Raw genomic sequence first — 439,176 nt, forward strand, 5'->3', positions numbered from 1 at the left:
GAGCCGACCTGACCGCCTGCGACCGTAGTCCGGAAATCGTCGGCGCTTGCCGATCACGTACGAGGTGGCACAAGCAAACGTCATTGCCCGGCGAATTCCACCACGCTAAATCCACGTTATGACCCAAGCCGCCCCAGACATCCTGCGCATTGCCGTCGCCCAGCTCAACCCTACCGTCGGCGACGTCGCCGGCAACCTCGCCAAGGCGCGCGAGGCGAGGGCGGATGCGGCACGTCAGGGCGCCGACCTCGTGCTCTACACCGAGCTCTTCCTCGCCGGTTATCCGCCGGAAGACCTGGTGCTGAAGCCGGCCTTCCTGAAGGCTTGCGAAAAGGCGGCGCAAGATTTCGCCAAGGACACCGCCGATGGCGGTCCCGGCGTCATCATCGGCACGCCGCTGAAGCGCAAGAGCGGCACGCATAATTCGATCGTCTTCGCCGACGGCGGCAAGATCATCGCCGAGCGCTACAAGCTCGACCTGCCGAATTATGGCGAGTTCGACGAGAAGCGCGTCTTCCAGGCCGGGCCGGAGCTGCAGGGGCCGGTGAATTTCCGCGGCGTGCGGCTGGGCATTCCGATCTGCGAGGACATCTGGGGCGACATCGCCGTCTGCGAGACGCTGGCCGAAAGCGGCGCGGAAATCCTGCTGGTGCCGAACGGATCGCCCTACTATCGCGCCAAGATCGACGTCCGCCACCAGGTCGTCATCCGCCAAGTCATCGAAACCGGCTTGCCGATGATCTACGCCAACCAGCTCGGTGGCCAGGACGAGCTTATCTTCGACGGCGCGTCCTTTGCCATCGGCGCGGACAAGACGCTTGCCTTCCAGATGAGCCAGTTCGAGGAAGCAGTCGCCGTCACCACCTGGAAGAGAAGCCGCGTCGCCACAGGCGCGAAAAATGCAAATAATTCCGACCATTGGGTCTGCTCCGAAGGCCCGATGTCGAAGATCCCCGAGCGGGAGGAGGCGGATTATCGCGCCTGCATGCTCGGGTTGCGCGACTACGTCAACAAGAACGGCTTCAAGAACGTGGTGCTCGGCCTCTCCGGCGGCATCGACTCCGCGATTTGCGCCGCACTCGCGGTCGACGCGCTCGGCGAGGAGCGGCTGCGCACCGTCATGATGCCCTATCGCTACACGTCCAAGGACTCGCTGAAGGACGCCGAGGACTGCGCCAGGGCGCTCGGCTGCCGCTACGACATCGTGCCGATCTCCGAGCCGGTCGAAGGCTTCAAGCATGCGCTGACCCAGCTTTTCGAGGGCACTCAGGAGGGCATCACCGAGGAAAACCTGCAAAGCCGCGCGCGCGGCACGATCCTGATGGCGATCTCGAACAAGTTCGGTTCGATGGTGGTAACCACCGGCAACAAGAGCGAGATGTCGGTCGGCTATGCCACGCTTTACGGCGACATGAACGGCGGCTTCAACCCGATCAAGGACCTCTACAAGATGCAGGTCTACGCGCTCTCGCGCTGGCGCAACGCGCATGTGCCACCGGGCGCGCTCGGCCCATCGGGCGAGGTGATCCCGAAGAACATCATCGACAAGGCGCCGTCGGCGGAACTGCGCGAGAACCAGACCGATCAGGACTCGCTGCCGCCCTATCCGGTGCTGGACGACATTCTCGAATGCCTGGTCGAGAACGAGATGGGCGTCGACGATATCGTCGCGCGCGGCCATGACCGGGCGACGGTGACGCGCGTCGAGCACCTGCTATACATCGCCGAATACAAGCGCCGGCAGGCGGCGCCGGGCGTGAAGATCACCAGGAAGAATTTCGGCCGCGACCGCCGCTACCCGATCACCAACCGGTTCCGCGACCGCGGCTAACCTAATTTCACGACAGACCAGCAACCATGCCTGACGTTGAAATCAGCTTCGACCTGTCACGGATCGATTTCCGGGCGACCTCGGACCAGTTGATGGCGAGCTATTGGGGCAGCGCGCGCAACGACGAGATGCATCGTCGAGCCTTCGCTCACTCGCTTTGCGTCGGCGCCTATGTCGACGGCAAGCAAGTCGGCTTCGCCCGAGCGATCACCGATTACACAGTCTTCGCCTATCTTGCCGACATCATCATCTGGCCGGAGCATCGCGGGCGTGGCATAGGCAAGCGACTCGTGCAGGCCCTCCTCGACCATCCCGAGGTGAAGACCGTGTCCCATTGGAGCCTCACGACCAGCGACGCCCACGGCCTCTACCAGAAATTCGGGTTCGAGACCGACGGGCGCTACATGCGACTGGAGCGCAACCCCCTAGCCTGATGGATCGGATCGGGCACAACCGGCCGTTGTTGCAAATTCATCGCAGTGCTTGGGCCAAATGTCGTTTTGGCGACAGCCTGCCTTGGCGAGGTGGTGAGCCGCCTCTATAAGAGCCTCTCCGCGATTCCCTTTCGGGAGGACCGTATGGCAGGATTTTACATCGTTATGCGAGGCCGCGAAGCCTAGGTCTGCACTGGCTGCCCGAAATCCCTTCGGAAAGCCAGATGCGGAACAGGCATTTGCCGCTGCCGGTCGCCGCCTCCGGGCGGGCGCCAGCCCATACTGAACCTTCCGCTTTAGAGGGCGCCGTCGGCGCCGACGCGAGTTTTCCAATTTGACTTTACCGGGACCGGGCCTGTCTGCGCCCGGATGACATCATGGCTCGTTTCAAGATCGACCTGCGCGCAAGCGCCTTTCGCAGCGTGCTCGGCTTCACGTTCGACCACTGGCGCCGCCAGCCGTGGCGGCTGTCGCTCATCATGGGCGCATTCCTCCTGGCGACACTCGCCGACGTGCTGACGCCGCTCTACTCCGGGCGGCTGGTCGACGCGGTCGCCAGCAGTGCCGGCGCCGACGAGGTGGCTTGGCACGCCGCGATGTCGGCGTTCTCCATCCTGGTAGCGCTGGCGTTGGCCGGTGTCGTGCTGCGCAACGCCGCCTTCATGTGGATCGTCGAATTGACGTTGAAGATGATGTCGGACATCGCCGCCGACGCCTTCCACCGCGTCCAGCGCTTCTCGACGGACTGGCACGCCAACAGCTTCGCCGGATCGACGGTGCGCAAGATCACGCGCGGCATGTGGGCGCTCGACCTGCTCAACGACACGATCCTGATCGCGCTGCTGCCTTCGGTCGTCATGCTCGTCGGATCGACGCTGCTGCTCGGCTGGTTCTGGCCAATGATGGGATTGGTGGTCGCCGTCGGCTCGGTGCTGTTCATCGCCGTCACCGCACTGCTGTCGCTCGGCTATGTCGCGCCGGCGGCACGCCTTGCCAACAGCTGGGACACGCGCCTCGGCGGCGCGCTGGCCGACGCGGTGAGCTGCAACGCGGTGGTCAAGGGCTTTGGCGCCGAGACCCGCGAGGAGGCGCGCCTTGCCAGGGTCGTGGCCAAATGGCGCCTGCGCACGGGCCGCACCTGGATGCGCGGCACGGTCAACGGCACCACGCAAGGCGCGATGCTGCTCCTGATGCGGGCCGCGGTGATCGGGCTGGCGCTGGTGCTTTGGACGTGGGGCGAGGCAACCGCCGGCGACATCGCCTTCGTGTTGACCTCGTTCTTCGTCCTGCAGGGCTACCTGCGCGACATCGGCACGCATATCCGCAACCTGCAGCGCTCGATCAACGACATGGAGGAACTGGTCGATTTCCAGTCGGAGCCGCTCGGCATCGAGGACCGGCCAGGCGCTCGGCCGATCCGGATCACCGAAGGCCGCATCACGTTCGACAAGGTGACGTTCCACTATGGCAATCACCGGTTGCCGCTCTACCGCGACTTCTCGGTCGACGTAGCGGCGGGCGAACGCATCGGACTGGTCGGGCATTCTGGGTCCGGCAAGACGACCTTCGTCAAGCTGATCCAGCGCCTCTATGACGTGAATGCGGGCAGGATCCTGATCGACGGCCAGGACATCTCGAAGGTCGCGCAGGCATCGCTGCGCGGCCAGATCGCCATCGTGCAGCAGGAGCCGATCCTGTTCCACCGGTCGCTGGCCGAGAACATCGCCTATGCCAGGCCGGGCGCCACGCAGGCAGAGATCGAACATGCGGCGAAACTCGCCAGCGCGCATGACTTCATCGCCAACCTGCCCAAGGGCTACGGCACCCTGGTCGGGGAGCGCGGCGTGAAGCTGTCGGGCGGCGAGCGCCAGCGCGTGGCGATCGCGCGCGCCTTCCTGGCCGATGCGCGCATCCTGATCCTCGACGAGGCGACATCGAGCCTCGATTCGGAATCGGAGGTGCTCATCCAGAAGGCGATGGAGCGACTGATGGTCGGGCGCACGACATTGGTCATCGCACACCGGCTGTCGACCGTGCGGGCGCTCGACCGGCTGCTGGTCTTCGACCGCGGCCGCATCGTCGAGGAAGGCTCGCATGACGAGCTGATCAGGCTGAACGGCGGCATCTACCGGCGGCTGTTCGAGCGACAGGCGCTCGAGCTGACAAAGGGGCTCGTCGCGTGAAACAACGGCATCCGGCTTCGGCCGGGTGCCTTCCCGGCTAAGGCGCGTCGCGATCTTTCGGATTCGCTCTCTGCGCCTTAGTCTCTTGATTTTACGGCATCTTTGTCCCGAAACCGGTTCCCACTTTCGGGAGACTGCATTAGCGGGCGGACCCGTCAGCCGTAATGCAGCCTAGGCTTGGGCTCGGTGCCGGTGAACTTGACACCGACGCGGTCGTTGCGGCGCCAGCGGACTTCCGCCCGATAGGCTACCCCATCGACCGGAACATAGAGCAGGAAATGATCGGGGACGCGCGATTCCGGTGCGACTTTCAGCTCGGCACCGCCGGGATTCTGATTGCGCAGCGTACAACTGACCTCGGAATTCTGTATGCCCGTAATGATCGTCCCGCCCTTGAGCACGCGCTGGCGATGCTCGCGCCGGTGTTCGCCGGAGGTCTCTTCGGGTGGTTGCGCGGGGTTCATCATTGATCGACGCCATTAGCCGAATCGCACTTGCAGCGGCAACAAAGCACCGATGCCCGTGCACCGCAATGCGCAGCATGCTCGTCGCACTGCATATGTGGTTATGTGATCGATGATTTAGGCGAATCTATGCGGATCGGCGCAGAAATAGGCGATGATCTGGCAAAGGTCGGGCTCGTTGACCATGCTGACGGCCTCGGCGGAGCCGACCCATTTACGGGTGCGGGCGCGCTTTTCCTTCCAGCGGTCGGCGACGCGGTCGACCTTGAGCGGGAAGACCAGGACCTCGCAAGGCACTTCCTCACCGGAGGCCAGAACCTTGCCGTAGAAGTAGCGCCCGGCTTCGAGATGCGAGACGGCGCCGCGCAATCCCGCCTCTTCGCTCGCTTCGCGGGCGGCAGCCTCGCAAAGCGGCTCCCTTGCCTCCGGCCAACCTTTGGGCAGGACCCAGCGTCCGGTGTCGCGGCTGGTGATCAGCATGATCTCGACGCCGCTTTCACCTTTGCGCCAGGGCAGGGCGGCAACCTGCAGGCGGCACGGCGCCGTGCCGAAGAGTCGCCGGACTCTTTCGGCCATCTGGTTGTGCGTCGTCGGCCTCGTCAACATTGGAGAAGCTGCCCCCAGCCTCCGGAATCGTTTGCCATCTTACGAATCTTACGGCGAATTATGAGCTTTAAAAGTAAAAAACTTCACTCGTTCGGGAAAATCCCCCCAGAAAAAGTCGATCTCACAAAGTAATTGGGCCCATGAGGCGCAAATCTTAGGCGTGCGCGCGCCTTCGCGGCCGGATTCTTGGAAGATATGGCGGCTACTCAACCGGCGTGATCGTCGGCGATCGGCTTCTGATAGGTGAAACCCATGTCCCAGGGGAAGTAGATCCAGGTGTCCTGGCTGACCTCGGTGACGAATGTGTCGACCAGCGGCCGGCCCTTCGGCTTGGCATACACGGTGGCGAAATGCGCCTTCGGCATCATCGCGCGCACGATGCCCGCCGTCTTGCCGGTGTCCGTGAGGTCGTCGATGATCAGCACACCGGCGCCATCGTCGGCAAGAAGCGAGGGCGAAATCTCCTTCAGCACCTGCAACTGACCCTGGCTGGTGTAGTCGTGATAGGAGGCGACGCAAACCGTCTCGATGACGCGGATACCGAGCTCGCGGGCGATGATGGCCGCGGGCACCAGGCCACCGCGCGTGATGCACACGATCGCCTTCCATTGTCCCCTGCTGGCGCCGGAGAGCCGCCAGGAAAGCGCGCGGGCATCGCGGTGGAACTGGTCCCAGGAGACCGGGAAGGCTTTTTCGGGAAGGGACATGGTTCGCGCACTCCTGAAGCGCGCTCCGTGGCGCGCAGATACTATGGAATGCAGGCGGAATTAGCCGGAAAGCGCCAGGCTTGGCAAGGTGGCAGCCAGCGATGGCTGTGGACTTGAAGCGCGTCGCGCTAAATGCGTTCAAGCGACGCGCTTCAGTCTTTGTTTTGATGCATGTCGTTTTCCCAAAGCAGCTGCGCACTTTTGGGCGACATGCATCAAGTTCTTGTTCGATGCGGGTCTTTGTCCCGAAAGCCGGTTCCCACTTTCGCGAGACGTGCTTATCTCGACAGGAAGGCGGCTACGTTTGCCGTGCGCAGCACGGTGCGGGTGACGCCGCCGAACAGGAACTGGCGCAGCCAAGAGTGGCTGTAGGCGCCGAGCACCAGCAGATCGGCGCCGGATTCGGCGATCCTTTCCTGAATGATGTCGTCGACGGAGGCTCCGTTCGATTTCTGCACCGAAACGCTGACATTGGCGCCGTGGCGGGACAGCGCGGCCGCGATCTCGGCGCCGGCCGCCTCGGGAGCTTCGTCGAGCGTTTCCGGCGGATCGATGACGAGAATGTCGGTCTTGTCGGCTTCGCTGATGAATGGCAGGGCATCGAAGGCGGCGCGCGCCGCCTCCTTGCTGCCGTTCCAGGCAAGCAGCACGCGCCTGAAGGTGGTGACCAGCGGCCCGGCATGCGGAACGACCAGCACCGGCCGGCCGGCGTCATAGACCAGCGTGTCGACATCGGCGCCCGGGTCGCCACCGGACTCGCGCTGCGCGGCGACGATCAGATCCGCCGCCCGCACGCTCGATATGCCGGTCAGCGCGCTGTCGCCGGAGAAGCTCTCCAGGCTGCGCCATTCGAAGGACAAGCCGGAATCCTCGACGCGTCTGAGGAAGACCGCCTGCAGCTTGTCGGCGCGCTCCTTGTTCATCTCGGACGAGACCTGCAGGAATTCCGTGTCGGGGAAACCGGTGGCCGACGTATAGGGGACTGGCAGCGCTTCCGCATGGATGCCGACGAGGTGGCTCTCGAACCGCTCGGCGAGGGGGATGGCGCAGTCGAGCACGCGCTCGGCGTCCTGTTCGTTCTGCAGAATGGCGACGATCGTCTTGAAGCGCATGACGTCCCCCTCAATGGCGGCACGAGAATGCCGTTTCAGAAACGCCAGTGTAGCCTTTCTGGTTCCGGAGATCAGCTTGCGGCCGACAAGCCCGCCACCATGGCCTCGACGTCCTTGCGCGCGGCCTCGAGGGCCTCTTCGTTGCGGGCGCGTACCACAAGCTCGGTCCAGAACTTGCCGTCGCCATATTTCGGGTAGGAGCCGATGATGGTGTCGGGATGCGCTTTCTGGATGTCGGCCAGCGGTCCGCCGATCAGGCCTTCGCCGAACGGGCAATCCACCGTGGCCGACAGCATCTTGGTGCCGGTCTTCAGCGTCGGCACGACATTGTCGAGCATCGCCTGGAAGATCGACGGCACGCCGGCCATCACGTGAACATTGCCGATGCGGAAGCCGGGCGCGATCGATACCGGATTGTCGATGTGGTCGGCGCCGCGCGGCATGCGCGCCATGCGTTTGCGCGCCTCGGTGAATTCGATGCCGCGCTGGGCATAGCTTGCTTCGAGCATGGCATAGGCCTTGGCATCGTATTCGCAAGGCACGCCGAAGGCCCTGGCTATCGAATCGGCGGTGATGTCATCGTGTGTTGGGCCGATGCCGCCGGTGGTGAAGAGATAGGTATAGCGGGCGCGCAGCGCGTTCACCGCGGCGACGATCTCGTCCTCCTCGTCGGGAACGACACGCACTTCCTTCAGATCGATGCCGATCGCCGTCATGATGTCGGCAAGATGGCCGATGTTCTTATCCTTGGTCCTGCCGGAGAGGATCTCGTCGCCGATGACGAGCATGGCGGCGGTGACGATTTCAGGCATGGCTCACTCCGGTAACGGGTCGCCTGAGATAACGCGGCCGGCAGCCGGCCGCAATGCGCAAGCAGGGTAGGCTCTTGTGGCAGAGACAGTTGCGGCTAAGGTGCGCCGGTCCGGCTCGGGTGGAAGATGCTGATATCGGTTTTGTCGTGGCTGATCGGCGGCCTTTTCGTTGCGGCGGCTGCCGTCGTGCTCAGCTTTGTGCTTGCAACATGGTGGATCGCGGCCAAGGCCGAAAGGCTGGTGCCGGCTTGCGGCAAGTTCGTCGAGATCGACGGCAACCGCATCCACTATGTCGAAGAAGGCGAGGGCAGGCCGATCGTCTTCCTGCACGGCCTCGGCGCGCAGCTTCACCATTTCCGGCACACGCTGTTTGGACGTTTCGGGGCCGGCTACCGGCTGGTCGCGCTCGACCGGCCAGGTTCGGGATATTCGGTGCGGGCGGGTGGAGCGAGCGGCCGTCTGCCTGAACAGGCGGAAGTGGTGCGGCGCTTCATCGAGGAACTTGGGCTGGAAAGGCCCTTGGTCGTCGGCCATTCGCTGGGCGGCGCCATCGCATTTGCGCTTGCGATCGAGCATCCGAAAGCGATTTCCGGCATCGCGCTGCTCGCGCCGTTGACGCACCTGGAGGCAAGGGTGCGCCAGAAATTCGACCTGCTCCACGTTCCCTCGCGTTTGTGGCGGCGGGTCTTGGCCCATACCGTAGCGATACCGGTCAGCGTGAAATATGCGGAGCCCACGATGAAATTCATCTTCGCGCCGCAAGCCGTGCCTGAGGACTACATGATCGCGGGGGGTGGTTGGCTCGGGCTGCGGCCCGCCCATTTCCATGCGACCTCGACCGACTTTGTGGCGGTGGAAGAAGACCTCGGCCGCCTTGAGCGGCGCTATGGCGAGATCGCGATGCCGGCCGGCATTCTGTTCGGCGCGCAGGACCGCGTCATAGGCATCGCGGCCCATGGCGATCCGATGCCGGGCAAGATCGAGGAACTCGACTTCGAACGGGTCGAAGGGCTCGGCCACATGCCGCAATTCGTGGAGCCGGAACGCGTTGTCGCCTTCATCCAGCGCATCGCCGCCCGTGCGTTTGCCGGCGTGACCTGAATTTCGACGGCAATTGCGCCGAGCCGAATGATCCGGCTGCTCACGGCCTCGTCACACAAACGTGTCGCGTATCCCGCTCCACGCCGATTTTCTCTTGGAACTTTTGCATCCAACCCAGGGTTTCATTGGCGTCGCCGTCACACCTCGGCGACCAACCAAATGGAGTATCCAATGCTTACGAAAATTCTCGCAGCCTCCGCGCTCATGCTGGGTATGGCAACCTCGGCCATGGCGCAGTCCTCGGACATGTGGTCGTGGTGGCACCATGATCGTCCGGTCTCGAACGAACGGACGGTGCCGGTCGATCCTTACGCCACCGGCAGTATCTCTTCGAGCAGCGAAGCCACCGGCCTAAACAGCCTCGGCAATCCAGGTCCCATCGGCCCATGCGCCTCGAATACGCCCGGACCCGACGCCAATGCCGGGCAGAACGTCAACGATCAGTACTGCGGCAAATAATAACTGACGCGTCCGCCAGCGGCCGGCATGAAGGCAAGGGCATGGTCGGTCGCGGCGCGGGCGTAAAAACTAGTCGGAGACTTCGGTTTGCGGCCGGTCGCGGCCGTCGGCCAGTTCGTCATGCCACACGCCCTCGGAGTCCTCATACTGGATGCCGTCGGTGTTGCCGGCGACCTGCTGCTCGGCCGAAGCAATTTCGGCGGCGCGCAGCGCGTCCTGGTGCGTGGGAAATGTTTCTGAAAAAGTCGTGCCGACCTTGTAGGCCCAACCGCCGTCATGCTCGACGATCTTGTAAGTCAGTTTCGCCATGGAAATCCTCCGGTAGAGAAACCCTTAATGCTCAATGCAGCTTTTCGTCGGGCAACCTGTCTTCAGGAACCAGCACTTCAGATTCCTCGGCTGCCTCGATCAATGCGCGGCGTGCGTCCGCAGTCGAACGATAGCCCTCCAGCGCCTTGAGGCAAGTGTCTAGAGCATCACGATGCCGCTGGCCGCGATTGAGCGGCCAGACCGTCATCAGGCACTCGGCGGCTTCGCGGGTGCTGCGGATCTGGCGATATTTGCCGACATGGCCGAGTTCGACCACCACCGGCTTTTCAAATGGCTTGTTGTCTGTCATGGCGCGCCAACGCAAAACGGCCAATTTGGTTGCAATCGTGGCAAGACCCCTGCGCCCAAAGGTCTCAGCCCTTGCGTCACCTGTGGAAGCGGTTCAACCGGCCGCCTTCATCCAGTGCCGCATCGTCGTCACCGAGCGCGCCAGCTGCGGCGCCGGACGGATTTCCTCGCCGAACGTCGCCGCCGCGCGCCAGCCCCAGCGCGGATCGGCGAGGAAGGCGCGCGCCAGCGCCACCATGTCGGCGCGGCCATCGGCGACGATCGCCTCGGCCTGCTTCGGATCGTCGATCAGCCCCACCGCGCGTGTCGGAATGCCGGCGCCCTTGCGCACGGCTTCCGCCAGATGCACCTGATAGCCGGGACCGCTGGGCAGCTTCTGCAGAGGCGAATTGCCGCCACTGGAGCAGCAGAGATAAGCGATGCCCTCCGCCTTCAGCGCCTTGGCCACTTCGATCGCGTCTTCGACATCGAAACCGCCCTCGACCCATTCCTTGACCGAGAGGCGTGCGCCGAGCATCAGGTTCGGAACGGCCTTCTTGACCGCCCTGGCGATCTCGACGGCGAAGCGCATGCGGTTTTCCAGCGAGCCGCCCCAGCGGTCGGTGCGCCGGTTGGAAAGCGGCGACAGGAACTGGAAGATCAGATAGCCGTGCGCGGCATGCAATTCGATGAAATCGAAGCCGGCACGCTCGGCCCGCTTGGCCGCCTCGGCGAAACGCTGGATGACTTGCTGGATCTCGTCTTCCTCCAGTGCGTGCGGCACATTCCATCCCGTGTCATAGGCGATGGCCGAAGCCGAAACCGTCTGCCAGGGATCCTCGCCCGGCTGCAGGGGACCGCCACCTTCCCAGGGTTTCCGGTTGGAGGCCTTGCGCCCGGCATGGGCAAGCTGGACGCCGAATTTGGTTCCGGGCGCGGCGACGCGCCTGGCGGCATCGAGCGTGCGCTTGGCCGCCGCCTCGTTGTCCTCGGAGTAAAGGCCAAGGCAGCCGTGCGAGATGCGGCCACGCCGCTCGACGTCGGTCATCTCGACGGTCACCATGCCGGCACCGGACATGGCGAGGTTCATCCAGTGGTGGAGATGCCAGTCGCTGGCGGAGCCGTCCTCGGCCGAATACTGGCACATCGGCGCCACCGCGATGCGGTTGGGGAAGGTGAGGTTGCCAAGGGTGATCGGCTGGAAGAGAGATGGCGTCATGAAACGGGCTCCTGGGAGAGATATCGCTATCTAAGGAGCCGCGGCGCCTCGCGCCAGACACGAGCCGGTGAAAGTGTTGCTGGACCAGCCGGTTTCCAGGATTGCGCAGGCGCCCGTTCGCCGATAGAGCGGTTCCCCGCTCCCCGTTTCGCGGAAACAGGGAACCGCTCTATCTCTTTGTTTTGACTTGACGCAATTCCGGACGGAAAACCGTTTCACACTTTTCCTGGAATTGCTCTGACGCTTGCCGGCAGCATGGAGTTCACCATGGAAGATCGCGTCCGCATCCGCTCTGAGGAAGTCCTGTCCGACGACTGGGCGGTGCTGAAGAAGACGGTGCTCGACTATCGCCGCCGCGACGGACGCTGGGAGACGCAGACCCGACAGACCTACGACCGTGGCGACGGCGCGGTCATCCTGCCCTTCGATCCGGAGCGCTCCACGGTGCTCCTGGTGCGGCAGTTCCGCTATCCGGCCTATGCCACCGGCCATCGCGAGCCGCTGATCGAGGCCTGCGCCGGCCTGCTCGACGAGAACGATCCGGAAACCTGCATCCGCAAGGAAGCGGAAGAGGAACTCGGCTACCGGCTGAAGGACGTCGAGCGGCTGTTCGCACCCTTCATGAGCCCCGGCAGCGTGACGGAACGGCTCTGGTTCTTCACCGCGCGCTATTCGCCGGCCGATCGCATCTCCGACGGCGGCGGAGCGCCGGACGAGGGTGAGGACATCGAGGTTCTGGAGATACCGCTCGACGAGGCGCTGGCCGGCATTGCCGCTGGCCGTATCGTCGACGCCAAGACCATCATCCTGATCCAGCATCTGAAATTGAACCCGATCACGCCCTGACGGGCGTCACCGCGTTACGGCTCATCGGCTCGCGACAGGGCATTGGCCGGATGGACCGCCTGCCGCCGGATATCGATAGATGCGCAGCGGGCCGGCAACGGGACACTCCGCCAGCCAGTCTGGAGGCTTTCCTGTGGCCAACCGGCTGGCCAACGGAAACTGGGCTTCGACCGGCTTGAGGGTCTCTTCCTCCACGCGGCAGACCGCAACATGGGTGGCCTTGGTTTCATCAAGCAGCCGCGCCGGATCGGGCGTAGCCGGATCGAAAAATCGCAGGACGCGCTCGATGCCCTTGGCCGACGTGTGAAAAGGGACGGCCACGACCTCGAGCCCGACGGGAGATCCCAAGGCGGCGGCCCCGATATTGGGCGGCGCGAACAGCCGCGCGCCGTCCGGCCAGACGAAACCGGCGCCGGCTTTCTCGCAGGCCCTGGCGATATCGATGCCGAGAGGCCGCATTTCCGCCGGGGGCCAAACCATTTGGACTAGAAAGAGGGCGGCGATGATCGCCACGCCCGGAGCGGCTAAAAGCGAAACGCCCGGCAACCCGTCGTCGGACCTGGCGCCGAAATAGCGCCGCAGCGACAGCCGGGCAGGAAAGGCTTGGTGGACAAGCAGGGCGACCCCTGGGCCGACGAAGAGCGGGAAAAAGCGGAGATATCGCAGATAGAGCAGTCCCAGCAGGAGGCCGACCGTCGAGAAGGCTGCAAGAACGATCCAGGCTCGCCTTGTCGTCTTGCCGGAAATGGCCAGAACGCACGTCGCCGCAGTGCCCAGGATGGCGAGGAAAAACCTGGCGAAACGATCGGAGCTCAGAAAGTCCGGGCTGAGGAAAGCGCTGTGCTCCTGTTTGATGCGTGAAAGCCAATTGTCGCGTGCGTAGTCGCTCACCCCGACGAGCGGACCGCCGGCGCACTGGGGGAAAAGGAAGACAAGCAGCGCGGCGGTCGCACCGGCGCCTGCGAGGAGGCACAACGCCCGTATCCGCCGGCTTCCAGCTCTCTCCGCCGCGGAGACGCCCGCAAGTACGACGCCGGTGACAGCAAGCGCGGTGAGGTGCAAAAGCGAATAACGGTCGCAGGCGGCGCTCGTGTAGGCGTGGGGGCCCACCACCACAAAGAACGCGGCCGTGCCAGTTGCCGCCAGCACGAGACCGTATGCCCGAAGGTCTTTGCCAGCGTCTTTCTTCCCGGCGATGAACGCCAATGCGTAGAAGCCGGCCGGCAGAGCAAGGAACGGCGCCATTTCGGCGCTGATGGCCGTAGACAGAGCCATCAAGGCGCCGTTCAGCCCGGCGGCAAGGCGTCCGCCTCGGATCGTCAGCAGTGCTGCCCCCAGGAGGATGAGCATCTGCAGATTGTGGTAGTCGATACGCCAGGGTTGAAATTCCGCAAATGACGGCAATCCGGCGAAGGCGGCGACGGCCAATACCGCGCCGGGGTGTTCGAATTCGAACTCCCTGATCACCAGGAAAAGCAGGGTTATCGCGACCAGGAGCAGTAGCGGCGGCACGATGAACGCGGCGGTGGAGATTGCAGCCTGCATCCCGACGAAAGGCGCAAGCGCGACAGCCAACAGCGCATAGGGCGCGTCGACGATCCACGGCCAGTGCGAGACCATGGGTTCGGGCTGAGCGATACCGGTCAGCGTCCTGTCGAACGGATTGCCCGTTTGCAGAAGATGCCTGATTTCATGCAGTTTCAGCAGGTCGTCGACGTCGCCGTTGGGCATCTTGCCTTGCAACAGCAGCAGGCTCAGAACGGCGCTGAGCGCCAGCCAGACGATTGCGACCGACGGATGGGTACGGCGGTAGATCGCCCCGATTGTCGACATCCCAAGCCCTTCCCATGCGCGCCAGCGATAGATGCATGGAAAAGCTTTCGATCAGGTAACCTGCCACCGGAGCTCGAAGTAGCGAAGGGTTGGTGCGGACGACGGGAATCGAACCCGTACGATCAGAGATCGAGGGATTTTAAGTCCCTTGCGTCTACCAATTCCGCCACGTCCGCAGGCGAGCCCTTTTCAGATGCCAACCCGAAGCCGTCAAGCCATGTTTACGGGCGTGAGGCTCTTCCGCCAAGCACGACGGCGCAAAACGGCACTGTGGCGGCAATATATTAGTGGTGTTTAAAATGCGAGATTGCCCGCACCGATATCGTTAGCGTTTCCTTGCCAACATTCCAGCCTGCATTGACGGCAGATGCGTGTGACAATGCGCGGGGCAGGGTGGATCAAGGGATTGCGGGAAGCCGAGGCGCGGGAGCTGCGGCGCCAGATCACCCAGCTCGAGCTCGATTTGATCGAGGCCGCCAACTCCGGGGGCAAGGGGAAGCTTCACGACATTGCGCACAGCTTGCGATGGCAAAAGGCGCGCCTGGAGCGGCTGGAGGAGTGCCTGGCCGCCATGCCGGCCGGCAAGACCATCCGGCCTGATCCTGGATAGTGGCGTGATCGCGCAATTACGCCTTCCGAGGCGTTCGCTACGGTCGCCGTCGTGGTGGATTTGATCCGCTGCGGCCGGCGTCCTTCAGGACCCTACCCATTCCCCCCGCCCCCTGCGGGCGCCGGCCACCTGCGTTCCGTTGCTGCTCCGCAATTCAGAACTTGTAGCTGAAATTCACGCCTAGCGTGTGCAGCTTCACGTCCTGGTCGCGATCGGAGAAGTCATCCGGGACGTCGAAATGCTCCTTGCCGAAATCGTAATAGCGGTACTGCGCGCCGACGACGATATTGTTGCTCAGCGCATAGTCGACCCCGGCGCCGATCGTCCAGCCGGTGCCGGTGCGCGTCTTGGCGAAGCCGGTAGCGGCATCTTGCGAGGTTTCGATACCGGCGAAGGCGACGCCGCCGACGCCGTAGACCAGCCAGCGATCGGCCGCCAGGCCAGCCTCGGCATTGACCGAACCGAGCCATTTTACGTCCGTGCCGACAGAATTTCCGGGACCAAGGAGGGCCGAGCCGTCGATCGAGGCATAGTTGAGCTCGGCCCGCGCGCCGATTACCGCCTGGTTGAACTGCCAGAGGCCAGCGACGTGTCCGCCGACAAAGCCGCCATCGAGATCGGGCGAAGCGGCGAACGGCTCGCCTTCAGTACCGGAGATGTCGGAGGAGCCCCAGCCATAGCCGGCCTGCAGGCCCGCATAGTAGCCCGTCCAGTCGAAGCCTGGCGCGGTCATCGGCAGGTCGGCGCCTGCGTCCGCGGCCAAGGCCGGTCCGGACAGCAGCGCAAGAAAGCCGGCACTGGCGAGCGTCAAACGACGCATCGAGCTCCCCGAAATGGCGGTTTCGAAAGACTCCTTTGCCGCAGACTAACCTCATTCGTCGCCGAACGGAATTGCATGGCTGCAACAGTGGTTTACGTCGGTGGATTGCGGACGCGGTCTTCCAGGTCGCGCTGCTTCTCCTCGGGCGAGGCCAGTCGGCCGAAGGCGTATTCGGCGAGCAGCGAGCCGGCGATGAAGAGAGCGATCGGCGCCGCCCAGGCCCAGAACGAATGCAAGGCGAAGAAAGCCAGGCCGGCCAAGGCTGCCGACATGACGAAGATCGCGAACCTGATCGTCTGCGCCATCTGTCGCCAATCCGGATGGTCAGGGAGCGGGTTCTCGCTCGCTCACGTGGCGGCTATTTGGCGTCGATGAAATCGAGCGCCGCCTGGCTATATTCGTCCGGCGCCTGCAGCATGGCGAAATGGCTGGCGTTGGGCAGGATGATCAGCTTCGCGCCCGGAATAGTGGAAGCCATGTATTCCGTATGCTCGCGCTTGATCGCCTCGTCATGGTCGCCGGCGACGATCGCGGTCGGCGTGGTGATCTTGCCAAGCTGTTCCTTGGTCCAGGCCGGCTGCGATTCCCACATATGGCTGATCTGCGCGACGAAGGCGTCATACTGGTCGGGCGTCTTCGACAGTATCTTGTAGTCGCGACCCGAACGCTCGACGTAAGCGGCAAAGGTCTTGTTGGTCATGACGCCGGGGTCGACGCCGTCCGTGGTGACGTTGGCGGCCTGCGCGAAGAGTCGGGTCAGCCGCTCGGGATGATGAAGCGCGATGTCGATGCCGATGATGCCGCCGTCGCTCCAGCCGACCAGGGCGGTCTTGTCGATCTTGAGAAAATCCAGCAGCGCCAGATAATCCGAGGCCATGAGGTCATAGCCATAGGGCTCGTCGGTGCGGGTCGAACGGCCGTGGCCGCGGCTGTCGGCGACGATCACCTTGTGGGTCTTGGAGAGGGTCGCGACCTGGCTCGCCCAGATATCGGCATGGCCGAGGCCGCCATGGATGAGCAGCACCGGGTCGCCCTTGCCGAGAACGGCGTAGTACATCTGGATGCCGTTGACAGGCGCGTAGCCGCTCTCGTCGGGTTTGGGCATCGCCGCCGGCTCCGGCAAGGTCTGCCAGCGTTCCTCCGCGGTGGCGAGGGCGGTCGATGCGATGAACAGGATGATGGTGGCGAACGCTTTCCACAAACGGGTCATCTTTCCCCTCCGACGGTTCGTTTCGGCGGCCAGCATCGCCTTTTGCCTGGAATAGTCAACAAGCGTGGCTTTGCGCCCGAAGCCGGACGGAAGGGCTCTGGCTCAGCGCGACGACATTTGCGAGACTGGCTGCAACAGAGGACTCGCAAATGACCGACACCAAATCCGCACGCTCCGCAAAACCCAAGCCCTGGACCGAGGCGGCGACGCATCTGGTCGACGTCGCGATGGGGCGCAAGCCCGCCGATCTGGTCATCCGCAACGGGCGCTGGGTGAACGTCCATTCGGGCGAGATCATTCCCGGCACCGATATTGCGATTGCCGCCGGCCGCTTCGCTTATTGCGGGCCGAATGCCAGCCACGCCATCGGGCAGGGGACCAGGGTGGTCGATGCCGGCGGACGCTATCTGGTGCCCGGCCTCTGCGACGCGCACATGCATGTCGAGAGCGGTATGGTGACGGTGACGGAGTTCTGCCGCGCCGTGATCCCGCACGGCACGACCTCGATGTTCGTCGATCCGCACGAGATCGCCAATGTGCTGGGCCTGCCGGGCGTTCGCCTGATGCATGACGAGGCCGTCGCGATGCCGATCAACGTGCATGTGCAGATGCCGTCCTGCGTGCCTTCGGCACCGGGACTGGAGCATGCAGGCGCGGAGCTTACGGTCGCCGACGTCGCGGAGGCGATGACCTGGGAAAACATCATCGGGCTTGGCGAGGTGATGAATTTTCCGGGCGTCGCCGCCAACGATCCGGTGATGTCGGGCGAGATCGCCGAGACGGTCAAGGCCGGCAAGACGGTCGGCGGCCATTATGCCTCGCGCGATCTCGGCCTGCCTTTCCATGGTTATGTCGCCGGCGGCGCCGAGGACGATCATGAAGGCACGCGGGCCGAGGACGCGATCGCGCGCGTGCGCCAGGGCATGAAGGCGATGCTGAGGTTGGGTTCCGCCTGGTACGACGTCGCAGCGCAAATCAAGGCGATCACCGAAGGCGGCATCGACCCGCGGAATTTCATCCTGTGCACCGACGACAGCCATTCGGGCACGCTGGTCCATGAAGGCCATATGGACCGGGTCGTGCGGCACGCCATCGGCCAGGGGCTGAAGCCGGTGACGGCGATCCAGATGGCGACGCTCAACACCGCCCAGCATTTCAGGCTGGAGCGCGAGATCGGCTCGATCGCTCCGGGGCGGCTGGCCGACCTTTTGATCGTCTCCGATCTCGCCCAGATGACCATCGATGAGGTCTATGGCCGCGGCGTCAGGCTGGCGAAGGCCGGCAAGCTCGAGATCGACATTCCCGCCTACGACTATCCGCGGACGGCGAAGAACACGGTCAAGCTCAGCAAGAAGCTCGCGGCAACGGATTTCGATATCGCGGCGCCTCAAGGCGCCAACGAGGTGCGGGCGCGGGTGATCGGGGTGATCGAGAACCAGGCACCGACGCGGGCGCTGGAGGCGGACCTGCCGGTGGAGGACGGTCTGGTTGCCATGGATCGCCGCAACGACATCTGCCAGATCGCCCTGGTGGAGCGCCACAGGGGCACGGGCGGCGTCACCAACGCCTTCGTCTCCGGATTCGGCTACATGGAAGATTGCGCGATGGCCTCGAGCGTGGCGCATGACGCGCACCACATCATCGTCGTCGGCACCAACAAGGAGGACATGGCCTTAGCCGTCAACCGGCTGAGCGAGGTCGGCGGCGGCGTCGTGCTTTATTCCAAGGGCCAGGAATTGGCGCTAGTCGAGATGCCGATCGCCGGACTGATGTCGGACGAGCGCGCCGAGACCGTCGCCGCCAAGGCCGAGCAGCTGACCGAAGCGATGCGCAAGGTCGGCTGCTCGCTCAACAACGCCTACATGCAGCACTCGCTGCTGGCGCTGGTGGTCATTCCGGAGCTCAGAATCTCCGACGTCGGTCTGGTCGACGTGACGACGTTCCAGAAGGTCGACCTGTTCGTGTAGGATAGGGCGAAATTGGGGAGGCCGGCCCGACCCGATTCCTGCGACAAGGTGCTTAGCCGCCGGTGGCGATGGTCAGAACCTTGAACGGCGTGGTGATAACCACCTCGGCGACTGAACCGACCGCTTTGCCGAGCCCTTGGCCGATATTGTTGAGCTGCGTTGGATCGGGCTCGTCGGAGGCAAGGCCGGCAGGCGTGCGCAGGCGGTTGCCGAGCAACTGCACCAGGATCGGGTTGTCCGCGAATTTGGCATGGTTCAGCTGGTCGCCGCCCTTGGTCTTGGTCAGATCAACGACCGTCACCCCGTAATTGGCGAGATCGGCCGCGTTGCCGTAGTCGCCGACGCGCGGCTTGTCGCCGGAAATGAAGCTGGACAGCTTGAGCGCCCGGTCGTCGCCCGAGAGCAGGATGGCGAACGGCTTGTCGGGCTTGCCGTAACGGATCATCTGCTTCTTGAACACATCGACATCGATGTCGGGCGAGGCGAGGATGACGTAGCCGAGCTTGCCGTTGAGATCGCGGTCGCCGGTGATGGCCAGCTGCCGCAAAGCTTCCATCGTCAGCCAGGTCCCCATCGAATGGGCGATAATATCGATGCTTTTGGCGCGCGACTTGGCAAGCATCCTCAGCGTCGCCTCGAGATCGTCGCGTGCGGCGGTGGAGCTGTCCTTGTCATAGATATAGCCGGTCGTCTTGGCGCTCGAAGCCCATGAGAACAGCACCGGCGTGCCGGGATAGTTCGTGTCGTGCGCGATCTGCGTCAGGCGATAGACACCGTCGTCGAAGCCGTTGTTGAAGCCGTGCACGAACACCAGGGCGCGGTCGCCGCGCATCGAAATATCGGTGGCGACCGCCTTGGCAAATTGCGAGGCGTCTCCATAGTGGACGACGTCGGTGGCGGTGAACTGCTTGGCCGGGTTGCTGTCGGCCGAACCCTTGGCGCGCTCGATCGCCCCGACCTGGTGGACTTTTGGAACCGTCACGTCGACACGGGCGTAGCCGGTGGTCAGCGAACGGTCGCCGTCGAATACCTGTCGCGGATCCTTGGTCGCCTGCTGGCGGGTGGTGGCGACGAAGATCTCGTGCTTGGCCGCAATGTCGGAGGCGGGCACCGTGACGGCCGTTCGGTTGAGCAGGTCATGCGCGCCTTGCCCGGCGCAGCCGGTAACGGCGAGCGCGAACGCCAGGCCAAGGACAATCTTCACACGCACAGTCACCCGGGGTCCCCCAAGGACGGCCAGTCTCCCGCTATTCCGATAGAGCCTGAGGCCGGCCCGGTCCAGTTCAAAGTCGATGCAGAGGCAACAACCGCGCAAACGCGGTTACTGGGTGGCGAGCTGGCTGATGCGGTCGGTGACGTCGCGGTCGCTGGCAAAACCGTCATCCTCGCGCAGCCGCTGGCCGATCATCTTCACCAGCGCCGGGTTGTCGGCGAATTTGGTGTGGTTGAAGCTGTCGCTGCCCTTCTCTTTGGAAAGGTCGACGACCGTGACGCCATAGGAGGCGAGATCGGCCGCGTCCCTGTAGTCGCCGACGCGCGGGCGGGAACCGGCAATCAGGCCGGAGAGCCTCAGCGCCCGGTCGTCGTCCGACAGGAGCAGGATGAAAGGCTTGTCGGGCTTGCCGTAGCGGCGCATCTGGCTCTTGAAGACATCGACATCGATGTCGGGCGAGGCCAGAACGACGTCGCCGAGCTTGCCGTTGAGATCGCGGTCGCCGGTGATGGCGAGCTGGCGCAGCGTCTCCATCGTCACCCAGGTCCCCATCGAATGCGCGACGATGTCGATGCGCCGCGCGCCCGTCTGCGCGAGCATCCTCAGCGTCACTTCCAGCTGGTCGCGGGCGGCGGCGGCACTTTCCTTGTCATAGACGTAGTCGGTGGTCTTGGCGCCCGAAGCCCAGGAGAACAGCACTGGCGTGCCGGGATAGCCGGAATCGTGGACGATCTGGGTCAGCCGGTAGACGGCGTCGTCGAAGCCGGTGTTGTAACCGTGCACGAAGACCATGACGCGGCCTCCGCGGGCGTCGATGTCGGCATTGAGCGCGCTGGCGAATTTCGGCTGCGTGTCGTAGCCGACGACCTCGGAAGCCATGAAATATTTGGTCGGGTCGTTCGACGTGCCGCGCGAACGCCGCTCGATCTGGCCTGTCTGGTGGACGGGCGGCACCGTGACGCTGACGCGCGCATAGTTCAGCGTCGCCGAACGCTCGCCGTCGAAGACCTTGTTCGGGTCGTCGGAGCGCTTGCGCGTGGTGGCGATGAAGATCGAGTGGTTGCCGGCGATCTCGGTCGCCGTCGTCGGCACGACGACGCTGCCCAGAATTTCCTGTGTCTGCTGCCCGGCGCAGCCTGCCATCGACAGAGCCAGGGCAATGATCAAAAACGTCTTCAAATGCACGTCCACAAATCCACTCCAGCCGCAACTGGCCATCCACCTCCGCGAAATCTCCCGGACAGGCGAAGTGCGGCGGAAGTAAGTCGTGTCCAGCGGAAATTTGCTCGGCGGTTGGCGACGGCCGCGACACTGTTGCGCGAAAGCCAAATAGGCTGTGCCGCTGCGTCGGTGGCCGCAAGCGTCGATTTGTGCGATAGCCAGCGTTTCGCGCCATGCAATCCGAGGGCGATCGCCTCATGAACAGCTTCTCTTCTCGCGTCGCCGCTGCCGCCGAGGCGATCCGAGGGATATTTCCGGAAACGCCGCTGCAGGAGAACGACTATCTGTCGAAGAAGACCGGCGCGCGCATCCTTCTGAAGCGCGAGGACCTGACGCCGGTCCGCTCCTACAAGATCCGGGGCGCCTTCAATTTCTTTCGCAAGGCGCTCGCCGCCGGAAACAATGCCGAGCTGTTCGTCTGCGCCTCGGCCGGCAATCACGCCCAGGGCTTCGCTTTCGTCTGCCGGCATTTCGGCAAAAAAGGCGTGGTGTTCATGCCGGTCACGACGCCGCAGCAGAAGATCGACAAGACGCGGCTGTTCGGCGGCGATTTCGTCGAGATCAGGCTGGTCGGCGATTTCTTCGACGATTGCTATCGCGCCGCCTTCGAATTCACCGAGACCGCCTGCGCGCATATGGTGCCGCCCTTCGACCACAAGGACATCATCGAGGGCCAGGCGACCGTTGCCTATGAGATCGCGGCCCAGATGCCAGGCGGGCGCATGCCCGACATCGTCATGCTGCCGGTCGGCGGCGGCGGCCTGGCCGCCGGCGTCACCCACTATTTCTCCGACCGGCATCGCGACACGCGCTTCATGTTCTGCGAACCGGCGGGCGCGCCGAGCCTCAGCGAGAGCCTTTCCAGCGGCAAGCGGGTCAAGCTCGCCAAGGTCGACAATTTCGTCGACGGCGCAGCGGTCGCCGAGATCGGCCGCGAGCCGTTGCGCCATCTCAAGGAGTTCACCGCCGACTCCGTGCGCCTCGTCCCGGAGAACCGGCTCTGCGCGACGATGATCGAGATGCTCAATGTCGAGGGCGTGGTGCTGGAGCCGGCCGGCGCCTTGGCGATCGACGCGCTCAAGGATTTTTCGCGCAAGGAGATCAGGGGCAAGACCGTCGTTGCGGTCGTCTCCGGGGGCAATTTCGACTTCGAGCGTCTGCCCGACGTGAAGGAGCGGGCGCTGCGCTTCGAAGGCCTGAAGAAGTATTTCGTCATCCGCTTCCCGCAGCGGCCCGGCGCCCTGCGCGACTTCCTAGAGATGCTCGGCCCGGACGACGACATCACGCGCTTCGAATATCTCAAGAAATCGGCACGCAATTTCGGCTCGGTGCTGATCGGCATCGAAACCAAGGACCGGCGCAACTTCGATCTGCTGAAAGCCAATTTCGACGCCGAGGGCGTGCAGTATCAGGACATCACCGACAACGAGACGCTGGCGGGGTTCATCATATGAGCGGCCAAAAAATGAGCGGGGAGGATACGGTTTTCGTGGCCCTGTTTTCCGGCATCAATGTCGGCGGCAACCGCATCGTCAAGATGGCGGAACTGAAGTCGTTCTTCGAAGGCCTCGGCTTCAGCGATGTCGCGAACTATGTGCAAAGCGGCAACGTGGTGTTTCGCGCGGAGAAGGGCAACGCGGCAGCGCTGGCAAAGCAGCTCGAAGCGGCGTTCGAGAAGAAATGGGGCTTCAATTCGCGCATCATGGTGCGCGACGCCGCCTGGCTCGAACGGCTGGTGGAAGGCAATCCCTATCCCGAGGTCGCCGGCGAGCCGACCAAGCTGCACGCCTATGTGCTGGAGCGGGAGCCGACCGCGGAAGAGACTACGCGGCTTGCGGAAAAATGCACCGGCCCGGAGCGGTTCGAGATCAAGGGCGACGTGCTCTACCTGCACGCACCGGACGGTATCGGCAAATCGGTGTTCGCCAATCTCATCCCGCGCACGCTGAAGGTGCCGGGCACGGCGCGCAACTGGCGCAGCGTGCTTGCCCTGCGCGAAATGGCGGGCAAGGTAGGCGGCTGATTGTTCATTCTGCGCAATCCGGACGGAAAACCGCGCAGCACGTTCCTGGATTGCGCTGGGCTCAGGCGGCCTTTTGCCAGTCGAAGGTCAGCTCCTCGCGGAAGGCGAAGCGCTTGATGTGGTCGGCAACCACGCTTTCCAGCCGCTCGAGCGAGGCAGGATCGTCGGCGGCAACCGCGATGTGAAGGGCCTTGTCGTCGGCATCCATCACCGTGCGGCCGAGCGAGAGCTGGATGGCGCCGTGGTGCGGATCGAACTCGACGGGGAACTTGTGCGCCCAATGCTTGCAGAGCTGCTGCAGATAGCGGCTGGCGTGTTCGGTAGCGACGTCGGCGCGGCTGGTCGGCATGGAATTCTCCTGACGGCTCAAGGAAAGCGCCAGCCCGATCAGGCTGGCGCCGCAAGCGGGTAGATAGGCACCATTCGGCGAAACACCATGGACCGGCCGGTCAAATCCTCGGGATGGGCCGGCGCCTACCAGCTTCCGGTGTTCGGCATCGAGGCCCACGGCTCGGCCTTGGCTTTTGCCGGGCCTTTCTGCAAGAGCTCGATCGAGATGCCGTCGGGCGAGCGGATGAAGGCCATGTTGCCGTCGCGCGGCGGCCGGTTGATGGTCACGCCACTGTCCATCAGCTTCTGGCAGGTGGCGTAGATGTCGTCGACCTCATAGGCGAGGTGGCCGAAATTGCGGCCGCCCTTATACTCTTCCGGGTCCCAATTGTAGGTCAGCTCGATCAGCGGCGCCTTTTCACTGATGCCGCTTTGCTCGTCCTCGGACGCGGCGAGGAAGATCAGCGTGTAGCGTCCCTGCTCGTTCTCGTAGCGACGCACTTCCTTGAGGCCGAGCTTGTTGCAGTAGAAATCGAGCGATCGATCGATGTCGGCGATGCGGACCATTGTATGGAGATAGCGCATATCGGTTTCCTCGGAGCGTTGCATTGCGGCGCACCATAGGAGCCGCTCCGTCAAAGGGCAATCGTCCGACAAAACCGGCGCAGCGGTCCATTTCAGGCCGCGCCATTGCGTGCCGACCTGCGCCGGCAAACAACAATTAAGGCTTTCCCGTGCGCAACGGTGAAAAAAGGCACGTCAGGTCTTGCACACCCCGGAAGCCGCAGTGTTAATCTCATGGCAAGAATCAGTCGTTGTTGCAGTTGGAAAAGGGGGCATTCTTATGGGGGAAAAAGCCTCTTTCATGGGGCGGGACGGAAGCCTTGACGACGCCTTGAAGCGGGACAGCGGCGGCGATACCGAGCTTGTCGAGATCGCCGGGGCTATCAAATGGTTCGACGTGGCCAAGGGCTACGGCTTCATTCTTCCGGACGATGGCGTCTCGGGTGACGTTCTCCTCCATGTGACATGTCTTCGAAGGGACGGCTTCCAGACCGCGCTGGAAGGCGCGCGCGTGGTCTGCCTCGTCAAACAGGGCGAGCGTGGCCTGCAGGCTTTCCGCGTTCTTTCCATGGATGCTTCGACTGCGGTGCATCCGGCGGAGCAGGAGCAGCGCACGCACGTCACCGTGACGGCGGAGAGCGGGCTCGAACGGGCGCTGGTGAAGTGGTTCAACCGCACCAAGGGCTTCGGCTTCCTGACCCGGGGCGAGGGCACCGAGGACATCTTCGTCCACATGGAGACGCTGCGCCGCTACGGCATCACCGAACTGAGGCCCGGCCAGGTCGTGCTGGTTCGCTTCGGGCGCGGCGACAAAGGCCTCATGGCCGCCGAAATTCACCCCGATATGGGCACCTTGCCGGTCTCGCATTAGGGCTTTCCCGACACGATCAGGATGGCCCGTGCAAGGCCAATCTTTGTCCGAAAACCGGTTCCACTCGCCTGGATCATGGTCTAAAGCGCATCGCGATCTTTCAGATTCGCTCTGTGCGCTTTAGGTTTTCGATTTACGCATGTCTTTGTCCCGAAACCGGTTCCCACTTTCGGGAGACATGTTTTGGGACGGGGCCCGGACGAGGTATCAAATGGCTAACCGCAACTGGCTGACTGCAGGCGCGCTTTGCGCCGCCATCGTTTTGGCCGCCTATTTCAGTGCCTTGAAACCGAGTGCGGCGGACGACCAGGCCATGATGCTGCCGGTCGATCCGACGCCGCTGGTCGCGATGACCGGCTCCGGCAGGCACTCCTTCTCCATCGAGATCGCCGACACCTCCGAAGAGCGCGAGGCCGGGCTGATGTTTCGCAAGGACATGGCCGACGATCACGGCATGCTGTTCGTGTTCGAGAAGTCCGGCGAGGTGAATTTCTGGATGAAGAACACGCCGATGCCGCTCGATCTGGTCTTTGTCGGCCAGGACGGCAAGATCAAGGCCATCAAGCGCGGCGAACCGGAATCCGAAGCCATCATTTCTCCAGGGCAACCCGTAAGCTTCGTACTCGAGCTCAAGGCGGGAACGGCCGCCAAGGACGGTCTCAGGGACGGCGATCTCTTGCGCCATCCGGCGATCGCCAAGGCGTCGGGCTCCGGTTCCAACTGACCGCGGCAACACCAATGCAATATTTTTCCCATGACGGCTTCGAACTCGCCTATCTCGACCGCCAGCCGGCGTCCGGGCAGGGCGATCCGGTGCTGATGATCCACGGCTTTGCCTCGAGCCATTACGTCAACTGGGTCTCGCCCGGCTGGTTCAAGACGCTGAACGACGCCGGCTACCGCGCCATCGCCTTCGACAACCGCGGCCACGGCTCCTCGTCGAAGAGCTACGACGAGGCCGACTACACGCCGGCCAAGATGGCTTTGGACGCGGCCGCGCTGCTCGATCATCTCGGCGTCGAACGTGCCCATGTCATGGGCTATTCGATGGGCGCGCGGGTATCCGCATTCATGGCGTTGTCCAATCCGGACAAGGTTGCGACGCTGGTGTTGGGCGGCCTCGGTATCGGTCTTGTCGACGGCGTCGGCGACTGGGATCCGATCGCCGATGCGCTTCTGGCGGAGGATCCCGGTACGATCAGCCATGCGCGCGGCCGCTCGTTTCGCGCCTTCGCCGACCAGACGCGGAGCGATCGCCAGGCGCTCGCCGTCTGCATCGTCGGCTCGCGCGCGTCCATGAGCGAGGAGGATGTGGCGCGCATCGCGCAGCCGACCTTGATCGCCGTCGGGACAAAGGACGACATCGCCGGTTCGCCCGACGAGCTCGCCGCGCTGATGCCCAACGCGAAGGCTTTTCATATCGAAGGCCGCGACCACATGCTCGCCGTCGGCGACAAAAGCTTCAAACAGCGCGTGCTGGAGTTTTACGCCGAGAATCCGCTCTGAACGGCATTATCCGGCCTCGAGCGCGGCCAGCGACCGCGCCAGGTTCTTTCGGGCCTGCGCCTCGAACCGCTGCCGGAACTCGGCGGTATGGAAAACATGCGGGCGGGCCAGAAAACTCTTCAGGACCGCGGCGCGGCCGGCGCGCCACATCGGCTCTTCGACCCAGCCATATTCGCGCCGGACCGCCTTCTCATAGGCATCGAAGACGTCCGGTTCGGCGCCAAGGATCGCCAGGTCCATGTCGAGGAGGAAGGCTGCGTCGCTAGTCGCCTTCTCGTCGTCGAGCTGCGGCAACTGATGCGTGGCGGTGGCGTCGATCATCGCCACAATGCGGCTGAGACGCTCCGGGCTGACGCGGCCGGAAAGCTTTTGCTCCGCCAAGGCCGCGCTTTTGGCCTCGTTGTCCTTGGCGCGGCTGTCATAGATCGCGTCGTGGAACCAGATCGCCGCTTCGACGGCGTCCGGGTCATGGAGCAGGCGTCGGCATTCTTCGGCCAAAGCCAGCATGGCCTCGACATGAGCGAGGTCGTGGTAATGCCTGTCCCCGGCCTGATAGAGCGCGGTAAGCTCGCTCTTCAGTGCTTCGTCGATCAAGGGTTCGTTTTCCATTGCGGCTTGAATTCCCGTGAACCAAGTCCATTTGACAAAGCACTAAGGAAAATTGAGTTCAACCGTGCTACGATCTAGCCTATATGTGCCGCCGGATGAACGAGCAGGCCGGAGACCGTCGATGAACAGCGTTACGATAGCCCGCCCCAGCATGGTGCAGCCGGTCGATCCGATCTGGCGCGCGATCCGCGACGAGGCGATGGAAGCGGTGAACCGCGACCCTCTGCTTGCCGCCTTCCTCTATTCGACCATCCTCAATCAGGAAAGCCTGGAAGAAGCGGTCATTCATCGGCTGGCCGAGCGCCTGGCGCACCAGGACATCGGCTCCGACCTCATCCGGCAGACCTTCAAGGCGATGCTTGCCGACGATCCCGAGTGGAGCGGGACCGTTCGCGTCGACATCCAGGCCTATTACGACCGCGACCCGGCCTGCGACCGCTTCATCATGCCTGTGCTCTATTTCAAGGGTTTCCATGCGATCCAGACTCACCGGCTGGCGCACTGGCTGTGGAACCAGGGCCGCAGGGACTTCGCGCTCTATCTGCAGAGCCGCTCATCCTCGGTGTTCCAGACCGACATCAATCCGGCCGCCCGCATCGGCAAGGGCATCTTCCTCGACCACGCCACCGGCCTGGTGGTCGGCCAGACGGCCGTCATCGAGGACGATGTCTCGATCCTGCATGGTGTGACGCTCGGCGGCACCGGCAAGGCCAGCGGCGACCGTCATCCGAAGATCCGCCGCGGCGTGCTGATCGGCGCCGGCGCCAAGATCCTCGGCAATATCGAGATCGGCCACTGCTCGAAGATCGCGGCCGGCTCGGTGGTGCTGTCGCCCGTGCCGCACAACAAGACGGTCGCCGGCGTGCCCGCGCGGGTCGTGGGAGAAACCGGCTGCGACCAGCCTTCGCGGCAGATGGACCAGCTCCTGCCCTCGCAGACGATGGACCACGTCGTCAGCTTCGACATCTGAATTCGGCAGCCATCGGCCGCGGCCGGAATCCGGCCGCCATTTCAGGTGCCGATTGTCCCGTGTTATGCTGCCGGCTTGCCTTTACATCGCCATCGTCGGCGTGTCAGAAGCGCGTTCCAACGAACAAGCCGACATTTCGGAGAAGACTTTTGAAGCCGGACGAAATCAGAAAGCTGGACGCCTATTTCAAGCGCGTCTTCCAGAATCCCAGGCTGCAGGTGAAGGCGCGCCCGCGCAAGGAAGACTCGGCCGAGGTCTATGTCGGCGACGAGTTCCTCGGCATCGTCTTCAAGGACGAGGACGACGGCGACTACAATTTCTCGATGGCGATCCTCGACGTCGATCTGGCCTGAGCCTTCCCCAGCGAATTGCTGCCCGGTCCGGCAATACCGCCGGGTCTGCGCCCGCCGCCAGTTGGCCAAGCGTCGTGCGCCTGCAGCTACCCGACGATTTCGTTGGCCGACCGCAGGAAGTTGTCGGGTAACGTGATCGCCATTCTCCGCGCGGCGTTCAAATTGACGATCAACTCGGGTCGGCGGACATATTCGACCGGAAGCGTGCCGGCGTCAGTTCCGTTGAGGACGGTATCGACCTGGCTGGCCATTCGACGCGCGGCAAAGGCAAGGCTCGTGCCGTAAGCCATCAGCGGACCGTATCTTGCATGATCCCTGCCGAAGATGGCCGGCAGCCGCGCGGCGTTCGCCATCTCGACGATCATGGCCCCGTATGTCGTGGTTCGCGGGACCTCAAGGCACAGTAGACCGCCCGCCCCGGCGACCGCGAATGCGACGAAGGCAGCCTCCAGGTCTTCCTCGCGGCCAAGCAGGCGAATGCAGATGTCTAGGCCTTCCGCTTCGGCAGCCGCTTTAGAAAGCCTCGGCAGGATGTCTGGAACCCCAGCGTCGCCCAAAACCGCCAAGCATCTCAGGCCCGGCACCACCTTCTTCAACATCCGCACTTGCTCGCCTATCTGGCCAGGTCGAAGTTCGTGCATCCCGTTGTGCGGCCACCGGGCCGCTCGGCATTCTGGACGATTTTCGCCGATACCGGATCGAGCACGATGGCAAAGACGATCGGCAGGTCGGGCGCCGCTTCGCGAGCAGCCCAGTAGCTCACTGCCCCGATGGCGACGATAATCTTGGCCCGGTGCTGAACAAGCTCGGCGGCGAGACTTGGAAGGCGATCGAGATGTCCGTCGGCAAAGCGAGGCTCGATCTGGATGGTTTCACCGTCCTCGTAGCCCAGGTCCCTGATTGCATCGCAGAAGGCGCCGAAGCTCGGATACGATCGGTCGCCGGCCAGCAGCATGCCGACAACGGGGATGTCTGAAGGCCGCATTCTTCGGATTCCTGGCGGTGCCGTTTCGATGTCGAAGCTAACACGGGGCGGGCAAGGCGACATGCCGAAAGCGACATGCCGAAAGATCGGCTTCCCCTCCACGGGATGCAGAAATGCCGGCCAAATCCGGTCCGCCTTAATGCGGGCAGTGCCGCGGGATATGCACCCGCCGCCAGCCGGTCGAGCCTTCCCGCACCACCACCCGACGCGCCACCGTCCGGTATGAAGGCGGGATTTCGGTGATGCGCCGCTCTTCCGGCCGCACTAGCACCTCGCGGGCGACGCCTTCATATTCCGCCGGAAGAACGACGCGCCGGACGCGCTCCGGTTCGACGATCACGGTTTCGGCGACCCGCGCGTAGCGCGCCTTGCGCCACACTTTGCAAAGCACCTTGCGGCCATGGATGACGCGCCATTCCCAGGCGTAGCCGCCGTCGTCCACCTTGAGCGTGTGGTAGACGGTTCGCGTGACCGCGGGCACGACCTCATAACTGACTCGGGGAGGGGCGATCTGCTCCAGGCCTTCGCTCGTGCCGTAGATCGGTGGGTCATAGTCGATGAGCTGGCCGCCTGGGCTCACCATCACGTCTTCGTAGACGGTGTCGTAAAGCGCCGGCCGGCGCACCGGCTCGTAGCATTCGAGCGCGCGGCCGCCGGCCGCGGTTTCCGACACGGTGGCAAGCATCGCGACCGCGGCGAGCGATGCGGAGCTCTTGTAGAACATGACATTCCCCCGTTGAAAAAGGACGCCCATTCAACGCAGGAGCGTATAGGAAGGTCCGCTCCCGGACAGGGATTTCAGGGCTTGTCGTTAAGCAGCGCGGTTAAGAAACTGCTACCTTGGCGGAGCCGCTCTTCGACGCGGTACAATTTCCCGGGCCAGCAGCCGGCATTCCTTGGGCCGAGACGCTTGATTCGACTTAACCAGATGGCTAGGAGGGGCGACCTTGCGCTAGGGTGAGCCGGCATCCTATTTAGGACCTAACGATCCAGAACCGATTCCGCCCGATTTCTCATATTTCACGGCGCCGGAATCCATCCAATAAGGGCAGTCCATGAAGAACCCCGTCGAAACCTACATGAACCTCGTTCCGATGGTGGTCGAACAGACCAATCGCGGCGAGCGGGCCTACGATATCTTCTCGCGCCTCTTGAAGGAACGCATCATCTTCATCACCGGCCCGGTCGAAGACGGCATGGCGACGCTGGTTTGTGCACAGCTTTTGTTCCTCGAGGCGGAGAACCCCAAAAAGGAGATCAACCTCTACATCAACTCGCCGGGCGGTGTCGTCACCTCGGGCATGGCGATCTACGACACCATGCAGTTCATCAAGCCGGCGGTGTCGACGCTCTGCATCGGCCAGGCGGCCTCGATGGGTTCGCTGCTGCTTTGCGCCGGCCACAAGGACATGCGCTTTGCCACGCCGAACGCCCGCATCATGGTCCATCAACCGTCAGGCGGGTTCCAGGGGCAGGCGTCGGACATCGAACGTCATGCACAGGACATCATCAAGCTGAAGCGCCGCTTGAACGAGGTCTATGTCAAGCATACCGGCAAGAGCTATGACGAGATCGAACGGACACTCGACCGCGACCATTTCATGTCCGCCGACGAGGCCAAGGACTTTGGTCTGATAGACAAGGTCATCACGACGCGTGAGCTGGGCGAAACGGCCACCGCATAGGCCCTGGTTGGCAGCTGAATGGCGGGATAACGCGCTTTTGGCGCGGCTTGCGGCATTTCGGCCACAATTGCCTGTTCCCTCGAAGGCTGGGATTGCCTACGTTAAGGCTATGTTGATTTTCGACGGCTTAGCTTTGCATGGGTTGCTGCGAATCATTGTCGCGTTTTCTGATTTGTGTTTCGTACGGAATGCGCTGTGTGAGCCGGGACACTGGCGGTGGCGGATTGCCGCGATAGATTGGTGAGACGCCAATGCGGCCAGACCATCGGCGGGCAGGCGGTGAAAGGACAGAAAAATGAGCAAGGTAAGCAACAACGGCGGTGATTCAAAGAACACGCTCTATTGCTCGTTTTGCGGCAAAAGCCAGCACGAAGTGCGCAAGCTGATCGCCGGTCCGACCGTCTTCATCTGCGATGAGTGCGTCGAACTCTGCATGGACATCATCCGCGAGGAGAACAAGACCTCGATGGTGAAGTCGCGCGAGGGCGTGCCGACCCCGCAGGAGATCCTCAAGGTCCTCGACGACTATGTCATCGGCCAGCCCTACGCCAAGCGGGTGCTGTCGGTCGCCGTCCATAACCACTACAAGCGCCTTGCGCATGCCGGCAAGAACAACGACGTCGAGCTGGCGAAGTCGAACATCCTGCTGATCGGCCCGACCGGCTGCGGCAAGACGCTGCTCGCGCAGACGCTGGCCCGCATCATCGACGTGCCCTTCACCATGGCCGACGCCACGACGCTGACCGAGGCCGGCTATGTCGGCGAGGACGTCGAGAACATCATCCTGAAGCTGTTGCAGTCGGCCGACTACAATGTCGAGCGCGCCCAGCGCGGCATCGTCTATATCGACGAGATCGACAAGATCTCGCGCAAGTCGGACAATCCCTCGATCACCCGCGACGTGTCGGGTGAGGGCGTGCAGCAGGCGCTTCTGAAGATCATGGAAGGCACGGTCGCTTCCGTTCCGCCACAGGGCGGCCGCAAGCACCCGCAGCAGGAATTCCTGCAGGTCGACACCGCCAACATCCTGTTCATCTGCGGCGGCGCCTTCGCAGGGCTCGACAAGATCATCTCGGATCGCGGCCGCAAGACCTCGATCGGCTTCGGCGCGACCGTGGCTTCGCCCGAGGATCGGCGCACCGGCGACCTGTTCCGCCAGGTCGAGCCGGAGGATTTGCTGAAATTCGGCCTGATCCCGGAGTTCGTCGGCCGCCTGCCCGTTCTGGCGACGCTCGAAGACCTCGACGAGCCGGCGCTGATCCAGATCCTGACCGAGCCGAAGAACGCGCTGGTCAAGCAGTATCAGCGGCTGTTCGAAATGGAAAACGTCGACCTGACCTTCCACGAGAACGCGCTGTCGGCGATCGCCAAGCGCGCCATCGAGCGCAAGACCGGCGCCCGCGGCCTGCGTTCCATCATGGAAGCAATCCTGCTCGACACGATGTTCGAGCTTCCAGCGCTGGAAGGCGTGCGCGAAGTCGTGATCTCGGAAGAGGTGGTCTCCGGCAACGCCCGGCCGCTCTACATCTATTCCGAGCAGAAGGAAAAGAAGGGCAACGTCAGCGCCTGACATGACAGCTGATCGGCAATTTTTTCATGGAACGGCGCCCGTGCGGCGCCGTTTTGCTGTGAGGGGTGTGCCGCCTGGTGATGGAGTGGATGAGCGGACCATGTTAACCCTTGATCTTTGCTCCGCCCGCATCCACCTAACAGCGGAAGGCCGAAGTGCCGAATTCTGTGCTGTAAAACTCCCGTCACAAACGGTGGTAGGCGGAACGACGCTCGGTCGTTAATATGAGATTCGCGGTTGGCTCAATTAGCGGCCGCGACATGAAAGGTTGGACAATGGCCAAGATATCCAAGTCTTCCAGCGACGGCGTTTTCGCGGTCCTCCCACTGCGCGACATCGTCGTGTTCCCGCACATGATCGTTCCGCTCTTCGTGGGCCGTGAAAAGTCGATCAAGGCGCTGGAAGAAGTGATGGGTCAGGAAAAGCAGATCCTGCTTGCCACCCAGATGAATGCAGCCGACGACGATCCTGAGCCCGATGCGATTTTCGACATCGGCACGCTCGCCAATGTGCTGCAGCTCCTGAAGCTGCCCGACGGCACCGTGAAGGTGCTGGTCGAGGGCGCCTCGCGCGCCAAGATCGTCTCGTTCACCGACCGTGCCGATTTCCACGAGGCCCGTGCCACGGCGCTGGTCGAGCCGGAGGAGGAAGAGGTCGAGATCGAGGCGCTTGCCCGCTCGGTCGTCACCGACTTCGAAAATTACGTCAAGCTGAACAAGAAGATCTCGCCCGAAGTGGTGGGTGCCGCCAGCCAGATCGACGACTATTCCAAGCTCGCCGACACGGTCGCCTCGCATCTCGCCATCAAGATCCCCGAGAAGCAGGAGATGCTCGCCACGCTCTCCGTCAAGGAGCGTCTCGAGAAGGCGATGGGCTTCATGGAGGCCGAGATCTCCGTGCTCCAGGTGGAAAAGCGCATCCGCTCGCGCGTGAAGCGCCAGATGGAGAAGACGCAGCGCGAGTACTACCTCAACGAGCAGATGAAGGCGATCCAGAAGGAGCTCGGCGAAGGCGAGGACGGCCGCGACGAGGCCGCCGAGATCGAGGCGCGCATCAAGAAGACCAAGCTCTCCAAGGAGGCCCGCGAGAAGGCGGAAGCCGAATTGAAGAAGCTGCGGTCGATGTCGCCGATGTCGGCTGAATCCACCGTCGTGCGCAACTATCTCGACTGGCTGCTGTCGATCCCGTGGGGCAAGAACTCCAAGGTCAAGCATGACCTCGCCTTCGCGCAGGATGTGCTCGACGCGGATCACTTCGGCCTCGACAAGGTCAAGGAGCGCATCGTCGAGTACCTCGCCGTACAGAGCCGGCAGAAGAAGCTGAAGGGACCGATCCTGTGCCTCGTCGGCCCGCCCGGCGTCGGCAAGACCTCGCTCGGCAAGTCGATCGCCAAGGCCACGGGGCGCGAGTTCATCCGCATGGCGCTCGGCGGCGTGCGCGACGAGGCCGAGATCCGCGGCCACAGGCGGACCTATATCGGCTCGATGCCCGGCAAGGTCATCCAGTCGATGAAGAAGGCCAAGAAGTCCAACCCGCTCTTCCTGCTCGACGAGATCGACAAGATGGGCCAGGACTTCCGCGGCGATCCGTCGTCGGCCCTGCTCGAGGTGCTCGATCCGGAGCAGAACTCGACGTTCATGGACCATTACCTCGAGGTCGAATACGACCTGTCGAGCGTGATGTTCGTGACGACGGCGAACACGCTGAACATCCCTGCGCCTTTGATGGACCGCATGGAGATCATCCGTATCGCCGGCTACACCGAGGACGAGAAGATCGAGATCGCCAAGCGTCACCTGATGCCCAAGGTGATCCGCGATCACGCGCTGCAGCCGAACGAGTTCTCGGTCGGTGAGGACGCGATCCGCGGCATCATCCAGACCTACACAAGGGAAGCCGGCGTGCGCAGCCTGGAGCGCGAGCTGATGAAGCTCGGGCGCAAGGCGGTGACCGAGATCCTGAGGACGAAGAAGAAGACGGTGAAGATCACTGCGGACAACCTTGCCGACTATCTCGGCGTTCCGCGCTTCCGCTTCGGTCAGGTCGAGGCCGACGATCAGGTCGGCGTCGTTACCGGTCTAGCCTGGACGGAAGTCGGCGGCGAGCTGCTGACGGTCGAAGGCGTCATGATGCCCGGCAAGGGCCGCATGACGGTGACCGGCAACCTGCGCGACGTGATGAAGGAATCGATCTCGGCGGCGGCTTCTTACGTTCGCTCGCGGGCCATCGATTTCGGCATAGAGCCGCCGCTGTTCGACAAGCGCGACATCCACGTCCACGTGCCGGAGGGCGCGACGCCCAAGGACGGCCCGTCGGCGGGCGTGGCGATGGTGACGGCGATCGTGTCGGTGCTCACCGGCATTCCGGTTCGCGCCGATGTGGCGATGACCGGCGAGGTGACGCTGCGCGGCAGGGTGCTGCCGATCGGCGGCCTGAAGGAGAAGCTGCTTGCCGCGCTGCGCGGCGGCATCAAGAAGGTGCTGATCCCGGAAGACAACGCCAAGGACCTGGCGGAGATTCCGGACAATGTGAAGAACAACATGGAGATCATTCCGGTCTCGCGGGTCGGCGAGGTGCTGAGGCACGCGCTGGTCAAGATGCCGGAGCCGATCGAATGGGTCGAGCCGGTGAATCCGCCGGCCGGCGTGGATGCCGGTGACGACGCCGGCAAGTCACTTGCACATTAGCATTTTCTAACATTGCAACGCACAATGAGAGAGCCGGGCTTCCAGCCCGGCTTTTTCACGTGAAAAATCTCCGAAAAAGTGGGAAAAAGCCCGGAATTCCGCGGTTTTCGGCTTGGGTTCCGGAACGCTTCTTTCTAAAGTCCGTTTCCTGCCGGATGAGTCGTACGTTCCGGTTTTCTCATGGAAGGGAATTTTGATGAACAAGAACGAACTGGTGTCCGCTGTCGCCGACTCCGCAAGCATTTCGAAGGCTGATGCGCAGTCTGCCGTCGATGCGGTGTTCTCCGTGATCACTGGCGAACTGAAGAAGGGCGGCGATGTCCGGCTTGTCGGCTTCGGAAATTTCACCGTGTCAAAACGCGCTGCTTCGACCGGCCGCAACCCGCAGACCGGCGCGGAAGTGAAGATTCCGGCGCGCACCGTGCCGAAGTTCTCGGCTGGCAAGGGCCTCAAGGACGCGGTCAACTAAGACCTTTTTCTTTAAGCTCAGAAGAGCCGGGCTTGCCCGGCTCTTCTTTTTCGTGCCCTGCGTCCGCGGGGCGTGCGTTCAGCCGGTCGGCGCGTCGGCGCGCATAAGGCCTTCCTGCTTGAGATCCGCCCACAAGGCCGCCGGGATCTTGACATCGAGCAGCGCGCGATTGCTTTCGACCTCGGCTGGCCGCTGGCCGCCGGGGATCACCGACATCACGGAAGGATGCTGCAGCGGGAACTGGAGCGCTGCCTCGATCAGCCGCACGCCATGGCGCTTGCAGACCGCCTCTATGCGCGCCACGCGGTCGAGCACGGCTTGCGGCGCCTCGGTATAATTGTAGAAAGCGCCCGGCTTCGGTCCCGTAGCCAGGATACCGGAATTGTAAGGGCCGCCGAGAACGATGCCGATGCCGCGCTTCTCGCAGAGCGGCAGGAAGGTAGCCAGCGCTTCCTGCTCGAGCAGCGTGTAACGGCCGGCGAGCAGGAACAGGTCGAAATCGCCGCGCTCGGCGAGCGTCTGGCAGACCTGCCATTCGTTGATGCCGCCGCCGAAGGCCTTGATCACATCCTGGTCGCGCAGCGAAAGCAGGGCGTAATAGCCCGAGGACATGAACTCCTCGATGCGCCTGTCCGACGCCTCCTTGCTGCCGTGGGTGAAGATGTCGACATCGTGCACATAGAGGATGTCGATGCGGTCGACGCCGAGACGCTCCAGCGATGCCTCGAAGGAACGCATCACGCCGTCATAGCTGTAGTCGTAGACTTCCCGGCGCGAGGGCGTCTCGAAGAACTTGCCGATACCGGTGCGCTGGTCGGCCGGCGAGACGCGCAAGAGGCGGCCGACCTTGCTCGACAGCACATAGTCGTCACGCTTCTTGCCGCGCAGGAAAGGATTGAGCCGGGTTTCGGAGAGGCCGAGGCCATAGAGGGGAGCGGTGTCGAAGTAGCGGCAGCCGGTCTCCCATGCCGCCTCCAGCGTGGCATTGGCATCCTCATCGGAGACGGCGCGGTAGAGATTGCCGAGCGGCGCGGTGCCGAAGCCGAGCTCGGTGAAGGTGATGCCGCCATTGCCGATGCGGTCGAAATGCCGTGTCTTCATAGCCTCAATGTTCCCGGATCGATTTGTCTGACATGACACTATCACGCCGCTGGCACAGCAAAAGCATCGAGGCTCGTTGGACAGCAATTTTCGCGGTGATAGCATGAACAAAAACAAGTGTTTCGCACGAAAAGCCGCAAGCCTGATCAAGCCTCGGCAGAATGGGATGAACCGCCATGACGCAAGCCGGACCGGACATGTTTGCAACCGCGCTGGACGAGCTTGCCGCCGTGGTGCGGCGTATCGATGACGACCGGGTCGACGCCGCCTGCGCAATGCTGGCCGATGCCGGCAAGATCGTCGTCTATGGCTGCGGCCGGGAGGCACTTCAGGTCAAAGGCTTCGCCATGCGGCTCTATCATCTAGGCCTGCCGGTTTCGGTTGTCGGCGATATGACCACGCCGCCGCTGGGCGAAGGCGACATCTTCCTCGCGAGCTCCGGACCGGGCGAAACCACCACCGTGCTCACCTTGATGCGTGTCGCCCGCGACGCCGGCGCCAAGGTGCTGCTGCTTACCGCCGAACCGGCGGGCAGCGCTGCGAAGCTTGCCGACTTCACGCTGCTCGTTCCGGCCCAGACCATGGCCAGCGACCACGGCGCCGCCAGAACTTCGGTGCTGCCGATGGGCTCGCTGTTCGAGGGCGCGCTTTTCCTGCTGTTCGAAGTGATGGTGCTGAAGCTCAAGGCGCTCACCGGCGCGACCCCGGAAGCGATGCGCGCCCGGCACACCAACTTGGAGTAGAGACATGCGCTACGAACTGATGCTGCCGCACCAGATCCGCAAGGCGATCGAAGAAAACTGGCCGGTCGTGCTGCCGCTCGGCGTGCTCGAATACCATGGCGAGCACATGGCGGTCGGCATGGACACGCTCGCCGTCATCAAGACGCTCGAACTCGTCGAGAAGGAGAGGGACATCGTCATCCTGCCGCCCTTCTACTATGGCGCGGCGAGCTATGCCGTGGAGCCGCCGGAAGGCAGCGGCTCGGTGCAGGTCGGCGGTCCGGTGCTGGCTCCCTTTGCGGAAGAGCTGTTCTACGGCCTGCTGCGCATCGGCTTCCGTAACATCCACGCCATCATCCATCACCAGACCGAGAATTTTGTCGCCGGCATGCCGACCGATCTCGCCTTCAAGACCGCTGGCCGGCAGGCGATTTTCCGTTTCCTGGAAAAGGAGCGCGGCGAGGGCTGGTGGGGCTCCGACAAGATGGCCGACTATTATGCCGGCCACGCCCAGGGCGAGAATGTCTTCAACTGGGTGCAGGTGCATCCGCTGATGCCGGCCGCCGCCATGAACGGCAAATACCCGTTCGACCATGCCGGCATCGGCGAGACGTCGCTGATGCTGGCGCTATGCCCCGAGGCGGTGGATGCCGGCCATTTCGCGGACAACAAGGGCTGGTACACGAAGGGCGCGCCGGAGGCTTCGGCCGAGCTGGGGCAAAAGGGCGTCGCGATGATCCTCGATCACCTACGGGCGATCCTGCGAGCCTAGCTCCCCCTTCTCCGCTTGTGGGAGAAGGTGGCCGCGAAGCGGACGGATGAGGGGTGTTCCAGGGAACGCCGACGTTCACTCCGCTGGAACACCCCTCATCCGTCTCGGCGCTAACGCGCCGATCCACCTTCTCGCACAAGGGGAGAAGGAAAGGGGCTACTTCACCGAACCGGCTGTCATGCCCATGATCAGATAACGTTCGAGCGCGATGCCGATGATCGCCAGCGGTGCGATGGCTGCCGTGGCAAGGGCTGCCATCGACCACCAGTTGATGCCTTGCGAGCCGGTCTGGCTCGCCACCATCACGGGGATGGTCTTGGCATCCGTCGAGGTGAGCAGCGCGGCGAAGAAATATTCGTTCCAGCAGAGCACCATCGCCAGGATGAAGGCGGCGACCATGCCGGGCAGCGCGATCGGCATGACGATGCGGAAGAACGCGCCCCAGATCGACAGGCCGTCGACGAGTGCTGCCTCCTCGAGTTCGACGGGAATGGAGTTGAACTGGTCGCGCATGATCCAGATGACGATCGGCAAGACCATCAGCGTGTAGAGGAGCACGAGCCCGATGCGCGTGTCGAGCAGGGCCACCTCGCGGTAAAGCACCAGGAAGGGCAGCGCCAGCACGACCGGCGGCAGGATGAGCTGCGACAGGAAGAAGAAGGAGATGTCCTCGTTCTTGAACCACGCGAACTTGTAGCGATAGCGGGTGAGGCCATAGGCGGCGAGGCTGCCGATGACGATGGCAAGGCTGGATGCGCCGACCGAGGTGATGACCGAGTTCATGAAGCGCTTGAGGAATTCGTCGCGCACGGTCGAGGTCTGGAAGATCGAATCCGGCGATAGGCCGAGCGAGCGCCAGCCTTTCCAGTCGGGCTGGAAGTCGATGAAGGGGATGAGGTGGCCTTGCGTGACATCGACGGCCGATTTGAACGAGGTGGTGATCGTCCAGTAGATCGGGAACAGGCAGACGAAGGACCAGAACACCAGCGCGCCATAGATGAAGACGCGGCTGGTGATGAAGGCGGCCGGCGAGCGGATCTCGGAAACGGTGTATTCGGTGGTCTGGACGCTCATGATGCCGCTCAGTTGACGTTGCGCACGAAACGGCCGGCGATCTTCAGCAGCCAGGTGACGAACACGACGATGATGATCAGGTAGACCATGGCGAGCATGGTGCCGTAGCCGACATTCGAGCGGTCGCGATACTCGCGGTAGATGAAGCTCGAAACCGAATCCGTGGCGCCGCCGGGGCCGCCGGACGTTACCGTGATGATGATATCGGCAAGCTTGAGCTTGAAGATGATGCGCAGGATCACCGCCGTCAGCGACACCGGCAGCATCAGCGGAAAGGTGACCTGCCAGAAGGTCTGCCATGCGTTCGCGCCGTCGACGCGCGCCGCCTCGATCACCTCGCGCGACATGGCCTGCAGGCCGGCGAGCAGCATGATCATCATGAACGGGATGAAGGTCCAGGCGTCGAGCACCATGATCGAGATGCGCGCTATGATGGGGTCGGAGAAGAAGGCCGGATTGTTCCAGCCGAGATGGCGCGCCAGCGTCGATGCCGGTCCGAACCGGTATTCCATCAGCGATTTGCCGACCATCCAGGAGACGGCGACCGGCGACAGCATCAGTGGCAGCAGAAAGACCACGCGGAAGAATTTTCTGGCGCGGATCTGCGCGTTGAGCAGCAGCGCCAGTCCGAAGGCGATGACATATTCGACCAGCACCGCCAGCACGTAGAGCACCATGTTGAACAGCGCGTTGCGATAATAGGGATCGCCCAGCATCTGCCAGAGATTGTCGAGCCCGTTGAACCTGCGGCCGGAAAACGAGCTGAGGTTCCAGTCGGTCAGCGCGATGTAGAAGCCAAACAGCGTCGGGAAGATCACCATGGCTATGGTGAAGAGCAGCGCCGGCAGCAGGAACAGCGCGCGTTGGCCGTCCTCGCCGCGCGTCAGCACCTGCCAGGCGCCGAGCGCGACACCCCACAGCACATAGGCGTAGACCACGGGACGCCAGGTATAGAAGCCGACCGTGTCGACTTCGGTCTTGTAGAGGATCTGCATCACGATCGTCGCCAGCAGCGCGAGCGTCGCAGCAACCATCAGGGCCCAGCCGAGGCGCTTGCGGCCGGGCGGAATGAGATCGGTCGCCGTGGAATTTGCCGGCCACGCATTCGCGGTCGAAGTCTGCTCAGCCACGCTTATCGCCTCTACCTTTTGTTTTCACGCAATTCCGGACGGAAAGCCGCTTCACACTTTTCCTGGAATTGCTCGAAGCCCAAGTGATCGGGCGATGCCGGTCAAGATGCGGCCCGGCGACGAGGTGTCGCCGGGCCGCGACTTTCTCACGAGACAGCCTACATGCCGAGCGAGGCTTTGTAGAGCTTGATCTGGTTCTCGCGTCCGATCTGGTCGGTCAGCTTCTCCCAGGCGGCGGCGATGGCATCTGCGCCTTCCTGCGCCTTCATCTTGCCGGCGAAGGTGTTGGCCAGGATGTCCTCGGCGGCGCTGTAATACTGGAAGATGCCGGGGATGCGCGGCTCGATCGCGGCGTTCGGATGGTTGTAGGAGTCGCCCTCCGACTTCAGATACGAGGTGATGAAGGCCTCGTCATAGCCGGCCGCCACCCATTCCGGAATGTTGAAATGGGAGTTGCGATAGGGCTGGAAGCCGGAAGGATAGGCCGCGCACCACAGCGACAGATCCTTGCCGCCGAGATGGGCCGCCGCCGACCACGCCGCCTTCTTCTTCTTCTCGTCGCTGTCGACGCGGGCCATGACATAGACGCCCCAGCCGAGATAGGCGCAGTTCGGCGCATAGTTCGGGCCGCTGGCCAGCTTGTCCCACTTGCCGGTCTTGGAATTGTAGACATCGTCCGAGCCCGGCAGGATCGAGAAGCCGGTGACGTCGCCGATGACCGAGGAGTCGTTGGTCTTGACGTTGGAGCCGATGTCGCCCCACCAGGGGATCATCGAGCCGGTGCCGGCCAGAAACTGCTGGAAGCCGGTGGTGTTCGGATCGGCGTTGATCTGGTCCGGCGGCTCCGAGGGCAGGGCGTCGATCACGTCCTGGATGGCCCGCACCCAGGCCGGATTGTTGATGCGCGGCTTCATCGTGTCGGCATCGAACAGCCAAGCCTTGTCGTCGGGGTGCTTGGCATAGGCCGAGGCGCGGCTGCCGAGGAAGTAGAAGCCGAAGCCGCCCCAGGGCTTGGGCGCGTCGAGGTAGCCATAGACGTCCTGGCCCTTGAACTGCTTGCCCTTGAGGAACTTGGTGACGGCCTGCACCTGCTGCCAAGTCTTCGGCACGCCCCATTCGGCCATGCCTGCCTTGTCGCCGCCGTCGGCTTTCCAGGCTGCCGCCAGCTCGGAGTCGGAGAACACGTCGGTGCGGTAGTTGAAGTTGTGCGTGTCGCCGTCGATGGTCACGCGGTATTGCTTGCCGTCCCAGGTGCCGACCGGCGGCTTCAGGTAGTTGACGAGATCGTCCATGTCGATCTGCTTCTTGACCCAGTCGGGCATCTCCGAGGTGAGGCCCTTGCCGCAGACGTCGCCTTCGAAGGGCGCACCCATCTCGATGATGTCGAAATCGACGGTCTTGGTTGCAATCGACTGCTGCAGACGGGCGTTGTAATCGGCCTGGGCAAGGTCGATCCAGCTGATCTTGGCGCCGGTATAGGCCTCCCACGGCTTCAGGAAGCCACGGAACAGCACGTTGTGCAGGTTCTGATTGTTGAGGCCCATGAAGGTGAGCTCGACGCCGGCGAATTCACCTTCCTTGACGTTGGCCTTGGTCGCTTCCAGGCAAAGCTCGCCGACTTTCTGGAAGTCGGCGTCCGTCGGCTGGCCTTTGCCGACGCCCGGGATCTGCAGGATTTTCGCGCGCAGATCATCCGCGGCGGCGGCCGGTTTGGTCAGCGCGCCGAGCCCGGCGCCGGACGCCGCGGCAAGTGCCGCCATGCTGGCCGCGCCTTTCAGCACATCGCGGCGGGTCACCCCGGCTCGCACCAGTTTTTCGTAAAGATCGACTCTCATCTCAAGGTTCCTCCCAGAACTTCAGTCGCGAATTGATTTTGCCAATCTCTCGGACGCCGAAACGTCTGCGGTTCTCCTATACCATAGGGGGACGTGGGACCCCACCCTGCGTCGCCTGGAGATCCGATTTCCCGGACAAGGACCGGCTGTCGGATTGGCACTCGCCACTATTCGCGTAATCGATTACCTTGTCAACAAGAATGGCTTTTTATCTATAAGATACCGACTTGCCCTTGCCGTTGGCAATGGCTAGCTTCCACGAAAAAGATAGGGGAGACGATGGCTCAAGTCGCAATTAACAATGTGGCCAAGGCATTCGGAACCGTCAAGGTTCTGCATGAGGTTAGCGTCGATATCGCCGACGGCCAGTTCGTCGTGCTGGTTGGCCCTTCGGGATGCGGCAAGTCCACGCTGCTCAGGATGGTGGCGGGACTGGAAACGGTCTCCGGCGGAACGATCTCGATTGGCGACCGTGTCGTCAACCACCTGGCGCCTGCCAAGCGCGACATCGCCATGGTATTCCAGAACTACGCGCTCTATCCGCACAAGACGGTGGAGCAGAACATGGCTTTCGCATTGAAGCTGCGCGGCACCGATCCGGCCGTCGTTGCGGAGCGAGTGAAGCGCGCAGCCGATATCCTCGACCTCAATCCCTATCTCAAGCGCTATCCGCGCCAGCTTTCCGGCGGCCAGCGCCAGCGCGTCGCCATGGGCCGCGCCATCGTGCGCAATCCGCAGGTGTTCCTGTTCGACGAGCCGCTCAGCAATCTCGACGCCAAGCTGCGCGTGCAGATGCGCACCGAGATCAAGGAACTGCACCAGCGGCTGAAAACCACCACCATCTATGTCACCCACGACCAGATCGAGGCCATGACCATGGCCGACAAGATCGTGGTGATGCGCGACGGCCGCATCGAGCAGGTGGGCGCGCCGCTGGAACTGTTCGACCGGCCGGCCAATTTGTTCGTCGCCGGCTTCATCGGCTCGCCGGCGATGAACCTGCTCAAGGGCACGGTGAAGAAGGGTGAGAAGCCAGTCGTCGACATAGCGGGCTCGGCCTTTCCGATGCCCGCCGGTGTCGCGACCGAGGACGGACAGGCCGTCGTCTACGGCGTGCGCCCGGAGCATCTGGAAATCCATCCCGACGGCGTCGCATCCACGATTTCGGTGGTCGAACCGACAGGCTCGGAGACCTTGGTGTTCGTGCGCTTCGGCGAGGGCGAGATGGTGGCGCTGTTCCGCGAGCGCCACGACTTCAAACCGGGCGATACGTTGAAACTCAGGCCGCGGCTCGACCACGTCCATCTCTTCGATGCGGGGACCGGCAAGCGCCTTTAGAGCTTTACGCAATTCCGGACGGAAAACCGCTCACACTTTTCCGGGAATTGCTCCAGACCGCACACAGACTTCCGAGAGGGAACCATGCTCAAAGGGATCAATCCGCTGCTCAATGCCGATGTGCTCCAGGCGCTGCGGGCTATGGGGCACGGCGACGACCTGATCATCGCCGACTCCAATTTTCCATCCGACTCCGTCGCGAAGCAGACCGTGCTCGGCAAGCTGCTGCGCATCGATGCGCCGGCGGCCGAGGTGGTGAAGGCGGTGCTGTCGCTCTACCCGCTGGACAGCTTCGTCAACGATGCGGCCGCCCGCATGGAAATCGTCGGCAAGCCGAACGAAATCCCGCCGGTACAGAAGGAGGTGCAGAAGGAGATCGACGCGGCCGAAGGCAAGTCCTGGCCGATGATCTCGATCGAGCGTTACGCCTTCTACGAGCGCGCCAAGAAGTCCTATTGCGTCATCCAGACCGGCGAGCGCCGCTTCTACGGCTGTTTCGCCTTCCGCAAGGGCGTCATTCCGCCGGAAGCGGAGTAGAGAAATGGCCGCCGGCAAGCCAGTCGTCATGAAGCCTGTTGTGATCTTGGGCGTCTTCGTCGCCGATACCGCCTATCGCGCCGACCGCCAGCCACGCATGGGCGAGACGATCCTCGGCAACTCGTTCAAGCTCGGACCGGGCGGCAAGGGCTCGAACCAGGCGGTCGCCGCCGGCAAGCTGGGTGCCGACGTCACGTTCTTGACGAGGCTCGGCGTCGATGCCTTCGCCGACATGGCCAAGCAGACCTGGAAGGCGGCGGGCGTGAAGAGCGCCGTGATCGACACGCCGGACAGCTATACGGGCGCCGCCTACATCTTCGTCGAAGAAGGCAGCGGCAACAACGCCATCATCGTCAGCCCGGGTGCTGCGATGCTGATCTCGCCCGCCGACATCGAAGCTCACGCCGATCTGATCCGCTCGGCCGGCGTCTTCGTCACCCAGCTCGAGCAGCCGATCGACGCGGCGCTGAAGGCGCTCGAGATCGCACGCGGGGTAGGGGTGACGACCATCCTCAACCCGGCGCCGGCAGCCAGCCTGCCGGACCGCATCTACGCGCTCTGCGACTATGTCACGCCGAACGAATCCGAGGCCGAAGGGCTGACCGGCATCACCGTCGCTTCGGTCGATGATGCCCGCCGCGCCGCCGACAGTCTGCTGGCGAAAGGCGTCGGCGCCGTCATCGTGACGCTCGGGGAGAAGGGCGCGCTGCTCCACACCAAGGACCGTTCCGACCATGTCGGCGCCGTCAACGCCGGCCCGGTGGTCGAGACCACGGGCGCGGGCGACGCCTTCAATGGCGGCTTGGCGGCGGCGCTTGCCACGGGCGTCGAGCCCTTGGAGGCGGTACGCTTCGCCTGCGCTGTCGCCGGCATTTCGGTGACCCGTCCGGGCACGGCTCCGTCCATGCCGACGCTGCAGGAGGTCGAGGCGCTGCTGGCGAGGGCTTGAAGCCGCCAACCTCACGTATGGCCCAACGGGTCGGTAGCGCTCGTCGGGCGCCTGCCACGACCCTTGTAATTCAGTGTCTTACGACGACATGGTTGCATATTAGCAACGGTTAATATTATTCGACGCCAACGCCTTGCTTCGACGGCGCAGCTGTCCCGTAATGGGTCACTGTGTCTGGCATCCCTATTGCATTGCCAGCAATGCCGGAGTGGACCGCGCTCCGGTAGCCGGGGGCAAATTTGGGGGCCCGCCGCTCCCGAACGGGGCGGCGGGCTTTTTGAGAATCGAGTTGAGGGTCGCCTCGAGACGCCAAAGCCTTGGGTGCCGTGCCGATGTATTTTCCTCAATTTCTGATCGGTATGTTCGCGACGTCGTTGATCGTTGCGATCTGGGCTGAGCTGGAGACCGGCTCCATCTGGAAGGCGCTCGGCTGGGCCATCCTTGCCTTGATCATCCTTCAAATTGGATACTTCGGACTGGTGGTCCGGTTGATCTACAAACGGGGAACGGAAGGTACCGAGGCTGACTTGGTATCGACAAGCTCCACGCCCTCGGTCCATCGAGCGCGTCCGCGTTAGTGGGCGTGCGCCCGGTCCCGCCTTCGGTCCGGCTCACATCAGCTGTCAATCCGCTCCTCGGAACGCAACGAGTGCGAGTGCGTTCACTGTCTTGATCGAACACAAGGCAGCCCGGTTCCCGGAACGGTGAGATGAAAAAGCCCTATGAAAAGCCCACGCTTGTACGGCGCGAGAAGCTCACCGCGCGCACCGCCCAGATCGTCGCCTCCGGCGTGATATTGGGCGAGTGAACCGGAAGCGCGGCTAAAGAATCTTGCTGGTCAGTTCGAGCGTCGTCGTCGCGCCTTGCTCGCTGCCGGGAACATGCACCACGCGCATGACGCGAAGGTCCCTGTTCGATCCCTCGATCAGCAAGGACACGCTTTCGCCAACCCGCGGCAATTCTTGAAACGCGAGCTCGTCCACCTCCCTGGCGTCGTCAATCGAAAAGCGGCATAGCACAGCCATCTCAATCTCTCGTCTTTTGTCCCTGTGCGGAACGAGACAGCTACGCAATGGTTCCGAGAGGTCGGCAGAGCACATGCTTTGGGCGGAGATGCGTGGCCGTGCGCTCAGGCGGCATATCTGTTGACGCCGCCTGGTGAGACGTTGCTCGGCTGACGAGCTGAACAACTGAGGCTTGGAGCTTTATTTGAGACCGAACGTGACGCCGCTAGAGAGCAGGGCCTGGCCGAATGGCGCTGCCGTCGTAAAAGCGCGACAGGCGGAAGCGGGTGAGGTCGTGCCCAATCTCGTTTCCTTGGATCATGTCGGAGACGACCCGACCGATTCCCGGCCCGATACCGAAGCCGTGACCGCTCATACCCGTTGCGACGACGAGGCCGACGATCGCCTGCACGCGATCCACTATGGGGACGACGTCCGGCATCGCGTCGATCATGCCTGCCCAGCTCGCCTTTAGGCGGACCGGCCCGAGCTGCGGGAACAGGCGCCTGAAATTGCGTTCGATCGAACGCAGACCGGAACGTTCGGGAGCGGGATTGAGCACCCGCATTCTTTCGAAGGGACTTTGGGAATCCGGCGCCCATTGACGTCGCGTCGACCAGCCGTCCGGGTAACCCGCCGGCGCGGCCGGCGAATAGCGTGAGCCGAAAGGATTGGCGATCAGGGCGGGAAGGTATTTCGTCGCATGCCGGAATGCGTCGGGCCCCAGGTAGAGCAAATGGCTGCCTCCCGGAGCGAGCGTGTATCCGCCATCCTGTCGGCGTCTGAAAGCGATATGCTCTCCTGCCGCGGCGCCTGCGTGGATTTCTGGCAGCGGCTCCGTTGCCGCGGCGGTCGACCTGACGCTGAGCTGGGGAATGGAAACGCCATGTCTTCTCAGGAACAGGGAAGACCACGCACCGCCAGCGAGCAGAACGCTGGACGTCTCGATGTGACCCGCCTCGGTCCAGACACCGCTGACCCTGCCGGCCGAGATTTCCAGGGTTCGCGCCGCGCAATTCTCCACGATCTTGACGCCTTTGCGGGCCGCAAGCCGAGCGAGAGCGGGCACGGCCATCCAGGGCTCCGCCCGCATGTCGGAAGGTGTCGTCATCGCGCCCTTGAAACTGCGTGACATGCCTTTGATGAGGCCAGCGGTTTCCTGCGCGTTCAGAAGGCGAGTGTCGATCTTGTGGACGGCGGCGATCTTCATGAATGCTTCGAAGCCGGCCATTTTGTCTTCCGAGCTTGCCAGGTAGGTCACGCCTGTCTGCTTCAAGCCGATGTCTTCGCCGCATTCCTCAGCCAACTGCCGCCAGTGACGGGAGGCCTCGATCACGATCGGCAGCTCGTCCGCATCGCGTCCCTGCTTGCGGATCCATCCCCAATTGCGGGAGGACTGCTCGGCCGCAATCCGGCCCTTTTCCACCAGCGTCACCGAGATGTTGCGCCGCGCAAGAAAAAGCGCCGTCGTCACACCGATGACGCCGCCGCCGATGATCACGACGTCCGAACTTTTCGGCGGGGGACCGGGATATTGAATGGGGTTCGCTTCGGAGAACGGGAAAGTAGGCAAGTGGCGCATCCTGAAAAAGACGACGACAGCTATGGCCCACTGGCCGCCACCTTTTCTTGAGGCAGTTCAAGGGAAGGTGAAGTACAAGCTGCTTGGCGAGCGCCCGATATTCGCCCAAAACAGACGGGTAGCCGACGTATGTGCGGCCACGATTCAAAGCTCGATCACATCGGATAACGTTTGCGTTCCACCTCCGTTTCAACGCAGGGGTGGCCTCTATATCTCGTCGCGGGCCGAGAACCGCCGGCGGTGAGTGGCTGCATCGCGACACGACGCGACCAGACGGCCCATTTCGGAGAAGCGGTACAACCGCTTCCTCCACCATAGGGAGAAGCCATCATGCGCTCTTTCATGCCAAAAATCGTCGCGGCCGCATCGATCTTCGCGGCCATACCGCTTTCGAGCGCCTATGCGGTGCACCGTCACCACAAGGTCGACACCATGACCACGGCATCGGTGCCGGCGGATCCAAAGGCGAAAGCGGCGTTGGATCAGTTGCTGAACGTAAGGCAGGGTATCCGAGCGGCAAGGCAAGCCGGCAAGATCACGCAGGACCAGGCACGCGACCTGATGCAGCAGGCGGATACCATCCAGCGTACCGCGCTGACTTCCGGAGACCGTTCGGCGCTAGGGCAGATCAACGCACTGGATCAGCGGCTTCAGAATGCCACCGGCCAAGGCACCTACATCGGTAGTGGCGGCGACGGCGGCTATTACCCGAACGGCTGACGAAGATACGAGCTTCATAAATGGCTGCCGGCGTGACCAACGCCTGCTCTCAGAGCCGTCGGAGAAAAGAGCTTGAAGATCAAGCCTTTCTCAACCCCACGCCGGCGCCACCACCATTCTCAAGGATGAGCTTGACACTTGCTATTTCAAGGGCGCGGCAGACAAACATCCATGTTGTTCGCCTGCCTCGTCGGGCTGCCAAGATGCGGACTCGAGAAATCGAATGATTTTCCCCGCCAGAACAGCAGGACAATAAATACAATGATTTCCGAGAGGGAATGGCGCGAGTGACGGGGCTCGAACCCGCGACCTCCGGCGTGACAGGCCGGCACTCTAACCGACTGAGCTACACCCGCGCACTGACGAGCACGTGTCAGGCGTGTTCGTCGTTGGGGCGCTGGATAAGGGGTTCGTTTGCGGGTGTCAAGCGCGGCATGTGAGCATAACGGCAATCAGCGGAAGGTTTTTTGACAAGTGAGCCGGCGTTGGGGAAATCCGCCGGATAGCGGGTGCGCCGGCCGTTCATTGGGCCTTGCGAACGGAGCCCTAACTGCTTAAAGGTCCGGCCCGGAGCGGGCGATTAGCTCAGTTGGTAGAGCGCTTCGTTTACACCGAAGATGTCGGCGGTTCGAGCCCGTCATCGCCCACCAGCTTCCCGGCACCGATCAAAGAATCACGGCGGCGTCAGGCGGAAATCCTGGCCTTCGGGCAGGAGCTGGCCGCCATCGACGACGATCGTCGTGCCGGTGATGTAGCTGGCGTCGTCGGAAGCCAGGAACAGGAAGGCGTTGGCGACGTCGCGCGGCGTGCCGAGGCGCCCGAGCGGCACGGCGTCCTCCATGCTCTTGATGAAGGCGTCGTCGCGGTGCAGCTTCATGCCTTCGGTCAGGATGTTGCCGGGCTCGACGCCGTTGACGGTGATGCCATAGCCGGAAAATTCGAGCGCCGCGGCGCGGATGAAGCCGTTGATGCCGGCTTTGCTCGCCGAATAATGGCCGTGGCCGGGGCTGCTCACCTGCGGGCCGGTGATGGAGGAGGTGAAGAGCATGCGGCCGCTGCCCTGCGCCTTCATCGGCGTGAGCGCCGCACGGGCGGCGTTGAAGCTGCCGCGCAGATTGACCGCCATGACGCGGTCCCAGTCTTCCGGACTGGTGTTCTCGATGAGCTGCCAGGGGTAGATGCCGGCGTTCTGGACGATGATGTCGAGACGGCCGTGGCGCTGCAGCGCCAATGTCACCACCGCTTCCGCGTCGGCCATTTTCGAGATGTCGGTGTGGATGAAGGCGGCGCCCAGCTCGTCGGCGCTCGCCTTGCCGGCCTCGGCTTCGCTGTCGGCAAGGACGAGTTTCGCCCCCTCCTCGGCGAAGCGCTGGGCTATGCCCTTGCCGATGCCGCGCGCGGCGCCGACGATCGCCGCCACCTTGCCTTCGATGCGTCCAGTCATGCGAGCCGTCCTGTCATGCGAGTCTTTGGCGAATGGTCTGCTTGAAAGCGTCGAGCAGCACGGCCGCCAGCACAAGCAAGCCGTGGATGACCTGGGTGAAGTTGGCCGGCAGGCCCATGAGGTTGATGGCGGTGTTGATGGCCGACAAAAGCAGCACGCCGGCATAGACGCCGGGCAGGGTGCCGACGCCGCCCTTGAGGCTGACGCCGCCGATGACGACGGCTGCGAAGGCGTTGAAGAGCAGGCCGACGCCGAGATTGGCGGTGGCGCCGGAGGTACGGATGGCGAGCAGCCAGCCGGCGAGGCCGGCAATGGCGCCGGCAAGCACGAAGGCGATGATCAGGTTGCGGTTGACGCGGATGCCGGCGCGGAAGGTTGCCGTCTCGTTGCCGCCGATCATCACCAGATGCCGGCCGAACGGCGTCTTGGCCAGGATCAGCGAGAAGACGACGAAGCAGCCGACGGCGATCCAGGCGGTGAGCGGCAGCCCGGCGAGGCGCTGGATGCCGAACCAGCGGATGGCCGGCGCCAGGTCCTGTGCCGATCGCCCGCCCGAGACCACCAGCACGAGGCCGCGCACCCAGATGTAGGAGGCCAGCGTGATGATGAAGGCGCTCATCTTCAGCCTGACGATGAGGAAGCCGTTGACGACGCCGATGACGGCGCCGACCACAAGCGCGACGGCGAGCGACACCGGCACCATCAGCCACTCCGGATGCAGCTGCAGGCCAAGGCCGATGCCGGACGAGCAGAACATGATGCCGACCGCCATGGCGCTGAGGGCAGCCACCGATTCGACCGAAAGGTCCATGTGACCGGCGATGATGACCAGCGCCAGGCCGATCGACATGACGCCGAGCACGCTCGAAGCCTCGATGATGTTGGCGAAGATGCCGAGCTGGAAGAAGTTGGGAATGAAGATCGAGAACACCGCCAGCACGAAGACCAGCATGAACCAGACGAGATTGTCGAGCACGAGCTCGAGGATATGGCGGGTGCGTGGGCTCATCATGTGATCCGGGTAGGGCCGATCCGGTTGACGTCAGGACTGGATGCGCGGCCGCTGCCTGCGGACGCGCCGAGAGGCTCCGGGCCGGCAGGCCCGGAGCTCGATGCGGCAAAGCCTATTCGACGGACTTCACCGTATCCGTCGGCGGCTTCTGGTTGCCCCAGAAGGCGGGGTTGTCGACGTTCGCCTTGGTGATCGCCGCGCCCGGGATCTTGATGTTCGGGCCCCAGGCTTCCTTGGTCACGACCGACTTCAAGCCGAGCACGTCATAGTCGCCGGGCTTGATCTCCTGCTTGTTGGCGACCTTGTCCATGAACATCGCGACCGCGGCGGCCTGCGCATAAAGCGGCTGCTCGACCTCGACGTTCAGCCAGCCCTTGCGGATCAGGTCGAGGCCGACCGGCGCGCCGTTCGAGCTCATCAGCATCACGTCGCCCGGCTTCTTGCCGGCGGCCTCCAGCGAGGCGACGGCGGCGACCGAAAGATGCGCGGCGTGGCTGAAGATCAGGTCGATGTCTGGATTGGCCAGGATCTGGTCGGCGACGATGGTGCCGGCGTTGCTCGCCTCCCACTGCATGGCCGGAAGCGAGATGATCTTGACGTCCGGAAACGCTTTCATCTTCTCTTCGAAACCCTTCTGGATGTCGAGGGTATACGGGTCGCCGGGATCGCCGAGCACCTGCAGGATCTTGCCCTTGACCGAGCCGTTCTTGGCCTTCAGCAGCGCTTCGGCCTGTTCGGCGGCGATGTGGCCGATCTCGACGGTGCCGGCGACGGAGGTGAAGTCGGACGGCGTCGCGGTGATCTGGCGGTCGAACTCGACCACCGGGATGCCGGCCGCGCGGGCGGCTTCAACGGATGGTTTCAGCGCGTTGAAATCGACCGCGGCGAGGATGATCGCCTTGGGCTTCAGCGCGATGACGTCGTTCATCTGCGATTGCTGGGCGTCGGTCTTGTTGTCGGCGTTCAGCGTCTTCATCTCGTAGCCGACCTGCTTCAGGAACAATTCCAGCGCGCTCACCGAGCCGGTCTGGAATTCGTCGAGCAATGTCGGGACCAGGTAGTAGACGGTACCCTTGGACTGGGCGAATGCCGGCGTGAGCGTGGCAAATGCCAGGGCCAGGATACCGAAGACAGAAAGTAGCAGTCGTTTCATGTCGTTGGCTCCTCTTTTCGCCGGACCCCTCATTTGTCCCTCAGCCCGCCGGTCCGGCACCGGCGAGCGTCTCTCCGGTGATCATGTTGATCACCGCATCGGGACTTGTCTTGTTGCGGGCAACGTCGCCGGCCACGACGCCCTGGCGGATCACCACGATCCGGTCGGCGACCTGGAAGGCCTGCTGCATGATGTGGGTGATGATGACGACGCCGATGCCCTGGCTCGCCACCTGGCGGATCATGTCGAGGCCGCGGCGCGTCTGCTCGACGCCGAGCGCGGCGAAGGGTTCGTCGAGCAGCACCAGCTTGCCGCCCCAATGGACGAAGCGGTTAAGCTCGATCGCCTGCCGCTGGCCGCCCGAGAGATGCTCGACCTTGGTGCGCAACGAGGGAATGCGCGTGCCGGCATTGGCCAAGGCCTTCGCCACCACGGCTTCCATGGCGCGCTCGTCGAGCACCGGAACGCCCAGCACCTTGCGGGTGATCTCGCGGCCCATGAAGAAGTTGGCCACCACGTCGACATTGGTGCAGAGCGAGAGGTCCTGATAGACCGTCTCGATGCCTGCGGCCTTGGCCTCCGCGGGCGATTTGGCAAGGAACTCCTTGCCCTCGAACAGCATGCGGCCGGAGGTCGGCTCGAGCCCGCCGGCGATGATCTTGACCAGCGTCGACTTGCCGGCGCCGTTGTCGCCCAGCAGCGCCACTACCTCGCCGCGTCCGATCGAAAAGCTGATGCCGCGCAGCGCCTGGATGGCGCCGTAGTTCTTGGTGACGTTGTCGAGGACCAACAGGGGTTCGCTCATGCCGCGATGTCTCCGCCTTTCAGAAGGTCGCCCTCGCGCTGCCGCTTGGCGGTGAAGATCTGGCCGAAGCGCGGGGAAAGCACGCCGGAAACGGCAAGCGCGGCCGCACCCCGCAACACTGCATGCTGACCGCCCCGGGCGACCAGGATGCGCGGCGCCGTGCGATCCCTGCGGGCCGAGACCGAATTGTGCAGCGGTTCGGCCGACGCCGCCAGCCGTTCGAGCAGGGCAGGGGAAGCCAGCCCGCCGAGGACGATCGTTTCGGGGTCGAAGAGGTTTTCGATGATGGTGATGGCATTGCGGAAGACCGGCGCGATCTCGGTAACCCAGTCGGCATCATCGCCGCTCCAGCGGCCTCGCGCTTCCAGCGAGATGTAGCGTTCGAGGCAGCCGCGGTTGCCGCAGGGACAGGGCTCGCCGCCCGGAACGACCGGAATGTGGCCGATCTCGCCGGCATTGCCCCAGGCGCCGCGCAATACGCTGCCGTCATGCAGCATGGTGCCGCCAAGGCCGATGCCGAAGTAGAGATAGTAATATTCTGAATGTTTCGTGCCGAGGCCGTAGAAGCGTTCGCCCATCGCGGCTGCGGCCATGTCGTTCTCGAAAAAGGCCGGCAGGCCAGTGACGGCGGTCAGCCGCTCGCGCAGCGGAACTTCCTGCCAGCCGGCCATGGTGGTCGGGCCGACAAAGCTCATCGGCTCGACACCGAACGGTCCCGGCAGCGCCATGCCGATGCCGATGACGCGGCCGCCCGAGCGGCGGCCGGTCAATTCGGCGACCATGGCGCCGATTGCATCGAATGCATCGTCGGGAGCGGCGTTGGGCGCTTCGCGATGCGCGCTCTCGATAACGTCGCCGCTGAGGTTGATCAGCGCCGCATCGATACCGAGCGGGGTGAGGTGGATGCCGACGGCATAACCGCCTTCCGGATTGACGCGCAGCGTTGCCGGCGGCAGGCCGCGGCCCTTCGGCTCCTCGCGAACCGACAGGATGTAGCCCTGCTCTTCCAATTCGCGCACGATGGTCGACACCGTCTGTACGGTGAGGCCGACATGCCGCGCGATCTCGCCGCGGGCGATCGGGCCGAAGCGGCGAATGGATTCGAGCACGATGCGCCGGTTGTACGGCCGTCCGAACTCCTGATTGGTCCCCCGCAACGCCATCGCCTGCGCTCCCAGTTGACGCTAAGTTCGCAGAGAAGATTTATTCAGTCAAATGGAATTCAAAAATAAATCGGCGATGAAATCACTGAAATCGGGGAACGACAGGACGGGTTAGGACCTGTCGACGTGGCGGCCTTGGCTGATTGCTCCCCGCCGAAGCCTCCTCGATGGTGATGGTGAGTGAACCAGCGACCGTTGACGCAGCACGCATGGAGCAGAGATGATCGAATTGCCGTTTGCCCGCGACGAATATCAGCAGCGGCTTCGCAAGATCCGCAGCGAAATGTCGAAGCGTGGTCTCGAACTCCTGATCGTCAACGACGTCGCCAACCAGCACTACATCACCGGCTATGACGGCTGGTCGTTCTACACGCCGCAGGTGGTGCTGGTTCCCATCGAGGATGCCGAACCGGTCTGGATCGGCCGCGCCATGGATGCGGCAGGCGGTCTTCTGACGGTATGGATGAAGCCTGAGAATGTGGTCGGTTTCCCAGAAGACCATGTTCAACGGGCCGACCGCCACCCGATGGAGTGGATCGCGGGCTGGATCGTCGCCAAGGGCTGGGGAAACAGGCATATCGGCATCGAACTCGAAGCGTATTATTTCTCCCCGAAAGGGCATGCCCGGCTCGTCGCCGGGCTTCCCAACGCAAAATGGCATGATGCCGATCTCCTGGTGAACTGGATCCGCGCGGTCAAATCCGCGCCCGAGATCGCCTATCTGCGCAAGGCCTCGACGCTCGCCGAAGCCGCCGTCGCGCGGGCCCTCGAAGTCATTGCGCCGGGCGTGCGCGAATGCGATGCCATTGCCTCCATCCAGGCGGCGCAGATCGCCGGCAGCCCGGACTTTGCAGGCGATATCACCGCCCTTCCGCCAACGATCCTCGGCGGCGAGAATGCTTCGGCCCCCCACATCATGTGGAGCGACAGGCGGTTCGGGGAAAACGAGACGATTGCGCTGGAACTCGCTGGCGTCTGCCGCCGCTACGCGGCCGGGCTGGCGCGAACGATGCAGCTAGGGAAGACACCGACGCGTGTCTCGGACACCGCCAAGGCGGTGATCGAGGGCATGGATGCGGTGCTTGACGCCGTCAGGCCGGGAACGTCGGCCGAAGCGGTCGAGGCTGCGTGGCGCAAGGTCATCCAACGCCATGGGCTGAAGAAGGAATCGCGCATCGGCTATTCCATCGGCGTCGCCTATCCGCCGGATTGGGGCGAACACACGATCAGCCTCAGGCCGGGCGACAAGACCGTGCTTGCGCCCGGCAACGTCGTTCATTCCATCCTCGGCATGTGGATGGATGGCTGGGGCATCGAGATCAGCGAGACCATCCTGGTGACCGAAACCGGCTGTGAGACCCTGACCAAGTTCCCGCGAGAGATCCATGTCAAATCCTGAGGGCGAGGCGATGGCAGGCCCTGCCGGCAGCGCCGCTGCGGCCAACATCTGTCAGAGACGCCCGTCGGTCGATTTTCGGTTTGGAATCCGCAACGGAGGTCGAATCGGTCTATCCGCTTCATCACCCCAGATTTCCGCGTCGATGAGGCGGCATTGAAGGCGGGCGCCGCGCCCTCGGCCGCGGCGGCGGTCCGTTTTCTGTCCGTGCAACCGGACTGGCCAAGGCGAACACCGGCTCGTGCGGAGTGGGTACGGACCGGCTGCGACGCCCGTTCAGTATCTGATCACCCGGCGCTCGATCAGCACGACGATGCAGAACAGCGCGATCGACAGCGAGGACGAGAGCACGATCGCGGCGTAGAGACGGTCGGACTGGTAATTGAAGGTCGCCTGGATGATCAGCGCGCCAAGTCCTTTGTCCGAGCCGATCCATTCGCCGACGATGGCGCCGATCACCGCAGTGGCCGAGGCGATGCGGAGCGAGGAGAACAGCATCGGCAGGGCGCGTGGCAGGCGCAGGCTCCAGAAGATCTCCGAGCGCGTCGCCGACAGCACGCGGAACAGTTCGTGCTCGTTGTCGCTTGCCGAATCGAGGCCGCGGATCATGTTCACCAGCGTCGGGAAGAAGCAGATCACCGCGGCGATGACGATCTTCGGCGTCATGCCGAGGCCGAAGATCAGGATGATGATTGGTGACAGCGCCAGGATCGGAATGGTGTTGAAGAACAGCACGATCGGGAAATAGGCGGCCTGCAGGATGCGGCTGTGGACGAAGAGCACCGCAAGCAGCACGGCTGCCAGGTTGCCGATGACGAAGCCGGCCAGCGCCTCGATGAGCGTCGGTCTGAGATTGTCGATGAGCAGTGCGAAATTCTTCTGGAAGACGCCGAAGATCGCCGTCGGCGCCGGCACGATATAGGCCGGCACGCCGAGCAGCGGCAGGAGGTACTGCCAGGCGAACAGGATCGACGCCGCGCCCAGAACGGGTAGCGCAATCATCATTTGCGGGGAGAGCGGCGTCTGTCTCACGATGCGCGCTCCAGCGCGGCGCGCAATTCCACCATGGCGGCGACGATAGCGGCATCCTCGCGCTTGCAGCGATTGCCCTCCTGCTTGAAGGGCCGCATGTCGAGATCCTTCACCACGCGTCCGGGATTGGCGGCGAGAACGATGACGCGCTCGCCGAGATAGGCGGCCTCGGCGATCGAATGAGTGACGAACAGGATCGTCGTGCCGGCGCGCCGCCAGAGCGCCAGCAATTCGTCGTTGAGGCGGTCGCGGGTGATCTCGTCCAGCGCGCCGAAAGGCTCATCCATCAACAGCAGCCTGGGCTCGCCAAGCAGGGCGCGGGCGATCGCGACACGCTGGCGCTGGCCGCCGGAAAGCTGATGCGGCAGGCGTTCACCGAGACCGCCCAGCCCCATCAGTTCCAAAAGTTCCGCACTTCGGTCTTCGATCCTGCGCGTCAGTCTGCGCTGGCCGATGCCGAGCGGCAGCCGCACATTGTCGCGCACCGTGCGCCAGGGCAACAGGGTGGAATCCTGGAACACGAAGCCGACATCGCGGCGCGAGCGCACCGCATGCGGTGTGGCGCCAAGCACGCTGATCGTGCCGCCGAGCGGGTCTAGCAGGTCCGCTACCACCCTCAGCAAGGTCGACTTGCCGCATCCCGACGGGCCGAGGATCGACAGGAAGGAGCCGGCCGCGACGGTCAAGTCGAGGCCGGAAAGCACTTTGACGGCCGTCTGTCGGCCGCCGTAGCCGACATCGAGCCTCTGGGCTTCGATAGCGTTCGCCATTAGATCGGCATGACGTTTGGTTGAATCGTCATGCTGATCTACCTCCTTGTTGGAGCATGATCTTTTTCCGAAACCCGGTTCCCACTTTTTTGCTACGCTGACCTTCGGTTCGGGATCATGCTCTAGGCCGCGGGCGCGTCGAGCTTGGGCCGGTCGGCAGCCGAGAGCTCCAGGATCTTGGTGATGTAGACGTCCTTGGCGGCCGGTCTCCCGTTCGGATACTGGCCGACCTTGTCGAGCAGCGCCAGCTGCTCCTCTATCGAGGCGGGATCGAACGTGCCCCAGCCGTCCTTGGCGGTCGCGCCGTCGAAGGAAAGCTTGAGCACTAGGTTGACGGTCTTCTCTTCCCAGCCGAGATCCATTTCCGGATAGGCGGCAATCATCTTCTTGACGGCCTCCTGCGGGTTGGCATGCACCCAGCCCCAGCCCTTGCCGACGGCGCCGATGAACTTCGCCAGAGTGTCGGCATTTTCCTCGATTGCCTTGTCGGTGGCGAAATAGACGTCGGCGTAGGAGCTAAGCCCGAGATCGCGCACCAAAAGGTCGACGCGGTCATCGCCGACGACACTGAGCGCCTGGGTGTTGGTGATCCAGCCGCCGATGGCGTCCACATCGCCGCGCACCAGCGGCGCCTTGTCGAAGCCGACATTGACGATGGTGACCTCGGACGGATCGATGCCATTCTTGGCCAGGATCTCGTCGATGACGAAACGCGCTGTCGGCTGGATGCCGATCTTCTTGCCTTTGAGGTCTGCGACATTGCGGATCGGCTTGCCCGGCTTCGAGGTCAGCGCATAGGGGCCGGTGCGGAAGCCGCAGGCGATGATCTTGACCGGTACGCCGCTGGCGCGCGCGGCATAGAGCTGCGGTGTTTCGGAGAACTGGCCGAGCTGGGCAGCTCCAGAGACGACCGGCGGCACGGTCGAAGCGTTGGGGCCACCTGGGCTGAATTCGACCTCCAGGCCTGCATCCTTGAAATAACCGTTGGCGACGGCGGCGATGTCTCCGATCTGGCCGTTGGACATCAGCCAGTCATACTGGATGACGACCTTGCCGGCCGCCCTGGCGCTGGGCGTCAGCACCAGCTGCATGCCGGCCGACGCGGCCGCGACCGCTGCGAGGCCGCCCTTCACGAAAGTGCGGCGGTTCAATTCACAGTCTCGGTTCCCACTCATTTTTCGCTCCTGTTGAAGACTTCTTTCTTCCAAGCGCCGCTCCCTCGGCGCGGCGTCGTCTACGGCTGTTCGTCGTGGTAGTCGCCAGGGCCGCCGTCGAGCCAGGCGTAAAGCTCCCAGAGCGTGTCGTCCGGGTCGGTGAAATAGGCGCAGCGCGCATTCCAGACATAGTCTTCCGGCGGGCCGCAGAAGGGCACGCCTTTGGCGCTCAGTTCGCCATGCAGCCGGTCGATATCGGCCGGCGTGCCGAGCTGAACGGCGACGCAAACCTTGTGCGCATGGCGCGGCGATCTCAGGTTCGACACGCCGGTATGCCGGTTGATATGGTCGAGTTCCCAGGCGGCGAGCGTCACGCCCTCGCCATGGAAATCGGCAAAGCCCTCGGCGCGGCGACGCAGCCGAAAGCCGAGTTTGTCGACATAGAAATCGACTGTACGCTCGATGTTCTCGACCAGCAGGCAGACGTCGGAGATGCGGGTGAGGCTTGCCGACATGATTATTTCGCCTCGCTGGTCCTGGAGAGCGGCAGCTTGACGCCGACGCGGTTGGCGGCGCCGACGATGTGCGCGCGCATCGCTGCTTCCGCCGCTGCCGGGTCGCCTGCCACCAGCGCCTCGTAGATGCGCACATGCTCGCCGACATTGATCTCGACGAGATCGTGCAGCGGGTTGGTCATGCGGGCGTAGTGGATCGAACGGCGGATCTGTTCGCAGACGAAGGAGATGAAAGTGTGGATGTAGCTGTTGCCGGTCGCCCGCGCGATCTCGCGATGGAACAACAGGTCGGCGTCGATGCTGCCTTCCTCCCAGCGCTCCTCGCCGCCCATGCGGTCGAGCGCGGCCTTGATCGAATCGAGATGCTCCTGCTTGCGGCGCGCAGCGGCGAGCGCGGCGGACTCGGCCTCGAGGATGCAGCGCAGCTCGAACAGCCGCTCCATATTGTGCGTGTCCTTGAGCGCCTCGCGGTCGATGCGGATCGCGGCCCTTTGCTCCGGCGCCAGCACGAAGGCGCCGATGCCCTGCCGCGCCTCGATCATGCCGTCGGCCCGGAGCTGGGCGATCGCCTCTCGGACGACATTGCGGCTGACGCCGAATTTCTCGGAAAGCTCCTGTTCGGTCGGCAGCCGCGTGCCGGGATTCAGCTCGCCGGATTCGATCTCGCGGCTGAGGAAGGCGGCGACCCGGTGCGGCAGGGTCTCGACGGTGCCGATGGCGGCCAGTCTTTGTTTCATGAGAAAGTCTCCGTCGAGGGCAGCAGGCAGCCGGGATTCATCAGTCCCTTGGGATCGAGCGTGGCCTTCAGCGCGGTGACCATACGGCGATGCGTGGGCGAGAGCCCGGCCCAGAATTCGCGCCGGCGGCTGCGGCCGATGCCATGCTCGGCGCTGATCGAGCCACTGAGGTCGACGGCGATCTCATAAAGACCGGCTGTGATCTCCGCGCCGCGTGAGCGGGCATCGGCCGCGGCGAGATCGAGTGGCGGCAGCACGTTGAAATGGATGTTGCCGTCGCCGGCATGGCCATAGGCGAGCGGGATCCAGCCGGGATGTTCGAGCGCGACGAAGCGGCGCAATCGTTCGATCAGGGCTGGGATGTCCGTAATTCGCACCGAGAGATCGGTGCGCACGTGGTAGCCGCGCTTTGCTTGGCCCTCGACCAGTCCCTCGCGGATCGCCCAGAAGGCCTTTGCCTGCGCGCCGCTGGTCGCGAGCACTGCGTCGGCCACTAAACCTTTTTCCATTGCATCGGTGAGAAAGCCGGCCAGCACGCCGGTAAGATCGATGCCCGGCCCCGAGGACAATTCGATCAGCGCCTGGACGGGCGCTGCGACAGGCGCCGTCACTCCAGGATCGACCAACCGGGCCAGATCGATGCATTCCGAACCGATGATCTCGAAGGCGGAGATCAGATCGGAGCAGGCGCGGCGCGCCCGGTTGAACAGCGTGACCCCCGCTTCGAACGAGGCGAGGCCGAGATAGGCCGTCTCGACGCGGGCCGGCTTCGGGAACAGCTTGACCTCGACGCCGGTGATGATGCCGAGCGTGCCTTCCGAGCCGATGAAGAGCTGTTTCAGGTCATAGCCGCTGTTGTTCTTGCGCAGCCCGGAAAATCCGTTCCACAGCTCGCCATCGGCGAGCACCACTTCCAGCCCGAGGATCAGATCGCGCGCCATGCCGTAACGCAGCACATTAACGCCGCCGGCATTGGTGGCGGCATTGCCGCCGATCTGGCAGCTGCCTTGCGCACCGAGCGCCAGCGGAAACAGGCAGTCTTCGGCCTCGCTCGCATCCTTGATCGTCTGCAGGACGCAGCCGGCGTCCGCCTGAAGCGTGAAGTTCTCAGGATCGATCCGGCGGACGGCGTTCAGCCGCTCCAGGCTGACGACGACCAGGCCGGTTCCGTTGCCATCGATGGCGCCCGAAACCAGTCCGGTATTGCCGCCTTGTGGAATGACGCCAAGTCCAAGCTCGCTGCAGAGACGTATCGAGGCCTGCACCTCGGCAACCGACGCAGGCAGCAGCACGGCAAGCGCGCCACCGCTATAGTCGCCTGCCCAATCGCCGAGAAACTTCGCCATTCCTGCCGGCTCGGCAGTCAAGCCGTTGCGCCCGACGGCGCCTTCGAGAGCGTCGAGTATCTCAGACGAGAGACGGCGAATGGTCATCAGCGGCATAACCAACATCGGGCAATAGGGCGATACATATCATCCTACAACTTGGGCCGAGTCAATCCGAAGCGAGCGCTGTTGCCAGCCGAACTGTGGATGGATCTGGAGGGATCTCCGGTCTGCCGCGAGTCCGTGCGCTAAAGGTACGGCGCAACCTTCTTGCCGACGACGAGGAAGCGCAGCGGGTCGACCGCCTCGCCGTTGTGGCGCACTTCGTAGTGGAGATGCGGGCCGGTCGAGCGGCCGCTGCTGCCGGTCTTGCCGATCACGTCGCCGGCCGCGAGTTTCTGGCCAACGGTGACGTCGATTTCGCTGAGATGGCCATAGCGGGTGGAGAAACCGTTGCCGTGGTCGACCTCGACCATGCGGCCGTAGCCGCCGTTCCAGCCGGCCTTGGTGACGACGCCGGCGGCCGTGACCTTGGCCGGCATGCCGATCGGCGCCCTGAAATCCATTCCCGTGTGCAAGGCGGCCGTGCCGAGGATCGGATCGGTGCGCACGCCGAACGGACTGGTGACGGCGCGACCTGGGGCGGGATTGGTCAGCGGCAGCTTGCGCGCCTCTTTCTTGACTTGATCAAGCGCATCAAGAGCCTCGTCCAACTCCTTGACCTTGCTGTCGAAGATCATAGAGGAATCGAGCGGCACCAGCGGCCCGCCGACATCGTTCTTGTCGAGCTCGGCGTCGACCGGCAGGCCTGCGGCTTGCAATGCCTGCGAGATCGCATCCGCGTTCCTGTAGGCATTGTCAGCGAGCGTGGCGATACGGGTAAGCTGCTGGCTCTCGATGGCCTTGAGCGATGCGTTGATCGACACGAACAGCTTGTCGGCTCGATCCGCGGCGGTTTCGTTGTCGAGCGGATCGGAGCGTGTCGACCACAGCGAGAAGGGCCTGGTGTCGCCGGCGCTCAGGCTAGCGACGGAGTAGCTCGGGGCCTGCGAGAGGCTGCCGGTGATTTCGGCATCGGGCTTCGCCGGTGCATCGCTTGCGGCGGGCACGTCGCCGACCTCGTTTTCGGCACGTTCGAGAATCGGTCCCAACCGGCCATGACGCTGGCTGAGCTGGGTTTGCCTGGCCAGCAGCTCGCTGACCTTGGTTTCCATGAGCTGCTGGTCGAGAAGCTGGCGGCTGGTGATGCGGTCGACCTGAGCGCGAAGGGCGGAGATGCGGTCCTCATAGGCCTGCTGCATGCGCGCCTGCCTGGCGGTCGTGGCGCCGATCAGGTCGTCGCGCAACACCAGATAGGAGGTTGCGAGCAGGTAGCCGATGGCGATCGCTGCAAGCGCCGATCCGATGAACGCGGCGAGCCAGGGGCGGATGGTGAAATGCCTGATCTCGTTGCCCCGGGCGATGATGACCGTGTGGGGCTCCTTGCGCCTGCCGAAGACCGTTGACTGACCGTTTGGTTTCACGGGACCGAGCTCTCATTACGACTCCAACGACAGCCCGGGATTACACATTATTAGGGTTAACAAAGCTTTGCTGGCCGCAATGCGCCAGTAACTAATTCCCGCATTGCGGGTGCTGAATTGCGGCAGGGAAGGCCAGCAAAAATCGCGGAAGCTGCGGTCTCCGCTTCAGAGCGCGCGCATTGCCGCCAGCACCTCTTCGGCATGGCCCTTGACCCGCACCTGCCGCCAGATGCGGGCGATCCGTCCGTCCTTGTCGATCAGAAAGGTCGCACGTTCGACGCCCATGTATTTGCGGCCATACATCGTCTTCTCGACCCACAGACGATAGGCCTCGATCACCTTGCGCTCCTCGTCGGCGACGAGATCGACGGTGAGATCGTATTTTGCCTTGAATTTGTCGTGTTTTTTTACGCTATCGGGAGACAGTCCGATCACCACGGTGCCGGCCTTCTCGAATTCCGGCTTCAGCTGCGAGAAGCCGATCGCCTCATTGGTGCAACTTGTGGTGTCGTCCTGCGGATAGAAGTAGAGTACGACGGGCTTTCCCCGGAATGCGGCGAGGCTGAGGGAGCCGCCGCCGTCGCGTGGAAGATCGAACTGCGGCGCGACGTCGCCCACTTCGAGATCAGCCATATCGATGCCCTTGTCTGAGGTTACGCGCGGATCGAGCATCGATATAACGTGAAGCGGGGATTCGTCCACGACGAGTTCGTTTACAACGGAATATTGCTTGGATCAGGAGCAACCGCAGCACGAGAAGATCAGGTTCAGGCGTGACGAGATCACCGACCTGGGGATGTTTCCGTCCGCGTGCAGCGTGCCGCCGCTCGGCCGCGCCTCGGTGCGCCGCCGTTTCCGCGTCATCGGCCGGGTGTTTGCAGGGCTCTGTGCTCTGGTGCTTCTGGCGGCGGCCGGTGTCTATGTGCTTGGCACGTCAGGCATCGGCACGGAGCGGCTTCGCGCCGAAGCCGAGACGGCCATCGAGAAGCTCGCGGGCGTCGATGTCAACGTCACCGTCGGACCGGCGCGGCTGACGCTCGACGGGTCGAGCTTCATCGCCCTGCAGGTCAGCGACGTCAGCCTGAAGACGGCCGACGGCAAGCCGATGGCCGATGTCGGGCGCGTGCGGTTCGGCATGCGCCTGCTGCCGCTATTGTCCGGCGAGGTCCGGCTGACCAGCGCCCGGTTTTCCGATGCCCACATCATGGTCGCTGCGATGCCTTCCGGCGGCGGCGACTGGACGGCGGCGTTGCGCAATGAGGATGGTCTCGTCGATCCGGAGAAAGTGTCGGCGGCGGTGTTTTCCGGCGTCAACGAAGCCCTGGACGCGGTGCGCGAGGATTCGATGCGTCAGATCGACCTCCGCAATGTCGAATTCGAATTGCCGGCGGGCGGATCGGTCAAGCGCGTGACCGTCGCCGAGGCCACGGTCGCGCAGACCGGTACCGGCAGTATGGAACTCTCATCCGATGCGGATGTCGACGGCAGGCATGTCAGCCTGACGGCTTCCGCCGCACGTGATCCGAGCGCCAGGCGGATCGCATCGTTGGACGCCAGCCTCGATGTGGCGGACGCCAGCGGAACCCCGGTCGGGGGAAGCTCGAGCGGCGGAAACTCCGCCGCGCCCACTGACAAGCCCCAGGGAGGCAAACTTGGTTCGATTGCGCTGAAGCTTTCGGGCGCCGAGGCGTCCGGCGAAACGCCATCGCGGCTGGCGGCCTCGCTATCGCTCGGCGGCTCGGTGCTCGATCTCGGCTCACGCGGGCTGCTGCCGGCCGACGTCGATGCCAATGCCACGCTTGTGGCGGGGTCGAACAAGATCTCGATCGACGGGCTGCTATTCAAGACCGGCCGCTCGACATTCGATTTCTCCGGCTCGATCGGGCCGAAGCCGGCTGTCGCGGGCGAGGAACCGTCCTACCGCTACGACCTTGTCAGCGACGGCTCGACGCTCGCGCCGTCGGAATCGCCGGAGCCTGCGCTTCAGTTCCTCGCGCGCATCGCCGGCGTCTACCAGACCAAGAGCCGCAAGCTCGTCGCCGAGCAGATCGGCGTCCGCTCCGGAGGCTCGAGCGAGGTGCTAGGCACCGCTTCGCTTGCCTTCATCGACAACGGGCCGCCGGGTGTGTCGCTGTCGCTCAACGTCCACGACATGCCGGTCTCGCATGTGAAGCAGCTGTGGCCCTGGTTCTCCGCCCGCAACGCGCGGCTTTGGGTGCTGGATAATTTGTTCGGCGGCCGCGTGGTCGACGCCAATTTGCAGTTCCAGGTCGTGCCGGGGCGGCTCGGCAACGGCGTTCCGCTTTCCGGCGACGAGGTGTTCGGCCGCTTCCAGGTAGAGGGCTCGCGCTTCGACACGGCGGGCCGCATCCCGCCGATCCGCGACGCGGTCGGCGTCGTTGCCTTCCACGGCAACGACGTCGATATCAGCCTGTCTTCCGGCAGCGTCTACATGCCGAGCGGCCGCACCGTGGCGGCAAGCGGCGGCACGCTGACGGTGAAGCAGGCGAATGTCTCGCCGGTCATCGGCGCGCTCGACATCGACGTCGCCGGCGAAGCGCCGGCAATCGCCGAGCTCGCCTCTTACGAGCCGATCAACGCCATGCGCCATGTCGGCCTCGCGCCAGAGGATTTGAGCGGTACCGTCACCGGGCATGTGCGGGCCGACATTCCGCTGACTTCCGGCGTCGACACATCGAGGCTCGACTGGCTGGTCGCGCTGGACTACCAGGACCTTTCTTTAGCCAAGCCATTCGAGGACCAGACTGTCACCGAGGCCGACGGCTCAATCACCGTCGGCCCCGACCGCGCGGTGATATCGGCCAAGGCGAAGCTGAACGGCATTCCGGCCGAGCTCGATCTGGTCGAGCCGCTCGAGGACAAGGGGCCGCCGCGCAGCCGCAAGGTCGCGCTGGTGCTCGACGATAAGACCCGCGACGCAACGATGCCCGGCCTGTCGCCGCTGCTTTCAGGCACCATCAAAGTGGCGATCGACAAGAGCGGCGAGGGCAGCCAGAGCGTCGAGGCCGACCTGACCAGCGCCAAGCTCGACATTCCCTGGGTCGGTTGGAGCAAGGGGGCAGGCATTCCGGCCAAGGCCACCTTCACGATGGCAAAGTTCGGCAGCACCACCACGCTGTCGGATTTCGCGCTCGACGGAAAGAGCTTTTCGGTCGACGGCGATGTGACGCTGGTCAATGGGGCGCTATCCTCGGCTCGCTTCAGCAAGGTCGCGCTCAACCGGGGCGACGATGTCGCAGTCTCGGTGAAGCGATCGGGCAAGAGCTACGCCGTCGATGTCAGCGGCGAGTCCCTCGATGCCCGTTCGCTGATCAAGCAGTTCACCTCCGATGTCGACACGGCCACGAAAGGCGCCGGCGCCGACGCGATCTCGGTCAGCGCCGACGTGAAATCGCTGACCGGCTTCCACGACGAGGTGTTGTCGAACCTGAAACTGGACTACAGCGGCGCCGGCTTCCGGGTGAACGGTCTCGATGTCAGCGCGACGGCGAGTTCCGGTGCGGCGATCACCGTCAGGAACACCACAGGCGACGGCGGCCGGTCGCTCAGGATGAAGTCGGCCGATGCCGGTGCGATCCTGCGTTTCCTCAACATCTACGAGCATATGGAGGGCGGGGCGATCACGCTGTCGCTTGCGGGCGCCGCCGACGGGCCGATGAAGGGGCAGGTCGATGCCAGCAATTTCTACGTCGTCAACGAGCCGAAGCTCGCTTCGATCGTGTCGACGAAGCCGGCCGGCGATACGCGGAGCCTCAACCAGGCGGTGAAGGCCGACATCGACACCTCAAGGGTGCAGTTCGAGCGCGGCTTTGCCGAGATCGACAAGGGCTCGGGTTATCTGAGGCTCGCAAACGGCCTGCTGCGCGGCCCGCGCATCGGCACGACTTTCCAAGGCACGCTCTACGACCAGGACAACAACATGGATATGACCGGCACCTTCATGCCGGTCTACGGGCTGAACCGCATCTTCGGCGAATTGCCGCTGTTCGGCCCGCTGCTTGGCAATGGCCGCGACCGCGGCCTGATCGGCGTTACCTACAGGCTGCGCGGCAACGCCAACAAGCCGACCCTCAACATCAATCCGCTGTCCGTGGTGGCGCCAGGGATATTCAGGTCGATCTTCGAGTACAGGTAAGTGCAGGCTGCGCATCGCATGACCAGAGGGCTTGGACCGGCCTTGATGTCGCAGCGGCGGGCGATCACGGGCTTGGGACTTGCAAAAACAGCACTTTGCCGTCAGCCTGAGCGGATGATGGCAAGGCTATCGCCAAAACATCTCATCGTCATGCTGCTGGCTGTCTTTCTGACCGCCGGGTTCAGCCTGTCTGCCGCTCAGGCTGACGTCATGTCGGCCACGATGGCGAGCGGCATGGCTATGACCGTCGATGCGGGCATGGGCGCCGGCAGCGCAATGAAGAGCGATTGCAAGGCGTGCCTCAAGGACACGGGCGATAGCCTGAAGCAGTGTCCGCCTGTCTGCATTGCGCCCGTGCTCGCCGTGCTGCCGCAGGACTTTGCCATGACGACGGTGCTCCACTTGCAACAGCCATCGGCGGAGCCCACTCCGTTCCTGCGCGGGCGAAGTTCTCTGCCCGATCCATACCCTCCTAGACCCAGCGCCTGACGCCGTTTCAGCCGCACCACGGCTGATCCCCGGCGCCTGATCGCCTGCGCGCGCATGGTTGCGCCGTGGGTGCGCAAGGCAGGTCGATGCCGAACCACTCGCCATCGATCGAGATCGCAAAGGGTCAGAAGGGTGAAATACGAATCCAATTATTGCATATCACGCCGTGGGTTTCTCGCGGCAGTGGCGAGCGCTGCCGCGTCCGCTTCGCTGCGTCCCGTACGCGCCTCCGCCGTCGATGAACGCTCGCTCAAGGTCGCGCCAGGCAAGGCGCGGTTCGGCGACGCCGACGGTCCATTCACGCCTGTCTGGGCCTATCACGGAACCATCCCCGGTCCAACGCTGCGGCTCAGGCAAGGTCAGCCGGTCCGCATCACAGTCGAAAACGGGTTGGATGAGGACACGACCGTCCACTGGCACGGCATCCGCCTGCCGAATGCCATGGACGGCGTCCCCGGCTTGACTCAGCCACCAATCGGGCCTGGCGAAAGCTTCGTCTACGAATTCACGCCGCCGGACGCGGGCACCTTCTGGTACCATCCGCATACCGATAGCCTCGTGCAGCTTGGCAGTGGATTGGCTGGCCCGCTCATCGTCGAGGAGGCCGAGCCGGCCGCCTTCGACCGTGACCTTCTGTGGCTGCTGCAGGACTGGCGGCTCACCAAAGACGGCCAGATCGCCGGCGGCTTCGGGAGCATGATGGATGCCTCGATGTCCGGCCGCGTCGGCAATGTGGTCACCATCAACGGGCAGGCGCCGACGGACCAGAGCGTAAGGGCCGGCGAGCGCGTCAGGCTCCGGCTCGCCAATGCCGCACTTGCCCGCATGATGGCCCTGCGCTTCGAAGGCCACCGTCCGGTTATCGTCGCGGTCGACGGCCAGCCGTGCGAGCCGCATGAGCCGGCTGACGGTCGTCTTGTGCTTGCACCGGCAACGCGCATCGACGTCGTGCTCGACATGCAAGGCGACCCCGGTAGCCGGCATGCCGTGATCGACGACTTCTACGATGGGCTTGCCTATATGCTGACCAATCTTGCTTATGATAAGAGGCCCCCGCTCAGGGCGCATCCGCTCGACGCCCGCCTTGCCCTGCCTCGCAACCCGCTGCCTGCGCCGAACCTCGCGAACGCCGTGCGCCAGGAAATCGTGCTGCAAGGCGGCATGATGGGCGGCGGCAAGCTCGCCGGCGTCGGCGGCATGATGGGCATGGGCATGCCCGGCATGAAGGGCTCCCCCGCCTGGGCGATCAACGGCATGTCGATGACCGGCGACGGCCATGCCGGCATGGCGCCGCAGTTCACGCTCGAGCGGGGCGCGACCTGCCGTCTCACCATGCGCAACGAAACCGCCTGGTGGCACCCGATGCATGTCCACGGCTTCAGCCTCGCGGTGCTGTCGCGCAACGGTGCGCCCGTGCCGCACAGGCAATGGCAGGACACGGTGCTTCTAGCCCCCAAGGACGTGATCGAATGCGCCTTCGTCGCCGACAATCCCGGCGACTGGATGCTGCACTGCCACGTCGCCGACCACCAGATGGCCGGTTTGATGACCGTGTTCCGGGTGACCTGATTCTCAATCCAACCCATCAAACAAGGAGAACTGCAAAAATGAAACTGACCTACGCGCTGACCGCCCTCGGCCTTGCAATCGCAACGCCGCTGCCGGCACTGGCCGCGACGATCGAGGCGGTGATGTACAAGAACCCGCAATGCAGCTGCTGCGAGGCCTATGCCGCCTACCTCGAAAAGAACGGCTTCAAGGTCGACATCAAGCCGGTCAACAATCTCTCGCAGATCAGCAGCGATGCCGGCGTGCCCGCTGACCTCGAAGGCTGCCACACGATCATGGTCGACGGCTATGTCGTCGATGGCCTGGTGCCTGTCGAGAACGTCAAGAAGCTCTTGACCGAACGGCCCGCCATCGCGGGCATCACGCTCGCCGGCATGCCGGCCGGCGCGCCCGGCATGGGCGGCGAGAAGAGCGAGACCTGGACGGTCTATGCCTTCACCAAGGATGGCAAGGCGCCGACCGTCTACGCGACGGAATGAGCGCCATGACCGCACGCAAACTGGCCGTGACCCTTTCGGCGATACTGCTTGCGGCCTCGCTGCCCGCAGCGGCGGCGGAGGCGCCGCAGAACTTCGCCGTTCTCGACACGCCCGCCGCGCTGCCGGAGATCAGCTTCGCGGACGCCGCCGGCCAGCCGAAGACGCTGGCCGGCTATGCCGGCAAGGTGGTGCTGCTCAACGTCTGGGCGACGTGGTGCGGGCCCTGCCGCAAGGAAATGCCGACGCTTGACCGGCTGCAGGCCAAGCTCGGCGGACCGGACTTCGAGGTCGTCGCGCTGTCGATGGACCGGAAAGGCCCTGATGCCGTGAGGAAGTTCTTCGCCGAGACGGACGTCACGCACCTTGCGCCGAACATCGACACTTCGGCCCAGGCGATGTTCACGCTCGGCGCCGTCGGCCTGCCGATGACGCTGCTGATCGACCGGCAAGGCAAGGAGATAGGGCGGCTGATCGGCCCGGCCGAGTGGGACGCCCCCGACATGGTCGACTTCATCCGCGCCCGCATCGCCGCCAAATGAGAAAGGAAACGACATGACAACGACCGAACTGACCCGAAGCGGTCAAGTTTCACTGGGCCGCCAATCCATCGTTCGCTCTATTGCAGGCGGACGCCGCGGCTTGGTCGCTGGCGGCGTAGCGATCGCCGTCGCTGGCCTTGCCTTCAACTGGTCGTGGCTTGTCGCCGCCGGCGTCGCGCCGGTGCTGCTCAGCATCCTGCCTTGCGCGGCCATGTGCGCGCTTGGGCTGTGTATGAACCGGATAGCGGGCCGTTCATGCGCGACCGAAAACGTTTCTTCCGGAGAAGCCGCCGACGGTCCGAAAGCGCTTCCCGCCGACACGAAAGGCAGTGATTGATGTCCGTCTGGGTGCAAAGTCAGTCGGTGGCCCGGTGTGTTTCGTTGGTTCGGGACCAGTGGATGCGCTTGCTATGCGCCCTGTTCGCACTGACGGCGCTCGCCGTCGGCTTCGCGCATGGCGCACGCGCGCACTCGCTGGATGACATCGACGCCATGCTGCGGAACGACGAGAAGTATTTCCAGCCAATCGACAAGCCGCTGCCGGACTTCACGCTGCGTGCCGCCGACGGGCGCGTCTTGCGCCCGGCCGACCTCGTCGGCAAGGTCGTCGTGCTCCACTTCATCTACACCTCATGCCCGGACGTTTGCCCGCTGCATGCCGAAAAGATCGCCGAGGTCCAGAAGATGGTGAACTCGACTCCGATGAAGGATCGGGTCGTCTTCATCAGCATAACCACCGACCCGCGCAAAGACACGCCCGACCTCGTCACCTTCGTCAACGCGCTCACCAACAACGTCGAGCGCCCGCACCATGATCAGGGCGAAGGCTGGCTGGCGAAACTGAAGAACCTGCTGTGAGGCAGAACCATCGCTCCGGAGAGGAAAGGGAAGCACATGTTCACCAGGACGCACACGAGCCGATTTTTCGGAAGCATCTTTCGCACCATCTTGCTCGCTGCACTGGCGGGATGGCTGCTGCTCAATCCGGGCTTGCCAGGCGCTCGGATGCCGGCATTCGCGGCCGGCGAAATGTCCCAGGACCAGCTCGACCAGCGGATCCACGACTATATCCTGGCCCATCCGGAGGTTCTCGTTCAGGCGCTGCAGAGCCTGGACGAGCGCCAGCGTCAGGCGGAGGCGGCCGAAGCCAGGAAGGTGCTCAAGGCGCGTGCGGACGACATCTTCCACGACAGGCGGAGCCCAGTCGGCGGCAATGCGCAAGGCAATGTCACCCTGGTCGAGTTCTTCGATTATAATTGCCCTTATTGCCGAATGATGGCGCCGATCATGGAACAGGCCGTGGCCGACGATCCGCAGCTTAGAATCGTCTACAAGGAATTTCCCATCCTCGGCCCTGATTCCGTGTTCGCGGCCAAGGCCGCGCTCGCCGCTGACAAGCAAGGCAAATACGCGGCGTTTCACAAGGCGCTCTATGCGGCAAAGACAAGGGTGACTGAGGCGGTCGTGCTCAAGACCGCCGCCGAGGCCGGGCTGGACGTCGAACGCATGAATACCGACATGCGTCAGCCGGACATCCAGGCATCGATCGACCGCAACACGGAACTGGCCCAGGCACTGAGGATCACCGGGACGCCGGGCTTCGTTGCAGGCGACCAGATTTATCCCGGCGCGACCAATCTTGCGACCCTGAAGACATTGGTCAACCAAGCGAGGGCCGGCAAATGAGCAGCACCCCAAACCGGCGCACGGTTGTTCTCGGCGCGTTCGGCGTCGCCACGGCTGCGGGCCTTTTCGAGCGGCCGAGGCCAGCAATCGCCGCCGACGATCCCGAATTGGCCAAGCGTTTCAAGGATCTCAGCGAGAACGGCAACAGCACCTGCTCGGCCAAGTTCACGGACTCGATCGCGACGATGCCACCGATGTCTCGCATCAAAGGCTCATGCTGCAGTCCGATGGAATTGAAGCGCTACGGCGAGCAGGTGCGAGGCCTTGCCAAGTACCGCGCCATCCCGATGATCCCCGGCGATCCTTATGACATTGCGGCCGCGACAGCGCAGCAGATGATGCCGTATTACGATCTGAAGCTCACCGGAGACGAGCAGAAGGCCTATGACTACGCGATGGCCAATTCCGAGGAGAAAGGTCCCTGCTGCTGTCCTTGCTGGCGCTGGAAGGTGTATGGCGGACTGGCGAAATACCTGATCCACGAGCATGGTTTCGACGGCAAGCAGATCGTGGATGTGTGGAACCTCTCCGACGGCTGCGGCGGAGGAATGTAAGGCTTGCCGGCGAAGTGACATTCCGCCCGCTGATCGCGGCTGGCCAACCGGAAACCTCGTCGACTTGACAGACCTGCGCTGCGATCTAGTTCACCTCGCAATCGCCGGTACACGCCCCGGGGAGGCCGGCTCTCGCCACCCAGGGAGGATGATCGCCATGATGGACGGTTCGGCTTGGATGATGGGGGGCATGGCGCTCATCTGGGTCTTGGTCTTCATCACGCTTCTGCTCGGCATAGCGGCGCTGGTCAAATACCTGCGAAGCTGATCGGCCCTGCGTCCCGGCAACGTCGCGGCCGGTGGCACATGGCGGCGAATGGGTCAGATCGGCCGCACCAGGACGTGCTTCTTTCTGCCGAGCGAGAGCTTTGCGACACCCTCCGCGCCCAGATCCTGAGGTGTCACCATGCGCCGGTCGTCGGTCACCGGCTGGTCGTTGAGGCGCACGGCGCCGCCCTGGATGTGTCGCCGCGCCTCGCCATTGGAAGCAGCGAGCCCTGCGGTCACGAATAGCGACAGGATGCCGATACCGGCCTCGAGATCGGCCTTGGCCACCTCGACGCTCGGCAGCGTGTCGGCAAGCGCGCCTTCCTCGAAAGTCTTGCGCGCGGTCTCGCTTGCCGTCTCTGCCGCCTCGCGGCCATGCAACATGGCGGTGATCTCGGTGGCGAGGATCTTCTTGGCCTCGTTGATCTCCGAGCCGCCGAGCTTTTCGAGGCGCGCGACCTCATCCAAGGGCAATGTCGTGTAGAGTTTCAGGAAACGGCCGACATCCGCGTCCTCGGTATTGCGCCAGTACTGCCAGAACTCGTAGGGCGACAGCATGTCGCCGTCGAGCCAGACGGCGCCCGAGGCCGATTTGCCCATTTTGGCGCCCGACGAGGTTGTGAGCAGCGGCGTGGTCATCGCAAATAGCTGCACGCCTTCCATCCGGTGGCCGAGATCGATGCCGTTGACGATGTTGCCCCACTGGTCGGAGCCGCCCATCTGCAGCCTGCAGCCGACGCGCTTGTAGAGCTCGACGAAGTCGTAGGCCTGCAGGATCATGTAGTTGAATTCGAGGAAGGACAGCGACTGCTCGCGGTCGAGCCTGAGCTTCACGGAATCGAAAGCGAGCATGCGGTTGACGGAGAAATGCCGGCCGACATCGCGCAGGAAATTGACGTAGTTGATCTCCATCAGCCAATCGGCGTTGTTGACCATGACCGCGTCGCCGGCGCCGCTGCCGAATTTGAGGTAAGGCGCGAAATTGCGGCGGATGCCGACGAGATTGTCCTCAATGTCTTGCGGCGTCAGCAGCTTGCGCGCCTCGTCCTTGAAGGAGGGGTCGCCGACCATCGAGGTGCCGCCGCCCATCAGCGCGATCGGCCGGTGGCCGGTCTGCTGCAGCCAGTGCAGCATCATGATCTGGATCAGCGATCCGGCGTGCAGGCTCTTCGCCGTCGCGTCGAAGCCGATATAGGCGCTCACCGTTTCCTTGGCGAAAAGCTGGTCGAGGCCGGTTTCATCCGAAATCTGATGGATGAAGCCGCGCTCGCTCATGATGCGCAGGAAATCGGACTTGAAGGCGGACATCTTTTCTTCCCGGAGATCGCTCGGCAACCGGCCGAGCCTGACGTGAAGGGGCGCGTTTAGCATCAGCGGGCGATCAGCAAAAGTGGTTTCCGGTTTTGCGTAAGATCGCCCGCCACTCAAATTGCGCGATCAGCAAAAGTGGTTTCCGGTTTTGCATTCGATCGCCCGCAATGCGGCGCGTCCTTGCTTCGCCCCTCTTGCTGGCGTAATGAGGCGCCCGCGCAAGGGCAGCACGGCCCGACGCGCCGCGACGGGGCCATCCCGCAATCTCAGATCGGACAGCTCCCGCGATGAACAGGAACTATCTCATCCTATTTCTGTTCAGCATTCTCATGACCGTCAGTGGGCTGGCAAGCCTGCCGCCGGTCGACCGCGACGAATCCCGCTTCGTCCAGTCGACCAAGCAGATGGTCGAGACCGGCGATTATATCGACATCCGCCTGCAGGATGTCTCCCGCTACAAAAAGCCGATCGGCATCTACTGGCTGCAATCGGCGGCGGTGGCGCTGAGCGGCGAGGGGGCGCACGCGCCGATCTGGGTCTACCGCCTCGTCTCCATGCTCGGCATCGCGCTCGCCGTCGTCGGCATAGGCTGGACGGGCACCAAACTCTTCGGCGCCGATGCCGGCCTGGCCGCCGGGCTGATGATGGCTGCGATCTTCGCCACCGCCTTCGAGGGCCGCGACGCCAAGACCGACGCCATGCTGCTCGCCTGCTGCGTGGCCGCGCAAGGCGCGCTGGCGCAGGTCTATCTGGCGGCGCGTCGCAAAGAGCCGGTGGCCGGCCATCTGCCCTGGATCTTCTGGATCGCGCAGGGGCTGGGGATCCTCATCAAGGGGCCGGTGACCCCGCTTCTGTCGCTGCTGACGGCAGCAGCGCTGTTCGCCTTCGAGCGCGACTGGCGCTGGCTTTTGAAGCTGAAGCTGGTGCGCGGCGTCGCCATCGTGCTCGTCATCGTGCTGCCTTGGCTCGCCCTCATCAGCTGGAAGAGTGGCGGCGCCTTCTTCCAGGAGGCGGTCGGCAAGGACATGCTGAACAAGGTGGCGCAAGGCGAGGAATCGCATGGCTTGCCGCCCGGCTTCTATATGCTCACCTATTCGCTGTTCATGTGGCCTTTCGGCCTGATCGCGGTCGGCGCCGGGTTGCAAGCCATCAACCGCTTCTGGGACGACCCGGGTCTGCGTTTCTGCCTTGCCTGGTACATCCCGTTCTGGCTGGTGTTCGAGGCGATCCCGACCAAGCTGCCGCATTACGTGATGCCCGCCTATCCCGGTATGGCGCTGCTGATCGGCTGGCTGCTGACCTTGCCGGCAGATCAGGCCAACGCGCCACTGAAGCGCTGGCAGAGCTGGCTTTGGTGGTCGACGGCCTTCGGTGTCGTCGTCGTGTCGATTGGGCTGGCCGCGGTGTGCATCGGGACGCCGATCTATTTCGCCAAGACCTTTTCCTGGTGGAGCATCCCGGCGGCGATCGCCGCGCTCGCCACCGGCTATCTTGCCTTCCCACGCCAATTGCAGGTGCCGCTCGGACGCATCGCGGCGATTGCTGTCGGCGCCGGCATCACCTTCAGCCTGCTGTTCGGCGTGATTGCGCCGTCCTTGAAGCCGATCTGGCTGAGCCCCGCCATCAAGGCAGCGGTCGATGCAAATCGCCTTTGCGATACTACCGTGCTCGCCTCGTCTCCCTATCACGAGCCGAGCTTGGTGTTCCTGGTCGGCACCAACACGGTGCTGACTGACGTCGACGGCGTCGCAAAGCACTTGGCTGCCGATCCGGGCTGCGCGCTGGGCCTCGCTCCGGTCAAGGACGAGCAGAAGCTCAACGAACTGCTTGCCGGGCAGGGCAAGTCGGCGAGGCGTCTCACCGAGATCGACGGGCTCAACTATTCGTCAGGAGACAAGTTGGCGCTCGGGCTTTATCGGGTGGCCCCGTGAGGGATAGTGTCGGGCCTCGGGTGCCCCTATAGGCTTTGCGCAATCATGTCCGCCGCCGCCCTTTACCGCCGCTCGCTCGGCAACTTCCTCGACACGATTGCAATCGTGAAGCGGCGCTTTGCCATGCGACCGGCGCGCTACCCCGAGATTCCCTGGCTCGTCTGGGTCGCTGCATGGCTTCTGCTTGCGGTGGCCGTCGGCCTCAGCCTGGACAGCGCCGCCGGCAGGATGCGCGGAGAATGGACGCCCGCCTTTGTCCATTTCACCGATTTCTTCACGGATTTCGGCCTGGGCGGCTGGTATCTCATCCCGGCGGCTCTCTGCCTCGTCGCTGCCAACCTGACGGACTGGCGCAGCCTTTCACGGCAGGCGCGGATGATGGTCTACAACTGGACGTGCTTCGCGTTCCTGGTGCTCTGCGCGGTCGGTCTTTCCGGTCTTGCGGTCAATCTCTTGAAATACGGCATCGGCCGCGCCCGGCCGCTCTATTTCGACAGTTTTGGCGTTCTGTCGCTGCATCCCTTCGCCATGGATGCGCGTTTCGCCGGTTTTCCGTCCGGCCATGCCACGACGATGGGCGCGGTGTTCGGGATACTGCTGCTGCTCTTCCCCAGGCGCTGGTATATCGCGCTGGCGGTCACCGCCTGCATTGCCTCGACGCGCGTCTTCGTCGGCGCGCATTATCCGAGCGACACGGTGGCCGGCTTCGGGCTCGGGCTTGCCTTCGCTATCGTCTCGGGGATGGTCTTCGCGCGGCTCGGTTTCATCTTCCGGCGGCCGTCCTCGACCAGACCGGTGCCGAAGCGCACGTTCCGGCTGCTGTCTTCCAGCGGGACTACGGATAGAGCATCGCCGGCAAGGCGGAGCCGCGGCCAACTGTCGGCTGACCGCCCATAGATAACGTCTGAGAGCGTAAGAAGGTTTATCTCAGCCGCTTTGGCCGCGGATCGGCGAGCTCGCCCGCCAGCCGCCGGTCGAGATAGTCGGCACATTCCTCGATCAGCAGTTCGGCGTGGTTGGCGAAGAAATGGTTGGCGCCGGGGATCGTCTTCTGCGTGATGGTGATGCCCTTTTGCGTATGCAGCTTGTCGACCAGCGTCTGCACGTCCTTGGGCGGCGCCACCTTGTCGGCGTCGCCGTGGATGATGAGGCCGGATGACGGGCAGGGCGCCAGGAAGGAGAAGTCGTAGGTGTTGGGCTGCGGGGCGACCGAGATGAAACCCTCGATCTCCGGCCGGCGCATCAGGAGCTGCATGCCGATCCAGGAGCCGAAGGAATAGCCGGCGACCCAGCAGCTCTTGGAATCCGGATGCAGCGATTGCACCCAGTCGAGCGCGGCGGCCGCATCCGACAGCTCGCCGGTGCCGTGATCGAACTCGCCCTGGCTGCGGCCGATGCCGCGGAAATTGAAGCGAAGCGTGGTGAAATCTCGCTTCTGGAACATGTAGAAGAGGTCGTAGACGATCTTGTTGTTCATCGTGCCGCCGAATTGCGGGTGCGGATGCAGCACGATGGCGATCGGCGCGCTCTTTTCTTTCGAGGGCTGATAGCGTCCCTCCAGGCGACCAGCCGGACCGGCGAAAATGACCTCAGGCATAAAATACTCCACGTGGCATACGAAGGCGCTAGCCCGGACCTCTTCTGCGGCCCCAAGTTTTCTGTGGCCTTGACGCCGGGCAAGCGTCTTCCTAGAAGCTAGTTTAGAATTGTTCAAAACTGGGTGGCCGAAACGTATAAGTTCGGCCGCCCGCGCCGCAAGCCGGGTAAATAGGACGGCTTGCCTTGCAATTTCAAGGAAATAACGCGCTATCCTCGCGGAATGGCTGCTGACGGGATTGACTGAAGGAAAATGGCCGCAACTCGCGCCTATCTCGACTACAACGCCAGCGCACCTCTCATCGGAGAGGCGCGGTCGGCAATGGTTGCTGCGCTCGATGCCGCCAATCCGTCGTCGGTCCACACCGAGGGCCGTGTAGCGCGGCGGCTGATCGAGGATGCGAGGCGCGACATGGCGAGGTTGGTCAATGCCAAGCCCGAGCATGTCGTGTTCACCTCCGGCGCGACCGAGGCGGCCTCGACGCTGCTTACCCCAGACTGGCAGATGGGGCGCGGCGCCATCCGCATGAGCCGCCTTTATGTTTCGGAGGCTGACCATCCTTGCGTGCTCGGCGGCGGGCGCTTTCCGGCCGCACAGGTGACGCGTATCGGTGTCGATCGCAACGGCATTGCCGATATCGAGGCGCTGACCAAGGCGCTCACCACGCATGACCGGGCCGATGGCCTGCCGCTGGTCGCGATCCATGCCGCCAACAACGAGACGGGCGTGATCCAGCCGATCGGCCGCATCGCCGAAATCGTCAAGACCGCTGGCGGCGTACTGGTCGTCGATGCCGTGCAGGCTGCCGGGCGGATTCCTATCGACATGTCAGCCGGTTATGCCGATTATCTGATCCTGTCCTCGCACAAGATCGGCGGCCCGAAGGGCGTCGGCGCCATCGTCGCCCAGGCCGACCTGATGATGCCGAAGCCGCTGATCAATGGCGGTGGCCAGGAGAAGGGCCATCGCGCCGGCACTGAGAATCTTCCCGGCATTGCCGGTTTCGGCGCCGCGGCGCGGGCAGTGCTCGCCGGTCTGGACGACATTGACGCGGTCGCGCGTCGGCGCGACGAGGTCGAGGCGATCGTGCGGGAACTGGTCCCGGACGCGGAAATCTTCGGAGTGGCGGCATCAAGGCTTGCCAATACGACATTCTTCGCTATTCCCGGCATCAAGGCCGAGACGGCGCAGATCGCCTTCGATCTTGCAGGCGTGGCGCTGTCGGCCGGCTCCGCCTGCTCGTCGGGGAAAGTCGGGCCAAGCCACGTGCTGAAGGCTATGGGTCGCGGCGACAGTCTTGGTGCTTTGCGCGTCTCGATCGGTCGCGCCACCGGTGCCGAGGAGATCGAGGCGTTCCGGACGGCGCTGGCGGGCGTCGTCGCGCGCCGGGCGGGGAAGGAACAGGCTGCCTGACGGCGGCGGAGCGTCGCACCGAGAGCACCTTGCGGTTCTCGGAAATCCGGTGCTCGAAAGCGAATTCAGGCCATTCGGCCTGGTAGAGTTGTGCGTTTCGTCTTGGCCGGGTGAATTCCAGGTCGGAATGCACTATATGGAGCTTACGCCGCTTCGGGCGCCGCCAAGGTGCTCGTCCCAGCGGTGCCATAGTTTGAAAACTGCCGGGCCTTGACCCCGGCGAGGATGGAGAACGCTTATGCCTGCTGTGCAGGAGACGATCGATCGAGTCCGAAAGATCGACGTCGACCAGTATAAATTCGGATTCCAGACAGAGATCGAGACGGACAAGGCCCCCAAGGGTCTGAACGAAGATATTATTCGTTTGATCTCCGCGAAGAAGCGCGAACCGGACTGGATGCTGGAATGGCGGCTGGGCGCCTTTAGGCGCTGGCTGACGCTGGAAGAGCCGACCTGGGCGCGCGTCAAATATCCGAAGATCGACTTCCAGGATATCCACTACTACGCCGCGCCGAAGAGTTCGCCGGGTCCGAAGTCGCTGAGCGAGGTCGATCCCGAACTGCTCAAGGTCTACGAGAAGCTCGGCATTCCGCTGAAGGAGCAGGAGATCCTGGCCGGCGTCCAGAAGGCCGACACCTCGGAACTGGAGGAGGCCAACGACAACGTCTACAAGTCGGGCCGCGTGGCAGTCGACGCCGTGTTCGATTCGGTCTCGGTCGTCACCACCTTCAAGAAGGAGCTGGCCGAGGCCGGCGTCATCTTCTGCTCGATCTCGGAGGCGATCCGCGAGCATCCGGAACTGGTACAGAAATATCTGGGCTCGGTCGTGCCGACCTCGGACAATTTCTACGCCACGCTGAATTCGGCCGTGTTCACCGACGGCTCCTTCGTCTTCGTGCCGAAGGGCGTGCGCTGCCCGATGGAGCTGTCGACCTATTTCCGCATCAATGAGCGCAACACCGGCCAGTTCGAACGCACGCTGATCATCGCCGAGGAGGGGGCCTATGTCTCCTATCTCGAGGGCTGCACGGCGCCGCAGCGCGACGAGAACCAGCTGCATGCCGCTGTGGTCGAGCTGATCGCGCTCGACGATGCCGAGATCAAATACTCGACGGTGCAGAACTGGTACCCGGGCGACGCCGAAGGCAAGGGCGGCGTCTACAACTTCGTCACCAAGCGCGGCGACTGCCGCGGCGACCGCTCGAAGATCTCGTGGACGCAGGTCGAGACGGGCTCGGCCATCACCTGGAAATATCCGAGCTGCATCCTGCGCGGCGACGATTCCAGCGGCGAGTTCTATTCGATTGCCGTGTCGAACGGCTATCAGCAGGTCGATAGCGGCACCAAGATGATCCATCTCGGCAAGAACACGTCGAGCCGCATCATCTCCAAGGGCATTGCCGCCGGCTCCTCGCAGAACACCTATCGCGGCCAGGTCTCGGCGCACCGCAAGGCGGCCAACGCGCGCAACTTCACCAACTGCGACTCGCTTTTGATCGGCGACCAGTGCGGCGCGCACACCGTGCCTTACATGGAAGCCAAGAACGCGACGGCGAAGTTCGAGCACGAGGCGACGACGTCGAAGATTTCCGAGGACCAGAAATTCTACGTCATGCAGCGCGGCATTCCCGAGGAGGAGGCGATCGCGCTGATCGTCAACGGCTTCGTCAAGGACGTCATCCAGCAGCTGCCGATGGAGTTCGCCGTCGAGGCGCAGAAGCTGATCGGCATCAGCCTAGAGGGTTCGGTCGGCTGACCGCAAAAAGATATTCAGGAAGAAATTATGCTCGAGATCAAGAATTTGCACGCCCGCATCGTCGATGACGGCACCGAGATCATCCGTGGGTTGAATCTCTCGGTGAAAGCCGGCGAGGTCGCCGCCATCATGGGCCCGAACGGTTCGGGCAAGTCGACGCTGTCCTACATACTTGCCGGCCGCGAGGACTATGAGGTCACCGAAGGCGACATTCTCTACAACGGCCAGTCGATCCTCGAAATGGATCCGGCCGAGCGCGCCACCGCCGGCGTCTTCCTCGCCTTCCAGTATCCGATGGAGATACCGGGCGTGGCGACCATGGAATTCCTGAAGGTGGCGATGAACGAGCAGCGCAAGGCGCGCGGCGAGGAACCGCTGAAGGTGCCGGAGTTCCTGAAGCGCGTGAAGGACGCCGCCGCCTCGCTCAACATGGACATGAACATGCTGAAGCGGCCGCTCAATGTCGGCTTCTCGGGCGGCGAGAAGAAGCGCGCCGAGATCCTGCAGATGAAGCTTTTGGAACCGAAGCTCTGTGTGCTCGACGAGACCGATTCCGGCCTGGACATCGACGCGCTCAAGATCGTCGCCGACGGCGTCAATGCGCTGCGCTCGCCGGAGCGGGCAATCGTCGTCATCACCCACTACCAGCGCCTGCTCGAGCACATCGTGCCGGATAGCGTGCACGTGCTCTACAAGGGGCAGGTCATCAAGTCGGGCGACAAGTCGCTGGCGCTCGATCTCGAAACCAACGGCTATGCCGGCGTGATTGGCGAAGCCGCGTGAGATGGGGCCGAGTGAGGCGAGAGCAATGAACATGCACGCACAGCCCCAGCGGACACTGGCCGAGACGGCGCTGATCGATGCCTTCGGCGAGCGGCTTTCGCTGCTGCCCGGCGATGGCGCGGTGATGACGAAGCGCGACGACGCGATCGAAGCCATCAAGCACGGCCTGCCGACGCGGCGCATCGAATCCTGGCACTATACGGACCTGCGCCGGCTGCTGACCTCGGTGCCGATTTTCGAGGCCGAGACGATTGCGAAGGCACTCGAGCCGGTTCTCGACGGCGCCGCGGTGCTGCCGGTGCTGAACGGCGTCTCCACCGGCAAGCTGCCCGAGATCGAGGGTGTCACGGTACAGCGCCTGTCGGAAAAACTCACCGATGGCAGTGTCGCGCCTGGGCTCGATCCCTATGGCGCCGATGACGCGATCGGCGCGCTGAACACCGCCTTCGTCGCCGACGGCTATTTCGTCGACATCGCCGACGGCACGGTGCTGGAAAAGCCGATCGAGCTGCAGAACCTGCAGTCCGGTGGCCAGGCGCATGTGCGGCTGCTGACGCGCGTCGGTGCCGGCGGCAAGGCGATCATCGTCGAGCGCCAGGCGGGCGAGGCGGACGAAAACGGCGGCGCGCTCATCAGCTCCGTCAGCCAGCTCGTGGTCGGCGATGGCTCCGAAGTGACCTGGCTGATCGTGCAGGAGCAGCCGGATACGGCCACGCATCTCGCCCAGTTCAAGGCGCATATCGGCAAGGATGCGAAGCTGACGCTGTTCGTCATGAACGCGGGCGGCAAGCTCGTGCGCCAGGAAGTCGTGGTCAGGACCACGGGTGAGGGCGCGGATTTCAAGCTGCGCGGCATCAACCTTCTGGCCGGCGACACGCATACCGACACCACGATGGTGCTCGACCATGCCGTGCCGCACACGAGCTCGACGGAAGTGATGCGCAACGTGGTGACCGGCAGGGCGCGTGGCGTCTTCCAGGGCCGCATCAACGTGCACCAGTATGCGCAGAAGACCAACGCCAAGATGGCCTGCAACACGCTGCTTCTGTCGGATGACGGCGAGTTCTCGACCAAACCGGAGCTGGAGATTTTCGCCGACGACGTCGTCTGCGGCCACGGCGCGACGGTCACGGAGATCGACCACAACCATCTGTTCTATCTGATGGCGCGCGGCATCGACGAGAAGACGGCGCGGGGCCTGCTGGTGAAGGCTTTCGTGGCCGAAGTGATCGAGGAACTGGACGACGAGGCGCTGGTAGACGCGCTCGAAGCGCGGCTCGACGGCTGGTTCCTGACGCACGGGTAGCACTTCCCTTCTCCCCTTGTGGGAGAGGGTGGCCGAGCGAAGCTCGGTCGGATGAGGGGTGTTGGAAGGATCGCGGCTTTGGCCGCCAAGGACTTCGAAATGGACCAGAAGATCGAAACCGCTCCCTATGATGTCGAGGCAATCCGCCGCGATTTTCCGATCCTGTCGCGCCAGGTCTATGGCAAGCCGCTGGTCTATCTCGACAATGGCGCCTCGGCGCAGAAGCCGCAGGTGGTGCTCGACACCATCCAGCATGCCTATTCACAGGATTATGCCAACGTCCATCGCGGCCTGCATTTTTTGTCGAATGCCGCGACTGATGCCTATGAGAAAGCTCGGGAAACGGTGCGCCGCTTCCTCAACGCGCCGAGCACCGACAACATCGTCTTCACCTCCAACACGACATCGGCAATCAACACGGTCGCCTATGGTTGGGGCATGCCCAGGATCGGCGAAGGCGACGAGATCGTGCTCTCGATCATGGAGCACCATTCCAACATCGTGCCCTGGCATTTCATCCGCGAGCGGCAGGGCGCCAAGCTCGTCTGGGTGCCGGTCGACGACCTCGGCGCCTTCCATATCGAGGAATTCGAGAAGCGGCTGACCGACCGTACCAAGCTCGTCGCCATCACTCACATGTCCAACGCGCTGGGCACGGTGACGCCGATTAAGGAGATCGTGCGCATCGCGCATGCGCGTGGAATTCCCGTTCTCGTCGACGGCAGCCAGAGCGCCGTGCACATGGCCGTAGACGTGCAGGATCTCGACTGCGATTTCTTCGTCTTCACCGGCCACAAGGTCTACGGCCCGTCGGGCGTCGGCGTGCTCTACGGCAAGAAGCATAGGCTGGAAGAGATGCGGCCCTTCATGGGCGGCGGCGAGATGATCGAGGAAGTGACGCAGGACATCGTCACCTATAACGAGCCGCCGCACCGTTTCGAGGCCGGCACGCCGCCGATCGTGCAGGCGATCGGCCTGGGCGCGGCGCTGGAATATATGGAGAAAGTCGGCCGCGAGCGCATCGCAGCACACGAGGCGGACCTCAAGAATTACGCGCATGAGCGGCTGCGCGCCATCAATTCGCTGCGCATCTTCGGCGACGCGCCCGGCAAGGGCGCCATCATTTCGTTCGAACTGCAGGGCATCCATGCCCATGATGTGTCGATGGTGATCGACCGGCAGGGCGTCGCGGTCCGCGCCGGCACCCATTGCGCCCAGCCGCTGTTGAAACGCTTCGGCGTGACCTCCACATGCAGGGCATCGTTCGGCATGTACAACACCAGGGCCGAAGTGGACGCTTTGGCCGATGCGCTGGAAAAGGCGCGGAAATTCTTCGGGTGACGACCATGGACGATGTAAGCACCACCGCAGAGACCGCACCGGAAACGGCCGGCAACGGTATCGTGTCAGCCTCGGCTATTCCCGCCGAGGAACTGGCGCGGCTGACCGACGACATCGTGTCGGCGCTGAAGACGGTCTACGATCCGGAAATCCCGGCCGATATCTACGAGCTCGGCCTGGTCTACAGGATCGACATCGAGGACGACCGCTCGGTCAAGATCGACATGACGCTGACCGCGCCGGGCTGCCCGGTCGCCGGCGAAATGCCGGGCTGGGTCGAGAACGCCGTCGGCGCCGTCGAGGGCGTCTCGGGGGTCGAGGTCAACATGGTTTTCGACCCGCCATGGACGCCCGACCGCATGTCGGAAGAGGCGCAGGTCGCGGTGGGATGGTATTGACCAACGACCCGACAGAGATTGGTTGGCTTGCAGCAAAGGTGAAACTTCACCATCTTAAGGGCAGACTCATTCCGTGGGCCTTGAACCCGCGCGAACGTGGAGAATAACATGGGACGCTTCGCCGTCATCACGATGACCGACAAGGCCGCCGACCGCGTGCGCGAGATCGTCGCCACGCGGGAGAATGCCAACGGCATCCGCCTCGGCATCAAGAAGGGCGGCTGCGCCGGCATGGAATACACTATAGATCTCGTGACCGAGCCGAACCCCAAGGACGACCATGTCGAGCGCGATGGCGCGCATGTCTATGTCGCGCCGGAAGCCGCGCTCTTCCTGCTCGGCACCGAGATGGATTTCGAGCAGACGGCGCTGCGCACCGGCTTCACCTTCAAGAACCCGAACCAGAGCTCAGCCTGCGGCTGCGGCGAATCCGTCGAGCTGAAGCCGGCTGACCTCAAGGCCCTGGCCGAGGCGCGCGCTTCAAGCGCTGCTTAAGTGAGCGCCGAGGCATATCGTTGGCGATGTGCCTGCTGTGACCGGGAGTTTACCGGGCTTCCCACCGATATGGCCTTTGACGCGCCGGTGAATCCGGACGCGCTTGACGAAGTGGCTCGGTCGAACTTCCGCAAGAATGATGATTTTTGCGTGGTGACCTACGCCACAGGGCAAACAGACCGGTTCATTCGTTGTCTGCTGCCTTTGCCCGTGCCTCAGTTATCCGAGGAGTTCTGTTTCGGTGTTTGGATGTCAGTCTCGGAAAGAAGCTGGAATGTCTATCGAGGTGGATATGATAGCGGCCAATATGAGGACGAGCTCTGCTTCGGTTATTTGATGCACGACATTCCTGAGTATCCAAGCTCGATGTACCTGCATGCCAATGTTGTGTTTCAGCCCGGCAATCTGCGGCCCAAGGTTTTTCTGCATGATGCAGACCACCCCTTGGTCGTCGCGCAGCGCGAGGGGGTGGACGTGACGCAGATCGAGCGCTGGGTTGCTCTAAGCCACCGCTCTTAGATTTAGGCGTTAATCAACCCACATCCCAGTCCGCTTGTGCCAGTCGGCGATCGATTCCTCGGGATAGACGTCGAACACCTTGTCTTGTCTGCCGATCACCGGCTCGACCCAGTTCGCCTTGTATTTCAGCATCAGATGGACCTTTTCCGGCGGCTTCGGCAGGTCGCTGTCGACCGCCGAGGCGAAGGGATGGACGAGGTCCGGCCAGGTCGGATCGTAGAGCCAGAGCGCGGCGCCGCATTTCCTGCAGAAATTGCGCTCGCCGGTGGAGACCTCGCAATGCGGGTGCTCGTCGTCCTCGATCTCGGCGCGGTAGACGCCGAGGCTGCGCTTGCCTGTGACGTTCATCGTTTTGTAGTCGGCGCCGAGGTTGATCGCAAAACCGCCGCCGCCCTGCTGCTTGCGGCAGATCGAGCAGTAGCAGAGCATGAACGGCACGGGCGTGTGGCTTTCCACCTCGAAGCTGACGGCGCCGCAGCGGCAGGAGCCTTTGAGCAGGACGGGCATGGCGGGAACTCCATTTCCAGGTCTCAACCTGTCAGCATGCTTTTGGTTGCGGCGATGACAAGGCCCATTCCGGATGCGATGATTGCGGCATGGACGATGAGCGCCTTCGGGAATTGTTCGAAAGCCTTGGCCCGATAAGCATCCGCAAGCTGTTCGGCGGCAAAGGCGTCTATCGCGACGGCGTTATCGTCGCCGTCGTCGTGCGCGACGAGCTGATGCTGAAGGCCGACGAGGAGAGCATTCCCGATTTCGAAGCCGCTGGCTGCAGCCAATGGACCTATACCGGCTCGCGCCACGGCAAGGAGGTGGCGATGCCCTATTGGAGCGTGCCTGACAGCGCCATCGACGATCCCGATGAAATGGCGGTGTGGGCGCGGCGGGCTTATGAGGCTGGAAGGCGGGCTGGGAAGTGACTTTTTAAGGGCGCGTTGTGGCGACCTTGAAACGTCGAGGGACAGCACCCCCTCTGTCCTGCCGGACATCTCCCCCGCAAGGGGGGAGATCAGCAGCTTCGCTGACGGCGCTACAACGCCTTGGCGATCTCCGCCGCCAGCCGCGCATTGTTCTCGACCAGCGCGATGTTGGTCTTGAGGCTGCGGCCGCCGGTCAGTTCCAGGATCTTCGCCAGCAGGAAGGGCGTCACCGCCTTGCCGGTGACGCTCTGCGCTTCGGCCGCCTTCTGCGCGGCCTGGATATAGCCGTCCATCTCGGCGGCCGGGATTTCGTCGTTCTGCGGCACCGGATTGGCGACCAGCATGCCGCCGCCGAGGCCCAGCGCCTGGCGCGTATGGTACAAATGCGCGATGTCCTCAGGCCCATGCAGCGTCAGCGGGGCACGAAACGGCGACTGCCTCGACCAGAAGGCGGGCATGGTTTCGCAACCATGGCCGATGACCGGCACGCCGCGCGTCTCCAGCACCTCCAGCGTCTTCTCGATGTCGAGGATAGCCTTGGCGCCGGCCGAGACGACGATGACCGGCGTGCGCGCCAACTCGTCGAGGTCGGCCGAGATGTCAAAGCTCTTTTCCGCGCCCTTGTGGACGCCGCCAATGCCGCCGGTGGCGAAGACTTTTATGCCCGCCATATGCGCCGCGATCATGGTGGCCGCCACCGTGGTGCCGCCGGTGCGCTTTTGAGCGACGGCAAAGCCGAGATCGGCGCGCGAAAGCTTCATGGCGTCGCCGGTCATGGCGAGCGATTCGCGCTCGCCGTCGGACAGGCCGATCTTGATGCGGCCGTCGACCACGGCGATCGTCGCCGGCACCGCGCCGCCATCGGCGATGATCTGCTCGACCTTGGCGGCCATCGCGCCATTGTCGGGATAGGGCATGCCGTGGGTGATGATGGTGCTTTCTAGCGCCACCACCGGCCGCCCGGCGGCAAGCGCCTCCGCCACCGGCGGGTGGATGTCGATGAAGGGGCGGGCGGTTTCGGGTGTCATGTCTGTTCTCCGATCGAAGCGCCAAACGCTTCGCAAGATGATCTGGGCAAGATGATCTGCGCAAGATGATCCGGTGGCCCTATGCCACCTCCCGTGCCTCCGGCACAAGGGCAAGCGCTTGGCCGAAACCGGCGGTCGTGAAGGACGGCACCGCCTCGGCGCTCTCGATGGCCAGAATCGCCGCGGCAATGCCTTCGCGCAGCGCTATCCGCAAAGGCAGGCCGCGCAGCAGCGCGGCAACGGTGGCGCCGGTCAGGGCGTCGCCGGCGCCGGTGACGTCGGCGACCCGTCGCGGCGCGGGCGGGTCGATGGCAAAGGCACCGGACCCGTCGAAGCCCAGCACCGGAGCGCTGCCGGCCGTGATCACGCCCGCCGTCAGCCCCTGTCGCCTGAGCGCCTCGACGAGATCCGGGCTGGACATGTCGGCGCCGCAAAGCGCCGCCGCCTCGCGGCGGTTCATGAACAGCAGCGACAGATCGCCGAGCAGCGGCGCCAACCGCACGACCTTGGCCGGCGAGATGGCGATGGCGAAGACCGGCCTGTCGCCTGCCTGTGCAAACAGACGTTCGAGCGCGGCTGTCGGCAGGTTCGCGTCGCAGAGGATCGCGTCGGCCTCGGCGATCGCCTCGCGCACCTTGGCGCGGCGGATCTGCTTCGGGAAGGCGAGATCGTAGAGGCCCATATCGGCAAAGCCGACGATCAGCTCGCCCTCGCTGTCGATCAACGCCGTGTAGCTCGGCGTCGTGCGGTCGAGGAACACCACCGAAAGATCGGTGATGCCGGCCCCTGCGATCGCCGCTGCGACCGTCTCGGCCGCCGCGTCGCCGCCGCGTACCGAAAGCAGCGACGCCGACACGCCGCGCTTCACCACGCTGCGCAGCGCGTTGAAGACGCCGCCGCCGACATCCTCGCGCATGATGCCGGGGTTGGAGGCGGCGGGCACGTAAATCCCCGACACCTGGCCGCGCCTGTCGATATGGGCGCCGCCAAGCGCCAGAATTTTCGGGGATGTCGGCATGCCGCGGAGGTGACCTTCGTTGATTGTTCGCGTGCGCACACTAGGTTTCCGCGCATCGCCCCGCAATCGGTGACGCGATTCGGGCCGGCCGGATGTCGAAGTGTCTTTGGGTCAGCGGCGCTGGCGCGCCCTAGCTCTAGTGAGACAAAAAAAGAACAAATCCAGATATCGATTGTTTTTCAGTCATTTGCTGCCCCTTGCCAAATGAGAACAAAAAAGGTACAAAACAGCAGGGATCACGGATTGTCCGGCCTTCATTGACGACCAAGGGGTGATGTATCATGGCTCAGAATACTTTGCGGCTTGTAGAGGATAAGGCAGTGGACAAATCAAAGGCTCTGGATGCGGCGTTGTCGCAAATCGAGCGCGCTTTCGGCAAGGGCTCGATCATGCGGCTCGGCGCCAACGAGCAGGTCGTCGAGATCGAAACCGTGCCGACGGGATCGCTCGGCCTCGACATCGCGCTCGGCGTCGGCGGCCTGCCGCGCGGCCGCATCATCGAAATCTACGGGCCGGAAAGCTCGGGCAAGACGACGCTGGCGCTGCATACCGTTGCGGAGGCCCAGAAGAAGGGCGGCATCTGCGCCTTCGTCGATGCCGAGCACGCGCTCGATCCGGTCTATGCCCGCAAGCTCGGCGTCGATCTCGAAAACCTCCTGATTTCCCAGCCCGACACCGGCGAGCAGGCGCTGGAGATCTGCGACACGCTGGTGCGTTCCGGCGCCATCGACGTGCTGGTGGTCGATTCGGTCGCGGCACTGACGCCGCGCGCCGAAATCGAAGGCGAGATGGGCGATGCGCTGCCCGGCCTGCAGGCCCGCTTGATGAGCCAGGCGCTGCGCAAACTCACCGCCTCGATCTCGCGCTCCAACACCATGGTCATCTTTATCAACCAGATCCGCATGAAGATCGGCGTCATGTTCGGCTCGCCGGAAACCACCACCGGCGGCAACGCGCTGAAATTCTACGCCTCGGTGCGCCTCGATATTCGCCGCATCGGTTCGGTCAAGGACCGCGACGAGGTGGTCGGCAACCAGACCCGCGTCAAGGTGGTGAAGAACAAGCTGGCGCCGCCCTTCAAGGTGGTCGAGTTCGACATCATGTATGGCGAGGGCGTATCGAAGACCGGCGAGCTGATCGATCTCGGAGTCAAGGCCGGCGTGGTCGAGAAGTCGGGCGCCTGGTTCTCCTACAATTCGCAGCGTCTCGGCCAAGGCCGTGAGAACGCCAAGCTGTTCCTGCGCGACAATCCGGACACGGCGCGCGAGATCGAACTGGCGCTGAGGCAGAATGCCGGGCTTATCGCCGAGAAATTCCTCGAGAATGGCGGCTCCGAAGGCGGCGATGACGGCTTCGAGGACGAAGCCGGCGCCATGTAGGTGCCACAATCGAAATGTATTAAGTTGTGCTTATGTAATCGAGTTCTTTGGTATTGCGTCCCGAACCGCCGGCCTTGTGCCGGCGGTTTGCGTTTCAGAGCCGGTATGCATGCACGGACAGCTCGTGAATTGGCCAGTTCCGTGTTTCTGGACAGGCTCAAGAGCTACGGCTAAAAGGCCAATCTATCTTCTGAAACACGAAAGCCCATCTGCCGCCGGCCATGCCGGCGGTTCCTACGAAAAGGCAGCATCCATGAGTGGCGTGAACGACATCCGGTCGACATTCCTCGACTACTTCCGCAAGGAGGGTCACGAGATCGTCGCCTCCAGCCCGCTGGTGCCGCGCAACGATCCGACGCTGATGTTCACCAACGCCGGCATGGTGCAGTTCAAGAATGTCTTCACCGGCCTGGAGAAGCGGCCTTATTCGCGCGCCTCGACGGCGCAGAAGAGCGTGCGCGCCGGCGGCAAGCACAACGACCTCGACAATGTCGGCTACACCGCGCGCCATCTCACCTTCTTCGAGATGCTGGGCAATTTCTCGTTCGGCGATTACTTCAAGGAGCGAGCGATCGAGCTCGCCTGGAATCTGATCACCAAGGATTTCGGTCTGCCGAAGGACAAGCTCCTGGTCACCGTCTATCACACCGACGACGAGGCGGCCGGCTACTGGAAGAAGATCGCCGGCTTCTCGGACGATCGCATCATCCGCATCCCGACCTCGGACAATTTCTGGGCGATGGGCGACACCGGACCCTGCGGCCCGTGCTCGGAAATTTTCATCGACCGCGGCGAGCACATCTGGGGCGGTCCGCCCGGCAGTCCGGAAGAGGACGGCGACCGGTTCCTGGAATTCTGGAACCTGGTGTTCATGCAGTATGAGCAGGTGACGAAGGACGAGCGCATCGATCTGCCGCGCCCGTCGATCGACACCGGCATGGGCCTGGAGCGCATGGCATCCATCCTGCAAGGGGTGGAGAGCGTCTTCGAGACCGACCTGTTCAAGCATCTGATCGACGCGGCGTCCTCGGCGCTCGGCCACGGGCCGACCGAGGAAAATGTGGCATCGTACCGCGTGATCGCGGACCACTTGCGCTCGACCTCCTTCCTGGTGGCCGACGGCGTGCTGCCGTCCAACGAAGGCCGCGGCTATGTGCTGCGCCGCATCATGCGCCGCGCCATGCGCCACGCGCAGCTGCTTGGCTCCAAGGAGCCTTTGATGTGGCAGCTGGTGCCGGCGCTGGTGCGCGAGATGGGCCAGGCCTATCCCGAGCTCGGCCGCGGCGAGGCGCTGATCACAGAGACGCTGAAGCTCGAGGAAACCAGGTTCCGCAAGACGCTGGTGCGCGGACTCGGCCTGCTGGCGGACGCGACGGAGACACTCGGCGCCGGCGACATGCTGGACGGCGAGACCGCCTTCAAGCTTTACGACACCTACGGCTTTCCGCTCGACCTGACGCAGGATGCGCTGCGTCAGCGCAACATCTCCGTCGATCTGGCCGGCTTCACCGATGCGATGGAGCGGCAGAGGGCGGAGGCGCGCGCGCATTGGGCGGGTTCCGGCGAAGCGGCGACCGAGACGGTCTGGTTTCCCGTGCGCGAAAAGAACGGCGCGACCGAATTCCTCGGCTACGAGACCGAGCAAGCGGAAGGCCTCATCCAGGCGCTGGTCAAGGACGGCAAGACCGTCGACAGCGCAAGCAAAGGCGCCGCGATTGCCGTGGTCGTCAACCAGACGCCGTTCTATGGCGAATCCGGCGGCCAGATGGGCGATACCGGCGTTATCTCAGGTGACGGCTTCTCGATAGAGATCTCCGACACTCAGAAGAAGGCAGACGGGCTGTTCGTGCATTTCGGCAAAGTGGCCAGCGGCACGGTCAAGCTGGGTGCCACCGTGGAGCTCAAGGTCGACCATGCGCGGCGTTCGAAGCTGCGTGCCAACCATTCCGCGACGCATCTCATCCACAAGGCGCTGCGCGAGGTGCTGGGCACCCATGTGGCGCAAAAGGGCTCGCTGGTCGCGCCGGATCGGCTCCGCTTCGACATCTCGCACAACAAGCCGATCTCGTCGGACGAGCTCGAGGACGTCGAGCGCATGGCGAACGAGATCGTCGTGCAGAACAGCCCGGTGACGACGCGCCTGATGTCGGTCGACGATGCGATCGCCGAGGGCGCCATGGCGCTGTTCGGCGAGAAATACGGCGATGAGGTGCGTGTGGTGTCGATGGGTACGGGCTTGCATGGCGCCAAGGCCAACCGTCCCTACTCGGTCGAGCTCTGCGGCGGCACGCATGTCAGGTCGACCGGCGATATCGGGCTGGTGCGCATCCTGTCGGACAGCGCGGTGGCGGCCGGCGTGCGCCGCATCGAGGCGCTGACCGGCGAGGCGGCGCGCAAGCATCTCGACGAGCAGGACAAGCGCCTGAAGGCAGCGGCGGCGACCTTGAAGATTTCGCCGGCCGATGTCCCGGCCCGCGTCGAGACGTTGCTCGAGGAGCGCAGGAAGCTCGAGAAGGATCTCTCCGAGGCGCGCAAGAAGCTGGCGCTTGGCGCCGGCACGGCCGTATCCGATGCCCCGCCCACCAACGAAACCGTCGCCGGCGTCGGCTTCCTCGGCAAGGCGGTCAGCGGCGTGGCGCCGAAGGACCTGAAGCCGCTCGCGGATGCCGGCAAGAAGACGCTTGGTTCCGGCGTGGTCGTCTTTGTCGGCGCGGGCGAGGACAACAAGGCGAGCGTCGTGGTTGGCGTCACCGAAGACCTGACCAACCGGTTCAGCGCTATCGATCTGGTGCGCGTCGCTTCCGCCGCGCTCGGCGGGCAGGGCGGCGGCGGGCGCCCCGACATGGCGCAAGCCGGCGGCCCCGACGCCTCCAAGGCCAACGACGCCATCGCGGCGGTGAGGGCGGCCCTCGAAGCCGCCTGAGCCAGCGGATGAAAGTCCTCGTCCTTGGCGGCTACGGACTTATCGGAGAAGCCGTCCTCGGACGTTTGATCGAGGACGGCCACGAACTTGTCGGGCTCGGTCGTGATGTCAGCGATGCGCGGCGGCGCAAGCCGGGCGTAGAGTGGATCGCGGCCGATATGTCGCGGCTGCTCGCGGCGGCGGACTGGGCGCCCCTTGCTTGCCGGCGTGGAAGCCGTCGTGAATGCCGCGGGCGCCTTGCAGGACGGCCCGCGCGACCATCTGGACGCCATCCACCGGCGGTCGGTCGCCGCCCTCGTAACTGCCTGCGAACAGGCCGGTGTGCGCCGACTGGTGCAGATTTCGGCGATCGGCGCCGACCTCGGTTCCGACGATGCGTTCTTTCGGACCAAGGCTGAAGGCGACCGCGCCGTCGCGTCGTCCTCCCTGGATTGGACGATCCTGCGGCCCGGCCTCGTCTTCGCGCCCGCCGCCTATGGCGGAACGGCTTTGCTGCGCGCGCTGGCCGCGTTTCCATGCTTCGTGCCGGCCGTGCTCGCGGACCGACCGATCCAAACGGTATCGGTCACGGAGGTCGCCGAGGCGGTATCGCGGGCCGTCGGCGGGTCTCTGGCGCAAGGGCAGGTCATCGATCTCGTCGAGGAACGGGCCAGGCCTCTCGGCGCCGTCCTGCTCGAATTCCGGGCCTGGCTCGGCTTATCCAAGGCGCCGGTCGTGGCGGTCCCGGCGATTGTCGGCCGGCTCGCCGCAAAGGTCGCGGATGGGCTCGGCCTTCTCGGGTGGCGATCTCCCTTGCGCAGTGCTGCGCTTGCCGCGCTCGAGAAGGGCGTTACCGGCAACGCGAAACCCTGGACCGAAATCGCCGGCCGCTCGCCGCAACCTTTGGAGGCAACGCTGGCGGCTGTGCCGGCGCATGTTCAGGAGCGGTGGTTCGCACGCCTTTGGCTGCTGAAGCCGGTCGTGTTTGCCGCCTTGTCCGCGTTCTGGCTGGTTTCGGGCATTGTCGGGCTTGCCCGGCACAATGTGGCCGCAGACATTCTAACCTCGCGTGGCCTACCGGACGGCCTCGCGCTCGGGATGGTTCTGGCCGGAAGTGTGGCCGACATCGTTGTCGGTGCAGCGGTTGTCGTTCGACCCTTCGCACGATCGGCGCTGATGGCGATGATTGCCATCACCTTGCTCTACCTTGCCGCAGCGGCGGCGCTTGCTCCCGATCTCTGGCTTGATCCTCTCGGAGCCATCGTGAAGGCCGTGCCGACGCTTTGCCTCGTTCTTGTGGCTCTGGCGATTTTGGAAGAGCGATGAGCATCTGGGTCGACATTTTGCGCTGGCTGCACATTATCGGCGCTACCGTGCTGTTCGGCACCGGTGCCGGCATAGCGTTCTTCATGCTGATGGCGCAGCGGACCGGCAAGCCCGAGATCGTCGCTCATGTCGCCGGCACGGTCGTGATCGCCGACGCCATCTTCACGGCAACCGCTGTCGTGGTGCAGCCAATCACCGGCGCGTTGCTGGCGCGCGAGATGGGATGGTCGCTCGGTCAAGGCTGGATCGTGCTTTCGCTGCTGCTCTATGCCGTTGCCGGCGCCTTCTGGCTGCCGGTCGTCTGGATCCAGCTGCGCATGCGCGATCTGGCACGGCAAGCCGTGTTGGAAAATGCCCCTCTGCCCGAGGAGGAGAGGCGCCTCTTCCGCATCTGGTTCGCCTGCGGCTTTCCAGCCTTCGGCGCGGTGCTTGCCATTCTCTGGCTGATGGTGACCCGGCCGGAGACAGGATTTTGGCCATAGAACCCGGCCTGAACTGCCGCAGATCGGACGCGCTTGCTTCAGCCAACCTTCTCCGTCCGGGCAAAGCTCGGACGCGCAGCGATGCGCGAATACCAGCTCTCGATGTCCGCGAAACGCGCCAGCATGTCGCGTCCTTCGGCGACCTTGAGGAAATACGCGATGACCGGTGCCGTGTGCAGGTCGGCCAGCGTGAGCTGCTCGCCCAGCAGCCATGGGCCTTTTGCCTTCAGCGACGTGAGAACTTTCAGCACAGTTTCTGCCTGGCGGAGGCCGGCGGCAATCAGTTCCTCGTCGGCGGGCGCCTTCTCGAGCCGCTCCACAGCGACGTCCCAGACCATGGCCCGATAGCCATAGGCATCGAGCATGCCGACGATCTGGCCCATCCTCGCACGAACGCGCGGATCCGCAGGTTGCAGTGCGGGCCCATCAAAGGCTTCGTCGACGTAGCGCGCGATGGCGCCGGTCTCGAACAGCCGAAAGCCGTCATGCTCGAAGGCCGGGATGCGGCCGAACGGGTGGTGTTCGAGAAACCAGGCGGGAATGCCTTCGGCCGCAAAGATGTCGAGAGGGACGAGCTCGTAGTCGACGCCCTTTTCCTCCAGCGTCATCCGCGCGATGCGGACATAGACACTGTAGTCGGCGCCGTAGAGGATCGGCTTGGTCATCGGGCCCGGCCCTCCGCTATGGCTGCGGGCGCTCGTCGCTTGAAAAGCCCATTTCGGAACCTTTCATGCGCTTCGCGCACCGCTCCTCACCCCATCGCTTTCTGCAGGTTCTCGTCGATCTTGTCGAGGAAGCCGGTGGTCGACAGCCAGGGCTGGTCCGGGCCGATCAGCAGCGACAGGTCCTTGGTCATGAAGCCGGCCTCGACGGTCTGGATGCAGACCTTTTCCAGCGTCTCGGCGAAGCGCTTCAGCTCGGCATTGTCGTCGAGCTTGGCGCGGTGGGCGAGGCCGCGCGTCCAGGCGAAGATCGAGGCGATCGAATTGGTCGAAGTCTCCTCGCCCTTCTGGTGCTGGCGATAGTGGCGCGTGACGGTGCCGTGCGCGGCTTCCGCTTCCACCGTCTTGCCGTCCGGCGTCATCAGCACCGAGGTCATCAGGCCGAGCGAGCCGAACCCTTGAGCCACCGTGTCGGACTGAACGTCGCCATCATAGTTCTTGCAGGCCCAGACATAGCCGCCGGACCATTTCAGGCTCGAAGCCACCATGTCGTCGATCAGGCGATGCTCGTACCAGAGTTTTCTCGCCTTGAACTCGGCCTCGAATTCCTTCTCGTAGACCTCCTGGAAGATATCCTTGAAACGGCCGTCATAGGCCTTGAGGATGGTGTTCTTGGTCGACAGATAGACCGGGAAGTTGCGCAGCAGGCCGTAGTTCAGCGAGGCGCGGGCGAATTCGCGGATCGATTCGTCGAGATTGTACATGGCCATCGCGACGCCGGCGCCAGGCGCGTCGTAAACCTCATGCTCGATCACCGTGCCGTCCTCGCCGACGAACTTGATCGTCAGCTTGCCCTTGCCGGGATAGCGGAAGTCGGTGGCGCGGTACTGGTCGCCGAAGGCGTGACGGCCGACGACGATCGGCTTGGTCCAGCCCGGCACCAGGCGCGGCACGTTCTTCATGATGATCGGCTCGCGGAAGATGGTGCCGCCGAGGATGTTGCGGATGGTGCCGTTGGGCGACTTCCACATCTTCTTCAGCTTGAATTCCTCGACGCGAGCCTCGTCGGGCGTGATCGTCGCGCACTTGACGCCGACGCCGTATTTCTTGATCGCGTTGGCCGAGTCGATCGTCACCTGGTCGTTGGTGGCGTCGCGGTTCTCGATGCCGAGATCGAAATAGTCCAGCTTGAGGTCGAGATAGGGGTGGATCAGCTTGTCCTTGATGAACTGCCAGATGATGCGGGTCATCTCGTCGCCGTCGAGCTCGACGACCGGGTTCGCCACCTTGATCTTCGCCATGGAAAGAATGCCTCGTTGCTGGGGATCTGAACGGCCTTGCCCGCATGGCTTCGGCCGGGGTTGCGGAGCGTATATCAAAGCCTTTTTGAGCGCGCAAACCGCGATCCATACCACTATGGACGAGTGCCGCCGTCGTGAATGCTTCATTTTCCGAACCGGATGTGGCAGGGGACGCTGAAACGCCGCAAACACTGGTTACGGAGAGCCATGCCAGCCGCAAACGTCCCCGCCAAGACCGCCGGACCGGCGATCATCCTCGTCGAGCCGCAGCTCGGCGAGAATATCGGCATGGTCGCGCGCGCCATGGCGAATTTCGGCCTGTCGGAGCTGCGCCTGGTCAATCCGCGTGACGGCTGGCCGAGCGAGAAGGCGCGCGCGGCCGCCAGCCGCGCCGACCATGTCATCGATGCCACGAAAGTCTTCGACGATCTGGCCTCGGCGGTCGCCGGCCTCAACTTCGTCTTCGCCACCACGGCGCGCGAGCGCGACGGCTTCAAGCCGGTGCGCGGTCCGGTGGAAGCGGGCAGGGCGCTTCGGGCGCGCGAGCAGGCCGGACTGCGCACCGGTATCCTGTTCGGTCGCGAACGCTTCGGTCTCTACAATGACGAGGTCGGCCTCGCCGATGAGATCGTCACCTTTCCGGTCGATCCGGGCTTCTCCTCGCTCAACATCGCGCAAGCCGTGCTGCTGATATCCTATGAGTGGATGAAGTCGGGCCTTGCCGAGGAGACCGCGACCAACTTCTCAGGGCCGGAGCTGGTGCCGGCGACCAAGGAGCAGCTGCTTAGCCTGTTCACCTATCTTGAAGGCGCGCTCGAGGCGCGCGGCTACTTCCGTCCGGAAGAGAAGAAGCCGAAGATGGTCGACAATCTGCGCGCCGTGCTGACACGGGCGGGGTTCGCCGAACCGGAGCTGAAGGTGTTGCGTGGCATCATCTCGTCGCTCGACAGGTTTTCTCCTGCAATGCCGCGTGGCGACGGCTCGCCGGGCGACGATCCGAGGCGGATGCCGGCAGCACGAAAGCGGGCAGCGGACAAAGAAAGTTAAAATCCGTAAGGTCCAGGCGTTCGAAGTAACCGAATATTATTCGGTTTCGACCCATCGTTATTGAAACGGTGGGGGTAGCAATGTTCACGTCCAATATTGGTCGGCTGCGCTTCTTCTTCTATTCGCTCGGCTTGTTCATGGCGGAAGCGGTGGCGATCGCCCTTTGCATTGCCGCAACGGTCGGCTTTGCGGGGCTGATCAATTCGATGCCTGGGCCGTCGCGGCAAGGTCTGGCCGGCGCCGCGCTTGTCGTGTCGCTCATCTTCGTTGCATTGCGCGGCAATATCGCCTGGCGCCGCAGCCGCGACGCCGATGCTTCGGGCTGGATCCTGTGGTCCTATATCGTCTTTTCCGGCATCTATGCCTTCCTGCAGGCGGGCGCGCTGCTGGTCATCGATTTCGGCAATCCCGAGAGCGCGCCTGGCGGCCTGAACCTGCTCGGCCTTGCCATATTCGGCCTCTGGTGCACCATCCTGTGGGCGAAGCCCGTCGCCGGCAGCAATATCAACGATTTGACCGAGGTTTTCGATTTCGAAGGCTCGTTGCCGGAACCGGCGCGCGCCGAGAGGACGGCAGCGAGCGTGGCTCCGGTCGCACCGCGCGCGCAAACCACGCGTGCAGCGCCGGCGCCCCAGCCGTTCGGTCGGCCGCGGCCCGCCGGTTTTGGCAAGCGCGGGCTCTGAGCACTGCGCAAAAGCTGCCGGCATTTGCCACTTCAAGACCATGATCGTTCAGGATAGAAGCGGCGTTGGCCAATTCAGCGGCCAGCCTCTTCCTGTGGTCGGATGACAATGAGCGATCGATCAAGCAACCGCCCGATCCTGATGTTCGATTCCGGCATCGGCGGGCTGACCGTGCTGCGCGAGGCGCGGGTCCTGATGCCGGATCGTCGCTTCGTCTATGTCGCCGATGACGCGGCATTCCCCTACGGCGCGTGGGAGGAGCCGGCGCTCAAGCAACACATCCTCGCTCTGTTCGGCAAATTGCTCGACCGCCTGCAGCCGGCGATTTCTGTAATCGCTTGCAACACCGCCTCGACCCTGGTGATCGATGCGCTGCGCGAAAAATTCCCCGGCCATCCCTTTGTCGGCACCGTGCCGGCGATCAAGCCGGCGGCCGAACGTACGCGTTCCGGCCTGGTGTCGGTTCTGGCGACGCCGGGCACGGTGAAGCGCCAATACACACGCGACCTGATCAGCAAATGGGCGCAGAAATGCCATGTCCGCCTGGTCGGCAGCGACAGGCTGGCCGGACTGGCCGAGATCTACATGCGCGAGGGCTTTGTCGACGAGGAGGCCGTGCGCGCCGAGATCGCGCCCTGTTTCATCGAGCGCGACGGCAATCGCACCGACATCGTCGTGCTGGCCTGCACGCATTACCCGTTCCTCGCCAATCGCATGCGCAAGACGGCGCCCTGGCCCGTCGACTGGATCGATCCGGCGGAAGCCATCGCGCGGCGGGCCATGTCGCTGCTCGAGCACGGTGGCGAGCCGTTGGGCGAAAGCGAGCCCGACATTGCCGTCTTCACCTCCGGCAAGGTGGATTTCGCCACGCGGAGGCTCATCCAGGGCTTCGGCTTGACGGCGGCTAAAGCGCGTCGCGATCTTTCAGATTCGTTCCATGCGCTTCAGGGTTTTTGATCTACGCATGTCTTTATCCCGAAACCGGTTTCCCACTTTCGGGAGACATGCTTCAGCCTTGGAACTGCGGCGCTGAAGCCGCGTTTCTCCTCCGAGCACAGGAGGAACCACCATGCCTGCCACATCGCAAGCTCAGCAAAAGGCCGCCGGCGCGGCACTTGCGGCCAAGCGCGGCGAGATCAAGAAGAGCGAGCTCAAGGGCGCTTCGCGCGACATGTATGAATCGATGAGCGAAGAGCAACTTGAGGAGTTCGCCGAAACCAAGCGCAAGAGCCTGCCCAACAAGAAGTCGTGAGGGCTGACAAAGTTCACAAGAAAAAGCCCGCGGCGAGACCGCGGGCTTTGCCTTGGGCTGTCGGGGTCGGGTCTACCAGATCCAGCGGCAGCGCCGCACCTTGACACGGATGACGTGACGGTGGCCGTGCCGCCATACGACCCTTTTCTGCACCACGACGCGGCAGACCTGCCTATGGCCGTGCCAGTGCCTTGCCATCGCCGGCTCCGGCGTCATGACCGCCATCGACCCGGCCAGCACCGCAGCCCCGGTCAAGGTAAGGAAGAACTTCTTCATGGGATTCGGACTCCTCTGCTCCAGTCCCTTCATCAAAGCGTCAGGGCGAGCTATGTCCAAAGCGATCGCACCCCGCCCTGGTGCCGTCCGCCGGCACCGCATGCAACGCTGAATGGTTATAGGGCTGCCGATCGTCACGCCAGTCACAAGCTTGACAGCAGTTAAATCTCTGTTTAACAGGCCCACCAACACCGGGTGGCGACGCCCGGTGGTTTCTTTTGCATGGACAAGACCTCGCCGGCATGCTGGCAGTCTTGTCGAAAATGACGTGTCCCGTGGGTTTTCCGTCGCGTTGCGTGGAAAACCCTGTCAGGTCTCGAAAACGGAGGCCAGAGGAGGGCGCGTTTCCTTCACCCGGAGCCATGGGGCTCCGGGTATATTGTTTTGAAAGGGAATGCGATGAGCAAGCGCGAATCCGCGAAATACAAGATCGACCGCCGTCTTGGCGAAAACATCTGGGGCCGCCCGAAGTCCCCGGTCAACAAGCGTGAATACGGCCCCGGCCAGCACGGCCAGCGCCGCAAGGGCAAGCTTTCCGACTTCGGCCTGCAGCTGCGCGCCAAGCAGAAGCTCAAGGGCTACTATGGCGACGTTTCGGAAAAGCAGTTCCGCAAGGTCTATGAGGAGGCCAACCGCCGCAAGGGCGACACCTCCGAGAACCTGATCGGCCTGCTGGAGTCACGCCTCGACGCGATCGTCTATCGCGCCAAGTTCGTGCCGACCATCTTCGCCGCCCGTCAATTCGTCAACCACGGTCACGTCAACGTCAACGGTAAGCGGGTCAACATCGGCTCGTACCGCTGCAAGCCGGGCGACGTCATCGAGGTGCGCGAGAAGTCGAAGCAGCTCGTCATCGTCCTGGAATCGGTCGGTCTGGCCGAGCGCGATGTGCCGGACTATATCGAAGCCGACCACAACAAGATGACCGCGACCTACGGCCGCGTTCCCGGTCTTTCGGACGTGCCATTCGCCGTCCAGATGGAACCGAATTTGGTCGTCGAATTTTATTCGCGCTGATCGGAAATTCTATCGGCAGGCAATCGAAGGCCGCCCTCGAGGCGGCCTTTTCTTTGCCCGCCAGGTCCGCTAATCCGGGCGACAAGAAAGAACGTGGGGCATACGCGCCATGAACATGCTGCCAGATGCCAAATCACTTGGCGTCAAATCGCTCGAACCGATCGCCGACCAGGAAGAGGGCGGCTTTCATCCGCTGTTTCGCGACGTGCCGACCTCGGTCGAGTTCAACAAGCTGCGCAAGCGGCTCTTGAGACTCACCCGCCAGGCGATCGAGGATTTCGCCATGGTGAAGCCCGGCGAGCGCTGGCTCGTGGCGCTCTCGGGCGGCAAGGATTCCTACGGCCTGCTTGCCCTGCTGCTCGACCTCAAATGGCGTGGCCTGCTGCCGGTGGAACTGCTTGCCTGCAATCTCGATCAGGGTCAGCCGAATTTTCCGAAACACATCCTGCCGGATTATCTCAGCGCCAACGGCATTGCGCACCGCATCGAGTACCAGGACACCTATTCGGTGGTCACCGACAAGCTGCCCGAAGGCAGCACCTATTGCTCGCTCTGCTCGCGGCTGAGGCGGGGCCATCTCTACCGCATCGCGCGCGAGGAGGGCTGCGCCGCCCTGGTGCTCGGCCACCACCGCGAGGATATCCTCGAGACCTTCTTCATGAATCTGTTCCATGGCGGTCGTCTCGCCGCCATGCCGCCCAAGCTGATCAACGACGAGGGCGACGTCATGGTGCTGCGCCCGCTCGCCTATTGCGCCGAGGTCGATCTCGAGAAATTCGCCGGCGCGATGAAATTCCCGATCATTCCATGCGACCTCTGCGGCAGCCAGGAAGGGCTGCAGCGCAATGCCATGAAGGCGATGCTCGACGACATCGAGAAGCACATGCCCGGCCGCAAGGACACGATGATCCGCGCCATGACCAATGTGCGGCCCTCGCACCTGCTCGACCGAAAACTGTTCGACTTCGCCGCGCTCGATCAGCGCCTCATCACAGGGCAAGACATTTCCGATGACATTTGACGACTGCGCGATCGACTGGCTGGCCGACCTTCTCGCCGATGCAGCCACGGCCGAAATCATGCCGCGCTTCCGCCGGCTGGCCGAGGGCGATGTCCGCCAGAAGACCTCGGCCGCCGATCTGGTGACCGAAGCAGACGTCAATGCCGAAAGGCTGATCACCGCCAGGCTGCACGAGCGCTATCCCTCGGCGATGATCGTCGGCGAGGAGGCCTGCTCCGACGATCCGACCCTGCTCGCCGGTCTCGGCGACGCCGCGCTTGCCTTCGTCATCGATCCGGTCGACGGCACTTTCAATTTCGCCTCCGGCGTGCCGCTGTTCGGCGTCATGCTGGGCGTGGTCGTCGAAGGCGAGACGGTTGCCGGCATCATCCACGATCCGGTCGGCAAGGACTGGCTGATCGGCGCCAGGGGCGCGGGCAGCCATATCCGCCATACGCATGGCGCGCTGGAGAAGGTGCGGGTCGCCGCGCCGGCGCCGATCTCTGAGATGACGGGTGCCGTGTCCTGGCAGTATCTCAAGGAGCCGGACAGGTCGCGGCTTGCGCGCAACCACACCAAGGCGCTGTCGCAGTTCGGCTACCGCTGCGCCGCGCACGAATACCGGCTGCTGGCGAGCGGCCACGCGCATTTCGTCGTCTACAACAAGCTGATGCCGTGGGATCACCTTGCGGGCGTGCTGATCCATCAGGAGGCCGGCGGCTATGCCGCGCGCATCGACGGCGATCCTTACCTGCCGTCGCATATCGATGGCGGACTGCTCGTCGCGCCGGACAAGAACTGCTGGGACGAGTTGCGCCGCGAGCTCTGGGCGGACTGATCCCGAGCTGTCGCCTCACACCGGCGGATTGTGTGGCTGGAACAGTCGTCCGCGCTCGGCGACCAGGATCATCAGCAGGGCCGCGACCGACACGCTGCAGAAGCCGGCGGCGAGCGGCGTGACCGTGCCGTTATAGGCCTGGCCGATCAGCGTGCCGAGGAGGCCGCCGAGAAAGGTCTGCATGAAGCCGAGGATGGAGGACGCCGTGCCGGCGAGCTCGCCGAGCGGCTCCATCGCGAGCGCGTTGAAATTCGCGCCGAGGCAGCCGAACGGCACCATCGCGCCGGCGAAGAAGGCTATGAACAGCCATAGCGGCATCTGCATTTCGAGCGAGACGACGAGCCATATCAGGCTGATGGCGAGAAACAGCAACAGCGCGCTTTGCGAGAGCCGACGCATGCCGATCTTGCCGACGAGCCGCGCGTTGAGGAAGTTCGAGAAGGCGAGCACGCCGGCGACGCCGGCGAAGATCAAAGGGAACAACTCGCCGACATGGAAGACGTCGAGATAGATCTGCTGCGCCGAATTGATGAAGCCGAACATGGCGCCGAAGATGAAGGTGCTGGCGAAGGCATAGCAAAGCGCGATGCGGTTGGTGAGCACGATGCGGAAGCCGCCGACAACCGCATTGACCGTCAGTGGGCGGCGGTATTCAGGATGCAGCGTTTCCGGCAGGCGCAGCAGCGACCAGGTCGACACGATCAGCGCGCCGACGGCCATTGTGACGAAGATCCAGTGCCATGTGGCGAAGAGCATGATGAATTGGCCGATGCCGGGCGCGACGACCGGGATCGCCATGAACACCATGAAGATCAGCGACATCACCTCGGCCATGCGCCGGCCCTCGAAGGTGTCGCGCACGATCGAAACGGCGATGACGCGCGTTGCCGCAGCGCCGATGCCTTGCACGACACGGCAGGTGAGCAAGATGGCGAAGGTTGGAGCGACAGCAGCAGCAGCCACAGCCGCGACATAGATGATCAGGCCGGCGACCAGCGGCGCGCGGCGGCCGAAACGGTCCGAGATCGGCCCGAAGAAGAGCTGACCGGTGCCGAAGCCGAGGATGTAGGCGGTGATGACGTATTGGCGGTGGTTTTCGTTCTCGACGCCGAGCGAGGCGCCGATCTGCTGCAACGCCGGCAGCATGATGTCGATGGCCAGAGAGTTGAGCGCCATCAGCGCCGCACAAAGCGCAATGAATTCCCAGCGCGGAATGGGCAAGCTGCTTGCCGATTGCTGCGCCACTACCTGCTTGTCCACGGCAAAATCCGATCGTTCAAACGAATGTGCGCCGGTTGACCGGCGCATCGGTTCGTCCTGTTCCCGTGCTCGGGAACTACAATGCCGAGGTGGGGGCGGCCCCGGAAGTCTTGCTCAACGCAATTCCGGACGCAAAATGCTGCGCACCTTTCGTGGAATTGCTTGGCCGGCTGGGCAAGCCGGCCGGCGTTCAATCAGGCGGCGCCTTTGACGCTGACGCCCTTCTCGATCAGGAAATCCTGCAATTCGCCGGCCTGGAACATCTCTCGCACGATGTCGCAACCGCCGACGAACTCGCCCTTGACGTAAAGCTGGGGAATGGTTGGCCAGTTGGAATAATCCTTGATGCCCTGGCGCAGCTCGGCCGAGGTCAGCACGTTCACGCCTTTGTAGTCGACCCCGACATAGTCGAGGATCTGCACCACCTGGCCGGAAAAGCCGCACTGCGGGAAGCCTGGCGTGCCCTTCATGAAGAGCACGACGTCGTTGCTCTTCACTTCGCTGTCGATGTAGTCGTTGATGCCACTCATGGGGAATCCTTTCACGCCTGTGGGAGTCAGGCTCGAAGCATGTCCATCAAATAAACCCATAGGTTGGCTGAAACAAGACGTTAGCCGCGACGCATCCGAAATGGCGCAAAGGATGGCGCGATTTGGGCCAAGACTGAGTGACGAAGAGCTCAGTCCGGAACGCTGGTCTGCAAGGCCAGCGCGTGCAGCACGCCGCCCATATTGCCCTTCAGCGCGTCATAGACCATCTGGTGCTGCTGCACCCGGCTCTTGCCGCGGAAGCTTTCGGCCACCACTTCGGCCGCGTAGTGGTCGCCGTCGCCGGCCAGATCGCGAATCGTCACCTTGGCGTCCGGAATGCCTTCCTTGATCAGCCGTTCGATGTCGCGCGCGTCCATTGCCATGACAAAAATCCTGTTTTCGAGCGGGGAGCGGTGCAGCCCGTACGATGAGAGTCGGGATAAGCGTAGAGCCTTTCTGGTCCGGATTGAAGCCGTTCCGTCCATGGCCGAGACTCATGGAACGATCTGATCCGGTTGGGGGACATCGCCGGCGGGCACGTCCTCGCGTGTCGAATAGGCGCGACCGAGGCTGACGGTCAGCACATAGAGCGGAACATTGAACGCGATACCGACCAGGGGCAAGTAGCTCGTCCACTGCCAGACCGGAGAGAAAAACGGCTGGCCGTAGCCGTCGCACATAAGCGAGGAGCCATACGCCCAAAGCGTTCCGACGACGATCGTGACGGCGAAGAGCTTGACGCATGTGGCGATATGCCTGGCTCGAGCCGGCTCCGGCAAAAGCCGCTCCCATAGGACCAGGCACAAAATCGGAACCGCGTAGACGAGGCCTTGAACCGCCAGCATCGGGATCGTGCCGTTGGCCGCGGCAAGGAATTCGACCCGCGTTTCGAGCCGCGGACAAACCTCGCTCGAGGTCGCCGACAGCGAGAGAAAGACGAACGGGCCGAGAAACCAGAAGAAGAACAGGGACGGCCAGAAGACGACTGCAAGCAGCGCCCGGACCGCCAGCCTGGTCAAATGGCCTGATCCATGAAGCGCGGGAACCAACCCTCGTGGGCGGCGGTCAACTCACTGACCGGTACGGCCCGCGCCTCACCGAGTTTCAATTCACGACCGCCGGTAGTGCCGATCCAAGGCGCGAAGATGCCGAGCCTGCTCTGCTCCTCGCGGATCCTGTCCCATTCGCCGCTTTGCGGGTCGATCGACAGCGTCAGCAGATAGCGGCCCTGGTCCTCGCCGAACCAGACCGGGATCAGGTCGGTACCGGTAAGACCGGGAATGGTGGCGCCGATGCCTGACGCCATCGCCATTTCGGCAAGCGCCACGGCAAGGCCGCCGTCCGAGACGTCATGCGCGGCGGTGACGATGCCGGAGGCGATCAGCGAACGCACATGGTCGCCGACGCGTTTTTCATGCGTGAGGTCGACGGGCGGCGGCGGCCCGTCGACGCGGCCGTGGATATCGCGCATATAGATGGACTGGCCGAGATGGCTGCCCCATGTCGGCGGCGCGCCGACCAGCACGATCATCTGGCCCTCGGCGGCAAAGCCGATACGGGCCATCTTCGACCAATCGGCGATCAGTCCGACGCCGCCGATGGTCGGCGTCGGCAGGATGCCGCGGCCGTTGGTCTCGTTGTAGAGCGAGACGTTGCCGGAGACGATGGGGAAGCCGAGCGCGCGGCAGGCCTCGCCGATGCCCTTAATCGCCCCGACGAACTGCCCCATGATCTCCGGTCGCTCCGGATTGCCGAAATTCAGGTTGTCGGTGGCGGCAAGCGGCAAGGCGCCGGTCGCGGTCAGATTGCGCCAGCATTCGGCCACCGCCTGCTTGCCGCCTTCATACGGATCGGCCTCGCAATAGCGCGGCGTGACATCGGAAGAGAAGGCGAGCGCCTTGGTCGGATGGCCGTCGACGCGCACAACGCCGGCATCGCCGCCCGGAAGCTGCAGCGAATTGCCCTGGATCAGCGTGTCGTACTGCTCCCATACCCAACGGCGCGACGAGAGGTCCGGTCCGCCAAGCATTTTCAGCAACGTGTCCGCAACATCGGCTTTCGGCGCATCGCTGGCCGCGAGCGGCGCGGGCTTCGTGGCTTCAACCCACGGGCGGTCATATTCCGGCGCCTGGTCGCCCAGTTCCTTGATCGGCAAATTGGCGACCTCGTCGCCCTGGTGCAGCACGCGGAAGCGCAGGTCGTCGGTGGTCTTGCCGACGACGGCGAAGTCGAGGCCCCATTTGCGGAAGATCGCCTCGGCCTCCTCTTCCTTCTCGGGGCGCAGCACCATCAGCATGCGCTCCTGGCTTTCCGACAGCATCATCTCATAGGCGCTCATGCGCTCCTCGCGCACCGGCACCTTGTCGAGATCGAGCTCGATGCCGAGATCGCCCTTGGCGCCCATCTCGACCGCCGAGCAGGTGAGGCCTGCCGCACCCATGTCCTGGATGGCGATGACGGCGCCGGAGGCCATCAGTTCCAGGCAGGCCTCCAGCAGGCATTTTTCGGTGAACGGGTCGCCGACCTGGACGGTCGGCCGCTTCTCCTCGATCTTGTCGTCGAACTCGGCCGAGGCCATGGTGGCGCCACCGACGCCGTCGCGTCCGGTCTTGGCGCCGAGATAAACGACCGGAAGACCGACGCCCTTGGCCTGCGAGAGGAAGATGGCGTTGGTCTTGGCGAGGCCGGCCGCAAACGCGTTGACCAGGATGTTGCCGTTGTAGCGCGGGTCGAAATTGACCTCGCCGCCGACGGTCGGCACGCCGAAGGAATTGCCGTAGCCGCCTACGCCCGAAACGACGCCGGCGACAAGGTGCCGGGTCTTGGGATGATCGGGCGCGCCGAAGCGCAGCGCGTTCATCGCCGCAACCGGCCGCGCGCCCATGGTGAACACGTCGCGCAGGATACCGCCGACACCGGTCGCGGCTCCCTGATAGGGTTCGATGTAGGACGGGTGGTTGTGGCTCTCCATCTTGAAGACGACGCAGTCGCCGTCGCCGATGTCGACCACGCCGGCATTCTCGCCCGGTCCCTGGATGACCTGCGGGCCGCTGGTGGGCAGCGTACGCAGCCATTTCTTGGATGATTTGTAGGAGCAGTGCTCGTTCCACATCGCCGAGAAGATGCCGAGCTCTGTGAAGCTCGGCTCGCGGCCGACCAGGTCGAGGATGCGCTGGTATTCGTCGGGCTTCAGCCCATGCGCTGCGACGAGCTCGGGGGTGATCGGCACGGAATTGGAAATGGTCATGGGCGGCGATTGGTATCCGTGGTGAGGGGATTTTCTGAGTCTCCTCTTATCGCAAGCTTTCGCGCGATACACCCCACCGGATGACGAAAAACGCCGGAAAACCGCAGCCTCGCGCCTGCGCGACCGGGCAGTGCCGGGCGGGTCAGGAAAAACTGTCGTAGCCGGCCCGGCCTTCGTCGAGCAAACGGCGGACGACAGCGACGCCGCGGGCGACATCCTCGCTCTGCCGCGGCTGCGACACGCCGAAGCGGACGCTGTGGAAGACCTGCTCGGAACGGCCGGCCTTGAACTCGTCCTCGTCGTCGATGAGCACGCCTTGCGCCAGGCAGGCATTCTTGAACGTGCCCGACAGCCAGGGGTCCGGCAAAGTCAGCCAGACAAAGGGCACATTGTCTCGTGCCTTGAAGTCGAACCCTGCCAGCGTCTCGCGCACGACATGGAGACGTGCCTGGATTTCGGCAATGCAGCGCTTGCGGATCTCGCTGGCCTGGCCGGACGTCACCAGCCTCGTTCCAACCTCCGCCAGCAGGAAGGGCAGGCCGCCGGTCATCATCTTGTGCGCGACGCGGATGCGGTGGCGGTAGGCGGGCGGACAGGAAAGCCAGCCGCCGCGCACACCGGCCGCGACCGATTTCGACAGACCGCCGGCGACGATCGTGCGCTCCGGGGCATATTCGGCAAGCAGCGGCGTCGGCTCGTCGGTCAACTCGCCATAGAGGTCGTCCTCGATCAGGACCACATTGTACTCGTGCGCAATGCGCGCGATCGCCTGGCGCCGCTCCGCCGACAGCGTCACCAGCGTCGGGTTCTTCGCCGTCGGCATCACGAACATCATCTTCGGATGTTTCTGCGCACAGACGCGTTCGAAATCGTCGGGGTCGACGCCTCCATCATCCGCCGACACCAGCGCGGTGCGGCGTCCGATCAGCCCGGCGCTGCGTGATATCTGCGAATAGGTTAGGTGCTCGAAGACGACATAGTCGCCGGGCGTGGTGAGCGCGGCGATCGCCGCCATCACGGCGGCATGGGTGCCGAGAGCCGGAACAATCGAATCGGGCGAGGGGCGGAAGGAGTTGCGCGACAGCCATCGGCTGCCGGCCTCGTACCAGCGTGCGGGAAAATCCCTGGTGTAGCTCGCTATGTCGTGCGGATGTTCCTGCGCAGTGCGCGCCAGCAAGTCCGCGATCACGGTGCCCTGGCCGACATCGGGTGCCGCGGTGCTGTCGAAGCGCAGCTTGCCCGTCGGCGCATCGATGGCGCGCGTGCCTTGGACGGCGGGCTCGATATCCGCTTTCGGGATCTCCGTGCGTTGCGCGAGCACATAGGTGCCACGCCCGACCTCGCCGCTCACCAGCCCGCGTTCGCGCAGCAGCTGATAGGCCCGGCCGATAGTGCCGACCGTCGTGCCGATGTCATAGGCGAGGTCGCGCTGCGGCGGCAGTTTTGCACCGGCGTCGATGACGCCCTTGTCGATATCTGACTCAATGCTGTCAGCAAGGCGCTGATACAGAGGGCCGGAGCCGGAAGACAGGTCTGGGAGCCAATTTGTCATGGTGACAATTTTCTATATTGCGCCGCAGGATGAGTCAATCGATATGAAGTCGCGAGCGGTTGGGGTACAATTGATAAGTTTGGCGGATCGAAAGATGAATACAATTGATACATTCCGTTACAGCGATGCCGAATTGCATGGCCGCCCGTCCGGCTGCCGCAGGTTCATCGACCGCGTCGTGTTTGTGCTCGCTTCCCTGGCAAGGCAGATCGGCCGGATGCTGGAGCGGCGTCGCGGACGCCTTGCACTGCTCGAGATGACCGACGAGCAGCTCAAGGATATCGGCGTCTCGCGTTGCGACGCCCATCGCGAAGGCATCAGGCCGTTCTGGGACTGAAGCGCGTCGGGCGGAACGGGTTCAGGCGATCTGCATGTCGGGTTCGACAGGCCAGCCGGCGGGCTATTTCCGCAGGCGGCCGATGCCGTGGTCGGCAAGGACGGCGAGTAAGCTGAGGCCGAGAAACAGTGCGGTGATGGTCAGCGCCGAGACGGCGACGCTAACCGCGCCGTTCTTCGCCACGTCGAGGAACGGGTAGGGCACCTCGCCGGCGAACGGCGCCCGTATCAGCGCATAGGCAAGATAAGCGAGCGGATAGATCACCCACCAGGAAATATCGCGCCAGCGCGTGCTGCCGTCGGCGCCGGCGATCAGCCACCACAGGACAAAGACCAGCGGCGCCACATAGTGCAAAAGGACGTCGCAGAGGAAGAACAGCCCTTCCGGCGCCCAAAGGCGGGCGAGCACCGTCGTGTAGACGATGAAAACCAGCGTTATGGCGACCGCGACGCCCGTCCGGATGCGCCTGCCGGCGAAGGCCGGAAACCAGGCATAGCCGGTTGGCGACAGCAGGGACGCATGCACCATCACCGCGGCGATGTTGGTCAGGATGGTGAAGAAGCTGAAATAGAAGACGATCGAGCCGAGCAGGCTGCGGCCCGCCGCCATCGACGCCGGGATGGTGATCGCGAACTGCAGGATGAGTGCTATCAGCCCGATAACCAGTCCCGCTATCTGCAGGAACCGGCCCATGGCAAGCTCACGCCGCGGCGGTACAGGACGGATTGCCGGCCTGCCAGCGGGCGATGTCGGAGCCGATGCGCGCGCCGAGCGGCTCGGCCATCAGCGGCCCGAAGACGTCGACCTTGCTGGAATTGCCCTGCGCCTGCACCACCAGCAGCGGCTTGCCGCCATAGTGCTTGGCAGGCACCAGCAGGAAGCGCGGCGTGCCGCTGTAGGAATTGAGCTCGTTGGCCATCTGATAGGCTTTGAAGGCCGGGTCCTTGCTGGCGATCCAGCATTTATGCGCGGCGATCGCGACCTGCTCCATGGCAAGCAGCGAGGCGCTCTTGCCTGAAGGCGTCGGCGTGGTCTTGGAGCCGGACTGGCAGGATGCCAGCAGAAATCCGGCGGCGGCCAGGAGAGCAAGGCGAGCAATCGTCAGTCTCATGGTCAGGCCGCCCCGTTGTTCTGAAAGGATCGTTCTGAAGGAATTGTCTGAAACGGATCAAGCGGCGATGCCAAGCGCCCCTTCGAACAGCGCCCGGCCGTCGCTGCCGCCATGCGCCGCCTCGATGAGGTTCTCCGGATGCGGCATCAGGCCGAGGACATTGCCCTTTTCGTTGACGATGCCGGCGATGTCGTTGATCGAGCCGTTGGGATTGGTGCCCTCGGCATAGCGGAACACCACCTGGCCTTCGCCTTCGAGGCGGGCAAGCGTCTCGGCGTCGGCGAAATAGTTGCCGTCATGGTGCGCCACCGGCGAACGGATGATCTGGCCCGGCTGATAGCGGCGGGTGAACATGGTGTTGGCATTGGCGATCTGGAGCTTCACCTGCCGGCAGACGAACTTCAGCGACGAATTGCGCATCAGCGCGCCGGGCAGCAGCCCCGCTTCGACCAGGATCTGGAAGCCGTTGCAGACGCCGATGACCATGACGCCCTTGGCGGCCTTTTCCGCCACCGCGCGCATGACGGGCATGCGCGCCGCGATCGCGCCGCAGCGCAGATAGTCTCCAAAGGAGAAGCCGCCGGGAATGGCGATCAGGTCGACATCGGGGATTTCGGTATCGGTCTGCCAGACGGTCGCCGGCGCCTGCCCCGAAATCTTGGTCAGCGCCGCGATCATGTCGCGGTCGCGGTTGAGGCCAGGCAAGAGGACGACGGCTGATTTCATGGCAGTTCCCGTTTGCTGATCTGATGCAGATACCGGGGCGGAACCTGATTGGTCAACCAGACTCCATTGTCTGAGAGGAAGAATGTCATTCCGTTCCCGGACATGGCCGCCGAGTCGACCCGGAGGATAACATCTTTTCCTTTCCGGCGCCGCGCCACGACGCGTGCCGTCTCGATATCCATGGATAGATGCACGTGCAGGCGCGATTGGCCGGTCAGACCATCACGCAGGATGGCGGGGAGGAATTCTTCCTTCGTGCCGTGGTAGAGCACCGCCGGCGGCGGGCTTGGCATCAATCCGAGATCGACGTCGACGCTGTGGCCCTGGACGGCGCGGATGCGATTGCCGTCGATAGCGAACCGCCTCTTCGGATTTTCCGCGACGACGCGCTCGACGTCGGCCGCCGATGCACCGAATTTCTGTCGGATCACCACACAAAGTGCGCCGAAATCGGCCCAACCACTATCGTCAAGAACAAGCCCGGCCTCTTCCGGTGCATGCCGCAGTACGAGACTCATGAATTTCGAGATCTGGGTGTCGTTCGGCATGGCGAAGCTGATTCAATCCCACATGCCGAACGCATGTCATTTCGGCTCAAAAGGCTTCTGGGTCTCGGCGAGCTCCCTGAGATCCAAGCGCTTTTCTATTCGCTCCAGCCGATCGTCTTGTCGGCCCAGAATCCCATAAATGTTATGAATATCGCTCTGCGTGGCCGCCATGTGACCGCGCATCACGTTCAACTCCCGCTTCGTCTCGGTCACATCCTGGCGAAGCTCGCCAATTTCGTGATGAACGCGCTTCAACAGTTCAAACATCAACTCGTTCGTGGCTTCCGGCATAACGCCTCCGGCACAACCTTAGGTAAGCGTCACACTATAGTTCTCAATCACGGTGTTCGCCAGAAGCTTGTCGCACATCGCCTTGAGGTCGGCCTCGGCCTTGGCCTTGTCGGTACCGGTGAGCTCGATGTCGAACACTTTGCCCTGCCGGACCTGGCCGACGCCGTCGAAGCCCAGACCCGAGAGCGCATGCTCGATCGCCTTGCCCTGCGGGTCGAGAACGCCATTCTTGAGGGTGACGGTGATGCGGGCTTTCATCGGTACTCCTGGGTGATCGGTAGTGCGGAAAGCGGCCTGCCGTGCCGGCAGGCCGCTTGCAATCAATGCTTCGTGCCTTTCGACGGCTCGGAGGAGGCGACCAGCACCGGGCCGGTCGGGCGCGGCGGCTCGTTCTCGTTCATGATGCCGAGGCGGCGGGCGACCTCCTGGTAGGCTTCGACCAGTCCGCCCATGTCGCGGCGGAAACGGTCCTTGTCGAGCTTGTCCTGGGTGGCGACATCCCACAGCCGGCAGGAATCCGGCGAGATCTCGTCGGCGACGACGATGCGCATCATGTCGCCCTCGAACAGGCGGCCGCACTCGATCTTGAAGTCGACGAGCTGGATGCCGACGCCCAGGAACAGGCCGGAGAGGAAGTCGTTGACGCGGATGGCCAAAGCCATGATGTCATCGATCTCCTGCGGGCTGGCCCAGCCGAAGGCGGTGATATGCTCTTCCGACACCATGGGGTCGTCCAGCGCATCGGCCTTGTAGTAGAACTCGATGATCGAGCGCGGCAGCACCGTGCCTTCCTCGATGCCGAGGCGCTTTGCCAGCGAGCCGGCGGCGACATTGCGCACGACCACTTCGAGCGGGATGATCTCGACTTCCTTGATCAGCTGCTCGCGCATGTTGAGCCGGCGGATGAAATGAGTCGGGATGCCCATGCGATTGAGATGGTTGAAGATGTGCTCGGAAATGCGGTTGTTGAGCACGCCTTTGCCATCGACCACCTCGTGTTTCTTCTTGTTGAAGGCGGTGGCATCGTCCTTGAAGAATTGGATGAGCGTTCCAGGCTCAGGTCCTTCATAGAGGATCTTGGCCTTGCCTTCGTAAATGCGGCGGCGATTTTTCATCTGATTTTTTCTCTGGATTGGCGGGCAGGCGGCAAGCGACCAGTTCCTGTCCGTCTGCCTAAATTAGTTGTGGCGACGGTGGCGTTCAATGCCGGTGTCTATAGCAATCGCAATGTTTGCTCAATCGGCAAATCCTGCCGATCAACCGGTTTCGGGACCGAAATGCCGCAGTGCAGCATGCGATCAAGCATATTGACCGGCCCGCGGCCTTTTGGTTTGTGCTGGCTGAGCGCACATATTCATCGCCAAGCGAATCGATTTGACCGGAGGGACGTCATGAGCAGCATGAAAGACCGCGAAGAAGGCTTCGAGCGCAAATTCGTCATCGACGAGGAGCTTCGCTTCAAGGCCGCGGCGCGCCGCAACAGGGCGCTCGGCCTCTGGGCCGCCGAAAAGCTCGGCAAAACCGGCGCCGATGCCGAGGCCTACGCCAAGGAAGTGGTGGTCTCCGACATCGAGGAAGCCGGCGATCACGATGTCTTCCGCAAGATCCGCAAGGATTTTGACGCGGCCGGCGTCAACCAGTCGGACCATCAGATCCGCCGCACGATGGACGAGCTGATGGCGCAGGCGATCGAGCAGATCAAGAACACGTAGAAATCATTGGACCAATCGACCGCCCGGCTCAGCCGGGCGGTTTTTCTTTGCCTTGCCGCCGTTTCCGGCTGAAACTGCGTCAGAGCGATGTGCGTCCTTCCGGACGCACATCGCTCTGACATTTGAGTTTTCGCATCGCGCTTTCCGGAAATCGTTCCGATTTGCGGGCCGATGCGTTGTTAACAAGGAAAGTTCCGATGTCGCTCAAGTCCCGCCTGGCCGCCGACGAAACGCTGTTCACCGCATGGTCCGGCGTACCGGACGCGCTGACGGTCGAAATCATTGCCAAGCAGGGCTTCGATGCCGTTACCCTCGACATGCAGCATGGCGGCCACCATGAGGATAGCGTGCTGCGCGGCCTAGTACCGGTGCTGGCCGCCAATAAGCCGGCGCTGGTGCGTATACCCGTCGGCCGGTTCGATATGGCGAGCCGCGCGCTCGATTTCGGCGCCGAGGCGGTCATCGCGCCGATGGTGAATTCCGTGGAGGACGCCAGGCAGTTCGCCGCCGCGATGAAATATCCGCCGACGGGCGAGCGTTCCTGGGGCCCGACCTATGCTTTCCCTCGCCATGGCAAGGGCGACCACGCCGAGTGGCTGCGCGACTCGAACCAGCGCACCATGGCCCTCGCCATGGTCGAGACGCGCGCGGCGTTCGAGGCGCTCGACGGCATCCTCGATACGCCCGGCATCGACGGCATCTTCGTCGGTCCGTCGGATTTCTCGATCGCCTGGTCGAACGGCACCACCGTCAATTCGACGCTGGAAAGCATGATGGAGACGGTCGCCTCGATCGCCGAGCGGACGCGCAAGGCCGGCAAGCATGCCGCGATCTACGTCATCGAGCCGGCCATTGCCGGCCGCGTGGTTTCGATGGGCTATCGGCTGCTCGCCATGGGCTCGGACCACACGCTGATTTCGCTTGGCGCCAAGACTTTGTTGAAGAGCATGCGGGATTCGATCGACGCCTGAAAGGCGAGTAGATCTAGGGTTCCTTCAGTTCCGTCAGGAACTTGGCGAAGGTCATCGAGCCTTCCGGCCAGGGGCCGAACCCGGCGTCGGCATTGAGATGGCCGGCCTCGCCGGCGTCGATGAACAGCGATCCCCAGGCGGCGGCGATGTCCTCGGCGACCTCGAAGGCGCAGAAGGGATCGTTGCGGCTGGCGATAACGATCGACGGAAAGGGCAGCGGATCGCGCGAATAGGGGCCGAAGGTCATCAGATGCCTCGGCCTGATCTCCGGATTGGCGACGTCGGGCGGCGCGACGAAGAAGGCGCCGGCGATCGGCTTCTGGAATTGCGGGACAGCCTGCACCGCGGCCGCCACACCCAGCGAATGCGCGACGATCACCACCGGCCGCTCGGCCTCGTTGACGGCATTGGCTACGTTTGCCGTCCAGTCTTCGCGCACCGGCTTCGACCACTCCGCCTGCTCGACCCGGCGCGCCGTCGACAGTTTCGACTGCCAGCGGGTCTGCCAGTGCTCGGGGCCGGAATTGGTGTAGCCCGGCACGATGAGAATATCTGCGTTCTTGACCTTCATGGCGCGGATGTAGCGAGCGGCCTTGTCTCATGCAACCATGCCGGTGGTCACGTCACAATTGTGAACAACGTGTTCGATTCTTTCCGGCTTGTGTGAACGATCACAATGGACGATCTGAAAAGCGAAAACAGGAACGACTAATAAAAGCTGGCGCGATTGCCTCTGCGAGGTTGGCGTCCGAACGGAGAGTTTGATGAGCGAACTGCCTTTTGCCGCGACCACCCCGGTCAGCGTCTCGCGTGTCGGCCTGAAGGCGCGGGATGCCGAAAACCTTGCCGCCTATTACCGCGCGGTCGTCGGCCTGCAGGAGCTGAGCCGTGCTGACGGCGCGATCACGCTTGGCGCCGCGAACCGTCCGCTGCTGGTGCTGGAGCAGGATGCCTCGGCAAAACCCGACGATCCGCGCAGCGCCGGCCTTTTCCATACAGCCTTCCTGCTGCCGTCGCGCGCCGATCTCGGCCGCTGGATCAACCATGCCGCCGCCAGCCGGATCGGCATCGAGGGCGCGTCGGACCATCTGGTAAGCGAGGCACTTTACCTTACCGATCCCGAGGGCAACGGCATCGAGATCTACGCAGACCGCCGCCCGCAGGACTGGAAGTGGAACGGCGACAGAATAGCAATGGCGACCGAGCGGCTGAACCTGCCGGCGGTCGTGGCCAGCGTGCCGGCGGGCGATGCCGGCTGGCAGGGCGCCCCTGAAAACACCATCGTCGGCCATGTGCATCTGCGCGTCGGCCGCCCGGAAGACGCCGAGGCCTGGTGGCATGACGAGTTCGGCTTCGATACGGTGGCCAGATATGGCGGCCAGGCAGTGTTCCTGTCTTCCGGCCACTACCACCACCACATCGGCGCCAATGCCTGGCACAGCGCCGGCGCCGGCCGCCGTGATCCGGCCCGTTCGGGCCTCGCTTGGGTGGAGATGCGCTCGGACAATGCGAAGACGGAGACGATGCGTGAGGATCCCTGGGGTACGGTGATCAGAACCGTGCCTGGGAGGGCTTGAAGCCGGACTTTGCGCCAAGCTGGAGCACCCCTCATCCGACCGAGCTTCGCTCGGCCACCTTCTCCCACAAGGGGAGAAGGGAAGGCCGCGTCAGCGCCGCCGCCAATCGCGGATGTTGGTGATTATCCGAGATGTAGGCGCCAGATTCCCCTTCTCCCCTTGTGGGAGAAGGTGGCTTGTCGCGAAGCGACAAGACGGATGAGGGGTGTTCCAGCTTGGCTCCAGGGCGCCTTTGTTCGGCCTCAAGCTTTTCCAAACACCCGCTTGAAGATCGTGTCGACGTGCTTGGTGTGGTAGCCGAGGTCGAATTTTTCGCGAATCTCGGCTTCCGGCAAGGCTGCGGTCACATCCTTGTCGGCAAGCAGTTCTTCAAGGAAATCAGCGCCTTGTTCCCATACCTTCATGGCATTGCGCTGCACCAGCCGGTAGGCGTCCTCGCGTGACACGCCGGCCTGCGTCAGCGCCAGCAGCACGCGCTGCGAATGCACCAGGCCGCGGAACTTGTTGAGGTTCTTCAGCATGTTCTCAGGGTAGACCAGCAGCTTGTCGACGACGCCGGTGAGCCGCGCCAGCGCGAAGTCGAGCGTCACCGTCGCGTCCGGCCCGATCATGCGCTCGACCGAGGAGTGCGAAATGTCGCGCTCATGCCAGAGCGCCACATCCTCCATGGCCGGCATGGCGTAGGAGCGCACCATGCGGGCAAGGCCGGTGAGGTTCTCGGTCAGCACCGGGTTGCGCTTGTGCGGCATTGCCGACGAGCCCTTCTGCCCCGGCGAGAAATATTCCTCTGCTTCCAGGACTTCGGTGCGCTGCAAATGACGAATCTCGACGGCCAGCCGCTCGACCGACGAGGCGATCACGCCGAGGGTGGCGAAGAACATGGCATGGCGGTCGCGCGGGATCACCTGTGTCGACACCGGCTCCGGCTTCAGGCCGAGCTTCTTCGCCACATGCTCTTCGACATAAGGATCGATGTTGGCGAAGGTGCCGACCGCGCCCGAGATAGCGCAGGTGGCGATGTCTTCGCGCGCGTGCAGCAGCCGCTCGCGGCAGCGCGAGAATTCGGCATAGGCCAGCGCCAGCTTGACGCCGAAGGTGGTCGGCTCGGCATGAATGCCGTGGCTGCGGCCGATGGTGACGGTGTCCTTATGCTCGAAAGCGCGGCGCTTCAGCGCCGCGAGCAGGGCGTCGATGTCGGCAAGCAGGATGTCGCTGGCGCGCGTCAATTGCACCGCAAGGCAGGTGTCGAGAACGTCCGACGAGGTCATGCCCTGGTGGATGAAGCGGGCATCCGGGCCGACGAACTCGGCGAGATGAGTGAGGAAAGCAATCACGTCATGCTTGGTGACGCGCTCGATCTCGTCGATCTTGTCGACGTCGAATTTCGCGGCGCCGCCTTTCTCCCAGATGGTCTTGGCCGCCTCCTTCGGGATGACGCCGAGTTCGGCCAGCGCGTCGCAGGCATGCGCCTCGATCTCGAACCAGATGCGGAACCGGGTTTCGGGCGACCAGATGGCGACCATTTCCGGCCGGGAATAGCGAGGGATCATCGTTTCAGAGTCCTGCTGGGAAAAGCTTCGGCCGCGTCCTAACAGAGGCCGGCCCAATGCTCAACGCCGCTGCCGCGCAAACCAGACAGTGGCGGCGGCAAGTGCCGCGAAGCCGAGCGGAAAATAGAGCCGCACACCCAGGACGACGAACTGGTAGAGCGCCGTCAGCACGGTGAAGGCGAATTCGAATGCCCAGGTGAGCGTGAAGGCCGGCGCGTGCCACTCGGCGTAATAGGAACGGTATTGCAGCGCGAACAGGCCGCCGGTGAAGGCGAGCGTGGCGCTGAGCAAGCACACGAAAGCGGCGGCGGGCGCGGTTTCCCAGTGGCGGCCACGCGACACCAATCTGGCGAACGTCAGCCCGACCGGAAAGGCAAGCGCGCCGCCCATGAAATACAAAAGCACGACGAAGCGGACGCTGTCCGATGTCTCCCATTCGTAGAGCCGGAGGTTGAGGAACGCGCTGGCACCCATCGCCATACCCCAGAGCAAGGCGCCAATGACCGCCGCGCCTGTCGAGGGCAGGGCATCGCGCAGGCGGTTTCCCAGGCGCAGGCGCAAGGAGGTCGGCTGCAGCGGCGTCACGGGCAGCGGACCACGTCGCACGGCGAATAGCCGTTCGGATAGCGCGTCATTGGCGATAGGGTCCGTGTCATCGGCCTCATGCCTATCACGCCATGGTGAATGAGACGTGCTGCTCGATGCATCCAATCCGGCGTTCGTTTGTTATTGTGGACCGTCCCAGCGTAGGACGCGCGGCCACCACCCAACGGAGGACCAGCATGACCACCGACACCAGCAAGATACGCGAGCATATGGAAGTGATCGGCGCCGATGGCGTGCATATCGGCACCGTCGACAAGGTCGACGGTCAGCGCATCAAGCTGACCAGGGCCGACAGCGGCATGGGCATGCATAAGGGCCATCACCACTACATTCCGCTCAGCCTCGTCGCGGAGATCGACGAGAAAAAGGTCTGGCTGTCGGCGAATTCCGATGTCGCGGTGACCTTCGAGGAAGAGAAGTCCGACCCGACCTGACCGGAAAACTCAGCGCGACGACCAGACGGGGAACAAATCGTCCTCTGCGGGCGTCGCCGCATGGACGCCGCGGCTGATGGCGCGCGCCATGGTCGCGCCGGCGGCGGCGTAAAGATCGATTGCCGCGTCGGCGCCGAGTTCGATGCCGCTCCTGCCGGTCGCCAGCGCGAAGACGAGGTCGCCGTCGGCCGGCGTGTGCGTCGGCCAGATGGCCCGTGCGAAGCCGTCATGCGCCGAAATCGCCAGTCGTTTGGCGGCGGCCTTGGTCAGAACCGCGTCGGTGGCGATGACGGCTATCGTCGTGTTTCCGTCTTGCGCTCCGATCTGCCGGTCGCGGTATTTCAGCAAGATTTTCCTTGCATCTCCCGGCATCGGATCGGGATAGCCCAGGCCGCCAAATTCGTCGCCGATCTCGAACGGCGCTGCCCAGAAGTGACGGCTGCGGCCGACCGTCACCGAACCGGTCGGGTTGACGGCGGCGAGCGCGCCGATGGTGACGCCGCTGTCGAGCACCGTCGAGGCGGAGCCCAGCCCGCCCTTCAGCCCGGAGGTGAGCGCGCCGGTGCCGGCACCGACCGTGCCGATCGGAAAGTCGGCCGTTGCCGCCTGCGCAGCCTCATAGCCGAGCTCGCGATAAAGCGGATAGCGGCCCCAGTCCTTGTCGCCGCCATTGGGCAGGTCGAAGAGGATCGCCGCCGGCACGATCGGCACGCGGAAGCCACCGACCTCGACACCGATGTTCTTCTCCCGCAGCGCCGCCTGCACGCCGGAAGCAGCATCAAGGCCAAAGGCCGAGCCACCGGACAGCACGACGGCATGGATCGCGGCGATGGAGTTTTGCGGTTCGAGCAGGTCGGTTTCACGCGTGCCCGGCGCGCCGCCCAGCACCTGGACGCCGGCCACCGCAGGCTCCTCGCACAGCACCACCGTGACCCCGGATTTGAGCCTGGCGTCGGCGGCATTGCCGACTCTCAGGCCGGCGACGTCGGTGATCAGATTACGCGGCCCGGTGCGGAACATCACTTTTCCTCCAGCGGCACGAAATGCGTGCCGTCGAAGCGGAAGGCGCGGAAGGGGTTTCGGCTGAGGTCGCCTTTTTCGTCGAAGCGGATGGTGCCGATCGCAGTCGCGAAGTCATGCCCGGTCAGCGCCTCGGCGAGCGGTTTGCCGGAGCTTTCCGCATCGGCTGCCGTCGCCTTCGCGACCTGCACCGCGGCATAGGCCGGCAAGGTATAGCCGTCCGTCACGATCTTCCTTTCGCCAAATGCCTGCACGACCTTGGGGTCCGCGGCTTCCGCCCATTCCGGCAATGCGATCATCAGCGTGCCTACCGCATAAGGAACATCGCCGGGCGGCGTGCGCAGCGTTTCGCCGCCGGCGAAGGTGATGCCGGCATTGAGCTGCGCGGCGTCGCGCCCCATGATGGCGATGTCGTCGCCGTCACCGCCGGCGAATACCTTGGTCGCGCCCGCCTTCTTCAACCGGCCGACAAGCCCGATCTGGTTGTCGAGCTGCGGCCGGAACGTGTCGACGAAGACCGGCTTGAGCGCCGCCTGCTCGGCGGCCGCGCGAAAAGTCTCGGCGATCTCGCGACCATAAATGGTGCCGTCATCGACAATGGCGAACAATTCGTTCTGCCAAAGGCGGGTGAGGATCGCGGCCACCGCATTGCGTTCGTCGTCGCCGCGCGGCCCGAGCCGGTAGACCGGCCAGCCGGTCTTGGCACGCCTGTCGGTCAAGCTCTCGGTGCGCACGCCGACAGTGATGACCGGAATATTGGCGTCCTTCAGGATCGGCAGCGCTGCCTCGATCGCCTCGGTGCAGAGAAAACCCACCACGATATTGACCTTGGCGTCCACGAACTGCCTGGCGGCCGCGGCCCCGCCGTCGGCGGTGCAGGCATCGTCCGCCGTCTTGAGCGTGAGGCCATTCGCTTCCGCCGCCTGTTGGGCGCCATTCTCGATCTGCTGGCCGAGGATCGCCGATGGACCGGAGAGCGGCGCGGCGACGCCGACCAGGACATCGGCGTCGGCGCTCGCGGCCAGCGACAGCCAGAACAGCGCGGCTAATGTTGTCGTGATATGGCGCATTCGGGCGAAGAGGTCCCCCATGCCGGAGTTGCAATCCGGCACTATTCCAGCAAAGACCTAAAGGCTGGCTAATCCTGGCGCAACACGCGAATTTCAGGATTGCGGTCAAGCACTTCGCTTGTGGCATGCAATATGTAGCCATATATAACGGGCTGGTTTTCTGACAGGTGAATCATCAGGTGCTGAAGATCAACGATATCGGGCCGCAACACTATCGCGATGCAATGGCGCATTTTGCCGGCCATGTGCATGTGGTGACCACCGATGGCCCCGCCGGCAAAAGAGGTGCCACGGTGATCGCCGCCTGCTCGGTTTCGGACACGCCGCCGACCGTGCTTGTCTGCCTCAATCGTGAAAATCCGAAGAACGAAGCCTTCATCAAGAACGGCAACTTTGCGCTGAATACGCTCGCCTCGGACCAGGAGGCGCTTTCGGCAGGCTTTTCCGGCATGACCGGCCTGCCGTCGGAAGAGCGCTTCGCGCTCGGCGAATGGGACGTGATCTCGACCGGCGCCCCCACGCTGAAAGGCGCGCTCGCCGTCTTCGATTGTCAGATCATCGATGCCAAGGATCTCGCCACCCATCGTGTGCTTTTTGGCAAGGTGACAGGTCTGCGTATCGGCGATAATTTGCGGCCGCTAATCTACCATAACCGCGGCTACCACGTTCTGTGAAACTGGCGAGCGGATCCACGGAGACAAGATGACAGGGCCTGCGCCGCGCCCCGCGCCGAAGTCGATCGACGAGACGCTCGATCTCCTGACCGGCGCGGACTATGTCGCGGATCGCTCGCTGGCAACCGTGCTGTTCCTGTCGCTGCGCATGAAGCGGCCGCTGTTCCTCGAAGGCGAGGCGGGCGTCGGCAAGACCGAGATCGCCAAGGTGCTGGCCGATGCGCTCGGCCGCCGGCTGATCCGCCTGCAATGTTATGAAGGGCTCGACGTATCCTCCGCCGTCTACGAGTGGAACTACGCCGCGCAGATGATCGAGATCCGCATGGAGGAGGCGGCCGGCAAGGTCGTGCGCTCCGACATGGAGCGCAGCGTCTTTTCCGAAAAATACCTGATCCGCCGCCCCGTGCTCGATGCGCTGACCGGCAAGGCGGGCGCGGCGCCGGTCTTCCTCATCGACGAGCTCGATCGCACCGACGAGGCGTTCGAGGCCTTCCTGCTCGAGATCCTGTCGGATTTCCAGGTGACGGTTCCGGAACTCGGCACGATCAAGGCCGAAGAGCCGCCGATCGTCATCATCACCACCAACCGTACGCGTGAGATCCACGACGCGCTGAAGCGGCGCTGCCTCTATCACTGGGTCGATTATCCGAACGCCGAGCGCGAGCTGGAAATCGTGCGCCGCAAGGTGCCGCAGGCCAACCGCCGGCTGTCGGCCGAGGTCGTCTCCTTCATCCAGAAGCTGCGCCAGATCGAGCTGTTCAAGGCGCCCGGCGTTGCTGAAACCATCGACTGGGCCGGCGCGCTCACCGAACTCGACAGGATCGCGCTCGATCCGGAGACGGTGTCCGACACGATCGGCGTGCTTCTAAAGTACCAGGACGACATTGCCCGCATCGAACAGGGCGAAGGCCGGCGTATCCTCAATGAGGTTAAGGCCGAGCTTTCGGCCGCGGAGTAGGCGCCATGCCATCGCCGCGCCCGGAACCCAAAGAGGCCACAGCGGATGGGCATATCGCCGACAACATCGTCTATTTCGCGCGGGCGCTTCGCAAGGCCGGCATGCGCGTCGGTCCGGCCTCGGTCAAGGACGCCATCGAGGCGGTGCTCGCCGCCGGCATCGGCTCGCGCGACGATTTCTACTGGACGCTGCATGCGGTGCTGGTTTCGCGGCACGAGGATCATCCCGTCTTCGACGAGGCCTTCCGCCTGTTCTGGAAGTCACGCGAGCTGATCGAGAAGCTGCTGGCGATGTTTTCGCCCGTCGCGCCGGACGATCGCGAAAAACAAAAGCCGCGCGCGGCCGAAAACCGCGTCAGCCAGGCGATGTTCGAAGGCCATCACAAGAACCAGCCGGCGCGGGAAGTGCCGGAGATCGAGGTCGACGCGCGTTTCACCTTCTCCGGCAACGAGGTGCTGCGCGGCAGGGATTTTGCGCAGATGGATGCGGCCGAACTGGCCGAGGCGAAAAAGGCGATCGCGGCCTTGCGGCTGCCCTTCGATCTGGTGCGCACGCGGCGTTTCAAGCCTGACGCGCAAGGACGCCGGATCGATCCGCGCGCCATGATGCGTTCGGCCGCGCGGACAGGCGGTGCGCTGATCTTGCCGAAATTCCGATCGCCGCGCGAAGTGCATCCGCCGCTGGTCGTGCTTGCCGATATTTCCGGCTCGATGAGCCAGTACACACGCATCTTTCTCCACTTCCTGCACGCGCTGACGGAAAAGCGCCGGCGCGTGCACGCCTTCGTATTCGGCACGCGGCTGACGAACCTGACCCGCCAGATGCGCCATCGCGATCCCGACGAGGCACTGGCCGAATGCTCGACGGCCGTGAAGGACTGGTCCGGCGGCACCCGCATCGGCGACGCGCTCGCCGAGTTCAATCGGCTGTGGTCGCGCCGCGTACTCGGGCAGGGCGCCGTGGTGTTGCTGATCACCGATGGGCTGGAGCGCGACGACGTCACCGGCCTGTCGGAGGAGATGGAGCGGCTGCACAAATCCTGCCGACGGCTGATTTGGCTCAATCCGCTCTTGCGCTTCGACGGGTTCGAGGCGCGCGCCCGCGGCGTGAAGGCGATGCTACCGCATGTCGACGAGTTCCGCGCAGTGCACAATCTCGACGCGCTGGCCGATCTTTGCGCCTCGCTCGACCGGCGGCCGACGGCTTCGGTCGATCCGCGCCGCTGGCTGCAGACTGGCGGGAGGCGCGCGGCTTAGCCATATGTTGGTGGGGAGCATGCGTTCCTCGGGAAAAACAGACTTTGCGAGAAGCGACGATGGACGAGAGCATTTATCTCGATGAGGCCCGCGATCCTCTGATCATCGCGGAAGGCTGGATGAAGGACGGCAAGGATGTCGCCATCGCAACCGTGGTCGAGACCTGGGGTTCGGCGCCGCGCCCTGTCGGCAGCCATCTGGTCATCGACGCCGAGGGGAATTTCCATGGTTCCGTCTCCGGAGGCTGTGTCGAGGGCGCCGTGGTGACCGAGGCGATCGACGTCATCGGCTCAGGCAAGGCCAGGATGCTGGAGTTCGGAGTTGCCGACGAAACCGCCTGGCAGGTAGGGCTCTCCTGCGGTGGACGCATCAAGGTCTATGTCGAGCGCCTAGGCTGATCATTTATGGATCCGTACGCTCTCAAAACGTTGAACGAGGAGCGCCGCGCCCGGCGCGCCGCAGTGCTGGTCACCGATCTCGGCGACGGTCGCGACCGCATCGTGCGCGAGGGCGACCCCGTCGCTGGCGAGCTCGGGGCGGCGATCGCCAGCGCGTTCCGAACCGGCAATTCGAGGTCGGTGGAGGCGGAAGGGCGGACCTTCTTTCTCAATGCGCATCTGCCGCGCCCACGGCTGGTGGTGATCGGCGCCGTGCATATCAGCCAGGCGCTGGCGCCGATGGCCAGGATTGCCGGCTATCCGGTCGAGATCGTCGATCCGCGCACGGCCTTCGCCACACCCGAACGCTTTCCCGACGTGGCGCTGCATGCCGAATGGCCCGAGGACGTGCTGAAGCGCCAGCCGCTCGACAGCTACACCGCGCTCGCCGCCGTCACTCACGATCCGAAGATCGACGATTTCGCGCTGAAGGCGGCGCTCGACGCCAGATGCTTCTATGTCGGTGCGCTGGGCAGCAGGAAGACCCACGCCAAGCGGATCGAGCGCCTGCTGGCGCTCGGCGCCAGCGCCGAACAGATCGCCCGCATCCACGCGCCGATCGGTCTCGACATCGGCGCGGCGAGCCCGGCCGAGATTGCCGTCGCGGTGCTGGCACAGACCATCCATGCCTTCCGCTCGCGCGGCCTGGAAAGCAAAGGCGCCGTGGCGTGAAGTTTGGTCCGGTTCCGATCGAGCAGGCCGAAGGCGCGGTGCTCGCGCATGCGACCGCGGCCGGCGAACGCCGGTTGCGCAAGGCACATCGGCTAAGTGGCGAGGATGTCGCGGCGCTGAAGGCGGCTGGCGTCAGGGAAGTCGTGGCAGCCGTGCTTGCTTCCGACGATCTGGGCGAGGATGCCGCTGCCGAAAAAATCGCAGCAGGGATGAGCCATCGCAATGTCGAGGTGAAGGCCGCCGCGACCGGACGGGTGAACCTGCATGCCGAAACCGCCGGCGTCTTCACTGTCGATGCCAAGATGATCGACGCGATCAATGCAGTTGATCCGGCGATTACCGTCGCCACGCTGGCGCAGCATGCGCCGGTCGAGAAGGGTCAGATGGTGGCAACGGTGAAGATCATTCCCTTCGCCGTCGCCGCCAACCTCGTCGATGCGGTGATCGAGATCTGCGCCGGCGGCGAAATCTTTGCCGTCAACGGCTATCGTCCGATCAATGTCGGAGTCGTCCAGACGACGCTGCCCGGCGTGAAGCCGAGCGTGCTCGACAAGACCCTGCGCGTCACCGAGGCGCGGCTGGCGCGCTCCGGCGGCCGGCTGACGGCTGAGCGACGCACGCCGCATGAGGTCGCGCCCGTCGCGGAAGCCGCGGCCGCGCTGGCCCGCGACAACGACATGGTGGTGATCTTCGGCGCCTCGGCCATGAGCGATTTTGCCGACGTCGTGCCGGCGGCGATCGAGCGCGCGGGAGGTAGCGTGATCCGCGCGGGCATGCCGGTCGATCCCGGCAATCTGCTGGTGCTCGGAACGCTGGGCGGCAAGCGCGTCATCGGCGCGCCCGGCTGCGCGCGCAGCCCCAAGGAGAACGGCTTCGACTGGGTGCTGGACCGGCTGATTGCCGGACTGGATGTCACGGCCCGCGACATTGCCGGCATGGGCGTCGGCGGCCTGCTGATGGAAATCCCGACCAGGCCGCAGCCGCGCGAGCCGTTGCCGGCCCCACAGTCGGCAAGCGCGGAGCCCAAAGTCGACATCGTGCTTCTCGCCGCCGGCCGTTCGAGCCGCATGGGCGGGCCGAACAAGCTTCTGGCGCTGTTCGACGGCAAGCCGCTGGTGCGCCGCACCGCGGAGCGCGCGCTGCGGTCGAAAGCCGCCAGCACCATCGTGGTCACCGGGCATCAGCGCGAGCGCGTGCGCTCGGCGCTCTTGGGTCTCAAGGTCACGCTGGCCGACAATCCGGACTTTGCCGAGGGTCTCGCTTCGTCGTTGAAGGCTGGTATCGCGCGGGTCGCGCCCGACGCCGCCGGCGCCATGATCGTGCTCGGCGACATGCCGGGTGTCTCGTCGAAGGACCTCGACAGCCTGATCGACGCGTTTCGCCGTTCAGGCGGCCGCGCCGTGGTGCGTGCCGCGCATCAAGGCAAACGCGGCAATCCGGTGCTGCTGCCGCGTCCGCTGTTTCCGGCTATCGCGCATCTCGAGGGCGATACCGGCGCGCGCCATCTGGTCGAGGCCGAGGGTCTGGACGTCATCGATGTCGAGATCGGGCAGGGCGCTGCGATCGACGTCGACACACGCGAGGCGTTGGAAGGGGCAGGCGGCGTCCTGCAGGATTGACAAACCGAAGCCGAAGCACGCATGGCTGAGGAATGGCCTTCCGCTTGCGATCCTTCCTTACTCTGGTCACCGCAACAGCTCTTTCCCTCTCGGCCGCCGAGGGACAGACGCTCACGCTGAGACCCTTCAAGGACGACCTCTTCGCCTATCCGGCGACGCTGTCGAGCGGCGACAACGGCGCCTACACGGTGCTCGACTATCGCGAGACGCGCGACATCAACCAGCGCGATGAGGTGCCGGAAAGGCGTGTGCATGCGCAATATACCGATCCCGGCGTGCGCAAGGTGCAGCAGGATCTGATGCTGAAGACCGATGCCGGGGACGTCAGGCATGTCGCGGTCGGCAAGACGGAAGGGGCGGCCATCATCGTGCTCTACCTGCACGGGCAGGGCGGCAGCCGCAAGCAGGGCGTCGACGACTTCACCTTCGGCGGCAATTTCAATCGCATCAAGAATCTGATGGCCGACAATGGCGGCCTCTACCTCTCGCCGGATTTTCCCGATTTCGGCGACAAGGGCGCCGCGCAAGTGGCAGCACTGATCGATCACTATGCCGAGACATCGCCCGGCGCGAAGATTTTCGTGGCCTGCGGCTCGATGGGCGGCATGCTCTGCTGGAAGCTGGCCGCGAGCAAGGAAACGGGTGGGCGCATCAACGGCCTGTTGCTGCTCGGTTCACTCTGGGACGAAAGCTTTTTGACCAGCCCCGCCTTCAAGCGCCGGGTGCCGGTGTTCTTCGGCCAGGGCAGCCATGATGTGGTGTTCGACGTGGCGAAGCAGGAAGCATTCTTCCGCTCGATCCTCGCCAAGTCGAAGACCTATCCGACCCGCTTCGTGCGTTTCGAAACCGGCACGCACGGGACGCCGATCCGCATGGTCGACTGGCGCGGCACGCTCAATTGGATGCTGACGAAAGCACCTTAGGGTCTGTCGATATTCAGGTGAGGCCGGCCTGCAAATGGCGGCTTCCTGCGCTTCCGGTGCTCACGTACTTCAGTACGCTCCGCTCCGGTTCTCGGAAACCACCGTTTTCGGCTCTGCCTGACCTGAATCTCAACAGACCCCGATCGCTCTAATCAAGGCGGGGTGTTGTAGTCCAGGACGGTCTCGGGATTGATCTCGCCGTCATAGGAGGCGTCGACATCATACTGCACCAGCGAGAAATTGCCGTTGCGAAACAGATAGGTACCGGTCGATGAAGCGTCGCCGACGCCGCGCCATTTGTTCATGGACGTGATCGTCTTGGTCTTGTCGTCGTAGTCGGAATTGACCAGCTGATCGTCGGTCTGGAAGCCGATAATGTGGATCCCCTCGACCTTGCCTTCGCTGTTGTTGTTCTCATAGCGGATGTCGAGTTCCGGCGCTGCGAATTGCAGCTGCCTGACGCCGGAAACGTCGTCATGGATGTAGTAGACCGCGCTCTCATTGTAGGCGGCCATCGAGCAGAAGAAACGGAAGAGCCGCGTCTCGCGCTCCGGTTCGTCGGCCCCGGCGTCCTTGTCCTTGTAGTGGATGGAGTAGGCGTCCGGCTCGCCGACCGGTTTGCCTTCCGGAGTCTCCTTGTCACACTGTTCGCCGTAGGCGGCGAGGAACGCCTTCTTGGCTTGTTCCAGTGCTTCATCCTTCTTCGGAGGTGGCGGGCCGTTGCCGCAGCCGGCCGGCACGGCATCTTCGAAATCCGAGGTCGACGGTTTGAGCGCGCCCTTGTCGATGAAGATCGGCTGGAACGGCGGCTCCTGGATCTGCGCATTGACCTGCCGCAGGGTGTAGCAGCCGGCAAAGACCTTGGCCTCCCCCTTCTTGTCGGTCGCCTGGATGGCGACGGGCACGCTGTAGTAGATGCTGCCGGCGGCACCCTCGTCCGATACCGCGCCGGTCTTGACCTCGACCGTGTCGGTGTTGTCGTAGCCCTTGACGAAAGCACTGAAATCTTTTGCCGGCTTGGTATCCCCGAAATAACCCCAGGCGCGGGCAAATTCATGCCGGCCGATGGCGCTGTAGAGCGAGCGGACGACCGCCTCTGCGCTGGATCTGTCGTCGATATAGGGCGCTTCGGCGGCGAGTGCCGACCGGCCGATGCCGACAAGGGAGAACAAGGCAGTCGCTGCGAGAAGGACACGTCTCATCGGGAATCTCCGCTCGATAACGAAAATACTACCACGGCGATTGCGGCGAGGCGGTGACGCGGGGGCAGGGCTGCTTGAAGAATCGAGCCAGGAAGCGCTAGCTCACGGCCCGCGGCGCTGAGGCCGCCTGGGAGATTACCAACGTGACCATATCCATGTACGATTTTTCCGTGCCTGTCTTTTCGGCCCGGCTGAAGGCGCTGGCCAGCGTGCTCTCGCTGGCCGAGCAGAACGCGGCCGACCGCAAGATCGACCCGCAAGTGTTCCTGACCGCCAGGCTGGCGCCCGACATGTTCGCGCTGACCCGGCAGGTGCAGATCGCAACCGACCACGCCAAGGGCGCGCCGTCGCGGCTCGCCGGCCGCGAAGTGCCGAAATACGAGGACAATGAGTCAAGCTTCGAGGAGTTGCACGCCCGAATCGCCAAGACGCTCGATCATCTGGCGACATTCTCGGCCGCCGATCTGGACGGGTCGGAGGAGCGGACGATCGAACTCAGGCTTGCCGGCCGCGAGGTGTCGTTGAGCGGGCTGCAATATCTGCTGCACGCCGCCATGCCGAACTTCTACTTCCACATCACCACGGCCTACGACATCCTGCGGCACAATGGCGTGCCGCTTGGTAAGTCGATTTTCCTGGGACGCTAGGCCCAAGGGTTTCCCGGCGCGGCCCGGAAACCCTCCTTATTTTGGTTTCGCAACCCGGACGGAAAAGCCCGGCGGGCTTTTCCGGATTGATCCGGCGCCAGATCAGCGTATCGACATCTCGCGGGCGATACGCGGAAAATCGGCCGGCTTGATGCCGATATCGGCGCGGTCGGCATTGCTCATCGCGTTCAGAAGCGCGAGCGCCGAGCGATAACGCTGCTGTTCCTGCGGCCGCGGCCGCGCGAACATTTCCGTGAAGAACCCCATATCCCATGCCCCTAGTTTGCCCTCCACACTGCCAAAATATAGGTGATTTGTTAAAATTGTGCAGTGCAGCAATTGCATGGCAGCCATGCCTGGCGAGCTTTTTTCGCCACAATCGATTTTTTTTGAAACTTTAGCCGAAGCTCGATCGTACGCCCCATGCTGGCACATGGCCGGCTTTTTCCTCGCCACTCCTGGCGATCTTGCCGGGCTGCACGAAAATGCAGCCCGGCCTTTTGCTTGCGGCCGACGTTTGGAGCGGAATGCCCACAATTGTTAGCACCGTTGGCATTCATTTTTAACGACAGCGATCTAAGGTCGGCAACGACAGTGAATACTGTCGCGACAGAGGGAGGCCGAGATCGGCACCGGGAACAAGCTCGATTTCGCTTCGTTGCTCGACGACCTCATCACCGCTTCCGAGAAGGGCGACGATGGAGGCGCCCGGCCATCCATTCCGTTCGACTATCTGTCGGTAGCGGACGAGCTTCACTCCGGCCGCATCAAGGTTGCGGGCGAAAGCGTGGCCACCGAATATCGTGAGGCCGGCGCCGATCTTGCCGCCGAGTTCGCCGCGCTTCTCGACCCGGCCAAGCTGTCGCTTGCCGATGAAGAGCACCGGCCGGAAGAAGACCTGCCGCCGATCGATCCCGAATCGATTGCCGGCGAGCTCGGCCTCGACCGCCCTGGCAAGAATGCCGATTTCGGCCGCATGCGCCGCAACTTCGCCTTCGCCAACCATCCGGACCGTGTCGCCCCGCATCTGCGCCAGCGCGCCATGATCCGCATGCAGGTGGCCAACATGCTGATCGACGAGGCCAAGCGACGCGCGCTGGCCGGCCCCAGGCGGTAGTTCCCTCCATCAGAGACTTCAACTGTTCGCTTCGGCGACCCATCGCAAGCCATCGAGATTGGCTGGAGCCTCTCCAATATTCGTCATCCTTGGGCGTAGCGACGCGAAGCGGAGTGCAGACCCAAGGATCCATGCCGTGACCTTCACCGTAGAGCGCGACGGTGCAGAATTCTGTAATCACTGCAACGCCTTAGGGTAACGGAATGGATTCTAGGGTCTGCGCGCGTCGCTTCGCTCCTTGCTCCACCCTAGAATGACGAACTGACTGACGCTTCGGCCAATCTCGAAACTGGGCGACTTTGCAAAACGCAAGCGTTTTGCTCTATGTTCAACCTCCTCTTCGCGCAGCCCGCGCAACACCTCCCGCCGGAGACATTCCATGCACAAACGCCGCCTCGGTCGGACCGACCTCCTTGTTTCGCAAATCTGCCTGGGCTCGATGACCTGGGGCCAGCAGAACACCGAGGCCGAAGGCCATGCGCAGATGGACCTGGCTTTCTCGTACGGCGTGAATTTCATCGACACCGCCGAGCTTTACCCGATTCCGCCGAAGGCCGAGACGCAAGGGCGGACCGAGAGGATCATCGGCAGCTGGATGAAGGCGAAGGGAAACCGCGACAAGGTCATCCTTGCCTCGAAAGTGGTCGGCCGCACCGCCAATGCCTGGTTCCGCGGCGACCGTCCGTCGAAGCTGGTGCGCGCCGACATCTTAGACGCGATCGAGAAGTCGTTGGCCAAACTCGGCACCGATTATATCGACCTCTACCAGATTCACTGGCCGGACCGAGATATTCCGTGGGGTTCGAACCCGACACGCGTCGGCGCGGTTGCACGGCGGGCCGACGCTGCCGGCGCGCCGGCGGGCGAGACGCCGATTGCCGAGACGCTCGCCGTCTTTGACGAACTGGTGAAGGCCGGCAAGATCCGCCATCTCGGCCTGTCGAACGAGAGTTCCTGGGGCGTCATGCGCTTCCTCGCCGAGTCCGACAAGGGTATCGGCCCGCGCGTAGCCTCGCTGCAGAACGCCTATAATCTCGTCAACCGCACCTTCGAGGTGAACCTGGCCGAGGTCTGCGAGCGCGAGCAGGTGTCCATGCTTGCCTATTCGCCGCTCGCGCAGGGCTACCTTACCGGCAAATACGACCACGGCGCGCGCCCACTCGGCTCGCGTTCGCAACTCTTCAACCGTGGACAGCGCTACGAGACGCCGAATGCCGCGGAAGTGCTGCTCGAATACAATGAGCTGGCACGCTCCTTCGGCATGGAGCCGGCGCTCTTCGCCAATGCCTATGTGTCGAGCCGGCCGTTCGTGACCGCCAACATCGTCGGCGCAACAACCGTCGCGCAGCTCGACACGGCGCTGTCCTCCGCCGAGGTCAGGTGGACGGAGGAGATGCAGAAGGCGGTCGACGCCATCCACCAGCGCGTCGGCAATCCCTGCCCGTGACCGGAAATCATTGAGAAAAAGACAAGAGACGATGGCAGATTTTCCGATCGGGGCCGTGCGTGAACGATTTCCGGCACTTTCGCTGACCGACAGAGGCCGCCGCCGTATCTATCTCGACAATCCGGCCGGCACGCAGGTGCCGCAGGCAGTGGCGGGCGCGGTGTCGCGCTGCCTGCTGACGACCAATGCCAATCTCGGCGGGTTCTTCGAAACGACGGTCGCGGCGCAGCAAGTGGTCGACGACGTGCACGCGGCGATGGCTGATTTCCTCGGTGCGGCAAGTGTCGAGGAAATCGTCATCGGCGCCAACATGACGACGCTGACCTATCACATGTCGCGCACGCTCGGCCGCATGATGAAGCCGGGCGACGAGATCATCCTCACCCGCATGGACCATGAGGGCAATGTCTCGCCCTGGCTGCAGCTTGCCGAGGACCTTGGTCTGGTCGTGCGCTTCCTGCCTTTTGACGAGCAGAGCTGGCAGGTCGAAGAAACGGCTCTTCAGGCGCTGCTTTCGGACAAGACGCGGCTGGTGGCGCTGAACTATGCCTCGAACCTCACCGGCTCGATCAACCGGGTGAAGGCGCTGACGGCGATCGCCAAGCAGGCCGGCGCATTGGTCTATGTCGATGCCGTCCAGTTCGCGCCGCACGGGCTGATCGACGTGCAGGCGCTCGGCTGCGATTTCCTGGTCTGCTCGGCCTACAAGTTCTTCGGGCCGCATATAGGCATATTGTGGGGCCGCCGCGCCGTCATCGATACGCTGAAGCCTTACAAATGCCGCTGCTCGTCCAACGGCCTGCCGGAGCGGTTCGAACTCGGCACGCCGCAGATCGAGCTGATGGCGGGCCTCACCGCCGCTGTCGACTACTTCGCCGATCTCGGTGCCGCGGCGGGCGAGGACGGCTCGCGGCGGCAACAGATCGCGAGGGCCTTCGAGATGTCGGTCGCCTACGAGAATGCGCTCGCCCGGCAGTTGATCGAAGGCCTGGCCGACATCGATGGCCTGACCATCCGAGGCATCACCGATCCCGAACGCTTCAGCGAACGCGTACCGACAGTCTCTTTTACGGTCGACGGTGTCGCGCCGGAGACGATGGTGCGGCAGATGAATGCCGAAAACATCTTCCTGTGGTCGGGCCACAACTATGCGTGGGAGATCGTCCACCAGCTCGGCATCCCGCCGGAGCAGGGCGTCGTGCGCATCGGCATCGCGCACTACAACACGGCGGCCGAGATCGCCGAGACGCTGGACAGCGTGCATCGTGTGATCGCGATGCTGAGGCAGCAGCGCAGTTAGAGAACTATCGCTGCTTGCCGCCGAAGCCGGTCAGGAAAGCGGTGAGATTGTCACCGAGCGCATCGCAGAGATAGCCGCCTTCCTGGATAATGACCGTCGGCAGGCCGAGCCCGGCAATCGCCTCGCCGATACGCGAGAAGCCGGGCGTCGTCACCGACAGCCCGCCGAACGGATCGCCTTCGAAAGCATCGAGCCCGAGCGCCACCACCAGCGCCTCCGGCGCGAAGGCGCGGATGCGCCGGAAAGCCGTCGCCAGTGCTTCGAGGAACGCCGCGTCGGCGGATTTGCGCGGCAGCGGCAGGTTGAGATTGTAGCCGAGGCCTGCGCCTTCGCCGCGCTCGTCGGCATGTCCCCAGAAGAAGGGATAGAAGCGCACCGGATCGGCATGCAGCGAGACCGTCAGTATGTCGGGCCGGGCGTAGAAGATGCCTTGTGTGCCGTTGCCGTGATGCAGGTCGACATCGAGGATGGCGACCCGCGCCGCTTGCCTGCGCAGCGCCTGCGCCGCCACCGCCGAATTGTTGATGAAGCAGAAACCGCCGGCGACACCGGCGAAGGCATGGTGACCCGGCGGGCGGCAGAGCGCATAGGCCGACGTCGCGCCGGCCATGACGGCTTCGGCCGCCTCCACCGCGCTCCAGGCGCTCCACAACGCACTGTTCCAGGTCTCGGCCGAAATCGGGCAGGCGGTATCGGCCATATGATAGCCGGCCTGACCGACTGCCGAGGCCGGGTAGGAACCGTTGCGGGCGATCGGATGGATGTTGGGGATGACTTCGGCGGAAGCGCCTTCGATGCGCTGCCAGCGAGTGAAAATGTGCTCGAGGAAGTCGAGATATTCCGGCGTGTGTACCGCCGCGATCGGGCCGAGGCCATATTCTTGGGGCCGCTCGACCGTCAAACCAGCCGATCTTGCGCCGGCTAGCAATCTTTCGACCCGTTCCGGCTTTTCCGGATTGGGCTGGGGAGCGCCGCTGGAAAGGAAGGCCTTTGGGTCGTGGCGCTTCTGCTCCTCGGCATGGAAGGCTTTCATCGTTCTTTCTCCGGCGCGTCGGCAAAGGCGAAGAAGGCCTCGCCGACGATCTTCTGCACCTGCTCGTAGCTCGACCAACCGATGCCGAGCTTTTCATAGAAGGTCTTGGCGGTCTCATTGTCCGTGTCGACGGAGAGCCTCAAATAGACGCCGCCTGCAGCGCGGCACTCCTTGGCCACCCGCCGCAGCAGTTTCTCGCCGATGCGTCGGCCGCGAAAGCGATCCTCGACGTAGAGATCCTGCACGAAGACGCCGGGCCGGCCCATCCAGGTCGAGAAGATCGGGAAATGCAGGCAGAGCCCGGCGAACTCGCCGTCGACCTCGGCGATCAGGGTCGAGAAGGCGGGCTTGTCGCCGAAGCCGTAGCGGCGCAGATCGTCAGCCGTCGAAGTGATTTCCTGGTGCGCGCCGATGTGGGTGCCAAGGCGCAGCAGGGCGGCGTGGATGGTTTCGACGTCGTCGATGGTGCCGGTGCGGAGCAGAATGTCGGTGGCCTGGATGTGCTGCCGCATCGGTCAGTCCGCATGTCCGCCGGCGTTGGAGCCGGTCAACAGATCGTCAAGCTCGCCGATCCTGTCTTCGGAAAAGACACGGATACCGTTTTCCTCGAGCAGCGCGGCGGTCGTGCCTTGGCCAGCCATGCTGGCCCCTGAAAAGCTCCCGTCATAGATAAAACTGCTGCCGCATGACGGGCTGCCGTCCGTCAATACGGCATAGCGGCATCCGGTTTCCCGGGCGAGGTCGAGTGCCAGTTGCCCGGCTTCGCGGTAAAGGCGGGTGACATCGCTGCCGGTTTGCTCGATCACTCTGCCGTGGCCCAGCAGGACCGCATGGCCGTCGCCCGCGGCCTGGATTTCCGCAGGCGGACGCGGCGTCGAAAAACCTGCCGCAACCTCTGGACAGATCTGCACGATCCGGCCTTCCGACTGCCACCGCACCAGTACGGGATGGTGATCGAGCCGAAACGAGCCGTTGTAGCGCACCTTGCTTCCGAGCAGGCAGGCCGAGACAAGCACTCTCTCCATATCGGCACCTCCCTCGGCGAGGGCTCAGTGATTTACCGGCAGGTCAAGTTCGGCGGCAAGTGCCTCCAGCGTGTCGCCAAGCACCGCGATAATCTCGCCGATCTGTTTGCGGGTTGTGATCAAAGGCGGGCAGACCATGAAATTATCACTCACCGGCCCGCCGCGCACGCGCCGCGAGTAGATGATGAGTCCACGCTCGAAGGCAAGATCGATGAGCCGCAAATTGGCGTTGAGATTTTGTGGCAATGGCGTCCTGGCCAAGGGGTCGGCGTAGAGCTCCGCACCCATGAACAGGCCCTTGCCCCGCACGTCGGCAATGAAAGGAAAGCGACCGGAGAGGACTTCAAGCTCGTTCCTCAGCACCTCGCCCATGGCAGCGGAATTCTCTATCAAGCCGAGGCGGTCGACTTCGCTGAGAACAGCAAGGCCCGCAGCGCAGGCAACAGGGTTGCCGCCATATGTATGGCCGTGAAGGAACCCGCCGTTCTCAACCACCGGCCCGACGATCCTCTGTGTCGCGGCAAGCGCGCCAAGCGGTGCGTAGCCTGAACTCAGCCCCTTCGACAACGCGACGATATCCGGCCGGCAGGACCAGTGATCGCCGCCCAGAAATTTGCCGGTGCGTCCGATGCCAGTCATCACCTCGTCGTGGATAAGCAGAATGCCATAGCGATCGCAGATTTCACGAATTCGCGGAAAATAGCTGTCGGGCGGAACCAGTGCCGCGGTCGCGGCGCCGCCAATCGGCTCCATAATGAAAGCGAGCACGCTTTCCGGCCCTTCCTCCAAGACCTTTTCTTCCAGCATATTGGCGTAGCGAACTCCTCGCTGCTCCATCGACAGATTGTCGTGGTCGCGATGAACAAGCGGGGCCGGCACCAAAGGCATTGGCCGCCCGACCGGGTCGAATGTCTTGGTAAGGATATCATCGCCAGTGACGGCAAGCGTGCCGAGCGTGATGCCATGATAGGAGGGCATACGTCCGATGATTTTCCAGCGGTTTTCCTGACCTGTTGCAACGGCCCATTGTCGCGCGAGCTTGATGCAGGCCTCGACCGCCTCAGAGCCGCCCGATACAAAATAGATACGGTCGAGCCCGTTCGGAAGTCGAGCGGCGAGCCCCCGCGCAAGTTCGATGGCCTGTTCGTTCTCAAATTGGAAGATGTAGGCGAAGCTGACGCGGTCCAGCTGCCGCTTCATCGCATCGATGACGTGGCGATTGCCGTGACCAACATTGACGTTGACCGCGCCACTCGATCCGTCGATGTAGCGGCGGCCGCTCTTATCCCACAGATAGATGCCGTCAGCGCGGTCCACGATTGGCTGGGGCCGCCGCGTGAAATGGAACAGATTCGGTCGGCGGTCGGTTTCGACGGACTGCACAGCGCTCATTCACCCTCTCTCGTCTCGGCCAAGGTAGCGGTCGAGAACATTTTTGGTCACGCGTTCGACCATCGCGTCCTGCCTTAGCAGGCCGGCGACCCACTCGCAGCTTCCGGCGTGGAAGACCTCGCCCTTGCCGCGCGGGAAATTGACGATCATGCCGTTGCCGCGCTTGACCTTGTCGAGATTGGCGTCGCTCGCCTCGCCGAACAAAGTCTCGGCGGTGAAGCGGCCGTCCTCGTCGGTGAGGAACTGGTCCTCGATCGGGATGTCGGCGCTTTCCTCGACTTGGCTCGCCATGCCGACGGCGAGCACCTGCAAGCCGTCCGGCGCGCCGCTCTGCGCGGTCGGGTAGGGCAGGCCGCCGCGGATCTCGAAGTCCAGCCCGTCGACCTCATAGCCATAGACGTGGCTGTCGGCGCCGAGCAGGTCGCCATAATAGACGCCGGTGCCGGCGAAGGCCCAGTGCTCCGGCCGATAGACCGGGAAGCCGCGCACGCCGCGCGGCGCGCAGCCGCCCCAGCCGGCATAGACGCCGCGCGTTGCATTGAGGCCGAAGGTGGCGCTGCCCGGACGGCCGATCTCCGGCGCTTCCCAGGAGTTGGTGGCGCGGGTGACATCGCCGTCGCGATAGGCGGGATCCTCGGCGCGGGCGCGGTACTTGTAGCAGACTTGCCGGCGGCCCTCGTCCTCCAGCCTGGTCTGCCACATGAAATTGCCGGCGAAACGGGCGGCACGACCGCCGCGCTCGACATAAGCGTCGACCGCGTCGCGCATCTCCCAGGTCCAGTATTCGTCGTGGCCGACGAACGCGACGCAGTCATAGCCGTCGAGGATCTCCGGCGAGAAATGCAGCTCGTGCTGGCTGGCGAGATCGACCGCATAGCCGGCGCGCTCGGCGAAGCGGAAGAAATGGCTGTCGTAGCTCGCCCAGCCGGAAGAGGCGTATTTCTTCGAATGTCCTGTGGCGAAGGCCCATTCCATATGCGGATAGCGCGGCACGGTTCTCGGCGGCACCGCGACCTCCAGCGGCACGCGCGGCGCTTCCTTCGGCAACACGACGAAGCCGCGGCACCAGGGGCGCTGCGTGGAGACCATCGTGGCATACTGGTCGCGGTTCGGGCCGGTGATGCCCTGGTAATGGTTCGAACCGCCCCAGGTATTGTAGGCCATCCAGGTGCCGGTCGCCGCGACCTGCAGCAGGCGGCCAGGCTTGCGGCCGGGCAGGGGTGCGACGATGAAGAGGTGGTGGCTGTGGATCGGCTCGCCGTCACGGCCGTCCGCCGAGAGCGTCACGCGATAGGCGCCTGACGGCCAGTCGTCGCCGACGCTGAGCTCGAACGAAGCCTCCCAGCCGCAGCCTTCGACCGAGCATTGGTCGGGCGTATCCTGCCAGCGCGCCGACAGGCCCGTTCCCTCAAAGACCTTGGTCTCGTCTCCACCATCGCGGACGACAACGATGTCGAACCGCGGCGACGTCGAGCTGACGAACAGCGTCACCGTCTCGCCCGGTCGATAGGAAAATCGGTCGCTGTAGCCCCAGATCTCGCCGCTCGCGCCGTCCATTCCCGGCCACTCGTAATAGTGGCCGCGCACGGCCTCGCGGCGCTGCTCGGGCGTCAGCCCGAAATCGGGAAATTCGGCGGGCAACTGCGTCAAGAAGCACCTGAAACCAACAGGCCGCCATTGAGACCATTGGCCGGGCAAGCGTCAAATGGAAACGATCGGGCCAGCAAACGTCTGCGCTTGGCGATATCCGGCAAACGAACTAATTTCATTCTCAGGCGATGTTTCCAACGCCGGGAGCCGACATGCTGCGCGTGCAAAGGGTCAAGGTCGACGACATCTACGTGCCGACGGCGCGTCGCAAGACGCTGCATCCCGAGACCGTGCGCCATCTCGCCGAGGACATCCTCGAAAACGGCATGAAGATGCCGATCCAGGTGCGCCACGACGGCAAGCGCCATGTTCTGGTCGAAGGGCTGCATCGGCTGGAAGCCGCCAAATGGCTCGGCGAAACCGAGATCGACGCCTATCTCGTCCAGGCCCGGCGCCACTAGTTCCATCCTATTTTGCTGCCGCGTCGCCCCCTGCATCACCGCAAGCGATCACGTCCCATCAACGCTTTTTGATTGACGCTGCGATGCTCGCCGCTACCGTGAGCTATTTCCACGAAGCGAGTGTCGATGATGACGAAATACCAGGGCGGATGCCTGTGCGGCGCGGTGCGCTATCGGGCCGAGGCCGAACCGATCAACGAGCGCGTCTGCCATTGCCGGCTCTGCCAGAAGGCTATCGGCGCGGCCTTCAACGCGCGGCTCCTGTTCCGCATCGACGACGTCACCGTCGAAGGGCCTCTGGCGACGGTCAATTCCTCGCCGGACCTCAAGCGCGGCTTCTGTTCTTCCTGCGGCACGACGCTGTTTTCGCGGCGCGATTCCAGAGGTATTCTCGGCGTTACCTCCGGTTCACTCGACGATCCGTCGGCGTTCAGGCCCGACATGCATTTCTGGACCGCTTCCATGCAACCCTGGGTGCGACTCGACGACGGCTTGCCGCAATATGAGGGTGCTCCGCCGGCGTAGAGCTTAACCTTCTCCCCTTGTGGGAGAAGGTGGCCGAGCGAAGCTCGGTCGGATGAGGGGTGTTCCAGGGAATGCCAGCGTCTCACTCCACTGGAACACCCCTCATCCGTCTCGGCGCTGCGCGCCGATCTACCTTCTCCCACAAGGGGAGAAGGAAGAATGCCTGCAAAAAAATTTCATCTTCGATTCACGAGATAGCCGGCAAAGCGTCATTGGCGAGCCATCATTGGCTGCTTATCTGACCGCCATGCGGGAAGGCATCGAGGAGGCGACGGATGAGCGAGAGCATCAATACCCTGGACGAGCTTTTGAACGACCCGATGATCCAACTCGTGATGGAGCGTGACCGCGTGCGCCCGGCCGAGATTCGCATGCTCCTGGAAAAGGCTCGCGACAAGACCGTCGACGATTCCCGCATCGACCAGCCGGTGCTGCCGCCGGCGCATGTCGTGGCCAGAAGCTGCTTGAAGCAATGGCTGTACCGCTAGTTCATCCCATCAGCTCGAATGCGCCGGCAAATAGCTGTAATGACTGCGGAAATAGGCAATTTTGAAACCGAGCTGCGCGTAGTTGCGGTAGGCCGGACCATCACGTTCCGGGCGCGGCGCCTCGATGTCGGCGACGAACAGTTTCGCGCCGGCGGCGATCCCGTCGCGAACCAGCCTTTCGCCAAGCATGGCGTCGAGATCGAAGCTTGGCGCCATGATGCCGGGCACCGGCGCGTCGATGCCGCTCCAGGCGGCGCCGTCCGAGATGAACAGTGAGCGCACCGCGGCCACCGCACCATCACGTTTCAGCATGTAGTGACGCCAGCCCTTGCGGCCGACCAGCGCTATGAGCCAAGGCGAGGTGGGCAACCTGTACTTGCCATCGATGAAGGCAGCCCATTCCGGAGCCGTTTTGGGCGTGACCTCCTCGACCGACAGATCGTCGGCCGAAAACAGCGGTTCGGCCGCCAGCGGCGTCGCATCGCGAAAGATGCGTTCCCAGCCGCTCTGGTGCTGCAGCCCGCGAGCTTCCAGCCAACATCTCAATCGCGACGGCTCGGTATGCGGGCTTGTATAGAACCACGGCCGGAGAATGCCTGCAGCACGATAGTGCGCCAGCAGCGCGTCGAGCTGAGCCTCCGAGGCCGGGCCGTCGACGCCGATGTTCTTCACGCAGTTGAAATGGATGAACGGGATCATCGTGCAGGTGGTCCAGACGAGGTCGCCGTCGCGAGCGATCGACAGGTCGTGCCGCGCGGCGAAATCCGCGGGTGCGGCGTCGTAGAGGTCGAGCCAGGCATTGACCTCGGCGCGCTCGATGGCGCGGCTCATGTCGCGTGACACCTCCTCGATCGCGATTTCGGGAACATGCGTGTCCGGCGGCACGACCGGCTGCAGCTCCGAGAGGGCGGCGGTCGACATGGTGGTCCTCCTCCGATTTACCTTACAGTGTAAGATTAGTGGATGATAATATGGGTGCGCCCATTGTCAAGCAGGATTAGCGGCACCTTACAAATCCGTGAGTTGGATTCACGGGATCGTGAGGCTAAGGCTGTCCTCGAGGGGCTTTGCGAATGGCGATTCACTTTTGCTCCGGCAGGACCGGGGCGCTGGGGAAAGGACTGGGATGACCGACGTCTGCACTCAAGGGTTGGACACCGGCTTTGTCGGCCTGGGCTATGCCAAGGTGGCGTTTCTCGGCATCGTCCAAGGCATCACCGAATTGCTGCCGATCTCTTCGACGGCGCATATGCGCATCGTGCCGGCCGTGCTGGGCTGGCAGGATCCGGGTTCCGCCTTCTCGGCCGCCATGCAGCTTGCGGCCCTTGCCGCGGTGATCAGTTATTTCTGGAGCGATGTCAGGGAAGTCGCGGTGGGTTCGCTGTCGGCGCTTGCGCGGCGCGATTACGCCAACCGCTACTTTCGCCTGGCGATTGGCATCGTGCTTGCGACGGTTCCGATCGTCATCGTCGGCCTTGCGCTTTCCGGCGTGCTCAATGCCTGCAATTCGCCGCTGCGTGGACTGGCCGTGATCGGCTTGTCCTGCATCGTCATGGCCGTGCTGCTTGCGCTCTCCGAAATCTATGCCAGCCACAGGCTTACACTCGACAAGGTCTCGGTGCTCGACGCCTTGCTTGTCGGCGTTGCCCAGGTGGGCGCGCTCATTCCTGGCGTCTCGCGCTCGGGTTCGACGCTGACGGCGGCGCTGGGCCTTGGCTATGCCCGGCCGGAGGCCGCGCGGCTCTCCTTCCTGCTCGGCCTGCCGGCGATCGCGCTTGCTGGCCTGAAGGAGCTTTGGGAACTGCACAAGATTCACCTCGGTGCATATGGCTGGTCGGTCCTGGCCGTCGGCCTCGTCGTCGCCTCGATCTCGGCCTTCTTCGCCATATGGGGCCTGATGCGCGTGCTCGAGCGCTTTTCCGCCTGGCCCTTCGTCGTCTATCGCGGCCTGCTGGGCGTCGTGCTCTTGATCAGCGTCGCTGCCGGCTGGCTGAGCTAGAGGCAGCCGCAAAATCGGCTATATCGACACCTGAACCTCCGCTTCGGGTGTCTTGATGGATCTTGCGACGCTACTGCAATCGGTGCCCTTGCTGGCAACGCTGGTGAAATCGGCGCTGCCGGCCGCCGTCGGCGCGACTTTAAGCGCCGGGCAATGGCTGGCGGCGCTGCCGCCGTGCCGCAACCTGACCTTCGAGACCGCGACCTATCTCGTCTGCGAGACCGATCCGCGGCAATTTTCGATCGAGCTGTTCTGGAAGAACAAGGATGGCGACCTCTATCGCTCGCTGCACAATCTGCGCACGGCCGAGCAGGCGGCCGGGCGCACAATGCTCTTCGGCATCAATGCCGGCATGTATCATCCGGACCTCGCGCCGGTGGGACTCTATGTCGAACAGGGCAGGCAGGTCACGCCCGCAAAAACCGGGGCCGGCACCGGCAATTTCTCCATGCAGCCGAACGGAATATTCTATCTCAGCGGCGGCAAGGCGGGCGTTCGCGCGACGAGGGACTATCTGAAGCGTCCGCCGCGTGTGGATTACGCGACCCAATCGGGGCCGATGCTGGTCATCGACGGCAGGCTGCATCCGAAATTCCAGGCCGGCAGCCCATCGCGAAAAATCCGCGACGGCGTCGGCGTGCGGGCCGACGGCGTCGCCGTCTTTGCCATCTCGAACGACGTCGTGACATTCCACGAATTCGCGCGCCTGTTCCGCGACGAGCTTGGCTGCCCGAACGCGCTGTTCCTCGACGGCTCGATATCGAGCCTCTATGCGCCGGCCATCGGCCGCAACGACGATTTCTGGAATCTCGGTCCGATGATCGGCGTGTTCAGGCGAGGTGGCTAGACATCAGCCATCGGCCAGCGGCGGAAAGCTGCATCAGGCAGGGCGCCGCGGCGCGGACAGCACCGCGGCGCCTTCACGTTCAGTTGGATGCGTCCTGGATTGCGGACAGCAGCCACGGGCCGCCAGCCTCGCGTGTAAAAGTCCACAATTCGGTCGCTTCGACCGGATTTTTCGGATCGCCCTTTTCGACAGCGCCGGTCTGGCGATTGCGCATGACATCGATGGCCTGCCAGCGCATTGCCGCCGTGGCGTAGTCGCGCGAGCCTTCTCGCCACGCCTCCGCAATGTCGGCTTCCAGCAGCTCGAGATTGGTCACGTCGTTTTTGAGGCCATGCGTCGCGTTGTCCGCGAGCTCCTCCGAAAGATAGGAGACCATCTCGGGCGTCGTCAGCCTTCGCAATCCCTGGTGATCCTCGCGACTGAACGCGGTCTGCACGTCGCCGAGGATACGTTCGAACGCGTCCCGGTCGGTATCCGTGATGCCGATTTCGTCAGCGCCGGATGCGCCGGCCGCGCCCAAACCCGTGGTGCGGGATGGGTAGCTGGGTTGGGAACCTCCCCAGCCTTGCTGGCCGAACGGAAAGCCGGAGCTTCTCATATTGGCCGGCGCGGCATTGTCGCGGCTGAAAAACCGCATCGCCAGCATGATGAGGCCGCCGATCAGCAGCAGCTGGAAGATGAAGCTGAAGCCGCCGCCGATGCCGCCGAAGCCATGGCCGAGCATCATGCCGAACAAGCCGTTGAAGAGCAGTCCGCCGACCAGCCCGCCGACGAAGCCGCCGCCAAACCCGTTCCAGAATCCCGGTCGCGCCTGGCCGGGAAACGACTGCGACGGCGGTATCGACTGGGTGGTGTTCGGCGTCATCGAGCGCGTTACAGGCGCGGTATAGGGCGCGGTCTTCGTCGGTGCCGGGGCCTGGAAAGTACGGCTGCCGCGGCTGCCGAAACTGCCGCCCATGCGCGCCTCGGCGGTGCCTATGGACACACTTCCGAGCGCCATCAGCAGGATCAGGAAGATCGACGCGACTTTGATCGTCCGTGATTTTGACATTGGTGACAGATCCTTGGGGTGACAATCCTTGGGTCGGAGCGTTTCAAACGCATCTAGCGAGCCCCCTATATGGGTACGAATTGAGGCGGGGTTAGACCCCGTCTTTCAGACGTCAGTCGCTTTAGGGCCTGCAGCCGTCCAATCAGAGCCTTGCGGCTTCCGGCTTCATGGCGGCTTGGGCCGTCCGCGAATCGCCCGGCCGGACCAAAAGTAAATTTTGATTCAAACTTTGTTGGTAATTTCTCGTTAGGAATGGGGCTTCCGGCGGCGCTGTTCCTGCCCTCGGTCTGTTTTGTTTTGCGTACAGGTCAAGATGCGGATTCCTAGCGTCGTCAGTTTCGTGCTCGCAGCGCTTTGCCTTGCCGGCTGCTCGTCCACGTCGGGCGTCGACGCCTTGCAGGTGCCGTCCAGCGAGACGACAAGCTCCGTCGTGCGGCCGAGCGCGCCGGTGACGAAGGCCATGAGGACGGTTGACACCGAGACAACAGTCGAGGCCGCGTCGATGTCGGGCGCTGCGCGTATCAAGCCGCCGGCGCCGCTGCTTGACGAGGACAATGCGCGTCCCGGCGACGAGAACTCGCGCCTTGACGCCGAGAACTCGCGTCCCGGCGACGAGAATTCGCGCCCCTTCGGCCTCGCCGAGGAAGAGACGGTCGCGTTCCCCGCGCCGGACCTGCCGGACAGCGTCGAGCCGCCGGTCGAGGCGGCGGCGCTCGTCTCGCCGCCGAAGCGGCTGTCGCGCGCTGCACCAGCCATGCTCGCCAGCCCGGTCACCCGCTATGCGTTCCGCGATGCCAAGCCGATCAATTTCGGCCGGTCTTCGCCCCGGCACCTTGCGGTGCACGGCGTCGACGTCTCGCGCTGGCAGGGCGACATCAACTGGGGCAAGCTGCGTGCCCAGGGCGCCAACTTCGCCTATATCAAGGCAACCGATGGCGGCGATCATCTCGATCCGATGTTCATGAGGAACTGGCGCGGCGCCGACGCTGCCGGGCTGAAGCGCGGCGCTTATCACTTCTTCTACTGGTGCCGCACCGCGGGCGAGCAGGCCGACTGGTTCATCCGCAACGTGCCGAAGGTCGAGGGCGCGCTGCCGCCGGTGATCGACGTCGAGTGGAACGGCGACTCCTCGTGCAGGCGGCGGCCGTCGCGCGAAAAAGTGCTGGAGAAGATGCAGGTGTTCATGGACAAGCTGGAGCGCCATTACGGCCAGCGGCCCATTATCTACACCAGCCCCGACTTCTACCGCGACAATCTGCGCGGCGCCTTCCCGGACTATCCGTTCTGGCTGCGCGCGGTGGCCGCGCACCCGTCAAAGGTCTATCCGGGCCGCAACTGGCTGTTCTGGCAGTATTCGGGCTCCGGCCTGTCGCATGGCGTGAGGGGGCGCGTCGACCTCAACGTCTTCCACGGCGACGAGCGGCAGTGGCGTGCCTGGCTGGGCGGCGGCCAGATGGTCGCCGACGCGGATTGAGCCGCTTTCGGATTGCCTCGCCTATTTCGGTGGCAGAGGTCGCGAATCCGTGATTGCCGCATAGGCCAGCACACCCATGAAGACTGCGAAATAGGCCAGAACGACGGCGACGACGATCAGGGTATCGGTGGGCATATCCATCTCCTCGAGAGAACGGCCGAGGAGACAGCGGGCCGTACGGCATTGCCTTGATCTGGATCATGCGATCCATCAATAGGCAGCTGCAGTGACCTGATTCCGGGCCGACGTCGGGGGCCAGGGACCCCATCACTAAACAAAAGTGCGGTTCGCGCCGCCCGCCTTGCCGCCGTACCGCGCTCAGCAGGTGACCAGATCCGTGTGGCCGAAACCCTTCGAGTAATCGAGCACGGAGATGACTGAAGGCATCACGCGAAAAATGCGGACCTGCTCCGGCGTCGGCATCGGGCCTGGTAGCGAGGCCTGCGGCGGATATTTCATCGGCAGCATCCGCAGAACCTTCTCGGCCTCGGTCCTGTCGGTGACCGGTTGCGCGCGCGCCGCCATCGAAAGTCCGGTAATCTCCATCACCTGAGGCGCGTCGTGGTCGATGGTCAGCGACACACGATCGTCCCGCGCGATGTTCGCTGCCTTCTGGCTGTCCAGGCCGCAGAGGAAGTAGAGGGTGAGGCCGTCGTTGACGTAGCCGACGGTCGTCGCCTGCGGCCAACCGTCGGGTCTCAAGGTCGCAATCGTCATGACCCGATGCTGATCCAACAGCGTCTCGATCTTGTTCTTGATCTCCTTGTCCATCCTTGCCTCCGAAGTCTTTGCTTACGGTGGCCATGGTAAGGATCATGGATAGGGTGGCTTTGACGTACGTCAACGCATGGGCTGCAACGCGCCTGGTCGCGATGTCCGACCGGACGAACACACTTGCATGCGCGCCGCAACTCGCTGGCGCTACGGAACGATCCGGCCAGGCATTCGTTGGAATCGACCAGGGATATCGTGCGGCGAAAGCGAGCGCTCTGCGAACAATCAGGCGAATGACCAAACCGCACCTGTCGTCCATCCGGAAGGAAGAGAACCTGGTTGCTGCCGAAGCCAGTGGGTCGTTGCGGGCCGCCTTGCGGCATCAAAAGCGGAAGGGACCAACATGCCACTGACACTGACCAGTCCTGCGTTCGCCGACGGCGATCCCATCCCCGAACGTTTTACCCGCGATGGCGAAAATGTTTCTCCGCCTCTGAAATGGTCGGGGATCCCTGACGGGACCAGGAGCCTCGTTCTCGTCGTGGACGACCCCGATGCACCACGCGGGACGTTCGGTCACTGGGCGGTGTTCAACATTTCGCCCGACGTCGAGCAACTTGCCGAAGGCGCGGACGGAAAGCCGGGAACCGAAGCACTCCAGCAAGGGAAGAACGACTTCGGCAACGCCTCCTACGATGGCCCGGACCCGCCGGTAGGGCACGGAGTTCACCACTACCATTTCCGGCTGGCGGCTCTCGATGTGCCGAGCCTCGGCATTCCCGGCCAGACCGGCATCAAGGAAATCTGGAAGGAGGCTAGGCGCCATGCGATCGAGGCGGCGGAACTCGTGGGCACATACGAACATGCCGCCTGAGTGGCGAAGGCTTTTTCCCGTCAGGCAGTGCCGGCCGCGTCACTCGGGAGCCCGCAAATGAACAATCCAGACCCGAACAATCCCGAACCGATGCCGGGCGATCCCGGGCCGGAGCCTTCCCGCCCTCCAGTTCCACCGGAAAAGCCGCCCGGAGAACCACCAGGCGTTCCTCCGCCTTCACCCGATCCTATCCCGGGACCGGGGAGGGGACCCCCTGATATTCCGCCGGACGCGCCACCTGAGATCCCGCCGGAGGAGCCGACATTTCCCAAGCCGACGGCAGAAGAATTCCGCCGACGTGTCCAAATCAGATCGCCGGAACCCATTTCCAGAACACGCCTTCCATCCTCTCGGGATAGTATTTGAATTCACATTCGAACCGTCGTCCGTAGCTGGCGGCGGCAGCAAGCGCTGCCTCGCTGACGGGGCGCATGCCCGTTCCCGGCGCGAACCAATCCTCCAGCAGATCGTCCGGCACATAGGCGCCGATCCTCAGCGGCAGTTGTTGCAGGACAACGTCCATTTCCTTCGGCGGCACCGCGTTCATTCGCTTCCTCGCGTGTGCGGTGAATTTGAAGTTCCTGCGATTCAAGAATTCCGAAATCACACCAGGAACTGCGGGCTCGGCCTGGAGTTCCATGAGAACCTCTTCTTCCCTTCTCCCCTTGCGGGAGAAGGTGGCCGCGAAGCGGCCGGATGAGGGGTGTTCCAGCTTGGCGATATGCTCGAAATCGCCGCATCGCAGCGCGCCTTCGTCATCCACGGGCGGAGCAAGGAGCGAAGCGACGCGCGCAGACCCGAGGATCCTGCCGTGACCCTTATCGTAGGGCGCAACGGCGCAGAATTCTGAGCCGTTGCAACGCGTTGATGTAACGGCATGGATTCCAGGGTCTGCGCGCGTCGCTTCGCTCCTTGCTCCGCCCTGGAATGACGAAGCTGCGGGGCGTTCGCAAACTACGCCTCGTTGATCATCGCCTCGATATTGTACCCATCGGGATCGAGCACGAAGCAGGCGTAGTAGTGCTCCGCATAGTCCGGACGCGGCCCGGGCGCGCCGTTGTCCGCCGCGCCGGTCTCGAGCGCCGTCCGATAAAACGCATCGACCTCCGCCTTGCTCTTCACCCGGAAGGCGACATGCAGGTGGGTGAGCGGCGGTTTCTCGCCGGTGCACTGGATCTCGAACAGGCAGCCATTGCCGACATCGAAGGCCCAGAACACGCCTTCCTTGCCGAAGGAGAGGCGATAGCCCAGAGGCAAAAAAGCCTTTTCGTAGAATAGCTTGCTCTTGGCGAGGTCGCTGACTTCGATGGTGATGTGATCAATCATGGCAAAAGCGCGCTACCGGCCCACAGCGCTTGTCAGTCGGCTATGCCTCAACGTACTCAGATAGGCTGACTGCCTTGGGCACTTCCAGCCCATCGGCGCGCAGACCCTCTATGTGGAAACGAATTGCATCGCGGATTTCGTTCTCCACCTCAGGCACTGTTGCGCCTGTCGCGATGCAGCCAGGCAAATCCGGCACATAGGCAGAAAAATTGTTTTCCGCTTTCTCAATTACTACGGCATAGCGCATGCCATCACTCCTTTAAGCCGGACTGCTTGAGGATACTGTTCAATCTAGCTACATCCACCGAAATGGCCATCTCGTGATGCTAAGTCTGGCTCGATTTTGCTATATTATCCAAAGACTTGGCTATCTTTTCAAGTTGCTCTGGTAATCTCTTTGCGCCTGAGGTGTAGAAATATGCCCTTAGATCTATAACAAAGCTCTCAATATATTTACGTGATCCATAGTTGTAAGAGGCTTGAATTGTGAATTTATCGGGCGTTATGACCTTGCCATCAATGGTCTTTCCTACTTCAGGACCTGTGCAAAGCTCAATCCAAAAACCGTCCCCAGGGGCAAGCGTTGATAGCGTATTTTTGAAAATATACATATCAGCAATATTTTTTGATTCCCCTCTCATTTCGCCAAATCGATAGAAATCCTTATCGATCGAAAGTCTCAAGTTCTCTGCTGGTGAGGCGCCTCGGTTCCAAATGCGAGCGACAAAAATGGTGTGGTGCTGAATTTCGATGTTGAACGAAATAACTGGCCGGGTTTGAACCTCGATCTGTTTTTGAACCTCTGCAACCATACGCCTGTTAGAATGTGCTATGCTATATGTAAGCCATGCGTATATCGCGGTTATAATCACCAAAATTCCAGTTAAAAAATCTGTGGCTGTTAGTCCAAAGAAGGTAGCCATGGGCTCCTCCAAAAAATAGCCCGCACTTAGCAGTGCGGGCCATATGTTTCATTCTCGATATGCCTTCTCAGCTGCACCCGCTCGTCGAACCACAAGTATCGCACTTCTCGCAGGTGCCGTTCCGCACCATGGTGAAGTTGTGGCATTCCGAGCATTCGTTGCCGGTGTAGCCTTGGAGCAGCGACTGCTGACGCCTTGTCGCGGCGAGCTTCTTCGCCTCGGCGGCCTCGTTGGCGGCAGCGTCGGTGAAGAGCGCCTCGGCGCTGCCGGCGGCCTCGGCTTCCTCTTCCACCATCTCCTCGGCCAGTTCCCTGGCGCGCTCCTCATAGTCGCGCTTGTAGGCCAAGGCCTCGTCGCTCGCCGGCTTCAGCGCCAGTACGTTGGAACCGGCGAAGGCGGCGCGGGCAGGAGTGGTAGCGGAGGAGGGATTTGAACCCCCGCCAAAGCCCTTGGGATCGCTGCCGATGCCCGAGACCAGCTTCACCGGCGAGGCGCCGCGATAGAGGCCCTTGGAGAAGGGCGTCGCCTTGCCTTCGGTGATGCCGCGGCCGAGCGCGGTCTTGTCGAAGTCCGACTGGTCGACATGGGCGAGGTCGTGCCGGCCGAGATAAGAGACGGCAAGCTCGCGGAACACGTAGTCGAGGATCGACGTCGCGTTCTTGATCGCGTCGTTGCCCTGCACCATGCCGGCCGGCTCGAACTTGGTGAAGGTGAAGGCCTCGACATACTCGTCGAGCGGCACGCCATATTGCAGGCCGAGCGAGATCGCGATGGCGAAGTTGTTCATCATCGCGCGGAAGGCCGCACCTTCCTTGTGCATGTCGATGAAGATCTCGCCCAAGCGGCCGTCGTCGAATTCGCCGGTGCGCAAGTACACCTTGTGGCCGCCGACGACGGCCTTCTGCGTGTAGCCCTTGCGGCGGTTCGGCAGCTTCTCGCGGTCGCGGTACAGCCGCTCCACCACGCGCTCGACGATCTTTTCCGTCACCTGCACGGCGCGCTGGGCGGCGGGTGCGGCAATCAGCTGCTCGACGACCTCGTCCTCATCCTCGTCGTCATCGGCGAGCAGCGAGGCATTGAGCGGCTGCGACAGCTTCGAGCCGTCGCGATAGAGCGCGTTGGCCTTCAGCGCCAGCTTCCAGGACAGCATGTAGGCGTTCTTGGCATCCTCGACCGTCGCCTCGTTCGGCATGTTGATGGTCTTGGAGATGGCGCCCGAGATGAAAGGCTGCGCCGCGGCCATCATCAGGATGTGGCTCTGGATCGACAGCGAACGCTTGCCGATCTTGCCGCAGGGGCTGGCGCAGTCGAACACCGAAAGATGTTCGGCCTTCAGGAAGGGCGCGCCTTCCAGCGTCATCGCACCGCAGACATGGATGTTGGCGGCGTCGATATCCTTCCTGGTGAAGCCGAGAGCCGGCAGCATCTCGAAGGAGACGTCTGAGAGCTGCTCGTCGGTGAAGCCGAGCGTCTCCTTCACCCAGTCGGCGCCCAGCGTCCACTGGTTGAACACGAACTTGATGTCGAAGGCCGACTTCAGCGCAGCGTTGAGCGCCGCGATCTTCTCGTCGGTGAAGCCCTTGGCCTTGAGCGTGGAGGGGTTGATGCCAGGCGCCTGGTTGAGGTTGCCGTGGCCGACCGCATAGGCCTCGATCTCGGCGATCTGGCTTTCGGAATAGCCGAGCGTCCTCAGCGCTTCCGGCACGGCGCGGTTGATGATCTTGAAGTAGCCGCCGCCGGCGAGCTTCTTGAACTTCACCAGGGCGAAGTCGGGCTCGATGCCGGTGGTGTCGCAATCCATGACCAGGCCGATCGTGCCGGTCGGCGCGATCACGGTCGCCTGCGCGTTGCGGTAGCCATGCTCCTCGCCGAGCTCGATGGCGCGGTCCCAGGCGGCGCGGGCATGCTCGGCCAGCGCCTGCTGCTTCAGGTCAGCAGCGACCAGCGGCACCGGGTTGACGGCGAGCTTCTCGTAGCCGTCCTTGTCGCCATAGGCGGCGCGGCGGTGGTTGCGCATGACGCGCAGCATGTTTTGCGCGTTGCGGTCATAGTCCGGGAAGGCGCCGAGCTCGGAGGCCATCTCGGCCGAGGTCGAATAGGCGACGCCGGTCATGATCGCGGTGAGCGCGGCGCAGATGGCGCGGCCCTCGTCGGAGTCGTAGGGAATGCCCGAAGTCATCAGCAGGCCGCCGATATTGGCGTAGCCGAGGCCGAGCGTGCGGTAGTCGTAGGAAAGCTTGGCGATCTCCTTCGACGGGAACTGCGCCATCATCACCGAGATTTCGAGCACGACGGTCCACAGGCGAACGGTGTGCTCGTAAGCGGCGATGTCGATCGTGCCGTCTTCCTTGCGGTAGGGCAGCAAGTTGATCGAGGCGAGGTTGCAGGCCGTGTCGTCGAGGAACATGTATTCCGAGCACGGGTTGGAGGCCCGGATCGCACCGGCAGAAGCGCAGGTGTGCCAGTCGTTCATCGTCGTGTTGAAGTGCAGGCCGGGGTCGGCCGACGCCCAGGCGGCATAGCCGATCTTTTCCCAGAGATCCCTGGCCTTCAGCGTCTTCAGCACCTTGCCGTCCTTGCGGGCGGTGAGCTGCCAGTCGCCATCGGCCTCCACGGCGCGCAGGAAATTGTCCTTCAGCGACACCGAATTGTTGGAGTTCTGGCCGGAGACGGTGAGATAGGCGTCCGAATCCCAATCGGTGTCGTAGGTCTTGAACGACATCGAGGTGTAGCCCTGGCGGGCGAACTGGATGACGCGGTAGATATAGTTCTCCGGCACGGCGTCCTTCTTGGCGGCCTTGATCTCGCGCTTCAGCGCGGTGTTCAGCGCCGGGTCGAAGCAGTCGTCGCCATTGCCTTCGCAATTGACGCAGGCCTTCATGATCGCTTCGAGATGCTTCTTGACGATTTTGGAGCCGGTGACCAGCGAGGCGACCTTCTGCTCTTCATTGACCTTCCAGTCGATGAATTCCTCGATGTCGGGATGGTCGGCGTCGACGATCACCATCTTGGCGGCGCGGCGCGTCGTGCCGCCCGACTTGATGGCGCCGGCGGCGCGGTCGCCGATCTTGAGGAAGCTCATCAGGCCGGACGAGCGGCCGCCGCCGGAGAGCTTCTCGCCTTCGCCGCGCAGCATGGAGAAATTCGAGCCGGTGCCGGAGCCGTATTTGAACAGGCGCGCCTCACGCACCCACAGGTCCATGATGCCGCCCTCGTTGACGAGGTCGTCCTGCACGCTCTGGATGAAGCAGGCATGAGGCTGCGGATGCTCGTAGGCGGACTTCGACTTGGTCAGCTTGCCGGTGAAGGGATCGACATAGAAGTGGCCCTGGCTCGGGCCGTCGATGCCGTAGGCCCAGTGCAGGCCGGTGTTGAACCATTGCGGCGAGTTCGGCGCCACGCGCTGGGTGGCCAGCATATAGGCGAGCTCGTCGCGGAAGGCGCGCGCATCTTCCTCCGATTTGAAGTAGCCGCCCTTCCAGCCCCAATAGGTCCAGGTGCCGGACAGCCGGTCGAAGACCTGGCGGGCGTCGGTTTCCGAACCATAACGCTCGGCTTCGGGGAGCTTGGCAAGTTCGGCCTCGTCGGCAACCGAGCGCCACAGGAAGGAGGGGACATCATTCTCCTCGACCTTCTTCAGGCGCGCCGGCACGCCGGCCTTGCGGAAATACTTTTGCGCCAGGATGTCGGCCGCGACCTGGCTGAACTGCGCCGGCACGTCGATGTTGTCGAGGCGGAACACCACCGAGCCGTCGGGATTCTTGATCTCCGACAGGGCCTTGCGGAATTCGATCTCCGCATAGGCAGACTTTTCTGGCTTGGTGAAGCGACGCTCGATGCGCATTGGTCCGGTCCCTTTTGTCTATATATAGCGCTTTTCCCCAGGGATTTCTGCCCCACAGAGTGAAAAGCGCGCTCCGCCGTTTGCCGGCATTGCGAGCAGCGCCGGCACTCTCCTCGTCGCGGGTGCCGGCATGCAGACGACAGCACGTCTTCCCAGGCATTTGCCCAGGCTGCAGACCGACCCGCGGGTCCCTAAACTGAAACTTTGGTCGATTCCCTCGCTCGAGGGAGGTTCACACTATCTAGGGTCGAGCCTGCCTGCAAACACTAAATATAGTGTTAACAGATCATTTTTTCCAGGCCGACAATTCTCCCTTTTGCCACCCAAGCCCCAACATTCCCAACGCTTCCGCCGGCCTCGTGAACGGCGGAAATGTGGGCAAAACGCACAAAATCCGGGAAAAAAGACCGGCCTCTGAACTCTCCGGTCACGCCCGCAAACAGGAGCGCATGGCCTATAAAAAGCGACTCGTTCTGACCCGTCAAGGATTCGTTTTTGTAGCTTTTGTGACCCCCAATATCTTGTGTGTCGCATATGTGGATAACGGGGACAGAAAACCGGCGCAGTGAGACTCGCTCCGGACGCGTTCAAAGCCGGCTACTTGCCGCGATCGTCGCGCGCTCCCGCAACCAGTCGAACGCGCCAGCGCATTTCTATCCACCCAAGACCCGCCGGCGCCTCGGCGCGATCCATTTCGGCTGCCGAAAGACCTTGACGGCCGGATACCGCAATGCACTTATTAGTCCGTAACTAAGATATAAATTCCACAAATATGGAATAATGGAAGGGAACCAAGATGAAGCGCTTCGTGAAAATCGCTGCTTCGCTCGCCGCGCTTGTGCTCTCGGCAACGGGCACTGCCTGGGCCGAGCCCGCCAAAGGCGGCGTTATCGATGTAGCCACGATCGGCGAGCCGCCGACACTCGACCCAATGGCGTCCACGGCCGATCTCGTCGGCATCGTCACCCAGCACGTTTATGAGACGCTTTACACTTTCGACAAGGATTGGGGCATCACCCCGCTTCTCGCTGCCGACATGCCGCAGATTTCGCCCGACGGCCTCGTCTACACGATCAAGCTGAGGACAGGCGTGAAGTTCCACGACGGCAGCGACATGAATTCCACCGACGTCGTCGCGTCGCTGCAGCGCTGGATGAAGGTCGCCACCCGCGGCAAGCAGGCCGCCGAAGTGATCGCCTCGGTCGACAAGGTCGACGACAACACGGTCAAGATCACGCTCAAGAAACCCTTCGCTCCGTTGTTGGCGCTGCTGTCGCTGAACAACGCCGCCGCCATCATCATTCCGTCCGAGAATGCGGGGCAGGATCCGCTGACCAGCTTTGTCGGCACCGGGCCCTATATGCTGAAGGACCGCAAGCCCGACCAGTTCATCCAGCTTGCCCGCTTCGACGGCTACAAATCGCGCGACGGCGAGCCGAACGGCTATGGCGGCGCCAGAAAGCAGTATCTCGACGAGATCCGCTTCGTGCCGGTTCCCGATGCAAACACCCGCGTGGAAGGAGCGGTCGCCGGCCAGTTCGCCTATGTCGATTCGCTTCCGGTCGAATCCTTCGACAAGATCTCCGGCGGCAAGACCGCGCCCGTCATCCTGAAACCCTTCGGTTGGCCGGTTTTCGTCCTCAACACCAAGCAGGGACTGAACAGCGACATCCGCGTCCGCAAGGCGATCCAGGCAGCACTCGCGCCCAACGACATGCTGCTCGCGGCCTTCGGTTCCAAGGATTTCTTCGCCGCCGACGGCGCGCTCTATCCTGAAGGCTATGCCTGGCACACCGATGCCGGCGCCGAAGCCTACAAACCTGACGGCGATACGGAAGCCGCCGCTGCCCTGCTCAAGGAAGCCGGCTATGACGGCAAGCCGCTGCGCATCCTCACCAGCCGCCAGTACGAGTTCCATTACAAGATGGCGCAGGTCGCCGCGGAATATCTCAAGGCCGCCGGCTTCCAGGTCCAGCTCGACGTCGTCGAGTGGGCGACGCTGACCAAGAACCGCACCGATCCGGCACTCTGGGACATCTACATCACCCACAGCCCCTTCCTGCCCGAGCCGTCGCTGACCGGCATCATGTCGGACTCTTCGCCCGGATGGTGGGTTTCCGACCGCAAGCACAAGGTGCTCGGCGCCTTCAATGCCGAGCCCGATCCGACCAAGCGCGTCGCGCTGTTCGCGGATGTCCAAAAGGCGGTCCTCGACGAGGTGCCGGCGGTCAAGATCGGCGACTTCAACGCCTTGGCCGCCCAGGCGCCGACGCTCAAAGGCGTGACGCCCGCGCCATGGCCTTATTTCTGGAACGCCTATCTGGAAGGCAAATAAGTTCCTCCCGCCTGTCCCGTGCGCAACCGGGGCAGGCAAAACGGGCGCCGGCCAGTCAAGGCCGGCGCCCGAGAACGCTTCGATGAACCACCGAAGAGAACGCCAATGCTGCGCTCGATCCTCAACAGGCTTCTCGGCATGATCGTCGTGATGGCGCTGGTCGTCACCATCGTGTTCGTCATCGTGCGCGTGACGCCGGGCGATCCGGCCGCGGTGATGCTCGGGCCGGAAGCGTCCGCGGCCGACATCGCCGCGCTGCGCTCCAGGCTCGGACTCGACGGCTCGATCCCGGAGCAGTTCGGGCGCTACGTCCTTGGCGTCGTCCAAGGCGATTTCGGCCAGTCGATCTTCCTCAACGAGCCGGTGACGACGGCGCTCGCCCAGCGCGCGGAGCCGACCTTCTTCCTCACCGTCTTCTCGCTGCTCATCGCAACGCTGATCGCCTTGCCGGTCGGCATCCTGGCCGCCTACAAGCGCGGCTCGATCTTCGACCAGGCGACCACCACCGTCGCCATGTTCGCGGCGAGCGTGCCGAGCTTCTGGCTGGGCCTGCTGTTCATCCAGTTCTTCGCCGTCAGGCTCGGCTGGTTCGACACCTCGGGCTATGGCGGGCCGGGCGCGTCCTTCGCCGTCAGGCTGAACCACCTGGTGCTGCCGGCGCTGGCGCTCGGTCTCGTCAGTTCGGCGCTGATCACCCGCTTCACCCGCGCCTCGATGCTCGACGTGCTCAACGACGATTATGTGCGCACGGCGCGCTCAAAAGGCATGAGCGAATGGCGCGTGGTGCTTAAGCACGCCTTCAAGAACGCACTGATCCCGATCATCACCGTCATCGGGCTTACCGCCGCGCTGCTCATCTCCGGCGCGGTGGTGACCGAAACGGTGTTCGGCCTGCCGGGCGTCGGCAGCCTTGTCGTGTCGGCGGTGCTCAGGCGCGACTATCCCGTCATCCAGGGCGCGCTGCTGGTCATTGCCGGCCTCTACGTGCTGGTCAATTTCGCCATCGACATGCTCTATCTCGTCGTCGACCCGAGGGTTCGCTACTGATGGCCTCGATCTCCGTCCCGCTTCATTCCGAACCCAATATCCTGTCGCGGCTGATCGGCCGGCCGACCTCGGCCATCGGCCTGATCGTGCTGGCGATCATCGTTGCTGCCGCCGTCTTGGCGCCCGTCATCGCGCCCTATGCGCCGTCGAAGCTCTCGATCGCCAGCCGGCTGCATGCGCCGAGCCTCGATCACCTGTTCGGCACCGACGATCTCGGCCGCGACGTGTTCACCCGCATGCTCTATGCCGCGCGCACCTCGCTCAGCGTCGGCTTCGCGGTGGTCATCCTCTCATCGATCATCGGCACGTTTTTGGGGCTGACCGCGGGCTATTTCAAACGGCTCGACACGCCGGTATCGCGGCTGATCGATGCCATGATGGCCTTCCCGGACATCCTGCTGGCGATTGCGCTGGTCGCGGCGCTCGGCGCGACCGCGACCAACGTCGTGGTGGCGCTCGGCATCGTCTATGCCCCGAGGATCGCCCGCGTCGTGCGGGCCTCGACACTGGTCATCCGCGAGCTTCCCTATGTGGAGGCGGCGCGGGCTCTGGGCGTGCCGACGCCGATCATCCTGATCCGCCATGTGCTGCGCAACGTCACCTCGCCGCTCCTGGTGCAGGGCACCTTCATCTTCGCCAATGCCATCCTGGCGGAGGCCGGCCTGTCTTTTCTCGGCGTCGGCATTTCGCCCGACATTCCGACCTGGGGCACGATGATCGCCACCGGCCGCCAATACATGGACCAGGCCGGTTGGGTGATGATGTTTCCCGGCGCCGCGATCGTCGTGACGGTGCTGTCGCTGCAGCTTCTCGGCGACGGGCTGCGCGACCTTCTCGATCCACGTCTCGCCAAGGATATCTGATGTTTGCCAATCGCTTCCCCAAGGCCGACCGGCCGCTGCTGATCAAGGGCGCCAAACCCGTGGGGTTCGGCGGCGGCTTCGAGCAGCCGATCGACGTGATGATCGACGAGCAAGGCCGCATCGCCGAAACCTCGTCGGCGATTGCCGCCGGCGATGACGTCAAGGTGGTCTACGCCAAGGGCGCTTTTCTGTCGCCGGGCTGGACCGACCTGCATGTCCATGTCTGGTATGGCGGCACCGACATTTCGCTGCGCCCCGAACAATGCGGCGCCGCGCGCGGCGTCACCACGATGGTCGACGCCGGCTCGGCCGGCGAGGCTAATTTCCACGGCTTTCGCGAGTTCATCATCGAGCCCGCGAAGGAGAACGTCTACGCCTTCCTGAACATCGGCTCAATCGGCCTTGTCGCCTGCAACCGCGTCAGCGAGCTGATCGACATGCGCTCGATCGATTTCGACCGGACGATCGCCACTGTCGAGGCCAATCGCGACGTCATCATCGGGCTGAAGGTCCGCGCCAGCCACGTCATTACCGGCGCCTGGGACCTGACGCCGGTGCGGCTGGCCAAGAAGCTCGGCCGCATCCTGAAGCTGCCGATCATGGTGCATGTCGGCGAACCGCCGCCGCTCTATGACGATGTGCTCGGCCTCCTGAGCGAGGGCGACATCGTCACCCACTGCTTCAACGGCAAGGCCGGCGGCTCGATCATCGAGGATGACGACCTCTACCGGCTTGCCGAACAGGCGGCGGCGCGCGGCATCGTGCTCGACGTCGGCCATGGCGGCGCCTCTTTCTCCTTCGACGTCGCCAGGGCCGCGCTCGAGCGGGGCCTGCCGCCGGCGACCATCTCGACCGATCTCCACAACCGTTCGCTCGACGGCTCGGTCTGGGACATGGCCACGACCATGTCGAAACTGCTGTCGCTTGGCATGAAGTTCGAGGACGTGGTGGCGGCGTCGACGACGGCTCCGAGGCGCGCCATCCGCCTGCCGATCGAAGGGCTGCTGGAGAAAGGCAAGCCGGCGGAATTCACGCTGTTCGACCTCGTCGACGCCGATCTCACGGTGCGCGACTCACAGGGCGCTTTGAGCACGCTGCGTCGGCTGTTCGAACCGCGCCACGCCATCCTAGGCGCAGAGGCTATTGACGCGCATCGTCATGTGCCGGCGCAAGGCGAGGGTGGTTCCCACGTCTGTCCGCATTGCGGGTGGAAATCATGACCGAGCCTTTAGCCAGCGACGTCATCCTTTCGGTTCGCGATCTCAAGACCTGGTTCGTGACGCGCCGGGTGACGGCGAAGGCGGTCGATGGCGTGACCTTCGATCTGAAGCGCGGCAGGACGCTCGCGGTGGTCGGCGAATCCGGCTCCGGCAAATCCGTCACCAGCCTTTCCATCATGGGACTTTTGTCGCGGCCGGGCCGCATCGCCGGCGGCAGCATCCTGTTTCGCGACCGGCAGGAGCACGTTCACGATCTCGCCGGCTTCAGCCAGCAGCGGTTCCGCAAGCTGCGCGGCAGCGAGATCGCGATGATCTTCCAGGAGCCGATGACCAGCCTGAATCCGCTGTTCACGGTCGGCGACCAGATCGGCGAGATGATCGCGCTGCACGAGCCGGTCGACCGCAGCGAGGCGCGCAAGCGTGCGCTCGCCATGCTGAAACACGTTGAAATTCCCGATGCGGAGTCGCGGCTGGACGATTATCCGCACCAGATGTCCGGCGGCATGCGTCAGCGGGTGATGATCGCCATGGCGCTGTCGTGCAACCCGTCGCTCTTGATCGCCGACGAGCCGACCACGGCGCTCGACGTCACCATCCAGGCGCAGATCCTCGACCTGTTGCGCCGGCTGCAGGCCGAGATGGGCATGTCGATCCTGTTCATCACCCACAATCTTGGCGTCGTGGCCGAAATCGCCCATGACGTCGTCGTCATGTATGGCGGCCGCGTCGTCGAGCAGGCGCCGGTCAACGATCTCTTCGAGCATCAGCGTCATCCCTACACCAGGGGCCTGCTCGCCTGCACCCCGAACGCCGCGCGCGACATCGATGCCGCGGGGCAGCGCCGCGCCCTGCATTCGATCCCGGGCAGCGTGCCGCCGATCACCAACCTGCCGCCCGGTTGCGCCTTCGAGCCGCGCTGCGACTTCGCCATCGCGCCTTGTCGGGCAGCCCCGCCGCCGTTGGTACCTGCCGGCCCACAAGGCGCATCCCGCTGTATCCGGAGCGCCGAGCTATGAGCGCCCCCGCACCTTCGATCGAGGCGAAACCGCTGCTCAGCGTGCAAGGCCTGACCAAGCATTTTCCAGCCAGAGGCGGCCGCATCGTTCACGCGGTCGAGGATGTCAGTTTCGACATAAAGCGCGGCTCGACCGTCGGCCTCGTCGGCGAGTCCGGATCCGGCAAAACCACCGCCGGCCGCGCGCTTTTGCGATTGGTCGAGCCGACCGGCGGCAAGGCGTTGTTCGACGGCGTCGATCTGTTTTCGCTGTCGCAGCGCGAGATGCGCGGCTACCGGCAGAAGCTGCAGATCGTCTTCCAGGATCCGTTTTCCAGCCTCAATCCGCGCATGCGAATCGGCGGCATCATCGGCGAGGCGCTCGACGCGGCCGACTACCCGCGCGGCAGGCGGCGCGCCGAACGTGTGGGCGAATTGCTGGCGCTGGTCGGCCTGTCGCCGGAGCATGCGGGCCGCTATCCGCACGAGTTCTCCGGCGGCCAGCGCCAGCGTATCGGCATTGCGCGCGCGCTTGCCGTCGAGCCGCAATTCATCGTCGCCGACGAGCCGGTCTCGGCGCTCGATGTTTCGGTGCAGGCACAGGTTCTCAACCTGTTCGGAGATCTGCAAAAGAAGCTTGGGCTCACGCTTCTGTTCATCGCGCACGACCTGTCGGTGGTCGAATATCTCTGCGACGAGGTGGTGGTCATGTATCTCGGCCGCGTGATGGAGCGTGGGCCGAGCCGGCTCGTCTATGCCGCGCCGCGCCACCCCTACACCAAGGCGCTGCTGGCAACGGCGCCGGTGCCCGACCCGTCGCGGCGTCGCACGCATATGCCTTTGCACGGCGATATCCCGAGCCCGATCGCGCCGCCGTCCGGCTGCGTCTTTCGCACCCGCTGTCCCGAAGCGATCGCCGCCTGCGCGCAAGCCGTTCCGCCGGTCGAACATGTCGGCGGCGGACACCACGTGGCTTGCATCCGCCACAATGAAAGACTGCCTGATCGGAATCGGGTTGACCGCCGCCAGGGTGCTGCCCTTTAGATCATCGCGATCAACATTCGAGACCACATGACCGCCAACGTGAGAGACCAAGACCTGAGCCGCACCGAAGTCGCCGTCGAACCGCGCCGTTCACGCACCAGCGGCATCGACCGCGTGCTGCAGATCCTGGACTGCCTGCAACGGCGGGGACGCCCGGCGACCGCCTATGAGATCGCGCGCGATATCGGCGCGCCGCTGTCGACCGTCTACGTCATCGTCGACGACATGGTCGAGAAGGAGCTTCTCGATCGCAAGGATGGCGGCCTTTTATGGCTCGGGCCGAGGCTTTATCAGTATGGGCTGACTTATGCCCGCACGCTCGACCTGCTCAATGTGGCGACGCAGGAAATGCACGAGCTCGCCCAGAGTTCGAAGGAAACCATCCAGATATGCGGTCGCGACGGCGACTATATGGTCGTCTTCGCCATGGAGGAGGGCAAGGACCATTTCCAGGTGACGTCGCGTGTGGGTACGCGCACACCACTCAACTGGACAGCGTCGGGCCGGTTGCTCGTCGGCCACCTGCCGGAGGCGGAGCGTCTCGCCATTTTTGCCCGCTCGGCGACCGCTTCACCGACAGGACGCGCTGAAACGGACAAGCATGTACTCGCTCGCGCCTCGGCAGCCGCGCTGGCCGACGGGCTTGCGATCCAGGCCGGCGAATCGGATTTTTCGGTCGCCTGCATCGCGGCTCCGATCCGCGACAATCTCGGAGCTTGCCGGGCGACGATTTCAATCGTCGTGCCGGATGTGAAGCTCCGGCAAAAGGATCCCGATTTGACGTCGCTGGTCCGGCAAAGCGCCAGGCGTATCGAGGAGCGGCTGGGCTGGCGCCACGGAACCCCGTAACCGCATGGACCCGACACCCGGCCGGCAGGCTTTTCATTCCAGCTGGCTTGCACTATCTCTTGCGCTTGCGCGGGGGCGCGTCTTGTCAAGCCTAAAAGCATCCGTTACGCCCCGCTCATGACAGTTACCGTTCGTTTCGCCCCATCGCCGACCGGCCGCATCCATATCGGCAATGCGCGCACCGCGTTGTTCAACTGGCTGTTCGCCGTGAACAACAAGGGCCGCTACATCCAACGCTTCGACGACACCGACATCGGCCGTTCCAAGCAGGAATTCGCCGATTCCATCCTCTACGACCTGCATTGGCTGGGCATTTTCCCGGACGTCACCGAATATCAGTCGCGGCGCGTCGAGATCTACGACGCGGCGGTTGAGCGGCTGAAGGCGGCGCGGGTGCTCTATGCCTGCTACGAAACACCCGAGGAACTCGACCTGCGCCGCAAGGTCCGCCGCACGCGCGGCCTGCCGCCGGTCTATGGCCGCGAAGCGCTGACGCTGACGCCGGAGCAGATCGCCGAATACGAGTCGGACGGGCGGCGGCCGCACTGGCGCTTTCTTTTGCCGAACTTCACCGGCGATCCGCTGCAGCCGGAGCGCACCGAGGTGCATTGGAACGACCTGGTGCGCGGCGAGGAAACCGTCGATCTCGCCTCGCTGTCCGACCCCGTCCTGGTGCGCGAGGACGGCACTTATCTCTATACGCTGCCTTCCGTGGTCGACGACATCGAGATGGGCGTCACCCATGTGATCCGCGGCGATGATCACGTCACCAACACCGGTGTCCAGATCGCTTTGTTCCAGGCGCTGGGAGCGGAACCTCCGATTTTCGGCCACCACAATCTGTTGACCACGGTGTCGGGCGAAGGGCTGTCGAAGCGCACCGGCGCGCTGTCGATCGAGAGCCTGCGCGAGGACGGCATCGAGCCGATGGCGGTCGCCTCGCTCGCCGTGCTCGTCGGCACGTCGGAGAACGTCACGGCCGCGCACGACCTCAACGAGCTCGCCGCGCATTTCGACCCCGCAGCGACGTCCAAGTCCGCCGCCAAGTTCGATCCCGACGAGCTCTTCGTGCTCAACCGGACGCTCATGCATCACATGCCGTTCGAGGAGGTGCGAGACCGGCTGATCGTGCTCGGCATTTCCGGCGACAAGGCGGAGTCCTTCTGGCTGGCGGTGCGTGGCAACATCGACCGTCTGTCCGACGCGGTCGCCTGGTGGCGAATCCTCGCCGACGGCCCGCAAGAGCCGGCGGAGTTTTCCGGCGAGGACCGCGACTTCCTTCACCAGGCGTTCGACCTTCTGCCGGAAGAGCCGTGGAACGGCACCGTCTGGAAGGACTGGACCGGCAAGATCAAGGAAGCGACAGGCCGCAAGGGCAAGCCGCTTTTCATGCCGCTGCGGCTCGCCCTTACTGGGCGGACTTCCGGGCCGGAGCTTGCAGATCTATTGCCGCTGATGGGTCGGGAAGGAACGCTGGCCCGACGACCCTGACCTTGCGCTGATCCGGCGGCAATGCCGACACCGGCGACACCGGCACCTTGGTGACCAGCCGCTTGATCGCCGCGCGGTCGAACCCGCCTTCGGCATCGGCGAGCGTTTCCGGGTCGGCGCCAGGATCGGGCTTGGAAGCCGGCGCCATCGGGATGAGACGCGTCGCTTCACCGTCAGGTTGCGGCCGTTCCGGATTGGGCGGATTGCCGGCGATGATCGAGAAATTGCCGGCTTGCGCGTTACAGCCGCAGGCCGGCGGCCGTGGGAAACTGGCGTTCTTGTAAAGAAAGGCGGTCGGCAGCTCGCTGTAGGGACGGCCGGTCGCCGACGAGATCATCGCGCCGGCGTCATCATCCATGCCGCGCGTGTAGAAGACCTGCATCTCGGTGCCCGGGCAGCTCGATTCGCAATTCTTCTGGTCGCGCTCGAAATCCGCAACAGAGGCGGCGTTCGACATCGGGAAGAAATAGCCGTCGCAAGTGCGCACGCACACGGTATGAAATTCGCCGTCGAGGCGCGGCAGATCCATGCCGTCCGGCTGGCCGATCACGCGGCGAATGTTGCGCACGCTCGGATCGTCGGATGGCACCTCCGGTGCATCGGGCACGTCGAGAGGCTCTGTTTCCTGACCGCGACCGAAAAGCTGTTCGAAGAGATTGCCGGCGCCATTGTCGCGGTTGGCCTGCTGAATGGGCGCACGGCGTGGAGCGATCTCGTCGTCGCGGCAGCCATTGGCGTCGAGCGCCGCGAGGATGCGGCTGCGGTCACGCCGCGTGCCGCCGCTGGCCAGCCGCTCGCGCTTCGCCTGCAAGGTGTCGAGATTGGCGTTCATGCGCTGGATCGAGGCGTTTATCGCCGCGCATTGGCCGACATTGCGCGAAAACAGCGTGAAGCCGCAATTGGCATCGCTTGCGCGGCTACGCGCTTTCGAAAGCTGTTCGCGCTGGCGCGCGATCGCGTCGTCATACTTGCGGATCAGCCCCGGGCCGCCGCCTCCGCCGCGCGTGGCGGCGAGTTCGGCTTCGAGCTGGCGGCACGCAGGGGAAGCCGCCTGCGGCTCGGTGACGGCCACAGCTGACGCCGCCAAGGCTGCAAGCAGCGCCGCGAGGTGCGTCAGCTTCAACCCCTTCATCCGCCTGGAATCCCGATTGCCCGTGGCCGGAAGGCTACCGCGTTCGTGGTTAACTGTTTCCTAGTATGGCCATACCGATGCCAGCAAGAGCATGACGATTCCAACAAACGCAACGTTCCAAACGAGCGAGCGAAGCAAGGGAACGCCGAATGCATAGAGCGGGAGATAGATCAGCCTGGCCGAAAAATAGAGTCCGGCGCCCCACTTGCTGAGCGCGGTCTCGCGGCCAGCGGCGTAGACGAGAAAAACCGCCGCCACGAACACCGGAAATGTCTCGACGAAGTTTCGCAGGGCCCTTTCCAGGCGCCCCGCCATTCCCGTGAGCGGCGGGACTTCGGCGTCTCGGGCGCTCGCCGTCCAGCGGTAACCCCGCTGCAAGCTCGCCGAATGCGAGGCGAGAACTATGTGGATGAAACAGAGCACGCAACTTGCGGCGAGCATGGCTAGTTCGAAGCTCATTCAATCCTCGCACCTGCCCATTCGTCTTTTACGCTTGAATATCGGAACGCGACAGTGTGGCCGCGATGGCCGCCACCAACTTTCAATGAAGCACCATCGGCGTTTTCGGCCAGAGCGGTCCTCAACCCAGATTGGCGATCGCCTGCGCCTTGTGCGCAGCCTCGACCACCGCCAGTGCCGTCATGTTGACGACGCCGCGCGACGTCACCGACGGCGTCAGGATATGCGCGGGCTTGTCGGTGCCGAGCAGGATCGGTCCGACATGCAGCGCATCCATCATGGCGCCCAGCGCCGTCAGCGTGATGTTCGCTGAATCGAGGTTCGGGAATACCAGCAGGTTGGCTTCGCCCTTCAGTCGCGAATGCGGATAGACGCGCTGGCGCAGATGTTCCGACAGCGCGGTATCGGCATGCATCTCGCCGTCGCATTGCAGGTCGGGCGCAATGCGCGCCAGGATCGCCGCGGCTTGCCGCATCTTGAATGCGCTCGGCGCGTCGCGCGAACCGAAATCCGAGAACGAGAGCAGGGCGGCCTTGGGTTCCAGGCCGAAACGGCTGATCTCCTCGGCTGCCAGGACGGTCATCTCGGCGATCTCCTCGGCCGTCGGGTCGATGGAGACATAGGTGTCGGTGAGGAAAATGATGCCGCGCTGCGAAATCAGCATGGAGAGCGTCGACAGGTCGCGGTCCTTGACGCCGGCGCGAGGCCCGATGATCAGCGTGACATTGCGCAGGTGCCGCTCGAAGCGGCCTTCCAGCCCGCAGATCATCGCATCCGCATCGCCACGCTTCAGCGCGAGCGCCGCGATCACCGTATTGTTGGTGCGCACCATGGTGCGGGCGGCTTCCGTCGTGATCCCGCGGCGGCCGGCGAGCTCGATCAGGAGATCGACATAGTGGCGGTAGCGCGGGTCGTCTTCCGGGTTGATTAGACCGAAATCGACACCCGGCCGGATACGCAGGCCGTAACGCTTCAGCCGGACCTCGACGACATGCGGGCGGCCGATCAGGATCGGCTCCGCGATGCCTTCCTCCAGCACCACCTGTGCCGCGCGCAGCACGCGCTCGTCCTCGCCATCGGCGTAGATCACACGCTTGGCGCTCGAGGTCTTGGCCGACGAGAACACCGGCTTCATCACCAGGCCGGAACGGAAGACGAAGCGGTTGAGCTTGTCGATATAGGCCGAGAAGTCGGCGATCGGCCGCGTCGCCACGCCGGTCTCGCAAGCGGCTTTCGCCACCGCCGGCGCGATGCGCAGGATGAGACGCGGGTCGAAGGGCGAGGGGATCAGGAAATCCGGGCCGAACACCGGCGTCTCGCCGGAATAGGCACGCGCCGCGACGTCCGAAGGCTCTTCACGAGCAAGAGCCGCGATCGCCCGCACGGCGGCCATCTTCATCTCCTCGTTGATGGCGCTGGCGCCGCAGTCCAGCGCGCCGCGGAAGATGTAAGGAAAGCAGAGCACGTTGTTGACTTGATTGGGAAAATCGGAACGCCCGGTGCAGATCATGGCGTCCGGGCGGGCGGCGCGCGCCACTTCCGGCATGATCTCCGGGGTCGGATTGGCGAGTGCCAGGATCAGCGGCTTCGGCGCCATGTGCTGCAGGAGTTCGGGCTTGAGCACGCCGGCGGCGGAGAGGCCGAGAAAGACATCGGCGCCGGGGATGACATCGGCCAGCGTACGCGCCTCCGTATCCTTCACATAAGGGTCTTTCCAGCGATCCATCTCCTCGGCGCGCCCCTTGTAGGCGACGCCGAAACGGTCGGTGACCCAGATGTTTTCCACCTTGGCGCCCAGCGAGACCAAGAGGTTGAGGCAGGCGAGCGCCGCGGCGCCTGCGCCGGAAGTGACGATCTTGATGTCGGAGATCGTCTTGCCGGCGAATTCCAGCCCGTTGAGCACCGCCGCGGCGACGATGATCGCCGTGCCATGCTGGTCGTCATGGAAAACCGGAATGCCCATGCGCGCCTTCAGCCGCTCCTCGACCTCGAAGCATTCGGGCGCCTTGATGTCCTCGAGGTTGATGCCGCCGAAAGTGGGCTCGAGCGTCGCGACCGTCTCGACCATGCGCTCGATTTCCGGCGCGTCGATCTCGATGTCGAAGACGTCGATGCCGGCGAACTTCTTGAACAGGACGGCCTTGCCTTCCATCACCGGCTTGGAGGCGAGCGGGCCGATATTGCCGAGGCCGAGCACCGCCGAGCCGTTGGAGACGACGCCGACGAGGTTGGCGCGCGCCGTGTAGTCGGCGGCGGTCGCCGGATCGTCGCGGATTTCGAGGCAAGGGGCGGCCACGCCCGGCGAATAGGCGAGCGCGAGATCCCGCTGGTTGCCGAGCGGCTTGGTGGCCTGGATTTCGAGCTTTCCCGGGGTGGGGTGCTTGTGGAAGAAGAGCGCAGCCTCGTCGAGGTCCGACCGGGCCGTTTTCTTGCTCTCGCCGTCCATCGCGGCCCCTCCCTGCTTGCTTGCTTTCGAGCCTTGTAGCATGCGGCGACGATTCTTCGCGACGCCAAATCTCGATACTGGCGTTCACATTGCCGAAGCCAAAATAATCAAGCTATTTCAGCTTCTTGAAGTATTACTCTCCAGTTTTTCGATAGCCGGAGACCGGCCCGGTCAGAAGGCGCTGACGTAGAGGCCGCCATCCACCGGAATGTTCTGGCCGGTGAGGTAGCCGGCGTGGACCGAGCAGAGGAAGGCGCAGATCTGGCCGAACTCCTCCGGGGTGCCGAGGCGCTTCGCCGGCACGTCGGCGCTGATCCGGGCCTTGCGCGCGGCGGCCGCCGCCGGATCTTCCGGCGTGCCGGCCTCATGCGGGCCGCGCAGCCGGTCGGTGTCGAGCTTGCCGGGCAACAGGCTGTTGATGGTGACGTTGCGGTCGATCACCGTGCGCGCCACGCCGGCGAGGAACGAGGTCAGGCCGGCGCGGGCGCCCGACGACAGGTCCAGCCCGGGGATCGGCACATAGACCGACAGCGAGGTGATGTTGACGATGCGGCCGAAGCCGCGCTTGGCCATGCCGTCGATCACCGCCTGGACCAGCTCGATCGGCGTCACCATGTTCTGCGTCACGCCTTCGAGGATTTTTGCGCGGTCGAGCTCGCGGAAATCACGAAGAGGGGGGCCACCGTTGTTGTTGACCAGGATGTCGGGGTCGGGGCAGGCGGCAAGCAACGCCTTCTGCACCTCCGGTTTCGAGACGTCGCCTGCGATTTCGATCACCTTGACGCCGAAGCTGTCGCGGATGTCTTGCGCGGTCTTCGCCAAAAGCTCGGCGTTGCGGCCGTTGACGACGAGGTCGACGCCAGCTTCGGCGAGCGCAATCGCGCAGCCACGCCCCAGTCCCTTGCTCGAGGCGCAGACGATGGCCTTCTTGCCGCGAATGCCGAGATCCATGGTGATTTCTCCTTTTTTAAGGGCGGCAAGCTAGCGCCTGGGCTGGACCAACCGCAACCGTCACACGGTTGTTGCATGAATCGAGGCATAGGCACGCGAAAGCAAAGGGTGAAATCGCGATGTCCGGTCCAGAGCCCCGCACTTTCCGCACTATGTTCATTTCCGACGTCCATCTCGGCTCGAAGGCGGCCAAGGCCGATTTCCTGATCGACTTCCTGCGCTATCACGATGCCGATACGATCTATCTGGTCGGCGATATCGTCGACGGCTGGCGGCTACGGCGCAGCTGGCATTGGCCGCAAAGCCACAATGACGTCGTGCAGAAATTGCTGCGCAAGGCGCGCAAGGGCGCCTCGATCACCTATATCGCCGGCAACCATGACGAGTTCGCCCGCCAGTTCCAGGGCGTGCATTTCGGCGGCATCGTCGTTGCCGACCGCGCCATCCACGAGACCGCCGACGGCAGGCGTTTGCTGGTCATCCATGGCGACCAGTTCGACACCGTCGTCCACAATCAGCGCTGGCTCGCCTATCTCGGCGACCATGCCTATGATGCGGCGATGCTCATCAACCGCGTCGTGACGAAGCTGCGCCATCTGCTCGGCCTGCCTTACTGGTCGTTCTCGTCCTGGGCCAAGGTCAAGGTCAAGAAGGCGGTGAACTTCATCGGTTCGTTCCAGACGGTGCTCTCCGATGAAGCGCGGCGCTCGCATGTCGACGGTGTCATCTGCGGCCACATCCATCACGCGGCGATCGAAAACTATGGCGATGTGCAGTACATCAACACCGGCGACTGGGTGGAGAGCTGCACGGCGGTGGTCGAACATTTCGACGGCCGCATGGAAATACTGACCTGGGCGCATGTGCTGCCCGAGGTTCCGGCCGGCAAGGACACGCTGGTGCCCGTCGATATCGTCAGTCTCAAGGGCAGGGCGGTCAAGGCCGCCTGAGCGTCTTCCGCAGTCTCGGCCCTGAGTTTCCTTGCCTTTCAACAGCTTTAGCCTGATCGATTGGTCCAGGCAGTTCCGCCGCGCTTTGCCGCATGATAGGGATCGAAACGCGTTGCAGGTCGTGGAATGCAGCGTAATTGGATCGATTCATGCCGCTGCCGCCGCTTTCGCCTGAGCAACTCGTCAAGCCGAGCCATTTCGAACTGCGCATGAGCCTGATCTTCGCGACCTTGTTCGTGTCGCAGGGCACCCATCTGCCGTATTTCCCGCTCTGGCTGCAGGCGAAAGGTTTTCATGCCGAGCAGATAGCCGTCATCCTGGCCGCGCCGATGTTCCTGCGCGTCGTGACGACGCCGATGCTGACCGCACTGGCCGATCGGGCGAAGGATCGCGCCAACGTCTATATCGCTCTGGTTGCGGCGTCGATGATCATTTCGGCCGGCTATTTCCTGCCCGCCACCTATGCGATCGTGCTCGCCGTATCGCTTGTTTTGACGATCGTGTGGACGCCGCATTCGCCAATGGCCGATTCGCTGGCGCTGTCGGGCGTGCGCCGCTTCGGCTCGAACTACACCGCCATGCGCAAATGGGGTTCGATCTCCTACCTTTGCGCCAATGTGGTGGGCGGCTTCATCCTGGCGGCGACCGGCCCTCAAGCCGTTCCGGCGATCATCTTCGTGGCCCTTGCGGCTGCCCTTGTCGCGGGGCTCTGGGCGCCGCGCATGGGCAAGCCGCGCAAGGCCTCGCCGCTGTCGGCGATCGACATCCAGCATTCGGCGCCGAGCCTCTTCAATGCCTATTTCCTCTATTTTACCCTCGGCGTCGGCATCATCACCGCCAGCCATGCCTTCCTCTACGGTTTCGTGTCCATCTACTGGAAGTCGATCGGCATCAGCGATTCCGTCGTCGGCCTGCTCTGGGCTTGGGGCGTGGTCTCCGAGGTCTGCATGTTCGTGCTCTTCAACCGCATTTTCGCCTCTGCCTCGGTCGTCAGGGCGATGGTGATCGCCGGCATCGGCTCGATCGTGCGCTGGATCGCCTTTCCGCTGGTCTGGCCGCTCGGTTTGGGCGTCGCCGGCTTCTTCGGCGTGCAGACGCTGCATTCGGTGTCGGTGGCGATGGTGCTGATCGGCCTGCAGAAGATGATCGGCGAAACGGTTTCTGAAGAGCGCACGGGCGCTGCGCAAGGCATCGCCTATTTCTTCAACGGCTTCTTCATGGCCACGGTGACGCTTGCCTCGGGACCGCTCTACGACCGTCTCGGCGTTGACGGCTTCCTGGCGATGATTCCGATTGCGATCGTCGGTCTGGTGCTGATCGGCCTTGCCGCGCGCTCAGCCCCACAGCGCCCGGTCAGGGGGTGACACCAGCGATCCCTGGTAGGCGAGACCCGGCTCGCGGTCGCGCGCAAGCAGCAGCGGGCCGTCGAGATCGACGAAATCGGCTCCCTGAGCCAAAAGCACCGCGGGCGCCATGGCGAGTGACGTGCCGACCATGCAGCCTACCATGATGCCGAAACCCAGTTCGCGCGCGCGGTCGCGAAGAATCAGCGCTTCGGTCAGGCCGCCCGACTTGTCGAGCTTGATGTTGACGGCGTCATAGAGACCCGCCAGCGATTCGAGGTTCCTCGCCTCGTGCACGCTCTCGTCGGCGCAGATCGGCACGGGATGCGCGATTTCGCGCAAGATGCCGTCGCGGCCGGCGGGCAGCGGTTGCTCGACCAGCGCAATGCCTTGCCCGGCGGCAAAGGCAAGATTGGCCTCGATGTTGTCGTCGGTCCAACCCTCGTTGGCGTCGAGGATGATGCGGCTTTGCGGGGCGGCTTCCGTCACCGCGCGAATCCTTGCCATATCGTTGTCGCCGCCGATCTTGACCTTGAGCAACGGCCGCGAGGCGTTGGCGCGCGCCTGAGCGGCCATCGCCTCCGGCTCGGCAAGCGACAGCGTGTAGGCGGTTTCGAGCGCCTTCGCCGAAGCAACGCCGATCGCGTCCGCCACCGGCTTGCCGCTCAGCTTGGCCTCGAGATCCCACAGGGCGCAGTCGACGGCGTTGCGGGCCGCGCCGGCCGGCATGGCCGCGAGCAGGGCGGTGCGGCCGATGCCGCCGATAATCTGGCCGCGCATCGCTTCGATCGCGGCGTGCACGCCCTCCATCGTCTCGCCGTAGCGCTTGTAGGGCACGCATTCGCCGCGCCCGACGTGTCCGTTGTCGCCGATCGTCACCGTGATGACCTCGGCCTCGGTTTTCGATCCGCGCGAGATGGTGAAGGTGCCCGCGATCGGAAACCGCTCGGCCTCGACCGAAATGACACGCGCCATATTTTTCTTCTCCGGCTGGGCGACACCGGTCTGCCGGCAAATCGACACGCCAGTCCCGTCACGCTAAACAGGACGCCATGTTGACCATCCGCAAACGCGACGCAAGCCGCACGCCTGCCGGTGAGGCCAATCACCAGCCGCGTATCGCCGTCGGCGAGGAGGGCGGCGTGCTCGGCTGCGCCTTTTCCGGCGTCTGGACGACGCGGACCGTCGCATCGGTGGATGCCGAGATGCGCAAGATCGAGAAACGCAACGGCGCCAAGACGCTGACGCTCGATCTTTCCCAGATCGAGAAGATGGACACCGCCGGCGCTTGGCTGATCGACCGGCTGGCCAGCGCCTTCGAGAAGAAGGGCGTGGACGTCCAAGTGCGGGGCCAGAGCGAGATCGCCTCGATCCTGCTCGGCGCGGTCGGCGACGCGGTGCGGCGCGAACCCGAATCGGGGCCGGCCGGGCCACCCAACATCATCCTGCGCGCGCTGGAGTTGGTCGGACGCCGCGTCTACGAGATGCGCGACGACTTCCTCGCCTCGATGAATATCCTTGGCGCCACCATCCGTGGCGCGCAGATGAAGCTTGGCCGCGGCCATGCCGTCAATCCGGCCGCGATCTTCAACCAGATCGACCGCATGGGCGTCGGCGCCATCCCCGTGGTGGTGCTGATGTCGGCCATCGTCGGCGCCATCGTCGCCCAGCAAGGCGCCTATCAGCTCAGCTATTTCGGCGCCGACATCTTCGTCGTCGACCTCGTCGGTGTGCTGATCCTGCGCGAGCTCGGCGTGCTGATGACGGCGATCATGCTGGCCGGCCGCTCGGGCAGCGCCATCACCGCCGAGATCGGCTCGATGAAGATGCGCGAGGAGGTCGACGCGCTGAAGGTGATCGGGCTCAACCCGATCGGCGTGCTCGTGTTTCCACGGCTCGTCGCCCTGGTGATCGCGCTGCCATGTTTGACGATCATCGCCAATTTCGCGGCGCTTGGTGGCGGCATCGTCGCGGCCTGGCTCTATTCCGACATTCCGCCGGCCGCGTTCATCGACCGGCTGCGTGTCGCCATCGACCTCAGCACTATTTTCGCCGGACTGATCAAGGCGCCGTTCATGGCCATGATCATCGGCACCATCGCTTCCGTGGAGGGCATGAAGGTCGGCGGCAGCGCCGAATCGCTCGGCCTCCATGTGACCGCCTCGGTGGTGAAGTCGATCTTCGTCGTCATCATCCTCGACGGGCTCTTCGCCATGTTCTACGCAGCGATCGAGTTCTGAGATGGCAATCGCGAACGGCAATGGAGCCCAGACGACGCGGAACGCGGATGAAAGCGAGATCGTGCTTTCGGTCCGGGACGTCACCGTCGCCATCGAAGACAAGCTGATCCTCGACAAGCTTTCGCTCGACATCAAGCGTGGCGAGATCCTGGGCTTCGTCGGCGCCTCGGGCGCCGGCAAGTCCGTCCTGCTGCGCACCATCCTCGGGCTGATGCCGAAGCAATCGGGAAGCATCAGGCTGTTCGGCGTCGACGTCGACAAGGCAAGTGAGGCCGAGCGCCTGCGCATCGACATGCGGCTCGGCGTCCTGTTCCAGCACGGCGCGCTGTTTTCCGCGCTGACGGTGCAGGAAAACGTGCAGGTGCCGATGCGCGAATATCTCGACCTGCCGAAGAAATTGATGGACGAGCTCGCGATGCTGAAAGTGGAGCTGGTCGGGCTGCCGCCGGACGCGGCGCAGAAATTCCCCTCCGAGCTGTCGGGCGGCATGATCAAACGTGCGGCGTTGGCACGCGCGCTGGCGCTCGATCCGGACATCGTCTTTCTCGACGAGCCGACCTCGGGCCTCGATCCGATCAGCGCGGCCGAGTTCGACGAATTGGTCGTCAAGCTGCGCGATACGATGGATTTGACGGTCTATATGGTCACGCACGACCTCGACACGCTGTTCACCGCCTGCGACCACGTGGCGGTGCTCGGCAAGAAGAGGGTGCTGGTCGAGGGCACGATCGACGACATGCTGAAGAGCGAAGAGCCGTGGGTAAAGTCCTATTTCCGCGGAAAACGCGCCCGGCAACTTGATCTTGCGGCGCGCGCTTAGCCATAAGTGAGGCAATGGAAACCAGAGCCAACTACGTCATTGTCGGCATCTTCACGCTGGCTGCGATCCTTGCGGCCTTCGCCTTCGTCTATTGGACCGCCGCAATCGGCGAACGGGGCGAGACGACGATGCTGCGCGTGCGCATCCCCGGCTCGGCTTCGGGCCTTGGCCGCGGCAGCTTCGTCTTGTTCAACGGCGTCAAGGTGGGCGATGTCAAACGGGTCTATATCGACGTCGACAACCCCACCGTCGCCATCGCCGACACCGAGATCGACCGCATGACGCCGATCACCAAGTCGACGCAGGCTGACATTGGGTTGGCGGGCCTCACCGGTCAGGCGAATATCGAGCTCAGGGGTGCGGATCCCAAGGAAGCCAAGCTGCTCGACGAGGCGGAGAAGGAGGGCAGGATCCCCGAGATCGTCGCCAATCCTTCGGCCGTGACCAACTTGCTGCAGACGGCGCAGAACATCTTCACTCGCGCCGACAAAGTGCTTTCCGAACTCGAAGGCTTCACCAAGGACGTTCGCGGTCCGCTGACGCAGACCGTCAAGAACGTCGAGACCTTCTCCGACGCGCTGGCCAAGAATTCGGACGGTATCGACAAGTTCCTGTCCGCCGTGAGCTCGCTTTCGGAGCAATTGCAGAATGTGTCGGGCCGACTCGACAGCACGCTGAAGGCGGCTGAGGGCCTGCTCAACTCGGTCGACAAGGACCGGATCAAGAGCATCGTCGCCAATGTCGATACGGTCACGGCGAACCTGAAGGAAACTTCGAAGCAGTTCGACACGACCATCGACAACGTCAACACCGCGGTCGGCTCGATCAACGACTTCGCCAAGCAGACGCAAGGCACGCTCGCCAAGGTGAATGGCGTGCTCGACGGCATCGATCCGAACGACGTCCGCACGGCGCTCGCCAATATCCAGAAAGCCAGCGACAGCGCCAACAAGGCGGCCGCCGACATCGCCAAGGTCACCGACAAGATCGCCAACCGCTCCGACGACATCAACGATACCATCAAGAATGCCCGCCAGCTCGCGCAGCGCCTCAACGATGCCTCGGTGCGCGTCGACGGCATCCTCGCCAAGGTCGATCAGCTTCTCGGATCCGGCGAGGCCAACGGCGTGATGGCCGATGCCAGGTCGACGCTGAAATCCTTCAAGCAGGTTGCCGACACGCTGAACTCCCGCCTCGGCACCATCGTAGACAATCTGTCGCGTTTCTCAGGCTCGGGGCTGCAGAATGTGGAAGCGCTGGTGCAGGACAGCCGCCGGTCCATCAATCGCATTGAGGAGGCGGTGACCGATCTCAGCCGCAATCCGCAGCGCATCCTGACAGGTGGCGAAGGAGAGGTTCGTCAGTTTGATGGCAGGGCGCGGCGTTGACTTCGGCTGCCGCGAACGCCAAGAACATGGATTGCAGCTGTAAGTTGATCGTCAGATCCGGGGACATAAACGGGGATCGTGCGTGAAATCGGGTAGAGGGTGGTTGAAGCCGGTTGCCGCCGCGGCGCTCGTGTTTGGGCTAGCCGGCTGCGCGGCGTTGGGAGGCAAGCCGGCGCCGCTCGACACGTTCGAGCTTTCGGCGCCTTCGGTCGACATGCACGGCCATAGCCGCCGTCAGATCCTGATCGCCCAACCCTCGGCGCTGAAGGCGCTGGACAGCCAGAACATCGTCATCAGGCCGTCCGACCAGTCGATCCAGTTCCTCAAGGGCGCGCAGTGGGCGGACCGCCTGCCGCTGATCGTGCAGGCAAGGCTCGCCGAAACCTTCCAGCGCTCCGGCAGCTTTGCCGGCGTCGGCAAGCCGGGCGAGGGGCTGGCGATCGACTATCAGATCATCGTCGAGGTCCGCTCCTTCGAAGTCCGCGTCAATGGCGGCGAACATGCCGACGTCGACCTCTTCGTGCGCATCCTCAACGACCGCAACGGCGAGGTGCGCGCCTCGAAGAGCTTCACCGCGGGCGCGCCGGTCTCCGGCAGCGGCAACGCTGCCTATGTCGACGCGCTGGACAACGCCTTCGGCCAGGCGGCAAAGGACATCGTGCGCTGGACGGACCAGACGATCTAGACAATGATGAGCGAATCCCAAGTCATTCTCCGCAAATGGAGCGGCCGCATCAGGACGGCCGATGAGGAGGCGTATGCCGCCTACATCGTGAAGACAGGGTTGAAAGACTACTCAGAGACGCCCGGCAACCTCGGCTGCCAGATGCTGATGCGCACGCTGGGCGACGGCGTCAGCGAAATCACCACGCTGAGCTGGTGGCGCCACATGGATGCCATTCGCGCCTTCGCCGGGCCGCAGCCGGAGCGTGCAGTCTACTACCCGGAAGACGATCGCTTCCTGCTCGACCGTCTGGAATTTGTCGAGCACCACCGGGTGATCGCGAGCGACGTCCGTCTCGGCGAGGCATAGAGCATGATCCCGAAAAGAAGGTCAGCGACGGCAAAAGAGTTGCAGACCTTTCGGATTAAGACCATGCGACAGAACAAAGAGTCGGAGCGGGATGAATGACTCCTCTCAAATTCATCCTGCTGTAAGCGCCGGCCGAGCCGACAATCGACATCGTGGACATGAAAAAGGCGGGTCGAAACCCGCCTTTTTAGTTTCCGATTCTGCCTGCCGGCTTCAGTGCAGGCGGCCGCTGGCGTGGGCCAGCATGGTGTAGACCTTGCCGGTGTCCGACGTCAGGTAGGTCTGCGCCATGATGTTGTCGCGGTCGTTGCGCGACACGTCCTTGAGCAGTTTTTCGAAATCGTCGCAGTAGCGGTCGACGGCGGCGCGGAACTCGGCTTCGGCCTGGTACTTGCGACGGATCTCGTCGAAGGTCTGCTGGCCCTTGAGAGTGTAGAGGCGGCGCGTGAACACGTCGCGCTCGCCGCGACGATAGCGGTTCCACAACTCGATCGAGGCGTCATGGTCGATAGCCCGCGCGATGTCGACGGACAGCGAGTTGAGCGATTCCATGACATGCAGCGGCGAGCGCTGGGCAGGCGCGGCGCGCGGCGCTTCCGCCGGGGCGGCCGGCTTCAGGTCCTCCTCGCGCGACGCGTTGGTCAGGAGATCGCGCACCCAGCCGCCCTGCGGCGTGCGGCCGTTCGGATCGCGGCGCGGCGTCTCGGCGGGGCGCGCGAGGTCCAGCGTGCCGCGCAGCGTCGTCTCGGCGAGCGGCGCCTGTGTGGCTTGGCGCTCAGCTTGAGGCTGCGGCGCCGGCGGACGGCGCAGCGGCGGCTCGGCGGGGCGGGCAGGAGCCTGCGGTGCGGGGCGCAAGCCACGCGGCTCGCCGGTCTCGCTGCTGCCGCTGCGGCCGGATTTCGCAACGATATCCGACAGTTCCTTGAGCGCGTTGATCTGCTCGGAGACGGCGCGGCGGATGGCAGACGTCGATTCCTTGGCCTCTTCCGGCATCTCGATGACGCCCTTCTTGAGCTCTGCGCGGGTAAGGTCCAGCTCGCTCTTGATCGAGCTGGCGGTGCGCCGCATCTCCTCGGTCGCGTCGGCGAAGCGCCGCGTGGCGGAATCGACGACCTCGGCGATGGCCGTGCGGATCTTCTCCGCCGATTCCATCGTGCGGCCCTCGGCGGTTTGCATCGTCTGGCCGACGAGGTTCTCGAAGGAGCGCATGACCTTCTCGAGGTCTTCCGACTTCTTGACCAGGCCGACGGCGAGGTCCTCGAGCGAAGATTGCCGCTCCAGCGTGTGCTCCAGATTGCTCTGCGCGGAACTGAGCAGATTGGAGGCGCTCGACAGCAGACGGCTATGCTCGTCGAACTTGGTCGCGATCGATGCGACCTCGCGCAAGGTCGCCGACGACAGGTCGGTCAGCCGCGTCGTGTTGGAGTCGACGAGACGCGCCGAGCTGGCAAAGGTCTGGGCTGCCTTTTCCGTGGTCGAGGCGAAGCTTTGTGTGCTGCCGTTCAGCCGTTCCTCGATCTGGCCGAGGTTGACGGCAGCCTGGTCGATCAGCTGGCTGAGTTGAGCGCTGGAGGTGCCCATGCGGCCGATGAGGTCGGCAACGCTGTCGGCCAGCGTCGAGCGCGCGCCCTCGACGGCCGAAAGCGTTTCGGCCGTGCGGCTGGCAAGCGCGTTGACGAGGACGGCGTTTTCGCTGCGCAGCTTCTCGGTCGCCCGTTCTGTGACCTCTTCCACGCTCTTCTGCAGCTCGGACCCGCCCTGGGCGAAGCGCTCGACCAGGGGACGCGCCGTCTCGTCGAGGATCCTCGACATCTCCGCGGAGCGCGCCGCAAGCATGGTGTTGAGCTCGCGGGTGTTGGCGCCGATGGTCTTTGCCGCCTCGTTGGTGCTCTGGCCGATGTGCTGGCCGACCGCAGTGAAGGTTTCGGCGATGACGTTGGCGCGCGAGATCAGCTGGGCTTCGGCGCTGGACACCTGCTCGCTGAGCTTCTGGCCCATCGTTTCGGCGCTGTAGGAGAGGCGGTTCTCGACGCTCGCCACCTGCTCCTCGACGCGGGCGGCGGCGGCGGCGGCGCTCGACGCCAGCCTTTCGTCCGCTCCGGCAAGCGCCTGCTCGATCTCGCGGGCGTGGACGGCGAGCTCCTGGCCGGTCTGGCGGGCACGATCGGCGACGCGCTGCTCGGTGGCCGCGAATGCGCCGACAATGGTGTCGGCATGTTCGCCGATGGTCGAGGTGCTGCTGGCGATGCGCGACACCAGGCGGCTGTCGGCGTCGTCGAAGATACGGGCGATTTCGGACGCCCGCGACGACAGCGCTTCCGACCCCTCGGCGATGCGCGAGATCAGATGCTGATCGGCGGCATCGAAGATGCGGCCGAGATCCGAGGCGCGTGCGGCCAGCGCTTCGGCCGATTCGGAGATGCGCATGCCCATCCGCTCGTCCGCGCCCTCGAAGTTGCGCAGGATATCGCCGGCGCGTGCGGCCAGCGACTGCGCCGTTTCGACCGCACGGGCGACCAGCTTCTGGTCGGCGGCATCGAAGGTGCCGGCGATCTCGCTGGCGCGTGCGGCCAGCTTGTCGGCGGTTTCCTCGGCGCGGGCCATGAGCGAATTGGATGCATCGTCGGCGCGGGCCATCAGCATGCTGGAGGTGTCCTGCGCGCGCTCATGCAGGCGGCGATCCGCAGCCTCGAAAGCGTTGGCAATGTCCTCGGCCCTGGCAAGCAGGGCGGCCGAAGTCTGCTCGGCGCGCTCGGCGATCTTGCGATCGGCGTCGCTGAAGGCGGCGCCGGCCTGTTCGTGCAGGGCGCTGGTGACTTCCATCACCTTGTCGCGCAGCGCGCCGGCAACGAAGACGGCGGTCTTTTCAAGCACGCCGCGGACATTGTCGACGCCGGTCGACAGCGCACGTTCCATGGTGGCCGAGCGTTCCTCGATAATGCCGGTCTGTCGGCTGAAGGCCTGCTCGATCTTCTCGACATCGGCGGCGATCGCCGCTGAGATGTCGCCGCTTTTGGCCGCGATCTGGTCGATGTGCCCGGACACCGAGCGGTCGACGTCCTTGCGCGCCTCGGCGAGCTTGGCGAGATCGTCCTCCAGGGCGCGGGCCAGCATGTCACGGCCCTCCGACAGCTTGCCGACATGGCCGGCAATGACGCCTTCGATCTCGGAGCGGCTTTCGGCCAGCTTCTGCAGGTCGGCTTCGAGCGCACGCTTGAGGATATCACGACCCTCTGCGAGCTTCTCCACCTGGCCGGAAACCAGGCCGTCGATACCGGCGCGGCTTTCTGCGAGCTTGGCAAGGTCGGCCTCGAGGGCGCGCGTGAGGATGTCGCGGCCTTCGGCGAGCTTCTCGACCTGGCCGGCAACGAGGCCGTCGATCGAGGCGCGGCTTTCGGCGAGCTTGGCGAGGTCCGCTTCCAGAGCGCGCTTGAGGATGTCGCGACCCTCGGCGAGCTTCTCGACCTGACCGGCGACCAGCCCGTCGATGCTGGAGCGGCTTTCGGCCAGCTTGGCGAGATCGTCCTCCAGGGCCTTGGACAGCGCAGCGCGGTCCTGCGACAGCCTGTCGGCGTGGGTCTGCATGAGGCCGCTGGCATTGACCATGTCGGAATCGAGAGCGCGCGACAGCTCGGCACGATGGTCGCTGATCTTCTGCGAATGATCGACGATGGCGCCTTGGATGGTATTGAGGTCGGCTTCCAGGGCCCGCTTGAGGATATCGCGGCCTTCGGCGAGCTTCTCGACCTGGCCGGCGACAAGGCCGTCGATGCTGGAGCGGCTTTCGGCCAGCTTGGCGAGATCGTCCTCGAGAGCCTTCGACAATGCCGAGCGATCCTGGACGAGCCTGTTTTGATGGTCGGCGATCGCACCGCTGACCGTATGCAGATCGGTTTCCAAAGCCCTGGACAGCTGGGCGCGTTCCTCCTGCACCCGCTCGGAATGTCCCGCGATGGCACCCCTGATGGTGTTTATGTCTGCTTCCAGCGCGCGCTTGAGGATATCGCGGCCTTCGGCGAGCTTCTCGACCTGACCGGCGACCAGCCCGTCGATCGAGGCGCGGCTTTCGGCGAGCTTGGCCAGGTCGGATTCCAGCGTCTGCGACAGCAGGCTGCGGTCCTCGACGAGCTTGCCGGCATGACTGTTGATCAGGTCCCGGATTCCGCTCAAGTCGCCTTCCAGGGCTCGGCTGAGTTCGCCCCTGTCTTCCGCGAGCTTGGCCGAATGTGTTTCGATCAGGGTCCTTATACCGGCGATGTCGGTCTCCAGCGCCTTGGCGAGCACCGCGCGGCCTTCGGCTATCTTCTCGACCTGACCGGCGACCAGGCCGTCGATCGAGGTGCGGCTGTCTGACAGCTTACCGAGATCGGCTTCCAGCGCGCGCGCCAGAATGTTGCGGCCCTCAGCCAGCTTGCCGACATGGCCGGCGACCATTTCGTCAATCATCGTACGGGCTTGGACGAGTCTGCCGGAGTCTTCGTTTAGGGCCTGAGACAGTCGGTTGCGGCCCTCTTCGAGCTGTTCGAGGTGGCTGCCCAGCGAGGCATCGATGGCTGCGTGCGCCTCGTTGACCTTGCGCAGGTCATCTTCCAGCGCGCGCGAGATCAGGCTGCGGCCCTCGGCCAGTTTCTGGACCTGACTGGCCACGGCGTCATCGATGCCGGCGCGACTCTCGGCGAATTTCGCGAGGTCCTCCTGCATGGCGGCCGCCATACGGCTGCTGCTTTCGGAGAGCTTCCGGCTGTGGTCTTCGATGGCTTCGTCGATGCCGGCGCGGGCATCGGCTAGCCGCTGGATGTCGGCGTCGAAGGAGCGCGACACGACGTGGCGGGCAGCTTCCATGCGTCCGGCGAAATCAGTGGCGCGGGCTTCGAGCATGGACGAGGTCGACGAGATGATGTCGGCCATGTCCGCACCGATCTGGGTCTTGCCCTGATCGATCATCGACGACAGTTGGTCCTTGCTCTCGGCGAAAGTATTGGCGATGTCGCGGGCGCGTTCGACCAGCGTCTCATTGATCTGACGGGCGCGCGCCTCAAGCGCCGCGTTGAGCTTCTGCGTGCCGGTGTCGAGCGCCTCGGCGCGGGTCTGGAACTCGCTGATCAGCGCCTGGCCGCGCTCGGCCAGCGTCCGCTCGATGCCGCTGAGGCTCGCTTCGAATTCGGAGCTCAGCGTGCGCGCGGCCCCGCCGAGCAGCGAGACCATGCCGGTGGTGCGGTCGTCGAGCAGGTCGGTGAGCGAGCGGGTGAGGCCGTCGGTCGTGTCGGTCAGCTTGGCGATGCGGGTGTCGAGCAAGCTGGCGAAGGCCTCGCCGGAGGTCGACAGGCGGTCGGTGATCGTATCGAGCCGGGTCTCTACCGAATCGAAGATCGACATCGAGCTTTCGTTGATGCGATCGATCAGCGTGTCGCCCGAATTGTTGATCGTCATCGACAGCTTGGTCGAGGCGTTGAGGATCGAGTCGCGGATGATGTCGCTGGCGGCGCCGATCTCGTCGCGCAGCGTCTCGTGCGCGCCGTGAATCGAGGCGCGCACGCGCTCTGCATGGCTCACGACCGCCTCGCGTTCGCTGCCGAGCCCGTCGACCAGCGAGCGGATGCGCGCTTCGTTCTCGGAATAGGAGCGCTCGATCTGGCTGACTTCGCTGTGGACGAGCGTTTCGAGCTCGACGGCGCGCGCCAACGTGCGCTCGATGCCTTCGCCCATGGCCGCCACCTCGCGGCGAACGGCCTGGCCGATCATCATGACGCGGTCCTGGGCAAGGTTTTCCGGCTCGGCGAGGCGGAAGGCAACTTCGGTCATCGATTGCGCCGCAATGCGCATTTCCTGGGCGCGCCGGATCATGGCGGCGAAGGCCCAGAACAGAATGACCGGGATAATCGCCGCGACCGCCAGGCCGATCAGCTCGGGGCGGGCGAAGAATTGGTCGAAGCTGCGGATCTTCCAGATGTCCGAACCGAACAGAAGATTGGCGAGGCCGCCGGCGCCGGCGATCCAGGCAAGCGAGATGAACGCTATGACCCAGTAGACGGTGCTCGACGCACGCCGGTTGAGGCCATGCAAAAGCGTCCGGTAATCCTTCTGGCGATCGTCGTTGGCTGGCGTGAAACCGGCGGGAGCCGGTGTGAAGCCGGCCGGCTGCGAACCGCGCGATTCGATTGGGCGCAGCTCCGCCGGCTTTGGCTGAGGCGCCGCCTTCGGCGCCGGAGCCTCATTTGCCGGCTCGATCCTCTGGCTGCGGCCTTCGCGCGCCAGCTCGTCCGCGGCCGCCGAAATCTGGGCCTCGAGATCTTCCATCGACGCCGCCATGTCGAGCCCGCCTTCGTCGCCGTTGAGGTCAAGGTCAAGCGCCTTTTCCAGTTCCGCGGCCACGTCGCTCTCGAGGGATTTGGTCGTCGTCGGTTTCTTAGCCATGCCTTCGCTACCCTGTACTAGCTGCCGCGGGACTTATGATTCTGGCCTGATTTTGGCTTGTCTGGTCCCAGACAGGAGGCTGAAAATGGACGTTCGTATCGTAATGACACACGGGGGTAAAGAAAACATGCATTCAGGGCGATACGTAAAACTTTAAATATAAGGTTAACGGAGGCGTGATTTGGGCTGCCTCTGTGACAACATTTTTCCCTGGCAATCGTTAACGCGATGGCGACGCAAGTCGCCTATTTTTTGGCGGTAGGCCGCCTTTCGGGAGTTGCAGTGCGTATGCGTGGTGACAGTGGGATCGCGTTTTCCATGCCCGGCGGTGACGTGTCGGGAACGGCAGGGTCGCGACCTGTGGATATGGCCCATCTTGCGCGGCAGACGATGGATGATCGCGCGCTCGAACAGGAAGTGCTGGCGCTGTTCGTGCAGCAGGCGCTATCGGTGCGCGACGAGATTGCCGATGCCGATGCCAAGGAACGGGTGCTCCTCGCACACAGCCTCAAGGGCTCGGCGCGCGGTATCGGCGCCTTTGCCGTCGCCGAATGCGCCGCGGCGATCGAAAAGCAGCCCGAGGATGCCCGCATCTTGAAGAAGCTTGGCGTGCTGATCGAGGAAGTGCGGGACTTCATCGCCGCCATCAGCCGCTAGCCCCTCGCGAGAGCACCTTCCGAAAACGTCATTTGGCTGAAAACGTCATTTGGTGGCGTTTTTCGCGCCGCAGTTGACTTGTCCGGCGGAGTGATTATCTCGGCTGCGACTCCTCAGGTGACAAATGACAAAGCTGACTTTCATCGCCAATGACGGCACTCAATTCGACGTGGAGGCCGAGAACGGCTCGACCGTCATGGAAAACGCGATCCGCAACGCGGTGCCCGGCATCGAGGCGGAATGCGGCGGCGCTTGCGCCTGCGCGACCTGCCACGTCTATGTCGACGAGGCTTGGACGGCCGAGGTCGGCGAGCCGGAAGCGATGGAGGAGGACATGCTGGACTTCGCTTACGACGTCCGGCCGAACTCGCGCCTGTCCTGCCAGATCAAGGTGCGCGACGCGCTCGACGGCCTCGTCGTGCGCGTTCCCGAACGCCAGGGCTGAACCAACCCTCCATTTTCCAATTTTTCCCGTGGCTGCTTGGCAGCGGGCCATAGGTCATGCACTGTCCCCACCATTTCCCAAAATGGGGCGGAGCTGATGACGGATACGATCAAGACGGACGTACTTATTGTCGGGGCAGGGCCGGTCGGCCTGTTCGCCGTATTCGAACTCGGCCTGTTCGACATGAAGTGCCATCTCATCGACATCCTCGACCGTCCCGGCGGACAATGCGCCGAGCTCTATCCGGAAAAGCCGATCTACGACATTCCGGGCTGGCCATTGATCACCGCCCAGGGCCTGGTCGACAAGCTGCTCGAGCAGATACATCCGTTCAAGCCGGACTTCACCTTCAACCGCATGGTCTCCAGCCTGGAGAAACTCGAGGACGGTACGTTCCGCGTCACCACCGACGAAAATGAAGTGTTCGAGGCCAAGGTTGTGGTGATCGCCGCCGGCGGCGGCTCGTTCCAGCCCAAGCGTCCGCCCATCCCGGGCATCGAGGACTATGAAGGCAGGAGCGTCTTCTACTCGGTCCGGCGCATGGAGGATTTCCGCGGCCATGACCTCGTCATCGTCGGCGGCGGCGATTCGGCGCTCGACTGGACGCTCAATCTGCAGCCGATCGCCAAAAGCGTGACGCTCGTCCACCGGCGTGCGGAGTTCCGGGCGGCGCCGGACAGCGTCAACAAGATGTATGCCATGCAGGAGATGAAGCAACTGAGATTCCTGGTCGGTCAGGTGAGCGGCTTGGCGGGCGCCGAGGGCCAGCTCTCATCCGCGACCATCAAGGGCGGCCCAGACGGCGATATCGAGGTGCCGTGCACCCGCATGCTGCCGTTCTTCGGCCTCACCATGAAGCTCGGGCCGATCGCCGAGTGGGGGTTGAACCTGCACGAGAACCTGATCCCGGTCGACACCGAGAAATTCCAGACATCGGTGCCCGGCATCTTCGCCGTCGGCGACATCAACTGGTATCCCGGCAAGCTTAAGCTGATCCTGTCAGGCTTCCACGAGGTCGCCCTGATGGCGCAGGCCGCCAAGCGCATCGTCAGCCCCGGCGAGCGGATCGTATTCCAGTACACGACCTCGTCGACCAGCTTGCAGAAGAAGCTCGGCGTCCACGACTGAGCTATGTTGATATTCAGGTGATGCCGGCCTGCGAACGGAGCCTCCTGCGCTTCCGGCCTTCGCCGGCCGGAGCCACTCGTGAGTGGCCAAGCAGCCGAATTGAGGCTACGGCCGGCGTAGGCCGGTTCTCGGAAGCCACCATTCTCGGCTCGGCCTGACCTGAATCTCAACACACCTCGGAGAGACTACTCCGCAAGCACGGGCGCGGCGTTCTCGTCATGGCCGCGCAGCGGCTTTTCGGGCATCAGCGCCAGCACGACGAGCGCCAGGACGAGCGTGATGCCGGCGGTGAGGAAGATCATCACGAACGGCATCGCCGATGTCAGCTCGATATGTGTCTCAGAGCCCTCGGCCGCGAGCGGCAGGCCATAGCCGAGCGCGACGGCGCCGAGCATGGCGACGCCAAGCGCGCCGCCCAGCGAGCGCAGGAAGGTCAGCACGCCGGTCGCGACACCGAGATGGGCGCGATCGACCGCGTTCTGGACCGAGACGGTGCTGACCGGGAAGGTCGTGCCGCTGCCGATGCCGATGAGCGTCGTCAGGACCTCGACTTCGAGCAGCGAGGCTTGCCCCGCAATGGCGCTGAGCACGCCGATGCAGACGATCGCCAAAATGATGCCGATCATGGCGATGCGCTTGTAGTGGACGAAGCGCGGGATCATGCGGCCGCTGAAGGTGGCGCCGGCAACGGTGCCGAGAAGCAGCCCGAGCATGGCGGTGCCGGATTCGCTGACCGAGAGTCCGACGACCGACTGCAGATAGACCGGCAGGTAGACCGAGGCGCCAATGTTTGCCGCCTGCAGCAGGAACAACGACAGCGTGCCGGCGAGCACGATCGGATTGCCCAGCACTTCGAGCGAGATCAGCGGCTCACTGGCCCTCAGCAGCCGTAGCGCGAACAGCGCCCAGAACACGGCCGAGCAGGCGACCAGCCCGAGGATTTCCGGCGAGAGCCACGGATAGGTGCTGCCGCCCCAGTTCAGCGCCAGGAGCAGCAGGGCCGTGGCGATCACCAGGAGCACGGCGCCCAGCCCGTCGATGCGGTGGTGCTTGGCCGCGATCGGCAGCTTCTTCAGCGGGTTGTTGATTATTGCCATCGCCAGGAAGCCGATCGGCAGGTTGATCCAGAAGATCAGCGACCAGTGCAGGTGCTCGGCGAACACGCCGCCAAGCAGCGGACCGGCGACGCTGGCGACCGCCCATGTGCCGGCTATCCAGGCGGCGTAGCGTGCGCGCTCGCGCGGCGGCACGAGATCGCCGATGACCGTTTGGGCAAGCGCGAACAGACCGCCGCCGCCCGCGCCCTGAATCGCCCGGCCGATGACCAGCACCAGCATGTTGGGGGCCAGGGCACTGACCAGCGAGCCCAGAAGAAAGATCAGGATAGCGGCGTAGATGACCGGCCGGCGGCCATAGACGTCGGAAATCTTGCCGTAAAGCGGCGCCATCGCCGTCGCGGTCAAAAGATAGCCAGTGACGATCCATGGCAGATATTCGGCGTGGCCGAGAGCGCGCGCGATGGTCGGCAGGGCAGGGGCGACGATGGTCTGGTCAAGTGCCGCCAGAAGCATCGACAGCAGCACGCCGCCGATAATGGCGTTCTTCTCGCTTTCGCTGATCGGCGGCGAGGTCGCCATCGTCGTGCGATTGTCGACGGTCTGGTCCATGCGTCGTTCTTTCAAAAAGGCCGGCTCAAGGCTTGTGCGCGGTCCGCAAGAAACGGCCGGTTCCGGGACGTCTTCCGCTTGCCGTTCCTATCTCTGCTTCCGAAGCCCGCCCGAGGCGGACCCGGTACATGTCGTCCGATATAGGTCGTTTTCGACCGCCGCTCGAAAGTTTTTCGAATCTGGCACCATGTTTAGGGCGGGATTGGCCTTCGCTGGGACTGCGGCTCCGTCGATCAAGCCGGCGGCAGTTGGCCACTTTGGATGCGCTGCATCCGGTAGCGCAGAAGCCGGATGATCCGGCTTTCGAAGTTGACGCTTTCGACGCGGTCGAACTGCACCTGGGCGCGGTCGTGCTCGGCAAGGATGGCGGAAGAGATCTCGGCGGCCTTGGCCTTCACCGCTTCGCAGGTCTTTTGCGGATAGGTCGCCTTCAACGCGTCCTCGAGGTCGCGGGCATGGTTCTTGGCGATCTCGACATGGCGCTCCTCGTGGCGCTTGATGTCCGCCGACAGCGTGTCCCAGAACAGCCTGACGTCCGGATCGGCCTTGCGCGGTCGCCGCCATTCGGGAAGGATCACCTTGACCTTCAGAGTGACCTGCGCGTTCGCGATCCGGCAGGAATTCGCAGTCTGCGCGTAGCTGACGCGGGTGGTGAAGGCCATCTGCGTTGCGCCCGGATGCCTGGAGCCGGTGCTCTTCACTTCGGGGCCGTTTTTTGTCAGCTGCTTTTCGATGTCGTCCAGCGTGCGGCCGGTGACGGCGAAATAGCTGTAGGTCTTCACCAGATTCGCCGCGCCAGCCGGCGCGGTGGCGAGGACGAGCATCAGGGCGCTGAGCAGGGGACGGTTCATCATGTTGCCTCTTCACGCACCTTGCTTTACGGCCGTTGCCGGCGCAACGAAATTGATTTCGCGCGGATCACACATGGTTGATGGACAATGACGACAAGGCGATGGCAGCTCGCGCACGGACGCCATCTCGACCTCGGCCCCAAGGCGGTGGTCGTCGGTATCCTCAACGTGACACCGGATAGTTTTTCCGATGGTGGATTGTTCATTGCGCCCGAGAAGGCGATAGCCCAGGCGCGCCGCATGGCGGAAGAGGGGGCCGCCATCATCGATATCGGCGGGGAATCGACGCGGCCGGGTTTTGCCCCGATCACCGCCGAGGAAGAGCAGGGGCGGGTGCTGCCGATCATCGAGGCGCTCGCAGGATCGGGCGAGGCCCTGATTTCGATCGACACCTATCGCGAGGATACGGCGCGTCGGGCCGTCGCAGCCGGTGCGCATATCGTCAACGACGTCTGGGGCCTGCAGCGCGAGCCCGGCATAGCGCGTGTCGCGGCCGAGACCGGCGCCGGCCTCATCATCATGCACACCGGACGCGAACGGCAGAAGTTGCCGGACTTGATCGAGGACCAGTTCCTGTTCCTGCGCAAATCGCTGGAGATCGCGCGCGCCGGCAATGTTTCCGATAGCCAGATCGTGCTCGACGCCGGCTTCGGCTTCGCCAAGGAAACGACGGAGGAAAATCTCGATCTGATGGCGCGGTTCTCCGAGCTTCAGGCGCTCGGCTTCCCGCTGATGGCGGGGACTTCGCGCAAGCGTTTCATTGGAGGCGTCACGGGGCGCGAACCTGCTGAGCGGGCGGCCGGCACCGCGGCCACCAGCGTCATCCTGCGGCTCAAAGGCGCCGATCTTTTTCGCGTCCACGATGTCGCAATCAACGTGGATGCGCTGGCGGTGGCCGATGCTATGTTGGCGCGAGAAACCCACTCTCCCGGACGCTGATCATGTATGTCATCCGCATGAAGAACTGCGCCTTCTTTGCCCGGCACGGCGTGCTGGACGAAGAGGAGACGCTCGGCCAGCGTTTTTATGTCGACGCCGAACTGACGGTCGAGCCCAGCCGGCCGCTGGAGGAAGATTCCATCGAGGACACCGTCAATTACGGCATCGCCTTTTCGGTGATCGAGAAGATCGTCACCGGGCACCGCCGTTTCCTGATCGAGGCGCTGGCGCTGGAAGTGGCGAAGGCGCTGGCCGCTCGGTTTCCACAGATCAAGAAAGCAGAGATCACGGTGCGCAAGCCGAACGCCCCGGTGCCGGGCGTGCTCGATCATGTCGAGGTGACCGTTGTCTGGCCCCAATAGCGTCGTCTACCTCAGTCTCGGCGGCAATCTCGGCGACCCGGCAAAGTCCATGGCCGCGGCGCTGCGCATGCTGGATGGCGATGACAAGACGCGCGTCACCGCCGTCTCCTCGCTCTACCGCACGCCGCCCTGGGGCAAGCTCGACCAGCCGGATTTCCTCAACGCCGCGGCTGCGATCGAAACGGCGCTGCCGCCACGCGCCCTGCTCGACCTCTGCCTCGACGTCGAGAGACGGCTGAAGCGGGTGCGCGAGGAGCGCTGGGGGCCGCGCCTGATCGACATCGACATATTGGTGTTCGGCGACCGCGTGATCCACGAGACCGGCCTTGAGGTTCCTCATCCACGCATGCTGGAGCGCGCCTTCGTGCTGGCCCCGCTGGCCGAGATCGCGCCCGACCTCGTTGTCGGCGGCAAAAACGTGTCGGAGCGGCTCGGCGCCGTCGATGCGTCGGGGATCGAGCGCCTGCCGTCAGGCCGGGAATGGTGGCTGAGCTGAAACTCAGCCGGAGAAGCCGCCGCCGTCGAGAAAGGCCTTTTCCTCGAGCGTCGTCTGGCGGCCGAGCATTTTGTTTCGATGCGGAAAGCGGCCGAAGCGCTCGATGATCTCCAGATGCTCCTTGGCGTATTTGAGGTAGTCCGGCGCTCGCGCGGCGGTGAGTTCCACCGATCGCTGCTGGTCCGCAAGCAACTCCGAATGCTCGAAGGGCAGATAAAGGAAGACGCGCAGGCTCTCGTCGAGCGCAAGGTCTTGGCCGGCGGCGATCGCCCGGTCGGCGAAATGCCTGGCCAGCGGATCGGTCGCGTACATATGCCCGGTGCCGCGGAAGCAGTTGCGCGGAAACTGATCGAGCAGGATCATCAGCGCCAACGATCCCTCGGCATGGGCGTTCCAGTCGTCGCATTCACGCCCGGCGGCGGCATAGTGCAGCTCCAGGAAGCGGTTGCGGAAATCCGTGTCGAACGCATCGTTCTTCTCGAACCAGGCGTCCTCGCCGGCATCGCGCCAGAATTTGGTGACGGAAAGCGCCCGCGCGTCGAGCCCTGCCATGCGTTGCTCCTCAGTTCTTCGTCTCTGCCTTGTTCAGCACGCCCGCCGTCTCTTCGTTCAGTGCCCGGCCGGCGTGGCGCGGCTGCGCGAGCGGCGTCGGGATCGGCGTGCCGATATTGCCTTTCAGAAAGCGCTGGCCGGCGCGGATGCCTTCGGCAAGCTGCGTCTCGAAACGGGCGGTGTCGCGGCGGCGCACGTCCTCGATGACCTCGGCAACCTCTTCTGGGTCGACGCCTAGCGCTTCCAGCGCCGAGCCGCCGAACACCAGCGCGGATTCGAAGGTCTCACGCAACTGATAGTCGGCGCCGGCGCGGATGAGCTGCAAAGCGGTGCCCCGGTCGAAGGCGCGCGCCAGGATGGTGACCAAAGGGAATTCGGCCTTGATCAGCTGCGCGATACGCACAGCGGCGTCCGGCTTGTCGACGCAGATCAGCACGGCACGCGCGCGGCCCGCGCCGGCCGCATGCAGGATGTCGAGCCGCGTGCCGTCGCCGTAATACACCTTGAAGCCGAAATCGGCCGCCGCCTGGATCATCTCGACCTCGTTGTCGATGATCGAGACGTCGAGGCCGCGCAAAAGCAGCGGTTGGCTGGCGATCTGCCCGAAACGGCCAAAGCCGATGATCAGCACGCTGCCGGTGAGGCCGTCGGCGATGTCGACGCCTTCGAGCGATTGCTCGTCGCGCGGCGTAAGATAGCGCAGCGCCACGATCGCCAAGGGCGTCAGCACCATGGAGATGATGACGATGGCGGTCAGCGTGGCGTTGGCCTGGCCGTCGATGATGCCGACCGCGGCCGCCGAGGAGTAGAGTACGAAGGCGAATTCGCCGCCCTGCGCCATGAAGACGGCGCGTTCGAGCGCCTCGCGGTGGCCGCTCTTGAGCATGCGCGCGACGATATAGATGCCGAGCGCCTTCATGATCATGTAGGCGACGACATAGATGGCGACGAGCCGCCAGTTCTGGGCGACGACGCCGAGGTCGAGCGACATGCCGACGGCAAGGAAGAACAGGCCGAGCAGGATGCCGCGGAACGGCTCGATGTCGGCTTCGAGCTGATGGCGGAAGGTCGATTCGGAGAGCAGCACACCGGCGAGGAAAGCGCCCATTGCCATGGAGAGGCCGGAAAGCTGCATGGCTAGAGCCGACCCAAGCACCACAAGCAGGGCCGCGGCCGTCATCACCTCGCGGGCGCGGGCGTCCGCCAGGATGCGGAAGAGCGGGTTGAGCAGATAGCGCCCCGCCACCACCAGTCCGATGATCGCCGCGATGCCGATGCCGACTTCGGTCAACCGTTCGGACAGGCTGGTCTCGGCGCCGCCGGGCGCCAGAAACGCAACCAGCGCCAGAAGCGGCACGATCATGAGGTCTTCGAGCAGAAGGATCGACACGATACGCTGGCCCTTGGGCGTAGCGATCTCGCCGCGCTCCTCGAGCAACTGCATGACGATCGCCGTCGACGTCAGCACGAAACCGGCGCCGGCGACGAAGGACTGCGCGATCGGAAAGCCTCCGGCCAGTCCGACGCCGGTCAGCAGCAGGGCGCAAACGCCGACCTGCAGCGCGCCGAGCCCGAAAATCTCGCGGCGCAGGCCCCAGAGCCGCGACGGCTGCATCTCCAGGCCGATGATGAACAGGAACATGACGACGCCGAGCTCGGCGACGTGGAGGATGGCTTCCGATTCGGAGAAGACGCGGAGGCCGAACGGCCCGATGACCACGCCCGCCGCGAGATAGCCGAGGATGGAGCCCAGTCCCATGCGCTTGAAGATCGGCACGGCGACCACGCCAGCGGCAAGCAGCGCCACCACCTGTACGAGATCGCTGCTCGATGCTTCAGCCGCCATGCCTGTCGTTCCGTTGTCTCGAAGCACTCCTTGCATGCAGCGGGAGTGGGAGGCAAGGGCAGGGCGCCTGGCAGGAAGAGCAGGGCCATTGGCAGGAAACAAAGGTGACGCCTGTCCGGCAAACTCCTGTTGCAGCTTCGTTACACAAGTTTACGCGGCCCGGTCGTTGCGTGCCGCCACAATCAGAGGTTAAGGCACGACCGGCTTTGGCCATTGGGCTTCGGCCATTGGAAGGCAGCGGCGATGGGCCGCTGCCTTTTTTGAGGAGATGACTGACATGAAGAAGTTTTTGCTCGTTGCCGTTGGTGTTGCGGCGCTGGCCGTTTCGGCCTGTTCGAAGGGACCGGAGTGCACGCAGGAAATTGCCACCAAGAAGGCGCAGGATATGGCCGCCGCGCTGCAGGAAGCAATCACCAAGGATCCGAGCAAGGCGGCCGATCTGACGGCCAAGGTGCAGGCCGTGACGACGAAATATCAGAACGCCACGACGCTGGACGAGGCCTGCAAGGCCTATGACGAAGTGACCGCCGCCATCAAGGGTTGAGCTAAGTCATAAACGGATGAAGGCGGCGGCCATGGCTGCCGCCTTTTGTCAATCCACGCTTGTCTGGTCAGTTCTTGGCTATCGAGCCGACCTCGACCGTATCGACCCGCTTCAGGCTCATGCCGATGACCGGCACCAGCTCTTTGTTGACGCGCACGGCAACCGTGACGGTCATCGAATTGTCGTCGGGGATGCGGGCCTGCATGACGCCATTCAACTGATTGCGGTTGATGGTGAAGACCACCTTCTGCGCGTCGACGACATTGCCGCCGATGATGTCGAGCCCGTTGCCGGCCGAGCCGCCCATGAAGTTGCCTTTGTAACCTTCATGGCCCTTGCGTTCGACGCTCGCTGACATTTTTTGGGTGAACACACCGACCCGGCAGTCTCCGTCCAGCGTCATGCCGACCTTGCCGTCAGGCGTCGAGCCGTTGAAATTGCAGGTGAATTTCGTGCCCTTGTATTTGCCGGCGATGATTTCGCCGGGGCCGACCCATTTGCCTTCGACCGAACGGAAGAACTGCTTGTCCGGTTCTGCGCCAAAGGCTTTTTCGACGAGGCCGACCGGTGCGGCGACCGCAACCGTCACGGGCAGGACGCAGGACAGAAACACGCTTTTCATGGACGACACCCGGCACGACAGAGTCTGTTCTTGGGACAGAGACGACCATGAACAAGATTGGTTAATGCTTCGTCACCGGTGGCCGTTTCGGCATTTACCCTACTGCTCGCTTTGACCGTCCTTCCGGGTGGCGAACGAGGTCAGCGCCGAAAGGAAATCGCCGAGCCCCGGGCGCTTGGTCGCGATGAACGGCAGCGGGCGCGCCGTTTCCATCGCAGCGATGCCGATGCGCGCCGTCATCATGCCGTTGACCACGCCTTCGCCAAGCTTTGCGGAGAGTTTGGCGGCCAGGCCGTGGCCGACGATCTGCTGCACGAAACTGTCGCCGACAGCGATGGAGCCGGTTACCGCGAGATGAGCGAGCACGCCGCGCGCCAGGCGGATGAAGCCCAGCGTGCCGGGACGGCCGCCATAGAGTTCCGACAGGCGCCGGATCAGCCTGCCGGCCTCGAACACGACATAGGCGACGTCGACGAGCGCGCGCGGGCTGACCGCGGTTACCAGCGAGACGCGCTTTGCGGCCTCCAGGATCATCGCCCTGGCGCGGGTATCGAGCGGCGACAGGATCTCGGTCTCCGCAAGCCGCACCAGATTGCCGCCGTCAATGATTTCGCCGCGCAATTCGGCGAGCGAGCGGCGGCCGGCCGCGGTCTCTGGTTTTGCCGCGACGAAGGCGGCGAGCTCATCGACCAAAGCGCGGGCGGCCTTGGGGTCGTCGCGCGCCACCGCATCCAAGGCCCGCCGCTGCAGCTTCTCGACCTCGGCGAGGCGGGCGATCGCCAGGAATTCGCGGATCAGGATGACGAGCAGCGACAAAAGCGCGATCGCCGCCATGCCGGCCGCCAGCCAGCCCAGCCATTCGGCGCGCGCGAAGAGATCGCGGATGAGCTGGTCCGTCCACAGGCCGACCGCAAGCGAGACAAGCACGCCGAAAGCGCCGAAAAACAGGCGGGCCAGCAGCGAGCGCTTCCTTGGGGCGGTCGCCGGCGGCGTCGCGGCCTGCTCGATATCCGGTTCGTCGAAGACGTCGATCGGCGAAGGGACGACGACCGCGACATCGGCCCTTGCGGCCTGCGGTTTGCGCGTCGGCCGTTCGTCGGTACGATGCTTCTGCGGCGCCTCCTGTTTTGGCGCTGGCTCGGGCTCGATGCGGAAGGCCGCCGGTTTGCGGGGCGCGGTCATGCCAGATGGTCTCCGATCAGGAACTGCAGCGCGCGGTCGAGCCGAATATGCGGCAGCGAGAGCGAGACGCCTTCGGCCGTGCGTTCGAGCTTCGGCGGACGAAACCGCACGAAGCGGATCGCTGGTTCACTGCTTTCGCCCTGCGGCCCTGAAGTGTCGAACACCGCGTCGACCTTTTGCGGCAAGTCACCGGGAAATATGGCGGTTTCGGTTTTGCCGTCGAATGTCTCGCCATTGATCGTTTCGCCTTTCAACGGGGTGCCGATGATCACCGGCAATGTCTCGCGGCCCTGCTTGACCGTGCCTTCGCGGGTCGAGCGCACCGCCGCCATGGCGGCGACATCGACATCGGCGCCGCTGAAATTCGCCCGCGCGACGGCTCGGTCGGCCAGGCGGCGCACGATCGCCTGCAGCCGGTCGTGGCTTTCATGATGCAGCTGATCGGCCTTGGTCGCCGCCACCAGGATGCGGTCGATGCGCCTTGAAAACAGGTCGGTGACGAAATTGCCACGCCCTGGCCGGAAGCAGGACAGGATCTCGGTGACGGCGCGTTCGAGGTCGGCCATGGCGGCGGGGCCGGCGTTCAGCGCCTGCATGGCGTCGATCAGCACGATCTGGCGGTCGAGACGGGTGATATGCTCGCGAAAGAACGGTTTCACGACATGCGTCTTATAGGCCTCGTAGCGGCGCTCCATCATCGCCTGCAGCGATCCGGAACGGGGACGTCGCTCCGACGGCTTCATCAGCGGCGCAAAGGTGAGCGCCGGCGAGCCTTCGAGATCGCCCGGCATGAGGAAACGGCCGGGCGGCAGGGTCGACAGCGCCCGTTCGTCCAGCTTGCAAGCCTTGAGATAGGCCGCGAAGCTTTCGGCGAGACGGCGCGCCGTCATTTCGTCGGCATCGGCATCCGGATCGATCGAGGAGGCGAGCTCGCGCCAGGCATGCGACAGGTCGGACCGCACAGGCAGGGCTGCGAGCTCGACCGCCTCGTGCGAAAAATCGGCGAAGGATTTGCCGAGCAGCGGCAGGTCGAGCAGCCATTCGCCGGGGTAGTCGACGATGTCGACCGACAGCTTTCCCGCCGAAAACAGCCGGTTCCAGCCGGAGGCAGACTCATATTCGATGGTGAGCCTCAACTCGGAAATGGCGCGCGTCGAATCCGGCCAGACGCGGTCGTCGACCAGGGCAGCTATATGGTCCTCGTACTGAAAGCGCGGGACGGCGTCGTCCGGCTGCTCCTCGAGGAAAGCGCGAGCGATGCGGCCCGATTTCTGCGCTTCGAAGAGCGGCAGCCGCCCGCCATGGATCAGGTTGTGCACGAGAGCGGAAATGAACACCGTCTTGCCGGCGCGGGAAAGGCCGGTGACGCCCAGGCGCAGCGATGGAGAGAAGAGCCCTGCGGCGCGGCCCGACAGGGTGTCGAGCGCAATCTTCGCCTCGTCGGTAAAGGTTGTCAGCGATGATGCCAAATCTGCCTCTGGGTCGCCCGTCAGGGCCCGATATAGGCCTCGGGCGAGGCGTTTGAAATGGTGTCAGAGATCGGCCGGAGTGAGAAAGGCTTCGAGATAGCCGTTGCCTTGGCCTGCTTCACCGAGATTGCCGGGAAAACGCACGACGGCGAGGCCGGAGGTGGGAAAGCCGTGGTTGAGCATGCCACGCGCGGTCTCATCGCCGTCACCCGACACCGCCATGGCGAGATCCTCCGTCATCGGGTTGTGGCCGATCACCAGAAGCGAGCCGGTCCCGCCATTCCTGCGGATGATGTCGAGATAGCCGGCGGCATCCTCGCTGTAGAGCGTGTCCAGGAACAGCACGCGGCCGATGTCTGTGCGGCCCGCGAGGCCTTCCAGCGTCTGCCGCGCCCGCTTGGCGTTGGAACAAAGCGTGACGTCCGGCACGTAGTTGCGGGCCCGCATGGCATCGCCCATCGCCTCGGCATCAGCCATGCCGGATTCGTCGAGCGGGCGATCGAAATCGCGCACCCCGGGCAGCGCCCATCCGGCCTTGGCATGCCTCAACAAATAAAGTTTGCTCAACCGGTCCCTCACTACTAGCAAGCAACGAAAATCCGTCCAAGGCGTTATGGGATTAGCCACGAGAATGGTCCCATGCACAATGGCCGGCATCGCTCAAACATAGCGAATCGTACAGGAATTCGGCTGTCCCCTTATTGCGAAAAGGCCTGTCTGTGCTGGCCTCCCCCTTCCTAACAATTGCGTGAAACTGTCGCCGATTGCGCTTGTGCAGCCTTCGGTCCGCGAATATATAGGCGCCAAATTTGGGGTTGTTGGGTGAGTCGAATGAACGATATCGTTACCGCCGATTACGTACCCTCCGAAGACGAGCCGTTCATGAACGAACGGCAGAAATCTTACTTCCGCATGAAGCTTATCACATGGAAGAACGATATCCTTCGCGAAGCGCGTGAAACCCTCGAAATCCTCCAGCAAGAAAACGCCAACCACCCCGACCTAGCCGACCGCGCCTCTTCCGAAACCGACCGAGCCATCGAACTGCGCGCCCGCGACCGCCAGCGCAAGCTGATCTCGAAGATCGATTCGGCGCTGCAGCGTATCGACGAAGGCACCTACGGCTATTGCGAGGAGACCGGCGAGCCGATCGCGCTGAAGCGGCTCGACGCCCGCCCCATAGCGACGCTGTCGATCGAGGCGCAGGAGCGCCACGAGCGCCGCGAGAAGGTCTACCGCGACGATTGAGGCGGGCAGCGCAGGCATAGAATTTGAAAAAATGGCCGGGGTTTCCGGCCATTTTGTTTTTTCCGCTACCTTCGTAAGCTGCAGAGCGGCCGGCCGCTTATTTGCCCAAGGCACCCATGGGCAGGTTCACGGTGGTCCCCGTCATCCCGCTTGCCCGGCCCGAGGCCATGAAGGCCGTCATGTTCGCGTATTGCCGAGTCAGCGTTTGTGGCTGGCAAGCTCGCCGAGAAGCTTGGTCATCTCGTCATCGAGCGAAGGCTTGGCGGCCGGCTTGCTGGTCGCCGGCTTGGGATGCGACTCGTCCAGGGACGCCTCGAGTTCGTGCATCAGCGTATCGTCGATCGAGTCGTTGGAGGGCGGCGGCGGGACATGGCGGACGCTGCCATTCGTTCCATGAGCTGGGAGCGGCATGACCTTCGCGGTCGGCTGGCTCGGCGCCGCCGGCTTTGGCGTGGGGGGTGCTGCGTGCGGACGCGACACTGGCTCTGTCATCGGAGCCGGCGCCGGTGCGGGTGGCTGTCTCGCCGGGGCCGGCGTCGGTGCCGGCTGAGGCCCGCGCGGACGCGGCGCGGCGGCCTGCTGCTGGCCGCCGTCGCCGGTCAGCGCCGGGCGGCGAGGCGCGACCAGCCTTATGTCGCGTTCGACCACGACATCGGTCGGGCCGCCGATCAGGATCAGGTGCTCGATGTCGTCGCGGCGCACCAGCACCAGCCGGCGATGGCTGTCGACGGCAGTGGCGTCCATGACGGCGAGCCGCGTCTTGCGGTTCCTGCCGCCGGCCACGAAGGTGCCGAAAGTAAGGTTGCGGACCACCTTGATGACGAGCAGGACGACGACAAGCAAAATGAGTGCTGCAAACGTCCACAGGATTGCACCAACATAACCCGGACCCGCTGTGCGCTCCACCCACTCCATCATCGGTGCACCCAATCGCCTTCTTGAGGTGACGCGACACTAGACCGTTGGGACTAGCGACCGCAAGTTCGCATCACGCATCGTGAACAGTTTGAAACATGAATCGTTGATTTTATCGGACATTTGCCGCCGGGGCCTTTTCCGCTACAGGAGAATGTGATTCAACCTGCCGTTCGCGGGTGTCGGGGCACCGGAATCACGAGCAGGGGGCACATGGCCAAGGAAACGCGCGGCGATTTCTATCCGGTACCGATCGTCGACCAAAACACGCGTCCGGGCGCCGTTGCCAGGCTCATTATCTTCATCGTCGTCTTGACCGGCGCCGCGATCGTCTTCGGGCTCTTCCGCGAACGCCTCGGCGATCCGTTCCTGCTCGGCATGCTGGGCGTGCTCGCCATGATCGGCGTCGGCTTTCTGTTCGCGACGGCGATCGGCTTCGTGCAGATCGCTCCGCGCTCCACGGGCGACGAGTTGTCGAAGGCCTTCGTCGATTCGATGTCGCAAGGCCTCCTGGTCACCGACACCAAGGGGCGCGTCATCTACGCCAACCGGGCCTATGCCGACATGACGGGCGCCGCTTCGGCGACCGACCTCAAGACGGTCGAAGGGCTGCTTTCGGATATCCCCGAGGCCTCGATGACCATCTACCGGCTGGCGTCCGGCCTGCGCGACGGCCAGGCCGGCGACGGTGAATTCCGGCTCGCGCAGTCGATCAAGCCCGGGGCCGAGCCTGGCGCGCGCTGGTACCGTGCCCGGGCACGCGCCTTCAACGTGCCAGGCCAGCGGCTGCCGATGCTTGCCTGGCAGATCGCCGACATCTCGCAGGAGCGGGCGGAGCAGGAGCGTTTCTTCCTCGACCTGCAAAAAGCGATAGACCACCTCGATCACGCGCCGGCCGGTTTCTTCTCGGCCGACCAGGAAGGCCGCGTCACCTATATCAACGCGACGCTTGCCGAATGGCTGGGCATCGACCTTGCCAGCTTCACCCCCGGCGCCGTGACGCTGCCGGAAATCGTCGCCGGCGACGGCATGGCGCTCGTCCGCTCGGTGAAGGCTGATCCCGGCACTACGCGCAACGCCGTCATCGACCTCGACCTCACCACAATGAGCGGGCAGGCGCTGCCGGTCCGCTTCATGCATCGCGTTTCGGCGAGCCGCGAGGGGGTGAACGGGCCGACCCGCACCATCGTGCTCAACCGCACCCAGGGCGAGGACGCCTCCGCCGATCTGCGCGCCTCGGAAGTCCGGTTCACCCGCTTCTTCAACTCGACGCCGATGGCGATTGCCGGCGTCGATGCCAGCGGGCGCATCCTGCGCACCAACGCGCCGTTCCTGTCGCTGTTTTCGTCCGTCGTCGACCGCGACGCGGTCGACCGGCGCGTGCGTTTCGAGAGCGTGGTGCATGAGCGCGATAGGCCGGCCTTCGCCGCCGCCTTCGAAAAGGCGCGGCAGCGTCAGGCCAATATCGAGCCGATCGACTCGCTGCTGCCCGGCAATGACGAGCGCCACATCCGCTTCTACGTCAACGCAGTCGCCGACGGCGCCGGCGGCGAGGGGGCGGAGGAATCGGCCATCGTCTACGCCGTCGAAACCACCGAGCAGAAGGCGCTCGAAGGCCAGATGGCGCAGAGCCAGAAAATGCAGGCGGTCGGCCAGCTTGCCGGCGGCATCGCGCACGACTTCAACAACGTGCTCACCGCCATCATCATGGCGTCGGACCTTCTGCTCACCAACCACCGTCCGTCGGATCCGTCCTTCCCCGACATCATGAACATCAAGCAGAACGCCAACCGCGCCGCGTCGCTGGTGAGGCAATTGCTCGCCTTCTCGCGCAAGCAGACGCTGCGGCCGGAAGTGCTCAACCTGACCGATGTGCTCGCCGATCTCAGAATGCTGCTTGCCCGCCTGGTCGGCAACGACATCCGGCTGAAGATCGACCATGGCCGCGATCTGTGGCCGGTCAAGGTCGACATCGGCCAGTTCGAGCAGGTGGTGGTCAATCTCGCCGTCAACGCACGCGACGCCATGCCCGCCGGCGGCGATCTTACCGTGCGCACCCGCAACGTCGCGGGCGAGGAGTGCAAATCCTTCGGCTACCGGGAGCTAACACCGGCCGATTATGTGCTGGTCGAGGTCGAGGACACCGGCAGCGGCATCGCGCCCGACGTGCTGAAGAAGATCTTCGAGCCGTTCTTCACCACCAAGGAGGTCGGCAAGGGAACCGGCCTTGGCCTCTCGATGGTCTATGGCATCATCAAGCAGACCGGCGGCTTCATCTACTGCGATTCCGAGGTCGGCAAGGGAACGGTGTTCCGCATCTTCCTGCCGCGCCATGTCGCCGAGGCAAGGAAGGTTGTCGAGGCAGGCGAGATGCAGGCGGCGGCTTCGGCGCCGGCCAAGCCGGCCGACACCGCCAAAGACCTGTCCGGCTCGGCCACGGTGCTTCTGGTCGAGGACGAGGACGCCGTTCGCATGGGCGGCGTCAGGGCGCTGACCTCGCGCGGCTACACCGTCCACGAGGCGTCCTCCGGCGTCGAGGCGCTGGAAGTCTTCGAAGCCCTCGGCGGCAAGGTCGACATCGTCGTCTCCGACGTGGTGATGCCGGAAATGGACGGTCCGACGCTGCTCGGCGAGCTGCGCAAACGGCAGCCGGACATCAAGTTCGTCTTCGTTTCGGGCTATGCCGAGGACGCCTTCGCCAAAAACCTGCCGGCCGATGCGCATTTCGGTTTCCTGCCCAAGCCGTTCTCGCTCAAGCAACTGGCGACGATCGTCAAGGACGTGCTGGAATCCTAAAACAGCTACCGCTTGCACATTGCGGCGACCCTGTCATGATGGTTAACGGGATGGATCCCATCATGGGGGTGATAAAGCGTGACGCCGCACATCGAGGCGGGCCGGGGAGATTATGCCGAAACGGTGCTGTTGCCGGGCGACCCCGAGCGCGCGCAGTGGATGGCGGAAACTTTTCTCGAAAGCCCGCGCTGCGTCAATCGCCGTCGAGGTGCTCTTGGCTTCACCGGCCGATTCCGCGGCAAGCCGGTCAGCATCCAGGCAACCGGCATCGGCGTCTCGTCCTTCCTGATCTATGCCTATGAACTGCTCGATTTCCACGGCGTGAAGACGCTGATCCGCACCGGCACATGCGGCGCCCTGTCCGAGAACGTTCCGCTGCGCGGGGTGGTCATTTCCAGTGCCGTACGCGCCGAGGGCGCGATGAGCGGGCAAGTGTTCGGACTTTACCGGCCGGCGGGGCCGGATGAGGCGCTCCATGAGCTGGCGCTGCAGCGGGCCGCCGACCTCGGCATCGCGTGCAGCGCCGGCCTGACTGTCTGCAGCGACATATTCCATCACCCCGACGGCCGCGCCCGGTTTGACGAGCCCAGGGCGCTCGGGGCACTGGCGGTCGACATGGAAACCAGCGCGCTCTACCGCATCTCGGCGCAGTTCGGCGCGCGCGCGCTGTCGCTGCTGACCGTGGTCGACCACGTCGCCACGGACGAGCAGACCGATTATTCCGAGCGCCAGGCGCTGTTCACCGACATGACCCGTCTCGCGCTGGAAGTCGCCGCGGCAAGCTAGAGCAGTTCATCGTTTCACGGGAACGCTGAACTGCTCTAGCTGTCTTCGTTTACGCAGTTCCGGACGGAAAACCGTTACACACTTTCCTGGAATTGCTCTTAGGCGGCTTCGCGCTTGAGCGCTGCCTGCTCCTGCGTCGTTGGCCGGTGACCGCGCAGATAGAGCGCGCAGGTGGTGCGCAGCATCGAAGCGAAGTTCGGGATCTGACCGTTGATCTCGATCGCCTCGTCATAGAGCGTCGAGATGAATTTGGGTGTCGTCAGACCCTGGCTCTCGGCGATCTCGTCGAGGAGTGCCCAGAATGTCGCCTCAAGCTGGATGCTGGTCGAATGCCCGTCTATGCGGATCGACCGATTGATCTGCCGGTAGCCTTCCGGATCTTGTCCGGCAAAGACTCTGCACATCGTTACCTCCCGTTCTTGTTGGTCTTGGGCGCCGATTGATCGGTTGGGCGCCTTTTGAACACTGCCTGCGCTTCCATTTTCGGCCTGACGGCCGGTTACGGCAATCAGACTTTGGTCCTCAAAGTGCGTCGCGCCGCACTTTGGTCGCCCTGCAAAACTGGCGCGACACTAGCCGTTTTCCATGCGCATGCGTGGTAATCGGCTGCCACCACCTTTTTTCGCCGGCGCGCATAATCTGCTTCGAAAGCACCAAAAGCTGCGGAGTCCGATTTGGCGAAGGCGATTCATACCATGATCCGGGTTCTCGACGAGGCCCGGTCCGTCGATTTCTACAACAAGGCCTTCGGCCTCGATGTCGCGCAGCGGCTCGATTTCGAGACTTTCACGCTCGTCTATCTCAGCAATGCCGATACTCCGTTCGAGGTCGAGCTGACCGTGAACAAGGGTCGCACGGAGCCTTACACGCTTGGCGACGGCTACGGCCACCTTGCCGTGTCCGTCATCGATCTCGACAGCGAGCACGATCGGCTCGGCGCTCTCGGACTCAATCCGAAGAAGATCGTGGAATTCAACCGCGACGGAGCGCTCATCGCCCGCTTTTTCTTCATCGAGGATCCCGACGGCTACAAGATCGAGGTCCTGCAGCGGGGAGGGCGCTTCCAATAGGGGACAAATGCCGCGCGGGCCGGCGCGGCGCCAGCAACGGCACCCGTTGGGGTACGAACAGCAAGCAGGGAGGAAATTATGGTCACGATCTATGAGAGGAAGCCCCATGAGAGGAAGCCTGGTCTTTCGCGGCGCGAGCTCCTCAAACGCGGCGGCGCAGGCGCGCTGCTCGTCATTTCCGGCAGCGCCGTCATCAGCCCCGAATATGCGTGGGGCTTGGAAGCCACGTCGCTGAAGCCAGAGACGATGGCGACGCTGATCCAGGTGGCGCGCGACATCTACCCGCACGACCAGGTCCCGGACAAATACTACGCCATCGCCGTCAAGGGTCATGACGAGACGGCCGCCAAGGATCCGGCTCACAAGGAACTGATCGAGATGGGCATCGCCGATCTCGACAAGAAGGCCGGCAGCGGCGGCTATCGCGGGCTCGGCTGGGAAGAAGAGCGGGTCGCGCTGCTGAAGGAGATCGAGAAGACGCCCTTCTTCCAGGCGGTGCGCGGCGGCCTCGTCGTCAGCCTCTACAACCAGAAGGAAGTGTGGCCGATCTTCGGCTACGAGGGCGAGTCCTATTCCAAGGGCGGCTACATCGCGCGCGGCTTCAACGACATCGAGTGGCTCTGAGCCATTCTGTTCTTGAACCGCTTTTGACCGATTTCATGGGAGGAAACCATGGCAGCACAATTTGATCTCAAGAACGATGGCGTGGTCGTCATCATCGGCTCGGGCGCCGGCGGCGGCACGCTCGGCAACGAACTCGCCCAGAAGGGCATCGACGTCGTGATCCTCGAGGCGGGCGCCCGCCACGAATACGAGGACTTCATCAACGACGAGTGGGATTCGTTCACCCAGCTCGCCTGGAAGGACAAGCGCACCACGTCCGGCGACTGGCGCGTGGCAAAGGATTTCCCGAACCTGCCGGCCTGGATCGTCAAGTCGGTCGGCGGTTCGACCACGCATTGGGCGGGCGCGTCGCTGCGCTTCCAGGAGCATGAGTTCAAGACGCTTTCGACCTACGGCAAGGTGAAAGGCGCGAACCTGCTCGACTGGCCGGTGACGCTCGCCGAAATGGAGCCCTATTACGCCAAGGCCGAGGCCAAGATGGGCGTGACCGGAACCAACAACTGGCCGCGGCTGCCGGGCAACAACAACTTCAAGGTGCTCAAAGCCGGCGCCGACAAGCTCGGCTACAAGGAATGCCACACCGGCAACATGGCCATCAATTCGGTGCAGCGCGACGATCGCAACTCCTGCCAGCAGACGGGCTTCTGCTTCCAGGGCTGCAAGTGGGGCGCAAAATGGTCGACGCTCTATACCGAGATCCCGAAGGGCGAGGCGACCGGCCATCTCGAGGTGCGGCCGAACTCCATGGCGATCAAGATCAACCATGACGCCTCGGGCAGGGTGACGGGCGTCGTCTATGCCGACAAGGACGGCAAGCTGCAGGAGCAGAAGGCCCGCATCGTCGCTGTTGCCGGCAATTCCATCGAAAGCCCGCGGCTGCTGCTCAACTCCGAATCGAGCAAGTTCCCGCACGGGCTTGCCAATTCATCGGGGCAGGTCGGCAAGAACTACATGCGCCACACCACGGGCTCGGTCTATGCCGTCTTCGACAAGCCGGTGCACATGTATCGCGGCACCACCATGGCCGGCATCATCCGCGACGAGGCGCGCCACGATCCGTCGCGCGGCTTCGTCGGCGGCTACGAGATGGAGACGCTGTCGCTCGGCCTGCCGTTCATGGCGGCCTTCCTCAATCCGGGCGGCTGGGGCCGCTCCTTCACCACGGCGCTCGACCATTATGACCATATGGCCGGCTTGTGGATCGTCGGCGAGGACATGCCGCGCGAGGAGAACCGCATCACGCTGCACAAAAACGAAAAGGACGAGCACGGCATGCCGATCGCCGATGTCCATTTCGACGACCATCCCAACGACACGGCGATGCGCGACCATGCCTACAAGCAGGGTCAGTCGCTCTACGCCGCGGTCGGCGCGACAAGGACCTTCCCGACGCCGCCCTACCCCTCGACCCACAATCTCGGCACCAACCGGATGAGCGAGAAGGCGGCCGACGGCGTCGTCAACAAGCATGGCCAGACGCACGACATCAAGAACCTGTTCGTCTCGGATGGCAGCCAGTTCACCACGGGAGGCGCCGAAAATCCGACGCTGACCATCGTGTCGCTGGCGATCCGCCAGGCCGACTATATCGCCGCCCAGATGTCGGCGAAGAGCATCTAGTACTGCCTCCCGACTGCCTGCTGGCGCGGGACCCGACCGGGTTCCGCGCCCTTTTTTGTCAAACGCTCGACCGGTTTACGCGCCGACCGGCTGGCCATCCTTGCGGCGGATGGCGATCACGGATGGCCGCGGCGGTTGGCCGTCCTTGAAGTCGGGCCACAGCGATTGTGCCTTGTCGAGCGTTTCGGCATCCTCGGACGGATGCTGGACGGACAGGAACAGCGTCGTGCCGTCGGGCGTGAAGCAGGGTCCGGTCGCCTCCGCGCCATGCGGGCAGGTGAAGAGCAGTTTTGGCAGGCCGCGCGCCGCGCCCTCGGTGTCGACGCCATAGACGCCGTCCGGAAGGTCGAAGTCGTTGGCGCCGTCCGTTGCCACCCACAGCCGGCCGGCCGGGTCGAAGGTGATGTTGTCGGGGCAGACGAACCAGCCATTGTCGGACGTGTCCGGATGGAAGGTGGCGCCGACCTTGGCGTCCTTGGGATTGCCGCAGAGCACGAACAGGTCCCAGGCATATTTGTCGGCGGCGTGATCGGCGTCTGCGCCGCGGCCGCCGGGCGGAATCAGCTCGACGATGTGGCCCCACAGGTTCTCCGGCCGCGTGTTGGCCGGATTGATCTTGGATTCGTCGCGCTTCTTGTTCTTGGTCATGACGGCGTAGACGCGGCCGGTGACCGGATTGGTCTCGATGTCCTCGGGCCGGTCCATCGGCGTCGCGCCGACCGCGTCGGCGGCAAGGCGGGTCTTGAGAAGCACTTCGGCCTGGTCGGCAAAGCCGTTCTCTGCGGTGAGCTTGCCTTGCCCGTGAACCAGCGGCAGCCAGCTCATCGAGCCGTCGGCATCGAAATGCGCCGCCGAAAGCACGCCATCGTCGAGGAGATCCCTGCCGGAAGCGGGATTGGCAGGGTCGTAGGGCTTGGCGGAGACGAAGCGGTACATGTACTCGAAATAGTCGTCATCACCCATGTAGACGACGATACGGCCATCCTTGTTGTGCACGACGGTGGAGGCCTCGTGCGACATGCGGCCGAGCGCGGTGCGTTTCACCGGCTTCGACTGCGGATCATAGGGGTCGATCTCGACAACCCAGTCGAAGCGGTTCGGCTCGTTCGGCTCTTTGTCGATGTCGAAGCGGTCGTGGAACCGGCCGCGGCCGTAGATGTCGGAGCCGTCAAAGCCGTAGCGGTCGAGTATGTCGGCGGTCGGCGCCTTCTTCGGGTTGCCGCCGAAGAGATCGGAAACGCCTTCCTCGCAGGTCAGAACCGTGCCCCAGGGCGTGACGCCGCCGCTGCAATTGTAGCTGGTGCCGAGTACCTTGCTACCGGTCGCGTCGGCCGAAGTCCGCATCAGCGCATGGCCGGCGACGGGACCGGAGACTGCCATCTCGGTGTTGGCGGTAATGCGGCGGTTGAGCGGACTATCCTCGACGGTCTGCCACTTGCCGTCCTTCAGCATTACCTCGACGATCGAATGGCCCATGGCCACGAGGCCGAGGTCGACCTGTTCCTTCGTCATCGCCTTGCCGGCACCGTCCTCGGTCATGCCGGGGAACATGACGTTCGGCGAGATGTACTCGTTGTTGACGCAGAGCAGGCCGTGGTCGGAATTCACCGAACCCTTGGGCAGCGGCATGAAGGCGATGTAATCGCAATTGTAGCCGAAGCGCTTCTCCTGCTCTTCCGCCGCGACCTTGTTGCCGTCGAATTCGCCCAGGCCGGCCGCGAGCGGGTCGCCCCAGCGCGCGACGATGGTCGTCTCATAGCCTTCGGCGGCGGCGTGGTTCTTGTCGTAGACCCGCTTCAGCTCCGGAAAGCCGAGCGTGGAAAGGGCGGCAGCGGCATGTGTTTCGCCGGCAAACAAGGAGCCGACGAAGCTGCCGCCGGCAACCAGCGCGCTGGAGGCAAGGCCGCCTCTCAGCAGCTCGCGGCGCGAGACGCGCGCTGCAATGACGTCGCGAATGACAGGGGAGGGTGAAGACGGAGAGTTGGCCATCGTGTCTGCCTCTCGGAGTGGATGTTGACGACACGCGCTGCCTAGGCCGCTTCGGCAACATCCGGATGACACGAGAGGCGGAACGCGGACGGCAGGGACGCCGCTGCTATCTCCTGGTGCAGGTCGAGGCGGTGAAAGCGCCGTCCTGCTGCTTCATGATGATGTCGAAGGAGGGGGCGTTCGGATCGTCCAGCGTGGCCTGCGTCAGCGAGATAGAGTTACCGCCGCTGGTATAGCCGCCGAGCGGACCGAGCCAGCTGATCTCGCCATTGGCGTCCATCTGGTAGTTGTAGGTTCCCGAGGTGCCGAAGGTCACGGGGCCGCTATAGACATTGCCCTTGATGGTGATGTCGCCAAGGTTGAGGAACAGGCCGAGCAGATAGACCTCGCAGTGATAGACGCCGTCCGGCAGCTTGCCTTCGGCGAAGTCGGCATGGGCGCTGCCGGCGGCGGATATCAAAAGCAGGAAACTCAGGAAAAAGCGGAAGGCCATGACGTCGCTCGGTTGCGCGGCGACCTTGCCCCATTTTGCCGGCGCCCCGCAACAGGCGCGGGCCTGGTTTGCATCCGGTCAGATTAAAGTTTAGGCATTTTTATCATTTGGGCAAAATCTAGGCAGCATTGCGTAAACTTTTCTCAACCTTCGCGCGCTGCAGGAAACGCGAAAGTTCGACGGCTACAAGATAACCGGCTGTAAACGCTTCGCTATCTCACTATTTGCCACCGCGCTTCCGCGTCTGGCACGTCGCTTGCAACGAAATGTGGCGATGCAAAAACAACCAGCGTGGGAGCGTGGAACATGAGGGGTAATTTTTCGACAATAACAAAAATGTTTTGGGCCGGCTTGATCGCTGCCGGCCTGTCAATGTCGGCGCCCGCGAAGGCCGCTGAGGACACCATCAAGGTCGGCATTCTCCATTCGCTGTCGGGGACCATGGCGATTTCGGAGACGACGTTGAAGGACGTCATGCTGATGCTGATCGAGGAACAGAATGCCAAGGGCGGCCTGCTCGGCAAGAAGCTCGAGGCGGTCGTCGTCGATCCGGCGTCCAACTGGCCGCTCTTCGCCGAAAAAGCGCGCGAGCTGATTTCGAAGGACAAGGTGGCGGCGGTGTTCGGCTGCTGGACGTCGGTGTCGCGCAAGTCGGTGCTGCCGGTGTTTTCCGAGCTCGACAACATCCTGTTCTACCCCGTCCAATATGAGGGCGAGGAGAGCGAGCGCAACGTCTTCTACACGGGCGCGGCGCCGAATCAGCAGGCCATTCCGGCCGTCGACTACCTGATGAGCGCCGATGGCGGCTCGGTGAAGCGCTGGGTGCTCGAAGGCACCGACTACGTCTATCCGCGCACCACCAACAAGATCCTCGAGGCGTATCTCAAGTCCAAGGGCGTGCCGGCCGAGGACATCATGGTCAACTACACGCCGTTCGGTTTCTCCGACTGGCAGACCGAGGTCTCGGCGATCAAGAAATTCGGCTCTGCCGGCAAGAAGACGGCGGTCGTCTCGACGGTCAATGGCGATGCCAACGTGCCGTTCTACAAGGAGCTCGGCAACCAGGGCATCAAGGCCGAAGACATTCCGGTCATGGCCTTCTCGGTCGGCGAGGAAGAACTGGCCGGTCTCGACACCGGACCTTTGGTCGGCCATCTCGCCGCCTGGAACTACTTTGAAAGCGTCGATACGCCGGAGAACAAGAAATTCATCGACGACTGGCACAAGTTCATCAAGAACGACAAGCGCACCACCAACGACCCGATGGAAGCCCACTACATCGGCTTCAACATGTGGGTGAAGGCGGTCGAGAAGGCCGGCACCACCGACCCGGACAAGGTCATCGACGCCATGGTCGGCGTGTCGGTGCCGAATCTCACCGGCGGCTATTCGACCATGATGCCGAACCACCACATCACCAAGCCGGTGCTGATCGGCGAGATCCAGGCCGACGGCCAGTTCGAGACCGTCTCACAAACACCCGGCCTCGTCATGGGCGACGAATGGTCCGACTACCTGCCGGACTCCAAAGACCTGATCTCGGATTGGCGCGCCCCGCTCAGCTGCGGCAACTTCAACGTCGCCACCGGCAAGTGCGGCGGCAAGGGCACCAACTGATCCCGGTCTGGACCTGGTCCGTGACCTCCCAGGTCTGTCGGATCGCGGCGTGGCCCCGCAATCCGAGACCGCTGCCCGGGCGGGCTTTGGCTGGCCCGGGCAAAGCCTTCAAACCTTTGAGAGCCGCTCGAAGACGATGATCCTGTTGCGCGTGTTTGGCCTGATGATGCTGCTGACGATGGCAAGCCTGTTGCCGTCTGGCGCTGCCGAGGGCGATCTTCGCGCCACGATCGCCAAATTCGCGGCCGCCACCGGTTTCTCGGCCACGGAGGCCGTCGTGCGCGAGCTGGCCGCGAGCGGCGATCCGGCCGTCGAAAGGGCGCTTTCGGCGCTGGCCGAGGGCAATCTCTATATCCGCAAGGCCGATTCCCAGATATTCGTCGGTAAGGACGCCGGTGACGGCATCGAACTGCTCGATCCGCTGAGCGGCGAAAAGGCAGCCGACGCGGCCAAGGCCGACCTCACCAAGATCAAGGTCAACAACGGCCTGCGCCGTACGATCCGCGATGCGCTGGGCACGCTGACGCTGCGCGCCAAGGGTCCTGCCGTGCGCCTCGCCGCCGCGGCGACCATGTTCAGGACGCCCGATGCGGCCAACATCGAGCCGCTCGATGCCGCGATCGCCGCCGAAACCGATCCCGCAGTCAAGGCGATGTTCGAACAGGCGCGCGCGGCATCGGTGCTCGTTTCCGATAAGCCGGAAGCCGACAAGCTCGCCGCCATCTCGATGATCGCGGCGCGCGGCGACCGCGACGCGCTGTCGTTGCTGACCTCGGTCGAGGCCGGCGCTCAGGGCGCTGTCAAGGACGCGGCGTCCGCCGCCATCGGACATATCAATTCGACGCTGGCGTTGTGGGATGCCGGCCAGAACATCTGGTACGGCATCTCGCTCGGATCGGTGCTGCTGTTGGCCGCGATCGGCCTTGCCATCACCTTCGGCGTCATGGGTGTCATCAACATGGCGCATGGCGAGATGGTGATGCTCGGCGCCTACACGACTTTCGTCGTCCAGCAGGTGATCCGCAGCTCTTTTCCTGGCCTGTTCGACTGGTCGCTGGTCATCGCGCTGCCGCTTGCCTTTCTCGTCGCAGCGCTGGTCGGGCTTGCCATCGAGCGCGGCATCATCCGCTTCCTCTACGGCCGGCCGCTCGAGACGCTTTTGGCAACCTGGGGCGTCTCGCTCATCCTGCAGCAGGCGGTGCGTACCATCTTCGGGCCGACCAACCAGGAGGTCGGCAATCCGTCCTGGATGTCGGGCTCGTTCGACATCGGACAGCTCGCCATCACCTGGAACCGGCTGTGGATCCTGGTGTTCGCGCTCGTCGTTTTCGCGGTGCTGCTCTACGTCATGAAGCGCACGCCCTGGGGCCTGCAGATGCGCGCCGTCACCGCCAACCGCCGCATGGCGGCTTCGATGGGCATCAGGACGCCTTGGGTCGACGCGCTGACCTTCGCGCTGGGCTCCGGCATCGCCGGCATTGCCGGCGTCGCGCTCAGCCAGATCGACAACGTCTCGCCCAATCTCGGCCGCGGCTACATCATCGACAGTTTCATGGTCGTCGTCTTCGGCGGCGTCGGCAATCTCTGGGGCACGCTGGTCGGCGCCTTCTCGCTCGGCATTGTCAACAAATTTCTCGAGCCTTATGCCGGCGCGGTGCTCGGCAAGATCGTCGTGCTGGTGCTGATCATCCTGTTCATCCAGAAACGCCCGCGCGGCCTGTTCGCGCTGAAGGGCAGGGCGGTGGAAGCATGATCGCCCAACGCCTGTTCGGCGCCGACCGGCGCATCGCCGTCACGATCTTCGTCCTGCTGGCGGCCGCCATGATCGTGCCGCTGCTCAACCTCGCTGTTTCGCCGTCGAGCGCGTTCTATGTCCCGCCCTATATCGTGGCGCTGCTCGGCAAGTATCTCTGCTATGCGCTGCTCGCCCTGGCGCTCGACCTGGTCTGGGGTTATTGCGGCATCCTCTCGCTCGGCCACGGCGCCTTCTTCGCGCTCGGCGGCTATGCGATGGGCATGTATCTGATGCGCCAGATCGGCTCGCGCGGCGTCTACGGCAACCCGATCCTGCCCGACTTCATGGTGTTCCTGAACTACAAGGAATTGCCCTGGTTCTGGTACGGCTTCGACCATTTCTGGCTCGCGGCGCTCATGGTGCTCGCCGTGCCCGGGTTGCTTGCCTTCGTCTTCGGCTGGTTCGCCTTCCGCAGCCGCGTCACCGGCGTCTATCTCTCGATCATCACGCAGGCGATGACCTATGCGCTGCTGCTCGCCTTCTTCCGCAACGACATGGGTTTTGGCGGCAACAACGGCCTGACCGACTTCAAGGACATTCTCGGCTTCAACGTGCAGGCAGACGCGACGCGCTCGGCACTGTTCGCCGCGAGCGCGGTCACGCTGGCGCTGGCCGTCTTCGTCACCGCGGCGATCGTCCGCTCCAAATACGGCAAGCTGCTGATGGCGGTGCGCGACGCCGAAAGCCGCACCCGCTTCCTCGGCTGGCGGGCGGAGAACGTCAAGCTGTTCGTCTTCACCGTCTCGGCGATCATGGCCGGCATTGCCGGCGCGCTTTACGTGCCGCAGGTCGGCATCATCAATCCCGGCGAGTTCGATCCGGCGAATTCGATCGAGGTGGTGATCTGGACCGCCGTCGGCGGTCGCGGCACCATCGTCGGTCCGATCATCGGCGCGCTGCTCGTCAACGCGGGAAAATCCTGGTTCACCGGCGTGCTGCCGGAATTCTGGCTGTTCGCACTGGGCGGATTGTTCGTCGCCGTCACGCTGTTCCTGCCGAAAGGCGTCGTCGGCACCTGGGATGGCTGGCGCGGCAAGGCCAAGGCACTGCGCGCGGCCTCGCTCGCTGCGGAGGTCGGCACAGATACCGTCGCGCCGCCGCCGAAGATCATGCGCTCGGCGGCGAGGACGCCCGGCGCCTGGTCCGCCACCGGCCCCGAACCGCAGCCGGCGGAGTGAGCGACCATGGGCAAGTCGAACACCATCCTCTATCTCGACGGCGTCTCGGTTTCCTTCGACGGGTTTCGCGCCATCAACAATCTGTCGCTGGTGCTCGACAAGGGCGAGATGCGCGCGATCATCGGCCCTAACGGCGCCGGCAAGACGACCATGATGGACATCGTCACCGGCAAGACGCGGCCGGACGAGGGCGAGGTCTTCTTCGATGGCCAGGTCGATCTCACCCGGCATGACGAGGCCGAGATCGCCATGATGGGCATCGGCCGCAAATTCCAGAAGCCGACCGTCTTCGAAAGCCACAGTGTCGAGGACAATCTGATGCTGGCGCTGAAGGGTCCGCGCTCGATCTTCCCGGCGCTCTTCCATCGTCGCTCGGCCGCCGAGACGCGGCGCATCGACGATATCCTCGGTATCATCCGTCTCGGCGACAAGCGCGACGAACTCGCCGCCAATCTGAGCCACGGTCAGAAACAGTGGCTGGAGATCGGCATGCTCTTGGCGCAGGACCCGAAGCTGCTGCTCGTCGACGAGCCGGTCGCCGGCATGACCGATGCCGAAACCGAGGAGACCGCGCGTCTGCTGAAGGACATTGCCCGCGATCATTCGGTGATCGTGGTCGAGCACGACATGCATTTCGTGCGCAAGCTCGGCGTCAAGGTCACCTGCCTGCACGAAGGCTCGGTGCTGTCGGAGGGCACGCTCGATTTCGTTTCGGCCGACGAGCGCGTCGTCGAAGTCTATCTGGGGCGCTAAGCATGATCTGGCGGGTTCCGTTCCACCGTTTCGATTTCGCCTTCCTGAAGCGCTGGAGAAGGGGCTGACCATGCTCGAAGTCTCCAACGCCACGCTCCACTACGGCGCCGCCCAGGCACTGCGCGGCGTTTCGCTGAAGGCCGGCGCGGGCAAGATCACCTGCGTGCTCGGCCGTAACGGCGTCGGCAAGACCAGTTTGATGAGATCGATCGTCGGCCATCACCGGCTGACGAGCGGAAGCGTTGCCTTCGAGGGGAAGGCGCTCGACCGGAGCGCGGCATATGATCGCGCCCGGTCGGGCATCGCATTCGTGCCGCAGGGCAGGGAGATCTTCCCGCTGCTGACGGTGCGCGAGAACCTGGAATCGGGCTTCGCGCCGCTCAGGCGCGGCGACCGCAGCGTTCCAGCGCATGTCTTCGAGCTGTTCCCGGTGCTGAAGCAGATGCTGGGTCGCCGCGGCGGCGATCTCTCCGGTGGCCAGCAGCAGCAGCTCGCCATCGGCCGCGCGCTGGTGATGCGGCCGAAGCTGCTCGTGCTCGACGAGCCGACCGAAGGCATCCAGCCGTCGATCATCAAGGATATCGGCCGCGCGATCCGCTATCTGCGCGACCAGGCCGGAATCGCGGTGCTGCTGGTCGAGCAATATCTCGACTTCTGCCGCGAGCTTGCCGACGAGGTCAACATCATGGACCGCGGCCAGATCGTGCACACCGGACCGGCCGAGGATCTCGACAGGGCGGACGTGCGGAAGTTTTTGACAGTATAACGCGCCTCGTCGTCATCCTTGGGCGAAGCAAGGAGTGAAGCGACGCGGCGCAGACCCAAGGATCCATTCCGTGACGCTGGCCGAAGAGTGCTGCGACAGAGAATAGATTCTTGTGTGGCGGCCCCAACCATTTCCGGATTCTGCACCGATAGTGACATTTGGAAGTAACGGCAGGATCCTGGGTCTTCGCTCCGCTTCGCGTCGCTACGCCCAAGGATGACGAACTCATTCTACTCTGGCGGCTTCAAAGCTGCATGTTAGTCTTTCCCTGGCCTTGGTGAGTCGGCCGCTTTCCGTACCAGTCGCGAATGAGGGGAAGGGGCGCTCAGCCGGCAAGTTCCACGCAAGCAAGCCTGCCTAGCTTTCTCCTGAGTGATTGTCGGTCGATGCGTCCAACAAGGAACTTGCCAGGGGAAGGCGATGGAACGTTTTGTCGAGGACTATCAGAAGCGGCGCCTCACCGAACGCATCGACATCATGACGGCGATCAACATCCTGATGTCGCAAGGCTACGACGAGGACGATCTGCTTGGAGAAATAACCAAGGTCTTTTACGTCGACCTCGACGCCTATAACGAAGTGATCGGGCATCACTGACCGCTTGAGCCGCTAGAGCGTTTCACCGTTTCACCGAAACGGCGAACCGCTCTATCTCTTTGACGCAATTCCGGACGGAAAGCCGCTCACACCTTTCCTGGAATTGCTTTAGGGATTGACGCAATTCCGGACGGAAGGCTACGGCGAAGTCGCCGAGCCCGATCGTTTCACGCTTTTCCTGGAATTGTCAGAGCTTCAAGCGCAGCGGCGGATGTCGAGCACACGGTTGCGGCCGCCGCGCTTGGCTGCGTAAAGCGCCTTGTCGGCGGCGCTGAGCACCTTGTCGAATTTCGTGCCTTCATTGCTGCCAAAGGCGAAGCCGGCGCTCACCGTGCATTTCAACAGGCCCGTCTCGGTTTCGATCGTCCGCGCCGCGAAGGCCATCCTTATCCGTTCGGCCGTGCTCTCGACCATCTCCGGCAAGGTGCGTTTCAGCACCAGCGCGAACTCCTCGCCGCCCATGCGGGCAGCGACATCGTTCGGGCGCAGATTGCCGGCCAGTTCTTCGGCGAAAACCTTCAGCACCTCGTCGCCGGCGGCGTGGCCGAACTGGTCGTTGATCGCCTTGAAGCCGTCGAGGTCGAACACGACCACCGCCATGAAGGCGCCGACGGGCATCTTGCCATGCAGGTCGAACAACGCGCGACGGTTGAGCAGCCCGGTCAGCGCATCGGTCTCAGCCTCGCGCTTGTGGTGGCGCGCGAGCCGCCCCTGGTTGAGCGCCAGCGACAGCGCGCCGATGCCGGTCATCGAGGCGATGACGATGACCAGGCTCAGATCCTCGGCCCAGTTGCTCGGTGCGTGGCCGAGGACCAGCCTGCCCTCCCATGCCAGCACGGCCGCGCACAGCACGAAGGACGCGGCGGTCAGCGAATAAAGCAGCGCCACGCCAATAAGCTGCGCCGGCGCTTCCCCTCGGCCCTTCCAATACTCATACGCGGTGCCGAACAGAAGCAGCGCTGCAAGAAAATTCTCCAGCATGAAGCCCAGCCCGTCATAGCCGAGCGCCATCGGCGGCAGAGCCAGCGCGAAGGAGATGCCGGCGCCAAGCGCGATGCGCGGCAGCGGCGAGCGGCCGGTCCGGAACTGGTGGGCGGCGCCAAGCATTACCGAGAAGCCGAGCAGGAGCAGCGCCAGCGTCAGGACGCCGAGGGCCGCTCCGGGCGCTGCGATATAGGCGTCATAGGCAAAGACCTCGGCCACAACCACAAGCACGCTGATCGCCCATGTCAGCAGGAACTTGTCGGAACGGGCGGTCAGCCAGGTTCCGAACAGCGTGAGGCTGAGGCAGGCGGCGGAGAAGCCGACGGCCAGCAGCAATGAGTTGTAGTCGAGCAGCATGCACCCGTCCTTGCCAGCGCCGGGCTTCTGCAACCTGGCGTAGGTGCCTTAATGCGGCAAGGAAGTATCGATTACGTTACGATAGTGGTGAAGATGCCATAATTCCGGGGCGTCAGAGGACCGCCACCGACAACAGCAGTATGATGCCGACCCCCATCATCACCAGACCCGGCCAATTCTGCGACAGGCCGAGGAAACCGAGTCCGCGCCGCCGCGGCTCCAGTGTTGGGCCTGGTGTTGCCAGGTTCGGCGCCGGACGATCCGGCGCCGTAGATGCTGGATCGCTTAGGCGCCCACGCCTCAAAGTGGCGCCTGCCATGTACACGACGCCGGCAATGGTAAGCAACGCACCGAGGATGGCGATCATCTTTCCTCGCTCCTTTCCGACGCCGTGGGATTTGGCAAGCGTTCGGGAGGTGGCTGCCTCGCCGTGCCGACCTTCGGCGAGACGAGTGGTGCGACTTCAGTCTCTGCGGTCGGCGGCTTAAAGCGCGTCGCGCTGAAACGGATTCAGACGACGCGCTTTAAGTCCTCGTTTTGATGCATGTCGTTTCTCCCAAAACCGCTGCGCACTTTTGGGCGACATGCATTAGGCAGAACGGTCAAGGTGGCTGACAGGTTCCGACAAGCCAACCGCCGACTGGCGTCGCGTGACGCGCCGGGCAGAGCTCCGGCGTTTGAATAGGCCGCGGTGGATGTCCGCACTCTGGAACAGTTCATCGTTTCACGCACGGGAACGCAATTTCGGACGGAAGGCTGGGGCGAAGTCGCCGAGCCCGACCCGTTACACACTTTTCCTGGAATTGCCCTAAGCCGCTACCCGCTTCATCAGCGCCATGGCGCCGAAGGGCGCGCGCACCTTGCCTTCGGTGATGAAGTAGACGAACACGTCGCGGGGCTTGACCGGCGCATCGGTCTTGGGATCGGCGCGCGGCAGGTCGGCCGGCTGCTTGCCTTCCGCCCAGGTCTTGGCCCGCGCGGCCCATTCGTCGAGCCCCTTCGGCGTGTAGCAGTCTGGATTGTCATCGCTGCCGGTCTGCAGGCGCGCATAGACGAAATCGCCGGTGACGTCGGCGATCGCCGGATATTTGGCATGGTCGGCATAGACGATTGCGGCGTTGTATTTTCGCGCCAGCGCCGGGAATTCGGGCACGATGAAGCTGTCGTGCCGCACTTCCAGCGCGTGGCGCAGCGGCACGCCGTCCTGCTTTTCGGGCAGCAGCTTCAGGAAAGCCTCGAAATCGTCCGCGTCGAATTTCTTCGTCGGCGCGAACTGCCACAGGATCGGCCCGAGCTTCTCGCCGAGCGCGGCGACGCCGGAGCCGAGGAAGCGCATCATCGATTCACCCGCCTCGCCGAGCACGCGGCGGTTGGTGACGAAGCGGTTGCCCTTCAGCGAGAAGACGAAGCCTTCCGGCGCGTCGCCGGCCCATTTGACGAAGGTCGGTTCCTTGAAGCTGGAATAATAGGTGCCGTTGACCTCGATGGTCGGCACCTGGCGGCTGGCATAGTGGAGCTGCTTGGCCTTGGCGAGCTTGTCCGGATAGAAGGACGTATCCCAGGGTTCGAAGGTCCAGCCGCCCATGCCGGAGCGGATCTTTCCTTGGCTGGTCATCGTCTTCCTCCCATTTGCAAAAAATACGATCAGGCGGCCTTGTCGACGGGCTTGGCCATGTCGACCACGGTCCATCCCGGCCGGTGCGGATTGGGCCGGCGGCCCGTCTCGCGATAGCCATAGGCCGAGTAGAGCGCGATGTTCCGCTCCATCCGCGAATTGGTGTAGAGCCGAACCTCCGGTACGTGCCACGTTCGCGCCTGTTCATCGGCGAAGTCGAGCAGCCTGATGCCGAGCTTCCTGCCCTGGAAGGCCGGCGCCACCGCGACGCTGAAGATCATGGCGTGGTCGGGATGCCGTTCCAGCACGATGAGCCCGGCCAGTTCGGAGCCTTCCTCCAGCAGCCAGACCTCGCCGCGCGCGATGCGCGGCGCGTAGTCTTCGGTGACCGGGATCGGCGGCGCGCCGAACAGGGCGGTGTAGGGCGCATAGGCTTCCGTTGTCAGCACGACGATGGCGGAGAGATCTTCGGAGCGGGCTAGTCTCATGATTGATTGGTTCCAGCGGCGGCCGAAACAACCTTATGCATCCCTGCGGCAATCGCCGCGACTGCATCGCGGCTGGTATCGCCGAGGCCATGCCGCTCGGCCAGCCACTGCGCTTCGTTGTAGGACAGCCAGACCTTGCCCTGCGCATCTTCCCAGGCCAACGCCTTCACCGGCAGGTCGATGCCCGCAAGCTGCCGGTCCTGCATCAGCGGCGTGCCGCCTTTGGGATGGCCAAAGATCAGCAATTCGGTCGGGCGCAGCGCGGCGCCGATTTCATGCGCGCCGGCTGCGTGATCGATGCGAGCGAAGACGCGCAATCCGGCAAAGGTGATGGTATCGACCAGCCGGTCGATGGTTTCGGCCACGCCAAAACGGCTTTCAACGGAGACGAGGCCGTCGTTCGTCATCACTCCGCCGCTTCGCGTTTGCCTCCGGGGCGTCGCTCCAACAGCTCCTTCAGGAACTGGCCGGTGTAGCTGCGCTTCTCGCGCACGATCGCTTCCGGCGTGCCGGAGGCGACCAGCTCGCCGCCGCCGTCGCCGCCCTCGGGGCCGAGGTCGAGCACCCAGTCGGCAGTCTTGATGACCTCGAGATTGTGCTCGATCACCACCACCGTGTTGCCCTGGTCGACCAGCTCGTGCAGCACTTCGAGCAGCTTGGCGACGTCGTGGAAATGGAGGCCGGTGGTCGGCTCGTCGAGAATGTAGAGCGTCTTGCCCGTCGCCTTGCGTGACAATTCCTTGGCGAGCTTGATGCGCTGCGCCTCGCCGCCCGACAGCGTCGTCGCCTGCTGGCCGATATGGATATAGCCAAGGCCGACCTGGTTCAGCGTCACCAGCTTGTCGCGCACGCCTGGCACCGCCGAGAAGAAGTCGACGCCTTCCTCGACCGTCATGTCGAGCACGTCGGCGATCGACTTGCCCTTGAACAGCACGTCGAGCGTCTCGCGGTTGTAGCGCTTGCCGTGGCAGACGTCGCAGGTGACGTAGACATCGGGCAGGAAGTGCATCTCGATCTTGATGACGCCGTCGCCCTGACAGGCTTCGCAGCGGCCGCCCTTGACGTTGAAGGAGAAACGGCCGGGCTGGTAGCCGCGCGCCTTCGCCTCCGGCAAGCCGGCGAACCAGTCGCGGATCGGCGTGAAGGCGCCGGTATAGGTGGCCGGGTTGGAACGCGGCGTGCGGCCGATCGGCGACTGGTCGATGTCGATGACCTTGTCGAGGAACTCAAGCCCCTCGATGCGGTCATGCTCGGCCGGATGCTCGCGCGAGCCCATGATCCTGCGCGAGGCCGCCTTGAACAGCGTCTCGATCAGGAAGGTCGACTTGCCGCCGCCGGAAACGCCGGTGACGCAGGTGAAGGTGCCGAGCGGAATCTCCGCCGTGACATTCTTCAGATTGTTGCCGCGCGCGCCGACGACCTTGATCCGCCGGTTCTTCTTCGCCTCGCGGCGCAGCTGTGGCGTCGTCACTTCGAGCTCGCCCGACAGATATTTGCCGGTGATCGAGGCGGGCGTCGCCATGATCTGCTGCGGCGTGCCCTGCGCGATGATCTGGCCACCGTGGATGCCGGCGGCGGGGCCGATGTCGACGACATAGTCGGCATGCAGGATGGCGTCCTCGTCATGCTCGACGACGATCACCGTGTTGCCGATGTCGCGCAGGTGCTTCAGCGTGTCGAGCAGTCGCGCATTGTCGCGCTGGTGCAGGCCGATCGACGGCTCGTCCAGAACATAGAGCACGCCGGTGAGACCGGAGCCGATCTGCGAGGCCAATCGGATGCGCTGGCTCTCGCCGCCCGATAGCGTGCCGGAGTTGCGTGACAGCGTCAGATAGTCGAGGCCGACATCGTTCAAGAAGCGCAGCCGCTCGCGGATTTCCTTCAGCACCCTGACCGCGATTTCGTTCTGCTTTTCGTTGAGCTGCGCCGGCAGGTCGGTGAACCACTGGTCGGCCTTGCGGATCGACAGCTCGGTGACCTCGCCGATGTGCTTTCCGGCGATCTTCACGGCGAGCGCTTCCGGCTTCAGCCTGTAGCCGTTGCAGGCAGGGCAGGGCGTCGCCGACATGAAGCGCTCGATCTCCTCGCGCATCCAGGCCGATTCTGTTTCCTTCCAGCGCCGGTCGAGATTGGGGATGACGCCCTCGAAGGTCTTGGTGGTCTTGTAGGAGCGCAGGCCGTCGTCGTACTGGAAGGTGATCTCGCGCTCGCCGGTGCCGTGCAGCACGGCTTCTTGCGCTTCGGCGCTCAGGTCCTTGAACTTGTCGCCGAGCTTGAAGCCGTAGGCCTTGCCGAGCGCTTCCAGCGTCTGCGCGTAGTAGGGCGACGTCGATTTCGCCCATGGGCTGATGGCGCCGTCCCGCAGCGAGACGTTCTCGTCCGGCACCACGAGATTGGCGTCGATGGCGCGCTGACTGCCGAGGCCATCGCAGGTCGGGCAAGCGCCGAACGGATTGTTGAAGGAGAACAGCCTGGGCTCGATCTCCGGAATGGTGAAGCCGGACACCGGGCAGGCGAACTTCTCCGAGAACATGATGCGTTCATGTGTCTCGTTCTTCGACTTGTTGACCGAGTCCTCGCCCGTCTGGCTGGCGTCGAGCGGCCGGTCGGCGAACTCGGCCACCGCCAGCCCGTCGGCCAGCTTGAGCGCGGTTTCCATCGAGTCCGCAAGCCGCGTCGCCAGGTCTCCGCGCACGACGATGCGGTCGACGACGACGTCGATGTCGTGCTTGTACTTCTTGTCCAGCGCCGGCACGTCGGCGATCTCGTAGAAGACGCCGTCGACTTTGACGCGCTGGAAACCCTTCTTCTGCAGCTCCAGCAGTTCCTTGCGATACTCGCCCTTGCGGCCGCGCACGATCGGCGCCAGCAGATAGAGGCGCGTGCCTTCGTCAAGTGCCAGCACGCGGTCGACCATCTGGCTGACCGTCTGGCTCTCGATCGGCAGGCCGGTGGCCGGCGAATAGGGGATGCCGACGCGCGCGAAGAGCAGGCGCATATAGTCGTAGATCTCGGTGACGGTGCCGACCGTCGAGCGTGGGTTGCGCGAGGTAGTCTTCTGCTCGATCGAGATGGCGGGCGACAGGCCGTCGATCTGGTCGACGTCCGGCTTCTGCATCATCTCCAGGAACTGGCGGGCATAGGCCGAAAGGCTCTCGACATAGCGGCGCTGGCCCTCGGCATAGATGGTGTCGAAGGCAAGCGACGACTTGCCGGATCCTGACAGGCCGGTCATGACGATCAGGCTGTCGCGCGGCAGGTCGAGGTCGACGTTCTTGAGATTGTGTTCGCGCGCCCCGCGAATGGAAAGGTATTTTTGGTCGGCCATCGCCGGTCGCCGCCTCAGGTCTGGAATTTTGCTGGATTGGCGGGTTTGTCCCGGCCATCCTCTATGTAGGTAGTTTGGCCGCCGCGTCGAGAGACGCCACAATCTCGACGGAAGCGGCCAACTATGGGTTTAACCGTCTTTCGCGCGAGCGGGCAAGCGGAAAGAACAAAGGCCGAACACGCTCCTGACAAAGCGCTGTGGAAACAAACGCCGTCGATTGCCGGCCTCACTGATCAGCGGCGGTGCCCGACTAACCCGCACGTAACCTCCCGGCGATCACATTTTTCGGTAATCGGCTACTGAACGGTTGACGCAGGCGACCCGCGGGAGCAGTCTCGGGTCGTCAGCGAAGCCGGCCGTCTTTTGATGGCCTCGCCACCCGAAGGTGGCCTGCGAGACGCCGCAGGCACTTGCGATTAGAGCTTCGTACGACAATGGTCGCAACGGACAGAAGGAGCGGAGCATGACGCCACCGGACAGTCCCTTGAGGCTCCACGCAAGGGGCCGCGGCGGGCATAAGTGCCAGGGCGGCGTGAGCGCCGACCCGACAAACCGTGACCTGCCGATTCCTACAATCAGAGACCATAGTCGGATCGTCGGCTGAAGGCCGCGTTGCATCCGAAACAGAACGCCGGCAGTCCACTCCCGGCCAAAGTTGGGTTTCAGATCCATGAAAGCCCCGTCCACCTGCGGAAGCAGTGGCGGGGCTTACATTTTACGGTCAGAAGTCGGGCGGTTGTTCTACCGTCTACACAATTCCGGACTGGGACCGGCTGCGCCTTTTCCTGGAATTGCCTCAGTGGTTGGGCGGCCTGATGCCGCCCGTCGCCATGTCGATGGTTACGCTGCCGGAGATCCTGACATCGGTCTTACCGATCTTGAACGTGCCGTTGCTGCCGGCGGGCTGCGCGTCGTCCGGTTCGGGCTGCGGGGCAGGTTTGGCAATACGATAGTCGCTGCTGACGCCTGGCAGTTTCTGCGTCGAGCTATCGTCGGCAAAGGCGGTGTTGGAGACGATCAGCGCGACCGCGAGTGCCGCTGGCGCAGCAACAAGTGGATTTCTGAACGAACGGATCATGCCGGGACTATAGAGGCGCGCCGAAAGCGAAGCCAGACGCGCGGCAATCAAATTGCCGCGCAGCGCTGTCAGGCCGCCTTCTTGCGCGTGTCGTAGACATGGTCGACGAGGCCCCAGGCCTTGGCCTCCTCGGCGGTCATGAAATAGTCGCGGTCGAGCGTGCGTTCGACCTCTTCGTAGCTGCGGCCGCAATGCTTGGCGTACAGTTCCGTCATATGGCGCTTGGTGCGCAGGATGTCCTCGGCATGCCGCTGGATGTCGGAGGCCTGGCCCTGGAAGCCGCCGAGCGGCTGATGCAGCACGATCCTGGTGTTGGGCAGCGCGATGCGCCGGCCGGGCGAGCCGGCCATCAAAAGGAAGGAGCCCATCGACGCCGCGAAGCCCATGCACACCGTCGACACCGGGCAGGAGATGTACTGCATCGTGTCGTAGATGGCGAAGCCGCTGGTCACCACGCCGCCCGGCGAGTTGATGTAGATCGATATCTCCTTGTCGGGATGGTCCGATTCCAGCGACAGGAGCTGCGCGCAGACCAGCGCCGAGACGCCGTCATTGATCTCGCCGTTGATGAAGACGATGCGCTCGCGCAGCAGCCGCGAGAAAATGTCGAAGGCGCGTTCGCCGCGGCTCGACTGCTCGATCACCATCGGTACCAGATTGGCAAGGGCGCTCATGGGCGGGGTCTCCTCGGGGTCAGGCTGCGCGCAGCATCATGCATGGCGCATTGGCGGCTATAGGCTTCTTGCGCGCGTCGAGCGAAAGACCGCAGCCGGCGCCGGCCACGGCGATGACAGGCTGCGCCGCCGGCACGAAGGCGTCATGGACGATGCGAAGATGCGTGCCGCCGGAAACCGTGCGCGCGAGCGTGAAGGTGACGATGCTGTCGAAGGAGGGGTTGTCGAATGCCGGCAATCGGTCGGCGGTATCCGCGCCAGGCCGTTCGCGCCAGGAATAGCGCAGCAGCTTGCCGGCCTCGACCTCGAGCACCTCGCAGTCGATCGGCGCGTCCGGTCCGGCAAAGGCGAAGCGCTTGCCGGTTTCAGGCTTCATGTCGTTCGGCATCATCCAGGCGGCGAGCAGCTCCGGCTCGGTCAGCGCCCGCCACACTTTTTCCGGCGGGTCGGGAAGATCACATTCGAAGCTGAGCGGCGCATTGGCCGCTTCCGGGTGTTTTGCAGTCGTCATTGGTCCATTTCCTTCAGAACCGTCTTCAACCTCTCGATGCGCTCCGGCCAGAAGGCGCGGTAGCGTTCGATCCAGCCGAGCAGAGGATCGAGCCCTTGCGGGTCGGCGCGATAATAGGCGTTGCGGCCGGCGCGCCGCTCGACCACGAGACCGGCGCCGCGCAGCACGGCAAGATGCTGCGAGACCGCCGGCTGCGACACGCTCATGCCGGCGCGCAGCTCGGACACGGTCAGCTCGCTAGCCGCCAGCCGCTCGTAGACCGCACGTCGTGTCGGGTCGGCCAAGGCGCGAAAGATCTCTGCTTCGATCATGGCCAAAGCATAAGTCGATACTTATTGGTTTGGCAAGTGCTATTCGACCGGAATCCAACGCCTCACGGGCTCGGGCGATCCGTCAAACGTCGCTTCGAAAATCGGTGAAGCCAGCACGGCGTGGATGTGCACCGCCCCGGAGCCGACGGCGCGGAAGCCATGTCGCCGGTGCGCGGGAACGACCAGGGACTGCCCGGCGGTCAAGATCATGTGTTCGTCCTCGATCCACATCTCGGCCTCGCCGGCAATGACAGTGAGCACCTCTTCGACCGTGTGGAAATGCGACGGGGCACCAACTCCCGGCTGCACCCACTGCTCGAATATGCAGAGCTGTTGCGCGCCGTTGATCGCCGAGACAAGCATGCGGCTTTCGACGCCTGCTCGCCACGTCTCTCTCGGCTGCTTCTCATGTGCAATCACGTTCATTTCGAAAACGAACTCCACCGCAACATGTCGAAATTGCCGAGCATAACACTACATGTTGCTGACGTTCCTTGACAACGCGCAGGGATCTAACTAGAACGAAAGGAGAACAAAAACCTTGTGGGAAAAGCCAGCCTCTGCGGGCATGGGCGACCCGCAGGCTGTAAGGTGAGCGACTTAAAATTTGTTTCGGATGAGCGCGGAGAAGTACGATGGCGGGTAGCGTCAACAAGGTCATTCTGGTCGGCAATCTCGGGGCGGACCCTGAAATCCGCCGGCTGAATTCGGGCGATCCGGTCGTCAACATCCGCATCGCCACGTCTGAAAGCTGGCGCGACAAGAATTCCGGCGAGCGCAAGGAGAAGACCGAGTGGCATAACGTCGTCATCTTCAACGACCAGCTCGCCAAGGTCGCCGAGCAGTATCTGAAGAAGGGCATGAAGGTCTATGTCGAGGGCCAGTTGCAGACGCGCAAATGGCAGGACCAGACCGGCAATGACCGCTACACGACCGAGGTCGTGCTGCAGAAGTTCCGCGGCGAATTGCAGATGCTCGACGCACGCGGCGAAGGCGGCGGCGGCCAGGTCGGCAATTATTCCGGCGGCAATAGCCGCGGCTCCGATTTCGGCCAGTCGGGCCCGAACGAGGGCTTCAGCCGTGGCGGCGGTGGCGGTTCCAGGGGCGGCGGCGGCGGCTCGTCGCGCGAGCTGGACGACGAGATTCCGTTCTGAGAACCGGAATCGCGCGGTGGCTATTTGAGGGGCAGGCGATGTCGCTCGGACCGCTTTTATCCTCGCCATTTCCGATCCCATGGCATGCGTTCGCGGCCTTTGCCGCATTGGCAGTCGGCGGCGCCCAACTGGCGCTGCCGAAAGGCACGTCGCGACACCGTGCGATGGGCTACGTCTGGGCAGCGCTGATGCTGGTCGTCGCGCTCAGCAGCTTCTGGATCCAGCAGCTTCGAGTGATCGGGCCGTTCAGTCCGATCCATCTCCTATCGATCCTGGTGCTAGTCACGGTACCGCTGGCGGTTTGGTATGCGCACACCCACAAGGTCACCGCGCATCGCAGCGCCATGATCAGGCTTTACCTGTTCGCTCTGCTCGGCGCCGGTATCTTCACGCTGCTGCCCGGCCGCGTCATGCACGCGGTCGTGTTCGGCCAATGAGCAATTCCAGGAAAAGCGTGCGCCGGTTTTCCGTTCGGAATTGCGTATAAACAAACATTCGCAGCGGGTCACCGTCCGCTGCATGCAATGTTGCAAGGAAGGTTTATCGTGAAAGCACGCGTCAAATGGGTCGAGGAACGCACTTTTGTCGGCGAGTCCGGCAGCGGTCACAAGGTCGTGCTGGGCACGGCGCATGGGCCGGAAGGCAGGACGCCGGGACCAAGCCCGATGGAGCTGGTGCTGATCGGCACCGGCGGCTGCTCCGCCTATGACGTCGTCCATATCCTCGAGAAAGGCCGCGAGGCGGTTGAGGACTGCGTGGTCGAGCTCGATGCCGACCGCGCGGAGACCGAGCCGCGTGTCTTCACCCGCATCCACATGCATTTCATCGTCAAGGGCCGTGCGCTGTCGCGCGACAAGGTGAAACGGGCGATCGACCTCTCTGCCGAAAAATACTGCTCGGCGACGGCGATGATGGCCAAGACGGCGACGGTCACGCATGATTTCGAGGTCGTCGATACAGCGGTGAAGTAGGCAGTAGGCAGTAGGCAGTAGGGGCGTCGCTCAAGCAGCCATCAGCGCCCTGACGCCGTCAGCCACGAACTGCACGGCGAGCGCCGCCAGGATGACGCCGAGCAGTCGCGTCAGGATCGAGCGGCCGGTCTGACCAAGAATGCGGTCGATGCGCTCTGCCAGCACGAAGACCAGGTACGTGATGGCGAGACAGGCGAAGATGATGCCGACGAGGGCCGCCTGCGCGGCAAAACCCTCGAAGTGTCCCGACAGCAGAACGGTCGCTGAGATCGCGCCGGGGCCGGCGATCAGCGGGATCGCCAGCGGGAAGGCGGCGATGTTGTGGATCATGTCCTTGGTGATGGCGACGTCGCCGATCTTCTCCTTGCGGTCTTGCCGGCGCTCGAAAACCATTTCGAAGGCGATGAAGAAGAGCAGGAAGCCGCCGGCGACGCGGAAGGCCGGCAGCGTGATGCCGAACACCGACAGGATCGAGGCACCGGCGAGCGCGAACAGCGCCATCACCAGGAAGCCGATCACCGAGGCGCGGACGGAAACCTGCTGACGCTCCTCGCGGTTCATGCCGCGCGTCACCGCGAGGAAGAGCGGCGCCAGACCCGGCGGGTCGATGGTCACCAGGATGGTCACGAAGGCGTTGAACAGGCTGTCGAAGCTCGGCATCGCTGGTCCCCTCCCGCCGGGCGAAGCCCAAGCCCGCAATTGGTAGAGCAAAGCCGGGGCGCTGGAAACAGCCGGAAGGAGGAAATCAGCCGGCTATTGGGCTCTGCCGCAATAGGCCTCCAGGCGATAGCCGTCCGGGTCGATGACGAATGCCGCATAGTAGTTGTCGCCATAAGCCGCGCGCAGGCCAGGCCGGCCATTGTCCCTGCCGCCCTCGCGCAAGGCCGCCGCATGGAATGCATCGACGCCGGCGCGCGTCGGTGCGGCGAAACAGAAGTGCAAGCCGGAGTCCGTGTCGGCCGGCACCGGGCGGCCGGCCTCGTTGACCCAGAGCCGGACGGCTTCAGCGCCGTAACCGAGCGAGCCGGGCGACCGGCTGAGGCAGGAATAGCCTAGCGGTTGCAAGGCCGCGTCGTAGAAACGTTTCGAGGCGTTGGTGTCGCGGACGCCTATCGAGATGTGGTCGAGCATCGTTTTCTCCATGATTACAGTTGGTTGATCGGTCAGGTTGGAGTCGAGCGTCGCGCCAGGAACTCGACCTCGATGCGCCAGGTCTCGCCGCCGTCATGCGAACGCTCGCCCAGCCAGCGGAACGAGTTCTGGGTGATGCGCGAAAAGCTCCAGCGTACCGAGGATCCGGTGTCATCGACGCCTTGCTGGACGATCGTGTCACCCTCGCCACGGCCGATCTGGCGGCTGAAATAGCGGCTGCGCGGATCGCTCCAGAAGATGTGCCAGGCATCGATGCCGGGATCGTAGACGCGCAGCGTCGTGCCGTAGAAAGTCCAGGGACCGAGGGAGGGCGAGGGGCCGGCGTCTCGATCGGGCAATATCCAGACGTCCTGGACCGCCTTTCCTTCCAGGACCCAACCGAAATGCACCTCGCCGCGTCCCGCAAGCCGGGTGCCGTCCTCGAGAGTGCGTGTGGCGTCGAATGTCCAGGCGCCGACGAAGCGGCCGTAGAGCTCGAGCTTCTCGGCAAGGCCCGGATCGGGACCGTCGCTGTGCAGGGCTTCAGCAAAAGGATCGGTCATGTTGCTGCCTCGTTTGTCAGGAGAGGGGAAGCAATAGGGGCACGGCCGGGTTCTGCGCTTGGGAAAAATTGCTATTTTTCGCCCATGACGACGACCGAGAAAAATCTTGCCTCTGGGCCTGGCTGGCAGGTGTCCGACGTGATCTGCACAGCACGAGCGGGCGACAGGCCGTTCGAGGAACAGCATCGCTGTTTTTGCGTCGCCGCCGTGACCAGGGGCACATTCCGCTACCGGACGCGGCAGGGCACGGCGATGCTTGCTCCCGGCGCCGTCCTGCTCGGCAATCCCGGCGCCTGCTACGAATGCGGCCATGAGCACGGCGCCGGCGACCGCTGCCTCTCCTTCCATTTTTCGCCGGCCTATATGGAGCGCGTCGTCGCCGACGTTCCGGGCGCGAAGCGGCTCGGCTTCGCCGGTCCGCGCCTGCCGCCCTTGCCGGCGCTGGCATCCTTGCTGGCGCAAGCGGAGGCCGCGCGGGAAACGGGCGACGGCGAAGCGCTCGAGGAGCTCGGCCTGCGCATTGCCGGCGCGGTGGTTGGGGCCACGCCCAGTTCTTCCAGGGTCGCATCCGCACCCAGCCGCCGCGATCAGAGACGCGTTGCCGAGACGGTGCGCCTGATAGAGCTCAACGCCGAGCGGCCGTTGTCGCTGACCGAGCTCGCCGACGGCACGGCGACCAGCCCGTTTCACTTCCTGCGCACGTTCCGGCACGTCGCCGGCATGACGCCCTATCAATTCCTGCTGAGGACCAGGCTGCACCGAGCCGCCGTGCGGCTGCGCGCGTCGAACGAAGCGATCTCGACGATCGCTTTCGACGCCGGCTTCAACGATCTGTCGACCTTCAACCGGCGGTTCAAGCGCGAGATGGGGGAGGCGCCGGGCGCCTATCGCGCCCGCCGCGTCAGAGCGATCCGGCGCTTCACTGAACCGCTCTAACCGTTTGTTTTAAAAACGCTACGCACTTTTCCCGGGATTTGCTCCAGCCAATAGGATGCACCGTCAGTCCGATGTCGGGCCGCACCAGCCGGGCAGATAATCCGCGTCCTTGCTCTTGGCCAGGGCAAGGGCCCGCTTCATCGATGGGTTCACGTGGACTTGTCATTGCACGTCGTCCTGCTGTTGAGGTTGTCCTGGGCCAAGCGCCTTGATGGCGGCGTCGACGCTGTGGAATATCCGCTGCGTGCCGACCAGGTCGGCGATCCAGCCGAGGCGGAAGATGCCGCTCAGCGCCACCAGCAGCCCGACCATCAGCGCCAGCATGGCCGCCAGTGCCAGGTAGTGCGGCGAGCCGGATGTCGCGATCAAGGCAAGCCCGCCGGCGAAAAGCGGCGTGATTGTCGAATCCGCCCCGACCGAGAGCTGGCGGTTGGCGCCGAAGAGGGCGAATGCCACGGATCCGGCGACGAAGGCGAAGAAACCGATCTCCGGCTGGAAGCCGCCGAGCCTGGCCGTCGCCATCTGTTCGGGAATGGCGATCGCCGCCAGCGTGATGCCGGCCGCCAGATCGCCGTCGAGGTCCTTTGCCGTCCAGCCGCTCAACGCCCGCAGAGGCAGCCACGAGATCCAGTTCATCGCGTTCGCAGTTTCCGCCCGAGGAAGACGATCCATGGCCGACCTTGCCCCTTTGACGGAGAAATTGACCTTGGCCATATCGTCGCAATCAGCGGTATCCTTTTGAAATTACCACCGAAATTGTCTCTGGAAAAGTGTCGCCGCCATTGGAGTTTCAGCCCGGCTTCCTATATAAGCGGTGAGTGATTCCCGACAGGATTGTGACCTGATTTGACCGACCAGAAGACACCGCGCGGGCCGGACGGCGGCCCCACCGGCATCGAGCCGATTTCGATCATCGAGGAGATGCAGCGCTCCTACCTCGATTATGCCATGAGCGTGATCGTCAGCCGCGCGCTGCCTGACGTGCGCGACGGCCTAAAGCCCGTCCATCGCCGCATCCTCTATGCCTCGCATGAAAGCGGCTACCACTGGAACCGCAAATATGTGAAGTCGGCGCGCCCGGTCGCCGACGTGATGGGTAAATACCATCCGCATGGCGACGCTTCGATCTATGACGCGCTGGTGCGCATGGCGCAGGACTGGTCGCTGCGCGTGCCGCTGATCGACGGTCAGGGCAATTTCGGCTCGATCGACGGCGATCCGCCGGCGGCGATGCGCTACACCGAGTCCAGGCTGACCAAGGTCGCGCATGAGCTGCTGGAGGACATCGACAAGGAAACGGTCGATTTCCAGGACACTTACGACGCCTCCGCCACCGAGCCGCGCGTGCTGCCGGCCCGCTTCCCGAACCTTCTCGTCAACGGCTCGGGCGGCATCGCCGTCGGCATGGCCACCAACATCCCGCCGCACAATCTGGCCGAAGTCTGCAACGGCGCCATCGCCATCATCGACAATCCGGCCATCGACCTGCCGTCGCTGATGGAGATCGTGCCCGGTCCGGATTTCCCGACCGGCGGCATCGTGCTTGGCCGTTCCGGCATCTACAACGCCTATTCGACGGGCCGCGGCTCGATCGTCATGCGCGGCCGCGTCAACATCGAGGCGCGCGGCAACGACCGTGAATCGATCATCGTCACCGAGATCCCCTACCAGGTGAACAAGGCGGCGATGATCGAGAAGATGGCCGAGCTGGTGCGCGAGAAGCGCATCGAGGGCATCTCCGACATTCGCGACGAGAGCGACCGCCAGGGCTACCGCGTCGTCATCGAGCTGAAGCGCGAGGCCGTCGCCGACGTCATCCTCAACCAGCTCTACCGCTTCACGCCGCTGCAGACCTCGTTCGGCGCCAATATGGTGGCGCTGAACGGCGGCAAGCCGGAGGTGCTGACGCTGATCGACATGCTGAAAGCATTTGTCGGCTTCCGCGAGGAAGTGATCAGCCGGCGCACGAAGTATCTTTTGCGGAAGGCTCGTGAGAGAGCTCATGTGCTGGTCGGCCTTGCCATCGCGGTCGCCAACATCGACGAGGTGATCAAGCTGATCCGCACCGCGCCCGATCCGCAGACGGCGCGCGAGCAGTTGATGGAGCGGCGCTGGCCGTCCCACGACGTCGCTCCGCTGATCCAGCTGATCGACGATCCGCGCCACCGTATCAACGAGGACGGAACCTACAATCTCTCCGAGGAACAGGCGCGCGCGATCCTCGATCTGCGCCTGCAGCGCCTGACCGCGCTCGGTCGCGACGAGATCGCCGACGAGCTGAACAAGATCGGCGCCGAGATCGTTGATCACCTTGACATTTTGTCGTCCCGTGCGCGCATCCAGCAGATCGTCAAGGACGAGCTGATCGCGGTCCGCGACGAGTTCGGCACGCCGCGCCGCACCGAGCTCGCCGAGGGCGGAGCGGACATGGAAGACGAGGACCTGATCCAGCGCGAGGACATGGTCGTCACCGTCAGCCATTCGGGCTACATCAAGCGCGTGCCGCTGTCGCTCTACCGGGCGCAGCGCCGCGGCGGCAAGGGCCGCTCCGGCATGTCGACGAAGGAGGAGGATTTCGTCACCCGGCTGTTCGTCGCCAACACGCACACGCCGGTGCTGTTCTTCTCCTCGCGCGGCATCGTCTACAAGGAAAAGGTCTGGCGGCTGCCGGTCGGCAACCCGCAATCGCGCGGCAAGGCGCTGATCAACATGCTGCCGCTCGAGCAGGGCGAGCGCATCACCACCATCATGCCATTGCCCGAGGACGAGACGAGCTGGGGCGAGCTCGACGTGATGTTCGCCACCACGCGCGGCACGGTGCGCCGCAACAAGCTGTCCGACTTCGTCCAGGTCAACCGCAACGGCAAGATCGCCATGAAGCTGGAGGAAGAGGGCGACGAGATCCTCGGCGTCGAGACCTGCACCGACAATGACGACGTGCTTCTGACCGCCAATTCCGGTCAGTGCATCCGCTTCCCGGTCAGCGACGTGCGCGTCTTCCAGAGCCGCAATTCCGTCGGCGTGCGCGGCATCGCCATGGCCGAGACCGATCGCGTGATCTCGATGTCGGTGATCGAACATGTCGATGCTTCACCGGCTGAGCGTGCGGCCTATCTCAAGCGTGCGGCGTCCGAACGCCGGCTGGCCGCCGGCGGTGCTGCCGAGGAGGAAGAGATCGCGCTCACCAATGAGGAGATCGGCGAGGAAGCCGAGCTTTCCGACGAGCGCTACGAATTCCTCAAGGTGCATGAGCAGCTTGTGCTGACGGTGACCGAATACGGCTACGGCAAGCGTTCGTCGTCCTACGATTTCCGCCTGACGGGCCGCGGCGGCAAGGGCATTCGCGCCACGGATGTGTCGAAAGTGGCCGAGATCGGGCGCCTTGTCGCGACTTTCCCGGTCGGCAACGACGATCAGATCATGCTGGTTTCGGACGGCGGCACGGTCATCCGCGTGCCGGTCAACGGCATACGCTTCGCCAGCCGCGCCACCAAGGGCGTGACCATCTTCAACACGGCCGAAGGCGAGAAGGTGGTGTCGGTTGAGCGGATTTCGGAGCCGCAGTCGGACGAGGAAGCCGAAGAGACGCCTTCGAGTGAGGCTGGCACCGCAGAGGATGCGGGCGAGAGCAATCCCGAATAGGCTTTGGCTACGCGCCACCGGCCCCTGGGCCGGTGCGATCATGGCTTGAAATCAGTGGCGACGGTAGACGTTGCGGGCAATGAAGCCATCGAACCGCTTGGTGTTGGCCTTGACGCGCACTCGCGCCGCTTCCTGATGCAGCCCGAAGGCGGTTGCGATCAGCATCACGATGGTCATTGCAGTGGCAAGCATGTAGATCAGCATTTGCGTGTTCTCCTGCGCTCACAACGATAAAGATGGTGCTTTGGTTTCATCTCCTGAAGCGGCAACCTAGTGAACGCTGCGTGAAACGTTCGTGATTGTCGCATTCATCTGTCGTTCATGTCCGTGAAAAGGTTCACGGCCGTTGCGCATCCGGGCACATCAATGGGATTTGCGTTTGTTCGAGAGGCTCGCTAAAGCGTTTCACCGTCTCAAGGAAACGGCGAACCCCTCTTTTGTTTTGCGCAATTCCGGACGGAAAACCGCTCACACTTTTCCTGGAATTGCTCTAGAAGCCTGCCATGACCGAACGCACCGCCCTTTACGCCGGCTCCTTCGACCCGCTGACCAACGGCCATCTCGACGTCCTGAAGGCGTCGCTCGCCGTGGCCGACACCGTCTACGCGGCGATCGGCATCCACCCGGGCAAGACGCCGCTGTTTTCCTTCGAGGAACGCGTGAAGCTGATCGAGGCCGCGACCAAGGCGGAGTTCGGCCGCGACAGCGCCCGCATCAAGGTCGTTGCCTTCGACGGTCTGGTCATCGATGCCGCCAGGAAGCATGGCGCCTCGATCATCATCCGCGGCCTGCGCGACGGCACCGACCTCGACTACGAGATGCAGATGGCCGGCATGAACGAGACCATGGCGCCGGAGCTGCAGACCGTTTTCCTGCCGGCCAGCCCGTCGGTGCGCACCATTACCGCCACACTTGTCCGCCAGATTGCGTCGATGGGCGGCGACATCCGCCCATTCGTGCCGGCTGCCGTTGCAGGCGCGCTCACTGCCAAATTCGCGAAATAGTGCATGTCGCCCAAAAGTGGATCCCGGTTTTGGGGTAACGACATGCACCCAAACAAAAGACTTTCGGAGAAGAGTTCATGCAGCTGAAAAAGCTCGCTTCGTTCCTTGTCGTGCTTGCCGGCGTTTTGGCGGCATCCCTGCCTGCCTTCGCCGCCGACAAGGAAAACACCATGGTCGTCACGCTGAAGGACGGCGACGTGACCATCGCGCTGCGTCCCGATCTCGCGCCCAAACATGTCGCGCAGATCAAGAAGCTGGTGCGTGACGGCGCCTACGACAACGTCGCGTTCCACCGCGTCATCGACGGCTTCATGGCGCAGACCGGTGACGTCAAGTTCGGCAACATGAAGAAGGGTTTCAACCCCGAAGCCGTCGGCACCGGCGGTTCCGACCTTCCCGACCTGCCCGCCGAGTTCTCGCAGACCGAGCAATTTACCCGCGGCGTCGTCGGCATGGCCCGCTCGCAGGACCCGAATTCGGCCAATTCCCAGTTCTTCATCATGTTCGCGCCGGCGCCGAACCTGGACGGCCAGTACACCATCGTCGGCAAGGTCGAGAGCGGCATGGAACTGGTGGACAAGATCAAGAAGGGCGACGAGGCGGACAACGGCACGGTCACCGATCCCGATCGCATGATCAAGGTTCGCATCGCCGCCGACAACAAGTAACCAACTCAATTTTCAAAGGATTTTCTGACATGGCTGAGATCAAGGACCGCGAGAACGCGCTCATCATGGAAACGACCAAAGGCCAGGTCGTCATCGAGATGTATCCGGACCTTGCGCCCGGTCACGTCGCCCGCATCAAGGAGCTGTCGCGCGAAGGCGCTTATGACGGGGTGGTCTTTCACCGCGTCATCGACGGCTTCATGGCGCAGACCGGCGACGTCAAGTTCGGCAATTCGAGCAAACCCTCTTTCGCGCCGTCCCGCGCCGGCATGGGCGGTTCTGACAAGCCGGACCTCAAGGCCGAATTCTCCAACGCCAACCACGGCCGCGGCACCTGCTCGATGGCTCGCGCGCAGAACCCGAACTCGGCCAACTCGCAGTTCTTCATCTGCTTCGACGACGCTTCCTTCCTCAACCGCCAGTACACGGTCTGGGGCCAGGTCATCGAAGGCATGGAGAATGTCGACAAGATCAAGCGCGGCGAGCCGGTGCAGGATCCTGACAAGATCGTGTCGCTGAAGGTCGCAGCGGACGTCAAGTAAAGGCATATCGATAATGGGCGCTGTCTGGTCCCTGCTTGGCATCCTGTCCGGCGCCTTCATCGCCATCCAGGCGCCGATCAACTCGCAATTGGCGCGCGGCCTCGGCCTGCCGGTCGCGGCCGCAGCCTTTTCGTTCCTGTCGGGCGCGATCGTGCTAGGTATCATCGCGGTCGCCGTGGTGAGGCTGCAAGGCATCTCGCTCGACTGGAAGGCGCCGGCGCCGTGGCTGTTCGTGGCCGGCGGCGTTCTCGGCGGCTTCTATGTGACGCTCTCCACAATCCTGACCCCACGCATCGGCGCCGCCGCGCTGATGGCCTTCCTGGTCGCCGGCCAGCTGATTGCCGGCATGCTCGTCGATCGCGTCGGCTTCCTCGGCGTCGCGGTGCGCGAGATCTCGCTTGGCCGCGTCGCCGGGGCCGTGCTGCTGCTGGCCGGAGCGCTGCTCATCCGGCTGTTCTGATGCGCGTCGACCTGTTCGACTTCGATCTGCCGGAGGAGCGCATCGCGCTGCGCCCGGCCGAGCCGCGCGACAGCTCCAAGATGTTGGTCGTCAGGCCCGGCGAAGGCCTGGAAGATCGGATCGTGCGCGATCTGCCGGCGTTGCTCCGCAGGGACGACGTGCTGGTGTTCAACGACACCAAGGTCATCCCGGCGCAGCTCAAAGGCATCCGCAAGCGCGGCGAGGCGATGGCGCAGGTCGAGGCGACGCTGCATATGCGGGTGGCGCCGGACCGCTGGCAGGCCTTCATGCGGCCGGGCAAACGCATCGCTGTCGGCGACCGCATCCATTTCGGCCATGACCAGAATTCTTGCTTCCTCGGCCAGCTCGACGCGACGGTGATCGAGAAGGGCGAGGCGGGCGAGGCACTGCTCGGCTTCGATCTTTCCGGCCCGTTCCTCGATGAGGCGATGCACGCCGTCGGCCACATTCCGCTGCCGCCCTACATCGCCTCAAAACGCGACGACGACGAGCGCGACCGCAGCGACTATCAAACCATCTATGCCAGGGAAGAGGGCGCCGTTGCCGCCCCCACCGCGGGACTGCATTTCACGCCGGAGCTGTTTGCCGCGCTCGATGCCAAGGGCATCGAGCGCCGCTTCGTCACGCTGCATGTCGGCGCCGGCACCTTCCTGCCGGTGAAAGCCGACGACACCGCCGACCACAAGATGCATGCCGAAACCGGCTTGGTAAGCGCCGACACGGCGGATGCGCTCAATGCGGCAAGGGCGCGGGGAGGGCGGATCGTCGCCGTCGGCACGACGTCGCTGCGCCTCCTGGAAAGTGCTGCGCGCGAAGACGGCAGGATCGAGCCCTGGTCCGGACCGACGGATATCTTCATCACTCCAGGCTACCGCTTCCGAACGGCCGACATGCTGATGACCAATTTCCATCTGCCGCGCTCGACGCTGTTCATGCTGGTCTCGGCCTTCAGCGGGCTGGAGACGATGCGTTCGGCCTATGCGCATGCCATCGCAAGCCGTTACAGGTTCTATTCCTACGGGGACTCGAGCCTGCTTTTCCGAGCGGAGACACGCGATGGACAGTGATCTCGAGACAATGGGGCACGACGCGCTGATCGCGGAGGTCAAGAAGCTGCGTGCCGGCATTCGCGCGCATCGCGATGCGACCGGCCATGATCTGTGCTGGCACCACCCCGACCTCTGGAACCTTTTGCCGGAAAAGATCGAGCCGGCGATCGCCGTGCCGCCCTGGCCGAAATTCATGCGCGGGTGCATCCGCTACCGGCAGTCGCTCGACGAGCAGGCACCCGGCGCACCCGTACACGACAAGGAATTCGATGGCTGAGACTTTTTCGTTCAAGCTCACCGCCACCGACCGCAAGGCGCGGCGAGGTGTGATCCGCATGCCGCGCGGCGAGATCCGCACGCCGGCCTTCATGCCGGTCGGAACGGGCGGCACGGTCAAGGCCATGTATATGGACCAGGTGCGCAGCGTCGGCGCCGACATCATCCTCGGCAACACCTATCATCTGATGCTGCGGCCAGGCGCCGAGCGGGTCGCGAAGCTCGGCGGTCTGCATGAGTTCGCGCGCTGGCCGCACCCGATCCTGACCGACAGCGGCGGCTTCCAGGTCATGTCGCTGTCGAAATTGAGAAAGCTCAGCGAAAAGGGCGTCACCTTCCGCTCGCATATCGACGGCGCTCCCCACGAGATGTCGCCGGAGCGGTCGATCGAAATCCAGGGGCTGCTCGATTCCGACATCCAGATGCAGCTCGACGAATGCACCGCGCTTCCGGCCAAGCCGACGGAGATCGAACGCGCCATGGAGCTGTCGCTGCGCTGGGCCGAGCGCTGCAAGACGGCGTTCGGCGACCAGCCGGGCAAGGCCATGTTCGGCATCGTGCAGGGCGGCGACAGCGCGGTGATGCGCGTGCGCTCGGCGCAGGCGCTGAAGGCGATGGACCTCAAGGGCTACGCCGTCGGCGGGCTGGCGGTCGGCGAACCGCAGGCCGTGATGCTGGAGATGCTGGACATCACCTGCCCGGAACTGCCGGCCGACAGGCCGCGCTACCTGATGGGCGTCGGCACGCCGGACGACATCTTGAAATCGGTGGCACGCGGCATCGACATGTTCGACTGCGTGATGCCGACGCGCGCCGGCCGCCATGGGCTCGCCTACACGCGTCGCGGCAAGATCAACCTGCGCAACGCCCGTCATGCCGACGATCCACGTCCGCTGGACGAGGAAAGCGACTGCCCGGCCGCGCGCGACTACTCGCGCGCCTATCTGCATCACCTCGTGCGTTCGCAGGAGTCTTTGGGGGCAATGCTGCTCACCTGGAACAACCTGTCCTACTATCAGAAGCTGATGCAGGACATCCGCGCCGCGATCGAGGCCAAAGCCTTCGAGACGCGCGCCGCCGAGATTTCGGAGGGCTGGGCGAGGGGCGACATTCCCGTCCTCTAGCCGCTCCGTTCCCGCAATTGACGGGCGGCCGCTCCCGGGAGCAGACTTGGTGCCCTGGGGATCGGCATGAGTGTAACCTACGACTTTGCCGGCAAGACGGCTATCGTGACCGGCGGCTCAAGGGGCATTGGCAGGGGCGTGGCGACGCTGTTAGCCCGGTCGGGTGCGGACGTCTGGATATGGGACGCCGACCCCGCGCCTGCCGACGGAATCCGCAGCCAGACAGTCGACGTCACCAAGGCTCAGGACATAAGCAGTGCCCTCGGCGAGGTCGTCGCCAGGACGGGGCGGGTCGACATTCTCGTCAACAATGCGGGCTATCTTGGTCCCTATCTTGGCTTCGAGGCTTTCGATCCGGCCGAGTGGCAGCGCATCGTTGGTGTGAATGTCATCGGCACGTTCGAGGTCACGCATCAGGTCCTGCCGGTCATGCGCAAGGCCGGCAGCGGCCGCATCGTCAATATGGGGTCGCTCGCCGGCAAGGAGGGATTGCCGAACCTAGCGGTCTATTCGGCGGCGAGCGCGGGCATCATTGCCTTCACCAAGGCCTTATCGCGTGAGGTCTGCGACACCGACATCCGCGTCAACTGCGTCGCGCCGGGTCCGATCGACACCGATCTTATCCGGCGTCTCGGAAACGAGGTCGTCAGCGACATGGTCGGCGCCAGCCCGCTGAAGCGGCTCGGAGCGGTGGAGGAGGTCGCGGCGCTGGTTCTCTGGCTCTGTTCCGATGCCTCGAGCTTCAACACCGGCGCGGTGTTTGACATGTCTGGCGGCAGGGCACGGTATTGACGTGACCGCCTCGAGCGCGAACTGTTTTGAAACAACTTTGGATATACAAATCGCCGAGATGACATCAGGCGAAGGTCAACACCTTGCGCATCTCGGGACAAGCCGCGGCGCTAGGCGAGGCGCAACCCAGCCACGCAAGCGGCTCTTCTGAGCCGGTCATTGCCATCCGACGGTGGACAAGCGCGGTATCGCTGGCGATCGCGGCGATTGCGGTGGCCGGCCTCGTCCTGCGCTTACTGGGCGCCCGCGGCGATCTTTGGCTCGACGAGATCTGGAGCCTTACTCTCCTCAAGCCTCTGACCTCGATCGACCAGATATTCTGGCGCGTCAATCACGACAACAACCATTTCCTGAACTCCTTCTACCTCTATCTGGTCGGCCCGGACACCTCGCCGCTGATCCAGAGGGGCCTGTCGATCGCTCTTGGCGTCTTGACGATCCCTGCCGCGGCAGCGGCGGCCGCGCCACGCGGACGCTGGGCGATGATTGCCACCAGCCTCTTGTTTTCCATCAGCTTCCCGATGGTGGAATATGGCTCCGAGGCACGTGGTTACGCCGGCCTCGTACTGTTCACGCTCCTGTCCTTGATCTTGCTGGAGCGGCGCCTCGACAAAGGCGGATCGGCCTTCGGCCTGGCCGCGATGATCCTGCTCGGCATACTGTCGCATCTCACAATGATCGAGACAGCGGCGATCCTTGCGGGAGGGACCCTCTGGCTGACTTTGCGAAGCAAGGACAGCCACGGCCGCACGCTCATCGATGGCGGCCAGAAGCTGTGGCCGATCTTCGCCGCCGTGCTTCCGGTGGCTGCTTGCGTGGCTCTATTGGACCAATTGTTCGGCTTCAAGATAGGCGGGCTCTCACAGTTTTCGTGGTCGGACCTGGTGCAAGGCTATGGCGGACTCATCAAGGGCGAGCTCGGTCTGCCGTCCAGGATCGGCGACTTGACCTCGATCATCGCGGCCTGCGCTCTCGTCTGTGTGTCCGCCTTTGTCTGGCGCGACCGGCGGGCCAGCCTGTACGTGATCGGGATTGTCGGATTGCCCCTTGTCATGGGCGTGGCGCGTCTGCCGAACCTTGGAACTCCGCGCTATTTTCTCGTCAGCGGAACATTGCTGCTGCTCTGGACCGGGGAGATGCTCGGCCGTGGCTTCGACGCCGGAAGGATGAAAGGGCTGCTGGCTTTCGGGGCGTTGGCCGTCGTGGTCGCAGGTGCCGCATCGTCGCTGCTTGGCTTCTATCAATACGGACGTGGCTCCTATTCCGTGATTGTCGAAAAAGTAACGGCCAACGGCACCGCCACCTACGCCAGCAACAGCAGCTTCCGTACCGTTATGGTCGTCGACTATTTTGCCGCCCGGTCCAACCGCAAGGCGTCGCTTGTTCCGCAGAGCAAGGTCTGTGCCGAACGCCCGGGCTGGCTGATCTATGAAGGCGATCCTGACGCCCAGCCGGTGACGATCGAACCGAAATGCGGTGATCTCGTCTATGACCGCGCCGAGTCTTCCCGCTATTGGGGCCTGTCAGGCTTGAGCTGGACACTCTATCAAGGGCGTCCCGCACCTGTGTTGGTCCGGCCGTAGGTCAGGTGCTGACCGAAGTCGAGGCGCGCAGGCTGCAGCCGGTGATCTTGAAGCTGCCGTCCGGCTGCTGTTCCAGCGTGTAGACCGCTTCGTAGTCCTTGCCGTCGGGACCGACGATCAGCACCTGCTGGATGATCGAGCTCGGTCCGGTCTGCTCGACCTTGCCGAAGGAATAGCTCTGCGGCCTGCGCACCGGCGCATAGCCGTTGGTCACCATGTTCATGAAGGTGTCGATGGTCGGAAAGGTGCGCTTCACGTTGGGTGCCGCGAAGCTGTAGGCGGTTGCGCCGTCATCGGCGAGGAAAGCCTTGAGCTGGCTGTCGATGACCGTTTGCGCCGCCTTGATCTCGGCATCGCCGGCGAAGGCCATGGAGATCAGAAGCATCGGAACGAGAGCGAATGCGAACAAAGCGCGGCGCATGGCCTGCCTCCCGGAACTCACTTGCAAAGCTCAGTCTAACATACGCTGGGCGGCGTGCCGCGGTTTCATCGTGCTCGGAATATTCTTCTTACCCGCGCCGCCGTCTAAGCCGGCGCTTCTCATTCAAAGACATGCTGGGCTGGTCAATGGCGGCGGCCGATCGGGTATGCCCATCGCCTGATTGCGGCAAGCGGTCGCCGAGACCTGCGCCGCCTGATGCTTGAAAGCAGGGCGGCAGTCTGCCACAAGGGCCGCTTATTCGCATATAAGCTCACAGGATCGGCAATGAAGGCATTTTTCGTGCAGATAAAGTGCGATCTGGGCAAGGCCTACGAGGTCGCCAGCGCGCTCGCCGACGCCGAGATCGCCTCCGAAATCTATTCGACCGCCGGCAATTACGACCTGCTCGCCAAGTTCTATGTCGACGATGAAGAGGATATCGGCCACTTCGTCAATGAACGGGTGCAGATCCTGCCTGGAATCAAAGACACCTTCACCATCGTTACCTTCCGGGCATTCTGACTCGCCTTTTATGCCCGGTCACCGGGCAGGGTCTGACCCAGCATCGCTCCCGCTGCCCTAATCTTAGGCAATTTGCATAGAGCGGCCGCCGCCGCCTCTCAAATCACCGATTGCGCTTGATTTTCTCCGGCGAGGCCAGTGAAATGGCTTCAGAGGGGAGTACGCGATTGGCAGCGTTCGACGAAATGCTTCCGGAAGCCTCCGGATTGAGAAGACCATATCAGGCTTACGATCGCTGGCTGAAGGAACAGGATCCGGCCAGGCTTACCGAGAAAATGCAGGACGCCGAGCGCGTCTTCCGCAAGACCGGCATCACCTTTGCCGTCTACGGCGAGCAGGACGCCTCCGAGCGGCTGATCCCCTTCGATATCGTTCCGCGCATCATCTCCGGCCAGGAATGGCGCCGGCTGACGCAGGGCATAGAGCAGCGCGTGCAGGCGCTGAACGCTTTTCTCGACGACATCTATCACCGCCAGGAAATCCTGCGCGCCGGGCGCATTCCCAAGGAGCTGGTGGCGAAGAACGAAGCGTTCCTGCCAGAGATGATCGGGGTGAGGCCGCCGGCCGGCGTCTACACCCACATCATCGGCGTCGACATCGTCCGCATCAGCGAGAACGAATTCTACGTGCTCGAAGATAATGCCCGCACGCCGTCGGGCGTCTCCTACATGCTGGAGAACCGCGAGACGATGATGCAGCTCTTTCCCGAGCTGTTCCAGCAGGTCAAAGTGCGGCCGGTCGAGAACTATCCGCAGCTGCTGCGCCAGTCGCTGGCAGCGGTAAGGCCGCAGAGCGCCAAGGGCGCGCCGACCATCGCGGTGCTGACGCCGGGCAGCTACAACTCAGCCTATTTCGAGCACGCTTTCCTCGCCGATCAGATGGGCGTGCAACTTGTCGAAGGACAGGACCTGCGCGTGGTCGACGGCCATGTCACGATGCGCACCACCGAAGGCTACAAGCAGATCGACGTGCTTTACCGTCGCGTCGACGACGCCTTCCTCGATCCGCTGACCTTCCGGCCGGACTCCGCCCTTGGCGTGCCGGGCATCATGGACGTCTATCGAGCCGGCAACATCACGATTGCGAATGCTCCGGGAACCGGTATCGCCGACGACAAGGCGATCTATTCCTACATGCCCGAGATCGTCGAGTTCTACACCGGCCGCAAGGCGATCCTCGGCAACATCCCGACCTGGCGCTGCTCGGAGCCGGACAGCCTGAAATATGTGCTGGAGCACATTGGCGAGCTCGTGATCAAGGAAGTGCACGGCTCCGGCGGTTACGGCATGCTCGTCGGTCCAGCGGCGACCAAGAAGGAATGTGAGGCGTTCGCCAAGAAGCTGCAGGCCAAGCCCGCCAACTACATCGCCCAACCGACGCTGGCACTGTCGACCTGCCCGATCCTCACCGAGAAGGGCCTGTCGCCGCGCCATGTCGATCTCAGGCCTTATGTGCTCGTCTCGGACCGCATCCAACTAGTGCCCGGTGGACTGACCAGGGTGGCGCTCAAGGAGGGGTCGCTGGTGGTCAACTCCTCACAAGGGGGCGGGACGAAGGATACGTGGGTGCTGGACGATTGAGACGAGCGAATAGCGAGTAGCGAGTAGCGAGTAGGGAAAAAGGGGGAATACGACGGCAATCAATTCCTACCGAGATCTGATCGTTTGGAAGGCGGCCTTGAAGTTGGCAGTAAATTGCTACTCGGCCACAAAAGGTTTTCCGAACAGCGAAGCATACGGGATGACATCTCAGATACGACGCTCGGCGGCTTCCATCGCAGCGAATGTTGCAGAGGGTCACGGAAGAGAAAGTACAGGAGCCTTTATCCAATTTCTTCGCACGGCGCAGGGCTCTCTGAAAGAGTTGGAGACTCATCTCATACTGAGTGGAGAGGTAGGACTGATGGTCGAAGCGGAGGTCGCCAGCTTGCTTGGCCAAACTGATGAAATCGGGAAAATGCTGCGTTCGATGATCAGGAGCCTGCAACAAAAGTCATGAGGCCCTTTTTCCGCTATTCGCTATTCGCTATTCGCTATTCGCTATTCGCTCGACACCGGAGCAAGCTGATATGCTTTTGGGCCGCACCGCCAACGGTCTCTACTGGATGAACCGCTATATCGAGCGGGCCGAAAACATGGCGCGCCTGGTCGATGCCGGCCTGCGCATGGCTTTGACGCGTACCCAGAACGCATCGGAGGAATGGAATTCGGTGCTGCTGAGCGCCGGCTCCGACTACGCCTTCAGCCAGAAATACCAGGATTACACGGTCGCCAACGTCTCCGACTTCCTGGTGCGCGATACCTCGAACCCGTCGAGCACGATGTCGTCGATCGAGACGGCGCGCAACAATGCGCGCATGGTGCGCACCGCGCTGACCCGCGAAACCTGGGAGAGCATCAACGAGGCCTGGATGTCGCTGAAGCGCATGCTGGCAAGGCCGATCGACGAGCGCGACCTGCCGACCGTGCTCGATGCCATCAAGCGCGAGACGGCGCTGATCCGCGGCTCGTTCTACGGCACCATGCTGCGCAACGAGATCTTCGACTTCTCGCAGCTCGGCACCTATGTCGAGCGCGCCGACAACACGGCCCGCATCCTCGACGTCAAATACTACGTGCTCCTGCCGTCGATTTCATGGGTTGGCTCGACGCTCGACAATTATCAATGGGAATCGATCCTGCGCTCGGTGTCGGCGCACCGTTCCTACCGCTGGGTCTACGACGCCGACTACAAGCCGACCAATATTGCAGACTATCTGATCCTCAACGTGCGCATGCCGCGCTCGCTCACCTTCTGCTATCGCTTCCTCGGCGAGCACCTGAAATTCCTCGCCGACGACTATGGCGAGCGCCACGCCTGCCACGCGACGGCCGAGAAGACCCAGGCGATGCTGAAGAAGGGGTCGATCAAGGACATTTTCGACCACGGCCTGCACGAGTTCCTGGCTGAATTCATTCGCGACAACACCAGGCTGGGCGACGAGATTGCCCAGGATTATCGGTTCTATTGAGCGGGGCACGCGCCATGCGGCTCAAGATCACCCACCGGACCGAGTACCGCTACGACGCACCCGTACAGTATCTGCTGCAGCGGCTGCGCCTGATGCCGCTCAGCGGGCCGACGCAGACAGTCGCGTCCTGGGCGACCAGGATCGACGGCGCGCGCGAGGAAGTGCGTTTCATCGACCATTTCGGCAACGATACCCGGCTGGTGAGCGCCGAGGGCGGCCACAACGTCATCACGGTCGAGGCCGCGGGCGAGGTGACGACGCGCGACACGGCCGGTGTATCCGGAGCGCACCATGGTTTTACGCCGCTCTGGCTGTTCGCTCAGGAAACGCAGCTCACCATCGCCGGTGACGGCATCCGCCAACTGGCCGCATCGGTCGGCGAGGGGACCGACATCGACCGGCTGCACAGGCTGATGGGCACGATCCGCGAGCGCGTCGCCTACAAGCCCGGCACGACCAGCGCCGTGACGCCGGCGGAGGAAGCGCTGGCTCTGAAGGCCGGCGTCTGCCAGGACCACAGCCACATTTTCGCTGCCGTCGCGCGCGTGATGGGCTTTCCCGCCCGCTATGTCAGCGGCTATCTGATGATGGACGCCTCGGTCGAGCAGGCGGCAAGCCATGCCTGGGCCGAAGCGCATGTGCCCGGCCTCGGCTGGGTTGCCTTTGATCCCGCGAACGGCATCTCTCCCGACGAACGCTACGTGAGAGTGGCGACGGGTCGCGACTATCGCGATGCCTCGCCTGTGTCGGGAATAGTGCTGGGGCAAGCGCAAGAGAAGCTTGCCGTCACCGTCACGGTAGAGCAGTAAACCGCGAACCGCTCTATCTCATTGTCTTGATGCAATTCCGCGCGGAAAACCGTTTCACACTTTTCCTGGAATTGCTCTGGCTCTTTGTCTTGACGCAATTCCGGACGGAAAACCGTTTCACACTTTTCCTGGAATTGCTCTAGAAGAGCGACCATGACCTATTGCGTCGGCCTCAAGATCGATCGCGGGCTCGTGTTCATGTCGGACACGCGCACCAATGCCGGCATGGATTCGATCTCGACCTTCAAGAAGATGCATGTCTGGGAAGAGCCCGGCGAGCGCGTCATCGTGCTGATGTCGGCGGGCAATCTTGCCACGACCCAGGCCGTCGTCAGCCTGCTCGACGAGCGCAACAAGGCGGTCGGCGACCGCCACGAGAAGCTGCTCGAAACGCCGTCCATGTACCAGACCGTGCGGCTGGTCGGCGAAACTGTGAAAGAGGTGATCGCGCAATCGTCGCCAACCGGCGACCAGGCCGATTCCTATTTCAACGCCTCCTTCATCCTCGGCGGTCAGATCAAAGGCAGTCCGCCAAGGCTGTTCATGATCTATCCCGAGGGCAATTTCATCGAGTCGACCGACGACACGCCGTTCTTCCAGATCGGCGAGACCAAATACGGCAAGCCGATCATCATTCGCGCCTACGACCGCGCGATGAGCCTGGCCGAGACGGTGAAGCTGCTTCTGGTTTCCTTCGACTCAACGCTGAAGTCGAATCTGTCTGTCGGCTTGCCCCTCGATCTGCTCTTCCTGGAGAAGGACGCGCTCAAGGTCGGTCTCAAGAAACGGTTCGGCCAGGACGACCAGTATTATCGCGCTATTTCCGAGGGCTGGTCGAACGCGCTTAAGACGGCTTTCGCCAGCTTGCCGGACTTTCCGGGGTAGGTCGCCTTTTTCCGTTCAGGCGGCGGTTGATCGATTATATTTAACACGTTAATCAAATTGCTGATGGGCCGGCGCTATCGCCGGCTATGACTGGTCGATCCGGCGAGAGGCTGTATGAACAACGATGAATTCAAGGCATGGTCGAGACGCGCGGCCGACTGGGGCGCGGACTACCGCGCGAGTCTGCGCGAGCGGCCGGTGCGGCCTGCGATAGGTCCGGGCGAGATCTTCAGGAGTATCGAGGCCTCGCCGCCTGAAACGGCAGAGCCGATGGAAAAGATCTTCGCCGATTTCGAAGCGAAGATCGTGCCGGGCATGACGCATTGGCAGCATCCGCGCTTCTTCGCCTATTTTCCGGCCAACGCGGCGCCGGTTTCGGTCGTGGCGGAATATCTGGTCTCGGCGATGGCGGCGCAGTGCATGCTGTGGCAGACCTCGCCGGCTGCTACCGAGCTCGAGATGCGCATCGTCGACTGGATGCGGCAGGCGCTCGGGCTGCCCGAAGGGTTCTCCGGCGTCATCCAGGATTCCGCCTCATCGGCGACGCTTGCCGCGGTGCTCACCATGCGCGAGCGGGCGCTGGACTGGCAGGGCAACAAAAAGGGGCTCGCAGGACAGGCGAAGCTGTGCGTCTATTCTTCCGACCAGGTCCACACGTCGATCGACCGCGCGGTCTGGGTTTCGGGCATCGGCGAGGAGAACCTCGTTCGCATCCCGGTAGCCGGCCGTTTCCGCGCGATGGACGCGGCGGCGCTGGAGGCAGCGATCATTGCCGATCGCGAGGCTGGCCTGCTACCCGCCGGCATCATCGCATGTGTCGGCGGCACCAGCACCGGCGGCACCGACGACATCGCCGCTGTTGCCGCTATCGCGAAGCGGCATGGGCTTTACCTTCATGTCGACGCAGCGTGGGCAGGATCGGCCATGATCTGCCCGGAATACCGGCATTTCTGGGCTGGCGTCGAGGGCGCCGATTCGATTGTCTTCAATCCGCATAAATGGCTGGGCGCGCAGTTCGACTGCTCGATCCAGTTTGTCCGCCAACCGGAAGACCTCGTGCGCACGCTGGCGATCAAGCCGGACTATCTCAAGACCCGCGGCCACGACGGCATCATCAACTATTCGGAATGGTCGGTACCGCTCGGCCGCCGTTTCCGGGCGCTGAAGCTCTGGTTCCTGCTGCGCGCCCATGGGCTGGAAGGCCTGCGCAGGATGATCCGCAATCACGTCGCCTGGAGCGAAGGCCTCGCCGGGCGACTTGCCATGGAGGACGACTTCGAGCTCGTCACCGAGCCGATGCTGTCGCTGTTTTCGTTCCGGCATCGCGCCCCGGCGGACGCCGACCCGGACGAGCACAATCTGCGGCTTGTCGATGCCATCAACACGGACGGCCGCATCTATCTGACGCAGACCCGCGTGGACGGACGAGTGGCGATCCGTTTCCAGGCGGGGCAGTTCGAGACCACGGCTGCCGATATTGACGCGGCCTTCGATGTGGTCACCGAGGTCGCGCGTCGTCTTGTCTGAGGCGGCAAAATGGGTTGCGAACCGGTTTGCGTTTGCGATCAAGTGAATTTCGTTAGCCGGCTTATACCTATTCATCGCTTTCGTTTTCCGATATAGACCAGAAAAACGAAAACGGAGGACGCCGGATGTTTCTTTCGCCACGCCATGCCGAGATCATACAGATGGCGAAGGACCACGGCCGCGTTCTGGTCGAAGACCTGGCGACACATTTCAACGTGACGCCGCAGACCATCCGCAAGGACCTCAACGACCTCTGCGACCAGCGTTTGCTGACACGCGTCCATGGCGGCGCGTTGTTTCCGTCCGGCATCGAGAACATGGAATATGAGGCGCGGCGCAAGATTGCGGCCGAGGAGAAGGAGGCGATCGGTCGCGCCGCAGCCAGGCTGATCCCCGACAACGCCTCGCTGTTCATCAATATCGGCACTACCACTGAAGCCGTCAGCAAGGCGCTGCTCGACCATAACGGGCTTATGGTCATCACCAATAATATCAATGTTGCCAATAGGATGCGCATCTACCCTTCGATCGAGGTGGTGATCGCCGGCGGCGTGGTGCGCGGCTCGGACGGCGGCGTCGTCGGTGAGGCCGCCGTCGATTTCATTCGTCAGTTCAAAGTGGATTACGCCGTCATCGGCGCCTCGGCCATCGACCACGACGGCGCCTTGCTCGACTTCGATTTTCGCGAGGTGAAAGTGGCGCAAGCCATCATCGCCAATGCGCGTCACGTGATTCTCGTCTCCGACCAGACCAAATTCGAGCGCACGGCGCCGGTTCGCATCGGCCATCTGTCGCAGGTCAACACCTTCATCACCGACCGGTGCGATATCCCTTCGGTGCGCAGGATCTGCGAGGAGACGGAGGTTCGTTTGATCGAGACGGCGCTCGGATAAGGTCGCTTCGCGGGCATCTCACACATCTGTGATATTTCGTTTGACATTCGTATTGAGTTCGAAATAATCCCGTCACGGTTTCGCGAAACACAAAAATGGTGCAATGCGAAATCGTGGAGGAACCCTGTGAGCGCATCCCCGATCCATGACATTTTCGTCATAGGTGGCGGCATCAACGGCTGCGGCATCGCCCGTGATGCCGTCGGCCGTGGATTTTCGGTTTTCCTGGCCGAGATGAACGATCTTGCCAGCGGGACGTCCTCCGGCTCGACCAAGCTGATCCATGGCGGCCTGCGCTATCTCGAATTCTATGAATTCCGCCTGGTGCGTGAAGCGCTGATGGAGCGCGAGGTTCTCTGGAAGAACGCGCCGCACATCATCTGGCCGATGCGCTTCGTGCTGCCTTATGCCAAGGGCTTGCGCCCGGCCTGGCTGATCCGGCTCGGCCTGTTCCTCTACGACCATATCGGCGGGCGCAAGCTGCTGCCGGCGACGAAGACGCTGGACATGGCCAGCGACCCGGCCGGCAAACCACTTAAGCCGCTCTTCCGCAAGGCGTTCGAATATTCGGACGGCTGGGTCAACGATGCCCGCCTGGTAGCGCTCAATGCCCGCGACGCGGCCGACCGCGGCGCCGTCATCCGCACCCGCACCAAAGTGGTCAGCGCGCGCCGCGACGGCGCGCTGTGGACGATCAAGATCCAGAACGTGCTGACCGGCGAGACCGAGGAAGTTCGGGCCCGCCTTCTCGTCAATGCCGCGGGACCCTGGGTCGATCAGGTGCTGGCAAAGGCGGTCGGGCAGAACGACGTGCACAATGTTCGCCTGGTGCAGGGCAGCCACATCGTCATCAAGAAGAAGTTCGACGATCCGCGCGCCTACTTCTTCCAGAACAAGGACGGGCGCATCATCTTCGCCATTCCCTACGAGGAAGAGTTCACGCTGATCGGCACTACCGACCGCGACTATCCCGGCGATCCGCATGACGTGAAGATCAGCGATGCCGAGATCGACTATCTCTGCGCCGCGGCGAGCGAATATTTCGCGCAACCCGTCAAGCGCTCGGATATCGTCTGGACCTATTCCGCCGTGCGCCCTCTCTATGACGACGGCGCCTCGAAGGCGCAGGAAGCGACGCGCGACTATGTGCTGAAGGCCGAAGGCGGGGAGGGCGCAGCCCCCTTGCTCAATTCATTCGGCGGCAAGATCACGACGTTCCGCCGGCTGGCTGAATCGATGCTGGAGAAGATCGAAGGTTTTCTCGGCAAGCGCGGCAAGCCATGGACCGCCAATGCGCCGCTGCCGGGCGGCGATTTCCCGGCGACCGGTTTCGACGCGCAGGTTGCCAGGTTGAAGAATGCCTATCCGTTCCTCGACCAGCGGCTGGCGCGCAGGCTCACCCGGCTGTACGGTACGCGCGCCGAGAAGCTGCTCGGGCTGGCCAAGTCGAATGCCGATCTCGGCCGCAATTTCGGCGCCGACGTTTACGAGGCCGAGCTGCGCTACCTCGTCGAGAACGAATGGGCCGTCACCGCCGAGGACGTGCTGTGGCGCAGGACCAAGCGCGGCCTGCATTTCAGCCGCGAGCAGACAGCGGCCTTGGAAGAATTCATGCGTGGACTGAGCCGACGCCACGTCGCGGCGGCCGAATAATGACCGCCCAATAGCGCGCAAGGCCTGGGAGGAGGCGTGATGCTGGAATTGAGGAACGTGACGAAGACGGTCGGTGCGCAGGAGCATATCCGCGACGTGTCGCTGACGCTTCAGCACGGCTCGCTGAACGTCCTGCTCGGGCCGACGCTTTCCGGCAAGACCAGCCTGATGCGGCTGATGGCCGGGCTCGACGCGCCGACCTCCGGCTCGGTCTGGTTCGACGGCAAGGACGTCACCGGACAGCCGGTGCAGAAGCGCAACGTCGCCATGGTCTACCAGCAGTTCATCAACTATCCGGCGATGACCGTCTACGAGAACATCGCCTCGCCGCTTCGGGTCGCCGGCGTCGATCACGCCAGGATCGACAAGGAGGTGCGCAACGCCGCCGCGCTCCTGAAGCTCACGCCCTATCTCGACCGCACGCCGCTCAGCCTGTCGGGCGGCCAGCAGCAGCGCACGGCGCTTGCCCGCGCCATTGTCAAGAACGCCAGCCTGGTGCTGCTGGACGAACCGCTCGCCAATCTCGACTACAAGCTGCGCGAGGAACTGCGGGCCGAGCTGCCGAAGATCTTTGCCGCCGCCGGCACCATCTTCGTTTACGCGACCACCGAGCCGCACGAGGCGCTTTTGCTCGGCGGCAACACGGCGACTCTCTCGGAAGGGCGGGTCACGCAATTCGGGCCGACCGTGGAAGTGTTCCGCAAGCCGGTCGACCTGGTGACGGCACGAACCTTCGCCGATCCGCCGCTCAACACCATCGTGCTTGCCAAGAAGGGATCCGATTTCCTGCTCGAAGGCGGCGTCAAGCTGCCGGTCCCGCCGGAATTGCTCGGCATTCCGGATGCCAGCTACACGATCGGCTTCCAGCCGCACCATTTGTCGCTCGATCGCCCCAGTGCCGGCGCCGTGCCGGTGCGGGCAAAGGTGACCATCACCGAGATCACCGGCTCGGAAAGCTTCGTGCATCTCGACTTCGCCGATGCGCGCTGGGTCATGCTTGCGCATGGCATTCTCGATTTCGAGACCGACGACGAGGTCGAGGTGTTCATCGATCCGCGCCACATCATGGTGTTCGACCAGAACGGCCGCGCCGTGACTGCGTCGAAGCTGGCGGCCTGAGGAGGAAGCGATGGCGCGCATCGAGGTCAACCATATCCGCCACTCCTACCTGCCCAATCCGAAGAAAGATTCGGATTTCGCGCTGAAGGAGGTGCACCACACCTTCGAGGACGGCGGCGCCTACGCGCTGCTCGGGCCCTCGGGCTGCGGGAAGACCACCTTGCTCAACATCATTTCGGGGCTGCTTCATCCCTCGCACGGCCAGCTTTTGTTCAACGGCAGGGACGTGACCCGTCTGTCGACGCAGGAGCGCAACATCGCCCAGGTGTTCCAGTTCCCGGTCATCTACGACACCATGACCGTCTACGACAATCTGGCCTTCCCATTGCGCAACCGCCGCGTGCCGGAGGCCGATGTCGACCGCAAGGTGCGCGAGACGCTCGACATGATCGATCTCGCTTCGATGGCGAACCGGAAGGCGCGCAAGCTGACCGCCGACCAGAAGCAGAAGATCTCGCTTGGCCGCGGACTGGTGCGCTCGGACGTCAACGCCATCCTGTTCGACGAGCCGCTCACCGTCATCGACCCGCATATGAAATGGGTGCTGCGCTCGCAGCTCAAGCAACTGCACCGCCGCTTCGGCTACACCATGGTCTATGTCACGCACGACCAGACCGAAGCGCTCACCTTCGCCGACCGCGTCGTGGTCATGTATGACGGCGAGATCGTGCAGATCGGCACGCCGGCCGAACTGTTCGAGCGGCCGCGCCACACCTTCGTCGGCTATTTCATCGGTTCGCCGGGGATGAATGTTCTGCCGGTTGCGATCGAGGGCAAGACGGCGATGCTCGGCGCGCAGCGCATCGAGCTGCCGGGCGTTCCCAAGGCCGAAGCCGGCCCCGTCGAGCTCGGCATCCGTCCGGAATATGTGCGGCTCGGCCGTGAAGGCATGGCGGTGTCGGTCAGCAAGGTCGAGGATGTCGGCCGCCACAAGGTGGTGCGCGCCAGTCTCGAGGGCAAGGAGATCGCCGCCGTCATCGGCGAGGACGACGAGGTGCCGGCCGAACCAAAAGTTCGCTTCGAGCCTGCCGGCATCAACATCTACGCCGATTCCTGGCGCGTCGAGATGGGGGCATAGATGGACAAGACCTGGAACAACAAGGCCTGGTTCCTTGTCCTGCCGGTGCTGGTGCTGGTAGCGTTCTCGGCCGTCATCCCGCTGATGACCGTCGTCAACTATTCGGTGCAGGACACGTTCGGCAACAACGTCTTCTTCTGGGCCGGCACCGAGTGGTTCGAAGAGCTGCTGCATTCCAACCGCTTCTGGGAAGCGATGGTGCGCAACCTGATCTTCTCCTTCATCATCCTGGCGATCGAAGTGCCGCTCGGCGTCTTCATCGCGCTCAACATGCCAAAGAAGGGCTGGGGCGTGCCGGTCTGCCTGGTGCTGATGGCGTTGCCGCTGCTCATTCCGTGGAACGTCGTCGGCACGATCTGGCAGGTCTTCGGCCGCAACGACATCGGCCTGCTCGGCTACTACGTCAACAGGCTCGGCATCAATTACAACTATGTGCAGAATCCGATCGACGCCTGGGTCACGGTCATCGTCATGGATGTCTGGCACTGGACGAGCCTGGTCGTGCTGCTCTGCTATGCCGGCCTGGTCTCGATCCCCGACGCCTTCTACCAGGCGGCCAAGATCGACGGCGCGTCGCGCTGGGCGGTGTTCCGCTACATCCAGCTGCCGAAGATGCAGCGCGTGCTGCTGATCGCCGTGCTGTTGCGCTTCATGGACAGTTTCATGATCTACACCGAGCCCTTCGTCGTCACCGGTGGCGGTCCGGGCAATTCGACGACCTTCCTGTCGATCGATCTGGTCAAGACGGCGCTCGGACAGTTCGATCTCGGTCCGGCGGCCGCCATGTCGCTGGTCTACTTCCTGATCATCCTGTTGTTGTCATGGGTGTTCTACACCGTGATGACCAACTACGACGCGGAGCGCTGAGATGGCGAGTGCCAACGAGACGACACGCGTGAGCGAAACGGTGATCACCGAAGTAGGCAGCACGCTGTCGCAGGACGAGGTGGCGAAGCTCATGCGCCGTCGCGGCGAGGAGTCGCGCTGGTGGTGGATCGTGCCGACGATCTACATCGTCCTGCTTCTGCTGCCGATCTACTGGCTCATCAACATGAGCTTCAAGACCAACCAGGAGATCGTGTCCTCGCTGACGCTCTTTCCGCACGAGCCGACGCTGCGCAACTACAACATCATCTTCACCGATCCGTCCTGGTATTCCGGCTACATCAATTCGATCACCTATGTGGTGATGAACATGGTGATCTCGGTGGCGGTCGCATTGCCCGCGGCCTACGCCTTCTCGCGCTACCGTTTCCTCGGCGACAAGCACCTGTTCTTCTGGCTGCTCACCAACCGCATGGCGCCGCCGGCGGTGTTCGCGCTGCCGTTCTTCCAGCTCTACTCGGCCTTCGGCCTGATCGACACGCATATAGCGGTGGCGCTGGCGCACTGCCTGTTCAACGTGCCGTTGGCGGTGTGGATCCTCGAGGGCTTCATGTCCGGCGTGCCGAAGGAGATCGACGAGACCGCCTATATCGACGGCTATTCCTTCCCGCGCTTCTTCGTGAAGATCTTCATGCCGCTGATCGCGAGCGGCATCGGCGTCGCCTGCTTCTTCTGCTTCATGTTCTCGTGGGTGGAACTCTTGATCGCCCGCACGCTGACGACGACCGACGCCAAGCCGATCGCCGCCACCATGACCCGCACCGTCTCGGCCGCGGGCATGGACTGGGGCCTGCTCGCCGCCGCCGGCGTGCTGACGCTGATCCCCGGCGCTTTGGTCATCTGGTTCGTCCGCAACTATATCGCCAAGGGCTTCGCCCTGGGGAGGGTGTGATCCATGAATCTCGACTTCTCCTGGATGGCATGGACCTGGCCGACGGCCGCCTTCTTCGTCGTCATCGTGCTGATGCTCTTCGGCATGGGCGTGTGGGAATATGTCACGCCCGGCGGCAATCCGCGCGTCGGCGTGCTGCGCTTCGAGACGACGCGCGGCGACCGCCTCTTCGTTTCGCTGCTCGGCAGCGCCTTTATCCATCTCGCTTGGCTGGGTCTGGTTGGGCCCAACCTGTGGTGGGCTCTCGCTCTCTCCGTGGTCTACGCGATTGGCGTATTCCGATACGTATAGAGGGGGAAATAGTTGGAGCGGCCGCGTGCTGGCGGCCGCTCCAGATCGCACTTGAAACTTAAGACTGGAGGAGACACATGCGACGGCAATTTCTAACATCAACGAGCGCCCTTGTTCTATTGCTCGGCGCGGGCCACGCCTACGCCGGAATGGACGAGGCAAAAGCCTTTCTGGACAAAGAGATAGGCCCCTTGTCGACGCTTTCGCGCGCCGACCAGGAAAAGGAAATGCAGTGGTTCATCGACGCAGCCAAGCCGTTTGCCGGCATGGAGATCAAGGTCGTGTCGGAAACCATCGCCACGCATTCCTATGAATCGCAGGTGCTGGCGCCGGCCTTCTCCGCCATCACCGGCATCAAGGTCACGCACGACACCATCCAGGAAGGCGATGTCGTCGAGAAGATCCAGACCCAGATGCAGACCGGCCAGAATCTCTATGACGGCTGGGTCAACGACTCCGACCTGATCGGCACGCACTGGCGCTATCAGCAGGTGCGCAATCTCTCCGACTGGATGGCGGGCGACGGCAAGGACGTCACCGACCCGATGCTCGACGTCGACGACTTCATCGGCAAGTCGTTCACCACCGCGCCGGACGGCAAGCTCTACCAGCTTCCCGACCAGCAGTTCGCCAACCTCTACTGGTTCCGCTACGACTGGTTCAACGACGAGAAGAACAAGGCGGACTTCAAGGCCAAGTACGGCTACGACCTCGGCGTTCCGGTCAACTGGTCGGCCTATGAGGATATTGCCGCCTTCTTCACCGGCCGCGAGATCGACGGCAAGAAGGTCTTCGGCCATATGGACTACGGCAAGAAGGACCCGTCGCTGGGCTGGCGCTTCACCGACGCTTGGCTGTCCATGGCCGGCAATGGCGACAAGGGCATTCCGAACGGCAAGCCGGTCGACGAGTGGGGCATCAAGGTCGACGAGAACTCGCGTCCCGTCGGCTCCTGCGTCGCCCGCGGCGGCGACACCAACGGCCCGGCTTCGGTCTACGCCATCCAGAAATATCTCGACTGGCTGAAGGCCTATGCGCCGCCGGAAGCGCAGGGCATGACCTTCTCTGAATCCGGTCCGGTGCCCTCGCAGGGCACGATCGCGCAGCAGATCTTCTGGTACACCGCCTTCACCGCCGACATGGCCAAGCCCGGCCTGCCGGTGGTGAACGAGGACGGCACGCCGAAATGGCGTGTCGCGCCGTCGCCGCACGGCGTCTACTGGAAGGACGGCATGAAGCTCGGCTATCAGGACGCGGGTTCCTGGACGCTGATGAAGTCGACGCCGACCGACCGCGCCAAGGCCGCCTGGCTCTATGCGCAGTTCGTGGTGTCGAAGACGGTCGACGTGAAGAAGAGCCATGTCGGCCTCACCTTCATCCGCGACTCCACCATCCACGACAAGAGCTTCACCGAACGGGCGCCGAAACTCGGCGGCCTCGTCGAGTTCTACCGCTCGCCGGCACGCGTGCAGTGGACCCCGACCGGCACCAATGTTCCGGATTATCCGAAGCTGGCGCAGCTTTGGTGGCAGAACATCGGCGATGCTTCTTCCGGCGCCAAGAGTCCGCAGGAAGCGATGGACTCGCTCTGCGCCGACCAGGAGAAGGTGCTCGAACGTCTCGAAAAGGCGGGCGTGCAGGGCGACATCGGCCCAAAGATGGCCGAGGAGCACGACCTCGACTACTGGAACAAGGACGCCGTCTCGAAGGGCAATCTTGCGCCGCAGCTCAAGGTCGAGAACGAGAAGGACAAGCCGATCACCGTCAACTACGACGAGCTGGTGAAGAGCTGGCAGAAGTAACGGCATGACGTGGGCGGGCTCGCCCATTAGGAAATGCAGGGGAGGCGGCTTTGCCGTCTCCCCTGTTGCATGAGAAGCGGAGGGATATGGAATGAGCGGTTTTGTGCTGGCCATCGATCAGGGGACGACCTCGACCAGGGCGATCGTGTTCGACGAAAAGATGAAGGTGGCAGGCCTCGGCCAGCAGGAATTCACGCAGCATTATCCGGCTTCCGGCTGGGTCGAGCATGACCCGGAAGACATCTGGGCAAGCGTGGTCGCGACGGTGAAGGCGGCGATGAAAGCGGCCGGCCGTACGGCATCCGATGTGGCGGTGATCGGCATCACCAACCAGCGGGAAACGGTCGTCATCTGGGACAAGGCGAGCGGCAAGCCGATCCACAATGCGATCGTGTGGCAGGACCGTCGCACTGCACCGCTCTGCCAGAAGCTCCGTAGCCAAGGGCTGGAGAAGACATTCACGAAAAAGACCGGGCTGCTGCTCGATCCCTATTTTTCCGGCACCAAGATCGCCTGGATGCTGGACAAGGTGAAGGGCGCAAGGAAGCGCGCCGAGAAGGGCGAATTGCTCGCAGGCACCATCGACAGTTTTCTCGTCTGGCGGCTGACCGGCGGCAAGGTGCACGCCACCGACGCCACCAACGCCTCGCGCACGCTGATCTACAACATCGAGAAGAACGCCTGGGACGACGAGCTGCTGGCCATCCTGAAAATACCGGCAGCGATCCTGCCGCAGGTGAAGGACTGTGCCGACGATTTCGGCGTCACCGAGAAAGGCCTCTTCGGCGCCGAGATGAAGATCCTCGGCGTCGCCGGCGACCAGCATGCGGCGACCATCGGCCAGGCCTGCTTCGAGCCCGGCATGATGAAGTCCACCTACGGCACCGGCTGTTTCGCGCTGCTCAACACCGGCGCCGATCTGGTGCGCTCCAAGAACCGGCTCTTGACCACCATCGCCTATCGGCTGAACGGCAAGACCACTTACGCGCTGGAGGGCTCGATCTTCATCGCGGGTGCGGCCGTGCAATGGCTGCGCGACGGCATCAAGGTGATCGGCAAGGCCGAGCAGAGCGGCACTCTGGCGGCGGCGGCCGACCCGGCGCAGCAGGTCTATCTGGTGCCGGCCTTCGTCGGCCTCGGCGCGCCGCACTGGGACGCGGACGCGCGCGGCGCCATTTTCGGACTGACCCGCAATTCGGGTCCTGCGGAATTTGCCCGGGCCGCGTTGGAGTCCGTCGCCTTCCAGACGCGCGACCTGCTCGACGCCATGCGCAAGGACTGGAGAGGCGCTTCCGCCAAGACCGTGCTTCGGGTCGACGGCGGCATGGTGGCGTCCGACTGGACCATGCAGCGGCTGGCCGACATCCTCGACGCGCCGGTCGACCGCCCGACGATCCTGGAGACGACCGCGCTGGGCGCCGCCTGGCTTGCCGGATCGAAAGCCGGCGTGTGGCCGAAGGCGAGGGAGTTCGCCAAGACCTGGGCGCTCGATCGCCGTTTCAAGCCCGACATGGACGCCGCCAGCCGCTCGGCGAAGCTGGCGGGCTGGCGCGATGCGGTGAGGCGCACGCTGAGCACGCACTGACCCATCAAGAAGAGCCCGCGCCTTGCGATGCGGGCTCGGTCAACGACTCCGGTGTACTGACTGAGGCCCGTCAGTAGGGCGAGCGGCACTCGCGCCTGCCGTAGCTGGACAGGTATGTATTGTCCGACGCGCGATAGCTTCTGTAGTGGTCATAGCACCACTGTACATGCGCATCCGCATAGCGGTTCTGGCTGTTGACGATCGCGCCGGTGATCAGCGCGCCGGTAGCGAATGCGGCAAGCGGGAACCAGAAATCGCCGTGACGGCGATAGCCGCGATGATATTCGCGGTAGCCGCGATGGCCGTTCCAGTACACGGCGCCATTGCGCTCATACATGCCGCTTTGGGAGCGATTGAAACTACGGCGCTTTCTCCAGTCCCGGTACTGTACCGTCTGGACATTCGAGAGGTCTTGGCCTTGCGGCACATAATTCGGTTGGGCATTGACCGGCACGACCTCCGCCGCGGCGAACGAAACCGATAGCGCGGTTGCCAGCAGACCCGATGAAATCTTGTTCATGGTCTTCTCCTCGATGGTGGTTGTCGTCCCTTGCGGAGGCAACGGTCGGGCGGTGCGATAGTTCCGCCAAACGCCTGGTCGCGTTCAGCGAGCACGCCCGATGCGCGCAGTCGATCTGAGCGTAAGACATGCGTGAAAACAATAACTTAAGCGCATATCGCGATTCCGCTCAACACGAAGCGCACGACCCGAAGCGTCTCCCCTTCGGTCTTGCGTGGAACAGGGTTCGGACGGACCCTGATGTCGCGAAAAAGCAAGACTTGCGGGCGATCTTTTTCCGGTTGACCGGCCGATGTACTCTCCCTATGTTCCGCGCAATTTCGAGGGCGGCGTTTCCAGCCCACGGGAGCGCGTAGCTCAGCCGGTAGAGCAACTGACTTTTAATCAGTAGGTCATGGGTTCGAATCCCATCGCGCTCACCAAGATTTTACCAAGAAATTCAATGGTTTGTCAGAGATCGCGCGGGTTTGGCGGCGCCGCTGCCTAGTGTCCCCAGGCACTCGATTTCGCCGTCGCATTTTTTGCTTCCCCCCAGGGTATTGGCCGCTGCCCCAACGGAATAAGGGGCTATATCTGTCGTTTATTCGGACCAATGCCGTTGGAAGGATGGACCTCAGCCGATTGTGGGCCTGCCGGCAACTCAGGCATTTTGCAGCGCGCTGGCTGATAACCCCAAGCCCCCCGCCCATCAGTCGGCGTACAGCCCGGCTTGCGAACCTCAATCCACCCCAAAGCAAGCCGGGCTTTTGATCTAGCATCCATGCCGAACCGAGGCGCGCCGCATGATCACTTACATCCTCGTAGCGTGGCTCCTCCTCCAGCCCACCAGCATCGTCGCCGGCAAGTCGATCGCCTTCGGCAGCCGGTGATGGCCGACGGATGTACCCCAGCTCCCGCCCATGGCTGAAGATGAATGTGCCGGGCCGGCAGACGCGGGGAAGGCGGCTTGCGTGGGCAGAACGGTTGCGCGATGCTGTCGTCGGGGTGTGGTGTTCGCAATGCCGATTCTGTGGAAAGCACCACTATGTTCATCGACTATTACGAACTTCTGGAAATCAGCCCGAACGCGAATTCGGAAACGATTGAACGGATATTTCGTTATTTTGCCATGCGCTATCATCCCGACAATCGGGAAACCGGCGATGAATCACGCTTCAGCGAAATCGTCGAAGCCCACAATACGCTCAAGGATCCGGTCAAGCGCGCCCAATACGATGTCCAGTATAAAGACCGTCTAAGCCTTCACCGTGAACTGACTGAGGAGGCCAGCGACACCAAGGGGATTGAGCGGGACGCTGTCATTCAGGCAAAACTGCTGTCGCTTCTCTACGTAAAACGCCGACAGGACGTCAACAATCCCGGCATTGGCGATGAAGAGCTCGAACGCTTGTCGGGCTGCCCGCGAGAACATCTGGAGTTTCATCTCTGGTATCTGAAAGCAAAGGGCTGGATAGCCAGGATCGAGAACGGCATGTTCGCGATCACCGTGGAAGGCATCGATCGCGCCAATTCCGAACATCGCCGCGAAACCGTCGCGACCAGGCTGCTGGATCATCCACATTGAAGGGCACTGCCGGGGCTCCTCGATCTGCGCAAGCTGGGTTGCGGACAGGCTCAAGGGCGTCCAAGGGGAGGGCGAAATTGTCCGAGAAAAAGGTGATCGCAGTCAAGGACTGGAGCTGCGCCATGAGCGATGAGCTTGGTCGTGTGGCCTTGACGGTCAACCCCGCCGACGGCGAGCCGATCCTGGTTTTGATGACGATCTTTCAGGCGGCGAAGATGGGGCGTGAGCTGCAGGCGCCGAAACGCACACAGCTACGCTGACGCAGTGAAGCGTAGAGTCTCAGGATCGGAGCCTGTCGGAGAAAGGGCTTGGACAAGTGGCGTTACGACGCTCGTTCTGGACAGTGGCGCAAGCGTGTAGCGCGAGGCCACCGGTAGCGCCTTTCTCGCAATGCGGTGATATGGGCGCTGACCCTAACAGCAATTTTGGTCTTTTCCGTTCTGATAGCGATGAAGGCTTGGAGGTGATCGGCAAGCGCAGAAGGAGCCCAACCTTGTCGCCAAACCGGGTGATGGCTAAAGTCGGCTTTCCCGAGGGAGGCTCCAAGATGGCACTTGACCTTTCGGTAGATGCTTCAGCCGCCAAAGTGGCGACGCCTGGCAAATATCTCTTCGGCCCCGTCGCCGACTTCCTCATGCTCGGAGGCAGCGCGTTTCTGATCCTGCCAATCCTGTTCCTGGTGCCGCTCGAATACGAAGGCCTGGTCGCCGCAACGATGGTCGTCGTGGCCTATCTTGTGAACTATCCCCACTTCGCTCACTCGTACCAGATTTTCTACCGCAATTTCGGGCGCAAGGTGAGCGGGAACGGCTACGACAGGAGCCTGCAGCTTCGCTACATTTTCGCGGGCATCGTCGTTCCCGTGATCATGGGCGCATTCTTTGCCTATGGCGCGGCGACGGCGAACACGCGTTTGCTCGGCTATGCGGCCAATGCGATGTTCTTCTTCGTGGGCTGGCATTACGTCAAGCAAGGCTACGGCATGCTGATGGTGGACGCCGTGCTCAAGCGCAAGTTCTTCGACAACCGCGACAAAAAGGTGCTGCTGGTCAACAGCTATGCCGTGTGGATCCTGGCGTGGCTGCAGACGAACACTGCAGTCACCCAAGGGAACTACTACGGCCTGCAATATTACACATTCGCCGCTCCTTCATGGATCGCCAACGTCGCTCTTTTGGCGGCCGTCGCGTCCACGGCGGCCACGATTCTGATGCTGGTCAACCGCTGGCGAAAAAACGGCCGCACGCTGCCGTATAACGGCATCGTGGCCTATGCCGCGTCGCTCTATCTGTGGATCCTGATTGCCAGAATTAACCCGCTCTGGCTGCTGGTGGTGCCGGCGCTCCATTCGCTGCAATATCTGACCGTGGTCTGGCGTTACCAGACCAATGTCGAGCGCGACGTCGCGGATGCCGCAAGAAATCCGGAACCGAAGATACTCTCCCTTGTCGGGCCGCTCTACAGGCTGCGGGTGCTGGGGTTTATCGTCGGGGGCGGGGCGCTGGGATATCTCGGTTTTTGGCTGATCCCATTCGCGCTGACTGCGTTGATCCCCTACGACCAGCAAGTCCTCGGCTCCTCGCTGTTCTTCTTCATCGTCCTGATCTTCATCAACGTGCACCACTATTTCCTGGACAATGTGATGTGGCGCCGCGGCAATCCGGAAGTATCCAAGTATCTGTTCCGCTAGAGCAGTTCATCGTTTCATGAAAACGCTGAACTGCTCTAGCTATTTGTCTTTACGCAATTCCGGACGGAAAACCGTTACACACTTTTCCTGGAATTGCTCTGGAGCGATTCAGGAACGTCCGAAAACCAGCGAGACGTTTCCGCCGGCATGGCGCTCGAGCCGGCCGGCAAGGTCGAGCTCCAGCAGCACCATGGCGATCTGCGCCGCACTGAGCCCCGTGTGGCGGATGATCTCGTCCACCCCGACCGGCGTGGGCCCGAGCGCTTCCAGCACGTCGGCGCGGTCGTTCTCGCCGGGCGGCGGCATTGCCGACAGGTCGGGCGCCTCGGCGAGCGGGGCCGGCCGGGATACGCGAACTCCGGCAAGAGGCGCCAGCGCGCCGAGAATGTCGGCAGCCTCGGTGACGAGCGTGGCGCCGTCCTTGAGCAGGGCATTGCTGCCGGCGGCGCGCGGGTCGAGCGGCGAGCCCGGCACGGCGAAAACCAGCCGGCCCATCTCGTTGGCGAGGCGGGCGCTGATCAGCGAGCCGGAGCGCTGTGCCGCCTCGACCACGACCAGTCCGAGCGCCATGCCGGCGACGATGCGATTGCGGCGCGGAAAATCCTGCGCGCGCGGCTGCCAGCCGAACGGCATTTCCGAAACGATGGCACCGCCGCGCTCGGTTATGTCTTCGCACAGGCCGGCATTTTCGGGCGGGTAGGGCACATCGAGCCCGCCGGCGAGCACGCCGACGGTGCCGGTCGAGAGACTGCCCTGATGCGCTGCAGTGTCGATGCCGCGCGCCAAGCCCGACACGATGGCGTAACCGTCGCGGCCGAGATCCGCCGCCAGCATGCGCGCCATCTTGATGCCGGCGAGCGAGGCGTTGCGGGCGCCGACGATCGCCACCGCCGGCAGACGGAACACCGCGCCTTCGCCCTTCATCGCCAGGAGCGGCGGCGGGTTGTCCATGGTCTTCAGCATGGACGGGTAGTCGGCCTCGCCGATGCCGACGAAGCGAGCGCCGGCGCGCCGGGCCGCTTCCAGCTCCGCTTCGGCTTCAGTGGCCGTCGGAATGCGGACGATGCGGTTAGCACCGCCCGAAATCATCAGCTCTGGCAGCATTTCGAGCGCGGCCTCGGCCGAGCCGAAGCGGTTGATCAATTCACGAAAAGATGCGGGGCCGACATTCGGCGTGCGGATCAGGCGAAGCCAGCTCAGCCGCTGCCGGTCGCTGAGGCGCGGGCCAGCGGCGGGCGCGCTCATCCCTTCGCCCCGATCTTGCCCTCGGTGCCGGCGACGAGCCGCGATATGTTGGCGCGATGCTTGATGAAGACGATCAGGCTCATCACCGCGAACAGGCCGGCAATCTGGGGCGTGCTGATGAAGTAAAGCGCGATCGGCACCACCACGGCCGCCGCCAGCGCGGCCAGGGAGGAGTAGCGGAACAGGAAGGCCATGGCGAGCCAGACGACGGCGAAGACGAGCATGCCCTGCCAGGCAAGACCGAGCAGCACACCGAGATAGGTGGCGACGCCCTTGCCGCCCTTGAAGCCGAGCCAGACCGGAAAGAGATGCCCGAGGAAGGCGCCGAAACCGGCCGCGAGCGCCAGCTCCGGCGCGAAGCGGCCGGCAATGAGCACCGCCGCGGTGCCCTTCAGCGCGTCAAGCAGCAGCGTGGCGGCGGCAAGGCCCTTGTTGCCGGTGCGCAGCACATTGGTCGCGCCGATATTGCCGGAGCCGATCCGGCGCACGTCGCCGAGACCGGCCGCGCGGGTGATCAAGAGCCCAAACGGGATCGAGCCGAGCAGGTAGCCGAAGATCAGTGCGAGCCCGTAACCCATTGTTCCCCCGCTTATTTCTGTCAGTCGAACCGTGCTTCCGGCGCTGTCGACCGAACGCTCAGGCCGAAAACACTGTGCGGCCCGCCACCATGGTTTGCAAGACCTTGCCCTGCAGACGCGCGCTCTCGAAGCAGGTGTTCTTGGAGCGCGAGCGCAGGCCGCCTTCACTGACGATCCAGGGCTCGTCGAGATCGACGACGGCGAGATCGGCCGCAGCACCCGGCTTCAGCGTCCCGCCGGGCAGGCCGAACAGCTTTGCGGGTGCGGTCGAAAGCGTCTCGACCAGCCGCAGCAGCGGCACGTCGCCATTGTGGTAGAGCCGAAGTGCCGCGCCAAGCAGCGTCTCGAGCCCGATCGCGCCGGCGGCGGCATCGGCAAAGGGCAGGCGCTTGGTGTCGACATCCTGCGGATCATGCGAGGAGACGATGATGTCGATGGTGCCGTCCTTGATCGCCTCGATCATCGCCAGGCGATCGTCCTCGGCGCGCAATGGCGGAGTCAGTCGGAAGAAGGTGCGGTATTCGCCGACGTCGTTCTCGTTGAGCGACAGATTGTGGATGGCGACGCCGGCCGTGACATTGGCGCCGTCCGCCTTTGCCCGGCGCACGGCTCCAGCCGCCATCGCCGTCGAGATCTTGGCGGCGTGATAGGCGCCGCCCGTCAGCCGCGCCAGAGCCAGGTCGCGCTCCAGCGGGATCAGCTCTGCCTCGCGCGGAATGCCGGAAAGGCCGAGCCAGCTCGCATAGAGGCCTTCGTTCATCACGCCGGACGAGGCGAGGTCGGCATCCTGCGTCTCATGCGCGATCACGCCGCCGAAATCACGCGCATAGGTCAGCGCCCGGCGCATCACCAGCGCGCTGGGGATCGTGTGGCGGCCGTCGGTGAAGGCGACGGCGCCGGCTTCGCGCAGCAGGCCGAATTCGGTCATCTCGCGGCCTTCCAGACCCTTGGTGATCGCTGCTGCCGGGAAGATGTTGACGCTTGCCGTATCCCTTGCCGTGCGCAGCACGAACTCGACCAGCGCCACATTGTCGATCACCGGGTTGGTGTCGGGCATCATGACAACCGAGGTGACGCCACCGGCGGCCGCCGCGATACTTGCCGAGGCAATCGTCTCGCGATGCTCGCCGCCGGGTTCGCCGATGAAGACGCGCGCATCGACAAGGCCAGGAATGATCGTCCTGCCGGCGCAGTCGATGACAACGGCGCCTTCGGGCGCGCCCTGGTTCAGCGCCGCCTTGCCGGCGGCCGCGATCTTGCGGCCATCGACGACGACGGTGCCGATCTCATCGACGCCGCGCGAGGGATCGACGATATGCGCCTTGCTGAAGACCGTCACGCTCATGCGCCGCGCCCCTCATGGTTGCGGCTCTCATAGTTGCGGCGGGGATCGAGCAGCGCTTCCATCACCGCCATGCGAACGGCGACACCCATCTCGACCTGTTCCTGGATGACGCTCTGCGGTCCGTCGGCGATCTCCGAGGCGATCTCGACGCCTCTGTTCATCGGTCCTGGATGCATGACCAGCGCATCCTCCTTGGCCGCCTTCAACTTCTCGGCGTCGAGGCCGAAATAACGGAAATATTCGCGGATCGAAGGCACGAAGGCGCCTTCCATGCGCTCGCGCTGCAGGCGCAGCATCATCACCACGTCGGCGCCCTTCAGCCCTTCGGCCATCGAGCGCGACACGATCACGCCCATCCGCTCGATGCCCGCCGGCAGCAGCGTCGAGGGCGCGACGACCCGCACCTGCGCGCCGAGCGCGTTCAAGAGCATGATGTTGGAACGGGCGACGCGGGAATGGAGGATGTCGCCGCAAATCGCCACGATCAGCTTCGACAGCGGTCCCTTGGCGCGGCGGATCGTCAGCGCGTCGAGCAGCGCCTGCGTCGGATGTTCATGCGCGCCATCGCCGGCATTGACCACCGAGCAGCCGACTTTTTGCGCCAGAAGTGCTGCAGCACCCGCCGACTGATGCCGAATGATCAGGATGTCGGGCCGCATGGCGTTGAGCGTCATCGCCGTATCGATCAGTGTCTCGCCCTTCTTCACCGAAGAGCTCGCCACTGACATGTTCATGACGTCGGCGCCAAGCCTTTTTCCCGCGAGCTCGAAGGACGACTGCGTGCGGGTCGAGGCCTCGTAGAAGAGGTTGATCTGGGTGCGGCCGCGCAGGGTCGAGGTCTTCTTTTCCGGTTGTCGCGAGATCGCCACGGCCTGGTCGGCGCGATCGAGCAGCAGCTCGATATCAGCGGGAGAAAGATCGCGGATGCCCAGAAGATGGCGGTGAGGAAAAAGCGGCAGGGACGAAGCGTCGGTCATCTCAAGGCGCTGCTATAGGGTGCGGCCCGGCCAGCCGCAAGCGCCAGCTTTGGATTGCGGGCGTTCTCCCCGGTATTTTCGTCGCGCGCCTTGCATTGCTTGGGCTATAAGGCCCAGTGGCTTCGGATTCGCGACCGCGGCCTTGAGATGGTAAGGACCTCTCTGCCAACTGAAGGATTGGGCGTGACCGACGAGGTGATCAACCAGCCGCCGCCATTGACGGGCGGCAATGCATGGCGGGGCGATCCGTTGCTCATCCAGCTTGCCGAGCGTTTTTCCGATCCGGTGCGCAAGGACCTCGACGCTCTCGGCCGGTTCGTCATGACGCAGGAGGCGCAGGAGCTTGCACGCCTCGCCAACACCGACACGCCGAAACTCAAGACGCATGACCGCCAGGGCCGGCGCATCGATCTGGTCGAATTCCATCCGGCCTATCACGCTTTGATGCGCCGTTCCATCGCCGGCGGCCTGCATTCCTCGGTCTGGGAAAACGGCGATGCCGAGATAGGGCGCCGGCACCAGGTGAGGGCGGCGCGCTTCTACCTGACCGCGGAGCTCGAAACCGGGCATCTTTGCCCCATCACCATGACCAGCGCTTCGCTGGCGGCGCTGATGGCAAGCCCAAAACTGTTCCGCGAGTGGGCGCCGCGCGTGACGACGCGCAAATACGACCAGAGCCAGAAGCCGCCGGTGCAAAAGACCGGACTGACGCTCGGCATGGGCATGACCGAGAAGCAGGGCGGCACCGACGTGCGGGCCAACATCACAAAAGCCGAGCGCGCGGGAAACGGCTTCTATCGGCTCACCGGCCATAAATGGTTCATGTCGGCGCCGATGTCCGACGCCTTCCTGGCGCTTGCCCAGGCACCGGAAGGCCTGTCCTGCTTCCTCGTTCCACGCATTCTGGGCGATGGTTCCGGCAATGGTTTTCGCTTCCAGCGCCTGAAGGACAAGCTCGGCAACCGCTCTAACGCCTCGTCGGAAGTGGAATTCGTCAACGCTATCGGCGAGATGGTCGGAGAACCGGGCGCCGGCATAAAGACGATCATGGACATGGTCACGCTGACCCGGCTCGATTGTGCGGTCGCGTCTTCTGCGGTCATGCGGGCAGGGCTGGCGGAAGCCGTTCACCACACCCGCCATCGCCAAGTGTTCGGCACCAATCTGATCGACCAGCCGCTGATGCAGCGGGTGCTGGCCGACATGGCGCTCGACGTCGCCGCCGCGACGGCGCTGTCGTTTCGGCTGGCGCGCTCCTTCGACGAGGCCGCGAGCGATCGCGGCGAGGCGGCTTTTGCCCGCGCCATGACGCCGGTCGTCAAATACTGGGTCTGCAAGATCGCGCCGGCGCTGCTTTACGAGGCGATGGAGTGCCTGGGCGGCAACGGCTATGTCGAGGAAGCGCCGCTCGCCCGCTACTATCGCGAGGCCCCGGTCAACGCGATCTGGGAAGGGTCCGGCAATGTCATGGCGCTCGACGTGCTGCGCGTGCTCGGGCGCGCGCCCGGCCTGTTCGAGGAAGTGCTGGCCGGCATCGATCGCGATCTCGGCACAGGCGGCCGCGGCACCATAGGCGTGCTCAAGGCGGCAATGCAGGTGGCTTCGACCGACCAGGGCTCGGCGCGCCTGCTCACCGAGCAGCTCGCGCTGTCGGCCGCAGCTGCGGAATTGCGCCGGCTGGGAGCAGGGCGGATTGCCGACGCCTTCGTCGAGACGCGGCTCGGCGGCCAATGGCGCACCACCTACGGCATGCTCGATTCGCGCCATGACGCGCGCATGATCATCGACACGCTCTATCCGCCGCTGACCTGAACAAGCCCGAAACGCGGTCCCATCCGGGCTGTGGATAGCCATTAACCTTAACAAATAGTTTCCGTTGCCGGGAGCCTTTGCAAAGCCCACTCTGTCCACCGGAGTAGGGAAATGTTAACCATGAACTCCCGTGCTCCGCCAGGCAGGAAGCGCATGCGGCACGTCTTGACATCATTTCTGGCATTGCACTGGGCGGTCGTTTTCGCCCTGCTGGCCTACATCTGCGTGGATGGTGACCGCGGCATCGCGTCGGCGCTCGGCGTGCTTGGCGTGTCGGTGCAAAGCAGCCGTTTCCCGGGGCTCGAACACGCCGTCGTCGTGGCGCCGCTTTCGATCGCGCTGCTGATCGTCGCGCTGCTGTTCTGCTGGGCTTTTGTCGAGACGCTGCTCAACATTGCGGCGAGGCCGGATACCGGCGATGCGGTGGTGCGGATCGCCTTCATCGGCGCCTCTTTCCTGCTTTCGATCATCCTCGTCGGCGGCGCCGCGCAAGGCATCAACGGCCTGTTCATGGTGGTCGCCATCCAGATGACGGCGCTGCTTGCCTCCTATGTCGCGGTGCTCGCGGAGCGACGCTCGACGCTTGCAGCCGCCATCGCCTCGCATGACAGCGACGCCCGCCTGGCCGCCCATCGCATGGCAGCCGGCGCCGCGCACAGCTCCCTGCTTTCCCGCATCTCCGCACGACCGGAAACCAGACCCGGAGGCCGCCGCTGATGCGCGCGCTGTTCGCATTCTGGGCGGCTCCGCTGGTCCTGTTCTGGGGCTGGTTCTTCCTGTCGCTCAACGACATCAATTTCGGCTATGTGATGCTCAGCCGCCAATTGCATGACCTGGTCTTCCAACTCTACGGCCAGATGCTGGGCATCGATCCGGCGATCATCCCGGGCATGGTCGCGCGGGCCTGCGTGTTCGACAGTTTCCTGCTGGCCGGACTGGTGGCTTTTCGGCGTCGGCGCCAGATCTTCGAATGGATCAGGCAGCGCCGTGAAGGCCCGGTCAGTCCTGAGAGGCTCGGCGGAGCGACTGAAGCCGGTCCAACGCTCCCTGCAGAATAAAGGCCGCCGCGGCCGAATCGATCTTGCCGGCGCGCTTCTTGCGCGAAAAATCCATCTCGATCAGCGTCCGCTCCGCGGCGACTGTCGAAAGCCGTTCGTCCCACAACACAAAGGGCAGGTCGGACAGGGGCGCCATGTTGCGCGCGAAAGCGCGGGACTTTTGCGCGCGCGGCCCTTCCGATCCGTCCATGTTGACGGGAAGGCCGAGCACGATCGCCCCGACATTGTCCTTCTCGAGCTGGGCCAGCAACTGGGCGGCATCGATCGAGAACTTCTTGCGCAGGATGACCGGGCGCGGATGGGCAAAGGACAGGCCGCGGTCCGACACCGCCAGGCCGATCGTCTTGTCGCCGAGATCGAGGCCGGCGAGCGTGCGGCCGCCCACGAGCCTTGCCGGCAATTCCTCGATGCCGATGATGCTCAACAGCCCTCCATGATCTTTCGCTGCGCGGCTTTTTGACAGGCCGCTGGACTTTCAATTTGCCGCCGGCGTTCTATCCTTTGATAACGGGAAAATCGAGGAACGCATTCATGAAACTCACCTGGTATGGCCATTCGGCATTCCGCATCGAGACAAAGGACGCCACCATCCTCATCGACCCCTATCTGGTCGGCAATCCTTCGTGGACGGGCGGCTGGGAAGGCCCGGCGGAAGGTGTGACGCATGTTCTCCTTACCCATGGCCACAACGACCATGTCAGCGGTTCGATCGAGGTGCTGAACAAGAGTGGCGCCATGCTGGTCGCCAATTTCGAGGTCTGCATGTATCTCGTCGGCCAGGGCGTCAGCGACAAGAAGATCAACCCCGGCAATATCGGCGGCACCGTCGATTGCGGTCCCTTCACCACCACCTTCGTCCAGGCGCTGCACTCCTCCTCCTTCGGCGGGCAGGGCGGCACCAACACCTATCTCGGCAATCCGGGCGGGCTGGTGCTGCATTTCCCGGAGGAGAAGACCCTCTACCACATGGGCGACACCGACATCTTCTCCGACATGGGGCTGATCAACGAGTTGCATGAGCCGAAGATCGGCATCGTGCCCATAGGCGACCGCTTCACCATGGGCGGCGCCGTGGCGGCCCTTGCCTGCCGCCGCTTTTTCAGCTTCGACACGGTCGTCCCCTGCCATTTCGGCACGTTCCCGATCATCGACCAGACCGCCGACAAATTCGTGGCCGGCATGGAAGGATCCGGCGTCAAGGTGGCGCTGCCGGAGAAAGGCAAAGCGATCACGATCTAGACGCTTCGCCCTGTTGCGCTGCCTTTGGCGGCGCCCGAAGCATCCGTATGCGGTCCGCCCGGCATGATCGATGTTGCGCCGCAAGCGTCGCGCCGCTATAGCCCGCACTGGTTTTCCCGAGGCAACAAACATGTCCGTTGATCTTCAGACCGTTAAGCGCGTCGCGCACCTTGCCCGCATTGCGGTGAGCGAGGAGGATGCCGAACGCATGACCGGCGAACTGAACGCCATCCTCGGCTTCGTCGAGCAACTGAACGAGGTCGATGTCTCCGGCGTCGAGCCGATGACCTCGGTCACCCCGATGGAGATGAAGAAGCGCCAGGACGTCGTCACCGACGGCAGCAAGGCGACCGACATCGTCGCCAACGCGCCGGCCACGGACGAGAATTTCTTCCTCGTTCCCAAGGTCGTGGAGTAGGGCACGATGGCCATCGAGATCGCCGTCGAGACGCCCTTGCAGGACGATGTGCGCGCGCTGGTGGCGGAACTCAATGCGACGTTGCTCGAACTGACGCCGCCGGAACATTGCTACCACCTGAGCGTCGAGCAGATGGCCGGCGAAGATACGACCGTGTTCATCGCCCGCGACGGCGGCCTTGCCGTCGCCTGCGGCGCGCTGAAGCGCCACGGCGACGCGACCGGCGAGGTCAAGCGCATGTATACGCGGCCATCGCATCGCGGCCAGAAGATCGGCGCGCAAATCGTCCAACAGGTCGAGGCGCTGGCACGGCAGGAAGGGCTGAAGCGCCTGGTTCTCGAAACCGGCGACCGCCACCCTGCCGCCTGGACCGTCTATGAACGTGCCGGTTTTTCGCGTTGCGGCCCGGTGCTGGATTATCCCGACTCCATGTGGTCGGTGTTTTACGAAAAGAGCCTTGCCTGATGAGCGACCTCACACATCTCACCATTTCCGAGGCCCGCGCCAAGCTGCGCGGCAAGGAGATTTCGGCTACCGAGATCACGGAAGCCTATCTTTCGGCGATCGACCGCGCCAATCCACTGCTCAATGCCTATATCGCGGTAACCGCCGACAAGGCGCGCGACATGGCCAAGGCGTCCGACGCCAAGCTGGCTCGGGGCGAGGGCGGGGCGCTCGAAGGCATTCCGCTCGGCATCAAGGACCTGTTCGCTACCGAAGGCATCCACACCCAGGCCTGCAGCCATGTGCTGGACGGCTTCAAGCCGCGCTATGAATCGACCGTCACGGCCAATCTCTGGGCCGACGGCGCCGTCATGCTCGGCAAGCTCAACATGGACGAGTTCGCCATGGGCTCCTCCAACGAAACCTCCTATTACGGCCCGGTGATCAACCCGTGGCGGCGCGCGCGCCTCGACACGGTGGTGATGCCGACGACGCATCAGGGCGACGGCGGCTTCGTCTCGGCCGGAGGCGCGAAGACCCAGCGCACTCTGGACAACGCCCAGCTGGTTCCGGGTGGCTCCTCCGGCGGATCGGCCTCGGCCGTCGCAGCCTTCCTCTGCGCCGGCGCCACCGCGACCGACACCGGCGGCTCGATCCGCCAGCCGGCGGCGTTTACGGGCACGGTCGGCATCAAGCCGACCTATGGCCGCTGCTCGCGCTGGGGCGTGGTCGCCTTCGCTTCGTCGCTCGACCAGGCCGGGCCGATCGCCCGCGACGTGCGCGACGCCGCGATCCTGTTGAAGTCGATGGCTTCTTCCGATCCGAAGGACACGACGTCGGTCGACCGGCCGGTGCCGGATTACGAAGCGGTGATCGGCAAGCCGATCAAGGGCATGAAGGTCGGCATCCCGAAGGAGTACCGCGTCGACGGCATGCCGGAAGACATCGAGGCGCTGTGGCAGAAGGGGATTGCCTGGCTGAAGGACGCCGGCGCCGAGATCGTCGACATCTCTTTGCCGCACACCAAATACGCGCTGCCGGCCTATTACATCGTGGCGCCCGCCGAGGCCTCTTCCAACCTGGCCCGCTATGACGGCGTGCGCTACGGGTTGCGCGTTCCCGGCAAGGACATTGTCGACATGTACGAGAAGACGCGCGCCGCCGGCTTCGGCCGCGAGGTCAAGCGCCGCATCATGATCGGCACCTATGTGCTGTCGGCCGGCTATTACGACGCCTACTACCTGCAGGCGCAGAAGGTGCGCACCCTGATCAAGCGCGACTTCGAGACCGTCTTTGCCGCCGGCGTCGACGTGATCCTGACGCCGGCGACGCCGTCCGCCGCTTTCGGTATTGCCGACGAGGACATGAATTCCGATCCGGTGAAAATGTATCTCAACGACATCTTCACCGTGACGGTGAACATGGCCGGATTGCCAGGCATCTCGGTGCCGGCTGGCCTCGACGGCAAGGGCCTGCCGCTCGGTCTGCAGCTCATCGGCCGGCCGTTCGATGAGGAAACGCTGTTCCAGACCGCGCATGTCATCGAACAGGCGGCGGGCAGGTTCCAGCCGGACAAGTGGTGGTAACGTTGTCCCTCATCTGAAACGGGGTGAGGGATGTTCTACTATCTTTCCAAGATCCTCTGGTTCTTCATCCAGCCGCTGAACCTGGCGATCTTCCTGCTGCTTGCAGGTTTGTTGGCGGCGCTCTTGGGCCGCCGTCGGCTGGCTGCCACCGGCAGCGTGCTCGCCTTCCTGATTCTCGCCCTTTCGGCCTGGACGTCGCTCGGCGCGATGATGCTCAATCCATTGGAAGAGCGCTTCCCCAAGCCGCCGCTGCCGGCCAGCGTCGACGGCATCGTCGTGCTCGGCGGCGGCTTCGAGGGCGCCATCAACCTCGCGCGCGGCGGGTACGAACTGAACAGCGGCGGCGACCGCATGGTCGAGACCGCGATCCTCGCCAGGCGCTTCCCGCAAGCGAAAGTGGTCGTCTCCGGCGGCAATGGCGAGCTTTTCCTCGATGGCGAGGGCGATGCCGATACCGCACCGCGCCTGCTTGGCGCGTTGGGTGTCGCGCCCGATCGCCTGGTTCTCGAGAACAAGTCGCGCAATACCTATGAGAATGCGGTCTTCACCCGCAGGCTGGTCGACCCGAAGCCGGGCGAGACATGGCTGCTGGTGACGTCCGCCTTCCACATGCCACGCGCCAAGGCTCTCTTCGACAAGGCAGGTTTTCCGACCGTTCCCTGGCCGGTCGACTACCGCACGTCAGGTCGCGAAGGCATCGGCCTCTACCGCGACAACCCGGCCGACGCGCTGCAGGCGACGACGGTGGCGATCCGTGAATGGATAGGACTTTTCGCCTATTGGCTGTCGGGTCGCATCGATCGGCCCTTCCCGGCGCCGGGCGGCTGACCGAGCACTGCTTGGCGCGCGGCCGAGAAGAACTGCCGGCGCACCAGCACAGCAAGCAGCACCAGCGTCGACAGCACGAATACGGTCGGACCGACGAACCAGCCGAGATAGCCGATCGAGAAAAAGACGGCGCGCAGGCCGGAATTGAAATGCTTGCCGGCAAGCACGTTCATGCGGGTGGCACGCCATACCGCCGTGTCACTGGCGGGATTGCGCGAGGCCTCGCCATGCGGAACCGGCACGGCGCCGATCAGGATCGAGCAGTAGTTGAACAGCCGGTAGGCCCAGCCGAACTTGAAGAAGGCGAAGGCAAGGATCAGCACCAGGCCGAACATCTTGGTCTGGAAGGCCTCGCGGGAGGATGCGGCGGCCAACGGCAGGTCGGCCATTATGGTTAGAACCCGGTCCGAGGCCCCTAGCAGGGCAAAGCAGCCGCCGAGCGCGATCAGCGAGCTGGACGCAAAGAAGGCGGTGCCTTGCTGCAGCCCGCTCATGATGGCGGTGTCGACGATGCGCACCTCGCGCTCGGCCATGTTGCGCATCCAGGCCTCGCGCTGGGCGTTCATCGCGGTCGTCAGCGACACGCGGCTGATCAGCTTGCCGTCCGAGGCCAGCGTGTGCAGCACCCAGACGACCAGGAAGAAAGCCAGCGCCGCCACATCGGCGGCGGAAAGATGAATGGAATCGCCCATGCATTCTTCTACCACAGGCCCGGCAGGCACTTCGACGGGCGGAGGCAAGCGCCGGAGGATGTCGCTGCCGGAGCAGACAAGGTCGGCAGACGCGGCGACGCGACACGCAAAACAGCGGAAACATCGCAGGAATTCCTATATGTAATTTTCAAGCGGCCCCAGGAGGCAACGGCGCGTGTTCCTTTCGGTTTTCGACCTGTTCAAGATCGGCATCGGTCCATCGAGCTCGCACACGATGGGGCCGATGACGGCCGCGCGCCGCTTCCTGGACGAGATCCTCGCCGGCGACTGGCCGCGCCCCGCGGGCGTCAAGGTCGATCGCATCGGCGCCAGCCTGCACGGCTCGCTCGCCTACACTGGAATCGGCCATGGCTCGGACCGCGCCGTGATCCTCGGCCTTGCCGGCGAGACGCCTCAGACGGTCGATCCGGATGAGGCTGATGGTATCGTTGCCCGCATCGGAGCGGACAAGCGGATTTCGCCGCCTGGGCATCCGTCCTATCGCTTCGACCCGGCCAAGGACCTGGTGCTCGACCGCAAGACGCCGCTGACTGGCCACGCCAACGGCATGGCCTTTTACGCCTACGACGCCTCCGCCCGGCTCCTGCTCAAGCGCATCTATTATTCGATCGGCGGCGGCTTCGTCGTCTCCGAGGAAGAATTGCAGCGCATGAAGGCCAAGGGCTCGGTGACGACGGAAGGCAAGAAGGTGCCGTATCCGTTCAAGAACGCCGTCGAGATGCTGAAGATGGCCGCCAAGAGCGGGCTTTCGATCGCCGAGATGAAGCGCGCCAACGAGGAAAAACACATGTCGCGCGAGGAGCTCGACGCCGGCCTCGACGCGATCTGGAGCGCCATGAAGGGCTGTATCGATCGAGGCCTGTCGCAGGACGGCGTCATGCCGGGCGGATTGAAGGTGCGCCGCCGTGCGCGCCAGCTGCACGACAAGCTGCAGGAGCAGTGGCAGCAGAACCGGCCCAACCCCTTGCTCGCCAATGACTGGCTGTCGATCTATGCCATGGCTGTCAACGAGGAGAACGCCGCCGGCGGACGCGTGGTGACCGCGCCGACCAACGGCGCCGCCGGCACGCTGCCGGCGGTGCTGCGCTACTGGCTGCATTTCCATCCCGAAGCCGACCAGCCGAGCATCCGCGACTTCCTGCTGACGGCCGCCGCCGTCGGCGGCATCATCAAGTCCAACGCCTCGATTTCCGGCGCCGAGGTCGGCTGCCAGGGCGAGGTGGGATCTGCCTCGGCAATGGCTGCCGCCGGCCTTTGCGCCGTGATGGGCGGCACGCCGGAGCAGGTCGAGAACGCCGCCGAAATCGCGCTCGAGCATCATCTCGGCATGACTTGCGATCCGGTCGGCGGCCTCGTGCAGGTGCCCTGCATCGAGCGCAATGCGCTCGGCGCGGTCAAGGCGGTGACCGCCGCCTCGCTCGCCATCAAGGGCGACGGCACGCATTTCGTGCCGCTGGACGCGGCGATCGAAACCATGCGCCAGACCGGTCTCGACATGAACGAGAAGTACAAGGAAACCAGCCTCGGCGGGCTGGCTGTCAACGTGGTCGAGTGCTGAAGACCCTACGCTTTCCGACCCTTGCATTTCTTGCTTAACGATACCAAATTGTGGTACTAAACCGCATGAAGCGAAAGCATCAGGCAACGCTTGCGCAGATTTTCTCGCGACCGGTAAGCGGCACAATTCGATGGTCGGATATCGAAGCCTTGTTCGTGGCTTTGGGTGCTGAAGTCAGCGAACGCGAAGGATCGCGTGTCGGCGTGTTTCTGTTCGGTGAGGTCCGCGTTTTCCATCGGCCTCATCCGACACCGGACACTGATAAGGGCGCGGTTGCCAGCATCAGGAAATGGCTGGAGAGCCATGGAGTGAGACCATGAAGAACATCATTGAGATCGACGGCCACAAGGCATCGGTGTCTTTCGACCCGGAGCTGGGAATGCTGAGGGGCGAATTCCTGGGTCTGGCCGGCGGCGCGGATTTTTACGCCGCGAATGTCGAACAACTCTACGCCGAGGGCGCGGCGTCGTTGAAAGTTTTCCTCGAAATGTGCCGCGAGAAAGGCATCAAGCCTTTTCGGGAATTTTCCGGCCGCTTCAATGTTCGGCTCGATCCCGCTACTCATCAGGCCGCCGTTATCGCCGCCGCCGCCGAGAACAAAAGCCTCAACGAGTGGGTTGCCCAAGCGATCGAAACGGCCGCTCTGGCCTCATGATCTGGCAGTTACAGGCCTGTGTATAACCTCGCCCGTCGTTGAACGCCTTGGTGGCAGTCGCTAGATTGCGGGCATGTCTCTCAATCTCATCAAGCTCTGTGTCGGCTGCGACAGCGTCGAGGATTTGGAAGAGTGGATCGCTTTTCGCCTTGACGAGCGGCGCCGCGCCGGCGAGCCGGCTGAGCACTGGCACACCACGCGCATGGTGCCGACTCGGGGCGAAGAGATCACCGACGGCGGTTCGCTCTACTGGGTGATCAAGGGCAACGTGCAGTGCCGGCAGCTGATCACCGAGATACGCCCGTTCGTTGACGGCGACGGCATCGGCCGCTGCCATCTGGTCCTCGACCCCGAAGTGGTGCGCACCGACTGGCAGCCGCGCCGCGCCTTCCAGGGCTGGCGTTATCTCAAGCCGCCCGATGCCCCGGCCGATCTCGGCAAGGGCAGGGCGGCATTGGCCGAGATGCCGCCGAAACTGCGCCTGGAGCTCGCCGAGCTCGGCCTGCTCTAACTTAGCACCGCACCGTCACTTGGCGGCTGGCCTCGCTGCTCGTCCAATGTGGGACTTGCAAGCACGGCGACTGCGCCCCATCCTGATTAGAGACGCAATCATCCGGATGATGCAAACCGATGGGCGTGATCATCGCGTTGGCGGCCCTGCTGCTGGTGCTTTTCGGCGCCGCCACTATCTTCGTGCGCGCCGATGCCGCCACGATGGCGGACAATCTCAGAACGCTTGGACCTGCGCTGCTGGGGCTGATCGGCACCGCGATGCTCGTGGTCGGCCGCAGCGGCATCGGCGGGCTACTCCTGATTGCGGCGGTCGGCTGGTATGCCTGGCTGCGATCGAAGCGGCCGCTCGCGAAACCTGTGGCGGCCAAACGCTCGACCGTGCGCACCGCGGCTCTCGAAATGGATCTCGACCACGACAGCGGCAAGCTCGAGGGCCTGGTTCTCGCCGGCCACTATGAAGGTAAGATGCTTGGCGCGATGGGAATTGCGGACCTGCAGCAACTCCATGCCGAGCTGCGGTCCGATCCGGAGAGCCGCCAGCTCTTAGAGACGTATCTTGACGGCCGTTTTCCCGTCTGGCGCAAGGACGCGCAGCCGGACAGTGGCGAGGGGCTGGGTGTTGCGCCAGGTGCGGGCGCCATGACTAAGGAGGAGGCCTACAAGATCCTTGGTCTTGAAGCGGGGGCTGCCGCGGCGGATATCCGCAAGGCGCACCGCCGCCTGATGCAGCGCCTGAACGCCGATGTCGGCGGCACGTCTGTCCTGGCGGCGCGGATCAATGAAGCCAAGGACGTCTTGCTCTCCAATCACGACTAGTCTCCTTCGACGCGGAACTTCCCGGGAGGTTCAAAAGCCGCCTATTGCTGGACGGCGTAGCACGAGATTTTCTTTCGCTTCAGCGCATCGCAGGCCTTCCAGGCGGCGTCCTTCGACCCGAACCCGCCGAAACGGGCGCGGTAGTAGGTGACGCCGTCCTTGTCGAACGCGACCGTGAAGCCCTCAGCGTCTGCGAGAACCTTCGGCGCCTGCTTGCTCGTCTTGTCGAGCAGGGCCTTGGCCCCCGACTGCGTGGGCGAGGAGGCGACCTGCACCACCCATCCAGAAGGCACCGACGAGGTCTTGACCGGATCGACGGACGGCGCGGGGGCCGTAGCCGGCTCGGCGTAGGCAGCAACGGCCTGGGATGTGGTCTCGGTCTGCGACGCGGTTTCTTGAGGCGCGGGGGCCGGAGCCATCGCGGCCACGGCAACCGTCTTCACCTTCCTGACCTGGATCACCGGCTTGGTCTCCTCGGCGATCGGGGTGCTGTCGTCAGCCGCATTGTCGTCGGCCGACGCGACTTCGGTGTCGTCGACGGCCGGTTTTTCGTCTGGGGTCGGCGCGTCATGCTTCGGCAGAAGGACCTTCGCCAGGGCCTTGATCGGATTGTCGCCGCCGGCCTTGGCGATCAGATTGCTGCCGCCGCGGGTCGAGGCGCGCGGCAGGTAAGTGTTGATCAGCGAGGCCATCTGGTTGTCGCGGCTGCGGCCGGAAGCGCCGCCCATCACCACGGCGACGAGGCGGCGATCGCCATCGGCGACGGAGGAAACCAGGTTGTAGCCCGAAGCGCGCGTGTAACCGGTCTTGATCCCGTCGACGCCCTTGATGCGGCCGAGCAGGCGGTTGTGGCCGTTGATGCGCTGGCGGCCGTAAAGGAACGAGCGCTGCGAGAAATAGCCGTAATATTGCGGAAAGTGCTCGCGGAGCGCGATGCCGAGCATGGCCATGTCGTGCGCCGTGGTGAACTGACCGGGATCGGGCAGGCCGTTGGCGTTGCGGAAGACGGTGCCGTTCATGCCGAGCTGGCGCGCCTTGGCCGTCATCATGCGGGCGAAATTGTCTTCGCTGCCGCCCAGCAACTCGCCAAGCGCGGTGGCCGAGTCGTTGGCGGACTTCGTCACCATCGACAGGATCGCGGTCTCGACCGGAACCGAGCCGCCGGCGCGCACGCCGAGCTTGGTCGGCGGCTCGGACGCGGCATGGGCCGAGTACGGCACTGGCGTGTTCTTGCTGATCCTGCCCTTCGCCAGCGCCTCGAAGGTGAGGTAGAGCGTCATCATCTTGGTGAGCGAGGCCGGATAGCGCCGGCCGTTGGCGTCGGCCGAATAGAGCACCTTGCCGGTCTTGGCGTCGACGACGATAGCCGCGGACTTCGCGGCGAGAGCCGATGCGACATCGGCGGCGACAATCGTCACCGCGAGCGCGGCGACCATGATTGCCTTGAAGGAGAATGAAGATTTCGAGACGAAGCCCGACAACGCCTGACGCACCGCTACTTACCCTGAATTTTCGTTGCCCCGGAGGCGGCTGAGGGAGTGCCCGCCCCGCTTCCGGCCAAGCTATCGCGGGCAGCGTTACCAATCCGTTTATGGTAACCGCGGCGTTCACCATTTTCCGGCGATTTGAGCCTCTATTTATTCGAATTTTAGCCGTTGCCGCCTCTCGGCCCCTTGCGGCTCAAGGGAATCTTGACTTTTTGTGCAGTGCACAATACATTCGATGCGTTGCACAAGGGCGCCCGGGGCTAAAGGGCGTTTCAACCAAGGGAAAGTGAAATGACCCAGACCTATGAGGACTTCACGAAATACGGCAAGGAGTTTGCCGACACCGGGCTGAAGAGCTTTGCCTCGCTCACCAAGGGTGCGCAGGCAATCGCCACGGAAGCCGGCGAATACACCAAGAAGAGCTTCGAGGCCGGCAGCGCCGCCTTCGAGAAGCTGTTCTCGGCCAAGTCGATCGAGAAGGCCATCGAGATCCAGACCGACTACGCCAAGCAGAGCTACGAGAGCTTCGTGGCCGAGGCCAGCAAGATCGGCAACCTCTATGCCGAGCTCGCCAAGGAAGCCTACAAGCCGTTCGAATCGGTCGTCGCCAAGGCGAAGTAATTTCGTCGGATCGCATATGACACGGCCTGCGGGCCCGCAGGAAGGACCCGGTCGCGGAAGCGCGGCCGGGTTTTTTCATGCGCGGCTGCAACCGCCCGAGCCCTGCCGCATTCACGATTGAGAAAATCGCTGAAGTTTGCCCACCTAGCCATATTGTCAGCTAAACAGAAGGGCTTAAAATCGGCCATCGAAGACCTACATGTTGAACTCGCACGAGGATTCGAAAAGGCAGGACTACGTGACGATCGGTTTGACTGCCACGGCAGACGTGGTGCGAATGCAAGGTGACGGCGACCGAAACGATCCCGGTCGCGGCACAGCGGTCATCACGCGCACCAAAACCAAGACCAAGAAGCCCAGCCTCTACAGGGTCCTCATCCTCAACGACGACTACACTCCGATGGAGTTCGTGGTCCACGTCCTGGAGCGTTTTTTCCAGAAGGACCGCGAGGCCGCCACACGCATCATGCTGCATGTTCATAATCATGGAGTGGGCGAGTGCGGGGTCTACACATTCGAGGTGGCCGAGACCAAAGTGTCTCAGGTCATGGATTTCGCCCGACAGAATCAGCATCCGCTGCAATGCGTGATGGAGAAGAAGTGAGGTAACATGCCGGCTTTCTCCCAAGGCCTGGAAAAGGCGCTACATCAGGCGCTGACATTCGCCAACGAACGACACCATGAGTATGCAACGCTCGAACACCTGCTGCTCGCGCTGATCGACGACACCGAGGCGGCCGCCGTCATGCGCGCCTGCAACGTCGATCTCGACGAGCTCAAGCATACCGTTCTGACCTATATCGACACCGAGCTCGACAACCTCGTCACCGGTTACGACGAGGATTCCAAGCCGACCGCCGGGTTCCAGCGCGTCATCCAGCGCGCCGTCATCCACGTGCAGTCATCCGGCCGCGAGGAAGTGTCCGGCGCCAACGTGCTCGTCGCCATCTTCGCCGAGCGCGAGAGTCACGCCGCCTATTTCCTGCAGGAGCAGCAGATGACCCGCTACGATGCGGTCAATTACATCTCGCACGGCATCGCCAAGCGCCCGGGCGCTTCGGAGTCGCGCACGCCGCGCGGCGCCGAGGACGAGCAGGGCGGCCAGAACGGCGCCGAGCCGCAGGAGGACGGCGGCAAGAAGAAGCCGCAGGACGCGCTGACGGCCTACTGCATCAACCTCAACAACAAGGCCAAGGCCGGCAAGATCGATCCGCTGATCGGTCGCGAGAGCGAGATCAACCGCACCATCCAGGTGCTGTGCCGCCGCTCCAAGAACAACCCGCTCTATGTCGGCGACCCGGGCGTCGGCAAGACGGCGATCGCCGAGGGCCTCGCCAAGCGCATCGTCGAAGGCGACGTGCCCGAGGTGCTGCAGGACGCCACCATCTTCGCGCTCGACATGGGCACTCTCTTGGCCGGCACCCGCTATCGCGGCGACTTCGAGGAGCGGCTGAAGCAGGTCGTCAAGGAGCTCGAGGACTACCCCGGCGCGGTGCTGTTCATCGACGAGATACACACCGTGATCGGGGCAGGGGCCACGTCGGGCGGCGCCATGGATGCGTCGAACCTGTTGAAGCCAGCGCTGTCGTCCGGCGCCATCCGCTGCATCGGCTCGACCACCTACAAGGAGTTCCGCCAGTTCTTCGAAAAGGACCGCGCCTTGGTGCGGCGCTTCCAGAAGATCGACGTCAACGAGCCGACCATCGAGGACGCCATCGAGATCATGAAGGGCCTCAAGCCTTATTTCGAGGAGTTCCACAAGGTCCGCTACACGAGCGAAGCGATCAAGGCCTCGGTCGAACTCTCGGCCCGCTACATCAACGACCGCAAGCTGCCGGACAAGGCGATCGACGTGATCGACGAGACCGGCGCCTCGCAGATGCTGGTGCCTGAGGCCAAGCGCAAGAAGACGATCGGCATCAAGGAAATCGAGGCGACGATCGCCACCATGGCGCGCATTCCGCCGAAGACGGTTTCGGCCGACGACGAGAAGGTGCTGCAGGGTCTCGATGTCGAGCTGAAGCGCGTCGTCTACGGCCAGGACACCGCGATCACCGCGCTGACTTCGGCGATCAAGCTGGCGCGCGCCGGCCTGCGCGAACCGGAGAAGCCGATCGGCTCCTACCTGTTCTCGGGTCCGACCGGCGTCGGCAAGACGGAAGTGGCCAAGCAGCTTGCCGCCTCGCTCGGCGTCGAGCTGATCCGCTTCGACATGTCGGAATATATGGAACGCCACACCGTCTCGCGGCTGATCGGCGCGCCTCCCGGCTATGTCGGCTTCGACCAAGGCGGCCTTTTGACCGACGGCGTCGACCAGCATCCGCATTGCGTGCTCCTGCTCGACGAGGTCGAGAAGGCGCATCCGGACCTGTTCAACATCCTGTTGCAGGTGATGGACCATGGCAAGCTGACCGATCACAACGGCAAGCAGATCGACTTCCGCAACGTCATCCTGATCATGACGACCAATGCGGGCGCGTCGGACGCCCAGCGTGCGGCGATCGGCTTCGGCTCGACGAAGCGCGAGGGCGACGACGTCGAGGCGATCAACCGGCTGTTCACGCCGGAGTTCCGCAACCGCCTCGATGCGATCATCCCGTTCGGCTCGCTGCCGGTGCCGGTCATCCACCAGGTGGTGCAGAAGTTCGTCATGCAGCTCGAGGCCCAGCTTTCCGAGCGTGGCGTCACCTTCGACCTGTCGCCCGAGGCGATCGCCTGGCTGGCCGACAAGGGCTATGACGAGCGCATGGGCGCGCGTCCGCTCGGCCGCGTCATCCAGGAGCACATCAAGAAGCCGTTGGCCGACGAGGTGCTGTTCGGCAAGCTGAAGAAGGGCGGCACGGTGCGCGTCACCGTCGAGAAGAAGGAGACCGGCGAGACCGGCCTGAAGCTCGAATCGCTCGCCGACGAAGCCCCGGTGAAGCCGAAGAAGGAAGAGCCGGAGGACGCGCCGAAGACGAGGAAGGCAGCGGCGAAGAAGCCCGCCGCCAAAAAGGCGGTGGCGCAGAAGCCGGACCCGAAGGGCAAGGACGGCGGCAAGCGCAGCCTTGTCCCGCAGCTGCCTCGCAAGGGCTGATCGGCCTGGAAATCAAAAAAGTCCCGGCATGAACTGACCCCCGAAAGTTGGACACAACCTTCGGGGGTCAGTTCACAACGGGGCTTTTTTCGTTAGAGGGATCGGCATTGGCGGCCGGACAAATCATCATACTGAACGGCGTGCCGCGCTCCGGAAAGTCGAGCATAGCCGGCGCCGTCCAGGAGATGTTCGATGGCGTGTGGGTCAATCTCGGCGTCGACGCCTATGCGCAGATCACGCCGCCGCGACTGCGTCCGGGCATCGGCCTGCGTCCCGGCGGCGAACGCCCCGACCTCGAGGCCTTTCTGCCGGGCTTCTATGCCGCGCTCTATGACTCCATCGCGGCACACAGCCGGCAGGGGCTGAATGTCGCCACCGATGTCGGCCACCACGATGCCTATTCGAGGCCGCTCGACATCCTTCCCGACTGCGCCCGGCGCCTCGCGGGCCTGCCGGTGCTGTTCGTTGGCGTCCGCTGCCCGATCGAAATGATCCTGCAAAGACGCGCCGCAGGCGCGGCTGACCGAACCTACGTGACCGGATCGGACGAGGATCCGCTGCCGCGGCCCGTGCGCCTGTGGCAGGAAGGGGTGCACAAGCCCGGCATCTACGATCTGGAGATCGATACGTCGCGGCTGAGCCCGGCTGAGTGTGCGGAAGCCATCCGGCGGCGGCTCGTCGACGGACCGGAGCCCACCGCCTTCCCGACGCTGGCGCAATCGCGGGCCGGCTGAGCCGGATCAGCCTCCCAGCGCCGCCCGAATCTTGCCGGCGTTCTCGGCGAGCACCTCCGGCTTTTCCATCTGCCCGGAATGCGGCTTCAGCGGCACGCCATCGAAGCGCGGAATGACATGGACATGGAGGTGGTAGACGGTCTGCCCCGAAGCCGGCTCGTTGAACTGCATCACGGTGACGCCGTCGGCGTTGAAAGCCTTTTTCACGGCCACCGCCACTTTCTGCACAACGGCAAACAGCGGCCCGAACGTCGGCGGATCGGCGTCGAGGATGTTGCGTGACGGAGCCTTCGGCACCACCAGCGTGTGGCCGACTCCTTGCGGCATCACGTCCATGAAGGCAACGACCGCATCGTCCTCATAGATGCGGTGCGAGGGGATTTCGCCGCGCAGGATTTTTGCGAAAATGTTGTTCGTATCGTAGACGGTCATGATGCCTCGCTATTTGATGATCGACGATGTTTGTCGCCGGACAGGGTAGCGTCAAGATGGAGCAGCCATGAAGTGGATCGTTGCCGGCTGGCTTTTGTTCATCGTGTCGGCGCTGTTCTTCATCGCCGCGGCATGGCGCGCGGGCGATCTATTGGCGCTCGCAGGCGGCGTGTTCTTCCTGGTCGCCTGCTTTTCGTTCCTTGTCCCGATCGCGGCCAGAAAGCCGCAATAACCGGGGCGTAGCGCGCGGAGCTATTCCTTGAGATCCTTGCGGAACGGCGTGTGCTCTTCGAGATACTCGCCCATCCGCTCCACTTCGCGCCGCTCGCGGCGCAGATAGTCGGCGACCGCGTTGCGCAGGCCGGGATGAGCGATGTAGTGCGCCGAATGCATGGTCACCGGCTGATAGCCGCGCGCCAGCTTGTGCTCGCCTTGCGCGCCTGCCTCCACCACTTTCAGCTTGCGTTCGATCGCGAAGTCGATCGCCTGGTGGTAGCAAACCTCGAAATGCAGGAAGGGGTGATCCTCGATGCAGCCCCAGTTGCGGCCATAGAGCGCGTCCGAGCCGATGAAGTTGATGGCGCCGGCGATGTAGCGGCCATTGCGTCTGGCCATCACCAGGAGGATATCGTCGGCCATGCGCTCCCCGATCAGCGAAAAGAACTGGCGGTTGAGATAGGGCCGGCCCCATTTGCGGCCGCCGGTATCCATGTAGAAGGCGAAGAAATCGTCCCAGGCGCGTTCGGTGATGTCCCTGCCGGTCAGCCAGTCGATCGAGATGCCATCGGCCAGCGCCTCGCGGCGCTCCTTCTTCATCGCCTTGCGCTTGCGCGAGGCAAGCGTGGCGAGGAAGTCGTCATAGCTCGAAAAGCCTTCGTTGAAGAAATGGAACTGCTGATCGGTCCGATGCAGGAACCCTGCCGCCTCCAGCGTCGCTATGTCGGGCTCCGCCGCGAAGGTGACATGGGCGGAAGACACGCCAAGCTTGTCGGTCACCAATTTCAGGCCAGCGGCAAGTCCGGCCCTCACCGCGCTCTGGTCCTCCTCCTTGCCGACCAGCAGGCGAGGGCCTGTGACAGGCGTGAACGGCACCGAGCATTGCAGCTTGGGGTAATAGCGTCCGCCGGCACGCTCGAACGCATCCGACCAGCCATGATCGAAGACATATTCGCCCTGACTGTGCGACTTGAGATAGCAAGGCACGGCGCCGAGCAGCTTGCCTTGCGCCGTCTCGAGTCTGAGGTGATGGCCCTGCCAGCCGGTGCGCCGCACGGCGCAGCCGGAGTCCTCGAGCGCGCTCAGAAAAGCGAATGAAACGAGCGGGTTGTAACCATTTTCATTATCGCCGCGTGTGGTTCCGGCGAAGCCGTTCCATTCCTCGCAGGTGAACGCGCCTATGCCCGCCGCGACGCGGATGGCATAGTCCGCATTCGTTGTCCGTCCATCGCCGTCGTCACCCTGATCCATGGGGCTTATTTAAGCGTCATCAGTGCAGCTACAAGTCACGTTTCAGGCACCGCCTCAGAGCACGATGCCGAAAAGCACGAAAAGGTTTTTTGCTTCGCTGACCTTCGGTTCGGACGACATCATGCTCTCTCTTTGGTTTGTTTGGGCGGATCAGATTTCAGGTCGTTCGACCTGAAATCATCCGGCTCTAGGCGACCTTGACCAGATCGGGCTCGAAGCCCTCGAAGGTCATCTGGTCGGCATATCTGAACGTGAGGTCGACCGCCGGCTGGTCGTGCACGGTCCAGGTGATGACGGGCATTTTGAGCTTTTCGCGCACGAAGCTGACGAACGGGTTGGGCAGGTCGCCGGCGGCGTAGGACGTGAAGGCGATGTCGTGCGCCAGCATGGCGAAATGCGCCTCGATCAGCTGGTTGTCCTTGCCATAAGCGGTCAGCCCGCCGGGAATGTCCGGCGCATCCTTGGCGAAGTCGCGGATCAGCCAATGATCGAACGACATGATCGCCACCTTGCCCTTGTAGCGCTTGAGCAGTCTGCCGACGCTCGCGACCAATCCTTTGTCGTGGCCGGGAACACCTTTCAGCTCGACCACAAGCGGCACCCGACCGTCGATCAGGTCGAGCGCCTCCTGCAATGTCGGCAGGTGATCCCTCGTGCCGCCCACCTTGAGCGCGGTGAGTTCGGCCGCGGTGCGCTGCCAGACAAAGCCGTCCTCGCCGGTCAGGCGTTTCAGATCGCCGTCGTGGATGATGACGGGAACGCCGTCAGACGAGATATGCACGTCGCATTCGATCGCATAGCCGCGCTCGGCCGCCGCCGCGAAGGCCGACAGCGTGTTCTCCCAGCGCGTCTTGTTCATGTCGTGGAAGCCGCGATGCGCGACGGGGCGGGCAATCAGCCAGGAAAGGTCGGTCATGTCAGGCTCGTTCACTCGACTTCGAAAATCGCTTCGATTTCGACCGCGGCATTGAGTGGCAGCGAAGCGGTGCCGACGGCGGAGCGGGCATGCTTGCCGCGCTCGCCGAGGACTGCGACCAGGAAATCGGACGCGCCGTTGGCGACCAGATGCTGCTCGACGAAATCCGGCGCCGAGGCGACGAAGACGGTGATCTTGACCAGCCGGCGGATTTTCTCGAGGTCGCCGAGCGCTGCCTTGGCCTGCGCCAGGATGTTGATGGCGCAGAATTTCGCGCCTTCCTTGCCGGCGGCAGTATCGATGTCGCGGCCAAGCAGCCCGCTGGCCTGCAGCTTGCCGTCCTTCAGCGGAAGCTGGCCGGCGGTGAAGAGTGTGTTGCCGGTCCGGCAGTAGGGCACGTAGTTTGCGGCGGGGGCCGCGGCGGCCGGAAGAGTGACGCCGAGATCGCTTAGCCGCTTTTCGATTGTTTCGCTCATTGGTTTTCCCTATTGCTGGAAGGCGCCGCGTTGGCCGGGCCGAAATTGCTATTTTTGCCTCGCTTCCGCCATGACTTTTTTTAAGCTGGACCATCTTTCCCTGCGGCCTGCCATCGGTCGCGACGATCGGAGCACTTCATGCGCGTGACGCGCCTTTTCCTTTCCGCCGCCTTGCTGTCGACGGTCATCCCGATGGCTCCGGCCTTTGCCGTGCCCGCGCTGCAGGCGCACCGCGCCGTCTACGACCTTACCCTCAACAAGGCGTCCGACCGCTCGGGCATCACCGGCATTTCCGGCCGCATGGTGTATGAGTTCAACGGCTCTCCTTGCGAGGGCTATACGGTGAAGTTCCGTTTCGTCACCCAGATCGTGACCAGCGACAACACCAGGCTGACCGACCAGCAGACGACGACGTTCGAGGACGCCGAAGGCAAGACCTTCTCCTTTGTAACGAAGTCCTTCGTCGACCAGAACCTCGACAAGGAGGTCAAAGGCATGGCGACAAGGGAGCCGAAGGGCCTCAAGGTCGACATCGACAAGCCCGAGAAGAACACGCTCGAACTCGCCGCCACGCAGTTCCCCACCCAGCATCTCGTCGAGCTGATCGGCAAGGCCGAGAAGGGCGAGAACTTCTACCAGACCAATCTGTTCGACGGCTCCGAGGACGCCAACAAGGTGATGACGACGACGGTCGTCGTCGGCAAGAAGACCGACGCCGACAAGTCGGACCCGGAAGCGCCGGCGCTCGCCAAGCTCGCCACCGACAAATACTGGCCTGTCGACATCGCCTATTTCGACGACACCGACAAAAGCGGCGAGGAAGTGCCGGAGTACCGGATCAGCTTCAAGCTGCATGAGAACGGCATCACGCGCGATCTCGTCATGGACTACGGCGACTTCTCGATGACCGGCAAACTGGTCGACCTGTCGCTGTTCGATCAGACCAAGCCCTGCCCGGCTTCGAAATAGCCGCGGGTTAACCACGAAGCAGGCTGCCGAACGGCCCGACTTGAAGGCGCCGCAATCCAGTCCCAGCTTTCCTGACGGCAGTTGGGGGAGAAGGTTTGGGCAGGATCGACGTGTTCGTGGCGCCGCGACCCAATCGGGCGCTGATCAACATGATGACGATCGTCAATCGCATCGTCATGCTGCGTGGGGTTCCAGGTTTCCGCGACCTGTTGCCGTTCAACCGGCTCGCCGGCTTGCGCGGTGTCGCCAATGTCCGCCACATCGACTTTCCCGCCGCCGACCAGCAAAAGCTGCAGGCCTGCTGCGGCGAGGGCCAGGCGACGTTCATCACGCCCAACCATCCGGAATTCTTCACCGACTGGATGATCGACAAGGAGATCGTCTCGCGCGTCAGCCCGCTTGCGGCATCCTGGGCGACGCATGGCGTGGTCAACGGGCTCGGCCGGCTGATGCAGAAATTCTGGCTGGCCAACAATCTCATCGCTCAGATTCCCGGCAACAACGAAGCCGCCAAGGCGCATTCGGTCGACTGGGCGCTCAAGGGTCATGGCGTGCTGCTTCATCCGGAGGGCGGCGTCGGCTGGCACGGCGACCATGTCGGGCCGTTGCTTCCCGGCGCGGTGGAGATGGGGCTCGAGGCGCTGCAGCGCGGTCGCGAAACGAACGCGGATTTCAAGGCATGGGTCGCGCCGGTGGTCTGGAAACTCGCCTTCACCGGCAATGTCGAGCGGGCGCTCGCCAGGGAATGCGCCTATGTCGAGAAAAGCCTGAAAATCGAAGGTGCCGCACACGGCTCGCTGCCGGAGCGCGTCTATCGCATCTATTCGGATCTGTTGTCCCGCGACGAACAGGCCTTTGGCCTGACGGCAGTGCAGGGCGCTTCCTATGCCGTCCGCCAGCAAAGGGCGCTGGCGGAGCTCGGCCAGCGGCTTGCCGACGGCGTTGCGGCTGAGCCCGGCCTCGACCTGGCCGAGCTGTTGCGGCGCTCGCGTCGCTGGCTGCGCGAGGGCGAGGCCGATACCGAGGAACAGAAACGGGTGCGGAAATTGGCGGAAACGATCCAGCGCATCCAGCGCGTCGGCTCCTGGGCCTTCGCCGATCGAACGATCACGCAGGAAGAGATCGCCGAGCACCTGAAGCGCATCCGCAACGACTATTGCAAAGGCACGTTGCGCGATACGATCAACCGCTTCATCCCGCAGCCCGTGGGGCCGCGCTGCGCGCACATCCGCGTGCCCCAGCCCTTGGGGTTGCACGACTACGACGGTTCCGTCGACGAGGCGCTCGTCGTGCTGCGCACGCGTATGCAGGCGGCCGTGACTAGGATACTCACCGATCTCGAAGCCGGCGGCGGCTTCATTTCCTATCCGAATCCCTTCTATCATCGCTGACTTGACGTTGGCCCGGGTGACTGTGACGGGCCGGCCCTGTCGGTTGGAGTGCAGCAGGTTCAATGGCTGTCTATGTCGATGCGGCGATCTGGAAATGGGCCGGCCATCGGTGGTGTCATCTGCTTGCCGACGATACCGATGAACTCCACCGCTTCGCCGCCGAGCTCGGCGTCAAGCGCTCGTCCTATCAGGGGCCGCCGAAGACTTCGGCGCCGCATTACGATATCACCGGCTTCGAGCGCGACCGCGCCGTGCGGCTTGGCGCGGTTGAATGCAGCCGCGAGGAGATCGTCGCGATCTTCCGCCGCGTGCGGGTGCCTAACGGCAAGGTAAAACGCTGAGATTTGGGCGGATCGCCGCAGGTGTGGGCGTTTTCGGACGCCCGGCTTGCGTTTGTTGGCCTTCCCCTCTATATGCGCGCTCATTCCACACACGGACTTTGGTGTCTGCCCGGGAGAAATCCGGCTGAAACCTCCGGTGGCATCAGGACATAAGTCCGAAATGCCTGTGTCCGTGGAGGCCAACCGGAAAGGAACTAAAGAATGGCTCTGCCTGATTTCAGCATGCGCCAGCTTTTGGAAGCTGGTGCTCACTTCGGCCACCAGACCCACCGCTGGAACCCGAAGATGGCGCCCTATATCTATGGCGCCCGCAACAACATCCATATCATCGACCTGTCGCAGACCGTGCCGCTGCTGCACCAGGCCCTGAAGCAGGTTTCCGACACCGTCGCCAAGGGCGGCCGCGTGCTGTTCGTCGGCACCAAGCGCCAGGCCTCGGACATCGTCGCCGACGCCGCGCAGCGTTCGGCCCAGTACTATGTCAACTCGCGTTGGCTGGGCGGCATGCTGACCAACTGGAAGACGATCTCGAACTCCATCCAGCGCCTGCGCAAGCTCGACGAGACGCTCGCCGGCGAGGCCCAGGGCCTCACCAAGAAGGAGCGGCTCAACCTCGACCGCGAGCGCGAGAAGCTCAACAAGGCGCTCGGCGGCATCAAGGACATGGGCTCGACGCCCGACCTGATGTTCGTCATCGACACCAACAAGGAAGCGATCGCCATCCTCGAAGCCAAGCGCCTCGGCATTCCGGTCGTCGCCATCATCGATTCGAACTGCGACCCGGACAAGATCGACTTCCCGATCCCCGGCAATGACGACGCGGCCCGCGCCATCCAGCTCTATTGCGATCTGATCGCCAAGGCTGCGATCGACGGCATCGCGCGCCAGCAGGGCGCGCTCGGCATGGATATCGGCGCGTCGGCGGAGGCTCCGGTCGAGCCGGCGCTCGACACCCCGGCCACCGAGGCTCCGGAAGCTTGAAAAGCGAAGGCCGGTTGCGGCCTTCATCTTTCCAATAAGTTGGCGCGCTAAAGCGCTTTTGCCGGGCGCATCATCGAGTACCGATGGTGCGTCGGCGCATTTGAAACAAAGAGGCGACAATGAGCATTACGGCTGCACAGGTCAAAGAACTCCGCGACTTGACCGGCGCGGGCATGATGGACTGCAAGGCGGCGTTGAACGAAACCAACGGCGACATGGAAGCGGCCGTCGACTGGCTGCGCAAGAAGGGCATCTCCAAGGCCGACAAGAAGGCCGGCCGCACTGCGGCGGAGGGCCTGATCGGCGTCGATTCCGGCGTTCGCGAAGCCGCAATCGTCGAAGTCAATTCTGAGACCGACTTCGTCGCGCGCAATGCCGCTTTCCAGGAAATCGTCGCCAACGTCGCCAAGGTCGGGCTCGCTTACGGCACGACCGAGGCGGTGGCCGCAGCCAAGTATCCGGGCTCCGACAAGTCGGTCACCGACACCATCAAGGATGCGGTCGGCACCATCGGCGAGAACATGGGCTTCCGCCGTTCGGCCAAGCTCACCGTTCCGCATGGCGCAGTGGCGACCTATGTCCACAATGCCGTCGCCGACGGCCTCGGCAAGCTCGGCGTGCTGGTCGCGATCGAGACCACCGGCAACGAACATGCCGCCAATGCATTCGGTCGCCAGGTCGCCATGCATGTCGCAGCAACCAACCCGGTCGCGCTGACTGCCGAGGAAGTCGACCCGGCGCTTGTCGAGCGCGAGAAGGCGATCTTCTCCGACCAGGCCCGCCAGTCCGGCAAGCCGGAAGCGATCATCGAGAAGATGGTCGAGGGCCGCCTGCGCAAGTTCTACGAAGAGGTCGTGCTTCTGAAGCAGGCCTTCGTGCTCAATCCCGACATCACCGTCGAGAAGGCACTGAAGGATGCCGAGAAGGAGATCGGCGCTCCGGCCAAGATCAGCGCTTACCTGCGCTTCGCGCTTGGCGAAGGTATCGAGAAGGAAACGACCGATTTCGCGGCGGAAGTCGCGGCCGCGGTCAAGAAATAGCCCGAAGCAAGCAGTAAGGCTAAAGAGCTCAGGCAACTCGGCCGGGTGTCCGCATGGATGCCCGGCCGATTTCATGAGCGGTGTCGATAAAGGCCCTCAGCTTCGGCGCCATCGAGGCCCGCCGCGGGAAGTAGAGGAAGAGGCCCGGCTCCTCGATCGCCGTCTTCGGCAGCACCTGGACCAGGCGACCGGCGGCGAGATCGGCGCGCACCAGCGGCTCGAAGAGATAGGCAAGCCCGACACCGGCAAGCGCCAAATCGATAGCCGCAAGCGAATCGGTGACGACAGCCGTGCCGCGCGTCTCGACGGCGACATCCTTGCCGTTATCGCTCAAATCCCAGCGATAGAGGCCGCCGGAGCGTACGAGCCGGTAGCCGATGCAATTGTGCTTCGCGAGGTCGGCCACGTCGCGCGGCCGGCCGTGCTTTCCGATATAGCCGGGCGAAGCGACGATCACGGCCTTGAAGGACGACGTGAGCCGCACGGTGATCATGTCCTGCGCGATCATCTCACCAAGCCTGATGCCGGCGTCGAAACCCTCGCCGACGATGTCAACAAGGCCCTGCTCGGCGAAGACCTCGACCGTCACGTCAGGATAGCGCTCGGCCATGGCCGCGACCACGGGCGTCACCGCCAAGGGGATCGCGACGTTGGAGGCATTGATCCGGAGCAGACCGGAGGGCCGGCCCTTGACGCCGCGGATGCGGTCCATCCGCTCGGCGATGTCCTGAAGGGCAGGGGCCGCCGTCTCCACCAGCGCCTTGCCGGCTTCGGTCAGCGAGACGCTGCGCGTCGTGCGCGCGAACAGCGGCTGGCCGATGCGCTCTTCCACCAGCCGCACGGCATGGCTGACGGCCGACGGGCTCATGCCAAGCTCGGCCGCGGCCAGCGCGAAGCGGCCCCGCCTCGCCACGGCGACAATCACAGGCAGATGCGTGAGCAGATCCCGGTCCATTCATGAATGATATCGCATGGTCCTTGCGAACAATGCAATCTTATCGATGCCGGCGCGATAGCCCACATTGCTGTCAACACATTGGCGCGGGCCGATAGCTCAAGGAGAAGAGACATGAATGCGTTGAGACATGTGACCTTCGCGGCAGGACTGGCGCTGGCGCCGGTCGATGCCGGCGGAACCGAGCCAACCGCTTGGCAAGCGCTCGCCGACGAGCGTGCCGTCATCCGAATCGCGGACGCCATCGACCGCGCCGTCGATGCACAGGATTGGAAGCTTGCGCGCAGTTATTTCGCCGACCGTGTCGCTGCCGACTTCAGCAGCCTTTCCGGGCAGCCTGCTGCCAACATCGCCTCCGACGACCTGATCGGCGCCTGGGCGGCGAATCTCAAGGGAAGCAAGACGAGCCTGCATCTGCGCACCAACCACCAGGTCGTTATCGAAGGCGACAAGGCTACCGTCCTTTCCAACGGCTATGCCTGGAACAGGATGGAAGGCAATGGCGATCCGCTCTGGGAAGTCTGGGGCACGTATGAGCATCGCCTGACCCGCTCGGCCGCCGGCTGGAAGGTCGACGGGTTCACCTTCCGCATGACGCATGAGCGCGGCAATCCATGGGTCAAGGCGACCCCCGGCCAATAAGCCGACATCAAACACGATTGGAGCCTATCATGAGCATGACCTATTACACGCTCGGCAACAGCGGCCTGCGCGTCAGCCGGCTGGCGCTGGGCACCATGACCTTCGGCACCGAATGGGGCTGGGGCGCCGACAGGGAAACCGCCCGCGCCATGTTCGACGCTTACGTCGAGGCCGGCGGCAATTTCTTCGACACCGCCGATCTGTATACCGGCGGCACCGCCGAAACCTGGCTCGGCGAATTCGTCGCCGAGCGCGGCTTGCGCGACAAGGCGGTGATCGCGACCAAATTCTCGATGAACGTAGACCCCGGCAATCCGAATGCGGGCGGCAACGGGCGCAAGAACATCATGCGCGCGGTGGACGCGTCGCTGAAGCGGCTCGGAACCGACTATATCGACCTTTATCTCATGCATATCTGGGACAGGCTGACGCCGGCCGAGGAAGTGCTGCGCACGCTGGACGATCTCGTTCGCGCGGGCAAGGTGCGCCATGTCGGCCTCTCAGACGTGCCGGCCTGGTATGCCGGCCGGGCGCAGGCGATCGCCGAATTGCGCGGTTATGAACCGATCTCGGCGCTGCAGCTCGAATATTCGCTGACCGAGCGCAGCATCGAGCATGAGTTCGTGCCTTTCGCCACACGCCATGGGGCAGGCATCATGGTCTGGAGCCCGCTGGCCAGCGGGATGCTCAGCGGCAAATACCGCCCGACACAGGCCGGCAATTCCGGCCGGCTGGACGGTTTCCGCAACACCACGCATCCGGGTTTCCAGAAATTCACCGAACGCAATTGGGCGATCGTGGCGGAACTCGAAAAGGTGGCTGCCGAACTCGGCCGCAGCATGGCTCAGGTGGCACTCAACTGGGCGGCAACGCAGCCTGGTATCGCCACGGTCATCCTCGGCGCGACGAAGCTTGCCCAATTGCAGGACAATCTCGCGGCGCTCGGCTTTTCGATTGCGCCTGAGCTTCGCAAGCGGCTGGATTCGGCGAGCGGCATGCCGGCGCCGTTCCCGCATTCTTATTTCGGGCCCGAAATCCAGGGGCGGGTGACCGGCGGCGCCACTACCGGCGACAAACCGTCCGGCTATTCTTCACCGGTCCTGATCGAAGGCGAGGCGGTCAGCGTCAGCAGCAACTGATCGAAAAAGCCTGGGATTTTGCGCAAGGGCGCGGAGTGACATCGCCGCGCCCTTCGTGTATCGGGTCGAACCATCATGCCAGCGCCGCCAGGCGAAGCGGGGCAATTTTCGCCTCCAGATTTGCCCGCGCCGAGATTTTCGAGGAACCAGATGACGGTGAAGCCCCTCTATCGACGTGTCTTGCTGAAAGCTTCGGGCGAAGCGCTGATGGGAGAACAGCATTTCGGCATCGACGTCTCGGTCGTCGACCGCATCGCCGCCGACATTGCCGAGGCGCGGGCACTTGGCATCGAAGTCGGTGTCGTGATCGGCGGCGGCAACATCTTCCGCGGCGTAGCCGTCGCCTCCAAGGGCGGCGATCGCGTCACCGGCGACCACATGGGCATGTTGGCCACAGTCATCAACTCGCTGGCGCTGCGCACCTCGCTGAACAAGATCGGCGTCGACGCCGTGGTGCTCTCGGCCATTGCCATGCCCGAGCTCTGCGAGAGTTTTTCACAGCGCCAGGCGACCGCCTACATGAACCAGGGCAAGGTGGTGATCTTCGCCGGCGGCACCGGCAACCCGTTCTTCACCACCGATTCGGCCGCCGCGCTTCGCGCCGCCGAGATCGGAGCCGACGCGCTGTTCAAGGGCACCCAGGTCGACGGTGTCTATTCGGCCGACCCCAAGAAGGATCCGGACGCGGTACGCTTCGACCGCATAAGTCATGCCGAGGTCATCAAACGCGGGCTTACCATCATGGATACGGCCGCGATTGCACTTGCGCGCGAAAACAACATTCCGATAATCGTCTATTCGATCCACGAAAAGGGTGGTTTCGGCGAAATTCTGAGGGGCGGCGGCCGTTGCACGATCGTCGCGGACAATTGACCGGGGCCGGAGTCGGCTAAATGATCGCCGGTTTCGGACGTGACTAGAAGACAAGCAGTGAACCCGGCGAACGGGTCGAGGAGATGATCATGAGTGGCGAATATGACGATCTTAAGCGGCGCATGGACGGGGCGATCGCGGCCTTCAAGCATGATCTTGCTTCGCTGCGCACCGGCCGCGCCTCCAGCAACCTGCTCGACGCCGTCCAGGTCCAGGCCTACGGCACGACGATGCCGATCAACCAGGTGGCCAATGTGACGGTGCCGGAGCCGCGCATGATTTCGGTCTCGGTCTGGGACAAGTCGATGGTCAGCGCCGTCGACCGCGCCATCCGCGAGGCCAATCTCGGCTTCAACCCGATCGTCGACGGCACCAATCTCCGGATTCCGCTGCCCGAACTCAACGAGCAGCGCCGCAAGGAACTGGTCAAGATCTCGCACGGCTATGCCGAGAACGCCCGCGTCGCGGTGCGCCATGTCCGCCGCGACGGCATGGATTTCCTCAAGAAGGCGGAAAAGGACGGCACGATCAGCGAGGACGATCATCGCAAGCGGTCCGACCAGGTACAGAAGCTGACCGACGAGATGATCAGCACCATCGATCACCTGCTTTCCGATAAGGAAGCTGAAATCATGCAGGTTTAGGGTCGGGTTCTCACCGGCTCGAAAGCGAGACCATGGCAACGCCCGCGCATGTCGCGATCATCATGGACGGAAATGGACGCTGGGCCAAGGCGCGCGGCATGCCGAGGCTTGCCGGCCACCGCGCCGGCGTCGAGGCCTTGCGCAAGACGGTGCGCGCCGCGCCCGAGCTCGGCATCTCCTACCTGACGGTCTACGCCTTCTCCTCCGAAAACTGGTCGCGGCCGAAATCCGAGGTCAGCGACCTGATGGGCCTTTTGAAGCTCTTCATCCGCCGCGATCTCGCCGAACTGCACCAGAATGGCGTGCGGGTGAGGGTGATCGGCGACCGGGAAGGGCTGCAACCAGACATCAGGGGATTGCTGCAGGAAGCCGAATCGCTGACCGCCGGCAACGAGGCGCTGACACTCGTCATCGCCTTCAACTATGGCGGCCGCGACGAGATCGTGCGCACCGCGCGCAAGCTCGCCGATGCAGTGGCTCGCGGCGAAATGACGAGCGACGCCATCACGATGGAGAGCTTTGCCGGTTCGCTCGACACCGAGGGCATTCCCGATCCCGACCTGGTGATCCGCACCAGTGGCGAGCTCCGGCTGTCGAACTTCCTTTTGTGGCAGGCCGCCTATAGCGAACTCGTCTTCCTGCCTTGCTACTGGCCGGACTTCAGCCGGGAGCATCTGGCCGACGCCCTGCGGGACTTTGCCGGCCGCGAGCGCCGTTTCGGCGGGCTCGCCGCCCGCGACGTTGCTTTGTAGCGCCGGCATCAATGAGCAATCTCCAACAGCGCGTCATCTCGGCCATCGTGATGGCGGCGCTCACACTTGCGCTCACGTGGCTCGGGGCGCTGCCGTTCCGGCTGTTCTGCGCGGCTATCGCGGCGCTGATATTCTACGAATGGACGCGCATGTCGCGCGCCGAGAGCGGCGCGAGGCTCGGCTTCCTGGCGGAAGCGCTGATTCTCGTCTTTGTCGGAGTGCTGATTGCAGGGCCACCGGCCCTGTGGCTGCTCACTCTGGTCGCAGCCCTCACAGCTATCGCCGCTGCTGCCGCGCGGCTGCGGGGAGCAGCGCAATGGGAGGCATCGGGGCTGGCCTATGCGTCGTTGTCGGGCTTTTCACTCGCCTATCTGCGCGATGACAACCATTCGGGGCTGATCGCCATCCTCTTCCTGTTCGCGGTGGTCTGGGCGACCGACATTGCGGCCTATTTCGTCGGTCGGGCGGTCGGCGGGCCAAAACTCGCGCCGTCGATCTCGCCCGGCAAGACGCAGAGCGGCGCGCTTGGCGGCGCCGTGGGCGGCGTGGTTGCCGGATTGCTGATGGCAATCGCGACCGGGGCCGGCAATCTCATCATGCTTGGCCTTGTCGCCTTGGCGCTCTCGATCGTCTCGCAGGTCGGCGATCTGTTCGAATCCTGGGTCAAGCGCCGACACGGCTGCAAGGATTCGAGCAATCTCATTCCCGGCCATGGCGGCGTCATGGACAGGGTCGATGGGCTTGTCGCGGCGGCTTTCGCCCTGTACCTGATCGGCTGGGTTTCGGCGGGCACCGCCGATCATCCGGCGCAGGGGCTGTTTCCGTTCTAATGCACCGCCGCAGGGCGGAAAAACGGGCACGCCACGGATTCGCCCGGATTGATGTCACAGTCGCGGCGGAGTGTCGCGTTCGCGGGCGAATTTGAGGGCATGACTTGAACGAGATTCTTCACGCCGTCTTCAGCACCCAAGGGTTTGTCCTCGGCACCCTTGTGCCGTTCCTGTTCGTGCTCACCGTCGTCGTGTTCGTGCATGAGATGGGCCACTATCTCATCGGTCGCTGGTGCGGCATCGGCGTGAAGGCTTTTGCCATCGGTTTCGGCCCGGAGCTTTTCGGCTTCAACGACCGCCACGGCACGCGCTGGAAGCTTTGCGCCATACCGCTTGGCGGCTACGTCAAATTCGTCGGCGACATGAATGCGACATCGAGCCAGCCGAGCGCCGAGGAGATCGAATCGTTGACCGAGGCCGAGCGCGAGGTCGCCTTTCACACCCAGCCGATCTGGAAGCGCGCGGCGACCGTCGTTGCCGGGCCGCTGTTCAACTTCCTGCTGACGATCGCCGTCTTTGCGGTGCTGTTTTCGCTCTACGGCCGTCCGGTGATGGAGCCGACAGTGGCCGAAGTCACCGCTGGCAGCCCAGCCGCGCGGGCAGGCATCCAGCCCGGCGACCGATTCGTCAGGGTCGACGGCAGCAAGGTGGAAACCTTTGCCGACGTTCAGCGCCTGGTTTCGGGCCGCGCCGGCGACGCCATCACGTTCACCATGCTGCGCGATGGCAAGGAAATCACCGCCACGGCGACGCCGGAGCCGATGGAGCAGCAGGACGCGCTGGGCAACAAGGTCAAGGTCGCGATCATCGGCGTCGCCAACAATGCCGAGTTCGGGCAGCCGCGACTGGTCTCCTACACGCCTGCGGGCGCGCTGGCGGCGGCTGTCGAGGAAACCGGCCATGTGATCGAGCGCACCGGCCAGTTCATGAAGCGGTTTGTTATCGGGCGCGAGGATAAGTGCCAGCTGGGCGGACCGATCAAGATCGCAAAAATGTCGGGTCAGGCGGCCAAACTCGGCTTCGAGTGGCTGGTGCAGCTTGTTGCATTCCTGTCAGTCGGGATAGGGATTCTCAATCTTCTGCCGATTCCCCCTCTCGACGGCGGCCACCTGTTGTTCTACGGCGTGGAGGCCGTCATAAGACGGCCCGTGTCGGAGCGGATGATGGAGATGGCCTACCGGACCGGTCTCCTTCTGGTGCTCGGATTTATGGGCTTCGTTTTTTGGAATGATCTGTTTGGGTGCTGAAATCATGAAGAAATTTGGCTTCGGCCCCGGCCATATTGAGACGCCGTTTACCATGCGTGGGGATATGCGTGACACGAAAGCCACGCAACAGGGTTAAGTAAATACAAATTAACCGGGAGCCTTGCGTGTAGGGGAAATCCGGTTAATACGGTAAGGGAAAATACCGCACGTCCGGTTTTCTCGCCGTGGGGACTACGAGAAAAAGGTACAAAAGCCCGATGAAGGCAGCATCCAAGTTTCTGAGCGCCGCGTCCGCGGCGGCTTTGTCCGCCGCCCTGGTTTTGCCAGGCGCGCTCGCAGTGCAGTTCGTTGCCACATCGGTAGCAGAAGCCGCGGTCGTCAGCAGGGTCGAGGTCAGCGGCAACCAGCGTGTCGATGCCGAAACCATCCGCAATTACATTTCGATCAAGCCCGGCAAGGCCTTTTCGAGCGCCGACATCGATAGCGCCGTGAAGGCTCTGTTCGGCACCGGGCTGTTCTCGGACGTCCAGATCAATCAGGTCGGCTCGACCCTGGTCGTCAAGGTTTCCGAATACAAGGTCGTCAACCAGGTCCTGTTCCAGGGCAACAAGAAGCTCAAGGACAACGCCCTTCAGGTGGCCATCCAGTTGAAGCCGCGCGCGACCTTCTCGCAGCAGGCGCTCGATGCAGACGTCGAGGCGGTCAAGGCCGCTTATCGGCGCATCGGCCGCGACGACGCCGCCGTGACCACCCAGATCATGGACCTCGGCGACAATCGCGTGAACGTGGTCTTCAACATCAACGAAGGCGCACGCACGCAGATCGCGGCCATCAACTTTGTCGGCAACAGCGCCTTTTCCAGCCGCCGCCTGTCGGACGTCATCAACACCAAGCGTTCGACCTGGCTGTCCTTCGTGCTGCGCGACGACGTCTATGACGAGGACAAGCTGCGCGCCGACCAGGAATTGCTGCGCCGCTTCTACTACAATCACGGCTATGCCGACTTCCAGGTCGTCTCGGCCGTCGGCGAGTTGGATGAGGCCACCAACAAATACACGGTCACGATCACCGTGCAGGAAGGCGAGCGTTACACCTTTGGCGACATCAGCGTCGAGAGCACGATCCCCGAGGTCGACTCCAAGTCGCTCGAATCGGTGGTCGAGACCCATAAGGGCGACGTCTACAACGCCAAGGACGTCGAGGACTCGATCGTCGCGCTGACCGAAAAGGTCGCCGGTTCGGGCTATGCCTTTGCCCAGGTGACGCCGCGCGGCGACCGCAATTTCGAGAACCATACGATCTCGGTCGTCTACACCATCGACCAGGGCACCAAGGCCTATATCGAGCGCATCGAAATCCGCGGCAACGACCGCACGCGCGACTATGTCATCCGCCGCGAATTCGACGTCAGCGAAGGCGACGCCTTCAACCAGGTTCTCATTCAGCGCGCGAAGAAGCGGCTGGAAGCGCTCGATTATTTTGAGAAAGTCGATATCTCGACTGTTCCTGGGTCGGCGCCCGACCAGGTTGTCCTGGTCGTCGACGTGGTCGAGAAGTCGACCGGCGAGTTCTCGATCGGCGCCGGCTATTCGACGGGTGGCGATACGCCTGGCCCATCCATCGAAGGTTCGATCACCGAGCGCAACTTCCTCGGCCGCGGCCAATACATCAAGCTGTCGGCCGGCGGCGGCAGGCATTCGCGCGACTACGCCCTCTCCTTCACGGAGCCGTATTTCCTCGGCCGGCGCATCGCGGCGGGCTTCGATATCTACAAGTCGACGCGTGAGTACGATCACTACGATACGGACACGACCGGGGCAACCATTCGCTTCGGCCTGCCGATCACCGACAGCATCTCGACGCAGCTGGCGTATAACATTGCGCAAGAGAAGTATTCGCTGTCCGACGGCTGCGATCCGAACGGGGACGGGGTACCTGACGCGCCCTGCGTCGTGTCGCCGGCGATCCTTGATGGTATCCAAGAGAGCCCATGGGTCAAATCTTCGGTCAGCCTTGGGCTGGTCTACAACACCATCGACGACATGAAGAACCCGCATGAGGGTCTCTACATCACCGGCACGACCGAGGTCGCCGGTCTGGGCGGCGACGCCAAGTGGGTGAAGCTGACCGGGCGCGCGAGTGTCTATCAGACCTTGTCCGAGCAGCTCGACCTGGTCGGCCTGGTGTCGGGTGGCGCCGGTTATGTTGCGGGCTACGGCAATGGCGACCTGCGCATCTTCGACCACTTCCAGAGCAACGACCGCATGATCCGCGGTTTCGCCTATGGCGGCATCGGCCCGATCGCCAGCGACACCAGCGGCGATCATCTCGGCGGTACGACCTATTTCAATGCCTCGGCGGAAGCCCAGTTCCCGCTGCCGGTCATTCCGGAGAGCTTCGGCCTGCGCGGCGCGGTGTTCGCCGACGCGGCAACGCTTTACGGCAGCAAGCTCGATCCGAGCTTGGTAAAGGCAGGCTCGGCTGACATGCATCTGCGCGCTTCGGTCGGTGTCGGCCTGATGTGGGCTTCGCCGTTCGGCCCGATCCGCATCGACTATGCGATCCCGGTCGAGAAGCAGCCTGGCGACGACGTGCAGGAATTCAACTTCGGTATTGCAACTCGTTTCTAATCCGCGGGTTACGATGTTTCCGGGCCGTCTGGCGGCCCGGAATGGACTGATCCGACCTAGCTGGATAATGTTTGTGGAATGACCGATCCGGTGTTCTTCGCGCCTTCACGCCGGTATACGGCTGGCGAGGTCGCGAATCTGACCGGCGCCAATCTCATTGATGCCTCGCAGGCCGATATCGCTATCGAAGCGTTGGCGCCCGCCAATGAGGGCGGTGACGGTGCGCTCGTCTTCGTCGACGGCAAACGCAACTTCGCTTTGATGCAGTCGCTCAAGGCGGCAGCGGTGCTGTGCCCCGCGGACTTTGCCACCAGAGCCCCGCAGGGGATCGCGGTGCTGGTGCATCCGCGCCCGCAGCAGGCCTTCGCGATGGTCGGGCGGCTGCTCTTTCCGCAAGCCTCGACTCCAGGGCCGATGACCGGCGAAACCGGCGTTTCGCCGGTGGCGCATATCGATCCGTCCGCGCATGTCGAGGCCGGAGCGATCGTGGAGGCAGGCGCGGTGATCGGTCCCGGTGCTTCCATAGGCGCCGGCACGGTCATTGCGCCGCATGCCGTCATCGGCCGCTCCTGCAAGATAGGCCGCGATGGTTACGTCGGCCCGGGCGCCAGCATCCAATATGCGCTGATCGGCAACCGCGTCATCATTCATGGCGGCGCAAGGATCGGCCAGGACGGCTTCGGCTTCGTGGCCGGCGCCAAGGGACCTGAGCGCGTGCCGCAGATCGGCCGCGTCATCATCCAGGACGACGTCGAGATCGGCTCCAACTCGACCGTCGATCGCGGCGCGATGTCCGACACGGTCATCGGACAGGGCACCAAGATCGACAATCTGGTGCAGATCGCCCACAACGTTCGCATCGGCCGCAATTGCATTATAGCCGGGCTTTCGGGTATTTCCGGTTCCGTCGTCGTCGGCGACAACGTCACCATGGGTGGCGGTGTCGGCCTCGCCGATCATTTGACCATCGGCCCGGGAGCCAAGCTTGCTGCGAGAAGTGGATTCATGAGCAACGTGCCGGCGGGCGAGGTCTGGGGAGGCTATCCGGCGCAGCCGATGGCGGAAGCGATGCGCGAGATCGCGATGCTGCGCAGACTGGCCAGGACGCGCAAGCAGGGCGACGGAAATGGCTGACATGGTGGCGACGACACTCGAAGCGGTTGACATAATGGGGCTCATGAAGCTCCTGCCGCACCGCTATCCGTTCCTGATGATCGACCGCATCGTCGATATCGACGGCAACGACTCGGCCGTCGGCATCAAGAACGTGACCATCAACGAGCCGCATTTCCAGGGCCATTTCCCGGAACATCCGGTGATGCCTGGTGTGCTGATCATCGAGGCCATGGCTCAGACGGCCGGCGCGATCTGCATCCGCAGCCTCAACACGGAAAAGCCGTCGCTGGTTTATTTCCTGACAATCGACAACGCGAAATTCCGCAAGCCGGTCGGTCCAGGCGACCAGTTGAAGATCCACGTCAAGAAAATCAAGATGCGCGGCAACCTGCTCAAATTCGCTTGCGAAGCCATGGTGGACGGAGCGAAGGCGGCGGAGGCCGAGATTTCGGCCATGGTTGCCGGCTGACGGTTCAAAATGCTTATGAAAATTCAGACGTCAATCCATCCTTCCGCGGTCGTCGAAGACGGCGCCCAGCTCGGCGAAGGCGTCCGCATCGGGCCGTTCTGCCATGTGAACGCCGACGCGGTGATCGGCGACCGGGTCGAGCTGGTCAGCCACGTCTCGGTGATGGGCGCGACCACCATCGGTGCCGCGACCAAGGTCTACCCGATGGCGATACTGGGTGGCCCGCCGCAGAACACCAAGCATAAGGGCGGCCGCACCACGCTGGTCATCGGCGAGAGCTGCACGATCCGCGAGGGCGTCACCATGCATCTCGGCACGGATTCCAGCCGTGGTGAGACGATCGTGGGCGACAACGGCAATTTCCTTGCCTACGCCCACATCGCCCACGATTGCGTCGTCGGCAAGAACGCCACTTTTGCCAACGGGGCAACGCTCGGCGGACACTGCGAGATCGGCGACAACGTCTATATCGGTGGCCTCACTGCGGTTCATCAGTTTGTCCGCGTCGGTGACAACGCCTTCATCGGCGGCTGCTCGGCCGTCGTCGGCGACGTCATCCCTTATGCGATCGCCGTCGGCAATCGCGCCAAGCTGCGCGGCCTCAACATCATCGGGCTGAAGCGTTCCGGTCTGCCGCGTGCGGAAATCTACCTGCTGCGCAAGGCTTACCGGACGATTTTCGACCGCTCCCGGACCGTTGGCGAGAATGTGGAAATCGCCAAGGTGGAATTCGCCGCGTCGCCAACGGCCATGAAAATTATTGATTTCGTCACCAGCCGCGGCAAGCGGCATTATGCCGTCCCGCCGCTCAAGGGTGGCGACGATGACGACGGCGATGACGAGGGCTGAGCCCACCGACACAAGGCTTGCACTCGCGCCGGGCTCCAGGGTCGGCATCATTGCCGGCGGCGGCAGCCTGCCTGTGGAAGTCGCCGACGGTCTCGCAGCTCACGGCTATTCGCCCTTCATTCTGTTGATGGAAGGTGAGGCTGACCGCAAGCAGCAGCTTGGCCGATACGAGCACGTTACCATGGCTCTCGAGCAGATCGGTTCCCTGGTGTCGACGCTGAAACGCCACCGCGTCACCCATCTGGTCCTCGCCGGCGAGATCAAGCGCAGGCCAAGGCTAGGCAACATGCGCCCCAGCCTCGGATTGCTGGCGATCGTACCGTCGGTGATCGTCGCGCTGGCGCGCGGCGATGACGGACTTCTGAAGGTTCTGACGCGGGGCCTCGAAAAGCGCGGTATCAAGGTGGTCGGCGCGCATGAGGTCGTCCCCGAACTGACCGCCGCAGAAGGCACGCTGACGGCCGCCGGACCAAAGCAATCGGATTGGCGCGATATCGAGGCGGGCCGTGCGGCGGCCAAGGCGATCGGTGCGCTCGACATCGGCCAGGCGGCGATTGCGGTCGGAGGAAGGGTGATCGCGCTGGAAGGCATCGAAGGCACCAAGGGCCTGCTCGAGCGGGCGCGGGAATTGCGCGGGCATGGCAGGCTCGCCGGAAAGACGCGCGGCGTTCTCGTCAAATGCGCCAAGCCAGGTCAGGAGTTGCGCGCCGACTTGCCTTCGATAGGCCCGCAGACGGTCGAGGCCGCACATGCCGCCGGCCTGGCCGGCATAGCCGTCGAGGCGGGCCGCTCGCTCATTCTCGAAGGTCCCGAGGCATTATTGCGAGCCAATGCGCTTGGCCTGTTCATTGTCGGTCTCGCCGCAGAGGAGCCGGCCGATGGCCGGTGAGAAACCGCTCAAGGTCGCCGTCGTCGCCGGCGAGGAGTCGGGCGACCTGCTTGGCGCCGACATCGTGCGCGCGCTGGAAAAGACCACCGGTCGCAAGATCCAGCTTGTCGGCATTGGCGGCCGGCACCTGCAGGAACTGGGGCTGACACCGCTCTTCGACGGCAGCGAGATCGCGCTGATGGGCTTCAGCGCCGTCTTGCGCGACCTGCCGCGGCTGATGCGCCGGATCAGCCAGACGGCCGCCATCATCGCGGCGGAACGGCCGGACTGCCTGATCACCATCGACAGCCCCGACTTTTCGCTGCGGGTCGCCAAGAAGGTGCGTGCCGCCGCGCCCGCCATCCCGATCGTCCACTATGTGTGCCCAAGCGTGTGGGCATGGCGGCCGGGCAGGGCGGTGGCGATGAGGCCTTATGTCGACCACATCCTCTGCATTTTGCCTTTCGAGGTGAAGGCGCTTGCCCGCCTCGGCGGGCCGCCCGGCACTTATGTCGGCCACCGGCTGACGCGGGACCCCGGGGTGCTTGGCGCCGCCAAGGCGCAGGCCTTGCCGCGCGACCTGCCGGAGGATCGCGTCAAGACGCTGCTCGTGCTGCCGGGCTCGCGCCGCGGCGAGGTGCGGCGGCTGATCGAGCCTTTCGGCAAGGCCATGTCGGTCCTGCGCCAGCGCGGCCATCGGTTGCGCCTGCTGCTGCCGACGGTGCCGCATGTCGCCGATCTGGTGAAAACGTCGGTCGCAAGCTGGGACGAGAAGCCTGAGATCATCACCGATCCGGAGCGGAAATGGCAGGCCTTCGGCAAGGCCGATGCGGCTCTGATCGCGTCCGGAACCGTTTCGCTGGAACTGGCGCTTTGCGGCGTTCCGATGGTCTCCAGCTACAAGCTCGATCCGATCGCGCGTCTCATTTCCCGATATCTGGTGACCACCTGGTCGGCGCTGCTGCCCAACCTGATTTCGGACCGGACGCTGATCCCGGAATTCTACAATCAATATGTCCGGCCGGAGAACCTGGCGCGTCAGTTGGAAGCGCTGTTTGCCGATACCGGCATGCGCGCCTGGCAGAAGGCGGGCTTCGCCGAGATCGTAAGGCGCATGGCAACCGAGAGGCCTTCCGGTGAGATCGCGGCGGAAGTCGTGATGGGGTGCATCAAGAAAGCGAATAGGGAGTAGCGAATAGCGAGTAGGGGTTGGGATGCCGCCCGGCGCCCCGGTCTTCTTTCCCTATTCGCTATTCCCCATTCGCTACTCGCTCACCTCTTCGCGATCGGCACGTAGTCGCGTTCGGTGGCGCCGGTGTAGAGCTGGCGCGGGCGGCCGATCTTCTGGTGCGGATCCTCGATCATTTCCTTCCACTGCGCGATCCAGCCGACGGTGCGGGCGACGGCGAACAGCACGGTGAACATGGTGGTGGGGAAGCCCAGCGCCTTCAGCGTGATGCCCGAATAGAAATCGACGTTTGGATAGAGCTTCTTCTCGATGAAGTAGGAATCGGTGAGCGCGATCTTTTCCAGCTCCATCGCGATGTCGAGCAGCGGATCGTCCTTGATGCCGAGCTCGCCCAGCACTTCATGCGCGGTCTTCTGCATGATCTTGGCGCGCGGATCGTAGTTCTTGTAGACGCGGTGGCCGAAGCCCATCAGGCGGAACGGATCGTTCTTGTCCTTGGCGCGGGCGATGAATTCCGGGATGTGGTCGACATGGCCGATCTCGCCCAGCATGTTGAGGGCCGCTTCGTTGGCGCCGCCATGCGCCGGCCCCCAGAGGCAGGCGATGCCGGCGGCGATGCAGGCGAACGGGTTGGCGCCCGAAGAACCGGCAAGGCGCACCGTCGAGGTCGAGGCGTTCTGCTCGTGGTCGGCGTGCAGGATGAAGATGCGCTCCATCGCGCGGGCCAGCACCGGATTGATCTTGTACTCCTCGCAGGGCACCGCAAAACACATATGCAGGAAGTTTGCGGCGAAGTTCAGCTCGTTCTTCGGATAAATGAAGGGCTGGCCGATGTGGTATTTATAGGCCATCGCCGCGATGGTCGGCATCTTGGCGATCAGTCGCATCGAGGCGACCATGCGCTGGTATGGGTCGGAGATGTCGGTCGAGTCGTGGTAGAAGGCCGACAGCGCGCCGACCACGCCACACATCACCGCCATCGGGTGCGCGTCGCGACGGAAGCCGGTGAAGAAACGCGACATCTGCTCATGCACCATGGTGTGGCGTGTCACGCGGTAGTCGAAGTCGTCCTTCTGCGCCTTGGTCGGCAGCTCGCCGTAGAGCAGGAGATAGCAGACCTCGAGGAAGTCGCCGTGCTCGGCAAGCTGGTCGATCGGATAGCCGCGATGCAAGAGGATGCCGGCATCGCCGTCGATGAAGGTGATTGCCGACTCGCAGCTCGCCGTCGAGGTGAAGCCGGGATCGTAGGTGAAGGCGCCGGTGGTGCTGTAGAGAGCGCCGATGTCGATGACGTCGGGCCCGGTCGAGCCGCTTCGCACCTTGAATTCGTGGGTCTTGCCGGCGAGTTCGAGCCTGGCGGTCGACTCATGCGCCTTGCCGCCCGGTTCCAGTTTTGTCGCAGCTTCGCTCATTGCAAACTCCTTTTGTTTCCTCATGCCGGCAAGGCAATTCCTGCAAACGACACGTCGAAATCACCGGAATGCGCGAACTTGCCACCGCATTTTAAGGGGGTGCGTGCCAGATTGGGCCAAGGCCTAATGTTGCACTGCGAAACACACCTTTCAATGCCAATCTTCTTGGGCCAGTTCGCTCCTAATCGATTTGATCTCCAATCCGCGCTAGACTTTCGTCGCGTCCCAGCACGGCAAGCACGTCGAACACGCCGGGCGATGTGCTTCGACCGGTGAGCGCGGCTCTCAGCGGTTGGGCCACGGCGCCGAGCTTGTGACCGCCGGTCTGCGCAAAGTTGCGAATAGCGGCTTCCGCGGCTGCGGCGTTCCATTCGCCGGCGACCGCCGCGAGCGCGTCATGAGCGCCGCGCAGAATGGCGCGCGCGTCGCCGCCAAGCAACCCGGCCGCCTTCTCGTCGAGCTGCAGCGGCCGATCCGCGAAGAGGAAGGCGGCTCCATCGACGAGTTCGACCAACGTCTTTGCACGCTCCTTGAGGCCGGGCATGGCGGCAAGCAGCTGCGCCTTGCGCCTGTCGTCGAGCTTTGCCGCGAGCGCCAGTCCGCCCTCGAGATAGGGCAGGGTGGCGACGAAGATGTCGAAGAGAGCCTTGTCGTCCATCTTGCGCATATGGACGCCGTTCAGCGCCTCGAGCTTGGCGAAATCGAAGCGGGCGGCGCCCTTGTTGACGTCGCCGATGTCGAACCAAGCGATCATGTCCTCGATCGACATGACCTCGTCGTCGCCATGGCTCCAGCCGAGCCTGGCCAGATAGTTGAGCAGGGCCTCAGGCAGGTAGCCCATGGCGCGATAGGCCTCGACGCCGAGCGCGCCATGGCGCTTCGACAGCTTGGCGCCGTCGGCGCCATGAATCAGCGGGATGTGCGACATCGACGGCACCGCCCAGCCCATGGCGTTGTAGATGACGGTCTGGCGCGCGGCGTTGGTCAGATGGTCGTCGCCGCGGATGATGTGCGTGACGCCCATGTCGTGGTCGTCGACGACAACGGCATGCATGTAGGTCGGGTTGCCGTCCGAGCGCAGGATGATGAAGTCGTCGAGGTCCTTGTTCGGGAAGCGCACCTCGCCCTGCACGCGGTCGTGCACGACGGTCTCGCCCTCGGTCGGCGCCTTGATGCGGATGGCGCCCTTGACGCCGGGAGGCGCCTCGGACGGGTCGCGGTCGCGCCACTGCCCGTTGTAGCGCGGCGGCAGGCCCTTGGCTCGCGCTGCCTCGCGCATCGCCTCCAACTCGGCAGGCGTCTCGTAGCTGTAATAGGCCTTGCCCAGGCGCACGAGCTCCTCGGCCACCTCGCGGTGGCGCGGCGCGCGCTCGAACTGCGATACGGCCTCGCCGTCCCATGAGAGACCGAGCCAAGTCAGCCCGTCAAGGATGGCGGCCGTCGCCGCCTCGGTAGAGCGCTCGCGATCGGTGTCCTCGATGCGCAGCAGCATCGTGCCGCCCGTGTGCTTGGCGTAGAGCCAATTGAACAGCGCCGTGCGCGCGCCGCCGATATGCAGGTAGCCGGTGGGCGAGGGGGCAAAACGGGTGACGACCTTGTCGGACATGGAACTCTCAGGGTGGCACTGAAGCAGGCGTGATTGCGCGGACTTTCGCGCGGTCGGCGTTCATGTAGCATAGGAGGTCTGGGGCGCAAGGGGCAGACCCGATGGCTGGACGTGGCCGGAGTGCGGAGAAGGGCGAGGGGACGACGGCCGGCGTCAGCGAGCGCCTGCTGTTTGCCGGCACCGCGCCTGCCGAAGCAACGCCGGTTTCGGTTCCGGCGCCGCGCCCGGCTGCGGAGATCTTGCCGCCGGGCGGTGATGCCTCGCTGCAGCCGCTTCAGCCGGCGACTATCGATCGGATCCGCAGGCAGTTCCGCCGTACCTCTTTTTCCGTGCTTCGCCGAAGCGTCGCCGAAGCCGCCACCACCGAACTCGACCGCGGCGTTGGTTTCCTGCTGGTGCCGGTGTTCCTTGCCGCCGGCGTAATCCTCTATTTCTCCTTGAACAGCGAGCCGGATCTCTACCGGCCGCTGGCGGCGGTGGCGCTGATGGCCGTCTGCGCGGCGGTTTCCCGCTCTTGGCCGAAGACGCATCTTATCTTCATGGCGGCGCTGTTTTGCGCGCTGGGCTTTGTCGCCGCGAAGGTCGAGACATGGCGGGCCGCAACGCCGATGCTCGGCTCCGAGATACAGACGCGGCTGACGGGTCGCGTTGTCGTCGCCGAGGAGATGGCCAATGGCCGGGTGCGGCTGACCATCGACCTCGTCTCGACCGCGCAGCCAAAACTGCGCTACGCGCCGGATCGCGTCAGGCTCTCGGCGCGCGGGATTCCGCCTAACGTCAAGGCTGGATCGCTGGTGACGGGCTATGCACGGCTCCTGCCGCCGACCGGACCGGTTCGCCCCGAAAGTTATGATTTTTCCTTCGACAGCTATTTCTCCGGCATCGGTGCCAGTGGATTTTTCCTCGGCGATCCGAAAGTCATTCCGGCAAGCGACCCTCCCGCCCAGGCGAGCATCGCCTGGGCGATCGAGAATGCGCGCGAGACGATTGCCGATCACATCAGAAGCACCGTCGGCGGACCCGAAGGCGAGATTGCCGCGGCGCTGATCGTCGGCGTTCGCGCGGGCATTCCCGAGGACATCAACGAGGCGATGCGGCGGACCGGCATCTACCACATCATCTCGATTTCCGGGCTGCACATGGCGCTGGTCGCCGGCACGGTCATGCTTTTGCTGCGCGGCGTCTTCGCGCTGCTTCCGGATTTCTCGTCACGCCGGCCGGTGAAGAAATATGCCGCAGCGGTCGCGCTGGTGTCGATCGCTGCTTACCTCGTCATCTCCGGCGTGGTGGTCGCCGCCGAACGAAGCTTCATCATGCTCGCCGTCATGCTGGTCGCCGTGCTCTTCGACCGTGCGGCGTTGACGATGCGCAACCTGGCGATTTCGGCCATTGCCGTCATCATGGTGTCACCGCACGAAGTGGTTGGTCCGAGCTTCCAGATGTCGTTCGCCGCGACCGCGGCCCTTGTCGGCGCCTATGCCGGATGGGCCGACTACCGCGCCGGCAAGTCGAAAGCGCCGCCGGCGAAGCGGTCGTTCCTGCGGTTCCTGTCGCACAAGCTTGCGGTCGGAGCGGGCGGCGCCGCCATAACGTCTATCATTGCCGGAAGCGCTACGGCGCTGTTTGCCATCTGGCACTTCCAGCGCGTCTCGCCGCTCAGCCTGCTGGCCAATCTGGCGATCATGCCGATCGTCACCGTCGTGATGTTCCTTGCCGTCGCCAGCGCGGTCATGATGCCGTTCGGCTTCGACGGACCTTTCCTCTATTTGATGGGCAAGGGCCTGACGGCGATGATCGCGATTTCGGCCTGGATTTCGGAGCGGTCGCCGGTCGATGCCGTGGGGCTGATCTCGATCCAGTCGGTGCTGCTCGCGACAATCGCGCTGGTGATAGCAACCATGGCCACCACCTGGCTCAGGCTGGCGGCAGTGCCCTTCGCGCTGGCCGCACTACTGGCGGTCCCGCAAGTGCGCACGCCGGACCTGCTGATCTCCGAGGACGCGCATCTGGTGGCGATGCCGATCGGCGGTGGCGAGCTCGCCGTCAATCGCGCCCGCTCCAACGAGTTCACCACCGACAATTGGAAACGTGCGCTGAGGGCCGAAACGATCGTGCCGCCGGAAACATTCGCGAAAGGCGCATTCGACATCGCCGACCCGGTCGACCTGCCGGCGGGATCCCCCTTTTACTGCACTGGCGATCTCTGCATTGGCCGGCATCCGTCCGGTGCAATCGTCGCCTTGGCGGAAAACCGCGATAGCGCCAGGCCGGCCTGCGGCTTCGCCGACCTCATCGTCATCAACGACGCCACGGCCTACAACCCTTGCCGCGATCCACGCATCCTCGTCGTCACCAAGCGGCAGCTTGCGCGCGACGGCAGCGCCGCCGTCTACTTCGACCCACAGTCGGCAACGGCGCGAGCCGCCATTCAATACGCCGTCGAAAAGCCCTATCGCCCCTGGCACGAACAGCGGCGCTACTCGCGCGAGGCGAGGGGGCTAGCGCCATACGAGCGGCCTGAGAAGCCACAGACCAAGCCGCCGCCACTCAGTAGCGACGAATGAGCCCGACCAGCTTGCCCTGCACCTTGACCCTGTCCGGTCCGAAGATGCGGGTCTCATAGGCCGGGTTGGCGGCCTCGAGCGCAATCGAGGCGCCCTTGCGGCGGAAGCGTTTCAGCGTCGCTTCCTCGTCGTCCACCAGCGCCACCACGATCTCGCCCGGGCTCGCTGTGTTAGCATTGCGGATGATCACCGTGTCGCCGTCGAAGATGCCGGCTTCGATCATCGAATCGCCCTTGACCTCAAGCGCGTAGTGCTCGCCGCCTGCGATCATGTCCGGCGGAACTGTGATCGAATGCGTCTGGTGCTGGATGGCGTCGATCGGCACACCGGCGGCAATGCGACCCATCACCGGGATGGACACGGCCGAAACGGCGTCGTCGTCATTGCTGGGCGTCGGTGTGCGGGAGGGCGCCGCTGGCTTGATCTGCCGGCCGAGATTGCCTTGACCGCCTTGGATGACGCTCGGCGAGAATTTTCTCGCCGCATTCAGGCCGGGCGCGATCGAATCGGGCAGGCGCAGCACCTCAAGAGCGCGTGCGCGGTTCGGCAGCCGGCGAATAAAGCCGCGCTCCTCCAGTGCCGTGATCAAACGGTGGATGCCCGACTTCGAAGCGAGGTCGAGCGCTTCCTTCATCTCGTCGAAAGACGGCGGAATGCCGCTTTCCTTGAGCCGTTCATGGATGAACATCAGCAGTTCATGTTGTTTGCGCGTCAGCATGGCGGCCCCCATGGGTTTTGGAACCAGAATCAGAAAAACAAACCCAGAACAAACACTATCTGTTCCAGTTGTGTTCCGCAACCGTTTAAAGTTTAGTGAATCTGTTGACGTTTTGTTCAGCGTAACATCAGAACGCTGCATTCGTCGCCGGCTTCCGCAGCCGGGGCGAAGGGCTCGCGCACGATCAGGCCGTTGGCGTCGGCGAGCATCCTCAGCATGGAGGAATCCTGGATGCTGAACGGTGTCGCGATCAACTGTCCGGCATCCTCACGTACGACTGCCCGCACATAGTCCTGCCTGAGATCGTTGGCGTGCATCGCGGAAGCCAACCGCGCGGTCCGGATATCCTGGCGGTAGCTGCGGCCGCCAAGACGCGCCAGGAGCGGCTTCAGGAACAATTGCGAGCAGACAAGACTCGCCACCGGATTGCCGGGCAGGCCGATGCAGCGGATTTTGCCAAGCCGGCCAAACATCAGCGGCTTGCCGGGGCGCATGGCGATCTTCCAGAAATCGAGCTGCATGCCTTCGCCGGTCAGCACGTCGTGGATCAAATCATGATCACCGACCGAGGCGCCGCCGAGGGTGACGATGACATCGGCGCCGACCGCGACCGCTTTCTTGACCAGCGCCGAAATCGCATCCTGCCGGTCGGCGGCGATACCGAGGTCGAGAGCGCGGGCACCGACCGATTGCGCCGTCGCCGCTACGCCATAGGCGTTGGACGAGATGATCTGGTCGGGGCCGAGCGTGCTTCCGGGCGGCAGCAACTCGTCGCCCGTGGCGATGATGGCCACAATCGGCCGACGCACCACGTTGAGGCTCGGATGATTGGCGGAGGCCGCCAGCGATAGCGCTGCCGGATCGAGCAGGCGGCCTTTTTCTAGAACTACATCACCCTGGCCGAAGTCGAGCCCACGGCGACGGACGTTGCGAGCTTCCGCCGTCGGCTCGGTCACTTCGATGCGGCCGCCGCCGAGGTCGCGAACATTTTCCTGGATGACGACGGTGTCGGCGCCTTCAGGTAGCGGTGCGCCGGTGAAGATGCGCACCGCCTTACCCTTGCCGACGGAGCCGATAAAACCGCGCCCGGCGGGCGCCACGCCGATCACGGAAAGCCGCGCCGGCACGGAGGTCACGTCGACAGCGCGGGCGGCATAGCCGTCCATGGCCGAAGCGTTGAAGGGCGGCTGGGTGCGCAGCGCCACCACCGGTTCGGCGAGCACCCGGCCGGCCGCATCGGCCAGCGGCACGTTTTCGCCCGGCATTGCGGTTGCGCCATCCAACAAGCGCTCGAGCGCTTCGGCGACCGGAACCAGCGCCATCGTCAGGAACTCGCCCCGGATTTGACGGACTTGTAGTCGCCCGACTTGCCGCCGGTCTTCTCGACCAGCCTGATGCCGGAGATAACCATGGCGCGGTCCGCCGCCTTGGCCATGTCGTAGATGGTGAGGCAGGCGATCGACGCCGCAGTCAGCGCCTCCATCTCCACGCCGGTCTTGCCGGTGACGCGGGCAAGCGCAGTGACCTTCAGGCCGGGGAGGGCGCGGTCGGGCTCGATATCGACGGCGACCTTGGTCAGGAGCAGCGGATGGCAGAGCGGGACGAGCTCATGCGTCTTCTTGGCCGCCATGATGCCGGCGATGCGCGCCGTGCCCAGCACGTCGCCCTTCTTGGCGTCGCCGGCCAGGATCATCTCCAGCGTTTCCGCTCGCATCGAGACGAAGCCCTCGGCGATCGCCGTGCGTGTCGTCTCGGCCTTGTCGCCGACATCGACCATGTTGGCTTCGCCCTTGGCGCCGAGATGGGTGAGGGCAGGCATCCTCAAAGGGCCTCGGCCGGCGCCTTGCCCGTCAGCAGAAGCTCGGTCGCGGCAGCCACATCGGCCTGCCGCATCAGGCTCTCGCCGACGAGGAAGGTACCGATCCCGCTCTTCTCCAGCCGGCGGCAATCCTGATGAGTGAAGATGCCGCTTTCGCTGACGAGCAGCCGACCGGCCGGCACCATCGCTGCAAGCCGCTCGGAAATGTCGAGGCTGGTCTCGAAGGTCCTCAGATCGCGGTTGTTGATGCCGATCAGCCGCGACGAGAGGCGAAGCGCGCGCTCCATCTCCTTTTCGTCATGCACCTCGACCAGCGCGTCCATGCCGAGCTCGAAAGCCGTCGCTTCGAGCTCGCTGGCTAAAGCGTCGTCGACGCTTGCCATGATGATGAGGATGGCATCCGCGCCCCAGGCGCGGGCTTCATAAACCTGGTATGGATCGAAGAGAAAATCCTTGCGCAAAGCGGGCAGGCCGACGGCGGCGCGCGCGGCGGTCAGGAAGCTAGGCGCACCCTGGAAGGACGGGGCGTCGGTCAGCACCGAAAGGCAGGCCGCTCCACCTCGCTGATAGGCCCTGGCGAGCGCCGGCGGGTCGAAGTCGGCGCGGATCAGCCCCTTGGAGGGGCTCGCCTTCTTGATTTCGGCGATCAGCGCAAAGCCGCCGGCCTTGCGTTTGGCCTCGAGCGCGGCGAGGAAGCCGCGCGGCGGCTCCATGTCCTTCGCTTTGGCCTTGATATCGGCAAGCGGCACGTTGAGCTTCGCCGCGGCGATCTCTTCGCGCTTGTAGGTTTCGATCTTGCGCAGGATATCGGACAAGGTTCTAACCGTTCGAAATCTCGACGAGCTTGTCGAGCACCGTGAGGGCCCGGCCGCTGTCGATGGCTTGCGCGGCGGCTTCAATGCCGTCGGCGAGCGTCGTCGCCTTGCCGGCCACCACCAAGCCGGCACCGGCATTCATCAGCACGGTGTCGCGATAGGCGCCGGCGGCGCCGCCCAGCATATCGCGTAATGCCTTGGCATTGTAGGCCGCGTCGCCGCCACGCAGCTCTTCCTTGGTATGGCGCTTCAGTCCGACTGCCTCCGGGGTAAGCGTGAAGGTGCGGATCTCGCCACCGGCAAGCTCGGCAACCTGCGTTTCGCCGGTGGTGGTGATCTCGTCGTAACCGTCGCCATGCACGACCCAGGCATGCTCGGCGCCAAGCGCCTTCAGCGTCTCGGCAACCGGTATGATCCATTCCGGCAGGAAGACACCGACCATCTGTCGGCTGACGCCGGCCGGATTGGACAGCGGTCCGAGCAGGTTGAAGATGGTACGCGTGCCGAGCTCGCCCCGGATCGGGCCGACATGCTTCATCGCCGGATGATGCGCAGGCGCGAACATGAAGCCGACGCCGGCCTCATGGATGCAACGGCCGATCGTCTCCGGCGAAATGTCGATCTTGACGCCGAGCGCCGTCAGTACGTCGGCGGAACCGGTCAGCGAGGACAGGCCGCGATTGCCGTGCTTGGCGACCGGAACCCCTGCCGCCGCGATGACGAAGGCAGAAGCGGTCGAGATGTTGACGCTGTGCGAGTTGTCGCCGCCGGTGCCGACGATGTCGATGGCGCCAAGTGGGGCTTCGACGCGCAGCATCTTGGCGCGCATCGTGGCGACGGCCCCGGAAATCTCGCTCACCGCCTCGCCGCGCACGCGCAGCGCCATCAGGAAGCCGCCGATCTGGCCCGGCGTCGCGTCGCCCGACATGATGATGTCGAAGGCCTCGCGCGCTTCCTCGAAGGAGAGTGCGGTGCCGGTGGCGACCTTGGCTATGTGTGTCTTGAGAGCGCTCATCGTGTCTGTGCTTGCGAAACGGCGGCCGGATCGATGCGAACGTCATACTGCGACTGCAACTGCGCCACCAGCTGGTCGAGCAGGTCGTCGGACATGCCGGCGCTGAAGGATTTCTGCGTATCGTCGGGAACCGAGCTGCCATCGGCGCCAGCCGGTTCGAAGACTTCGGCGACCTTGAACAGGATCTGGCCGTCGCCGGTGGGCGAGGGGATCAGACCCGTGCCGCCTTCGCCGACGCCGAACATGGCCGCAGCACCTTCCTTGCCGAAATCGGCATCGTCGGCTTCGCGCTTCAGGCCGCGCTTGGTCTGCTTCTCGAGCTTCAGCTCGCCCGCGATGACGTCGAGCGTCGCACCTGCCTTGAGGCGCTTTTCCAACTCCTGCGCCTTCGCGTCGAGCCGCTTGTCGGTCTCGGCCGCCGTCCAGTCGGCCGCCACCTTCTGGCGGACTTCGTCGAGCGTGCGGTCGCGCGCCGCGGTGACCGACTGGACCTCGTAAAAGACGAAGCCGTTGTCGGCGGTGGTCAGGCCTTCATTCTCCGTATTCGGCTCGGCTTCGAAGACCGCCTTGATGAGATTCGCCGATTCCGGCAGGTCCTTGACGATCGTGCCGTCCGGCCGCTGGCCGGTGCGGTCGATGGCGTCGATGGTGACGACCTTGAGCTTCAGCTTGTCGGCGGCCTGGGCCAGAGAGGCACCCGAGGCGCGGGTGTCCTCGTAGCTGTCATGCACGTCGAGCAGGACGCGGCTTGCCTCGCCGAGCGCCAGGTCCTTGCGGATCTGATCGGAGACTTCCGAAAGCGGCTTCACCACCTGCGGCTTGATCTCGGTAACGCGCAGCAGCACCGGGCCGAAGGCGCCTTGGACCACCGGGCTAACCTCGTTGGCGTTGAGCGAGAAGGCCGCGTCGGCGACCGCCTTGTCGGCGATCTTGTCCTTGGCCAGCGTGCCGAGCAGGGTGTCGGCCTGGGTCTTGCCCTCGGCGGTGACGATCTTGTCGAAGGTGGCGCCGGCCTTCAGTGAATCATATGCCGCCTTGGCCGCGTCCGGCGTCTTGAACACCAGCTGTTCGATGGTGCGCATTTCGGGCGTCGTGTAGCGCGCCTTGTTCTTGTTGTAGTCGTCGGCGACTTGGCTGTCGGTCACCGCCGTCGGGTCCATGATGTCTTGCGGCTCGAGCCGGACATAGGAGAACTTGCGGTATTCCGGCGCGGCATAGTTCTTCTTGTTGGCCTCGAAATAGGTCTTGAGCGCGCTGTCGGATGGCGCCTCGATCGGCTGCACGAGCGTCTTCGGCAGCACGAGGTAGTCGATCGTGCGGTCCTCGCCGCGATAGAGCGCAACCGCCTTCAGGAAGGTCTGCGGCGCCTTGAGGCCGTCGGAGATCGCCTCGACGATCTGCTGGCGCACCGCCACCTGCGAGCGGTTCTTGAGATAGTCCTCCGGCCGCATGCCCACTTGGCGCAGCAGATATTCGAAGGTCCTGCGGTCGAACTGCCCGCTCGGGCCTCTGAAGGCCGGATCGTCGCGTGTCAGCTCGGCCAGCCGATCCTTGGAAAGACCGAGCCCCAGCTTGCGGGCCTGTTCGTCGAGGACGGCGCCCGAAACGAGCTGCGCGAGCACCTGGTTATCGATACCCAGCAGCTTCGCCTGCTCGTGCGTGATGCGCTGGCCATATTGCTGAGAGAGCAGGTTGATCTGGCGATCATAGGCGAGGCGGTACTCGTTGATCGAGACCGTCGTGCCGCCGGCGGTGATCACCGAATGGTGCCCAGCCAAAGTTCCCGACAGGCGCCCGGAAATACCCCAGACGGCAAAGCTCACCACCAGCAAGGACAGCAACGCCTTCGCGACCCAGGTGCTCGCCGCGCTTCTCAATAAACCAAGCATGCTTACTTCCGATTTTTGCGCATTTTCGCATGCGCCGAGTCTGAAACAAGCGCAATAGCGTCCTTCCGGCCCACTGTCGATTGCTTTGTGGCTTGATTTTGGTAGTGAGGGCGCAGCCTTATGTCGCCTGGAGAACCCGACCCCATGACCCCTGGAATCCGTCCGCTCGTCGCCGGCAACTGGAAAATGAACGGCACCAGCGCCTCGCTCAACGAGTTGAGGATGATCGGCAATGGCTTCATGAGCGGGCTCGATGCGGAGACGGAAGCGCTGGTCTGCGTGCCGGCGACCTTGCTTCACCAAGCCGCCGAGATCCTTTCCCGCACGCCGGTTCGCGCCGGCGGCGAGGATTGCCACCCCAAGGAGAGCGGCGCCTACACCGGCCAGATTTCGGCCGAGATGCTGAAGGATGCCGGCGCAAGCCATGTCATCGTCGGCCATTCCGAGCGCCGCGAGCAATGCGGCGACGATGATGCGATCGTCAACGCCAAGGCATCGGCCGCCTGGCGGGCAGGGCTGGTGGCCATCATCTGCATCGGCGAGACGCGCGCCGAACGCGAGGCCGGAGCGACGCTCGATGTCCTGTCGCGCCAGCTCGATGGTTCCGTGCCGGCAAGCGCCACCGCCGCAAATACCGTCATTGCCTATGAGCCGGTCTGGGCCATCGGCACCGGTCTGACGCCGACCGCCGCCGATGTTGCCGAGGCGCATGCGCATATCCGCGGCAAGCTCACCGCGCTGCTCGGCGATGCCGCGGCCAGAATGCGCATTCTTTATGGCGGCTCGGTCAAGCCGTCCAATGCGGTGGAACTGCTCGGCGTCGAGAATGTCGACGGCGCGCTGGTCGGAGGCGCGAGCCTGAAGGCGGCCGACTTCCTCGCCATCGCGGAAGCCTATATGAACGTGGCGTAGCCGCAGAGGCCGGCTTACGCGGCAGAGGCAGGCTGAAATCTTTGCAGCAGCCGCATTGCTCCCCATATTCCCGGCCACGGGCTTGGAAATGCCACCAAAGCATTGTAAGGAGCCGCCTCCAAATCATCGGTCGTATGCGCGGCCGCGCAAGGCCTCGCCAGGATAAATTATGGAAACCGTACTGATCGTCATCCACCTCATGGTCGTGCTCGCGCTTGTCGGCGTGGTGCTGCTGCAGCGCTCCGAAGGCGGTGGTCTCGGCATTGGCGGCGGCTCCGGTTTCATGACGGCGCGGGGCGCCGCCAATGCGCTTACGCGCGCAACGGCAATCCTGGCCGCGGCGTTCTTCGTGACTTCGCTCGCACTATCCATCATCGCTCGATACGGCGAGAAGCCAATCGACATCCTCGATCGCACGCCTGCCTCGACCACCAACAATGCCGGCAAGGGTGTGCTCAACCAACTGCCGGGCTCGAACGGTCCGGTGGGCAGTTCGCAGCCCGCAGCGCCGGCCGGCGGCACGACGACCACGACCCCGCTTTCGAATGGCGCCACCACCACGGCTCCGGCCACCGCTCCCGCCACCCAGGCGCCGGCGAATCCGACCGAGCCGCCGGCCGCGAACGGCGTCACCTTGCCGGTCACCCCGCAGGTTCCGAACCAGTAGCCGGGCAAGCATTGCTGCCGTGATCTGTTGTTCTTTGAACACAGTCGCGGCAAATGCTGCTTGATCACGAAGATTCAACCAAGCGTAGCGCTTCGCTCAGCTTGAGAGGTCCGCGGCTAATCGATTATAGATTGCGCGCGGCACTTTTCGGCGTCCTTGGGGGGCGCCGGGCGACGCCGTGGGCAACAAGCATTGAACGATCGGATATTCGCCATGCAGCTTCGCAGCTTCATTATTTTGGGATTCTGTGCCGTCCTCGGCATGGGTTCCGCGGCCTTCGCCTCACCGGCAAACCTGGCCGCTTCGCCGTCGGTCGAGAAGACCGGCGCCATCCCCGTCGTCGCCAAGAGCGACGCATCGCAGCTGAAGCTCCTCAAGAAGAAGAAAAACCCAACCTCCGAGGACCTCGCCCAGATCAGCAAGCTCGAAGCCAAGATCGCGGCTGACAAGGAAGCGGCCAAGGCCAAGGCGCTCGAGGCCCGCAAGATGGCGATGCGCGAGGCGGCCAAGGCCAAGGCGGACGCGGCTCGTCAGGAATGGCTATCCAAGAAGGGCACGTCGGCGGAAGTGGCCGACGCCAAGCCGATGAAGAAGACCATCAAGATCATCGCGCCGCTCGAAGCCTTGGCTCCGATCGCACCGATCCAGACCGACGAACCGATCCCGGCCGAGGCGATGAACATCACGGCCACCGGCAACAATGGTGAGCTGCGCAGCGAGCAGCCCGGCCAGAGGCAGACGAGCAGCAGCGGGCTGTTCGCCGGGCTGTTCGGTGGCCAGTCGGTGTCCTCGATCAGCTATCTGCCGGAGACCCGCGCGCTCGATTCGGCGCTCGCCAAGAAGGACGCCAAGCGGCCGTTCAAGGTGAAGCCGGAATTCGTGCCTCAGGACGTTACCTTCACCGGCTATGAGCCGGGCACGATCGTCATCGACACCAACGCCCGCCGCCTCTATCTCGTCGAGTCCTTTTCCACCGCACGCCGCTACGCCATCGCGGTCGGCCGCGAAGGCCTGCAGTTCAAGGGCACGGTGGCCGTCGGCGACAAGCAGGAATGGCCGCGCTGGATCCCGACGCTGGACATGCAGAAGCGCGAGCCGAAGCACTACGGCCAGTACAAGGACGGCATGCCCGGCGGCGGCGAAAACCCGCTCGGCGCGCGCGCCATCTACCTCTATGACGGCAAGAAGGACACGCATCTGCGCATCCACGGCACCATTGCGCCGCAGTCGATCGGAACCAGCGCCTCCAATGGCTGCTTCCGCATGATCAACGAGCACGTCATGGACCTCTACAGCCGCGTCAAGATCGGCACCAAGGTCGTTATTATCTAACGACCAATCGTCATCATCCGACGCGTTAATGCAAACTGCCGAAAGGGCCGGCACCGCCGGCCCTTTCGTTTTGACCGCAAGAAAAGGCCTCTTCGAGGCCACCGGCGCCATTTTGAGAAAAAGCCCTCGCGGCGGTTTTTTCTCTGGCGGAATCAATCAGGCCGCGTTAAGCGATGACTCCCATGGCGCGATATGTATTCATCACAGGCGGCGTGGTTTCCTCACTCGGAAAAGGCATCGCTGCAGCAGCTCTTGGGGCTCTCCTGCAGGCGCGAGGCTATCGCGCGCGGATCAAAAAGCTCGATCCCTACCTCAATGTCGACCCCGGGACGATGTCGCCTTACCAGCACGGCGAAGTGTTCGTCACCGACGACGGCGCCGAGACCGATCTCGATCTCGGTCACTACGAGCGCTTCACCGGTCGTTCCGCGAACCAGCAGGACAACATCACAACCGGCCGCATCTACAAGAACATCATCGAGCGCGAGCGGCGCGGCGACTATCTCGGCGCCACCGTGCAGGTGATCCCGCACGTCACGGACGAGATCAAGCATTTCGTCCTCGACGGCAATGACGACTACGATTTTGTCCTGTGCGAGATCGGCGGCACGGTCGGCGATATCGAGGCGATGCCGTTCCTGGAAGCGATCCGCCAGCTCGGCAACGACCTGCCGCGCAACAACGCGGTCTATGTGCATCTGACGCTGATGCCCTACATCCCGACTGCGGGCGAGCTGAAGACCAAGCCGACGCAGCATTCGGTCAAGGAATTGCGCGGCATCGGCATAGCTCCCGACATCCTGCTGGTGCGCGCCGACCGATCGATCCCCAAGGAAGAGCGGCGCAAGCTTTCACTGTTCTGCAACGTGCGCGAAAGCGCCGTCATCCAGGCGCTCGACGTGCCGCACATTTATGACGTGCCGATGGCCTACCACAAGGAAGGCCTTGATTCCGAAGTGCTCGCCGCTTTCGGCATCGACCCGGCGCCGAAGCCGCGCATGGAGCCTTGGCAGGTGTTGTCCAACCGCATCCACAACCCGGAAGGCGAGGTGACGATTGCCATCGTCGGCAAGTACACCGGGCTGAAGGACGCCTACAAATCGCTGATCGAGGCGCTTTCGCATGGCGGCCTTGCCAACCGCGTCAAGGTCAGGCTCGATTGGATCGAAAGCGAGATCTTCGAGAAGGAAGACCCGACGCCGTGGCTGGAAAAGGTGCACGGCATCCTCGTTCCCGGCGGTTTCGGCGAGCGCGGCTCCGAGGGTAAGATCCTGGCGGCGAAATTCGCGCGCGAGCGCAAGGTGCCTTATTTCGGCATCTGCTTCGGCATGCAGATGGCCTGCATCGAGGCGGCGCGCTCGCTGGCAGGCGTCGAGCATGCCTCTTCGACCGAGTTCGGCCCGACCGACGAACCAGTCGTCGGTCTGATGACCGAATGGCTGAAGGGCAACATGCTGGAAAAGCGCAGGGCCACCGGCGATCTTGGCGGCACGATGCGGCTTGGCGCCTACCAAGCCGATCTCGCCAAGGGGTCGAAGATCGCCGAAATCTATGGCGACACGCAGATCTCCGAGCGCCACCGGCACCGCTATGAGGTCAATATCGACTACAAGCAGCGGCTAGAGGATTGCGGCCTGGTCTTTGCCGGCATGTCGCCCGACGGCGTGCTGCCCGAGACGGTCGAGTATCCCGACCATCCCTGGTTCATCGGCGTGCAGTACCATCCGGAACTGAAGAGCCGGCCGCTCGAACCGCACCCGCTGTTCGCGAGCTTCATCGAAGCGGCGATGGAGCAGAGCCGCCTGGTGTGAACGGCCAGCTGGCGGATTGGCCATGCAGACTTATGTCGCGCTGCTCTACAGCATCATCCTCGGCCAGGGACGGCGCGTCGTCATGTCGGATCTCAAGGCAATGGCCGAAAGCCTCGGGCTGAAAAATGTCCGCACGCTGGTGGCGACCGGCAATCTGGTCTTCGAGGCACGCACGACCAAGATTTCCGTTCTCGAACAACGGCTGGAGAGCGCTTTCGAGGAAACCTTCGGCCGCCATGTCGACATCATCGTGCGCGGTGCCGAAGCTTGGCTGAAACTCGCAGCAGGCAATCCATTCCCGGACGAATCCGCCGATGCAGGCGACCAGTCGCGGTGCGGGTGATGCGCAAGTCTGCCCCGGCGGATGCGGTTGAAGCGCTCCAGGCCTATGCAGCCAAGGACGAGAAGGTGCTTTTGGTCGACGGCGATATCTGGGTGGTCTTTTCCCGCGAAAGACCAAGCTCGCGGCTGCTCGCCGCCTCCAATCACAAGCGCATGGGCGTCGGCACCTCGCGCAACTGGAATACGGTGCGCAGGCTGGCCGAGATGGTAGGCAGTGCCTTCCCTTCTCCCCCTGTGGGAGAAGGTGGCCGCGAAGCGGCCGGATGAGGGGTGTTCCAGGGAACGCCATCGTCTCACTCCGCTGGAACACCCCTCATCCCTCTCGGCGCTATCGCGCCGATCCACCTTCTCCCACAAGGGGAGAAGGGGAACAGTGCGGTCAGGCCTTCGCCGTCTTCGCCCCGGCACCGAGCGCCATGGTGCGCAGCACGTAGTAGACGGCGCCCGCGATCGCCACGCCGAAGAACCAGCCATAGACGCCCCACCAGGACGGCAGCCAGTTGGTGAAGTTGGGCAGGATCGAGGAGAAGATCGCGCCGATGCCGGCGGCGATGAAGGCGTTGACGTGCCAGCCGCCCTGGAAGCGGAACTCGCCGTCTTCGCGGTAGAGCGCGTTGACGTCGACGTCGCTCTTCCGGATCAGATAGTAGTCGACCATCATCACGCCGAAGATCGGCCCCATCGTCGCGCCGATGATGTTGACGAAGGAAGCAGCGCTGCCTTCCCACGGCGCGAAGGGGTAGAGCACAAGTGCAATCAACGCAGCGATATAGCCGCCCTTCTTGAAGTCGATCTGGCGCGGGAAGACGTTGGAGAAGTCGAAGGCCGGCGAGACGAAGTTCGCCACCACGTTGATGCCCAGCGTCGCCACCGCGAAGGTCAGCGCCGCGAGAGCCGCCAGGAACCAGCTGTCGAACTTGGCCGAGATCTGGTCGGGATGGAGGAGCACCTCATGATAGACGTCGTAGGCGGCGATCGTGGTGACGCCGGCGACCAGCGAGAACAGGATCAGGTTGACCGGCAGGCCCCAGATGTTGCCCTTGCGCAGCGCCGCGTTGTCCGGCGCGTAGCGGGCGAAGTCGCAGAAGTTGAGGTAGAGCGCCGAGAAATAGGTCACCCAGATCGCCGCCACCGCGAACAGCGCCGTCCACGATCCCGGCTCGCCGGGCACGCCGGCATCCTTGGTCTTGTCGAGCAGCACGTCCATCGGGATGTCGCTGGTGAAGGCGAAGGTGCCTGACTTAACACAGAGATAGACCGCAAGGATCAGCATCATCACCCACACGGCGGGGCCGGCCCAATCCTGGAAGCGGCGCACCGTTTCCATGCCCTTCTGGATGATCAGGAGCTGCAGCGCCCAGATGACGACGAAGCAGATTACCTCGAGGGTGGAATGGCCGAGGAGGTGCGAGCTCTTGTTGAATTCGTCGAACCACTGCAGCCGCGTCAGCAGCGCGACGATCGCGCCCGATGCCGCCGCTGTCTGCGCGCCGTACCAGAAGCAGGCGACGACGGCGCGCACCAGCGCCGGGATGTTGGCGCCCCAGATGCCGAAGGAAGCCCGAGCGAGCACGGGGTAGGGCACGCCTGTCTTCACGCCGGCATAGCCGACCAGGTTCATCAGCGCGTAGATGATCAGCGAACCGATGCCGATGGCGATGATGAAGTTGACGAAGCCGCCGCAGAACAGGAACAGACTTGCGGCGAGATAATAGCCCCAGAGGCTGTGGACGTCGGACGTCCACACGTTGAAGATCGAAAACGGCCCCCAGTTCCTGACCGTTGCCGGGGCCAGATCTTCATTGTAGAGGCCGGGCGATGCGCCTTGTATGGTCATTGCAAGTGTTCCCCTTTGAGAAAAACGCGCCCTCACGCGTTAACCGTCGAGGTTAAGCCTGACGCAGGGGAACCGGCAAGCAACCCATTTGCCGGCTTTCGCCTTAAAGACATTCAATGAGAATCACCGTTATCGCCGACCAAGGCTTATGATGACTGAGTCGGCCCGAGCCTTGTGGCTGTGACCGGACGCCAACCGCCCGGTTCCGAACTTTTTCGGACGGCAACCAAATTTGTTTGGAACCAAACCGCCGGACGTGCGTTTATTCGGGTTCGGCCGCCTTGCGGTCGACCGGGAGGATAACGATGGATCGCTTGCATTTCTTTACCCCAGTGCGAATCGCGCGTGGGCAGGGATACCCCTTGGAGGAAGTCGATAGCGTCTCCGAAGCGATGGTGTTCCTGCGGAAGTGGCCAACGGGCAGACGCGGCCCGGTTTATCAATGCGCCCTGAATTGCTGCTCGGCGGCGATGGCGGGCACCATGTCGGCCGAGGAAGCGAGAAAGGCCTTTGTCGGCTTTGCCCGCATCACCCGGCTTCTCGACGATGACATGGCGTTGCCCTTGGGTGGCACGTCCATGGACAATGTCTACGCCCTGAGGCGATAGCTGGCTCGATTCTCCGGCAGCTCCTGTCTGCTGGACGCGCTGTGTTGCGCGGCGTTGGCCTTAGGCCAACGCCGCGTGATGTTTTGCATTCTTTGCCACCCGTTGTTTCAATTTTCCCTGAAAGTGCGCGTGAGAGAGGCCTCGACCGGAGCCAGCATATAGTCGAGCAAGGTGTGCTCTCCGGTCAGGATCATGACTTCCGCGGGCATGCCGGGGGACAAGCGGATATCACGCAGCTGTCCGAGGTCGGCCGTGTCGACCTTCACCTTGGCGAGGAAATAGGGCTCGCCGGTTTTCTCGTCGGTCAACCGGTCGGCCGACACCGAGGTGAGCAGGCCATGGATCTGCGGCAGATGTCTGCTCGGATAGGCCGTCAGCACCACGCGGGCGGGCATGTCCGGATGCACCACGTCGATATCCGCCGGCTTGATGCGCGAATCGATGACCAAATTGGGCTCGTTGGGGACGATATCGAGAAGCGGCTGGCCGCTCGCGATCACGCCCGATTCGGTCGTCACCCGCAGGTTCATCACCGTCCCGGCTATCGGCGCGACGATGTCGGTTCTTGCCAGCACATCTTCGCGCGAGGGCAATTGGCTGCGCAGTTCGGCGAGGTCCCCGCGCACTTTGGCGAGATCCTCGTTGGCCGTCTCGCTGTCCTGCTGGCGCAGGTTGAGGAGCTGGAACTCGGTCTCGCCGATCTGCTGGTCGTTGTGCGCCACCTGTGCTCGGTTCGTCGCCTGATTGGCGCGGATGTCGGCCTGTGCGCGCTGCAGAGCCAATATCCGTGGTAGGCGTTCAAGGCCCTTCTTATACATCTGCTGCGCGGAGGCGATCTCCTGGTCGATGAGGCCGAGTTGCTCGGCCTGGGCGGCGATCACCTCCCTCGATCCCGTGCTCTGCTCGTTGATCTGCGCAATGCGCTTTTCCAGGATATGCGTGCGTCCTTCGCGGGTCGCGAGGCGGCTGTCGAGCAGTGCCTGCTCCTCGACGACCACCTTTCGCGCCAGATCGCTATCGGTCGATATCAGCTCCTTGGGAAAGACGATCTGGTCTTGGCCGGAAAGCTCGGCGACCAGGCGGGCCTCGGTCGCCAGAAGGCGGATGTAGCGTGTCTGCAATTCGTCGTAGTGTCCCTGAGCCTGCGTTGTCTTCAGGCTGATAAGCACTTGGCCGGCGCCGACCTTGTCGCCTTCCTTGACATAGATCTTGCCGATGATGCCGCCCTCCAGATGCTGGACCGTCTTGCGGTAGCCTTCCGGACTGACGACACCATTGGCGACGACGGCGCTTGCCAGAAGGGCGACGCTGGACCACACCGCGACGCCGCCGACGAAGACGATCGCCGAGACGTAGCCCAACATACGCGCGGGCCGCGTCCGCTGCTTCAGGTTGCGTCTGCTGGCACGGTAAGCATGCGACCGTCGCGGGACCGGCTTTGCACTTGCAATCAGAAGTACGACCAGCGCGCCGACAGCTGCGGCCATGGCGATGCGTGACGACCGATCCAGCCCGCCGAACCAAACCGACACCGTGGCGATCAGGTCGCCGGCGGAGGCGATGAGTTCCCGCAGGCTGTCCGCCAGCCCGAGCAGGATCGTCGAGAAGCCCTTAAATCGATCGTCCATGGCTCACTCCACCGCCTTCAGGTTTCCCGGCTCGTTGGCGGCAATCTTTTCCCGTATGGCGGGCGCTGCGGGGATTCGCCTCGCCTGTCCGTTGAGAGCGCTGAGCACCTCGTCGCGCGTGCCGAACATCGAGACGCTGCCCTCCTGGATGAAGACGACATGGTCGGCCGTCCGCAGCAGATTGATCTGATGCGTGACCAGAACGACGGTGTGGCCCCGTTCCTTCAGCTGCTGGAGCACCTTGAGCAGCGCGATCTCGCCGTCGCTGTCGAGGCCGGTGTTCGGTTCGTCGAGAACGACCAGCGGCGGATCGCCGAACAGGGCCCGGGCCAGTGCGATGCGCTGGCGCTGGCCACGCGAAATCCGGGCTCCGTGCGGTCCGACCTCGGTCCGGTAGCCGTTCGGCAGCCGCAGGATCATCTCGTGAATGCCGGCGAGCCGCGCTGCGGCGATGACCGCTTCGCTGTCGACGTCGCGAAGGCGCGCGATGTTCTCGGCGATCGTTCCGGGAAACAGTTCGACCTGCTGCGGCAGATAGCCGACATATTGGCCCAACTGGTCCGAAGGCCAGTTCCAGACCTCCGCGCCATCCAACCTTACATGGCCGAACGAGGGTCGTAGCGCGCCGACGATGAGACGGCAGAGCGTCGTCTTGCCGGAGCCGGACGCCCCGATCACACCGCAGGTTTGCCCGGGCTCGACGCCGAAACCTATCTTGTTCAGCAGCGGTTGCGACGTGCCCGGCGTGCAGTAGTGCAGGTTCTCCAGCTTCAGCCGCCCCTGCGGCCGCGGCAGGGTAACGCCAGCATTTTGCGCCGATGCGGTGTCGGTGAAGAGCTTCGCAAGATTACGGCGCGCAACTCGCGCGCTGACCAGACTGCGCCATGCGCCGATCGAGCGCTCGATCGGCGCCAGCGCCCGACTGAGCAGGATGGAGGCCGCAATCATCGAGCCCGCCGTCAATTCGCGGCGCAGCACGAGATAGGCGCCGAGTCCCAGCACGGCTACCTGCAGGGCAAGACGCAACGAGCGCGATAGGCTGCCTATGATGGTGGTGCGCCGAAAAAGTCGGCACTGCAGTTCCATCAGAGATTGCTGATTTTCCTCCCAGCGCCGCAGCGCCGGCTCGGACATGCCGAGCGAGCACAATGTTTCGGCACCCTCGACATATTGGCCGACGGCAGCCTGGCTGCGGCGCAGCCCTGCCGCTGCCTCCTGGCCTTTGCGTCGGGTAAGGAAATCATTGGCGAGCGCGGCGCAGAACAACAGTATCGCGCCGGCGAGGCCGACCACGCCCAACGCCGGATGCAGTAGCCAGATGAACGTCAGAAAGACCGGCGTCCATGGCGCGTCCAGGAAGGTCAGCATGCCGTCGCCGGCAACGAAGCCGCGCAAATCCGCCAGATCCTTGAGGCCGACCTCGATGCCGCTGCCGGAGAGGCGCGCTTCCATGGCGCGTTCGACCGCCGGAACGCTGAGCTGGTCGTCCAGCCATTGGCTTATATGCCCCAGCATCATCCGGCGGGCGTGTTCAAGCAGCCCGTAAACGGCGATGGCGCCGATGACGGCAAGGGTGAGCCACAATAGCGTGTCGATCGACCCGCTCGACAGCACCCTGTCATAAATCTGCAGCATGTAAACGGTGCTGGAGAGCAGGAGGACATTGGCGAGCAGGCTGAAGAGGAGGAGGGCGGGCGCCTGATGGCGGGCCAGATGCATCACCTCCTGGAATTGTGGTCTCGGCTGCATCATGGATACCCCCCATTTCGATCCTTTTGGTGGATGCCGGGCGCCAGAAGAGGCGCCCGGCCAGGTCCATCAGGCAATGACACCTTCCACGTGGTTGTCGTTGAAGATGCCGGTCCCGTCGATACCGATGGAGAAGCTGTCGCTTGCCGTGTCGCCGTCGAAATCGGCGATCTGGACGGTGAAGTCGAGCTTCTCGTCGGGCGCCGGTTGCGCCTGGCTGAGGCTGAAGCCGCCGATGTCGAATGTATTGTTGTCGTTGCCGGAAATGCCGTCCGCGTTGCTGATGTTTTCGATGAGGACGCGGTCGTGGGTGCTGCTCGTCGTCCACGTCACCTTGTCGCCGGTGCTCAGGCCGGTGATGATCAAGTTGCCGTCGGCGTCGATCGTGGCGGCCGGGGTATATTGGGTATTGCCCGTCTTGACGACGAAGTCGGTAAGCGAGAACGACGTGATGTCGACGTGCTGGTCGTTGGTGAGCCCGTCGACAAAATTCGCCCCCGGTTCGGCGGCGGTGCTGAACGCCGTGATCTTGACGGTGACTGGTCCGACGCCTGGATTGGTCTGGTTGACGGTGAAGGACGCCGTGTTCGCATTGAACACGTTCGTGAAGGCGATGTTGGCTTCGACGTCGGCCTCGTTCTGATCCAGATTGGGTACGAGGAAGTTTGTATTCGCGCCCGTGACATAGGTGATGAACGCGCCCTCGGTGGGATTGATCTGGTTGCCGTTGACGCCGAACGAGGTGGTGCTGCCGGCCTGGCTGATGTTGAGCACATCCTTGGTCGTGATGTTCCCGCCCTGGGATTGATTGAGCGGATCGTGCCCGATCACCACGATCTGGGCGGAGGCAGGATCACCGAACGTCATGAACAGGTTGCTGCCGGAGGGCGCACCGGCGAAGCTGAAATTGACCTCAGCGGGCGGAGGATTCTGGAGGACATCGAAGGTGTAGTTGCCGCCCGACAGGGTCAGCTTGAAGAAATCGATGTCTCCGGCATTGTGCGTGCCGCTGCCATCGACATCCTTGTAATAGGTGGCGACGGTGTCGTTGCTGGTCAGGTCCCTGAGCAGGGTCAGCTGCGAGGACGTGCCGTCCAGTATCGTCAGCGTGGCCGGCGAGGCGGTGATGCTGTAGGTTGCCGGACTGTCGGCGCCGACCGAGCCGTTGAGCGACTTGGTCACGGTGCTGCCGGCCGCGAAATCTACCAGACCGTCCGCGATGGCCGGGTTGATGGTGGGCGTGTCGTCGTCGACCGTGACGATCAGGGCGTTGGCCGCCGCCGCCACCGTGTCACCGTCGGCGTCGGTGGCGCGCAGGATCGAGCTCAGATTGATCGCCAGGTCGTTCTCCTCGTTGTCCCCCGGCAGGCCGTTGAGCGTCGGATGGTCGAGCTGATCGGCGAGCGTGAAGGTCCAGGCGCCGGTCGTGGCGTCGAGCACGAAGGTAAACACCGTGTTCGCACCGGCGGAGGCCGTCAGCGTGTTACCGACGACGGCGTAGGTCACCACCACCCCGCCCGAGGTCAGCGCGGGCAGTCCGCTGGTGTTGCTATTAAGGCTGAAGGTCAGCGGCGCATCGGCGCCGGAGTTGAACAACGGCGTCACGCTGCCCGTGGCTTGGGTGGCCTGGCCGGCCACGTCGCCGATGCCGCCGGCGATGCCGCCGGGCACCCCATCCTCGTCGACCGTGCCGGTCTGCTGCGCCTGGCTTGCTGTCGGTGTGTCGTCGTCGACCGTGACGACCAGCGCGTTGGCTGCCGCCGCCACCGTGTCGCCGTCGGCGTCGGCGGCGCGCAGGATCGAGCTCAGATTGATCGCCAGGTCGTTCTCGGTATCGTCGCCCGCCTGCCCGTTGAGCGTCGGATGGTCGAGCTGATCGGCGAGCGTGAAGGTCCAGGCGCCGGTCGTGGCGTTGAGCGCGAAGGTAAACACCGTGTTCGCGCCGGCCGAGGCCGTCAGCGTGTTGCCGACGACGGCGTAGGTCACCGCCACCCCGCCCGAGGTCAGCGCGGGCAGTCCACTGGTGTCGGTATTGAGGCTGAAGGTCAGCGGCACGTCTGTGCCGGAGTTGAACAACGGCGTCACGCTGCCCGTGGCTTGGGTAGCCTGGCCTGCCACGTCGCCGATGCCGCCGGCGATGCCGCCGGGCACCCCATCCTCGTCGACCGTGCCGGTCTGCTGCGCCTGGCTCGCCGTTGGCCCGTCGTCTTCGATGACGATCTGTTGGCCGACGAACGTCGAGGAGCCGCTGGACGTCACGATGCCGAAGCCGCCGATGTCGAAAGTATTGTTGTCGTTGGTGGCATCGCTATCCGCGTCGCTAATGTTTTCGATGAGCACGCGGTTGTGGGTGCTGCTCGTCGTCCACGACACGGTGTCGCCGCTACTCAGGCCGGTGACGATCAGGTTGCCGTCACTGTCGATCGAGGCGGCCGGAAAATACTGTGTGTTGCCTGTTTTGACGACGACGTTGGTGAGTGAGAATGACGTGATGTTGACGTGTTGGTCGTTGGTGAGTCCGTTGACGAAATCCACTCCCGGTTCCGCAGCGGTGGTGAAGGCCGATATCTTGACGGTGACCGGTCCGATGCCGGGATTGGTCTGGTTGACGGTGAAGGACGCCCCTGTCGCGTTGACGACATTCGTGAAGGCGATGTTGGCTTCGACGTCGGCTTCGTTCTGATCCAGATTCGGCACGAGGAAGTTCGTATTCGTGCCCGAGACGTAGGTGATGTACGCCCCCTCGGTGGGGTTGATCTGGTTGCCGTTGACGCCGAACGAAGTGGTGCTGCCGGCCTGGCTGATGTTGAGCACATCCTTGGTCGTGATGTTTCCGCCCGCGGATTGATCGAGCGGGTCTTTCCCGATCACCACGATCTGAGTGGAGCTCGGATTACCGAACGTCATGAACAGGTTGCTGCCAGAAGGCGCTCCGGCAAAGCCGAAGTTGAGTGTCTCAGTCGCCGCGAGCTTGAGGTTATTGCCAAGATTGACCGCGTCATCCGGGTCGCCGGTATTGCCATGGAAGATCGGCACGTAAGTGACGATGTTGAAGGTGACCTGGTCGCTGGTCGCGCCGGCGTTCAACACGTCCTGCTTGAAGATGACGAAGGCGACCGTGTCGACACCGCCGATGCCATCGCTGTCATATTTGCCGATTACGGTGTCGTTCCCGTCGGCATAAAGCAGGATGGCCTTACCGTCGACGGTAGTGAGACCGCTGTTGTCGCCGTCGAGCGCGCCACCGTTGGTGTCGGTGAACGTGGTCCCGGCGAGCTGCGAACCCGCGGTGGCGTTGACGGTGACCGAATTCGTCTTGGTAGCGACGCCGACATTGGTCGGGAATGTTGGACTCAGCAGAAGAACCTGCTCAAGATAGTTTCGGAAGGAAAGCGGCAGAGAAGAGTACGCCACATCGGTGTCGGTAAAGCCGTCGCCGCTATCGCCGGTTTGCAGGTCGGCGGTCTGGTCGTTGACGGCTTGGCCGTTGAGAATGAAGCTGATCGTCATTGCGATTCTCCCTGGTTTCAATGCGGGCAGGCGCGAAATCAGCCCCAACGCTGGCAGCCGGCCGCATGGCGCGCATTCACCAGCAAAGCCGGCGCTGCGCGTCGTTAAAAGGAAACTGGAGCTTTGATTGACTCAGGGGGTAGAGGGGGTTGGAGGCACCGCCGCTGACCTTCCGCTCCTTGCCCCATCAGGCAATTCTAGGCGGATGCGTCCTGTGCGCATCGGCAACCCACCAACGGCGGGTACCATGGATCGACGATGAGGGCATACTCAACCCCGCCCCTCTTCAACAGGCATCGACAGCCTGTACGCCTCCCGCTCACAACACGAGCACAAAAAGTTTACTCTCATTTGTGGAAAGTTAAATCGGACTATTGATTTTTTCGGAAATTTGTGACGTGGGGAAATGGTCCCTTTCGACGGGGGACTTTTGTCCCTGCCGTCTGAAATATTTGAAAATAAAAGAGAATATACTAAATCGTGCCGCGTGGACTTAACCGCGGGACCGGCGGAGAGATAGAACAGGCTTATGCGAACGACGCTTGCCGTGGCACCTATGATGGACTGGACGGATCGGCATTGCCGATTTTTCCACCGTCAGTTGACGCGTCGCGCGCTGCTCTACACCGAGATGGTTGTGGCGGACGCGATCATCCATGGCGCGCGGGAGCGTTTGCTTGGATTCGACGATGTCGAGCATCCGGTTGCGCTGCAGCTTGGCGGTTCCGATCCGCAAAGGCTCGCCGAAGCCGCCGTGATCGGTGAGGCATTCGGCTATGACGAAATCAACCTCAATGTCGGCTGCCCGTCCGACCGCGTCCAGTCGGGCACATTCGGCGCCTGCCTGATGAAGACGCCGGTGCTTGTGGCGGAATGCGTCGCGGCGATGAAGGCGGCTGTAAAGATCCCCGTCACCGTCAAATGCCGCATCGGTGTCGACGACCAGGATCCCGAAACCGCACTCGACGCGCTGGCCGACGGTGTGTTGGCGGCCGGCGCCGATGCGCTCTGGGTGCATGCCCGCAAGGCGTGGCTGGAGGGGCTTAGCCCCAAGGAGAATCGCGACATCCCGCCGCTCGACTATCCGCGCGTCTATCGGCTGAAAGCGAGAAAGCCGAACGAGTTCATCGGCATCAATGGCGGCATTCAATCGCTCGACGAGGCTTCGGAACATCTCGGCCATGTCGATGGCGCCATGCTCGGCCGCGCGGCCTATCATACGCCGGGCGTTCTCACCGGGATCGACACCGCATTTTACGGCGAGCCGCCGACCGCCTTCGACTATGCGGCGCTGGTCGACGCCATGGCGGCCTATGCTGCGCGTCACATCGAGAAGGGCGGGCGGCTCGGTCATGTCACGCGCCACATGGTCGGGCTGTTCCACGGCCTTCCGGGCGCGCGCCGCTACAGGCAGATTTTGTCCACCGATGCCAACAAACCCGGCGCCGGGCCGGAGGTGTTGAGGGCGGCGTTCGCCGCGATCGATTTCGCGCAGGCCGAGGCGGCCTAGAACGAAATGAATAGATAGTATATGACCACTCAGAGGGACCGTTCGTAGGAGCGTCATCCGGGCCTTGCGTAACGATTACCGATCACATGCCGCTATGTTGATGGAAAGATTCCTTCTGGTCGTTTTCGCGCTTCTTGCGGGGGCGTCGTTGCTTGCATTTACGACAAGTTCTCACCTCCTTTACTCAAGGCTGAGGAGGCTCGACAAAAGACCGTACTTCCCTATGCTTTCGGTTCCAGGCTACCTGGTTAGCTACTGTGAGAGAGCCTCAGGAACCTTGGACGAAGGATGCAAGCGGCTGATCGAGATCGTTAAAATCAGTCAATATGCTCTCTTCGCTACTTGGTTGATTTTTGCGGTTCTTCTGATTCTCGTACATTAGCCTCTTGCGCCCGCACGCGAGTGGCGGACACCGCGAGGGGCAGTGCCGCCCGTCTCTAGTCCCGCAGGATCATGCGGTCGCCGCGCACATCGAAACCTGACAGCGAACTGATGAAATTCATGCCGAGCAGGCTTTGCTCGAGCATGCCGGGCGCCGCGACCATGACCGGCATATCCTTGCGCACGATGCCGCCGATCGCCACCTCGTCGGTCCTGACGGTGGCGGCGCGCGCCATGCCGTTGGCGGTCGAAACGTCCACGGTGTAGCTGAGCGCCGCCGGGTTGAAGCCGGCCGCCTGGGCGTCCGCGGCCGTGAGCACCGTGCTGGTCGCGCCGGTATCGACAACCGTCCGCACCGGCGCGCCATTGACCAGGATTCGCGCTTCGAAATGGCCGTTGTCGGCCTTGTCGAGCGTCACGGTGGCGCGGCCATTGTCCAAGCCGAGCGCCAGCGGACTTCCCGGAACGAGGCCGGCCGTCACGCGGCTGGCAACGTCCTGCAGCTCGTAGCGGTACTGGTAGCCGGCGATCAGCGCCAGCACGATTGCCGCCCAGACGCCGAGATTGCGCGCCATGTCACCGAGCGGCCGGCCCGAGCGGACGAGACTGGCGCCGATCACCGCCACCAGGACACCCACCCAGATCAGCCGGCTGAAATCGCGGTTCGCGATGCCGAAGGTGCTGCCGGCGGAATCGTTCATCATCAGCAGGATCAGGCCCGCGCCGATCACCAGCATGACGATCCAGAACAGGCGATTCATGGCCGGCCCCTTCCTCACGACATGCCGCGCTCGCGCGCCATGCGGGCGCGCCGCGTCTCGCGGCGTGGCCGACGCTCGACCGTCCCGAGTCTGCCCGGGAGGTCTGCCATAACCGCCCGCCGATCCTCAGGCGTCATCGCGATCCAGCCGGCGATTTCATCGCGCGTGCGGCCGCAACCGAAACAGAAGCCGGTTTTCATGTCGATCGAGCAGACGAGTATGCAGGGAGACTCGATGGCGGTCATGCTGTTCTCTTGGCTTCACTCCACATGGTGCAACCGCATAGCCAATGCAAGCCCTCCGCAATGCGCCGCCAGGCAACGCATTCGCGGCATTGCCAGTGGTTGTGCCGGCCCGCGAACGCGGCTATGCCGCTGCCGTTCTCCAGCAAGAACGGCATCCGACATGACCGCAAAGCCTTTCGATGACTTCCGCACTCTCCTGGCGACGCTGACGCCGGCGGACGCCGCCGCCGAAACCCGCATCCGCACGCTGTTTGCCAAGGCCGACAAGCCGAAGGCCTCGCTTGGCCGGATCGAGGACATCGCGGCCTGGCTCGCCGCCTGGAGCGGGCGTGCGCCGCCGCTCGTCAACCGGCCGCTTGTGGCGATCTTTGCCGGCAACCACGGCGCTGTCCGGCATGCGATCTCGCCGCGGCCGGTTTCGGCGACCGCCAATGCCGTTGAACTCTGCGCCGCCGGAGGCGCGGCGATCAACCAGGTCTGCATCGCCAACGATCTCGGCCTGAAGGTCTTCGACCTGGCGCTGGACATTCCGACAGGAGACATCACCGAGGAAGCGGCGCTCGACGAGCGCGGCTGCGCCGCCACCATGGCCTTCGGCATGGAAGCGGTCGCCGGCGGCGCCGACCTTTTATGCCTGGGCGATCTCGGTGTCGGCAATTCGACCATTGCGGCGTCGCTATGCGCGGCCCTGTTCGGCGGCAAGGGCGTCGGCTGGGTCGGGCCTGGATCGGGCGCGAATGCAGCAATGATGGCGCGCAAGGCCGAAGTGGTCGATCGGGCGCTGGCTTTTCACGGCACCGCCCTCGGCGATCCGCTCGAAGCATTGCGACGGGTCGGCGGCCGCGAGTTCGCGGCGGTGTGCGGCGCCATTCTCGCCGCCCGCATGCAGAAGATCCCGGTGCTGCTCGACGGCTTCGTCGCGACGGCCGCCGCCGCAGTCCTGCACGGGGTCAATTCCTCGGCGATCGACCATTGCCTGCTCGCCAGCCTGTCGCCGGAGCCCGGTCACGCCAAGGTCGCCGAAAGACTCGGTCTGCGGCCCTTGCTCGATCTCGGCATCAGTCACGAAGAAGGAGTAGGGGCTGGGCTTGCCGCCGGTCTCGTCAAGGCGGCGGCGCTCACCAGTTCCGGCATGGCGGCGGCGGTTCGCATCTAAAGCACGCATCCAGAAGCGAGTGTGGCCAATTGTCGACGGGTGGATTTAGCCCGCTGTCTCGCTTCGATTTCAGATGTAATCAGGTTTCGTCCATCTGAAATCATCGCGTAACGCGGCTTCCCAATATCGAACTGCGACGGTCGAAGTCGCCACCGACGCGCCTTGGCGCAGTGCTCGCTATCCATGCGGGATCGCTCCGGGCTACCTGAACGAAGGAGGCATCCATGGTCCATAAATACCGTTCCGCAGCCCTTGGCATGGCTCGAGAGTCTGGGAGGAATGCATGACAAGAACGGCTCGCTTAGGGCGCTGCGGCGTCCTCGTTTTGACTGGTCTTTTTGGCGCTTGGCTCGGCACCGCCACGGCTCAGGCCGAAGACGCCAACAAGGCCGACCTCGAAGCCTTGAAAAAATCGTTGGCCAAATACGAAGACTATCAGGCCGCCATCCGCGACCTCTATCTGTCGACCGAAGGCTGCGTCTACTACAGCGGTGAAAAGATACCGGGCACGATGGACTATCCGAAGGGCGCCATGGGCGTCCATTTCGTCAACGTCCCGAGCGTCGGCAAGAAGCTCGACCTGATGAAGCCCAATGTCCTGATCTACGAGCCGACCAAGAAGGGCTTGAAGCTGGTCGCGGTGGAATGGCTGGTGCCGCTGACGCCGGACGTCAAGGCAGCGCCAACGCTATTTGGTCAGAAATTCATGGGGCCGATGGAGGGGCACTATCCGCTGATCCCTAAGGAGTTCGTGCACTACGATCTTCACGCCTGGCTGTTCAGCGACAATCCGAACGGCATGTTCAGTCCGACGAACCCGAAGGTGAAATGCAACAAGGCCGAGTTCCCGATGCTGGAGAAACCGACCAAGATGATGCCTGGGCCGATGTAAGCCGCGGCGGGTAGTTGCACAAAGGTGCGTGGCTGAACCTTCAAGCGAAGCGCAACAAGGAAACGGCCCCGTTCGGGGCCGTTTCCTTGTTTTCATCGATGCAAGCACCAGGTCAGACCTTGGCGACGATCCGCATGAAGGCCGGCACGTCGTCGCCGAAGCCGACGGTCGCATCGTCCTCCTCCTGGCGATGGCGGCCGGGGCGGTCGCGCTGCGGACGCGCATCGCCGCGCTGTTCGTTGCGGTTGGCCGAGCCCTTGCGGTCGTTTTCGGAGCGGATCGCATCCTTGCGGGCGCGCCGCTCGGCGATGTCGGCGACCTCTGCGACGGGCTGCTCCTCGCGTGCGGCGTCGGGCGTCTCGTCATGCCTGGCGTGACGGTCCTTCTTGCGCTCGCCGCGATCCTTGCGATCCTCGTCCCTGCGGCCGGCGCGGCGCGGGCGCCGCGGCCGCGGCGGGGCGCGTCCTCGCTCTCGCTCTCGGTCACGGTCGACAGGTCGCCGTCGTGCCATTCGATCTTGGTGCCGATCAGTTTCTCGATGGCGTCGACATACTTTGTGTCGGACCGCGTCGCGATGGTGAAGGATTTGCCGGAGCGGCCGGCACGTCCGGTGCGGCCGATGCGGTGGACATAGTCCTCGGCATGGATCGGCACGTCGTAGTTGAAGACGTGGCTGACGTCCGGAATGTCGAGGCCGCGCGCGGCGACGTCCGAGGCGACGAGGTAGCGCAGCTTGCCGTCGCGGAAATTGGCGAGCATCTGCATGCGCGCGCGCTGGTCCATGTCGCCATGCAGCGCGCCGGCATCGAAATCATGCTTCAGCAGCGAGCGGAAAAGCTCCGACACTTCGACCTTGCGGTTGCAGAAGATGATAGCGTTCTTCAGCCCGTCGCTCTCGGCCTTCATCAGGTTGCGCAGCGTCTCGCGCTTCTCCCAAGGCTTGGTGCCCGACTTCACCAGGCGCTGCGTGATGCTGGTCGCGGTGGACGCGGCCCTTGAGACCTCGACGCGCACCGGCGCGTGCAGGAATTTTTCGGTGAGCTTGGTGATTTCCGGCGGCATGGTCGCCGAGAAGAACAGCGTCTGGCGCGTGAACGGGATCATCTCGCAGATGCGCTCGATATCGGGGATGAAGCCCATGTCGAGCATGCGGTCGGCTTCGTCGATGACGAGGATCTCGACGCCGTTGAGCAGGAGCTTGCCGCGCTCGCGGTGGTCGAACAGGCGGCCGGGCGTGGCGATCAGCACATCGGCGCCGCGCTCCAGCTTCTTGTCCTGCTCCTCGAAGGAGACGCCGCCGATCAGCAGCGCGATGTTGAGCTTATGGTTCTTGCCGTATTTGACGAAGTTCTCCTCGACCTGCGCCGCCAGTTCACGCGTCGGCTCGAGGATCAGCGTGCGCGGCATGCGAGCCCGCGCCCGGCCTTTTTCCAGGCGGGTGAGCATCGGCAGAACGAAGGACGCAGTCTTGCCGGTGCCGGTCTGGGCGATGCCCAGCACGTCTTTGCCGAGCAGCGCATGCGGGATGGCGCCGGCCTGGATCGGGGTCGGCTTGGTATAGCCGGCATCGGTGACTGCGGAGAGGACCTTCGGCGACAGGCCGAGGTCCGTGAATGTCAACGCTTCTTGAGCGGTCGTGGTGTCTGAGGACAAGTGTTTGTTGTCTTTGGCTGGTTCAGGAAAATCGCAACACGTGTTGCGGCAGGCGCCGCGCGCCTGCAAGATCGCGGTTGCAGTTAGGCGCAAGTCCGCGATTTGTCAACAGAAACGGCCAGAAATCCGGCGATCGTGAAGACGTAAGCTTAATCGCGATGCTTAATCGAAACAGTATCTTTGCGCCGGCTCAATAGCGGAATTGCTCGGCAAGGATGCGTTCGTTCCACGAATGGTTGGGGTCGAACAGCAGCGTCGCGGTCGCGGTGGGCGATTCCCGCACCGTGACCGAGGCAATCGCCTTGACCTCGGTGTGGTCGGCGGCGGCGTTCACCGGGCGCTTTTCCGACTCCAGTATGTCGAAGCGCACGATCGCCTTGTTGGAGAGAAGCGCGCCGCGCCAGCGCCGGGGCCGGAAGGGGCTCACCGGCGTCAGCGCCAGGAGCGGCGCGTCGAGCGGCAGGATCGGTCCGTGCGCCGAGAGATTGTAGGCTGTCGAGCCGGCGGGCGTCGCGATCATCACGCCGTCGCAGTTGAGTTCCTCCAGCCGCACCTGCTCGTCGACGGTGATGCGGATTTTCGCCGTCTGGTAGGACTGGCGCCAAAGCGCCACCTCGTTGATTGCCAGCGCGGAGACCGTTTCGCCCTCGTGGGTCACCGCCTGCATCTCCAGCGGGCGGATCGTCTCGGATACCGCCCTCGAGATGCGCTCCTCGAGTCCGCCGGCGCGGTATTCGTTCATCAGGAAGCCGATGGTGCCACGGTTCATGCCGTAGACCTTCTTGCCCGTGCTCATCGTGTCGCGCAGCGTCTGCAGCAGGAACCCGTCGCCGCCGAGCGCAACAATGATGTCAGCCTCGGCGACCGGTATCTGCCCGTAGCGCGCCGACAGGCTTTGCAGCGCCGCGCGGGCGTCGTCGGTGTCGGAAGAGACGAAGGCGAAACGGCTGGCGACTTTGCTCATGGCTCCCGGAGGGCGACCGCCTGCTGGGTCGCGCCGGCGACGGCGTAGCATGTGCTGCCCGCATCTGCAAAGGGCGGCACGCCATGCGGTGCGGACAGGGCCTGCGCTCGCGCTTCATGACAGGCGTGCAACGAATGTGATGGCCGTAATGGTTAAGACGGGGCTTAAACACTCGTAAAGCCGGAGCGCTCATGTTAGCCGACAGTGGATGGGTTGGCGGGGGCTGGCCAGTCGAGAGACCTGTCTATTGCCGGTAACGCGCTTGATCATAGTCTTCCTGATGATGGGAAGTTTCGCGCTCATGTTCGCCGAACTGGTGCGCCATTCGGAAGAGATGAGCATGAGGCCGCAGCAGCCTGCCGCCTCCCGCTGCGGTGACGCCGCCGGAATGCCCTGCCCGCAAAGGGCGCTTTAACCCACAATCACATCGGCCTGAGATGGCTCAACCACTCTGCTTCAGGTGGCAGCCGGCCTTGCGCTTTTGCGCCAGGTACTCGTCGATGAGCTGGCGGCAGCGCACCTTGCCGAAACTCGGAAAATGGCCGCCATGCACGACCGAGACGTCGAGGTCGCGCATGGAAAGAAGCGTCGCGACATAGTCCTCGATGTCGGAGTGGTAGACGTCGTCGATCAGCGGCCCGTCATAGACGATATCGCCGGACAGCAGGATGCCGGTCTTCTTCTCGTAGAGCGCGATGCCGCCGGGCGAATGACCGGGCGTGTGGATGACCTCGAAGGCACGATCGCCGAGATCGATCACGTCGCCGTGCTCGAGCAGGCGGCCGGCTGGGGCAGGCGGGATTTGGTAGCGTGACGTGTCCCACCCTTCCGGCGCGCCGTCGAACATCTCCTCATTGGCGTAGCGGTCGGCGACCGTCCATTCGTTGCGCGGATCGGCGAGGATTTCGGCTTCGGCGGAATGGACGCAGCGATCCGGAAATTCGTGATGACAGCCGATGTGATCGAAATGCGTGTGGCTGGCGACGCAGACGAGCCTGCGCTCGGTCACCAGAGGCACGTGCCGCCGGAGGCTGAAATGGCCAAGGCCGGTATCGAACAGAAGGTCACGATCGCGCCCGCGCACATGCCAGATGTTGCAGCGGAAGAACGGTTTTATCCATGGCTCGTGGATGAGCGTGACGTCGTCGCCCATGCGGATGGTTTCGTACCAATCCGGAGCCTCGATGACCGGAAGCGTGCCCATCGTTCAGTCCGCCAGCAGGATGATGTCTCGAGCGTTGCACGAAACCGCTGTTGTGTCGCCTGCGTTGACGGTGGCCGACGCAGGAACCTTAGCAATGAATTGCAACGCCCGATCCTGGAGCGAGGTGGCCAGCACGCGCTTGAAGCTGCCCTGGAAAACGACGTCGCTGACCCTGGCAGTGCCGAGCGCGACATCCCCTTTCCCATTACCGAGGATGAGATGCTCGGGACGGATGGCGAGCGCCAGTGCAGCACTTGCCGGAGAGGTGCCGGGCAGCGAGATCGGGCCGAGCCCGGTCGCGACCGTGACGCGCCCGTCCCGGCAGTCGCCGGCCTTGCCGGCAAGGATCGTGCTCTCGCCCATAAAGGTGGCCGAGAAGCGCGTCTTCGGCCGCGCATAGACGCGCTCGGGCGGCCCTTCGTCCTCGATGCGGCCGTCATTCATCACCACGCAGTGGTCGGCGAGCGCCATCGCTTCTTCCTGGTCGTGCGTGACATGGACGAAGGCGGTGCCGACACGCTTCTGGATCGCCTTCAGCTCGTCCTGCATCTGCCGGCGCAATTTCAAGTCGAGGGCGCCGAGCGGCTCATCGAGGAGAAGTACAGCCGGCTCGATGACGAGCGCGCGGGCGAGCGCCACGCGCTGGCGCTGGCCGCCGGAGAGCTGATGCGGCTTCTTGTCGAAGGCGGCCGCCAGGCCGACGAGCGCCAGCGCTTCGCGCGCCTTAGCGGCCCGCGTCACGCCGTCGACGCCCTGCATGCGCAATCCGAAGCCGACATTGGTGCCGACGCTCATATGCGGAAACAGCGCGTAATCCTGGAAGACGGTGGTCGTCGGGCGCTTGGCCGGCGGCACGGAGGTGCAGTCCTGCCCGCGGATGAACACCTTGCCTTCGCTTGGCGTGACGAAGCCGCCGAGGATGGAAAGCAGCGTCGTCTTGCCCGAGCCCGATGGCCCGAGCAGGATCGTGTAACTGCCGGGCTCGATCACGAGCGAGACACTTTTCAGCACCGGGTGCTGGCCGAAGCGGTGCGATACGTTGCGGATATCGACCAATGGCGCGCTCATGCCGGCTTTCTCCGCAGCAGCGTCAGCTCGAAGAACACCACCAGGACGATGGAGACGGCAAAGACCAGCGAGCCGACGGCATTGGTCTTGGGATTGAGGCCGGAGCGCAATAGGTTCCAGATCTCCACGGGAAGCGTCGTCTCGAAGCGGGTGAGCAGGAAGGAGATGACGAACTCGTCCCAGGAGAAGGTCATCGACAGGAAGAAGCCGGCGAAGATCGCCGGCGCCATCACCGGCACGGTGATCATCAGCAGCACCTTCCATTCGGCTGCACCCAGGTCGCGAGCGGCGCGCTCGATGTTGATCTGATGGTCGCCCATCTGGCTGTAGATGATGGCGAAGCAGAGCGGCAGGTTGATCACGACATGGCCGATGCCGGCGGCGAGCAGCGATTTCGGCACGCCGGCCCAGTTGAACAGCACCAGCAAGCCCATGCCGATGATGAGATAGCTGACGGTGAGCGGCAGCGTGATCAGGCCGCGCAGCAGGGCCGAGCCCGGCAGCACGAAGCGCGCGAAGCCCCAGGCGGAGAGAAAGCCGAGCGTGACGGATGCGAACGAGGACAGCGCCGCCACCAGCAGCGAATTGACCAGCGCCGAGGTGAGCCGCGTATCGGACAGCACCGCCTGGTACCAGCGCAGCGACGGGCCGGTGAAGGGCGGGATCGGGAAGGACGTCGACTGCAGCGAAAACAGCACCAGCACGACCACCGGCAGGAAGATGAAGCCGTAGACGGCGATGGCGTAGAGCCAGGCGGCGATGCGGACGGCGGCGCGCATCGTCAGGCCCGCTCGATCTTCAACCAGCGCGCGCAGGCGAGATAGGCGATGGTGACGACCGCCATCAGGATGATTGACAGCGCCGATGCCAGCGGAAAATCGCCGCGCCGGCCGATCTGCATCATGACCAGTTGCGGCATGACCAGCTCGTTGTTGCCGCCGAGGATCTGCGGCGTGATGTAGTCGCCGATGCAGAGCACGAAGGTAAGGAAGGCACCGACCATGATGCCGGGCAGGGTGAGCGGCAGCACGACATGCAGGAAAGTGCGCACCGGCCCTGCTCCGAGATCCGCGGCGGCCTTGCGGTAGCTCGGGCTGAGCTGCTTGAGATTGGCGAAGATCGTCAGCGTCAACAGCATGACGAAGAAATGCGCGAAGCCGGTGACGGTGGCGAAACGCGTGTTGGCGAGTTGCAGCGGCTCGGCGGTGAGCCCCATGCCGGTGAGCGCCCGGTTGATGACGCCGTTCTGCGCCAGCACCAGCAGCCATGAATAGGAGCGCACGACATAGGACGTCCAGAACGGCAGCACGGCCAGCATCAGCGCCAGCCGCTGCCAGCGCTCCGGAACCATTTCGGCCAGGATCCAGGCGAAGGGATAGGCGAGCAGGATCGAGATGACGGTGACGATCGCCGTCACCTCCAGCGAGTTCACCATCGCCCGCCAGTAGGACGGATCGGTGAAGAACTGGCTGTAGTTGGCTAAAGTGAAGCCGCCGCCTTCATGCGCCGTGAGGCTCGAAAGCCCCATGGCGATGAAGGGCAGCACGAAGAACAGCAGCGTCCATGCCAGCGCAGGCGTGACCAGCGCCCAGGGCAGGGCACGCGAATTGCCTCCGGAAACGCTCATCGGCCGATCACTGCGCCTGCAGCATCTCTGTCCACATGTCCTGCATCTTCTTGTCGAGATCGGCGTTGGGCGCCGGATAGGCCTGCGCGCGGGCGAGGAAGCCTGGCTGTTCGTCGAAGCGCAGGATCTTCTTCTGCTCGTCGGTCAACGCCGCCTTCTCGTTCGCCGGCATGCCCCAGTAGCAGGAGGAGGTGGCAAGGCGCGCCTGGCCTTCAGGGCTCATAATGTACTGGATGAACTTCAGCGCCATGTCCTTGTTCTTGGAATCCTTGAACATGGCGAGCGACTGCGACCACAGCACCGCGCCTTCCTTCGGGATAGAGAAGTCGAGCGCCGGGTTTTCCTTGGCGAGGCCCGCCGTGACCCATTCACCGCCGCCGACAAGGACGTCCACCTCGCCAGTGGCCAGAGCCGTCTGGCTGGCGGTGACTTCGCCGACCAGCTTGGCATTGGCCTTCATTTTGAGCAGCTCCGCCTTGAGGGCGGGCAGGTCGGCCTCGGTGAGGTCCGCGGTCTTCTTGCCGATGGCCAGAGCCGCCATGCCGATCACCGGCAGATAATAGTCGTAGATCGCGATCTTGCCCTTGTATTTGTCGCTGGTGAGCGAGGCCAGCGACTGCATGTCGGCCGGATCGACCTTGGTCTTGTTGAAGCCGATCGTGTTGTAGCCGAATTTTTCGGTGATGCCGTAGCGCTTGCCGTCGACGATGGTGGACTTGTCCATCTTCACTTCGGGGAAGAGGTCGGCGAAGGGCAGCTTGTCCTCCGGCAGCGGCTCGAACAGGCCTTTCTCGACGCCGCGCGGCACGTCGATGGAATCGATCACCATCACGTCCCAGTCGCCTGGCTGCGATTGATCGACGATGGCGAGCCCCGCGCCGGTGCCCTCGAATTCCTTGACGTTGACCTTGACGTTGTTGGCTGCCTCGAAGGGCTGCAGCAGCGCCGGATCGGAATGGTCGCACCAGATCAGCGCGTTGAGATCAGCGGCCTCGGCGCTGCCCGCGGCGATGAGCAGCGCAGCGGCCGCGCAGGCGGCTCCGAGACGGGACTTCAGGGCGGAAAGCGGATTCCGGGCGTTGACGGTCATCGAGTGTTCTCCCTGCCTTGCTGGCTTCTTAAGGAAAAGTTGAACCAATTCTAAAATTGAGTCAATTATGATTTTGTGGCAGAGAGGCGAATATGAGCGGATTGCGCGAACGGCAGAAGGCGGACCGGCACCGCCGCATCATCGATGCGGCGACGGAACTTTTCCGCGAGGCCGGCTATGAAGGCGCCAAGATCGAGGCGATCGCAGCACAAGCCGAAGTCTCGATCGGCACGATCTACAACTACTACCAGAACAAGGGCGACATCCTCGGCGCCATCGTGTCGATGGAGGTCAACGAGGTGCTGAATGCCGGGCGAGGGGTGGTCGCCAGTCCGCCCGCCAATGTCGGCGATGCTCTGGACACGCTGATCGGCATCTATATCGAGCACTCGCTAAACTACCTCAGCAAGGAGATGTGGCGGCAGGCGATGGCGATTTCGACGCAATTGCCCGACAGTCCTTTCGGTCAGGCTTATACGGCGCTAGACCGCGCGCTCACCGAACAGATCCGCGCCCTGATCGCCCGCCTGCAGAAGATCGGTCTCGTGCGCGCCGACATAGACGGGCCGGCGGTGGGTGAGCTGATCTTCAACAACATGAACATGATGTTCATCGAGTTCGTGAAGCGCGACGACGCGAAGATACCGGAGCTGAGGGCGGCGATACGAAGGCAGAATAGGATAGTGGTGGCGGCGATTGGGGTGTGAAGCGAAATCGCTACCGCCGAAGCGCCCCTAACGGTTGATCAGCCACAGGATCGCCGAGACCACGACGCTGATCAGTATTCCCGTGGTGATGGGAACGTAGAGCCTGAAGTTCTCGCGCTCGATCACGATATCACCAGGCAACCTGCCGAGGCCGATCCTGGTCACCCATGGCCACAGCAGGCCCACGGCAACTATGCAGAGACCAACGACGATCAGTGTGCGCGACATGGCGGCATCCCTGCTGGAATAGCATCCTGTCGGAAATATAGGGGCGACGGTCTCGCCGGCAGCGCCAAGCTCGAAGCCTGTTCTGGTTTCGGCTATCGGGTGGGCCTTCGCTACCTGGACCGCGAAGGCGCCTTAGTCCCCGAGATTGCCTCTTGAGTTGAAACTGAAATCTGTTACAACCCATAAGGGCATTCTAAGGGAGGGGTTGGATGCAATTTTCCATCTGGCATTGGGCAATCGTGCTGCTGCTGGTCGGCGTGCCTGTTTTCTTTGCCGTCCGCTCGGCGGCCAAGCCGTCGCAGAATCCAGGCGACTTGGTGGGATTTGGAGGATGGCTGATGCTGCTGGCAATCGGCCAGACCTTGGCACCATTCCGCACGCTGGCCGAGCTGTTTTCCTCGAGTGAGGGTTACCAGCAGCTCATGACGCTGCCCAATGGCCCTTTGGCCGTCTGTGGCGAAATCGTACTGTTGCTGGGGTTTACACTGCTGCAATTGGTTGTTCTTGTCGCAATGCTGCGGCGGAGCCCTCGTTTCAAGCGGCTGTTCCTTTATCAGTGGATCGCCATCCCATTTGTGTTCGCGCTCGACGCTGTTTGGACCTCCACGATTCTGGGCGCACCACTCAGTCAGGTTCTCGCGGGAAATGCGCTGGTCGCACCTATCGCCGGATTTGTTCTGACCGGGATTTGGGTTGCCTATCTGTTCAAGTCGGTGAGGGTAAGGAACACGTTCGGCGAAGCCGCGGCCGCCGCGCAGGTTGCGACGGCCTCGTAGGCTGCCCTGATCTGTTTGCATGCCAGCCGATTATCTAGCGTCGCGGAATCGAACCGTCCTCCTCCGCGAAGGCTTCGGAGGAAACGTCCTTGTCCAACAAATCTTCGGGTAGCCTGCCATCCGAAGCTCGAAGGGCGAAGGATGGTGCCCCCGGCAGGGATCGAACCCGCGACCTTCGGTTTACAAAACCGCTGCTCTACCAGCTGAGCTACAAGGGCACGGCGCTCCGGTAGCACATTTCGTGCGCCAGTAAAGACAAAACTCCGTTTTGGGTTGCTAATGGACCGACCCGGCATGCTGAAAAGCGTCGAGGGGCTTCCTACATCTCCGGGCAGGTGCAATTGCATCGAACGGGGTGCCGCATGATCAGATTCGTCATCATCCTGCCGCTCATCGTCGTGACCTGGCTTCTTCTGGTGAAGGCCGTCAGCGATCTGAAGAAAGCCAACATCGACTGGACCGGCGTCGCCACCTTTGTCGGCTTCATCGTGCTCGCCTTCTGGCTGCGGCACGTCACGGGAATGGGATGAGGGGAGCGAATAGGGAATAGCGAGTAGCGAATAGGGGCGCCGATCGCGAACTGCCCTACTCGCTATTCGCTATTTGCTATTCGCAAAAAAATCTCGAACCTTTTTCACTGCCGCCGCGACAGATGGTCAAGAGGCGGATGGATCGCCTCGGTCACGAAACCAAGGAGATCGTCATGTTCAAGCGCCCACTCGTTTCCACCCTTATCGCCACCTCCGTCGCCGCCGGCTCGCTCGTCGGCACCGTCCAGCCCTCGGCCGCCCATAGCCATCACCACAACCGCGAAATCGGTATCGGCATCGCCGCCGGCGTCGGCGGTTTCGTCCTCGGCAGCCTGCTCTCCCAGCAACAGCCGCAGCCGGTCTATGTCGACGAATATGGCGGCGGTTCCTGGCATGTCCGCCGCTGCCTGGCCCGCTACGCCAGCTACGATCCGGGCTCGGACACCTATATCGGCTACGACGGCTATCCGCACTATTGCAGACTCTAAAGACAGGAGCCGGAACACTGAAAAGGGGCTGCATGCAGCCCCTTTTTCTTTCGTTTTAGCGGACGTTTAGGGCTAGGTCTTCGTGCCGGAGTCTAGGATCGGCAGTCCGGCCGTCCGGCAGGCTTCGCCGACGACAAGCCGCGCGTTCGGCGAATCGTCACCCTTCGCGACGAGTTCGAAGCTGCTTCCGGCATCCGGGTAGATCTTGGCCACGAAAGGCTCGCTGGCGCCATTGCCGCCGGACGGGCGCCTGGCGTTGACATAGCCGCAGACCACGATCTCCCGACGGCCGTTCAGCGTCCGCTCGCCGGCCAGCATCGTCCCGAATTTGGCGGCCGAAGGGTCCTGCAGGCGCTGGCGGACGCCGGTGGTGATGATTTCCTCCAGGGCAAGGGAGATCGGAATGGGCGAGACCGGAACGGAATTGACGCGTTGGCCGCCGGCATCCGGTCGGGGTGCCGCCGCCACGCATCCGCAAAGTGAAGCGGCAGATAAAAGTTGAACCGTTTTCCGCATCCATGCCCATTCGCATGCATTCGGATGCCGCGGCAAGCGGCCAACGGTGTACAGCAATTTTGCGAATGTTTAAGCTGGCGATGAACGGCCAAGGGCGGGGAGGGACTGTTGGACGAGCGGGATCCGAAAGAAGATCTGATCGAGCCGGTTTTTCGCAACGGCACGGTCACCACCGTCGGCATTCTGCTGGCTTTCTCGCTGGGCTTCATCACCCATTGGGCGGCAAACCCGATCCCTTGGCAAACTTATCATCTGGTCGCCGTGGTGCCGATCCTGATCGGCATTGCCTTGCAGATGCGGGCGCTGGCCCTGCTGCTCGACACGAAGTCGCTGCAGCGGTCGATCTATGCGCGCGCCAATCGCATCTTCATCACCGGCCTCGTCTTCACGGCCAGCGGCGTCGGGCTGGCGATCCTGCTCGATTTTTTCGACATAGCGGCCAAGAGCGCCTTGCCGGGAGCCTCGTAGAGCAGTTCATCGTTTCACGGAAACGCTGAACTGCTCTAGCTATTTGTCTTTACGCAATTCCGGACGGAAAACCGCTACACACTTTTCCTGGAATTGCTCTAGTACGCCTTCACGCCGCCGATCATCTTGGTCACCTCGGCTGCGGCCTCCCGCACCAGCGGGCCGATCTCGGCCACGCGCTCCGGCGTCACCCGCACCGTCGGTCCGGAAACGGAAACGCCGCCGATCGGCTCGCCGAATTCGTTGAAGATCGCCGCGGCCACGCAGCGCATGCCTGGATGGCGTTCCTCGTCGTCCACCGACCAGCCGCGATGCTTGATGGTCGCCAGATCGTGGGCCAGCGCCGAAATGTCGGACAGCGTCTTGTCGGTGTAGCGCTGCAGGCCCGCCTTGCGCAGGATGGCCGCGACGCGGTCCGGCTCGAGATGCGCCAGCACCGCCTTGCCGATGCCGGAAGCATGGAATGAGCTGCGCGTGCCCGGCCGGAAGAAGGCGCGGATCGCCTGATGCGTCTCGACCTGGCTGACAAAGACCACGCAATCGTCCTCGGCGACACCGAGATTGGCGGTCTCGCCGGTCTTTTCCATCAGTTCCTGCATGACGATGCGAGCGCGGTCGACCAGTTTTCTGCGGCGCAGGAAGGCCGCACCCATGCGGTAGGTCTCGACGCCGATCGACCAGAGCTGGTCGGTCGTATCGAACTCGACCATGCCGTGGTTTTCCAGCGTGGTCAGCATGCGGTAGGCGGTGGAGGCGGCAATGCCGCTGCGCGCCGCGATCTCGCTCAGCGACAGGCCGCTGGCTTCCGCGACGATCGCCAGGATGCGCAGCGCCCGGTCGAGCGACTGCACCGAGGCCAACTCCGACGGCCCGTTGAAAGCGCGCGGCCGCCCGCGCTGGCGCTTTTCCATGGTTTCCATGCCCCGCATTCTGGCCGAATTCCTGCCAAGCACAATGAAAAAGTTTTTCACCGCTTCCCGGAGCGATTTTCTGGAAAACAAAAAGCAGAGTGGAATCAGCGCCTAAGAGCCGTTTTTTAGAAATGAAAAAATATTCTGAAAAAATTGAAAAATCGGGAGCGCGCTGGCATCCTCAAGCCAACCAATGAAATGGAGGCTGGACATGGCCAGGATGCGCGCTGTCGACGCTGCGGTTCTCGTTCTCGAAAAGGAAGGCATAACCAATGCCTTCGGCGTGCCGGGCGCGGCGATCAACCCGCTCTATTCGGCGCTGAAGGCGCGAGGCATCATCCGCCACGTGCTTGCCCGCCACGTCGAGGGCGCCTCGCACATGGCCGAAGGTTTTACCCGCGCCAAGGCCGGCAATATCGGCCTCTGCATCGGCACCTCCGGACCGGCCGGCACCGACATGATCACCGGCCTCTATTCGGCATCGGCGGATTCCATTCCGATCCTCTGCATCACCGGCCAGGCGCCCCGCGCGCGCCTCAACAAGGAGGATTTCCAGGCCGTCGACATCGCTGCGATCGCAGCCCCCGTCGCCAAATGGGCGGTCACCGTCATGGAGCCCTATCTGGTGCCGATGGCGCTGCAAAAGGCGTTCCACCTGATGCGCTCCTCGCGACCGGGACCCGTTCTGATCGACCTGCCGCTCGATGTGCAGCTCGCCGAGATCGAGTTCGACATCGACGCCTATGAGCCGCTTGCCGTCTTCAAGCCGGCGATGACGCGCGCCCAGGCCGAGAAGGCGCTGGCGATGCTCAACCAGGCGGAAAGGCCGCTGATCGTCGCCGGCGGCGGCATCATCAACGCCGATGCCTCCGACCTGCTGATCGAATTCGCCGAGGTCACAGGGGTGCCCGTCATCCCGACGCTGATGGGCTGGGGCGCGATTCCCGACGACCACCGGCTGATGGCCGGCATGTGCGGCCTGCAGACCTCGCACCGCTACGGCAATGCGACGATGCTGGCAGCCGACTTCGTCTTCGGCATCGGCAACCGCTGGGCCAACCGTCACACCGGCTCCGTCGACGTCTACACCAGGGGGAAGAAATTCATCCATGTCGACATCGAGCCCACTCAGATTGGCCGCGTCTTCGCGCCGGACCTCGGCATCGTCTCGGACGCGGGCGCGGCGCTGAAGATCCTGCTCGACGTCGCCACCGAGTGGCGCACGGCCGGCAAGCTGCGCGACTGGTCGGACTGGGCCAAGGAATGCCAGCAGCGCAAGAAGACGATGAAGCGCAAGACGCATTTCGAGCAGGTGCCGCTGAAGCCGCAACGCGTCTATGAGGAGATGAACAAGGCTTTTGCCCGCGACACTACCTATGTCACCACCATCGGCCTGTCGCAGATCGCCGGCGCGCAGTTCCTGCATGTCTACAAGCCGCGCAACTGGATCAATTGCGGCCAGGCCGGCCCGCTCGGTTGGACGCTGCCGGCCGCGCTCGGCGTGCGCGCCGCCGATCCGGATCGGGACATTGTCGCGCTCTCCGGCGACTACGACTTCCAGTTCATGATCGAGGAACTGGCGGTCGGCGCGCAGCACAAGCTGCCCTACATCCACGTCGTCGTGAACAACGCCTATCTCGGCCTCATCCGCCAGGCGCAGCGCGGCTTTTCGATGGACTACGAGGTGAGCCTCGCCTTTGAGAACGTCAACCGCGCAAACGATCCCGAGGCGGGCTACGGCGTCGACCACGTCGCGGTCGCCGAGGCGATGGGCTGCAAGGCGGTTCGGGTGCGCAAGCCGGAAGAGTTTGCCGGCGCCTTCAAGGAGGCGCAGCGGCTGATGAAGGAGCATCAGGTTCCGGTCGTTCTCGAATTCATCCTCGAGCGCGTCACCAACATTTCCATGGGCACGGAAATCGACAAGATCACCGAATTCGAGGAGCTTGCCGAACGCAATGAGGATGCTCCGACGGCCATCATGATGTTGGATTAGGCCAGGCGGAAAGAAGGAGAAGAAGAATGCCGCGTTTTTCAGCCAATCTTTCGATGCTCTTCGGCGAGCACGAGTTCCTCGATCGCTTCGATGCCGCCGCCCGCGCCGGCTTCAAGGGCGTGGAATATATCGGACCCTACGACCATGCGCCCGACGTCGTCGCCGCGCGCCTCAAGAAGAACGGCCTGACACAGGTTCTGTTCAACCTGCCGGTCGGCGACTGGGCGAAGGGCGAGCGCGGCATCGCCGCGCTGCCCGACCGGGTGCCGGAGTTCCGCCAGGGCGTCGCCAAGGCGATCTCTTATGCACACGCGCTGGGCTGCGAGCAGATCAACTGCCTCGCCGGCATCGCGCCGCAGGGTGCCGATCGCGCGGTGCTGGAGAATGTCTTTGCCGAGAACCTCGCATTCGCGGCCGAAAAACTGGAGCAGGCCGGCATCAAATTGCTGATCGAGCCGATCAACACCCGCGACATCCCTGGCTTCTTCCTGAGCCATACGGACCAGGCGCTGGAGCTGATCGACCGCATCGGCTCGAAGAACCTGTTCCTGCAATACGACATCTATCACATGCAGATCATGGAGGGGGATCTCGCCCGTACCATCGAGGCAAACCTCGGCCGCATCGCGCATATCCAGCTTGCGGACAATCCCGGCCGTCACGAGCCGGGGACGGGCGAGATCAACTATCCTTTCCTCTACGAGCATATCGACCGCCTCGGCTATTCCGGCTGGATCGGCGCCGAATACAAGCCGAAAGCCGGCACCGAGGCCGGGCTCGGCTGGTTCCGAGGGTTTGCCGGGCAGGGGAGTGCGGCGGCGTAGGCGATTTCCGAGAACGGCCGGCGCTGCCCCTCACCCTTACCCTCTCCCCGTGAAGGACGGGGAGAGGGGGCGCCGGCGCTGGAGCGCGTCCTTCTCCCCGTCACCATACGGGGAGAAGGTGCCGGCAGGCGGATGAGGGGCAGCGCTAGCCTCTGAAATAATCGGACAAAGGAGCAAACAAATGGAAACGATCGGCTTCATCGGACTGGGCATCATGGGCGCGCCGATGGCGGGGCACCTGCTCGATGCCGGCTATCCGGTCGTCGCCAGCGACCATCGCTCGAAGCCGCCAGCCGATCTCGTCGCCAAAGGGCTGAAGACCGTGACCGGCCACAATGCCGTGGCCAAGGCCGCCGACATCGTCATCACCATGGTGCCCGACACGCCGCAGGTGGCCGATGTGCTGTTCGGTGAGAACGGCGTCGCTTCAGGTCTGTCGAAGGGCAAGCTCGTCATCGACATGAGCTCGATCTCGCCGATCGCCACCAAGGATTTTGCCAAAAAAATCAACGATCTCGGCTGCGATTATCTTGACGCGCCGGTGTCCGGCGGCGAGGTCGGCGCCAAGGCGGCCTCGCTCACCATCATGGTCGGCGGCGAGGAGAAGGCCTTCGAACGCGCCAGGCCTGTCTTCGAGAAGATGGGCAAGAACATCACGCTCGTCGGGCCGAACGGCGTCGGTCAGACCACCAAGGTCGCTAACCAGATCGTGGTGGCGCTCACCATCGAGGCGGTCGGCGAGGCCCTTGTCTTCGCCTCGAAGGCCGGCGCCGATCCGGCCAAGGTTCGCCAGGCGCTGATGGGCGGGCTCGCCGCCTCCCGCATCCTCGAAGTGCATGGCGAGCGCATGATCAAGCGCACCTTCGCGCCCGGCTTCCGCATCGAACTGCACCAGAAGGACCTCAACCTGGCGCTGGAAGGCGCCAAGGCGCTGGGTGTTGCGCTGCCCAACACCTCGACCACGCAGCAGTTGTTCAATTCCTGCGCCGCCAACGGCGGAGCCAAGGAGGATCACTCGGCGCTGGTCAAGGCGCTGGAGAGGATGGCGGGGTACGAAGTGGCCTAGCAAATAGCGAATAGGGAGTAGCGAATAGGGATTGCAGGCCGGCAGCCCGCAGTGTTCCGCCTATTCGCTATTCGCTATTCGCTATTCGCTATTCGCTATTCGCTATTCGCTATTCGCTATTCGCTATTCGCTATTCGCTATTCGCTATTCGCTATTCGCTATTCGCTATTCGCTATTCGCTATTCGCTAAGAATCTCCTGGCCGCGTAAAGGCTCACCGCCGCCGCGTTCGACACGTTGAGCGAGCGGATGGCGCCGGGCATGTCGAGGCGGGCGAGCGTCGTCACCGTCTCGCGCGTCTTCTGGCGCAGGCCCTTGCCTTCCGCCCCCAGCACAAGCGCGATTTTTTCTCCCGCGAAGCTCTTTTCGAGCTCGGCCGGCCCCTCGGAATCGAGCCCGATCGTCTGGAAGCCGGCCTCGTGCAATTGGCCGAGCGCGTCGGCCAGGTTCTTCACCTCGATCTGGTCGATATGCTCCAGCGCGCCGGAAGCCGATTTCGCCAGCACGCCCGATTCCTGCGGGCTGTGGCGGGCCGTGGTGATCAGCGCACCGGCGCCGAAGGCGACCGCCGAACGCAGGATCGCGCCGACATTGTGCGGATCGGTGACCTGGTCGAGCACCAGCACCAGCTTGGTGTCGCCGAGCGCGTCGAGACGCTTGGGCTTGAGCGGCTCGGCCTCGATCATCACGCCCTGATGTACGGCGTCCGAACCGGTGATCCTGTCTATGTCCTTCGGTTCGACCTGCTCGGCCGCGAAGGGCAGGGCGGCAAGATCGCCGATCGAAAGCCGTTCGGCGGCGTTGCGCGTCACCAGCATCTTTCTGATCTTGCGCCGCGGATTGTCGAGCGCTGCCCGCACCGTGTGCAGGCCATAAAGCCGTACCAGTCCGTCGGCGGGGCCTTCGCCCGCCGGCACCGGCTGGCGCGGGCGGAACGCCGGCGCGCCGCCGGCCTTCTGGTCGCGATGCGCGCGCCTCAGTTTGGCGTAGTGGGTATCCTTGCGCGTGCCCGGCTTACTGCTTTTGTTGTCGCTCATGCCGGCCTCTATAGCCGTCCTGTCCGGCTAAGGATATGGGCTGCCACGACGAATACCGAACATCCTCGAAAAACCCTGGTCACGCCGGTTGACACCCACTGGCCTTGCCGCCATAAGGCGCATCGCTGATTTCGGAGAAGATATTTACTCGGACTCCGGATCGGCGTGAATGCCTCGTTGCATGGCTCCGGCGGCAGACTGGAGAGGTGCCCGAGTGGTTAAAGGGGACGGACTGTAAATCCGTTGGCTTAGCCTACGTTGGTTCGAATCCAACCCTCTCCACCACTGCCGGCCCGGAAGCCCTGAAACGAAAAAGTCTCGGACCGAAAATGCATGGCGCTTTTCGGGTGAATCCGGTACTTCAGTGTAAGGCGCGGGTATAGCTCAGTGGTAGAGCAGCAGCCTTCCAAGCTGAATATGCGGGTTCGATTCCCGCTACCCGCTCCAGACCTCCACGCCCACGAAAGAAAATGCCGCGCGCCCATCGCGCGCAGCACGTTTCGTTTCGGTCCAGCCGCCTAGCTGTTGAAGGCGGAGGCGACCTGATGATGCTGTGGAATCTGGCCGTTCGGCGTCAGCTTGTCGACGATGCCCGGCAGCGCGACCGACAATTGCTGCAGCAGCTCCTGCTCGTTCATGCCCGTCCGCTGCGCGATCTCGCGGATCACCGCCGGCCCGAGTGCTGAGCCGAGATCGTTGGCGTTGATCGGCTGGTTCTGGCCGGTGCCGACCCAGGAATCGGCGGCGTTGCCGTGGCCGGCATCCTTCAGCTTGTCGAGCAGGCCGCCCAACCCGCCGAGCAGGCCGCCATCGGCGGATGCATCGGTATCCGCCGGTGTCGGCGCGGGGGCTTGCGGAGCGGCCGGCTGTTCCTCGCTCCTGCCGCTCAGCATCTTGCCGACCAGCAGCGCGCCGAGCGCAATCATCAGGGGTTTGGTGATGTTGCCGCCGGGGACGGCGTTGTCGAAAAGGCCCATCGTGGATCTCCTATCAAGTCCGCCCCGGCGCCAGAATGGCGCAACCGGGGGGAATTTCAAGCTGTCTTGAGCTTTTGACAATCATATGAAAATGATTGGCACGGCGGGGATTGGAGGGAAGAGATGGGCATCATCAGCTGGATCATTCTCGGCGTCATCGCCGGCTTCATCGGCAGCAAGATCGTCAACAAGACCGGCCAGGGCATGATCATGGACATCGTGCTCGGCATCGTCGGCGCCATCGTCGGCGGGGTGATCTTCAGCGCCTTCGGCGCCTCGGGCGTCACCGGCCTCAACATCTGGAGCCTGATCGTCGCTGTCATCGGCTCCGTCGTCGTGCTCTGGGCCTATCACCAGATCAGCGGCAAGCGCACGCTGTAGGCGGTTAGGCTGACCGCCCTTCCGGCTGCGGGCGATCATCATGTCTTGGCCGGTCGCCGCGCGCGATCGCATGGCGGCGCATTGGCCAGCGATCTTGCCCGGCGCCCGCCGGAAAGTGGGTAGGGCGGCCGGCTCTACGGATCGGGCAGCCTCAGGCGACCACCGCCAGCCGCCGGCGCCTTTCATCGAGCGACACGATGGCAAGGCCGCTGCCGATCACCAGTAGGATGCCGCAGACGGCGAGCGCGTTCGGGAACTGCCCGAACACCAGCAAGCCGGAAATCACCGCCCAGACGGTGAAGCAATAATAGAAGGGCGCGACCGCGCTCGTCGGCCCGACGCGATAGGCCATGAAGATGAAGAAGTGGCCGAAGATAAGGAACAGGCCGGCGCCTGCGATGAGCAGGAGATGCCGGCCCTCCGGCACCACCCACTGCTCGGAAACGAGATGCGCGATGCCTGAGCCGGCCAGCACGACCACGACTGCGGAGATGGCCACGATCATGCCGGGCACCTCGGCGCCAACCTTGCGTCCGGCGAGGTCGCGCGCCGCTGCCATGGCCGCGTTGCCGAGCGCCAGCAAGGCGTAGATGGAAATGCCTTGCATCGTCGGCTGCGCCACCATGACGGCGCCGACGAAGCCGACGCCGATCAGCGCCATGCGTGCGGCGCCGATCTTCTCGCCGAACAGCAGCGAGGATCCGACCAGCACGAGGAGCGGCGTGATCTGCCCGAGCGCCGTCGAATCGGCGATCTGCATGTTGGCTAAGGCCACGACGTAGCAAAGGATCGCGGCCAGCTCGCAAATGTTCCGGCGCAGCACCTTGCGCTCGAAAAGCAACGGGATCTGCCTGCCATAACCCAACATGAACAGCAGCGGCATGCCCCACAACGTCGCTGCCGCGCCACGCAGCAACAGCACCTCGTAGGGCGGCAGTCCGGCGGTCGCGAGCTTCATCATCGTGTCGTTGACGAGGTAGGACCCCGTCGAGACGATCATGAACAGCGGACCACGGATATTTGCCGGAATGAACTGCATTCGCCGAAGAAATCAGAGGTGTGTCGCGGCGGCAATGGGCCAGCTTCGGCCGATCGAGCTGCCCTCGGCAAGCTGTCGATGAGGGTGCCGAAGCACGGAACCACGCCCGTTTGAATTCGTCGACGGCAATCCTATATCCTGGCCATTCCCCTGAAATCGGATCGTTGGTTCGGGTCGAGTGCGAGAACGCTCAGCCACAAGGCACTTGTGTTTTGCGGCCGTTGTCGCTAATCGCCCCGCATTCGACTGAACTGAAGGTCAAAGGCCGCCCAAGGAAAGAGACTATGGCAAAAGGTAAATTCGAGCGCACCAAGCCGCATGTGAACATTGGCACGATCGGTCACGTCGATCATGGCAAGACGTCGCTGACGGCGGCGATCACGAAGTATTTTGGCGAATACAAGCGCTATGACCAGATCGACGCGGCGCCGGAAGAGAAGGCGCGCGGCATCACCATTTCGACGGCGCATGTCGAGTACGAGACGGCCAACCGTCACTACGCCCACGTCGACTGCCCCGGCCACGCCGACTATGTGAAGAACATGATCACCGGCGCTGCCCAGATGGACGGCGCGATCCTGGTGGTCTCGGCCGCCGACGGCCCGATGCCGCAGACGCGCGAGCACATCCTGCTCGCCCGCCAGGTCGGCGTGCCCTCGATCGTGGTGTTTTTGAACAAGGTCGACCAGGTCGACGACGCCGAGCTGCTCGAGCTGGTCGAGCTCGAGGTTCGCGAGCTTCTGACCAAGAACGAGTTCCCCGGCGACGACATTCCGATCGTCAAGGGCTCGGCGCTGGCGGCGCTTGAGGACTCCAACAAGACCATCGGCGAGGACGCCATCCGCGAGCTGATGGCTCAGGTCGACGCCTACATCCCGACGCCGGTGCGTCCGCTGGACAAGCCGTTCCTGATGCCGATCGAGGACGTGTTCTCGATCTCGGGCCGCGGCACGGTCGTGACCGGCCGCGTCGAGCGCGGCGTGGTCAAGGTCGGCGAGGAGTTGGAGATCGTCGGCATCCGTCCGACGGCCAAGACCACCTGCACGGGCGTCGAGATGTTCCGCAAGCTGCTCGACCAGGGTCAGGCCGGCGACAACATCGGCGCGCTGCTGCGCGGCATCGACCGCGAGGGCGTTGAGCGCGGCCAGGTTCTGGCCAAGCCCGGTTCGGTGAAGCCGCACAAGAAGTTCACGGCCGAAGCCTACATCCTGACCAAGGACGAGGGTGGCCGTCACACGCCGTTCTTCACCAACTACCGTCCGCAGTTCTACTTCCGCACCACGGACGTGACGGGCATTGTGACGCTGCCGGCCGGCACCGAGATGGTGATGCCTGGCGACAACATCACCGTCGACGTCGAGCTGATCGTGCCGATCGCCATGGAAGAGAAGCTGCGCTTCGCCATCCGTGAAGGCGGCCGCACCGTCGGTGCCGGCATCGTCGTCACCATCAAGGAATAATCGATCCGGCATTTGCCGGTTCGACAAGGAAAGGGCGGTCTTCGGGCCGCCCTTTTTCGTCTCCGGCGCTCCGAAGGCGAAGTGTTACGCCACGCCTTTCAAAGCTGTTTGCAAGCGGCATCGCCGCAACTAGTATGGGTTGTACCCGTGGGGGCTTTGCAAGCGTGGTTCGGGAAAGCCGTTCAGACAGCATTCGGTGGTGGCGCGGGCTCTTGCGCCTGGGGTTGGCCGCCGCGATCGGCCTAGCCGGCTTCGTCGCGGAGGCCAAGGATGAGGCGCCCGATCTCGGTCCAACGATGCGCTTTGCCGTCGTGCGCAGCAGCGCGCCTGGCTGCGAGCCCAATTGCCCGGAGTGGATTTCGGCGGAAGGCACCATCGAGGCCGGCACGCCGGCGCTGTTCAAGCGCCTCTTGAAGACGCTCGGCAGCCGGCAACTGCCGATCGTCGTCAATTCTCCTGGCGGCAATGTCGACGCGGCGCTCCAGCTCGGCCGCGCGATCCGCAAGGCCAAGCTCGACATCGGCGTGGGCACGACGGAGTTTTCCGGCTGCTCGCCGCAGATGAAGAATTGCCGGGACGATGACGGCAAGGCCGCCCCCTATTTGGGTATCGCCCCCTATTTGGGTATCGCCCATGACAGCGGCGCCATGTGCAACTCGGCCTGTCCGCTGATGTTTGCCGGTGGCGTCCGCCGCGTCGTGGGCGAATGGGCCTATCTCGGGGTCCATCAGATCACCACCACTTACCGGCGAGAAAAGCTGCTGTACCGCACGACCTATAAGATCGTGAACGGCAAGAAGAAGGTCCTCAGCACCAAGATCGTCAGCCGCAAGAACGCCGGCAGCTACAAGACCTATGAGATGAGCAAGGCGGTCGAGAAGCGGCTGGCGGGTTATCTCAAGGAAATGGGTATCGAACAAGGCGTGCTGGACGTGATGAAGGCGACGCCGGCGAGCGACATAAGGCAGATCGAGCCCAATGACATGCTGGAGATGAAGCTCGTCACCAGCCTCGATTCGCTGGATCTTCTGACCGAGAAAACCATTTGTCGACGCAATCCCGTGCCGGCGAACTGCCGCGAAATACCGACGAACGGCAAGCCGCTGGCGGTTGCGAGTGTCGAGATCAAGCCGGCAGGCCCTCAACCGACAGAGGCTGCATCATCATCCAGACCAGAACAGGACATGCGCTTCGTGCTGGTTCGCGGCAGCAATCCGCTCTGCAATCCCGATTGCCCGGAATGGATTTCGGCGGAAGGGGTAATTGCAGCCGGCACGCCCGACAGGCTGCGCGAGTTGCTCGACACGGTTGGAGGGCGCAGGCTGCCTCTCGTGGTCAACTCGCCGGGCGGCGACGTGCAGGGCGCGTTCGCCGCCGGCAGGCTCATCCGTGAGCGTGGGTTGGATGTCGCGGTCGCCCGGACGGATTTCCTCGATTGCGATCCTGGCGCTGTGGGGTGCGGCGCCAAGGACCTCCATACGGGCCTCACCGTCGATGCCGGCGCCGAATGCGACGCGGCCTGCGCGGTTATGATCGCCGGTGGCAAAAGGCGCTTCGTCGGTGCCGATGTGCATTTCCTCGTGCACTCCATGGGCATGGAAGACAAGGTCAGGGCGTATCTCGAGGAGATGGCGATCGGCTCCGGCTTGTTCGTCGCGATGCAGTCGGCCCAATATGCCAAGCACAGGGAGCTCAGTCAGGACGAATTGGCGGAGTTCGGATTGACGACCGGGCGCCAATCGGTGGACGCGTTGACGGGCGCCACCATCTGCAAATCGTCGCCGAAGCCCGACAACTGCCGGGTTTTGCCGGCAGCCAACGCCGCTGCGGAGGCGTCGGCGAAGCTGTAGCGCGCCATTTCCGGCACTGGCCATGGGGGCAGGTTGAGCCGGGGAGGGCTTGCGTTATCCTCCGCAGCCCCGAGGAGGATCTGCAATGAGCGAGGATATCCCGACTTTGTTCGAATGGGCCGGCGGCGCGGAAGTGCTCAACCGGCTGACGCGCACCTTCTACGACAAGGTGGCGCTGGACCCGATCGTCGGCCCGGTCTTCAAGCATATGTCACCCGATCATCCGGCGCATGTTGCCGACTTCATCGGCGAGGTCTTCGGCGGACCGAAGACATACAGCGAAAAGCATGGCGGCCACCGCGAAATGGTCATGCATCACCTCGGCAAGCATCTGAGCGAGGAGCAGCGGCGGCGCTGGATCAACCTGCTGGCCGACGCGGCCGACGAGGTCGGCTTGCCCGGCGACCCCGAATTCCGTTCCGCCTTCATGGGCTATGTCGAATGGGGATCGCGGCTGGCGAAGATGAATTCCAATCTCGGCGAAACCTGCGATCCGGAGACCGAGCCGATGCCCGCCTGGGGCTGGGGCGTGCCCGGCGGACCGTACAAGCCGCCGGCCGCGAAATCGTGAGCGGGGCCGGACTTCTCAGCCCGATCCTTTGCCGGCGACACGGGAAAATCCGGATTTCTGGCAAAGCATATGAAACTGCAGCTGACTGCTCTTTACAGAGCGCGTGGAAGCTTTTAGGAAGCGCCTGCGCTGAAGCGCGTGTACGGGCATAGCTCAGTTGGTAGAGCGGCGGTCTCCAAAACCGCAGGTCGTAGGTTCGAGCCCTGCTGCCCGTGCCATTCCTTCAAAGGATAAGGCATCTGGCGATCACCTTGATCGCCGAGTTGCCGAAGTCAGCCTCACACATCTCTTGCACAAGCCGCGCGCATGCGCGATGGCTGACAGCACGTTTCTCAGCCCGAAGTCGTTTCGGCCCGGCTGGCACTGTCCATCGCGCACACTTGAGAATCGAATACGCTGTGGCATATTCGAAACTGATTTATGGCGCCTAACATATAAGCACGATGGATATCAAGGGAATCGACCTCAACCTCCTCGTATCGCTTGACGTATTGCTGAAAGAGCGAAATGTCACACGTGCGGCCGCACGGCTTAGTTTGAGCCAGCCAGCGCTATCCGCCCAACTCAGCCGGCTCCGACAAGCATTCGAGGATCCGCTTCTTATCCCTGCAGATAACGGACGCGGAATGGATCCGACAGCTCTGGCGCTCGAACTGGTCGAGCCTCTCCACGCCGCCCTTAAGGACCTGGAGGTTTTGGTCCGGCGTCGGCCTCGCTTCGACGCGCTAAATGATATCCGCGATTTTCGGATCGCAACGACAGACAATGGCGTCGTAGTGATCGGCTTGCCGCTGTTGCGGCGACTACAAACCGAGGCTGGCTCAGGGATTCGCCTGGCCTTTCACCTGCTTGATGGCACCGGGTCAACGGAACAGGTCGACCGAGACGAGATCGATCTCCTCATCGCACCTCCGAGCATGGTTCCACCGATGCTGAAAAGCCGTCGCCTTTATGACGAAACCTATTCGATGGTGCAGCGCAAATTCCATCCTCGAGGTGATCGGCGGCCGGACCTCGATGCCTACTGTGCGTTGGATCACATTCTAGTTTCCCTGGATGGAGGCGGGTTCGAGGGGAGAGTCGATAAAGTTCTGGCTGAAACCGATCGCAGCCGGCGTGTCGTCTTATCTTTGCCCAGTTTTACCCTAGTGCCGCCCGTGCTTCGCACCACGGATTATGTCTGCACAATGCCGACCCGGTTCGTCCGCGCTCTCGACGATGACTGTGAGTGCTTTGAGCTACCGTTTCTTGTTCCGGGTTTCGCCATGCATATGGCTTGGCACGCGCGGCATCACCACGACCCGGCCAGTCTCTGGCTCCGCCAACAAGTGCTGGGAACGGCACAACGCGCTGAAGCACCCTAAGAGACCGTTCGAAGCCATTGCGGAGAGCGGGCGATCTGCGGTTCTCGACGAAACGCTGGCGCATTTAATGTCTCAGCGTTGTTAAGACCGGGCTTGGGGCAGGGAAGGGACGGATGTGGTGTCGAGCACGGCGCCTCAACGAAGGTCCTGCTAGAGATGCAATCGCCGTCGCGCAGACGGGTCGGGGGCGTAAACGGTCACCCCTTCCTCTCGCGATCGTTGCCGGCTAAAATCGCTGCGGCCGGCAACAATCACTACGAATAGTCCTCACTTCACACGCGTTTGCGCAAGCGCCGTGATCTCCGAAGCGCGAGGTGCAAAGGCATTGAGAAGCGGGGTCACCGTCACGGTTGTCTCTCGCTGCAACCCCAACGCCCGCGCTGAGGGAAGCATACATTCTTGGATAAAGGACTCGAAGCCGTCCTTGCTGCTCCACAGTTCGATGACGCGAAGGCCTGCTCCGCCGTCGAGAGGGGCTGCAATGTGCAAGTAGATGTCCGGCGCCGGCGTGTGTTCCACATCCATCTTTCGAAGGATGGCGTCGTATTCTTCCGGGGTCAAGGCGATTATATCAAGGACGGCGACCCAGGTCTGCGTGTTGATACTCATACGTGTCTCCTTGGCTGAACGCGGATTGCTGAGTTAATTTACAGGTGATTTAGCGCTTGAGTTGGAGTTGAGTGCAGCACACCGACCATGCCTGCAGGGACCGTTTTGGCATTTGATGTCGCTTCGATTAATTCGGCGACCAATCGTCGGGCGTAGTGCCGCTACCCAAAAACGTTTCAATAATGTGGGAGAAGGCTTCGGGCCGTTCGTCGGGGATGAAGTGACCCGTATTCTCCATCATAACCGGCGCTACCGAGCGCGCCACTTGTCGCATGCTTTCCGCCACCATAGATCCCAGTCCATACTTGGCTCCAATGGCTAAAACTGGAATAGTTAGCGGCGTTCGCGACAATTCGGTGTTGTCAGCGATATCGCGATCAATCGTCCGATAGAGTTGAAGACTTGTCGCCAGCCGGCCGGGCCGTGCGTAGCTGTTTTCATAATAGGTGATGACTGCTTCTGAGAAGCTGCCAGGAACGATGTGGAATCCTCTATTGCGGTAGAACCATTCTAAGAATTCTTTCTCGTGTCCCACGAGAACCTTTTCAGCGAAGTCGGGGATCTCAAAGAAACCAAAGAACCACAATGGGTTGTGAATAAGGGGAGCGAACTGTTTCGTGGTCCAGGGGCCGTCGGGCGCACCCTCCGCGATTATAAGCTTGTCAACAGCATCGCGGTGGATAGCGGCGTAGGCATAGGCTACGGCAGCACCCCAATCATGGCCGACTACAGTTGCTCGTGAATAGTCAAGCCTCGTCATCAACTGGAAAAGATCTTCGGCAAGCGTCTTGCGGTCATATCCCGATGATGCGATTTGTGATTCTCCGAATCCGCGTAAGTCGACGGCAATAACGGTGTGCTTCGTTGCAAGGTGAGGCATCATTTTACGCCACTCGTGCCAATCCTCCGGCCACCCATGGATGAGCAGAATCGGCGATCCTTTCCCGCCGATCACGTAGTGAATGCGCACGCCATTAACGTCAGCGAATTGGGATTGAAAGCCGGCGGGGATACCGGTCATGCTGTCAGCTTGAATTGAGCCTTGGTCCTTGCCTTGGACGCCAGCGTTCGTTGGTTCCGCAAGAAATAGCATCGCGGTTGCAGTTGCCGAGAGAATGAGAGTTTGCATCGTGCGCATTACGTCGCCCTTCCGGAAGTTTTTCGGGGCAACATTCAGTCCCGCCCCGCTTGCAAACGGATATGCAACTCCTACCCATCATTAAAATCGATTGTCGCTATACGTCCTATAACGGGAATGGATAGATACCCGTGCGACTGTTCCTCCGACGATATCTGCGCTTTCTATGCGGAGCGCTCATCGGGGCGGTCGTCAACTCGGGAGGCCGGGAATCCGGTAGAGCGGACGTGCTTCTCCGGTCACTGTGAACTGCCGTCGCAGGACGTTGGTTCGAGCTCTGCTGCCCGTGCCATTCCTTAAATGGCGGGCCGAAGATGAGAGCGCCCTGCCGTTGAAAACCGGCGGGTGGCTTGCCATATAGCGAAAACTGGGGCATAAGGCCCGCATAGCCGGGACGGAACGACTGGATGGTTCCGAGGCGGCGCTAGAACATAAAGCGGAACACTTGCCACTTGCGTGGACCAAGAATCGGTTTTATGTAGACTGAACAGACACGCGACGCGTGGAGCTGGGAAGCCGGCTTTACGCGTCTGATTTGCGTGGGCGAAATGGCGGCGCTGATTCGGCGTCGGCACGAAGCCTAGGCGGCACGTCCCGGCCAGCGGGATCATCCAGGAGGCCCGGCCAACGGGTCTTGAAGACAGGCGGCACATGGCTTCGAAAACCACTAACCCTTTCACCTTTCTCCAGCAGGTTCGCGCGGAGACGGCCAAGGTGACATGGCCATCGCGCCGCGAGACCATGATCTCGACGGTGATGGTCCTGGTGTTCGCGGTCATCGCGATGATCTTCTTCTTCGCCGCCGACATAGCCATGGGCTATGCGATCGAGTGGATATTGGGCCTCGGACACTAAGTTCGGCGATTACGGAGACGTCGTGAAATGACTGCGCGCTGGTACATCGTCCACGCCTATTCGAACTTCGAGAAGAAGGTCGCCGAGGACATCGAGAACAAGGCCAAGCAGAAGGGCCTGTCCGGCGAGATCGAGCAGATCGTGGTGCCGACCGAGAAGGTCGTCGAGATCCGTCGCGGCCGCAAGGTCGACGCCGAGCGCAAGTTCTTCCCGGGCTATGTGCTCTTGAAGGCCAACCTGACGGACGCCGTGTTCTCGCTGGTCAAGAACACGCCGAAGGTCACCGGCTTCCTCGGTGACTCCAAGCCGGTGCCGATCACCGAGACCGAGGCGCAGCGCATCCTGAACCAGGTTCAGGAGGGCGTCGAGCGGCCGAAGCCGTCGGTCACCTTCGAGATCGGCGAGGCGATCCGCGTTTCGGACGGTCCGTTCGCGTCCTTCAACGGCTTCGTCCAGGAAGTGGACGAGGAGCGCGCGCGCCTCAAGGTGGAAGTTTCGATCTTCGGGCGCGCTGTGCCGGTCGATCTCGAATTCGGACAGGTCGAAAAGGGCTGATCCGAAGATCCCTCGGCCGACAGGCGATGAGGGGTCGGCGGCGCGAGAAAGCGCGCTGCCATGAACGGGTGGGAGGCGAAAGCGGTTTAGCCGGCCGCTGGAACCGCACCACCGGACTGCAACCGCCGGCATTTCCCGACAGCGGGGCCGGCATGAGAAAAGGCAGGAATAGAGATGGCTAAGAAAGTTGCAGGCCAGCTCAAGCTCCAGGTTGCCGCGGGCTCGGCCACGCCGTCGCCCCCGATCGGCCCGGCGCTTGGTCAGCGCGGCATCAACATCATGGAGTTCTGCAAGGCGTTCAACGCGCAGACCCAGGAACTGGAGAAGGGCTCGCCCATCCCGGTCGTGATCACTTACTACCAGGACAAGTCGTTCACCTTCGTCATGAAGACGCCGCCGGTGAGCTACTTCCTGAAGAAGGCCGCCAACCTGAAGTCGGGCTCCAAGGAGCCGGGCAAGACCAAGGTCGGCACGATCTCGCGCGACAAGGTGCGCCAGATCGCCGAGCAGAAGATGAAGGACCTGAACGCAAACGACGTCGAGGCGGCCATGCGCATGGTCGAGGGCTCCGCCCGCTCGATGGGCCTGGAAGTGGTGGGCTAAGATCATGGCAAAGATTGCAAAGCGAGTTGCCAAGAGCCGCGAAGGCATCGATCCGAACAAGGCCTACGCCCTCAACGAGGCGCTGCAGCTGCTCAAGGACCGGTCTACGGTTAAGTTCGACGAGACCGTCGAGGTTTCGATGAACCTTGGCGTCGATCCCCGCCATGCCGACCAGATGGTCCGCGGCGTGGTCAATCTGCCGAACGGCACCGGCCGCTCGGTTCGCGTCGCCGTGTTCGCGCGCGGCGACAAGGCCGAGGAAGCCAAGGCCGCCGGCGCCGATATCGTTGGCGCCGAGGACCTGGTCGAGATCGTCCAGAAGGGCACGATCGATTTCGATCGCTGCATCGCCACCCCGGACATGATGCCGCTGGTCGGCCGCCTGGGTAAGGTGCTCGGCCCGCGCGGCATGATGCCGAACCCGAAGGTCGGCACCGTGACCACCGATGTCGCGGCCGCCGTCAAGGCTTCGAAGGGCGGCGCCGTCGAGTTCCGCGTCGAGAAGGCCGGCATCGTCCAGGCCGGCGTCGGCAAGGTCTCGTTCGACGTCAAGGCGCTGGAAGAGAATGTGCGGGCCTTCGCTGATGCGGTGAACAAGGCAAAGCCCGCCGGCGCCAAGGGCAACTACGTCAAGAAGGTGTCGGTCACCTCGACGATGGGTCCCGGCCTCAAGCTCGACATCGCGACGCTCGCCGCGTCGTAAGTGTCGTCCTGATCGGCTTCAGGCCGGTCGTTAGAGCATGATCCGGAACCGGTTTTCGGAAAAGATCATGCTCCAACAAAGAAGAATTCCGGACCGCCGATCCGTCGGCGGTCCGGTAACCCGGAGGCCGAAAGGCTTCCGGATATCCTGTCCGAGATTGCAGGCGGCCCAAAAGCCTTAATTCGCATGGGCCTGCATGAGACGGGTGAAGACCCGACAAAGGAGCGAAAAGCTCCAATGAAAGGTTCGAACCGTGTTTGCCTTTTGTCAGCACATCGCCGGCTTGGCCGTCGGTGTGGCGAAAGGGGGCAGGATCCTCGAGCGCCGTTCGGGAGATCCGTTTTTTGGATGGCCCGGCCGGCAAAAGGCAACCCGACCTCTGACCTCGAGAATGAGGCAGGGGTCAACTGGAGATAGGCAGTGGACAGAGCGGAAAAACGCGAACTCGTCACGGGCCTGAACGAAGCGTTCTCGAACGCGGGTTCAGTCGTCGTGGCCCACTACGCCGGTATCACCGTGGCGCAAATGAACGACCTGAGGTCGAAGATGCGCGCCGCCGGTGGCACCGTCAAAGTCGCGAAGAACCGTCTCGCCAAGATCGCTCTTCAGGGCACGGACTCCGCATCGATCGTCGATCTGTTCAAGGGACAGACGCTGATCGCTTATTCGGAGGATCCGGTTGCGGCGCCGAAGATCGCGTCCGAGTTCGCCAAGGGGAATGACAAGCTGATCATTCTCGGCGGCGCGATGGGCTCGACCTCGCTCAACGCCGACGGTGTCAAGGCACTCGCTACGATGCCGTCGCTCGACGAGCTGCGCGCCAAGCTGGTTGGCATGATCGCCACGCCGGCAACCCGGATCGCCCAGATCGTCAATGCGCCCGCGGCTTCGGTCGCGCGCGTCATCGGCGCTTACGCCCGGAAGGACGAGGCGGCATGAGGCCGTTCCTCGCTGTCAACAACACACGTTCGAACCAAGTAAAGGAATACACAAATGGCTGATCTCGCGAAGATCGTAGACGACCTTTCGAAGCTGACCGTCCTCGAGGCGGCCGAGCTGTCGAAGCTCCTGGAAGAGAAGTGGGGCGTTTCGGCCGCCGCTCCGGTGGCGGTTGCCGCTGCTGCCGGTGGCGCTGCCGCTGCTGCTGCTCCGGCTGAAGAGAAGACGGAATTCGACGTCGTTCTCGCCGACGCCGGCGCCCAGAAGATCAACGTCATCAAGGAAGTCCGCGCCATCACCGGCCTTGGCCTCAAGGAAGCCAAGGACCTGGTCGAAGCGGCTCCGAAGCCGGTCAAGGAAGGCGTTTCCAAGGCCGACGCCGACAAGTTCAAGGCTCAGCTGGAAGCAGCTGGCGCCAAGGTCGAGCTGAAGTAATAGGCGAGGGCGGACGGTCTCGCGCCGTCCGCCCCCTCCCTGGTTAAGGGGGAGGTTTCGTGAACGCGAGACGTTTGAAAACCTCTTTCCTGAGGGCCGGAAGCGGCCTTCAGGAAACGGGTTTTCTCCCGTTTTAGCCGGCAGCCGCCAAGCGATTGGAAAGGGCGGCCGGAAAACAGACAGGGGCAGCCGGCGAGGCGGCCCGTTGGTGCAAGGCGAACCGCGGCGAGGTTCGTCCCGAGTTTTGAGCTAAGGAGCGACGATGGCCCAGACCCAGACTTTCAATGGCCGCAGACGCGTACGCAAGTTCTTCGGAAAGATCCCGGAAGTTGCGGAGATGCCGAACCTGATCGAGGTTCAGAAGGCATCCTATGACCAGTTCCTGATGGTGGACGAGCCCAAGGGCGGGCGTCCTGACGAGGGACTGCAGGCCGTTTTCAAGTCGGTCTTCCCGATCTCCGATTTTTCCGGCTCCTCGATGCTGGAATTCGTGAAGTATGAGTTCGAAGGACCGAAATTCGACGTTGACGAGTGCCGTCAGCGCGACCTGACCTATGCCGCGCCGCTCAAGGTGACGCTGCGCCTCATCGTGTTTGATATCGACGAGGATACCGGTGCCAAGTCGATCAAGGATATCAAGGAGCAGGACGTCTACATGGGCGACATGCCGCTCATGACTTCGAACGGCACCTTCATCGTCAACGGCACCGAGCGCGTCATCGTCTCGCAGATGCACCGCTCGCCGGGCGTCTTCTTCGACCATGACAAGGGCAAGTCGCACTCGTCGGGCAAGCTGCTGTTTGCCGCGCGCGTCATTCCCTATCGCGGTTCCTGGCTCGACATCGAGTTCGACTCCAAGGACGTCGTGCACGCCCGTATCGACCGCCGCCGCAAGATTCCGGTGACGTCGCTCCTGATGGCGCTCGGCATGGACGGCGAAGAGATCCTGTCGACCTTCTACAACAAGATCACCTACAAGCGCGCCGGCGACCACTGGCGCATCCCGTTCAACGTCGAGCGGTTCCGCGGCCTCAAGGCCGTCGGCGACCTGGTCGATGCCGACACGGGCGAGATCGTCGTCGAGGCCGGCAAGAAGATCACCGCCCGCCAGGCCCGCCAGCTCGGCGAGAAGGGCCTTAAGGCGATCAAGGCAACCGACGAGGACCTGCTCGGCAACTACCTGGCCGAGGACATCGTCAACTACGCCACCGGCGAGATCTTCCTCGAGGCCGGCGACGAGATCGACGACAAGACGCTGAAGGTGCTGCTCGGCACCGGCGAGGACGAGATCCAGATCCTCGACATCGACCATGTCAATGTCGGCGCCTACATTCGCAACACTTTGGCCGTCGACAAGAACGAGAGCCGCCAGGACGCGCTGTTCGACATCTACCGCGTCATGCGCCCGGGCGAGCCGCCGACGCTCGAGACCGCCGAAGCCATGTTCAACTCGCTGTTCTTCGACAGCGAGCGCTATGACCTGTCGGCCGTCGGCCGCGTCAAGATGAACATGCGCCTCGAGCTCAAGGCCGAGGACACCGTGCGCGTGCTGCGCAAGGAAGACATCCTGGCCGTGGTCAAGACGCTGGTGGAGCTGCGCGACGGCAAAGGCGAGATCGACGACATCGACAATCTCGGCAACCGCCGCGTGCGTTCGGTCGGCGAGCTGATGGAGAATCAGTACCGCGTCGGCCTGCTGCGCATGGAGCGCGCGATCAAGGAACGCATGTCCTCGATCGAGATCGACACGGTCATGCCGCAGGACCTGATCAACGCCAAGCCGGCGGCGGCCGCCGTGCGCGAGTTCTTCGGCTCCTCGCAGCTGTCGCAGTTCATGGACCAGACCAATCCGCTGTCCGAGATCACCCACAAGCGCCGCCTGTCGGCGCTTGGACCGGGCGGTCTGACCCGCGAGCGCGCCGGCTTCGAGGTGCGCGACGTGCACCCGACGCATTACGGCCGCATCTGCCCGATCGAGACGCCGGAAGGCCCGAATATCGGTCTGATCAACTCGCTCGCCACTTTCGCGCGCGTCAACAAGTACGGCTTCATCGAGAGCCCGTACCGCAAGATCGTCAACGGCAAGCTGACCAATGAAGTCGTCTATCTGTCGGCGATGGAAGAGGCCAAGCACCATGTCGCGCAGGCCAACGCCGAGCTCGACAAGAACGGCAGCTTCGTCGACGAGTTCGTCATCTGCCGCAACGCCGGCGAGGTGATGATGGCGCCGCGCGAGAACGTCGACCTGATGGACGTGTCGCCGAAGCAGATGGTCTCGGTGGCGGCGGCGCTCATCCCGTTCCTCGAGAACGACGACGCCAACCGCGCGCTGATGGGCTCGAACATGCAGCGTCAAGCCGTGCCGCTGGTGCGCGCCGAGGCGCCGTTCGTCGGCACCGGCATGGAGCCGGTCGTGGCTCGCGACTCGGGTGCCGCCATCGGTGCCCGCCGCGGCGGCGTGGTCGACCAGGTGGACGCCACCCGTATCGTCATCCGTGCGACGGAAGATCTCGACCCGGCCAAGTCCGGCGTCGACATCTACCGGCTGATGAAGTTCCAGCGTTCGAACCAGAACACCTGCATCAACCAGCGCCCGCTGGTGCGTGTGGGCGACCGGGTGAACAAGGGCGACATCATTGCCGACGGTCCGTCGACCGAGCTCGGCGATCTGGCGCTCGGCCGCAACGTGCTGGTCGCGTTCATGCCTTGGAACGGCTACAACTACGAGGACTCGATCCTGCTCTCCGAGCGCATCGTGGCCGACGACGTCTTCACCTCGATCCATATCGAGGAGTTCGAGGTCATGGCCCGCGACACCAAGCTCGGACCAGAGGAAATCACGCGCGACATTCCGAACGTTTCGGAAGAAGCGCTGAAGAACCTCGACGAGGCCGGCATCGTCTATATCGGCGCGGAAGTGCAGCCGGGCGACATCCTGGTCGGCAAGATCACGCCGAAGGGCGAAAGCCCGATGACGCCGGAAGAAAAGCTGCTGCGCGCCATCTTCGGCGAGAAGGCCTCGGACGTTCGCGACACCTCCATGCGCATGCCTCCGGGCACCTTCGGCACCGTCGTCGAAGTGCGCGTCTTCAACCGCCACGGCGTGGAGAAGGACGAGCGCGCCATGGCGATCGAGCGCGAGGAGATCGAGCGCCTGGCCAAGGACCGCGACGACGAGCAGGCGATCCTCGACCGCAACGTCTACTCGCGTCTTTCCGACATGCTGGTCGGCAAGGATGCGATCGCCGGACCGAAGGGCTTCAAGAAGGGCTCGAAGCTGTCGAAGGACACGCTTGACGAGTATCCGCGCTCGCAGTGGTGGCAGTTCGCCGTGGAGAACGAAAAGCTCCAGAGCGAACTGGAAGCGCTGCGCGGCCAGTACGACGACTCCAAGAAGGCGCTCGAGCAGCGCTTCATGGACAAGGTCGAGAAGGTGCAGCGCGGCGACGAGATGCCTCCGGGCGTCATGAAGATGGTCAAGGTCTTCGTGGCGGTGAAGCGCAAGATGCAGCCGGGCGACAAGATGGCCGGCCGTCACGGCAACAAGGGTGTCGTGTCGCGCATCGTTCCGGTCGAGGACATGCCTTTCCTCGAGGACGGCACGCATGCCGACATCGTGCTCAACCCGCTGGGTGTGCCGAGCCGCATGAATGTCGGCCAGATCCTGGAAACGCATCTGGGCTGGGCCTGCGCCGGCATGGGCAGGAAGATCGGCGAGCTGATCGATGCCTACAAGTCGGGCGGCGACATCAAGCCGCTGCGCAAGACGCTGGAAAGCTTCATGCCTTCCAACGACCGCAACGAGCCGATCCGCGACTATGACGACGAGAGCATCATTCGCCTGAGCGAGCAGATGCGCCGCGGCGTCTCCATCGCGACCCCGGTGTTCGACGGCGCGCACGAGGCCGACATCAACACCATGCTGGAGCAGGCCGGCCTGCACACCAGCGGTCAGTCGCAGCTCTATGACGGCCGCACCGGCGAGCCGTTCGATCGCAAGGTGACGATGGGCTACATCTATATGCTCAAGCTTCACCACCTGGTGGACGACAAGATCCACGCGCGCTCGATCGGTCCGTACTCGCTCGTCACCCAGCAGCCGCTGGGCGGCAAGGCGCAGTTCGGCGGCCAGCGCTTCGGCGAAATGGAGGTCTGGGCGCTCGAAGCTTACGGCGCCGCCTACACGCTGCAGGAAATGCTGACGGTGAAGTCGGACGACGTGGCCGGGCGCACCAAGGTCTACGAGGCGATCGTCAGAGGCGACGACACCTTCGAGGCGGGTATCCCCGAGAGCTTCAACGTTCTCGTCAAGGAAATGCGTTCGCTGGGCCTCAATGTCGAACTGGAGAACACCAAGTTCGAAGACGCTCCTGTCCGGCTGCCGGATGCTGCCGAATAGGGGCGCAGCCGAGTAAGGCAATGGCGCGCCGCTACCCAAGTCGCGGCGCGTCCCGAGCATGATCCCGAAAGCCGGTTTTCGGACGAGATCATGCTCAACCAAGAAGTATTCTTCGGCCGGTCGGGCCGGCCAGTCTGCGGGCATTCGGCCCGCGATCGATGCAAGGGGTTTTCGAGGACCCCGAAAAGGAGAACGGCATGAACCAAGAGGTCATGAATCTCTTCAACCCCCAGGCGCCTGCGCAGGTGTTCGATTCCATCCGGATCTCGCTTGCCAGCCCCGAGAAGATTCTGTCCTGGTCGTTCGGCGAGATCAAGAAGCCGGAGACCATCAACTACCGCACCTTCAAGCCGGAGCGTGACGGTCTGTTCTGCGCGCGCATTTTTGGCCCGATCAAGGACTACGAGTGCCTGTGCGGCAAGTACAAGCGCATGAAGTACAAGGGCGTCATCTGCGAGAAGTGCGGCGTCGAAGTCACGCTGTCGCGCGTCCGCCGCGAGCGCATGGGCCATATCGAGCTCGCCGCGCCCGTCGCCCACATCTGGTTCCTGAAGTCGCTGCCCTCGCGCATCGGCACGCTGCTCGACATGACGCTGAAGGACATCGAGCGTGTGCTTTACTTCGAGAACTACATCGTCACCGAGCCCGGCCTCACCGCGCTGAAGGAGCACCAGCTGCTCAGCGAGGAAGAGTACATGCTGGCCGTCGACGAGTATGGCGAGGATTCCTTCACCGCCATGATCGGCGCCGAAGCCATCCATGACCTGCTCGCCGGCATGGACCTGGAGAAGATCGCCGGCGACCTGCGCTCCGAGCTGGCTTCGACCACGTCCGAGCTCAAGCAGAAGAAGCTCTTGAAACGGCTCAAGGTCGTCGAGAACTTCATGGAATCCGGCAACCGCCCGGAATGGATGATCATGAAGGTGGTTCCGGTTATCCCGCCGGATCTTCGCCCGCTCGTCCCGCTGGACGGCGGCCGCTTCGCGACGTCCGACCTCAACGACCTCTATCGCCGCGTCATCAACCGCAACAACCGCCTGAAGCGGCTGATCGAGCTGCGCGCGCCTGGCATCATCGTGCGCAACGAAAAGCGCATGCTGCAGGAGGCCGTCGACGCGCTCTTCGACAACGGTCGCCGCGGCCGCGTCATCACCGGCGCCAACAAGCGTCCGCTGAAGTCGCTGTCCGACATGCTGAAGGGCAAGCAGGGCCGGTTCCGCCAGAACCTGCTCGGCAAGCGCGTCGACTATTCCGGCCGCTCGGTCATCGTGACCGGTCCGGAGCTCAAGCTGCATCAGTGCGGCCTGCCGAAGAAGATGGCGCTCGAACTCTTCAAGCCCTTCATCTACGCCCGCCTCGACGCCAAGGGTTTCTCCTCGACGGTCAAGCAGGCGAAGAAGCTGGTCGAGAAGGAGCGTCCGGAGGTTTGGGATATCCTCGACGAGGTCATCCGCGAGCATCCGGTGCTGTTGAACCGCGCGCCGACGCTGCACCGCCTCGGCATCCAGGCGTTCGAGCCGATCCTGATCGAAGGCAAGGCGATCCAGCTGCATCCGCTGGTCTGCACGGCCTTCAACGCCGACTTCGACGGTGACCAGATGGCGGTCCACGTGCCGCTGTCGCTGGAAGCGCAGCTCGAAGCCCGCGTGCTGATGATGTCGACCAACAACATCCTGCACCCGGCCTCCGGCGCGCCGATCATCGTGCCGTCGCAGGACATGGTTCTCGGTCTCTACTATCTGTCGATCGTCAACCAGAACGAGCCGGGCGAAGGCATGGTGTTCGCCGACATGGGCGAGCTCCAGCATGCGCTGGAGACCAAGGCCGTCACGCTGCACGCCAAGATCAAGGGTCGCTTCCGCACGGTCGATGCCGAAGGCAAGGTCGTGTCGAAGATCTACGACACCACGCCTGGCCGCATGATCATCGGCGAGCTTCTGCCGAAGAACGTCAACGTGCCTTATGAGACCGCCAACCAGGAGATGACCAAGAAGAACATCTCCAAGATGATCGACACCGTCTACCGCCACTGCGGCCAGAAGGAGACGGTCATCTTCTGCGATCGCATCATGGCCCTCGGCTTCGCCCATGCCTGCCGCGCCGGCATTTCGTTCGGCAAGGACGACATGGTGATCCCGGACACCAAGCTGAAGCTGGTCTCCGACACCGAGGCTTTGGCCAAGGAGTACGAGCAGCAGTACAATGACGGCCTGATCACCCAGGGCGAGAAGTACAACAAGGTGGTCGACGCCTGGGCCAAGTGCTCGGAAAAGGTCGCCGACGAGATGATGGCCCGCATCAAGGCGGTCGAGTTCGAGGAAAACGGCCGTCAGAAGCCGATGAACTCGATCTACATGATGTCGCATTCGGGTGCGCGCGGTTCGCCCACCCAGATGCGCCAGCTCGCCGGCATGCGCGGCCTGATGGCCAAGCCTTCGGGCGAGATCATCGAGACGCCCATCATCTCGAACTTCAAGGAAGGCCTTACCGTGCTCGAGTACTTCAACTCGACCCACGGCGCCCGCAAGGGTCTGGCCGACACTGCGTTGAAGACGGCGAACTCGGGTTACCTGACCCGCCGTCTGGTCGACGTGGCGCAGGACTGCATCGTCAATTCGCTGGATTGCGGCACCGACAAGGGCCTCACCATGCAGCCGATCGTCGATGCCGGCCAGATCGTCGCCTCGGTCGGTCAGCGCGTGCTGGGCCGCACGGCGCTCGACGACATCAACCACCCGGTCTCCGGCGAATTGCTGGTCAAGGCCGGCAAGCTGATGGACGAGCGCGACGTGGAGCAGATCGAGAAGGCCGGCGTGCAGTCGGTGCGCATCCGCTCGGCGCTGACCTGCGAGGTCAGGACCGGCGTCTGCGCGGTCTGCTATGGTCGCGATCTTGCCCGCGGCACGCCCGTCAACCAGGGCGAGGCTGTCGGCGTCATCGCTGCGCAGTCGATCGGCGAGCCGGGCACCCAGCTCACCATGCGCACCTTCCACATGGGCGGCACCGCGCAGGTGGTGGACTCTTCGTTCCTTGAAGCCTCCTATGAGGGCAAGGTCGAGATCCGCAACCGCAACGTGGTGCGCAACTCCGACGGCCAGCAGATGGTCATGGGCCGCAACATGGCGGTCCTGATCCTCGACGAGGCCGGCAAGGAGCGCGCCACGCACCGCGTCGCCTATGGCTCGCGCATCTTCGTGGACGATGGCGACAAGGTGAAGCGCGGCCAGCGCATCGCCGAGTGGGATCCTTATACCCGCCCGATCCTCACCGAAATCGAGGGCAAGGTGGCGTTCGAGGATCTGGTCGACGGCATTTCCGTTCAGGAGACGGCCGACGAATCGACCGGCATCACCAAGCGCGAGGTCATCGACTGGCGCTCGACGCCGCGCGGCAGCGACCTGAAGCCGGCGATCGTCGTCCAAGACGCCAAGGGCAAGGTCGGCAAGCTGTCGAAGGGCGGCGATGCGCGCTTCCTGCTCTCGGTCGAGGCCATCCTCTCGGTTGAGCCGGGCGCGCATGTCCGTCCGGGCGACGTGCTGGCGCGTATCCCCATGGAAAGCGCCAAGACCAAGGACATCACCGGTGGTCTGCCGCGCGTTGCCGAACTGTTCGAGGCTCGCCGTCCGAAGGACCACGCCATCATCGCCGAGATCGATGGCACGATCCGCTTCGGCCGCGACTACAAGAACAAGCGTCGCATCGTCATCGAGCCGCATGACTCGACGCTGGAGCCGGTCGAGTACCTGATCCCGAAGGGCAAGCCGTTCCATCTCCAGGACGGCGACGTCATCGAGAAGGGCGACTACATCCTCGACGGCAATCCGGCGCCGCATGACATCCTGGCGATCAAGGGCGTGGAGGCGCTTGCGTCCTACCTCGTCAACGAGATCCAGGAGGTCTACCGCCTGCAGGGCGTGTCGATCAACGACAAGCACATCGAGGTGATCGTTCGCCAGATGCTGCAGAAGGTCGAGATCACCGCGCAGGGCGACTCGACCTACATTCCTGGCGACCACGTCGACGTGATCGAGCTGGAAGAGGTCAACGAGCGCCTGATCGAGGACGGCAAGAAGCCGGCCGAAGGTCAGCCGGTGCTGCTCGGCATCACCAAGGCCTCGCTGCAGACGCCGTCCTTCATCTCGGCCGCCTCCTTCCAGGAGACGACCAGGGTGCTGACCGAGGCCGCGGTTGCCGGCAAGACCGACATGCTGCAGGGTCTGAAGGAAAACGTCATCGTCGGCCGTCTGATCCCGGCCGGCACCGGCGGCACGATGAGCCAGATCCGGCGCATCGCCACCTCGCGCGACGAGCTGATCATCGACGAGCGCCGCAAGGCGTCCGGCGTCGAGGTCGCCGAGCCGATGCTGACCAACATGGTCAACGCCGCGCAGTAAGCGCGGATGGAACAAGAGAAAGAAAAAGGGGCCTGCGTGGCCCCTTTTTTGCATTCCTGCCAAGACAAGGATGAACCATGAGCGCCAGGACCTGGACGGCTGTCGACGACTATATCGTCGCCTCTCTCTTCGAAGCGGATCCCGCGCTTGACGCCGCGCTTGCGGCCAACCGCGAGCAGGGTCTGCCGGCCATCGACGTTTCGCCAGCGCAGGGCAAATTGCTTTCGCTGCTGGTGCGGATTGGCGGTGCGAAAAAGGTGCTCGAGATCGGCACGCTCGGCGGCTACTCGACCATCTGGATGGCAAGGGGTCTGCCTGCCGACGGCAAGGTCGTGACGCTGGAACTCGACCCGCACCACGCCGAGGTCGCGCGCTCGAACTTCGAGCGGGCAGGGGTCTCCGACAAGGTGGATTTGCGTCTCGGGCCGGCCCTTCAGTCGCTCACGGTGTTGGTCAGCGAAAATGCCGGTCCGTTCGACCTGATCTTCATCGACGCCGACAAACCGAACAACCCGAACTATCTCTCCTGGGCCATGCGGCTTGCGCGCTCGGGGACGGTGATCGTCTGCGACAACGTCATCCGCGACGGCGCCGTCGTGAACAAGGATAGCGGCGATGCCAACGTCGAAGGCGCACGCGCGGCGTTCTCCTTCATTGGCGGCGAGAAGCGCCTGAACGGCACCGCCATCCAGACCGTCGGCGCCAAGGGCTACGACGGGTTTGCCATTGCGATCGTGGACTGACGCCGGCAGCGCCAGTCCCGCCGACTCAATCGAAGAACGGTTCGACCACGTTACGCTTGCCGAGCATGAAGGCGTCGGCGACATGCTGAAGCGGTGCCAGGTCGACGTCTGAGATGCCGGCCCGCACGATCTCGGCGAAGCGTTTGTAGAGCATCGGATACTCGGCCTCCGGCTCATCATGGATGATTTTGCCGTCGACGGCGAGCTTTGCGCCGCCGCCCGAAAGCACCATCTTGCCCTTGTCGGTCTCGGCCAGGATGTCCCAGCTCTGCGGACCGGTCTGCAGCCAGTCGAGCTCCATCGTCACCGGCAGCCCGGTCGAGGTGCGGAAGACGACATGCGCTGCGACCGGCGACGCACGATTCTCGGGGAAGTCGAGAATGGCCGAGGTGATGAACATCGGCGGCAGGATGTGGGTCGCGATCGACAGAGCGTTGATGCCTGGATCGAAGACGCCGAAACCGCCCGGCGCCCAGATCCATTCCTGGTTCGGGTGCCAGCGGCGCACGTCCTCCTTCCAGTTGATGGCGGCCGAGCTGACCTTGGCCGAGGCGAGGAAGGCGCGCGCGGCCTCGACCGCCGGCGCATAGCGCGAATGCCAACTGGCGAAAAGCGAAACGCCTTTCTTCGCGGCAATCGCCTTCAGGTCCTCGACCTCGCTGACGGTGGCGCCCGGCGGCTTCTCCATAAAGACATGCTTCCCGGCCTCGAGCGCGGCTCGCGCCGCGTCGTAGCGGAACTGCGGCGGCATGCAGAGCGAGACGGCTTCCAGGTTGGGCTCGGCGTCGAGCATCGCCTCGATCGTCGGATAGTTCGGGATGCCGTCGACCTTGCCGTGGCGGCTCGCGGCGGCTGCAAGCTGATAGCTGCCGTCCTTGGCGAGTGCGGGAAGGTGCTGATCGCGGACGATCTTCCCAACGCCGACGATACCGAGCCTGATGGGATTGCTGGTCATGGGAGCTCCGAGCGATTTTGGCTGAGATGTTCTAGGCAGGACAAAGGTGCCCGGCAAGCCAGGACGAATGAGGAGGCGTTCCGGCCGCCTTGCCGATCAGATCGGTTCGTCGAAGGTGACGATCGACACTTCACCTTCCAGCGCGCCTTGATAGGCCGACAGATGCGGCTCCTCGTCGGGCACGCCTTCCATGTCGCCGATCTGGTCGAGCTCGGCTTCGGCGAATCCTTCGGCCGCGAGCGATTCGAGCGCGCGGCGCACGGCAGAATCATCGTCGGGCGCGACCAGCATCACATGCACGCCCTCCGGCTTGCCGCCCTTGCGCCGCCAGACCCGGCCGGTGATGATAGTGACCGGGCGCTCTTCATTGTCGTTCACGGGCTGATTCCTCCGGAAGAGAGGGTTTTTGCCATTCATGCCGCCTTCTTGCACGAAGCCGGCTGAGATGACAGCCGAAACCCGGTCACTTTCTTCCCCGCTCTTGAAAAAAGACGCAAGAAAATTACATGCGTTTTCCGCATGGCTGCCAAGCTCCGGATCGGGCGCAATATTTGCCGTTCCGGGGTTGACGGATATCGGCCTTGCGAGTAGAAGCCGCCACGTCAGAACCGATGTGAGACTTGCCTTTCCGAGGCGACGCGCCTTGGAGTTTGCCTCAAACAGGGTTCGTTTTACGAGCGAAAAGACATCTCCGGCGCGCATGAAGCGGCTTCCGCTTCCTCTGCAATTTGTTCGGGCAGGACCGCGAGACGCGGTGTGTTGCCCGAATTTGCGTATGGAAATGACGCTTTGAGCGGCCCTGACAGGGCAAGACACGGAATTGAGAGACAAGAGGGTTTAATGCCTACCGTCAACCAGCTGATCCGCAAGCCGCGCCTGGCGCCGGTGAAGCGCAACAAGGTCCCGGCCATGCAGCAGAACCCGCAGAAGCGGGGCGTCTGCACGCGCGTCTACACCACGACGCCGAAGAAGCCGAACTCGGCGCTGCGCAAGGTGGCCAAGATCCGCCTGACCAATGGTTTCGAAGTGATCGGCTACATCCCGGGCGAAGGCCATAACCTTCAGGAGCACTCGGTGGTCATGATCCGCGGCGGCCGCGTCAAGGATCTGCCGGGCGTCCGCTACCACATCATCCGCGGCGTGCTCGACACGCAGGGTGTGAAGAACCGCAAGCAGCGCCGTTCGAAATACGGCGCGAAGCGTCCGAAGTAAGGGTTTCCGGCTTCGGCGCTTTTTTTGACTGCGCCGTGCCACGAGATTGAGAGACAAAAGCCATGTCCCGTCGTCACAGTGCAGAAAAGCGTGAGATCAATCCGGACCCCAAGTTCGGCGACCTGATCGTCACCAAGTTCATGAACGCCGTCATGTATGACGGCAAGAAGTCGGTCGCCGAGACCATCGTCTACGGCGCGCTCGACCAGGTCCAGGCCAAGACCAAGCAGGAGCCGGTCACCGTCTTCCATCAGGCGCTCGACAATGTCGCGCCGCATGTGGAAGTGCGCTCGCGTCGCGTCGGCGGCGCCACCTACCAGGTTCCGGTCGACGTGCGCCCCGAGCGCCGTCAGGCGCTGGCGATCCGCTGGCTTATCGCCGCGGCCCGCAACCGTAACGAGACCACCATGATCGACCGCCTCTCGGGCGAGCTGATGGATGCGGCCAACAACCGCGGCACGGCCGTCAAGAAGCGTGAAGACACCCACAAGATGGCGGAAGCCAACCGCGCCTTCGCGCACTACCGCTGGTAAAGCGCGAACGAGACTGAGAGGCACCTCCCATGGCCCGCGAATACAAAATCGAAGACTACCGCAATTTCGGTATCATGGCGCATATCGACGCCGGCAAGACGACGACGACCGAGCGCGTCCTGTACTACACGGGCAAGTCGCACAAGATCGGCGAAGTCCATGACGGCGCTGCCACCATGGACTGGATGGAGCAGGAGCAGGAACGCGGCATCACCATCACCTCGGCCGCGACCACGACCTTCTGGAAGGGCCGTGACGGCAAGATGCGCCGCTTCAACATCATCGACACCCCCGGACACGTCGACTTCACCATTGAGGTCGAGCGTTCGCTGCGCGTGCTCGATGGCGCCATCGCGCTGCTCGATGCCAACGCCGGCGTCGAGCCGCAGACCGAGACCGTGTGGCGCCAGGCTGACAAGTACCACGTGCCGCGCATGATCTTCTGCAACAAGATGGACAAGATCGGCGCCGACTTCTACCGCTCGGTGGACATGATCGGCTCGCGCCTTGGCGCGCAGGCCGTCGTCATGCAGCTGCCGATCGGCGCCGAGACCGAGTTCAAGGGCGTTGTCGACCTCGTCGAGATGAACGCGCTCGTCTGGCGCGACGAGACGCTGGGCGCTGCCTGGGACGTCGTCGAGATTCCGGCCGACCTCAAGGAGAAGGCCGCGCAGTATCGCGAGAAGATGATCGAGGCCGCCGTCGAGATGGACGAGACCGCGCTCGAGAACTACCTCGAAGGCAACATGCCGTCGAACGACGAGATCCGTGCGCTGATCCGCAAGGGCACCATCGCGGTCAAGTTCTTCCCGATGTTCTGCGGCTCGGCCTTCAAGAACAAGGGCGTGCAGCCGCTGCTCGACGCCGTCGTCGAATATCTGCCGTCGCCGATCGACGTGCCGGCCATCAAGGGCGTCGACGCCAAGACCGACGCCGAGATCGAGCGTCATGCCGACGACAACGAGCCGCTGTCGATGCTGGCGTTCAAGATCATGAACGACCCGTTCGTCGGCTCGCTGACCTTTGCCCGCATCTATTCGGGCAAGCTCACCAAGGGCACCTCGCTCGACAACACCGTGAAGGGCAAGAAGGAGCGCATCGGCCGCATGCTGCAGATGCATGCGAACTCGCGCGCCGACATCGAGGAAGCCTATGCCGGCGACATCGTCGCGCTGGCCGGCCTCAAGGACACGACCACCGGCGACACGCTGTGCGACCCGCTGCACCCGGTCATCCTCGAGCGCATGGAATTCCCCGATCCGGTCATCCAGATCGCCATCGAGCCGAAGACCAAGAACGACCAGGAGAAGATGGGCCTCGCGCTGCATCGCCTGGCGGCCGAGGACCCGTCCTTCCGCGTCAAGACCGACGAGGAAAGCGGTCAGACCATCATCGCCGGCATGGGCGAGCTGCATCTCGACATCATCGTCGACCGCATGCGCCGCGAGTTCAAGGTGGAAGCCAATGTCGGCGCTCCGCAGGTGGCCTATCGCGAGACGATCACCCGCACCCACGAGCAGGACTACACGCACAAGAAGCAGACCGGCGGTACCGGCCAGTTCGCGCGCGTCAAGATCCTGTTCGAGCCGAACACCGAGAGCGAAGAATTCGTGTTCGAGTCCAAGATCGTCGGCGGCGCGGTGCCGAAGGAATACATCCCGGGCGTCGAGAAGGGCATCCAGAGCGTCATGGGCTCCGGCCCGTTCGCCGGCTTCCCGATGATCGGCGTCAAGGCGACGCTGATCGACGGCGCCTTCCACGATGTCGACTCCTCGGTGCTGGCGTTCGAAATCGCGTCCCGCGCCTGCTTCAAGGAAGCAGCGCCCAGGCTCGGCGTTCAGCTGCTCGAGCCGATCATGAAGGTCGAGGTCGTGACGCCTGAAGACTATGTCGGCGGCGTCATCGGCGACCTCAACGGCCGCCGTGGCCAGATCCAGGGCCAGGAAGCGCGTGGCGTGGCTGTCGTCATCAACGCCATGGTGCCTTTGGCCAACATGTTCAAGTACGTCGACAATCTGCGTTCGATGTCGCAGGGCCGCGCCCAGTACACGATGCAGTTCGACCACTACGAACCGGTTCCGACCGCGGTCGCCCAGGAAGTCCAGAAGAAATACGCGTAACTCGAGCGGGTTGCACGAGACCTTAATTTGAGCCCCGCACGGGCAAGCAGGAATGGAGACATCACATGGCAAAAGGTAAATTCGAGCGCACCAAGCCGCATGTGAACATTGGCACGATCGGTCACGTCGATCATGGCAAGACGTCGCTGACGGCGGCGATCACGAAGTATTTTGGCGAATACAAGCGCTATGACCAGATCGACGCGGCGCCGGAAGAGAAGGCGCGCGGCATCACCATTTCGACGGCGCATGTCGAGTACGAGACGGCCAACCGTCACTATGCCCACGTCGACTGCCCCGGCCACGCCGACTATGTGAAGAACATGATCACCGGCGCCGCCCAGATGGACGGCGCGATCCTGGTGGTTTCGGCCGCCGACGGCCCGATGCCGCAGACGCGCGAGCACATCCTGCTTGCCCGCCAGGTCGGCGTGCCCTCGATCGTGGTGTTTTTGAACAAGGTCGACCAGGTCGACGACGCTGAGCTGCTCGAGCTGGTCGAGCTCGAGGTTCGCGAGCTTCTGACCAAGAACGAGTTCCCCGGCGACGACATTCCGATCGTCAAGGGCTCGGCGCTGGCAGCCCTCGAGGACTCCAACAAGACCATCGGCGAGGACGCCATCCGCGAGCTGATGGCTCAGGTCGACGCCTACATCCCGACGCCGGTGCGTCCGCTGGACAAGCCGTTCCTGATGCCGATCGAGGACGTGTTCTCGATCTCGGGCCGCGGCACGGTCGTGACCGGCCGCGTCGAGCGCGGCGTGGTCAAGGTCGGCGAGGAGTTGGAGATCGTCGGCATCCGTCCGACGGCCAAGACCACCTGCACGGGCGTCGAGATGTTCCGCAAGCTGCTCGACCAGGGTCAGGCCGGCGACAACATCGGCGCGCTGCTGCGCGGCATCGACCGCGAGGGCGTTGAGCGCGGCCAGGTTCTGGCCAAGCCCGGTTCGGTGAAGCCGCACAAGAAGTTCACGGCCGAAGCCTACATCCTGACCAAGGACGAGGGTGGCCGTCACACGCCGTTCTTCACCAACTACCGTCCGCAGTTCTACTTCCGCACCACGGACGTGACGGGCATTGTGACGCTGCCGGCCGGCACCGAGATGGTGATGCCTGGCGACAACATCACCGTCGACGTCGAGCTGATCGTGCCGATCGCCATGGAAGAGAAGCTGCGCTTCGCCATCCGTGAAGGCGGCCGCACCGTCGGTGCCGGCATCGTCGTCACCATCAAAGAGTAATTGGACTGAAACGGATCTGTCGCGGGCGCGGGGGCTGCCCGCGCCGCGCCAGAACAAGGAATTGACGCATGAACGGACAGAATATCCGCATCCGCCTTAAGGCGTTTGATCACCGGGTGCTCGACGCCTCGACGCGCGAAATCGTGTCGACCGCCAAGCGCACCGGCGCCAACGTCCGCGGCCCCATTCCGCTGCCGACGCGGATCGAAAAGTTCACGGTCAACCGGTCGCCTCACGTCGACAAGAAGAGCCGCGAGCAGTTCGAGATGCGCACCCACAAGCGGCTGCTCGACATCGTCGATCCGACCCCGCAGACGGTCGATGCTCTGATGAAGCTCGATCTGGCCGCCGGTGTCGACGTCGAGATCAAGCTCTAAGGAACAAGAGGGCGGGGCGACCCGGAACTCTGAAGGAACAAGAGGCGTGGAGGGGCGCTAGCCCCGACAGGGAACTCTAAAGGAATTGAACCGATGCGTTCAGGTGTGATTGCAAAGAAGGTGGGAATGACCCGCATCTACAACGATGCCGGGGAACACGTTCCCGTCACCGTTCTCCAGATGGAGAACTGCCAGGTCGTGGCGCAGCGCACGCAGGAGAAGAACGGCTACACCGCCGTCCAGCTCGGCGTTGGCCTTGCCAAGGTGAAGAACACGTCGAAGGCGATGCGCGGCCATTTCGCTGCCGCCTCCGTCGAGCCGAAGGCGAAGCTCGCCGAGTTCCGCGTCTCCGCCGAGAACATGATCGACGTCGGCGCCGAGCTCACCGTCGAGCACTTCGTCGCCGGCCAGAAGGTCGACGTGACGGGCACCTCGACCGGCAAGGGTTTCCAGGGCGTGATCAAGCGGCACAACATGGGTGGTGGCCGCGCCACGCACGGTAACTCGGTCTCGCACCGCACGCACGGCTCGACCGGTCAGCGCCAGGACCCCGGCAAGGTGTTCAAGGGCAAGAAGATGGCCGGCCACATGGGCGACGTCCGCGTCACCACGCAGAATGTCGAGGTCGTCTCGACCGATGCCGACCGCGGCCTGATCCTGATCCGTGGCGCCGTTCCGGGCGTCAAGGGCGCCTGGATCCTGGTCCGTGACGCGGCCAAGGTTGCGCTGCCGGCCAATGCGCCGAAGCCTGCCGCGATCCGCGCTGCTGCCGCCAAGAACGAAGCCCCGGCCACCGAGGGAGCGGAATAATGGACCTCAAGATTACAACGCTCGGCGGCAAGGACGCCGGCAAGGTGAAACTCTCCGAGGAGATTTTCGGCCTTGACCCGCGCGAGGACATCCTGCAGCGCGTCGTGCGCTGGCAGCTCGCCAAGAAGCAGCAGGGCACGCACAAGGCCAAGGGTCGCGCCGAGATCGCGCGTACCGGCGCCAAGATGTACAAGCAGAAGGGTACGGGCCGCGCCCGTCACCATTCGGCTCGCGCTCCGCAGTTCCGCGGCGGCGGCAAGGCGCACGGCCCGGTCGTGCGCAGCCACGAGCACGAGCTGCCGAAGAAGGTGCGCGCGCTGGGCTTGAAGCATGCTCTCTCAGCCAAGGCCAAGAGCGCTTCGCTGATCATCGTCGACGAGCTGAAGCTGGCCGAAGCCAAGACCAAGGCGCTGGCAGCTAGCCTCGAGACGCTCGGGCTCACCAATGCCCTGGTGATCGGCGGCGCCGAGCTCGACCAGAACTTCAAGCTGGCGGCCACCAACATTCCCAACATCGACGTGCTGCCGATCCAGGGCATCAACGTCTACGACATTCTGCGCCGCGGCACGCTGGTCCTTTCCAAGGCCGCCGTCGAGGCTCTCGAGGAGCGCTTCAAATGACCGACCTTCGTCACTACGACGTGATCGTCTCGCCGGCGATCACTGAAAAGTCGACCATGGCTTCCGAGCAGAACCAGGTCGTCTTCAACGTCGCCAAGAAGGCGTCGAAGCCGGAAATCAAGGCCGCCGTCGAAGCGCTCTTCGGCGTCAAGGTGATGGCCGTGAACACGCTCGTCCGCAAGGGCAAGATCAAGCGCTTCCGCGGCACGGTTGGCCGCCAGGGCGACGTCAAGAAGGCGGTTGTGACGCTGGCCGACGGCCAGTCGATCGACGTCGCGACGGGTCTCTGAGCAAGGCCGCGAGGACAGGACAATGGCACTCAAGAAATTCAACCCGGTAACGCCGAGCACCCGCCAGCTGGTCATCGTCGACCGCTCGGGCCTCTACAAGGGCAAGCCCGTCAAGGGCCTGACCGAAGGCCTGACCAAGTCGGGCGGCCGCAACAACTACGGCCGCATCACGGCCCGCTTCATCGGCGGCGGTCACAAGCGTTCGTACCGCATCATCGACTTCAAGCGTAAGAAGTACGACGTCGTCGGCACGGTGGAGCGTATCGAATACGATCCGAACCGCACCGCCTTCATCGCGCTGATCAAGTATGACGATGGCGAGCTGTCCTACATCCTGGCGCCGCAGCGTCTGGCTGCCGGCGACAAGATCGTGGCTGGCGAAGCCGTCGACGTGAAGCCGGGCAACGCGATGCCGCTGGCCTCCATGCCGGTCGGCACGATCGTCCATAACATCGAGCTGAAGCCGGGCAAGGGCGGCCAGGTCGCCCGTTCGGCGGGCGGCTACGCCCAGCTCGTCGGCCGCGACCAGGGCATGGCGATCCTGCGTCTGAACTCGGGCGAGCAGCGCGTCGTGCACGGCTCCTGCATGGCCACCGTCGGCGCCGTGTCGAACCCCGACCACGGCAACATCAACGACGGCAAGGCCGGCCGCACGGTGTGGCGCGGCAAGCGCCCGCACAATCGCGGCGTGGCCATGAACCCGGTCGATCATCCGCACGGTGGTGGTGAAGGCCGCACCTCGGGTGGCCGTCATCCGGTTTCGCCCTGGGGCAAGCCGACCAAGGGCAAGAAGACGCGGTCCAACAAGGCGACCGACAAGTTCATCGTGCGCTCGCGCCATCAGCGCAAGAGCTAAGAAGAGGTAACGCCAAGTGACTCGTTCGATTTGGAAAGGCCCCTTCATCGACGGCTACCTTCTCAAGAAGGTGGACAAGGTTCGTGAAGGCGGTCGCAATGAGGTGATCAAGATGTGGAGCCGTCGCTCCACCATCCTGCCGCAGTTCGTCGGCTTCACCTTCGGTGTCTACAACGGCCAGAAGCATGTCCCGGTCTCGGTGAACGAGGACATGGTCGGTCACAAGTTCGGTGAATTCGCTCCGACCCGGACCTATTACGGTCACGGCGCGGATAAGAAGGCGAAGAGGAAGTAAATCATGGGCAAGGCCAAAGCTCCGCGTAGGCTTGCTGACAACGAAGCGCGCGCCGTGTTGCGCACGATCCGTATCAGCCCGCAGAAGCTGAACCTGGTTGCCGCGCTGATCCGCGGCAAGAAGGTCGCGACAGCGCTTTCCGACCTCGAATTCTCGGCCAAGCGGATTTCCGGCACGGTCAAGAAGACGCTGGAATCGGCGATCGCCAACGCGGAAAACAACCACGACCTCGATGTCGATTCGCTGATCGTATCGGAAGCCTATGTCGGCAAGTCGATCGTCATGAAGCGGTTCCACGCTCGTGGCCGTGGTCGCGCCAGCCGTATCGAAAAGCCGTTCTCGCACCTCACGATCGTCGTTCGTGAAGTCGAGGAAAAAGGGGAGGCCGCATAATGGGCCAGAAAGTCAATCCGATCGGGCTGCGTCTCGGCATCAACCGCACCTGGGATTCGCGCTGGTTCGCGAACACCGGCGAGTACGGCCAGCTGCTGCATGAGGACATCAAGATCCGCAAGTATCTTGAGAAGGAACTCAAGCAGGCCGCGATCTCCAAGGTCGTGATCGAGCGTCCGCACAAGAAGTGCCGCGTCACCATCCATGCCGCGCGTCCGGGCCTGATCATCGGCAAGAAGGGCGCCGACATCGAGAAGCTCCGCAAGAAGCTGATGGAGATGACGAAGTCCGAAACGCACCTCAACATCGTTGAAGTGCGCAAGCCGGAAATCGACGCCACACTGATCGCCCAGTCGATCGCCCAGCAGCTCGAGCGCCGCATCGCGTTCCGCCGCGCCATGAAGCGCGCCGTTCAGTCGGCCATGCGTCTCGGCGCCGAAGGCATCCGCATCAACTGCTCCGGCCGTCTCGGCGGCGCCGAAATCGCGCGCATGGAGTGGTACCGCGAAGGCCGCGTGCCGCTGCATACGCTGCGCGCCGACGTCGACTATGGCGTTGCCGAGGCGAACACGGCTTACGGCATCTGCGGCGTCAAGGTTTGGGTGTTCAAGGGCGAGATCCTCGAGCACGACCCGATGGCCTCTGAGCGTCGCGCCACGGAAGGCGATCATGCAGGTGCCGCTGGCGAGCGCGAGCGCGGTCGCCGTCGCGAGAACGCCTGAGACATTTGAGAATTTGGAGTTAGAACGATGCTGCAGCCAAAGCGCACAAAGTTCCGCAAGCAGTTCAAGGGCCGTATCCACGGTACCGCCAAGGGCGGCACCAACCTGGATTTCGGCGGTTTCGGACTGAAGGCGCTTGAGCCGAACCGCGTCACCGCGCGCGAGATCGAGGCGGCCCGCCGCGCGATCACCCGCGAGATGAAGCGCGCCGGCCGCGTCTGGATCCGGGTTTTCCCGGATCTGCCGGTCACCTCGAAGCCGACCGAAGTGCGCATGGGTAAGGGCAAGGGCGCCGTCGACTATTGGGCGGCTCGCGTCAAGCCTGGCCGCATCATGTTCGAGATCGACGGCGTCAGCGAGGAGACCGCGCGTGAGGCGCTGCGTCTCGGCGCCGCCAAGCTCTCGGTCAAGACGCGCTTCGTACAGCGCATCGCAGAATAAGGACGGGCGATCATGAAAGCCGAAGATATCCGGACCAAGACCCAGGATCAGCTGACCGACGACCTGGCCGCCCTCAAGAAGGAGCAGTTCAATCTGCGCTTCCAGAAGGCCACCGGCCAGCTCGAGAAGACCGCGCGCGTGAAGCAGGTCCGCAGGGACATCGCGCGCATCAAGACCATCGCCGCGGAAAAAGCCGCGGCCAAGAAGGCTTAAGGACGAGAACCATGCCAAAGCGCATCCTGCAGGGCACTGTCGTCAGCGACAAGAACGAGAAGACGGTTGTCGTCAAAGTCGAGCGGCGCTTCACGCATCCCGTGATGAAGAAGACCGTGCGCCTGACCAAGAAGTACAAGGCGCATGACGAGAACAACGCCCACAAGGTCGGCGACCAGGTGTTCATCCAGGAATCGAAGCCGATCTCCAAGGACAAGCGCTGGATCGTCGTCACTTCGGATCAGGCTTGATCCGGGCGAACGAAACGAATTTTGGACAGACCGGGGAAGGGTGTCGAACCCGTCCCGTTAGAAAAGAAGAAGGCGGCCAGTCATGATTCAGATGCAAACAAACCTCGACGTCGCGGACAACTCCGGCGCCCGTCGTGTCATGTGCATCAAGGTGCTGGGCGGCTCGAAGCGGAAGTATGCCTCCGTCGGTGACATCATCGTGGTGTCGATCAAGGAAGCCATCCCGCGCGGCCGCGTGAAGAAGGGCGATGTGATGAAGGCGGTCGTGGTTCGCACGGCCAAGGACATCCGCCGCCCGGACGGCAGCGTGATCCGTTTCGACAAGAACGCGGCCGTTCTCGTCGACAACAAGAAAGAGCCGATCGGCACGCGTATCTTCGGGCCGGTTCCGCGCGAGCTTCGCGCCAAGAACCACATGAAGATCATCTCGCTTGCGCCTGAAGTGCTGTAAGGAGCCGGACCAATGCAAAAGATCAGAAAAGGCGACAAGGTTGTCGTGCTTGCCGGCAAGGACAAGGGCCGTTCGGGCGAAGTCCTGTCGGTGCAGCCGAAGGAAGACACCGCGGTCGTTCGCGGCGTGAACCTCATCCGCCGTCACCAGAAGCAGACCCAGTCCCAAGAGGGCGGGATCATCACCAAGGAAGCGCCGATCCACCTGTCGAACATCGCGCTGGCCGACCCCAAGGACGGCAAGCCGACCCGCGTCGGCTTCACCATCCAGAAGGACGGCAAGAAGGTGCGCGTCGCCAAGCGTTCGGGAGAAGTCATCAATGGCTAAGGCTGAAACCAAGCAGGCGGCTGCCAAGAACGAGCCGCGCCTCAAGAAGGTCTACAACGAGACCATCCGCAAGGCGCTGCAGGAGCAGTTCGGCTATGACAACGACATGCAGGTTCCGCGCCTGGACAAGATCGTGCTGAACATGGGCGTCGGCGAGGCGACCGGCGATTCGAAGAAGCCTTCGGTCGCGGCCGAAGACCTCGCGCTGATCGCCGGCCAGAAGGCCGTCGTCACCCGCGCCCGCAACTCGATTGCCGGTTTCAAGGTGCGCGAGAACATGCCGATCGGCGCCAAGGTCACGCTGCGCAAGGAACGCATGTACGAGTTCCTCGACCGTCTCGTGAACATCGCGCTGCCGCGCGTCCGCGACTTCCGCGGACTGAACCCGAAGAGCTTTGACGGCCGTGGCAACTACGCCATGGGCATCAAGGAGCACATCGTGTTCCCGGAGATCAACTACGACAAGGTTGATCAGGTCTGGGGCATGGACGTCATCGTTTGTACGACGGCGAAGACGGACGACGAGGCCAGGGCGCTGCTCAAGGCCTTCAACTTCCCCTTCCGCCAGTAACGGCAGCGAAAAAGGAAAAATCTGAAATGGCAAAGACCAGCTCAGTCGAGAAGAACAACCGGCGCCGCAAGCTCGCCGGCCAGTACGCCGCCAAGCGCAAGGCGCTCAAGGAAATCGTCATGGATCAGTCCAAGCCGATGGAAGAGCGTTTCCGCGCCCAGTTGAAGCTTTCGGCGCTGCCGCGCAACTCGGCCAAGATCCGTATCCGCAACCGCTGCGAAGTCACCGGCCGTCCGCGCGCCTACTATCGCAAGCTAAAGCTTTCGCGTATCGCGCTTCGCGATCTGGGCAACAACGGCCAGATCCCGGGCCTGGTCAAGTCGAGCTGGTAAGGAGACACTGAGATGTCATTGAGCGATCCTCTCGGCGATATGCTGACCCGCATCCGCAACGCTTACGGCCGCAAGAAGTCGAGCGTCTCGACCCCGGCCTCGCGTCTGCGCGCCCGCGTCCTCGAAGTGCTGAAGTCGGAAGGCTATATCCGCGACTACAGCCAGACCGACTTCGATAACGGCAAGTCGGAAATCGAGATCGAGCTGAAGTATTTCGACGGCGCGCCGGTCGTGCGCGAGATCGAGCGCGTCTCGAAGCCGGGCCGCCGCGTCTATGTCTCGGCCAAGTCGATCCCGCACGTCGCCAACGGCCTCGGCATCGCCATCCTTTCGACGCCGAAGGGCGTCATGGCCGATCACGAAGCACGCGAGCAGAATGTCGGCGGCGAGATCCTCTGCCAGATATTCTAGGGGTGAATGGTCAATGGTGAATAGTGAATGGTGAAACTGCCCGGAACGTCGTCCGCGCTATTCACCATTTTACCATTCACCATTCACAGCAGTTAAGGAAAGAAGGAGACGACAATGTCTCGTATCGGAAAAAAACCCGTTTCGCTGCCGCAGGGCGTGACCGCGACCGTCAACGGCCAGACCGTGACGGCGAAGGGCCCCAAGGGCGAGCTGAAGTTCGTGGTGAACGACGAAGTGCTGGTCAAGATGGAAGGCAGCGAGATCGCTGTCGAGCCGCGCGACCAGTCGAAGACCGCCCGCTCCAAGTGGGGCATGTCGCGCACGCAGATCGTCAACATCCTGCAGGGCGTGAAGGACGGCTTCGAAAAGAAGCTCGAGATCACTGGCGTCGGCTATCGTGCCGCCATGCAGGGCAAGAACCTGCAGCTGGCGCTCGGCTTCAGCCACGACGTGGTCTATGAGACGCCGCAGGGCATCACGATCTCGGTGCCGAAGCCGACCGAAATCACGGTCTCCGGCATCGACAAGCAGCAGGTCGGCCAGGTCGCCGCCGAGATCCGCGAATACCGCGGTCCGGAGCCCTACAAGGGCAAGGGCGTGCGCTACGCCGACGAGCGGATCGTCCGCAAGGAAGGCAAGAAGAAGTAACAGGCTTGGCCCTGAACCGAAGGTCAGCGCAGCAAAAAGTTGCAGACTTTTCGGAAGGGACCAAGCCAGACAAGTGTAACGCCGCGGGGCGCGACCGCGGGAGGCATTGGCCTACCGCACAGGGTTGCCCCCGTTTTCTGAAGGCAAGGAACTGACATTATGGCAACCCCGAAAGAGACCACTCAACGCCGCGCGCAGCGCGTGCGCCGCCAGTTGAAGAAGGTCGCCGGCGAACGCCCGCGCCTCTCGGTGCACCGCACCTCGAAGCATATCTACGTCCAGGTCATCGACGATGCGAAGGGCCATACGCTGGCCGCCGCCTCGACGCTGGAGAAGGACCTCAAGGGTTCGCTCAAGACCGGCGCCGACACCGCTGCCGCCGCCGCCGTCGGCAAGCTGATTGCCGAGCGCGCTTCGAAGGCCGGCGTCAAGGAAGTCGTCTTCGACCGTGGCCCGTATATCTATCACGGCCGCGTCAAGGCGCTGGCCGAGGCTGCCCGCGAGGGTGGCCTGAGCTTCTGATTTTTCGCCGCTGGCGACCCATAAGAGGCGCCGGCAAACAGCAACCCGTGCTTCCGGAAAAGAACAAGGACTAGGATATGGCACAGGAACGTAGGGAAGGCGGCCGCGGCCGCGAGCGTGATCGCGAAGAGCGCGACGACGGCATGGTGGACAAGCTCGTCCACATCAACCGCGTCGCCAAGGTGGTGAAGGGTGGCCGTCGTTTCGGCTTTGCCGCTCTCGTCGTCGTCGGCGACCAGAAAGGCCGCGTCGGCTTCGGCCACGGCAAGGCTCGCGAAGTGCCGGAGGCGATCCGCAAGGCGACCGAGTCGGCCAAGCGCGACATGATCTTCGTGCCGCTGCGCTCTGGCCGCACGCTGCATCACGACGTCGAGGGCCGCTGGGGCGCCGGACGCGTTCTTCTGCGCGCCGCCAAGCAGGGTACCGGCATCATCGCGGGTGGCCCGATGCGCGCCGTCTTCGAGACGCTCGGCATGCATGACGTGGTCGCCAAGTCGATGGGTTCGTCAAACCCCTACAACATGGTTCGCGCCACCTTCGACGCGCTGAAGAGCCAGATGCATCCGAAGGATGTGGCTGCCGCGCGCGGCATCAAGTACTCGACCCTTCAGGCCCGCCGCGGCACCGCCGTCGCGGCTGAAGAATAGTCGACGCTGACCAGGGATTTCGACCATGGCCAAGAAAGCTACCAAGACCATCACCGTCGAGCAGATCGGTTCGCCGATCCGCCGGCCGAAGGAGCAGCGCGCGACGCTGGTCGGCCTCGGCCTCAACAAGATGCACAAGCGGCGCACGCTGGAAGACACCCCTTCCGTGCGCGGCATGATCGCCGCCGTCCAGCATCTCGTCCGCGTCGTGGACGAGGCCTGAACGGAACCGCAGGAGAAGAAAGATGAAACTCAACGATCTGCGTGACAAGGACGGCGCCACGCATTCCAGGAAGCGCCTCGGTCGTGGCATCGGCTCCGGCTCGGGCAAGACCGCCGGTCGCGGCGTCAAGGGCCAGAAGGCGCGCTCCGGCGTCGCCATCAACGGCTTCGAGGGCGGCCAGATGCCGCTCTACCGTCGCCTGCCGAAGCGCGGCTTCAACAACCTGTTCGGCAAGAGCTTCACCGTCGTGTCGCTCGCCCGTATCCAGGCTGCCGTCGATGCCAAGAAGCTCGACGCCAAGGAGACCGTCACGGCCGAAGCCTTGATTGCCGCCGGCGTCATTCGCCGCGCCAAGGACGGTGTGCGCGTGCTCTCCGACGGCGAGCTCAAGGCCAAGCTCAGCTTCGACGTCGCCGGCGCCTCCAAGGCGGCGATCGAGAAGATCGAGAAGGCCGGCGGTTCGGTGAAGCTGCCGGAAGCGGCCGCTGCCGAGTAACGGCGATTTGAAGCGCGGCCGGCCGGAATGACTTCGTTTTTGCCGCCCACCCGCGCTCTGATCTGATCAATTAGGCGGCCGCGTCAACGCGGCCGCTTGCATGTTGACGGTCCGGGGCTTATCTCGTGGGCTTCGGTGACACGCGCCGCCTGAGCTGCGGGCATCGAGCGTGACCTAGCGGAGAATCAGGCATGGCTTCGGCTGCTGAACAACTAGCCTCCAATCTGAATTTTGCGGCCTTCGCCAAGGCCGAGGATCTGAAGAAGCGCATCTGGTTCACCATCGGCGCGCTGCTCGTTTACCGCCTCGGCACCTACATCCCGCTTCCCGGCATCAATCCCGACGCTTTCGCGCAAGCCTTCTCCTCGCAGAGCAAGGGCGTGCTCGGCATGTTCAACATGTTTGCCGGCGGCGCCGTGCAGCGCATGGCGATCTTCGCGCTCGGCATCATGCCCTACATCTCCGCTTCCATCATCATGCAGCTGATGACCTCGGTCATCCCGTCGCTGGAATCGCTGAAGAAGGAAGGCGAGCAGGGCCGCAAGATCATCAACCAGTACACGCGCTACGGCACCGTGCTGCTTGCCCTGGTGCAGGCCTACGGCATTTCGATCGGCCTCGAGGGCGGCAACGGCATCGTCAACGATCCGGGCATGTTCTTCCGCATCTCGACCGTCGTCACGCTCGTCGGCGGCACCATGTTCCTGATGTGGCTCGGCGAGCAGATCACCGCGCGCGGCATCGGCAACGGCATTTCGCTGATCATCTTCTCTGGCATCGTCGCCGGCCTCCCGCGCGCCATTTCCGGCACACTGGAACTCGGCCGCACCGGCGCGCTGTCCACGAGCCTCATCCTGGCGATCATCGTGCTCGCCGTCGTCGTCATCGGCGTGATTGTCTTCTTCGAGCGCGCCCAGCGTCGCCTGCTCATCCAGTATCCAAAGCGGCAGGTCGGCAACCGCATGTTCCAGGGCGATACCTCGCACCTGCCGCTGAAGCTCAACACCTCGGGCGTCATCCCGCCGATCTTCGCGTCCTCGCTGCTGCTTCTGCCGGCAACGGTCGCCGGCTTCTCGCAGACGACGAACCTGCCGGCCTGGGCTAGCACGGTTCTGGCCTCTCTAGGTCACGGCCAGCCGCTCTACATGGCGTTCTACGCCGCGATGATCATCTTCTTTGCCTTCTTCTATACGGCGATCGTCTTCAACCCGAAGGACACGGCCGACCAGCTCAAGAAGCATTCCGGCTTCATCCCCGGCTATCGGCCGGGTGAGCGCACCGCCGAATATATCGACTATGTTCTGACGCGTATCACCGTCATCGGCGCCATCTACCTGGTGCTGGTGTGTCTGCTGCCTGAGTTCCTGATTTCAGCGACTGGCGTACCTTTCTACCTCGGTGGCACATCGCTTCTGATCGTGGTCAGTGTCACGCTCGACACGGTGGCGCAGATTCAGGGTCACCTGATCGCGCACCAGTATGAGGGCCTGATCAAGAAGTCGAAGTTGCGCGGGGGTAAGAGGAGCAGATGAGGCTGATATTGCTTGGGCCGCCAGGGGCGGGCAAGGGGACACAAGCACAGAGACTGGTAGAGAAACACGGCATACCCCAGCTTTCGACGGGTGACATGCTGCGTGCCGCCGTCCAGGCCGGAACCGAGGTCGGCAAGCGGGCCAAGGCGGTAATGGATGCCGGCGAACTGGTGTCGGACGCGATCGTCAACGCGATCGTCGCCGAGCGGATCGACCAGCCCGATTGCGCCAAAGGCTTCATCCTCGACGGATATCCGCGCACGCTGGTGCAGGCCGACGCCGTGGAAGCCATGCTTTCGGAACGCAACATCGCGCTGGACAGCGTCATCGAGCTCGTCGTCGACGACAAGGCGCTGGTCGGGCGCGTCGTCAAGCGAGCCGAGGATGCCAAGGCCGCGGGCCAGCCGGTGCGCAAGGACGATAACCCGGCTGTGTTCGAGGAGCGCCTGCGCGAATATTACAAGAAGACGGCGCCGCTGACCGGTTACTATTATGCCAAAGGCAGGCTGAAGACCGTCGACGGCATGGCCAGCATCGACGCCGTGACCGCGGAGATCGAGCGCGTGCTCGCGGCGACGGCGAAGTAGGCCGTTCCGACAAGTAAAGATTGCGCTTGACGACAGGGGACCGTTGGGGTATGGCGGCCCGTCTTCCTGTCAGGCATGGACTTTGCCTGCCCGCAAGGGCAGGGCAATCGTTTTGAACCAGGAAACTCCCGCAAGGGCCGGCCTCCACCGGACGCGGGGCAACTTAGATAGCGCCGGCTTGTCCGGCCCATATGGAGATGAGAAGAAATGGCTCGTATAGCCGGCGTCAACATTCCGACCAACAAGCGCGTCGTCATTGCGCTTCAGTACATTCACGGCATCGGCAAGAAGTTTGCCCAGGAGATCGTCGACAAGGTCGGCATCCCGGCGGACCGCCGCGTCAATCAGCTGACCGACGCGGAAGTGCTGCAGATCCGCGAGACGATCGACCGCGACTACCAGGTCGAAGGCGACCTGCGCCGCGAAGTCTCGATGAACATCAAGCGGCTCATGGATCTCGGCTGCTACCGCGGCCTGCGTCACCGCCGCTCGCTGCCGGTCCGCGGTCAGCGCACGCACACCAATGCGCGCACCCGCAAGGGCCCGGCCAAAGCGATCGCCGGCAAGAAGAAGTAATTGAGCGAATAGCGAGTAGCCGTTAGCGAGTAGGGGACCCTATTCGCTATTCCCTACTCACTACTCGCTTTTCCAAGGTGGAGCCGCTGGCATTACGGCGGTGTAGAGATCAACTGAAAGGACTACCATGGCCAAGGAAGCCGCTCGTGTTCGCCGTCGCGAACGCAAGAACATCTCGTCGGGCGTTGCCCACGTCAATTCGACTTTCAACAACACGATGATCACCATCACCGACGCGCAGGGCAATTCGATTGCCTGGTCGTCGGCCGGTGCCCAGGGCTTCAAGGGTTCGCGCAAGTCGACCCCGTTCGCCGCCCAGATGGCGGCCGAGGACGTTGCCAAGAAGGCCCAGGAACACGGCATGCGCATGCTCGAGGTCGAGGTCTGCGGACCCGGCTCCGGCCGCGAATCGGCGCTGCGCGCCCTGCAGGCCGCCGGCTTCACCATCACCTCGATCCGTGATGTGACGCCGATCCCGCACAATGGCTGCCGCCCGCGCAAGAAGCGCCGCGTCTAATAATTCAGAGCGCCGCGTGAGCGCCCGAGCGCTCCTCCGCGGCAATTCCAGGCTGCCCGCCACGATTGGATGGTGGCGGGTCAAAGGAAGGAAGACACCATGATCCAGAAAAACTGGCAGGAACTGATCAAGCCGAACAAGATCGAGTTCTCGTCGAAGAAGAAGACGCTGACGACGCTGGTGGCCGAGCCGCTCGAGCGCGGCTTCGGCCTCACTCTCGGCAACGCGCTGCGGCGCGTGCTTCTGTCTTCGCTGCGCGGCGCGGCCGTCACCGCCGTGCAGATCGACGGCGTGCTGCATGAATTCTCGTCGATCGCCGGCGTGCGCGAGGACGTGACCGACATCGTGCTCAACATCAAGGAAATCGCCATCCGCATGGAAGGCGACGGTCCCAAGCGCATGGTCGTGCGCAAGCAGGGCCCGGGCGCCGTGCTCGCCGGCGACATTCAGACCGTCGGCGACGTCGAGATTCTCAACCCCGACCACGTGATCTGCACGCTGGACGAGGGTGCGGAGATCCGCATGGAGTTCACCGTCGACACCGGCAAGGGCTACGTGCCGGCCGAGCGCAACCGCGCCGAGGATGCGCCGATCGGCCTTATCCCGGTCGACAGCCTCTACTCGCCGGTCAAGAAGGTCTCCTACAAGGTCGAGAACACCCGCGAGGGCCAGGTGCTCGACTATGACAAGCTGACCATGACCATCGAGACCGACGGTTCGATCTCGGGCGAGGACGCCGTGGCTTTCGCTGCCCGCATCCTGCAGGACCAGCTCAGCCTGTTCGTCAACTTCGACGAGCCGCAGAAGGAAGTCGCCACCGAGGCCGTCACCGAGCTCGCCTTCAACCCGGCGCTGCTCAAGAAGGTCGACGAGCTCGAGCTTTCGGTGCGTTCGGCCAACTGCCTGAAGAACGACAACATCGTCTATATCGGCGACCTGATCCAGAAGACCGAAGCCGAGATGCTGCGCACTCCGAACTTCGGCCGCAAGTCGCTGAACGAGATCAAGGAAGTGCTGGCGGCGATGGGCCTGCACCTCGGCATGGAAGTGCCGGATTGGCCGCCGGAAAACATCGAAGACCTCGCAAAACGTTACGAAGACCAATATTGAGCATGAATTCCAAGGATCGGCGGCGCGAGCCGCCCGATCCGACGGTCATGCGGAAAACCATCAGAGGCCGTGGCCTCTTGAACAACTGAAGAAGGAGAAGAGCCATGCGCCACGGTTTCAAAGGCCGTCGCTTCGCCCGCAGCGTAAGCCACCGCAAGTCGATGTTCGCCAACCTCGCCGTGTCTCTGATCGAGCACGAGCAGATCGTCACCACCCTGCCGAAGGCGAAGGACCTGCGTCCGATCGTCGAGAAGCTGGTGACGCTCGGCAAGCGCGGCGACCTGCACGCCCGCCGCCAGGTGATCGCGCAGATCGGCAATGAAGGCGTCGTCAAGCGCCTGTTCGAGACCATCGCCCCGCGCTACGCCACCCGCAACGGCGGCTATCTGCGCATCATGAAGGCGGGCTTCCGCAAGGGCGACAACGCCGCCATGGCGGTCATCGAATTCGTCGACCGCGACACCTCGGCCAAGGGCGCCGCCGACCGTGCCCGCCTCGAGGCCGAAGGTGGCAACGAGGATGCCGCGGCCGCGTAAGGCCTCGACCTAGGAAGAGATTGCGAGGGGCCTGCGGGCCCCTTTTGCATTTTGGGGGCCGAGCTTCGGCGCGAGCGGATTTTCACACGCAAGCTCGTGCTTTTGCGCGACAAGCGCCTGATTTCTGTGCATTAGCCTTTCATTCTGCACAATCGTCGGGACAATGGCGCCTGATCTGGAGGATTCGGAATGCACCTCAAACGGCTGTTTCTCATTGCAGTTTGCGCGCTTGCCGCTTTCGCTGCGGCGCCTGGCGTCAGACAGGCATTGGCCGAGGACGCCGCCAAGCCGGCCGATCCCGGCCTCTCCGACGTGCTGACCGATCTGTTGCATGGCGTCGAAGGCGAGAACGCCACCTCCGGCCCGGACAAGCGCGTGCCCTTCGGTCGCGAGGAGGTGCAGCTTTCCTTCGCGCCCCTGGTCAAGCAGACGGCGCCGGCCGTGGTCAATGTCTATGCCTCGCAGACCGCGAAGGTGACCTCTCCCTTCGAGGGCGATCCCTTCTTCGAGGAATTCTTCGGCCGCGCCCAGCCGCGCGCGCAGTCCTCGCTGGGCTCCGGCGTGCTGGTCGATCCGAGCGGCGTCATCGTCACCAACTACCATGTCATCAAGGACGCCGACGAGGTGAAGGTCGCGACCGCCGATGGGCGCGAGTTCACCAGCAAGGTCATGCTGAAGGACGAGACGCTCGACCTCGCCGTGCTCAAGATCGCGGCCGACAAGCCGTTCCCGGTTATCGCCATCGGTGATTCCGATGCGCTCGAGGTCGGCGACCTGGTGCTCGCCATCGGCAATCCGTTCGGCGTCGGCCAGACCACCACCAGCGGCATTGTGTCGGCACTTGCCCGCAGCCACATCGGCGTCTCGGATTCGGGCTACTTCATCCAGACCGACGCCGCCATCAACCCGGGCAATTCCGGCGGCGCGCTGATCAACATGGGCGGCCAGTTGGTCGGCATCAACACGGCGATCTACAGCCGCAGCGGCGGCTCGATCGGCATCGGCTTCGCTATTCCCGCGAACATGGTGCGCGCCTTCGCCGACGCCGCCAAAGCTGGCCTCGACTTCTTCGAGCGACCCTATATCGGCGCCGAGTTCGAGGCGGTGACGCCGCAGATCGCCGAATCGCTCGGCATGGAGAAGCCGACCGGCGCGCTGGTCTCGTCGGTCGATGCGGCGGGACCCGCCGGCAAGGCCGGGCTCAAGCCCGGCGACGTCGTGCTGTCGCTCAACAACACGCCCGTCGAAGGCATCGAGGCGCTGGACTACCGCATGGCGACGCTGTCGATCGGCACCAAGGCCACCTTCGCAGTGCTGAGCAAGGGCAAGCAGGCGACGCTGGAGATTCCGCTGGAGCGCGCGCCGGAAGGCGCTAAGCCGACCGAGGTGACATTGCACGGCCGCAGCCCCTTCGCCGGCGCCAAAGTGGCGGAGCTGTCGCCGCGGCTCGCGCAGCGGCTCGGCCTGCGCACCGATTTGAAGGGCGTCACCGTGGTCGACATCAACCGCGATTCACCGGCCGCCGATTTCGGCTTTCAGCCCGGCGATATTGTGCGCGAGGTGAACGGCACGAGCATCGACTCCGCGGCAGCGTTGGCACAGATTGCTCAGCAGGATACGCGCTGGTGGCGCTTTACCGTCGAACGTGGCGGGCAGACACTGCGCCAGGTGTTGCGTTATTGAGGCGATCCTCCCATTTCTGAAGATCGCGCTCCAACAAAAAGACAAGCATGGCCGATCTGTTCAGTTCCGATGAACCGGAGAAAGCGCCGCCCGGCCGGCCGCTGGCCGACCGGCTGCGTCCGAAGAACCTTGGCGAGGTCGTAGGCCAGGAGCATCTGACCGGCCCAGACGGGGCGCTGACGCGGCTGATCAATTCCGGCACGCTCGGCTCGATGATCTTCTGGGGCCCGCCCGGCACCGGCAAGACGACGGTGGCGCGGCTGCTCGCCGGCGAAACCCATCTTGCCTTCGAGCAGATATCGGCGGTGTTTTCCGGCGTCGCCGACCTGAAGAAAGTGTTCGAGGCGGCGAAGCTGCGCCGCGCCAATGGCCGCCAGACGCTGCTTTTCGTCGACGAGATCCATCGCTTCAATCGCGCCCAGCAGGACGGCTTTTTGCCCGTCATGGAGGACGGCACCGTGGTGCTGGTCGGCGCCACCACCGAGAACCCGTCCTTCGAGCTGAACGCCGCGCTTTTGTCCCGCGCGCGGGTGCTGGTGTTCCGTTCCCTTGGCGAGGAGAGCATCGCCAAGCTCCTGGCGCGGGCCGAGGAGGCAGAGGGCAGGGCGCTGCCGCTCGACGGCGAGGCACGGGCCATGCTGATCCGCATGAGCGACGGCGACGGCCGCGCCTCGCTGACGCTCGCCGAGGAAGTCTGGCGCGCCGCCAAGCCCGGCGAGGTGTTCGCTCCGGAGGGCCTGCAGCGCGTCATCCAGCGCCGCGCGCCGATCTACGACAAGGGCCAGGACGGCCATTACAATCTGATCTCGGCGCTGCACAAATCGGTGCGCGGATCGGACCCGGACGCCGCGCTCTACTATCTCGCCCGTATGTTCGATGCCGGCGAGGATCCGCTCTATCTTGGCCGCCGGCTGGTGCGCATGGCGGTGGAGGATATCGGCCTGGCCGATCCGCAGGCGCTGGTCGTCGCCAATGCCGCCAAGGATGCCTATGACTATCTCGGCTCTCCCGAGGGCGAGCTCGCCTTCGCCGAGGCCGCCGTCTATCTCGCCACCGCGCCCAAGTCGAACGCCGTCTACACCGCCTTCAAGGCGGCGACACAAGCGGCCAAGGAGTTCGGCTCGCTGCTGCCGCCCAAACATATCCTCAACGCGCCGACAAAGCTGATGAAGGAAGAGGATTACGGCGCCGGCTATCGCTACGACCATGACGAGCCGGATGCCTTTTCCGGTCAGGATTATTTCCCGGAAAAGATGGGCCGCCGCACCTTCTACGATCCGCCCGAGCGTGGTTTCGAACGCGATATCAGGAAGCGGCTGGAATACTGGGCAAAGCTGCGCAAAGAGCGGGAGTAACGGCCGGGCCCGGCACTTCGCCGCTCGATGATCAAAGTCGAAATGCCGGTGCAATCGTGAACGGGCAAACCTGATCCAGATTGTGCGGCAATGGGAAAAATCCTATGAAGACGCACGGCTGGCGGGGGTCGCCGTGATTTGGCTCATGCGAACAGGATCGCGCTCCCGCGCGAAAGACTATGACAAAGCAAACCGTTAAGACCATTCGTAAGGCTGCGATCGCAGTCCTGCTGCTTGCGCTCGGCTTCTACTTCATCCCGATCCTGACGGCGATCTTCATCGTCTGCGGCCTGATCGACATCATGCGCAACGATCAGAAGAACTGGAAGCTGTTCGACCGCTATTTCCTCGGCAACGGCCTGTTCACCTGGCTGCTCTCGCCATTCAACCTGATCGTCGATCTTCTGTGCTACCGCAATCCGGGCGTCTGGAAACCCGAGCAGTTCCCGGAAGACTATCAGCGCGAGATCAACGAGGTGCTGGGCGTCTTCAAGGCGCGCAAGGAAGAGATCATCGCCGACATCGACGCCAATTTCGGCACCGGCAGGCGCGGCATGTATGTCTATCAGTGGTACGGCAAGCACAAGATCGACAACGTCCCCGAATTCAACAAGGACTTCAAATACATCAAGACGATCGCCGTCTCGGTCTTCAGCGGCCGTGAATCGACCTCGTGGCATTTCGGGCCGCTGCGGCTCAGCCTGCGCATTCTCTACAATCTGATCCCGGTGAAGGCTGAGATCTTCGTCCAGTGCGGCAGCAAGAAGAACTACTGGTACGACAATCCGCTGTTCATCTTCGACGACACGCTGTTCCATCGCTCGGTCAACGAATATGACGGCCGCCGCTACTGCGTCTTCGTCGACATCATCCGGCCGTCTCCGTTCCCGGGCCTGATCGCTGGACTTCTGGCGATCGTTTCGGTCAGTGTCGAGCGCATCAATTCCGTCTTCTACAAGAACTGGAAGATGATCGGTTCGTCCAAGCCGAAGAAGGCTGCCGCCAACTGATCGCAAGCGGAACCGAAGATTGGAACATCACTCGATCTGGCTCGTCTTAAACCAACGTCTTATGGCGCCGGCAGGCCGGGACCGTTAGGACTCCAGAGCAATTCTGCGAAAATTCGGAGGGGTTTTCCGTCCGGAATTGCGCAAAATCAAAGACCTGTGCGGCCAGCCCTATTATCGAATAGCTGAACCGCTTTGGTGTCGGATATGTTCTTGCGAGCATAACGACGGAGCGGAAGGAGGTTCCGCTCGCCGGGAGGATTAGGGTGATCGGACGGGAATCAGCCGTGCATGCGGATTTGGTCCAGGCCTCGATCGCGAAAAGCGACGCGGCCCATTCGGCGCTGGTCGCATCATGGCGGCGCTCCCTGCAATTACATCACCTTGATCCCGCGGAGCGCAAGGCGCCCAGGCGGTTGACCGAAGGCGAGCTGAGAGGGGCCCGGCAGCGCATGGAGCAAATGATCCGCGCCGCCGAGACAAGCCTCAACCGCCTCTACCTCGCCGTCGGCGGTGTTGGCTGCTGCGTGATGCTGGCCGACCGCGACGGCATTCCCCTCGAGCGCAGGGGCGCCGTTGCCGATGACGAGACCTTCGACGAATGGGGCCTGTGGACCGGCACGGTCTGGAGCGAGGAGAGCGAGGGCACCAACGGGATCGGTACCTGCATTGCCGACCAGCGGGCTCTCACCATTCATCGCGACCAGCACTTCTTTTCCCGCAACACGCTGCTCAGTTGCACGACGGCGCCGGTCTATGATCACGAAGGCAATCTGGCGGCGGCACTCGACGTGTCGTCTTGCCGGGCGGATCTGACGGAGGGTTTCGTTCAGCTCATAGCCGTCGCCGTGGGCGATGCCGCGCGTCGCATCGAGGCCGAGAATTTCCGCATGGTCTTTTCAGGCGCCCGCATTCTGTTGGCCCCGGCCGCCGAGCGCACCGCCGGCGCGCTCATTGCGGTCGACTCGGATGATCTGGTGATCGGTGCGACGCGCAACGCGCGCCTGGCGTTCGGCATAACGCGCGAAGTCCTGGCCAAGGGGCTGCTGGCAGCCGATATCCTCGGTGACACGCCAGGCGCCAGGGAAGACTTCGACGATGCCGAGCGCGGCGTGCTGCAGCGGGCGCTGGCGCGCGCCGGCGGCAACGTCTCGGCGGCCGCGCAAAGCCTCGGCATCTCGCGCGCGACGCTGCATCGTAAGCTCGCCCGCTTCGCCATCCGCCGCCCGCATTGATTTCCTGATGTGACCTGTCGCAGTTCTGCGACACTCGGCGGCCGCGATCGTCTCTCTCCGGGCTGACAAGCCGAAGCTTATCCACGACCCTTTCTCCTGACGCGCCGCATCTCGCGGCGTGCTTCTTTGGGAGGAAGTTATGAACAAGGTAGAATTTTCGCGCACAGCCAAGGTTCCTTTCGCCAGGCGTTACGACAACTTCATCGGCGGCAAGTGGACGGCGCCTCACTCCGGCAAATATTTCGAGAATATCTCGCCGGTTACAGGGCGGCCCTTGTGTGAAATCGCCCGCTCGGATGCGACGGACATCGAGGCGGCGCTCGATGCCGCGCACAAGGCCAAGGATGCCTGGGGCAAGACCAGCCCAGCGGAGCGCGCGCTGATCCTCCATCGCATCGCCGATCGCATGGAAGAGAATCTCGACCTGCTGGCGCTCGCCGAGACTTGGGACAACGGCAAGCCGATCCGCGAGACGACCGCGGCCGACCTGCCGCTGGCTGTCGACCATTTCCGCTATTTCGCCGGCGTGCTCCGCAGCCAGGAAGGCTCGATCTCCGAGATCGACCACGACACCGTCGCCTATCACTTCCATGAGCCGCTCGGTGTCGTCGGCCAAATCATTCCGTGGAATTTCCCGCTGCTGATGGCCTGCTGGAAGCTGGCGCCCGCTCTGGCCGCCGGCAATTGCGTCGTGCTGAAGCCGGCCGAGCAGACCCCGGCTACGATCATGCTGTGGGCCGACCTCATCGGCGACCTGCTGCCGGAAGGCGTGCTCAATATCGTCAACGGCTTCGGCCTCGAGGCCGGCAAGCCGCTCGCATCCTCCAACCGTATCGCCAAGATCGCCTTCACCGGCGAGACGACGACCGGCCGTCTGATCTCGCAATATGCCAGCCAGAACCTCATTCCGGTGACGCTCGAGCTCGGCGGCAAGTCGCCCAACATCTTCTTCCAGGACGTGACGGCCGAGGACGACGACTTCTTCGACAAGGCGATCGAGGGCTTCGTCATGTTCGCCCTCAACCAGGGCGAGGTCTGCACGTGCCCGAGCCGCGCGCTGGTGCATGAGAAGATCTACGACAGGTTCATCGAGCGCGCCCTGAAGCGCGTCGAGGCGATCGTCCAGGGCGACCCGCTCGACCCGGCGACCATGATCGGCGCGCAGGCTTCGAGCGAGCAACTGGAGAAGATCCTCTCCTACTTCGACATCGGCCGCCAGGAAGGGGCCGAAGTGCTGACCGGCGGCGAACAGAACCACCTGCCGGGCGACCTTGCCGGCGGCTACTACGTCAAGCCGACCGTGTTCAAGGGCAACAACAAGATGCGCATCTTCCAGGAGGAGATTTTCGGCCCGGTGGTGTCGGTGACGACCTTCAAGGACGACGACGAGGCGCTGTCGATCGCCAACGACACGCTCTATGGGCTCGGCGCCGGCATCTGGAGCCGCGACGCGAACCGCTGTTACCGCTTCGGCCGCGCCATCCAGGCCGGCCGCGTCTGGACGAACTGCTATCACGCCTATCCGGCGCATGCCGCCTTCGGCGGCTACAAGCAGTCCGGCATCGGCCGCGAGACGCACAAGATGATGCTCGACCACTATCAGCAGACCAAGAACATGCTGGTCAGCTACAGCCCGAAGAAGCTCGGCTTCTTCTGATCCTCCCAGGGCGCGCGTAGGGGGAGGGTACGGCTTGCCGTACCCTCCTGTCATGACGGGAGAATCGCATGGACAAGGACTCGTTGGGCAAAGTATCGGCCACGCCCGCGGCCGAAGCGTTGCTCGCCGAGATCATCGCCGATCACGGGCCAGTGCTGTTCCACCAGTCCGGCGGCTGCTGCGGCGGGTCCTCGCCGATGTGCTATCCGCGCGGCGATTTCATCCTCGGCGACAATGACGTTAGGCTGGGCGAGATCGGCGAGACACCGGTCTATATCAGCGCCTCGCAATTCGAGGCCTGGAAGCACACCGACCTCATCATCGACGTCGTGGCGGGCAGGGGCGGCATGTTCTCGCTCGACAACGGCCGCGAGAAGCGCTTCCTGACGCGCTCGACTATCTGCGCCGTGCCAACGCCTTCGGACGGTTGATCGGATAGCGCGACGATTGGGGTAATCGTCGTGCTTTGTTGGGTCTTTGGCTCGCACAATGCCTGCCTTAGTGCTATGGCGCCGCTTTCGAACGGAAAAGCGAAGTCATGGCAGGTGTTGAACAGATCACGGTGGAGGCCGGCGAGGCGGGCATGCGGCTCGACCGCTGGTTCAAGGTCCACTATCCGGGCCTCGGCTTCGGCCATCTCCAGAAGCTTTTGCGCTCCGGCCAGATCCGCATCGACGGCGGCCGGGTGAAGGCCGACACGCGGGTCGAGTCCGGCCAGACCGTGCGCATCCCGCCGCTCGATGTCGACAAGAAGGGCGATGCCCCGCTCACCGGCCATTCGATCCGCAACCAGGGCGATGCCGACGTGCTGGCCAAGATGCTGCTGCACGAGGACCCGAAAGTCTTCGTCTTCAACAAGCCTGCAGGCTTGGCCGTGCAGGGTGGCTCCGGCGTGACGCGCAATGTCGACGACATGCTGGAGGCCTGGCGCAACCAGAAAGGCGAGAAGCCGCGCCTCGTCCACCGCCTCGACCGCGACACCTCGGGCGTACTGGTCGTCGCCCGCACCCGCCTTGCCGCGATGAAGCTGTCGGAAGCGTTCCGGGCACGCGAGACGAAGAAGACCTATTGGGCCTTGGTAAAGGGCGTGCCGCCGAAGCGCGAGGACAAGATCTCGACCTGGCTGGTCAAGGAAGCAACGCCGGATGGCGACCGCGTGCGCATCGCCAAGCATGGCGAGAAAGGCGCCGACCACGCCGTTTCCTATTACCGCGTCGTCGAACAGGCGGCGCAGTCGCTGTCCTGGCTGGAGATGGAACCCTATACCGGCCGCACCCACCAGCTGCGCGTCCATGCCGCCCATATCGGCTGCCCGATCATCGGCGATCCCAAATATTTCGAGGCCGACACCAACTGGGAATTTCCAGGCGGCATCCAGAACAGGCTGCATCTGCATGCGCGCCGCATCGTGATCCCGCATCCCGACCAGGGCGTCATCGATGTCACCGCGCCGATGCCGCCGCATATGCGCCAGAGCTGGAACCTGCTCGGCTTCGACGAGCAGAGCGCAGAGGACGACAATTGAGCGGCGCCACCGATACGATGGGCCGGCGCGATGCGGTCGACATGACCGCGGCGGCCATGATGGTCGGGCTGACGCTGTCCTGGGGGCTGAACTACGTCGCCGCCAAGGTCTCCTATGCCGGCTACGATCCGGTCTTCGTTTCGATCGCGCGCTCGATCCTCGGCGGGCTCTGCGTTCTCGGCTGGTGCCGGCTGCGCGGCATCAAGTTGTTTGCGGCGGACGGGACGCTGACCGCAGGCGTCGTCGTCGGCGTGCTCTTCGGCGTCGAGTTCCTGTTCCTCTACATCGGGCTGGAATACACGACCGTTGCCCGCAACACGCTCTTGGTCAACACCATGCCGTTCTGGGTCCTGATCGGCGGCCATTTCCTGCTCGGCGAGCGCATCAACGCGCGCAAGCTCGGCGGCCTCGTGCTTGCCTTTTGCGGCCTGCTGGCCGTGTTCGCCGACGGCATCGTCGCCGGCAAGGACGCGACACTGACGGGCGATCTGCTCAGTCTCGGCTCGGGCATCCTCTGGGCGTTGACCAGCATCGTCATCAAGCGGTCGAAGCTGGTCGCGACCAGCGCCGAGAAGCTCCTGCTCTACCAACTGGCGGGCGCTGCCGTCGTCGGCGCGCTGGTGATGCCGTTCGCCGGACCGCCGATCCGTGAAATCGCAGCCTTACCGACATTGGCATTGATGTTCCAGTCTTTCTATATTGTCGCCTTCACCTATGTGTTGTGGTTCTGGCTGCTCACGCGCTATCCGGCGGCGGGCCTGTCCAGCTTCGCGTTCCTGTCGCCGGTGTTCGGCGTGCTGTGCGGCGCCGTGCTGTTGGGCGAGCCGTTGACGATCAGGATTTTCATGGCGCTGGCGTTGATCGCCGCCGGGCTGATCATCGTCAACCGGCCGGCGCGCAGGCAGCCCACAGTGTAAGGAGTTGGACATGCGCGACATTCTCGAAAACCTCGAAGCGGGAAAGCAGCTTTCCGATCCCGATCCGGTGCGCCGCGCCCAGATCCAGATGAAGACCCTGCTGCCGAAGCGTTTCTACAAGGTGGTTTCGGTCGTGCCGGTCGAAAACGGTTTTGCCGTCCATCTCGACGGCAGGCCGGTCCGCACGCCGGGAAAGGCGCTGCTGGTGCTGCCGACCGAAAAAGCCGCGGCTCTGGTGGCCGACGAGTTTTCCGCGCAGGGCGAGGTCATCGACCCCGTGACGATGCCGGTCATGCGCCTTGCCAACACGGCCATCGACGGCGTCGCCAGCGACCCGCAGGCGGTGCTGGAGGACGTGCTGCGCTTCGCCTCGTCCGATCTCTTGTGCTACCGCGCCGATGGCCCGCAAGGGCTGGTCGATCGGCAGAACAGGCTCTGGGACCCGGTGCTCGATTGGGCAACGAGCAGCCTTGGCGCGCGCTTCAATCTTGCCGAAGGCGTCATCCATGTCGAGCAACCGCGCGAAACGATTGGCGTCCTTGGCGCGCATCTTGCCCAGCGCGCCGAGCCGCTGCGTCTGGCCGCCATCCATGTCATGACCTCGCTGACCGGATCGGCGCTGCTGGCGCTCGCCGTCGATTTCGGTGAGCTCGCCGGCGAGGAAGCTTGGGCGGCCGGCCATGTCGACGAGGACTGGCAGATCGAGCATTGGGGCCAGGACGCCGAGGCGGTCGCGCGCCGCTCGGCCCGCAAGCGCGACATGATGGCGGCGGTCAGTCTTCTCGAAGCGCTGAAAGCCTGAGCGCTGCCCTCCGCTTTCGCATTGCACCTAATACGAAAGTCATAATCCCATCGTCGCGGTGCCTTTTGGCGGCGCTTTCTGCCATTTTTCCCTCGTTGGCTGCGTTCTCGAGTCTTCGTCCGGAGGAGTTGCGGACGGTGGCGCTCAGCCATCGAGGACAGAAGGGATCCATGGGAGGATATATCAAATGGCAATGGCTTCGACCGCCGGCGGAACAAGCCGCGGCATGACGCGGGAGGAAAAGAAGGTCATCTTCGCCTCTTCGCTCGGCACCGTTTTCGAATGGTACGATTTCTATCTTTACGGCTCGCTGGCCGCCTTCATCGGCGCGACCTTCTTCAGCCCGACCATCCCCGAGGCGACGCGCAACATCTTCGCGCTGCTGGCCTTCGCCGCCGGCTTCCTCGTTCGCCCGTTCGGCGCGCTGGTGTTCGGCCGCCTCGGCGACCTTGTCGGCCGCAAATACACTTTCCTCGTCACCATGACGATCATGGGTCTGTCGACCTTCCTGGTCGGTCTGCTGCCCGGTTATGCCAGTTGGGGCATCGCGGCGCCCGTGATCCTGATCGGGTTGCGCATGCTGCAGGGCCTGGCGCTCGGCGGCGAATATGGCGGTGCGGCGACCTATGTCGCCGAGCACGCGCCGGACGACCGCCGCGGCTACTACACCTCCTGGATCCAGACCACGGCGACGCTCGGTCTGTTCCTGTCGCTGATCGTCATCCTGATCGTCCAGAGTTCGCTCAGCAAGGAAACCTACGCTTCCTGGGGCTGGCGCATTCCCTTCATCGTCTCATTCCTGCTGCTCGCCATCTCGATCTGGATCCGGCTGTCGCTCTCGGAGTCGCCGACGTTCCAGCGCATGAAGGAGGAGGGCAAGGGCTCCAAGGCACCGCTGTCCGAAGCTTTCGGCCAGTGGAAGAACGCCAAGATCGCGCTTCTGGCGCTGCTCGGCCTGACCGCCGGCCAGGCCGTCATCTGGTACAACGGCCAGTTCTATGCGCTGTTCTTCCTGACGAACGTGCTGAAGGTCGACGCGCAGTCGGTCAACATCATGATCGCGATCGCGCTTGCGGTCGGCTCGATCTTCTTCGTCGTGTTCGGCTGGTTGTCCGACAAGATCGGCCGCAAGCCGATCATCATGGCCGGTCTTGCGCTCGGCATCGTCTGCACCTTCCCGCTGTTCAAGGCGCTGACCTGGGCCGCCAATCCGGCGCTGGCCACCGCGCAGCAGAATACGCGCGCGACGGTGACGGCAGCGCCCGGCGACTGCAGGTTCCAGTTCAACCCGGTCGGCACGGCGAAGTTCACGACATCTTGCGACATCGCGACCTCGTTCCTGACCAAGAACTCGGTGCCTTACGACGTCGTGACGACAGCCGCGCCCGGAACCGCGGCCACGGTCAAGATCGGCAACGAGACGGTGGAGTCCTATGACGCCGCCGCTGCTGGCGACCAGGCCAAGGCCAAGGAAGCCGCCTTCCAGAAGGCGGTCAACATCTCGCTGCGGGACGGCGGCTATCCGCTGAAGCGCGCCGCCGCCAAGGTGCCCGACCAGAAGCTCGACGCCTTCGTCGCGGCCAATCCGGAACTCAAGCTCGATGCGGCGGCGATCCGCAGCGGCGAGAAGACGACGGTTCCGGCCGATAAGGCGGTCACCGACAAGCTGCTGACCAAGGATGAGGCGGCCGGCGCGCCGGAGATCACCGTCTACAACATTCCCGGCGGCGGTGCTTTCGCCATGACAGCCGATCCGGCGGCCATCAATTGGCCGGTGACGATCGGTATCCTGTTTATCCTGGTGGTGTTCGTGACCATGGTCTACGGGCCGATCGCGGCGATCCTGGTCGAGATGTTCCCGACCCGCATCCGCTACACCGGCATGTCGCTGCCCTATCATATCGGCAATGGCTGGTTCGGTGGCCTGCTGCCAGCGACGGTGTTCGCGCTCAGCGCCTATAAGGGCGACATCTATTACGGCCTCTGGTACCCGGTGGTGATCGCGGCGATGTCGCTCATCATCGGCATGATCTTCGTCAGGGACACGCTCGGCACCGACCTGCACTCCAAGGACTGACCGATCAAGCCTCTGGAAATGAAAAAGCCCGGCGCAAGCGATCGCGCCGGGCTTTTTCATGCCGAACTGGAACCGTTGGTCAGCTCTTGCGCTGCTGGATCTCTTCCTCGATCGCCGCCTCGTGATACCAGCCGTCAAAATCGGCGTGCGTATTGCGCAGCGAGGCAATCTCTGCCGCGAATTTGGCCTTTGCGCCCAAATTTGAGGCAGATGTCCGGCCTGCAAGCGGAAACATCAAAATCTTTGCCGACGGACGGGACGTGGTGACTTCCATTGATGGCCGCCTTTCTTTTTCGGGAGCCAGTCGATTCAATCCTTTCTCAAAATAGGTCCTGCGATTCATTTAGGCAATATGCACACAAAAAGATCAGCATTTGCATAAGATTTATGCAAATTCTGCAGCTGAACGATTGCCGCGCATTGCTGAGGCGGCTCAGCAAAATCAACGCCTTGCCACGACCATTTTGCCGCACCCTGGACGGGGAGAGTGGCACACGAATTGCTTTTTAACGATCGGCAGGCTGGCTCGAACCGGCCATGCATTGATGCCGCCGCGGCGGTGTCCAAGCAACGAGAGGCACTGGAATGACCAAATACAAGCTCGAGTATATCTGGCTCGACGGCTACACCCCGACCCCCAATCTGCGCGGCAAGACCCAGATCAAGGAGTTTGCCGAGTTCCCGACCCTCGAGCAGCTGCCGCTGTGGGGCTTCGACGGTTCCTCGACGAACCAGGCCGAAGGCCGCAGCTCGGATTGCGTGCTTAAGCCGGTCGCGCATTACCCGGATCCGGCCCGCACCAACGGCGTTCTCGTAATGTGCGAAGTCATGATGCCCGACGGTGTGACGCCGCACGCTTCGAACAGCCGCGCGACCATCCTCGACGACGAGGATGCATGGTTCGGCTTCGAGCAGGAATATTTCTTCTACAAGGATGGTCGTCCGCTCGGCTTCCCCGAGAGCGGCTACCCGGCGCCGCAGGGCCCGTACTACACCGGCGTCGGCTACAAGAATGTCGGCGATGTCGCGCGCCAGATCGTCGAGGAGCATCTCGACCTCTGCCTCGCCGCCGGCATCAACCATGAGGGCATCAATGCCGAGGTGGCCAAGGGCCAGTGGGAATTCCAGATCTTCGGCAAGGGCTCCAGGAAGGCTGCGGACCAGATGTGGATGGCGCGCTACCTGCTCCTGCGCCTCACCGAAAAGTACGGCATCGACATCGAGTTCCACTGCAAGCCGCTCGGCGACACCGACTGGAACGGCTCGGGCATGCACTGCAACTTCTCGACCAAGTACATGCGCGAAGTCGGCGGCAAGGCCTATTTCGAGGCGATGATGGCGCAGTTCGAAAAGAACCTGATGGATCATATCGCCGTCTACGGGCCGGACAACGACAAGCGCCTGACCGGCAAGCATGAGACCGCGCCGTGGAACAAGTTCTCTTACGGTGTCGCCGACCGCGGCGCCTCGATCCGCGTTCCGCACTCCTTCATCAAGAACGACTACAAGGGCTATCTGGAAGACCGTCGCCCGAACTCGCAGGGCGACCCCTACCAGATCGCCTCGCAGGTCCTGAAGACGATCTCGCAGGTTTCGACCGACGCGAAGGTTTCGGCGGCAGCCTGATCGGTTCGTAGCGCAGACCTGGTGTCTGCGCTACGAATACCCTTCGAACTTAAACCCCGGCGCAATGATGCCGGGGTTTTCTTTACACGAGAGATGCCGCAATGGGCCTTGGCTTCCGGAGAGGGGCAAATAAAAACCCCGGCGAACCGGGGTTCTTTTTGTAACGATTTCTATTGCTTAGACCGAATAGTACATATCGTACTCGACCGGGTGCGGCGTCATCTCGAAGCGCATGACCTCAGCCATCTTCAGCTCGATATAGCTGTCGATCTGGTCGTCGTCGAAGACGCCGCCGGCCTTCAGGAAGCCGCGGTCCTTGTCGAGGCTCTGCAGCGCTTCGCGCAGCGAGCCGCAGACGGTCGGGATCTTCTTCAGCTCCTTAGGCGGCAGGTCGTAGAGGTCCTTGTCCATCGGCTGTCCGGGATGGATCTTGTTCTTGATGCCGTCGAGGCCGGCCATCAGCATGGCGGAGAAGCCGAGATAGGGGTTCGCGCCCGGGTCGGGGAAGCGGACCTCGACACGCTTCGACTTCGGCGACGAACCGAACGGAATGCGGCAGGACGCCGAACGGTTGCGCGCCGAGTAGGCGAGCAGCACCGGCGCTTCGTAGCCAGGCACCAGGCGCTTGTAGGAGTTGGTGAGCGGGTTGGTGAAGGCGTTGATCGCCTTGGCGTGCTTGATGATGCCGCCGATATAGAACAGGCAGGTCTCCGACAGGCCGGCATATTCGTTGCCGGCGAAGGTCGGCTTGCCGCCCTTCCAGATCGACTGGTGAACGTGCATGCCCGAGCCGTTGTCACCGAACACCGGCTTCGGCATGAAGGTGGCCGTCTTGCCATAGGCATTGGCGACCTGGTGCACGACATACTTGTAGATCAGCATCTTGTCGGCGTTGCGCACCAGCGTGTCGAACTTGATGCCGAGCTCGTGCTGGGCGGCGGCGACCTCATGGTGATGCTTCTCGACTCGCACGCCCATCTCGGCGAGCACGGTCAGCATCTCGGAGCGCATGTCCTGGCAGGAATCGATCGGCGGCACAGGGAAATAGCCACCCTTGGTGCGAGGACGATGGCCGAGGTTGCCCGTCTCGTAGTCGGTGTCGTCGTTGGACGGCAGTTCGGTCGAGTCGAGCCGGAAGCCGGTGTTATACGGGTCGGCCTTGTACTTGACGTCGTCGAACACGAAGAACTCGGCTTCCGGGCCGACATAGACGGTGTCGCCGATGCCTTCCGACTTCATGTAGGCCTCGGCCTTCTTGGCGGTGCCGCGCGGGTCGCGGTTATAGGCCTCGCCGGATACCGGATCGAGGATGTCGCACAGGATGACCATGGTCGACTGGGCGAAGAACGGATCCATGTGGACGGTATCCGTGTCCGGCATCAGCACCATGTCGGACTCGTTGATCGCCTTCCAGCCGGCGATCGACGAGCCGTCGAACATGACGCCGTCGGCGAACATGTCTTCCTCGACCTCGACGACATCCATCGTCACATGCTGCAGCTTGCCCCTCGGATCGGTGAAGCGCAGGTCGACGAACTTCACGTCGTTGTCCTTGATCTGCTTCATGATGTCTTTGGCTGTCGTCATGTCATGTATCCCTGTGTAATGACGTTTTTTGATGATGACGGTTCAGAAAAGATGTGGGGCTCAGACGGCGTCCATGCCGGTCTCGCCGGTGCGGATGCGGACGACTTCCTCGATGTTGGAGACGAAGATCTTGCCGTCGCCGATGCGACCGGTCTGGGCCGCTTTGCGGATGGCTTCGATGGCGCCTTCGACGGCATCGTCGCCGAGCACGACCTCGATCTTCACCTTGGGCAGGAAATCGACGACATATTCGGCGCCGCGATAGAGTTCGGTGTGGCCCTTCTGCCGACCGAAACCCTTGGCCTCGGTGACGGTGATACCCTGCAGTCCGGCCTCCTGAAGCGCCTCCTTCACTTCGTCCAGCTTGAATGGCTTGATGATCGCTTCGATCTTTTTCATGTAGAAAGTGGCCTCCACTGCCAAAGAGACGGGTTGTGCGCCCCGCTTGCGCCTCCATCAAGCACGAAGCGTGCCAATTCCCGGAGGTTGGAGACGGTATCGGGCGATTCAGATGCCATGTCGCACCCGGATGCAAATTCGGGTCATCCGTTGCATTGGATGCGTCATCGACGCCCAAAGCCTATACATCGCTCCTCCATCCGTCTGCGCAAAAATTGGGCAGATAGCGCAATTTGCAGGCAGATTCCCCTCCGGGTCCCGCCACTTTTGGGTGGCGTTCGGCGGTCGCCGTTTGCTTCGAACCGCAAATCGGACAATGCTTGATCGGATGGAGATCGGCAATCCCATGCGCAATGAACTTCTTTCACCGGCCGAGATGGCCGAGGCAGACCGGCTGACGATTGCGGAAGGTCCGCTCGACGGCTACGGGCTGATGCGCCGCGCCGGCGCGGCCGTCGCGGCCGTGGTGCTGGTGCGCTATCCGGCAGCCAGGCGGGTGCACGTGCTGTGCGGTCCCGGTAACAACGGTGGCGACGGTTATGTCGTTGCGCGCCTGCTCCGGGAGAGCGGCGTCGAGGTCGCGTTGTGGGTGTCGGGCGAGCCGCGTGCAGGCAGCGATGCCGCGTTCGCCGCGGCCGACTGCCCGCTCGAGCGCCGGCCGCTGTCTGCCTTCGCCGCCGAGGCCGGCTCGCTTGCAGTCGTCGCACTTTTCGGGGCAGGGCTTTCAAAGCCGCTGTCGGGCGACGCCGCAAGGTCGGTCCGGATCGTGACGGATCTCGGCTTGCCGGTCGTCGCCATAGACCTGCCTTCGGGCGTTTCCGGCGAAAGCGGAGCCATTCTCGGCTGCGCATTTCGCGCGGCCATAACCGTGACCTTCGTGCGAAAGAAGCCGGGGCATCTGCTTTTGCCGGGGCGTAAGATGTGCGGCGAGATCGTGCTGGCCGACATCGGCATCGGCGACGGGATCATCGCGCGGATCGCGCCGCAAACCTTCGAAAATGGACCGGCGCTTTGGCTGCCAGCCTTCCCGGTACCGGCCGTCGATGCGCATAAATACAGACGCGGTCACGCGAACGTCTTTTCCGGCGGACCTTCGGCGACAGGTGCCGCGCGCCTCTCGGCGCTTGCCGCCGCAAGAAGCGGGGCAGGGGCGGTGACCGTGCTTTCGCCGGCGAACGCCATGCAGGTGAACGCCGCGCATCTGACCTCGATCATGCTGCGCAAGGCCGAAACGGTTGCCGATCTCGGCGCGTTCCTTACCGATCGCCGCCCTTCATCCTTCGTGCTCGGTCCTGGATTCGGCGTCGGTGAAAAGGCGCGCGATTTTGTCCTCGTGCTGCTCGGCGCCGGGCAGGGGCAGGACGCGGGCATTGAGGGATTGGTGCTCGATGCCGACGGCATCACCTCGTTTCGCGATGAGCCTGAGACGCTTTTCCAGGCTGCCCGAAAGTCCGGCGCGCCGGCGCTGGTGATGACACCGCATGAGGGCGAGTTCGGCAGGCTGTTTCCTGACATTGCGGACGACGAGGCGCTTTCCAAGCTGGCCAAGGCGCGCGCGGCGGCGGCGCGGGCCAATGCCGTCATCGTCTATAAAGGCGCTGACACGGTTATCGCCGCGCCGGACGGACGCGCCGCCATCAACAGCAACGGAGCGCCATGGCTTGCCACCGCGGGTTCCGGCGATGTGCTGGCGGGCATCGTGGCCGGGCTCCTGGCGCAGGGCATGCCTGCCTTCGAGGCCGCCTGCGCTGGCGTCTGGATTCATGCCGAAGCGGGTAGCCGCTTCGGACCCGGTCTGATCGCCGAGGATCTTCCGCTGGCGATGGTGCCGGTGCTGCGCGAACTGACGGAAAGCGATTCCGTGAAACGCTGAACCGCCCTAGTCTAGGCAGTTCGGGCGCCTTGCGGGCCGCGCGCCTGCGCCACGGCCTCCGCCAGCGCTGCAAGCACTCTTTCCTCGCTGACCCCGTTCGTGTCCTTTATCCAGCTCGGCGTCGAAATCGGAGGCTCCAGAAACCGGACGTGGTCGTTCACCGGTCCGGTTTCATAGGCGCGGTTCGATCCGAAGATGAGCACGCACGGTCCCCCCAAAGCCGCGGCCGCGTGGCAGATGCCGCCATCAACGCCGAGAAAGACGGTCGAGGCGGCGATCTGGCACATGGCGTCTGCGATATCGGGGGTCGAGGTGAAATCCACCGCCTCCGGAAGCGCTATCCGGAGCTGGGCCGCGGCCTCGCGTTCACGCGGACCGCCGACGAGCCACACCGACCAGCCGCGCCTGATGTGATCTTTCGCAACGGAAATGAAACGCTCCGCCGGCCACGAGCGGAAGTTGACGAATTCCGACGTATAGAGCGCCAGTGCCGGTCTTGCCGCATCGATCCCATGCCGGATGCGCCAGGCCGAAACCTCCTCGGATGGAACCATCATTTTCGGCTGCGGCAGCCGCACATTGTCGGCAGGCCGTTCGCCCAGCATGGCAATCGCGCAGACCTGCTCGAACAGTCTTGTCTTGCGCGGCCCGAAAGCCACGAAGGATTTCGGCCATCCGGCCGGCAGCCGGTTGACGATGCCGAATTGGAGTTCGCGCGGATAGCCGATGCGCTCGGGGATGCCCGCCAGCCACGGCACCAGGCCCGCCTTGGTGCTGCTGGTGAGCATATAGGCCGCCTGATAATTCTCCCGGCGAAGTTCGCGCGCCAGGCGCGCCCGCTCCCCGAGGCCGGGATTCCAATGCCTCTCGACGATCCAGGCTTTGCGGATGTGCGGCATCAATCGCGCCAGCGGCGCGGCCAGCGGCGAGGTGACGACGTCGATCGGGTGTTCTGGAAACCTCTCGGCGAGAATCTGGATCGCCGAATGGCAACGGATGAAGTCGCCGATTGCCGGCAAGCAGAAGACGAGAATGGGGCGCAACCCGCGATACCTTTTCGATCCGACACAGCCGCCGCGGACGGCAAGCACGCCGGTTCCTTGTCACGGAAGCGCTTCGCCATCAAGGATGCGGGCATGGAGTTCCAGATAGGCCTTCGCGGTTTTCGCGATCGGCAACCCCGTCGGCAGCCGACTCGCGGCCCTTGCGCGCGCCGGCTTGCGATCTCCGCAAGGCCGCGGCTGGAGCCCAAGCAAGGGATAGCGCTGCTTGGGTTCATGGCACTTTGCCAGCGCGGTCTTCATTGGAAAATAAGGCTAGAGCTGATCTTTCACCGCTTGAGCGATCGAGCGCGGAACCAAGGTTTCGGGCACCTGAAGCGTTTTGCTTCCGGTTTCCTTCTCCCAGGTGATGGTGAACGTGTATCTGTCGGCCCCGGGATCGCGGGGCAGCGGCCCCTTGCGGGCGAACAGTTCATCGAGGGTTGCCCTGTCCTTGGCGTCGAGCGCGGCCGCGTCGACGGTCCCGCGGCCCTTGAGGCCGGCGAAACCGCCCTGTCTTTCGATTATGAACCGTTCCGCCATCGCGAGCTTCCCTTGCCTGCAACTGCAAGGTTCGCGGTGCCGCGAACCTGCGTCCGGCGCAGGGAACGCAGCTGGATTGGCGCCTTGTCGGCAAGGCCGAAACCGCTACGGCACGCCCACGCTCGTCCAGGCGCCGTCGACCGCAGCATATATGGCTGCATTGCTTGGAAACAAGCTCTTGGCGGCCGATCGCGTCAGCTTGGCGAAGGATTTGAAGCTCATGTTCTTCGTCGCCTTGCTGCTGGTCAAGGCGGCATACCAGACTTTGCCGGCCTCGTTCCAGGACTGCCCGCCGATGCTCTTGGCGGCAAGGTAGAAAGCATGGTTCGGGATGCCGCTGTTATAGTGCGGATCGCCCCCCGCCTGATACTTCTTGTAGTTGTCCGGCTGTGGCGAGAGGCAGTGCTTGGCGCCTGGGTTCGCCATGTCGCGCAGGCATGTGTAGCCCTTGGCCGTCGCGGCCGGGCCCATGATCCCGGAGCCGATCAGCCAGTCCGCCTGGTCGGAGGTTTGCTTGCCTTCCCATTGGCGGAACATCGAACCGAACACGTCCGAGATGCTTTCATTGAGCGCGCCCGCTTCGTCGGTATAGACAAGCCCCGCAGTATATTGCGTCACGCCATGCGTGAGCTCATGGGCGATGACATCGTTCGACTTGGTGAAGTCGATGAATATCTGGCCGTCGCCGTCGCCATAGGTCATCTGGCTGCCGTTCCAGAAAGCGTTGTTGTAATCCTTGTCGTAATGGATGGACGACATCAGGGTCATTCCAAGGTCGTCGACCGAGTTGCGGCCGAAGCAGGTCTGGAAGAACGCGGCGACTGCGGTTGTCTCGTTGAACGTTCGCTTCGCGGTCTGATCGGAGGAGTTGCCGGGATTGGCGACGGGGCTTCCAGGCAACGACGTCGTGCCCTGGCAGTCATAGACCGTGACCTTTGGCGCGGTCGCCAGTGCCAGGGCGCTTGGCTTGACCACGAGGCGTGCCTGGATGGCCTGGTTTTGCGCGCTCCGCAGCTTGCGCCAGATCGGCTCGAGATCAGCCGTGAGACGACATGCGTCCCGAGCGGCCTTGGGGAGCGACGTATCTTTCGAAAAACGATCGAGAACTTCCTTCGGAACGATAAAGCATCCGCAACGCGCAAGCATGGCAAAGTTCTCCATTTTAAATAACTAATAAATAGATTCATTATTTTACATTGCGCTGAAAAGCATTAGCAATACAGAATATATTTGAAATAATGTGAGGTCGTTCACAGACGAAAGTTCAATTTTCAGATTGCCGCGTCTTTTGCGAGATCCGCATAAGCTGTAATGTGTGCCCTGGATCAATTCCAGGAAAGTGCGGGCGATTTTCCGTTCGCGATCGTTTAAGGCTAGTACTTAGAGCAGATCGGCGAAGCGTCAAAGGAACTGCTCTCGGGAACGACAGGGACAGCGTTCGCAAAGCCGGCCGCCGCCACGACATGCCGTGCTGCAAGTCGTTACGACTTCCTGCCGCTCACAGCGGGATGTTGTCGTGCTTCTTCCAGGGGTTCTGCATGTCCTTGTTGCGCAGCATGCGCAGCGCCCGCGCCACGCGGAGGCGGGTCGAATGCGGCATGATCACCTCATCGACATAGCCGCGTTCGGCCGCAACGAATGGCGACAGGAAGCGATCCTCGTAAGCCTTGGTGTGGGCCGCGATCTTTTCCGCGTTGCCGATATCCTTGCGATAGATGATCTCGACCGCGCCCCTTGCGCCCATCACCGCGATCTGCGCCGTCGGCCAGGCATAATTCATGTCTCCGCGCAGGTGCTTTGACGCCATGACGTCGTAGGCGCCGCCATAGGCCTTGCGGGTGATGACGGTGATCTTTGGCACGGTGGCCTCGGCATAGGCGAACAGCAGTTTGGCGCCATGCTTGATCAGCCCGCCATATTCCTGCGCGGTGCCTGGCAGGAAGCCCGGAACGTCGACGAAAGTGACGATCGGGATCGAGAAGCAATCGCAAAAACGCACGAAGCGCGCCGCCTTGCGGCTGGCGTCGGAATCCAGCACGCCCGCCAGCACCATCGGCTGGTTGGCGACGAAGCCGACTGTCCGACCGTCGACGCGGCCGAAGCCGGTGACGATGTTCTTGGCGAAACTCGCCTGGATCTCGAAGAAGTCGCCCTCGTCGGCGACCTTCAGGATAAGTTCCTTGATGTCGTAGGGCTTGTTGGCGTTGTCCGGGATCAGCCGGTCGAGCGAAAGATCGTGATCGGTCACCGGCTGGTAGCATTCGATCTCGGGAATCTCGGCCGTGTTGGAGGCCGGCAGCAGATCGATCAGCCGGCGCATCTGCAAAAGGGCCTCGACGTCGTTGTCATAGGCGCCGTCGGCGATGGAAGACCTGGTCGTATGCACAGTGGCGCCGCCGAGGCTCTCGGCCGTAACCGTCTCGTTGGTCACCGTCTTCACCACATCCGGCCCGGTGACGAACATGTAGGAGGTGTCGCGCACCATGAAGATGAAGTCGGTCATGGCGGGCGAATAGACGTCGCCGCCGGCGCAGGGACCCATGATCAGCGAGATCTGCGGGATGACGCCTGAGGCGAGCACGTTGCGCTGGAAGATCTCGGCATAGCCGCCGAGCGCCGCCACGCCCTCCTGGATGCGGGCGCCGCCGGCATCGTAGAGGCCGATGATCGGCGCGCGGTTGCGCAGCGCCATCTCCTGGACCTTGACCACCTTCTCGGCATGCGCTTCCGACAGCGAGCCGCCGAAGACGGTGAAATCCTTGGCGAAGAGATAGACAGGCCGCCCGTTGACCGTGCCCCAGCCGGTGACGACGCCGTCGCCTGCGATTTTGGTCTTCTCCATGCCGAAATCGGTGGAGCGGTGCTCGACATACATGTCGAACTCCTCGAACGACCCTTCGTCGAGGAACACCTCGATGCGCTCGCGGGCGGTCAGCTTGCCCTTCTTGTGCTGGGCCTCGATCCGCTCCTTGCCGCCACCCATGCGGGCGATCTCGCGGCGACGCTCGAGTTCCTTCAGCACGTCCTTCATCGCTGCCCCCAAAAAGGAAAGGTGATTTGTGGTAATCGGGAGGGCAGGGGAGCGCAAGCACCGTGTTTTTGTTGCATTGCAACATCACCGCTTGCATTTCAGGCCGGACTCGGCCATATGCGGCGGCATAGGCGCTTGGGCCGGTTTGTCCGGCTTTCTCCACGAATGAGACTGGTTGCGTCTGTTTTCCCTCTTTCCGGTTGATCGGCAAGGTGGCGAAAGAGCCCCGGGAGCATGAAGCTCGCGGGCACGACAGCGCAGCCGCGCGGACGCTTCCGTCCGCCGCCTTGTCGTTTCCTGACAATTTTCGACGGCAGGTTGCGCCCTGCCGCCATCGCTGTTTGCGGCATCGAGCCGCGTGAAAGAAGATTATTTTGACCAACGAAAACCAGGCGGAACAGAACGGTTTCGCTACCCTAGGAATCACCGGCGCGCTGCTCAAGGCCGCCAATGCCGCGGGCTTCACCGATCCGAAGCCGATCCAGGTGCAGGCGATTCCGCCGCAGCTCGAAGGCCGCGACATATTCGGCATCGCCCAGACCGGTTCGGGCAAGACGGCCGCCTTCGCGCTGCCGATCCTGTCGAAGATCATCGGGCTCGGCACCAAGCGCCGGCCGAAGACTGCGCGCGCGCTGATCCTGGCGCCGACGCGCGAGCTTGCCGTGCAGATCGAGGACACCATCAAGCTGCTCGCCAAGGGGGCCCACATCTCGACCGCGCTCGTGCTCGGCGGCGTCTCCCGCTACAGCCAGGTGAAGAAGATCGCGCCCGGCGTCGATGTCCTGATCGCGACGCCCGGCCGGCTGACCGACCTCGTGCGCGAGGGCGACCTCATCCTTGCCGACACCAAATGGCTGGTGCTGGACGAGGGCGATCGCATGCTCGACATGGGCTTCATCAACGACGTCAAGCGCATCGCCAAGGCGACCGCGCCCGACCGCCAAACGGCGCTGTTCTCCGCGACGCTGCCGAACGAGATCGCCGAGCTCGCCAAGGGCCTGCTGAAAGTCCCGGTCCGTATCGAAGTCGCGCCTCAGAGCACCACGGCGGCCGAGATCGTGCAGAGCGTGGTGCTTGCCCGCACCAAGCAGAAGCGCCAGGTGCTGTCCAAGATGCTGGCCGACGAGGCGATGCGCTCGGTGATCGTGTTCTCGCGCACCAAGCACGGCGCCGACCGCGTCACCAAGGACCTTGCCCGCGACGGCTTCAACGCCGCCGTCATCCACGGCAACAAGTCGCAGAACGCGCGCCAGAAGGCGCTCAACGATTTCCGCGACGGCTCGGTGCGCATCCTGGTTGCGACCGACATCGCGGCGCGCGGCATCGACGTGCCCGGCATCAGCCACGTCGTGAATTTCGACCTGCCGGACGAGGCGGAAAGCTATGTCCACCGCATCGGCCGCACCGGCCGCAACGGCAGGGACGGCATCGCGATCACGCTTTGCGATCCGTCGGAGAACGGCAAGCTGCGGCAGGTGGAGCGTATCATCCGCATGAAGCTTCCGGTGATCGCCGATCACCTCGGCAGCCCCGACCCGCAGCGAGATCCGAAGGAGAAGACCGAGCGCCATTTCGAGCCGGCCAACGATCGCGAGCATCATGGCGGGCGCCGCGACGGCCGCCGCCCCGGCAGCGGCAACAATGGCAAGAAGCGCTTCGGCGACAAGCCCAATGGTGAGCGCCAATTCGCTCCGAAGCCGCAGGGCGAACGCCCGGTGGCCGCCAAGCCGAATGGCGAGCGCCAGCCTGACGGCTTCAAGCGCTTCAAGGGCAACAACAAGCGCCGCTTCGGCGGCAAGCGGCCGGCGAACCGGGCAGCTTGAGTCCTCGCCAAGGCTTGATCGAAATAGGAAAACGGCCGAAGCAACGTTCCGGCCGTTTTCGTTTCCTTGGTTCGATTGCTACGGCATCAATGCCTTCACCCACACCACGATCCGCTGGGCGAGAAAGGCTGTAGTCTGCGGCGACAGCGCATCGCCGGCAATGACATGGTTGTCCGGATCGCCGGTATCGTCGACCGGCACCAGTTCGTGCGGACCGCCCCAGCGGCCGGCGATCTCTCGGGTTCGGTCAGGCCGCACCACTTTGTCGGCGTCCGAGAAGATGAACAGGGCAGGGGTGGTCGCCTTTTCGACCGGCGCGCCATAGGCGAGATTGGTGAGTGCCGCCATCGGCAGCGTCGCCGACATGGGATATTTGGTGGTCCAGAATTTTTCATGCAGCGCGTTGCGCGCGGGAAAGCTGCGTTCCCTGCCGCCGACGAGCTCGGCGATCTCTCTGCCCCAGGGCATGGTCAGGATCTCGGCGCCGGACGCCTTGACGCCGAAATTCGGCGAGATGAACGCGATCGCCGCGACGCCGTCGGAGGCGCCCGGCTGTGTTGCCGCCCAGGTCGCCAATGAGCCGCCGGTCGAGGTGGCGATCACGATCACCTTGTCGCCGATCGCGCGGCCGATCGCCAGCGCCTCTTCATAGTCGTTGATCCAGGCATTGACGCTACTTTCGGCCATGGCCGCGCCGTCCTGCCCGTGGCCGGTCAGGCGGGTGTAGAAGAGGTTGGCGCCGAGTTCGTCGGCGACATCGTCCGGAAGCGGGCGGACCTCGCCCTTCGATGCCGAAAAGCCATGGATGTAGACGATCGCAAGCTTCGTCTTGGCGTGAACCAGCGGGTTGGCCCAGATGATCTCCTTGTCCAGCCCGTCGCGGATATTGGGCACCGCGGCTTCCTCGCGCGCCAGATAGGCCTGCGGATCGTCGCCGATCACCGAAGGATCGAAGCGGATCGTCGTGTCGGCCGCCACGCGTGGGCCGAGGAAGAAACCTGCGACAAGGATGACGGCGAGACCAAGTATCGAAAGCACGATCCGCCGCCCCATCGCCGACTCCAAGCAACAATTCTCAACCTATGGCGGTGCCTGCCGAGAGGCAATCGCCCTTCGCCTTAGCGCATGTCGCGCAAACTGTGGAGCGGTTTTGCGAAAACGACATGCATAGAAACAAAGGCTTAAAAGCGCGTCGCCTGAATCCGTTTCAGCGCGGCGCGCTTTAGGTTGCCTTGTCCGCTGACGGAGCTTTTTTGCTCGGCATCTTGCGGTCGAAATACAACGGTCGCGCCCACCAGCTGGTGGTCAGCCCGATCACCAGTCGGCCGAAGGGCCGCGGCAGCAGGCCAAGCAGCTTCAGCGGCCAGCTGATGTGATAGGGGAAGGTGACTTCGAACCCTCCCTTCCTGATGCCGCGCGCCATGCGCCGCGACGCCCGGTGCACGGGCATCAGACCCGGCATCGGCAGCATGTTCTTCTCGGTCAGCGGCGTATCGACGAAGCCCGGATTCATCACTTGGATGCGGATGTTCATCTTGTCGAAGTCGTATTTCAGCGATTCCGCCAGGATGTTGATCGCCGCCTTGGTGCCGCCATAGGCGGCGGTGGTCGGCCAGCCGGAATAAGCCGTCACCGATCCGACCAGGACGACATGCCCGCGCCCTCTCGTGCGCATATAATCGACCACGGGCACCAGACCGTTGACGATGCCGAAATAGTTGACGGCGAAGGATCGGTGAAAATCGCGCACCACGAGGTGCTCGCCGGGAGTGGCGATGTAGTTGCCGGCGTTGAAGACGGCGAGCACGATCGGCCCCATCTCCGTCTCGATGGCGGCGGCCGTCCGCGCCATCCCGTCTTCATCGGTCACATCGCAGGGGAATGACCTCACATGGCCGGCCATCTGCGCCGTCTCGACCAGCAGCGTCTCGACCGGATCGCTCGGCAGCGCCGTCACCGCGATGGTATAGCCCTGCCTTGCGAGATCCTTGGCCAGCGCACGACCGAGACCGCTGCTGCCGCCCGTGATCCAGGCGACACCGTCTTTCGGGTTGGCCCGGTAGAGTGTCATTGAAAGTCCTGCGAATTGTCTGGGTCGGCGCATGACCCCGAAAACCGGTACCGGTTTTCGGAAAGGAATCATGCGCCAGATTAAAGTCCTACAGCTTTGCGCGTCCGGTCGGACGCGCAAAGCGTTAGTGCTCTAGCGGCGAAGAAATCGGATGAAAAGAGCGCTTTTGGGCAGATCGTCGAAATGATAGCGAAGATTGCAGCGTCCGGAATGCGACTGGACCAGGCAAAATCTTGCCTTGAAACCGCGGCTTCCGGTTTCTAGGGTCTCGACCGCACGCACAAAGGAATCCTGAATGCCCCGTAATGTGATCGAAGCGATCGGCAATACACCCTTGATCCGACTCAACAAGGCTTCGGACGCGACCGGCTGCGAAATCCTGGGCAAGGCCGAATTCATGAATCCGGGGCAATCGGTCAAGGATCGTGCGGGCCTGTTCATCATCCGAGACGCCGAGCAGCGCGGGCTCTTGAAACCCGGCGGCGTCATCGTCGAAGGGACCGCCGGCAACACCGGTATCGGCCTGACGCTTGTCGCCAAGGCGCTCGGCTACCGGACCGTCATCGTCATCCCCGACACGCAGAGCCAGGAAAAGAAGGATACGATCAAGATCCTGGGGGCCGAGCTGATCGAAGTGCCGGCCGTGCCCTACAAGAACCCCAACAACTATGTGAAGCTGTCCGGGCGACTCGCCGAGCAACTGGCGCGTTCGGAGCCGAACGGCGCGATCTGGGCGAACCAGTTCGACAATGTCGCCAACCGCGACGGCCATATCCGCACGACGGCGCAGGAGATCTGGACCCAGACCGGCGGCAAGGTGGACGGTTTCGTTTCGGCGGTCGGCTCCGGCGGCACGCTCGCCGGCGTCGCGATCGGGCTCAAGGCCAAGAGCAAGGATGTCAAGATCGCGCTCGCCGATCCGCTGGGCGCCGCCCTCTACAGCTTCTACACCAGCGGCGAGCTGAAATCCGACGGCAGCTCGATCACCGAGGGCATCGGTCAGGGCCGCATCACCGCCAATCTCGAAGGGTTCACGCCGGACTTCTCCTACCAGATCCCGGACGAGGAGGCGCTGCCGATCATTTTCGACCTGATCCAGGAAGAGGGGCTCTGCGTCGGCGGATCGACGGGCATCAACATCGCCGGCGCCATCCGGCTGGCGCGCGAGCTTGGCCCCGGTCATACCATCGTGACGATCCTCGCCGACTACGGCACGCGCTACCAGACGAAGCTGTTCAATCCCGACTTCCTGCGCGGCAAGAACCTGCCGGTGCCGGGCTGGATGGAAGAAAGGGCCGATATCTCGGTGCCGTTCGAAGAGGTGGCTTGATGGCACGCAGAACCGAAGCGCTGTTCCGTGACGACGCCTATCTGAGGACGGCGGACGCACAGGTCGTCGCCATCAACGATCGCGGCGGCATTCTTCTTGATCGGACCATCTTCTACGCTACGTCGGGGGGACAGCCCGGCGATACCGGCATGCTCGAACTGGCCGATGGCAGCCGCATCGCGATCGCGGCAACCATCACCGGCGAGACCAAGGACGAGATCATCCATGTACCGGCGCCCGAACAGGCCATGCCGGTGGTCGGTGACAGGCTGAAGCTCGCCATCGATTGGGAGCGGCGGCATCTCTTGATGCGCATGCACGCCGCCTGCCATCTGCTCACCGTCGTCTGTCCGTTTCCGATCACCGGGGCGGCGGTCGCCGAGGACGACAGCCGCGTCGATTTCGACATTCCCGACGCCGGCTTCACCAAGGAGGATGTGACGGCGAGGTTAATGGAGCTTGTGCGCGCCGATCATCCGATCTTCACGCGACTGATCACCGACGAGGAATTGGCCGCCAATCCAGGCCTGGTGAAATCGAAGAACGTGCGGCCGCCCGCCGGCACCGGCAGGATCCGCCTGGTTTGCATCGGCGAGAATGCCTCGATCGACAGCCAGCCCTGCGGCGGCACCCATGTGAAGAGCACCGGCGAGGTCGGCGAGATCCACGTCGGCAAGATCGAGAAGAAGGGCCGCGAGAACCGGCGCTTCCGCATCCGCTTCGGACCGATGCCGGCGAATTGACGGGCAAAGACGGGCAGCGCCGCTAGAGGCGGACAGGAGCAGGAAAATGGCCGAAGACAGCCCTTTCATCGTCGACGCGGACTGGCTCGAGAAGCGATTGGGAACGCCGGGGCTCACCATCATCGACGCCTCCTGGTACCTGCCGACGCAGCAGCGCAACGCCCACGCGGAATATGTCGCCGCCCATATCCCCGGCGCCCGCTTTCTCGATCAGGACGCCGTTTCGGACCCGGATTCGAAGCTGCCGCATACATTGGCGTCGCCCCAGTACTTCGCGCAATATGTCGGCTCCATGGGCGTTTCTGCCGACGACACTATCGTCGTCTATGACGGTCCGGGGCTGTTTTCGGCGCCGCGCGCCTGGTGGATGTTCCGGGTCATGGGCGTCTTCCAGGTCTACATCCTGAACGGCGGCTTCGACCGCTGGAGGGAGGAAGGGCGGCCGGTGACGGCGGAGCCGACCAAAACAGCGCCTTGCGTCTTTTACGCCGATTTCGATGCGGCCAGGGTCGTCAGCCTTGACGAGATGCGCCGGATCGTTGGAAGCGGAGAAAGCCAGATCGCCGATGCGCGTTCTCCCGGACGTTTCGCCGGAACCGATCCGGAACCGCGTCCTGGCGTCCGTTCAGGCCATATGCCGGGCGCCCACAACGTCCCGGTCGCCGCGCTTGCCGAGAATGGCGAGCTGCTGCCCAAGGACCGCTTGCGCAAGGTGCTCGAGGATGCCGGCATCGACCTTTCAAAGCCGGTCGTCACCTCGTGCGGATCGGGCATCACCGCGGCGGCGATCTCGCTGGCGCTGGAGACGGTTGGCCATACCGACAACAGGCTTTACGACGGCTCATGGACCGAATGGGGCGGCCTCAGCGACACGCCCGTCGTGACGGGCAAGGAATGACGGCGATGGAAAACGGTGTGCCGAAGGATATCGAGGTCATGGTGACATTCCTCGAGATGCACGCGCCGCCGGCCTTGTCGCCGCCGCTGCCTTACAACCGTCAGATCGCGCTGCTGAAGACCAAGGACATCCCGCTGCATTTCTACCGCTACCTGATGGATCGGGTCGGGCGCAAATGGCACTGGGTCAACGTGCTCAGACTGAGCGACGAGGAACTGGCCGCCGGCCTGCATCGCGAGGACCGCGACATCAGGGTGCTCTACCTCGACGGCTCCCCCGCCGGCTTCTTCGATCTCAAGCCGCATTTGCCGGACGAAGTGGAACTCGCCTATTTCGGCATGATGGAACATGCGCACGGCCAGGGCATCGGCCGCTGGTTCCTGGGCGCTGCTATCTCCGCCGCATGGTCGTATGGACCGAAGCGCGTCACGGTGCAGACCTGCACGCTCGACCATCCGGCGGCGCTGCCGCTTTACCAGAAGCTCGGCTTCACGCCGGTGGCGCAGAAGAGGGAGGTCGTTCATCCAATGACCTTCGCCGAGCGCTCGGCGAGCGTGATGAGGCCGTAGTCAGAGGGCAAAGAGGGCGCCGGGGAGCCGATCCGGTCGACTGCGTCGAAGCGCCTACGCCACCGGCGGCGGCTGGCCCTCGAAGGTCGGCAGCGAGGTGTCGATGCATGCCCAGGGCGGCGCCTTGATCGTCCAGATCGTCGCTGCGGGCCGTATCATGTTCGGATCGTCGAGCGTGCCAGCGCGCACGAAGATCAGATGCGGGCGCGACTCCGCCTCGCTGAAAAGATGCACTCCGCAGGCTGGGCAGAAGCGTCGGTGCATCCTGTTGCCGCTGTCAGCCGCGCTTTCGTAATCGCGCGTCTCACCCGCGACCCTGAAGCGCGCCGTCAAGAAGCAGACGCTCACCGCCGCATTGCCGGCCGCAATATACTGGCAGAAGCGGCACCAACACAGACGTGCGGTGATCGGCTCGGCGCGGCTCTCGTAGCGGACTGCGCCGCACAGACATCCCCCGGTGATCATGCTCGGACCATCGCCAGATTTCCAGCCGCCAGCCCACCACAGCGATCATCATGGCGCGGAGCGCCCCGTCTGGCGAGTCCGATAACTCCGGTGTCGTGATTTCGGGTTCCTAATATTTCGATCTTGCGCTCCGAGCGACGCGCGGACCGCTTGGCAGGAATCGGGTGGGAGATACGGTCGCGCTGGCATAATTTCCGGGCAACGACGCCGGAGATTTAGCCATGAGCATCCAGTTCAAAGCCCTGCCGACCGAAGCCGTGCGAGCCTTGCAGCGGGGAGGGCCAGACGCCTACGGCCTCACGCCCGAACGAAGGGTTTCCGATGGCGACGGCGTGCCGTGCCGGCATTGCATGAAGAATGTTGCGGTAGGCGAGAGCTATCTCATCCTCGCCTACCGGCCGTTCCCCGAGCTTCAGCCTTACGCCGAGACCGGACCGATCTTCCTGCATGCGGAGGAATGCGAACGCGCCGCGGACGCGGAAGCGCTGCCAGAGATGCTCGCAAGCAGCGACTATATCGTTCGCGGCTACGGCAAGGACGACCGCATCGTCTACGGCAGCGGCGCCGTCAGCCCGACTAGCGATATCGCGGCTCGCGCCGAGACTTTGTTCGAACGCGACGACATCGCCTATATCCACGTCCGCTCGGCGAGCAACAATTGCTACCAGTGCCGCATCGAACGGGCATGAAAAAATGCCCGCCGATAGTCTGGCGGGCAGTTGGGAAAAAGCCTGCGACAGAAGCCATCGAGCAGGCGGATCGTGTCTAGGCATTTTTCCCCAGTGCCGAATGTGAAACGCTTCACACAACGCTTATTGGCGGCGGCCGGCATTTTCGAAGCGGCGAGCGAGACAGTAACGTTGTCGTATTCCCGTCGTACAACCGCGCTAAAAGGCGGTCGTTGATCGATTGCCGACCGCGGATGGACCGGCGGCACATCGCAACACCGAGGAAGCGGGGCTTTGGCTCCGCTTTTTTGTTGCCCGGATTTCTCGCGCGGGGAACCAGAAAAGAAAAAGCCCGCCGGAAGGACCAGCGGGCGACAGGAGGAAGCTGTTTTCTTCTGAATCAGGCGGCGAGAACCGCCTTCGGCTCGACCATTTCGTAGCCGAGCGCTTCGGCGACGGCGCGATTGGTGATCTTGCCCTTGTGGACATTGAGGCCGTTGCGCAGGTGGTGGTCGTCGACCAGCGCCTTCAGGCCCTTGTCGGCAAGCTGCAGGCCGTGGTGCAAGGTGGCGTTGTTGAGCGCATGCGCCGAGGTGACCGGAACCGCACCCGGCATGTTGGCGACGCAGTAGTGGATGACGCCGTCGACCTCGTAGGTCGGATCGGCATGCGTCGTGGCATGCGAGGTCTCGAAGCAGCCGCCCTGGTCGATGGCCACGTCGACCAGCACCGAGCCCTTCTTCATGCCGGAGAGCATTTCGCGGGTGACGAGCTTGGGCGCCGCGGCGCCCGGGATCAGCACGGCGCCGACGACGATGTCAGCCGAGAAGCACTCATCTTCCAGCGCCTCGACGGTCGAGTAACGGGTATGGACGCGGCCGCCAAAGATGTCGTCGAGCTGACGCAGGCGCGGGATCGAGCGGTCGATGATGGTGACGTCGGCGCCGAGGCCGGCAGCCATCTTCGCCGCATGCAGGCCGACGACACCGCCGCCGAGCACCGTCACCTTGCCGGGCAGCACGCCCGGAACGCCGCCGAGCAGCACGCCGCGGCCGCCATTGGCCTTCTGCAGCGCGGTCGCTCCGGCCTGGATCGACAGACGGCCGGCGACTTCCGACATCGGGGCGAGCAGCGGCAGGCCGCCGCGGTCGTCGGTCACCGTCTCATAGGCAACGGCGGTAACGCCCGAAGCGAGCAGGCCCTTGGTCTGCTCCGGATCGGGAGCGAGGTGCAGGTAGGTATAGAGGATCTGGCCGTCGCGCAGCTGGACCCACTCGTTGGGCTGCGGCTCCTTGACCTTGACGATCATGTCCGACTTGGCGAACACGTCGGCGGCCGTCTTGGCGATGGTGGCGCCGGCGGCGCGATAGGCGTTGTCGTCGGCGCCGATCCCGGCGCCGGCGCCGGTCTCGACCAGCACTTCGTGGCCGTGCGCGACATATTCGCGGACCGAGCCGGGCGTCAGGCCGACGCGGTATTCGTGGTTTTTGATTTCCTTGGGGCAGCCGACGCGCATTTTCTTCTCCTGTCCGGCCCTTGAACGGGCGCTCTCCCTGACATTTCCGGGCATGCCGCAAGCCTCAAAACCGCCGCGCGGTTCAGGGCGACATGCATGAGGCGCAGTGAAGCATGAATCGTTCCGTATGTGTTTGCGAATGCACTTGCGGTAACGCCACGTCTTCGATAATCGTTGCGCAAAATTCCAACTTCTTCGTAGGAATCACGGAAAATGTCGCTCGATAGGATTGATATCGCCATTCTGGAGACTTTGCAGAAGGATGGCCGGATCCCCAACGCGGCGCTGGCAGAAAAGGTCGGGCTGTCGCAGTCGGCCTGCTCGCGCCGGCTCGACAATCTGGAGAAATCCGGAACCATCCGAGGCTACCACGCGCGGCTGTCGAACGCCGCGCTCGGCCACCAGATGACGGCGATCGTCCATATATCGCTGTCGGGGCAATTCGAGAAGACGCTGTCGGATTTCGAGGCGGCGATCAAGCGCTGCCCGAACGTGCTTTCCTGCCATCTGATGTCGGGCGAATACGACTATATCCTGCGCATCGCCGCAAAAGACCTCGCCGACTATGAGCGCATCCACAAGGAATGGCTGTCGGCCATGCCGCATGTGACGAAGATCAACTCGTCCTTCGCCTTGCGCGAGATCGTCGACAGGACGGCGGTCGGCTTGAGGCCGGAGATGGCGTAATCGTCATTTACCTCTAACCGCCTCCGTCACCACCGTCGTCATCGGAATATCGTGCGCCTGCGGGTAGATGGTGGGGATGCGCTGCAATTCGTAGCCGACACCGATGACCAGCGGCCTGAACGGCATGGCGGCAAGCGTACGGTCGTAGAAGCCGCCACCATAGCCCAGCCGATAGTTGCCGGGATCGATGCCGACGACGGGCGAGATCACGATGTCGGGCAGCACCGGATCGCCCTCGGCCGGGATCGGGATGTTCCAGACGCCTTTCTCCAGCCGGTCTCCAGGCGCGTAGGCGCGGAAGACCAGGGGCCGACCCTTCTCGATGACGACGGGCAGCGCCGTGCGGCCGCTGCGCGCATTGATCGACGCCATCCAGCCGCGCAGGTCCGGCTCGCCGCGGAATGGCCAGTAGAGGCTGACCATGCGGCCGGCAACGTCGCCGACCAGGGCGTCGAGGCCCTCGGCAATGCGTGCCGACATAGCCGCGCGCGCATCGGCGGAGACGGCAAGCCGCGCTCCGATCAGTCGTTCGCGCTCCGCCTTGCGCCAGCGCCTGACGTCCGTCCAGTCGGACAGCGGCATCTGATAGGCCGGATCGAGCTCGTGCATGAAACAAGGCGGCGAGGCGTATTGGGCCGGGCCGTCATCGCGATCGTCGATCATGCTTTGCTCCCGTCATTTTTGCTTCAGGCTATACCTCCCGCCTGAATAGCGGCATGTGCATTCACGACACCCGGCGACGACTCCCAGGCAATGGAGCTGTCTGCGGCGGCATTGTTGCGGTGCACAAAAATGCTTACATGACGGGCGGTGAATCCGCTTGGCGAGGTGGAATGAAATGAGTGAAGCCAGCCATCGTGTCGTGGTCGTCGGCGCCGGGTTCGGCGGCCTCGAACTCACCCGCGCGCTTGCCGGCGCACCGGTGCGCATCACCATGATCGACAAGCGCAATCACCATCTTTTCCAACCGCTGCTTTATCAGGTGGCGACCACCTCGCTGGCGACGTCCGAGATCGCCTGGCCGATCCGCCATCTCTTGCGCAGGCGCAAGGACGTGACGACGCTTCTGGGTACGGTCACCGGCATCGACCGCAACGCCAAGCGCGTGCTGCTCGAGGATGGCAGCTCGCTCGCCTACGACACGCTGGTGCTCGCCACCGGCGCGCGCCACGCCTATTTCGGTCACGACGAATGGGAGCCTTTCGCGCCCGGGCTGAAGACGCTCGAGGACGCCACGGAAATCCGGCGCCGCATCCTGCTTGCCTTCGAGCAGGCCGAGCGCGAAACCGATCCCGCCAAACGTCAGGCGCTGCTGACGCTGGCCATCGTCGGCGGTGGGCCGACCGGCGTGGAGCTTGCCGGCACCATTGTCGAGCTTGCGCATGACACGCTGCGCGGCGAATTCCGCAACATCGACACGCGGCAGGCGCGCGTGGTGCTGATCGAGGCCGGCGACCGCATCCTGGCCAATTTCGCGCCTGAGCTCTCGACCTATGCGCAGAAAGCTCTGGAGCGGCTTGGCGTAGAAGTCGAGCTCGGCCGCGCCGTCACGCATCTGGACGCCGATGGCGTCGTCTTCGGCGGCACGCATCTGCCGGCAAAGACCATCCTGTGGGCTGCGGGCGTCGCCGCTTCGCCGGCGGCGGAATGGCTGAGAGCGCCGGCCGACCGGGCGGGCAGGGTGATGGTCGAGCCCGATCTCACCGTGCCGGGCAGCCCCGAGATCTTCGTCATCGGCGACACGGCACATCTGTTGCGGCCGGATGGAAAGCCGGTGCCGGGCGTGGCGCCTTCCGCCAAGCAGGAGGGCAGGCATGTTGCGGCAACCATCAAGGCGCGGCTCGCCGGCGATACGGCGCCGCGTCCGTTCCGCTATCGGCATGACGGCGATCTCGCAACGATCGGCAAGCGTGCCGCGGCCATCGACTTCGGCTGGATCAAGCTCACCGGCCGGCTCGCCTGGTGGCTTTGGGGCATCGCCCACATTTACTTCCTGATCGATTTTCGCAACCGGCTCGCGGTTTCGCTTAGCTGGCTATGGATATATTTTACCGGGCAGCGCAGCGCGCGGCTGATCACTCAGGGCGACGACGACAAGAACTGACTGGCTGCCACGCTGCTTTCATCGACGCGTCACCTTGTCGTGATCAACAGGCTTCCGACAGGCGTGGACTCGCAACGCCTTCGACGCCATGTTCGGCGCTCGGGGCAGGGGTTGTTGCGTTGTCGAATAGGAGGAAACAATGTCGCAACCGTTCGTCAGTCGTCGCTCGTTCCTGGCCGGCGCCGGCGCCAGCGGGGCGCTGATCATGCTGCACCCGTTTTCCGCCCGCGCTCAGGCCAACCAGGCGCATCTCAGGATCATGGAAACTACCGACATCCATGTGAACCTGCTGCCCTACGACTACTACGCCGACAAAGCGAACGACACGATGGGCCTGTCGCGCACGGCCTCATTGATCGACGCCGTGCGCAAGGAAGCCACCAACGCCATGCTGATCGACAATGGCGACCTCTTGCAGGGCAATCCGATGGGCGACTACGTCGCCTACGAGAAAGGCATGAAGGACGGCGACCTGCATCCGGTCATGAAGGGCATGAACCTGCTCGGCTATGAATGCTCGACGCTCGGCAATCATGAGTTCAATTACGGCCTGTCTTTCATGGACAAAGTGCTGGCTGGCGCCAATTTCCCCTTCGTCTGCGCGAACCTGATCCGCGGCACCACGCTTGCCACCAACCCGCGCGACGACAAGCTATATCTCAAGCCCTATGTGATCCTCGACAAGAAGATCAAGGACGGCTCGGGCGCCGAGCAGCCGATCCGGATCGGCGTCATCGGCTTCGTGCCGCCGCAGATCATGGTCTGGGACCTGAAGAACCTCGAAGGCAATGTGAAGACGCGCGACATCGTCGAGGCGGCCAAGGCCTGGGTGCCGCAGATCAGGGAGGAGGGTGCCGACATCGTCATCGCGCTTTCGCATTCGGGCATCGACGTCAAGCAGGGCGACATGATGGAGAACGCCTCGTTCTTCGTCGCCGGCGTCGACGGCATCGACGCTGTCTTCACCGGCCACCAGCACCTCGTCTTCCCCGGCAAGAAGGATTTCCAGGCGCTTGACGGCGTCGACACCGAGAAGGGCACGCTGCAGGGCAAGCCCGCGGTGATGGGCGGCTTCTGGGGCTCGCATATGGGCCTGATCGACCTGCTGCTGGAGCGCGACGGCTCGAAATGGCGGATCGTCTCGGCCACCTCCGAGGCGAGGCCGATCTATGAGCGCGTCGACAACAAGAACAAGGCCAAGGTCGGCGACGACAAGCGCATCATCGCGGCGCTGGCGCAGGATCACGAGGCGACGCTCGCCTATGTCCGCCGCCCCGTCGGCAAGACGTCCGCGCCGCTCTATTCCTATTTCGCCTTGGTCGCCGACGACCCGTCGGTGCAAATCGTCAATCAGGCGCAGAGCTGGTACCTCAAGGACATATTGAAGAGCACGCAATGGAAGGACGTGCCGCTCTTGTCGGCGGCGGCACCGTTCAAGGCAGGCGGCCGCAACGGCGCCGACTATTATACCGACGTCCCGGTCGGCGACATCGCCATCAAGAATGTCGCCGACCTCTATCTCTATCCGAACACGGTGCGGGCGGTGGAAATCACCGGCGCGCAGGTGAAGGAATGGCTGGAGATGTCGGCCGGCATCTTCAACAGGATCGAACCGGGCAAAGCGGATCAGCCGCTGATCAACACCGACTTCCCGTCCTATAATTTCGACGTCATCGACGGCGTCACCTACAGGATCGACCTGTCGCAGCCGCCTAAATACGATTCGAAGGGCGGCATCGCCAACGCCGGCTCCAGCCGCATCGTCGATCTGAAGTTCGACGGAAAACCGATTGATCCGGCGGCGAAATTCGTCGTCGCCACCAACAACTATCGGGCGGGCGGCGGCGGTAATTTCCCCGAGATCAACGCCTCGAAGATCATCTACGAGGCTCCCGACACCAATCGCGACGTGATCGTGCGCTACGTCGTCAGCAAGGGCACGATCAACCCATCGGCGGACGGCAACTGGTCGTTCGCGCCGTTGGCCGGCACCAGCGTCGTCTTCGAGACCGGCCCCAGGGCGAAGGATTTCATCGATCAGGTCAAGTCGCTGAAGATCGAACCCGCAGGCGAGGGCGAGGCGGGATTTGCCAAATACCGCATCACGCTTTGAAGTTGCGCCAGGGCCCGTTGTGAGACGCGCGCGCTGACATGGGGCGCTCTTCGCCATTGTGTTCAGCTGAGTTCCTGGGCGAGCCCGATGAGAAGCCCTTCAGGTCCGCGGATATAGCAGAGCCGATACACGTCTTTATACTGGACTACATCGCCGACGAGCTGCGCGCCGCGCTTGCGGAGCCTTTCGAGCGTCTCGTCGACGTCGTCCACGGCGAACATGACGCGGAGGTAGCCTAGGGCGTTCACCGGGGCGTTGCGGTGATCCGCGACGGTAGGCGGCGCGAGGAAGCGGGAGAGCTCGAGCCGGCCGTGGCCGTCCGGCGTGCGCATCATGGCGATCTCGACGCGCTGATCGCCCAGTCCAGTGACCCGTCCAGCCCATTCTCCTTCGATCGTGGCCCGCCCTTCGAGCTCGAGACCGAGCTCGCGAAAGAAATCAATCGTCTGTTCGAGGTCATCGACGACGATCCCTACGTTGTCCATCCGTTTGAGCGCCATGTGTCCAATCTCCTATGTATCCCCAGCCTAACAACCTACCGAATTCGCATCAAACCGTGGAGGAGTAACCTGAAAGCGCAAAAACAGTGACCTCGCACAATTGCAGCCAAGGCGCTCTGGTTCCGGCCGGCGACATGCGCTAGCTTCAGCCATGCGTTATGTGATCGTCATCGTCGCCATCACCTTCTTCCTGATCTGGGACGGCCTCTACAACCACGGTTACTATCTCGATGCGACCGTCAGGGAGATGTCGCGCATCGTACGCTACGTCACCGGCGCGGCCTGAGACCCGACGCTGCCGCCTCGACGGCAGGGCGCGACATCGTTGCCGGTTGACGCGACGGCCTTGCTCCCACAAAACGCGCTCATCCGTCGATCAAGGAGGCTGGATTGATCCGGCACATCGTTTTCTTCAGCGTACGGCGCAAAGAGGATGTGGAGGCCGTACGGTCAGGCCTGCAGGCGCTGGGCAACATCCCTCATTCGAAGCATTTCGAGGTGACGCTCAACACCAAGGTCGACCTGTACTCCAACGCGATCGACGTTGTCGTCTATGCCGAGTTCGAAGACGAGGCGGCGCTCACCGCCTATAAGGCGCATCCGATCTATGCGGAGACGACCAGCAAGGTGAAGCCGTTGCGTGAGCTGCGCTATTCGGCCGACGTCGTTGCCGCCGCCTGAGCCAAAGGCAATCCGCATCCATCGATGCCTTGAGCGTCAGGCCTTGAACCGATTTCCGGAATGGGGCACACCGCGCCGGTATGATCGAAACTTCGACACATCCGCTCGACCATCTCGTTCTGCCCACGCGAAGCCTCGAGATCGCAAGGCTGCGCCTTTCGTCGCTCGGCTTTGTCGTCGCGCCGACCGGCATCCATCCGTTCGGAACCGAAAACGCCTGCGTCTTTTTCACTGACGGCACCTATCTGGAGCCGCTGGCCGTCGGCGATGAAAAAACGGCCGATCGGGCGATAGGTGAAGGCAACGTCTTCGTCGCGCGCGACCGCCTTTACCGCAGCAGGCTTGGCGACGAGGGCTTCTCCGCGGTCGTGTTCGGAACCGCCGATGCCGATGCCGACCAAGCACGCTATGTCGAAGCAGGGCTGTCTGCCGGCAACATGCTGAGCTTTTCGCGCGCCTTCACCGACACCACGGGCAAAAGCGACACGGCATCGTTCAAACTGGCGTTCGTGGCCGACAGCAAGGCAACGGACTCATTCCTATTCGCCTGCCAGCGCATCAATGCGCCGAAGATCGACCGTACGGCACTGCAGGCGCATGCCAATGGGGTGACCGGCATCATCGAGATCGTCGCGGTCAGCGACAGGCCTTCGAGCCAGGCCAGGCTGCTGTCGACCGCCGCCGGTCAGGACGCGAACGACGGTGACAAGGTTCGATTGCCCAACGCGACTTTGACCGTTCTGACGCCCGACGCTTTTGCCTCGCGCTTTGGCGCATCGGCAGGGAGCCCCTCGGATCTTCGATTCGCGGCCATCATCTTTGCGGTTCGCAGCATTGCCGCCGCCACCCGGCTACTTGCGGCCAACGCGATCGAACACGACATGAGCGGCGACGAGATCGTCGTGCCGCCGGCGCCCGGTCAGGGCGCAGCCTTCATCTTTCGGGAGATCCCATGAGCGAGCCCCTGGCGCCCAATGCATCGGTAACCGTCGGCAAGGTCGTCTTCGCCAACAATGCGCCCTTGTCGCTGATCGCCGGCCCCTGCCAGCTCGAATCGCGCCAGCACGCCTTCGACATGGCCGGTGCGCTAAAGGAACTGACTGAGCGGCTGGGCATAGGGCTCGTCTACAAGACGAGCTACGACAAGGCGAACCGCACCTCGCTGTCGGCGACGCGCGGCGCCGGCCTCGAGGCGGCGATGCCCATCTTCGACGACCTGCGCAAGGCGTTCTCCATCCCGGTGTTGACCGACGTCCACACCGAGGAGCAATGCGCGATCGTTGCGCCGCATGTCGACGTCCTGCAGATACCGGCTTTCCTTTCGCGCCAGACCGACATGCTTGTCGCCGCGGCGCGGACGGGCAAGGTCGTCAACGTGAAGAAGGGCCAGTTCCTCGCCCCGTGGGACATGAAGAACGTCGTCGCCAAGATCACCGGTTCCGGCAACGCCAACGTGCTGGTCACCGAGCGCGGCGCTTCTTTCGGGTATAACACGTTGGTGTCGGACATGCGCGCTCTGCCGATCATGGCCGAGATCGGCGCGCCGGTGATTTTCGACGCCACCCATTCCGTGCAGCAGCCGGGCGGGCAGGGCGGCTCCTCCGGCGGCGAACGGCGCTTCGTCGCGACGCTGGCTTGCGCTGCCGTCGCCGTCGGCGTTGCCGGGGTCTTCATCGAGACCCACCATGATCCGGACAACTCGACCTCTTCCGACGGCCCCAACATGGTGCCCCTCAAGGACATGCCGGCCTTGCTCGAAAAGCTGATGGCGTTCGACCGCGTCGCCAAGGGGCGCTAAAAATCTTGCCCCATCATTCGCTACGGCCGGCACCCCGCATGTCGATTGCGAAGACGGCGTAGTAGTCCAGTCCCCGCATAGGGGCGGTGACGGTCAGGATCCATCGCACATTGCCATGCACCCGCTCGTAGATCGGCGGCCCTTTGGAAGCGAGCGCATCGGGCGGTATCTGGAAGGCGAAGGGAATGCCTGCGCTCGACCGGATGGATGCGCTCGGCACGACGACCGTTTCCTGCCACCTGAGCTCATCCTTGTAGGTCGACTTTTGCGTCCCGCTGGTGACCACGACCGGCCCTCCGACCCGATAGGTGCGGATGCATTGCAGTTGCACCCTGTAGTCGCCGCCCGGGGTCAGATCGCGGCTTGATCGCAACGAACCTTCGAAGCGCCCGCCGGCGATTGCAGGCCCGCAGGCCAATGTCGTCATGCCGAACTTGCGAACCCGCAAGGTGTCGCGGATCGCCTTCAGCAGCGAGTAGAGCGCGATGAGCATGAACAGGACCGGGACGAAGATCAGCGGATTGAATTCGCGATCGGTGACGTCGAAATTGAGCGGAAGCTCGAAATACCAGACGATCAAAATGCCGATCAGGCCCATCGCGCCGGCAAAGAAATAACCGCTGAAGGCATTGGCAGAGTTGGCGTCGACCATTGGTGCCGGTGCTTGCACCGTAGCCTGCCGCCGACCGCGCTGTCCGCTCATCCCCAGCTCCCCTGACACGACATTGCCATGCAGTGCGGCCGGCTGGCAATGGCAGCATGCCCGCAACCTCGTCTGGCTTGTCGCTGGCAACCGCCGGCTGTGCGCTCTTCTCCGCAACTGAGTGCTTTGGCAGGAGGAAGCCATGTCTGTCGCCCGGGTCATCGAGATCACGTCGTCGTCCAACAAAAGCTTTCAGGACGCAATCGAGAATGGCATCGCGCGCGCCGCAAAGATCCTGAAGAACGTCGAAGGCGCCTGGATCCAGGACCAGAAGATCGTGGTCGAGAACGGCAAGATCTCCGCCTATCGGGTCAACATGAAGGTGACCTTCATCCTCACCGACTAGGATCAGGCGCCAGCGGAAAAGTCTGGAACCTTCGTTCGCTCCCCTCATTGTCAAAACAGGCATTCAACCTGAGAGGAGCACCACAATGACCACCCCGTCTGGGCACACCGAAGCCATTGCCGCCTCGCGCGTCATCGGCACGTCGGTCTACAACACCGAGGGCAGCAGCATCGGCAGCGTCGAGGACGTCATGCTCGACAAGATGTCGAACGGCATCATGTTCGCCGTCATCGGCTTCGGCGGCTTCCTCGGCATGGGCGAGAAATATCACGCCATTCCATGGGCGAGCCTCGACTATGACGCGGAGAAGGGCGGCTACGTCGTGCCTTTCACCAAGGACCAGCTCAAGGCGGCGCCCGCGTACTCGATCAAGGAATTGACCGGCGCCGACGGCGAAGCGGCGCGCGATGCATCCTTCGAGTATTACCACGTAGCGCCCTATTGGCATTGACCGTCAAGCAACGGAATCGAAAGGCCCCCGGAAAAATCCGAGGGCCTTCGCGTTTCTGGACCTCTACTCGGCCGCGCGCAGGGTAGAAAGCTCCATCGAGCTTTGCTGGGGTTTCTGACTGTCGCATGAAGTCAGGAACGCCGCCGCAATCAGAAACAAACTCACGATACCGCTCAACTGGGACATGGCGAAACTCCTCCTGTTTCGCCCCGCGCGAACCCGATCATAGTTCAGAAGGGTCGGTCATGCGCATGACTTATGATGACAGAAATTTGCGCTTCGTGAATCATGGCGCCGGCAATATTTGCGGGCGGCCCGATTGCCTTTTGCGGTGCTTTGGCTAAGAGGGGCGCGACGCTTCAATCGATCAATCGGGGACATCGCAATGACCGCCATCATCGACATTGTCGGGCGTGAAATCCTGGACAGCCGTGGAAATCCGACCGTCGAGGTCGACGTGGTGCTGGAAGACGGCTCGATGGGCCGCGCCGCGGTGCCGTCGGGCGCCTCGACCGGCGCGCACGAGGCGGTCGAGCTGCGCGACGGCGGGCCGCGTTATCTCGGCAAGGGCGTCGAGCGGGCGGTCGAGGCCGTGAACGGCGAGCTGTTCGAGGCGATCGGCGGCATGGAGGCCGAGAACCAGATCCATATCGACCAGACGATGATCGAGCTCGACGGCACACCGAACAAGAGCCGCCTCGGCGCCAACGCCATCCTAGGCGTGTCGCTGGCGGTCGCCAAGGCCGCCGCGGAGGCCGCCGGCCTGCCGCTCTACCGCTATGTCGGCGGCACCAAGGCGCACATCCTGCCGGTGCCGATGATGAACATCATCAATGGCGGCGCCCATGCCGACAATCCGATCGACTTCCAGGAATTCATGATCCTGCCGGTCGGCGCACCGACGCTGCGCGACGGCGTGCGCTGGGGCTCGGAGATTTTCCACACGCTGCGCAAGAAGCTGAAGGACGCCGGCCACAACACCAATGTCGGCGACGAGGGCGGATTCGCCCCCAACCTGAAGAGCGCGCCGGCGGCGCTCGATTTCATCATGGAATCGATCGAGAAGGCCGGCTTCAAGCCGGGCGAGGACGTCGCGCTCGGTCTCGACTGCGCCGCCACCGAGTTCTTCAAGGACGGCAACTACGTCTATGAGGGCGAGAAGAAGACCCGCGATCCGAAGGCGCAGGCCAAATACCTCGCCAAGCTCGCTTCCGACTATCCGATCATCACCATCGAGGACGGCCTTGCCGAGGACGATTGGGAGGGCTGGAAGGTCCTGACCGACCTGATCGGCAAGAAGGTTCAGCTCGTCGGCGACGATCTTTTCGTCACCAACACGGCGCGGCTGCGCGACGGCATCCGCATGGGCGTCGCCAATTCCATCCTGGTCAAGGTCAACCAGATCGGCTCGCTGACCGAAACGCTCGACGCCGTCGAGACCGCGCACAAGGCGGGCTATACCGCCGTCATGTCGCATCGCTCGGGCGAGACCGAGGATTCGACCATTGCCGACCTCGCGGTCGCGACCAATTGCGGACAGATCAAGACCGGCTCGCTGTCGCGCTCGGACCGCATGGCCAAGTACAACCAGCTCATCCGTATCGAGGAGGAGCTCGGCAAGCAGGCGCGCTATGCCGGCAAGTCGGTGGTCAAGGGCTGATCCGGGTATCTTTTTCGAACCATGAAAAGGGCGGGTCATTCCCGCCCTTTTCGTTCTTTTCAGACCTCGCGTCCGATTGGTCGTAACCGTCCATTAAGCACAATTGGGCGAAAAGATTCGGATAGCCGCTTGCGTTCGCGGCAGCGAGGGTTTCGGGTCATGTGGACACGTCAGCACAAGCAGAGAAACACCGGCAGGCTGATCATTCCGTCGCTCTGCGTGCTGTTCCTGGCCTATTTCGGCTTCCATGCCTATCACGGCGAGTTCGGCATCTATTCCAAATATCGGCTGCAGGTCCAGGCCGCCGAACTGCAGGCCCAGCTCGACACCGTCAAGGCGCGCCGGGTCGACTTGGAACGTCGTGTCCAGCTCATGCATGAGGGCACGCTGGAAAAGGACATGCTTGACGAGCAGGCCCGAAAGGCGCTCAATCTGTCCCAGCCCGACGAAATCACCATAATGCTGCCTGCGCCTGCGAAAT

450 protein-coding genes, 8 tRNA genes and 3 pseudogenes (2 of these 461 running past the window's edge) are annotated in these 439,176 nt (G+C 63.6%); 284 read left to right on the top strand and 177 right to left on the bottom strand.

Annotated features, from left to right (window positions below; genetic code table 11):
* The 4 genes from QAZ47_RS18915 to QAZ47_RS18930 all read left to right on the top strand — a co-directional run.
* Positions 1-12: the 3' end of a DNA-3-methyladenine glycosylase I gene (locus tag QAZ47_RS18915; protein WP_278230381.1), read on the top strand. It extends 708 nt beyond the left edge of the window; the window shows 12 of its 720 coding nt (coding positions 709-720); its start codon lies off the left edge, out of view; it ends in the stop codon at positions 10-12.
* Positions 13-118: 106 nt separating this feature from the next.
* Positions 119-1,831, top strand: coding sequence for an NAD+ synthase (locus tag QAZ47_RS18920; protein ID WP_278230382.1), 1,713 nt, complete (start codon positions 119-121; stop codon positions 1,829-1,831).
* 26 nt (positions 1,832-1,857) lie between these two features.
* Positions 1,858-2,265 carry a GNAT family N-acetyltransferase gene (locus QAZ47_RS18925; protein WP_278202240.1) on the top strand — a complete coding sequence of 136 codons (408 nt, stop codon included), beginning with the start codon at positions 1,858-1,860 and terminating at the stop codon, positions 2,263-2,265.
* 377 nt (positions 2,266-2,642) lie between these two features.
* The gene (locus QAZ47_RS18930; protein WP_278202241.1) at positions 2,643-4,448 is read left to right on the top strand and encodes an ABC transporter ATP-binding protein; all 1,806 of its coding nucleotides are present in this window, start codon (positions 2,643-2,645) and stop codon (positions 4,446-4,448) included.
* Positions 4,449-4,603: 155 nt separating this feature from the next.
* On the opposite strand, the gene QAZ47_RS18935 is transcribed toward QAZ47_RS18930, so the two are convergent.
* The 5 genes from QAZ47_RS18935 to QAZ47_RS18955 form a co-directional block, all read right to left on the bottom strand.
* Complete coding sequence (locus QAZ47_RS18935) at positions 4,604-4,915, bottom strand: PilZ domain-containing protein (RefSeq protein ID WP_278202242.1); 312 nt, start codon at positions 4,913-4,915, stop codon at positions 4,604-4,606.
* Between the two features lie 114 nt (positions 4,916-5,029).
* Positions 5,030-5,518 (bottom strand): NUDIX hydrolase, encoded by a 489-nt coding sequence (locus QAZ47_RS18940; RefSeq protein ID WP_278073996.1) that lies wholly within the window; start codon positions 5,516-5,518, stop codon positions 5,030-5,032.
* Between the two features lie 206 nt (positions 5,519-5,724).
* A complete protein-coding gene (gene gpt / locus QAZ47_RS18945) occupies positions 5,725-6,225 on the bottom strand; it encodes a xanthine phosphoribosyltransferase (protein ID WP_278202243.1) in 501 nt (166 codons plus the stop codon).
* Positions 6,226-6,503: 278 nt separating this feature from the next.
* Entirely contained in the window at positions 6,504-7,337 is an 834-nt protein-coding gene (locus tag QAZ47_RS18950) for a universal stress protein (RefSeq protein WP_278230383.1), read from the bottom strand.
* A gap of 71 nt (positions 7,338-7,408) precedes the next feature.
* A complete protein-coding gene (locus QAZ47_RS18955) occupies positions 7,409-8,149 on the bottom strand; it encodes a competence/damage-inducible protein A (RefSeq protein ID WP_278230384.1) in 741 nt (246 codons plus the stop codon).
* A gap of 126 nt (positions 8,150-8,275) precedes the next feature.
* Here QAZ47_RS18955 and QAZ47_RS18960 point away from each other — a divergent pair, with 126 nt between their 5' ends.
* Both QAZ47_RS18960 and QAZ47_RS18965 read left to right on the top strand, forming a co-directional pair.
* Positions 8,276-9,250, top strand: a complete 975-nt coding sequence (locus QAZ47_RS18960) for an alpha/beta fold hydrolase (protein WP_278230385.1) — start codon at positions 8,276-8,278, stop codon at positions 9,248-9,250.
* A 171-nt stretch (positions 9,251-9,421) separates the two neighbouring features.
* Positions 9,422-9,709: a hypothetical protein gene (locus tag QAZ47_RS18965; RefSeq protein ID WP_126093523.1), complete on the top strand. Its 288-nt coding sequence runs from the start codon at positions 9,422-9,424 to the stop codon at positions 9,707-9,709.
* A gap of 69 nt (positions 9,710-9,778) precedes the next feature.
* On the opposite strand, the gene QAZ47_RS18970 is transcribed toward QAZ47_RS18965, so the two are convergent.
* From QAZ47_RS18970 to QAZ47_RS18980, 3 genes are all read right to left on the bottom strand, one after another.
* Positions 9,779-10,018, bottom strand: coding sequence for a DUF2188 domain-containing protein (locus QAZ47_RS18970; RefSeq protein ID WP_278202247.1), 240 nt, complete (start codon positions 10,016-10,018; stop codon positions 9,779-9,781).
* 31 nt (positions 10,019-10,049) lie between these two features.
* Entirely contained in the window at positions 10,050-10,328 is a 279-nt protein-coding gene (locus tag QAZ47_RS18975) for a DUF982 domain-containing protein (protein WP_278202248.1), read from the bottom strand.
* 93 nt (positions 10,329-10,421) lie between these two features.
* Positions 10,422-11,525 carry an NADH:flavin oxidoreductase/NADH oxidase gene (locus QAZ47_RS18980; protein WP_278230386.1) on the bottom strand — a complete coding sequence of 368 codons (1,104 nt, stop codon included), beginning with the start codon at positions 11,523-11,525 and terminating at the stop codon, positions 10,422-10,424.
* Between the two features lie 267 nt (positions 11,526-11,792).
* Between QAZ47_RS18980 and QAZ47_RS18985 the strand changes: the two genes are divergently transcribed.
* Positions 11,793-12,371 carry an NUDIX domain-containing protein gene (locus tag QAZ47_RS18985; RefSeq protein ID WP_278230387.1) on the top strand — a complete coding sequence of 193 codons (579 nt, stop codon included), beginning with the start codon at positions 11,793-11,795 and terminating at the stop codon, positions 12,369-12,371.
* Between the two features lie 21 nt (positions 12,372-12,392).
* Here the strand turns inward: QAZ47_RS18985 and QAZ47_RS18990 are convergent, their stop codons facing one another.
* Together QAZ47_RS18990 and QAZ47_RS18995 are read right to left on the bottom strand one after the other, a co-directional pair.
* Positions 12,393-14,204, bottom strand: coding sequence for a hypothetical protein (locus QAZ47_RS18990; protein WP_278230388.1), 1,812 nt, complete (start codon positions 14,202-14,204; stop codon positions 12,393-12,395).
* Between the two features lie 90 nt (positions 14,205-14,294).
* Positions 14,295-14,380 (bottom strand) — tRNA-Leu (locus QAZ47_RS18995).
* A 230-nt stretch (positions 14,381-14,610) separates the two neighbouring features.
* Here QAZ47_RS18995 and QAZ47_RS19000 point away from each other — a divergent pair.
* Entirely contained in the window at positions 14,611-14,814 is a 204-nt protein-coding gene (locus QAZ47_RS19000; protein ID WP_278202252.1) for a hypothetical protein, read from the top strand.
* 154 nt (positions 14,815-14,968) lie between these two features.
* Here QAZ47_RS19000 and QAZ47_RS19005 read toward each other — a convergent pair whose 3' ends face one another.
* From QAZ47_RS19005 to QAZ47_RS19015, 3 genes are all read right to left on the bottom strand, one after another.
* A complete protein-coding gene (locus QAZ47_RS19005; protein ID WP_278230389.1) occupies positions 14,969-15,634 on the bottom strand; it encodes an outer membrane protein in 666 nt (221 codons plus the stop codon).
* A gap of 92 nt (positions 15,635-15,726) precedes the next feature.
* Positions 15,727-15,939 carry a hypothetical protein gene (locus QAZ47_RS19010; RefSeq protein ID WP_278230390.1) on the bottom strand — a complete coding sequence of 71 codons (213 nt, stop codon included), beginning with the start codon at positions 15,937-15,939 and terminating at the stop codon, positions 15,727-15,729.
* A gap of 53 nt (positions 15,940-15,992) precedes the next feature.
* Positions 15,993-16,844, bottom strand: coding sequence for an alpha/beta hydrolase (locus QAZ47_RS19015; RefSeq protein ID WP_278230391.1), 852 nt, complete (start codon positions 16,842-16,844; stop codon positions 15,993-15,995).
* 149 nt (positions 16,845-16,993) lie between these two features.
* Here QAZ47_RS19015 and ade point away from each other — a divergent pair, with 149 nt between their 5' ends.
* Positions 16,994-18,811, top strand: coding sequence for an adenine deaminase (gene ade / locus QAZ47_RS19020; protein WP_278230392.1), 1,818 nt, complete (start codon positions 16,994-16,996; stop codon positions 18,809-18,811).
* A 52-nt stretch (positions 18,812-18,863) separates the two neighbouring features.
* Here the strand turns inward: ade and QAZ47_RS19025 are convergent, their stop codons facing one another.
* Both QAZ47_RS19025 and QAZ47_RS19030 read right to left on the bottom strand, forming a co-directional pair.
* A complete protein-coding gene (locus QAZ47_RS19025; protein ID WP_278230393.1) occupies positions 18,864-20,027 on the bottom strand; it encodes an alpha/beta hydrolase in 1,164 nt (387 codons plus the stop codon).
* Between the two features lie 105 nt (positions 20,028-20,132).
* A complete protein-coding gene (locus QAZ47_RS19030) occupies positions 20,133-21,167 on the bottom strand; it encodes an alpha/beta hydrolase (RefSeq protein WP_278233824.1) in 1,035 nt (344 codons plus the stop codon).
* Between the two features lie 275 nt (positions 21,168-21,442).
* Between QAZ47_RS19030 and ilvA the strand changes: the two genes are divergently transcribed.
* Both ilvA and QAZ47_RS19040 read left to right on the top strand, forming a co-directional pair.
* A complete protein-coding gene (gene ilvA / locus QAZ47_RS19035) occupies positions 21,443-22,699 on the top strand; it encodes a threonine ammonia-lyase IlvA (RefSeq protein ID WP_278230394.1) in 1,257 nt (418 codons plus the stop codon).
* An 11-nt stretch (positions 22,700-22,710) separates the two neighbouring features.
* Entirely contained in the window at positions 22,711-23,268 is a 558-nt protein-coding gene (locus QAZ47_RS19040) for a DUF1697 domain-containing protein (RefSeq protein WP_278233825.1), read from the top strand.
* 61 nt (positions 23,269-23,329) lie between these two features.
* Here the strand turns inward: QAZ47_RS19040 and QAZ47_RS19045 are convergent, their stop codons facing one another.
* Entirely contained in the window at positions 23,330-23,617 is a 288-nt protein-coding gene (locus tag QAZ47_RS19045; RefSeq protein ID WP_278230395.1) for a DUF2218 domain-containing protein, read from the bottom strand.
* 125 nt (positions 23,618-23,742) lie between these two features.
* The gene (gloA, locus tag QAZ47_RS19050) at positions 23,743-24,183 is read right to left on the bottom strand and encodes a lactoylglutathione lyase (RefSeq protein ID WP_278202262.1); all 441 of its coding nucleotides are present in this window, start codon (positions 24,181-24,183) and stop codon (positions 23,743-23,745) included.
* A 280-nt stretch (positions 24,184-24,463) separates the two neighbouring features.
* Here gloA and QAZ47_RS19055 point away from each other — a divergent pair, with 280 nt between their 5' ends.
* The 3 genes from QAZ47_RS19055 to QAZ47_RS19065 all read left to right on the top strand — a co-directional run bounded on the left by QAZ47_RS19055 (position 24,464) and on the right by QAZ47_RS19065 (position 26,539).
* Entirely contained in the window at positions 24,464-25,033 is a 570-nt protein-coding gene (locus QAZ47_RS19055) for a cold-shock protein (protein ID WP_347405177.1), read from the top strand.
* 211 nt (positions 25,034-25,244) lie between these two features.
* Positions 25,245-25,757 carry a DUF192 domain-containing protein gene (locus tag QAZ47_RS19060; RefSeq protein ID WP_278230396.1) on the top strand — a complete coding sequence of 171 codons (513 nt, stop codon included), beginning with the start codon at positions 25,245-25,247 and terminating at the stop codon, positions 25,755-25,757.
* Positions 25,758-25,771: 14 nt separating this feature from the next.
* Entirely contained in the window at positions 25,772-26,539 is a 768-nt protein-coding gene (locus QAZ47_RS19065; protein WP_278230397.1) for an alpha/beta hydrolase, read from the top strand.
* A 6-nt stretch (positions 26,540-26,545) separates the two neighbouring features.
* Here QAZ47_RS19065 and QAZ47_RS19070 read toward each other — a convergent pair whose 3' ends face one another.
* Entirely contained in the window at positions 26,546-27,148 is a 603-nt protein-coding gene (locus QAZ47_RS19070; RefSeq protein WP_278230398.1) for a hypothetical protein, read from the bottom strand.
* A 121-nt stretch (positions 27,149-27,269) separates the two neighbouring features.
* On the opposite strand from QAZ47_RS19070, the gene cysE reads away from it, so the two are divergent.
* On the top strand, positions 27,270-28,118 hold the full coding sequence (gene cysE / locus QAZ47_RS19075) for a serine O-acetyltransferase (protein WP_278074020.1): 849 nt from the start codon (positions 27,270-27,272) through the stop codon (positions 28,116-28,118).
* A gap of 149 nt (positions 28,119-28,267) precedes the next feature.
* Positions 28,268-28,471, top strand: coding sequence for a DUF3126 family protein (locus QAZ47_RS19080; protein ID WP_278230399.1), 204 nt, complete (start codon positions 28,268-28,270; stop codon positions 28,469-28,471).
* 86 nt (positions 28,472-28,557) lie between these two features.
* On the opposite strand, the gene QAZ47_RS19085 is transcribed toward QAZ47_RS19080, so the two are convergent.
* The 3 genes from QAZ47_RS19085 to QAZ47_RS19095 all read right to left on the bottom strand — a co-directional run bounded on the left by QAZ47_RS19085 (position 28,558) and on the right by QAZ47_RS19095 (position 30,180).
* Complete coding sequence (locus QAZ47_RS19085) at positions 28,558-29,070, bottom strand: ABC transporter substrate binding protein (RefSeq protein WP_278230400.1); 513 nt, start codon at positions 29,068-29,070, stop codon at positions 28,558-28,560.
* Between the two features lie 14 nt (positions 29,071-29,084).
* A complete protein-coding gene (locus QAZ47_RS19090; protein ID WP_278230401.1) occupies positions 29,085-29,456 on the bottom strand; it encodes an ABC transporter substrate binding protein in 372 nt (123 codons plus the stop codon).
* A gap of 136 nt (positions 29,457-29,592) precedes the next feature.
* Positions 29,593-30,180, bottom strand: coding sequence for a hypothetical protein (locus QAZ47_RS19095; protein WP_278230402.1), 588 nt, complete (start codon positions 30,178-30,180; stop codon positions 29,593-29,595).
* Between the two features lie 331 nt (positions 30,181-30,511).
* Between QAZ47_RS19095 and clpP the strand changes: the two genes are divergently transcribed.
* The 4 genes from clpP (at position 30,512) to hupB (ending at position 35,867) form a co-directional block, all read left to right on the top strand.
* Entirely contained in the window at positions 30,512-31,141 is a 630-nt protein-coding gene (gene clpP / locus QAZ47_RS19100) for an ATP-dependent Clp endopeptidase proteolytic subunit ClpP (protein ID WP_127423823.1), read from the top strand.
* A 295-nt stretch (positions 31,142-31,436) separates the two neighbouring features.
* The gene (clpX, locus tag QAZ47_RS19105) at positions 31,437-32,711 is read left to right on the top strand and encodes an ATP-dependent Clp protease ATP-binding subunit ClpX (protein WP_059185169.1); all 1,275 of its coding nucleotides are present in this window, start codon (positions 31,437-31,439) and stop codon (positions 32,709-32,711) included.
* Between the two features lie 275 nt (positions 32,712-32,986).
* On the top strand, positions 32,987-35,398 hold the full coding sequence (gene lon, locus QAZ47_RS19110) for an endopeptidase La (RefSeq protein WP_278202267.1): 2,412 nt from the start codon (positions 32,987-32,989) through the stop codon (positions 35,396-35,398).
* A gap of 196 nt (positions 35,399-35,594) precedes the next feature.
* A complete protein-coding gene (hupB, locus tag QAZ47_RS19115; protein WP_027166452.1) occupies positions 35,595-35,867 on the top strand; it encodes a DNA-binding protein HupB in 273 nt (90 codons plus the stop codon).
* A 78-nt stretch (positions 35,868-35,945) separates the two neighbouring features.
* Here hupB and QAZ47_RS19120 read toward each other — a convergent pair whose 3' ends face one another.
* On the bottom strand, positions 35,946-36,968 hold the full coding sequence (locus tag QAZ47_RS19120) for an aldo/keto reductase (protein WP_278202268.1): 1,023 nt from the start codon (positions 36,966-36,968) through the stop codon (positions 35,946-35,948).
* Positions 36,969-37,144: 176 nt separating this feature from the next.
* Here QAZ47_RS19120 and hxlB point away from each other — a divergent pair, with 176 nt between their 5' ends.
* Together hxlB and QAZ47_RS19130 are read left to right on the top strand one after the other, a co-directional pair.
* Positions 37,145-37,711 (top strand): 6-phospho-3-hexuloisomerase, encoded by a 567-nt coding sequence (gene hxlB, locus QAZ47_RS19125; RefSeq protein ID WP_278202269.1) that lies wholly within the window; start codon positions 37,145-37,147, stop codon positions 37,709-37,711.
* A gap of 4 nt (positions 37,712-37,715) precedes the next feature.
* Complete coding sequence (locus QAZ47_RS19130) at positions 37,716-38,462, top strand: creatininase family protein (RefSeq protein ID WP_278202270.1); 747 nt, start codon at positions 37,716-37,718, stop codon at positions 38,460-38,462.
* A 156-nt stretch (positions 38,463-38,618) separates the two neighbouring features.
* Here QAZ47_RS19130 and QAZ47_RS19135 read toward each other — a convergent pair whose 3' ends face one another.
* The 3 genes from QAZ47_RS19135 to QAZ47_RS19145 all read right to left on the bottom strand — a co-directional run bounded on the left by QAZ47_RS19135 (position 38,619) and on the right by QAZ47_RS19145 (position 42,501).
* On the bottom strand, positions 38,619-39,536 hold the full coding sequence (locus tag QAZ47_RS19135) for a carbohydrate ABC transporter permease (RefSeq protein ID WP_278202271.1): 918 nt from the start codon (positions 39,534-39,536) through the stop codon (positions 38,619-38,621).
* Positions 39,537-39,544: 8 nt separating this feature from the next.
* Positions 39,545-40,666 (bottom strand): sugar ABC transporter permease, encoded by a 1,122-nt coding sequence (locus tag QAZ47_RS19140; RefSeq protein ID WP_278202272.1) that lies wholly within the window; start codon positions 40,664-40,666, stop codon positions 39,545-39,547.
* 158 nt (positions 40,667-40,824) lie between these two features.
* Entirely contained in the window at positions 40,825-42,501 is a 1,677-nt protein-coding gene (locus QAZ47_RS19145) for a sugar ABC transporter substrate-binding protein (protein ID WP_278230403.1), read from the bottom strand.
* 279 nt (positions 42,502-42,780) lie between these two features.
* Here QAZ47_RS19145 and ugpC point away from each other — a divergent pair, with 279 nt between their 5' ends.
* The 5 genes from ugpC to QAZ47_RS19170 all read left to right on the top strand — a co-directional run bounded on the left by ugpC (position 42,781) and on the right by QAZ47_RS19170 (position 46,133).
* Positions 42,781-43,839 (top strand): sn-glycerol-3-phosphate ABC transporter ATP-binding protein UgpC, encoded by a 1,059-nt coding sequence (gene ugpC, locus QAZ47_RS19150; RefSeq protein ID WP_278202274.1) that lies wholly within the window; start codon positions 42,781-42,783, stop codon positions 43,837-43,839.
* An 84-nt stretch (positions 43,840-43,923) separates the two neighbouring features.
* Positions 43,924-44,376: an RbsD/FucU family protein gene (locus tag QAZ47_RS19155; RefSeq protein ID WP_278202275.1), complete on the top strand. Its 453-nt coding sequence runs from the start codon at positions 43,924-43,926 to the stop codon at positions 44,374-44,376.
* Positions 44,377-44,380: 4 nt separating this feature from the next.
* The gene (rbsK, locus tag QAZ47_RS19160; protein ID WP_278202276.1) at positions 44,381-45,325 is read left to right on the top strand and encodes a ribokinase; all 945 of its coding nucleotides are present in this window, start codon (positions 44,381-44,383) and stop codon (positions 45,323-45,325) included.
* A gap of 326 nt (positions 45,326-45,651) precedes the next feature.
* Positions 45,652-45,903 (top strand): hypothetical protein, encoded by a 252-nt coding sequence (locus QAZ47_RS19165; protein WP_278207885.1) that lies wholly within the window; start codon positions 45,652-45,654, stop codon positions 45,901-45,903.
* Positions 45,904-46,034: 131 nt separating this feature from the next.
* Positions 46,035-46,133 carry a putative RiPP precursor gene (locus QAZ47_RS19170; RefSeq protein WP_278074032.1) on the top strand — a complete coding sequence of 33 codons (99 nt, stop codon included), beginning with the start codon at positions 46,035-46,037 and terminating at the stop codon, positions 46,131-46,133.
* Between the two features lie 13 nt (positions 46,134-46,146).
* On the opposite strand, the gene QAZ47_RS19175 is transcribed toward QAZ47_RS19170, so the two are convergent.
* Together QAZ47_RS19175 and QAZ47_RS19180 are read right to left on the bottom strand one after the other, a co-directional pair.
* Complete coding sequence (locus tag QAZ47_RS19175) at positions 46,147-46,308, bottom strand: hypothetical protein (protein WP_278202277.1); 162 nt, start codon at positions 46,306-46,308, stop codon at positions 46,147-46,149.
* 247 nt (positions 46,309-46,555) lie between these two features.
* Positions 46,556-47,902, bottom strand: coding sequence for an FAD-binding oxidoreductase (locus QAZ47_RS19180; protein ID WP_278202278.1), 1,347 nt, complete (start codon positions 47,900-47,902; stop codon positions 46,556-46,558).
* A 339-nt stretch (positions 47,903-48,241) separates the two neighbouring features.
* On the opposite strand from QAZ47_RS19180, the gene QAZ47_RS19185 reads away from it, so the two are divergent.
* Positions 48,242-48,631, top strand: a complete 390-nt coding sequence (locus QAZ47_RS19185) for a hypothetical protein (RefSeq protein ID WP_278202279.1) — start codon at positions 48,242-48,244, stop codon at positions 48,629-48,631.
* A gap of 279 nt (positions 48,632-48,910) precedes the next feature.
* Here the strand turns inward: QAZ47_RS19185 and QAZ47_RS19190 are convergent.
* A tRNA-Asp gene (locus QAZ47_RS19190) sits at positions 48,911-48,987 on the bottom strand.
* Positions 48,988-49,205: 218 nt separating this feature from the next.
* On the opposite strand from QAZ47_RS19190, the gene QAZ47_RS19195 reads away from it, so the two are divergent.
* Positions 49,206-49,281, top strand: a tRNA-Val gene (locus tag QAZ47_RS19195).
* Between the two features lie 23 nt (positions 49,282-49,304).
* On the opposite strand, the gene QAZ47_RS19200 is transcribed toward QAZ47_RS19195, so the two are convergent.
* The 5 genes from QAZ47_RS19200 to QAZ47_RS19220 all read right to left on the bottom strand — a co-directional run bounded on the left by QAZ47_RS19200 (position 49,305) and on the right by QAZ47_RS19220 (position 54,208).
* The gene (locus QAZ47_RS19200) at positions 49,305-50,075 is read right to left on the bottom strand and encodes an SDR family oxidoreductase (protein WP_278202280.1); all 771 of its coding nucleotides are present in this window, start codon (positions 50,073-50,075) and stop codon (positions 49,305-49,307) included.
* A 13-nt stretch (positions 50,076-50,088) separates the two neighbouring features.
* Complete coding sequence (locus QAZ47_RS19205; protein WP_278202281.1) at positions 50,089-51,084, bottom strand: ABC transporter permease; 996 nt, start codon at positions 51,082-51,084, stop codon at positions 50,089-50,091.
* 115 nt (positions 51,085-51,199) lie between these two features.
* On the bottom strand, positions 51,200-52,240 hold the full coding sequence (locus tag QAZ47_RS19210) for a sugar ABC transporter substrate-binding protein (protein WP_278202282.1): 1,041 nt from the start codon (positions 52,238-52,240) through the stop codon (positions 51,200-51,202).
* 40 nt (positions 52,241-52,280) lie between these two features.
* On the bottom strand, positions 52,281-53,045 hold the full coding sequence (locus QAZ47_RS19215) for an ATP-binding cassette domain-containing protein (RefSeq protein ID WP_278074039.1): 765 nt from the start codon (positions 53,043-53,045) through the stop codon (positions 52,281-52,283).
* Positions 53,042-54,208 (bottom strand): ROK family transcriptional regulator, encoded by a 1,167-nt coding sequence (locus tag QAZ47_RS19220; RefSeq protein WP_278230404.1) that lies wholly within the window; start codon positions 54,206-54,208, stop codon positions 53,042-53,044. The genes QAZ47_RS19215 and QAZ47_RS19220 overlap by 4 nt, the downstream gene beginning before the upstream one ends.
* Before the next feature lie 220 nt (positions 54,209-54,428).
* Here QAZ47_RS19220 and QAZ47_RS19225 point away from each other — a divergent pair, with 220 nt between their 5' ends.
* Positions 54,429-55,607: a M24 family metallopeptidase gene (locus QAZ47_RS19225; protein ID WP_278230405.1), complete on the top strand. Its 1,179-nt coding sequence runs from the start codon at positions 54,429-54,431 to the stop codon at positions 55,605-55,607.
* A 273-nt stretch (positions 55,608-55,880) separates the two neighbouring features.
* Here QAZ47_RS19225 and QAZ47_RS19230 read toward each other — a convergent pair whose 3' ends face one another.
* The 8 genes from QAZ47_RS19230 to QAZ47_RS19265 all read right to left on the bottom strand — a co-directional run bounded on the left by QAZ47_RS19230 (position 55,881) and on the right by QAZ47_RS19265 (position 63,293).
* Entirely contained in the window at positions 55,881-56,636 is a 756-nt protein-coding gene (locus tag QAZ47_RS19230; protein WP_278202285.1) for an ABC transporter permease, read from the bottom strand.
* Complete coding sequence (locus QAZ47_RS19235) at positions 56,633-57,406, bottom strand: ABC transporter ATP-binding protein (protein ID WP_278202286.1); 774 nt, start codon at positions 57,404-57,406, stop codon at positions 56,633-56,635. Before QAZ47_RS19235 ends, QAZ47_RS19230 begins: the two co-directional genes overlap by 4 nt.
* A gap of 122 nt (positions 57,407-57,528) precedes the next feature.
* Positions 57,529-58,581: an ABC transporter substrate-binding protein gene (locus QAZ47_RS19240; RefSeq protein WP_278230406.1), complete on the bottom strand. Its 1,053-nt coding sequence runs from the start codon at positions 58,579-58,581 to the stop codon at positions 57,529-57,531.
* A 59-nt stretch (positions 58,582-58,640) separates the two neighbouring features.
* Entirely contained in the window at positions 58,641-59,075 is a 435-nt protein-coding gene (locus QAZ47_RS19245) for a VOC family protein (protein ID WP_278202288.1), read from the bottom strand.
* Positions 59,076-59,077: 2 nt separating this feature from the next.
* Entirely contained in the window at positions 59,078-59,812 is a 735-nt protein-coding gene (locus QAZ47_RS19250; RefSeq protein WP_278202289.1) for a FadR/GntR family transcriptional regulator, read from the bottom strand.
* Complete coding sequence (locus QAZ47_RS19255; protein ID WP_278202290.1) at positions 59,809-61,245, bottom strand: FAD-binding oxidoreductase; 1,437 nt, start codon at positions 61,243-61,245, stop codon at positions 59,809-59,811. Before QAZ47_RS19255 ends, QAZ47_RS19250 begins: the two co-directional genes overlap by 4 nt.
* A 140-nt stretch (positions 61,246-61,385) precedes the next feature.
* A complete protein-coding gene (locus tag QAZ47_RS19260) occupies positions 61,386-62,660 on the bottom strand; it encodes a M23 family metallopeptidase (protein ID WP_278202291.1) in 1,275 nt (424 codons plus the stop codon).
* 165 nt (positions 62,661-62,825) lie between these two features.
* Positions 62,826-63,293 (bottom strand): peroxiredoxin, encoded by a 468-nt coding sequence (locus QAZ47_RS19265; RefSeq protein WP_278230408.1) that lies wholly within the window; start codon positions 63,291-63,293, stop codon positions 62,826-62,828.
* A gap of 97 nt (positions 63,294-63,390) precedes the next feature.
* Between QAZ47_RS19265 and QAZ47_RS19270 the strand changes: the two genes are divergently transcribed.
* The 9 genes from QAZ47_RS19270 to QAZ47_RS19310 all read left to right on the top strand — a co-directional run bounded on the left by QAZ47_RS19270 (position 63,391) and on the right by QAZ47_RS19310 (position 72,132).
* Positions 63,391-66,816, top strand: a complete 3,426-nt coding sequence (locus QAZ47_RS19270) for a DUF3971 domain-containing protein (RefSeq protein ID WP_278230410.1) — start codon at positions 63,391-63,393, stop codon at positions 66,814-66,816.
* A gap of 18 nt (positions 66,817-66,834) precedes the next feature.
* Positions 66,835-67,305: a hypothetical protein gene (locus QAZ47_RS19275; protein ID WP_278230411.1), complete on the top strand. Its 471-nt coding sequence runs from the start codon at positions 66,835-66,837 to the stop codon at positions 67,303-67,305.
* 132 nt (positions 67,306-67,437) lie between these two features.
* Positions 67,438-68,874 carry a multicopper oxidase family protein gene (locus QAZ47_RS19280; RefSeq protein ID WP_278230412.1) on the top strand — a complete coding sequence of 479 codons (1,437 nt, stop codon included), beginning with the start codon at positions 67,438-67,440 and terminating at the stop codon, positions 68,872-68,874.
* 38 nt (positions 68,875-68,912) lie between these two features.
* The gene (locus QAZ47_RS19285; RefSeq protein WP_278230414.1) at positions 68,913-69,353 is read left to right on the top strand and encodes a DUF411 domain-containing protein; all 441 of its coding nucleotides are present in this window, start codon (positions 68,913-68,915) and stop codon (positions 69,351-69,353) included.
* Between the two features lie 5 nt (positions 69,354-69,358).
* Positions 69,359-69,892, top strand: coding sequence for a TlpA disulfide reductase family protein (locus QAZ47_RS19290; protein WP_278230415.1), 534 nt, complete (start codon positions 69,359-69,361; stop codon positions 69,890-69,892).
* Between the two features lie 13 nt (positions 69,893-69,905).
* Entirely contained in the window at positions 69,906-70,229 is a 324-nt protein-coding gene (locus QAZ47_RS19295; protein WP_278230416.1) for a hypothetical protein, read from the top strand.
* Entirely contained in the window at positions 70,229-70,750 is a 522-nt protein-coding gene (locus QAZ47_RS19300) for an SCO family protein (RefSeq protein WP_278230417.1), read from the top strand. The genes QAZ47_RS19295 and QAZ47_RS19300 overlap by 1 nt, the downstream gene beginning before the upstream one ends.
* Before the next feature lie 147 nt (positions 70,751-70,897).
* A complete protein-coding gene (locus QAZ47_RS19305; RefSeq protein WP_278230418.1) occupies positions 70,898-71,578 on the top strand; it encodes a DsbA family protein in 681 nt (226 codons plus the stop codon).
* Complete coding sequence (locus tag QAZ47_RS19310; protein ID WP_278202301.1) at positions 71,575-72,132, top strand: hypothetical protein; 558 nt, start codon at positions 71,575-71,577, stop codon at positions 72,130-72,132. The genes QAZ47_RS19305 and QAZ47_RS19310 overlap by 4 nt, the downstream gene beginning before the upstream one ends.
* Before the next feature lie 321 nt (positions 72,133-72,453).
* Here QAZ47_RS19310 and tyrS read toward each other — a convergent pair whose 3' ends face one another.
* Positions 72,454-73,707: a tyrosine--tRNA ligase gene (gene tyrS / locus QAZ47_RS19315; protein ID WP_278202302.1), complete on the bottom strand. Its 1,254-nt coding sequence runs from the start codon at positions 73,705-73,707 to the stop codon at positions 72,454-72,456.
* Between the two features lie 290 nt (positions 73,708-73,997).
* On the opposite strand from tyrS, the gene QAZ47_RS19320 reads away from it, so the two are divergent.
* Together QAZ47_RS19320 and QAZ47_RS19325 are read left to right on the top strand one after the other, a co-directional pair.
* Complete coding sequence (locus tag QAZ47_RS19320) at positions 73,998-75,641, top strand: glycosyltransferase family 39 protein (protein WP_278202303.1); 1,644 nt, start codon at positions 73,998-74,000, stop codon at positions 75,639-75,641.
* Positions 75,642-75,686: 45 nt separating this feature from the next.
* Positions 75,687-76,538, top strand: coding sequence for a phosphatase PAP2 family protein (locus QAZ47_RS19325; protein WP_278230420.1), 852 nt, complete (start codon positions 75,687-75,689; stop codon positions 76,536-76,538).
* A gap of 25 nt (positions 76,539-76,563) precedes the next feature.
* Here the strand turns inward: QAZ47_RS19325 and QAZ47_RS19330 are convergent, their stop codons facing one another.
* Positions 76,564-77,238 carry an alpha/beta hydrolase gene (locus tag QAZ47_RS19330; RefSeq protein WP_040969528.1) on the bottom strand — a complete coding sequence of 225 codons (675 nt, stop codon included), beginning with the start codon at positions 77,236-77,238 and terminating at the stop codon, positions 76,564-76,566.
* A gap of 252 nt (positions 77,239-77,490) precedes the next feature.
* Here QAZ47_RS19330 and QAZ47_RS19335 point away from each other — a divergent pair, with 252 nt between their 5' ends.
* The 8 genes from QAZ47_RS19335 to QAZ47_RS19370 all read left to right on the top strand — a co-directional run bounded on the left by QAZ47_RS19335 (position 77,491) and on the right by QAZ47_RS19370 (position 85,249).
* Positions 77,491-78,651, top strand: coding sequence for a cysteine desulfurase family protein (locus QAZ47_RS19335; protein WP_278230421.1), 1,161 nt, complete (start codon positions 77,491-77,493; stop codon positions 78,649-78,651).
* Between the two features lie 238 nt (positions 78,652-78,889).
* Positions 78,890-80,407 carry a Fe-S cluster assembly protein SufB gene (sufB, locus tag QAZ47_RS19340; RefSeq protein ID WP_278202306.1) on the top strand — a complete coding sequence of 506 codons (1,518 nt, stop codon included), beginning with the start codon at positions 78,890-78,892 and terminating at the stop codon, positions 80,405-80,407.
* Between the two features lie 27 nt (positions 80,408-80,434).
* On the top strand, positions 80,435-81,190 hold the full coding sequence (gene sufC / locus QAZ47_RS19345) for a Fe-S cluster assembly ATPase SufC (protein ID WP_278230422.1): 756 nt from the start codon (positions 80,435-80,437) through the stop codon (positions 81,188-81,190).
* 25 nt (positions 81,191-81,215) lie between these two features.
* Positions 81,216-82,496, top strand: coding sequence for a Fe-S cluster assembly protein SufD (gene sufD / locus QAZ47_RS19350; protein ID WP_278230423.1), 1,281 nt, complete (start codon positions 81,216-81,218; stop codon positions 82,494-82,496).
* Between the two features lie 99 nt (positions 82,497-82,595).
* Positions 82,596-83,837, top strand: coding sequence for a cysteine desulfurase (locus tag QAZ47_RS19355; protein ID WP_278230424.1), 1,242 nt, complete (start codon positions 82,596-82,598; stop codon positions 83,835-83,837).
* A gap of 5 nt (positions 83,838-83,842) precedes the next feature.
* Positions 83,843-84,235, top strand: coding sequence for an SUF system Fe-S cluster assembly protein (locus QAZ47_RS19360; protein ID WP_278230425.1), 393 nt, complete (start codon positions 83,843-83,845; stop codon positions 84,233-84,235).
* Between the two features lie 108 nt (positions 84,236-84,343).
* Positions 84,344-84,730 carry a Fe-S cluster assembly scaffold SufA gene (gene sufA / locus QAZ47_RS19365; protein ID WP_278230426.1) on the top strand — a complete coding sequence of 129 codons (387 nt, stop codon included), beginning with the start codon at positions 84,344-84,346 and terminating at the stop codon, positions 84,728-84,730.
* Complete coding sequence (locus QAZ47_RS19370) at positions 84,731-85,249, top strand: DUF2199 domain-containing protein (RefSeq protein WP_278230427.1); 519 nt, start codon at positions 84,731-84,733, stop codon at positions 85,247-85,249. It begins immediately after the preceding gene.
* A 9-nt stretch (positions 85,250-85,258) separates the two neighbouring features.
* On the opposite strand, the gene QAZ47_RS19375 is transcribed toward QAZ47_RS19370, so the two are convergent.
* Positions 85,259-85,756 (bottom strand): GFA family protein, encoded by a 498-nt coding sequence (locus QAZ47_RS19375; protein WP_278230428.1) that lies wholly within the window; start codon positions 85,754-85,756, stop codon positions 85,259-85,261.
* An 89-nt stretch (positions 85,757-85,845) separates the two neighbouring features.
* Here QAZ47_RS19375 and QAZ47_RS19380 point away from each other — a divergent pair, with 89 nt between their 5' ends.
* Positions 85,846-86,169, top strand: coding sequence for a TfoX/Sxy family protein (locus tag QAZ47_RS19380; protein WP_278230429.1), 324 nt, complete (start codon positions 85,846-85,848; stop codon positions 86,167-86,169).
* 110 nt (positions 86,170-86,279) lie between these two features.
* Here QAZ47_RS19380 and QAZ47_RS19385 read toward each other — a convergent pair whose 3' ends face one another.
* Together QAZ47_RS19385 and QAZ47_RS19390 are read right to left on the bottom strand one after the other, a co-directional pair.
* Positions 86,280-87,197, bottom strand: a complete 918-nt coding sequence (locus QAZ47_RS19385; protein ID WP_278202315.1) for a pseudouridine-5'-phosphate glycosidase — start codon at positions 87,195-87,197, stop codon at positions 86,280-86,282.
* A gap of 79 nt (positions 87,198-87,276) precedes the next feature.
* Positions 87,277-88,215, bottom strand: coding sequence for a carbohydrate kinase family protein (locus tag QAZ47_RS19390; protein WP_278207886.1), 939 nt, complete (start codon positions 88,213-88,215; stop codon positions 87,277-87,279).
* A gap of 281 nt (positions 88,216-88,496) precedes the next feature.
* Here QAZ47_RS19390 and recA point away from each other — a divergent pair, with 281 nt between their 5' ends.
* The 4 genes from recA to QAZ47_RS19410 all read left to right on the top strand — a co-directional run bounded on the left by recA (position 88,497) and on the right by QAZ47_RS19410 (position 94,304).
* Complete coding sequence (recA, locus tag QAZ47_RS19395; protein WP_278074059.1) at positions 88,497-89,594, top strand: recombinase RecA; 1,098 nt, start codon at positions 88,497-88,499, stop codon at positions 89,592-89,594.
* Between the two features lie 253 nt (positions 89,595-89,847).
* A complete protein-coding gene (gene alaS, locus QAZ47_RS19400) occupies positions 89,848-92,517 on the top strand; it encodes an alanine--tRNA ligase (protein WP_278230430.1) in 2,670 nt (889 codons plus the stop codon).
* A gap of 219 nt (positions 92,518-92,736) precedes the next feature.
* Positions 92,737-93,822, top strand: a complete 1,086-nt coding sequence (locus tag QAZ47_RS19405) for an SDR family oxidoreductase (RefSeq protein WP_278230431.1) — start codon at positions 92,737-92,739, stop codon at positions 93,820-93,822.
* Positions 93,819-94,304 carry a DUF2269 domain-containing protein gene (locus QAZ47_RS19410; protein ID WP_278230432.1) on the top strand — a complete coding sequence of 162 codons (486 nt, stop codon included), beginning with the start codon at positions 93,819-93,821 and terminating at the stop codon, positions 94,302-94,304. Before QAZ47_RS19405 ends, QAZ47_RS19410 begins: the two co-directional genes overlap by 4 nt.
* Before the next feature lie 38 nt (positions 94,305-94,342).
* Here the strand turns inward: QAZ47_RS19410 and QAZ47_RS19415 are convergent, their stop codons facing one another.
* A complete protein-coding gene (locus QAZ47_RS19415) occupies positions 94,343-94,969 on the bottom strand; it encodes a glutathione S-transferase family protein (protein WP_278230433.1) in 627 nt (208 codons plus the stop codon).
* Between the two features lie 86 nt (positions 94,970-95,055).
* Entirely contained in the window at positions 95,056-96,267 is a 1,212-nt protein-coding gene (locus tag QAZ47_RS19420) for an NADP-dependent isocitrate dehydrogenase (protein WP_278230434.1), read from the bottom strand.
* A 207-nt stretch (positions 96,268-96,474) separates the two neighbouring features.
* Between QAZ47_RS19420 and QAZ47_RS19425 the strand changes: the two genes are divergently transcribed.
* The 4 genes from QAZ47_RS19425 to QAZ47_RS19440 all read left to right on the top strand — a co-directional run bounded on the left by QAZ47_RS19425 (position 96,475) and on the right by QAZ47_RS19440 (position 99,249).
* Positions 96,475-97,314 carry an RNA methyltransferase gene (locus tag QAZ47_RS19425; protein WP_278230435.1) on the top strand — a complete coding sequence of 280 codons (840 nt, stop codon included), beginning with the start codon at positions 96,475-96,477 and terminating at the stop codon, positions 97,312-97,314.
* Positions 97,315-97,394: 80 nt separating this feature from the next.
* Positions 97,395-97,997: a hypothetical protein gene (locus QAZ47_RS19430; RefSeq protein ID WP_278230436.1), complete on the top strand. Its 603-nt coding sequence runs from the start codon at positions 97,395-97,397 to the stop codon at positions 97,995-97,997.
* Positions 97,998-98,105: 108 nt separating this feature from the next.
* Entirely contained in the window at positions 98,106-98,954 is an 849-nt protein-coding gene (gene murI / locus QAZ47_RS19435; RefSeq protein ID WP_278230437.1) for a glutamate racemase, read from the top strand.
* A gap of 112 nt (positions 98,955-99,066) precedes the next feature.
* A complete protein-coding gene (locus QAZ47_RS19440; protein ID WP_278202324.1) occupies positions 99,067-99,249 on the top strand; it encodes a DUF3008 family protein in 183 nt (60 codons plus the stop codon).
* Between the two features lie 72 nt (positions 99,250-99,321).
* Here QAZ47_RS19440 and QAZ47_RS19445 read toward each other — a convergent pair whose 3' ends face one another.
* Complete coding sequence (locus tag QAZ47_RS19445; protein ID WP_278202325.1) at positions 99,322-99,525, bottom strand: hypothetical protein; 204 nt, start codon at positions 99,523-99,525, stop codon at positions 99,322-99,324.
* Between the two features lie 399 nt (positions 99,526-99,924).
* Here QAZ47_RS19445 and rpsD point away from each other — a divergent pair, with 399 nt between their 5' ends.
* The 3 genes from rpsD to QAZ47_RS19460 all read left to right on the top strand — a co-directional run bounded on the left by rpsD (position 99,925) and on the right by QAZ47_RS19460 (position 102,380).
* On the top strand, positions 99,925-100,542 hold the full coding sequence (gene rpsD / locus QAZ47_RS19450) for a 30S ribosomal protein S4 (RefSeq protein ID WP_278202326.1): 618 nt from the start codon (positions 99,925-99,927) through the stop codon (positions 100,540-100,542).
* 109 nt (positions 100,543-100,651) lie between these two features.
* Positions 100,652-101,563, top strand: a complete 912-nt coding sequence (ttcA, locus tag QAZ47_RS19455; RefSeq protein WP_278230438.1) for a tRNA 2-thiocytidine(32) synthetase TtcA — start codon at positions 100,652-100,654, stop codon at positions 101,561-101,563.
* Positions 101,553-102,380: an inositol monophosphatase family protein gene (locus QAZ47_RS19460; RefSeq protein ID WP_278230439.1), complete on the top strand. Its 828-nt coding sequence runs from the start codon at positions 101,553-101,555 to the stop codon at positions 102,378-102,380. The genes ttcA and QAZ47_RS19460 overlap by 11 nt, the downstream gene beginning before the upstream one ends.
* Positions 102,381-102,395: 15 nt before the next feature.
* On the opposite strand, the gene QAZ47_RS19465 is transcribed toward QAZ47_RS19460, so the two are convergent.
* The 6 genes from QAZ47_RS19465 to QAZ47_RS19490 form a co-directional block, all read right to left on the bottom strand.
* The gene (locus tag QAZ47_RS19465) at positions 102,396-103,640 is read right to left on the bottom strand and encodes a multidrug effflux MFS transporter (RefSeq protein ID WP_278230440.1); all 1,245 of its coding nucleotides are present in this window, start codon (positions 103,638-103,640) and stop codon (positions 102,396-102,398) included.
* A 194-nt stretch (positions 103,641-103,834) separates the two neighbouring features.
* The gene (grxD, locus tag QAZ47_RS19470) at positions 103,835-104,170 is read right to left on the bottom strand and encodes a Grx4 family monothiol glutaredoxin (protein WP_278074073.1); all 336 of its coding nucleotides are present in this window, start codon (positions 104,168-104,170) and stop codon (positions 103,835-103,837) included.
* A 149-nt stretch (positions 104,171-104,319) separates the two neighbouring features.
* Positions 104,320-104,553: a BolA family transcriptional regulator gene (locus QAZ47_RS19475; protein WP_059185115.1), complete on the bottom strand. Its 234-nt coding sequence runs from the start codon at positions 104,551-104,553 to the stop codon at positions 104,320-104,322.
* 111 nt (positions 104,554-104,664) lie between these two features.
* Positions 104,665-105,189 carry a hypothetical protein gene (locus tag QAZ47_RS19480; RefSeq protein ID WP_278230441.1) on the bottom strand — a complete coding sequence of 175 codons (525 nt, stop codon included), beginning with the start codon at positions 105,187-105,189 and terminating at the stop codon, positions 104,665-104,667.
* Positions 105,186-107,417, bottom strand: coding sequence for a phosphoribosylformylglycinamidine synthase subunit PurL (gene purL / locus QAZ47_RS19485; protein WP_278230442.1), 2,232 nt, complete (start codon positions 107,415-107,417; stop codon positions 105,186-105,188). Before purL ends, QAZ47_RS19480 begins: the two co-directional genes overlap by 4 nt.
* Positions 107,418-107,559: 142 nt before the next feature.
* Positions 107,560-108,969 (bottom strand): PLP-dependent aminotransferase family protein, encoded by a 1,410-nt coding sequence (locus tag QAZ47_RS19490; RefSeq protein ID WP_278230443.1) that lies wholly within the window; start codon positions 108,967-108,969, stop codon positions 107,560-107,562.
* Between the two features lie 94 nt (positions 108,970-109,063).
* Here QAZ47_RS19490 and QAZ47_RS19495 point away from each other — a divergent pair, with 94 nt between their 5' ends.
* The gene (locus QAZ47_RS19495) at positions 109,064-109,306 is read left to right on the top strand and encodes a DUF1127 domain-containing protein (RefSeq protein ID WP_278207887.1); all 243 of its coding nucleotides are present in this window, start codon (positions 109,064-109,066) and stop codon (positions 109,304-109,306) included.
* 63 nt (positions 109,307-109,369) lie between these two features.
* Here the strand turns inward: QAZ47_RS19495 and QAZ47_RS19500 are convergent, their stop codons facing one another.
* The 7 genes from QAZ47_RS19500 to purC all read right to left on the bottom strand — a co-directional run bounded on the left by QAZ47_RS19500 (position 109,370) and on the right by purC (position 113,097).
* Positions 109,370-109,999 (bottom strand): Pr6Pr family membrane protein, encoded by a 630-nt coding sequence (locus tag QAZ47_RS19500; protein WP_278230444.1) that lies wholly within the window; start codon positions 109,997-109,999, stop codon positions 109,370-109,372.
* Positions 110,000-110,006: 7 nt separating this feature from the next.
* Entirely contained in the window at positions 110,007-110,417 is a 411-nt protein-coding gene (locus QAZ47_RS19505) for a hypothetical protein (protein ID WP_278202334.1), read from the bottom strand.
* Between the two features lie 57 nt (positions 110,418-110,474).
* Entirely contained in the window at positions 110,475-111,143 is a 669-nt protein-coding gene (gene purQ / locus QAZ47_RS19510; RefSeq protein ID WP_278230445.1) for a phosphoribosylformylglycinamidine synthase subunit PurQ, read from the bottom strand.
* A complete protein-coding gene (locus QAZ47_RS19515; protein ID WP_278230446.1) occupies positions 111,140-111,691 on the bottom strand; it encodes an RNA 2'-phosphotransferase in 552 nt (183 codons plus the stop codon). The genes purQ and QAZ47_RS19515 overlap by 4 nt, the downstream gene beginning before the upstream one ends.
* Before the next feature lie 36 nt (positions 111,692-111,727).
* Positions 111,728-111,982 carry a hypothetical protein gene (locus tag QAZ47_RS19520; RefSeq protein WP_278202336.1) on the bottom strand — a complete coding sequence of 85 codons (255 nt, stop codon included), beginning with the start codon at positions 111,980-111,982 and terminating at the stop codon, positions 111,728-111,730.
* Positions 111,983-112,000: 18 nt separating this feature from the next.
* The gene (purS, locus tag QAZ47_RS19525; RefSeq protein ID WP_278202337.1) at positions 112,001-112,240 is read right to left on the bottom strand and encodes a phosphoribosylformylglycinamidine synthase subunit PurS; all 240 of its coding nucleotides are present in this window, start codon (positions 112,238-112,240) and stop codon (positions 112,001-112,003) included.
* A gap of 62 nt (positions 112,241-112,302) precedes the next feature.
* Entirely contained in the window at positions 112,303-113,097 is a 795-nt protein-coding gene (purC, locus tag QAZ47_RS19530) for a phosphoribosylaminoimidazolesuccinocarboxamide synthase (RefSeq protein WP_059185109.1), read from the bottom strand.
* Between the two features lie 276 nt (positions 113,098-113,373).
* On the opposite strand from purC, the gene QAZ47_RS19535 reads away from it, so the two are divergent.
* Positions 113,374-113,694 (top strand): DUF1476 domain-containing protein, encoded by a 321-nt coding sequence (locus tag QAZ47_RS19535; protein ID WP_278074083.1) that lies wholly within the window; start codon positions 113,374-113,376, stop codon positions 113,692-113,694.
* A gap of 197 nt (positions 113,695-113,891) precedes the next feature.
* Complete coding sequence (locus tag QAZ47_RS19540) at positions 113,892-114,665, top strand: HpcH/HpaI aldolase/citrate lyase family protein (protein ID WP_278230447.1); 774 nt, start codon at positions 113,892-113,894, stop codon at positions 114,663-114,665.
* Positions 114,666-114,678: 13 nt separating this feature from the next.
* On the opposite strand, the gene QAZ47_RS19545 is transcribed toward QAZ47_RS19540, so the two are convergent.
* The gene (locus QAZ47_RS19545; protein ID WP_278202339.1) at positions 114,679-115,236 is read right to left on the bottom strand and encodes an alpha/beta hydrolase; all 558 of its coding nucleotides are present in this window, start codon (positions 115,234-115,236) and stop codon (positions 114,679-114,681) included.
* A gap of 193 nt (positions 115,237-115,429) precedes the next feature.
* On the opposite strand from QAZ47_RS19545, the gene QAZ47_RS19550 reads away from it, so the two are divergent.
* On the top strand, positions 115,430-116,242 hold the full coding sequence (locus QAZ47_RS19550) for a VOC family protein (RefSeq protein WP_278230448.1): 813 nt from the start codon (positions 115,430-115,432) through the stop codon (positions 116,240-116,242).
* Between the two features lie 242 nt (positions 116,243-116,484).
* On the opposite strand, the gene purB is transcribed toward QAZ47_RS19550, so the two are convergent.
* The gene (purB, locus tag QAZ47_RS19555; RefSeq protein ID WP_278230449.1) at positions 116,485-117,792 is read right to left on the bottom strand and encodes an adenylosuccinate lyase; all 1,308 of its coding nucleotides are present in this window, start codon (positions 117,790-117,792) and stop codon (positions 116,485-116,487) included.
* A 60-nt stretch (positions 117,793-117,852) separates the two neighbouring features.
* Entirely contained in the window at positions 117,853-118,317 is a 465-nt protein-coding gene (locus QAZ47_RS19560) for a hypothetical protein (RefSeq protein WP_278233826.1), read from the bottom strand.
* A gap of 257 nt (positions 118,318-118,574) precedes the next feature.
* On the opposite strand from QAZ47_RS19560, the gene QAZ47_RS19565 reads away from it, so the two are divergent.
* Positions 118,575-118,832: a DUF2171 domain-containing protein gene (locus QAZ47_RS19565; RefSeq protein WP_278230450.1), complete on the top strand. Its 258-nt coding sequence runs from the start codon at positions 118,575-118,577 to the stop codon at positions 118,830-118,832.
* A 9-nt stretch (positions 118,833-118,841) separates the two neighbouring features.
* Here the strand turns inward: QAZ47_RS19565 and QAZ47_RS19570 are convergent, their stop codons facing one another.
* Positions 118,842-119,852, bottom strand: a complete 1,011-nt coding sequence (locus QAZ47_RS19570) for a P1 family peptidase (RefSeq protein ID WP_278230451.1) — start codon at positions 119,850-119,852, stop codon at positions 118,842-118,844.
* Entirely contained in the window at positions 119,852-120,922 is a 1,071-nt protein-coding gene (locus QAZ47_RS19575) for a branched-chain amino acid ABC transporter substrate-binding protein (protein ID WP_278202345.1), read from the bottom strand. The genes QAZ47_RS19570 and QAZ47_RS19575 overlap by 1 nt, the downstream gene beginning before the upstream one ends.
* A 179-nt stretch (positions 120,923-121,101) precedes the next feature.
* Between QAZ47_RS19575 and QAZ47_RS19580 the strand changes: the two genes are divergently transcribed.
* The 7 genes from QAZ47_RS19580 to QAZ47_RS19610 are packed head-to-tail and all read left to right on the top strand — an operon-like array spanning position 121,102 to position 127,461.
* Positions 121,102-121,596, top strand: coding sequence for a flavin reductase (locus tag QAZ47_RS19580; protein ID WP_278230452.1), 495 nt, complete (start codon positions 121,102-121,104; stop codon positions 121,594-121,596).
* A 28-nt stretch (positions 121,597-121,624) separates the two neighbouring features.
* Positions 121,625-122,554 carry a MoxR family ATPase gene (locus tag QAZ47_RS19585; protein ID WP_278230453.1) on the top strand — a complete coding sequence of 310 codons (930 nt, stop codon included), beginning with the start codon at positions 121,625-121,627 and terminating at the stop codon, positions 122,552-122,554.
* 5 nt (positions 122,555-122,559) lie between these two features.
* Entirely contained in the window at positions 122,560-123,810 is a 1,251-nt protein-coding gene (locus QAZ47_RS19590) for a VWA domain-containing protein (RefSeq protein WP_278230454.1), read from the top strand.
* 59 nt (positions 123,811-123,869) lie between these two features.
* On the top strand, positions 123,870-124,208 hold the full coding sequence (locus QAZ47_RS19595) for an XdhC family protein (protein ID WP_042644561.1): 339 nt from the start codon (positions 123,870-123,872) through the stop codon (positions 124,206-124,208).
* Between the two features lie 6 nt (positions 124,209-124,214).
* Positions 124,215-124,919, top strand: a complete 705-nt coding sequence (locus QAZ47_RS19600) for an XdhC family protein (RefSeq protein ID WP_278230455.1) — start codon at positions 124,215-124,217, stop codon at positions 124,917-124,919.
* On the top strand, positions 124,916-126,538 hold the full coding sequence (locus QAZ47_RS19605) for a molybdopterin-binding/glycosyltransferase family 2 protein (protein ID WP_278230456.1): 1,623 nt from the start codon (positions 124,916-124,918) through the stop codon (positions 126,536-126,538). The genes QAZ47_RS19600 and QAZ47_RS19605 overlap by 4 nt, the downstream gene beginning before the upstream one ends.
* Positions 126,539-126,570: 32 nt before the next feature.
* Positions 126,571-127,461, top strand: a complete 891-nt coding sequence (locus QAZ47_RS19610; protein ID WP_278202350.1) for an alpha/beta hydrolase — start codon at positions 126,571-126,573, stop codon at positions 127,459-127,461.
* A gap of 152 nt (positions 127,462-127,613) precedes the next feature.
* Here QAZ47_RS19610 and QAZ47_RS19615 read toward each other — a convergent pair whose 3' ends face one another.
* Entirely contained in the window at positions 127,614-128,663 is a 1,050-nt protein-coding gene (locus tag QAZ47_RS19615; RefSeq protein WP_278230457.1) for a DUF1176 domain-containing protein, read from the bottom strand.
* 143 nt (positions 128,664-128,806) lie between these two features.
* On the opposite strand from QAZ47_RS19615, the gene QAZ47_RS19620 reads away from it, so the two are divergent.
* Positions 128,807-129,310 carry a DUF1993 family protein gene (locus QAZ47_RS19620; RefSeq protein WP_278202352.1) on the top strand — a complete coding sequence of 168 codons (504 nt, stop codon included), beginning with the start codon at positions 128,807-128,809 and terminating at the stop codon, positions 129,308-129,310.
* Between the two features lie 102 nt (positions 129,311-129,412).
* On the opposite strand, the gene QAZ47_RS32120 is transcribed toward QAZ47_RS19620, so the two are convergent.
* Positions 129,413-129,577: a DUF1127 domain-containing protein gene (locus QAZ47_RS32120; protein WP_082954041.1), complete on the bottom strand. Its 165-nt coding sequence runs from the start codon at positions 129,575-129,577 to the stop codon at positions 129,413-129,415.
* Between the two features lie 391 nt (positions 129,578-129,968).
* Here QAZ47_RS32120 and QAZ47_RS19630 point away from each other — a divergent pair, with 391 nt between their 5' ends.
* The 3 genes from QAZ47_RS19630 (at position 129,969) to QAZ47_RS19640 (ending at position 133,174) form a co-directional block, all read left to right on the top strand.
* Entirely contained in the window at positions 129,969-130,427 is a 459-nt protein-coding gene (locus tag QAZ47_RS19630; RefSeq protein ID WP_278230459.1) for a hypothetical protein, read from the top strand.
* Positions 130,428-130,806: 379 nt separating this feature from the next.
* Positions 130,807-131,874 carry an aldo/keto reductase gene (locus QAZ47_RS19635; RefSeq protein WP_278230460.1) on the top strand — a complete coding sequence of 356 codons (1,068 nt, stop codon included), beginning with the start codon at positions 130,807-130,809 and terminating at the stop codon, positions 131,872-131,874.
* Between the two features lie 31 nt (positions 131,875-131,905).
* Positions 131,906-133,174 (top strand): cysteine desulfurase-like protein, encoded by a 1,269-nt coding sequence (locus QAZ47_RS19640; RefSeq protein ID WP_278230461.1) that lies wholly within the window; start codon positions 131,906-131,908, stop codon positions 133,172-133,174.
* 4 nt (positions 133,175-133,178) lie between these two features.
* On the opposite strand, the gene QAZ47_RS19645 is transcribed toward QAZ47_RS19640, so the two are convergent.
* The 5 genes from QAZ47_RS19645 to QAZ47_RS19665 are packed head-to-tail and all read right to left on the bottom strand — an operon-like array spanning position 133,179 to position 138,274.
* Positions 133,179-134,207 carry a histone deacetylase family protein gene (locus QAZ47_RS19645; RefSeq protein WP_278230462.1) on the bottom strand — a complete coding sequence of 343 codons (1,029 nt, stop codon included), beginning with the start codon at positions 134,205-134,207 and terminating at the stop codon, positions 133,179-133,181.
* Entirely contained in the window at positions 134,204-134,719 is a 516-nt protein-coding gene (locus tag QAZ47_RS19650) for a GNAT family N-acetyltransferase (protein ID WP_278230463.1), read from the bottom strand. The genes QAZ47_RS19645 and QAZ47_RS19650 overlap by 4 nt, the downstream gene beginning before the upstream one ends.
* A 3-nt stretch (positions 134,720-134,722) precedes the next feature.
* Positions 134,723-135,232, bottom strand: a complete 510-nt coding sequence (locus QAZ47_RS19655) for a DUF523 domain-containing protein (protein WP_278230464.1) — start codon at positions 135,230-135,232, stop codon at positions 134,723-134,725.
* 24 nt (positions 135,233-135,256) lie between these two features.
* Positions 135,257-136,624, bottom strand: a complete 1,368-nt coding sequence (locus QAZ47_RS19660; RefSeq protein ID WP_278230465.1) for an aspartate aminotransferase family protein — start codon at positions 136,622-136,624, stop codon at positions 135,257-135,259.
* On the bottom strand, positions 136,625-138,274 hold the full coding sequence (locus QAZ47_RS19665) for a N,N-dimethylformamidase beta subunit family domain-containing protein (protein WP_278230466.1): 1,650 nt from the start codon (positions 138,272-138,274) through the stop codon (positions 136,625-136,627).
* Positions 138,275-138,426: 152 nt separating this feature from the next.
* On the opposite strand from QAZ47_RS19665, the gene QAZ47_RS19670 reads away from it, so the two are divergent.
* The 3 genes from QAZ47_RS19670 (at position 138,427) to QAZ47_RS19680 (ending at position 139,688) form a co-directional block, all read left to right on the top strand.
* Entirely contained in the window at positions 138,427-138,675 is a 249-nt protein-coding gene (locus QAZ47_RS19670) for a ParB N-terminal domain-containing protein (protein ID WP_278202362.1), read from the top strand.
* 129 nt (positions 138,676-138,804) lie between these two features.
* Positions 138,805-139,200, top strand: a complete 396-nt coding sequence (locus tag QAZ47_RS19675) for a GFA family protein (RefSeq protein ID WP_278207889.1) — start codon at positions 138,805-138,807, stop codon at positions 139,198-139,200.
* Positions 139,201-139,475: 275 nt separating this feature from the next.
* The gene (locus QAZ47_RS19680; RefSeq protein WP_278230467.1) at positions 139,476-139,688 is read left to right on the top strand and encodes a hypothetical protein; all 213 of its coding nucleotides are present in this window, start codon (positions 139,476-139,478) and stop codon (positions 139,686-139,688) included.
* Between the two features lie 9 nt (positions 139,689-139,697).
* On the opposite strand, the gene QAZ47_RS19685 is transcribed toward QAZ47_RS19680, so the two are convergent.
* Positions 139,698-140,609 (bottom strand): hypothetical protein, encoded by a 912-nt coding sequence (locus tag QAZ47_RS19685; RefSeq protein WP_278230468.1) that lies wholly within the window; start codon positions 140,607-140,609, stop codon positions 139,698-139,700.
* 205 nt (positions 140,610-140,814) lie between these two features.
* Here QAZ47_RS19685 and QAZ47_RS19690 point away from each other — a divergent pair, with 205 nt between their 5' ends.
* On the top strand, positions 140,815-141,687 hold the full coding sequence (locus QAZ47_RS19690) for an undecaprenyl-diphosphate phosphatase (protein WP_278230469.1): 873 nt from the start codon (positions 140,815-140,817) through the stop codon (positions 141,685-141,687).
* Between the two features lie 55 nt (positions 141,688-141,742).
* On the top strand, positions 141,743-142,534 hold the full coding sequence (locus QAZ47_RS19695) for a phosphodiester glycosidase family protein (RefSeq protein WP_278230470.1): 792 nt from the start codon (positions 141,743-141,745) through the stop codon (positions 142,532-142,534).
* Positions 142,535-142,613: 79 nt separating this feature from the next.
* Here QAZ47_RS19695 and QAZ47_RS19700 read toward each other — a convergent pair whose 3' ends face one another.
* Entirely contained in the window at positions 142,614-143,585 is a 972-nt protein-coding gene (locus QAZ47_RS19700; protein ID WP_278230471.1) for a TIM44-like domain-containing protein, read from the bottom strand.
* A 313-nt stretch (positions 143,586-143,898) separates the two neighbouring features.
* Here QAZ47_RS19700 and QAZ47_RS19705 point away from each other — a divergent pair, with 313 nt between their 5' ends.
* Positions 143,899-145,059 carry a GH25 family lysozyme gene (locus tag QAZ47_RS19705; RefSeq protein WP_278230472.1) on the top strand — a complete coding sequence of 387 codons (1,161 nt, stop codon included), beginning with the start codon at positions 143,899-143,901 and terminating at the stop codon, positions 145,057-145,059.
* A 318-nt stretch (positions 145,060-145,377) separates the two neighbouring features.
* On the opposite strand, the gene QAZ47_RS19710 is transcribed toward QAZ47_RS19705, so the two are convergent.
* On the bottom strand, positions 145,378-145,830 hold the full coding sequence (locus QAZ47_RS19710; RefSeq protein ID WP_278202369.1) for a pyridoxamine 5'-phosphate oxidase family protein: 453 nt from the start codon (positions 145,828-145,830) through the stop codon (positions 145,378-145,380).
* Between the two features lie 346 nt (positions 145,831-146,176).
* On the opposite strand from QAZ47_RS19710, the gene QAZ47_RS19715 reads away from it, so the two are divergent.
* Positions 146,177-146,647 (top strand): YbhB/YbcL family Raf kinase inhibitor-like protein, encoded by a 471-nt coding sequence (locus QAZ47_RS19715; protein ID WP_278230473.1) that lies wholly within the window; start codon positions 146,177-146,179, stop codon positions 146,645-146,647.
* A 307-nt stretch (positions 146,648-146,954) separates the two neighbouring features.
* Here the strand turns inward: QAZ47_RS19715 and QAZ47_RS32125 are convergent, their stop codons facing one another.
* The 5 genes from QAZ47_RS32125 to QAZ47_RS19740 form a co-directional block, all read right to left on the bottom strand.
* Positions 146,955-147,185 (bottom strand): hypothetical protein, encoded by a 231-nt coding sequence (locus QAZ47_RS32125; protein ID WP_140533726.1) that lies wholly within the window; start codon positions 147,183-147,185, stop codon positions 146,955-146,957.
* Positions 147,186-147,601: 416 nt separating this feature from the next.
* Positions 147,602-147,973: a VOC family protein gene (locus QAZ47_RS19725; protein ID WP_278202372.1), complete on the bottom strand. Its 372-nt coding sequence runs from the start codon at positions 147,971-147,973 to the stop codon at positions 147,602-147,604.
* 40 nt (positions 147,974-148,013) lie between these two features.
* Complete coding sequence (locus tag QAZ47_RS19730; protein ID WP_278202373.1) at positions 148,014-148,220, bottom strand: type II toxin-antitoxin system HicB family antitoxin; 207 nt, start codon at positions 148,218-148,220, stop codon at positions 148,014-148,016.
* 79 nt (positions 148,221-148,299) lie between these two features.
* Positions 148,300-148,896: a hypothetical protein gene (locus tag QAZ47_RS19735; RefSeq protein ID WP_278230474.1), complete on the bottom strand. Its 597-nt coding sequence runs from the start codon at positions 148,894-148,896 to the stop codon at positions 148,300-148,302.
* A 67-nt stretch (positions 148,897-148,963) separates the two neighbouring features.
* Positions 148,964-152,740: a vitamin B12-dependent ribonucleotide reductase gene (locus QAZ47_RS19740; protein WP_278202378.1), complete on the bottom strand. Its 3,777-nt coding sequence runs from the start codon at positions 152,738-152,740 to the stop codon at positions 148,964-148,966.
* Between the two features lie 796 nt (positions 152,741-153,536).
* On the opposite strand from QAZ47_RS19740, the gene QAZ47_RS19745 reads away from it, so the two are divergent.
* From QAZ47_RS19745 to gltX (QAZ47_RS19780), 8 genes are all read left to right on the top strand, one after another.
* Entirely contained in the window at positions 153,537-155,075 is a 1,539-nt protein-coding gene (locus QAZ47_RS19745; RefSeq protein ID WP_278230475.1) for an ABC transporter substrate-binding protein, read from the top strand.
* Between the two features lie 105 nt (positions 155,076-155,180).
* Positions 155,181-156,122, top strand: coding sequence for an ABC transporter permease (locus QAZ47_RS19750; protein ID WP_278230476.1), 942 nt, complete (start codon positions 155,181-155,183; stop codon positions 156,120-156,122).
* A complete protein-coding gene (locus QAZ47_RS19755) occupies positions 156,122-156,985 on the top strand; it encodes an ABC transporter permease (RefSeq protein ID WP_278230477.1) in 864 nt (287 codons plus the stop codon). The genes QAZ47_RS19750 and QAZ47_RS19755 overlap by 1 nt, the downstream gene beginning before the upstream one ends.
* Positions 156,985-158,205: an amidohydrolase/deacetylase family metallohydrolase gene (locus QAZ47_RS19760; protein WP_278230478.1), complete on the top strand. Its 1,221-nt coding sequence runs from the start codon at positions 156,985-156,987 to the stop codon at positions 158,203-158,205. Before QAZ47_RS19755 ends, QAZ47_RS19760 begins: the two co-directional genes overlap by 1 nt.
* On the top strand, positions 158,202-159,221 hold the full coding sequence (locus QAZ47_RS19765) for an ABC transporter ATP-binding protein (RefSeq protein WP_278230479.1): 1,020 nt from the start codon (positions 158,202-158,204) through the stop codon (positions 159,219-159,221). The genes QAZ47_RS19760 and QAZ47_RS19765 overlap by 4 nt, the downstream gene beginning before the upstream one ends.
* A complete protein-coding gene (locus tag QAZ47_RS19770; protein WP_278202388.1) occupies positions 159,218-160,243 on the top strand; it encodes an ABC transporter ATP-binding protein in 1,026 nt (341 codons plus the stop codon). The genes QAZ47_RS19765 and QAZ47_RS19770 overlap by 4 nt, the downstream gene beginning before the upstream one ends.
* A gap of 27 nt (positions 160,244-160,270) precedes the next feature.
* On the top strand, positions 160,271-161,092 hold the full coding sequence (locus QAZ47_RS19775) for an IclR family transcriptional regulator (RefSeq protein WP_278202389.1): 822 nt from the start codon (positions 160,271-160,273) through the stop codon (positions 161,090-161,092).
* Positions 161,093-161,209: 117 nt separating this feature from the next.
* Positions 161,210-162,583, top strand: a complete 1,374-nt coding sequence (gene gltX / locus QAZ47_RS19780) for a glutamate--tRNA ligase (RefSeq protein WP_278202390.1) — start codon at positions 161,210-161,212, stop codon at positions 162,581-162,583.
* Here gltX (QAZ47_RS19780) and QAZ47_RS19785 read toward each other — a convergent pair.
* The 4 genes from QAZ47_RS19785 to QAZ47_RS19800 form a co-directional block, all read right to left on the bottom strand.
* The gene (locus QAZ47_RS19785; RefSeq protein ID WP_278202391.1) at positions 162,501-163,715 is read right to left on the bottom strand and encodes a DUF2865 domain-containing protein; all 1,215 of its coding nucleotides are present in this window, start codon (positions 163,713-163,715) and stop codon (positions 162,501-162,503) included. The genes gltX (QAZ47_RS19780) and QAZ47_RS19785 overlap by 83 nt on opposite strands.
* 60 nt (positions 163,716-163,775) lie before the next feature.
* The gene (locus tag QAZ47_RS19790; RefSeq protein ID WP_278202392.1) at positions 163,776-164,174 is read right to left on the bottom strand and encodes an MAPEG family protein; all 399 of its coding nucleotides are present in this window, start codon (positions 164,172-164,174) and stop codon (positions 163,776-163,778) included.
* 121 nt (positions 164,175-164,295) lie between these two features.
* On the bottom strand, positions 164,296-166,620 hold the full coding sequence (locus tag QAZ47_RS19795; protein WP_278230480.1) for an NADP-dependent malic enzyme: 2,325 nt from the start codon (positions 166,618-166,620) through the stop codon (positions 164,296-164,298).
* Positions 166,621-166,791: 171 nt separating this feature from the next.
* Entirely contained in the window at positions 166,792-167,571 is a 780-nt protein-coding gene (locus tag QAZ47_RS19800) for an SDR family oxidoreductase (RefSeq protein WP_278202395.1), read from the bottom strand.
* Positions 167,572-167,690: 119 nt separating this feature from the next.
* Here QAZ47_RS19800 and QAZ47_RS19805 point away from each other — a divergent pair, with 119 nt between their 5' ends.
* Together QAZ47_RS19805 and QAZ47_RS19810 are read left to right on the top strand one after the other, a co-directional pair.
* Positions 167,691-168,521, top strand: a complete 831-nt coding sequence (locus tag QAZ47_RS19805; RefSeq protein WP_278202396.1) for a UDP-2,3-diacylglucosamine diphosphatase — start codon at positions 167,691-167,693, stop codon at positions 168,519-168,521.
* Positions 168,522-168,670: 149 nt separating this feature from the next.
* Positions 168,671-169,885, top strand: a complete 1,215-nt coding sequence (locus tag QAZ47_RS19810) for an MFS transporter (RefSeq protein ID WP_278202398.1) — start codon at positions 168,671-168,673, stop codon at positions 169,883-169,885.
* On the opposite strand, the gene dgcA is transcribed toward QAZ47_RS19810, so the two are convergent.
* The gene (gene dgcA / locus QAZ47_RS19815; RefSeq protein ID WP_278202399.1) at positions 169,856-170,839 is read right to left on the bottom strand and encodes an N-acetyl-D-Glu racemase DgcA; all 984 of its coding nucleotides are present in this window, start codon (positions 170,837-170,839) and stop codon (positions 169,856-169,858) included. The two genes, QAZ47_RS19810 and dgcA, sit on opposite strands and share 30 nt — an antisense overlap.
* A 77-nt stretch (positions 170,840-170,916) precedes the next feature.
* On the opposite strand from dgcA, the gene QAZ47_RS19820 reads away from it, so the two are divergent.
* From QAZ47_RS19820 to QAZ47_RS19840, 5 genes are all read left to right on the top strand, one after another.
* Positions 170,917-172,104, top strand: coding sequence for an ABC transporter permease (locus QAZ47_RS19820; RefSeq protein ID WP_278202401.1), 1,188 nt, complete (start codon positions 170,917-170,919; stop codon positions 172,102-172,104).
* A 1-nt stretch (position 172,105) separates the two neighbouring features.
* Positions 172,106-172,924 (top strand): ABC transporter ATP-binding protein, encoded by an 819-nt coding sequence (locus QAZ47_RS19825; RefSeq protein ID WP_278230481.1) that lies wholly within the window; start codon positions 172,106-172,108, stop codon positions 172,922-172,924.
* Positions 172,925-172,938: 14 nt separating this feature from the next.
* The gene (locus QAZ47_RS19830; protein ID WP_278202404.1) at positions 172,939-174,312 is read left to right on the top strand and encodes an MlaD family protein; all 1,374 of its coding nucleotides are present in this window, start codon (positions 172,939-172,941) and stop codon (positions 174,310-174,312) included.
* A gap of 82 nt (positions 174,313-174,394) precedes the next feature.
* The gene (locus tag QAZ47_RS19835; protein WP_278202405.1) at positions 174,395-174,997 is read left to right on the top strand and encodes an ABC-type transport auxiliary lipoprotein family protein; all 603 of its coding nucleotides are present in this window, start codon (positions 174,395-174,397) and stop codon (positions 174,995-174,997) included.
* 6 nt (positions 174,998-175,003) lie between these two features.
* A complete protein-coding gene (locus QAZ47_RS19840) occupies positions 175,004-175,345 on the top strand; it encodes a hypothetical protein (RefSeq protein WP_278230482.1) in 342 nt (113 codons plus the stop codon).
* Between the two features lie 213 nt (positions 175,346-175,558).
* On the opposite strand, the gene QAZ47_RS19845 is transcribed toward QAZ47_RS19840, so the two are convergent.
* Entirely contained in the window at positions 175,559-181,759 is a 6,201-nt protein-coding gene (locus QAZ47_RS19845) for a kinesin (RefSeq protein WP_278230483.1), read from the bottom strand.
* A gap of 288 nt (positions 181,760-182,047) precedes the next feature.
* Between QAZ47_RS19845 and QAZ47_RS19850 the strand changes: the two genes are divergently transcribed.
* The 3 genes from QAZ47_RS19850 (at position 182,048) to QAZ47_RS19860 (ending at position 183,989) form a co-directional block, all read left to right on the top strand.
* Entirely contained in the window at positions 182,048-182,416 is a 369-nt protein-coding gene (locus QAZ47_RS19850; RefSeq protein ID WP_278233827.1) for an Hpt domain-containing protein, read from the top strand.
* A gap of 124 nt (positions 182,417-182,540) precedes the next feature.
* The gene (locus tag QAZ47_RS19855) at positions 182,541-182,861 is read left to right on the top strand and encodes a 2Fe-2S iron-sulfur cluster-binding protein (RefSeq protein WP_278074142.1); all 321 of its coding nucleotides are present in this window, start codon (positions 182,541-182,543) and stop codon (positions 182,859-182,861) included.
* 96 nt (positions 182,862-182,957) lie between these two features.
* Positions 182,958-183,989 carry an NAD(P)/FAD-dependent oxidoreductase gene (locus tag QAZ47_RS19860; protein ID WP_278230484.1) on the top strand — a complete coding sequence of 344 codons (1,032 nt, stop codon included), beginning with the start codon at positions 182,958-182,960 and terminating at the stop codon, positions 183,987-183,989.
* 185 nt (positions 183,990-184,174) lie between these two features.
* Here the strand turns inward: QAZ47_RS19860 and QAZ47_RS19865 are convergent, their stop codons facing one another.
* Together QAZ47_RS19865 and QAZ47_RS19870 are read right to left on the bottom strand one after the other, a co-directional pair.
* On the bottom strand, positions 184,175-185,656 hold the full coding sequence (locus QAZ47_RS19865; RefSeq protein ID WP_278202411.1) for an MDR family MFS transporter: 1,482 nt from the start codon (positions 185,654-185,656) through the stop codon (positions 184,175-184,177).
* A gap of 233 nt (positions 185,657-185,889) precedes the next feature.
* Complete coding sequence (locus QAZ47_RS19870; protein WP_278202413.1) at positions 185,890-186,510, bottom strand: DUF922 domain-containing protein; 621 nt, start codon at positions 186,508-186,510, stop codon at positions 185,890-185,892.
* 84 nt (positions 186,511-186,594) lie between these two features.
* On the opposite strand from QAZ47_RS19870, the gene folP reads away from it, so the two are divergent.
* The 3 genes from folP to folK are packed head-to-tail and all read left to right on the top strand — an operon-like array spanning position 186,595 to position 188,304.
* Entirely contained in the window at positions 186,595-187,446 is an 852-nt protein-coding gene (gene folP / locus QAZ47_RS19875) for a dihydropteroate synthase (protein ID WP_278230485.1), read from the top strand.
* A 2-nt stretch (positions 187,447-187,448) separates the two neighbouring features.
* Entirely contained in the window at positions 187,449-187,808 is a 360-nt protein-coding gene (folB, locus tag QAZ47_RS19880; protein ID WP_278074147.1) for a dihydroneopterin aldolase, read from the top strand.
* Entirely contained in the window at positions 187,792-188,304 is a 513-nt protein-coding gene (gene folK, locus QAZ47_RS19885) for a 2-amino-4-hydroxy-6-hydroxymethyldihydropteridine diphosphokinase (protein WP_278230486.1), read from the top strand. The genes folB and folK overlap by 17 nt, the downstream gene beginning before the upstream one ends.
* Before the next feature lie 3 nt (positions 188,305-188,307).
* Here folK and QAZ47_RS19890 read toward each other — a convergent pair whose 3' ends face one another.
* Both QAZ47_RS19890 and QAZ47_RS19895 read right to left on the bottom strand, forming a co-directional pair.
* Positions 188,308-188,856 carry a DUF924 family protein gene (locus QAZ47_RS19890; protein WP_278230487.1) on the bottom strand — a complete coding sequence of 183 codons (549 nt, stop codon included), beginning with the start codon at positions 188,854-188,856 and terminating at the stop codon, positions 188,308-188,310.
* A 10-nt stretch (positions 188,857-188,866) separates the two neighbouring features.
* Positions 188,867-190,702, bottom strand: coding sequence for a monovalent cation:proton antiporter-2 (CPA2) family protein (locus tag QAZ47_RS19895; protein WP_278202420.1), 1,836 nt, complete (start codon positions 190,700-190,702; stop codon positions 188,867-188,869).
* A 277-nt stretch (positions 190,703-190,979) separates the two neighbouring features.
* On the opposite strand from QAZ47_RS19895, the gene QAZ47_RS19900 reads away from it, so the two are divergent.
* Positions 190,980-191,246 (top strand): hypothetical protein, encoded by a 267-nt coding sequence (locus QAZ47_RS19900; RefSeq protein ID WP_059185639.1) that lies wholly within the window; start codon positions 190,980-190,982, stop codon positions 191,244-191,246.
* A gap of 67 nt (positions 191,247-191,313) precedes the next feature.
* Here QAZ47_RS19900 and QAZ47_RS19905 read toward each other — a convergent pair whose 3' ends face one another.
* From QAZ47_RS19905 to QAZ47_RS19920, 4 genes are all read right to left on the bottom strand, one after another.
* Complete coding sequence (locus QAZ47_RS19905; RefSeq protein WP_278230488.1) at positions 191,314-191,868, bottom strand: hypothetical protein; 555 nt, start codon at positions 191,866-191,868, stop codon at positions 191,314-191,316.
* Between the two features lie 99 nt (positions 191,869-191,967).
* Positions 191,968-193,050 (bottom strand): YcjF family protein, encoded by a 1,083-nt coding sequence (locus QAZ47_RS19910; protein ID WP_278230489.1) that lies wholly within the window; start codon positions 193,048-193,050, stop codon positions 191,968-191,970.
* Complete coding sequence (locus tag QAZ47_RS19915; protein ID WP_278230490.1) at positions 193,047-194,519, bottom strand: YcjX family protein; 1,473 nt, start codon at positions 194,517-194,519, stop codon at positions 193,047-193,049. Before QAZ47_RS19915 ends, QAZ47_RS19910 begins: the two co-directional genes overlap by 4 nt.
* A gap of 63 nt (positions 194,520-194,582) precedes the next feature.
* Positions 194,583-195,086 (bottom strand): histidine phosphatase family protein, encoded by a 504-nt coding sequence (locus QAZ47_RS19920; RefSeq protein ID WP_278230491.1) that lies wholly within the window; start codon positions 195,084-195,086, stop codon positions 194,583-194,585.
* Between the two features lie 264 nt (positions 195,087-195,350).
* On the opposite strand from QAZ47_RS19920, the gene dksA reads away from it, so the two are divergent.
* Entirely contained in the window at positions 195,351-195,767 is a 417-nt protein-coding gene (gene dksA, locus QAZ47_RS19925) for an RNA polymerase-binding protein DksA (protein ID WP_059185643.1), read from the top strand.
* Positions 195,768-195,965: 198 nt separating this feature from the next.
* On the opposite strand, the gene QAZ47_RS19930 is transcribed toward dksA, so the two are convergent.
* Entirely contained in the window at positions 195,966-196,682 is a 717-nt protein-coding gene (locus tag QAZ47_RS19930; protein WP_278233828.1) for a flagellar biosynthetic protein FliO, read from the bottom strand.
* 213 nt (positions 196,683-196,895) lie between these two features.
* Between QAZ47_RS19930 and QAZ47_RS19935 the strand changes: the two genes are divergently transcribed.
* On the top strand, positions 196,896-199,478 hold the full coding sequence (locus QAZ47_RS19935) for an ATP-binding protein (protein ID WP_278202429.1): 2,583 nt from the start codon (positions 196,896-196,898) through the stop codon (positions 199,476-199,478).
* 78 nt (positions 199,479-199,556) lie between these two features.
* Positions 199,557-200,264 carry a DeoD-type purine-nucleoside phosphorylase gene (locus QAZ47_RS19940; RefSeq protein WP_278230492.1) on the top strand — a complete coding sequence of 236 codons (708 nt, stop codon included), beginning with the start codon at positions 199,557-199,559 and terminating at the stop codon, positions 200,262-200,264.
* 98 nt (positions 200,265-200,362) lie between these two features.
* Here QAZ47_RS19940 and QAZ47_RS19945 read toward each other — a convergent pair whose 3' ends face one another.
* On the bottom strand, positions 200,363-200,668 hold the full coding sequence (locus QAZ47_RS19945) for a ribbon-helix-helix domain-containing protein (protein WP_278202432.1): 306 nt from the start codon (positions 200,666-200,668) through the stop codon (positions 200,363-200,365).
* 270 nt (positions 200,669-200,938) lie between these two features.
* On the opposite strand from QAZ47_RS19945, the gene QAZ47_RS19950 reads away from it, so the two are divergent.
* The 3 genes from QAZ47_RS19950 (at position 200,939) to QAZ47_RS19960 (ending at position 203,578) form a co-directional block, all read left to right on the top strand.
* Positions 200,939-201,334, top strand: coding sequence for a VOC family protein (locus QAZ47_RS19950; RefSeq protein ID WP_278202433.1), 396 nt, complete (start codon positions 200,939-200,941; stop codon positions 201,332-201,334).
* A 78-nt stretch (positions 201,335-201,412) separates the two neighbouring features.
* On the top strand, positions 201,413-201,958 hold the full coding sequence (locus QAZ47_RS19955) for a gluconate 2-dehydrogenase subunit 3 family protein (protein ID WP_278230494.1): 546 nt from the start codon (positions 201,413-201,415) through the stop codon (positions 201,956-201,958).
* 48 nt (positions 201,959-202,006) lie between these two features.
* Positions 202,007-203,578 carry a GMC family oxidoreductase gene (locus QAZ47_RS19960; RefSeq protein WP_278230495.1) on the top strand — a complete coding sequence of 524 codons (1,572 nt, stop codon included), beginning with the start codon at positions 202,007-202,009 and terminating at the stop codon, positions 203,576-203,578.
* Between the two features lie 75 nt (positions 203,579-203,653).
* On the opposite strand, the gene QAZ47_RS19965 is transcribed toward QAZ47_RS19960, so the two are convergent.
* Complete coding sequence (locus QAZ47_RS19965) at positions 203,654-205,567, bottom strand: PhoX family phosphatase (RefSeq protein ID WP_278230496.1); 1,914 nt, start codon at positions 205,565-205,567, stop codon at positions 203,654-203,656.
* A 106-nt stretch (positions 205,568-205,673) separates the two neighbouring features.
* Entirely contained in the window at positions 205,674-206,060 is a 387-nt protein-coding gene (locus tag QAZ47_RS19970) for a hypothetical protein (protein WP_278202438.1), read from the bottom strand.
* A 306-nt stretch (positions 206,061-206,366) separates the two neighbouring features.
* On the opposite strand from QAZ47_RS19970, the gene urtA reads away from it, so the two are divergent.
* From urtA to QAZ47_RS20000, 6 genes are all read left to right on the top strand, one after another.
* Positions 206,367-207,677, top strand: coding sequence for an urea ABC transporter substrate-binding protein (urtA, locus tag QAZ47_RS19975; protein ID WP_278230497.1), 1,311 nt, complete (start codon positions 206,367-206,369; stop codon positions 207,675-207,677).
* Positions 207,678-207,813: 136 nt separating this feature from the next.
* On the top strand, positions 207,814-209,430 hold the full coding sequence (urtB, locus tag QAZ47_RS19980) for an urea ABC transporter permease subunit UrtB (RefSeq protein WP_278233829.1): 1,617 nt from the start codon (positions 207,814-207,816) through the stop codon (positions 209,428-209,430).
* On the top strand, positions 209,427-210,650 hold the full coding sequence (urtC, locus tag QAZ47_RS19985; RefSeq protein WP_278230498.1) for an urea ABC transporter permease subunit UrtC: 1,224 nt from the start codon (positions 209,427-209,429) through the stop codon (positions 210,648-210,650). The genes urtB and urtC overlap by 4 nt, the downstream gene beginning before the upstream one ends.
* 6 nt (positions 210,651-210,656) lie before the next feature.
* Positions 210,657-211,403: an urea ABC transporter ATP-binding protein UrtD gene (urtD, locus tag QAZ47_RS19990; protein ID WP_278230499.1), complete on the top strand. Its 747-nt coding sequence runs from the start codon at positions 210,657-210,659 to the stop codon at positions 211,401-211,403.
* A 70-nt stretch (positions 211,404-211,473) separates the two neighbouring features.
* The gene (gene urtE, locus QAZ47_RS19995) at positions 211,474-212,169 is read left to right on the top strand and encodes an urea ABC transporter ATP-binding subunit UrtE (protein WP_278230501.1); all 696 of its coding nucleotides are present in this window, start codon (positions 211,474-211,476) and stop codon (positions 212,167-212,169) included.
* 420 nt (positions 212,170-212,589) lie between these two features.
* Positions 212,590-212,766, top strand: a complete 177-nt coding sequence (locus tag QAZ47_RS20000) for a hypothetical protein (RefSeq protein ID WP_278202445.1) — start codon at positions 212,590-212,592, stop codon at positions 212,764-212,766.
* 195 nt (positions 212,767-212,961) lie between these two features.
* Here the strand turns inward: QAZ47_RS20000 and QAZ47_RS20005 are convergent, their stop codons facing one another.
* The 11 genes from QAZ47_RS20005 to QAZ47_RS20055 all read right to left on the bottom strand — a co-directional run bounded on the left by QAZ47_RS20005 (position 212,962) and on the right by QAZ47_RS20055 (position 222,556).
* Positions 212,962-214,107, bottom strand: coding sequence for a GGDEF domain-containing protein (locus tag QAZ47_RS20005; RefSeq protein ID WP_278202447.1), 1,146 nt, complete (start codon positions 214,105-214,107; stop codon positions 212,962-212,964).
* A gap of 112 nt (positions 214,108-214,219) precedes the next feature.
* Positions 214,220-214,474, bottom strand: a complete 255-nt coding sequence (locus QAZ47_RS20010) for a hypothetical protein (protein ID WP_278202449.1) — start codon at positions 214,472-214,474, stop codon at positions 214,220-214,222.
* Positions 214,475-214,915: 441 nt separating this feature from the next.
* Positions 214,916-215,722, bottom strand: a complete 807-nt coding sequence (locus QAZ47_RS20015) for a DUF72 domain-containing protein (protein WP_278230502.1) — start codon at positions 215,720-215,722, stop codon at positions 214,916-214,918.
* Between the two features lie 29 nt (positions 215,723-215,751).
* Positions 215,752-216,210, bottom strand: a complete 459-nt coding sequence (locus QAZ47_RS20020) for a GNAT family N-acetyltransferase (protein WP_278230503.1) — start codon at positions 216,208-216,210, stop codon at positions 215,752-215,754.
* A complete protein-coding gene (locus tag QAZ47_RS20025; RefSeq protein ID WP_278230504.1) occupies positions 216,207-216,617 on the bottom strand; it encodes a DUF302 domain-containing protein in 411 nt (136 codons plus the stop codon). Before QAZ47_RS20025 ends, QAZ47_RS20020 begins: the two co-directional genes overlap by 4 nt.
* Positions 216,617-219,538 carry an excinuclease ABC subunit UvrA gene (gene uvrA / locus QAZ47_RS20030; RefSeq protein WP_278230505.1) on the bottom strand — a complete coding sequence of 974 codons (2,922 nt, stop codon included), beginning with the start codon at positions 219,536-219,538 and terminating at the stop codon, positions 216,617-216,619. The genes QAZ47_RS20025 and uvrA overlap by 1 nt, the downstream gene beginning before the upstream one ends.
* 796 nt (positions 219,539-220,334) lie before the next feature.
* Positions 220,335-220,616, bottom strand: coding sequence for a hypothetical protein (locus QAZ47_RS20035; RefSeq protein WP_278230506.1), 282 nt, complete (start codon positions 220,614-220,616; stop codon positions 220,335-220,337).
* 68 nt (positions 220,617-220,684) lie between these two features.
* On the bottom strand, positions 220,685-221,290 hold the full coding sequence (locus QAZ47_RS20040) for an ATP-dependent Clp protease proteolytic subunit (protein ID WP_278074177.1): 606 nt from the start codon (positions 221,288-221,290) through the stop codon (positions 220,685-220,687).
* Between the two features lie 19 nt (positions 221,291-221,309).
* Positions 221,310-221,801 (bottom strand): SRPBCC domain-containing protein, encoded by a 492-nt coding sequence (locus QAZ47_RS20045; protein ID WP_278230507.1) that lies wholly within the window; start codon positions 221,799-221,801, stop codon positions 221,310-221,312.
* Positions 221,798-222,112 carry a metalloregulator ArsR/SmtB family transcription factor gene (locus QAZ47_RS20050; RefSeq protein WP_127857980.1) on the bottom strand — a complete coding sequence of 105 codons (315 nt, stop codon included), beginning with the start codon at positions 222,110-222,112 and terminating at the stop codon, positions 221,798-221,800. Before QAZ47_RS20050 ends, QAZ47_RS20045 begins: the two co-directional genes overlap by 4 nt.
* A 39-nt stretch (positions 222,113-222,151) precedes the next feature.
* Positions 222,152-222,556, bottom strand: coding sequence for a cupin domain-containing protein (locus QAZ47_RS20055; RefSeq protein ID WP_347567153.1), 405 nt, complete (start codon positions 222,554-222,556; stop codon positions 222,152-222,154).
* A gap of 191 nt (positions 222,557-222,747) precedes the next feature.
* On the opposite strand from QAZ47_RS20055, the gene QAZ47_RS20060 reads away from it, so the two are divergent.
* The 3 genes from QAZ47_RS20060 (at position 222,748) to QAZ47_RS20070 (ending at position 224,237) form a co-directional block, all read left to right on the top strand.
* Positions 222,748-223,266 carry a single-stranded DNA-binding protein gene (locus QAZ47_RS20060; protein ID WP_278202460.1) on the top strand — a complete coding sequence of 173 codons (519 nt, stop codon included), beginning with the start codon at positions 222,748-222,750 and terminating at the stop codon, positions 223,264-223,266.
* A 38-nt stretch (positions 223,267-223,304) separates the two neighbouring features.
* Positions 223,305-223,703: a DUF2306 domain-containing protein gene (locus QAZ47_RS20065; RefSeq protein WP_278202462.1), complete on the top strand. Its 399-nt coding sequence runs from the start codon at positions 223,305-223,307 to the stop codon at positions 223,701-223,703.
* A 108-nt stretch (positions 223,704-223,811) separates the two neighbouring features.
* A complete protein-coding gene (locus QAZ47_RS20070; RefSeq protein ID WP_278202464.1) occupies positions 223,812-224,237 on the top strand; it encodes an OsmC family protein in 426 nt (141 codons plus the stop codon).
* A gap of 30 nt (positions 224,238-224,267) precedes the next feature.
* On the opposite strand, the gene QAZ47_RS20075 is transcribed toward QAZ47_RS20070, so the two are convergent.
* The 3 genes from QAZ47_RS20075 to QAZ47_RS20085 all read right to left on the bottom strand — a co-directional run bounded on the left by QAZ47_RS20075 (position 224,268) and on the right by QAZ47_RS20085 (position 225,931).
* Positions 224,268-224,897: a MarC family protein gene (locus QAZ47_RS20075; RefSeq protein ID WP_278202465.1), complete on the bottom strand. Its 630-nt coding sequence runs from the start codon at positions 224,895-224,897 to the stop codon at positions 224,268-224,270.
* Positions 224,898-224,990: 93 nt separating this feature from the next.
* Entirely contained in the window at positions 224,991-225,368 is a 378-nt protein-coding gene (locus QAZ47_RS20080; protein WP_278202467.1) for a VOC family protein, read from the bottom strand.
* A 32-nt stretch (positions 225,369-225,400) separates the two neighbouring features.
* On the bottom strand, positions 225,401-225,931 hold the full coding sequence (locus QAZ47_RS20085; protein ID WP_278202468.1) for a hypothetical protein: 531 nt from the start codon (positions 225,929-225,931) through the stop codon (positions 225,401-225,403).
* Between the two features lie 84 nt (positions 225,932-226,015).
* Between QAZ47_RS20085 and QAZ47_RS20090 the strand changes: the two genes are divergently transcribed.
* Complete coding sequence (locus QAZ47_RS20090) at positions 226,016-226,867, top strand: AraC family transcriptional regulator (protein WP_278230508.1); 852 nt, start codon at positions 226,016-226,018, stop codon at positions 226,865-226,867.
* Positions 226,868-227,116: 249 nt separating this feature from the next.
* Here QAZ47_RS20090 and QAZ47_RS20095 read toward each other — a convergent pair.
* Positions 227,117-227,503, bottom strand: a pseudogene (locus tag QAZ47_RS20095) (SulP family inorganic anion transporter); the annotation flags it as partial.
* A gap of 210 nt (positions 227,504-227,713) precedes the next feature.
* Between QAZ47_RS20095 and gyrA the strand changes: the two are divergent.
* The gene (gene gyrA / locus QAZ47_RS20100; RefSeq protein WP_278202471.1) at positions 227,714-230,509 is read left to right on the top strand and encodes a DNA gyrase subunit A; all 2,796 of its coding nucleotides are present in this window, start codon (positions 227,714-227,716) and stop codon (positions 230,507-230,509) included.
* 51 nt (positions 230,510-230,560) lie between these two features.
* Here gyrA and QAZ47_RS20105 read toward each other — a convergent pair whose 3' ends face one another.
* Positions 230,561-230,713 carry a hypothetical protein gene (locus tag QAZ47_RS20105; RefSeq protein ID WP_278202472.1) on the bottom strand — a complete coding sequence of 51 codons (153 nt, stop codon included), beginning with the start codon at positions 230,711-230,713 and terminating at the stop codon, positions 230,561-230,563.
* A 299-nt stretch (positions 230,714-231,012) separates the two neighbouring features.
* Here QAZ47_RS20105 and coaD point away from each other — a divergent pair, with 299 nt between their 5' ends.
* From coaD to QAZ47_RS20150, 9 genes are all read left to right on the top strand, one after another.
* The gene (gene coaD, locus QAZ47_RS20110) at positions 231,013-231,513 is read left to right on the top strand and encodes a pantetheine-phosphate adenylyltransferase (protein ID WP_278074191.1); all 501 of its coding nucleotides are present in this window, start codon (positions 231,013-231,015) and stop codon (positions 231,511-231,513) included.
* Positions 231,514-231,683: 170 nt separating this feature from the next.
* Positions 231,684-232,181, top strand: a complete 498-nt coding sequence (locus tag QAZ47_RS20115; RefSeq protein WP_278207893.1) for a peptidylprolyl isomerase — start codon at positions 231,684-231,686, stop codon at positions 232,179-232,181.
* A gap of 29 nt (positions 232,182-232,210) precedes the next feature.
* Positions 232,211-232,723: a peptidylprolyl isomerase gene (locus QAZ47_RS20120; RefSeq protein ID WP_278074193.1), complete on the top strand. Its 513-nt coding sequence runs from the start codon at positions 232,211-232,213 to the stop codon at positions 232,721-232,723.
* A gap of 10 nt (positions 232,724-232,733) precedes the next feature.
* Complete coding sequence (locus QAZ47_RS20125; RefSeq protein ID WP_278207894.1) at positions 232,734-233,183, top strand: DMT family transporter; 450 nt, start codon at positions 232,734-232,736, stop codon at positions 233,181-233,183.
* Positions 233,183-234,271, top strand: coding sequence for a tRNA preQ1(34) S-adenosylmethionine ribosyltransferase-isomerase QueA (gene queA / locus QAZ47_RS20130; protein ID WP_278202475.1), 1,089 nt, complete (start codon positions 233,183-233,185; stop codon positions 234,269-234,271). The genes QAZ47_RS20125 and queA overlap by 1 nt, the downstream gene beginning before the upstream one ends.
* The gene (locus QAZ47_RS20135) at positions 234,261-234,530 is read left to right on the top strand and encodes a hypothetical protein (protein ID WP_278202476.1); all 270 of its coding nucleotides are present in this window, start codon (positions 234,261-234,263) and stop codon (positions 234,528-234,530) included. Before queA ends, QAZ47_RS20135 begins: the two co-directional genes overlap by 11 nt.
* Positions 234,523-235,653, top strand: coding sequence for a tRNA guanosine(34) transglycosylase Tgt (gene tgt, locus QAZ47_RS20140; protein ID WP_278202478.1), 1,131 nt, complete (start codon positions 234,523-234,525; stop codon positions 235,651-235,653). The genes QAZ47_RS20135 and tgt overlap by 8 nt, the downstream gene beginning before the upstream one ends.
* Positions 235,654-235,719: 66 nt before the next feature.
* On the top strand, positions 235,720-236,445 hold the full coding sequence (locus QAZ47_RS20145) for an SDR family NAD(P)-dependent oxidoreductase (protein ID WP_278202479.1): 726 nt from the start codon (positions 235,720-235,722) through the stop codon (positions 236,443-236,445).
* A gap of 212 nt (positions 236,446-236,657) precedes the next feature.
* Positions 236,658-238,028, top strand: coding sequence for a hypothetical protein (locus tag QAZ47_RS20150; RefSeq protein WP_278202480.1), 1,371 nt, complete (start codon positions 236,658-236,660; stop codon positions 238,026-238,028).
* A 1-nt stretch (position 238,029) separates the two neighbouring features.
* On the opposite strand, the gene QAZ47_RS20155 is transcribed toward QAZ47_RS20150, so the two are convergent.
* Positions 238,030-238,449, bottom strand: a complete 420-nt coding sequence (locus tag QAZ47_RS20155; protein ID WP_278202481.1) for a DUF4864 domain-containing protein — start codon at positions 238,447-238,449, stop codon at positions 238,030-238,032.
* Positions 238,450-238,734: 285 nt separating this feature from the next.
* On the opposite strand from QAZ47_RS20155, the gene QAZ47_RS20160 reads away from it, so the two are divergent.
* The 16 genes from QAZ47_RS20160 to glpK all read left to right on the top strand — a co-directional run bounded on the left by QAZ47_RS20160 (position 238,735) and on the right by glpK (position 255,400).
* Positions 238,735-238,971 carry an Lrp/AsnC ligand binding domain-containing protein gene (locus QAZ47_RS20160; RefSeq protein WP_059185676.1) on the top strand — a complete coding sequence of 79 codons (237 nt, stop codon included), beginning with the start codon at positions 238,735-238,737 and terminating at the stop codon, positions 238,969-238,971.
* 167 nt (positions 238,972-239,138) lie between these two features.
* Positions 239,139-240,551 carry a circularly permuted type 2 ATP-grasp protein gene (locus tag QAZ47_RS20165; protein WP_278202482.1) on the top strand — a complete coding sequence of 471 codons (1,413 nt, stop codon included), beginning with the start codon at positions 239,139-239,141 and terminating at the stop codon, positions 240,549-240,551.
* A 103-nt stretch (positions 240,552-240,654) separates the two neighbouring features.
* A complete protein-coding gene (locus QAZ47_RS20170) occupies positions 240,655-240,969 on the top strand; it encodes a four helix bundle protein (RefSeq protein WP_245464965.1) in 315 nt (104 codons plus the stop codon).
* 70 nt (positions 240,970-241,039) lie between these two features.
* Positions 241,040-241,981 (top strand): alpha-E domain-containing protein, encoded by a 942-nt coding sequence (locus tag QAZ47_RS20175; RefSeq protein ID WP_278202484.1) that lies wholly within the window; start codon positions 241,040-241,042, stop codon positions 241,979-241,981.
* Positions 241,982-241,995: 14 nt separating this feature from the next.
* The gene (locus QAZ47_RS20180; protein WP_278230509.1) at positions 241,996-242,790 is read left to right on the top strand and encodes a transglutaminase family protein; all 795 of its coding nucleotides are present in this window, start codon (positions 241,996-241,998) and stop codon (positions 242,788-242,790) included.
* A gap of 153 nt (positions 242,791-242,943) precedes the next feature.
* Positions 242,944-243,675, top strand: coding sequence for a peptidase (locus QAZ47_RS20185; protein WP_278202486.1), 732 nt, complete (start codon positions 242,944-242,946; stop codon positions 243,673-243,675).
* Between the two features lie 114 nt (positions 243,676-243,789).
* Positions 243,790-245,202 (top strand): pyridoxal-dependent decarboxylase, encoded by a 1,413-nt coding sequence (locus QAZ47_RS20190; protein WP_278202487.1) that lies wholly within the window; start codon positions 243,790-243,792, stop codon positions 245,200-245,202.
* 125 nt (positions 245,203-245,327) lie between these two features.
* Positions 245,328-246,095 (top strand): DeoR/GlpR family DNA-binding transcription regulator, encoded by a 768-nt coding sequence (locus QAZ47_RS20195; RefSeq protein WP_278074203.1) that lies wholly within the window; start codon positions 245,328-245,330, stop codon positions 246,093-246,095.
* A gap of 126 nt (positions 246,096-246,221) precedes the next feature.
* A complete protein-coding gene (glpD, locus tag QAZ47_RS20200) occupies positions 246,222-247,748 on the top strand; it encodes a glycerol-3-phosphate dehydrogenase (protein ID WP_278202489.1) in 1,527 nt (508 codons plus the stop codon).
* Between the two features lie 39 nt (positions 247,749-247,787).
* Positions 247,788-248,867, top strand: a complete 1,080-nt coding sequence (locus QAZ47_RS20205) for an ABC transporter ATP-binding protein (protein WP_278230510.1) — start codon at positions 247,788-247,790, stop codon at positions 248,865-248,867.
* Between the two features lie 10 nt (positions 248,868-248,877).
* Positions 248,878-249,945, top strand: coding sequence for an ABC transporter ATP-binding protein (locus QAZ47_RS20210; protein ID WP_278202492.1), 1,068 nt, complete (start codon positions 248,878-248,880; stop codon positions 249,943-249,945).
* The gene (locus tag QAZ47_RS20215) at positions 249,946-250,812 is read left to right on the top strand and encodes a sugar ABC transporter permease (RefSeq protein WP_278202494.1); all 867 of its coding nucleotides are present in this window, start codon (positions 249,946-249,948) and stop codon (positions 250,810-250,812) included.
* Position 250,813: 1 nt separating this feature from the next.
* Positions 250,814-251,722, top strand: a complete 909-nt coding sequence (locus QAZ47_RS20220; protein WP_278230511.1) for a carbohydrate ABC transporter permease — start codon at positions 250,814-250,816, stop codon at positions 251,720-251,722.
* A gap of 3 nt (positions 251,723-251,725) precedes the next feature.
* Entirely contained in the window at positions 251,726-252,013 is a 288-nt protein-coding gene (locus tag QAZ47_RS20225; protein ID WP_278230512.1) for a DUF2160 domain-containing protein, read from the top strand.
* A 77-nt stretch (positions 252,014-252,090) separates the two neighbouring features.
* Positions 252,091-253,815, top strand: a complete 1,725-nt coding sequence (locus tag QAZ47_RS20230) for an ABC transporter substrate-binding protein (protein ID WP_278230513.1) — start codon at positions 252,091-252,093, stop codon at positions 253,813-253,815.
* Positions 253,816-253,906: 91 nt separating this feature from the next.
* Positions 253,907-255,400: a glycerol kinase GlpK gene (gene glpK, locus QAZ47_RS20235; protein ID WP_278230514.1), complete on the top strand. Its 1,494-nt coding sequence runs from the start codon at positions 253,907-253,909 to the stop codon at positions 255,398-255,400.
* 70 nt (positions 255,401-255,470) lie between these two features.
* On the opposite strand, the gene QAZ47_RS20240 is transcribed toward glpK, so the two are convergent.
* Positions 255,471-255,920: a BA14K family protein gene (locus QAZ47_RS20240; protein WP_278230515.1), complete on the bottom strand. Its 450-nt coding sequence runs from the start codon at positions 255,918-255,920 to the stop codon at positions 255,471-255,473.
* A gap of 346 nt (positions 255,921-256,266) precedes the next feature.
* Here QAZ47_RS20240 and QAZ47_RS20245 point away from each other — a divergent pair.
* From QAZ47_RS20245 to QAZ47_RS20260, 4 genes are all read left to right on the top strand, one after another.
* A tRNA-Lys gene (locus tag QAZ47_RS20245) sits at positions 256,267-256,342 on the top strand.
* Between the two features lie 602 nt (positions 256,343-256,944).
* On the top strand, positions 256,945-257,484 hold the full coding sequence (locus QAZ47_RS20250; RefSeq protein WP_278074213.1) for a J domain-containing protein: 540 nt from the start codon (positions 256,945-256,947) through the stop codon (positions 257,482-257,484).
* 77 nt (positions 257,485-257,561) lie between these two features.
* Positions 257,562-257,744, top strand: coding sequence for a hypothetical protein (locus tag QAZ47_RS20255; RefSeq protein ID WP_278230516.1), 183 nt, complete (start codon positions 257,562-257,564; stop codon positions 257,742-257,744).
* 203 nt (positions 257,745-257,947) lie between these two features.
* Positions 257,948-259,174 (top strand): hypothetical protein, encoded by a 1,227-nt coding sequence (locus QAZ47_RS20260; protein ID WP_278233831.1) that lies wholly within the window; start codon positions 257,948-257,950, stop codon positions 259,172-259,174.
* 108 nt (positions 259,175-259,282) lie between these two features.
* On the opposite strand, the gene dprA is transcribed toward QAZ47_RS20260, so the two are convergent.
* From dprA to QAZ47_RS20280, 4 genes are read right to left on the bottom strand one after another with little or no spacing between them, the layout of a single operon-like run.
* Positions 259,283-260,419, bottom strand: a complete 1,137-nt coding sequence (gene dprA / locus QAZ47_RS20265) for a DNA-processing protein DprA (RefSeq protein WP_278230517.1) — start codon at positions 260,417-260,419, stop codon at positions 259,283-259,285.
* Entirely contained in the window at positions 260,416-260,997 is a 582-nt protein-coding gene (gene plsY, locus QAZ47_RS20270; RefSeq protein ID WP_278230518.1) for a glycerol-3-phosphate 1-O-acyltransferase PlsY, read from the bottom strand. The genes dprA and plsY overlap by 4 nt, the downstream gene beginning before the upstream one ends.
* Positions 260,998-261,055: 58 nt before the next feature.
* Entirely contained in the window at positions 261,056-262,342 is a 1,287-nt protein-coding gene (locus QAZ47_RS20275; RefSeq protein ID WP_278230519.1) for a dihydroorotase, read from the bottom strand.
* A complete protein-coding gene (locus tag QAZ47_RS20280; protein WP_278230520.1) occupies positions 262,339-263,319 on the bottom strand; it encodes an aspartate carbamoyltransferase catalytic subunit in 981 nt (326 codons plus the stop codon). Before QAZ47_RS20280 ends, QAZ47_RS20275 begins: the two co-directional genes overlap by 4 nt.
* Positions 263,320-263,502: 183 nt before the next feature.
* Here QAZ47_RS20280 and QAZ47_RS20285 point away from each other — a divergent pair, with 183 nt between their 5' ends.
* From QAZ47_RS20285 to QAZ47_RS20295, 3 genes are all read left to right on the top strand, one after another.
* Positions 263,503-265,131 (top strand): DNA alkylation response protein, encoded by a 1,629-nt coding sequence (locus QAZ47_RS20285; RefSeq protein WP_278202515.1) that lies wholly within the window; start codon positions 263,503-263,505, stop codon positions 265,129-265,131.
* A gap of 153 nt (positions 265,132-265,284) precedes the next feature.
* Positions 265,285-265,848, top strand: coding sequence for a hypothetical protein (locus tag QAZ47_RS20290; protein WP_278233832.1), 564 nt, complete (start codon positions 265,285-265,287; stop codon positions 265,846-265,848).
* A complete protein-coding gene (locus tag QAZ47_RS20295) occupies positions 265,848-266,189 on the top strand; it encodes a DUF6105 family protein (protein ID WP_278202517.1) in 342 nt (113 codons plus the stop codon). The genes QAZ47_RS20290 and QAZ47_RS20295 overlap by 1 nt, the downstream gene beginning before the upstream one ends.
* Here the strand turns inward: QAZ47_RS20295 and ruvX are convergent.
* A complete protein-coding gene (gene ruvX / locus QAZ47_RS20300) occupies positions 266,131-266,613 on the bottom strand; it encodes a Holliday junction resolvase RuvX (protein WP_278202518.1) in 483 nt (160 codons plus the stop codon). The genes QAZ47_RS20295 and ruvX overlap by 59 nt on opposite strands.
* A gap of 107 nt (positions 266,614-266,720) precedes the next feature.
* Here ruvX and QAZ47_RS20305 point away from each other — a divergent pair, with 107 nt between their 5' ends.
* The 5 genes from QAZ47_RS20305 to QAZ47_RS20325 all read left to right on the top strand — a co-directional run bounded on the left by QAZ47_RS20305 (position 266,721) and on the right by QAZ47_RS20325 (position 270,704).
* Complete coding sequence (locus tag QAZ47_RS20305; RefSeq protein ID WP_278202519.1) at positions 266,721-267,428, top strand: metal-dependent hydrolase; 708 nt, start codon at positions 266,721-266,723, stop codon at positions 267,426-267,428.
* A 130-nt stretch (positions 267,429-267,558) separates the two neighbouring features.
* A complete protein-coding gene (gene gatC, locus QAZ47_RS20310; protein WP_006202114.1) occupies positions 267,559-267,846 on the top strand; it encodes an Asp-tRNA(Asn)/Glu-tRNA(Gln) amidotransferase subunit GatC in 288 nt (95 codons plus the stop codon).
* A gap of 6 nt (positions 267,847-267,852) precedes the next feature.
* Positions 267,853-268,311, top strand: a complete 459-nt coding sequence (locus QAZ47_RS20315) for a GNAT family N-acetyltransferase (RefSeq protein ID WP_278202520.1) — start codon at positions 267,853-267,855, stop codon at positions 268,309-268,311.
* Positions 268,311-269,876, top strand: a complete 1,566-nt coding sequence (locus QAZ47_RS20320) for an amidase family protein (protein ID WP_278202521.1) — start codon at positions 268,311-268,313, stop codon at positions 269,874-269,876. Before QAZ47_RS20315 ends, QAZ47_RS20320 begins: the two co-directional genes overlap by 1 nt.
* A gap of 30 nt (positions 269,877-269,906) precedes the next feature.
* Positions 269,907-270,704 (top strand): YdcF family protein, encoded by a 798-nt coding sequence (locus QAZ47_RS20325; RefSeq protein ID WP_278202522.1) that lies wholly within the window; start codon positions 269,907-269,909, stop codon positions 270,702-270,704.
* Here the strand turns inward: QAZ47_RS20325 and QAZ47_RS20330 are convergent.
* Complete coding sequence (locus QAZ47_RS20330) at positions 270,653-271,396, bottom strand: DUF599 domain-containing protein (RefSeq protein ID WP_278202523.1); 744 nt, start codon at positions 271,394-271,396, stop codon at positions 270,653-270,655. The genes QAZ47_RS20325 and QAZ47_RS20330 overlap by 52 nt on opposite strands.
* A gap of 175 nt (positions 271,397-271,571) precedes the next feature.
* Here QAZ47_RS20330 and QAZ47_RS20335 point away from each other — a divergent pair, with 175 nt between their 5' ends.
* The 5 genes from QAZ47_RS20335 (at position 271,572) to QAZ47_RS20355 (ending at position 274,959) form a co-directional block, all read left to right on the top strand.
* Positions 271,572-272,975, top strand: coding sequence for an L-serine ammonia-lyase (locus tag QAZ47_RS20335; protein ID WP_278202525.1), 1,404 nt, complete (start codon positions 271,572-271,574; stop codon positions 272,973-272,975).
* 65 nt (positions 272,976-273,040) lie between these two features.
* Positions 273,041-273,295 carry a type II toxin-antitoxin system HicA family toxin gene (locus QAZ47_RS20340; RefSeq protein WP_278202526.1) on the top strand — a complete coding sequence of 85 codons (255 nt, stop codon included), beginning with the start codon at positions 273,041-273,043 and terminating at the stop codon, positions 273,293-273,295.
* On the top strand, positions 273,265-273,630 hold the full coding sequence (locus QAZ47_RS20345; protein ID WP_278230521.1) for a type II toxin-antitoxin system HicB family antitoxin: 366 nt from the start codon (positions 273,265-273,267) through the stop codon (positions 273,628-273,630). The genes QAZ47_RS20340 and QAZ47_RS20345 overlap by 31 nt, the downstream gene beginning before the upstream one ends.
* A gap of 73 nt (positions 273,631-273,703) precedes the next feature.
* Complete coding sequence (locus QAZ47_RS20350; protein WP_278202528.1) at positions 273,704-274,141, top strand: DUF1489 family protein; 438 nt, start codon at positions 273,704-273,706, stop codon at positions 274,139-274,141.
* 119 nt (positions 274,142-274,260) lie between these two features.
* A complete protein-coding gene (locus QAZ47_RS20355) occupies positions 274,261-274,959 on the top strand; it encodes a molecular chaperone DnaJ (protein ID WP_278202529.1) in 699 nt (232 codons plus the stop codon).
* A gap of 41 nt (positions 274,960-275,000) precedes the next feature.
* On the opposite strand, the gene QAZ47_RS20360 is transcribed toward QAZ47_RS20355, so the two are convergent.
* Positions 275,001-276,452, bottom strand: coding sequence for a D-alanyl-D-alanine carboxypeptidase (locus QAZ47_RS20360; protein ID WP_278202530.1), 1,452 nt, complete (start codon positions 276,450-276,452; stop codon positions 275,001-275,003).
* Between the two features lie 285 nt (positions 276,453-276,737).
* Between QAZ47_RS20360 and QAZ47_RS20365 the strand changes: the two genes are divergently transcribed.
* The 4 genes from QAZ47_RS20365 (at position 276,738) to QAZ47_RS20380 (ending at position 280,877) form a co-directional block, all read left to right on the top strand.
* Positions 276,738-277,067, top strand: a complete 330-nt coding sequence (locus QAZ47_RS20365) for a phasin family protein (protein ID WP_040972326.1) — start codon at positions 276,738-276,740, stop codon at positions 277,065-277,067.
* Positions 277,068-277,344: 277 nt separating this feature from the next.
* The gene (gene clpS / locus QAZ47_RS20370) at positions 277,345-277,671 is read left to right on the top strand and encodes an ATP-dependent Clp protease adapter ClpS (RefSeq protein WP_041000825.1); all 327 of its coding nucleotides are present in this window, start codon (positions 277,345-277,347) and stop codon (positions 277,669-277,671) included.
* A gap of 6 nt (positions 277,672-277,677) precedes the next feature.
* Positions 277,678-280,143: an ATP-dependent Clp protease ATP-binding subunit ClpA gene (clpA, locus tag QAZ47_RS20375; protein ID WP_278202532.1), complete on the top strand. Its 2,466-nt coding sequence runs from the start codon at positions 277,678-277,680 to the stop codon at positions 280,141-280,143.
* Between the two features lie 107 nt (positions 280,144-280,250).
* The gene (locus QAZ47_RS20380; RefSeq protein WP_278230523.1) at positions 280,251-280,877 is read left to right on the top strand and encodes a chloramphenicol phosphotransferase; all 627 of its coding nucleotides are present in this window, start codon (positions 280,251-280,253) and stop codon (positions 280,875-280,877) included.
* A gap of 6 nt (positions 280,878-280,883) precedes the next feature.
* On the opposite strand, the gene QAZ47_RS20385 is transcribed toward QAZ47_RS20380, so the two are convergent.
* Entirely contained in the window at positions 280,884-281,312 is a 429-nt protein-coding gene (locus tag QAZ47_RS20385; protein ID WP_278233833.1) for an HIT family protein, read from the bottom strand.
* A 64-nt stretch (positions 281,313-281,376) separates the two neighbouring features.
* Between QAZ47_RS20385 and QAZ47_RS20390 the strand changes: the two genes are divergently transcribed.
* The gene (locus tag QAZ47_RS20390) at positions 281,377-281,541 is read left to right on the top strand and encodes a cytochrome oxidase subunit III (protein ID WP_278074237.1); all 165 of its coding nucleotides are present in this window, start codon (positions 281,377-281,379) and stop codon (positions 281,539-281,541) included.
* 20 nt (positions 281,542-281,561) lie between these two features.
* On the opposite strand, the gene QAZ47_RS20395 is transcribed toward QAZ47_RS20390, so the two are convergent.
* From QAZ47_RS20395 to QAZ47_RS20405, 3 genes are all read right to left on the bottom strand, one after another.
* Positions 281,562-282,776, bottom strand: coding sequence for a GNAT family N-acetyltransferase (locus QAZ47_RS20395; protein WP_278230524.1), 1,215 nt, complete (start codon positions 282,774-282,776; stop codon positions 281,562-281,564).
* 187 nt (positions 282,777-282,963) lie between these two features.
* On the bottom strand, positions 282,964-283,692 hold the full coding sequence (locus QAZ47_RS20400; protein ID WP_278230525.1) for a glycerophosphodiester phosphodiesterase: 729 nt from the start codon (positions 283,690-283,692) through the stop codon (positions 282,964-282,966).
* Positions 283,693-283,703: 11 nt separating this feature from the next.
* Positions 283,704-284,168 (bottom strand): RidA family protein, encoded by a 465-nt coding sequence (locus tag QAZ47_RS20405; protein ID WP_071099140.1) that lies wholly within the window; start codon positions 284,166-284,168, stop codon positions 283,704-283,706.
* Positions 284,169-284,306: 138 nt separating this feature from the next.
* On the opposite strand from QAZ47_RS20405, the gene QAZ47_RS20410 reads away from it, so the two are divergent.
* From QAZ47_RS20410 to tsf, 5 genes are all read left to right on the top strand, one after another.
* Complete coding sequence (locus QAZ47_RS20410; protein ID WP_278230526.1) at positions 284,307-285,137, top strand: cell envelope integrity EipB family protein; 831 nt, start codon at positions 284,307-284,309, stop codon at positions 285,135-285,137.
* 95 nt (positions 285,138-285,232) lie between these two features.
* Positions 285,233-286,528, top strand: a complete 1,296-nt coding sequence (locus QAZ47_RS20415; RefSeq protein ID WP_278230527.1) for a hypothetical protein — start codon at positions 285,233-285,235, stop codon at positions 286,526-286,528.
* A 62-nt stretch (positions 286,529-286,590) separates the two neighbouring features.
* Positions 286,591-286,869 carry a DUF4031 domain-containing protein gene (locus tag QAZ47_RS20420; RefSeq protein ID WP_059188655.1) on the top strand — a complete coding sequence of 93 codons (279 nt, stop codon included), beginning with the start codon at positions 286,591-286,593 and terminating at the stop codon, positions 286,867-286,869.
* Between the two features lie 201 nt (positions 286,870-287,070).
* The gene (rpsB, locus tag QAZ47_RS20425) at positions 287,071-287,850 is read left to right on the top strand and encodes a 30S ribosomal protein S2 (RefSeq protein ID WP_278074242.1); all 780 of its coding nucleotides are present in this window, start codon (positions 287,071-287,073) and stop codon (positions 287,848-287,850) included.
* Positions 287,851-287,969: 119 nt separating this feature from the next.
* Positions 287,970-288,890 (top strand): translation elongation factor Ts, encoded by a 921-nt coding sequence (tsf, locus tag QAZ47_RS20430; RefSeq protein WP_278202538.1) that lies wholly within the window; start codon positions 287,970-287,972, stop codon positions 288,888-288,890.
* A 28-nt stretch (positions 288,891-288,918) separates the two neighbouring features.
* On the opposite strand, the gene QAZ47_RS20435 is transcribed toward tsf, so the two are convergent.
* On the bottom strand, positions 288,919-289,845 hold the full coding sequence (locus tag QAZ47_RS20435; protein WP_278230528.1) for a LysR family transcriptional regulator: 927 nt from the start codon (positions 289,843-289,845) through the stop codon (positions 288,919-288,921).
* 114 nt (positions 289,846-289,959) lie between these two features.
* Between QAZ47_RS20435 and QAZ47_RS20440 the strand changes: the two genes are divergently transcribed.
* From QAZ47_RS20440 to lpxB, 13 genes are all read left to right on the top strand, one after another.
* On the top strand, positions 289,960-290,487 hold the full coding sequence (locus tag QAZ47_RS20440; RefSeq protein WP_278230529.1) for a nuclear transport factor 2 family protein: 528 nt from the start codon (positions 289,960-289,962) through the stop codon (positions 290,485-290,487).
* 29 nt (positions 290,488-290,516) lie between these two features.
* On the top strand, positions 290,517-291,626 hold the full coding sequence (locus QAZ47_RS20445) for an aldo/keto reductase (RefSeq protein WP_278230530.1): 1,110 nt from the start codon (positions 290,517-290,519) through the stop codon (positions 291,624-291,626).
* Positions 291,627-291,776: 150 nt separating this feature from the next.
* A complete protein-coding gene (pyrH, locus tag QAZ47_RS20450) occupies positions 291,777-292,499 on the top strand; it encodes a UMP kinase (protein ID WP_126100415.1) in 723 nt (240 codons plus the stop codon).
* Positions 292,500-292,588: 89 nt separating this feature from the next.
* On the top strand, positions 292,589-293,143 hold the full coding sequence (frr, locus tag QAZ47_RS20455; protein ID WP_278202542.1) for a ribosome recycling factor: 555 nt from the start codon (positions 292,589-292,591) through the stop codon (positions 293,141-293,143).
* Positions 293,144-293,175: 32 nt separating this feature from the next.
* A complete protein-coding gene (locus tag QAZ47_RS20460) occupies positions 293,176-293,895 on the top strand; it encodes an isoprenyl transferase (protein ID WP_278202543.1) in 720 nt (239 codons plus the stop codon).
* 11 nt (positions 293,896-293,906) lie between these two features.
* Positions 293,907-294,725: a phosphatidate cytidylyltransferase gene (locus tag QAZ47_RS20465; protein ID WP_278202544.1), complete on the top strand. Its 819-nt coding sequence runs from the start codon at positions 293,907-293,909 to the stop codon at positions 294,723-294,725.
* Positions 294,726-294,829: 104 nt separating this feature from the next.
* Entirely contained in the window at positions 294,830-295,972 is a 1,143-nt protein-coding gene (gene rseP / locus QAZ47_RS20470; RefSeq protein WP_278202545.1) for an RIP metalloprotease RseP, read from the top strand.
* 218 nt (positions 295,973-296,190) lie between these two features.
* The gene (gene bamA / locus QAZ47_RS20475; protein ID WP_278202546.1) at positions 296,191-298,563 is read left to right on the top strand and encodes an outer membrane protein assembly factor BamA; all 2,373 of its coding nucleotides are present in this window, start codon (positions 296,191-296,193) and stop codon (positions 298,561-298,563) included.
* Positions 298,564-298,641: 78 nt separating this feature from the next.
* Positions 298,642-299,697 carry a UDP-3-O-(3-hydroxymyristoyl)glucosamine N-acyltransferase gene (gene lpxD, locus QAZ47_RS20480; RefSeq protein WP_278230531.1) on the top strand — a complete coding sequence of 352 codons (1,056 nt, stop codon included), beginning with the start codon at positions 298,642-298,644 and terminating at the stop codon, positions 299,695-299,697.
* Positions 299,690-300,148 carry a 3-hydroxyacyl-ACP dehydratase FabZ gene (gene fabZ, locus QAZ47_RS20485; protein ID WP_278202548.1) on the top strand — a complete coding sequence of 153 codons (459 nt, stop codon included), beginning with the start codon at positions 299,690-299,692 and terminating at the stop codon, positions 300,146-300,148. The genes lpxD and fabZ overlap by 8 nt, the downstream gene beginning before the upstream one ends.
* 15 nt (positions 300,149-300,163) lie before the next feature.
* On the top strand, positions 300,164-300,997 hold the full coding sequence (gene lpxA, locus QAZ47_RS20490; protein WP_278233834.1) for an acyl-ACP--UDP-N-acetylglucosamine O-acyltransferase: 834 nt from the start codon (positions 300,164-300,166) through the stop codon (positions 300,995-300,997).
* Positions 300,972-301,886 carry an LpxI family protein gene (locus tag QAZ47_RS20495; protein ID WP_278230532.1) on the top strand — a complete coding sequence of 305 codons (915 nt, stop codon included), beginning with the start codon at positions 300,972-300,974 and terminating at the stop codon, positions 301,884-301,886. Before lpxA ends, QAZ47_RS20495 begins: the two co-directional genes overlap by 26 nt.
* Entirely contained in the window at positions 301,876-303,057 is a 1,182-nt protein-coding gene (gene lpxB / locus QAZ47_RS20500) for a lipid-A-disaccharide synthase (protein WP_278230533.1), read from the top strand. The genes QAZ47_RS20495 and lpxB overlap by 11 nt, the downstream gene beginning before the upstream one ends.
* A gap of 80 nt (positions 303,058-303,137) precedes the next feature.
* On the opposite strand, the gene gltA is transcribed toward lpxB, so the two are convergent.
* Together gltA and gltX (QAZ47_RS20510) are read right to left on the bottom strand one after the other, a co-directional pair.
* Entirely contained in the window at positions 303,138-304,466 is a 1,329-nt protein-coding gene (gltA, locus tag QAZ47_RS20505; protein ID WP_278230534.1) for a citrate synthase, read from the bottom strand.
* A 181-nt stretch (positions 304,467-304,647) separates the two neighbouring features.
* The gene (gene gltX / locus QAZ47_RS20510) at positions 304,648-306,072 is read right to left on the bottom strand and encodes a glutamate--tRNA ligase (protein ID WP_278230535.1); all 1,425 of its coding nucleotides are present in this window, start codon (positions 306,070-306,072) and stop codon (positions 304,648-304,650) included.
* A gap of 101 nt (positions 306,073-306,173) precedes the next feature.
* On the opposite strand from gltX (QAZ47_RS20510), the gene QAZ47_RS20515 reads away from it, so the two are divergent.
* Positions 306,174-308,636, top strand: coding sequence for a ComEC/Rec2 family competence protein (locus QAZ47_RS20515; RefSeq protein ID WP_278230536.1), 2,463 nt, complete (start codon positions 306,174-306,176; stop codon positions 308,634-308,636).
* Here the strand turns inward: QAZ47_RS20515 and lexA are convergent.
* From lexA to QAZ47_RS20545, 6 genes are all read right to left on the bottom strand, one after another.
* A complete protein-coding gene (lexA, locus tag QAZ47_RS20520; protein WP_278202554.1) occupies positions 308,620-309,354 on the bottom strand; it encodes a transcriptional repressor LexA in 735 nt (244 codons plus the stop codon). The two genes, QAZ47_RS20515 and lexA, sit on opposite strands and share 17 nt — an antisense overlap.
* A gap of 116 nt (positions 309,355-309,470) precedes the next feature.
* Positions 309,471-310,676, bottom strand: coding sequence for a gephyrin-like molybdotransferase Glp (gene glp, locus QAZ47_RS20525; RefSeq protein WP_278230537.1), 1,206 nt, complete (start codon positions 310,674-310,676; stop codon positions 309,471-309,473).
* A 2-nt stretch (positions 310,677-310,678) separates the two neighbouring features.
* Positions 310,679-311,173, bottom strand: coding sequence for a cyclic pyranopterin monophosphate synthase MoaC (gene moaC / locus QAZ47_RS20530; protein WP_278074260.1), 495 nt, complete (start codon positions 311,171-311,173; stop codon positions 310,679-310,681).
* A 2-nt stretch (positions 311,174-311,175) separates the two neighbouring features.
* Positions 311,176-311,988, bottom strand: a complete 813-nt coding sequence (trpC, locus tag QAZ47_RS20535; RefSeq protein WP_278230538.1) for an indole-3-glycerol phosphate synthase TrpC — start codon at positions 311,986-311,988, stop codon at positions 311,176-311,178.
* Between the two features lie 4 nt (positions 311,989-311,992).
* Positions 311,993-313,003 (bottom strand): anthranilate phosphoribosyltransferase, encoded by a 1,011-nt coding sequence (gene trpD, locus QAZ47_RS20540; RefSeq protein WP_278230540.1) that lies wholly within the window; start codon positions 313,001-313,003, stop codon positions 311,993-311,995.
* Positions 313,000-314,892, bottom strand: a complete 1,893-nt coding sequence (locus QAZ47_RS20545; protein WP_278230541.1) for a peptidyl-prolyl cis-trans isomerase — start codon at positions 314,890-314,892, stop codon at positions 313,000-313,002. Before QAZ47_RS20545 ends, trpD begins: the two co-directional genes overlap by 4 nt.
* Before the next feature lie 144 nt (positions 314,893-315,036).
* Here QAZ47_RS20545 and tpiA point away from each other — a divergent pair, with 144 nt between their 5' ends.
* The 5 genes and pseudogenes from tpiA to QAZ47_RS20570 all read left to right on the top strand — a co-directional run bounded on the left by tpiA (position 315,037) and on the right by QAZ47_RS20570 (position 320,223).
* The gene (gene tpiA, locus QAZ47_RS20550; RefSeq protein ID WP_278230542.1) at positions 315,037-315,804 is read left to right on the top strand and encodes a triose-phosphate isomerase; all 768 of its coding nucleotides are present in this window, start codon (positions 315,037-315,039) and stop codon (positions 315,802-315,804) included.
* A 169-nt stretch (positions 315,805-315,973) separates the two neighbouring features.
* Complete coding sequence (gene secG / locus QAZ47_RS20555; RefSeq protein ID WP_278230543.1) at positions 315,974-316,471, top strand: preprotein translocase subunit SecG; 498 nt, start codon at positions 315,974-315,976, stop codon at positions 316,469-316,471.
* A 213-nt stretch (positions 316,472-316,684) separates the two neighbouring features.
* Positions 316,685-317,803 (top strand): L,D-transpeptidase, encoded by a 1,119-nt coding sequence (locus QAZ47_RS20560; RefSeq protein ID WP_278230544.1) that lies wholly within the window; start codon positions 316,685-316,687, stop codon positions 317,801-317,803.
* Between the two features lie 173 nt (positions 317,804-317,976).
* Positions 317,977-319,614 (top strand): CTP synthase, encoded by a 1,638-nt coding sequence (locus QAZ47_RS20565; protein ID WP_278230545.1) that lies wholly within the window; start codon positions 317,977-317,979, stop codon positions 319,612-319,614.
* Between the two features lie 22 nt (positions 319,615-319,636).
* Positions 319,637-320,223 (top strand): annotated as a pseudogene (locus QAZ47_RS20570) (DUF1697 domain-containing protein).
* Between the two features lie 112 nt (positions 320,224-320,335).
* Here the strand turns inward: QAZ47_RS20570 and QAZ47_RS20575 are convergent.
* On the bottom strand, positions 320,336-321,793 hold the full coding sequence (locus tag QAZ47_RS20575) for an NCS1 family nucleobase:cation symporter-1 (RefSeq protein WP_278202564.1): 1,458 nt from the start codon (positions 321,791-321,793) through the stop codon (positions 320,336-320,338).
* 305 nt (positions 321,794-322,098) lie between these two features.
* On the opposite strand from QAZ47_RS20575, the gene QAZ47_RS20580 reads away from it, so the two are divergent.
* Positions 322,099-322,401 (top strand): DUF982 domain-containing protein, encoded by a 303-nt coding sequence (locus tag QAZ47_RS20580; RefSeq protein WP_278202565.1) that lies wholly within the window; start codon positions 322,099-322,101, stop codon positions 322,399-322,401.
* 107 nt (positions 322,402-322,508) lie between these two features.
* Here the strand turns inward: QAZ47_RS20580 and QAZ47_RS20585 are convergent, their stop codons facing one another.
* From QAZ47_RS20585 to QAZ47_RS20595, 3 genes are all read right to left on the bottom strand, one after another.
* Positions 322,509-324,029, bottom strand: a complete 1,521-nt coding sequence (locus QAZ47_RS20585; RefSeq protein ID WP_278230546.1) for an HlyD family type I secretion periplasmic adaptor subunit — start codon at positions 324,027-324,029, stop codon at positions 322,509-322,511.
* A 3-nt stretch (positions 324,030-324,032) separates the two neighbouring features.
* The gene (locus tag QAZ47_RS20590) at positions 324,033-325,781 is read right to left on the bottom strand and encodes a type I secretion system permease/ATPase (RefSeq protein ID WP_278230547.1); all 1,749 of its coding nucleotides are present in this window, start codon (positions 325,779-325,781) and stop codon (positions 324,033-324,035) included.
* 66 nt (positions 325,782-325,847) lie between these two features.
* Positions 325,848-329,288 (bottom strand): hypothetical protein, encoded by a 3,441-nt coding sequence (locus tag QAZ47_RS20595; protein WP_278230548.1) that lies wholly within the window; start codon positions 329,286-329,288, stop codon positions 325,848-325,850.
* Between QAZ47_RS20595 and QAZ47_RS20600 the strand changes: the two genes are divergently transcribed.
* A complete protein-coding gene (locus QAZ47_RS20600; protein ID WP_278202569.1) occupies positions 329,272-329,415 on the top strand; it encodes a hypothetical protein in 144 nt (47 codons plus the stop codon). The genes QAZ47_RS20595 and QAZ47_RS20600 overlap by 17 nt on opposite strands.
* A 429-nt stretch (positions 329,416-329,844) precedes the next feature.
* Positions 329,845-330,798 carry a tRNA dihydrouridine(20/20a) synthase DusA gene (dusA, locus tag QAZ47_RS20605; protein ID WP_278233835.1) on the top strand — a complete coding sequence of 318 codons (954 nt, stop codon included), beginning with the start codon at positions 329,845-329,847 and terminating at the stop codon, positions 330,796-330,798.
* Between the two features lie 437 nt (positions 330,799-331,235).
* On the opposite strand, the gene QAZ47_RS20610 is transcribed toward dusA, so the two are convergent.
* Together QAZ47_RS20610 and QAZ47_RS20615 are read right to left on the bottom strand one after the other, a co-directional pair.
* Positions 331,236-331,940 carry a TIGR02281 family clan AA aspartic protease gene (locus tag QAZ47_RS20610; RefSeq protein WP_278074272.1) on the bottom strand — a complete coding sequence of 235 codons (705 nt, stop codon included), beginning with the start codon at positions 331,938-331,940 and terminating at the stop codon, positions 331,236-331,238.
* 14 nt (positions 331,941-331,954) lie between these two features.
* Positions 331,955-332,185 carry a DUF1289 domain-containing protein gene (locus QAZ47_RS20615; protein ID WP_278230549.1) on the bottom strand — a complete coding sequence of 77 codons (231 nt, stop codon included), beginning with the start codon at positions 332,183-332,185 and terminating at the stop codon, positions 331,955-331,957.
* Positions 332,186-332,345: 160 nt separating this feature from the next.
* On the opposite strand from QAZ47_RS20615, the gene QAZ47_RS20620 reads away from it, so the two are divergent.
* Together QAZ47_RS20620 and QAZ47_RS20625 are read left to right on the top strand one after the other, a co-directional pair.
* Entirely contained in the window at positions 332,346-333,341 is a 996-nt protein-coding gene (locus QAZ47_RS20620; RefSeq protein ID WP_278230550.1) for a nicotinate-nucleotide--dimethylbenzimidazole phosphoribosyltransferase, read from the top strand.
* 283 nt (positions 333,342-333,624) lie between these two features.
* A complete protein-coding gene (locus QAZ47_RS20625) occupies positions 333,625-334,233 on the top strand; it encodes a hypothetical protein (RefSeq protein ID WP_278230551.1) in 609 nt (202 codons plus the stop codon).
* A gap of 112 nt (positions 334,234-334,345) precedes the next feature.
* Here QAZ47_RS20625 and QAZ47_RS20630 read toward each other — a convergent pair.
* The 7 genes and pseudogenes from QAZ47_RS20630 to QAZ47_RS20660 form a co-directional block, all read right to left on the bottom strand.
* Positions 334,346-335,853 (bottom strand): annotated as a pseudogene (locus QAZ47_RS20630) (DEAD/DEAH box helicase).
* Between the two features lie 223 nt (positions 335,854-336,076).
* The gene (locus tag QAZ47_RS20635) at positions 336,077-336,850 is read right to left on the bottom strand and encodes an NAD kinase (protein ID WP_278077956.1); all 774 of its coding nucleotides are present in this window, start codon (positions 336,848-336,850) and stop codon (positions 336,077-336,079) included.
* 442 nt (positions 336,851-337,292) lie between these two features.
* Positions 337,293-338,054 (bottom strand): MBL fold metallo-hydrolase, encoded by a 762-nt coding sequence (locus tag QAZ47_RS20640; RefSeq protein WP_278230552.1) that lies wholly within the window; start codon positions 338,052-338,054, stop codon positions 337,293-337,295.
* A gap of 3 nt (positions 338,055-338,057) precedes the next feature.
* Entirely contained in the window at positions 338,058-339,122 is a 1,065-nt protein-coding gene (locus QAZ47_RS20645) for an ABC transporter ATP-binding protein (RefSeq protein ID WP_278230553.1), read from the bottom strand.
* Complete coding sequence (locus QAZ47_RS20650; RefSeq protein ID WP_278202576.1) at positions 339,119-339,901, bottom strand: ABC transporter permease; 783 nt, start codon at positions 339,899-339,901, stop codon at positions 339,119-339,121. The genes QAZ47_RS20645 and QAZ47_RS20650 overlap by 4 nt, the downstream gene beginning before the upstream one ends.
* A 2-nt stretch (positions 339,902-339,903) precedes the next feature.
* Entirely contained in the window at positions 339,904-340,749 is an 846-nt protein-coding gene (locus QAZ47_RS20655) for an ABC transporter permease (RefSeq protein ID WP_278230554.1), read from the bottom strand.
* 7 nt (positions 340,750-340,756) lie between these two features.
* The gene (locus tag QAZ47_RS20660; RefSeq protein ID WP_278230555.1) at positions 340,757-341,839 is read right to left on the bottom strand and encodes a spermidine/putrescine ABC transporter substrate-binding protein; all 1,083 of its coding nucleotides are present in this window, start codon (positions 341,837-341,839) and stop codon (positions 340,757-340,759) included.
* 92 nt (positions 341,840-341,931) lie between these two features.
* Between QAZ47_RS20660 and QAZ47_RS20665 the strand changes: the two genes are divergently transcribed.
* Complete coding sequence (locus QAZ47_RS20665; protein ID WP_278230556.1) at positions 341,932-342,546, top strand: TetR/AcrR family transcriptional regulator; 615 nt, start codon at positions 341,932-341,934, stop codon at positions 342,544-342,546.
* Positions 342,547-342,573: 27 nt separating this feature from the next.
* On the opposite strand, the gene QAZ47_RS20670 is transcribed toward QAZ47_RS20665, so the two are convergent.
* Positions 342,574-342,774: a DUF2905 domain-containing protein gene (locus QAZ47_RS20670; protein WP_278230557.1), complete on the bottom strand. Its 201-nt coding sequence runs from the start codon at positions 342,772-342,774 to the stop codon at positions 342,574-342,576.
* A 209-nt stretch (positions 342,775-342,983) separates the two neighbouring features.
* Here QAZ47_RS20670 and QAZ47_RS20675 point away from each other — a divergent pair, with 209 nt between their 5' ends.
* A complete protein-coding gene (locus QAZ47_RS20675) occupies positions 342,984-343,550 on the top strand; it encodes a DUF2569 family protein (RefSeq protein ID WP_278230558.1) in 567 nt (188 codons plus the stop codon).
* A gap of 142 nt (positions 343,551-343,692) precedes the next feature.
* On the opposite strand, the gene QAZ47_RS20680 is transcribed toward QAZ47_RS20675, so the two are convergent.
* Positions 343,693-343,768 (bottom strand) — tRNA-Thr (locus tag QAZ47_RS20680).
* Between the two features lie 144 nt (positions 343,769-343,912).
* Here QAZ47_RS20680 and QAZ47_RS20685 point away from each other — a divergent pair.
* Together QAZ47_RS20685 and QAZ47_RS20690 are read left to right on the top strand one after the other, a co-directional pair.
* On the top strand, positions 343,913-344,080 hold the full coding sequence (locus QAZ47_RS20685; RefSeq protein WP_278202583.1) for a hypothetical protein: 168 nt from the start codon (positions 343,913-343,915) through the stop codon (positions 344,078-344,080).
* A 173-nt stretch (positions 344,081-344,253) separates the two neighbouring features.
* The gene (locus QAZ47_RS20690; protein WP_278230559.1) at positions 344,254-344,568 is read left to right on the top strand and encodes a BA14K family protein; all 315 of its coding nucleotides are present in this window, start codon (positions 344,254-344,256) and stop codon (positions 344,566-344,568) included.
* Between the two features lie 72 nt (positions 344,569-344,640).
* Here the strand turns inward: QAZ47_RS20690 and QAZ47_RS20695 are convergent, their stop codons facing one another.
* Entirely contained in the window at positions 344,641-345,036 is a 396-nt protein-coding gene (locus QAZ47_RS20695; protein ID WP_278230560.1) for a hypothetical protein, read from the bottom strand.
* A 156-nt stretch (positions 345,037-345,192) separates the two neighbouring features.
* Between QAZ47_RS20695 and QAZ47_RS20700 the strand changes: the two genes are divergently transcribed.
* Complete coding sequence (locus QAZ47_RS20700; RefSeq protein ID WP_278230561.1) at positions 345,193-345,552, top strand: hypothetical protein; 360 nt, start codon at positions 345,193-345,195, stop codon at positions 345,550-345,552.
* 98 nt (positions 345,553-345,650) lie between these two features.
* On the opposite strand, the gene bhcR is transcribed toward QAZ47_RS20700, so the two are convergent.
* The gene (gene bhcR / locus QAZ47_RS20705; RefSeq protein ID WP_278230562.1) at positions 345,651-346,472 is read right to left on the bottom strand and encodes an HTH-type transcriptional regulator BhcR; all 822 of its coding nucleotides are present in this window, start codon (positions 346,470-346,472) and stop codon (positions 345,651-345,653) included.
* Between the two features lie 202 nt (positions 346,473-346,674).
* Between bhcR and gcl the strand changes: the two genes are divergently transcribed.
* The 3 genes from gcl to QAZ47_RS20720 all read left to right on the top strand — a co-directional run bounded on the left by gcl (position 346,675) and on the right by QAZ47_RS20720 (position 350,346).
* Positions 346,675-348,456 (top strand): glyoxylate carboligase, encoded by a 1,782-nt coding sequence (gcl, locus tag QAZ47_RS20710; protein ID WP_278230564.1) that lies wholly within the window; start codon positions 346,675-346,677, stop codon positions 348,454-348,456.
* A 26-nt stretch (positions 348,457-348,482) separates the two neighbouring features.
* Positions 348,483-349,280: a 2-oxo-tetronate isomerase gene (gene otnI, locus QAZ47_RS20715; RefSeq protein ID WP_278202589.1), complete on the top strand. Its 798-nt coding sequence runs from the start codon at positions 348,483-348,485 to the stop codon at positions 349,278-349,280.
* Positions 349,281-349,461: 181 nt separating this feature from the next.
* A complete protein-coding gene (locus tag QAZ47_RS20720) occupies positions 349,462-350,346 on the top strand; it encodes a 2-hydroxy-3-oxopropionate reductase (protein WP_278230565.1) in 885 nt (294 codons plus the stop codon).
* Positions 350,347-350,518: 172 nt separating this feature from the next.
* On the opposite strand, the gene QAZ47_RS20725 is transcribed toward QAZ47_RS20720, so the two are convergent.
* Positions 350,519-351,382, bottom strand: a complete 864-nt coding sequence (locus QAZ47_RS20725) for an RNA methyltransferase (RefSeq protein WP_278230566.1) — start codon at positions 351,380-351,382, stop codon at positions 350,519-350,521.
* A 200-nt stretch (positions 351,383-351,582) separates the two neighbouring features.
* On the opposite strand from QAZ47_RS20725, the gene QAZ47_RS20730 reads away from it, so the two are divergent.
* Positions 351,583-351,667, top strand: a tRNA-Tyr gene (locus QAZ47_RS20730).
* An 88-nt stretch (positions 351,668-351,755) separates the two neighbouring features.
* Positions 351,756-351,829 (top strand) — tRNA-Gly (locus QAZ47_RS20735).
* 71 nt (positions 351,830-351,900) lie between these two features.
* Here the strand turns inward: QAZ47_RS20735 and QAZ47_RS20740 are convergent.
* Positions 351,901-352,359 carry a YidB family protein gene (locus tag QAZ47_RS20740; RefSeq protein WP_278230567.1) on the bottom strand — a complete coding sequence of 153 codons (459 nt, stop codon included), beginning with the start codon at positions 352,357-352,359 and terminating at the stop codon, positions 351,901-351,903.
* Between the two features lie 123 nt (positions 352,360-352,482).
* Between QAZ47_RS20740 and QAZ47_RS20745 the strand changes: the two genes are divergently transcribed.
* Entirely contained in the window at positions 352,483-352,740 is a 258-nt protein-coding gene (locus QAZ47_RS20745) for a GlsB/YeaQ/YmgE family stress response membrane protein (protein ID WP_126094127.1), read from the top strand.
* Between the two features lie 151 nt (positions 352,741-352,891).
* Here the strand turns inward: QAZ47_RS20745 and QAZ47_RS20750 are convergent, their stop codons facing one another.
* Entirely contained in the window at positions 352,892-353,779 is an 888-nt protein-coding gene (locus QAZ47_RS20750) for a DMT family transporter (protein WP_278202593.1), read from the bottom strand.
* A 284-nt stretch (positions 353,780-354,063) separates the two neighbouring features.
* On the opposite strand from QAZ47_RS20750, the gene tuf (QAZ47_RS20755) reads away from it, so the two are divergent.
* The 5 genes from tuf (QAZ47_RS20755) (at position 354,064) to QAZ47_RS20775 (ending at position 359,024) form a co-directional block, all read left to right on the top strand.
* Complete coding sequence (gene tuf, locus QAZ47_RS20755) at positions 354,064-355,239, top strand: elongation factor Tu (protein ID WP_278077423.1); 1,176 nt, start codon at positions 354,064-354,066, stop codon at positions 355,237-355,239.
* 296 nt (positions 355,240-355,535) lie between these two features.
* Positions 355,536-357,089, top strand: a complete 1,554-nt coding sequence (locus QAZ47_RS20760) for a hypothetical protein (protein WP_278233836.1) — start codon at positions 355,536-355,538, stop codon at positions 357,087-357,089.
* An 85-nt stretch (positions 357,090-357,174) separates the two neighbouring features.
* The gene (locus QAZ47_RS20765) at positions 357,175-357,660 is read left to right on the top strand and encodes a group II truncated hemoglobin (protein ID WP_278230568.1); all 486 of its coding nucleotides are present in this window, start codon (positions 357,175-357,177) and stop codon (positions 357,658-357,660) included.
* Between the two features lie 142 nt (positions 357,661-357,802).
* A tRNA-Trp gene (locus tag QAZ47_RS20770) sits at positions 357,803-357,878 on the top strand.
* Positions 357,879-358,103: 225 nt separating this feature from the next.
* Positions 358,104-359,024, top strand: coding sequence for a LysR family transcriptional regulator (locus tag QAZ47_RS20775; protein ID WP_278230570.1), 921 nt, complete (start codon positions 358,104-358,106; stop codon positions 359,022-359,024).
* 267 nt (positions 359,025-359,291) lie between these two features.
* On the opposite strand, the gene QAZ47_RS20780 is transcribed toward QAZ47_RS20775, so the two are convergent.
* Together QAZ47_RS20780 and QAZ47_RS20785 are read right to left on the bottom strand one after the other, a co-directional pair.
* Entirely contained in the window at positions 359,292-359,633 is a 342-nt protein-coding gene (locus QAZ47_RS20780; protein WP_278230571.1) for a hypothetical protein, read from the bottom strand.
* Positions 359,634-359,760: 127 nt separating this feature from the next.
* Positions 359,761-360,771, bottom strand: a complete 1,011-nt coding sequence (locus tag QAZ47_RS20785; RefSeq protein ID WP_278230572.1) for an alpha/beta hydrolase — start codon at positions 360,769-360,771, stop codon at positions 359,761-359,763.
* A gap of 651 nt (positions 360,772-361,422) precedes the next feature.
* Here QAZ47_RS20785 and secE point away from each other — a divergent pair.
* The 9 genes from secE to QAZ47_RS20830 all read left to right on the top strand — a co-directional run bounded on the left by secE (position 361,423) and on the right by QAZ47_RS20830 (position 374,397).
* The gene (secE, locus tag QAZ47_RS20790) at positions 361,423-361,626 is read left to right on the top strand and encodes a preprotein translocase subunit SecE (RefSeq protein WP_040974128.1); all 204 of its coding nucleotides are present in this window, start codon (positions 361,423-361,425) and stop codon (positions 361,624-361,626) included.
* A 27-nt stretch (positions 361,627-361,653) separates the two neighbouring features.
* Positions 361,654-362,181 carry a transcription termination/antitermination protein NusG gene (gene nusG / locus QAZ47_RS20795; RefSeq protein ID WP_059189556.1) on the top strand — a complete coding sequence of 176 codons (528 nt, stop codon included), beginning with the start codon at positions 361,654-361,656 and terminating at the stop codon, positions 362,179-362,181.
* A gap of 174 nt (positions 362,182-362,355) precedes the next feature.
* Positions 362,356-362,784 (top strand): 50S ribosomal protein L11, encoded by a 429-nt coding sequence (gene rplK / locus QAZ47_RS20800; protein ID WP_278077433.1) that lies wholly within the window; start codon positions 362,356-362,358, stop codon positions 362,782-362,784.
* 4 nt (positions 362,785-362,788) lie between these two features.
* On the top strand, positions 362,789-363,487 hold the full coding sequence (rplA, locus tag QAZ47_RS20805) for a 50S ribosomal protein L1 (protein ID WP_278230573.1): 699 nt from the start codon (positions 362,789-362,791) through the stop codon (positions 363,485-363,487).
* Positions 363,488-363,907: 420 nt separating this feature from the next.
* The gene (rplJ, locus tag QAZ47_RS20810; RefSeq protein WP_066989579.1) at positions 363,908-364,426 is read left to right on the top strand and encodes a 50S ribosomal protein L10; all 519 of its coding nucleotides are present in this window, start codon (positions 363,908-363,910) and stop codon (positions 364,424-364,426) included.
* Between the two features lie 54 nt (positions 364,427-364,480).
* Positions 364,481-364,861: a 50S ribosomal protein L7/L12 gene (gene rplL, locus QAZ47_RS20815; RefSeq protein ID WP_040983055.1), complete on the top strand. Its 381-nt coding sequence runs from the start codon at positions 364,481-364,483 to the stop codon at positions 364,859-364,861.
* A gap of 262 nt (positions 364,862-365,123) precedes the next feature.
* Positions 365,124-369,260, top strand: coding sequence for a DNA-directed RNA polymerase subunit beta (gene rpoB / locus QAZ47_RS20820; RefSeq protein ID WP_278077430.1), 4,137 nt, complete (start codon positions 365,124-365,126; stop codon positions 369,258-369,260).
* Between the two features lie 197 nt (positions 369,261-369,457).
* Entirely contained in the window at positions 369,458-373,654 is a 4,197-nt protein-coding gene (gene rpoC, locus QAZ47_RS20825) for a DNA-directed RNA polymerase subunit beta' (protein WP_278230574.1), read from the top strand.
* Between the two features lie 77 nt (positions 373,655-373,731).
* Positions 373,732-374,397 carry an O-methyltransferase gene (locus tag QAZ47_RS20830; RefSeq protein ID WP_278202599.1) on the top strand — a complete coding sequence of 222 codons (666 nt, stop codon included), beginning with the start codon at positions 373,732-373,734 and terminating at the stop codon, positions 374,395-374,397.
* A 25-nt stretch (positions 374,398-374,422) separates the two neighbouring features.
* On the opposite strand, the gene QAZ47_RS20835 is transcribed toward QAZ47_RS20830, so the two are convergent.
* Both QAZ47_RS20835 and QAZ47_RS20840 read right to left on the bottom strand, forming a co-directional pair.
* Positions 374,423-375,352 carry a Gfo/Idh/MocA family oxidoreductase gene (locus QAZ47_RS20835; RefSeq protein ID WP_278230575.1) on the bottom strand — a complete coding sequence of 310 codons (930 nt, stop codon included), beginning with the start codon at positions 375,350-375,352 and terminating at the stop codon, positions 374,423-374,425.
* 96 nt (positions 375,353-375,448) lie between these two features.
* Positions 375,449-375,730: a transcriptional regulator gene (locus QAZ47_RS20840; protein WP_278077448.1), complete on the bottom strand. Its 282-nt coding sequence runs from the start codon at positions 375,728-375,730 to the stop codon at positions 375,449-375,451.
* Between the two features lie 462 nt (positions 375,731-376,192).
* Here QAZ47_RS20840 and rpsL point away from each other — a divergent pair, with 462 nt between their 5' ends.
* The 41 genes from rpsL (at position 376,193) to QAZ47_RS21045 (ending at position 407,470) form a co-directional block, all read left to right on the top strand.
* Complete coding sequence (rpsL, locus tag QAZ47_RS20845) at positions 376,193-376,564, top strand: 30S ribosomal protein S12 (RefSeq protein WP_006202128.1); 372 nt, start codon at positions 376,193-376,195, stop codon at positions 376,562-376,564.
* Positions 376,565-376,626: 62 nt separating this feature from the next.
* Positions 376,627-377,097: a 30S ribosomal protein S7 gene (rpsG, locus tag QAZ47_RS20850; protein ID WP_059189563.1), complete on the top strand. Its 471-nt coding sequence runs from the start codon at positions 376,627-376,629 to the stop codon at positions 377,095-377,097.
* Between the two features lie 29 nt (positions 377,098-377,126).
* The gene (gene fusA / locus QAZ47_RS20855) at positions 377,127-379,217 is read left to right on the top strand and encodes an elongation factor G (RefSeq protein WP_041003104.1); all 2,091 of its coding nucleotides are present in this window, start codon (positions 377,127-377,129) and stop codon (positions 379,215-379,217) included.
* Between the two features lie 65 nt (positions 379,218-379,282).
* Positions 379,283-380,458 (top strand): elongation factor Tu, encoded by a 1,176-nt coding sequence (tuf, locus tag QAZ47_RS20860; protein WP_278077423.1) that lies wholly within the window; start codon positions 379,283-379,285, stop codon positions 380,456-380,458.
* Positions 380,459-380,526: 68 nt separating this feature from the next.
* A complete protein-coding gene (gene rpsJ / locus QAZ47_RS20865) occupies positions 380,527-380,835 on the top strand; it encodes a 30S ribosomal protein S10 (RefSeq protein WP_006205468.1) in 309 nt (102 codons plus the stop codon).
* Positions 380,836-380,928: 93 nt separating this feature from the next.
* On the top strand, positions 380,929-381,645 hold the full coding sequence (rplC, locus tag QAZ47_RS20870; RefSeq protein WP_278077422.1) for a 50S ribosomal protein L3: 717 nt from the start codon (positions 380,929-380,931) through the stop codon (positions 381,643-381,645).
* Positions 381,645-382,265, top strand: coding sequence for a 50S ribosomal protein L4 (gene rplD, locus QAZ47_RS20875; RefSeq protein ID WP_126094109.1), 621 nt, complete (start codon positions 381,645-381,647; stop codon positions 382,263-382,265). The genes rplC and rplD overlap by 1 nt, the downstream gene beginning before the upstream one ends.
* A complete protein-coding gene (locus tag QAZ47_RS20880) occupies positions 382,262-382,555 on the top strand; it encodes a 50S ribosomal protein L23 (protein ID WP_059188488.1) in 294 nt (97 codons plus the stop codon). The genes rplD and QAZ47_RS20880 overlap by 4 nt, the downstream gene beginning before the upstream one ends.
* A gap of 22 nt (positions 382,556-382,577) precedes the next feature.
* The gene (gene rplB / locus QAZ47_RS20885; protein WP_040970375.1) at positions 382,578-383,411 is read left to right on the top strand and encodes a 50S ribosomal protein L2; all 834 of its coding nucleotides are present in this window, start codon (positions 382,578-382,580) and stop codon (positions 383,409-383,411) included.
* A gap of 16 nt (positions 383,412-383,427) precedes the next feature.
* The gene (gene rpsS, locus QAZ47_RS20890) at positions 383,428-383,706 is read left to right on the top strand and encodes a 30S ribosomal protein S19 (protein ID WP_006205463.1); all 279 of its coding nucleotides are present in this window, start codon (positions 383,428-383,430) and stop codon (positions 383,704-383,706) included.
* 3 nt (positions 383,707-383,709) lie between these two features.
* Entirely contained in the window at positions 383,710-384,099 is a 390-nt protein-coding gene (gene rplV, locus QAZ47_RS20895) for a 50S ribosomal protein L22 (protein WP_059188489.1), read from the top strand.
* Positions 384,099-384,821: a 30S ribosomal protein S3 gene (gene rpsC / locus QAZ47_RS20900; RefSeq protein ID WP_126084115.1), complete on the top strand. Its 723-nt coding sequence runs from the start codon at positions 384,099-384,101 to the stop codon at positions 384,819-384,821. The genes rplV and rpsC overlap by 1 nt, the downstream gene beginning before the upstream one ends.
* 27 nt (positions 384,822-384,848) lie before the next feature.
* Complete coding sequence (gene rplP, locus QAZ47_RS20905) at positions 384,849-385,262, top strand: 50S ribosomal protein L16 (RefSeq protein WP_027170364.1); 414 nt, start codon at positions 384,849-384,851, stop codon at positions 385,260-385,262.
* 12 nt (positions 385,263-385,274) lie between these two features.
* The gene (rpmC, locus tag QAZ47_RS20910; protein ID WP_278077418.1) at positions 385,275-385,475 is read left to right on the top strand and encodes a 50S ribosomal protein L29; all 201 of its coding nucleotides are present in this window, start codon (positions 385,275-385,277) and stop codon (positions 385,473-385,475) included.
* 11 nt (positions 385,476-385,486) lie between these two features.
* On the top strand, positions 385,487-385,726 hold the full coding sequence (gene rpsQ / locus QAZ47_RS20915; RefSeq protein WP_059188492.1) for a 30S ribosomal protein S17: 240 nt from the start codon (positions 385,487-385,489) through the stop codon (positions 385,724-385,726).
* Positions 385,727-385,808: 82 nt separating this feature from the next.
* The gene (gene rplN, locus QAZ47_RS20920) at positions 385,809-386,177 is read left to right on the top strand and encodes a 50S ribosomal protein L14 (RefSeq protein ID WP_006205457.1); all 369 of its coding nucleotides are present in this window, start codon (positions 385,809-385,811) and stop codon (positions 386,175-386,177) included.
* Between the two features lie 12 nt (positions 386,178-386,189).
* Positions 386,190-386,504 (top strand): 50S ribosomal protein L24, encoded by a 315-nt coding sequence (gene rplX, locus QAZ47_RS20925; RefSeq protein WP_040983021.1) that lies wholly within the window; start codon positions 386,190-386,192, stop codon positions 386,502-386,504.
* Positions 386,497-387,075, top strand: a complete 579-nt coding sequence (rplE, locus tag QAZ47_RS20930; RefSeq protein ID WP_095815056.1) for a 50S ribosomal protein L5 — start codon at positions 386,497-386,499, stop codon at positions 387,073-387,075. Before rplX ends, rplE begins: the two co-directional genes overlap by 8 nt.
* A gap of 26 nt (positions 387,076-387,101) precedes the next feature.
* Positions 387,102-387,407, top strand: coding sequence for a 30S ribosomal protein S14 (gene rpsN / locus QAZ47_RS20935; protein ID WP_095777623.1), 306 nt, complete (start codon positions 387,102-387,104; stop codon positions 387,405-387,407).
* 12 nt (positions 387,408-387,419) lie between these two features.
* The gene (rpsH, locus tag QAZ47_RS20940; protein ID WP_126084112.1) at positions 387,420-387,818 is read left to right on the top strand and encodes a 30S ribosomal protein S8; all 399 of its coding nucleotides are present in this window, start codon (positions 387,420-387,422) and stop codon (positions 387,816-387,818) included.
* 114 nt (positions 387,819-387,932) lie between these two features.
* The gene (gene rplF / locus QAZ47_RS20945; RefSeq protein ID WP_126084111.1) at positions 387,933-388,466 is read left to right on the top strand and encodes a 50S ribosomal protein L6; all 534 of its coding nucleotides are present in this window, start codon (positions 387,933-387,935) and stop codon (positions 388,464-388,466) included.
* A 159-nt stretch (positions 388,467-388,625) separates the two neighbouring features.
* Entirely contained in the window at positions 388,626-388,988 is a 363-nt protein-coding gene (gene rplR / locus QAZ47_RS20950; protein ID WP_278230576.1) for a 50S ribosomal protein L18, read from the top strand.
* Between the two features lie 77 nt (positions 388,989-389,065).
* Entirely contained in the window at positions 389,066-389,635 is a 570-nt protein-coding gene (gene rpsE, locus QAZ47_RS20955) for a 30S ribosomal protein S5 (protein ID WP_140730117.1), read from the top strand.
* Between the two features lie 25 nt (positions 389,636-389,660).
* On the top strand, positions 389,661-389,858 hold the full coding sequence (gene rpmD, locus QAZ47_RS20960) for a 50S ribosomal protein L30 (protein ID WP_027170355.1): 198 nt from the start codon (positions 389,661-389,663) through the stop codon (positions 389,856-389,858).
* A gap of 22 nt (positions 389,859-389,880) precedes the next feature.
* Positions 389,881-390,354 (top strand): 50S ribosomal protein L15, encoded by a 474-nt coding sequence (gene rplO, locus QAZ47_RS20965; protein ID WP_278077412.1) that lies wholly within the window; start codon positions 389,881-389,883, stop codon positions 390,352-390,354.
* Positions 390,355-390,545: 191 nt separating this feature from the next.
* Entirely contained in the window at positions 390,546-391,886 is a 1,341-nt protein-coding gene (secY, locus tag QAZ47_RS20970; protein WP_278230577.1) for a preprotein translocase subunit SecY, read from the top strand.
* Positions 391,883-392,473 (top strand): adenylate kinase, encoded by a 591-nt coding sequence (locus QAZ47_RS20975; RefSeq protein WP_278230578.1) that lies wholly within the window; start codon positions 391,883-391,885, stop codon positions 392,471-392,473. The genes secY and QAZ47_RS20975 overlap by 4 nt, the downstream gene beginning before the upstream one ends.
* 207 nt (positions 392,474-392,680) lie before the next feature.
* Entirely contained in the window at positions 392,681-393,049 is a 369-nt protein-coding gene (gene rpsM / locus QAZ47_RS20980) for a 30S ribosomal protein S13 (protein ID WP_027170351.1), read from the top strand.
* A 127-nt stretch (positions 393,050-393,176) separates the two neighbouring features.
* Positions 393,177-393,566, top strand: coding sequence for a 30S ribosomal protein S11 (gene rpsK, locus QAZ47_RS20985; RefSeq protein ID WP_006205444.1), 390 nt, complete (start codon positions 393,177-393,179; stop codon positions 393,564-393,566).
* 99 nt (positions 393,567-393,665) lie between these two features.
* Complete coding sequence (locus QAZ47_RS20990; RefSeq protein WP_059188661.1) at positions 393,666-394,676, top strand: DNA-directed RNA polymerase subunit alpha; 1,011 nt, start codon at positions 393,666-393,668, stop codon at positions 394,674-394,676.
* Positions 394,677-394,780: 104 nt separating this feature from the next.
* Positions 394,781-395,212, top strand: a complete 432-nt coding sequence (gene rplQ / locus QAZ47_RS20995; protein WP_278230579.1) for a 50S ribosomal protein L17 — start codon at positions 394,781-394,783, stop codon at positions 395,210-395,212.
* Positions 395,213-395,401: 189 nt separating this feature from the next.
* Positions 395,402-396,895, top strand: a complete 1,494-nt coding sequence (locus QAZ47_RS21000) for a DegQ family serine endoprotease (protein ID WP_278230580.1) — start codon at positions 395,402-395,404, stop codon at positions 396,893-396,895.
* 47 nt (positions 396,896-396,942) lie between these two features.
* Positions 396,943-398,250 carry a replication-associated recombination protein A gene (locus QAZ47_RS21005; protein ID WP_278230581.1) on the top strand — a complete coding sequence of 436 codons (1,308 nt, stop codon included), beginning with the start codon at positions 396,943-396,945 and terminating at the stop codon, positions 398,248-398,250.
* Between the two features lie 179 nt (positions 398,251-398,429).
* Complete coding sequence (locus tag QAZ47_RS21010; protein WP_278202608.1) at positions 398,430-399,260, top strand: aspartyl/asparaginyl beta-hydroxylase domain-containing protein; 831 nt, start codon at positions 398,430-398,432, stop codon at positions 399,258-399,260.
* A 266-nt stretch (positions 399,261-399,526) separates the two neighbouring features.
* Complete coding sequence (locus QAZ47_RS21015; RefSeq protein ID WP_278233837.1) at positions 399,527-400,492, top strand: helix-turn-helix domain-containing protein; 966 nt, start codon at positions 399,527-399,529, stop codon at positions 400,490-400,492.
* 139 nt (positions 400,493-400,631) lie between these two features.
* On the top strand, positions 400,632-402,149 hold the full coding sequence (gene adh, locus QAZ47_RS21020; protein WP_278230582.1) for an aldehyde dehydrogenase: 1,518 nt from the start codon (positions 400,632-400,634) through the stop codon (positions 402,147-402,149).
* A gap of 68 nt (positions 402,150-402,217) precedes the next feature.
* Entirely contained in the window at positions 402,218-402,580 is a 363-nt protein-coding gene (locus tag QAZ47_RS21025) for a DUF779 domain-containing protein (protein WP_278230583.1), read from the top strand.
* Between the two features lie 107 nt (positions 402,581-402,687).
* Positions 402,688-403,674: an RluA family pseudouridine synthase gene (locus QAZ47_RS21030; protein ID WP_278230584.1), complete on the top strand. Its 987-nt coding sequence runs from the start codon at positions 402,688-402,690 to the stop codon at positions 403,672-403,674.
* A gap of 41 nt (positions 403,675-403,715) precedes the next feature.
* Positions 403,716-404,591: a DMT family transporter gene (locus QAZ47_RS21035; RefSeq protein WP_278233838.1), complete on the top strand. Its 876-nt coding sequence runs from the start codon at positions 403,716-403,718 to the stop codon at positions 404,589-404,591.
* Positions 404,592-404,601: 10 nt separating this feature from the next.
* The gene (locus QAZ47_RS21040; RefSeq protein ID WP_278230585.1) at positions 404,602-405,393 is read left to right on the top strand and encodes an ATP12 family chaperone protein; all 792 of its coding nucleotides are present in this window, start codon (positions 404,602-404,604) and stop codon (positions 405,391-405,393) included.
* A 187-nt stretch (positions 405,394-405,580) separates the two neighbouring features.
* Positions 405,581-407,470 carry an MFS transporter gene (locus QAZ47_RS21045; protein WP_278230586.1) on the top strand — a complete coding sequence of 630 codons (1,890 nt, stop codon included), beginning with the start codon at positions 405,581-405,583 and terminating at the stop codon, positions 407,468-407,470.
* Positions 407,471-407,549: 79 nt separating this feature from the next.
* Here the strand turns inward: QAZ47_RS21045 and QAZ47_RS21050 are convergent, their stop codons facing one another.
* A complete protein-coding gene (locus QAZ47_RS21050) occupies positions 407,550-407,744 on the bottom strand; it encodes a DUF2735 domain-containing protein (RefSeq protein WP_278230587.1) in 195 nt (64 codons plus the stop codon).
* A 311-nt stretch (positions 407,745-408,055) separates the two neighbouring features.
* On the opposite strand from QAZ47_RS21050, the gene QAZ47_RS21055 reads away from it, so the two are divergent.
* The gene (locus QAZ47_RS21055; RefSeq protein ID WP_278202616.1) at positions 408,056-409,096 is read left to right on the top strand and encodes a glutamine synthetase beta-grasp domain-containing protein; all 1,041 of its coding nucleotides are present in this window, start codon (positions 408,056-408,058) and stop codon (positions 409,094-409,096) included.
* Positions 409,097-409,273: 177 nt separating this feature from the next.
* On the opposite strand, the gene glnA is transcribed toward QAZ47_RS21055, so the two are convergent.
* Positions 409,274-410,683, bottom strand: coding sequence for a type I glutamate--ammonia ligase (glnA, locus tag QAZ47_RS21060; protein ID WP_278230588.1), 1,410 nt, complete (start codon positions 410,681-410,683; stop codon positions 409,274-409,276).
* Positions 410,684-410,743: 60 nt separating this feature from the next.
* Entirely contained in the window at positions 410,744-411,082 is a 339-nt protein-coding gene (locus tag QAZ47_RS21065) for a P-II family nitrogen regulator (RefSeq protein WP_006205430.1), read from the bottom strand.
* A 346-nt stretch (positions 411,083-411,428) separates the two neighbouring features.
* Here QAZ47_RS21065 and QAZ47_RS21070 point away from each other — a divergent pair, with 346 nt between their 5' ends.
* Positions 411,429-412,955, top strand: a complete 1,527-nt coding sequence (locus QAZ47_RS21070; protein WP_278230589.1) for an NAD(P)H-hydrate dehydratase — start codon at positions 411,429-411,431, stop codon at positions 412,953-412,955.
* A gap of 11 nt (positions 412,956-412,966) precedes the next feature.
* Here QAZ47_RS21070 and waaF read toward each other — a convergent pair whose 3' ends face one another.
* The 4 genes from waaF to QAZ47_RS21090 form a co-directional block, all read right to left on the bottom strand.
* Positions 412,967-413,998, bottom strand: coding sequence for a lipopolysaccharide heptosyltransferase II (gene waaF / locus QAZ47_RS21075; protein ID WP_278230590.1), 1,032 nt, complete (start codon positions 413,996-413,998; stop codon positions 412,967-412,969).
* Between the two features lie 273 nt (positions 413,999-414,271).
* On the bottom strand, positions 414,272-414,538 hold the full coding sequence (locus QAZ47_RS21080) for a protealysin inhibitor emfourin (RefSeq protein ID WP_278230591.1): 267 nt from the start codon (positions 414,536-414,538) through the stop codon (positions 414,272-414,274).
* A 105-nt stretch (positions 414,539-414,643) separates the two neighbouring features.
* The gene (locus QAZ47_RS21085) at positions 414,644-415,513 is read right to left on the bottom strand and encodes a M4 family metallopeptidase (RefSeq protein ID WP_278230592.1); all 870 of its coding nucleotides are present in this window, start codon (positions 415,511-415,513) and stop codon (positions 414,644-414,646) included.
* A 523-nt stretch (positions 415,514-416,036) separates the two neighbouring features.
* Positions 416,037-417,569: an acyl-CoA carboxylase subunit beta gene (locus tag QAZ47_RS21090; protein WP_278202621.1), complete on the bottom strand. Its 1,533-nt coding sequence runs from the start codon at positions 417,567-417,569 to the stop codon at positions 416,037-416,039.
* A gap of 374 nt (positions 417,570-417,943) precedes the next feature.
* Here QAZ47_RS21090 and QAZ47_RS21095 point away from each other — a divergent pair, with 374 nt between their 5' ends.
* Positions 417,944-419,392 (top strand): DEAD/DEAH box helicase, encoded by a 1,449-nt coding sequence (locus QAZ47_RS21095; RefSeq protein ID WP_278230593.1) that lies wholly within the window; start codon positions 417,944-417,946, stop codon positions 419,390-419,392.
* Positions 419,393-419,470: 78 nt separating this feature from the next.
* Here the strand turns inward: QAZ47_RS21095 and QAZ47_RS21100 are convergent, their stop codons facing one another.
* Together QAZ47_RS21100 and QAZ47_RS21105 are read right to left on the bottom strand one after the other, a co-directional pair.
* Positions 419,471-420,445: an alpha/beta fold hydrolase gene (locus tag QAZ47_RS21100; RefSeq protein ID WP_278202623.1), complete on the bottom strand. Its 975-nt coding sequence runs from the start codon at positions 420,443-420,445 to the stop codon at positions 419,471-419,473.
* Between the two features lie 169 nt (positions 420,446-420,614).
* Positions 420,615-421,463: an SDR family NAD(P)-dependent oxidoreductase gene (locus QAZ47_RS21105; RefSeq protein ID WP_278230594.1), complete on the bottom strand. Its 849-nt coding sequence runs from the start codon at positions 421,461-421,463 to the stop codon at positions 420,615-420,617.
* A 295-nt stretch (positions 421,464-421,758) separates the two neighbouring features.
* Between QAZ47_RS21105 and QAZ47_RS21110 the strand changes: the two genes are divergently transcribed.
* The 4 genes from QAZ47_RS21110 to QAZ47_RS21125 are packed head-to-tail and all read left to right on the top strand — an operon-like array spanning position 421,759 to position 425,003.
* Positions 421,759-422,793 carry a cysteine synthase A gene (locus tag QAZ47_RS21110; RefSeq protein WP_278230595.1) on the top strand — a complete coding sequence of 345 codons (1,035 nt, stop codon included), beginning with the start codon at positions 421,759-421,761 and terminating at the stop codon, positions 422,791-422,793.
* Complete coding sequence (locus QAZ47_RS21115) at positions 422,793-423,536, top strand: alanyl-tRNA editing protein (protein ID WP_278077385.1); 744 nt, start codon at positions 422,793-422,795, stop codon at positions 423,534-423,536. The genes QAZ47_RS21110 and QAZ47_RS21115 overlap by 1 nt, the downstream gene beginning before the upstream one ends.
* 46 nt (positions 423,537-423,582) lie before the next feature.
* A complete protein-coding gene (sseA, locus tag QAZ47_RS21120; RefSeq protein WP_278230596.1) occupies positions 423,583-424,434 on the top strand; it encodes a 3-mercaptopyruvate sulfurtransferase in 852 nt (283 codons plus the stop codon).
* Between the two features lie 5 nt (positions 424,435-424,439).
* Positions 424,440-425,003, top strand: a complete 564-nt coding sequence (locus QAZ47_RS21125; RefSeq protein WP_278230597.1) for a GNAT family N-acetyltransferase — start codon at positions 424,440-424,442, stop codon at positions 425,001-425,003.
* 54 nt (positions 425,004-425,057) lie between these two features.
* On the opposite strand, the gene QAZ47_RS21130 is transcribed toward QAZ47_RS21125, so the two are convergent.
* Positions 425,058-425,468 (bottom strand): GFA family protein, encoded by a 411-nt coding sequence (locus QAZ47_RS21130; protein ID WP_278230598.1) that lies wholly within the window; start codon positions 425,466-425,468, stop codon positions 425,058-425,060.
* 221 nt (positions 425,469-425,689) lie between these two features.
* On the opposite strand from QAZ47_RS21130, the gene QAZ47_RS21135 reads away from it, so the two are divergent.
* Complete coding sequence (locus QAZ47_RS21135; RefSeq protein WP_278230599.1) at positions 425,690-426,157, top strand: DUF1203 domain-containing protein; 468 nt, start codon at positions 425,690-425,692, stop codon at positions 426,155-426,157.
* Between the two features lie 379 nt (positions 426,158-426,536).
* On the opposite strand, the gene ald is transcribed toward QAZ47_RS21135, so the two are convergent.
* Positions 426,537-427,652 (bottom strand): alanine dehydrogenase, encoded by a 1,116-nt coding sequence (gene ald, locus QAZ47_RS21140; protein WP_278077379.1) that lies wholly within the window; start codon positions 427,650-427,652, stop codon positions 426,537-426,539.
* A 213-nt stretch (positions 427,653-427,865) separates the two neighbouring features.
* On the opposite strand from ald, the gene QAZ47_RS21145 reads away from it, so the two are divergent.
* Positions 427,866-428,339: an Lrp/AsnC family transcriptional regulator gene (locus tag QAZ47_RS21145; protein WP_278230600.1), complete on the top strand. Its 474-nt coding sequence runs from the start codon at positions 427,866-427,868 to the stop codon at positions 428,337-428,339.
* A gap of 3 nt (positions 428,340-428,342) precedes the next feature.
* Here QAZ47_RS21145 and QAZ47_RS21150 read toward each other — a convergent pair whose 3' ends face one another.
* On the bottom strand, positions 428,343-429,002 hold the full coding sequence (locus QAZ47_RS21150) for a 5-formyltetrahydrofolate cyclo-ligase (RefSeq protein WP_278230601.1): 660 nt from the start codon (positions 429,000-429,002) through the stop codon (positions 428,343-428,345).
* A gap of 175 nt (positions 429,003-429,177) precedes the next feature.
* Here QAZ47_RS21150 and QAZ47_RS21155 point away from each other — a divergent pair, with 175 nt between their 5' ends.
* Together QAZ47_RS21155 and QAZ47_RS21160 are read left to right on the top strand one after the other, a co-directional pair.
* Positions 429,178-430,443 (top strand): NAD(P)/FAD-dependent oxidoreductase, encoded by a 1,266-nt coding sequence (locus QAZ47_RS21155; RefSeq protein WP_278230602.1) that lies wholly within the window; start codon positions 429,178-429,180, stop codon positions 430,441-430,443.
* A 139-nt stretch (positions 430,444-430,582) separates the two neighbouring features.
* Positions 430,583-432,556: a bifunctional 2',3'-cyclic-nucleotide 2'-phosphodiesterase/3'-nucleotidase gene (locus QAZ47_RS21160; protein WP_278230603.1), complete on the top strand. Its 1,974-nt coding sequence runs from the start codon at positions 430,583-430,585 to the stop codon at positions 432,554-432,556.
* Positions 432,557-432,618: 62 nt separating this feature from the next.
* On the opposite strand, the gene QAZ47_RS21165 is transcribed toward QAZ47_RS21160, so the two are convergent.
* A complete protein-coding gene (locus QAZ47_RS21165; protein ID WP_278202634.1) occupies positions 432,619-433,056 on the bottom strand; it encodes a VOC family protein in 438 nt (145 codons plus the stop codon).
* Positions 433,057-433,207: 151 nt separating this feature from the next.
* On the opposite strand from QAZ47_RS21165, the gene QAZ47_RS21170 reads away from it, so the two are divergent.
* The 4 genes from QAZ47_RS21170 to kdsA all read left to right on the top strand — a co-directional run bounded on the left by QAZ47_RS21170 (position 433,208) and on the right by kdsA (position 435,535).
* On the top strand, positions 433,208-433,342 hold the full coding sequence (locus tag QAZ47_RS21170) for a hypothetical protein (RefSeq protein ID WP_278077372.1): 135 nt from the start codon (positions 433,208-433,210) through the stop codon (positions 433,340-433,342).
* 104 nt (positions 433,343-433,446) lie between these two features.
* On the top strand, positions 433,447-433,737 hold the full coding sequence (locus tag QAZ47_RS21175) for a Dabb family protein (protein ID WP_278230604.1): 291 nt from the start codon (positions 433,447-433,449) through the stop codon (positions 433,735-433,737).
* 80 nt (positions 433,738-433,817) lie between these two features.
* The gene (locus QAZ47_RS21180; protein ID WP_278230605.1) at positions 433,818-434,693 is read left to right on the top strand and encodes a VOC family protein; all 876 of its coding nucleotides are present in this window, start codon (positions 433,818-433,820) and stop codon (positions 434,691-434,693) included.
* Positions 434,690-435,535: a 3-deoxy-8-phosphooctulonate synthase gene (gene kdsA / locus QAZ47_RS21185; RefSeq protein ID WP_278202636.1), complete on the top strand. Its 846-nt coding sequence runs from the start codon at positions 434,690-434,692 to the stop codon at positions 435,533-435,535. Before QAZ47_RS21180 ends, kdsA begins: the two co-directional genes overlap by 4 nt.
* Before the next feature lie 13 nt (positions 435,536-435,548).
* Here kdsA and QAZ47_RS21190 read toward each other — a convergent pair whose 3' ends face one another.
* Positions 435,549-436,238: a hypothetical protein gene (locus tag QAZ47_RS21190; protein WP_278230606.1), complete on the bottom strand. Its 690-nt coding sequence runs from the start codon at positions 436,236-436,238 to the stop codon at positions 435,549-435,551.
* Between the two features lie 142 nt (positions 436,239-436,380).
* Between QAZ47_RS21190 and QAZ47_RS21195 the strand changes: the two genes are divergently transcribed.
* Positions 436,381-436,584 carry a dodecin family protein gene (locus QAZ47_RS21195; RefSeq protein WP_278230607.1) on the top strand — a complete coding sequence of 68 codons (204 nt, stop codon included), beginning with the start codon at positions 436,381-436,383 and terminating at the stop codon, positions 436,582-436,584.
* A gap of 85 nt (positions 436,585-436,669) precedes the next feature.
* Positions 436,670-437,035 (top strand): PRC-barrel domain-containing protein, encoded by a 366-nt coding sequence (locus tag QAZ47_RS21200; RefSeq protein ID WP_278230608.1) that lies wholly within the window; start codon positions 436,670-436,672, stop codon positions 437,033-437,035.
* 63 nt (positions 437,036-437,098) lie between these two features.
* On the opposite strand, the gene QAZ47_RS21205 is transcribed toward QAZ47_RS21200, so the two are convergent.
* On the bottom strand, positions 437,099-437,221 hold the full coding sequence (locus QAZ47_RS21205; RefSeq protein ID WP_278077365.1) for a hypothetical protein: 123 nt from the start codon (positions 437,219-437,221) through the stop codon (positions 437,099-437,101).
* Positions 437,222-437,420: 199 nt separating this feature from the next.
* Here QAZ47_RS21205 and eno point away from each other — a divergent pair, with 199 nt between their 5' ends.
* Positions 437,421-438,695 carry a phosphopyruvate hydratase gene (eno, locus tag QAZ47_RS21210; protein WP_278230609.1) on the top strand — a complete coding sequence of 425 codons (1,275 nt, stop codon included), beginning with the start codon at positions 437,421-437,423 and terminating at the stop codon, positions 438,693-438,695.
* A gap of 159 nt (positions 438,696-438,854) precedes the next feature.
* Positions 438,855-439,176 carry the 5' portion of a septum formation initiator family protein gene (locus tag QAZ47_RS21215; RefSeq protein ID WP_278230610.1) on the top strand. 2 nt of this gene lie beyond the right edge of the window, so 322 of the gene's 324 nt are visible here — the first part of the coding sequence; it begins with the start codon at positions 438,855-438,857; its stop codon straddles the right edge of the window (only 1 of its three bases is visible, at position 439,176).

It is taken from the genome of Mesorhizobium sp. WSM4904 (assembly GCF_029674545.1).
Classification (GTDB): Bacteria; Pseudomonadota; Alphaproteobacteria; order Rhizobiales; family Rhizobiaceae; genus Mesorhizobium.

What these genes read in the sequence shown, in the direction of transcription:
- QAZ47_RS18920 (WP_278230382.1), top strand. Translation starts at nt 119, where the DNA reads ATGACCCAAGCCGCCCCAGACATCCTGCGCATTGCCGTCGCCCAGCTC.
- QAZ47_RS18925 (WP_278202240.1), top strand. Translation starts at nt 1,858, where the DNA reads ATGCCTGACGTTGAAATCAGCTTCGACCTGTCACGGATCGATTTCCGG.
- QAZ47_RS18930 (WP_278202241.1), top strand. Translation starts at nt 2,643, where the DNA reads ATGGCTCGTTTCAAGATCGACCTGCGCGCAAGCGCCTTTCGCAGCGTG.
- QAZ47_RS18935 (WP_278202242.1), bottom strand. Translation starts at nt 4,915, where the DNA reads ATGATGAACCCCGCGCAACCACCCGAAGAGACCTCCGGCGAACACCGG.
- QAZ47_RS18940 (WP_278073996.1), bottom strand. Translation starts at nt 5,518, where the DNA reads ATGTTGACGAGGCCGACGACGCACAACCAGATGGCCGAAAGAGTCCGG.
- gpt (WP_278202243.1), bottom strand. Translation starts at nt 6,225, where the DNA reads ATGTCCCTTCCCGAAAAAGCCTTCCCGGTCTCCTGGGACCAGTTCCAC.
- QAZ47_RS18950 (WP_278230383.1), bottom strand. Translation starts at nt 7,337, where the DNA reads ATGCGCTTCAAGACGATCGTCGCCATTCTGCAGAACGAACAGGACGCC.
- QAZ47_RS18955 (WP_278230384.1), bottom strand. Translation starts at nt 8,149, where the DNA reads ATGCCTGAAATCGTCACCGCCGCCATGCTCGTCATCGGCGACGAGATC.
- QAZ47_RS18960 (WP_278230385.1), top strand. Translation starts at nt 8,276, where the DNA reads ATGCTGATATCGGTTTTGTCGTGGCTGATCGGCGGCCTTTTCGTTGCG.
- QAZ47_RS18965 (WP_126093523.1), top strand. Translation starts at nt 9,422, where the DNA reads ATGCTTACGAAAATTCTCGCAGCCTCCGCGCTCATGCTGGGTATGGCA.
- QAZ47_RS18970 (WP_278202247.1), bottom strand. Translation starts at nt 10,018, where the DNA reads ATGGCGAAACTGACTTACAAGATCGTCGAGCATGACGGCGGTTGGGCC.
- QAZ47_RS18975 (WP_278202248.1), bottom strand. Translation starts at nt 10,328, where the DNA reads ATGACAGACAACAAGCCATTTGAAAAGCCGGTGGTGGTCGAACTCGGC.
- QAZ47_RS18980 (WP_278230386.1), bottom strand. Translation starts at nt 11,525, where the DNA reads ATGACGCCATCTCTCTTCCAGCCGATCACCCTTGGCAACCTCACCTTC.
- QAZ47_RS18985 (WP_278230387.1), top strand. Translation starts at nt 11,793, where the DNA reads ATGGAAGATCGCGTCCGCATCCGCTCTGAGGAAGTCCTGTCCGACGAC.
- QAZ47_RS18990 (WP_278230388.1), bottom strand. Translation starts at nt 14,204, where the DNA reads ATGTCGACAATCGGGGCGATCTACCGCCGTACCCATCCGTCGGTCGCA.
- QAZ47_RS19005 (WP_278230389.1), bottom strand. Translation starts at nt 15,634, where the DNA reads ATGCGTCGTTTGACGCTCGCCAGTGCCGGCTTTCTTGCGCTGCTGTCC.
- QAZ47_RS19010 (WP_278230390.1), bottom strand. Translation starts at nt 15,939, where the DNA reads ATGGCGCAGACGATCAGGTTCGCGATCTTCGTCATGTCGGCAGCCTTG.
- QAZ47_RS19015 (WP_278230391.1), bottom strand. Translation starts at nt 16,844, where the DNA reads ATGACCCGTTTGTGGAAAGCGTTCGCCACCATCATCCTGTTCATCGCA.
- ade (WP_278230392.1), top strand. Translation starts at nt 16,994, where the DNA reads ATGACCGACACCAAATCCGCACGCTCCGCAAAACCCAAGCCCTGGACC.
- QAZ47_RS19030 (WP_278233824.1), bottom strand. Translation starts at nt 21,167, where the DNA reads ATGGCAGGCTGCGCCGGGCAGCAGACACAGGAAATTCTGGGCAGCGTC.
- ilvA (WP_278230394.1), top strand. Translation starts at nt 21,443, where the DNA reads ATGAACAGCTTCTCTTCTCGCGTCGCCGCTGCCGCCGAGGCGATCCGA.
- QAZ47_RS19040 (WP_278233825.1), top strand. Translation starts at nt 22,711, where the DNA reads ATGAGCGGGGAGGATACGGTTTTCGTGGCCCTGTTTTCCGGCATCAAT.
- QAZ47_RS19045 (WP_278230395.1), bottom strand. Translation starts at nt 23,617, where the DNA reads ATGCCGACCAGCCGCGCCGACGTCGCTACCGAACACGCCAGCCGCTAT.
- gloA (WP_278202262.1), bottom strand. Translation starts at nt 24,183, where the DNA reads ATGCGCTATCTCCATACAATGGTCCGCATCGCCGACATCGATCGATCG.
- QAZ47_RS19055 (WP_347405177.1), top strand. Translation starts at nt 24,464, where the DNA reads ATGGGGCGGGACGGAAGCCTTGACGACGCCTTGAAGCGGGACAGCGGC.
- QAZ47_RS19060 (WP_278230396.1), top strand. Translation starts at nt 25,245, where the DNA reads ATGGCTAACCGCAACTGGCTGACTGCAGGCGCGCTTTGCGCCGCCATC.
- QAZ47_RS19065 (WP_278230397.1), top strand. Translation starts at nt 25,772, where the DNA reads ATGCAATATTTTTCCCATGACGGCTTCGAACTCGCCTATCTCGACCGC.
- QAZ47_RS19070 (WP_278230398.1), bottom strand. Translation starts at nt 27,148, where the DNA reads ATGGAAAACGAACCCTTGATCGACGAAGCACTGAAGAGCGAGCTTACC.
- cysE (WP_278074020.1), top strand. Translation starts at nt 27,270, where the DNA reads ATGAACAGCGTTACGATAGCCCGCCCCAGCATGGTGCAGCCGGTCGAT.
- QAZ47_RS19085 (WP_278230400.1), bottom strand. Translation starts at nt 29,070, where the DNA reads ATGTTGAAGAAGGTGGTGCCGGGCCTGAGATGCTTGGCGGTTTTGGGC.
- QAZ47_RS19090 (WP_278230401.1), bottom strand. Translation starts at nt 29,456, where the DNA reads ATGCGGCCTTCAGACATCCCCGTTGTCGGCATGCTGCTGGCCGGCGAC.
- QAZ47_RS19095 (WP_278230402.1), bottom strand. Translation starts at nt 30,180, where the DNA reads ATGTTCTACAAGAGCTCCGCATCGCTCGCCGCGGTCGCGATGCTTGCC.
- clpP (WP_127423823.1), top strand. Translation starts at nt 30,512, where the DNA reads ATGAAGAACCCCGTCGAAACCTACATGAACCTCGTTCCGATGGTGGTC.
- clpX (WP_059185169.1), top strand. Translation starts at nt 31,437, where the DNA reads ATGAGCAAGGTAAGCAACAACGGCGGTGATTCAAAGAACACGCTCTAT.
- lon (WP_278202267.1), top strand. Translation starts at nt 32,987, where the DNA reads ATGGCCAAGATATCCAAGTCTTCCAGCGACGGCGTTTTCGCGGTCCTC.
- hupB (WP_027166452.1), top strand. Translation starts at nt 35,595, where the DNA reads ATGAACAAGAACGAACTGGTGTCCGCTGTCGCCGACTCCGCAAGCATT.
- QAZ47_RS19120 (WP_278202268.1), bottom strand. Translation starts at nt 36,968, where the DNA reads ATGAAGACACGGCATTTCGACCGCATCGGCAATGGCGGCATCACCTTC.
- hxlB (WP_278202269.1), top strand. Translation starts at nt 37,145, where the DNA reads ATGACGCAAGCCGGACCGGACATGTTTGCAACCGCGCTGGACGAGCTT.
- QAZ47_RS19130 (WP_278202270.1), top strand. Translation starts at nt 37,716, where the DNA reads ATGCGCTACGAACTGATGCTGCCGCACCAGATCCGCAAGGCGATCGAA.
- QAZ47_RS19135 (WP_278202271.1), bottom strand. Translation starts at nt 39,536, where the DNA reads ATGAGCGTCCAGACCACCGAATACACCGTTTCCGAGATCCGCTCGCCG.
- QAZ47_RS19145 (WP_278230403.1), bottom strand. Translation starts at nt 42,501, where the DNA reads ATGAGAGTCGATCTTTACGAAAAACTGGTGCGAGCCGGGGTGACCCGC.
- ugpC (WP_278202274.1), top strand. Translation starts at nt 42,781, where the DNA reads ATGGCTCAAGTCGCAATTAACAATGTGGCCAAGGCATTCGGAACCGTC.
- QAZ47_RS19155 (WP_278202275.1), top strand. Translation starts at nt 43,924, where the DNA reads ATGCTCAAAGGGATCAATCCGCTGCTCAATGCCGATGTGCTCCAGGCG.
- rbsK (WP_278202276.1), top strand. Translation starts at nt 44,381, where the DNA reads ATGGCCGCCGGCAAGCCAGTCGTCATGAAGCCTGTTGTGATCTTGGGC.
- QAZ47_RS19170 (WP_278074032.1), top strand. Translation starts at nt 46,035, where the DNA reads ATGAAAAAGCCCTATGAAAAGCCCACGCTTGTACGGCGCGAGAAGCTC.
- QAZ47_RS19185 (WP_278202279.1), top strand. Translation starts at nt 48,242, where the DNA reads ATGCGCTCTTTCATGCCAAAAATCGTCGCGGCCGCATCGATCTTCGCG.
- QAZ47_RS19200 (WP_278202280.1), bottom strand. Translation starts at nt 50,075, where the DNA reads ATGACTGGACGCATCGAAGGCAAGGTGGCGGCGATCGTCGGCGCCGCG.
- QAZ47_RS19205 (WP_278202281.1), bottom strand. Translation starts at nt 51,084, where the DNA reads ATGAGCCCACGCACCCGCCATATCCTCGAGCTCGTGCTCGACAATCTC.
- QAZ47_RS19210 (WP_278202282.1), bottom strand. Translation starts at nt 52,240, where the DNA reads ATGAAACGACTGCTACTTTCTGTCTTCGGTATCCTGGCCCTGGCATTT.
- QAZ47_RS19215 (WP_278074039.1), bottom strand. Translation starts at nt 53,045, where the DNA reads ATGAGCGAACCCCTGTTGGTCCTCGACAACGTCACCAAGAACTACGGC.
- QAZ47_RS19220 (WP_278230404.1), bottom strand. Translation starts at nt 54,208, where the DNA reads ATGGCGTTGCGGGGGACCAATCAGGAGTTCGGACGGCCGTACAACCGG.
- QAZ47_RS19225 (WP_278230405.1), top strand. Translation starts at nt 54,429, where the DNA reads ATGATCGAATTGCCGTTTGCCCGCGACGAATATCAGCAGCGGCTTCGC.
- QAZ47_RS19235 (WP_278202286.1), bottom strand. Translation starts at nt 57,406, where the DNA reads ATGGCGAACGCTATCGAAGCCCAGAGGCTCGATGTCGGCTACGGCGGC.
- QAZ47_RS19240 (WP_278230406.1), bottom strand. Translation starts at nt 58,581, where the DNA reads ATGAGTGGGAACCGAGACTGTGAATTGAACCGCCGCACTTTCGTGAAG.
- QAZ47_RS19245 (WP_278202288.1), bottom strand. Translation starts at nt 59,075, where the DNA reads ATGTCGGCAAGCCTCACCCGCATCTCCGACGTCTGCCTGCTGGTCGAG.
- QAZ47_RS19250 (WP_278202289.1), bottom strand. Translation starts at nt 59,812, where the DNA reads ATGAAACAAAGACTGGCCGCCATCGGCACCGTCGAGACCCTGCCGCAC.
- QAZ47_RS19255 (WP_278202290.1), bottom strand. Translation starts at nt 61,245, where the DNA reads ATGACCATTCGCCGTCTCTCGTCTGAGATACTCGACGCTCTCGAAGGC.
- QAZ47_RS19265 (WP_278230408.1), bottom strand. Translation starts at nt 63,293, where the DNA reads ATGGCTGATCTCGAAGTGGGCGACGTCGCGCCGCAGTTCGATCTTCCA.
- QAZ47_RS19275 (WP_278230411.1), top strand. Translation starts at nt 66,835, where the DNA reads ATGACCAGAGGGCTTGGACCGGCCTTGATGTCGCAGCGGCGGGCGATC.
- QAZ47_RS19285 (WP_278230414.1), top strand. Translation starts at nt 68,913, where the DNA reads ATGAAACTGACCTACGCGCTGACCGCCCTCGGCCTTGCAATCGCAACG.
- QAZ47_RS19290 (WP_278230415.1), top strand. Translation starts at nt 69,359, where the DNA reads ATGACCGCACGCAAACTGGCCGTGACCCTTTCGGCGATACTGCTTGCG.
- QAZ47_RS19295 (WP_278230416.1), top strand. Translation starts at nt 69,906, where the DNA reads ATGACAACGACCGAACTGACCCGAAGCGGTCAAGTTTCACTGGGCCGC.
- QAZ47_RS19300 (WP_278230417.1), top strand. Translation starts at nt 70,229, where the DNA reads ATGTCCGTCTGGGTGCAAAGTCAGTCGGTGGCCCGGTGTGTTTCGTTG.
- QAZ47_RS19305 (WP_278230418.1), top strand. Translation starts at nt 70,898, where the DNA reads ATGCCGGCATTCGCGGCCGGCGAAATGTCCCAGGACCAGCTCGACCAG.
- QAZ47_RS19310 (WP_278202301.1), top strand. Translation starts at nt 71,575, where the DNA reads ATGAGCAGCACCCCAAACCGGCGCACGGTTGTTCTCGGCGCGTTCGGC.
- tyrS (WP_278202302.1), bottom strand. Translation starts at nt 73,707, where the DNA reads ATGTCCGCCTTCAAGTCCGATTTCCTGCGCATCATGAGCGAGCGCGGC.
- QAZ47_RS19320 (WP_278202303.1), top strand. Translation starts at nt 73,998, where the DNA reads ATGAACAGGAACTATCTCATCCTATTTCTGTTCAGCATTCTCATGACC.
- QAZ47_RS19325 (WP_278230420.1), top strand. Translation starts at nt 75,687, where the DNA reads ATGTCCGCCGCCGCCCTTTACCGCCGCTCGCTCGGCAACTTCCTCGAC.
- QAZ47_RS19330 (WP_040969528.1), bottom strand. Translation starts at nt 77,238, where the DNA reads ATGCCTGAGGTCATTTTCGCCGGTCCGGCTGGTCGCCTGGAGGGACGC.
- QAZ47_RS19335 (WP_278230421.1), top strand. Translation starts at nt 77,491, where the DNA reads ATGGCCGCAACTCGCGCCTATCTCGACTACAACGCCAGCGCACCTCTC.
- sufB (WP_278202306.1), top strand. Translation starts at nt 78,890, where the DNA reads ATGCCTGCTGTGCAGGAGACGATCGATCGAGTCCGAAAGATCGACGTC.
- sufC (WP_278230422.1), top strand. Translation starts at nt 80,435, where the DNA reads ATGCTCGAGATCAAGAATTTGCACGCCCGCATCGTCGATGACGGCACC.
- sufD (WP_278230423.1), top strand. Translation starts at nt 81,216, where the DNA reads ATGAACATGCACGCACAGCCCCAGCGGACACTGGCCGAGACGGCGCTG.
- QAZ47_RS19355 (WP_278230424.1), top strand. Translation starts at nt 82,596, where the DNA reads ATGGACCAGAAGATCGAAACCGCTCCCTATGATGTCGAGGCAATCCGC.
- QAZ47_RS19360 (WP_278230425.1), top strand. Translation starts at nt 83,843, where the DNA reads ATGGACGATGTAAGCACCACCGCAGAGACCGCACCGGAAACGGCCGGC.
- sufA (WP_278230426.1), top strand. Translation starts at nt 84,344, where the DNA reads ATGGGACGCTTCGCCGTCATCACGATGACCGACAAGGCCGCCGACCGC.
- QAZ47_RS19375 (WP_278230428.1), bottom strand. Translation starts at nt 85,756, where the DNA reads ATGCCCGTCCTGCTCAAAGGCTCCTGCCGCTGCGGCGCCGTCAGCTTC.
- QAZ47_RS19380 (WP_278230429.1), top strand. Translation starts at nt 85,846, where the DNA reads ATGGACGATGAGCGCCTTCGGGAATTGTTCGAAAGCCTTGGCCCGATA.
- QAZ47_RS19385 (WP_278202315.1), bottom strand. Translation starts at nt 87,197, where the DNA reads ATGACACCCGAAACCGCCCGCCCCTTCATCGACATCCACCCGCCGGTG.
- QAZ47_RS19390 (WP_278207886.1), bottom strand. Translation starts at nt 88,215, where the DNA reads ATGCCGACATCCCCGAAAATTCTGGCGCTTGGCGGCGCCCATATCGAC.
- recA (WP_278074059.1), top strand. Translation starts at nt 88,497, where the DNA reads ATGGCTCAGAATACTTTGCGGCTTGTAGAGGATAAGGCAGTGGACAAA.
- alaS (WP_278230430.1), top strand. Translation starts at nt 89,848, where the DNA reads ATGAGTGGCGTGAACGACATCCGGTCGACATTCCTCGACTACTTCCGC.
- QAZ47_RS19410 (WP_278230432.1), top strand. Translation starts at nt 93,819, where the DNA reads ATGAGCATCTGGGTCGACATTTTGCGCTGGCTGCACATTATCGGCGCT.
- QAZ47_RS19415 (WP_278230433.1), bottom strand. Translation starts at nt 94,969, where the DNA reads ATGACCAAGCCGATCCTCTACGGCGCCGACTACAGTGTCTATGTCCGC.
- QAZ47_RS19420 (WP_278230434.1), bottom strand. Translation starts at nt 96,267, where the DNA reads ATGGCGAAGATCAAGGTGGCGAACCCGGTCGTCGAGCTCGACGGCGAC.
- QAZ47_RS19425 (WP_278230435.1), top strand. Translation starts at nt 96,475, where the DNA reads ATGCCAGCCGCAAACGTCCCCGCCAAGACCGCCGGACCGGCGATCATC.
- QAZ47_RS19430 (WP_278230436.1), top strand. Translation starts at nt 97,395, where the DNA reads ATGTTCACGTCCAATATTGGTCGGCTGCGCTTCTTCTTCTATTCGCTC.
- murI (WP_278230437.1), top strand. Translation starts at nt 98,106, where the DNA reads ATGAGCGATCGATCAAGCAACCGCCCGATCCTGATGTTCGATTCCGGC.
- QAZ47_RS19440 (WP_278202324.1), top strand. Translation starts at nt 99,067, where the DNA reads ATGCCTGCCACATCGCAAGCTCAGCAAAAGGCCGCCGGCGCGGCACTT.
- QAZ47_RS19445 (WP_278202325.1), bottom strand. Translation starts at nt 99,525, where the DNA reads ATGAAGAAGTTCTTCCTTACCTTGACCGGGGCTGCGGTGCTGGCCGGG.
- rpsD (WP_278202326.1), top strand. Translation starts at nt 99,925, where the DNA reads ATGAGCAAGCGCGAATCCGCGAAATACAAGATCGACCGCCGTCTTGGC.
- ttcA (WP_278230438.1), top strand. Translation starts at nt 100,652, where the DNA reads ATGAACATGCTGCCAGATGCCAAATCACTTGGCGTCAAATCGCTCGAA.
- QAZ47_RS19460 (WP_278230439.1), top strand. Translation starts at nt 101,553, where the DNA reads ATGACATTTGACGACTGCGCGATCGACTGGCTGGCCGACCTTCTCGCC.
- grxD (WP_278074073.1), bottom strand. Translation starts at nt 104,170, where the DNA reads ATGAGTGGCATCAACGACTACATCGACAGCGAAGTGAAGAGCAACGAC.
- QAZ47_RS19475 (WP_059185115.1), bottom strand. Translation starts at nt 104,553, where the DNA reads ATGGCAATGGACGCGCGCGACATCGAACGGCTGATCAAGGAAGGCATT.
- purL (WP_278230442.1), bottom strand. Translation starts at nt 107,417, where the DNA reads ATGACCATTTCCAATTCCGTGCCGATCACCCCCGAGCTCGTCGCAGCG.
- QAZ47_RS19490 (WP_278230443.1), bottom strand. Translation starts at nt 108,969, where the DNA reads ATGACAAATTGGCTCCCAGACCTGTCTTCCGGCTCCGGCCCTCTGTAT.
- QAZ47_RS19495 (WP_278207887.1), top strand. Translation starts at nt 109,064, where the DNA reads ATGAATACAATTGATACATTCCGTTACAGCGATGCCGAATTGCATGGC.
- QAZ47_RS19500 (WP_278230444.1), bottom strand. Translation starts at nt 109,999, where the DNA reads ATGGGCCGGTTCCTGCAGATAGCGGGACTGGTTATCGGGCTGATAGCA.
- QAZ47_RS19505 (WP_278202334.1), bottom strand. Translation starts at nt 110,417, where the DNA reads ATGAGACTGACGATTGCTCGCCTTGCTCTCCTGGCCGCCGCCGGATTT.
- purQ (WP_278230445.1), bottom strand. Translation starts at nt 111,143, where the DNA reads ATGAAATCAGCCGTCGTCCTCTTGCCTGGCCTCAACCGCGACCGCGAC.
- QAZ47_RS19515 (WP_278230446.1), bottom strand. Translation starts at nt 111,691, where the DNA reads ATGCCGAACGACACCCAGATCTCGAAATTCATGAGTCTCGTACTGCGG.
- QAZ47_RS19520 (WP_278202336.1), bottom strand. Translation starts at nt 111,982, where the DNA reads ATGCCGGAAGCCACGAACGAGTTGATGTTTGAACTGTTGAAGCGCGTT.
- purS (WP_278202337.1), bottom strand. Translation starts at nt 112,240, where the DNA reads ATGAAAGCCCGCATCACCGTCACCCTCAAGAATGGCGTTCTCGACCCG.
- purC (WP_059185109.1), bottom strand. Translation starts at nt 113,097, where the DNA reads ATGAAAAATCGCCGCCGCATTTACGAAGGCAAGGCCAAGATCCTCTAT.
- QAZ47_RS19535 (WP_278074083.1), top strand. Translation starts at nt 113,374, where the DNA reads ATGAGCAGCATGAAAGACCGCGAAGAAGGCTTCGAGCGCAAATTCGTC.
- QAZ47_RS19540 (WP_278230447.1), top strand. Translation starts at nt 113,892, where the DNA reads ATGTCGCTCAAGTCCCGCCTGGCCGCCGACGAAACGCTGTTCACCGCA.
- QAZ47_RS19545 (WP_278202339.1), bottom strand. Translation starts at nt 115,236, where the DNA reads ATGAAGGTCAAGAACGCAGATATTCTCATCGTGCCGGGCTACACCAAT.
- QAZ47_RS19550 (WP_278230448.1), top strand. Translation starts at nt 115,430, where the DNA reads ATGAGCGAACTGCCTTTTGCCGCGACCACCCCGGTCAGCGTCTCGCGT.
- purB (WP_278230449.1), bottom strand. Translation starts at nt 117,792, where the DNA reads ATGATCCCTCGCTATTCCCGGCCGGAAATGGTCGCCATCTGGTCGCCC.
- QAZ47_RS19565 (WP_278230450.1), top strand. Translation starts at nt 118,575, where the DNA reads ATGACCACCGACACCAGCAAGATACGCGAGCATATGGAAGTGATCGGC.
- QAZ47_RS19570 (WP_278230451.1), bottom strand. Translation starts at nt 119,852, where the DNA reads ATGTTCCGCACCGGGCCGCGTAATCTGATCACCGACGTCGCCGGCCTG.
- QAZ47_RS19575 (WP_278202345.1), bottom strand. Translation starts at nt 120,922, where the DNA reads ATGCGCCATATCACGACAACATTAGCCGCGCTGTTCTGGCTGTCGCTG.
- QAZ47_RS19585 (WP_278230453.1), top strand. Translation starts at nt 121,625, where the DNA reads ATGACAGGGCCTGCGCCGCGCCCCGCGCCGAAGTCGATCGACGAGACG.
- QAZ47_RS19590 (WP_278230454.1), top strand. Translation starts at nt 122,560, where the DNA reads ATGCCATCGCCGCGCCCGGAACCCAAAGAGGCCACAGCGGATGGGCAT.
- QAZ47_RS19595 (WP_042644561.1), top strand. Translation starts at nt 123,870, where the DNA reads ATGGACGAGAGCATTTATCTCGATGAGGCCCGCGATCCTCTGATCATC.
- QAZ47_RS19600 (WP_278230455.1), top strand. Translation starts at nt 124,215, where the DNA reads ATGGATCCGTACGCTCTCAAAACGTTGAACGAGGAGCGCCGCGCCCGG.
- QAZ47_RS19610 (WP_278202350.1), top strand. Translation starts at nt 126,571, where the DNA reads ATGGCCTTCCGCTTGCGATCCTTCCTTACTCTGGTCACCGCAACAGCT.
- QAZ47_RS19615 (WP_278230457.1), bottom strand. Translation starts at nt 128,663, where the DNA reads ATGAGACGTGTCCTTCTCGCAGCGACTGCCTTGTTCTCCCTTGTCGGC.
- QAZ47_RS32120 (WP_082954041.1), bottom strand. Translation starts at nt 129,577, where the DNA reads ATGGGGTTCTTCACGGAAATGTTCGCGCGGCCGCGGCCGCAGGAACAG.
- QAZ47_RS19635 (WP_278230460.1), top strand. Translation starts at nt 130,807, where the DNA reads ATGCACAAACGCCGCCTCGGTCGGACCGACCTCCTTGTTTCGCAAATC.
- QAZ47_RS19640 (WP_278230461.1), top strand. Translation starts at nt 131,906, where the DNA reads ATGGCAGATTTTCCGATCGGGGCCGTGCGTGAACGATTTCCGGCACTT.
- QAZ47_RS19645 (WP_278230462.1), bottom strand. Translation starts at nt 134,207, where the DNA reads ATGAAAGCCTTCCATGCCGAGGAGCAGAAGCGCCACGACCCAAAGGCC.
- QAZ47_RS19650 (WP_278230463.1), bottom strand. Translation starts at nt 134,719, where the DNA reads ATGCGGCAGCACATCCAGGCCACCGACATTCTGCTCCGCACCGGCACC.
- QAZ47_RS19655 (WP_278230464.1), bottom strand. Translation starts at nt 135,232, where the DNA reads ATGGAGAGAGTGCTTGTCTCGGCCTGCCTGCTCGGAAGCAAGGTGCGC.
- QAZ47_RS19660 (WP_278230465.1), bottom strand. Translation starts at nt 136,624, where the DNA reads ATGAGCGCTGTGCAGTCCGTCGAAACCGACCGCCGACCGAATCTGTTC.
- QAZ47_RS19670 (WP_278202362.1), top strand. Translation starts at nt 138,427, where the DNA reads ATGCTGCGCGTGCAAAGGGTCAAGGTCGACGACATCTACGTGCCGACG.
- QAZ47_RS19675 (WP_278207889.1), top strand. Translation starts at nt 138,805, where the DNA reads ATGACGAAATACCAGGGCGGATGCCTGTGCGGCGCGGTGCGCTATCGG.
- QAZ47_RS19680 (WP_278230467.1), top strand. Translation starts at nt 139,476, where the DNA reads ATGAGCGAGAGCATCAATACCCTGGACGAGCTTTTGAACGACCCGATG.
- QAZ47_RS19685 (WP_278230468.1), bottom strand. Translation starts at nt 140,609, where the DNA reads ATGTCGACCGCCGCCCTCTCGGAGCTGCAGCCGGTCGTGCCGCCGGAC.
- QAZ47_RS19690 (WP_278230469.1), top strand. Translation starts at nt 140,815, where the DNA reads ATGACCGACGTCTGCACTCAAGGGTTGGACACCGGCTTTGTCGGCCTG.
- QAZ47_RS19695 (WP_278230470.1), top strand. Translation starts at nt 141,743, where the DNA reads ATGGATCTTGCGACGCTACTGCAATCGGTGCCCTTGCTGGCAACGCTG.
- QAZ47_RS19700 (WP_278230471.1), bottom strand. Translation starts at nt 143,585, where the DNA reads ATGTCAAAATCACGGACGATCAAAGTCGCGTCGATCTTCCTGATCCTG.
- QAZ47_RS19705 (WP_278230472.1), top strand. Translation starts at nt 143,899, where the DNA reads ATGCGGATTCCTAGCGTCGTCAGTTTCGTGCTCGCAGCGCTTTGCCTT.
- QAZ47_RS19710 (WP_278202369.1), bottom strand. Translation starts at nt 145,830, where the DNA reads ATGGACAAGGAGATCAAGAACAAGATCGAGACGCTGTTGGATCAGCAT.
- QAZ47_RS19715 (WP_278230473.1), top strand. Translation starts at nt 146,177, where the DNA reads ATGCCACTGACACTGACCAGTCCTGCGTTCGCCGACGGCGATCCCATC.
- QAZ47_RS19725 (WP_278202372.1), bottom strand. Translation starts at nt 147,973, where the DNA reads ATGATTGATCACATCACCATCGAAGTCAGCGACCTCGCCAAGAGCAAG.
- QAZ47_RS19730 (WP_278202373.1), bottom strand. Translation starts at nt 148,220, where the DNA reads ATGCGCTATGCCGTAGTAATTGAGAAAGCGGAAAACAATTTTTCTGCC.
- QAZ47_RS19735 (WP_278230474.1), bottom strand. Translation starts at nt 148,896, where the DNA reads ATGGCTACCTTCTTTGGACTAACAGCCACAGATTTTTTAACTGGAATT.
- QAZ47_RS19740 (WP_278202378.1), bottom strand. Translation starts at nt 152,740, where the DNA reads ATGCGCATCGAGCGTCGCTTCACCAAGCCAGAAAAGTCTGCCTATGCG.
- QAZ47_RS19745 (WP_278230475.1), top strand. Translation starts at nt 153,537, where the DNA reads ATGAAGCGCTTCGTGAAAATCGCTGCTTCGCTCGCCGCGCTTGTGCTC.
- QAZ47_RS19750 (WP_278230476.1), top strand. Translation starts at nt 155,181, where the DNA reads ATGCTGCGCTCGATCCTCAACAGGCTTCTCGGCATGATCGTCGTGATG.
- QAZ47_RS19755 (WP_278230477.1), top strand. Translation starts at nt 156,122, where the DNA reads ATGGCCTCGATCTCCGTCCCGCTTCATTCCGAACCCAATATCCTGTCG.
- QAZ47_RS19760 (WP_278230478.1), top strand. Translation starts at nt 156,985, where the DNA reads ATGTTTGCCAATCGCTTCCCCAAGGCCGACCGGCCGCTGCTGATCAAG.
- QAZ47_RS19765 (WP_278230479.1), top strand. Translation starts at nt 158,202, where the DNA reads ATGACCGAGCCTTTAGCCAGCGACGTCATCCTTTCGGTTCGCGATCTC.
- QAZ47_RS19770 (WP_278202388.1), top strand. Translation starts at nt 159,218, where the DNA reads ATGAGCGCCCCCGCACCTTCGATCGAGGCGAAACCGCTGCTCAGCGTG.
- QAZ47_RS19775 (WP_278202389.1), top strand. Translation starts at nt 160,271, where the DNA reads ATGACCGCCAACGTGAGAGACCAAGACCTGAGCCGCACCGAAGTCGCC.
- gltX (WP_278202390.1), top strand. Translation starts at nt 161,210, where the DNA reads ATGACAGTTACCGTTCGTTTCGCCCCATCGCCGACCGGCCGCATCCAT.
- QAZ47_RS19785 (WP_278202391.1), bottom strand. Translation starts at nt 163,715, where the DNA reads ATGAAGGGGTTGAAGCTGACGCACCTCGCGGCGCTGCTTGCAGCCTTG.
- QAZ47_RS19790 (WP_278202392.1), bottom strand. Translation starts at nt 164,174, where the DNA reads ATGAGCTTCGAACTAGCCATGCTCGCCGCAAGTTGCGTGCTCTGTTTC.
- QAZ47_RS19795 (WP_278230480.1), bottom strand. Translation starts at nt 166,620, where the DNA reads ATGGACGGCGAGAGCAAGAAAACGGCCCGGTCGGACCTCGACGAGGCT.
- QAZ47_RS19800 (WP_278202395.1), bottom strand. Translation starts at nt 167,571, where the DNA reads ATGGATCTCGGCATTCGCGGCAAGAAGGCCATCGTCTGCGCCTCGAGC.
- QAZ47_RS19805 (WP_278202396.1), top strand. Translation starts at nt 167,691, where the DNA reads ATGTCCGGTCCAGAGCCCCGCACTTTCCGCACTATGTTCATTTCCGAC.
- QAZ47_RS19810 (WP_278202398.1), top strand. Translation starts at nt 168,671, where the DNA reads ATGCCGCTGCCGCCGCTTTCGCCTGAGCAACTCGTCAAGCCGAGCCAT.
- dgcA (WP_278202399.1), bottom strand. Translation starts at nt 170,839, where the DNA reads ATGGCGCGTGTCATTTCGGTCGAGGCCGAGCGGTTTCCGATCGCGGGC.
- QAZ47_RS19820 (WP_278202401.1), top strand. Translation starts at nt 170,917, where the DNA reads ATGTTGACCATCCGCAAACGCGACGCAAGCCGCACGCCTGCCGGTGAG.
- QAZ47_RS19825 (WP_278230481.1), top strand. Translation starts at nt 172,106, where the DNA reads ATGGCAATCGCGAACGGCAATGGAGCCCAGACGACGCGGAACGCGGAT.
- QAZ47_RS19830 (WP_278202404.1), top strand. Translation starts at nt 172,939, where the DNA reads ATGGAAACCAGAGCCAACTACGTCATTGTCGGCATCTTCACGCTGGCT.
- QAZ47_RS19840 (WP_278230482.1), top strand. Translation starts at nt 175,004, where the DNA reads ATGAGCGAATCCCAAGTCATTCTCCGCAAATGGAGCGGCCGCATCAGG.
- QAZ47_RS19845 (WP_278230483.1), bottom strand. Translation starts at nt 181,759, where the DNA reads ATGGCTAAGAAACCGACGACGACCAAATCCCTCGAGAGCGACGTGGCC.
- QAZ47_RS19850 (WP_278233827.1), top strand. Translation starts at nt 182,048, where the DNA reads ATGCGTGGTGACAGTGGGATCGCGTTTTCCATGCCCGGCGGTGACGTG.
- QAZ47_RS19855 (WP_278074142.1), top strand. Translation starts at nt 182,541, where the DNA reads ATGACAAAGCTGACTTTCATCGCCAATGACGGCACTCAATTCGACGTG.
- QAZ47_RS19860 (WP_278230484.1), top strand. Translation starts at nt 182,958, where the DNA reads ATGACGGATACGATCAAGACGGACGTACTTATTGTCGGGGCAGGGCCG.
- QAZ47_RS19865 (WP_278202411.1), bottom strand. Translation starts at nt 185,656, where the DNA reads ATGGACCAGACCGTCGACAATCGCACGACGATGGCGACCTCGCCGCCG.
- QAZ47_RS19870 (WP_278202413.1), bottom strand. Translation starts at nt 186,510, where the DNA reads ATGATGAACCGTCCCCTGCTCAGCGCCCTGATGCTCGTCCTCGCCACC.
- folP (WP_278230485.1), top strand. Translation starts at nt 186,595, where the DNA reads ATGACGACAAGGCGATGGCAGCTCGCGCACGGACGCCATCTCGACCTC.
- folB (WP_278074147.1), top strand. Translation starts at nt 187,449, where the DNA reads ATGTATGTCATCCGCATGAAGAACTGCGCCTTCTTTGCCCGGCACGGC.
- QAZ47_RS19890 (WP_278230487.1), bottom strand. Translation starts at nt 188,856, where the DNA reads ATGGCAGGGCTCGACGCGCGGGCGCTTTCCGTCACCAAATTCTGGCGC.
- QAZ47_RS19895 (WP_278202420.1), bottom strand. Translation starts at nt 190,702, where the DNA reads ATGGCGGCTGAAGCATCGAGCAGCGATCTCGTACAGGTGGTGGCGCTG.
- QAZ47_RS19900 (WP_059185639.1), top strand. Translation starts at nt 190,980, where the DNA reads ATGAAGAAGTTTTTGCTCGTTGCCGTTGGTGTTGCGGCGCTGGCCGTT.
- QAZ47_RS19905 (WP_278230488.1), bottom strand. Translation starts at nt 191,868, where the DNA reads ATGAAAAGCGTGTTTCTGTCCTGCGTCCTGCCCGTGACGGTTGCGGTC.
- QAZ47_RS19910 (WP_278230489.1), bottom strand. Translation starts at nt 193,050, where the DNA reads ATGACCGCGCCCCGCAAACCGGCGGCCTTCCGCATCGAGCCCGAGCCA.
- dksA (WP_059185643.1), top strand. Translation starts at nt 195,351, where the DNA reads ATGAACGATATCGTTACCGCCGATTACGTACCCTCCGAAGACGAGCCG.
- QAZ47_RS19930 (WP_278233828.1), bottom strand. Translation starts at nt 196,682, where the DNA reads ATGGAGTGGGTGGAGCGCACAGCGGGTCCGGGTTATGTTGGTGCAATC.
- QAZ47_RS19935 (WP_278202429.1), top strand. Translation starts at nt 196,896, where the DNA reads ATGGCCAAGGAAACGCGCGGCGATTTCTATCCGGTACCGATCGTCGAC.
- QAZ47_RS19945 (WP_278202432.1), bottom strand. Translation starts at nt 200,668, where the DNA reads ATGTGCAGAGTCTTTGCCGGACAAGATCCGGAAGGCTACCGGCAGATC.
- QAZ47_RS19955 (WP_278230494.1), top strand. Translation starts at nt 201,413, where the DNA reads ATGGTCACGATCTATGAGAGGAAGCCCCATGAGAGGAAGCCTGGTCTT.
- QAZ47_RS19960 (WP_278230495.1), top strand. Translation starts at nt 202,007, where the DNA reads ATGGCAGCACAATTTGATCTCAAGAACGATGGCGTGGTCGTCATCATC.
- QAZ47_RS19965 (WP_278230496.1), bottom strand. Translation starts at nt 205,567, where the DNA reads ATGGCCAACTCTCCGTCTTCACCCTCCCCTGTCATTCGCGACGTCATT.
- QAZ47_RS19970 (WP_278202438.1), bottom strand. Translation starts at nt 206,060, where the DNA reads ATGGCCTTCCGCTTTTTCCTGAGTTTCCTGCTTTTGATATCCGCCGCC.
- urtA (WP_278230497.1), top strand. Translation starts at nt 206,367, where the DNA reads ATGAGGGGTAATTTTTCGACAATAACAAAAATGTTTTGGGCCGGCTTG.
- urtB (WP_278233829.1), top strand. Translation starts at nt 207,814, where the DNA reads ATGATCCTGTTGCGCGTGTTTGGCCTGATGATGCTGCTGACGATGGCA.
- urtC (WP_278230498.1), top strand. Translation starts at nt 209,427, where the DNA reads ATGATCGCCCAACGCCTGTTCGGCGCCGACCGGCGCATCGCCGTCACG.
- urtD (WP_278230499.1), top strand. Translation starts at nt 210,657, where the DNA reads ATGGGCAAGTCGAACACCATCCTCTATCTCGACGGCGTCTCGGTTTCC.
- urtE (WP_278230501.1), top strand. Translation starts at nt 211,474, where the DNA reads ATGCTCGAAGTCTCCAACGCCACGCTCCACTACGGCGCCGCCCAGGCA.
- QAZ47_RS20000 (WP_278202445.1), top strand. Translation starts at nt 212,590, where the DNA reads ATGGAACGTTTTGTCGAGGACTATCAGAAGCGGCGCCTCACCGAACGC.
- QAZ47_RS20005 (WP_278202447.1), bottom strand. Translation starts at nt 214,107, where the DNA reads ATGCTGCTCGACTACAACTCATTGCTGCTGGCCGTCGGCTTCTCCGCC.
- QAZ47_RS20010 (WP_278202449.1), bottom strand. Translation starts at nt 214,474, where the DNA reads ATGATCGCCATCCTCGGTGCGTTGCTTACCATTGCCGGCGTCGTGTAC.
- QAZ47_RS20015 (WP_278230502.1), bottom strand. Translation starts at nt 215,722, where the DNA reads ATGACCAGCCAAGGAAAGATCCGCTCCGGCATGGGCGGCTGGACCTTC.
- QAZ47_RS20020 (WP_278230503.1), bottom strand. Translation starts at nt 216,210, where the DNA reads ATGAGACTAGCCCGCTCCGAAGATCTCTCCGCCATCGTCGTGCTGACA.
- QAZ47_RS20025 (WP_278230504.1), bottom strand. Translation starts at nt 216,617, where the DNA reads ATGACGAACGACGGCCTCGTCTCCGTTGAAAGCCGTTTTGGCGTGGCC.
- uvrA (WP_278230505.1), bottom strand. Translation starts at nt 219,538, where the DNA reads ATGGCCGACCAAAAATACCTTTCCATTCGCGGGGCGCGCGAACACAAT.
- QAZ47_RS20035 (WP_278230506.1), bottom strand. Translation starts at nt 220,616, where the DNA reads ATGATCCGTTCGTTCAGAAATCCACTTGTTGCTGCGCCAGCGGCACTC.
- QAZ47_RS20040 (WP_278074177.1), bottom strand. Translation starts at nt 221,290, where the DNA reads ATGAGCGCCCTTGCCAATCTGGTACCGATGGTGATCGAGCAGTCGAGC.
- QAZ47_RS20045 (WP_278230507.1), bottom strand. Translation starts at nt 221,801, where the DNA reads ATGACGACTGCAAAACACCCGGAAGCGGCCAATGCGCCGCTCAGCTTC.
- QAZ47_RS20050 (WP_127857980.1), bottom strand. Translation starts at nt 222,112, where the DNA reads ATGATCGAAGCAGAGATCTTTCGCGCCTTGGCCGACCCGACACGACGT.
- QAZ47_RS20060 (WP_278202460.1), top strand. Translation starts at nt 222,748, where the DNA reads ATGGCGGGTAGCGTCAACAAGGTCATTCTGGTCGGCAATCTCGGGGCG.
- QAZ47_RS20065 (WP_278202462.1), top strand. Translation starts at nt 223,305, where the DNA reads ATGTCGCTCGGACCGCTTTTATCCTCGCCATTTCCGATCCCATGGCAT.
- QAZ47_RS20075 (WP_278202465.1), bottom strand. Translation starts at nt 224,897, where the DNA reads ATGCCGAGCTTCGACAGCCTGTTCAACGCCTTCGTGACCATCCTGGTG.
- QAZ47_RS20080 (WP_278202467.1), bottom strand. Translation starts at nt 225,368, where the DNA reads ATGCTCGACCACATCTCGATAGGCGTCCGCGACACCAACGCCTCGAAA.
- QAZ47_RS20085 (WP_278202468.1), bottom strand. Translation starts at nt 225,931, where the DNA reads ATGACCGATCCTTTTGCTGAAGCCCTGCACAGCGACGGTCCCGATCCG.
- QAZ47_RS20090 (WP_278230508.1), top strand. Translation starts at nt 226,016, where the DNA reads ATGACGACGACCGAGAAAAATCTTGCCTCTGGGCCTGGCTGGCAGGTG.
- QAZ47_RS20105 (WP_278202472.1), bottom strand. Translation starts at nt 230,713, where the DNA reads ATGCTGATCTACATGCTTGCCACTGCAATGACCATCGTGATGCTGATC.
- coaD (WP_278074191.1), top strand. Translation starts at nt 231,013, where the DNA reads ATGACCGAACGCACCGCCCTTTACGCCGGCTCCTTCGACCCGCTGACC.
- QAZ47_RS20115 (WP_278207893.1), top strand. Translation starts at nt 231,684, where the DNA reads ATGGTCGTCACGCTGAAGGACGGCGACGTGACCATCGCGCTGCGTCCC.
- QAZ47_RS20120 (WP_278074193.1), top strand. Translation starts at nt 232,211, where the DNA reads ATGGCTGAGATCAAGGACCGCGAGAACGCGCTCATCATGGAAACGACC.
- queA (WP_278202475.1), top strand. Translation starts at nt 233,183, where the DNA reads ATGCGCGTCGACCTGTTCGACTTCGATCTGCCGGAGGAGCGCATCGCG.
- QAZ47_RS20135 (WP_278202476.1), top strand. Translation starts at nt 234,261, where the DNA reads ATGGACAGTGATCTCGAGACAATGGGGCACGACGCGCTGATCGCGGAG.
- tgt (WP_278202478.1), top strand. Translation starts at nt 234,523, where the DNA reads ATGGCTGAGACTTTTTCGTTCAAGCTCACCGCCACCGACCGCAAGGCG.
- QAZ47_RS20145 (WP_278202479.1), top strand. Translation starts at nt 235,720, where the DNA reads ATGAGTGTAACCTACGACTTTGCCGGCAAGACGGCTATCGTGACCGGC.
- QAZ47_RS20155 (WP_278202481.1), bottom strand. Translation starts at nt 238,449, where the DNA reads ATGCGCCGCGCTTTGTTCGCATTCGCTCTCGTTCCGATGCTTCTGATC.
- QAZ47_RS20160 (WP_059185676.1), top strand. Translation starts at nt 238,735, where the DNA reads ATGAAGGCATTTTTCGTGCAGATAAAGTGCGATCTGGGCAAGGCCTAC.
- QAZ47_RS20175 (WP_278202484.1), top strand. Translation starts at nt 241,040, where the DNA reads ATGCTTTTGGGCCGCACCGCCAACGGTCTCTACTGGATGAACCGCTAT.
- QAZ47_RS20180 (WP_278230509.1), top strand. Translation starts at nt 241,996, where the DNA reads ATGCGGCTCAAGATCACCCACCGGACCGAGTACCGCTACGACGCACCC.
- QAZ47_RS20185 (WP_278202486.1), top strand. Translation starts at nt 242,944, where the DNA reads ATGACCTATTGCGTCGGCCTCAAGATCGATCGCGGGCTCGTGTTCATG.
- QAZ47_RS20190 (WP_278202487.1), top strand. Translation starts at nt 243,790, where the DNA reads ATGAACAACGATGAATTCAAGGCATGGTCGAGACGCGCGGCCGACTGG.
- QAZ47_RS20195 (WP_278074203.1), top strand. Translation starts at nt 245,328, where the DNA reads ATGTTTCTTTCGCCACGCCATGCCGAGATCATACAGATGGCGAAGGAC.
- QAZ47_RS20205 (WP_278230510.1), top strand. Translation starts at nt 247,788, where the DNA reads ATGCTGGAATTGAGGAACGTGACGAAGACGGTCGGTGCGCAGGAGCAT.
- QAZ47_RS20210 (WP_278202492.1), top strand. Translation starts at nt 248,878, where the DNA reads ATGGCGCGCATCGAGGTCAACCATATCCGCCACTCCTACCTGCCCAAT.
- QAZ47_RS20215 (WP_278202494.1), top strand. Translation starts at nt 249,946, where the DNA reads ATGGACAAGACCTGGAACAACAAGGCCTGGTTCCTTGTCCTGCCGGTG.
- QAZ47_RS20220 (WP_278230511.1), top strand. Translation starts at nt 250,814, where the DNA reads ATGGCGAGTGCCAACGAGACGACACGCGTGAGCGAAACGGTGATCACC.
- QAZ47_RS20225 (WP_278230512.1), top strand. Translation starts at nt 251,726, where the DNA reads ATGAATCTCGACTTCTCCTGGATGGCATGGACCTGGCCGACGGCCGCC.
- QAZ47_RS20230 (WP_278230513.1), top strand. Translation starts at nt 252,091, where the DNA reads ATGCGACGGCAATTTCTAACATCAACGAGCGCCCTTGTTCTATTGCTC.
- glpK (WP_278230514.1), top strand. Translation starts at nt 253,907, where the DNA reads ATGAGCGGTTTTGTGCTGGCCATCGATCAGGGGACGACCTCGACCAGG.
- QAZ47_RS20240 (WP_278230515.1), bottom strand. Translation starts at nt 255,920, where the DNA reads ATGAACAAGATTTCATCGGGTCTGCTGGCAACCGCGCTATCGGTTTCG.
- QAZ47_RS20250 (WP_278074213.1), top strand. Translation starts at nt 256,945, where the DNA reads ATGTTCATCGACTATTACGAACTTCTGGAAATCAGCCCGAACGCGAAT.
- dprA (WP_278230517.1), bottom strand. Translation starts at nt 260,419, where the DNA reads ATGAGCGCGCCCGCCGCTGGCCCGCGCCTCAGCGACCGGCAGCGGCTG.
- plsY (WP_278230518.1), bottom strand. Translation starts at nt 260,997, where the DNA reads ATGGGTTACGGGCTCGCACTGATCTTCGGCTACCTGCTCGGCTCGATC.
- QAZ47_RS20275 (WP_278230519.1), bottom strand. Translation starts at nt 262,342, where the DNA reads ATGAGCGTGACGGTCTTCAGCAAGGCGCATATCGTCGATCCCTCGCGC.
- QAZ47_RS20280 (WP_278230520.1), bottom strand. Translation starts at nt 263,319, where the DNA reads ATGACCGACGCTTCGTCCCTGCCGCTTTTTCCTCACCGCCATCTTCTG.
- QAZ47_RS20290 (WP_278233832.1), top strand. Translation starts at nt 265,285, where the DNA reads ATGCGGCACGTCTTGACATCATTTCTGGCATTGCACTGGGCGGTCGTT.
- QAZ47_RS20295 (WP_278202517.1), top strand. Translation starts at nt 265,848, where the DNA reads ATGCGCGCGCTGTTCGCATTCTGGGCGGCTCCGCTGGTCCTGTTCTGG.
- QAZ47_RS20305 (WP_278202519.1), top strand. Translation starts at nt 266,721, where the DNA reads ATGAAACTCACCTGGTATGGCCATTCGGCATTCCGCATCGAGACAAAG.
- gatC (WP_006202114.1), top strand. Translation starts at nt 267,559, where the DNA reads ATGTCCGTTGATCTTCAGACCGTTAAGCGCGTCGCGCACCTTGCCCGC.
- QAZ47_RS20315 (WP_278202520.1), top strand. Translation starts at nt 267,853, where the DNA reads ATGGCCATCGAGATCGCCGTCGAGACGCCCTTGCAGGACGATGTGCGC.
- QAZ47_RS20320 (WP_278202521.1), top strand. Translation starts at nt 268,311, where the DNA reads ATGAGCGACCTCACACATCTCACCATTTCCGAGGCCCGCGCCAAGCTG.
- QAZ47_RS20325 (WP_278202522.1), top strand. Translation starts at nt 269,907, where the DNA reads ATGTTCTACTATCTTTCCAAGATCCTCTGGTTCTTCATCCAGCCGCTG.
- QAZ47_RS20330 (WP_278202523.1), bottom strand. Translation starts at nt 271,396, where the DNA reads ATGGGCGATTCCATTCATCTTTCCGCCGCCGATGTGGCGGCGCTGGCT.
- QAZ47_RS20340 (WP_278202526.1), top strand. Translation starts at nt 273,041, where the DNA reads ATGAAGCGAAAGCATCAGGCAACGCTTGCGCAGATTTTCTCGCGACCG.
- QAZ47_RS20345 (WP_278230521.1), top strand. Translation starts at nt 273,265, where the DNA reads ATGGCTGGAGAGCCATGGAGTGAGACCATGAAGAACATCATTGAGATC.
- QAZ47_RS20350 (WP_278202528.1), top strand. Translation starts at nt 273,704, where the DNA reads ATGTCTCTCAATCTCATCAAGCTCTGTGTCGGCTGCGACAGCGTCGAG.
- QAZ47_RS20355 (WP_278202529.1), top strand. Translation starts at nt 274,261, where the DNA reads ATGGGCGTGATCATCGCGTTGGCGGCCCTGCTGCTGGTGCTTTTCGGC.
- QAZ47_RS20365 (WP_040972326.1), top strand. Translation starts at nt 276,738, where the DNA reads ATGACCCAGACCTATGAGGACTTCACGAAATACGGCAAGGAGTTTGCC.
- clpS (WP_041000825.1), top strand. Translation starts at nt 277,345, where the DNA reads ATGCAAGGTGACGGCGACCGAAACGATCCCGGTCGCGGCACAGCGGTC.
- clpA (WP_278202532.1), top strand. Translation starts at nt 277,678, where the DNA reads ATGCCGGCTTTCTCCCAAGGCCTGGAAAAGGCGCTACATCAGGCGCTG.
- QAZ47_RS20390 (WP_278074237.1), top strand. Translation starts at nt 281,377, where the DNA reads ATGAAGTGGATCGTTGCCGGCTGGCTTTTGTTCATCGTGTCGGCGCTG.
- QAZ47_RS20395 (WP_278230524.1), bottom strand. Translation starts at nt 282,776, where the DNA reads ATGGATCAGGGTGACGACGGCGATGGACGGACAACGAATGCGGACTAT.
- QAZ47_RS20400 (WP_278230525.1), bottom strand. Translation starts at nt 283,692, where the DNA reads ATGACCGACCTTTCCTGGCTGATTGCCCGCCCCGTCGCGCATCGCGGC.
- QAZ47_RS20405 (WP_071099140.1), bottom strand. Translation starts at nt 284,168, where the DNA reads ATGAGCGAAACAATCGAAAAGCGGCTAAGCGATCTCGGCGTCACTCTT.
- QAZ47_RS20410 (WP_278230526.1), top strand. Translation starts at nt 284,307, where the DNA reads ATGCGCGTGACGCGCCTTTTCCTTTCCGCCGCCTTGCTGTCGACGGTC.
- QAZ47_RS20420 (WP_059188655.1), top strand. Translation starts at nt 286,591, where the DNA reads ATGGCTGTCTATGTCGATGCGGCGATCTGGAAATGGGCCGGCCATCGG.
- rpsB (WP_278074242.1), top strand. Translation starts at nt 287,071, where the DNA reads ATGGCTCTGCCTGATTTCAGCATGCGCCAGCTTTTGGAAGCTGGTGCT.
- tsf (WP_278202538.1), top strand. Translation starts at nt 287,970, where the DNA reads ATGAGCATTACGGCTGCACAGGTCAAAGAACTCCGCGACTTGACCGGC.
- QAZ47_RS20435 (WP_278230528.1), bottom strand. Translation starts at nt 289,845, where the DNA reads ATGGACCGGGATCTGCTCACGCATCTGCCTGTGATTGTCGCCGTGGCG.
- QAZ47_RS20440 (WP_278230529.1), top strand. Translation starts at nt 289,960, where the DNA reads ATGAATGCGTTGAGACATGTGACCTTCGCGGCAGGACTGGCGCTGGCG.
- QAZ47_RS20445 (WP_278230530.1), top strand. Translation starts at nt 290,517, where the DNA reads ATGAGCATGACCTATTACACGCTCGGCAACAGCGGCCTGCGCGTCAGC.
- pyrH (WP_126100415.1), top strand. Translation starts at nt 291,777, where the DNA reads ATGACGGTGAAGCCCCTCTATCGACGTGTCTTGCTGAAAGCTTCGGGC.
- frr (WP_278202542.1), top strand. Translation starts at nt 292,589, where the DNA reads ATGAGTGGCGAATATGACGATCTTAAGCGGCGCATGGACGGGGCGATC.
- QAZ47_RS20460 (WP_278202543.1), top strand. Translation starts at nt 293,176, where the DNA reads ATGGCAACGCCCGCGCATGTCGCGATCATCATGGACGGAAATGGACGC.
- QAZ47_RS20465 (WP_278202544.1), top strand. Translation starts at nt 293,907, where the DNA reads ATGAGCAATCTCCAACAGCGCGTCATCTCGGCCATCGTGATGGCGGCG.
- bamA (WP_278202546.1), top strand. Translation starts at nt 296,191, where the DNA reads ATGAAGGCAGCATCCAAGTTTCTGAGCGCCGCGTCCGCGGCGGCTTTG.
- lpxD (WP_278230531.1), top strand. Translation starts at nt 298,642, where the DNA reads ATGACCGATCCGGTGTTCTTCGCGCCTTCACGCCGGTATACGGCTGGC.
- fabZ (WP_278202548.1), top strand. Translation starts at nt 299,690, where the DNA reads ATGGCTGACATGGTGGCGACGACACTCGAAGCGGTTGACATAATGGGG.
- lpxA (WP_278233834.1), top strand. Translation starts at nt 300,164, where the DNA reads ATGAAAATTCAGACGTCAATCCATCCTTCCGCGGTCGTCGAAGACGGC.
- QAZ47_RS20495 (WP_278230532.1), top strand. Translation starts at nt 300,972, where the DNA reads ATGACGACGGCGATGACGAGGGCTGAGCCCACCGACACAAGGCTTGCA.
- lpxB (WP_278230533.1), top strand. Translation starts at nt 301,876, where the DNA reads ATGGCCGGTGAGAAACCGCTCAAGGTCGCCGTCGTCGCCGGCGAGGAG.
- gltA (WP_278230534.1), bottom strand. Translation starts at nt 304,466, where the DNA reads ATGAGCGAAGCTGCGACAAAACTGGAACCGGGCGGCAAGGCGCATGAG.
- gltX (WP_278230535.1), bottom strand. Translation starts at nt 306,072, where the DNA reads ATGTCCGACAAGGTCGTCACCCGTTTTGCCCCCTCGCCCACCGGCTAC.
- QAZ47_RS20515 (WP_278230536.1), top strand. Translation starts at nt 306,174, where the DNA reads ATGGCTGGACGTGGCCGGAGTGCGGAGAAGGGCGAGGGGACGACGGCC.
- lexA (WP_278202554.1), bottom strand. Translation starts at nt 309,354, where the DNA reads ATGCTGACGCGCAAACAACATGAACTGCTGATGTTCATCCATGAACGG.
- glp (WP_278230537.1), bottom strand. Translation starts at nt 310,676, where the DNA reads ATGGCGCTGGTTCCGGTCGCCGAAGCGCTCGAGCGCTTGTTGGATGGC.
- moaC (WP_278074260.1), bottom strand. Translation starts at nt 311,173, where the DNA reads ATGCCTGCCCTCACCCATCTCGGCGCCAAGGGCGAAGCCAACATGGTC.
- trpD (WP_278230540.1), bottom strand. Translation starts at nt 313,003, where the DNA reads ATGAGCGCTCTCAAGACACACATAGCCAAGGTCGCCACCGGCACCGCA.
- QAZ47_RS20545 (WP_278230541.1), bottom strand. Translation starts at nt 314,892, where the DNA reads ATGCTTGGTTTATTGAGAAGCGCGGCGAGCACCTGGGTCGCGAAGGCG.
- tpiA (WP_278230542.1), top strand. Translation starts at nt 315,037, where the DNA reads ATGACCCCTGGAATCCGTCCGCTCGTCGCCGGCAACTGGAAAATGAAC.
- secG (WP_278230543.1), top strand. Translation starts at nt 315,974, where the DNA reads ATGGAAACCGTACTGATCGTCATCCACCTCATGGTCGTGCTCGCGCTT.
- QAZ47_RS20560 (WP_278230544.1), top strand. Translation starts at nt 316,685, where the DNA reads ATGCAGCTTCGCAGCTTCATTATTTTGGGATTCTGTGCCGTCCTCGGC.
- QAZ47_RS20565 (WP_278230545.1), top strand. Translation starts at nt 317,977, where the DNA reads ATGACTCCCATGGCGCGATATGTATTCATCACAGGCGGCGTGGTTTCC.
- QAZ47_RS20575 (WP_278202564.1), bottom strand. Translation starts at nt 321,793, where the DNA reads ATGACCATACAAGGCGCATCGCCCGGCCTCTACAATGAAGATCTGGCC.
- QAZ47_RS20580 (WP_278202565.1), top strand. Translation starts at nt 322,099, where the DNA reads ATGGATCGCTTGCATTTCTTTACCCCAGTGCGAATCGCGCGTGGGCAG.
- QAZ47_RS20585 (WP_278230546.1), bottom strand. Translation starts at nt 324,029, where the DNA reads ATGGACGATCGATTTAAGGGCTTCTCGACGATCCTGCTCGGGCTGGCG.
- QAZ47_RS20590 (WP_278230547.1), bottom strand. Translation starts at nt 325,781, where the DNA reads ATGATGCAGCCGAGACCACAATTCCAGGAGGTGATGCATCTGGCCCGC.
- QAZ47_RS20600 (WP_278202569.1), top strand. Translation starts at nt 329,272, where the DNA reads ATGAAGCTGATCGTCATTGCGATTCTCCCTGGTTTCAATGCGGGCAGG.
- QAZ47_RS20595 (WP_278230548.1), bottom strand. Translation starts at nt 329,288, where the DNA reads ATGACGATCAGCTTCATTCTCAACGGCCAAGCCGTCAACGACCAGACC.
- dusA (WP_278233835.1), top strand. Translation starts at nt 329,845, where the DNA reads ATGATGGACTGGACGGATCGGCATTGCCGATTTTTCCACCGTCAGTTG.
- QAZ47_RS20610 (WP_278074272.1), bottom strand. Translation starts at nt 331,940, where the DNA reads ATGAATCGCCTGTTCTGGATCGTCATGCTGGTGATCGGCGCGGGCCTG.
- QAZ47_RS20615 (WP_278230549.1), bottom strand. Translation starts at nt 332,185, where the DNA reads ATGACCGCCATCGAGTCTCCCTGCATACTCGTCTGCTCGATCGACATG.
- QAZ47_RS20620 (WP_278230550.1), top strand. Translation starts at nt 332,346, where the DNA reads ATGACCGCAAAGCCTTTCGATGACTTCCGCACTCTCCTGGCGACGCTG.
- QAZ47_RS20625 (WP_278230551.1), top strand. Translation starts at nt 333,625, where the DNA reads ATGACAAGAACGGCTCGCTTAGGGCGCTGCGGCGTCCTCGTTTTGACT.
- QAZ47_RS20635 (WP_278077956.1), bottom strand. Translation starts at nt 336,850, where the DNA reads ATGAGCAAAGTCGCCAGCCGTTTCGCCTTCGTCTCTTCCGACACCGAC.
- QAZ47_RS20640 (WP_278230552.1), bottom strand. Translation starts at nt 338,054, where the DNA reads ATGGGCACGCTTCCGGTCATCGAGGCTCCGGATTGGTACGAAACCATC.
- QAZ47_RS20645 (WP_278230553.1), bottom strand. Translation starts at nt 339,122, where the DNA reads ATGAGCGCGCCATTGGTCGATATCCGCAACGTATCGCACCGCTTCGGC.
- QAZ47_RS20650 (WP_278202576.1), bottom strand. Translation starts at nt 339,901, where the DNA reads ATGCGCGCCGCCGTCCGCATCGCCGCCTGGCTCTACGCCATCGCCGTC.
- QAZ47_RS20655 (WP_278230554.1), bottom strand. Translation starts at nt 340,749, where the DNA reads ATGAGCGTTTCCGGAGGCAATTCGCGTGCCCTGCCCTGGGCGCTGGTC.
- QAZ47_RS20660 (WP_278230555.1), bottom strand. Translation starts at nt 341,839, where the DNA reads ATGACCGTCAACGCCCGGAATCCGCTTTCCGCCCTGAAGTCCCGTCTC.
- QAZ47_RS20665 (WP_278230556.1), top strand. Translation starts at nt 341,932, where the DNA reads ATGAGCGGATTGCGCGAACGGCAGAAGGCGGACCGGCACCGCCGCATC.
- QAZ47_RS20670 (WP_278230557.1), bottom strand. Translation starts at nt 342,774, where the DNA reads ATGTCGCGCACACTGATCGTCGTTGGTCTCTGCATAGTTGCCGTGGGC.
- QAZ47_RS20675 (WP_278230558.1), top strand. Translation starts at nt 342,984, where the DNA reads ATGCAATTTTCCATCTGGCATTGGGCAATCGTGCTGCTGCTGGTCGGC.
- QAZ47_RS20685 (WP_278202583.1), top strand. Translation starts at nt 343,913, where the DNA reads ATGATCAGATTCGTCATCATCCTGCCGCTCATCGTCGTGACCTGGCTT.
- QAZ47_RS20690 (WP_278230559.1), top strand. Translation starts at nt 344,254, where the DNA reads ATGTTCAAGCGCCCACTCGTTTCCACCCTTATCGCCACCTCCGTCGCC.
- bhcR (WP_278230562.1), bottom strand. Translation starts at nt 346,472, where the DNA reads ATGGAAACCATGGAAAAGCGCCAGCGCGGGCGGCCGCGCGCTTTCAAC.
- gcl (WP_278230564.1), top strand. Translation starts at nt 346,675, where the DNA reads ATGGCCAGGATGCGCGCTGTCGACGCTGCGGTTCTCGTTCTCGAAAAG.
- otnI (WP_278202589.1), top strand. Translation starts at nt 348,483, where the DNA reads ATGCCGCGTTTTTCAGCCAATCTTTCGATGCTCTTCGGCGAGCACGAG.
- QAZ47_RS20720 (WP_278230565.1), top strand. Translation starts at nt 349,462, where the DNA reads ATGGAAACGATCGGCTTCATCGGACTGGGCATCATGGGCGCGCCGATG.
- QAZ47_RS20725 (WP_278230566.1), bottom strand. Translation starts at nt 351,382, where the DNA reads ATGAGCGACAACAAAAGCAGTAAGCCGGGCACGCGCAAGGATACCCAC.
- QAZ47_RS20740 (WP_278230567.1), bottom strand. Translation starts at nt 352,359, where the DNA reads ATGGGCCTTTTCGACAACGCCGTCCCCGGCGGCAACATCACCAAACCC.
- QAZ47_RS20745 (WP_126094127.1), top strand. Translation starts at nt 352,483, where the DNA reads ATGGGCATCATCAGCTGGATCATTCTCGGCGTCATCGCCGGCTTCATC.
- QAZ47_RS20750 (WP_278202593.1), bottom strand. Translation starts at nt 353,779, where the DNA reads ATGCAGTTCATTCCGGCAAATATCCGTGGTCCGCTGTTCATGATCGTC.
- tuf (WP_278077423.1), top strand. Translation starts at nt 354,064, where the DNA reads ATGGCAAAAGGTAAATTCGAGCGCACCAAGCCGCATGTGAACATTGGC.
- QAZ47_RS20760 (WP_278233836.1), top strand. Translation starts at nt 355,536, where the DNA reads ATGCGCTTTGCCGTCGTGCGCAGCAGCGCGCCTGGCTGCGAGCCCAAT.
- QAZ47_RS20765 (WP_278230568.1), top strand. Translation starts at nt 357,175, where the DNA reads ATGAGCGAGGATATCCCGACTTTGTTCGAATGGGCCGGCGGCGCGGAA.
- QAZ47_RS20775 (WP_278230570.1), top strand. Translation starts at nt 358,104, where the DNA reads ATGGATATCAAGGGAATCGACCTCAACCTCCTCGTATCGCTTGACGTA.
- QAZ47_RS20780 (WP_278230571.1), bottom strand. Translation starts at nt 359,633, where the DNA reads ATGAGTATCAACACGCAGACCTGGGTCGCCGTCCTTGATATAATCGCC.
- QAZ47_RS20785 (WP_278230572.1), bottom strand. Translation starts at nt 360,771, where the DNA reads ATGCGCACGATGCAAACTCTCATTCTCTCGGCAACTGCAACCGCGATG.
- secE (WP_040974128.1), top strand. Translation starts at nt 361,423, where the DNA reads ATGGCTTCGAAAACCACTAACCCTTTCACCTTTCTCCAGCAGGTTCGC.
- nusG (WP_059189556.1), top strand. Translation starts at nt 361,654, where the DNA reads ATGACTGCGCGCTGGTACATCGTCCACGCCTATTCGAACTTCGAGAAG.
- rplK (WP_278077433.1), top strand. Translation starts at nt 362,356, where the DNA reads ATGGCTAAGAAAGTTGCAGGCCAGCTCAAGCTCCAGGTTGCCGCGGGC.
- rplA (WP_278230573.1), top strand. Translation starts at nt 362,789, where the DNA reads ATGGCAAAGATTGCAAAGCGAGTTGCCAAGAGCCGCGAAGGCATCGAT.
- rplL (WP_040983055.1), top strand. Translation starts at nt 364,481, where the DNA reads ATGGCTGATCTCGCGAAGATCGTAGACGACCTTTCGAAGCTGACCGTC.
- rpoB (WP_278077430.1), top strand. Translation starts at nt 365,124, where the DNA reads ATGGCCCAGACCCAGACTTTCAATGGCCGCAGACGCGTACGCAAGTTC.
- rpoC (WP_278230574.1), top strand. Translation starts at nt 369,458, where the DNA reads ATGAACCAAGAGGTCATGAATCTCTTCAACCCCCAGGCGCCTGCGCAG.
- QAZ47_RS20830 (WP_278202599.1), top strand. Translation starts at nt 373,732, where the DNA reads ATGAGCGCCAGGACCTGGACGGCTGTCGACGACTATATCGTCGCCTCT.
- QAZ47_RS20835 (WP_278230575.1), bottom strand. Translation starts at nt 375,352, where the DNA reads ATGACCAGCAATCCCATCAGGCTCGGTATCGTCGGCGTTGGGAAGATC.
- rpsL (WP_006202128.1), top strand. Translation starts at nt 376,193, where the DNA reads ATGCCTACCGTCAACCAGCTGATCCGCAAGCCGCGCCTGGCGCCGGTG.
- rpsG (WP_059189563.1), top strand. Translation starts at nt 376,627, where the DNA reads ATGTCCCGTCGTCACAGTGCAGAAAAGCGTGAGATCAATCCGGACCCC.
- fusA (WP_041003104.1), top strand. Translation starts at nt 377,127, where the DNA reads ATGGCCCGCGAATACAAAATCGAAGACTACCGCAATTTCGGTATCATG.
- tuf (WP_278077423.1), top strand. Translation starts at nt 379,283, where the DNA reads ATGGCAAAAGGTAAATTCGAGCGCACCAAGCCGCATGTGAACATTGGC.
- rpsJ (WP_006205468.1), top strand. Translation starts at nt 380,527, where the DNA reads ATGAACGGACAGAATATCCGCATCCGCCTTAAGGCGTTTGATCACCGG.
- rplC (WP_278077422.1), top strand. Translation starts at nt 380,929, where the DNA reads ATGCGTTCAGGTGTGATTGCAAAGAAGGTGGGAATGACCCGCATCTAC.
- rplD (WP_126094109.1), top strand. Translation starts at nt 381,645, where the DNA reads ATGGACCTCAAGATTACAACGCTCGGCGGCAAGGACGCCGGCAAGGTG.
- QAZ47_RS20880 (WP_059188488.1), top strand. Translation starts at nt 382,262, where the DNA reads ATGACCGACCTTCGTCACTACGACGTGATCGTCTCGCCGGCGATCACT.
- rplB (WP_040970375.1), top strand. Translation starts at nt 382,578, where the DNA reads ATGGCACTCAAGAAATTCAACCCGGTAACGCCGAGCACCCGCCAGCTG.
- rplV (WP_059188489.1), top strand. Translation starts at nt 383,710, where the DNA reads ATGGGCAAGGCCAAAGCTCCGCGTAGGCTTGCTGACAACGAAGCGCGC.
- rpsC (WP_126084115.1), top strand. Translation starts at nt 384,099, where the DNA reads ATGGGCCAGAAAGTCAATCCGATCGGGCTGCGTCTCGGCATCAACCGC.
- rplP (WP_027170364.1), top strand. Translation starts at nt 384,849, where the DNA reads ATGCTGCAGCCAAAGCGCACAAAGTTCCGCAAGCAGTTCAAGGGCCGT.
- rpmC (WP_278077418.1), top strand. Translation starts at nt 385,275, where the DNA reads ATGAAAGCCGAAGATATCCGGACCAAGACCCAGGATCAGCTGACCGAC.
- rpsQ (WP_059188492.1), top strand. Translation starts at nt 385,487, where the DNA reads ATGCCAAAGCGCATCCTGCAGGGCACTGTCGTCAGCGACAAGAACGAG.
- rplN (WP_006205457.1), top strand. Translation starts at nt 385,809, where the DNA reads ATGATTCAGATGCAAACAAACCTCGACGTCGCGGACAACTCCGGCGCC.
- rplX (WP_040983021.1), top strand. Translation starts at nt 386,190, where the DNA reads ATGCAAAAGATCAGAAAAGGCGACAAGGTTGTCGTGCTTGCCGGCAAG.
- rplE (WP_095815056.1), top strand. Translation starts at nt 386,497, where the DNA reads ATGGCTAAGGCTGAAACCAAGCAGGCGGCTGCCAAGAACGAGCCGCGC.
- rpsN (WP_095777623.1), top strand. Translation starts at nt 387,102, where the DNA reads ATGGCAAAGACCAGCTCAGTCGAGAAGAACAACCGGCGCCGCAAGCTC.
- rpsH (WP_126084112.1), top strand. Translation starts at nt 387,420, where the DNA reads ATGTCATTGAGCGATCCTCTCGGCGATATGCTGACCCGCATCCGCAAC.
- rplF (WP_126084111.1), top strand. Translation starts at nt 387,933, where the DNA reads ATGTCTCGTATCGGAAAAAAACCCGTTTCGCTGCCGCAGGGCGTGACC.
- rplR (WP_278230576.1), top strand. Translation starts at nt 388,626, where the DNA reads ATGGCAACCCCGAAAGAGACCACTCAACGCCGCGCGCAGCGCGTGCGC.
- rpsE (WP_140730117.1), top strand. Translation starts at nt 389,066, where the DNA reads ATGGCACAGGAACGTAGGGAAGGCGGCCGCGGCCGCGAGCGTGATCGC.
- rpmD (WP_027170355.1), top strand. Translation starts at nt 389,661, where the DNA reads ATGGCCAAGAAAGCTACCAAGACCATCACCGTCGAGCAGATCGGTTCG.
- rplO (WP_278077412.1), top strand. Translation starts at nt 389,881, where the DNA reads ATGAAACTCAACGATCTGCGTGACAAGGACGGCGCCACGCATTCCAGG.
- secY (WP_278230577.1), top strand. Translation starts at nt 390,546, where the DNA reads ATGGCTTCGGCTGCTGAACAACTAGCCTCCAATCTGAATTTTGCGGCC.
- QAZ47_RS20975 (WP_278230578.1), top strand. Translation starts at nt 391,883, where the DNA reads ATGAGGCTGATATTGCTTGGGCCGCCAGGGGCGGGCAAGGGGACACAA.
- rpsM (WP_027170351.1), top strand. Translation starts at nt 392,681, where the DNA reads ATGGCTCGTATAGCCGGCGTCAACATTCCGACCAACAAGCGCGTCGTC.
- rpsK (WP_006205444.1), top strand. Translation starts at nt 393,177, where the DNA reads ATGGCCAAGGAAGCCGCTCGTGTTCGCCGTCGCGAACGCAAGAACATC.
- QAZ47_RS20990 (WP_059188661.1), top strand. Translation starts at nt 393,666, where the DNA reads ATGATCCAGAAAAACTGGCAGGAACTGATCAAGCCGAACAAGATCGAG.
- rplQ (WP_278230579.1), top strand. Translation starts at nt 394,781, where the DNA reads ATGCGCCACGGTTTCAAAGGCCGTCGCTTCGCCCGCAGCGTAAGCCAC.
- QAZ47_RS21000 (WP_278230580.1), top strand. Translation starts at nt 395,402, where the DNA reads ATGCACCTCAAACGGCTGTTTCTCATTGCAGTTTGCGCGCTTGCCGCT.
- QAZ47_RS21005 (WP_278230581.1), top strand. Translation starts at nt 396,943, where the DNA reads ATGGCCGATCTGTTCAGTTCCGATGAACCGGAGAAAGCGCCGCCCGGC.
- QAZ47_RS21010 (WP_278202608.1), top strand. Translation starts at nt 398,430, where the DNA reads ATGACAAAGCAAACCGTTAAGACCATTCGTAAGGCTGCGATCGCAGTC.
- adh (WP_278230582.1), top strand. Translation starts at nt 400,632, where the DNA reads ATGAACAAGGTAGAATTTTCGCGCACAGCCAAGGTTCCTTTCGCCAGG.
- QAZ47_RS21025 (WP_278230583.1), top strand. Translation starts at nt 402,218, where the DNA reads ATGGACAAGGACTCGTTGGGCAAAGTATCGGCCACGCCCGCGGCCGAA.
- QAZ47_RS21030 (WP_278230584.1), top strand. Translation starts at nt 402,688, where the DNA reads ATGGCAGGTGTTGAACAGATCACGGTGGAGGCCGGCGAGGCGGGCATG.
- QAZ47_RS21035 (WP_278233838.1), top strand. Translation starts at nt 403,716, where the DNA reads ATGACCGCGGCGGCCATGATGGTCGGGCTGACGCTGTCCTGGGGGCTG.
- QAZ47_RS21040 (WP_278230585.1), top strand. Translation starts at nt 404,602, where the DNA reads ATGCGCGACATTCTCGAAAACCTCGAAGCGGGAAAGCAGCTTTCCGAT.
- QAZ47_RS21045 (WP_278230586.1), top strand. Translation starts at nt 405,581, where the DNA reads ATGGCAATGGCTTCGACCGCCGGCGGAACAAGCCGCGGCATGACGCGG.
- QAZ47_RS21050 (WP_278230587.1), bottom strand. Translation starts at nt 407,744, where the DNA reads ATGGAAGTCACCACGTCCCGTCCGTCGGCAAAGATTTTGATGTTTCCG.
- QAZ47_RS21055 (WP_278202616.1), top strand. Translation starts at nt 408,056, where the DNA reads ATGACCAAATACAAGCTCGAGTATATCTGGCTCGACGGCTACACCCCG.
- glnA (WP_278230588.1), bottom strand. Translation starts at nt 410,683, where the DNA reads ATGACGACAGCCAAAGACATCATGAAGCAGATCAAGGACAACGACGTG.
- QAZ47_RS21065 (WP_006205430.1), bottom strand. Translation starts at nt 411,082, where the DNA reads ATGAAAAAGATCGAAGCGATCATCAAGCCATTCAAGCTGGACGAAGTG.
- QAZ47_RS21070 (WP_278230589.1), top strand. Translation starts at nt 411,429, where the DNA reads ATGCGCAATGAACTTCTTTCACCGGCCGAGATGGCCGAGGCAGACCGG.
- QAZ47_RS21080 (WP_278230591.1), bottom strand. Translation starts at nt 414,538, where the DNA reads ATGGCGGAACGGTTCATAATCGAAAGACAGGGCGGTTTCGCCGGCCTC.
- QAZ47_RS21090 (WP_278202621.1), bottom strand. Translation starts at nt 417,569, where the DNA reads ATGAAGGACGTGCTGAAGGAACTCGAGCGTCGCCGCGAGATCGCCCGC.
- QAZ47_RS21100 (WP_278202623.1), bottom strand. Translation starts at nt 420,445, where the DNA reads ATGGGGCGGCGGATCGTGCTTTCGATACTTGGTCTCGCCGTCATCCTT.
- QAZ47_RS21105 (WP_278230594.1), bottom strand. Translation starts at nt 421,463, where the DNA reads ATGACACTCTACCGGGCCAACCCGAAAGACGGTGTCGCCTGGATCACG.
- QAZ47_RS21110 (WP_278230595.1), top strand. Translation starts at nt 421,759, where the DNA reads ATGCCCCGTAATGTGATCGAAGCGATCGGCAATACACCCTTGATCCGA.
- QAZ47_RS21115 (WP_278077385.1), top strand. Translation starts at nt 422,793, where the DNA reads ATGGCACGCAGAACCGAAGCGCTGTTCCGTGACGACGCCTATCTGAGG.
- sseA (WP_278230596.1), top strand. Translation starts at nt 423,583, where the DNA reads ATGGCCGAAGACAGCCCTTTCATCGTCGACGCGGACTGGCTCGAGAAG.
- QAZ47_RS21125 (WP_278230597.1), top strand. Translation starts at nt 424,440, where the DNA reads ATGGAAAACGGTGTGCCGAAGGATATCGAGGTCATGGTGACATTCCTC.
- QAZ47_RS21130 (WP_278230598.1), bottom strand. Translation starts at nt 425,468, where the DNA reads ATGATCACCGGGGGATGTCTGTGCGGCGCAGTCCGCTACGAGAGCCGC.
- QAZ47_RS21135 (WP_278230599.1), top strand. Translation starts at nt 425,690, where the DNA reads ATGAGCATCCAGTTCAAAGCCCTGCCGACCGAAGCCGTGCGAGCCTTG.
- ald (WP_278077379.1), bottom strand. Translation starts at nt 427,652, where the DNA reads ATGCGCGTCGGCTGCCCCAAGGAAATCAAAAACCACGAATACCGCGTC.
- QAZ47_RS21145 (WP_278230600.1), top strand. Translation starts at nt 427,866, where the DNA reads ATGTCGCTCGATAGGATTGATATCGCCATTCTGGAGACTTTGCAGAAG.
- QAZ47_RS21150 (WP_278230601.1), bottom strand. Translation starts at nt 429,002, where the DNA reads ATGATCGACGATCGCGATGACGGCCCGGCCCAATACGCCTCGCCGCCT.
- QAZ47_RS21155 (WP_278230602.1), top strand. Translation starts at nt 429,178, where the DNA reads ATGAGTGAAGCCAGCCATCGTGTCGTGGTCGTCGGCGCCGGGTTCGGC.
- QAZ47_RS21160 (WP_278230603.1), top strand. Translation starts at nt 430,583, where the DNA reads ATGTCGCAACCGTTCGTCAGTCGTCGCTCGTTCCTGGCCGGCGCCGGC.
- QAZ47_RS21165 (WP_278202634.1), bottom strand. Translation starts at nt 433,056, where the DNA reads ATGGCGCTCAAACGGATGGACAACGTAGGGATCGTCGTCGATGACCTC.
- QAZ47_RS21170 (WP_278077372.1), top strand. Translation starts at nt 433,208, where the DNA reads ATGCGTTATGTGATCGTCATCGTCGCCATCACCTTCTTCCTGATCTGG.
- QAZ47_RS21180 (WP_278230605.1), top strand. Translation starts at nt 433,818, where the DNA reads ATGATCGAAACTTCGACACATCCGCTCGACCATCTCGTTCTGCCCACG.
- kdsA (WP_278202636.1), top strand. Translation starts at nt 434,690, where the DNA reads ATGAGCGAGCCCCTGGCGCCCAATGCATCGGTAACCGTCGGCAAGGTC.
- QAZ47_RS21190 (WP_278230606.1), bottom strand. Translation starts at nt 436,238, where the DNA reads ATGAGCGGACAGCGCGGTCGGCGGCAGGCTACGGTGCAAGCACCGGCA.
- QAZ47_RS21195 (WP_278230607.1), top strand. Translation starts at nt 436,381, where the DNA reads ATGTCTGTCGCCCGGGTCATCGAGATCACGTCGTCGTCCAACAAAAGC.
- QAZ47_RS21200 (WP_278230608.1), top strand. Translation starts at nt 436,670, where the DNA reads ATGACCACCCCGTCTGGGCACACCGAAGCCATTGCCGCCTCGCGCGTC.
- QAZ47_RS21205 (WP_278077365.1), bottom strand. Translation starts at nt 437,221, where the DNA reads ATGTCCCAGTTGAGCGGTATCGTGAGTTTGTTTCTGATTGCGGCGGCG.
- eno (WP_278230609.1), top strand. Translation starts at nt 437,421, where the DNA reads ATGACCGCCATCATCGACATTGTCGGGCGTGAAATCCTGGACAGCCGT.